Raw genomic sequence first — 455,504 nt, 5'->3', positions numbered from 1 at the left:
TCACTCCATCGGGCTGTCCGCTCCGCGACGATCGTTGCATCACGCCACGAGCGTCTAGACGAGAGGAGGGCCAGACATGCGCCGCACCGCGTGGGCCGGTCCGACGATGCAGCCGCGTCGTTAACGAGTACGCCGTCTCGTGAGCCTGCCGTCTCGGGGATGCATCCGCCCCGGGACGGCTCAGGCCGCGATACCGATGATGTGACCGACGAGATACGTAGCCCCGGCCGCCGCCGCGCCGAGCAGCAGCTGCCGGGCTCCCGAACGCCACCACGACCGCCGGGTGAAGCGGGCGATCAGCGCACCCGCGACGAACAGCCCCACCCCGCCGGCCCCGAGCGCGAGCGGCAGCGACGCCGCCCCGGACAGGTACGGCAGGAGCGGGACGAGGGCCCCGGCCGCGAAGCACACGAACGACGAGCCGGCCGCCGTCCAGGGCGAGGGCACGTCGTTCGGATCGACACCCAGCTCCTCCTGCGCATGCACGCGCACGGCCGCCTCGGGGTTCCGCCCGAGGATCGTGGCCACTTCACGAGCCAGTTCCGGCGGTACCCCACGCGCCTGCCAGATCCGCGCCAGCTCGGCGGCCTCGGCCTCGGGGTACCGATCCAGCTCCCGCCGCTCCTTGAGCACCTCGGCGGCGACCTGCTCGTTCTGCGCCCGCACGCTGGTGAACTCCCCGAGCGCCATGGAGATCGCCCCGGCCACGAGCCCGGCCGCGCCGGTGAGCACGATCTGACGGGCCGCGGCCCCGCCCCCACCGACGCCGGCGATCAGCGCGATGTTGGTGACGAGCCCGTCCATGGCCCCGAACACCGCCGCGCGCAGCCACCCACCGGAGACGTCGGCGTGATGGTGCTCGTCCTCGGCCGCCGGATGGCTCACGCCGCCGCCTCCGCTTCGCTCCGGCGTCGGCGCGAGTCGGCCCTGCGCCAATGGTGAGCGGCCCCTCCGCTCCGCTCCGGACCGCTCACGGCAGGGTCAGGATCTCGTACCCGTCCTCGGTCACCACGATCGTGTGCTCGAACTGGGCCGTCCACCGGCGGTCCTTGGTGACGACCGTCCAGCCGTCCTTCCAGATGTCGTACTCGTGCGTCCCCAGCGTGATCATGGGTTCGATGGTGAACGTCATGCCCGGCTCCATCACGGTGGTGAGCCGCGGGTTGTCGTAGTGCGGCACGTAGAGCCCGGTGTGGAAGACCTCGTTGATGCCGTGCCCGGTGAAGTCGCGCACGACGCCGTAGTGGAAGCGCTTGGCGTACGCCTCGATGACCCGCCCGATGGCGTTGATCGGGCGCCCGGGCGCCACCGCGCGGATGCCGCGCATCATCGCCTCGCGGGTGCGCTCGACCAGCAGCCGCGCCTCCTCGTCGACGTTGCCGACGCAGAAGGTCTGGTTGGTGTCGCCGTGCACGCCGCCGATGAACGCGGTCACGTCGACGTTGAGGATGTCGCCGTCCTCGATCACCGTCGAGTCGGGGATACCGTGGCAGATGACCTCGTTGAGCGAGGTGCAGCACGACTTCGGGAAGTTCTTGTACCCCAGCGTCGACGGGTAGGCGCCGTGGTCGCACAGGAACTCGTGCACGACCCGGTCGACCTCGTCGGTGGTGACCCCCGGCTGCGCGTGCTGCCCGGCGAGCACGGTGGCCTGCGCGGCCAGCTTGGACGCGACCCGCATCCGCTCGATGATCTCGGGCGGCTGCACGTCGGACCCGCGGTGCTTGGCGGGCGCCTGCTTGCCGACGTACTCGGGCCGCGCTATGCCGGCGGGAACCTGCCGCCACGGAGTCTGCGTGCCGGGGGCGAGCGGAGCGCGAACCTTCATGGCCAGAAGCCTAACGCGCATCAACACGGCCCTGTCCGGGTAACCACCCAGGCATGATCGACGACGAACGCATCCGCGACCGGGCCGAGCTGCTGCCGGAGGAACTGGCCGCGGGCAGCGACGACCCCGAGGCCCAGGCCGAAGCGGTACTCCAGGACTCCGACGACCGCGAGGACTACCGCGAGAGCGCCCCGGACCTGCGCATCGAGCACCGCACCGCGGACGAGGCCGCCTCCTAGTCCTCGCCGACCATCTCCTTTACCGACGTCTCGCCGGTTCGGACATACTTGCCACCCTGCAGTTCGTGCATGATGACGATCCGCTCGCCGCTCAACTCTTCGACCAGCCAGTACTGCGGAATTCCCACTCGCGCATAGACCAGCGGCTTGATCATCCGATCTTGGGTCCGCGACGTCGGGGACACGATCTCGATGGCAATGTCGATGATGCTGGGCGGCTGCTGGTAGACCTTCGGAACCAGGACCTCGCCCTTCTTCAGCACGACGAGATCCGGAATTCGATAGTTGACGTCATCGACCATGACGCCGACGTTTGCGTAGACGCGTCTTCGCTGCGATCGCAAATAGAATTGGAGGTCGCTCTCGGCCTCCTGGTGTTCGCTGAGTGGTGGGGGGACCACCAGCAGCATCCCTTCGTGCAGTTCGAATCGCACACCCTCGATGTCGTCCATCGCTAGGAGATCGGCCACGGTGTAACCGGTGGCCGAGGACGGACGATCGAGCATCTCAGCTGTCCTCACTGCACGAAGGTAGCAGGGGTTAGGGCCGTGTGGCCACCTGCTCCCTGTAAGCCGCGGCGGCGGCTACGAAGGCCTCGAAGAGGCGGAAGTCCGTGGTGTCCTCCGGGTGCCACTGCACGCCCACCGCGAAGGTCTTCGCCGGGTCCTCCACCACCTCGATGAGGTTGTCCTCCGGGCACCAGCCGGTCGGCGCGAGCCGCCCCGGGTCGGCGCAGCCCTGGTGGTGGAACGAGTTGACGATCACCGCGTCGCCCAGGACCGCGGCGGCCCGCGAGCCCGGCGAGAGCCGCACCGGGTGCTCGCCGAACTTCGGCCCGCTCACCGGCCGGTGGTTGTGGTGGCCGAGCACGTCGGGCAGGTGCTGGTGGAGCCGCCCGCCGTAGGCGACGCACATGAGCTGCATGCCGCGGCAGATGCCGAAGAGCGGCAGGTCGGCCTCGAGCGCGGCCCGCATGAGCAGCAGCTCGGCGGCGTCGCGCTCCGGCTTGACCTTGGTCGTGGCGTGCGGGGGCTCGCCGTACAGGTCCGGGTTCACGTCCGAGCCGCCGGTGAACATGATGCCGTGCAGGCCGTCGAGCACGTCGGCGTCCGGGTCGTCGGGGGTGACCAGGACCGCCCGGCCGCCCGAGACGTGCACCGCGTGCACGTACGAGAGCGGCAGGACCGCGGAGAAGGTGTCGTTGAGGCCGAAGCGGGTTTCCTCGGCGTACGTGGTCAGGCCGATGACCGGTCGCGACATGACCTCAACTTAGCCCTCGCGGGGTGAGGTTGTGCAGGATGTCCAGGGCACGGTCCTCGGCCGCGGCGGCATCGACGTCGGGCCCGGCGATCGTCGGGTCGAAGTTGAGGTCGTAGAAGATCTCGGTGACCCCCTGCGTGCCCAGCCAGGCGACGTCCTCGCGGATCTTCTCCCACGAACCGGCCAGGAACTCGCGCCCGGGCCGGAACAGCACGGCGCGGCACACGATGCGCACCTCGTCCGGGTCGCGGCCGGCCTTCTCCGCGCCCGCGCGCACGAGCGCGACGTCCTTGGCGATCTGCGTGAGGTCGTGCGCGCTGCGCGACACCCAGCCGTCGGCGATCTCGCCGGCCCGGCTCAGGGCGGCCGGGACCGAGCCGCCGAGCAGGATCGGCACCCCGCCCTCCCGGGCCGGCTTCGGGTCCATGCGCCCGCGCGGGAGCGTGTAGAACTCGCCGTCGAACTCGCTGACCTCGTCGCGCCAGAGCGTGCGCAGTACCGCCACGAACTCCCGCGTCCGCGCGGCCCGGCGCTCCCCGCTCGCCCCGGTGGCGGCGAACTCGGCCTCCGACCATCCGGTGCCGAGCCCCAGGTCCACCCGCCCGCCGCTGAGCACGTCGAGCGAGCCGACCTGCTTGGCCAGGTACGCCGGGCTCACGAACGGCAGGTTGACGACCGCCACTCCGAGCCGGACGGTCTCGGTGCACGCCGCGGCGAAGCCGAGCGCCACGAGCGGGTCCAGCACGCTGCGATACACGGGGTCGACCGCCTGATCGACCCCGACGAACAGCCTCTGAAAGGTCCAGAGGGAGTCGTACGCCTGGTGCTCCGCCGCCTTCGCGAAGCGCCCCAACCGCTCCGGCGTGGCCCATGTTCCCGACACCGGCAGCCCGAACCCGATCCGCATGTGTCCAACCTACCGATCAGACGGCGGCGACGAGGGCGGCGAAGGGGCGGACGTCGCCCGCCTCCTCCGGGTGCCACTGCACGCCGAGCACGAAGCGCTTCGCGGGGTCCTCGACCGCCTCGACGACCTCGTCGTCGGCCCACCCGGTCACGGTAAGCGCGCCCGGCGAGCCGACGGCCTGGTGGTGGTACGAGTTCACCTCCGCCGTCGCCCCGAACACACGCGCCGCGCGGGAGCCGGGGGCGAAGCGGGCCGGGTGCGTGCCGTACACGCCCGGCGCCGGCTGGTGCCGTTCGCTGCCGAGCACGTCCGGCAGGTGCTGGATCAGCGACCCGCCGTAGGCGACGGCGAGCAGCTCCATCCCCCGGCACACCCCGAGCACGGGGCGGTCGGCCTCCAGCGCGGCGGTGAGCAGGGCCAGCTCGCCGGCGTCGCGGTCGGGCCGCGTCCGCGTGGCCGGGTGCGCGTCCGCGCCGTACCGGCCGGGCTCGATGTCGGCGCCCCCGGCCAGCACGAGCGCGTCGAGGCGCCCGATGAGCTCCTTCGCGTCGTCCTGCTCGTCCGGCGGGAGCACCACGGCCCGGGCCCCGGCCGCGCGGACCATCCGCACGTAGGCCTCCGGCACCAGCACCGCCCGGGTGTCCCAGACGCCCCAGCGCGCCGGCTCCGCGTACGCGCTGATTCCCACGATCGGTCGGGTCATCGGACTAGAGCGGGGTCACGTAGGCGCCGGTGATGCCACCGTCGACGATGAACGACGAGGCGGTGATGAACGAGGCGTCGTCGCTGGCCAGGAACGCCACCGCGCCCGCGATCTCCTCGGGCGTGCCGAAGCGGCCCATGGGCACGTGCACGAGGCGCCGCTGGGCCCGCTCCGGGTCCTTCGCGAACAGCTCCATGAGCAGCGGCGTCGCGACCGGCCCGGGGCACAGCGCGTTGACGCGGATGCCCTGCCGGGCGAACTGCACGCCCAGCTCGCGGGTCATCGACAGCACGGCGCCCTTGGAGGCGGTGTAGGCGATCTGCGACGTCGCCGCGCCGAGCAGCGCCACGAAGCTGGCCGTGTTGATGATGGAGCCCCGGCCCTGGGCGAGCATGTGCGGGATGGCGTACTTGCAGCAGAAGTACACGCTCGTGCTGTTCACCTTCAGCACGCGCTCCCACGCCTCGATGCCGGTGTCGAGGATGGAGTCGTCCTCGGGCGGCGAGATGCCGGCGTTGTTGAAGGCGATGTCGAGGCGGCCGTGGCGCTCGACGACGCCGTCGAAGAGGGCCTTGACCGCGGCCTCGTCGGCGACGTCGACGGCCACGAACTCGCCGCCGACCTCCTCCGCGGCCGCCTTGCCGGCCGCCTCGTTCAGGTCGACCGCGACCACCTTCGCGCCCTCGGACGCGAACCGGCGCGCGGTCGCCAGGCCGATGCCGCTGCCGGCACCGGTGATGACCGCGACGCGGTCCTGCAGACGTGGCTGCACCTATACCTCCGTGCTGAAGAAGACGTTCTTGACTTCGCAGAACGCGGCGAGCGCGTCCGGGCCGAGCTCGCGGCCGAGGCCGCTCTGCTTCACCCCGCCGAACGGGGTCCAGTACCGCACCGAGGAGTGCGAGTTCACGCTCAGGGCGCCGGTCTCCACGCCGCGGGCGACGCGGATGCCGCGGCCGAGGTCACGCGTCCAGATCGAGCCGGACAGGCCGTACTCGGTGTCGTTGGCCAGCTGGACCGCCTCGTCCTCGTCCGCGAAGCACAGCACCGACAGGACGGGGCCGAAGATCTCCTCGCGCCAGTGGCGGTCCTGCGCCGACCGCGCGGTGAGGACGGTCGGCGCCATCCAGTAGCCGGGGCCGTCCGGGGCGCTGCCGCGGATGGCGACCGCGTCGTCGTCCACGTAGGAGCGCACGCTGTCGCGCTGCCCGGCGGAGATGAGCGGGCCCATCTGGGCCGACTCCAGGGCCGGGTCCTCGCAGCGGAAGGCCTTGACCGATTCCTCGAGCCGGGCCATGAACTCGTCGTACACGCTCGCCTGCACCAGCAGCCGCGACCGCGCGCAGCAGTCCTGGCCGGCGTTGTCGAACACCGAACCGGGCGCGGACGCGGCCGCCTTGTCGAGGTCGGCGTCGGCGAAGACGATGTTGGCGCTCTTCCCGCCCAGCTCCAGCGTTACCCGCTTCACCTGCTTGGCGCAGCCGGCCATGATGCGCTTGCCGACCTCGGTGGAGCCGGTGAAGCACACCTTGCGCACGAGCGGGTGGGTGACGAAGCGCTGCCCGACGATCGAACCCTTGCCCGGCAGTACCGTGAAAACGCCCTCGGGCAGGCCCGCCTCCAGGGCCAGCTCGCCGAGGCGGATCGCGGTCAGCGGGGTGAGCTCGGCCGGCTTGAGCACCACCGTGTTGCCGGCGGCCAGCGCGGGCGCGAAGCCCCAGCCGGCGATCGGCATCGGGAAGTTCCAGGGCACGATGACGCCCACGACGCCCAGCGGCTCGTAGAAGGTGACGTCCAGGCCGCCGGCGACCGGGATCTGGCGGCCGCTGAGCCGCTCGGGCGCGCCCGCGTAGTAGTCCAGGACGTCGCGGACGTTGCCGGCCTCCCAGCGGGCGTTGCCGATGGTGTGCCCGGCGTTGCGCACCTCGAGCCGCGCGAGCTCCTCGTTGTGCGCGTCGACCACGGCGGCGAAGCGGCGCAGCAGGCGCGCGCGGTCGCCCGGCGCGACCGCGCGCCACGTGGCGAACGCGGCGTGGGCGCGCTCGATCGCGGCGTCGGTCTCCGCCTCCGTGAGCGACGGGACCGTCGCCACGACCTGCTCGTCGACCGGCGAAATGACGTCGTGCATGTACTTACCCCTTAGAGACGTTCGAAGCCGCGCACGAGCTCCCAGTCGGTCACCGCCGCGTCAAACGCTGCCAGCTCGACGCGCGCCATGTTGGCGTAATGCGCGACGACGTCCTCACCGAACGCCGCCCGCGCGAGTTCGCTGCCCTCCCACAGGGCGAGGGCCTCCCGCAGCGTGGCCGGCACCCGCGGGGCGTCCGCGTCCTGGTAGGCGTTGCCGGTGTACACGTCCTCGAGCTCCAGCCCGTTGCGGATCCCGTGCAGCGCGCCCGCGCACAGGGCGGCGATGGCGAGGTACGGGTTCACGTCGGCGCCGGGCACCCGGTTCTCCACGCGCATGGAGGCGCCGTGCCCGACGAGGCGCAGGGCGCAGGTGCGGTTGTCCAGGCCCCAGCGCACCGCGGTCGGCGCGAACGAGCCTTCCTGGAAGCGCTTGTACGAGTTGATGTTCGGCGCGTAGAAGAGCGTGAACTCGCGCAGCGTCGCGAGGATGCCCGCCATCGCGCTGCGGAACATGGGCGACACGCCGTGCTCGCCGTCGCCGGCCACCGCGGAGCGCCCGTCGGCCGAGCGCAGCGAGAAGTGGATGTGGCAGGAGTTGCCCTCCCGCGCGTTCGGCTTGGCCATGAACGTGATGGAGACGCCCTCCTGCGCGGCGATCTCCTTGGCGCCGTTCTTGTAGAGCACGTGCCCGTCGGCGTTGGGCAGCGCGGCGTCGTACCGGAACGCGATCTCGAGCTGGCCGAGGTTGCACTCGCCCTTGGCGCTCTCCGGGGTCAGCCCGGCCCCGGCCATCTCGTTGCGGATCCGGCGCAGCAGCGGCTCGACCCGGGCGGTCTGCAGCAGCGAGTAGTCGGAGTTGAAGAGGGTCACCGGCGTCAGGTCGCGGTACGCCTTGCGGAACGCGTCCTCATAGGACTCACGGAAGGCGATGAACTCCAGCTCCGTGCCGGTGTACGCGCTGTAGCCGGCCTCGCGCAGCCGTCCCAGCTGGGCCTGCAGCACCTGGCGCGGCGACGCGGTGACCGGCCCGCCCGCGAGCAGCTGCAGGTCGGCGAGGACGAGCGCGGTGCCGGGGAGCCAGGGGACGCGCCGCAGCGTGGCGAAGTCCGGGATCATCGCGAAGTCGCCGTAGCCGCCGGACCACGAGGACATCGCGTAGCCCTCGACGGTGTTCATGTCGACGTCGACGGCGAGCAGGTAGTTGCAGCCCTCGGTGCCGTGTGCGATGACGTCGGCCACGAAGTGCCCGGCGTGGAAGCGCTTGCCCTGCAGCCGCCCCTGCATGTCCGTGACGGCCACGATGACGGTGTCGATGTCGCCCTCTTCGATGGCGATGCGCAGCTGCTCGACGGTCAACATCGGCTTTCCCCTAAAGGTCTAGTACCAAACCATAAACTCAACCCAGCAGGCCGCGCAACAGCGTTGCGGTGCCGTCGCAGTGCTGCTCCATCTCGCTGCGGGCCACCGCCGGGTCGCCGGCCAGGATCGCCTCGACCACCCGCTCGTGCTGGGCGTCGGAGTGGTCGAGGTTGCGCCGCAGCACCGGGATCGCGGCCAGCAGCCGGTCGAGGCGCAGCTGGACGTCGGCGATGGAGGCCGCCACCGAGGTGGAGCCGCTGGCCGCCGCGATCGCCAGGTGCAGCCGCGAGTCGTTGACGCGCCGCGTCAGCGGGTCGCGCACCCGCGCGGCGGCCAGGCACGCCACCAGGTGCGCCCGGTCGGCCGCGGACAGCGCCCGGGTCGCGGCCAGCGCGGCCGCGCCCGGCTCCAGCACCCGCCGGAAGTCCAGCGCGTCGTGCAGGCTGTCGCCCATCTCCCGGGCCAGGGCCGTGGCGTCCTGGACCTGACCCTCGCCCGACCCGCCGGGCTCGCCGGTGGAGCGGACGACGAAGGTCCCCCCGGAGCGGCCGCGGCGCGACTCGAGGAACCCCGCCTCGCGCAGCGCCGCGATCGCCTCCCGCAGCGTGACCCGGCTGACCTGCAGCCGCTCGGCCAGCTCCCGCTCGGGCGGGAGCCGTTCGCCGACCGGCACGAGGCCTAGCCGGATCGCCTGGGCCAGCCGGGCAACGGTGATCTCGAAGGCGTTGCCGCCCCGAACCGGGCGCCACATCGGCACTCCCGACAGCGGCTCCGTCGCCACCGGCATCCGACCTCCCCGATAGTCTCCGGGCCGGCCATCGCGGCGGCCGGCCCGGAGACCATCATCCCTTACTCCTGCGCGGCGGCCGTGTCCTCGGCCAGGGCCTGATCGATGGTCCGGATCGGGCCGTGGAACCAGTTGCGGGCCGAGAGCACCCACCACAGTGCCGCCCCGCCGATAACGATGATCATCGCGATCGGGGCATAGTTGACCGCGGTCCAGGTGAAGCCCTCGTGGCCCGGGATCGCGGTCGGCGTGAAGGGCAGGATGAAGTAGATCGACACGATAACGATCTCCACCACCGCGATCCAGCCGAGCACCTTGTACTTGCTGCCCAGCGTCCAGGGGCCGGGGACGAACTTGTCGCCCATCCGCAGCCGCAGGTAGATCGGGATGAGGAACGCGACGTAGAGGCCGATGACGGCGACGGAGACGACGGCGTAGAACGCGGTCGGCGCGCCGGTCGGGCTCTTGTACAACGCGGGCAGCGTCAGCACGAGGCCGGCGAAGGCCGCGCCGATGATCGCGTTGACCGGCGTGCCGTTGCGGTCCACTTTGGACCACAACCGCCAGCCCGGCACCGCGCGGTCGCGGCTGAACGCGTACGTCATCCGGGACATGCTCGTCACGCAGCTCATGCCGCAGAAGAACTGCCCGATGGTCGAGATGACGATGACCGCCTTGAAGAACCCGGGGCTCAGCGCGGTCTCGAAGATCGCGCCGGAGAACCCGGCGGCCTTGGTGATCTCGTCCACGTGGGTCGCGGCGAACAGGAACGACAGCAGCAGGATCCAGCCGCCGATCGCGGAGTAGAAGATGGACTGCCACAGCCCGCGCGCGGCCGCCTTCGACGCGCCCTTCGTCTCCTCCGACACGTGGGCACAAGCATCAAAGCCCGTGATGGTGTACTGCGTGAGAAGGAAACCGAACGGCAGCACCAGGAACCAGTACGTGGCGTCGGAGTACCCGGAGTTGTTGAAGCGCTCCGTGAACACGAACGACAGGCTCTGGTGCTTCTCGGGCACGAAGATCAGGATCAGCACGATGACGGCCGAGCCCGCCACGTGCCACCACACCGAGACGTTCTGCAGCACGTCGATGATGTTGTGACCCCAGATGTTGATGGCCACGTGCGCGGCCAGGATCACGACGAACAGCAGGAACGTCAGGTTGAGGTTGGTGCTGTCCCACCCGCTGTAGGCGTCGAGCACCAGGCTGAAGAACGTGGCGCAGCCGTAGTCGACCGACGCGGTGACCGCGACGAGCCCGACCAGGTTGAGCCAGCCGGTGAACCAGCCGTGCACCGGCTTGCCCATCCGGGCCGCCCACCAGTAGATACCGCCGGCCGTCGGGTACGCCGAGACCAGCTCCGACATGCAGAAGCCGATGATGAGGATGAAGATCGAGATCAGCGGCCAGCCCCACGAGATGGCGACGGGTCCGCCGTTCATCCAGGCCTGGCCGAAGGTCGTGAAGCAGCCGGCGAGGATCGAGATGATGGAGAACGAGATGGCAAAGTTGGAGAAGCCGCTCCACTTGCGGTGCAGCTCCTGCTTGTAGCCCAGTTCGGCGAGCCGCTTCTCGTCATCGTCCTCGAGCGGTAGGCCGGCCTGGGTCGGCGATGCCGACATGGCACCTCCTCATTTAGGGGTTGGGGGTGAGGGGATTCCTTCCGGTCACCGTGCCCAGCAGGCGCCCGAGCGCGGGGTCGTCGAGCGCGTTACGCGCCTGGCCCCACTTTTCGGCCGCCTCCGCCGCGTAGTCGAAGCCCACCGGGTCCTCGCCGCGGGCGGCGGCGAGGAGTCCATGGTGGACGGTGAACCACAGGGCCCAGGTCACGTTGGACACGATGTGGAACAGCCGGACCCGAGCCAGCAGCGCCGGGGTGAGCTCGGCGCCGAAGTAGGCCCCGGCCAGGAGGCCGGTCAGGTCCGGGTCGTAGTCCGCCTCGGCGGCGATGTCGCCGAGCTCGAACGCGGGGTCGTTGTTGCCGGAGAGCTGGTAGTCGATGATGCGCACGCCGCTGGACGTGGCGATGAAGTTCTCCGCCAGCAGATCGTTGTGGCACGGTACGGCGGGCAGGGGCTCCTTGCTCAGCGCCGCCCGCAGCACCTCCACTGTGGATTCGCGGTCCAGGTACCCCGCGGGCAACGGCAGGTCGTGCCGCCGGCACCGCTCCAGCAGCTCGGCCCGCTTCTCGAAGATGTCGAAGTCGTTGCCGAACGCGGGCCCGGCGTGCAGCCTCCGGCACGCGGTCGCGAGCGCCGGGATCACCGCGGGCATGCGCACCTCGGCCGCCCCGAGCGTGCGCCCGGGCAGGAACTCGAGCACGATCGCGGGCACGTCGGGCAGCGTGGCGTACACCTGAGCCCCGACCGTCCCGGCGGCCACCTCGGTGTTGGCGATCTCCCGCTCGGGCGCGATGCCGAGCCCCGCTTCGTGCACTTTCGGCTCGAGCACGCGCAGCACGTACGGCACCCGGTCGACGTCGACGCGGTACACGTGATGGGAGAGCCCACCCGCGAGCCGCTGCCACTCGACCGCGCGGCCCATCCACGACGGGACCCGCTCCAGCAGGTCCGCGATGGACGGCACCGCGCTCATGACATCCGGCCCCTTCGCCGCGATAACGCCGGCCGAATTCGGGCGAAGCCAGGCCTTTAACCCGGCAGGTCCAAAGTGATCGGCGTCATGGTGCCCCGAGTTAACGCTCCCTTCAGCCGCTCGTCAAGAGCCATCCTCACGTTTACAGACCGGAAACATTAGGCCTACGGGCAGACCATTTATCTGCGCCTGGCGGCGCGGCGGGGGGTTCCCACCCCGCACCCCCCATGGCCGCTGCGCGACCACTCTCGGCGGCGCTGCGCTGCCGGGTCACCCGGGTCCATCGGTCTCGTCGACGCCGCTCGAATCTTCGGCTGGACGGTCCACTCACGCGGGCGCACGTCGCGGTCCACTCGCGCGGGCGCACGTCACGCCCACTCGCGCGGGCGCACGTCAGGTCCGCCGCCGTCACCCGCTCCGCCGCGCGACACCTGCACTCCCGCGCCTCACACCCCGCGCCTGCGCTCCCGCGCCTGCGCTCCCGCGCCTCACACCCCGCGCCTGCGCTCCCGCGCCTCACACCCCGCGCCTGCGCTCCCGCGCCTCACACCCCGCGCCTACGCTCCCGCCCCTCACGCTCCGCGCCTACGCTCCCGCCCCTCACGCTCCGCGCTTAAGCTCCCGCGCCCTACACCGCGCGCCGCACCCGCACGCCTCTTTCCGCTCCCGCACCCCGAACCCGCACGCCACTTCCGCGCCCCACACTCTCGCTCTACATCCGGGCCCTCGTCTTCGCATCTCACGCGCGGACGCGTCCGAGCGCCTCACCGGTGGGCGGGCGCTCGGACGCGGAGGCGGCGTCTACTGCTCGGGCCGGTCGATGACGCGCAGCCACGTACCGTCGGGCTGGCGCCGAACCACCTGGACGCGTCCGCCCGTGCCGTCCTTCGGCTTGGTCGAGGTCAGCGCCAGATCCCCCTGATGGATCGTGGGCAGCGCCTCCTCCAGCTCGAAGTGCGGCACGTGCTTGAGCATCTCCTCGCAGACCGCCTGAATGGCCGCGCGCCCCACGGTGGTGCTGCCCGGCGGGTAGGCGAGGACGGCATCGGGCTCGTACAGCGCGGCCAGCCCGGCGGCGTCGCCGGCATTGGCGCGCTCGACGAACAGACGGGACAGATCTTCCGGAGTCTTCGCGTTCATGCCTCCACCGTCCCGCGGCCGATCCAGAACACCAAGACCTATCTTGTCCTGCATTTAGAATCGGTGGTTATGGAACTGCATCAGCTGGAGTACTTCCTGGCCGTGGTCGAGGAGGGCGGCTTCACCCGCGCGGCCGCGCGCCTACGCGTCGCCCAGCCCGGGGTCAGCGCCCAGATCCGCAAGCTCGAACGCGAGCTGGGCCTGCCGCTGCTCGACCGCACGACGCGCTCGGTACGCATCACCGCGGCGGGCGAGGCCGTACTCCCCCACGCCAGGGCGGCCCTGGCCGCCGTGGACAGCGCCCGCCAGGCGGTCGACGAACTGGCGGGCCTGACGCGCGGCCGCGTGGCCGTCGGTACCGTCAGCTCCCACACCGTCGACCTAGCCACCCTCCTCGCCGGCTTCCACGCGAGCTGGCCGGACGTGGAGATAACGCTGGTCGAGGACGTGAACGACCGCCTGATCGAGTCGGTGCGGGAGGGCACCCTGGACGCGGCGATCGTCGCCTACGCGCGGGTGCCCGAGGGCCTGGACGACCACGTGATCAGCGACGAGGCGATCGACGCCGCGGTGTGGGAGGGCCACGAGCTGGCGGGCCGCGAAACGGTACGGCTGACCGAACTCCGCGACCGCCCCCTCATCTGCCTGCCGCGCGGAGGCGGCATCCGAGCGATCCTGGACGCCGCGTGCGCGGAGGCGGGCTTCACCCCGCGCGTGGCCTTCGAGGCGGGCTCACCACAGGTGGTGGAACAACTGGCGTCGCGCCACCTGGGAATCGCCATCCTGCCGGCATCGATCGCCAGGCACCGCCCCCACCTGCACCCGCTGCGCATAACGAACCCGGACCTGCGCGGCCGCCTGGGCCTGACCTGGCGCCACACCGTCCCAGCGAGCCCGGCCGCCGCCGCCTGGCTACGCCACGCCCGCACCCACCTATGACGCCCGCACCACGCCAAGGCCAGCCGACGGCCAACACCGCACCGGGTACCCCGCCCGGTTCCGCGCGGAGGCGGGTCACCCCGCCCCGTTCCCGCGCGGAAGCGGGTCACCCGCCCCGTTCCCGCGCGGAGGCCGCCTACCCCGCCCCGTTCCGCGCGGAGGCGCCGCAATCCGCCCCGAACAGCGCAAACCCGCCACGCACCACCGTCCGCACGGAGGCGTTCGCAATGCGCCCCCGAACAGCGCAATCCCGTCAGGCACTCCCCTCACGCGCGGAAGCGCTGCGCCCCCGTCACGCAGCCCCGCACACGCAAAAGCGCCACTACCGCTCGCCCGCGGGTCGGTCAGCGGCGGCGAATCACCACGGCACCGAGCCGTCCTCGTCGAAGAAACCGCCCGTCGGCCCGTCCGCGGGCAGCGTCGCCAGGCGGACCGCGGCGATGGCGCCCTGGGACGGGGTGCGCGGGCCCGAGTGGAAGTTCAGGTCTGTCGCGCAGTACCCGGGATCGGCGACGTTCACCTTGATCGACGTCCCCCGCAACTCGTTGGCGTAGGCCAGCGTCACCGCGCTCAGGGCGGACTTCGACGAGTTGTAGGCCAGCAGCGGGTTCTGCGCGTACACGTGCGCCGGGTCCGCCGCGAAGTGCAGCGAGCCCAGGCCACTGCCGAGGTTCACGATCCGCGCCGTCTCCGCGCGGCGCAGGGCCGGCAGGAAGGCGTTGGTCACGGCGACGACGCCGAAGACGTTCACCTCGTACGCGTCCCGCAACATCTGCACGGGCGTCACGCTCGGGAGCGCCCCGCGCTCGAGCAGCACGCCCGCGTTGTTGACCAGCACATCGAGCACCTCGACCTGCGCGGCCGCCGCGGCGATCGAGTCCGGGTCGGTCACGTCGAGCTGCAGGAAGTCGGCGCCGAGGGCCTCGGCCGCCTCCTTGCCGCGCAGCGGGTCGCGCGCGCCGACGAGCACATGCAGCCCGAGGGCGCGCAGCTCCCGGGCAATCTCCAGGCCGATGCCCTTGTTGGCCCCCGTGACGAGGGCGGTCTTGGTCGTCATGCGTAAACCGTCGCCGCTCGGACGCGACGGCGGGAGAGACGCAACGAACCGCGGACCGCCAGTCCCTGTCAACGCCGCCAAACCCAACGCGCGGACGCGGCCGTGAGCGGTGAATGCGAGCCGGATAAGCAGGCCAGACGGACGGGGGGCGCGGACGCAGCGCGCGGACGCGACTCAGCCCACGGCCGCGTGGGCGGCCAGCGCACGACGCGCGGACGCGGCACGGCGCACGACGCGCGGACGCGGCACGGCACGACGCGCGGACGCGGCACGACGCGCGGACGCGACCCAGCACACGGCCGCGTAGGTGGCCCAGCACACGACGCGCGGACGCGGCACGGCACGACGCGCGGACGCAGCGCGCGGACGCGACCCAGCACACGGCCGCGTAGGTGGCCCAGCACACGACGCGCGGACGCGGCACGGCACGACGCGCGGACGCAGCGCGCGGACGCGACCCAGCACACGGCCGCGTAGGTGGCCCAGCACACGACGCGCGGACGCGGCACGGCACGACGCGCGGACGCGGCACGACGCGCGGGCGCGGCACGACGCACGGCGCGCGGACGCGGACGCGGCACGGCGCGGCACGGCGCGAGGCACGACGCGCGGACGCGGCACGCCGCGACGCGCGGACGCGGACGCGGACGCGGCACGGCGCGGCACGACGCACGGCGCGCGGACGCGGCACGGCGCGCGGGGCGCGGCACGGCGCGCGGGGCGCGGCACGGCACGACGCACGGCGCGCGGACGCGGCACGACGCACGGCGCGCGGACGCGGCACGACGCGTAGGTGAGGCGCGACGCGCGGGGCCCGGGCGGAGCACCACGCGCGGGCGCGAGGGACGAACCGACAAGCCCGCGAGGGACGGACGACGAGGCACGTGGCAGGAGGGCACGGGCGCCCAGCCCCGGATCGGCGGACGTGGCCGAGCCTCGCCAACCCGGGCGCAGACGCGACGTCGGCGCACAGTCGGTGCAGGTCGAACAGGGGTCGGCCCGCTCAGACAGCAGAGACGCAGCCGAACATCGGACTGGTGGTCCCTGGTTCGGCGCCGCTCGGTCGCGCACGATGGGAAGCATGAACCGGGTACAGCTGGCCGAGTTCCTCAAGGACCGGCGCGCACGAGTGGGCCCCGCCGAGGCCGGCCTCCCCGTCGGCGTGCGGCGCCGCACGCCCGGGCTTCGCCGCGAAGAAGTCGCCCAGCTCGCCGGGATCTCGGTGGACTACTACGCACGGCTCGAGCAAGGCCGCGGGCCCCACCCGTCGCGCCAGGTGCTCTCCGCGCTCGGCCGCGCGCTGCGGCTCTTCGAGGACGAGCGGGCCTACCTCTTCCGGCTCGCCGGCGAGCAGCCCGGGCCGCCCGCCGGGGCCAGTCGCGTCGTGCCCGCCGGGATCATGCACCTGCTCGAGCGCCTCGACGACACGCCCGCGTTCGTCATCGATGCGAAGTACGACCTGCTCGCTTGGAATCAGATGGCGATCCGGCTCATGGGCGAGCCTCCGGCCGAGCGGAACATGATCTGGAATGCGTTCTGCGGGCCGATGCCGATCGGCCCGGGCGCCAGTGCCGAGTTCCGGTCGTTCGCCGACGAGTCGGTGGCCGATCTGCGGGCCGCGTCCGTGCGGTACCCGGACGACGAGGGCATCCGCGCGCTGATCGAACGGCTCCACGCGGCCAGCCCCGAGTTCACCCGGCGCTGGAACCAGCACCACGTCTGCGTGCGGCGGACCACGGTCAAGACGTTGCCCCATCCCCAGTACGGCGACCTCGAGCTCGAGTGCCAGGTGCTCCACGCCGACGACAGCGGGCAGCGCGTGGTCTTCTACACGGCCGCGCCCGGCTCACGAACGGCGGACGTCCTCTGTGGGCTGCGAGAGCGGGCCGGAGTGTGACAGCGTCTCGTCCGGATCAATCCGCCGCGTGGCATCGGCGTCGGCGCGGACCCCGGACCCGTGCCGGTCGCCGGGGCCCGCGTCCGCGCGAACCCCGGACGGCTGGCGATCGAGCGGGTCGAGCGGGTCGGCCCCGTCCTCCGAGAGGCGCCGCGTCGCGTCCGACCCCACGAACTGCGTGGCCTTCGTCGACTCGTGGCTGAGCCGGCCCGCCACCAGCGCCGCCTGCCGGGCCAGCCCGAAGGCGACGCCGGGGGCCAGCGGCAGCAGCCAGTCCGCGACCACCCCGGTCGCCGGGAGGTGCACGATGATCAGGGCCGCGAACCCGACCACGCCGCCCTGCACGAGGCCCCGCCACGCCGCGCGGCCCGCGGCCGAGGCGGCCTCGCGGCGCGGGGTACGGGCGTTGAGCTCATCGGCGGCGGCGAGGTCGCGGCGGCCGAAGTTGAAGCCGGCGACGCCGGCCGCGACGGAGAGCCCGAGCACGGTGGCGGCGAGCCAGCTGCGGGTGAAGAAGTACCCCAGCCCCAGCACGGCGCCGCCGGAGACCACGGCGACGAGGGCGCGCAGCCACTCCTTCTTGTCGCCGGGGTACCAGTAGTAGCGAGTCGTGTTCGGCCCGATCTGCCGGATCATCTGACCCATGCGACCGCCCCCACGTGAACCCGGAAAAGGATAATCAGAACAGTACCGTCGCGAACGTGCCAACCTGCTCAAATCCGCAGCGTTCGTACACACGGCGGGCAGACAGGTTGTAGTCGTTCACATACAGGCTGACCGATGGTGCCACGCGGCGCAACGCATCGCGCACCACGGCCGCGATCCCGGCCGTCGCGAGGCCGTTCCCGCGCAGCTCCGGGTCGGTCCAGACGCCCTGGATCTGGGCGGTGTGCCGGGTGACCACGGCGAGCTCGGCCTTGAACACGACCTTGCCGTGGTGGAAGCGCGCGTACGCCCGCCGGGCCCGCACCAGCTCCCCGATCCGCTCGCGGTAGGAGCGCTCGCCGCCGTCGGCGGTCGGCGAGACCCCGACCTCCTCGGTGTACATGGCGACGGCCGCCGGGAAGAGCATGTCGATCTCGTCGGGGCGCACGAGGCGGACGTTCGGGTCGGGCGCGATCGGCGACGGGCTGCTGATCGCCATGAGCGGCTGGTTGGGGCGCACGTCGCGGGCCGGGCCCCAGGTGGGCGCGAGGTGCGACCAGAGCCCGAGGACCGCGTCGGCCGCACCCACGATCGACGAGCAGCCGCGCGGCTCGCCGGCGACCATCTCGGCGAAGGCGGCGACGGCGGCGGACGTGGCGTGCACGGGGATCAGGTTCGCCCCGACCCAGCACAGCGACTCGAGGTTGCGGCGGGAGCCGTACCCGAAGATCCGCGCGTCCTGCCGCCACCAGGCGAGCCCGGCCATGGAGACCCGCTCCGTCACCTGGGCACCCCCGAACGGGTCCCGATCGAGCAGGCGTTCGACCGATCCCCGCTCGGCGTCGCCGAGCAGCCGCGCAGCCACCGTCAGCATGTCTACCAGCCTGCCAGATCCAGCCGAAGATGGCTGCACATACCCCACGCCCCGGTGAAGCGGCGGAGACGAACGTCAGTGCACGGTCACCGAAGGGCCGAGGCCCTGCAGCTCCTCGGGCAGCTCCACGCCCATCTCCTCGGCCAGCCGCAGCGCCTCCTCGACGAGGGTCTCCACGATCTGCGACTCGGGCACCGTCTTGATGACCTGGCCCTTGACGAAGATCTGGCCCTTGCCGTTGCCGGAGGCGACGCCCAGGTCGGCCTCGCGGGCCTCGCCGGGGCCGTTGACGACGCAGCCCATCACGGCGACCCGCAGCGGCGCCGGGAAGCCGTCGAGCGCGGCACTGACCTGGTCGGCGAGGGTGTACACGTCGACCTGGGCCCGCCCGCAGGAGGGGCACGAGACGATCTCCAGGCCGCGCTCGCGCAGGCCCAGGGACTCGAGGATCGCCTGGCCGACCTTGATCTCCTCGACCGGCGGGGCGGAGAGCGAGACCCGGATGGTGTCGCCGATGCCCTCGGCGAGCAGCGCGCCGAAGGCGACGGAGGACTTGATCGTGCCCTGGAACGCCGGGCCGGCCTCGGTGACGCCGAGGTGCAGCGGGTACTCGCACTGCTCGGCCAGCTGCCGGTACGCCCGGATCATCACGACCGGGTCGTTGTGCTTCACGGAGATCTTGATGTCGCGGAAGCCGTGCTCCTCGAACAGCGAGCACTCCCACAGCGCCGACTCGACAAGCGCCTCGGCGGTCGCCTTGCCGTGCTTCTCCAGCAGCCGCTTGTCGAGGGAGCCCGCGTTCACGCCGATGCGGATCGGCACCCCGGCGCCGGAGGCCGCCTTCGCGATCTCCTTGACCTTGTCGTCGAACTGGCGGATGTTGCCCGGGTTGACGCGGACCGCGGCGCAGCCGGCGTCGATGGCGGCGAAGACGTACTTCGGCTGGAAGTGGATGTCGGCGATCACCGGGATCTGCGACTTCTTCGCGATCGCGGGCAGCGCCTCGACGTCGTCCTGGCTCGGCACCGCGACCCGGACGATCTGGCAGCCGGACGCGGTCAGCTCGGCGATCTGCTGCAGCGTTGAGTTGACGTCCGCGGTGAGCGTGGTGCACATCGACTGCACCGAGACCGGGGCGCCGCCGCCGACCGGGACCGAGCCCACCATGATCTGGCGGGACTTGCGCCGGGGCGCCAGCGCGGGCGGCGGTAGGGCGGGCAGGCCGAGGCTGACTACGGTCATGAATTGGACCCTTACCTTCGCGAAAGAGGTCTTACTTCAGCGTGATCGGGTTGACGAAGTCGGCGGTCACCGTCAGCAGGACGAAGACGCCGAGGACACCTATCACGGCCAGGGTGAGCGGCGCCAGCTTGTAGTAGTCGACCCGACCGGGATCGGGCTTGCCCAGGCGGGCGGCGATCCACGAGCGGACCCGTTCGAACCAGGCGATCGCGATGTGCCCGCCGTCCATGGGCAGCAGCGGGAACAGGTTGAAGATGCCGAAGAACAGGTTCAGGGTGGCGAACAGCGACAGCAGCGACGCCCAGTCCCCGAGCTCGAACAGCTCCCCGCCGATGCGGCTGGCGCCGACGACGCTGACCGGGGTGTTCGGGTCGCGCTTCTCGCCGAGGATCGCCTTGAACAGGTTGGGGATGCGCTCGGGGATCTGCTTGAACGACGCGAACGTGCGCTCGACAAGCGTCGCGGTGGCCGACGCGGTCTGGCTCGCCCCGTCGACCGGGCCGTAGCGCAGGGTCGGCAGGTCGCTGCTGCGGATGTCGACCGTGATGCCGAGCATGCCGCCGCGCTCGAGGTCGTCCGGCGTGATCTGGTCGGCGGTCTTGTTGGGGTCGATTGTCGACTTGACCCGCTGGGCCTCGGGGATCGCGGCGGTCCCGCTGAGGGTCTGCTCGCCCCGCTTGTACTGCACCGTCACGGTCTTGCCCACGTCGGACTTGAGCTCGTCGCGCAGCGCCTGGTTGCCGCCGATGGACCGGCCGTCGATGGCCAGGATGACGTCGCCGGGCCGCAGGCCGAGCTGGGCGGCCGGGCTCTGCGGGTCGCTGTTCGGGTCGCAGGGCTTCTGGCTCTTCGTGCTCGGGTCGTACTGGAACGTCGGGCTGACGCACTGGCTGATCGAGCCGACGCGCACGGGCACCTGGTTGGCCTTGCTCCCATCCGGGATGCCGACGAACGAGAACAGGATCCACAGCGTGATCAGGGCCAGCGCGAAGTGCGTGATCGAGCCGGCGGCCATGACGATCGTGCGCTTCCACACGGGGAACCGCCACATGGCCTTCGGGTCGTCGGCCCCGGACTTGCCGGTCTCGGGGTCGATGTCCTCTTCCTGCGGCGTCATCCCGACGATCTTGACGAACGCGCCGAACGGGAGCGCCTTGAGCCCGTACTCGACCCCGTTACGCTTGAACGCGAAGATCGTCGGGCCGAAGCCGATGAAGTAGCGGGTCGCCTTCATGCCGAACCAGCGGGCGGACCAGAAGTGTCCGGCCTCGTGGATCGCGACGGCGATCAGGATGCCCAGTGCGAACAGGACGATCCCCAGCACGAAGGTCATTCGGCCCCTCTCCGGTCGGCGCCCGCGGCGATGAGCGCACGGGCGTGGGCCCGCGCCCAGGACTCGGCGGCGAGCACGTCATCGACGGTACCTGGTTCCGCGAAATCCGGTGCCTCGGCCAGGGTCCGCTCGAGCGTCTCCACGATGCCGAGGAAGGGCAGATCACCGGCTGTGAACGCGGCCACACACTCCTCGTTGGCGGCGTTGTAGATCGCGGGGCGGCAGTGCCCGGCCGCGCCGGCCGCCTTGGCCAGGGCGACCGCCGGGAACGCCTCCTCGTCGAGGGGCCGCAGCTCCCAGGTGTGGGCCTGGGTCCAGTCGACCGCCGGCGCGGCGTCGGCGACCCGGTCGGGCCAGCCGAGCGCGAGGGCGATCGGGATGCGCATGTCGGGCGGGCTGCACTGGGCGAGTGTGGAGCCGTCGGCGAACTCGACCATGGAGTGGATCACCGACTGCGGATGGACCATGACGCTGATGTCGGCGTAGGGCACGGCGAACAGCTCGTGCGCCTCGATCACCTCGAGCCCCTTGTTCACCAGGGTGGCGGTGTTGATGGTGACGACGGGGCCCATGTTCCAGGTGGGGTGGGCGAGCGCTTCGGCGACGGTCACGTCGCGCAGCTGGTCGCGGGTCCGGCCGCGGAACGCCCCGCCGGAGGCGGTGAGCACCAGCCGGCGTACCTCGCCGCGGGCGCCGCCGCGCAGGCACTGGGCGAGCGCCGAGTGCTCGGAGTCGACCGGGACGATCTGCCCCGGCTTCGCCGCCGCACGCACCAGGGGGCCGCCGGCTACCAGCGACTCCTTGTTGGCCAGCGCGAGGGTGCGCCCGGCGCGCAGGGCGGCGAGGGTGGGCGCGAGGCCCAGGGAGCCCACGACGCCGTTGAGCACGGTGTCGCCGGGCCACTGGGCGAGCTCGGTCATCGCGTCGGGGCCGGCGAGGATCTTCGGGAGCTTGAAGTCGCCGGTGGCCCAGCCGCGGCGCTGCGCCTCGGCGTAGAAGGCGAGCTGGAGATCCTGGGCGACGCTGGCCCGGGCGACCCCGACGGCCTCCACGCCGAGCTCGAGCGCCTGGGCGGCGAGCAGGGCGACGTTGCCGCCGCCGGCGCCGATCGCCACGACCCGGAATCGGTCCGGGTTGCGTTTGACGATGTCGATGGCCTGCGTACCGATGGATCCGGTCGATCCCAGCAGCACGATCTCGCGGGGGGTCACACCCCCATTGTGTCAGGCCGGGGCCGGGCGGCGCCCGAGGCCGCACCGAAACGTCCGTCCTTTGTGGATCTACGCGGAGGAGCGGCCGGCAGTCTCCCCCCGCCGGCCGCTCTCCATCAGGGCCTCGACTGCTCCCGCCGGACTTGCTCAACAGCGGTCTGAGCTGGGCCTGTACGACGCACGCCGAGCGTGCCCCCATGAGTCAGCGCGGTGAATCCCAGATGCCGTCCCCGTTCGTACGCATGTATTAATTATAGATCATCATTAAGTCCTCGGCAAACGATTTACTAGGGCGTCAGGCGGTGCAGATCGCGCGGGAACAGCGTGGTCTCGCGCACGTTCGCGGCCCCGCAGAGGCGAGCCAGGAACCGCTCCAGGCCGATCGCGAACCCGCCGTGCGGAGGCATCCCGTGCCGGAACGCCTCCAGGTAGCCCTCCAGCCCCGCGGCCTGCTCGCCGAGCACGGCGACATAGTCGGAGTACCGATGCCGCCGCTGCCCGCCGGTGACCAGCTCCAGGCCCCGGAAGAGCAGGTCGAAGGAGTTGGACCAGCGGGGCTCGGAGGGCTGCGGGTGCGTGTAGAACGGCCGCTTGGCCATGGGGTAGCCCTCGACGTACACGAAGTCCGAGCCGTGCTCCCGCAGCGCCCACGCGCCGAGCGCGCGCTCGTGCTCGGGGGCGAGGTCGGGCTCGTCCGGGTCGGCGCCCGCGAGCCGGAGGGCCTCGGCGAAGTGCACGACGGGAATTTCCTGCGGCATTTGTACCTCGCTGAGCCCGGCCGCCTCCGTCATGGCCCGCACGACCCGGGTCAGGACCGCCATCACGTCGCGGTGGTCGCGGACGAACCCGAGCTCGGCGTCGAGCGACAGGTACTGGGCGAGATGGCGCGACGTGTCGTGCGGCTCGGCCCGGAAGACCGGCGCGACCTCGTAGACGCGCTCGAACACCCCGACCATCGCCTGCTTGTAGAACTGCGGGGACTGGGCCAGGTACGCCCGGCGCCCGAAGTAGTCGAGGGCGAACACGTTCGCGCCACTCTCGGTGGCGGTCCCGACGATCTTCGGGGTGAAGATCTCGGTGAAGCCGAGCCCGTCGAGCGTGGCCCGGAAGGCTCCGACCGCGGCCGCGCCCGCGGCGAACACGGCCCGGCGGGCGGGGTGGCGCAGGGTGACGGCGGCGTGGTCGAGCAGCGCCGGCAGGCCCGCCTCGAGCTCGGGGCGGAACAGCTCGACCGGCGGCGGCTCGGCCTCCGAGAGCACCTCGAGCGCGCCGTACGCGACCTCGTGACCGCCCGGCGCGGCCGCGTTGGCCACGACGGTGCCGGTGACCTCGACCACGGACTCCTCGGGGGGCACGGGCACGCCGGCGGGGACCACGACCTGGGCCAGGCCCGCGCGGTCGCGCACGATGAGGAACGTGACGCGGGCGAGCACCCGGCGGCGATGGACCCACCCGGCGAGCCGGATCGACTCCCCCGTGTGCTCGGCGATCTCGGTGGACAGCACGCGGTACGACATGGAAAACACCTCCTGGGAAGGGACGCTCCCCGCAGGTGTGGGCGATGGGGCCGGTCGCGGTGCCACCACACCTTCACCGCGGCGGGTTTGCCGCGGCCTCTCGCCCGTGCGCCGGGCCACGCGGCGGGGCATCCGCGGCGGTCGTCACCCGCCCTCCCCGCACCTAGGAGTGTGGCGGGTTTGTGATTTCGCCGCGACGGGAATTTCCGGACGAGTGAGCAGTACTCGGCAGGTGCCGGAGACCCGCACGATGGCGCGGGGCGAGCTGTCCGCCGACGACGCGTGGCAGGCGCTGCGCCACCACGGCGGCTGGCGGCTCTTCCGCGAGGCGTTCCTGCGCTTCCGGTACGGCGACGGGTTCAGCCACTCCCGCGCGCTCGGCCTGCAGCTGTGCCTCGCGATCGTGCCGTTCCTGATCGCCCTGTCGGGCCTGGCCGGCAAGCTCGGCGTCGGCCAGGGCGGGGCCGTGGTGGCCGACACCGTCCTCGCGCTCACCCCCGGCGCCAGCGAGCAGGTCGTCCACGACCTCCTCACGCCCGGCGGCTCGGAGAGGGCGGGCGAGGTCGCGCTGCTGCTCGGCCTGCTCACGGGCCTCCTCGCGCTCACCACCGCGATGGCGCAGATCGAGCGGGGCGCCAACCGGATCTACGGGGTGGAGCGGGACCGGCCGGCGCACCTGAAGTACGCCCGCGCCGCCGTGCTCGCCGCGGTCGCCGGGCTGCCCGCCCTGGCCGGATTCCTGATGCTCGTCGCCGGGGACGCCCTCGGTTCGTCGCTGCGGATGCGGTACCCCGGGTGGGGCGGCCCGGTCGCGGCGGTGTGGCTGGTGGTCCGCTGGCCGGCGAGCGTCCTGCTGGTCGTGTGCGCGGTCGCGGCCATCTTCCGGTTCGCGCCCCGGCGCCGCCAGCCGCCCTTCTCGTGGCTGCTGCTCGGCGCCGCGCTGTCCACGGCGCTGTGGTGGGGCATCAGCGCCATGCTGGCCCTCTACGTGCAGGGCAGCGGGGCGTTCGGCGCCACCTACGGCTCGCTGACCGGCATCATGGCCCTGCTGCTGTGGGCGAACGCGACGGGCGTCGTGCTCTTCTTCGGCATCGCCTTCGGCGCCCAGCTCGAGGCCCGCCGGGTCGGCGTGCCCGGCCCGGTGATGCCCGACCGCTGGGCGCCCCCGGGCGTCGAGGACGCGCCATCGGCGCCCGGCTCGAAGCCCGCCGGCGCGGCGTCCCCGGCCCGGTGACGCCCGACCGCTCGGCGCCCCCGGGCGTCCAGGACGCGCCATCGGCGCCCGGCTCGAAGCCCGCCGGCGCGGCGTCCCCGGCCCGGTGACGCCCGACCGCTCGGCGCCCCCGGGCGTCCAGGACGCGCCATCGGCGCCCGGCTCGAAGCCCGCCGGCGCGGCGTCCCCGGCCCGGTGACGCCCGACCGCTCGGCGCCCCCGGGCGTCCAGGACGCGCCATCGGCGCCCGGCTCGAAGCCCGCCGGCGCGGCGTCCCCGGCCCGGTGACGCCCGACCGCTCGGCGCCCCCGGGCGTCCAGGACGCGCCATCGGCGCCCGGCTCGAAGCCCGCCGGCGCGGCGTCCCCGGCCCGGTGACGCCCGACCGCTCGGCGCCCCCGGGCGTCCAGGACGCGCCATCGGCGCCCGGCTCGAAGCCCGCCGGCGCGGCGTCCCCGGCCCGGTGACGCCCGACCGCTCGGCGCCCCCGGGCGTCCAGGACGCGCCGTCGAAACCCGAGCCGGTCAGCTCCGAGCGGTGACCTCGGCCCGCTTGGTCGTCTCCACCCGTACCGCCCCCAGGTCGGCCCGCCGCCCGGCCGCGCTGCCCGCCTCGAAGCCCCCGCCGCTCAGCCGTCGCCGGCGACCGGCCCGGACGTTCGGGTACTCCGCCTCGACGGCCAGGTCCACCGCGCGGTCGCGGTCGGCCAGGACCAGCGCGGTGCCCGGCGCCGGCGGCTCCTCGGCCCGGGCCGCCTCCGCGGCGAAGCGCTGCTGCACCGCCGAGCCGAACCCGACCAGCCACGAGCGCCGCCACGCGGCCGCCTGCTGCCCGTCCGGGACCGCCTCCCGCAGCAGCCCGCGCGCCGCCTGCACCAGCAGCGAGGCGAACAGCAGCTCGACGCCGGCGACGTCGGACTCGAAGCCGAAGAGGTGCACCGACACCCGCAGGCCGTCGGCGGTACGCCGCTCGAGCCGGATCGACCGGCAGCGCAGCGCGGCCGCCACGATGTGCAGCAGGTACGCCTTCTCCCGCAGGTAGGGCGCGGACAGCTCGACGAGCCGGTTGCCGACCACCGGCGCACGCTCGGCGCGGGCGTCGAGCAGGGCCTGGTCGATGCCGTACTTCGCGATGAGCGCCAGGGCCTTGGCGGTGAGCGCCTCGGCCTCCTCCGGCGTGCAGGCCGGGTCCTCCGCCTTGGCCAGCAGCTTGCGAACCTTGTCGAGCAACCCTTACTCGCTCGCGACCGGCGCGGCCCCGGCGACACTCGCGTCCGCGGCGCTCCCGCCCACGGCGCTCCCGCCCACGGCGCTCCCGGCCACGGCACGCTCGTCCGCGGCGCTCCCTTCGGCCGCGCCCGGCGCCGGGGTGCCGGCCGGCCGGGACCGCAGCTCGTGGCCCACGCTGGTGAGGCAGCGGCCGCTGGCCAGGTCGAACTTCCAGCCGTGCAGCTGGCAGGTCAGGGTGTTGCCGTCGACGATGCCGAAGCGGGTGAGGTCGGCCTTGAGGTGCGGGCAGCGGCGCTGGACGATCCAGTCGCCGAGCTTGATGTCCTCGGCGTCGGGCTTCTGCTCGGCGTACCAGCCCTCGGCGTACTGCAGCCGCTCCTCGGACAGGCACTTGAAGAACGCGTAGACGAACTCGTTGTACTGCCCGATGCGCGCGGCCGAGAACCGGCAGGACAGGAACAGCGAGTTGACCCAGTCGACCTCCTCGATGAACAGCAGGTGCTCGACCAGCGCGCGATCGGTGCGGAAGCGGTACCGCACCTTCTCGTCGGCGTAGGCCCGCACCTGCTTGCCGGGGAAGTCCACCACGATCGACTCGACCGACTCGCCGTCGTAGCCGACCAGGTCGAAGCGCACCGGACCGCCGACGCCGTTGGCCAGGTAGATCGACTCGTCCAGCAGCGGCTCGATGCGCCGCTGCATCTCCTTGAGCACGTCGACCTCGGGGTGGCGCCAGCTCGCCTTGGCCGCCTCGATCACCGGCTTCTTGCGCTCGCGCATCTCCTCGAGGTGCTCGCGCTTGTGCGCGAAGAACTCCTCGACGTCGGTCGGGTGGGTGGTGACCGCCGAGTCCGCGGTGAGCTCCATCACGGAGCCGGGCAGCAGCACCGTCGAGTTCGTGCCGCCGGCCTTGGCGTACTCCTGCTGGAACACCCACTGGTCCGGGAAGATGTTGCCCTCGTCACCGAAGATGTCGTTGAACTGCCAGAGCTCGTCGTCGAGAAAGCAGGGCGGCCCGGCGATCGGCACGACGTTCGCGGCCCTCAGGTCGTCGATGTAGCGGAAGGTCCGGTCGAACTGCCTGTCGCGCTTCTGCTTGCCGAACGCGCGCTTGGCCGCCTCGGGCAGCTCGTACACCATCGGGTACCAGATCGCGCCGGAGAACTGCAGCAGGTGCGCGTGGACCGGCCCGAGCGCGTTGAAGATGGTCAGGTCCGTCGGGCGCGCGTCGTTCTGGTTGAGAATCCGGACGCCGTCGTACTCCACCCAGAGCGCCGAGTCGCCGATCGGCCCGTCGGTCGGCGAGGTCAGGGCCTGGATCATGATCTTGAGGCCGCCGTCGAGCTCGTGCACCTGCTCCGACTTCGTCTCCAGGAACCGCGTGAAGCCCAGCGCCTCCAGCTCGTCGCGCATCTCGCTGGTCGGGAACTCCGGTAGCAGCACGGTCGCCCGCTTCGACACGAACCGCTTGAGGTGCTCGGCGTCGAAGTGGTCCCGGTGCAGGTGGGAGACGTAGAGGTAGTCGCAGTCGCCGAGCGCTTCCCAGTCCAGCAGCGAGTTGTCCGGGAAGGGGAACCACGACGCGAAGTAGGCGGGGTTGACCCACGGGTCGCACAGGATGCTCCCGGCCGGCGTGTCGATGCGCAGGCTGGCGTGGCCGGTCCCGGTGATCCGCACCGCTGTCCTCCTCGATCGGTACCGCAGATTGCGCGATCGACGCTACCCGACCGACCCGCAACCGTCCGGGCCGGTGCCGCATGCCAGACTCAGTACGGAAGTTCCGGCCGCCCCGCGCGGCACCCCTGTTGTCGCAGCCCGAAAGGACGAGCCGTGTCCGAGCACGAGCCAGTGACCTCACCCGACCAGCTCAAGCCGGGTCACCCGCGCGCGGCCCGCGCCGGTGCCGCCGTTTCGGCGCTGATCCTGCTCACCATGCTCGTCGGCAACCACCGCGGCCGCGTCGAGGACATCTTCCTCATCGCGGGCGCCGGCCTGCTGATCCTCGCCCTCGTCGGCGACTGGGTCCTGCGCCGCAACGGCCTGCGCTGACGTGATCGCGATTCGTCACGCTGGGTAATGACGAGTATCTGTCGTATTTCCGAACTGTGCAAATGATTGAGGGCGCGTCCGGCCGAGCCGGACGCGCCCTCTTCAGCTTTCAGCCACGAGTCAGCGACGCCGTGTGACGATGTCGCGGACCTCCTTCAGCGCCGCGTCGACCTCGGCCTCGAAGTAGCCGCCGGGCACCAGGTTGAAGTGCGACGGGTCGAGGTCGCCGTCGGTCAGCGGGCCGCCGCGGCCGGTCAGCGAGGCCATGACGCCCTCGAAGAGCCGGTCGACCTGCGCCCGGTCGTAGCCGCTGCCGAAGCGGCGCAGCTGGAACGTGCGGCGCAGCTGGTCGATGCGGGCCACCTCGGTCGACTGGTGCTGGGGCGGGCCGCCGTACGGGTCGCCACCGCCCTGGGGGCCGCCGCCGCCGTACGGGTCGCCCTGCGGCGCGCCGTACGGGTCGCGCTCGGGCGGGGCGCCGTAGGGGTCGCGCTCGGGCGGGGCGCCGTAGGGGTCACGGTCCGGGCCGGGGCCGCCGCCGTAGGTGGACGGCTCGGGCCGATCCATGCGGATCTCGGCCGTCATGTCGGCCCGAGGGGCGCGCGGGCCCTGGTCGTAGCCGCGGTCGTCGTCGAAGGCGCCGCCGTAGGTGGGCTCGTCGTAGCGGCCGTAGCCGGGGCCACCCGGGCCGCCGGGCGGGCCGGCCGGGGGCGGCGCGGGCCGGGTCGGCAGCGGCGCGCCGGGCGGTGGCGGCGCGGGGCGCTCCATCGTGCGGTCGACCGGCCGGTCCATGCCCATGGTGCGGTCCGCGGGCCGGTCCATCGGCGGCGGACCCATGCGGTCCATGCCGGGCGGGCCCATGCGTTCGGGCCCGGGGGGACCCATGCGGTCGGGTCCGGGCGGGCCCATCCGGTCCATGCCGGGGGGACCCATGCGGTCCATGCCGGGCGGGCCCATACGGTCCGGCCCGGGGGGACCCATGCGGTCGGGCCCGGGCGGGCCCATCCGGTCGGGGCCCGGGGGCGGGCCCATGCGGTCGGGCGGCGGAGGCGCCATGCCGACGCGGTCGGGCATGCGCTGCGGCTCCATACGCTCCGGCATCCGCTGCTGCTCCATGCGGTCGGGCATGCGCTGCTGGTCCATGCGATCCGGCGCCATCCGCAGCTCGCCGCTGCGGGAGTCCAGGGCCCGGCCGAAGCCGCCGCCGCCGCTGCCGCGCTCCTCGTGCTCGGCCAGCTGGCGCTCGACGCGGTCGAGGTGCAGGTCGACCTGCCACTCGTCGTAGCCGCCGAAGCGCACGCGGAAGACCACGTCGTGGACCTCCTGCGCGCTCACGGGCGCACCCATGGCGTCTCCGGAGAGGGTTGCCTCCACCCGGTCGAGGAACGAGTCGACCTCGTCGACCTTGTATCCCCGACGCATCGCACGGCGCCGGAACCGCTGACCCTGGCTCACTGTGTCTCCTCGTTCGCTCGCCGTGCTAGCAAGCCGTCCTCACGCTCTCCCACCTTGCCACCTCCGGAGGCCGCAAGCTGCCCGCAGGCTCCGTCAATCTCCCGACCACGGGTGTCACGCACAGTAGTGGAAACACCAGCGGCCCGGAGGCGCCGGACGAACTCCCGCTCGACCGGCTTGGGGCTCGCGTCCCATTGGCTCCCCGGTGTCGGATTGAGCGGGATGAGATTGACATGCGCGAGACGCCCGGACAAGAGCCGACCGAGCAGATCCGCCCGCCATGGATGGTCGTTCACATCCCGGATCATTGCGTACTCAATGGACACGCGCCGACCGGTGCTAGCCGCATACTCGAACGCGGCATCAAGCACTTCGGCGACCTTCCAACGTTGGTTGACCGGTACAAGCGTGTCGCGCAGATCATCATCGGGCGCGTGCAGCGACAGCGCAAGCGTCACCGACAGCCCCTCCTGCGTCAACCGGCGCATCGCGGGGACCAGCCCGACGGTCGACACCGTGATGTGCCGCTGGGACAGTCCCAGGCCCTCCGGAGCGGGCTCGGTCAGGCGGCGGACCGCCGCCACGACCCGGTTGTAGTTGGCGAGCGGCTCGCCCATGCCCATGAACACGACCCGGGAGAGCCGGTCCGGGCAGCCGGGCAGCGCGCCGCGCGCGGCCAGCCCCGCGAACCACACGACCTGGTCGACGATCTCCGCCGTGGACAGGTTGCGGGTCAGGCCGGCCTGGCCGGTGGCGCAGAAGGGGCACGCCATGCCGCAGCCGGCCTGGCTCGACACGCACACGGTGACCCGGTCGGGGTACCCCATCAGCACGCTCTCCACCAGGGAGCCGTCGTGCAGCCGCCAGAGCGTCTTGCGGGTGGTGCCGTTGTCCGTGGCGAGCTCGCGCAGGGGGTGCAGCAGCCGGGGCAGCAGCGTCCCGGTGAGCGCCTCACGGGTGCGGGCCGGCAGGTCGGTCATCTCCTCCGGCTCGCGCACCAGGCGGCCGAAGTAGTGCGCGGAGACCTGCTGGGCGCGGAAGCCCGGCTCGCCCAGCTCGGTGACGGCCGCCTTGCGGCCCGCAAGATCGAGGTCGGCGAGGTGGCGCGGGGGCAGCGCGGCGCGGCGGCCGTCCGGGGTGGTGCCGGCCGCGCTGGAGGACAGGTTAAGTACGGGAAGCTGCGTCATGACCGTTCCAGTGTCCCATGCCCGGCCTCATGATCTGTAAGACCGCTGGCCAGCACGGCCGGGCGACTCCGGGCGCCCGTTCTACCTGCTCCAGGGCACGAGGAAGGCCAGCACGGCATAAGCGGTAGGCAGCGCCAGCAGTACCGAGTCGAGCCGGTCCATCAGCCCGCCGTGCCCCGGCAGCAGGTTGCTCATGTCCTTCACGCCGAGGTCCCGCTTGATCAGCGACTCCCCGAGATCGCCCAGCACCGACGCGATCGACACCGCGACGCCGAAGATCGCGCCGTGCCACCAGACGGCGTCGTCGAGCAGCAGCGGCAGGGCGATCGCGCTGCCGGCCCCGGTCCAGACGACCGACCCGGCGAACCCCTCCCACGACTTGGCCGGACTGACCGACGGGGCCATGGGGTGCTTACCGAGAAAAACACCTGTGGCGTACCCGCCGGTGTCCGACAACACCACGGCGAGAATGGTCACCAGGACCCGCACGCTGCCGTCGTGGGCCGGATAGGCCAGGAGGGCCGCGAACGAGCCGAGGAAGGGCACGTACACGGCGATGAGCGCGCCGGCGGTCACGTCGCGCTGATAATGCGGGACCCCGTCGGCGAACCGCCAGACGAAGACGAGCAGCAGCGTGGCGATCAGCCCGAGCGGCAGCCGCTCGGCCCCGCCGAACCAGGCCAGCCCGACCATCAGCGGCGCGCCGAGGAGCAGCGGGACCAGCGGGGGGCGCGCCTTCTGGACGCTGACCGCCCGGACCATCTCCCAGACGCCGATCATCACGGCCGCGATCACCAGGCCGAGGAACAGCCACTTCCACACGAACAGCGAGACGACGACGAGGCCGCCCATGCCGGCCCCGACCCCGATGGCGGCGGGCAGGTTACGCCCGGCACGACTCTTACGCGGCGCGGGCGCGGAGGCACTCGCGTCGTCGGCGGCCATCGCGAGCGCGGACGCGGCGTTTACGGGGGGCGCGGGCGCGGACGCGGAGGTCGCGGGCGCGGACGCGGAGGTCGCGGGCGCGGACGCGGAGGTCGCGGGCGCGGACGCGGAGGTCGCGGGCGCGGACGCGGAGGTCGCGGGCGCGGACGCGGAGTTTACGGGGGTCGCAGGCGCGGACCCACCGTTTGCGGAGGTCGCAGGCGCGGACGCGGGGTCGGCGGGCTTCGTGGGCGCGGACGCGTCGTCGCTGGACGTGGCACGCGCGGACGCGTCGTCGGCGGGCGTCGCGCCGTCGGCGGCCATCGCGGGCGCGGACGCGCCGTTGGAGGGCATCGCACGCGCGGAGGCGGCGTCGCCGGACGTGGCACGCGCGGACGCGTCGTCGGCGGGCGTCGCACCGTCGGCGGCCATCGCGGGCGCGGACGCGCCGTTGGAGGGCATCGCACGCGCGGAGGCGGCGTCGCCGGACGTGGCACGCGCGGACGCGTCGTCGGCGGGCGTCGCACCGTCGGCGGCCATCGCGGGCGCGGACGCGCCGTTGGAGGGCATCGCACGCGCGGACGCGGCGTCGCCGGACGTGGCCCGCGCGGACGCGGCGTCGCCGGACGTGGCACGCGCGGACGCGGCGTCGCCGGACGTGGCACGCGCGGACGCGGCGTCGCCGGACGTGGCCCGCGCGGACGCGGCGTCGCCGGACGTGGCACGCGCGGACGCGGCGTCGGCGGGCCTCGTGGGCGCGGACGCGTCGTCGCTGGACGTGGCCCGCGCGGGCGCGGCATCTGTGGGCGTCGCGCCGTTGGCGGGCGTCGCAGGCGCGGGCGCGCTGTTGGGGGGCGGGGTGGTGGGGGTGGGAGGCTCTTGAGGTACCGAAGCCGGCTCTTCCGCTTTTTGGTCTTCCGCGGGCGGCTCGGGCGCGGCATGGTCCTGCCGCGCCCGCGTCGATGACGGGCCGGGGGCCTTCTGAGCCCGGTCGAGATGGGCCATCAGACCTCGAGTAGCTCGGCTTCCTTGTGCTTGAGCAGCTCGTCGACCTGCGCGACGTACTTGTGCGTCAGGTCCTCGAGCTCCTTCTCCGCGCGGCGGACCTCGTCCTCGCCGGCCTCGCCGTCCTTGACGATGCGGTCGAGCTCCTCCTTGGCCTTGCGGCGCACGTTGCGGATCGCCACGCGGGAGTCCTCGGCCTTGTTGCGGGCCACCTTGATCATGTCCCGGCGGCGCTCCTCCGTCATCTGCGGCAGCATGATGCGGATCTGGGTACCCTCGTTGTTCGGGTTCACGCCCAGGTCGGAGTCGCGGATCGCCTTCTCCATCGCGTTGAGCTGCGACGCGTCGTACGGCTTGATGATCGCCATGCGCGGCTCGGGGATCGCGATCGAGGACATCTGCGGCAGCGGGGTCGGGGTGCCGTAGTAGTCGACCATCACCTTGCCGAACATCGCCGGAGTGGCGCGGCCGGTACGAATGACCGCGAACTCCTCCTTGGCATGGTCGATCGCACGGTCCATCTTCTCTTCGGCCTCGAAGAGTGTCTCTTCGATCACGGGGTCTGTCCTCCTCGATCCGGGACGGGCTCGGCGGTGATGAGCGTGCCGATCCTCTCACCACTCAGCGCGCGAGCGACGTTGTCCTCCCCCTCCGCGCCGAAGACCAGCATCGGCAGCGCGTTCTCCTGGCAGAGGCTGAACGCCGTCTGGTCCACCACCCGAAGCCCCTTGAGCAGCGCCTCGGCGAAGGTGAGGCTGTCGAGCTTGCGGGCGGTCGGATCGGTGCGCGGGTCGGCGGTGTACACGCCGTCGACGCCGTTTTTGCTCATGAGCACGGTGTGCGCGTGGATCTCCAGCGCGCGCTGGGCCGCGACCGTGTCGGTGGAGAAGTACGGCAGGCCGGCGCCCGCGCCGAAGATGACGACGCGGCCCTTCTCCAGGTGGCGGATCGCCCGCCGGGGGATGTAGGGCTCGGCGACCTGGGCCATGGTGATCGCGCTCTGCACGCGCGTGTCGATGCCTTCCTTCTCCAGGAAGTCCTGCAGCGCCAGGCAGTTCATCACCGTGCCGAGCATGCCCATGTAGTCCGCGCGCGAGCGGTCCATCCCGGCCCGGGAGAGCTCGGCGCCGCGGAAGAAGTTGCCGCCGCCCACGACGACGGCGACCTGCACGCCGCGGCGCACGACCGCGGCGATCTGGCGCGCCATGCCGCGCACCACGTTGGGGTCGACGCCGACGGCGCCGCCTCCGAACACCTCACCGGAGAGCTTCAGCACGACACGCCGCGCCCCCAGCGGGGCGGGGGTCAGGGACTGCCTGGCCGCTTCGACGGCGGTGTTCGTCATCTGGGCACCCTTCTGTCTGCTTGTGGAAAGGGGGTCACGGTCTCCATCCGGTGGACCGTGACCCCCTCACTGCTGCTGTTGTACCGCGGTCAGGCCTGGCCGACCTCGAAGCGCACGAACCGCGTCACTTCGATACCGGCCTCCGCCAGCACCTGCTTGACCGTCTTCTTGTTGTCGCTGACCGAGGGCTGCTCGATCAGGACGAAGTCCTTGAAGAAGGCGTTGACCCGACCCTCGATGATCTTCGGCAGGGCCTGCTCGGGCTTGCCCTCCTCGCGGGCGGTCTCCTCGGCGATGCGCCGCTCGGACTCGACCACGTCGGTGGGTACCTCGTCGCGCGTGAGGTACTTCGGCCGCATCGCGGCGATCTGCATCGCCACCGCGCGGGCGTCGGCGACGGCCGCCTCGTCGGTCTTGCCGTTGAACTCGACCGCGACGCCGACCTGCGGCGGGAGGTCGGGGCTCTTGCGGTGCATGTAGATCGCGACCGGCTCGCCGAGCACCGCGATGCGGTTGATGACGAGCTTCTCGCCGATGCGGGCCGACTCGGCCTGGATCAGCTCGGCCACGGTGGCGTCGCCGAGCTTGGAGGCCAGCAGACCGTCCACGTCGGCCGGCTTGATCGCGTCGACCTGGGCCGCGAGGCGCTGCCCGAGCTCGACGAACGCCTCGTTCTTGGCCACGAAGTCGGTCTCGCAGTTGATCTCGACCAGGCCCGAGCCGGAGTGCGCGACGAGGCCGTTGGCCGTGGTGCGGCCGGCACGCTTGCCGACGTCCTTGGCACCCTTGATGCGCAGCAGCTCGACGGCCTTGTCGAAGTCGCCTTCGGCCTCCTCGAGCGCCTTCTTGCAGTCCATCATGCCGGAGCCGGTCAGTTCGCGGAGCCGCTTGACGTCAGCGGCGGTGAAGTTGGACATGACTCTCTCTCGCTCTGTGGGTTACGCCTGGTTGTTCTCTTCGGCGGCGTTGCCCGCCTCGGCGGCGTTGCCCGCCTCGGCGGCGTTGCTCGCGTCGGCGGCGCTGGTCACTTCGGCGGTGCTCGCATCGGTGGCGGCGCTGGCGTCGGCGCTGCTCGCCTCGGCGACCGGAGCGGCGGCGGTCGGCTCAGCGGCCGGCGCGGCGGGCTTGGCGCCACCTTCCAGCAGCTCGCGCTCCCACTCGGCGAGCGGCTCGTCACCGGCCACGACGCCCGGCTCGGGCTTCTGGTCGGCGCGGGTGGCGCGCCCGGAACGAGCGATCAGACCGTCGGCGACGGCGTCGGCGACCACGCGGGTCAGCAGCGCCGCGGAGCGGATGGCGTCGTCGTTGCCCGGGATCGGGAAGTCGACCTCGTCGGGGTCGCAGTTCGTGTCGAGCACCGCGATGACCGGGATGCCCAGCTTGCGGGCCTCGTCGACCGCGATGTGCTCCTTCTTGGTGTCGATGACCCAGATCGCCGACGGGAGCTTCTGCATGTCGCGGAGACCACCCAGCGTGCGGCTGAGCTTGGTCTGCTCGCGGGACAGCTGGAGCGTCTCCTTCTTGGTGTACCCCTGGGCGGTACCCGTCAGGTCGAGGCTCTCGAGCTCCTTCATCCGCTGCAGACGCTTGTACACGGTCTGGAAGTTCGTCAGCATGCCGCCGAGCCAGCGGTGGTTGACGTACGGCTGCCCGACGCGCGTCGCCTGCTCGGCGATCGCCTCCTGGGCCTGCTTCTTGGTGCCGACGAACAGCACCGAGCCACCCTCGGCCACCGTGTTGCGGATGTAGTCGTACGCCTTCTCGATGTAGTCGAGCGTCTGGCGCAGGTCGATGATGTAGATACCGTTGCGCTCGGTGAAGATGAAGCGCTTCATCTTCGGGTTCCAGCGGCGGGTCTGGTGCCCGAAGTGCACGCCACTCTCGAGCAGCTGACGCATCGTTACAGCCATGTCGGCAGGGATCCTTTCGATCCTGGTTACACACGGTGGACCGGTCGGCCCGCCGTCCTGGCGCCCGGTCGTCGGCCGTCTCACCCGTCGCACGCGCGGTGGTGCACCACGTGTGCTCTCGGGACCAGGGCGGCCGCCGCCCTGGAATGCTCACCCGGCGCGGAAAGAAATGCGGCGGGCTAGGGAGGGCGCGCGAGGTCGACCGCACGGTGTGCGGTCGCCGGGGGAAAGTGTACGCGCCGGGTCTGCGCTTCTACGAATGCCCCCACTGTCGTGGAGTTTGGACGGGTATTTCTGGTGTGGGTGGGTTGTCGCGTTTGTGGGGGCGTTCTCGTACGGCCGCCTCGCTCCGCCGCCCGCGGCGTCTCCTGCGGCCATTTGGCCCCACTGCCGCGGCGTCCCCGCCCACTGCCGCGGCGTCCCCGCCCACTGCCGCGGCGTCTCCGCCCTCTGCCTCGGCGCCTGCCGGCCTCGGCCGCACCACGCCTTGCCGCCTCGGCCGCTTACGGCTCTGCCGCCTCCGCCGCTACGCCGCCTCGGCCGCTTACGGCTCTGTCGCCTCCGCCGCGCCGCCTCGGCCGCGGCGCCTTATGGCTCTATGCCCTCCGCCGCGGCACCAAATTGCGAACTTCGTCCCCTAGGCAGCGAGTCCGGCCGCAACGAACAGCAGCAGCGCCACCGGCAGGTAGGCAAGCGGCGTACGCAGCCAAGCCCGAACCCCGGGAGCCGCAGCGGCCGCCCCACCGATCAGCCCGTACAGCCCGAGCGAAAACATCGGCAACGCCGGAATCATGAACGTCCCAGCAAGCGTCGCTCCAGCGGGCACATCACTGGCGGTCATGGCCTGAATGAAAAGCCGCAGCACCGGTACCTCGAACAGCACGGTCAGCACCACGAGCGCCACAGCCAGCCCGGGCCGCTTGCTCTGGTACACCGCACCGCCCACCTCCGGCCCCGCCCCGTACTGCCGCGGCGCAGGCACGGCCGCGGTGAGCGCCGTAGGCCCGGCGAAGGCATGGGGCATCGACCCGGTACTCCCGGCCGCGCCCCCTCCGGCAAACTCGCCGCCGACCGGCGCCCCGGACCCGGGTACACCCGAGACAGGCCCACCGGACACCGGCCCGGCCGCGCCCGGCGCGTAACCGCCTGGTGCGAAGCCCCCGGGCGCCCCAAATCCAGGCGCACCGCCGCCAGAGGCAGCAACCCCAGGCGCCGCAACTCCCGACCCGGCCGATGCCACCCCGAGCGGGCTGGTCATGCCCGGGGCGAGTCCGGCGCCCCCGACGTGTCCGAGCGACCCGGCGCCGCCCGGCCCGGCAGGTCCACCCAGCCCAACTGATCCGCCTGGTCCACCGTGCCCGAGCGACCCGGTGTTGGACGGCGTGACGGTCGGCAACCCCTGGATCGGCGATCCGGAGGTGCTGAGCCCCGGGATCGAGGCCCCGGCCACCCCATCGGAGGCGCCTCCGCCCGACACCGGCCGCTGCAGCGAGCCGCGGTCGATCGCCTCAGAGCGCCGCGACCGGCTCACGAACTCCCCGGAGTACTCGCCCGAGTCCACGCCACGCCCGAGGGCCGCCGGACCGAACTGCCCGCTGGGACTGTCGCCGTAGCTCAGCGGATCGGCACCGTATCCACGGCCCCCTCCCCGCGGCTCCGGAACCCGGTACCCGCCGTCGTCGTACTCCCGCTCGTCCGCATACCGCGTCGGCGTGTACCCCCGGTCATCGCCGTACCCGCGCTCGTCGCCATACCCGGGGTCGGCGTCGTCCCGGCCGTGCGAGTCCGGGGAGCGCTCGTCCCGGCTCCGGTCACCGCGGGCGTCATGCCCACGATCGTCACGGCGGTCGTCGTACCCGCGATCGTCGTATCCACGGCCATCCGCGTACCAGCGCGATTCCGCGTCCGGGTCGGAGGGCAAGTTCCGGCGTCCATCCACGGTCCGTCACGGTAGGCCCTCGGCATGATCCTCGCCACCCGGCAAAGGTGCCTGTAATCTGCGTCGCTGCCCTGACCAGGCCTGTCGGGATCACACGCGTTCCCCATTTCTTCCCCTGTCCCTCACACGGGTCGCCCGATTCCGGACGGTTCGCAGGCCGGGCGGCGCTCGTCGGCCGCTGTCCCTCCAACGGGGCGCCCGATCCCGGACCGGCCACGGAGAGGGCCGCACTCCTCTGCAATCGCTCCTCCGACTGGCCGGCAGCCCTCGGACCGTCCGCAGGCGAGGCCGTACTCGCCTGCCAACGCCTCGCCGACGGGGCGCCCGAACCCGGACCGACCACAGGCTGGGCGGCCCGCGGTCGGCGCAGGCTCCCATCGGCCCACACGGCACGCGGCGCCCGGTCCGCCCCTCGGACTCCGGCGGCCAACCGACAACTGCGCCTTCCACCAGACAGCCCCGACCGCACCGGCAGGCTCGGCCGCATACTCGGGAGGTGACAGACGCCTCGCGTGATCCGCTCATCGCCCGCATGCGCCCGTTCGGCACGACCATCTTCGCGGAGATGTCGGCGCTCGCCGTACGCACCGGCTCCGTCAACCTCGGGCAGGGCTTCCCCGACACCGACGGACCGGCCGCGATGCTGGACGCGGCGGCCGCGGCGATCCACGGAGGCCGCAACCAGTACCCGCCCGGCCCCGGCATCCCCGAGCTGCGCACCGCGATCTCGGCGCACCAGCGGGCCTTCTGGGGCCTCGAGTACGACCCCGACGGCGAGATCCTGGTCACCGCCGGCGCGACCGAGGCGATCGCGGCGAGCATCCTCGCCCTCTGCGAACCCGGCGACGAGGTCGTCTGCTTCGAGCCCTACTACGACTCGTACGCCGCATCCATCGCGCTCGCGGGCGCCGTCCGCCGCCCGGTCACCTTGCGGGCCGCCGACGGCCGGTACTCCTTCGACCCCGCCGAGCTGCGCGCCGCATTCGGACCGCGGACCCGGCTGGTGCTGCTCAACTCTCCGCACAACCCGACCGGCAAGGTCTTCACCGCGGCCGAGCTCGCCCAGATCGCCGAGCTGTGCACCGAGTACGACGTCGTGGCCGTCACCGACGAGGTGTACGAGCACCTGGTCTTCAGCGACGCGGCCGCCCCGCACGTGCCGCTCGCCGGGCTGCCCGGCATGCGGGACCGGACGCTGCAGATCTCCTCCGCCGGCAAGACGTTCTCGTGCACCGGCTGGAAGATCGGCTGGGTGTGCGGCACCCGCCCGCTGGTCTCGGCCGTGACGCGGGTGAAGCAGTTCCTGACGTACGTCAACGCCGGCCCGCTCCAGCCCGCCGTCGCGGTGGCCCTGGCGTCGCCGACGTCCTACTACCAGGAGTTCCGCGACGACCTGCAGCGCAAACGCGACCGCCTGTGCAAGGGCCTGGCAGAGGCCGGGTTCGCGGTGCTGCAGCCGGAGGGCACATACTTCGTCACCGCGGACATCACCCCGCTGGGCGGCACCGACGGCGTCGAGTTCTGCCTGGCGCTGCCGGAGCGCTGCGGCGTCGTCGCCGTACCGACCCAGGTCTTCTACGACGACGTCGAGGCCGGGCGGCGGCTCGTGCGGTTCGCGTTCTGCAAGCGGGACGAGGTCCTCGACGAGGCCGTGGCCCGGCTCCAGCGGCTCTGACCCGGTCACCTCTCTTCCTCCTCGCCGATCGGACCCTGCGGCGGGCTGCTGAGCCGGTACCCGTCCGGTCCCGACAGCACGAACCCCAGCTCCTCCAGCAGCGGCAGGTTGCGCCGGGCATCGCGCCCGCTGACTCCGGCCACGGCGGCAATCTGCTCCGCCGTCGTGGCCTTGCGCGGCCGCACCGCGTCGAGGATGCGCGCCTGGAGTGCGTCGAGAACGTCCTCGGGCCGCCCCGCACCCTGGATCGGCGCGGCCAGCTCCCCGACGCTGCCGATCTCCTCGACGATCTCCTCGACCCGGGTCACCAACACCGTGCCCGGCTGCCGCAGCTCGACGTGGCAGCCGACCGACATCGGCGAGTTGATCGGCCCGGGCACGACCATCGCGGAACGTTCCAGCAGCCTGGCGTACCCGAGGGTGTTGCGCGCCCCGCTGCGTGATCCGGCCTCGACCATGACCGTGCCCCTGGTCGCCGCCGCGATGACCCGGTTGCGGGTCAGGAACCGCGTCTTGTGCGGCTGCGTGCCAGGCGACCACTCGGTCAGCAGCAGACCCTCGTCGCCGATCTGTTCCAGCACCGCGGTATTCGCCGCCGGATACGCCTTGTCGATCCCGCACGCCATCACCGCGACCGTTGCCCCTCCCCCGGCCAGAGCGCCCCGATGTGCGGTCACGTCGACGCCGAGAGCGCCGCCGGAAACGACCGTCCACCCGCACTCCGCGAGCCCGTACCCGAACTCGGAGGCCACGTAGCCGCCGTACCCGGTGACCGCCCTCGCCCCCACCACCGCCACGGACCGCTCCAGCGTCTCGGCGAGCCGCAGCGGCCCACGCAGCCAGACGCACATCGGCGGGTCGGTGTCCCGGCGCAGCATGTTGCCCTCGCGGCTGGCCCGGACCAGGTCGTCGAGCACCGGCGGCCATTCCTCGTCGGCCGCGGTGATGATCCGCGCACCGAGCCGCTCCGCCAGCTCTCCCATCCGCTCGGCGAGCTCAGCACCCACGTCCGCCGAGCCGTCCACACCGGCGATGCGCAGTCTCGCCTGTACCGCACCAGCCAGCCCGGGCGAGATGCCGAACCCGCCGACGGCCCGGGCCAGCGCCTCAGGTGCGCCCACCGAACGGACCAGCAAGCCGAGCTCGCGAGAGCCGGGCTCGACGAGCGTCCCGAGCGCCATGCGCGCCTCGCGCTCCTCCGCCGCCCTCATCGAACGGTCCTCGAGCGCAGCTCCAGCGCCTCACGTACGTCAGCCGCCTCAGGCCGTTCCCGCCCATCGAGGTCGGCGATGGTCCAAGCCACGCGTACCGACCGCTCGAAGCCTCTCGCCGACAGCCGGCCCCGATCCATCTCGATCGTCAGAGGGTGCAGCACGAACCGCGAAAGCCGGAACTTCCCCTCGCGCAGAACCGCGGCCGGCACATCCCCGTTCGTCCTGGCCCGCCCTCCCCAGCGGGACGCGGCCGTGGCCCTGGCCTCGAAAACCCGCTTGGCGATGATCTGGGACGGCTCCACGTGTTCGGTGCCGAGCAGCGCGGCCGAACGGACCGGGTCGAGATCTACTTGTAGATCCACCCGGTCCATCAAGGGCCCGGAGAGCCGGGCCTGGTACCGCCGGCGGACGATCGACGGGCACTGGCACGTCTGCCGGCCTCCCGGCCTCGCGCACGGGCAGGGGTTGGCCGCCATGACCAGCTGCGCCCGGGCTGGATAGATGGTCTCGCCGTACGTCCGCCTGAGCCTGATCTCACCCTGTTCCAGCGGTTGCCGAAGGGCGTCGAGCACACCGGAGGCGAACTCGGCGCACTCGTCGAGGAAGAGCACCCCGTGGTGGGCGAGGCTGATCGCGCCCGGCTTGGCGAGACCTGATCCGCCGCCGACCAGTGCGGCCACGGACGCTGTGTGATGGGGGGCCTGGAGCGGCGCCCGCCTGACGAGTGCACCGCTTGGCGCGAGAGTGCCGGCGATCGAATGGAGCGCCGTCACCTCGATCGCCTCCTCATCGTCGAGCGGGGGCAGGACTCCGGGCAGGCGGGCGGCGAGCATGGTCTTTCCGGCACCGGCGGGCAACGCTCCAAATGCAGGAGCGCACAAAACGGCCCCGGCAGGCGCGCCAACGCCTGTGCTCCGGGGCCTTGAACGGACACTGGAGGTCCGAACCGTGGTCCAGAGTAACCCCGCGCCGGTGGGTGCCCGATGAGCGCCGCCGTGAAGAACGCCCTGCGCGCGTCCCACGACCTGCCGAAGACTGAGCGCCTGGTCTTGGTCGCCATCGCCGCGCACGCGAACGCCGACGGCGACGCCTGGCCGTCGGTGGCGACGATCGCCGACTACGTAGGCTGCTCGACCCGCACGGTTCAGCGCGCGCTCTCGAAGCTCGTCGAGCTTGGCCGCCTGGTCGTGCGGAAGGTCGCCAGCATCGCGACGCGCGTCTACCGCCTTGTCACCGGCGGGGGCGACACCGACGCCGCCGGGGGTGACATCTCGGCTCGCGGGGTGACAGATTCGGCCGCCGGGGGTGACACGCAGGCTGTCACCCGAAGCTCTGAAGACCATCTCGAAGAGAAGAAGCGCGCTCCGCGCGACTGGCGTCGATTCCTTCCAAAGGGCAAAAAGAGCGCCGAGGCAGGACCGCCGTTCCCGGAGCGCCGAGGAGCCGCCCTTCCGCCGCCGTCGACCGCGCCGGGCCGCTGCGCCCGTCACGTCGGGCAGCTCGCCGCGCACTGCGCGCCGTGCCGCAGCGAGAGGCTTGGTGCCGCATGATCGCCGCGCTCTACGAACTGCTGACCGGCCGCCCGTACTTCACCGGCCGCTCTGCCGCCGCCGACTTCGGCCCGCCGCCCGGCGCGCGGTACGCCCGCGAATTGGCCGCGTACTCCGATCTTGAACTGATCCGCCGAGGACACGAAATCGTCGCCGAGCTTTCCGCCCGCCCCGACCGCCAGGAGGTCACCCAGTGAGCGCCCCGACCATCGCCCGCCCGCTCGAGGACCTGATGCCCGCCGCCCGGGACCTGGCCGAGGCCGTCGGCGGTATCCCGTCGCGGAACAAGCTCATGACCTCCCTCCGTGTCGGCGCCCCGAAGGCGTCCGCCCTCCGTGAGGCCCTGGCCGCCGAGGCCGCCGAGGTGGAACCCGTGCCGGACCCGTGGGACTTCGCGGAGCCCGCCTCGGCTCTCGCCCCGATCTCGCCCGCGCCTGAGCTTCCGGCCGTTTACACGCCCGTACCCGTGGCGTACCCGCCCGCGCCGGTCGTCGAGGCGTCCGCGCAGGTCAGCGACGACAGGGACCCGGGTATCCGCCCGGCGTCGAGGCGGACGCGCAAGGTGTCGACCTGGCCCGTGATGCTCATCGCCCTCCCCGCGTTCGTCGCCATCTGGTCCGGCTGGGTTGGCCTCGGCGGACTCACCGGGTTCGGTGTGGTCCACCCGCTTCCCGGCATCGCGGACGGGTTCAGCCTGAACACCGCCATCACGCTCCCGATCGGCGTCGAGATCTACGCCGCCTACGCCCTGCGCATCTGGCTGTCCGGGGCGGTGCCGCCCCGCGCCGGGCGCTTCGCGAAGCTGTCAGCCATCGGGTCCCTGCTCGTCGGCGCACTGGGTCAGGTCGCGTACCACATCCTGACCGCCGCCGGCATCACGGGAGCGCCGTGGTGGATCACGACTCTCGTCGCGTGCCTGCCCGTGGCTGTCCTCGGCATGGGCGCGGCCCTGGCGCACCTCATCCGCGAGGACGGCGACCAGTGACCGAGCTTGAGCGCGCGGTTCGTCGGCTGGGGCGTCGCCACACGGCGCCCCGCCTCGCCTACCGCTACGTGTCCGGCCGCCCCCTCGACGGCCGCGAAGGCTATCCGTACCGGCGGCCCGGCGCGGGCCGCTGGGCAGGCTGGCACCGTCAGGCCCTGCGCCTGGCGGTGCCCGCCGCCGCCGTCCTCGCCGCCGCGCACCCGGAGCCGACCGGCGCGGCCCTCGGCGCCGCCGCCGTCGTGGCTGGCTTCCGGGCGCGGCGCCGCCTGGTCCGCCGTCGGTTCCGCCGTGAGTACGTCTCCCCGACCCTCGCGGCGCTGGCGCCCGCCCTGGGCCTCGACGCCGTGCGGCTGCACGTCGATCCGTCGCTCGGGAACCTCACGCCCCGCCTGGCAAAACCCCTCTCGCCCGCCGAGGTCGCCGCACGCGCTTGGTACGGCGAGCACGTAGAGCCCGTGATCCGGTGGCTTCCTGAGCGCGCTCAGCGGGCGGCGTGGACGGTGCAGCGTGCCGCCGAGCCGGTCACGTCGCGGCTCGCTGTGTTCCGTCGCCCCGGCGAGGAGCTGGGGCCGCGCATCGAGCTGACCGCTGACACGCCGTACCTGACGCGCGAGCAACGACAGCTCGTCTCAGCGATCATCAGCAGCAAGATTCCCGTTTCCGATCTCGTCGAGGCATGGCAGCAGGTAGGCCCGCGCGTCACCGCGACTTGGACCGTGCGGAAGCGGCCACCGGCGAAGGTCGGTCACGCCCAGGTCCTCGCGCACCTCGATGGCCTCGCGGAGTGGGAGTTCTTCCTTGGCCTCGGCGCTGGCGACCGGCCCGTCACGATCTCGCTCCGCGACGACTCGCCACACATCGCGGTCAGCGCCGGCACGGGTGCGGGTAAGAGCGTGCTCGCGCAGCTCATCGCCGTGCAGGTGCTTGCGCGTGGCGGCCAGGTGGTCATCCTCGACCGCAAGGGCTCGCATCGCTGGGCGCTGGGCCTCGACGGCGTCGACTACTGCTCAAGGCCCGAGCAGATGCACGCCGCGCTTGTGCGCCTGGCCGCGCTCGCCGACGAGCGGAACACGTTCGCGCTGCATGAGGCCGACGACTGGGACCCCGGCCCGCGCGTGCTCGTCATCGCCGAGGAGCTGAACGCGACGATCGGGCAGCTCGTGAACTTCTGGGCAGAGGCGCGGGGTAAGGGTGACCCGAAGCGGTCGCCAGCAATCGCCGCGCTCGCCGATCTCCTGTTCATGGGCCGGTCGGCGAAGGTGAACGTCCTCGCCGTCGCCCAGATGCTCACGGCCCGCGCGATCGGCGGCCCCGAGGCACGCGAGAACTTCGGCGTGCGTCTCCTCGCGCGGTACACCGCGAACAACTGGAAGATGCTCGTTCCCGAGGCCGCGATGCCTCGCGCGTCGCGCACCCTTGGCCGCTGGCAGCTCGTCATCGGCGGGCAGGCCACCGAAACGCAGGTCGCCTACCTCTCGACCGCCGAAGCGCGGGCGCTGGCATGTCCCCGGACCCCGGAGACATCGCAGGTCAGCGCGCTATCAAGCCCCGGCGGGGACTTCCTGACTCTGCGCGAGGCCGCCGACCTGGACGTCATCCCGTGGACGTACGACGCTGCGAAAAAGCGGCTACAGAGGCGCGTCGGGGCCGTACCGGCGCCGCGAGGGAAGCGAGGCAACGCCGACCTCTACGCCCGCGACGATCTGGTCGCGTGGGCAAGCGGCGCGCAAGAGCTGGCCGCGTAGCACGCTGACCGCCTGGCGCCCGACCCCCAACCCCCGACCCCGACCAACAGACGTAGGAGAGCACCCGTGACGATCGACCTTCCCGCCCGCGCGTATGACTCGGGCTACGCCAACGGCTGGGCCGATGGTGTCGATGAGGGCATGCGCCTGGCGTTCGACCCCGTGCGCCGCGCCGTAGGACGGATGCAGGGTCGCCTTGACGCCGCCCGCGTCGAGCACCGCCGCGCGGTCCGCGATGGCCGCCTGGCCGACGCCGCCCGCCACTCCGCCGCTGTGTCCCGCCGCGCTGCGGCACTGGACCGCCTTGACGATGCGATGGACGCGGACGAGTAGAACGAACAACGCCCCAGCGTCCACGCTGCGGCCCCAGAATCGCCCCGGACACCCAACGGTGTACCGGGGCTTTTCGCGTCCGACAGTGTTGCGCAGGGCTGGCCGGTCGGTGCTGGCCGGAGCGAGCGCAGCGAGCGGAGGCGTGGGTCTATGTATACGCAGCGCCCCACCGGCGGTGCCCTCGCCCGTTCACACGGATACCCGGCGCTGTCAGCGACCGCGCCGAAAACGGAACAGTTCCGCCAACGCTCGGATAGTGGCTGCCAGCTTGTCCGGGGGCACTTTGAACAGCGCCACCAAAGCGACGATGAGCCGGGGAACGGCATAGATCAGTGCGACGACGACAAACGCCCAGGATCCGGCAGGAAGGAACCGCTCCAATTCGGGCACGGCGAATCAACCCCTTTGGGGCTCATCCCCGCGGCGGCCAAGGCGCGCGAGTCAGGTTCGCCGATCCCGGTCTGGCAATGAAGTTCTACGGCCATGTTAGCGCAACCCGCAGCTACTCCGTCACACGTCCCCACGTAGGCGCGCCGAGCTGGACCTGATTGATGGAGCCCACGCCGGGAATCAGTAAGCGCCCCTTGTGGCAACGAGGGCACGTTGCGACCGCGGCTCCGGTGGCCTCCCCAGGGCCGCGCGGCAACGGTACCGCTCGGGGAAGGAAGTGCCCCGGGGTGATCGGCCCGTCATTGGGCTGATCGAGATAGTTGAGTGGCCCGCGCCCGCCGGGCGTCCACAACCACATCCGTCCATCCGGACCGGCGTATAGAACTGCGATGGTGCTGCGGCGCGGAGAGCAGTCACACCTCAACCGTTCCAACTCCCGGTACTTCTCGGGTTCGGCCTTGATCTCTGCGGCCTGCCGTTCGAACGAGTCCATCACCGCACCAGTCTGGCAGGGAAATGACAGACGGACGGCTGTCAGCTATCGGCGGCGGGCACCGGTCGAGCGCCCGTCGAGCTGCCCGCGAAGGTGGCCCGGCGGGCGCTTTTGCGTGCCCGAGGCCGCGCCGGGGGCCTGCGCCGCCGCCGCGGCCGGCCGGGACGGGGTGGCCCACCCTCCAAGTGCAGAAGTGCTCTTTTACCCCCTCTTTCCGAGACCAATAGAGAGACAGAGAAATAAACTCTATATAGAAGAAAAATAACCAAAATCCTTGATTGGTCTCGGGAACGCCCTCCCAAAGTGCACTCCGAGCACTTCGCCCCCGGCGCCCGGAACGGCGCGGCCCGGCATCGCCCCGGCGACGCCCATCGTGTGACGCCGACCACAGCAAACGCACACTTGCGGCCCGTAGGCGCAGTAGTTCGGTGCCACCACCCCGGCCGCTTGTGCATAGGCGACCGGAGGCACCACCCAGCCCGGCGTTGCCGGAGTCGACAGCGGATGCACCCGCTGTCGGCCCCCGTGACTCCGGGCTTTTTGCGTTCCCAAGCCTCGAAGGAGGGCACAGACGATGATTACGCTTCCGCCCCCACCCATGGCGTCGACCACCGCCACCGCCACCGCCACCACGCCCTACCCCGACCTCGCGGACGCGATGGCCGAGCACGCGCGCGCCATCCTGGCCGACGATGCCGTACGGCCGAGCATCCGCGAGCGGCTGGCGGCGTTGATGCTGACGCAGGCCGCCTGCCTCCGTGAGGGGGTATCTGCGTGATCGCCGCCGCACAGGTGGCCGAACTTGCCAAGGCGGACGCCATCGCACGCGCGCTCACGCTGTCCGCAGCGGTCAACGCGCTGCCGGACGTGGTGTTGCCGCGCGATGGTGGCCCGGTCCTGGCCGAGCTTCAGTCGCTGATGAAGGCTGCCATCGGTAGCACCTGGTGGCTTGCCCTGTCCGACCACGAAACCGCGCTGTTCACCGCTGGCCGCGACCGCCACGACGTGACCTGTGATCGCTGCCGCCGCACGGTGTCAGTGCGCACCCGCACCGGGCGCGGCAGGCCGCGCAGTGCGGCATGTGGGCTGGCCGACTGTGGCCGCGTGGCAGCGCTGCGGAAGTCGATCGACTTCGTGCGCGCCAATGCCGCAGTGATGGGCACGGATGCGCTGTTGGCCGCGCTGCCTCACATCGAGGCGCTGGAGGCGCTGGCAGACGGCGAATCATGACCATCGGCGACGATCAGGATCCGCTCGAGTCGACCGACCTCGACAGCGACGACGCTGTATGGCTGCCGGCTGGCACGCTCGCCCGGATGGCCGGCCGCGACCCGGCCGCCGGCCTGCATGTGGTGTGGTCGGGCGCCGACTCGACGGAAGCCGCCGACATGGCGCGTATCCGCTTGGACCTTCGCCGCGTCGCTGCGGAGCGCCGCAGGGACAGCGGAGGCACACCCTAGACCGCCGGTACCGGTCGATCGCACGACGTTGGCCACGCTGCGATCCCGGTACCGGCACTAACGCCGCGTGAATTCAGGCGCACGCGGCCCCGCGCGACTCGTGGGTTTGCGCCACGAACACCGCGCCGCCGGCCCCCTGCGGCCCCGCTGGTGTCCCTCCTTCACACCGGCCCGCCGCAGGGGGTCAGCAACCCCCACAGGCCCGCGCGCACGGACAGTCCGTGCGCGCTATCAAGGATGGAAGTACCTCAATGTCCGAACTCGACGACATCTTCGCCACCCTCGGCGTTCGCCGCGCCACGGATGACCCGATCGCTGACGCCGTGTCCGCTGTCGCCGATGGGCACCTGCGCCGCGCGCAGCGTGAAGCCGCCGCGCGGCTGGCCGAAAAGGCGAACGCCGATCGCCTCGACGCCCTGCGCCGCCGCGCCGAGGCTGGCCCTCGGGGACTCACGATCGCCGAGGCTGCCGAACTGGACCGCGCCGACCGGTTCGCCGCTCGCGACGCCTCCGAGGCTGCCGGCCGCGCTGCCAGCGACCATGACGCCCGGCTGAGGCTGGCCGGTGGTAAGGGTTCCGCAGAGGCACAGTACCGCGACGCCTACACCGATTGGCTCGCCGGCAACGGTGCCGGTCACGGTGTGCCCGCGCCGAAGCGTGAAGATTTTATCGATGTCTGACGATGCCGTGTTGGCCGATGCGATCTCCAGCGTGCGCCGCTTCCTGGCCGCGCTGGAGTCGCTGGCCGCCGCCGATACTCGCGATCCGGCCGTATACGCCGCCGAGCAGGCCGCGTACCGCGCGCTGAGCGTCGACACCGCCCGGCACTACGCGCAGCAGCGTTTCATGACGCTGCCGGCACCGCCCCCGGCACCGCCCGCCCCGGCACCGGCACCGCACCGCCGCCCGGCTGCCGAGGCTGCGCCGGCACCGGCCCGCCCGCCGCGCCCGACCCCGCCACCTGACCCGCTTCACCCTGGCCTGCTGAGGTAACGACGATCATGCATGACGACCTTGGACTCATCGACGGGCGGATTCCGCCGACCGTCTACAACGGGCAGACCTACGCCGCATGGTGCGCGGTTCACAGCTACGACCCGGCCGCCGCGCGCACCCGCGAGGCGTACACCGTGGCGCCTCGCAGCGCCGACCCGGCACCGGAGGTGGCCCGGTAATGCCCCGGCACACCAACACCCGCCGCCGGCCCGCGCGGCGCGAGTACAACCCCGTCGCCGAGGCAATCGAGGCTGGCGCGCACGCCGCGTACATCCGGCGCGTGTGGCCCGCTTACGCCCATGCACTGCCGGACGATGGTCGCCGCCGCGCCGGCCGCCGTCCCCGGTCGAAGCCTGCGGTCCCGATGCCGGAGGTAGCGCCGGAGGAACAGAACACCCTGCGCCGCGACCTTGCGCGCCTGGCCGATGACTACGGCGCCGATGCCGTGCGCGCGTTCCTCTCGGCTCGCCCGGATGACCCCCGCTGGTCCGCCCTGCTGGCCATTTTCGAGGGTGCGCCCGTGCCGCGTACTGATTTCGCGTGGCGCCTTTCTGAGGCCGTCCGGTTCGCCGGAAGCATCCTCCGCGCACGCGCCGGCCGCGAAAGCGTGGCGACCAGGTAGCGCAACCAGTAGGGCCGATACCTATCTCGTGACCTGCTGATACGTCACAGCGTAGGGCACGCAATTACACCGCGTGCCCTACAACGACACCCGGCCCCCGCGCGTCACATGCCGCGCCCGGCCGTGCCTGCGGCACGCGGCTACGCCGGCCGGCCGTCTCCGGTCGCCCCCGGTCGTGCGCCCTCGTGCAGCGGCGTGCACGCACGTTCGCCGGTTGCTCGCGATCGTTCGCGAGTCGTGAGCGCGCCGTGGGAGGCGTTCAAGCGCCGCCCCGGCTGCCGTGAACGGCCGCCCCTGTCGTGCACGCACGCTCACGCGCTTGTGAGCGCTCGTGCTCGTCGTGCTCGTGCTCGTGCGCTCGTGCTCGTCGCGTGCAACGTGCGAGCACGTCAAGCGCGAAGCGCTCAGCGCATGTCGATGCGACGCACGCGCGCCACGAGCACAACGCATCAACGATCATGATGAGCAAAGCGCATCGATCACTTGCGTTTGCGCAGGTCAAGCGCTTGTGCTCGCGCTCGTCCCGCTCGTCAGTCGATGCGACATCTGGCTGACGGCCGTGGGGAGGTACCCCTCCGTCGCCGGAAGCTGCCCCGGTCGGTATGGCAGGAGCCACCGTGTACGGGTCTAGGACTTTGAAGATCATCTCGGAGGAGCGCCAGACATGCGCCGCGCCCGCATCATCCCGCCCGGAGCGACCGACCCCGGCCCGTACACCGGTGGCCTGCCCTCGATCGTCTGTTCCCGGTGCCTCACGCGCCGCGTGTGGACCGACTACCGGCGCAGCGCGACGACCGGCCGCCGGCCCGTCTGCGCTTGGTGCGATAACGCGCTGGACGCCGCCGGTCGCGATGTGCGCAACCGACCCGGCCCGCTCGGACCGACCAAGTGACCGCGCCGGACGCCCGGCAGGCACGCACCCGGCACGGTGGCGCCCGGCCGAGCTAGGCCCGACCGGCCTACTCCGCAAGGTCGCGAGCCAGCGCCGCCAGCTCGCCGTACTCGTCAACCTCACTCCACACGACCTTGATTCGCTCGTCTACCGGCCGCCGGCCTGGCAGCACGCGCAGCGACGCAAACGCTTCGGCGAGCACGGACCGACGCCAGAGCACGTCATCGGCCCGCAACTCCCACTCGTCGCGGAACGTCCGCCCGGTCGGTCGCCACTCCGTGTGCCGCTGGACGGGCGCCGCCGCCAGGGCGTCACGCTCAGCCTGTAGCGCTGTGATCCTGGCGAACAGTTCGGGCGTGGCCTGGCGCGACAGCGCACGCATGGAGTCGGCCAGCTCGGACTCGACGCGCTCCCGCTCGTCGCCACCGATGACCGTGACCACGGGCGCCATCATCGGGGCGTCGCCGAACTTTTCGAGGTACAGCCCGACCACGTACCCCTCTGCACGCCCGGCCGCGATGCTGACGCGCTGCGGGCACTCGCTCGTCTTCTGGTAGGACCGGCAGAAGTAGGACATGCCGCGCGCTGAGTGGCTCACCATTGGTCCGCCGCATCCTGAGCACGTCAGTAGGCCGGTCAGCACGTGCGCGGGAGCGCGACCGGCCGCCCGCTTGGGTCCGCCCTGCTTACCGGCCAGCGCGTCCCGCAGCGCGTCGACCATGGCGGGTGTCAGGATCTCCGGCCACGGCCTGAACACTTCGCCCGTGTCGGTCAGCATCGGCTCTGTCTGCCTGCTGATCGTGACTCGGCTGCCGTCCGCGTTCCGCTTCCGGACCATCGCCGCGCCGGTGAGGCCGTAGCCGGTCAACATCTGCTTGACCGTCGACCGCGTCCACCCGTCCGCCCGCCGCGCCGGGGCATGCGCCGTAAGCCACCGAGTGACCTCGCCGAGCGTGTCCCCGGCAAGGATCATGCTCGCCGCCTGGCGCACGGCCGCCGCCTCGTCCGGTGCGATCACGAGCACCTTGCCCACCTCGCCGACCGCGATGGCGTACCCGTACGGCGCTGGCCCGCCTGCCCAGCGACCCGCCGCCCGCAAGCGCGCGTCCTTCGCCTTGTTGCGAGCCGCCGCCCGGTTTCGCTCTTCCCTGCCTACCTCGGCTGCGATGACGAACTTCCACCGGAACGCATCAGAGTCGCGTTCGCTGTCCATCCCGTCATGCGCCACGAACCGCACCGGCCTGTGCATGACTCGTCCGGTCGTTGGGTCCTTCCCCTCGACCACGTCGAGTACCAACGCCACCGCGTTGACGCCCTCGCGCGACACACGGTCTGTGTGCCACGTTCCCAGCGCCGCTACCTCGCCGCTTCGCCCGTCCGCCAGCCACGCGAGGAACGCCGGCCGGTTGCGCACGGCGCCCGAGATACCGTCGTCGACGTGCACGGGCTGGCCCTGGCATGACTCGGGGCAGTCCGGCCGGGGGTGCGGAGCCAGTGCGTACCCGAGGCGTTCGGCCATCGCCACCACGTCACGGACCATGCCGGCAAGGCTGGTGTTCGTGTCGCCAGCCTCGTGGCTCAGTCGTACGTAGCCGCTCAGTGTCTCCATGGCGTGGTACTGTACTTGACGTATCGCCCGCCCCCGGCGGGCCGAACATCGCGACATGGTGCCGCCCTGCCGCGGCGAGTTCGATGACGCGGCGCCCGCGCTCCTGGCCCAGGACGTCGGCGAGGTCGAGCGGGGCAGCCTCGGCCGTCGGCGGTGCCGGGGCCGGGTCCAGCAGGTTCTCCGAGCCGTGCAGGAAGCCGATGATCCGCCCGAGACTGTCCGTGGCGCGGACCTCGATGTTGGGCACGAGCCGGGCCTCGGTGATGTTGGCCAGGGGTACCAGGGCCAGCTCTTTCCCGGCGCGGCTGGCGGCCAGGACGGCGGGCAGCACTCCCCGGACCGGACGGACGGTGCCGTCCAGGCCGAGCTCGCCGAGCACCACAGCCTGCTCGAGCCGGCCGATGGGCAGGGCGGCGCCGGCGGCGAGCACCGCGATCGCGACGGCGGTGTCGAAGCCGGAGCCGTGCTTGCGGACGTGGGCGGGCAAAAGGTTGACGGTGATGCGTGCCTGTGGCCAGTAGGCGCCCGAGTTGTGCACGGCCGCTCGGACGCGGTCGCGGGCCTCGCTCAGCGCCGCGTCGGGCAGGCCGGAGACGACGAGGCTGGGCAGGCCGGGCGCCACGTCCGCCTCGACGACGATGACCTCGCCGGCCACGCCGTGCAGGGCGACGGAGTAGACGCGGGCGTACCCCATCAGAACGCCCCGCGCAGATGCTGTAGCGCCACGGACCGGCCGATGAGCACGCTGATCACGTCGAACCGGACGCGTTCGCAGGGCACGTCGTTGTCGGACAGCCACATCCGGGCGAGCGTGCGCAGCCGGCGGACCTTGGCCGGCACGAGCGCCTCGACGGGTTGACCGAACCGGGTGCTCCTGCGGGTCTTGACCTCGACGAACACCACGTCGGCGCCGTCGCGGGCGACCACGTCGAGTTCACCTGCCCGGCTGCGCCAGTTGCGGTCGAGCAGCACGAGGCCCTGTGACACGAGGTATCGGCAGGCGACGCGTTCGCCGTAGCCGCCGACGAGCTGGTTGTTGTTCGTCATGCCGGCGACTCTGGCGGATCGTGGCGATCACCGCGCCGCGGTGAAGATCAATCTGTGGACAACGAGGTGCTTGTGGATAACTCCTTGGTGGGCGGGAGATGCGCGCCGCAGGTTGAGCAGGCTTGGGGCCACGACCGGGCCGCCTTCAGAAGACTTTCCGCCAGTTCTGGTGCACAAGATCATGGCCGTACGCCGGCTTCCGCTCCTCGTGGTCGAGCTCGAATCCGGCCCGCTGATACAGATGGCGCGCGGCGGTCAGGATGTCGTGGGTGAACAGGACCATGTCGCGGTACCCGGCGCCGCGGGCGAAACGGACGCACTCCTCGACGAGACGGCCGCCGACGCCCAGGCCGCGGGCCTTCGGCTCGACGAACAGCAGCCGGAGCTTCGCGGTGTCCCCGCCCGCGCGGACGCAGAAGATCGACCCGACGGGCTCGCCGTCGACCTCGGCGATCCAGGCGCGGTCCCAGCGCGGATCGTGCGAGTCGGCGTAGTCCGCGACGATGCGCGCGACCATCGCTTCGAAGTCGCCGTTCCAGCCGTACTCCGTGGCGTAGAGCGCGCCGTGGCGCTGGACGACCCAGCCGAGGTCACCAGGCCCCGGCGGGCGCAACACGACCGTGGGCGCGGATGCGGTACCGCCGCCGAGGATCGTCTCGATGGCACTCATGGCACCGATGAGGCGGCGCCGGTCCGTGTCCGTCACCGCGCCCAGCAGCGCCGCCGCCTGCGCGTCCGAGCGCTGGTCGAGCTCGGCCTGAGCCGTCCGTCCGGCGTCGGTCAGCCGGATGCGCTGCTTGCGCGCGTCCGCGTCCGAGCGCTCCCGCACCACGAGCCCGTCGCCCTCGAACCGGCCCAGGATGCGGCTCAGGTAGCCGGCGTCCATGTCGAGACCCTGGCGCAGCTCCGCGACGTCGAGCACGCGCGCGGGCGCGGCGGCGAGCTCGTACAGCACCCGCGCCTCGGCCAACGAGTACGGCGAGTCGAGCAAGCCGGCCCGCAGCACGCCGATCAGATTTGTGTAGAAGCGGTTGAACCCCCGGAACGCGGCGACCGACTCGATAGTCATAATTGACATCGTCATCAGATTCCTTGACATTGTCAACGAACTTCCCGAAAGCGGCGCGACGTGGCGTCGTAACTGCCGGGAAACGCGGCCTCGCCAGGCTTGCCTCATGTCGCTGCGCCACATGATCGTCGAACTCCCCGACCGGCCCGGCTCGCTCGGCCAGGTGACCACCCTTCTCGGTCGACTCGGTGTCGACATCCGCCAGATGCGGGTACTCAGCCGCGACGGCACCGTGGCAACGGACGAGTTCGTGGTCAGCGTGCCGGGGCCGGTGATCGACCGGACGCTGCCCGAGCTACTCGAGGAAGTGCAAGGTGTACGCGTTCGGTCGGTCGCGCGGATTGATAGCGATAGCGGGATATCGGGCGCTATCGTGACCGTATGACTGCTCCGGTCGACAAACTCGTGGAGCTGCTCGAGACGCTCCCGCCCGCGGCCCGCCAGGAGATCACCGCCTGGCTGCTCGGACGCACCGTTCCAATGGATCGCAGCGCGCTCTTCGCCACCGCGGCGCTGCGCGGGCGGAACCTCCTCGGCCCGCCCGATCTCGGCCAGGAGACGGCCTCGCACGGCGTGCTGGGCGGCTCCCTCCCGGTCGGCGAGGAGAGCCAGCTGGTGACGTTTCGTCTGCCGGCCGAGCGGCACACCGAGCTGCGCGCCTGGTGCACCGAGCACGGCTTCACGATGGCGGCCGTGGTGCGCGGGCTGATCGAACGATTCCTCGAAGAGCAGCAACGCCGTTGAAGCCGCAGGACCCCTCGCCGGCCGGGCTGAAGGCCGGCAGCGGCGGAAGTGCGCCCGCGCGTCTCCGCGACGTGGCGGCGACCGCCCAGGCTGCCGCCGATGCCCGGCGCGCCCGAGCGGCGGAATCCGACGCCAAGGCCAGCCCGCCGGGTGACGCCGACGCGGGTGAGTCCACGACCGTGCCCGCGCAAAACCGCGCGAGACGGGACGCCGCCGCGCAAGCCAGAAGCGGGCGCAGCACGACCAGCCAGGCCCACACCGGAGAAGCCCCGGCCGCGCTGGAACGGGCGGCCGAAGTCGCCGGCACGGTGACCGGCGCACCCGCGCGGGGCGAAACCGGGCGGGATATCACCACGGCGAGCGGGAAAGGTCGCGGTTCTGCGACGTCGCGCGGCGCCGGTGGCATCGCCGGCACGGGGCGCGGCCGGACGCGTGGGCGGAGCGATACGCCTGCGCCCGGGACCGCCGAGATGCACGAGCGGATGCCGGTCGCGATGCGCGACGCGGTCGACGACTTCGCGCGCTACCTCGCGGCCGAGCGGAACCGGTCCGCGCACACAGTGCGGGCGTACGTCGGCGATGTCGTCTCGCTGCTCGACCATGCCTCGGCCGGAGGCGCGGACGCACCCGCCGGGCTGACGCTCGCCGTGTTGCGAGGGTGGCTCGCGCGGAGGCGCGCCGCCGGGGATGCTCGGACGAGTCTCGCCCGGCACGCCGCGGCCGCGCGGACGTTCACCGCCTGGGCTAGGCGCGAGGGGCTGCTCGAGACGGACCCTGGTCAGCGTCTGGCCAGCCCGAAGGCGCACCGAGACCTTCCGACGGTGCTCCGCGCGGACCAGGCCGAGACGCTGGTGACCTCGCCGTCGGGTCGCGCGGACGCGCTCGGGCTGCGCGACCGGCTGGTGCTGGAGCTGCTGTACGGCACCGGGATCCGGGTCAGCGAGTTGTGTGGCCTCGGCCTCGGCGACGTCGACCGGATGCGGCGCGTCGTGCGGGTCGTGGGCAAGGGCGACAAGGAGCGCTCGGTGCCGTACGGGCTGCCGGCCGACGCTGCGCTGACCGCCTGGCTCCGGCACGGCCGCCCGGCGCTCGAGAACGCCCAGAGCGGTCCGGCGCTGCTGCTCGGCGCGCGCGGTGCCCGGCTTCAGGCCGGCGCGGCGCGGCGGATCGTGGACTCGTACGCGCGGGCGGCCGGGCTGCCGCACACGTCGCCCCACGATCTGCGGCACTCCGCGGCCACGCACCTGCTGGAGGGCGGCGCCGATCTGCGGTCCGTCCAGGAGCTGCTCGGGCACGCATCGCTGTCGAGTACCCAGATCTACACCCACGTTTCGATCGAGCGTCTGCGCACCGCATACGAACAGGCGCATCCGCGCGCGTAGCACCGGAGGTTCCGAAGGCTCCGTCGCTGGCAGCCCACAAGGGGCTTGAGCTTGCGTTGGACGGTGTACGGGGCGATCGAGCGGGGTGGTGCGCGGTAAGTGGGCGCGGGAGCGGGGGTGGAGCCCTAAGATCGTGGATGTGTCCGCTCCCGAGCCGATTGCCGGTGCTCGGCTGCTGTTCTCGCACGACGCAGCCGTTGCGCACCTGAACCACGGGGCGTTCGGGATGGTGCCGATCGCGGTGCAGCGGGCTCAGCAGCGGGTACGCGAGGAGATGGAAGCCAACCCGCACCGGTTCTTCGCCGTCGGGCTCGAGGAGCGGATCGCGCACGTGCGGCGGCATCTCGCCACCTTCGTCGGCGCCGATCCCGAGGGGACCGCGCTGGTCGAGAACGCCTCCACGGGCACGTCGATCGTGCTCGGGAGCCTTGATCTCGGTACCGAGGACGAAATCGTGACGACCGATCACGGCTATGGGGCCGTGGATCTGGCGGTGGCGGCCACGTGCCGGCGCACCGGGGCGGTGCGCCGGGTCGCGCGGGTGCCGCTGGGGGCGGACGACGCGGCGGTCACGGCAGCGGTGCTGGAAGCGACCACGCCCCGGACGCGGCTGGTGATCGTCGACCACATCACCGCCGCGACCGCGCGGGTGTTTCCGGTACGGCGCATCGTCGAGGCGGTGCGCGGACGCTGGGGCGACCAGGCGGCGGTGCACGTCGACGCCGCGCACGTGCCGGGCATCCTCGACCCGCAGGTCAGCGACCTCGGGGCGGACTTCTGGGTCGGGAACCTGCACAAGTGGGGATACGCGCCCCGGGGCACGGCGCTGTTGTCGGTCGCGCCCGCGCGCCGGGCGCGAATCCGGCCGCTGGTGCTGTCGTGGTCGACTGAGGCCGGCTTCCCCGCGAGCCTTGAGTGGCTCGGGTCGCACGACTACACGCCCTGGCTGGCCGCGCCGACGGGGCTGTTCGTGCTGCGCTCGATGGGAATCGAGGCGGTGCGGCGGCACAACACAGCGATGGCCGAGTACGGGCAGCGCGCGGTCGCGGAGGCGATCGGGGCCGACCTGCCACCCGCGACCGGGCTGCCGATGACGCTGATCCCGCTGCGCCCGGGCGTGGCGAGCGACCCGGAGGCGGCGACTGCGCTGCGCCGGAGGATCTCGGATGAGCTTTCGGCCGAGGTGGGGATGGCGGCGTGGCGCGGGCGCGGATATCTGCGGCTGTCGGGCCAGATCTACAACCGGCCTGAGGACTACCAGCGGCTGGCGGCCGGGCTGCCGAAGCTCCTCGAACACCTTTAGGCGTTCGCTCGGACGCGCGGCGATAGCAGTTCAGCGCCGCATCGAACGTGACGCGCGCGGACGCGGCGCATTGCCAGCTCAGGGGTGACCAACCAACGACCCGCGCGGAAGCGGCGCAGCGCCAGCTCAGAGGTGACCCAACCAACGACCCGCACGGACGCTGCGCAGCGCCAACTCAGGGATGACCAACCAACGACCGCACGGACGCGGCGCAGCGCCAGCTCGTGAACGAACAAGCCCTCAGACGCGCGGACGCGGCGGGGCGGAAGCCCGACGAAAGCGCAGAGCATGGAAGCGACAGCCTGGGAATTAAATGGCGGTTCGCGAAGACGGCGGTCCTGCGACGGCCTCAGTGCGAGCGCGTGGCACGGCGAATGCGGCGGAACGCGACTAGGCAGGTCAGCGGCGGACGGCGAACACGCTGGCGAGGGGGCGAACAGCAGCAGGCAGGTGCAGCGGCGAGAAGCAGAGACGAGAAGAGCAGTCAGGAGCTGAGGAAGGCGAGCGATCCGGGAGAAGGGAGAAGACCGAGCGGTCCGGAGAAGAGCGAGCGGGGCAAGAGGAGAGCGTAGCGGGCCAGGAGAAGAGCGAGTCAGTTCAGCGGCAGGAGGCGGACCTGGGCCGGGCGGAGCAGGGTGAGCGGGTCCAGGTACACGTTGTCGTCGGTTCTCAGGCCCCAATGCAGGCAGGCCGTCACCGGACAGTTCGGGTGGCCCGGTCTCAGGGTGCCCAAGGGCGTCCCCCGCGACACCACCTGCCCGCGCACCACCGTCGGCGCGACCGGCTCGTACGTGGTGCGCATGCCGCCCGGATGCTCGACGCTCACCACCGGCCGTCCGCCCACCAGGCCGGCGAAGATGACGGTGCCCTCGCCGGCGCTGCGGACCGTCTGGCCGGGGACGCCCGCCAGGTCGACGCCGCGATGGCCGGCGGCGTAACGGTCCGAAGGAGGCTCGAAGCCCCTCGTCACGGTCACCGGGCCATCGAGCGGAGCCTGGAAGACACCGTCGCCGGGGGCGAACGCGAACGGCCCGGTCACGGGACCCCAGGCCGGGACGCCGGCGGGAGTCCAGGAACGCGCCTGAGTGAACGGACCACCCGAGTCTGCACCGGCCGCCGGTGGGGCCTCAGCGGCCGACGGAGAGGGCGTGGCCGGCTCCGGCTTGGAGAGGGCCGATGAGACCGCCGCGATGGCCGTCGAGGCCGCTGCGATGGCGGTGGCGGCAAGGACGAGGAGACCGAAACGAGCCATGTTCTTCAACATGGCCGCGAGCGTTGTCCAATCCGGCGGCCGAGGCAAACGCGATCATGAAACCTGTGGACAAGCCGGCGGATCAATCACGGACCAGGCGGTACGAAACGGGCAAAAAATTAACCCGGCCCGCACACTTGGTGACGGGCCGAGTTACGAGGTGTGACGAGGATCAGCCACCGAAGCCGTTGTCCGGGAGCGAGATGTCAGGCTTCTCGAGCTCCTCGACGTTGACGTCCTTGAAGGTCATCACTCGGACGTTCTTCACGAAGCGGGCGGGCCGGTACATGTCCCAGACCCAGGCGTCGTGCATCTCGACCTCGAAGTAGACCTCGCCGTCGGAGTTGCGCACGTGGAGGTCGACCTGGTTGGCCAGGTAGAACCGGCGCTCGGTCTCCACCACGTAGGAGAACTGACGGACGATGTCGCGGTACTCCCGGTAGAGCTGGAGCTCCATCTCGGTTTCATACTTCTCGAGATCTTCGGCGCTCATCGCGGTCCGCCTTCCATAGCCACATTGTCGCCCACTTGCGCCGGAACCCGTGCGGCCTCGCCGGGCGCCACGCCGACGTTACCGCGCCGTGAGCCCGGCCGCCCCACCGCCGCCACGTTCGCGTAGGAGAAACGGTGCTCGGGGCACGGGCCGTGGGCCACGAGAGCCGCGCCGTGCACCGGAGTCGAATAGCCTTTGTGCTCGTCGAAGCCGTACTGCGGGTACGACTCGTGCAGTCGCTCCATGATGCGGTCCCGCGTGACCTTCGCCACGACGCTGGCGGCCGCGACGCACGCGGCGACCTGGTCGCCCTTCCAGACCGCGAGGCCGGGAATGCCGAGGCCGTCGACCTTGAAGCCGTCGGTGAGCGCGTACTCCGGCCGCACCGCCAGGCCCGCGAGGGCGCGACGCATGCCGGCGAGGTTGCACACGTGCAGCCCGCGGCGGTCGATGTCGCCGGGCGGGATCACGATCGCGGTCCACGCCTCCGCGCGCCGCACGACCTGTTCGTAGATGCGCTCCCGCGCGGCCGGGGTGAGCAGCTTGGAGTCGTTGAGATCCTCGATCTCACCGCGGCGGCCCTGGGGCAGGATGACGGCGGCCACCACGAGGGGCCCCGCACAGGCCCCACGACCCGCCTCGTCGGCGCCGGCGACGCGGTTGAATCCGCGGCGCTGCAGCGCCCGCTCGAGGGCCCAGAGGCCCGCTGCACGATGTACGACGGTGCGCGGAGGCGCCAGCATGCTCAGGCCACCTCCCGCAGCAGTACCGCCAGGTCCTGCGGGTAGACCCGCTCCGACGTAGCGGCGAGTTCGTCCGCGGACCACCACCGGGTTTCGTCGACGCTGGTGGTCTCGTAGTCGGCGAGGTGGGAGAGATCCGCCGTGAAGGCCTCCGCGCGCACGACGAAGAACGTCTGCTCCTGCGAGTACCAACGGCCATCGAAAGGAAACTGGACCTGGTCGGTGCGGACGGGCCCGACCAGGTCCGCCGCGGTGATGCGCAGGCCGGTCTCCTCGTAGACCTCGCGGACGGCCGCCTCGGCGAGCGACTCCCCCGCCTCCAGGCCGCCGCCGACGGTGAACCAGTAGCAGTGCTCGGGGCGGGCCGGGTCGCATCCGCGCAGCAGCAGGACACGCCCGGACGGGTCGAGCAACAGCACCCGCGCCGCCCGGCGGTCGATGTCTGCCGCGGCCTCCGTCATACCGACGAGACTACGACGCAATCATTTGGACGTCGGATCCGGCACCTTGTCGAAGGTGTCGGGCACGCTGAGCCACTTCGCCCGGTTGAAGGGCCAGAAGACCACGAAGGCGCGGCCGATCACGGCGTCCTCGGGGATCGTGGCCTGGTTGGGATCTTTCGTGCGGATGAAGTTGTACCGCGAGTCGCCCGATCGGGACCGGTGGTCGCCCATCACCCACAGGCGGTCCTTGGGCACCGTGACGTCGAACTGTTCCTCGCTCGGGAGGTCCTGCAGCCCGTCGGCGTTGGCGTAGATGTAGGTCTCGTCCAGCGGCGTGCCGTTGACCGTGATGCGCTGCTTGTCGTCGCAGCACATGACGTGGTCGCCGCCGACGGCGATGACCCGCTTGATGAAGTCCTCTTCGGACGGGTCGTTGCGCCAGGAGTCGGGTGCGGTGAAGACGATGACCTCGCCGCGATGCGGGGAGCGGAAGTCGTACACCAGTTTGTTGACGAGCACGCGGTCCTTGATGAGCAGCGTGTTCTCCATCGACTCGGACGGGATGTAGAACGTCTGCAGGACGAAGGCGCGTACGACGACGGCGACGATGATCGCCACGCCCAGCAACACCGGCAGTTCTCGCCAGAAGCTACTGGGCTTTTTAGTTTGCTCGTCAATCACGCCCTGAAGGGTACGTGCTCGTCACCATCGGCGACGCCTCAACCGCTCCTGACGCGCCGATCGGGTCGAAAGCGAAGCCGAGACAGCTATCGGCACAAGTACCATATCCGGGACCAACGGCGCATTGTGCTCACGCGTCACATGTGGTCCAGGCGGGGGAAGAGCCACCGGCTTCGGGACATTCTTGAACGTATCGGGCACGGGTAGCCAGCCCCAGCGGCTGCTCGGCCAGAGGATCACGAAGGCGCGGCCGATCACGTTGTCGATGGGCACCTGGCCCTGGCAGCGCGAGTCCTGGGAGACGCCGCGGTGGTCGCCCATCACGAACATCTGCCCGGCCTGGACCTTGATCGGGCCGAACCGGCGCGCCGTGCACTGCCTCGGGTTGGGGGCGGCGTCCAGCGGCGAGTTGTCGTAGAGGTACGCCGACTCGTCCAGCGGATAGCCGTTGACCGTGACGCGCCCGTCGACGTCGCAGCAGGCGACGGTGTCGCCGGGCAGGCCGATCACCCGTTTGATGAAGTCTTTTTCACCCGGCTGGGAGAACCCGACGAGGTCCCCGACGGTGCGGCCGAGCTCGGCGAAGAAGCCGGCGTCCTTGTCGACCTGGTTCTCCGGCGCCCAGGTGTCGGGCCCGGTGAACACGACGACCTCGCCGCGCTCGGGCTCCCGCACGTCGTACAGCACCTTGTTGACCAGCACCCGGTCGCCGACGAGGAGGGTCTCCTCCATCGAGCCCGACGGGATGAAGAACGCCTGCACCAGGAACGTGCGGATGAGCACCGCCAGGCAGAACGCCACGATCAGCAGCAGCGGCAGCTCCTGCCACAGCGGCATGTTCTTGCGCTTGCGGCGGACCTTGCTGCGCCAGGTGGAGACGGAGTCGTCCTCGCCGGACGCCTCACGGCGCGGGCGCGAACCCGAACCCGTGGAGCGCTCGCCGCGGTCATAGCTGCGTTCGTACCGATCCGCGCGCTCCCGCTCGCGACGTTCCCGCGAATCGTCGTATCCGGCCGCGTCGTAGCCGTTCTCGCGCTCGAACGCGCGGTCGCGCACCATCGGCGGCTCGTCGCGGTCCCACTGGCCGCGCCGGGAGCCGTACGGGTCGTCGTCCCATGAGCGCTCGCGGTTCCAGTCGTCGCGGCTCCCACCGCGGTCGCTGTCGCGGCTCCAGCCACGCTCCGGCTCGCGACCCCAGTCGCCCCGGCCGGTGCCGGTCGCGCCCCACTCGTCACCGCGTTGGTAGCCACCGCGGCCGGGCGCAGGATCGCGTCCGGGCACCACGTCACGACGACCGGGCACCACGTCACGGCCGGGCGGCGCCTCGCTGCGCCCGGAGGCGTTGCGGTCGTCGCGGCTCCAGCCGCCGTCATAGGCGCGCGGCCCCTCTTCGGCGTCCGGGCGCCCCTGGGTCGACCAGTAGTCGTGACCTGGGTAGCTGACGCCGCCGAAGGGTTGCGGCGGCTGCCCGCGCCGGCCGTCCGCCTGGTCCAGGCGGCGGTCGTGCGGGTACTGGTCGTCGGCACGATCGTCGTAACCATCGCGGCCGTAGGGGTCACTTGCCATCGGCGTCAGCCTAGATGCACAAGACCACTTTGGGGAGACCGGCTCCAGATGACCGAAAGACCCGATCCCGGACACGATGCAGGGAGGGTGCGCACCGCGCCCCTCCCCGTCGGTGATCCGGCGAAACGCAGAAGGTCAGTTGCTGACCTTGGTCTCGCGCTTCTCCTTGATCTTGGCCTTCTTGCCCCGCAGGTCGCGCAGGTAGTAGAGCTTCGCGCGGCGCACGTCGCCGCGCGTCACGACCTCGATCCGGTCGACGGCCGGGCTGTTGACCGGGTAGGTGCGCTCGACGCCGACGCCGAAGCTCACCTTCCGGACGGAGAAGGTCTCCCGCAGGCCGGCACCCTGGCGACGGATCACGACGCCCTGGAAGACCTGGACCCGGGACCGGTTGCCCTCGACGACCCGGGCGTGCACCTTGACGGTGTCGCCGGCGCGGAAGCTCGGGATATCGGTCCGCTGCGACTGTGCGTCCAGCGCGTCCAGCGTGTTCATCGCGGCTGTTCCTCGTCACTCAAGGCACGCCCGATCTCCGCGGCGCGCGAGGGTTTGTGATCATGGCTGCCGGACGCGTAAGGCCGCGGCAACCTCACTACTTTGCCACATCGACGCGCCGAACCTGAAATCAGGCTCCTTGATCACGCCGTTCGAGCGCGGCGATGAGGTCCGGGCGGCGCTCGGCGGTGCGCTGGATCGCCTGCTCGCGCCGCCACCGCGCGATGCGACCGTGATCACCCGAGCGCAGGATCTCGGGCACGTCCAGGCCGCGCCAGCTCGGCGGCTTCGTGTACATCGGCGCCTCCAGGACGCCGTCGGCGTGCGACTCCTCCAGCAGCGAGTCGGCGTTGCCCAGCACGCCCGGGAGCAGCCGCGTGATCGCCTCGAGCACGACGAGGACCGCGACCTCGCCGCCGAAGAGCACGTAGTCGCCGAGGGAGACCTCGCTCACCCGCATCCGCGCGGCGGCGTGGTCGAAGACGCGCTGGTCGATGCCCTCGTACCGGCCGCACGCGAACATCAGGTGCTCGTCGCCCGCGAGAGCACGCGCGGTCGCCTGGGTGAACGGGGCGCCGGCCGGGCTCGGGACGATCAGGTGGGTCTCGGGGCCGGCCAGCGCGTCCAGGGCCTGGCCCCACGGCTCGGGCCGCATCACCATGCCGGGGCCGCCGCCGTACGGCGTGTCGTCCACGGTGCGATGCACGTCATGCGTCCATTTCCGCAGATCGTGTACCGCCAGCCGCAGCGTCCCGTTCGCACGCGCCTTGCCGATCAGGGACAGCTCGAGCGGCGCGAGGTACTCCGGAAAGATCGTGACGACGTCGACCCTCATAGGTCGAACAGGCCTTCCGGCGGGGTGATCACGATGCGCCGCCCGGGCACGTCGACCTCGGGGACGATCTCGCGCACGAACGGCACGAGGCCGGTACGCCCGTCGGTGAGCTCCACGACGAGCAGGTCGTGCGCGGGCGCGTGGTCGACGCGCAGCAGCTTGCCGACGCGCTCCCCCGCGGCGTCGACGATGTCGAGGCCGATCAGCTCGTGGTCGTTGAACTCGTCCGGGTCGTCGCTGGCCGGGATCGTGGCGCTGTCCACGCACAGCAGGACGCCGCGCATGTCCTCGGCGAGGTTGCGGTCGTAGATGCCCTCGAAAACCACCAGGAGGCGACCCTGGTGCGGGCGTACCGATTCGATGGTGAGCGTCGGCGGAGGCTGCCACGCGCCCGGAGGCACGGTCTGCAGATGCCGCACCGCCGTCGAGTCGGTCGCGAGGACCGACCCGACGGCGAAACGCTCAGCCGGCGCGTCCGTGCGCAGGTCTACGACGACCTCGCCGCGGACGCCGTGCGCGCGGAAGATCTGACCGACGACGAGCAGCATGCGGTCAGTACGCGTCGACGATCTCGACGCGCACGCCGCGGCCGCCGATCGACATGATGACCTGCCGCAGCGCCTTGGCCGTGCGACCACCGCGCCCGATCACCGTGCCGAGGTCCTCCGGGTTGACCCGGACCTCCAGCCGCTGACCGCGACGGGAGTCGACCATCCGCACGCGGACATCGTCAGGATTGTCGACGATGCCCTTGACCAGGTGCTCGAGCGCCGGGCGCAGCACGTCAGGCCTCCGCGCCGGCGCCGGCACCGGACTGCTCCTCCGCCTGCGCAGCCGGAGCCTCGGCCTCGGCCTTCTTCTTCGGTTCGGCGGTCTTCTTCGCCTTCGGCGCGTCGGCGAGACCGGCGGCGGCCTGCGCCTCGGCCTCGTAGGCGGCCTTGCGGTCGGGCGCCGCGGCGGCGACCTTCAGCGGCTCGGCCGGGGCCGGCAGACCCTTGAACTTCTGCCAGTCGCCGGTCTTGGACAGGATGGCCCGCACGGCCTCGCTCGGCTGCGCGCCGACGGAGAGCCAGTGCTGGACACGGTCGGAGTTGACCTCGATGCGCGAGGGCTCCTCCTTCGGGTGGTACAGCCCGACGAACTCGATCGCCCGACCATCACGCTTGGTGCGCGAGTCGGCGATGACGATGCGGTACTGCGGGTTGCGGATCTTGCCCATCCGCAGGAGCCGGATCTTGACGGCCACTTGGTTGCTCGCTCCTGGATCTGTTGGAAGCCGAGCGACCGCCCGGACACCGTGGGGATGGTGCCGTCGGCTGCTCTGTTGGACTGGCGCTACGCCGGGTTAGAGGGCTCGACGCACACCGGATACCAGCAGACCATTGTGCCAGACCCGCTACCGTGCGCAAAAACGACCCCGTGAATGCCGATCCTCCCCTGCCTCGCGAGGACTTTTTCCCTTTTCACGCTTTTTCGTCGGTACCACCCATGCAGTCGGCTTTTCACCTCCGCCGTCACCCGGCACTCGGACAGCCAACGCGCGGACGCGTCGGTCCGACTCGCTCAGCGCAGCGGCGGGCGGTCCCAGCCGGGTTCGAGGCCGGGCACCTCCCACTCGGCCGGTGGCTTGAAGTCCGTCCAGGTGCCGTCGAAGGGGAAGTCGCCGGCCTTGATCTCCTTGACGACGCGGAGGCCTTCCTCGCGTACCGCCGCCTCGTCCGCCACCCAGTAGTGCTCCGGAAGGGCGAGCCGCTCGAGGAACTCCTCCTCGTCCTTCCACTCCCAGCTCCGGTCGGGCGCGACGAGGATGTCCAGGTCCTCGTCGGTCACGTCGACCCCGGAGGCGCCGCCGGGGTCGCTCCAGCGGATCGCCGGGCGCTCCAGGTTGACATACCACCCGGTGAACTCGCCCGCGTCGTTGCGGAACCACCACACCGAGTGCGCGAGGTCGCCCGGACGGTGCAGCTTGAGCACGCCGGGCCCGCCCCAGGTGCCGTGCTTCAGCGACGTTCCGAGCGTGACGTACTCGGTGAACGGCATCGTCCGCATCCCGCGCCCGTCCCCGGACACCTCGTTGACGACCGGCGTGTGCCGCGCGACCCACAGCAGCAGCCCGCGCTCGTCGTCGGACACGACGCGTGCGGGCCGGACCCACCCGATCCGCCCGCGGCGAACGTTGCGATGCATGACCACCTGGCCGGGCGTGAAGACGACGCTCAACCGTGCTCCCTCGATAAGCCGCGCGTCGCGCGGAGTCCGGTGACACCTGCCCGCGCACGGACGATCTGCCAGCGCACGCCCGAGACGGCGTTCGCGGCGGTCTGCTCGTACGGCGAGGCGATCACGCGCGCTGCCGGGGCCGGTCCCAGCCCTCGGTCACGGGCTCCGGGACGGTCCAGTCGTCCGGCGGCCGGAAGTCCGTCCACGTGCCGTCGAACGGCCACTCCCCCGCCTCGATCGCGGGCACGACCGCGCGGCCCTGGGCCCACACGGCGTCGGGGTCGCTCACCCAGTACGCATCCGGGTACGCCAGCCGCTCCTCGAGCTCGTCCTCGTCCTTCCAGCCCCATCGCCGGTCGGGCCAGACCCACATGTCGAGGTCCTGGTCGGTGAGGTCGATCCCCGCGACCGCGCCGTCGTCCCACGTCACCGACGGCTCTTCGAGGTTCACGTACCACGCGCGGAAGCGCAGCTCGGGATCGAACAGCCACCACACCGAGTAGGCGGCCCCGCGCGGATGAAACTTCAACGTGCTCGGCCCGCGGTAAACGTCCTGGATGATCTTCTTCGGCTCTTCGAGCCACTGCGCGAACGGCATCCCGCGCGGCCCCGCGCCGTCCGCACTGACCTGCCGGATCACGGGACTGCCGGTGGCGAGCCAGAGGCGGGTGCCCTGCTCGTCATCGGAGACCACGCGCGTCAACGGCGCCCAGACCAGGGTGTCGCGGGTGAAATGCCGGTGCAGGATCGGTCTTCCGGGACGCAGCGGCACGCGCCGATTATATCGGGCCGCGCTCCCGCGCCCCGCTCCGGACATCGCCGTGGCAGCTCACCGCCGCGTCGACGCACGTCCGGCCTCCCGCCACGCGGACACGCCGACCGACGGGCGCCCCGGCATCCGCCGTGCGGACACGCAGGTCCACGTCGAGCCTTCCGCGCGCGGACGCGCCAGCCAAAGCCTGGCCTCCTGCCGCGCGGACGCACCGGCGCACGTCCAGCCCCCGCGGACGCGGCGGCCCTCGTCCAGCCTTCCGCGCGGACGCGCCAGCCAACGCCTCGTCCAGCCTTCCGGGCGCGGACGCGCCGGCCAAGCCTGGCCTCCCGCCGCGCGAAAGCGGCGGCGCACGTCCAGCCCTCCGCGCGCGGATGCAGCGGCCGACTCCTCGGCATCCCGCCGCGCGGACGCACGGACTCGCGCGAGGCCGTCGGGGCGGTCCCGTATCGGCCAGCGGCGTGGACATGCAGCGCGAGAGCCTGAGGCGCAGAGGCCTGAGGCGCGCGGACGCGTGGAACTGCGGGAAGCGAGGAGGCGCGCGGACGCGTGGAACTGCGGAAGCGAGGAGGCCCCCGCGTCGGGAGGCGCGGGCGCGTGGTGCGGGCGACTGCGGTGCAGCGGCCGACGGGTCAGCGGACTACGCGGCCGCGCAGGACGATGCGGCGGGGGCGGAGCAGGGTGGTGAGGTCGGTGCGGGGGTCCTCGGCGTACACGACCAGGTCGGCCAGACCGCCCTCGACCAGGCCCGGGAAGCCCAGCCACGCGCGGGCGCCCCATGAGCCCGCGTGCAGGACGGCCTCGGCCGACAGGCCCGCCTCGCGGTGCAGCAGGAGCATCTCCTCGGCGGCCAGGCCGTGCTCGATGCCGCCGCCCGCGTCGCTGCCTACGTAGATCGGGACGCCCGCCTCGTGGGCGGTGCGCACGATCGACGGGAAGCGGTCGCGCAGGACGAGCATGTGGCGGGCGTACGCCGGGAACTTGTCCTCCGCCTGGGCCGCGATCCCGCCGAACGTGGCGATGTTGATCATCGTGGGAACCAGGGCGGTGCCGCGGCGGGCCATCTCGTCGATGTCCGACTCGTTCAGGCCGGTGCCGTGCTCGACGGAGTCCACGCCTGCGCGGACCAGGGCGGCTACGGACTCCTCGGCGAAGGTGTGGACCGCGACCCGCGCGCCCGCGGTGTGGGCGGCCTCGATCGCGCCGGCCATCGCGGCGACGTCCCACGCGGGCGCGAGGTCGCCGACGCCGCGGTCGATCCAGTCGCCGACGAGCTTGACCCAGCCGTTGCCGAGGCCGGCCTGGCGGGCGAGCTCGCCGGGCAGGTCTGCCTCGCCGACCTCGACCCCGATGTCGCGCAGGTACCGCTTCGGGGGCGCCACGTGCCGCCCGGCGCGCACCAGGCGGGGCGTGTCGGGGTCGTCGTCCAGGGAGGCGTACGGGATCGGAGACCCGGCGTCGCGAATCGCGAGGACGCCCGCGTCTCGGTCCACGAGGGCGAGCGACCGCGCCTGGTCGACGCCGTCGGAGGGCCGGCCGCCGGGCTGGATGCCGAGGTGGCAGTGGGCGTCCACGAGGCCGGGCAGGATGTACCCCTCGTCGGCGACCGTGAGCGCCCCGGCGACCGGCGAGAACGTCACGCGGTCGCCGACCAGCCAGAGGTCGCGGCGCTCGCCGGAGGGCAGCAGCGTCCCCCGCACATGCAGCGCCGGACCGGCCTCGGCTCCACGCGCGGACGCGGAGCTGATGCCAGCCTCGGACGCGCGGCCAGCACCACGCGCGGACGCGGAACTGATGCCAGCCTCGGACGCGCGGCCAGCACCACGCGCGGACGCGGAACTGATGCCAGCCTCGGACGCGCGGCCAGCACCACGCGCGGACGCGGAGCTGATGCCAGCCTCGGACCCGGCGCTGGTGGCGCGCTCGGACGCGCCGTCGGCGCCGCGCGCGATCGCGCTGCCGGTGCCGGTGCCGGTGCCGGTTCGACGGTCGGGCGCGGTGCTCGAGGCCGGCGCAGGCGTCAAGGACCGCTCCGCTGCCGGTCGAACGGTTTGCGCGCCTTCTTCGGTGGGCTGGGCGTCAGGAGTCCTTGTCACGCTTCTGCAGCTTCGAGAAGTCGATCTTCGGGAGGCGGAAGCCCGGGGGCATGCCCGCGGCGTTGGGGTCCATCGCGGCGGGGTCGAAGCCCGGCGGCAGCTGCGGCATGCCGCCGCCGATGCGGGGCTGGCGCATCCCGCCACCGGCGTTGCCGCCCTTGGTGCCCTTGCGCTTGTTCTTCGGCGACTTGGTCGCCTTGCGGCGGCCTCCGGGCAGGCCCATCATGCCGCCCATCTGCTTCATCATCTTCTGCGCGTCGGCGAAGCGGGTGAGCAGCTGGTTGACGTCGGTGACCGAGACGCCCGAGCCGTTGGCGATGCGCACGCGGCGGGAGGCGTTGAGGATCTTCGGGTTGGTGCGCTCCTTCGGGGTCATCGAGCGGATGATCGCCGTGACCCGGTCGAAGTGCTTGTCGTCGATCTCGGCCAGCTGGTCCTTCATCTGGTTCATGCCCGGCATCATGGCCAGCACGTTGGCGATCGGGCCCATGCGGCGCACCGCCTGCAGCTGCTCCAGGAAGTCCTCGAGCGTGAAGTCCTCGCCGCCCATGAGCTTGGCGGCCATCCGCTCCTTCTCATCATCGGCGAAGGCGCTCTCCGCCTGCTCGATGAGGGTGAGCACGTCGCCCATGCCGAGGATGCGCGAGGCCATCCGGTCGGGGTGGAAGACGTCGAAGTCCTCGAGCTTCTCGCCGGTCGACGCGAACATGATCGGCTGGCCGGTGACGTGGCGGACGGAGAGCGCGGCGCCACCGCGCGCGTCGCCGTCGAGCTTGGAGAGCACGACGCCGGTGATGCCGACGCCGTCGCGGAAGGCCTCGGCCGTGGTGACCGCGTCCTGGCCGACCATGGCGTCGATGACGAACAGGACCTCGTCGGGGTCGACGGCGTCGCGGATGTCGGCGGCCTGCTGCATCATCTCGGCGTCGATGCCGAGGCGGCCGGCGGTGTCGACGATCACGATGTCGCGCATCTGGCGCTTCGCGTGCTCCATGGAGTCGCGGGCGACCTGGACGGGGTTGCCGACGCCGTTGCCGGGCTCGGGCGCGTACACCTCGACGCCCGCGCGGCCGCCCAGCACCTGCAGCTGGTTGACGGCGTTGGGGCGCTGGAGGTCGGCGGCGACGAGCAGCGGCTGATGGCCCTGGCCCTTGAGCCAGCGGGCGAGCTTGCCGGCGAGGGTCGTCTTACCGGAGCCCTGCAGACCGGCGAGCATGATCACGGTCGGCGGGTTCTTGGCGAACTGCAGCCGGCGCGCCTCGCCACCGAGCGTCGCCACGAGCTCCTCGTGGACGATCTTGATGACCTGCTGAGCCGGGTTGAGCGCCTGCGACACCTCCGCGCCCCGCGCCCGCTCCTTGAGCCGCGCGATGAAGGACTTGACCACGGGCAGCGCGACGTCGGCCTCGAGCAGCGCCAGGCGGATCTCCCGCGCGGTCGCGTCGACGTCGGCGTCGGTGAGCCGTCCCTTGCTCCGCAGCTTCGAGAAAATGCCGGAAAGCCGGTCACTCAGGGTGTCAAACACGACAGATCCGTCCTCGGTGTAGGAGTCCCTTGAAGGGTACGCGACCGCGGACAGTGCGGCGCGACCCGCGGCGACGCGCGCCACGCCGCCCGCAAACCGGACGAACCGCTAGAAAGCCGGCCGCCGGAGCACGGGCGAGGCGTCAGGATGGGGTCGCGGCCTTCAGCACCGCCGCCTCCACACGCTGTCGCGCGGCCGCGTCCCACTCGCCCTCCAGGTAGAAGGCGTCCACCACCTCGCCGCCCAGGGTGGAGATGCGCGTCGAGCGCACGTCGGCGCCGATGTCGCCCAGCGCGCTCGCCACCCGGAACAGCAGCCCCGGCGTGTCCGTGGCGCGCAGCTCCAGCACGGTGGCGTCCGTCGCCGCCGACGTCGGCTGCCACACCACGCGCGGGGGCGCGGTCGCGGTGCGGCGGCGGGACGAGCGCTCGCGAGCCGCCAGGCGTTCGGCCACCGGCAGGTCGCCGGTCACGGCACGGCGCAGGTCGGAGACGACGGCGTCGCGGTCGATCTCGCCGCCGTAGCGGGGCTGCACCGCGCAGACCATCCGCGCGAGGCCGTCCACGGTCGCGGTGTCGGCGGTCACGACGTCGAGGCGGTGCAGGGACAGGCAGCCGGCCACGGCCGCGAGCAGGCCGCGACGGTCGTGGGCGGTCACCGACACCGAGTCGGTCTCCAGGTGTACCGCCGGCAACTTCGCCGGCACCGCGAGCCCGGCGACCGGCGAGGGCGGCGGTGCGACCACGCCGGTGTCCAGCGCGCGCTCGACGTGGCGGACCAGCTCGGCGATGAGCCGGCCCTTCCAGTCCGACCAGGCCGCGGGGCCGGTCGCCACCGCGTCCGCGCGGGCGAGGGCATGCAGGAGCGACAGCGTGGAGGCCTCGCCCACCGCGCCGGCGACGGTCGCGATGGTCTGCGGGTCGGACAGGTCGCGGCGGGTGGCCGTGTCGGGGAGGAGCAGGTGGAGGCGCACCACCTTCTCCACCTGGGCGACGTCGGCGGCGCTGAGGCCGAGGCGGGCGGCCACGGCGGCGGCGATCGGCGCGCCGACGATGCTGTGGTCGCCGGGCAGGCCCTTGCCGATGTCGTGCAGCAGGCCACAGAGCACGAGCAGGTCGGGGCGGTCGACGTCGCGGGTGAGCCGCGCGGCCTGGCGGGCGGTCTCGACCAGGTGGCGGTCGACGGTGAACAGGTGGACCGGGTTGTGCTGCGGCAGGCTGCGTACCCGCGCCCACTCGGGCAGCCAGTTGACGACGAGGCCGTACCGGTCGCAGGCCTCCCACACCGAGATCATCGCCGGGCCGCTGCCCAGCAGGGTGAGCAGGGCGTCGCGCGCGGGAGCGGGCCACGGGCGGGGCATGGGGCCGGCGAAGCCGCCGAGCCACTCCAGGGTGGCGTGCGAGATGGGCAGGTCGGCGCGGGCGGCGGCCGCGGCGACGCGCAGGGGCAGGGCCGGGTCCGGCCGCGGGGTCACGGCGGCGCGGGCCAGGACGACCTCGCCGCGCTGCTCGACCACGTCGCGGGCGAGGGGGCGGCGCTCGGCGTGGCCGCGGGTGCTCGGGGCGGCCCAGCGCTCCACGGCGCGCCAGGCGTCGTCGCTGGCGTACGCGATGGTGCGGGCGGACTCGGCGATGCGGCGCAGGACGTCGTCGCGGTCGCCGTAGCCGAGCATCTCGGCGACCTCGTCGCGATCCTGCGCGAGGAGGCGGTCGACGCGGCGTCCGCGCACGGTGTGCAGGGCGTCGCGGACGTCGAGGAGGGTGCGGTGGGCGCCGCGGACGGCGGGGCGGGGGCCGTCGGCGACCCCGGCGAAGCCGATGCCGCGCAGGACCCCGAAGTCCCGCAGGCCTCCGTGCGACTCCTTGACGTCGCCTTCGAGGAGGAACGCCAGCTCGCCGTGGGCCTTCCAGCGGTCCTGGGTGAGGGTGCGCAGGCCGGGCAGCAGGTGGCGGGCCTCCCGGCGCCACTGGGCGACGGCATCGGCGTGCAGCGCGGTGAGGATCTGGGCGTCGCCCGCGACGAGGCGGGCGTCGAGCAGGCCGAGGGCCGCCTTGAGGTCCTCGCGGGCCACGGCGAGCGCCTGAGCGGGGCTGCGCGTGGAGTGGTCCAGGGCGAACTTGGCGTCCCAGATCTGGTACCAGATGACGCGCCCGAGCTCGTCGGCCGCCGCCTCGTCCCCCGGCCCGCCCGGGTGCAGCAGCACCAGGTCGAGGTCGCTGCGCGGGGCACACTCGCGTCGGCCCAGGCCACCGACGGCGACGAGGGAGGCACCGGAGGTACAACCTCCGGCTTTTGAAAAGATCTCCCCGAGCCACTCGTCGATCGCGTCCGAGCGCTCGGCACGCGCGTCGGCGCCCGCCCCGGTGGAAAGGACCGGAACGGGCGCCGACGGCTGTGTCATGTGATGAGGATAGAGATCAGCAGCGGCTCAGAGCGCGTCGAGCCCGCGCTCGCCGGTGCGGACCCGGACCACCTCGTCGACCGAGGTGACCCACACCTTGCCGTCACCGATCTTGCCGGTGCGGGCGGCGGTGACGATGGCGTCCACGACCTTCTCGAAGTCGAGCTCGTCGGTGACGATCTCGACCCGGATCTTGGGGACGAACTCCACCGTGTACTCCGCACCGCGGTACACCTCGGTGTGGCCCTTCTGACGGCCGTAGCCCTGGACCTCGCTCACGGTGAGGCCCGCCACGCCGAGCGCGTGGAGCGCCTCCTTCACCGCGTCGAGCTGATACGGCTTGATGACCGCGGTCACCAGCTTCATGCCCATTCCCTCCGACATCCCTCGACGCTAACCGGCTACCGATTCCGACGCCGGAGCTTCCGCCGCCGACGCCGGGGTCTTGCTTGTACCGACGCCCGCCAGGGCGAACGCTCCGGCGCTGCCGCCGCTGTTCGGCGTCGTGTCGTAGGCGCTCTCCGCGTGCTCCGCGATGTCGATGCCCTCGACCTCGGCCTCGGGGCTCACCCGGAAGCCGATCGTCTTCTGGATGACGAAGGCGAGGATGAAGGCGACGGCGAACGAGTAGACCGAGACGATAGCGCTCGCACCGGCCTGGGCGCCGAGCTGGTGAGCGCCACCGCCCATGAACAGGCCGTTCTTGGCGCCCCCGAGCGCCGGGTCGCTGATGTACGAGTTGAGCTTGTCGTTGGCGAAGAGGCCGATCCACAGCGAGCCGATCCACCCGCCGACGAAGTGGACGCCGACCACGTCGAGCGAGTCGTCGAAGCCGAAGCGGTACTTCAGGCTGACCGCCAGGGCGCAGACGATGCCCGCGGCGAGGCCGAGGAGCACGGCCGCCCACGAGTCGATGAAGCCACAGGCGGGGGTGATCGCGACAAGGCCCGCGACCGCGCCGGACGAGGCGCCGACGAGGGTGGGCTTGCGGTCGCGGATCCACTCGACGATGACCCAGCCGAGCAGGGCGGCGGCGGTGGCGACCTGGGTGTTGACGAACGCGAGGCCCGTGACGCCGTCGACCGTCAGCTCGGAGCCGGCGTTGAAGCCGAACCAGCCGAACCACAGCAGGCCGGCGCCGAGGGCGACGAAGGGCACGTTGTGCGGCTTCATGCTCTCCCGCGGCCAGCCGATGCGCTTGCCGAGGACCAGGGCGACACCGAGCGCGGCCGCACCGGCGTTGATGTGCACGGCGGTGCCACCGGCGAAGTCGAGCGGGTGCAGGTGCTGGTAGATCCAGCCGCCGCCCCAGACGTTGTGCGCCACCGGGAAGTACACCAGGGTGGCCCAGCCGAACGCGAACAGCAGCCAGCCGCCGAACTTCGCGCGGTCGGAGATGGCGCCGCTGATCAGCGCAACGGTGATCACCGCGAACGTCATCTGGAAGACCATGAAGACGTACGTCGGGATGCCGTTACCGCTGGGGTTGTCCGTGGTCGAGAGCCACATCTGGTCGATGTAGGTCTTGCCGCCGAAGTACTGGCCGAGGTCGCCGAAGAGGCCCCCGGCGCTGTCGGCGCCGAACGATGCGCTGAAGCCGTAGAACAGCCACAGGATGCTGACGAGCCCGATTGTCGAGAAGCTCATCATCATCATGTTGAGGACGCCTTTATTGCGGTTCAGGCCCCCGTAGAACAGGGCCAGGGCCGGCGTCATCAGCAGCACCAGAGCGGTCGAAACGAGTAGCCACGCGGTGTGGCCAGTGTTAATGGTCGCTTCAGGCACGCGGGCCTCCTGGTAGTCGAGATCCTCCCTCCCGACCTTCGAGGCAGCGTTGCCCTCCAGCCGGTTGCGCGAGAGCTTGTCGGGCTCACGTTTCGCGCACCGGCGCTGCGCGGTTTCTTCCGCGTGACGTCATGTTTCCAGCGTGTGAAGAAAGGCTCACACAACGGAGACGTACTAGCGGAGCGCGTACTCCAGCGTGTGTCGCTCGTAATCGATGAGCCGCAGGTCACGCACGGGACGCCGGAGATGCCCCTTGTGCACGATGCGCACGAAAGCGGGGTCGCCGGCGGCCGCCATGCGTCGAATGCCCTCGATGTGATCGACGATGCGTTTCCGAATGACGCGCACGAGGCGATGACGGTCGCGCGGCGTCAGCCCGTAGGCGTCGGCGAACATGCGCAGCCGGCGCGGGCGGTTCGGGCGCTTCCAGCCCAGCGTGTAGGAGTCCCGGTCGGAGAACAGCGGCACCCAGGTCCACGCCGCGTACGCGACGTCGTAGATCCGCGCCCCGGGCGAGGCCAGGTCGAAGTCGATGAGCGACAGCGTGCCGTCCGGGCGCCAGATGACGTTGTGCGGCGCCGCGTCGTGGTGGCAGATGACCTCGGTGTCCGGCGGCGGGGGGCCGAACGAGCGCCAGACCGCGTTCGGGGGCGGCCGGAAGCCCGCCTGGGCGTCGTGGAACATGCGCAGCATGGTTGCGACGGTGACCATCGCCTCGTCGGTCACCCAGTGCGGGGCCAGCGGGTACTCGCCGCACTCACCCTCGAGGTACTGCAGCACCTCGCGGCCGCGTTCGTCGATGCCGAAGGCGCGCGGTGCGCCGGTGAACCCGACGTACTCCAGGTGGCGCAGCAGCGCGTGCACCGCGGGCGTCCACGGGCCCGCGTTGCGGCGCACGGTGTCGCCCGAGCGCACCACGACGGAGGTGTTCCCACCGTGGAGCGGGATCTCCTGCTGCGTCACGTCTTCGTCCTTCGCCTGACCTGACCGGGGGGAACCGAGCTGTACTGCCGTCCGCCGGCCGCCGGAAGCACGCGGCCGGGCCTTACCGTCCCAAGGTACCGTCCGAGGTTACGCGTCCGTGCCAATGAGGGCGTCGACGAACTGTCGGGCATCGAACGGAGCAAGGTCATCGGGGCCCTCCCCGAGACCGACCAGCTTCACCGGAATGCCCAGTTTGCGCTGTACCGCGATCACGATGCCGCCCTTGGCCGTGCCGTCGAGCTTGGTCAGTACGACGCCGGTGACGTCCACCACCTCGGTGAACACCCGCGCCTGCTCGAGACCGTTCTGCCCCGTCGTGGCGTCGAGGATGAGCAGCGTCTCGTCCACCGGCCCGTGCTTCTCCACGACCCGCTTGACCTTGCCGAGCTCGTCCATCAGCCCGACCTTGTTCTGCAGCCGACCGGCCGTGTCGATCAGCACCGTGTCCACACCCGCGTCAATACCCCGTTTGACCGCATCGAACGCCACCGAGGCTGGATCCGCCCCTTCGGGGCCGCGCACGACGTCGGCGCCGACCCGCCCGGCCCACGTGGCCAGTTGCTCGGCCGCGGCCGCGCGGAAGGTGTCGGCGGCGCCGAGGACCACGGTGTGCCCGTCGGCGACCAGCACCCGGGCGATCTTGCCGCAGGTGGTGGTCTTGCCCGCGCCGTTGACGCCGACGACGAGCAGCACCGCGGGGCGCCCGTCGCGCGGGGTCGCGGCCAGGGAGCGGTCCATCTCCGGCTGCAGGGCCGCGACGAGCTCGTCGGCGAGCATGTCGCGCAGGTCGGACGCGGTGGCGGTGCCATGGATGCGGGCCCGATCGCGCAGCTTGGCGACGAGGTCGGTGGTCGCCTGGACGCCGACGTCGGCGCCGATCAGCGTCTCCTCGATCTCCTCCCAGGTGTCGTCGTCGAGCTTGTCGCGGGCGAGCAGGGCGAGCAGGCCCTTGCCGAAGACGTTCTGCGAGCGGCTCAGGCGCGCGCGGAGGCGCACGAGGCGGCCGGCCGTCGGCGCGGGCGTCTCGATCTCCGGCGCCGGGGGTGCGGCCGGCGGCTCCTCGACGACGACGGGCGCGGGCGGGGGGGCCTCGATCACCGTCGGGGGCTGGGGCTGCTCCTTCCGCTCGATCTCCGGCTTGACCTCCGGCGGGGCTGGGGGCAGCGTCGGAGGCTTGCGGAAACGGGGCGCGATCAGCGCAAGGGTGGCCCCGATCATGACGACGAGCAGCACCAGGCCGAAGACGATGTACGACTCCATGGTTGGAATCCTCCCAGACGCGGCGCCCGGGGGCCTGCAGTGGCGCCGAGACCGGCCGAGCAGGATCATTCGGGTTGCACACCGCCTCACCCAAGTAGGCCCGGAGGTCGCATCGTCATGTCCGAAACCGAGCTCGACCACGACCGCGGCCCGCTGGTGCTCGGCCCGGTGCTGCGGCGCGTCGAGGGCGACCGGGCGACGGTCTGGGTGGAAACCGCGCGACCGGCGACCGTGGAGGTCGACGCCGCGCCCGCGGGCGGGGCGGCCCGGACGTTCAGCGTGCACGGGCACCACTACGCGCTGGTCGTGGTGGACGGGCTGCCGCCGGACGCGGTCACGCCGTACCGCGTGCGCATCGACGGCGTCGAGGTGTGGCCGGCGCCCGACGACCAGTGCCCGCCCCCGGTGATCCGCACCCGCCCGGCGGGGGCGCCCGTGCGGCTGGTGTTCGGCTCGTGCCGCGAGGCGAGCCCGCTCAGCGTCACGCGGTACCCCCCGGACGCGCTCGACGCCTACTCGGCGCGGCTGATCGAGTCCATCCGCTCGGACGCGCCCACCGAGTGGCCCGACCTCCTGGTGCTGCTCGGCGACCAGGTGTACGCCGACGAGACCCCGGAGAAGATCCAGCGCTGGCTCAAGCGGCGCCGGCGGCAGCGCCGCGCGGACGCGCCGACGACGCAGGTGGTGGACTTCCACGAGTACACGAAGCTCTATCTCGACTCCTGGGGCGACCCCGAGATCCGCTGGCTGCTCTCGACCGTCCCGAGCGTGATGATCTTCGACGACCACGAGATCATCGACGACTGGAACACGTCGCAGCGCTGGCGCGAGCAGATGGCCGGGCTCAGCTGGTGGCCGCAGCGCATCCAGGCGGGGCTCGCGTCGTACTGGGTGTACCAGCACATGGGCAACCTGGCCCCAAGCGCGCTGGCCGAGTGCCCCGTCTACGCGGCCGTGAGCTCGACGGGCGACGCGACCGAGATCCTCGACGACTTCGGCACGCGCGCCGACCGCGACCGGGCGGCGGCGTACCGGTGGAGCTACGTCCTCGACATCGACCGCACCCGCCTCGTGGTGCTCGACAACCGCGCCGCCCGCGAGCTCGAGCAGGGCAAGCGCGCGATGCTGCCCGACAGCGAGTGGGCCTGGTTCGCCAAGCAGCTCCCGGGCGACTACGACCACCTGGTGATCGGCTCCTCGCTGCCGTGGCTGCTGCCGCCGGCCATCCACCACCTGGAGGCCGCGACCGAGCGCCTGGCCGAGTCACCGCGCGGCTGGGTGGGCCGGTTCGGGGAGAAGCTGCGCCAGGCGGTGGACCTCGAGCACTGGGCGGCGTTCGGGCGCTCCTTCGAGGCGCTGAGCGCGATGCTGGCCCAGATCGGCGCCGGGCATGGCGGCGTGTCACCGGCACCGGCGTCGATCAGCGTGCTCTCGGGTGATGTTCATCACTCCTACGCCGCGCGGGCCGACCTGGGCTCCGAGGTGGAGAGCGCGGTCCACCAGCTCACGTGCTCACCGGTGCACAACGACATGCCGAAGCTCGTCCGGCCCGCCATGAAGTTCGGCTGGAACCCGCCGGCGGCCCGGATGATGCGCGCGGTCGCGCGGTCGCTGGGGCTGCGCAAGCCGGCCGTGCGGTGGCGCAAGACGGCCGGGCCCTACTTCGGCAACGCGGTCGGGCTGCTGCTGCTGGAGGGGCGCTCGGCGCACGTGGCGATCCAGGGCACCCGGCCGGACAAGACCCTGGGCGAGGTGGCCGCGCTCAAGCTGAGCTGACGTGCGGGTACGTCACCGCCGGCTCGTTGAGGTCCGCCCAGGCCCAGTGGGTCGCCACCCGGGCGCGCCCGGTGAGATATGCCACAGCCGGCTCGCGGATCGGGGCGAACCACATCCGGCCCAGCCGGTCGATGGCCTCCTCCAGCGGCACCCACGCGCCCGAGCCGTCGTGCGGGCCGACACCGGTCACCTCGAAGCCCAGCATCTCGTACTCGACCCCGCCCGCCGGGTAGCGAGCCACCCAGAGCAGCCGCTCGGCGAGCACGGACGCGAAGCCGGCCTCCTGGCTGACCTTGGCCAGCACCGGTTCGCCCGGCTCCACGGCACCGCCCGGGAGCGCCCAGTCCGGCGGGTCGCTGATGAGCAGGACGTCCTTGCCGCGACGCAGCACGGCGCCCACGGCGAGCTGATGACCGGTCACGCTTCACAGTAGGCCCCGCGCCGCCCGGCATACGATCACCGGCATGAGCTTTTACGACGTCGAAATCGCCGACCTGCAGGGCAAGCCGCTCGATCTCGGGCAGTTCCGCGGGCGGCCGGTGCTCGTGGTCAACGTCGCCTCCCGCTGCGGGCTGACGCCGCAGTACGCCGATCTCGAGGCGCTGCACAAGGAGTACGAGGGCCGCGGCTTCTCGGTGCTGGGCGTGCCCTGCAACCAGTTCGCGGGGCAGGAGCCGGGGACGTCCGAGGAGATCGCCGAGTTCTGCAGCACCACCTACGGTGTGACGTTCCCCATGACCGAGAAGGTCGAGGTCAACGGCGAGGGCCGGCACCCGCTCTACGACCTGTTGACCCCGGTGGCGGATGCCGAGGGGCACACCGGCGACATCCGGTGGAACTTCGAGAAGTTCCTCGTCGCGCCGGACGGCACCGTCGCCGCTCGCTTCGGGCCGCGTACCGAGCCCAAGGCCGACGAGGTCGTCCGGGCGGTCGAGACCGCCATCTGACCGTGGGCCACGGGGCCCGGCGCCTGCCTTCGACCGCGGGTAACGGGCCCGGCCTACAGGCCGAGCGCCCGGCGCGGATAGGTGAGGTCGTCGCCGGGCGTGTAGCGGTACGCCGAGAGACCCGCCGCCCGCGCGCCGCGGATCATCCGGTCGGTGTCGTCGACCAGCAGGCAGCGCGGCGGCGGGGTGGCGATCAGGGCGCAGGCCGCCTGGAAGTACTCCTTGGCCGGCTTGTGCACGCCCAGCTCGGCCGAGAGCGCGACCGCGTCGAACTCGCCGGTCAGGCCGAACGAGGCGAGCACGTCGTGGAACTCGATCGTCGCGTTGGTCGCGAGGCACACGGGCAGGCCCGCGGCGCGCACGTCGCGGACGAAGGCGAGGACGTCCGCGGCGACGTCGCCCGGGTATACCTCCCACTCCGCCATGAGCTCGGCGGCCCGCCCAAGGCCGCCGACGCGGGGCGCCAGGTCGGCGGCGACGGTCGCGAGCCACTCGGCGCGCGTCATGCGGCCCGTGATGGCCGGCAGCAGGCGATCCCACTCGAGTGCCATGTCGAGAACCGTGCCGGGCTCCAGGCCGTACCGCTGCTCGATCTTGGCATTGGTCGAGGGGTCGAACGTGCGCAGGACCCCGTCGAAGTCGATGAGCAGGGCCGTGGGCCGTTGAGTCACGCTGCCTCTTCCGTCCGCAGGCGCTGCGAGATCACCTCGGTGACGCCCGATCGCATGGTGACGCCGTAGAGGGCGTCGGCGACCTCCATCGTGCGCTTCTGGTGAGTGATGATGATCAGCTGGCTGCGCTCGCGCAACTGCTCGAAGAGGGTGATGAGGCGGCCCAGGTTGACGTCGTCCAGGGCGGCCTCGACCTCGTCCATGATGTAGAACGGGCTGGGGCGGGCGCGGAAGATCGCGCAGAGCAGGGCGACGGCGGTCAGCGACCGCTCGCCGCCCGAGAGCAGCGACAGGCGCTTGATCTTCTTGCCGGGCGGCCGGGCCTCGACCTCGATGCCGGTGGTGAGCATGTCCTCGGGGTCGGTGAGCACGAGGCGGCCCTCGCCGCCCGGGAAGAGCACCGAGAAGACCTGCTCGAACTCGCGGGCGGTGTCGTGGTACGCGCTGGTGAACACCTCGAGGATGCGGTCGTCGACGTCCTTGACCACGGTGAGCAGGTCGCGGCGGGTGGCCTTGAGGTCCTCGAGCTGGTCGGAGAGGAACTTGTAGCGCTCCTCCATCGCCGCGAACTCCTCCAGCGCCAGCGGGTTGACCTTGCCCAGGAGGTTCAGCTCGCGCTCGGCCTTGGCGGCTCGCTTCTCCTGGGTGGCGCGGTCGTACGGCACCGGCTCGGGCACGGGCCGCCGGTCGGCCTCGGCCGCGGCGACCTCGGGCGCGGTCGGCGGGACGGGCAGGTGCGGGCCGTACTCGGCGACGAGGGTGTCGGCGTCGAGCCCGAACTCCTCGGCGGAGCGGGCCTCGAGCTGCTCGATGCGCATGCGCTGCTCGGCGCGGGCGACCTCGTCGCGGTGCACGGCGTTGGTGAGCCGGTCGAGCTCGGACGTGAACTGCTTGGCGCGCCCGCGCACGTCAACCAGGGCCGACTCGCGCTCGGCGCGCGTCGCGGCCAGGCTGTCGCGGGTCTCCTGCGCCTCGGCGATCGACTCCTCGAGCCGCTCCAGGGCGAACGCGGCGCCCTCGGCGACGGCCTGGGCGATGCGGGCGCCGCGGGCGCGGGTGGCCTTGCGGGCGGCGGCGCGCTCCCGGGCGGCCCGTTCGGCGGCGGCCTGGCGCAGCAGCCCGTCCGCGCGGCCGGCGAGAGCGCCGACGCGCTCCTCGGCGGTGCGCACGGCGAGCCGCACCTCCATCTCCTGCTGGCGCGCGACCGGCACCTCGTCGGCGAGGTCGTCGCGCTCGTGCGTGGAGGGGTCGTCGTCGACCGGCGTGGACTCGGCCAGGGCCAGGCGCTCCTCGAGCTCGGCGAGGCTGGCCCGGCCGGACTCGCGGGCCGACTCCGCCTTGTTCTTCGCCGCGGCGTGCCGCTCGACCTCGGCCCGGGCCGACTTCGCGGCGGCGCCGAGCTCGGCGAGGCGGCGCGCGGCCGCGTTGCGGACGCTGTCGGCCTCCTTCTTGGCCGCCGCGGTCTCGGCGACCACCTGCTTGGCCGAGGTGGCCGCGTTGCGGGCCAGGGCGAGCAGCTCCCGCGCCTCGGCGACGCGCCGCTCGGCGTCGACCTTCTGCTGGCGGGCCTCGTCGACGGCCGCCTGCACCTCGATGAAGCTGGGCTGCTTGCCGGAGCCGCCGGCCGCGGCGTAGGCGCCGATGACGTCGCCGTCGGGCGTGACGGCGCGCAGCGCGGGCGCGTAGGAGACGATGCGGCGCGCGGTCGCGAGGTCGGGCGCGAACACGACGTCGCCGACGGCGCGCTCCAGCGCCGGGCGCAGCTCGTCGGGGAAGCGCACCAGGTCCATGGCCCAGGCGGCGCCCGGGGGCAGCGGCACCCGCTCGATCGGCGGGGCGTCGAGCATGGGCGCGGACGCGATGATCAGCGCGGCCCGGCCGGCGTCGTCCTGCTTGAGCATCTCGACGGCCGCGACCGCGCCCTCCACACCGGACACCGCGACGGCGTCGGCAAGGGCGCCCAGCGCGGCGGCCAGGGCGGCCTCGTGCCCGGTCTCGACGGACAGCAGGGCGGCGACGCTGCCGAGCAGCCCGGGGACGCGGTCGGAGCGGGCCAGCAGGGTGCCGGCGCCGTCCTTGCGGCGCAGGCCCATCGCGAGCGCCTCCTCGCGGGCCTTCCACTGCGCGGCGTCCTTCTCGGCGGCGCGCTCGGCGTCGTTGTGCTGGCGCACCTCGTTGTTGATCGCGTCGAGCTCCTGGGTCGCCTCCTGGTGGCGCATCTCCAGGTCGGCGTTGGCGTTGTCGGCCACCGAGGCGCCCGCGCTAGCCTCGTCGTAGAGGCCCTGGGCCGCCTCCGCGCGCGCCTCGGCCTCGGCGAACTGGACCGTGAGGCGCTCGATCTCGTCGCCGGCGGCGTTCGCGCGGGAGCGCGCGGACTCGACCTGACCGGTGAGCTTGGCCAGCCCCTCGCGGCGGTCGGCGATGGCCTTGTGGGCCGCGACGATGGCCTTCTCCGCGAAGGCAAGACGGCGCTCGAGGTCCTGGCGGCGCTCGACGGCCTCGGCGAGGCGCTCCTGGCTGGCCTCCAGCGCGGCGCGCAGCTCTTCCTCCTGCTCGCGGACCTTGTCGGCCTCGGCGGTGAGCTGGTCGGGGTCGCGCCCGGGCCGCTCGTCGACCGGGGCGGCGGCGAGGTTGCGATGGCGCTCCGCGGCGAGCTGGTGCAGGGAGCGGTACCGCTCCTGCAGCGTCGAGAGCTGGTACCAGGTGTCCTGCGCCTCGGCCAGGACCGGCGCGTCGGCGGCGTGCTCGGCCTCGAGGGCGGCGAGGCGCTCGTTGATCGACTCGACCTCGGCCTCGACCTCCTCGCGGCGCGCGCGCAGGGCCGTCTCGTCGGCGATCTCGCGGTCGAGGGTCTCACGCAGCGTGTGCAGGTCGTCGGCGAGCAGTCGCAGCCGGGCGTCGCGCAGGTCGGCCTGGATGCCGGCGGCGCGCCGGGCGACCTCGGCCTGGCGCCCGAGCGGCTTGAGCTGGCGGCGCAGCTCGGTGGTGAGGTCACCGAGGCGGTTGAGGTTGGCCGCCATCGCCTCGAGCTTGCGGATGGCCTTCTCTTTGCGCTTGCGGTGCTTGAGGACGCCGGCGGCCTCCTCGATGAAGGCGCGGCGGTCCTCGGGGCGGGCGTGCAGCACGCCGTCGAGGCGGTTCTGACCGACGATCACGTGCATCTCGCGGCCGATGCCGGAGTCGGACAGCAGCTCCTGGATGTCGAGCAGGCGGCAGGAGTTGCCGTTGATCTCGTACTCGCTTTCACCCGAACGGAACATCCGGCGGGTGATCGACACCTCGGTGTAGTCGATCGGCAGCGCACCGTCGTTGTTGTCGATCGTGAGGGTGACCTCGGCACGTCCCAAGGGGGCGCGGCTCGCGGTACCGGCGAAAATTACGTCTTCCATCTTTCCGCCGCGCAGCGCCTTAGCGCCCTGCTCACCGAGCACCCAGGAGATGGCGTCCACCACGTTGGACTTGCCGGAGCCGTTCGGCCCGACGACACAGGTGATGCCCGGCTCGAGCTTCAGCGTGGTGGCCGACGCGAAGGACTTGAAGCCCTTGGCCGTCAGGGTCTTGAGGTGCACGGATCTCCACGGTGGTCGAGGTGTGTTACCGGGCAGGCTACCGCCGGGACACTACCCTTCCCTGCAGTACCGCACACCATAATGCGCGTGTCGCGGACACAGCGCCCACTCTGACCCCTTGAGTAACCAACGGGACGACCGGGTCGTTACATGACTGCGCGCCGAGACCCAGAGGATGTCGGCGCGCGGGTTTACTGTGCAGTTCTGCGCAGGCTGCGGTGACCTGAAATCTTCAGGCCATCGCCGGCTCGGCGAGCCGGACCAGGTGGTCCGTCTCCGACGCCGCCGCGGCGAGCCGGTCGTTTTCGGCGCGGAGCCGAACAACCTCGAACTCGAGCGCCCGAACCTTGGCGCGCAGTTGGGTGACCTCGTCGACTAGGCGCCGGTCGGGCGCGCTGCCTACGTGGCCGTAGAGGGCCTTAGCCATATCGTCTCCTTGTTAAGCGCAGCCGGTCGATTCCGGCAAACGCGCGCCCAGCACCCGCGACCGAAGCACAAGGGCATAATTGGGCGCGACTGGCGACCCCTCTATGTTCCGTCCGAGGGGCGACTTAGTCAAGCGCAGAGGCACGCCAAACGTCCTGGCCAGGGTGTTCTCACTCACCCGGGTGCGTGATCCACACGCCGCGCCGATCGTGGCAGTGTGCCACCGGTTGCCCCGCGGCGCCACCGCAAAGTAGCGTCATGTCTGGGAAATCTGGGGACGACGGGACCGGGAGAGTGCGATGACGGGTCTCACTGCGAGACTCGGGCCCACCGGGATAGCCGCGATCGTCACCGCAGTGCTCATCGTCTTCGGCCTGGGCGCCGTGATCATTCCGGCGCTCGCCGGCGGCGGCGACTCCTCGGCCCCGCACGCCGCCGCTCCGCCGCCCGACGTGGCGCCTCCGAGCGCCGCCGACGCCAGCAGCGCGCCCGCGCCCACCACCGAGGCGCCGACGACGGCCCAGACGACCCTCGTGGCCGCGAACTTCAACGCCGGCTACGAGGACCGCGTCGTGCAGCTGATCAACAGCGAGCGGCGCAAGAAGCGGTGCGAGGCCCTACGGGTCGACACGAAGCTGCGCAGCGCCGCGCGGGGGCACGCGGCGGACATGGCGGCCAAGGACTTCACCGATGCCAGGGGCAGCGACGGCAGCAGCCCGCAGGACCGGGTCAGCGCGGCCGGCTTCAGCGGCGGGTTCGCCGACGAGCTGACCGCCAAGGGCGGCGACGCGGGCGACGTCGTCAAGCACTGGCTGCATGACGGCGACGCGAAGGACACGCTGCTCGACTGCGACACCACATCGATCGGTGTCGGGGCCGCCATGCGCGGCCGCACGCCCTACTGGACCGTGGACACGGGCCGTGCTTGAGGGGGCCCAGCATCGTTAGTCCGGTCGTGGACCGGGTTCCGACGCTCCTGCCACTGCGGGCGCATCCGCTGGCCCGGCCACACGCATGGGAGATCGTCGCGAGCCACGGTCCGGCGTTCACCGTCGTCGTCGACGTCGCGGGCGGGCCCGGCAGCGGCCGCGACCCGCTGTGGACCGCGGCCATGAGCCGCCTGGCCGCGGCGGGCGTCCGGCTGCTCGGCTACGTCGACATCGACTACGGCACGCGCCCGGTCGCGCAGATCCGCGCGGACGTGTACCGATGGAGCGGGTACCCGGTGCGCGGCGTGTTCCTCGACCACACGCCCGTGAGCCCCTACGCGATCGGCCCGGTCGCCGTCGTCGCGCAGTCCGCCGCCCGCGCCGACCTGCCCGAGGTGGTGCTGAACCCGGGCGAGCCGCCGGACGAGGCGTACCGCGAGCTTGGGCTGCCCGTGTGCGTGTTCGACGGCAGCTGGCGGGAGTACCGGCGCTGGTCGGGCGAGGGCGCGCGCCCGGGCGACGGGCACCTGGTGCACGCCGTGCCGCCCTGGGAGCTCGACGAGGCCGCTCACCTGCAGGTCAGCCGCGGAGCCGGCTTCGGGCTCGTCACCGACCTGGGGGCGCCCGACCCGTACGCGGACCTGCCCGCCTGGTGCGGCCTCGTGCCCGGCCTGGCCGAGCTCGGGGCCGAGCGCGACCGGCCGACCCCGGCCCCGCGGCGCCCGCGCCCCTACCGCGCGCTCAGCGTGGCGCGAGACGGGGCCGCGGCTGGCAGCGCGGGCAGGAGTACGAGGACCGGTTCATGAACGCCTCCCGGCGGATCGGGCTGCCGCACCGGTTGCAGGGCAGGCCCTCGCGGCCGTAGGCGTTCAGGGAGCGCTCGAAGTACCCGCTCTCGCCGTTGACGTTGACGTACAGCGAGTCGAAACTCGTCCCGCCCTGCCCGATGGCCTCGTTGAGCACGTCGCGGACGTGGCCGAGGAGGCGGCGGGCGACGGGGCGCGACAGCTGCGACGTGTCGCGCGCGCCGTGCAGCCGGGCCCGCCACAGCGCCTCGTCCGCGTAGATGTTGCCCACGCCGGAGATGAGCGTCTGGTCCAGCAGCGCGCGTTTGACCTCGGTGTGCCGCTTGCGCAGCCGCTCCACGAACAGGTCGTCGACGAAGAGCGGGTCGACCGGGTCGAGCGCGATGTGCGCCAGCTCGCCCGGGAGCACGGCGCCGCCCAGCGAGACGTTCAGGCCGCCGAACGTGCGCTGGTCGACGAAGCGCAGCTCCGGCCCGTCGTCGTCGAAGGCGACCCGCACCCGCAGGTGGATCTCCGCCGCGGCGTCGACGGGCTGCATGAGCAGCTGCCCGGACATGCCGAGGTGGCCGACCAGGGCGTCCTCGTCGTCCAGGGGCATCCAGAGGTACTTGCCGCGGCGCATCACCGCGCCCACGCGCCGGCCCGCGAGGACGCCCGCGAAATGCTCGGCGCCGGGCAGGTGGCGGCGGATCGCGCGCGGGTGCAGCACCTCGACCGTGGCGATGCGCCGGCCGGACACCCACTTGTCGAGGCCACGGCGGACGGTCTCGACCTCGGGCAGCTCAGGCATGGAATCCCTCTAGATCGCGTAGTGCCAGACGGTGATCAGGTAGGAGCCGTACCACAGCCCGAACGCACCGCAGGCCGCCAAGACTAGCGCCGCGGTGCGCGGCCGCGCGCGTCCGAGCGCGATGGCGGGCGGCACCAGGATCAGCAGTGCGGGCACGAGCAGGCGCGGCTTGGAGTGGTAGTACCCGGCCTGGCCGAGCACCAGGACCAGGACCAGCACGCCGTACACGGCCAGCGGCGGCCACACCCGTCGCACCAGCGCGACGACGGCCAGGATCACGACGCCGATGAGCATCCACGCGATGCTGACCTGGATCCAGCCGTCGCCGGCCTTGAACGCGTCGCGCAGGAAGGTCAGGGTCGAGGAGCCGTAGTCGAACGTCGTGCCCCAGCCGGCCGTCTGGATGTCGAACCAGGCGCCCAGATCGCCCACACGCAGCCCGACCCACAGCAGATAGGCCGGCACGCCCGCGAGGGCGATGACGGCGCCCAGGATCGGTTTCCAGAACCCCGCGGGTGTACTTCCTGTGCCTCTCGGCTCCGCCGCGTCGCCCGTCGCCGTGGGGCGATCCTCAACGGCCCCCGCGCGGCGCTCTTTGCCGGCCGCGGTGCGGCGTTCTTCGACGGCCGCCGCGCCACGCTCATCGACCGCCGCGACGCCACGCTCTTCGGCGGCCGCCGCGCGACGCTCTTTGACGATCGCCATTGCCGCGGCTACGGCCAGGGCGATCGCCGCGGCCGCGCCCGTGGGCCGGCTCAAGCCGGCGGCGAGCCCCAGGATGCCGGCAAGAATCCAGTCGCCCCGGTGTGCGAAGAGCAGCATGGCGACGACCAGGGCCGTGAACAGCGCCTCGGAGTACCCCATCGACAGCGCCATCGACATGGGCTGCAGACAGAACAGCGCGGTGAGGGCCAGGCCCACCCGCTCGTCGTACAGGCGCGTGCCGAGCGCGCACAGCAGCACGGCCGCGACCCCGCCGGCCAGCCACGACACCGTGATCGCGGCGGTGCCGTAGTCCAGGCGCGTGACCAGGTGCACGAGGCGGACCGTCATCGGGTACCCGGGGAAGAACGCCAGGCCGTTGCCGGTCAGGTGGCCTGCGCCGTCGTACGTGTACCCCGACGGATAGCCCTCCTCGGCGACGCGCACGAAGTGCCCGCCGTCCCACGCGAGCAGGCGGTCACGGATCTTGTCGTCGGGCGACATCCACCACAGCAGCGCCAGCTGCACGAGGCGGCTCAGCGCATAGATGCCCAACGGGAATGCGATGAGCGTGGTGCGGGCGCGCTGGGTGATCTCATTGACCGGCGTCATCGTCGTCATCGGGGCGCGGTTCCTCGGCGGTGTCGGTCTCGGTGATGTCCGCGTGCGTGGTGCTGCTGGTCGTGTCGCGCCTGTCCGGATGCTGATTGGTCAGGCCCGCGTCCTGCTGGGGCGCGTCCGCGCCCGGCTTGCCCAGGTCGGTGCTCTGCTTGCCGGTGCCCGCGTCCGGGCGTGGCTTGGCGGTCTTGCCGTTGCCGTTGCCGTTGCCGGCGTCCCCGGCCTTGCCGGGCTCGGCCTTGTTGGGCTCGGCTCTGCCGGGCTCGGCTCTGCCGGGCTCGGCTCTGCCGGGCTCGGCTCTGCCGGGCTCGGCTCTGCCGGGCTCGGCTCTGCCTGGCTCGGTCTTGGTGGACTCGGCTTTGGTGGACTCGGCCGCCTCCAGGATGCTGTAGGCCGCGGACTCCGGCTGGACGCCCGACAGCTCGCGCCAGGCCGCCTCGGCCGCGCGCTGCTCGGCCTCCTTCTTGCTGCCGCCCTGCGAGCCGCCGTAGCGCTTTCCCGCGACGATCACCCAGGCGGTGAACCGCTTGGCGTGGTCGGGCCCCTCCTCGTCGATGCGGTACTCGGGCACCCCCAGCCCACGCCCGGCGGTCAGCTCCTGCAGGCTGGTCTTCCAGTCCAGGCCGGCCCCGCGCATCGCCGCCTCGGCCATCAGCCCGTCGAACAGCTTGTGGATCACCTGCGCGGTCATGTCCAGGCCGTGCTGCAGGTAGATGGCGCCGATCAGCGCCTCCAGCGTGTCCGCGAGGATGCTGGCCTTGTCGCGGCCGCCCGTCGCCTCCTCGCCGCGGCCGAGCAGCAGGAACGGCCCGATACCTCCGGGCCCGAGCCGCCGCGCGACCTCCGCGAGGGCGCGCATGTTCACGACGCTGGCGCGCAGCTTCGCGAGCTGGCCCTCGGCGAGCGTCGGGTGATTCTGGAACAGGGCGGTCGTGATGACCACCCCGAGCACGGCGTCGCCGAGGAACTCGAGCCGCTCGTTGGTGGGCAGGCCGCCGTTCTCGTACGCGTACGAGCGGTGCGTCAGCGCCCGCTTGAGCATGTCCGGGTCGAACCCGACACCGAAGGCGGCCTCGAGGCTGTTCTGGTTCTTCACGAGCGCTCTCCCAGTGCGTCACGGATGGTGAGCCCGCCGGCCGAGGAGAGTTCGGTCAGCAGATCATCGGCAAGTCCCGCGACCGCAGGGGTGATGCGGTAGCGGTGTAGACGTGCGGCGAGGGCGATACCGTCGGCGATCTCCGCGCCGCCGGCCGAGCCGTGGCAGACGACGACGTCGCCGGCCACGCCGAGGAGCACGGCCGCGGCCTCATGCCGCGCGACCGCGCCCCGGGGTGCGGCTCCCCCGCCCCCGGACGTGCCCTCAGGTCCGGCTCCCCCGCCCCCGCGCGCGTCCTCAGGCGCGGCTTCTGCGCTCCCGCGCGTGCCCTCAGGCGCGGCTTCTGCGCTCCCGCGCGTGCCCTCAGGCGCGGCTCCCCCGCGCGCGTCCTCAGGCGCGGCTTCTGCGCCCCCGCGCGTGCCCTCAGGCGCGGCTCCCCCGCGCGCGTCCTCAGGCGCGGCTTCTGCGCCCCCGCGCGTGCCCGCAGGCGCGGCTCCCCCGCCCCCGCGCACGTCCTCGGGTGCGACCGCTCCGGCCGCGAACGTGCCCACGGGCGCGGCTCTCCCGCCCCCGGGCCTGGCATCGGGTACGGCTCCCCCGCCCCCGGACCTGCCCTCAAGTGCAGCTTTCCCGCTCCCGCGCGCCGCCTCAGGTGCGGCTCCCCCGCCCCCGGACGTGCTCGTGGGCGCGGAGGCGTCGTGGCCCATGTCCGCCCCGCCGCCACGTCGCGCGAACGCGTCGCGGTCTCGGCGGGGATCGAACGCGGATGCGTCGGTGGAATCGGGCGCGGGCGCGTCCGAGCGCTGCGCGGGCGCGTACGGGGCAGGTTCCGGCGCGGCGAAGGCCACGCGAGCCGCGGCCATCGCCCCCTCGATGCCCTTGAGCAGGACGTTTCCGGTGAAGCCGTCGGTCACGATGACGTCGGCGGGGCCCCCGCGCGGTACATCGAAACCTTCAACGAGGCCCACGTAGCGCCCGCCTGCGGGCAGCGGAATGTCCGACAGCGCGATCGATACCGCCCGGCGCAGGCGGTCGCCCTTGCCCGGCTCACTGCCGATGGACAGCAGCCCGACGCGCGGGCGCGCGATGCCCAGGGCGACGGAGGCGTACGCGGTGCCGAGGACGGCGTGCTGGACGAGCTCCAGCATCGTCGCGTCGAGGGTCACCCCGACGTCCAGCAGGAGCACGGGCCCGTGCTCGGTGGGCAACTGGGCGGCGAGCCCGGGCCGGCGCACGCCACGCAGGCGGCCGAGCACATGCGCGGACGCGGCGACGGCGGCGCCGCTGGAGCCCGCGGAGACCATCGCGTCCGCGCGGCCGGTGTAGACCGCCTCCGCGGCCGCGCGTACCGACGTGGAGCGCCGGATGTTGCGCAGCGGGGATTCGGCCATGCCGATGGCGGCGTCGACGACGATGACACTGACGCGCTCGCGGTCAGTGACCGGGAGCGCGCCAATGACCTCGTCGGCCACTTCTTGTGGTCCGACAAGGAGAAGGTGGAGGTCTGGATCGGCGCTGCATGCGCGCAGAGCGCCGTCAACCACGACGGCGGGAGCCCCGTCCCCGCCGAGGAGGTCGACGGCGATCCGCGCGACACCGGACGGGGGCTGCCCGCCGTGCGGCGATCGGTCGGATCGCGTCACCCGGATCCGGTAATCAGACCTCGATGACCTGACGGCCGTTGTACGTGCCGCAGACCGAGCACGCCGCGTGAGGCAGCTTGGGCGAGCGGCACTGCGGGCACGGCTGGGTGGAAACCGCGACGGCTTTCCACTGGCTCCGGCGCGACCGGGTGTTGCTGCGCGACATCTTCCGCTTTGGAACGGCCACGGGACCTTACTCCTCTGACGTCTTGATCTGGGACAGGGCGGCCCAGCGCGGGTCGACCTGCTCGTGGGTGTGACCCGCGGGCAGTTCGTCGATCGGTACCCCGCACTCGGGGCACAGACCTGGGCAGTCTTCGCGGCACACGGGGTTGGCGGCCATTGAGAGCACCACCGAGTCCCGCAGTGCCGGCTCCAGGTCGATCAGGTCGCCCTGCAGCCGTCCGACTTCGTCCTCGTCGGTCGTCTCGTCCGTGGTGCTGTGCTCGTAGGCATAGAACTCTTGGAGCGGGACGTCCATCGTGTCACTGATCGGGCGTAGGCAACGCCCGCACTCGCCCGCCAGCGGGGCGGTGACGATGCCGGAGACGAGTACGCCTTCGGACACCGACTCCATCCGCAGCTGGAGATCAAGTTCGGCGCCATGGGGCACGCCGATCAGCTCCAGGCCGAGGTCTTTGGGCGCCGGCACCTTCCGCTGTACCGCATGCAGAGCACCCGGTCGGCGTGGGAGGTCTCTCGTCTCGAGGACCAGCGGCGACCGGGGATTCAGGTGCGGGTGCTGTGGTTGATGTGGCATCTTTCAGACTCCGGCCAGGCAGGGCCGACGGACTAGGGTACCCGAGCGGCAGATCTTCCGTCGAATCGGCTCTAACAGTACCGCGCCCGTCAGAACGGCAGCGGCCGGTCGTCCTCACCGGACGGGGTGAACGAACCGATCTCCCGAAGCGCGTGCATCTTGTCACGCCCGCGCTCGATCGAGGCCAGCGACCGGGTGAGGAACTGCTCGAAGTTGGCCAGCGCCGTATCGACGTAGTCGTCGACCTCGTCGCGCAGCCGCTGCGTCTCCGCGCGGGCCTCGTTGATCATCCGCGACGCCTCATGCTCGGCCGACACGACGATCTCGTTGATCGACACGAGGCGCGTGTGCTCGGCCTCGGCCTCGGCGATGATCCGCTCCGCCTCGCGCCGTCCCGCGTCGACGATCTTGTCCCGCTCGTCGAGCAGGGCGCTGGCGCGCCGCAGCTCACCGGGCAGGTCGGCACGCAGCTGGTCGAGCAGATTGATCATGTCGGCGCGGTCGAACACGAAGTTGCTCCGCGACATCGGCGCCGACCGTGCACCCTCGACCAGCGCAATGATCTGGTCGATGCTCTCGAGCGGATCCACCTGCGGTCACTCCTGTTCCAACGTCGAACGACGTAACCATCATGCGGCCCGGACGCCGAAGCCGCTCCATCGCCACTCGGGTGTTGCACTTACTTTCGCGCCGAGGCGAACCGTTCACGCAGGCGATTCGCCACGAGATCGGGTACATGTGGCGAAACGTCGCCGCCCCACTTGGCGACCTCTTTGATGAGGCTCGACGAGACGAAGGAGTACTTCGGGTTGGTCGGCATGAACAGCGTCTCGATGCCGCCGAGGCCGTAGTTCATCTGCGCCATCTGCAGCTCGTAGTCGAAGTCGCCGGCCACGCGCACGCCCTTGACGATCGCGCCGATGTCGTTGGAGTGGCAGAAGTCGACCAGCAGCCCCTGAAAGGCGTCGACCCGGACGTTGGCGTACGGCGCGGACACCGCGGCGAGCATCTCCAGCCGCTCGTCGACCGTGAACAGCCCTGCCTTGCTCTGATTGATCAGTACCGCAACGACAACCTCATCGAACATCTGCGATGCCCGACCCACGATGTCCAGGTGCCCGTTGGTGACCGGATCGAACGAACCCGGACAGACCGCGCGCCTCATTGCACCAGCCCAAGCCTCATGAGCGGGGACCGTACCAAAGGTTCGCTTAACTCGTGCGCGAGCCATCCTGCTCGCGTCGGCCGCACCACAGTGCCGCCCGGTCGCCCCACCCAGCGCACCCCGCCCGACCAGGCCATCAGCGATCAACTCCCGCCCGCGCGTTCGCTCGGCTCGTCCGCCGCGATCGCCTTGACTCAGCCAATCGCCGAGCGGTCCCACCGCGCCCGCGCGAGGCCAGACCACGGAGACATCGCTTCGCCACGTCGATCGCCTGATCACGGCTTCCTGATCATGGCCGCCCGCGCACGGACTCCTCGCGCCTGGAGCGGTTGCGCCGACTTCGTTCTGATCGCACCGGCGCGGCCCTGGGGTGCGCCCGCCGCGCCCGCGCGCAGCCACCGACCCCTGCCTGGCTACCTCGCGCCCGAGTAGTCCGGATCACGCTGGGCGTACCACAGCGTCGTCTCTCCGTACCGCCGCTCCGCGACCGCGCGTAGCCCATCGGGCCACGCCATCGGCGCTCCACGGCTGGACCGCTCGACCACCACGACCGCGTCCGGGGCGAGCCAGCGCTCCGCGAGCGCCTCGAGCACCGCGCGGACGCGATCGTCGGCCACCGCGTACGGCGGGTCGATGAACACCGCGTCGTAGGCCCCGTCCGAATCCCCAGCGAGCAGGCGCTCGACCTTGTCCGTCACCAGGCGTACGCGCCCCGCCACCCCGAGCGCCGCGATGTTGCCGCGGATGATGCGGGCCGCCTTGGCGTCGGCCTCGGCGAGCAGCACGTGGACGGCCCCGCGCGAACAGGCTTCCAGTCCGACCGCGCCCGAGCCCGCGTAGAGATCGGCAAAGCGCGCCCCGTCGAGGTCGACCAGGTTGTCGAGGCTGCTGAACAGCGCCTCGCGCACCCGGTCCGACGTGGGACGCGTGCCCTGCCCGGCCGGCACCGTCAGCCGGCGCCCACCGAGCACCCCGGCCACGATCCGCGTCACACGACCCAGATTAAGCGGTGACGTACACCACGCGACGCTCCCGGGGCACCAGCACGGCAGCACCAGGCAACGTACGCCGCGGCGGCCACGCGACCGCGCGCTGGAACGGCCACGACGCCGCAACGTCGGCCCCGTAGGCCATAGCCACGCGACCGCACGTTGCAACGGTCACCACGCCACGACGGCGGCTCGGTAGGCCAGAGCCACGCGACCGCGCGCTGGAACGGCCACGCCGCCACGACGTCGGCTCGGTAGGCCAATGCCGCGCGACCGCGCGTCGTGATCGCCGCGAAGGCGGAGGGGTGTGAGTCGCGTCACCCCTTTTCGAGGTACTCGGCCCGCTCCTCGTCCACCAGCCGCGCGATGGTCGCCGCCAGGGCCGGATGCCGCTCCAGCTCCCGATCCTCCGCGATCAGCTCGGCCGCCTCCGCGCGGGCCTCCCCGATCAGCTCCGCGTCGCGCAGCAGCGAGAGCAGGCGCAGGTGCGAGCGATGCCCCGACTGCGAGGCCCCGAGCACGTCGCCCTCGCGGCGCTGCTCCAGGTCGAGCTCGGCGAGCTTGAAGCCGTCCGTGCTGGAGGCGACCGCGTCCAGGCGCGCCCGCGCGGGCGTGCCCTCCCCGGACTCGGTGACCAGGAGGCACAGGCCGGGCGCGCTGCCCCGGCCGACGCGTCCGCGCAGCTGGTGCAGCTGGGAGACGCCGAAGCGGTCGGCGTCGAGAATCATCATCATCGTCGAGTTCGGCACGTCCACGCCGACCTCGATGACGGTGGTGGCGACGAGGACGTCGAGGCGGCCCTCGGAGAAGGTACGCATGACGGTGTCCTTCTCCTCGGCCGGCAGGCGCCCGTGCAGGATTCCGATGCGCAGGCCGTGCAGCGGCCCCTCCTCCAGCTGCGGCGCGACGTCCAGCACCGCGACGGGGGGCCGGCGCCCGTCGTCCCCGGCGGGCGGCACGTCCTCGCCGTCGGACTTGGCGGCGTCGCCGATGCGCGGGCACACGATGTACGCCTGGTGCCCCTTCGCCACCTCCTCGCGCAGCCGCCGCCAGCCGCGGTCCAGGAACGCGGGCTTCTCGGTGACGGGTACGACGTGCGAGGCGATCGGCGAGCGTCCGCGCGGCAGCTGGCTCAGTACCGAGGTCTCCAGGTCACCGAAGACGGTCATCGCGACCGTGCGCGGGATCGGGGTCGCCGTCATGACGAGCACGTGCGGCGGCTGGTCGGCCTTGGCGCGCAGGGCGTCGCGCTGCTCGACGCCGAAGCGGTGCTGCTCGTCGACGACGACGAGGCCGAGGTCGGCGAAGTCGACGCCGTCGTAGAGCAGCGCGTGGGTGCCGACGACGATGCCCGCGGTACCGCCGCGGAGGTCTTCCAGAACCTTCCGTCGCGCGGCCGCGCCCAGAGACCCGGTGAGCAGGGTGACCCGGGTCGCCTCCGGCGCGGCGTCGAGCTCGCCGGCCCGCGCCATGGCGCCGAGCAGGTCCGTGACGTTGCGGTGGTGCTGGGCGGCCAGCACCTCGGTCGGGGCCAGCATCGCCGCCTGGCCGCCGGCGTCGACGACCTGGAGCATGGCGCGCAGGGCGCACAGCGTCTTGCCGGAGCCGACCTCGCCCTGCAGCAGGCGGTGCATGGGGTGGGCGCGCTCCAGGTCAGCCGCGATCTCCTCGCCGACGTCGCGCTGGCCGCGGGTCAGCTCGTAGGGCAGCCCGGCGTCGAAGGCGGCGAGCAGCCCGTCCGCGCGGCGCGGGCGCGGGACCGCCGGCCAGTCCTCGGCGCGCTTCTTGCGCTGGACCAGGGTCAGCTGGAGCGCGAACGCCTCATCCCACTTCAGGCGCCTCCGCGCGATGGCGAGCGACTGCTGCGACTCCGGCCGGTGGATCTCGCGCAGTGCCTTGTCCAGCGAGCTCAGCCGCCGCGTCGCGCGCGTCGTGGACGGCACGGGGTCGGGCGTCGGCGGCAGCACGTCCAGCACGGTGCGCACGGCCGATGCGATGCGCCACGTGGGCACGCGTGCGGTCGCCGGGTACACCGGGATGATCGCTCCGGCGAACTCCTCGACCGCCTCCTCGCCCTCGCCGGCGTCGAGCAGGACGTAGTCGGGCTGGTTGAGCTGCAGCTTCTGGTTGAAACGGCCCACCTTGCCGGAGAAGAGCCCCCAGCGGCCCGGGCGCAGCTGGTTCTCCCGCCACGGCTGGTTGAAGAACGTGACGCTGATCTCGCCGCCGCTGTCGTCGCCGATGACCGCCTCGACGAGCGAGCCCCGCTTGCCCCGGGTGTTGCCGCGCTGCTGCACGAACTGCCGGGCGTTCACGCGTTTGACCTGCCCGAACACGGTGACGTCGGTGTCGATCTCCAGCGCCCGGATGTCGGTGTGCTCGCCGCGCTCCTCGTACCGGCGCGGAAAGTGGTACACCAGGTCGCCGACCGTGTGCAGGTCGAGGTGCTCGGCGAGCAGCTTCGCGCCGTTGCCCCCGAGCACCTTGGACAGCGGCGTGGTCAGGTCGATGTCGGCCAACTCCAGGCTTCCTCTACTCGACGCCCACCAGGAGTGGGTAGTGCGGCTGTCCCCCTTCGTAGCACTGGACCTCCACGAACGGCCACGAGCCCTCCACGTGGGCGCGCAGGGCCGCGCCGAGCCCCTCGGGCGCGTCGCGGCCGGCGATCAGCGTCACCAGCTCGCCGCCGCCGGTGAGCATCCGGTCCAGCAGCAGACAGGCGGTCTGTGGCAGATCCTGCCCGATGAGGTTCACTTCGCCGTCGACAATGGCCAGCACGTCGCCCGGCTGGCATCGCCCGGCGACCGTCAGCGCCTCCCGCCCGGCGATGGTGACCTCGGCGGACCGGCACCGCGCGGCCGCCTCGGCCATGGCGATCACGTCGTCCTCGAAGCGGCGCGCGGGGTCGCGCACGGCCATCGCCGCGAGCGCCTGCACCGGGGAGCGGGTGGGCACCACGCCCGCGCGGACGCCCGCGGCGCGCGCCTCGCCGGCCGCGGCGGCGGCGACGGCCAGCACGTTCGCGTCGTTGGGCAGCACGACGACGTGCTCCGCGCCCGTGCGCACGATCGCGTCCACGAGCTGGCGCGTGGAGGGGTTGCCCGTCAGTACCGTCGCCCCCTCGGACTCGAGCAGGTCCGCGAGCCCCGGCCCGCTGCACACGACCACGACCGCCCGTTCCTGCGGCGCGGCCGCAGCCTCGGCGCGGGCAGACCGCCCGGCGATCTGATCCTCGAAGCGGGTCACCGTGATCCGGCTCGGGCGCCCCGCCTCGACGCCGGCCTCGATCGCCGCCCCGACGTCGTTGACGTGCACGTGGACGTGCCAGGTCGGCTCGTCGCCGACGATCACGAGCGAGTCGCCGAGCCCCGCGAGGGCGCCGCGCAGCGTCTCGACCGCGTCCGCGCGCGCCTCGAGCAGGTATTGCACCTCGTAAGCGAACTCGGCCGACCCGGTCTCCCGTTCGACGGTCGCGCCCGGGCGCGCTCCAGCGGGTACCACCGCCGCCGCAATTGGATCGTCGGGCGGCTCGTCGCCGGTCAGGGTCGCGACCAGCGCGTCGAGCAGGACCACCAGGCCGCGCCCGCCCGCGTCGACGACCCCGGCCCGGGCCAGCGCCGGCAACTGCTCGGGCGTCCGCGCGAGGGCCTCCCGCGCCCCCTGCGAGGCCGCCCGGGCGACGGCGACCACGCCCCCGCGCGCCGCGGCGTCCACGGCGGCCTTCGCGGCGGCGACGCCGACGGTCAGGACGGTGCCCTCGACGGGCTCCGCGACCGCGTCGTAGGCCCCGTGCGCCGCGTGGTCCAGCGCCCCGGCGAGCACGTCGCCGGTGACCGGCTGCGCGCCCGCGCGCTCCAGCCCGGCCGCGAGCCCCTTGAACAGCTGGGCCAGGATGATTCCGGAGTTGCCGCGCGCGCCGAGCAGCGCGCCCCGGGCGGCGCCGCGCACGACCTCGGCGGCCGTCGCGCCTGTGGCCGCCTCGACGGCCGAGGACATCGTCAGCACCAGGTTCGTGCCGGTGTCGCCGTCCGGCACCGGGTACACGTTGAGCGCGTCGATCTCGGCCTGGTGGCGCCGCAGCGCGGCCAAGCCGGCGGCACACCACCGGCGGACGGCAGCGGCGTCCACACTGTCTGGCACGCGGCAGAGCCTAACGGTGAAGACGGTCATTCCCCACCGGCGCGGGCGCCGGCAGGGCCGATTGGGTGTCGCGGGGGCGGATCAGGTAACCTTGCTGGGTTGCCCGCCGTTCACCCGGCTGGCAACGTTTCCGGAACTTCGTTCCGGCTCAGGACTGCAATCAACCCAGGAGATCCCCGTGGCTAGCGTGTGCGACGTCTGCGGCAAGGGACCGGGCTTCGGCCACAACGTGTCCCACTCGCACCGGCGGACCAACCGCCGTTGGAACCCCAACATTCAGACGGTGCGCACCCCGGCCGGTGGCGGCACCACGCGGAAGGTGCAGGTCTGCACCTCCTGCCTCAAGGCCGGCAAGGTCGTCCGGGGCTGACCCAGGCAACATAGAGGCCCCGTGACGGCGTCACGGGGCCTTTTGTCGTGCCCGGAGGGTGGTCAGAGGTCGCGGCCGAACGAGCGCACGTCGGGGTAGCCCTTGTAATGGCCGAAGTCCTCGATCCGGGCGTACCCGCTCCGCTCGTACAGCCCGATCGCCTCCGGCTGCGCCGTGCCCGTCTCGAGCCAGATCCGCTTCCGCCCGGCCGCGCGCGCCGCGTCCTCCACGGCCTGGAGCAGCGCCTTGGCCACACCGACGCCGCGGTACTGCGGCGCGACGTACATCCGCTTGAGCTCGGCCGTCGTCTCGTCCTCGACGAACGTGCGGAAGCCGACGCACCCGGCCGGCGCATGGTCCACGTACGCGACGAGGAACGCCCCCGCGGGCGGATCGAACTCGCCGGGTTCGATCGGGGTGGAATCGCCCTCGCCGCCGTACCGCTCGCTCAGGTCGGCGAGCGCGGACGCGGTGAGCTCGGAGGCGACCCGCGAGCCGTAGCGGGTCAGCCGGATGTCGATCTCGGTCACGAGCGTAGAGGGTACCGGCCCTTACCGGAAGTGGTCCCATCCCGGGGCGCCACCCGTGTACCGGCGACCGTCCACGGTCACCCCGTCACCCGTCGTGAACAGGCTCGCAGCCATCACGGAGCCGACGACGAGCCACTCGGCGCCCAGCTCCACGTCGGGCGGGAAGGTGGCGGCCAGCGCGTGGTCGTCGCCGCCGGCGAGCAGCCAGCCGGAAGGGTCCACGCCGAGCGCGGTCGCGGCGGCGTGCATGGCCTCGGGAACGGTGAACGCGTCCCGGCGCAGATCGATGCCGACCCCGCTGGCCGCCGCGATGTGCCCGAGATCGGCCAGCAGGCCGTCCGAGATGTCGATCATGGACGTAGCGCCCATCCGCGCGGCGACGGGCCCCAGGTGGTACGGGACGTCCGGCCGCCGGTGCGCGTCGACGAGCAGCTTCGGCGAGCGGAAGCCGCGGGAGAGGATGGTGTACCCCGCCGCGGCGTGGCCGATCCGCCCCGCCACGGCCACGACGTCGCCCGGACGCGCGCCCGAGCGCACCAGCGGTGCCCGCCCCTCGAGGTCGCCGAGCGCGGTCACCGCGATGGTCAGCGTCGGGCTCGACGACGTGTCCCCGCCCACGACCGTCGCGCCGGTCTTCGCCGCCTCCGCGGCCAGCCCGTCGGCGAGCTCCTCGGCCCAGGTGATCTGGAGGTCCGCCGGGGCGCACAGAGCCACCAGCAGCGCCGTGGGGCGGGCGCCCATGGCCGCGATGTCGGCGAGGTTGGCCGCGGCCGCGCGGTGGCCGACGTCGCGCGCGCTGGACCAGTCGCGGCGGAAGTGGCGCCCGTCGACGAGCACGTCGGTGCTCGCCACGACGCGTGCGTCCGGGGTCGCGACGATCGCCGCATCGTCCCCGGGTCCGAGCAGTACCAAGGGCGACGCCGCCCCGAGCCGAGCCGTCACCCGCGAGATGAGCCCGAACTCCCCGGCGGTTGCTACGGTCACCCGTCCTCCAACCTGATGCTCGATAGTGTCGCCGAATCCGCGTGTCATGGCATGATCACGCACGGCGGTTGATTTGCCTCTTCCATTCTTGCGGTAGGTTGACGCCTGATCAGCGGACGGACGGCGCAGGGAGGGAGTCGTGTCGTGGTACAGGCATACATCCTGATCCAAACAGAGGTCGGCAAGGCCCGCGACGTGGCCATGGCCATCAAGGGCCTCAACGGTGTGGTGCGCGTCGACGCGGTCACCGGCCCGTACGACGTGGTGGTCCTCACCGAGGCCCGCAACATCGACGAGCTGGGCCAGCTCATCGTGTCAAAGGTCCAGCTGGTGCCGGGCATCACGCGCACGGTCACCTGCTCGGTGGTGCACTTGTAGTGGCACGACTGTCATGAGCACGGACGCGCCCGCGCGCCCGGGGCCGAGCCCGGCAAGGATCGCGACCATAGCCGCACTGCCCATCGCGCTGGTGGCCGGCGTCGTCGCCTTCTGGGGCCTCGGAGGGTTTCCTGGAAAGCCGGATTCCTCAGCGGTACGCGCTGAGGCGCCCCAGCTCGACCCGTCCCCGGCCGCGGTGTGCCGTGCGCTGGTCGCCCGGCTGCCCCAGGACCTCGGCGGCCTGCACCGTCGCCAGGTGACGGCCGGCGGCGAGCAGAATGCGGCGTTCGGCGACCCCGCGATCCTCCTGTCGTGCGGCGGCCCGGCGCCGGCGGTGCCGCAGGACGCGCAGCTGCTCGGCCTGTCCGACGTGTGCTGGTACCCGGAGGAGCAGTCCGGGCAGACGGTCTGGCACAGCATCGACCGGCAGGTACCGCTCCGCGTCGTGGTCCCGAAGGCGGCCGACGGCTCCTGGCTGGTGAACCTTTCACCGACAATCGTGGCGACGGTACCGTCGGCTCCGACCGGCGACCTGCACTGCTGAGCCCTGCCCTTCCCAACGTGCGGCGCGTCCGCGCGGCGGCGATCAGCTCAGCGCGGCATCCAGCGCCCGGCGCACGTCCGCGACCAGGTCCTCGGTGTCCTCGACGCCGCACGAGAAGCGCACCAGCCCCTCGGGTGCGTCGTCGCCCCACTGGGCCCGCCGGTCCGCCGAGGAGTGCAGCCCGCCGAACGACGTCGCGGCGAACACCAGCTCGGACGCGCCCAGGAAGCGGTCCACCGCCCCCTTGTCCGCGAGCACGAACGTCACGACGCCCGGGATGCGGCGCATCTGGCGGGCCGCAGCCTCGTAGGCGGGGTCGCCCGCGCGCCCGGGCCACCGCACGGACGCGACCGCGGGGTGGCCGGCCAGCAGCTCCGTCACCGCCGCCGCATTGGCCGTCTGCCGGGCCAGACGCAGGTCGAGCGTCCCGAGCGAACGGTGCGCGAGCCACGCCTCGAACGGGCCGGGAATGCCGCCCGTCCGCGCGCGCCACGTGCGGATCGTCTCGATCAGCTGCGGGTCGCGCGCGCAGACGTACCCGAGCAGCATGTCCGAGTGCCCGGTGAGCGCCTTGGTGGCCGAGGCGACCGAGAAGTCCGCGCCGAGGTCGAGCGGCCGCTGCCCGAGCGGCGTCGGCGTGGTGTTGTCGACCGCGACCAGCCCGCCGCCCGCATGCGCCCGCGCGGCGAGGTCGGCAATGTCACAGACGTCGAGCCCGGGGTTCGACGGCGTCTCGAGCAGCAGCAGCCGCACGTCGTCCGGCGCCGGGTACGGCCCCGAGGTCGGCATCGTCCGCACCTCGACCCCGCGCCCGGGCAGGTGCTCGCCGGCGAAGGCGCGCGTGAGGTAGTACCCGTCGGAGGGCAGCACCACGGCGTCGCCGGCCCGCAACGTGGCGAGCAGCACCGCGGTGATGGCCGCCATGCCGGAGGCGAAGACGACGCACTCGCCGCCCTCAAGGTCCCCGATCGCCTTTTCCAGGCTTCGGTACGTCCGGTTGTCCGACCGCCCGTACCCGTCCACACCCGCCTGCGGCCCCGCCACCGGATCAAGGTGGTAGGGCGCCCCGAACACCGGCGACGGCAGGAACGGCTCTCCCGCCACGGCCGCCGGCACCCCGGCGTGCACGACCCGCGTCCCATCCCCGCGCCCGAGCGCACCACTACCGTTCGCGTCCACGCTGCTGTCCCCCTTCATCCGATCACTTCCCCACCGCGCCCGGACGCGCTGTCGCTCGGAGGCGGCACCGTCGCCGCCCGCACCCGTCCGAGCCGAGCCGAGCACCCACAATGCACGGAGGCGACGTCGCCGTCACCGCCCGGACGCGCTCACGGCGATCCACCCACGCTGTACTCGGCGCAGAAGCGCTACCCGTAGCCCTGAAGCGAGGTCGCCGGGCCGGTCCCACGGAGCCGCCCAGGCCCGGTCGGTCACTGGCCGGTCGACGGTACGCCCGGACGCTCCGGCTTCGTCTCGCGTGCCATCAGCGCGGCCAAGGCCTTCAGCGGGTCGACGCCCTCGTGGCAGACCTGCTCGACCTGCTCCGTGATGGGCATTTCGACGCCGACGCTGTGCGCGAGGTCTCGGATCGACTTGCAGCTCTTGACGCCCTCGGCGGTCTGGCGGGTCGCGGCCTGCGCCTGCTCGAGCGTCTCACCGCGGCCGAGGCGCTCGCCGAACGTACGGTTGCGGGACAGCGGTGACGAGCACGTCGCGATGAGGTCGCCGAGGCCGGCTAAGCCCGCGAACGTCATCGGGTTGGCCCCGAGCGCCGCGCCCAGGCGCGCCGTCTCCGCCAGGCCGCGCGTGATCAGGGTCGCCTTGGTGTTGTCGCCGAACCCGAGCGCGGAGGCCATCCCGTAGGCGAGGGCGATCGCGTTCTTCACGGCGCCGCCGAGCTCGCAGCCGACGACGTCGTCGTTGGTGTACGGCCGCAGGTACCGCGTGCTGATCGCCCGCTGGACGAGCTCGGCGCGGCCGATGTCCTCGCAGGCCACCACGGTGCCCGCGATCTGCTCGGCGGCGATCTCCGGCGCCAGGTTCGGGCCGGTGACGACGGCGACCCGGTCCGGCTCCACCGCGGCGACCTCGACGATCACCTCGCTCATGCGCTTGAGCGTGTCGAGCTCGATGCCCTTCATGAGGCTCACGAGCGTCGCGTCCGAGCGGATGGCGCCGCTCCAGGCGGAGAGATTGGTGCGGAGGGTCTGCGACGGTACCGCCAACACGACCAGATCCGCGCCGTCGATCGCCTCGTGCGCGTCGGAGGTGGCCGTGACCGCGTCCGGGAGCCACATCTCGGGCAGGTAGTCCGGGTTGTGGTGCTCGTCGCGGATGGCGGCGGCGAGCTCGGGCCGGCGGGACCAGACGGTGACGGAGGGGGTACCGGCATCGGCGAGCACCTTGGCGAACGCCGTGCCCCAGGAGCCGGAGCCGAGGACGGCCGCACGCTGAATATTCATGCTGTCTGCTCTTCGGAGCGCTGGGCGAGGCGCTTCTGGGTCCAGAGCGGCGGCGGCGTGCCCCCGCGGATCTCCACCAGCATGTCGCGCAGGTGCAGCATGATGTGGTCGGTGATCTCGTTCAGCGTCTGGGCCGTCGGCTGGGCGTCCGACCAGGCCGACAGGTCCAGCGGGTCACCGGCGACGATGGTGACCTTCGCGCGCGGGAAGATCCTGAGCTTCTTCGTCCGCGGGTCGTAGATCTGCTCGGGCCCCCACATCACGATCGGGATGACCGGCGCGCGGGTGTCCAGCCAGAGCCGCGCCGCGCCGGTCTTGCCGCGCATGGGCCACAGATCCGGCTCCCGCGTCGTGGTGCCCTCGGGGTAGATGACCACGGCCTCGCCGGCGTGCACGCCCGCCCGCGCGGCCTCGAGGGCCTTCACGGCGTCGGTGGTGCCGCGGCGTACGGGGATCTGGTGGACGGCCTTCAGCAGGTAGCCCAGCACCGGTACCTCGAACAGGCTGGACTTGGCCAGGAACGAGGGCCACCGGCCGGAGTCGTAGATGTAGTGCGCGACGGCCAGCGGGTCCGCGTGGGAGATGTGGTTCACGACGATGATCACCCCACCGTCGGCCGGGATGTGTTCCATCCCTCGCCAGGTGCGGCGGGTCAGCACCTGGATCGCGGGCTTGACGGTCATGACGGCGAAACGCCGCCAGAAGCCGAGCCTCCGCCGCACCATCTCACCCTCCCCTCACGGTTCTGCTGCGAATCATGCCACTGCCGGGCGCCCGGTGGCCGTGTCAGGATGGCTCATGCACTGCCACGGCCAGTCGACGACCCAGCCGGCCGCGCCCGAGCGGGCGGCGGCCTGGGTGGCGGTGGTCCCGGTCAAGCCGCTGCGAGCGGCCAAGACGCGCCTGCGGGGCGCAGTGCCGGAGGCCGTACACCCCGATCTCGTCCTGGCCATGGCACGCGACACGGTAGCGGCCGCGCTCGCCTGCCGCGCGGTCGCCCGCGTCGTGGTGGTCTGCGACGACCCGACGGTGTGCGCGGAACTGGCCCAGCTCGGCGCGTTCTGCCTGCCCGACGCCCCTGGGGCGGGCCTCAACGCCGCCCTGGCCTACGGCGCCGAGGCCGCCCGCCAGCCCGGCTCCACGCGCGGACGCGCGGACGCGGCGCCCACGGAACCGAACCGCCCGGAGGCAGCGCTCGTCGCAGGCCGATCCGGCCGCGGGCGCGGACGCGCCGAGGCCGCATCCGTGGGGTCCGAGCGCCCAGACAGGACGCCGGCCGAGCCGGACCGCCCGGACGCGGTCGGCGGGTCCGCGCGGCAATCCGAGGACGCGCGCGGACGCGCCGACGCCGTATCGGCCGGCTCGAACCGCCCGGACGGGGCGCTCGAGGTTTCGGCGATGCCTCCCGAGGGTGTCGAGGCCGCCCTGGGCGTCCTCGCGCTGCCCGCCGATCCGCCCGTGATGCCTCCCGAGGGTCTCGAGACCGCCTTGGGCGTCGTCGGGCTGACCGCCGACCCGCCCGCGACGCGAGCCGAGAGTCCCGAGGTCGCCCTCGGCGTGGTCGCTTTGACCGCCGACCTGCCCGCGATGCGACCCGAGGATCTCGAGGCCGCGCTGGTCGCGGCCGCTCGGGCGGGGCGGCGGGCGTTCGTGCCCGACCTGGAGGGCACCGGCACCGTGCTGCTCGCCGCGCCCGCCGGGGAGGCCCTGGCACCGCAGTTCGGGCCCGGGTCGGCGGCGGCGCATCTGCGCTCGGGCGCGGTACGGCTCGATGGGGCCTGGCCGAGCCTGCGCCGTGACGTGGACACCGCGGCCGATCTCGATGCCGCGGCGCGGCTGGGACTCGGCGCGCATACCGGACAAGTCCTCTGCGCGGTAGCGTGATCGGCATGCAGGGCACGGTGGCGACGTTCGACGACGAGAGTCGCACCGGGACGGTGCTGCTCGACGACGGGGTCGAGGTGACGTTCCCGGCCGCGGCGTTCGACGCGTCCGGGCTGCGGCATCTGCGGCTGGGTCAGCGTGTGCGACTCGACCACGACGATGTGGGCATGATCACGAAGGTCACTTTGCCCACCCTTCCGTAGTGGCCAAGCAGCGGGAAGTTCATGTTCAGACCGGCACAAACGGGCCATGATGATCCGGTGGACGAGAGCACGACCGGTCGAAGCCGCCCGCGCAGCGCCGCCCAGCGGCCCGAACCGGCTAGTGCGCCGCCCAAGACGACGAGGACCGGTGGGAACGGGGCCCCGGCCCGGGCTCGTCGAGCCACCAAGGCCGCGCGCACTGCGCCGGCCGACGAAGCCACGGTGAGCGAGGTCACGGTGAACGAGGCCACGACAGAGTCGGCAACCGCGTCCGAGCGGGTGCCGGCTCAGAAGACCCCGACAAGGCCCCCGGCTGCCGAGGAAGCGCAGCCTGAGCGCGCGGAGGCGGCGGCCACGGCGGCCAAGGCCACCGAGGCGGAGGTCAAGGCCGGCGAACCGGCAACGGCCAAGGCTGGAGCGACCGAGCCGGCGGCGACCGAGCCTACGGCGACAGGGCTGGGAGCGAGCAAGCCCCAGGCAGCCGGGGCGGCGAACGTGCCGGAAGGACTTGCGCCCGGGGCGATCGGGCCTCGGACGTCCTCGCGTCAGGCGGCCAAGCCCACGGCGGACCAGCCGTCGGCCGATAAGCCGTCGGCCGATAAGCCGTCGGCCGATAAGCCGTCGCCCGCAACGACGCCCGCCGTGAAGCCGGCGACCAGGCCCGCGCCCGCCACCGCACGCCCCGTCACCAGGCCAACCACTGCCACGAAGGCGGCACCCGCCCGGCCCGCAGCAGCGGCAGCGGAGCCGGCAACCGCCGCAGCGGCCGGATCCAACGGAGCAGCCGGAACCAACGGAGCAGCCGGAACCAACGAGGCGGCCTCGGCCAACGGAGCCGGCTCCCAGAACGGAGCCGCCGCGACCGGGACGAGCGGCGCGAACGAGCCCGCCGCCCCCGCGAGCGGCGCCAAACCGGCGATCAACGGTCGCCGCACGGGTGCCGCCAAGCCGATCGAGGACGCCGCCAAGCTGGCCAAGGCCGCCTCCGCGCAGGCCGGGAGCGCCGCTGAGCCGCCGGCGGACAACGCCACCGCGCGAGCCGGAAACGCCCCCAAGGCGATAGAGAGTGCCGCTCAGCCCGCGAACGAGGCCGGGCCCCGCCCCAGCAACCCCGCCGAGCTCGAGGCCACTCAGAGCACGACAGAGGGCGGTCAGAGCACCAACGGAACGAACGCGAGCGCGACCGGGGCGGACGCGACCGCGCGCAACGGGGACGCCGCCACGGAGTGGTTCGGGTCCGAAGGGAGCACTGTGCAGGCACAGGAGGACGAGAAGCCGCTGCCGGAGGACCGGTATCTCAACCGCGAGCTTTCCTGGCTGGACTTCAACGCCCGGGTGCTGACCCTCGCCGAGGACCCAACGACGCCGCTGCTGGAGCGGGCCAAGTTCCTCGCCATCTTCGCCAGCAATCTGGACGAGTTCTACATGGTGCGCGTCGCCGGCCTGAAGCGGCGCCTCCAGACCGGCCTGCCGGTGCGCCGTCCCCCGGGCTTCCTGCCCCCTACGGAGCAGCTCGAGCAGATCGCCGAGCGCACGACGGGCCTGATGGCGCGCCAGTCGCGGGTGTTCGCCGAGGAGATCGCGCCCGCGATGGCCGTGGAGAACATCAACATCGTTCGCTGGACCGAGCTGGACCCGGCCGAGCGCGAGCGGATGCGCGCCTCGTTCCGCGAGCAGATCTTCCCGGTGCTCACGCCGCTGGCGGTCGATCCGGCGCACCCGTTCCCGTACATCTCCGGCCTGTCGCTGAACCTGGCCGTCGTGGTGCGCGAGAAGGACGGCGGGCCGGAGCTGTTCGCGCGGATCAAGGTGCCCAACAACGTGCCGCGGTTCTTCGCGCTGCACGCGGCGCGCGACGGGGCGCGGGTGATGCGCTTCCTGCCGGTCGAGGAGCTCATCGCCGCCCACCTCGGGCAGCTGTTCTCGGGCATGCAGGTGCTCGAGCACCACCTGTTCCGGGTCACGCGCAACGCCGAGGTGGAACTCGACGAGGATCGCGACGAGGACCTGCTGCAGGCGCTGGAGCGCGAGCTCGCGCGGAGGCGTTTCGGGCCGCCGGTGCGCCTGGAGGTCGCGGCGTCCATCTCCGACCACGTGCTGGAGCTGCTCGTCCGCGAGCTGGACATGGACTCCCACGACGTGCTGCGTGTGCCCGGGTGGCTCGATCTGACCGCCCTGTGGGAGGTGTACAACGGCGTCGATCGTCCGGACCTGAAGGACCCGCCGTTCGTACCCGCGACGCACCCGCACTTCGCCGAGGGCGAGACGCCGCGCAGCGTCTTCGCGCGGTTGCGCGACCACGACATCCTGGTGCACCACCCGTACCACTCGTTCTCCACGAGCGTGCAGCGCTTCATCGAGCAGGCCGCGGCCGACCCGAACGTGCTGGCGATCAAGCTGACCCTGTACCGCACCAGCGGCGACTCCCCGATCGTCGACGCGCTCGTCGACGCGGCCGAGGCCGGCAAGCAGGTGGTCGTGCTGGTCGAGGTCAAGGCGCGCTTCGACGAGAAGGCGAACATCGGCTGGGCGCGGACGCTGGAGCGGGCGGGCTGCCACGTGGTGTACGGCCTGGTCGGCCTCAAGACGCACACGAAGACGGCCCTCGTGGTGCGCCAGGAGGGCAACCACATCCGCCGCTACTGCCACATCGGCACCGGCAACTACCACCCGAAGACGGCGCGGCTCTACGAGGACTACGGGCTGCTCACGGCCGACCCGGAGGTGGGCGCCGACCTGACCGACCTGTTCAACGTGCTCACCGGCTACAGCCGTCAGACGTCGTACCGCCGGCTCCTGGTCGCCCCGCACGGGGTGCGCCGGGGCATCATCGAGCGGATCGAACGCGAGGTCGCGTACGGCGCGGACGGTCTCGTCCAGCTCAAGGTGAACTCGCTGGTCGACGAGGAGCTCATCGACTCGCTGTACCGGGCGGGCCGCGCGGGGACGCGGATCGACCTGATCGTGCGCGGCATCTGTGCGCTGCGCCCGGGCGTGCCGGGCCTGTCGGAGAACATTCGGGTCCTATCGGTCCTGGGCCGGTTCCTGGAGCACTCGAGGGTGTTCCGCTTCGGCCATGGCGCCCGCGCGGAGTACTGGATCGGCTCGGCCGACCTCATGCACCGCAATCTCGACCGCCGCGTGGAGGCGCTGGTCCAGGTCACGGACCCGGCCTCGACGGAGGAGCTGCGCCGGGTGCTGACCCTGATGATGAGCGACGACACCGGCGCGTTCGAGCTCTCGGGCAACGGCGAGTGGCACCGCCGGCCGGGCAAGAACCCCCAGGAGGCGCTGCTGCGCCGCATCGTCGACCGGGTGGAGTGAGTCCGTCCAACCTCTTTAGGGTGACTGGATGCTGGAGGAAGAGCGCAAGTACCTCGCCGACGACGGATTCACGATGCCGGACCTCGGCCTCGCCGGGCGGGTGAGCGCGCGGGAGCCGGTGACGCTGCGGGCGACCTACTACGACACCCCGGAGCGGCTGCTTGCGCGCCACGGGGTTTCGCTGCGGTACCGCAAGGGCGACGCCTCGTCGAAGGTGTGGACGGTGAAGCTGCCTTCCTCGCGGGCGGGGATCCGCCACGAGCACTCGCGCCCGTCCCAGGGCGCGGGCGTGGTACCCCCGCAGCTGCTCGACCTCGTCACCGCCTATCGGCGCGGGCGCCGGCTCGCCCCGGCCGCGATCCTGCGCACGGTGCGCACCGTGTACGAGGTGTGCGACGCGGACGGTGAGCTGCTGGCCGAGGTGGCCGACGACGCGGTGAGCGTGCTCTTCGGTCGCGACGTCGCGCTGCGCTTCCGCGAGATCGAGGTGGAGCGCGCCGGCGGCGACCGGCGGCTGCTGGACCGCATCGAGGAGCTTCTGCTGGGCGCGGGCGCGCAGGCCGGCGCGTTCGTGCCCAAGCACGTGCGCGCGATGGAGGCGTTCGCGCCCCTGGACGCGCCCGTGCTGGTCGCGCCCGCGCGGCGGCGCACCGCCTACGCCGGCGACGTGGTCACCGAGGCGATCCGCCGTGACGTGGTGCGCATCTTCAAGCACGACCCCTTCGCGCGGCTGCGCGAGACGATGCCCAACGGCGACACCCCGGTGCACCAGATGCGGGTCGGCACCCGGCGCCTGCGCAGCGACCTGCAGACCTTCCAGGCCCTGCTGGACCCCCACTGGACGGCGCGGCTGCGCGGCGAGCTGACGTGGCTGGCCGGCGCGCTCGGGGGTGCCCGGGACGTGGAGGTGCTGCGGGAGCGCCTGCACCGCACGGCGGCGGCCGACCCGCTGGTGCCCGCCGACCCACGCGCGGTCGCGCGCATCGACGCGGCGCTGGCCGCCCGGCAGGACGCGGCGCTGCGGGAGCTGGACGAGGCGCTGCATTCGCGGCGGTACGTCAAGCTCCTCGACGCCCTCATCGGCGCGGTGGAGGCGCCCCGGCTGGCGCCCCTGTCCTGGGAACGGGCGGAGGATGTGTTGCCCGGCATCGTGCGCAAGCCCTGGCAGCGGCTCGTCGAGGGCGGCAGCGGCGTCGTCGGCGCGGGTGAGCTGACCCCGGATCTGCCCGACGATGACTGGCACGAGGTCCGCAAGCGGGCCAAACGCGCCCGCTACGCCGCCGACGCGGTCTCGGCGGTGGTGGGCCCGGAGGCGCAGCAGCTGGCCAAGGCGGTCGGGCGGGCGCAGGGAGTGCTCGGTGAGCACCAGGACGCGGCGATCGCCGCGGACGCGTGGCTGGCCGCGGCCGCCGCCGAGCCGGGCGATCACGACCTCGCGGTGACCGCGGGACGGCTCTTCGAGCGTGAGCGGGCCGCGGTCACACGCGCCCGCGCGGACTTCCCGGCCGTGTGGGAGACGGTCATGGAGGATAGAAACATCGCATGGCTGAAGTGAACTCGGTGGTCCGCGCGGCGGGCGGCGTGGTCTGGCGGCGGTCCGCCGACGGGGTCGCGGAGATCGTGCTGGTGCACCGGCCCCGATACAACGACTGGTCGCTGCCGAAGGGCAAGCTGGACCCGGGCGAGCACGAGCTGACCGCCGCGGTGCGGGAGGTCTTCGAGGAGACGTCGGTCGAGGCGGTACCGCAGGTGCGGCTGCCGTCCGTGCGGTACCTGACGGGCGAGCCGGGCGTCGAGAAGAGCGTGGACTTCTGGTCGATGCGCGCGGCCGCGTGGGCGCCGCGCGCCGCCGACCATGAGATCGAGGAGGCCCGGTGGGTCCCCGCGACCGATGCGCACACGCTGCTGAGCTACGCGCACGACCGCGGCGTCGTCCGCGCGTTTCTCGACGTCCCGCCGGTGACGGGGGTCGTCGCGCTGGTACGCCATGCAAAGGCCGGCAAGCGCAGGGAATGGCACGGTCCGGACGCCGAGCGGCCCCTGGAGCCGTCCGGGGAACGCGACGCGCGGGCCCTCAGCGGGCTGCTGACGCTGCTTCGGCCGGACCGGGTGGTGTCGGCCACCCCCCTGCGCTGCCGGCAGACGGTGGCGCCGCTGGGGCTGCCGGTCACGGTGGATCCTGCGTTCGACGAGCAGGCCGAGGCCGGACCGGCCGCGGAGGCGCTTGCGGCCCTGGCGCTGCGGGGCGGTACAACCGTGGTCTGCAGCCAGGGCAAACTCATGCCGGCGCTGCTCACCGCGCTCACGAACCGGGCCGACGTCGACTTCCACACCCGCAAGGGCGCCGGCTGGGTGCTCTGTTTCGCCGGCGCTCGCGTCGCCGGGCGGGACCGGCTGGCGCCGCTGTCGCTGCGATAGCGGCCGGAATGGCGAAAGGGCGGCCCCGCGATTGCGGGGCCGCCCTTTCTGCGATCTTGCCTACTTGGCGGCGGCCTTCTTGGCCGGAGCCTTCTTGGCGGCGGTGGTGGTCTTGGCGGCCGTGGCCGTCGTCGTCTTGCGAGCCGTCGTGGACGCCGCGGCGCGGGTCGTCTTGGCGGCGGTCTTCTTCGCCGGAGCGGCCTTCGTGGCGGCCTTGGCCGGGGCGGTCTTGGTCGCGGCGGCCTTGGCCGGAGCGGCCTTCGCCGTCGTCGCCTTCGCCGTCGTCGCCTTCGCCGTGGTGGCCTTGGCGGTCGTCGCCTTCGCGGTGGTCGTCTTCGTCGCGACGGCCTTCTTGGCGGCCGCGGCGACCTTCGGCACCTTGCCGCTGGCGACCATCTCGCGGAAGCTCGCGCCCGCGCGGAACGCCGGAACCGACGTCTTCTTCACCTTCACCGCTTCACCGGTGCGCGGGTTGCGGGCGGTTCTCGCACCGCGGATGCGCTTCTCGAAGACACCGAAACCGGTGATGGCGACCTTGTCGCCCTTGGTTACGGCAGCCTGGATCTCGGCCAAAACCGCGTCCAGCGCCGCGTTCGCCGACTTCTTGTCGCCCAGGCGTGCGCTGAGCGCCTCGATGAGCTCGGCCTTGTTCACGTTTCCTCCCGTACCAGAAATGAAGTCCCTATGGGCAAGGTATCCCAACGCACACAGGATACAAACATATGACGGAAAAGAAATCGTTGTGGAGTAACGGATCTGGCCGAAGGCTCATCGAGACGCCCTGCGGGGGCTAGCGAACGACGGGTGTCCACTCCGGACGGCCTTGTTCGAACGCGGTGATAGCGTCCTCGTGGCGAAGGGTGAGGCCGATGTCGTCGAGGCCTTCCAGCAGCCGCCAGCGACTGAAATCGTCCAGGGGAAAGTCCCATTCGTTTGCCCCTGCACGCAACTGGCGAGCCCGGAGGTCGACCGTTACCTCAAGCTTGGGGTCGGCCTCGATCGCGGCCCACAGCTTCTCCACGTTTTCCGTGCCGAGCTCGACCGGCAGCAGACCGCCCTTGAGCGCGTTTCCCCGGAAGATGTCGCCGAAACGCGGCGCGACGACCGCCCGGAAACCGTAGTCCTGCAAAGCCCATACGGCGTGCTCACGCGATGATCCGGTGCCGAACTCGGGCCCGGCGACGAGGATCGAGGCGCCCTCGTACACGGGATTGTTGAGCACGAATTCGGGGTCGGAGCGCCAGGCGTTGAACAGCCCGTCGGCAAACCCGGTGCGGGTGACGCGCTTGAGGTAGACGGCGGGGATGATCTGGTCGGTGTCCACGTTGGACCGGCGCAGCGGAACGGCCGTGCCGGTGTGGACGGTGAACTTGTCCATGAGTGTCCGTGTCCCTTTTAGTTCAGGTCGGCAGGGGCGGCGAGATGACCGGCGACGGCGGTCGCGGCGGCGACCGGGGGCGATACCAGGTGGGTGCGGCCACCACGGCCCTGGCGGCCCTCGAAGTTTCGGTTGGAGGTCGAGGCGGAGCGCTCGCCGGGCTTGAGTGTGTCGGGATTCATACCCAGGCACATCGAGCAGCCCGCGAAGCGCCACTCCGCGCCGGCCTCGGTGAAGACCTTGTCGAGGCCCTCCTCCTCCGCGGCCGCGCGCACGGAAGCGGAGCCGGGCACGACGAGCATCCGGACGCTTTCGGCGACCCTGCGCCCGCGCAGCACGTCGGCCGCGGCGCGCAGGTCCTCGAGCCGGCCGTTGGTGCAGGAGCCCAGGAACACCACGTCGACCGCGACGTCGCGCAGCGCCGTGCCGGGGGTCAGCGCCATGTACTCCAGCGCCTTCTCCGCCGCGACGCGCTCGGCGTCCTCGGTGAAGTCGTCCGGGCTGGGTACGAAGCCGCCCAGCGGCGCGCCCTGGCCGGGGTTGGTGCCCCAGGTGACGAACGGGGTCAGCTGCGAGATGTCCAGCGTCACCTCGGTGTCGAACTTGGCGCCGTCGTCGGTGCGCAGGCTCGTCCAGTAGCCCTTGGCGCGCTCCCAGGCGTCGCCCGTCGGCGCGTACTCCCGGCCCTCGATGTAGGCGAACGTCGTCTCGTCCGGCGCGATCATGCCGGCCTTGGCGCCCCACTCGATCGACATGTTGGAGATGGTCATCCGACCCTCCATGGACAGCTTCTCGATCGCGGGGCCGCGGTACTCCACCACGTGCCCGCGCCCGCCGCCCGTGCCGACCTGGCTGATGAGCGCCAGCACCAGGTCCTTGGCGGTGACGCCGGGGCCGAGCTCGCCGACGACGTTGACCGCCATCGTGCGCGGGCGCGCCTGCGACAGCGTCTGCGTCGCCAGGACGTGCTCGACCTCCGAGGTGCCGATGCCGAACGCGAGGGCGCCGAACGCGCCGTGCGTGGAGGTGTGCGAGTCGCCGCAGACGATGGTCATACCGGGCTGGGTCAGGCCCAGCTGCGGTCCCATCACGTGGACGACGCCCTGCTGCGCGTCGCCGAGCGAGTGCAGCCGGATGCCGAACTCCTCGGTGTTGCGCCGCAGCGTCTCGATCTGCGTGCGCGAGACCGGGTCGCTGATGGTCAGCAGGTTGTCGGTCGGCGTGTTGTGGTCCTCGGTCGCGATCGTCAGCTCCGCGCGCCGCACCGGCCGGCCGGACATGCGCAGGCCGTCGAACGCCTGCGGGCTGGTCACCTCGTGCAGCAGGTGCAGATCGATGTAGAGCAGGTCGGGCTCGCCTTCGGCGGACCGCACGACGTGCGCATCCCACACCTTCTCCGCCAGCGTGCGCGGCTGCTGTTGTGCTTCTCCCACCATCTGGACATCCTAAAATTTGGGAGGTATGTTTCGGTCTGTGGGACACAGTATGAGCGGTGTCGGCGTGCTCGACAAGGCGGTAGTCATCCTTGCCGCCTGCGTCGACGGCGCCAGCCTGGCGGAATTGGTGGAGCGGACCAAGCTTCCGCGCGCCACCGCGCACCGCCTGGCCCAGGCATTGGAGATCCACCGCTTACTGGTCCGCGACGCGCAGGGGCGCTGGCGGCCGGGCCCGCGCCTGGGCGAGCTCGCCAACGCCGCGCCCGACGTCCTGCTGACCGCCGCGGAGCCGATGCTGACCGCCCTGCGCGACGCGACAGGCGAGAGTGCGCAGTTGTACCTTCGCCGCGCCGACGAACGCCTGTGCGTGGCCGCGGCCGAGCGCGCCAGCGGTCTGCGCGACACCGTGCCGATCGGCGCCGTGCTGCCCATGACCGCCGGCTCGGCCGCGCAGGTGCTCCTCGCGTGGGAGCCGCCGGAGGCCGTGATGCCGCTGCTGCCGCGCTGCAAGTTCACGGGGCGCACGCTGGCGGAGGTGCGGCGGAGGGGCTGGGCGCAGAGCGTGGCCGAGCGCGAGCCGGGCGTGGCCAGCGTGTCCGCGCCGATCCGGGACCGTACCGGGCGGGTGATCGCGGCGATCAGCGTGTCCGGCCCGATCGAGCGCCTGGGCCGGCGCCCGGGCGACCGCCACGCGATGGCCGTGGTGCGCGCGGGGCAGCGCCTGTCGGGCTTGTAGGCCGGGCTTCCCCGTACATTTTCAGCTTGCTCGAACCGGCTCGGCGTCCGCCCGGGCCGGTTCTGCACGTTCCCGGTGGGATTCCGCTCCCGGCGACGACGCCGCGTTGCGCAACTCAAGTCTGCGCGCCGGCGCCCGGGCGGCGCCGGCATTGCCGTCCTTGGCTCCGCGCCCTGGCGAACCGCACCGGATTGCGCCGGCGCTGCCGTCCTCAGTTTCCCCGAACCACACCGGGTTGCGCCGGCGCCGCCGTCCTCGGTTCCGCGCCCTGGCCGACCGCACCGGGTTGCGCGGCGCGCGGACGCGCCTACCATCGGCGGGGCGTTCCGTGCGGAGTTCCAGGTGGACCGGCGCGGGCGCGTACTGCATCGGCGGATCCGGGGCGCGGTCCCGGAGCGCATCAGCTGGAAGGAACGCCAGTGCCCGATTCGACCACCCCAGCCAGCCCCGAGCCGGACGGCTCGGCGGGCCTTCACGCCTCCCCCTCGTCCGGTACACCGGCCACCCCGTCCGGCCACGGTCCGGGCGGCCCGGACTCGCCGGACTCCCCCTCGACACCGCAGGAACCGCAGCTCCCGCCGCCCGCTCAGTCCGGCGGCACCGGTGGCAGCGGCCGCGGTGGCTGCATGTCGCTGATCATCGCGCTCGTCGTGTTCATCGCGGCGATCCTCGGCATCGCCACCCAGCTCTAGACCCAGATCGGCACCGGCGGCCGACGCGACCGCGACGACATCGCGGTCGCGTCCGCGCGCCGTCCGCCGCCGTTTCGGCGGATTCATCACCATGCACTCCCCCGCTACCATCGCGCTCACATCCAGCGGGGGAGGCAGAAACATGGCAAGCACCGATAATCCGTCACAATCCGCCAGCGACGACGGGAGATCGGCAACCAGCCAGGACCCGGCCGCCGAAACGGCGCCGCCCGAGGGCGCGAGCGCTGCAGAGACCGGGGCCGCCACCACCGACGACCTGGCACCGGACACGACCAGAAACAACGTCGCGGCCGAAAGCACCCCGGCGACCGAGGAGACCGCCACCGGCCGCACGGAGGACGCGGGCACAGCGGAGGCCGAAGACGCCGCCACCGAGCGCACGGTGGCCATGGCCGCGGCAGACACACCCGAGACCAATGCCGCCGCCACCACAGGCACCCCGACCGGCAGCCAAGCACCCGGCAGCTTCACGCCCGTCGACGACGTGCTCACCGGGGCCTTGTCCGCCGACGGCATGCACAATGACGCCGAGGCGCCCGTGCGGTCGCGGCGTCGGCTGGCCCTGGTGCTCGGGACCGCGGCCGTGATCGTCGCGGTGGTGGCGGCCGGCGCGGCGTACGCGGTGAAGCAGCGCTGGGACAAGCCCACCGGCGCGCTGCCCGAGGACCGCCTCCCGGCCTCGGTCGCGGCGTTCGCGCGGGTCAACCTGACGCCCGGGCTCGGCCAGCGGGTCAAGTTCGAGGAGCTGCTGCGCCGGGCGAGCGGCGCCCCGGCCCAGGTCGACGGGCTCGAGCGCGAGCTGTTCGAGGGCCTTCGGACGCCGATCACGTACGCGGACGTCGCGCCATGGTTCGACGACCGCATCGGGGTGGCGATGTGGGCCGCGCCCGCGCACCCGGACCGTGCGGTGACGCTCGTCGTGGCGTCGGCTACGGACGACAAGAAGGCACGGACGTCGCTGGAGACGCTGCAGCGCAAACGCGGGACGGACCGGATCGGCTTCGTGGTCGAGGACGGGTACGTCCTGGTGGCCGTCGGTGAGCTGGACGCCCAGGACGCCGCGGCCGCGGCGGCCGACGAGGCGAAGCGGGCGCCGCTGGCCAAGGATGCCGCGTTCAGGTCGGCGATCGGGACGCTCCCAGGCGACCAGCCCGTGATCGGCTGGGCGGACCTGCCGCGGGCCACCAAGCTCGAACCGGACCTGAGCGAGGCGTTCCTCGGCGAACTGCCGGGCGCGGAGGTCTTGGGCCAGTACGGCGGGCCCGTCCCGAGCGCCGCATCCGGGCCGCCGGCGAGTCCGAGCGCGGGCGCCGGGCGGCCGGCCCTGGACCTCAGCGGCGTCGCCGTCGTCGGCCTGCAGGCGGCTGACGACGCTCTCGAGGCGACCGTGCGGCTGATCGGGGTCGACGGGCTCCCCCTCGGTACCGATGCCGGAAGAACGGACGTCGTGAACGCTCTCGGCGCCCTTTCGGGCGATGCCTCGGCCGCGGGCGTCCTCGCGGGGCCGATCGGGGACCCGGCGAAGTTGCTGGGCCCGGACGCGGGTGCTCTGCTGCTGGGTCTCTTCGGCACGGTCATGCCCGGGGCGGTGCCCATCATGATCGATGGCTCGCCGCCGAACCGCGTGATCTCGGACGGGGAACTGGAGCAGTACCTCCGCGAGCACCCGGAGATCTTCGGAGAGCTGCCGCCCGGCGAGCTTGAGTCCATCGAGATCGGCGGCCTGGAAGGGCTGCAGCCGCTGCCGAACCTCGGGAAGCTCACCGAGCGGCTCTCGAGCGGCGTGGGGGCGGCGCAGGCGGTGTCGTTCACGGTGGCCGGCAAGGCGGACGAGCAGACGCAGGCGGAGCCGCTCCTGCTCGACCTGCGAATGGCGGATGCGGGCGCGGCCGCGCGGATGCGCGACGAGGTCGCGACGGATCTGACGAAGATCAGCAAGGTCACCTGTGAACAGCACGAGGACCACGTGGTGCTGCGCTCGGCCGCGTACACGGGCGGAACGTCGCGGCTGGCCGACAATCCGCTGTTCCAGCGCGCGATGGCGGGCGCGGTCGCGAGCCCGGTGGCGGCGGTGTACCTCGCGGGGTCGTCGGTCGGCGACCCGTTCCGGGCGGTCGGGGTGACGGCGGGCCGCGCGGGCGCGGACACGGTTCTGCACGCGCGACTGGTCCTGGCTTAGGAGAGCCGGGCCCGGAAACAGATCAGCCGCCTCGAGGTCTGGTTCCTCGAAGCGGCTGATCTGTGCTTGGTAGCCCCGACCGGATTCGAACCGGCGCTACCGCCTTGAGAGGGCGGCGTCCTGGGCCGCTAGACGACGGGGCCCCAGTACTTTCAACTTGCTCTTCCGTGCTGCCGTGCGGTGACACGCTACAGCACCGCGATCTTGCCGCGGCGCTGGGGTACCAGGACTCGAACCTAGACTAACTGAACCAGAATCAGTTGGGCTGCCAATTACCCCATACCCCATCGGCGCTTACCGCGCCGAAAGAGAACTTTACCGGAGGTCCCCTTCCACGCCAAATCGGTTGTCGGGAACACGCCTATTCCAAGGTCAGAACCTTGTTGCTGAGCGCGCCGACCCCCTCGATCGAGACCACGACCTCGTCGCCGTTGACCATCGGGGAGACGCCGGCCGGGGTGCCGGTGAGGATCACGTCGCCCGGAAGCAGCGTCATCACATGTGACACATATGACACGAGCGTCGGCACGTCGAACACCATGTCCTTGGTCCGGCCGAGCTGGCGGACCTCCTCGTTGACCTCGCAGCGCACCTCGACGTCGCTGACGTCCACGCCGGTGACGATCCACGGGCCGATCGGGCAGAACGAGTCGAAGCCCTTCGCGCGGGTGAACTGGACGTCCTTGCGCTGCAGGTCGCGCGCGGTCACGTCGTTGGCGCAGGTGTACCCGAAGATGGCCGCCGCCGCGCCCGCGCGGTCGACCCGGCGCGCGCCGGTGACGCCGATGACGACGGCGAGCTCGGCCTCGTGCTCGACCTGCTGCGACTGCGGAGGCAGCCGGATCGCGTCGTTGGGGCCGATGACGGACGTGGATGGCTTGAGGAAGAGCAGAGGCTCCTTCGGCACGTCGTTGCCGAGCTCGGCCGCGTGGTCGGCGTAGTTCCGCCCGACGCACACCACCTTGCTGGGCAGGATGGGCGAGAGCAGCCGCACGTCGGCGACGGCCCAGCGCTGGCCGGTGAATCGGAGCTCCCCGAACGGGTGGCCCTCGATCTCGGCGACGGTCAGCCCGGACGCGCCGGACGACGGCTCACCCTCGACGACCCCGAACGACATGCCACTGCTGTGGGCGAAACGAGCGATACGCACGGGCTGAAATCTACTCCCCGACCAAGTGGCGCTCCACGAAAGCATTGCGGAAGGTCCCCGCCGGGTCCAGACGCGCGGCGAGGGCGGCGAAGTCGCGACCGCGCGCGTACGCCGGCGCGTGCCGGAAAACCTTGCCCCAGTGCGGACGCGGGGCGAACGGCGCGAGGGCCTCCTCCAGCGCGTCAACCGCCCCAAGAACAAGATCATTATTCGGTACCCACGTGAAGTGCAGCGCCACACTGTCGCGCTCGTAGTGCGGGCTGAGCCACATTCCGTCCGCCGCGATCGTGCGGATCTCGGAGATCTGCAGGGCCGGCACGATCCGGTCACGGACCCGCTCGACGGCCGCGAACGCCGCGATCGCGTCCGCGCGCGCCACGAAGTACTCGGTCTGCAGCTCCTCGCCGCTGCTCGGGGTGAACTCGAGCTTGAAGTGCGGCAGGCGCTCGTGCCACGGCCCGGGCGCGCCACCCTGCTCCGTGCAGTTCTCGGGCGACATGATCGCGATCGGGTGCCGGTTGCCGTCGGCCGGGACGGCGCCGAACAGCTCGGCGGGCGCGGGGGCGTCCTCGTCGCGCCGCTTGAGCCAGACCTGGTCGACGGTGTCGCCGTGCCAGCCGGTGAAAAGACTGACGCTGTACCCCGCGGACGCGATCTCGTCCCAGTGCGCGTCGAGCTGCGCGCGCGGGAGCCGCTCGTAGACGTACTGGCTGACGCGGTACCGAGGCTGGATGTCGAGCGTGATGCGCACGACGGCGCCGAGCGCCCCGAGCGCCACGACGGCGCCGTCGAAGTCCGCGTCCCCGCGCCGCAGCGACACCAGCTCGCCGCCGCCGGCCACGATGTCGACCCCGGCGACCGCGGTGGCGAGGTTGCCCAGCCGCACCCCGGACCCGTGCGTGCCCGTCGCGACCGCGCCCGCGATCGAGATGTGGGGCAGCGAGCCGAGGTTGTGCAGCGCGTATCCCGCGGCGTCCAGGCGCCGCGCCAGCTCGCCGTAGCGCACCCCGCCCGCGACACTGACCGTTCCCGCGCCGGCGTCGAGCTGGATGTCCGCGGGCAGCCCGGCCACGCTGAGCAGGTCGGCGTCGGTGTCGGCGATCGCGTTGAACGAGTGCCCGGTCCCGAGCACACGAACCCGCTCGGCCGCGGCCACGATCTCCTGCACCTGCTCGACGCTGCCGGGCCGATGCACCCGCGCCGCGCCGAACTCGATGTTCCCGGCCCAGTTCCGCAGCCGCTCGCTCATTTTGCCGCCTCCCAGCCCCACGACGCCCCGTACTGCCCGCCACGGTAGCCACCCGGAGCCGTCCCCGCCTCCGCGCGCCCTCGCGGACACACGCTCCGTAAGGAGAGTTCGGACACCCTGCCCGGTCCGTCGGGGAGTCTCGGCACGTCAACGCCCGCCGGACATGGGTCCGCACATGAGCCCCGCCTCGCCGTCCCGAGGGTTCCCGACGCTCGCGCCCGGACGCGGCGATTGTTCTGCCGGGCTCCGTTGTGCAGCCACGACACGGTCGAGCGGGCCCGGAACGCGGCGTCGGACAGCCGATCCGCGCACGCCGATCCTCGGGCGCCTCCGCGCGGACGGGTCGCCCCGCCCGCCCATTCGCCGATCGTTGGCCACCGAACGAGGGTTGTTCGCCACCGAACGAAGCCCGAGAGGGCCATTCGGCCGTTCCCCCGGGCGCGGACGCCCGCGCAGACTTCGCTTCGTGACCTCTCAGCCACCGCACGGCACCGGCTCCTGGCGGCCCGAACAGCACGCTGTCCCGGTCTCCGGGCCCGGCCGCCCGGCGATGGGGCCCGGCCGCCCGCCGATCGCGCCCGGCCGCCCGGCGATGCCGCACGCCGCGCCCGCGCCCATGCCGCGGGTGTACGCCGCTCCCGCCGGCGGGCCGTGGAATGCGCCGCCGCCGCCGACCGGCGCGCGGAAGCACGGCTGGTACCTGGTCATCGCCGCCGCTGTGCTCGGCGTCTTCGTCTTCTGCGGCATCGTGGTCGCCGCCGCCGGCAACCAGGACAAGCCGGCCAAGACCGAGGACGTCGCGCGCAACGGGGCGCTCGGGGCACCCATCAGCGACGCTCCCGCCTCGTCTCCCGCCACGACGGCGGTCGAGACACAGACCACGACCGCCCCGCCACCGACCACCGCCGCGGCCGCGCCGACGACGGCACCGACGACCGCCGCCGGTGTCCCGGGCGCGAAGCCGACCACCAAGCCTCCGGCCACGAAGCCGGCGACCACCAAGCCGGCGACGAAGCCCACGACCAAGCCGCCCGCGCAGAACTGCAACCCCAACTACTCGCCGTGCGTCCCGAACGACCCGGTCGACGTGGACTGCGCCGGGGGCTCGGGCAACGGCCCGTCCTACGTGCAGGGGCCGGTCCAGGTGATCGGCAGCGACCCGTACGGCCTGGACACCGATCACGACGGCATCGGATGCGAGTGACCGCCTGAACGTCCCAGGGGGCGCCGAATTGGGCTCAGGCGGGCTGGTTGAGGTACCGAAGCATCTGCTGAATCTCGGCGGTGCGTGACTCGTCGATCCGCTTGGCCAGGTCCAGCGCCCCTGGGTTGATGCCCGTGCCCGTCTCCATCCGCGCGATCTCGATCGCGTTGTGCTGGTGGGCGATGAGCAGGTTCAGGAACTTGGTCTCGAAGTCGGCGCCGGTCGCGGCCTGCAGCGCTTTGATGTCCTCGGGGTTGGCACCGTGCGCGCCGCCGTGGCCCGCGTGCGCGGACGCGTCGGCGGCGGGCGGCCGGCCCCACGCGTCGAGCCAGACCTGCATCGTCTTGAGCTCGTCGGTCTCGGTGGCGTCGATTGCGGCCGCGAGGGTGCGCACGTCCGCGCGCGCGGCCTTCGTGGCGGCGAGGCGCACCATCTCCAGGGCCTGGCTGTGGTGGGCCGCCATCATCTGGCTGAACATGACGTCCGTGTCGTTGAAGACGCGTTGCTCGGTGCCTGCGGGGGCGGGCTGGGCCGGGGCGGCGGCGCAGCCCGCGAGCAGGAACGCCGCGAGTAGGAGCGCGATGCGTTTCATGGGTCTCCTTGCGCACGGGTGGCGTCCTGGTGCTCGGAACGCCACCCTTCATTCAGCGGTACCGGATGATCAGACGCGCTGCCACAGAGCTGGGACGTTGGGCGGCTCCCAGCCGGGGATCGCGGTGTGCGCCTGGCGGCACTGGTAGGTCACGCCGTTGTAGGTGACCCGGTCGCCGACCTTGTACGCGGTGCCGGCGGCCCACGTGGTGGTACCGGTCGGCGGCTGCGTGGTCGGGGAGACGGACGGGGACGGGCTCGGACGCGTCGGCGACGGCGTCGGCTGCGTGGGCGTCGGCGTCGGGTTCCCGCCGCCGGTGCCGACCTGCAGGTCGACGCACGAGTAGAACGCGTTGCCGGTGTCGGCGATGTTCCAGCGGGCCAGCACCAGGATCCGGCCGGTGCGACCGCCGAGACTCACCGTGTGGGAGACGGTGGCGTCGGGCTGCCGACCACCGCCGTCGATGTTGGCGATGCGGGTGCCGCCCACGAAGTACTCGAAGTTCGCCGTGGCGTGGCGGGCGGTGAACACCCACGAGAACGTGACGGTGTTGCCGACCGACGTGGCCGGCCAGCCCTTGTTCGGGTCGTCGAGCTCGGCGAACCGGCTGTTGCCGCCACTGCAGCTCGTCAGGCCCTTGGGGCCTTCGACGCTCTGCGGTTCGTAGACGATCTCGCCACAGTTGGCCACGCGGCCTTGGGCGCACATCGCCTGGCGGCTGGGCGGCGAGGAGATGTACCCGTGCGCGGACGCCGGGGACACCGTCACCAGGAGTGCGGCGGCCACGGCGGCCAGCGTCAGGGGTACCGCAGCGATCGCTTTGCGCATCCAATCGCTCCTTCCAGCGGTGGGGGGTGATGCCGCTCAATGTAAGGGAAGGATTGTTAACAGTAAATAATCTTTATGAATATTCGTCGATGGAGCGCTCTCACTTGAGGCAGGGTTGACCAGCCTTTAAGGGCTTCTCCCGGCGACGTTCCCGAGTCGACCGGGTCAGCTCGCGCCACGCTTCCGCGCGCGCCGTCTCCCGATTTCGGGCCCTCATGTGGTGTGCGGTGAGTGCGACGCGCCCAAGGCCACCTGGGAGGGCGAGGTTGGTTCCCAGGATCGTGGTCACGTTCACCACGAGCCCGCCCGACTCGGCCCGCTAGGAGACGCCATGCCCTTCATCACCACGTCCGACGGCGCCCACATCTTCTACAAGGACTGGGGCTCCGGCCGCCCCGTCGTGTTCAGTCACGGCTGGCCGCTCAACGCCGACGCCTGGGACGACCAGCTGATGCTGCTCGCGTCGCGGGGCTTCCGCGCGGTCGCGCACGACCGCCGCGGCCACGGACGGTCCACGCAGACGTGGCAGGGCAACGACATGAACACCTACGCCGACGACCTCGCGGAGCTGATGGACGAGCTCGGCCTCACCGACGCGGTGATGGTCGGGCACTCCACCGGCGGCGGCGAGGTCACGCGGTACCTCGGCCGCCACGGCACGTCGCGCGTGTCGAAGGCGGTGCTGGTGGGCGCCGTCCCGCCGCTGATGCTCAAGACCGACGCGAACCCGGACGGCACTCCGCGCAGCGTGTTCGACGAGATCCGCGCCGGCCTGGCCGGCGACCGCGCGCAGTACTACCGCGACCTGAGCGTCCCGTTCTACGGCGCCAACCGGCCGGGCAGCAGCGTGTCGGAGGGTCTGCGCGAGCAGTTCTGGCGGCTGAGCATGCAGGTGGGGCTCAAGGCCGCGTACGACTGCGTGCGCGAGTTCTCCGAGACCGACTTCACCGAGGACCTCCAGCGCATCGACATCCCCGTGTTCGTCGCGCACGGCGACGACGACCAGATCGTGCCGATCCAGGCTGCCGCCATCAAGACCGTGCGGCTGCTCAAGAACGCGAGCCTGAAGGTGTACCCGGGCGCGCCCCACGGCATCAGCGGCGCCTACGAGGCCGCGTTCAACGCCGACCTGCTCGCCTTCATTCAGGACTGACCACGGCGCTGCCAGCACGTGTATCGGCGAGTTCGACCCGGCTCGAGGGCCGACGACACATCCCGGAGGATCAGCCGAGGTCGTCCAGCGCCGCGAGGAGGCGCCGCACCAGGGGTGTCGCGGTGCGGTCGTTCCAGGCGAGGCCGATGTCGACGGTGGCCGCCGGCGGGGTGAGGCGACGCAGCACCACTCCGCTCAGCCGCAGGGCCTTCGCGCGGCCCTCCGGCACCGCTGCGACCACGCCGCCCGCCGCGACCGCGCGCAGGAGCTGCTCGTCGTCGGGCTCGTAGCGGGCCAGGTTGATCCCGGACGGCCACACCTGCGCGACGATGCGGTCGAACATGCCGGGTCCGTTCTCGCGCGGCCACATGACCGCCGGCTCGCCCGCGATCGCCTCCCGTGCGACACGGCGCTGGCGGGCCAGACTGTGCCCGACCGGCAGGACGAGGAGCAGCTCTTCGGTGTCGACGAGCCGCCAGCGGATGCCGGGCTCGTCGAGCGGCGGCCGGACGAACGCCGCGTCGTACCGCCCGGCGAGCAGTCCCGCGACGTTCGGTGCGTGCCAGCCGGTCTCGGGCAGCACCTCGACGAGCGGGTTCTGGGCGCGGAAGCGCTCGACGAGCGCGTCGACGCGCCCGCCGCGGGCGGATCGTGTGTAGGCCAGCCGAATCCGCCCGCCCTGGCCCCGCGCGACCGCCTCGATACGCTCCCGCGCGGCACTCGCCTGGGCGAGCAGCAGCGCGGCCTCGACGGCCACGACCTCGCCCACCGGGGTGAGGGAGCACGCGCCCGCGCCGCGCTCGACGAGCCGCGCGCCGACTTCTCGCTCCAGCGTGCGGACCTGCTGGCTCAGCGCCGGCTGGGCAATGCGCAGTCGCGCGGCTGCGCGCGTGAAGTGCAGCTCCTCGGCCAGTACCGCGAAGTACCGCAGCCGCCGCAGATCCAGCGGTTCCATCGGCCGAGCATAGGCGCGGCCGCGCAACGTGGTCGCATTGTGGGCCGGGCGGGCGATGGGCACCGCGCACCTGAGGCAAGGGCCGGCGATCGGTGGCAGGCTGACCTGAGACGCGGCGGGGGGATCGGATCGGGAAGCGCGCCACCAATTGTGTACCAATGCGGCATGCGCGCGGAGGCGGGACGCGGAAGACCGCCGGCCTCGGGCACGGTGCCTCGAAGGGCGCGAAAGCAGGGCAGAGATGTGGCCTCGCGCACGGTGCCTCGAAGTGGGCGCGCAAGCGGGGCACAGATGACGGCCGCGGCCTCGCGCACGGTGTCGGCGAACCCGCCGTCGAAGCAACGCGCGGAGGCGGGATCCACAGGGGCGAACCCGGCGAGGCGATAAGCGTGGCTTATCGCGCGGTAGCGCACCGGACTTGGACAAGCGGACCGGGCACTGGTTGCCTGAATCCATGGATGACGTGATCGTGCTGGGTGCAGGGGTGATCGGGTTGACCTGCGCGGTACGGCTGCTCGAAGCCGGCGCGCGGGTGCGGGTCGTCACGGCCGACGAACCCGGGCAGACGGTGTCCCGCCTTGCCGCGGCCGTTTGGTATCCGACGCACACCGAGGCCGATCCGCGGGTGCTCGGGTGGGCGCACAGGACGTACGACATCCTCATGGCGCAGGCGGTGGAGGGCGTCCCTGGTGTCGCCCCGCGGCCGACCCGGATGGTGATCCGCCGGCCCACCGGAACGCCCTGGTGGGCCGGGGCGGTGCCGGACTTCAGGGTGCACCCGGGCGAGCGGCCTGGCCCGGATGCCCGGCGACTCACCGACGAGCGGCCGGGCCCGGACGCGCGGCGATACACCGACGAGCGGCCGTCGGGAGACGAGCGGCCGTCGGTAGACGAGCGGTCGCCGGTAGACGAGCGGCCGTCGGTAGACGAGCGGTCGCCAGTAGACGAGGGCCGGTCGACGGACACGCGGAGCTCCACGGACCAGCCAGCGCCCCGCGGCGAGCGGTCGTCCATGGGGCCCGCGGCGGTCGCCGGAGAGTGGCGGTTCACGGTGCCGTCGGCGGAGATGGAGGCGTACCTTCCGTGGCTTGCCGAACGCGTCCGGGCCCTCGGCGGCACGCTGACGCGCGGGCGCGTGGCGCGGCTCGCTGACCTGGGCGGGCAGGCCGGCACGGTGGTCAACGCGACCGGGCTCGCCGCCCGCGCGCTCGCCGACGACGCGGCGGTTTTTCCCGCCCGGGGGCAGATCGTGGTCGTCGCCAACCCGGGGCTCGAGACGTCGGTGCGTGATGAGGAGCATCCGGGCGGGATGACGTACATCCATCCGCGCTCGCGCGATGTCGTGCTCGGCGGGACGTTCCAGCCCGGCGACTGGAACGAGGCGCCCGACCCGGCCACGACCGCGGCGATCCTGCGGCGGTGTGTGGAGCTCGTGCCCGAGCTGGCCGGCGCGCGGCCGCTGCGGGAGGCGGCGGGGCTGCGACCCGCGCGGGAGGGCGGGCCCCGGCTTGAGGTGGACCCGGAGGCGCTGCCGGGCGGTACGCGCGTCGTGCACTGCTACGGCCACGGCGGCGCGGGTGTCACGTTGTCGTGGGGCTGCGCCGAGGAGGTCGTGCGCCTCGCGCTGTCAAGATGACACTTGACGATCGCACGCCTCGCGCGCCCGACAGTCGGCGTCTGGCGACGGGGTCACCGTTGCCCTGCGGTTAGGTCGGCCGCCTCGACTCGGCGCGCCTCCGCGCGGACGCAGGGGTCCGAACGGCGCCGCGCGCGGGGCACCGTCCGAACCGGGGACGGTCCCGCGCGGGCGCGCCGTCGAAGCGAAGGTGGGAAGGTCGTGGTTTGGCGAGGCTGGGAGAGGCTGGGGACCGCCGCTCAGCCGCGGGTGTACGTCAGGTCGAAGTCCTTGGACCACTTCAGGCCGTCCTTGGACATCTCCCAGTACGCGTCGATGCGCTTGCCGTCCGGGTCGATGGTGCCGGTGAAGCGCTGGTTGAAGCCCTCGGCCGCGCGCCAGATGCGCCACGTGCTTCCGTCGACGTCCATGCCGTACACCCGCAGCACGCCGCGCGCGTCGGAGTAGAGCATCGTGAAGATCTTGCTGCCGTCGTCGTAGCCGATCACCGATGTGGTCGGAAAGGGCGCGTTCTCGATCCAATCCCGCGGCAGGTCGTCGCCCGGCGGGTCCGCGTCCGCGCGCTGGACGAGGAACTCCCCGTCGTCCGCCCACGCGAAGCTCGCCCAGCCGCGCATCGTGACCTGGCCGTTCACGGTGGCGACGGTGTCCCACATACCCAGCAGGGACCCTAAACGCCGCCGTACCTCGCTCATCGCCACTCCCCGGATCCTCGTTCCCGCCAGAACATGAACCCGACTTATACACCAGCCCGTCGCGCCCGGGCTCCTCCCGCCGGTCAGTCGGCGACGGCCTCCAGGAGCCTCTCGCACTCGGCGATCAGGCGCCCGCGCAGGGGCACGGCCCGCTCGGCGAAGGAGCGCTGCGCCTCGACGTAGCGGGCGCGGCCCTCGGGCGTCTCGATGCCCACCGCCTCGTAGCCGAGGTCGGCCAGGTCGTACGGCGAGGCGCGCATGTCGAGGGTGCGCACGTCGCGCGCGAGCTCGAAGCAGTCGGCGATCAGCTCGGCGGGCACGAGGGGCGCCAGCTTGTACGCGTGCTTGTACAGATCCATGTTGGCGTGCAGGCAGCCCGGCTGCTCGTTGGCGGTCTGGGACTCACGGGTCGGCTGCAGCAGGTTCAGCGGACGCGCGGGCGCGGTGTAGAAGCGGAATGCGTCGAAGTGGCTGCACCGGATCCGGCTCGCCTCGACGACCGCGTCGGTGCCCTCCGGGCCGAGGCGCAACGGCCACGCGTTGTGCCGCAGCTCGTCCTGCGTCTGGCGGTACACCATCGCCCACTCGTGCAGCCCGAAGCACCCGAGGTGCGGCGTCCGTGCGGCCGTCGCGACGAGCAGGTCGCGGATCCACGCGATCGCCTCCGCGCGGCGGGCCGGCACCGTCGCCGCCTCCGCGCCCGAGCCCGCCAGCTCGACACCCGCGCCCGGGTGCCAGCGGCGCAGCTGTGCCGGCCGGTACGAGTAGTACGTGAACAGGAAGTCCTCGACGGGGTGCCTGCGCCCGAGCCGGCGGCGGGCGAGGTGCGGCTCGATCCACGCGTCCACGCGGGCCTCGTGGGCGGCGCGGCGGGCCTCCCAGGTCGGCCGGTCCAGAACGATCAGCTGCACCGTACAAGCTTACGGAGAGGTAGCGTCGGGGCCATGCGCAAGCTCGCCGCGTTGCTGCTCGCCTGCTCACTGGCCCTGGCCGCGTGCTCGGACGCGCCCGGCAGCTCGACCGAGCCCGCGCCCGCGCGGCCGGGTCCTTCGGGTTCGAACGGCTCCCCCGCGGCCGCGGGGCTCGGCGCACCGACGCGAGTGAAGGTCGCTGTGCCGTCCGGGCTCGCGTCCGCGCCGTTCAACCAGGATCGGTACCTTCAGCTGCCCGCCGGCTGGACGGCGACGGTCTACGCGCGGGTGGACAAGGCCCGGTTCATGGCCCCGACGCCGAGCGGCGACCTGCTCGTGTCCCAGCCGGGCGCCGGAAAGGTGCAGCTCGTGCGCGCGGGCGCGGTGTCGGAGTTCGCGACCGGCCTGCGCCAGCCCCACGACATGGTCTTCGCGCCGGTCAACGGGCAGATGTTCCTGTTCATCGCCGAATCGAACCGCGTCATTCGGTACCCGTACAGCAACGGCGACACGAAGGCGCACGACGGCCAGGTGGTCGTGGACGGGCTGCCCGACACCAGCACGCCGGAGCTGCGCGGCACGTATGCGCACGTGCTCAAGAACATCGCCGTGCACGGCGAGACGCTGTACGTCTCGGTCGCCTCCACCTGCAATGCCTGCGTCTCCGACACGGTGAGCGACCCGCAGCGCGCCACGATCTACACGTACGCCGCGGGCGGCACCAACGCGTCGCGGCACCTGCTCGCCCGGGGCATCCGCAACGCCGAGGGCCTCGCCTTCCGCCCCGGGACCGACGAGCTGTGGATCGTCGTCAACAACCGCGACAACACCCTGGTCCCCGACGACCGCGACGTCGACGGCGACGGCAAGTCCGACAAGGGCAAGCGCATGCCCGAGTTCGTCGACGACTACCCGCCGGAGGAGTTCATCAAGGTCCGCGACGGCGGCTTCTACGGCTGGCCCTTCTGCAACCCGAACAGCGACAACGGCCTGCACAACATGGGCTTCCTGCGCGACTACGAGCTCAACCGCGACGGCTCGAAGGCCGACTGCGCCAAGGCCGACCCGATCGACCTCGGCCTGCCCCCGCACAGCGCGCCCCTGGGCCTGACGTTCTACAACGGCGCGGCGATCGTGCCGCTGCACGGCTCCTGGAACCGCACGAAGCCGGCCGGGTACAAGGTGCTCTACATCCCCTGGACGGCGAGCGGCCCGGGCGACCCGGTGGACCTGGCGGCCGGTTTCGTGGGCGCCGACGGCAAGTGGTGGGGCCGCCCCGTGGACGCCGCGATCGACACCGACGGAACGGTCCTGGTCAGTGATGATGGCAGCGGTACCATCCTGCGCCTGACGCCTCCGCGCGCCAACTGACCCGCCGAGCGCCGCTACGCCGGACGGGCGATTCGGGCCGGACCGCCATCGGCGTTGTGGAACGTCACGCCGAGTGGTCCATTGTGGACCGTGAGTTCACCCGCGGCCGTGACGCTCACGTCGAGTTCGCCGTCGGCGATCTTCAGGCCTCGGATGCGGTACGCGCCGACCGGGGATGGGGCGAGCGGCGCGAACGTGATGCGCCGGGCGGGCACGTCGACGTCCAGGCCCAGCAGGGCGGTCAGGATCGCCGGTGCGGCGGCCGCGGCCCACGTCTGGGGGCGGCACGCGGACGGGTACGGGGTGGGGAGGTCGTCCCCGCCGTACAGCTCCGGCAGCCGGTAGTCGAACCGCTCGGCCGCGTCGAGCAGCGCCGAAATTACCGCGGACGCCTCCGCGCGGTGACCGTCGCGCACGAGGCCCAGCAGCGCGATCGCGTTGTCGTGGGGCCAGACGGAGCCGAGATGATAGGACAGGAAGTCGTACCCGGCCGACGCCGGCGACACCGTCCGGACCCCGAACGGCGATCGGAGCTCGGCGAGGCGCCCGGCCACGGCGGTGCTCTCCTCCGGGGTGAGCAGCCCGGTTCCGAGCAGATGCCCCATGTTGGACGCCACCAGGTCGACGCGGGCGCCGTCGCCGTCGAGGGCGATCGCCGGGTACCCCTCGGGGCACCAGAACTCCGCGCGGAAGCGCTCGGCGAGCTCGCTCGCCCACGCCCGCCAGCGGCTGGCCTCGACCGCTCCCTCGGAGCCGGCCCTCGGCGGATTTGCGGCAAGCACATCCGGACCGCGCGGCGCCGCCTCGGCGAGCCATGCGTTGAGATCCAGCAGACCTGAGCGCACGTCGCCCGCACCCAACGCGTCCGCGCGCTGCGCGTCCGCGCGCTGCGCGTCCGCGCCGCTCGAGCCTGCGCCTTGCCGGCCCGCGGACGCATCACGGGCGCCCGCATCCGCGCCTGATCCGGCTCCGTCAAATGCGCCCCGGACGTCGCGATTCGCGGCCGCGCGCTCTGGTGCGGCAGGCGCGGGCGCGGCGGGTGCAGTGGGCGCGGGTGCAGTGGGCGCGGGCGCGGGTGGCGCGGGCGCGGGTGCGGCGGCGGCCGCGGGTGTAGTGGGCGCGGGCGCGGCGGGTGCGGGCGCGGCGGGTGCGGGCGCGGCAGGCGCAGGCGCGGCAGGCGCAGGCGCGGCAGGCGCAGGCGCGGCAGGCGCAGGCGCGGCAGGCGCAGGCGCGGCAGGCGCAGGCGCGGCAGGCGCAGGCGCGGCAGGCGCAGGCGCGGCAGGCGCAGGCGCGGCGGGTGCGGGCGCGGCGAGTGCGGGCGCGGCAGGCGCAGGCGCGGCAGGCGCAGGCGCGGCAGGCGCAGGCGCGGCAGGCGCAGGCGCGGGTGCCGTGGGCGCGGGTGCGGCGGACGCGGGTGCGGCGGGCGCGGGTGCGGGCGCGGCGACGGGCGCGGGTGCGGTGTCGGCGAGCTGGTCGAGGAGCCAGGCGCCGTCCAGGGCGGCTCGGTAGGCGTACGCCTGGACCTCGCTCAGAGCGATCGGGCCCCCCGCGATGCGGCCGTCCGCGTGCTGGATGGCCTCGGACGAGTCCTTCCAGCCCTGGTTGGACAGGCCGGGGCCGGCGGTCGCGTGGGTGACGAAGCCGTCGTGCCGGGTGAGCCAGGCCAGGGCGCGGCGGACGTTCGGCAGCAAGGGGCGGACAGCCGCGGCGGGCATGCCCCAGCGGTACGCGTCCGCGAGGGTGCTCACGAACAGTGGTGTCGCGTCGACCGTGCCGTAGTAGGTCGGAGGGAAGCTGGGGGCGCTGTCCTCGCGGCGTACCTCGTGCAGGATCCGCCCCGGCTCCTCCTCCGTCTCCGGCTTGTAGTGGGTGCCCTGGCGGGCCGCGAGGGCGCGCAGGGTGCCCGCGGCGACCTCGTGGCCGAGTGGGAGGGCCAGGCGGGCGGACCACAGGGCGTCGCGGCCGAAGAGGGTCAGGTACCAGGGGCTGCCCGCGGTGTAGTACGCGTCCGCGCCTTCGGTGCGGCGGAGGGCGTCCAGATCCTGGACGCCGGCGCGTACCAGGGCATCAAGGCGCCGGTCGTCCGCGGCGACGCGCAGGGTGCTGAAGCGCTTGGGTCGGGCGGTCGGTGGGAGGTCGGTGCGAGTGATGCGAACCTCGGCGGACCAGGTGCCGCGCGGGGGCACCAGCGCGCGCCAGACCAGGGTCGCCTCCGCGCCCGCGCCCGGGGTCACGGTGGCGGGTGGGGTCGTCTGGATGCGGACCGAGATGCCGTCCGGTGCTCGCCAGTCGAGATGGGCCGATGGATCGACCTGGGCCTGAGCCGGTTGGAGCGGACCGGCTTCGTTGGATGGCGCGGATGCGAGGGAAGACCGGGCGGATGCGGACGTAGCGGGCGCCGGCGACCCAGCGCCGGACTCGACGGGCGTCGGCGATCCAGCGCCGTAATCGGCGGACGCCGGCGACCCAGCGCCGTAATCGGCGGACGCCGGCGACCCAGCGCCGTAATCGGCGGACGCCGGCGACCCAGCGCCGTAATCGGCGGACGCCGGCAATCCAGCGCCGTAATCGGCGGACGCCGGCGACCCAGCGCCGTAATCGGCGGACGCCGGTGCGGGTGGTGTAAGAGGTGCCGGGTGGCCTGCGCGTACGGTGCCCAGCGCGGCGAAGTCGGTCGCGGCGCGGAGTGCTACCTCGACCTCCAGTGGCCTGGGCGACGCGTTCGAGAGTGTGATGGTCTCCGTTCCGCCGGTTGGTTCGGCCAGGCGATGGCGTTGCACGGAGAGGGCCGGCACCGGCGGTACCGCTGAGAATTGGGCCGACGAGGCGCCGGTCCGGCGGGTGGTCAGGGTCACCGGGGCGGTGCCGTCCACCGTCAGGTGCCAGCTCGACAGGATGCGGCGGTCCTCGACGTACAGGCCCTCGGCGCCGGACGTCATGGCTCCCGAAGGGCTGGACAGCCACGTGGCGGGGGCGGCTACGCACGTGATGAGGTCGTGGAGGTACGGCTGGGGCATCCTCAGCCGCCGATGACGTTTACGGCTCGGGCTACCACCAGCAGCACCGTCACCAGGGATATCACCGACTCGACGGCCATGAGCATTTTCGCCCAGGTGGACATGGGCAGGGTGTCGGTCGGGCTGAAGGCGGTCGCGTTGGTGAAGGCCAGGTAGAAGTAGTCGAAGAAGCCCGGCTCCCAGTCGTGGTGGGCCAGCTCCGGGACCTGCATCTGGGTGAACAGGAAGTCGGGGTGCGGGGTGTCCGCGTCCGCGCGGGCGGCCGGGCCGCCGCGGTCGGTCTCCCAGAACCACAGGGCGAAGACGATGACGTTGGTGAACCAGATGGCGGCGCCCCACAGCAGCAGGTGTGCGGGCGGGAGCTCGTTCTGGTGCTTGGCGAACAGCGCCTGGACCAGCAGCCATACCGACCAGGCGGTGACCAGCGTCAGCAGGACGACCAGGCCCAGGGCCAGGGGGCGCAGGATGCGCGTCTCGCGGTTGATGCGCAGCGGGTTGACCACCACGATCGAGAGCAGCATGGCGCCCTCCAGGCCGGGCAGCAGCCAGCGCGGTCTCGGCGCCAGGTCGGCCGGCAGCACCAGGTGGATCATGATCGCGATGGCGATGACCAGCGCGGCGGGCCAGCGCTGCTCCGCCTCCGTGCGGCGCAGCCAGCCGGGCAGCTGGGCGGACCGGGCCGGCTCGGGCGTACCGCTGGAGCCGCGATTCAGCGCGGGCGGCAGATCACTCACGGCAGTCAACGTAGACCCGCGCCCGCGCGGGAGCCAGCAGGACCGGCCGATCGGCGCGAAAGCGGCCAAAAGGCGGCGCCGCACGGGAGCGCGGACCGGCACCCCGGTGCCCCGCCCGCGCCCGGAGGACCGGCCGCACGACGCAAAACCGGGCCAAGGGAGCGCTGACCGGGAGCACCGTAGGACCGGCCGCACGACGCAAAACCGGGCCAAGGGAGCGCTGACCGGGAGCACCGTAGGACCGGCCGCACGACGCAAAACCGGGCCAAGGGAGCGCTGACCGGGAGCACCGTAAGACTGGCCGGCCCGGCGCAAAACGCAAAAGCACACGCAAAACGCAAAAGCACAAGGGGGCGGCAGGGTCAGGCGAAGAAGTGGTACACCTGCCAGCCGATCGCGGTCGCGCCGGCCAGGGCCAGCACGCCCAGGTACGCCAGCACGAGGCGCGTGTCGCGCAGGACGCACTTGGACCGGGTCAGGCCCTGGCGGCGCGCGCGGGCGTAGCCGGCGAACCCGAGCAGCGCGAAGCCCACCACCGCGACCGGGCCCAGCAGCCAGGCCAGGGCGGCGATCGTGGCGTACACGCACAGCCGCAGCGGATCGTAGGGCGGGCTCGTCACCGGGCGGCCGCGCGGGGCAGGCGCTGGGCGGACAGCGCGGGCCAGGCCTGCACGGCGCAGAACGGGGCGCACTGGTCGTGCGGGCCGTCCGCGTCCGTGCGGCGCGTCGCGACGTGCACGCAGCACTGCAGGAGGCGCTCCTCGATCATCGTGTGCATGTCCATGAAGGGCTTCACGGTGATGCGCTTGACCCGCTCCCCCAGCATCTTGCGCAGCCGCGCGCGGCCGCCCGGCAGCGAGGCGGAGACGAGGGTCGTCAGGGTCGAGATGCCCAGGTCGCAGTTCTCGCAGATGTCGCGCCACAGGCTGCCCACGTCGGGGTGGGACAGCGACGACTGCTCCGAGAGCAGGCCCAGCAGCGACTCCTTGACGGCGCCGCGCAGCGCGGCCGGCAGCTGGACGTCGGCGATGCGGTTCGCGACCAGGTCGGGGGCCAGGTCGAGGAACTCGAGCAGCCGGTCGTGGCCGATGAGCGCGGTCATGGACTGCCAGCGGCCCGCGTCGTCGCGCAGCATGTACCCGACCGAGCAGCAGTGCGGGTGCGAGCAGGGCAGGGCTGTGAGGTCGCGCCAGGTGACGAGGTCGCCGGTCTGCGGGCCGAGGCGCGCGAGGACGCCCGTGTGGGTGAGCCGGTCCATGGGGTCGATCGGGCCCGAACGACCGGAGCCGAACTGCGGCTGCAGCGAGACGCCGCCGATGTACGGGGTGTCCAGCGCCCGCTTCACGACCGCGCCGATCTCGTCGTCGTTCACGCCCAGGGCGCAGGTCATGGTGAGCGTGGTGAAGATGCCGCGCGCGGAGAGGCGGTCGACGGCCTGGTCCTTGAGGCGGCGCAGGTCGGCGCCGCGGTGGTGGCGGGCGGCGCGCTCGGACACGCCGTCGTACTGCAGGTACACCTCGACGCGCTCGCGGTGCCGCGTGAGGAGGTCCAGCAGCGCGTCGTCGCGCGCGATGCGGACGCCGTTGGAGTTGATCAGGATCCGGACCACGTTGCGGGCGCTGACCTCCTCGAGCAGCTGCTCGAGGTGCGGGTAGAGGGTCGGCTCGCCGCCGGAGAGCATGAGCACGTCGATGCGGCCGTTCTCGCGCGACAGCTTGGTGTCGACGCCGGCCAGGATGTCGGCGAGGGGTACGACGCCCTCGATGGCCGGCGAGGAGTCGGTGAAGCAGGTCGGGCAGCGCAGGTTGCAGCTGTCGGTGAGGTCGGCGAGCAGGATGCAGGTGTGCTGGGTCTGCATCTCCGGCAGCCCGGCCAGGTAGGCCGACGGGACCGGGGCGAAGTTGCCGGCCAGGTCGGGCACGTGGGTCTTCGTGGGGGCGGTCCAGCGTTCGAGGTACCGCAGAATCTCCGGCTCCTCGTCGTAGAGCGTGCGGACCAGGCCGTGGCTCGGGCACCCGCGCTCGAGCCAGATCCGCCCGTCGCGCTCCGCGAGCCAGCCCGACAGGCGCTGGACGTTCTCCAGTGGACGGTCGGGCTCCTCGGCCGCGCACGTGGGGCAGAACGCGTTGACGTAGCGGTGGATGCGGTCGCCCCGCAGCTGCATTCCGGAGGTCATGACGATCCTTGGTTGACGATGGCGAGGCAGACCCCGATGCCGGCGACGGGGCAGAGCAGCACGCTGGCGCCCCAGCCGATGAGCAGGCCGAGGCCGACGCCGCGGTCCTTGCGCACGATCCAGATGATGCCGAACGTGAGGCAGACGGCGAACAGCACGACCTGGAGCAGGACCTCGAGCCACACGCCCAGCAGGGCGTTCTCGGAGTCCGCGCTGGCGTTGCCGATCGCGACGGCGCCAACGCCGATCAGGATGACGACGAACTGCGCGGCGAACACCAGGCCGATGCCGATGAAGACCTTGGGGGCGCGGATGGGCCGATCCGGTCCGGGCGGCGGGGGCACGGTCCAGCTCATGATGCGGCCTCCAATGATTCGGTCTCCGCGGCGCGTCCGCGCGTGTGGGCCCACGCGATGCGCGCCACGGTCAGCGGTAGCAGCGCGAGCAGGAACAGCTGCGAGCGGGTCAGGCCCGCCCACACGACCTCGTTGCCGCGCACCAACTCGACGCCGAAGCGGAACGCGGCGTACGCGGCGAGGTAGTACGTGAACAGCCGCCCGGGCGCGGTGACCCGCTCGCGCAGCGCGAGGAGGGCGGCGAACGCGGCGAGGTGGAAGAGGATCTCGTACACGAACGAGGGGTGCAGCGCCACGTTGGCGGGCACGTGCATGGCCGCGGCCTGCGCCTCGTCGAGGCGGATGCCCCACGGCAGGCTCGTCGGGGTGCCCGGGGGCTCGGCCAGCAGGCAGCCGATCCGGCCGACCGCCATGCCCGCGGCGACGGCGGGGGCGAACAGGTTGCCGGTCTTGTGGGGGTACCCGCCGATCCGCTTGCCGAGCAGGGCGCCCAGATAGGCGCCGACGAGCCCGGAGAGGATGCTGCGGTTGCCGTACGCCCACTGCGCCAGCAGCGACGCGTTCTCGCGCGGGTCGAGGTGCTGCGCCCAGGTGCCCAGCCGCGCGAGGAGCGCCCCGCCGACGAGGGCGCCGGCGAGGACGTACCAGAGGCGCTCGTCCTCGGCCCGGCGCCGGCGGATCTCCCAGAGCAGCACGAGGGCGGCGACCCCGACGCCGAGCGCCACGAACACGTCGTGGGACAGGATCGCCACCGGGCCGATTCTGGTGATCACCGGGTGCACGGATGCCGAGCCTAGTGGCATCCAGCGGCGTCATACGGCTGTTCCGCACGGCCGAACGGCCACGAAGGGACAACGCGCGGGAGCGCACCCCGCACGTGAAGGTCCTGTGACGATTCGGCCGTATGTTGCGGGCCTGTCCTACGCTGGCCGTATGGTCACCACGGAGGACACCCTGCCGTTGCTGCCCGAGAAGCCGGTCAGGCGACGCAGCCGGTGGTGGAGCGCCGTGGTGTGGCTCATGGCGGTGCCCTTCGTCCTGTGGGCGGCCCTGCGCGTGTTCGGCCTCGACACCGGATTCCCCACCGTCCAGCTCATCGCCTTCACGCCCTACGTCGCGGCCGCCTCCCTGGTCCCGCTCGTCGTCGCCCTGCTCACGAAGCGGCTCTGGCCCGCCGTCCTCACCGCCGTCGCGACGATCGCGCTCGCGGCCTGCGTGCTGCCGCGCTGGATCGCCGACAGCGACCCGACGCCGCAGGACGGGCCGGGGCTGCGCGTGCTCAGCGTCAACATGCTCATGGGCGGCGCGGACGCGGGCACCATCGTCGGGCTGGTGCGCGACCTCCACGTGGACCTGGTGGCGCTGCAGGAGTACACCCCGGAGGCCAAGGCCGCGCTCAACGCGGCGGGGCTGGACACGATGCTGCCCAACGCGGTGTCGTACCCGCGCCCGGGCGTGACCGGCTCCGCGGTGTACAGCCGCTTCCCGGTGACGGACCTCGGGTACCGCCACTTCCGCAGCGACTTCGGCCAGGCCCAGGCCGGCGTGGCGGTCCCCGGCGCGAAGGCCGTGCGGGTCGAGTCCGTGCATCCGTGCGCGCCCGCGACCGCGCACGGCGCGGACTGCTGGGAGCACGACATCGTGCAGGAGCCGGCCGCGACGCCGCAGGGCCCGGTGAACCTGCTCATCGGCGACTTCAACGCGACGCTGGACCACGAGCGCTTCCGCGCGGTGCTCGACACGGGCTACCGCGACGCCGCGGACGTCGCGGGGGCGGGGTTCGACGCCTCGTGGCCGTACGACGAGCGCTGGTTCATCCCCGGCGTGGTGCTCGACCACGTGGTGGCAGACCGTCGGGTGGGTGTCCGGAAGGTGTCGGTTCACCGCATTCCCGACTCCGACCACAAAGCGGTCTATGCCGAACTGGTCCTGCCGAAGGCCTGAAACCGGCCGAACGTACCGAAGGCGTACCTCCGGCTATGCGCGGTTCGTTGGCCGGGAGTACCTTCACGTACGAATCGGGCCCCCGCCCGGACGTTGAACACGTTGGAGCAGATGGGTGACACGAACGTTTCGCGGTCTCGCGCTCGCCATCGCCGTGCCGCTGGTCCTGAGCGCGGCGGCCGCCTGCTCGGACAAGGCCGACAAGGCGGACTCGGCGTCGGACCGGCCGACGGTGGAGGTGACCGCGCAGCCGCAGGACGCGCAGTCGGCGCAGGTGACGGCCGAGCAGGTGCTCGACAACCTGTCGGACGGCGACTGGGCCGGCGCCTGGGACCTCTGGACCGACAGCGCCAAGGCGGCGATCGCCAAGGACGCCTACATCGACCTCGTCGCGACCTGCACCGGGCAGCAGGGTGAGTACCAGGTCACGGGCGTGACGCCGGTCGACGACGCGACGGCGACGATCAAGTGGACGCACACCGCCACCGCCGGGACCGCCCAGACGACGGGGCAGAGCACGGTGAAGTACCAGAACGGGCTGTGGCGTTTCGAACCGGACCCGGCCGCGCTCAGCGCGTACAAACAGAACAAATGCCCTTAGCTTTTTGCTCGGGTCCGCATCACTTGCGGACCGTCGCTCCCGCCAGACAAAAGGGCGGTCCCGAAAGGCCTTCGGCCGGGAGGGACCGCCCTAGCCATGCCCGTGGTGCCACGGGCGAAAAACCGTCAGACGCGCACCGCGTGCGAAAGTCCGTAGGTCAGCGCGTCGACGAGCGCCTGCCAGCTGGCCTCGACGACGTTCTCGTGCACGCCGACGGTGGTCCAGTCGCCCCCGGTCGCGTGCGTCTCGACGAGCACGCGGGTGACCGCGCCCGTGCCGTGGCTGCCCTCGAGGATGCGCACCTTGTAGTCGGCGAGCTGGAAGCGGCCCAGCTCCGGGTAGTGCCGGGTGAGCGCGACGCGCAGCGCCTCGTCCAGGGCGTTGACGGGCCCGTTGCCCTCGGCGGTGGCGATGACCCGCTCGCCGCGGACGCGTACCTTCACGGTCGCCTCGGACACGACCGCGCCGTCCTCGCGGTGCTCGACCAGCACCCGGTACGACTCCAGCGCGAACGGCCTCGGCAGCGCCCCCTCGGCCAGCTCGGCCCGCGCGAGCAGCTCGAACGAGGCGTCGGCGGCCTCGAAGGACCAGCCCTGGGCCTCGAGCTCCTTGACCCGGTTCGTGACCCGCGACAGCGCCTCCGGGTGGCCGGCCAGGTCGACACCGAGCTCGCGCGCCTTGAGCTCGATGCTGGCCCGGCCGGCCATCTCGGTGACCAGGATCCGCATGTCGTTGCCCACGACGACCGGGTCGATGTGGTTGTACAACACGGGGTCCACTTTGATCGCGCTCGCGTGCAGGCCCGCCTTGTGAGCGAACGCTGACGACCCGACGTAGGCCTGGTGGGTGTCGGGTGCGATGTTGGCGATCTCGGCGATGGAGTGCGAGACGCGCACCATCTGCTCGATGCAGCCCTCCGGTAGGACGGGCATCCCGAGCTTGAGCTGGAGGTTGCCGACGACGGCGAACAGGTCGGCGTTGCCGGGCCGCTCGCCGTAGCCGTTGGCGGTGCACTGGAAGTGCGGCACCCCGGCCTCGACCGCGGCGACGGTGTTCGCGACCGCGCACGAGGTGTCGTTCTGGCAGTGGATGCCGAGGCGCGCGACGGCCTCCTCGGCGCTGACCCCGAGCGCGACGGCGAGCCGGTCGCGGACCTCGGAGATGGTGCCGGTGATCAGGGAGGGCAGCATGCCGCCGTTGGTGTCGCACATGACGGCGGCCTCGGCGCCGGCGGCGAGCGCGGCCGCGGCGACGCTCGCGGTGTACTCGGGGTCGAAGCGGTACCCGTCGAAGAAGTGCTCGCAGTCGAGGAAGACCCGGCGGCCCTCGGCGACGAGGTACCCGACGGTGTCGCGCACCATCGCGAGGTTCTCCTCGCGCGTGGTCCGCAGGGCGCGCTCCACGTGGCGGATGTCGGACTTGGCCACGAGCGTCACGGCCGGGGTGTCGGCCTCCAGCAGCGCCCGGACCTGGGGGTCGTCCTGGACGCGCACGCCGGCCTTGCGGGTCGCGCCGAACGCCACGAAGACGGCGTGCTTGAGGTTGAGCTCCGTGCGCGCCCGGCGGAAGAACTCGGTGTCCTTCGGCATCGCCCCGGGCCAGCCGCCTTCGATGAACCCGACGCCGAACTCGTCGAGCAGCCGCGCGACCGCGAGCTTGTCGACGACGGAGTAGCTGATCGCCTCGCGCTGGGCCCCGTCGCGCAGCGTCGTGTCGTACACCTGCATGGTTTTGCTCCTTCGGCGGGAAGAGGGGGCCTTCGGTCTCGGCGGATCGGGGCCAACAAAAAGACCCCTCGCGAAATGCGAGAGGTCTGCGCGTCCGGCGGGTGGTTGCCGGGCGCGCTAGGGGCCAATAATGAGCCGAGTCACGTTCGGTAGCTTGCCACGCACGAGCCTCGCGTGACACGTGATTCCGGATTTTGAGAAACGGGGTGATCTGCTTCACGATTCACCCTGTTCGTCACGTCCTCGTAACGAGCGTCGGTCACTGTTGGAGCCAGTCCGGAACGACGCCCCCGTGCGGGGCGTCGATCACCGTTGGTGAGGGGGTGAGGTTCGTGTCCATCGAGACGCTTCGGGCGGCGATTCCGCCGTACGCGCACGATCTGCGGCTCAACTTCGACTCGATCCTCGCCGCGGACCTCCTGGACGAGCAGCAGCTGTGGGGCGCCGTGCTTGCCGGCGCGATGACGACCCGCAGCGTGCCGGTGATCCGCAACGTCGCCGCGGAGGTCGCGGGCCGGCTCAAGCCGGACGCGATCGAGGCCGCGAAGGCGGTCGCGTCGCGCATGGCGATCCACAACGTGTACTTCCGCGCCAAGCACCTCATCGGTGACGAGGCGTACCAGAGCCTGCCCGCGCGCCTGCGCCGCCAGGTCTCCTCCACGCCCGGGGTCGGCGCCGCCGACGTCGAGGCGTGGTCAGTTGCAGTATCCGCGATCACCGGGTGCGGGGTGTGCCTGGAATCGCACGAAAGATCGCTTCGCGGTGCAGGGGTGTCCCGCGAAGCGGTCGACGAGGTGTTGCGCGTCGCCGCGGTAGTTCACGCGTTGGCGGTAACCCTCGATGCAGAGGCGGCTTCCGACTAGGAGCTTTCCTCTTGTACGGGTGTCGGAGTGGCGGCTCCGGCACCCGTACGCATTTTCCGGGCATTTGCCCCGTGGCCCGTAACCCGGTCGTGCAAGTTGCGCACATCGTGTCTGCGTCGGTGCCGGAATCACCGTTACCGTTGCTATCGGCACATCGGGTGCGCATAGGGTCTCGGGTCTTTGGGGGCGCAGCATGATCGACGGAGTACCGCGGGAGCCGGCCGCCGAGCCGCCGGTCGAACCGCCGCTGGGCTGCGCCGACCCGATGCTCTGGCGTGTGGCGCGCGCCCTGCACGGCGCCCACCGCCCGCGCACCGACAACTTCTGCGAGTGCAAGGCGTTCTGGCCCTGCCCGGATGCGGAGCTGGCGGAGGAGGCGCTGCAGCTGGCGTACGAGCGGCCGGCGCCTCGGGGGTCGCGCGCGGGGGCGGCGCGGACCTCGAATCTGGGTCGCTGGTCGGCCTGAGGTGTGCGCGGAACCGCTCTCGTCGAGGCGCCCGGGGTCGGCCCGGCACGGCGGCTCTGCCGCGACGCTCACACCGCCTGGAGAGCCGACTCAGGTCGCGACGCCCGCCCTCGGCCCCGCAACCCAGCTAAGCCCGTGCCGAGACGCCGCTCCCCTTTGAGACATTCCCACCCGGATATGTCGGCCGCTTCGCGGCCGAACCGACCGACATATCCGACATTTCCGCCGCCGGGCGACATGCGTGGAGCTCACCGCCCGAGCGCTCACCGAACCCCCGAGAGCCCGCACAACACCCACCAGCGGTGCGAGTCGGACAAGTCCGACAAAGCACAAGCGGCGCCGGGCGAAAACCCGGCGCCGCTTGTGAACGCTTCGTTACAAGACGCGATGGACCCAGCCGTACGGGTCCGGGGCGGTCCCCCGCTGGATCGAAACAAGCTGCTCCCGCAGCCCCATCGTCACGTCGCCGGCCTTGCCCTCCCCGACGGTGAACTCCCCGTCGGCGTCGCGCACGGTACCGATCGGCGTGATGACCGCGGCCGTCCCGCACGCGAACGCCTCACGCAGGCGGCCCGAGGCGGCGTCGGCGCGCCACTGCTCGTACGAGTACTGCTCCTCACGCACCACGTGCCCCTTGTCCGCGGCCAGGCGCAGGACCGACTCACGGGTGATGCCGGGCAGGATCGAGCCGGTGAGCGGCGGCGTCGTGATCGACCCGTCGTCGAACACGTAGAACACGTTCATACCGCCGAGCTCCTCGACGTACTTCTGCTCGACCGCGTCCAGGAAGACGACCTGGTCACAGCCGTGCTCGATCGCCTCGGCCTGGGCCACGAGGCTCGCCGCGTAGTTGCCGCCGCACTTGGCCGCGCCCGTGCCGCCGGGCGCCGCGCGGGTGTAGTCCCGCGAGACCCAGACGCTGACGGGCTGCACGCCACCCTTGAAGTAGCTGCCGACCGGCGAGGCGATGACCAGGAAGAGGTACTCCGAGGACGGCTTGACCCCCAGGAAGACCTCACTGGCGTACTGGAAGGGCCGCAGGTACAGGCTGCCCTCCGGGTCGGTCGGCACCCAGTCCCGGTCGGCGCGGATGAGCGCCTCGAGCGAGTCCAGGAAGAGCCGGTCCGGCACGGGCGCCATCGCGAGGCGCCGCGCCGAGTTGCGGAACCGGGCCGCGTTCGCGTCGGGGCGGAACATCGTCACGCCGCCGTCCGCCGCCCGGTACGCCTTGAGCCCCTCGAAGATCTCCTGCGCATAGTGCAGCACCGCGCTGGCCGGGTCCATCGGGATCGGCCCCCGCGGCTCGACCCGGGCGTCGTACCAGCCCTTACCCTCGGCGTAGCGCACGGTGACCATGTGGTCGGTGAAGATCCGTCCGAATCCCGGGTTGGCCATCAGCGCGGATCGCTCCGCGGCGGCTACGGGCTGCGTGTTCGGACGAATCTCGAAGTCGAGCGTTTCACCGCCGTTCATGCATGCCTCCACAAGAAGTCGCGGCGGCACACTCACGCCGCGTGCCGGTGCCGCCAACTTACCCGAACGGACGTTCAATCGCAGCCAGCGCGCCGTTACGCCACCGCGGCCGCGAGGCGGTCACCGATCGCGTCGGTGGACAGCGCCGAGCCCGGGCTGCGACCCGCGACCTCGTTGCCGACGGCCTCGGTCACGCGCGCCGCCGCCTCGGGGTGGCCGAGGTGGTCCAGCAGCAGCGCCGTCGACAGCACAGCGGCCGACGGGTCGGCGACGCCCTTGCCCGCGATGTCGGGGGCCGATCCGTGTACCGGCTCGAACATCGACGGGAACGCGCGCTCCGGGTTGATGGAGCCGCTGGCGGCCAGCCCGATGCCGCCGGTGACGGCGGCGGCGATGTCGGTGAGGATGTCGCCGAACAGGTTGTCGGTGACGACCACGTCGTAGCGCTGGGGGTTGCTCACCAGGAACATGGCGGCCGCGTCGACGTGCTGGTACTCGGTCTCGATGTCCGGGAACTCGGCCTTGACCGCGTTGAAGGTCCGGGCCCACAGGCCGCCGGCGTGGGTGAGCACGTTTGTCTTGTGCACCAGCGTCACCTTGCGCCGCGGGCGCTTGGCCGCGCGGGCGAAGGCGTCGCGGATGACGCGCTCGACGCCGTGGCGGGTGTTGAGGCTCTCCTCGGTGGCGACCTCGGCGGGCGTGTCCTGGTGCAGGTTGCCGCCGGCGCCGACGTACAGGCCCTCGGTACCCTCGCGGACCACGACGAGGTCGATCTCGCCCGGCTTCACGCCGGCCAGCGGGCTGGTGGTGCCCGGCCAGAGGCGGGAGGGGCGCAGGTTGACGTACTGGTCGAAGTCGAAGCGCAGCTTCAGCAGCAGGCCCCGTTCCAGCACGCCCGGCGGGACGCTGGGGTCGCCGACCGCGCCGAGCAGGATGGCGTCGTGGCCGCGCAGCTCGTCCAGCACGCTGGTGGGCAGGACCTCGCCGGTGCGGTTGTACCGGGCGGCGCCCAGGTCGTAGTCGGTCGTCTCGACGCCGGGCAGCACGACGCGCAGCACCTTGAGCGCCTGCGCCACCACCTCGGTGCCGATGCCGTCCCCGGCCACCACCGCGATCTTCGCCACCTCTAGCCCCTCTCGTAGACCGCTCAACCGTACGCTCCCGTCCTAGTCCGTGGACGCACGTCCCGCCCACTGAGAAGCCGCGGAAAAGAATGAGGGCGGGGAGCGCCGCCACGCTCCCCGCCCTCTTGGAGGAAAGTCCCTAGTCGGCGGACAGGTCCGCCGTGCTTGCCGCGGTCGCGCCGATGGCCAGCTGGGCCTCGCCGAGCAGATCCGCACCGACCGCCTGGTCGACGGTGAGCGTCATGAGCGCCTCCCCGCCGGCCTCGCGCCGGGCGACCTGCATCGAACCGATGTTGACCCCCGCGGAACCCAGTATCGACCCCACCGTGCCCACCACGCCGGGGCGATCGGCATAGCGGAAGAACAACAGCACGCCCTCCGCCGCCAGCTCGAGACTGAAGCCGTCGATCTCGGTCAGCTTCAGCGACTCGCGCGGGCCCGCGACATACGTACCGGATACCGAGGCTACCCGCCCGTCCGGCAGCGCTCCACGCACGGTCACCAGGTTGGGCTGGTCGGATGAGTCGGTGAAGACCGCGAGTGCTACCTCGACCCCGCGATCGGCCGCCAGATGAGGAGCGTTCACGTACGTTACCTGCTCCGCCACCACGCTGCCGAACAGCCCCTTGGTGGCCGCCAGCTTCAGCACCGACACGTCGTGCTTGGCCACCTCGCCGTGCACCTCGACGGTCACCGACGACGCGATGCCGCCCGCGACCGCGGTGAACACGGCGCCGAGCCGCTCCGCCAGCGGCAGCAGCGGCCGCACCTCCTCCGCGACCACGCCGCCGGCCTGCACGTTCACCGCGTCGGGCACAAACTCGCCGTCGAGGGCGAGTTTGACGCTGCGCGCGACCGCGAGACCGGCCTTGTCCTGCGCCTCCACCGTGGAGGCGCCCAGGTGCGGGGTGGCGACCACGCTGTCGAACGCGAACAGCGGCGAGGCGACGCACGGCTCCTTCGAGAACACGTCGATGCCCGCGCCCGCGACCCGCCCGTCGGCGATCGCGTCGGCGAGCGCCTGCTCGTCGACGAGGCCTCCGCGCGCCGCGTTGATGATGCGCACGCCCGGCTTGACGATCGAAAGCTCACGCACGCCGATCAGCCCGACGGTCTCCGGCGTCTTGGGCAGGTGGATCGAGATGAAGTCACTCTCCCGGAGGAGCTCGTCCAACCCCAGCAGCCGTACCCCGAGCCCCGCCGCGCGCGCCGGCTGGATGTACGGGTCGTACGCGACCAGCCGGACCCCGAAAGCCGCCATGCGCTGCGCGAAAAGCACACCGATGCGCCCGAGGCCGACCACTCCGACGATCTTTCCGGAAAGTTCGACGCCGGTGTACTTCGAGCGCTTCCACTCCCCCGCCTTGAGCGCGGCGGACGCGGCGGCGGTGTTGCGCGCGACGGCGAGCAGCAGCGCGACGGCCTGCTCGGCCGCGGAGACGATGTTGGACGTGGGCGCGTTGACGACCATGACGCCACGCGCGGTCGCGGCCGGCACGTCGACGTTGTCCAGGCCGACGCCGGCACGCGCGACAACCTTGAGCCGGGGCGCCGCGGCGACCGCCTCGGCATCGATGCGGGTGGCGCTGCGCACGATCACGGCGCTCGCGTCGGCGAGCTCGGCCAGCAGGGCGGGGCGGTCCGTACCGTCGATGTGACGGACCTCGTAGTCGTCGGCGAGCACCTCGAGAGCGGCGGGAGCCAGCTCCTCGGCGATGAGCACCACCGGGCGGTCAGGAGGGAGGATCATAGGACCTCGACTTCCAGGCTTCGGTCGGCGTCGGCTGCGGGGCGCGCGACACTGCCCGCCACGCACTGGGGGGAACCGCGACGGGGCCGGGCGGACGGCCTCTTCAGGCGATGGTAGGCCCGCCGCCCCACCCCCCACGGATACAAAGACGTGAGCGCGATCACAACCCCTCACACGAGGCACCCGCGCGCTCGGACACCGGCAAAGTCCACCGGTGGCAAGAAACGCTCACCGTGTAGCGGTCGCACGCGCCCGAGCGCCCCGCCACTCGGGGACCGCAACGCCGGGCCCAACGCCACCCGAGCGCCCCCGCCCGACGCCCGGCCGAGCGCACGTTCCCGCGCGTGCACGCTGCCGCCCGAGCGCCAGGCAGACCGCCGCAGATGCGCCGTGTCCGCACAGGCGCCCGGCGGCGGGTGTACGCGGCCTCGGTACTCGGGCGGCGTCAGGCAAGGCGATGCAGTCCCCGGGCCGAATCAGACGGAGCGCCGCACGGGCGACGCGTCCGCGCGGCTCGTGTCCGCGCGAACGCCAGGGTGGGTGGCAATCGGCCTCTGCCCACCCCACACCGCCTCCGGGCGCCCGCGCGGACGCGTGTCGCTCTGGGCGTGGTGTCGCACTCCTGACGCTCGCCGCCTGAACCCGCGACCGCGCGCGGGCCGTGTCCACCGGCATCAGCGACACACCCGGCACCGGCGCGAGGAGAGCGAGATGAGCGAGTACTACGACGGCGGCTACGACGCCGGTCAAGAGCATGGCTACGACGCGGGGCACGAGCCCGGCTACGAGCCGCACGGTCACGAGGCCGGCTACGAGGCGCACGGCCATGAGGCCGAGTACCGGCCCGGCTACGAGGCGCACGGCTACGACGCGCACGGGGACATCGAGGAGAAGGTCCACGAGGCGATCGAGCGCATCGAGGAGAAGGTGCACGGCTACGAGGCGGGGCACGCTCCGGGGTACGACGAACACGCCGACCACGAGCAGGCGTACGGCGATAAGGCGTACGAGGGCGACCACGGGTACGACGAGGACAAGGCGTACGACGCCGACAAGGGCCACGACGGCGACAAGGGCCACGACGGCGACAAGGCGTACGACGAGGACAAGGCGTACGAGGGCGAGAAGGCCTACAACGCGGACGACAAGAACTACGACGCCGACGCGGACAAGAACTACGACGGGGACAAGAACTACGACGCCGACGCCAAGGACTACGACGCGAACCAGGGCTACGAGGGCGAGCAGGCCTACAACGGCGAGCAGGCGTACGACGGCGACAAGCAGTACGACGGTGGCGACAAGGACTACGTGCGCTCCTGACCGGCCGGCCCGATCAGGGAACAGCGAACGGCCCCGGCGCGGACTCCCTGCCCGCCGGGGCCGTTCTCGCATCGCCCCTACGCCGCCGTGTACCGCCAGAAGTCGACCATCCAGGGCGGCGTCACCGGGCTCGTGGCGTTCACCTGGGTGAAGAGCACGCCGACGGTCGAGGTCGCGGGCGTCACGTACGCCGAGGTGCCCGTGCCGCCGACCCAGCCGTAGCGACCGGGCACGAGGCCCGGGCCCGCGGCCGCGAGGTCGACCGATCCGCCGTACCCCCAGCCCTGTCCCTCCTCGAGGAACAGCCGCGCGGGCGCGCGCTGGGCCGAGGTCGTGGCGTCCGTGGTCATCGCGCGCACGGACGCCTCGGCGAGCACCCGCCGGCCGTCCGGCGCGACGCCCCCGGCCAGGAGCATCCGGCCGAACGCGACCCAGTCGCCCGCGGTCATCGCCAGGCCGCCGTTGCCCAGCTCGAACGCGGGCGGCGTGCTCCACTGGCCCTCGGGGCCGTCGACCGGCTCCAGGCCGTCGTCGCCCGGCTGGTACAGCGTTGTCATCCGGTGCCGCTGCGCGCCCGGCACGTGGAACGCCGCGTCGTGCATGGCCAGCGGCGCGAAGATGCGCTCCGCCATCACCTCGCCCAGCGGGCGCGACGTGATGCGTTCGATGAGGGCGCCCTGGAGGGTGGAGCTGGTGTCGTACAGCCACGCCTGCCCCGGCTGGTAGAGCATCGGGACGCCGGCGAGGTCGCGCAGCCACCGGTCGCGCGGCGGGAACGCCTGCACGTTGCGGCCGTCCAGCTGGACCGGGAACAGGGCCTGGACGGCCGGGAGCGTGAAGTCGGACGGGAAGCCCCAGCCCGTGGTCGAGCTGAGCAGGTCGTGCACGGTGATCGGGCGCGCCGCGGGGACGACGTCGCCGGCCGGGGCGTCCGGGGCGCGGGCCACCAGCGGGGCGGACAGCTCCGGCAGCCACTCCCGCACGGGATCCTCGAGGTGTACCGCCCCGTCGTCCACCAGCGCCATCAAGGTCGCCGCGGTGACGGGCTTCGTCGCGGACGCGATGCGGAAAATCGCGTCCTCGGTCATCGGGGCGGTACCGACGATCGCGTCGCCCACGACGGCGACCTCCCGCCGGCCGTCGCGGTCGATCACGGCCACGGCGCCGGGGATCGCGCCGCTGCTGACGTGGGGGGCGAGAATCTGCTCCAGCTCGCTCATCGGGCCACCGTAACAGCGCGCAACTTATGCTGATAAGTCGGATAAATTCGGACACGGAGTGTTCGGATTTATCCGCGCCCAAGGGGTTGACCCTCCAGTCGCTGGAGACTCCACGCTGGAGGACATGACGATGAACCTGACCCCCGAGGAGAAGCGGGAGCTGTTCGGCTCCTCCGACCCCGACCAGTACGCCGACGAGGTCGAGCAGCGCTGGGGCAACACCGAGGCGTACCGGCAGTCCGCGCAGCGTACGGCGCGGTACACCAAGGACGACTGGCAGTCGATCAAGGCCGAGGCCGCCGAGAACACGGCCGGGTTCGCCGCCGCGTTCGGCGCCGGCGTGCCCGCGGACGACGCGCGGGCCATGGACCTCGCCGAGGCGCACCGGCAGCACATCAGCCGGTGGTTCTACGACTGCTCGACCGAGATCCACCAGGGGCTCGGCGACATGTACGTCGCGGACCCCCGGTTCACCGCGAACTACGACACCGAGCACCCGGGCCTCGCCGCGTACATCCGCGACGCGATCCGGGCCAACGCAGCCCGCCAGGGCTGATCGGTCCTTGTCACGGCGGACGCCGGGATTTCTGGCGGGAGCAACGGCCCGCAGGTGACGCGGGCCCGAGCAATATTCTAAAAAAGGGCCCCTTACTTCATCGAAGTAAGGGGCCCTTCATCAAGCGATCGTCACGCGGTCTCGGTGATCGGGCGGTCGACCCAGCTCATCATCGAGCGGAGCTGGCGGCCGGTCTCCTCGATCGGGTGGTTGTTGCCCTGCTCGCGGTACTTGGTGAAGTTCGGGCGGCCCGCGTCGTCCTCGGCGATCAGCTCGCGGGCGAACTCGCCCGACTGGATTTCGCCCAGAATGCGCTTCATCTCCTCCTTGACCCGGCCGTCGATGACGCGCGGGCCACGGGTGTAGTCGCCGTACTCGGCGGTGTCGGAGACGCTGTAGCGCATGCGGGCGATGCCGCCCTCGTACATCAGGTCCACGATGAGCTTGAGCTCGTGCAGGCACTCGAAGTAGGCGATCTCCGGGGCGTAGCCCGCCTCGGTGAGCACCTCGAAGCCGGTCTGGACCAGGGCCGACGCGCCGCCGCAGAGGACGGCCTGCTCGCCGAAGAGGTCCGTCTCGGTCTCCTCCTTGAACGTCGTCTTGATCACGCCGGCGCGGGTGCCGCCGATGGCCGCGGCGTAGGCCAGGGCCAGCTGCAGGGCCTGGCCGGTCGCGTCCTGCTCGATCGCCACGAGGCAGGGCACGCCCTTGCCGTCGACGAACTGGCGGCGGACCAGGTGGCCCGGGCCCTTCGGGGCGACCATGCACACGTCCACGTCCGCCGGCGGCGTGATCAGGCCGAAGCGGATGTTGAGGCCGTGGCCGAAGAAGAGCGCCTTGCCGGCGGTCAGGTTCGGGGCGACGTGCTCGGTGTAGAGCGAGCGCTGCGCGGTGTCGGGCGCGAGGATCATGATCACGTCCGCCTCGGCGCTCGCCTCGGCCGGGGTGAGGACGCGCAGGCCCTGCTCCTCGGCCTTGGCGCGGCTCTTGGACCCCTCGGGCAGGCCGATGCGCACGTCGACGCCGGAGTCGCGCAGGCTCAGCGCGTGGGCGTGACCCTGGCTGCCGTAGCCCAGCACCGCGACCTTGCGGGCCTGGATCAACGACAGGTCGGCGTCGTCGTCGTAAAACACCTCGGCGGGCATTGTGTTTCCTCTCAGGATTTTCAGGCGGCGGCGCGGAGCGCCGGGCCGGTCGTGATGGAGCGCGAACCGCGGCCGATGGCCACGACGCCGGACTGGACCATTTCCTTGATACCGAACGGCTCCAGGTCACGTAGCAGCGCGTCCAGCTTTTCCGACGTGCCGGTCGCCTCGATGGTGAGGGCGTCCGCGGCGACGTCGACCACGCGGGCCCGGAACAGGTTCACGGTCTCGAGGACCTGCGAGCGCACCGGGCGTTCCGCGCGGACCTTCACCAGCAGCAGCTCGCGCTGCACGCTGGCGGTGGTGTCGAGTTCGACGATCTTCAGGACCTGCACGAGCTTGTTGAGCTGCTTGGTGACCTGTTCCAGCGGCGATTCGTCCGCGTTGACCACGATCGTCATCCGGGAGACCTCGGGGTGCTCGGTCTCGCCGACGGCCAGGGAGTCGATGTTGAAGCCACGCCGGGCGAACAGGCCCGCGACGCGAGCCAGTATTCCGGGCTTGTTCTCCACCAGGACGGAGAGCGTGTGCTTGGCCATGGTCGCAGGATCTCCTACACGTCGTCCTGGTCGAACGCGGGGCGGACGCCCCGCGCGAACATGATCTCGTCATTGCTGGTGCCGGCCGCAACCATGGGCCACACCATGGCGTCCTTGCCGACCACGAAGTCGATGACCACGGGCTGGTCGGTGACCTTCATCGCGGCGTCGATCGTGGCGTCGACGTCGCGCTTGGTCTCGCAGCGCAGCCCCACGCAGCCCAGCGCGTCGGCGAGCTTCACGAAGTCCGGGATGCGGTGCTTGTGGGTGCCGAGCTCGGTGTTGGAGTACCGCTGGTCGTAGAACAGCGTCTGCCACTGCCGGACCATGCCCAGGTTGCCGTTGTTGATGACGGCCACCTTGATCGGGATGCCCTCCAGCGCGCAGGTGGCCAGCTCCTGGTTGGTCATCTGGAAGCAGCCGTCGCCGTCGATCGCCCAGACCACCTTGTCGGGCCGGCCGACCTTGGCGCCCATCGCGGCGGGCACCGCGTAGCCCATCGTGCCCAGGCCGCCCGAGTTCAACCAGGTGCCGGGGTTTTCGTACTTGATGAACTGCGCCGCCCACATCTGGTGCTGCCCGACGCCCGCCGTGTAGATGGCCTCCGGGCCGACCAGGCTGCCGATGCGCTCGATGACGTACTGCGGCGACAGCGTCCCGTCCGAAGGCTCCTCGTAGCCCAGCGGGTAGCGGCCGCGGATGTCCTCCAGCGTCGCCCACCAGTCCTTGAGCACCGGCTGGCGCCCGGCCGCGTGCTCGGCCGACACCGCGGTGATGAGCTCCTCGATCACGTGCTTGGCGTCGCCGACGATCGGCACGTCCGCGGTGCGGTTCTTGCCGATCTCGGCCGGGTCGATGTCGGCGTGGATGACCGCCGCGTTCGGCGCGAACGTCGACAGCTGGCCGGTCACCCGGTCGTCGAAGCGGGCACCGATCGTGATGAGCAGGTCCGACTTCTGCAGCGCGTAGACGGCGCCGACGGTGCCGTGCATGCCGGGCATGCCCATGTGCTGCGGGTGGGAGTCGGGGAACGCGCCGCGCGCCATCAGCGTGGTGACGACCGGGGCGCCGATCAGCTCGGCCAGCTTCAGCAGCACCTCGGAGGCGTGGGCCTTGATCACGCCGCCGCCGACGTAGAGGACCGGGCGCTTGGCCCCGGCGATCAGGCGGGCGGCCTCGCGGATCTGCTTGCCGTGCGGGTGCAGCGTCGGGTGGTACCCGGGCAGCTCCATGGTCGGCGGCCACTTGAACGTGGTCTTGTTCTGCAGCACGTCCTTGGGGATGTCGACCAGGACGGGGCCCGGGCGCCCGGTGCCGGCCAGGTGGAAGGCCTCGGCGAGCACCCGGGGCAGCTCCTCGCCCGACTGGACCAGGTAGTTGTGTTTGGTGATCGGCAGCGTGATGCCCGCGATGTCCGCCTCCTGGAAGGCGTCCGTGCCGATCGAGGCGGAGGCGACCTGGCCGGTGATGGCGACCATGGCGACCGAGTCCATGTAGGCGTCGGCGATCGGGGTCACCAGGTTTGTCGCGCCCGGGCCGGAGGTCGCCATGCACACGCCGACCTTGCCGGTCGCCTGCGCGTAGCCGGTGGCGGCGTGGCCGGCCCCCTGCTCGTGGCGGACCAGGATGTGCCGGACGGTCTCGGAGTCGAACAGCGGGTCGTACGCCGGGAGGATCGCGCCGCCCGGGATGCCGAAGACGACGTCGGCTCCGAGCGCTTCGAGCGAGCGGACGAGTACCTGCGCCCCGGTGAGCAGCTCCGGCTGGGTCTTCTTGTCGGCGGCCGGCGCGGCGGGCGGCGGCGGGGCCGGGTGCCCCCGGTGGGCGAGGACTTCTGGCGTGGGTCTCGTCATCGCTTTAGCACTTTCGCTCGAAGGTGTCTTGGCAAAGGCTCCGGACATGAAAAAACCCCACGTGCGGGGCACGGGGGGCTAGCGCGCTGACGGCAGGCGTCGGCGCGCTAGATGATAAGTACTCGGAGCGACCTCGACGACATGAGCCCACTTTGGCGCATCTCACGGCCTGAGTCAACCTATCCCAAGATACGGAACGTGTCAGACTCGCAGGTATGCCCGAGCTGCGGTCCAAGACCTCCACTTCTGGTCGCAACATGGCCGGCGCACGCGCCCTCTGGCGCGCCACCGGCATGACCGACTCCGACTTCGGCAAGCCGATTGTCGCCATCGCCAACAGTTTCACGCAGTTCGTGCCGGGCCACGTCCACCTCCGCAACCTCGGCATCATCGTTGCCGACGCGGTTGCCGAGGCCGGTGGGGTCGCCAAGGAGTTCAACACCATCGCCGTCGACGACGGCATCGCAATGGGCCACGGCGGGATGCTGTACTCGCTGCCCAGCCGCGAGCTCATCGCCGACGCCGTCGAGTACATGGTGCAGGCCCACTGCGCCGACGCCCTCGTGTGCATCTCCAACTGCGACAAAATCACGCCCGGCATGCTGCTCGCCGCCCTCCGCCTCAACATCCCCACCGTCTTCGTCTCCGGCGGCCCCATGGAAGCCGGCAAGACCATCGCCATCGAGGGAGTCGTCCACGAGAAGGACGCCAAGCTCGACCTCATCGACGCGATGATCGCCTCCGCCAACGAGTCCGTCACGGACGAGCAGCTCGGCCAGATCGAGCGCTCCGCCTGCCCGACGTGCGGCTCGTGCTCCGGCATGTTCACCGCCAACTCCATGAACTGCCTGACCGAGGCGATCGGCCTGGCGCTGCCGGGCAACGGCTCGACGCTCGCCACGCACGCCGCCCGCAAGGCGCTGTTCGAAAAGGCCGGTTCGCTGATCGTCGATCTCTGCCGGCGGTACTACGACCAGGACGACGCCTCCGTGCTGCCCCGCGCGATCGCGTCCCGGCCGGCCTTCTTCAACGCGGTCGCGCTGGACGTCGCGATGGGCGGCTCCACCAACACCGTGCTGCACCTGCTGGCCGCCGCCCGCGAGGCCGAGCTGGACTTCTCGGTCGCCGACATCGACGCCGTCTCGCGCCGGGTGCCGTGCCTGGCCAAGGTCGCGCCGAACACGCAGAAATACCACATGGAGGACGTGCACCGCGCCGGCGGCATCCCGGCGATCATGGGCGAGCTGTCGCGCGGTGGCCTGCTGGACGAGTCGGTCTGGTCGGTGCACTCCCCGACGTTCCGGGAGTGGGTCGACGAGTGGGACATCCGTAGCGGGAAGGCGTCGCAGCAGGCGCTCGAGCTGTTCCACGCCGCGCCGGGAGGCGTCCGTACCACCGAGCCGTTCTCGACCGAGAACCGGTGGAGCACGCTCGACACCGACGGCGCCGACGGGTGCATCCGCAGCGTCGAGCACGCGTACACGAAGGACGGCGGCCTCGCGATCCTCTTCGGCAACCTCGCGCCCGAGGGCTGCGTGGTCAAGACGGCCGGCGTGCCCGAGGAGAACCTGACCTTCTCCGGCCGCGCGAAGGTCTTCGAGTCGCAGGAGGCCGCGGTCGACGGCATCCTCGCCAAGCAGATCGTCGCGGGCGACGTCGTCGTGATCCGGTACGAGGGCCCCAAGGGCGGCCCGGGGATGCAGGAGATGCTGTACCCCACCAGCTTCCTCAAGGGCCGCGGCCTGGGCCGCGCCTGCGCGCTGATCACGGACGGGCGCTTCTCCGGCGGTACCTCGGGCCTGTCGATCGGCCACATCAGCCCCGAGGCGGCCGGCGGCGGGCTCATCGCGCTCGTCGAGGACGGCGACCGCATCGACATCGATATCCCGGCCCGCTCCATCCAGCTCGTCGTCTCCGACGAGGCGCTGGCCGCGCGGAAGATCGCGCAGGAGAAGCGGGAGCGGCCGTACACCCCGCTCGACCGCGAGCGGCCGGTGTCGGCGGCGCTGCGGGCGTACGCATCGATGGCCACCTCGGCGAGTGACGGCGCTTACCGCAAGGTTCCGTAAATTGCACTATGATGTGCGTCAGTCACCGCGACTGGCGCACATCAAGGTGGAACCGACCACCGGGGAGCTTCCGATCGCGGGCACCGCGCGCCTGGGTGCCCCGTCGCATCAGGAGGCTGTGCATGCACGACTCTCAGGTGTTCGACCTGATCCGCGCCGAGACCCAGCGCCAGCACGACACCCTGCGGATGATCGCATCGGAGAACTACGTCTCCCGGGCCGTCCTCGAGGCGACCGGCTCCGTGCTGACCAACAAGTACTCCGAGGGCTACCCCGGCAAGCGGTACTACGAGGGCCAGCGCTTCATCGACCCCATCGAGGAGCTGGCGATCGAGCGCGCGAAGTCGCTGTTCGGCGTCGAGCACGCCAACGTCCAGCCGTACTCGGGCTCGCCCGCGAACCTCGCCGTGTACCTGGCCCTGGCCAAGCCCGGCGACACCGTCATGGGCATGGCGCTGCCGATGGGCGGGCACCTCACGCACGGCTGGCCGGTCTCGGCGACGGGCGCGTGGTTCAAGCCGGTGCAGTACACCGTCCGCCGCGACACCGGCCGCGTCGACTTCGACGAGGTCCGCGACCTGGCCCTGCGCTCCCGCCCCCGCCTGATCTTCGCCGGCGGCACGGCCATCCCGCGCACGATCGACTTCCCGCGCTTCGCCGAGATCGCCCGCGAGGTCGACGCGGTGCTGGTCGCCGACATCGCGCACATCGCCGGCCTCATCGCGGGCGGCGCGCACCCGTCCCCGGTCGGCCACGCCGGCATCATCTCGACCACGACGCACAAGACCCTCCGCGGCCCGCGCGGCGCGATGCTCATGTGCGACGCCGAGCACGCCAAGGCGATCGACAAGGCCGTGTTCCCGGGCCTGCAGGGCGGCCCGCACAACCACACCACCGCGGCGATCGCGGTCGCACTGGGCGAGGCGGCGCTTCCTTCCTTCCGGGTGTACGCCGAGCAGGTCGTCGCCAACGCCCGCGCCCTGGCCACAGCCCTCATCGAGCGCGGCTTCGACCTGGTGTCGGGCGGCACCGACAACCACCTGATCCTGCTCGACCTCACCGGCAAGGGCATCGGCGGCAAGCCGGTCGCGAAGGCCCTGGACCGCGCGGGCATCGAGACGAACTACAACACCGTGCCGTACGACACGCGCAAGCCCTTCGACCCTTCGGGCGTCCGCCTGGGCACGCCGGCCCTGACGACCCGCGGCCTGACCGAGGCCCAGATGCCCCAGGTGGCCAACTGGATCTCGCGCGCCGTGGACGCCGCCCTGAAGTCGGACGACGAGGCCCTGGACACCATCGCGGGCGAGGTGCGGGACCTGCTGTCGGCGTACCCGATCTGAGCCCTCGAGGGCGTCCGCCGTTCCCGGCGGGCGCCCTCGCTCAGTTCACTTCCGGCGCCCGAACCGCCGGGTCTTCTCCTTGGGCTCCTCATCGAGGTTGAGCTCGAGCGGCGCGAGGTCCTCGAACGCGGAGAGCTCACGCTTGCGCTGCTCAGGGATGCGCTCCCCGTCTCCGCGGGCCGCCTCGTTCCGCGGCGCGGGCGCCTGTGCCGCCCCGCCACGGGGGGCCTGCGCCGGCGCGCTGCGGGGGGCCTGCGCCGGCTCTTCGCTTCGGGGGGCCCCACGATCCCAGCGACTGGTCGCCTCGGTCGCCCACTCGTTGCCGTGCTCCTCGACGCCACGGGCGCCCTGGTCCTTGTCCTTGTCTTTGTTCCGCCCCCACCGAGACTTCTTGACCTTCTCGGAGCCTTCGGCAACGGCCGCGGGCCCAGCCGCCGCGGGAGCGTCCCACCACGCCTCTTCGGACGCGGGCTTGTCCGCCCGCCCACCGGCGGCCGCACCGTTCGCGGCGTCGGGCTCGTTCCCCCACCCCGCTGACGGCCGCGGCGGGTCCGCCCAGCCTGCGGCCGATCCGTTCGCGGCCGCGGGCCTGTCCGTCCGCCCTGCAGCCGGTCCACTCACGGCCTCGGGCTTCTCGCCCCAGCCCGCCTCGGGCTTCTCGCCCCAGCCCGCCTCGGGCTTCTCGCCCCACCCCGCCGCGGGTTGGGGGCTGTCGCCCCACCCGGCAGCGGGCTTCGGCTCATCCGCCCACCTTGCGGCGGGTCCGTTCGCGTCACGCCCTCCATCGGCATGCGCGCCGACGCCCTCGCTCTGGGCCTCCCAAGCCCCGGCGCCCCGCCCACCACGGCCGGCGCCCTCGGACCTGGTCTCCCACGCATCGGTGGTACGCCCATCCCGGCCAAACCCCTGCGGCCCACGACCGTCCGCCTGGGCTTCCCACGCCTCGGCAGCACGCCCACCGCGGTCCAAGGCCTCAGGCTGCGGGCTTCCGACGCCCTGACCCCCGCCGGACCAGCCCGCGGTCCCATCGTCATCACCCTCAGCCGCCGACTGCGACCGATCCCGCCGCCGAATCGACCGCGAGGCCGCATCGGAGTCCCAGGTCCGCCGCAGGTCCAGGGGCTTGGCCTCGAGCTCAGGGGTGTCCCCGTTGAACAGACTGCCGGCAAAGGCCGCCCGCTCCGGACGCCGCCGCCGATCCCCAGGCGCGCCCTGTTCCGAGCCCCGCCCATCCCGAGCCACGTCGTCAACGGCCTCACCCGCAGACCGCCACTCCACCGACGGCCGCTCAGCCGCGGAGGGCTCGGGCGCAGTACGCCACTCAACGGAGGGCCGCCCGTCATTCCGCGCGGGCGCCGCCGGCTCCGACTGCCAATCACTTGGAGCCCGCTCGCCCCCGGACCGCCACTCAACCGACGGCCGCTCGGAGGCCGCCTGCCGCTCAACCGACGGCCGCTCAGGCGCTGTCTGCCACTCGACGTTCGGCCGCTCGGAGGCCGCCTGCCACTCAACCGACGGCCGCTCAGGCGCCGCCTGCCACTCGACGCTCGGCCGCTCGGAGGCCGCCTGCCACTCAACCGACGGCCGCTCAGGCGCCGCCTGCCACTCGACGCTCGGCCGCTCGGACGCGGACCGCCTGTCAACCGATGCCCGCTCGGACGCGCCCTGCCAGTCGCCCCCAGGCCGCTCGGACGCGGAGCGCCACTCAACGGACGGCCGCTCGGACGCGGGGGACTCAGTGGCCGAGCGCCACTCGACAGAGGGCCGCTCGGGCGCGGAAGGCCCAGACGACTCCGGCGAGAGCCAGTCCACCGAGGGCCGCTCAGCCGCACGCTGCCCCGACTCGGCCGCCGGCGGCGGCCACTCCGCAGCGGGCCGCCGTGCCCCCTCGGACGCCGCACCCCAAGGCTCCCGCCCGGACGCGCGCCAATCATCAACCGGCTGGGGCGCACGGGTCTCGGCCACCGGCTCAGGAGCCCGACGCTCCCGCCACGACTCATCGACGGGCTCGGGCGCACGAACGTCCCGCCACGACTCACTCACAGGCTCGGGCGCACGAACATCCCGCCACGACTCACTCACAGGCTCGGGCGCACGAACGTCCCGCCAGGAGTCGGCCACCGGCTCGGGCGCCCGCGCCTCACGCCACGACGGCTCATTCACCGGCTCGGGCGCGCGGCTCTCCCGCCACGAATCGGCCACCGGCTCGGGCGCGCGCCACGACTCCGCCGCCGGCTCCGACGAACGCCACGACGGGTCCGCCACAGGCTCGGACGCGCGCCACGACTCCGCCACAGGCTCAGCCAACCGGCCCTCACGCCACGACTCCGCCACAGGCTCAGCCAACCGGCCCTCACGCCACGACTCCGCCACAGGCTCAGCCAACCGGCCCTCACGCCACGACTCCGCCACAGGCTCAGCCGACCGGCCCTCACGCCACGACGGCTCAGCGGCCGGCCCCGAAGAATGCCGCGACGGCTCCGACGAACGCCACGACTCCGCCGCCGGCTCGGACGCCTGCGACTCCCGCCACGACGGCTCAGATGCCCGCGACTCCCGCCAGGAATCCGCCACCGCTTCAGGAGCCCGGTTCTCGGCGGCGGGCGTCTCCCGCCACGCCTCCGCGCGGCTCGGCTGGAAGTCGGCGCCGGTCTCGGGCGAAGTGCCCGCCTCGTCGGTCGCCGGGAAGTCGTCGTCCTCGCTCGACCAGCGGAAACGCTCGCCCGGGGCCGGTGTGTCGCCGCCCATCGGGGACCAGGAACGCCGCGCCGCGGACGCGCGGGAGCCGGGCTCGGACGTGTCCTCCGCGGCCCAGGCCGCCAGCCGGCTGGCGGAGTCGTTGTCCCAGTTTCCGACCAGCTCGCGGGTCGAACGAGCCTCCCAGGAACTGTCCGATTCGTCATGACCGCGCACGTCGTCGTCCTCACTGCGCCGCGCGGACGCGTCAGGGGTACGGTCCGAACGAGATGCACCGCCGGACTCAGAGTTGCGATCAAGGGGAGACGGGGCGCCGTTCGCGCTGTCGATGTTCCCGTCACGGTTGAAGCGGGACATACCGTTCGGCTCCGAATCGCGGGCGGAGCCGGACGAATCACCAAAATCCGGGTCGCGACCGCGCGAGGAGACGCCGAACGAGTCGTTGTCCACACCGCGAGCATCGTCGCTCCGCTGCGCAGGCGCGTCGGACGCTCGGTCAGAACGAGACGCGTCCCGGTCAAGGCGGGATGAGGCGCCCGAGCCCGGGTCGCGGTCGAAGCGGGACGTCGCGCCGCGAGCCTGTTCCTGGTCGAAGCGGGAGGTGCGGTCCGAGTCGCGGTCGAAGCGGGACGCCCCGTCGGAGGGCTGGTCCCGGTCGAAGCGGGAAGCGCGGCTCGGGTCGCGATCGAACCGGGACGTGCGGTCCGCATCGGCGTCGGCGTGGAAGGCCGCCTCCGCGCCGTCCAGATCGGGGTCGGCGTGGAAGGCCGCCTCCGCGCCGTCAAGATCGGGGACGGCCGCGGCCTCGCCCCGGGTCGCGGCGCCCTTCGTCAGGCGGCTCAGCCGGGCGCGCATCGCGCCGTTGCCCGGGCGCCAGGTCGAGGGCGGGGCGGCGGGCTCCCCGACGCCTCCGAGCACGGCCGGAGGGCCCGGAGGCGCGGACGACGCCGGCGGCGAGGATGCCGCGGCGGCGAAGGCCGCGTCCGTCGGTGACGTGGCGGCCGGGCGCTCCTCGGGCGGCGCGCTCGCCTCGCGGGCGAAGGTGCGCGGCAGCGGCAGGGGCTCCGGCAGCTCGTTGCCCGCCGCGAGGACGAGGAGCCGCTCCATGACGTGGAGATCGACGCGGTACGGCTCGGCCGCCAGCCAGCGCCCGGCCGCGTCCGCCATCTCGTGGGAATGGACGAGGTGCAGGTGCTCGCCGGGCGCGACGGAGATCACCAGGTCCTCGGAGACGTCGCCGCGGGAGGGGGCGACCACGAGGTACCCCCGCACCGAACCCCCGACCTTGGCCAGCTGCTCGCGCCAGGTGTGCACCTCCGCGGCGAGGCCGTCGACGTCCTCCGAGCCGGGCACGAACAGGCGGCCGCCGCGCAGCACCTGCCCCGCGGCGTCCATCGTGAACTCGCCGTGCGGCCAGACCGTCGGCAGGAACAGCGCGACGCGGCGCCCGGCCGACACGAGATGCGTGCAGCCACCCTCGCCCAGCGCGAAGAAGCGGGCGCTCGGGATCGCCTCGAGCTCCTTCAGGCGCGGGAGCGTGTCATCGGGCTTGCCCCACCAGCGGCGCCCGCTCACGGCCTCGTCGATCGACAGCCGCGACACCCGACGCGCATCAAGAAGAAGAGCAGAAAGAAAGGAACCTGCCAGTGGTACCACATAAGCGAGATTGATCCCGATAAAGCCAAGAACGCCGCCAATGTCGAACCAGCCGTCCGGCAGGCGACCGCGCGTGGCCGCACCCCAGGCGACGGCGCCCGCGACGACGGTCAGGATCGCGAAGAGCGGGAAGCCGCGCAGCGTGAGCACCACCACACCGGCGAGCGCCACGATCGCCGCGGCGCCGAACAGGATGCTCAGCTCCTTGATCCCCCAGCCGGCCACGGCCAGCGCGACCAGCACCGAGGCGGCCAGCAGTACGGCCGCGACGAGGCCGGTCGGGCGCACCGCGACCCGCTTGCTGCGTTTGATGCCCTCGGCCCACTGCACGGGCGCGTCCCGGCGGAAAGTGGTCGTCATGTCCTGCCCTCCCGCCATGGGCAGCCTCCCGCAAGTCCGGACATATCGCCGCGGATCGCCCGACGAGCCCCCCGGCCGGTCGCGATCTCGTCAAGCACGGCACCGAGCGTAACCCCGGCCGCCGGTGACGGCGAAGCGCGGCCGTTCTCATCCCCCACGGCGCTCAGTATGCCCGCCCGGGCGCGCGGAGGCAGTTCCTCGAAAGGTGGGAGGATGGCAGCGTGAGCAACCAGGTCAAGGTCAAGTTCCGGCGCAGCGCAGCACTCGCCGTGGCGGCGGCCATCACCGTGATCGGCGGCGTTCCGCTGCTCGCCGAAAGTGTCTGGTTTCTGCTGGTACTTCTGGTGCCGCTCGCCGTCGCCATCTGGGCCTGGCGGGCCGGGACCGATGTCAACGAGCGCGGCTTCACGGTGCGCGCCCTGTTCGGGAGCCGGACCGTCCAGTGGGCCGCGGTGGACGGCCTGGTCATCGACGGCGACTCGGTGCAGGCGCGCCTGGCCAACGGCCACCTGGTGCCCCTGGACGCCGTGCGCCCCGCGGACGTACCGCGCCTGATCCAGGCCAGCGGCCAGCCCCTCGAGACCGACCGCCCCGCCGACGCCGAGACCACGGACGGCGCGGAGGCGGACGCGCTGCGCGAGGACGACGCCGAGGACAGCGCGCAGCCGGCCAAGTAGCCGCCCGGGCACGTCCGACGCGTCAGTAGCCGTCGGTCACCACGTTGTCGAGGGGTTCGTTCGCGAGGACGCGGCGCAGCTGGTCGGCGGCGAGGGCGTACCCCCGGCGCCACAGTCCCGGCACCGAGCCGGCCACGTGCGGCGTGATGAAGACGTTCGGAAGGCGCCACAGCTCGTGGTCGGGCGGCAGCGGCTCGGGGTCGGTGACGTCGGTGGCGAAGGAGATGCGGCCGGTACGCGCGGCCGCGGTCACCGCCTCGGTGTCGACCACCGGACCCCGGGCGGCGTTGACGAGCAGGGCCCCGTCGGACAGGTGCGAGAGGAACCCGGTCGAGACGAGGCCGCGGGTCTCCGGCGTGAGCGGTACCAGCAGCACGACCACGTCGGCGTCCGGCAGCAGTCGCGGCAGCTCCTCCACGCCGTGCACGCCCGCGCGCGGGCGCCGCGCGACCCGGGTCACCTCGACGTCGAACGGGGCCAGCCGCGCCTCGGTCGCGCGGCCGATGGAGCCGGCCCCGACGATCAGCACGCGCTTGCCGGCGAGCTCGTCCGTGCGGCGGTACGTCCACTCGCCCCGCTCCTGCGCCCGCGCGAACGACGGGAACTCGCGCACGCACGCCAGGATCGCGCCGACGACCCACTCGGCGGTCGAGGAGTCGTGCACGCCGCGCGCATCGCAGAGCGTCACCCCGTCGGGCACCCGCCCCGTCCACGCGTCCGCGCCTGCGCTCAGCAGCTGGATGACCTCGAGCCGCGGCATCTGCCGGGTGAGCACGGTGACCTCGGGCTTGGCCAGGAACGGCGGCACCCAGAAGAGCACGTCGCCCGGGTCCGACGGCATCTCCCCCGGCGCCGGCATGACCTCGACGAGCACCTCGTCCCGCGCGGTCGCGGCCCGGACGAGGTCCGCGCCGAACTCGTGGGCGACCCAGATCTTCACCATGCGGTCGATGATGCAGGCCCGCGCGGCAGGGACAAAACGCCGCGAGGAGGCGGCCAGGAAACGCACCGGCCGGTGATGAGGCCGGTAGGCGAAGGCGACAGTAAAGCGGAGCGGTCGATGGCTCCGGCAGGCCCCGGGTGAGCTCACTCGACGGCACGCTGGTGGAAGTTCGGTGGTAAAAGGTGGCTCCCAGGCGGCAACGCTACGCTTGGCCCGGTGAGCGCCCGGACGCACCGTTTCGCTGGCCGGCCTGCCGGCCGGAGCCTCGCCGCCTTCTGCGCGGCCGTGGCCGCCCTGGCCCTCGGGGGCTGTTCGTTCGGGCCGCCGCCGCCGGATGAGCTCGGGTCGCCGCCGAAGATGTCGCCGTACCCGTCGCCTTCGCGCTCGGGCGGGAGCGACGAGGGCGGGGCCGAGGTGTCGGTGACCGTGCTGGCCAAGGGGCTCGCGGTGCCGTGGGGCATCGCCTTCCTGCCGGACGGCTCCGCGCTGGTGACCGAGCGCGACACGAAGCGGCTGCTCAAGGTCGGCAAGGAGACCACGTCCGACGGGATGATGGTCGCGGAGCTGCAGAAGATCGACGCGGCGGTGCCCGGGGGCGAGGGCGGGCTGCTGGGGATCGCGGTTTCGCCGCAGTACGACACGGATAAAACGGTCTTTGTGTACTACACCACCCAGGACGACAACCGCGTTGCCAAGCTGACGCTCGGGCAGGCGCCGGTGCCGATCCTGACCGGTATCCCCAGGGGCAACGTCCACGACGGCGGCCAGCTGCGCTTCGGCCCGGACGGGTTCCTGTACGTGGCGACCGGCGACGGCGACAAGCCCGAGACCGCGCAGGACCTGACCAGCCTGGGCGGCAAGATCCTTCGGATCCAGACGGACGGGAAGCCGGCGCCCGGTAACCCGTTCGGAACCGCCGTGTACAGCTACGGACATCGCAACGTGCAAGGGTTCGCGTGGGACAAGAACCAGCGCATGTACGCGATGGAGTACGGGGCCAGCGATGCCGACGAGCTCAACGTGATCGAGGCCGGGAAGAACTACGGGTGGCCGGCGGTGGAGGGGCGCGGAAGCGACCCGAAGTACACCAACCCGATCCAGACCTGGAAGACCGCCGACGCCTCGTGCGCGGGCCTGGCCTACCTCAGCGGCTACCTGGTGACCTCCTGCCTCAAGGGGCAGCGGATGTGGGTCATGCAGGTCACCGACTCCGGCACCCTCCTGGGCGCGCCCGCGCCGCTGCTGCAGGACAAGTACGGCCGGCTGCGCGCGGCCGCGGTGGCGCCCGACGGCAGCCTGTGGATCTCCACGTCGAACAAGGACGGCCGGGGTGAGCCGAAGGCGGACGACGACATGCTCCTGCGCCTGGTGATCAGCGACGTCGGCGAGGCCGGCAAGAGTTGAGGTCACCGTTCCGGCGTCGCGCCGCGCTGGCCGCCTCACGGGCCCGGCGCCGCGCGATCGTCATGGCCGCCGGGCGCCGGCGGCACCCGTCGGGGCCCGCGAGCGGTCGCGCCCGGGCGCCGCGGCACCCGCGCCTGCGCCGGGTCGCCCGCTGGCTGCTCGTGGGCGCGGTGGCGATCGTCGGCATGCTCATCGGCGTCGCCCTGGGCGGCACCACGACGCAGGACATCGGGCCCTTCCGCGCGCAGCTCTCGCTCGCCCCGTCGTGGAACGGCGACACCTCGGTGGAGATCCCGCCGCTGGGCTCGCTGGAGCTGGACAGCCACGACGGCCCCGCGCACCTGCGCATCCGGCTGGAGTCGCTGGACGAGGCGCGCACCCGCGCGTTCGCGGCCAAGACCGGCAACCTCGAGCAGATCAGCCACGACGCGGTGGACCAGCTCAACCTCGGCGTGCGGCGCCTGGCGCTGCAGACCGCCGGCTGCGGGCTGCTCGGCGCGATGATCCTGGCCGGGCTGGTGTTCCGGGCAAGGCGCGAGACGGCGGTCGCGGGCCTCGTGGTCATCGGGGTGCTCGCCTCGACCGGGGCGGTGACGCTGCTGACCTTCAAGCCGGCGGCGATCCAGGAGCCGACGTACCGCGGCCTGCTCGTCAACGCCCCGGCCATCATCGGCGACGCGAAGCGGATCACCAACCGGTACGAGGAGTACCGCGCGCAGCTGCAGAAGCTGGTGCTCAACGTCAGCAAGCTCTACGGCACGATCTCGGCGCTGCCCGTGTACGAGCCGGACACGAGCACGACCAAGGTGCTGCACATCTCCGACCTGCACCTGAACCCGGCGGCCTGGGGGGTCGTGCGCTCGGTCGCGGACCAGTTCGACATCGACATCATCGTCGACACCGGCGACATCAACGACTGGGGCAGCGAGCCCGAGGCGTCCTACGTCAACGTGATCGGCGACCTCAAGGTCCCGTACCTGTACGTCCGCGGCAACCACGACTCGGCGATCACCGCGGCGGCGGTCGCGCGGCAGCCCAACGCCACCGTGCTCAACGACACGATCGTGACGGTCAAGGGGCTCACCTTCGCCGGGATCGGCGACCCCCGCTTCACGCCGGACAAGTCGACGGACGAGTCGAATGAGCAGCAGCACCAGGAGGTCGTCACCTCCGGCAACATCCTCGCCGAGAAGATCCGCAGCAGCCCCAAGCCGGTGGACGTCGCGATGGTGCACGACCCGGTCGCGGCCCAGCAGCTCGCCGGGCTGTGCCCGCTGGTGCTGGCCGGACACAGGCACGAGCGCTCGGTCGCGCGCCTCAACCCGAACCCCGCGGCGCCCGCGCCGGCCCCGCTGACGTCCCCGTCGGCGTCCGCGGCGGCCAAGGCCCTGCAGGAGCGCACCCTGCTGATGGTGGAGGGCTCGACCGGCGGCGCGGGGCTGCGCGGCCTCGAGAGCACGAAGCCCTTGCCATTGGCGCTTTCCATCTTGTACTTCGACAAAGACCGCCACCTCTCCGCCTACGACGACATCCAGGTGGGCGGGACCGGCCTGACCGAGGTGGCCCTCCAGCGCCACATCGTCCAGCCCGACACCAAGGCGGCCCCGACTCCGACCCCGTCGTCATCCGTCTCGACGTCGCCGTCTCCGTCGCCGACCCCGTCGTAGGAGCAGGCGGCGCAGCGAAAAGTCGGGCGCTCCGCGCCGCGACTTTTCGGACTTATACGGCGTCGGGTTATAAATCGGATTCGGCGAGGGCGGTGGGGCGCTTCGTCCTCGGCGCCGCCGACCAAGCTGGGGTGCCGTGCGGCGGCGCGCCTCGTCTCCGGCGCCGCGGGCCAGGCTAGGGCGCCGCACGTCGTCTTCGGCGCCGCGAACCAGCCGCCGCGCGGAGCGGCGACGCGCTTCGCACTTCACGCCACGGGCCGCGCCGCGCAGCGGCGTGCTTTGCTCTTGGCGCCCCGGGCCGCGCCGCGCAGCGGCGTGCTTTGCTCTTAGCGCCGCGGACCACGCTGGGCGCCGCGCAGCGGCGCGCTTCGTCCCTCGCGCCGGGCACCGGCGCACCTCGCCCTTGGCACCGCGGACCTCGCTGAGGCGCCGCGCAGCGGCGTGCTTTGCTCTTAGCGCCGCGGACCACGCTGGGCGCCGCGCAGCGGCGTGCTTTGCACTTCGCGCCGGGCACCGGCGCACCTCGCCCTTGACACCGCGGACCTCGCTGAGGCGCCGCGCAGCGGCGCATTTCCGCCCTTGACACCGCGGACCAGGCTGGGCGGTCCCTCTCCGGCCGCAGGCCTTCAGGGACCGCCCATTTGTCTGGCGGGAGCAACGGTCCGCAAGTGCCGCGGACCCGAGCAAAAAACAACCAGAACTACGACAGGCGCGCGATGATCAGCTCGCGCACGGTCTTGGCGTCCGCCTTGCCGCCCGTGGCCTTCATGACCGCGCCCACCAGGGCGCCCGCCGCCGCCACCTTGCCCTCGCGCACCTTCGTCGCGACGTCGGGGTTGGCGGCGATCGCCTCGTCGACGGCTTTGGTCAGGGCGCCCTCGTCCGAGACGACCTCCAGGCCGCGCGCGGCGACGACCTCGGCCGGCGCGCCCTCGCCCGCGATGACGCCCTCCAGGACGACGCGCGCGAGCTTGTCGTTGATCTTTCCGCTGTCGACCAGGGCCTGCAGCTCCGCGACCGCGGCCGGGGTCACGCCCAGGGCCTCGAGCTCGATCTCGGCCTCGTTGGCGCGGCGGGCCAGCTCGCCGAGCCACCACTTGCGCGCGGACGCGGCCGACGCGCCCGCCTCGACGGTCGCGGCGATGAGCTCGACGGCGCCGGCGTTGATCACCGACTGCATGTCGAGGTCGCTGAAGCCCCAGTCGGACTGCAGGCGCTCGCGGCGCACCCGCGGGAGCTCGGGCAGGGCGGCGCGCAGCTCCTCGATCCACTCGGCGGACGGGGCGAGGGGGACGAGGTCGGGCTCCGGGAAGTACCGGTAGTCCGTCGCCGTCTCCTTGCTGCGGCCGGAGGTCGTGTCGCCGGTGTCCTCGTGGAAGTGGCGCGTCTCCTGGATGATCTTGCCGCCGTCGGTGAGGACGCCCGCCTGGCGGATGATCTCCGAGCGCACGGCGCGCTCGACGCTGCGCAGGGAGTTGACGTTCTTCGTCTCTGTGCGGGTACCCCACTCCGCGCCCGGGCGGTTGAGCGAGGTGTTCACGTCGCAGCGCATCGAGCCCTGCTCCATGCGCACGTCGGAGACGTCCAGGGTGCGGATGACGTCGCGCAGCTCGGTGACGTACGCGCGGGCGATCTCCGGCGCGCGGGCGCCCGTGCCCGGGACCGGCTTCGTCACGATCTCCACGAGCGGGATGCCGGCGCGGTTGTAGTCCACGAGGGACTCGGTCGCGCCGTGGATGCGCCCGGTCGCGCCGCCGACGTGCAGCGTCTTGCCCGTGTCCTCCTCGAGGTGCACGCGCTCGATGCCGATGCGCACGAGCTCGCCGTCGATCTCCACGTCGAGGTACCCCTCCACGCAGAGCGGCTCGTCGTACTGGCTGATCTGGAAGTTCTTCGGCATGTCCGGGTAGAAGTAGTTCTTGCGCGCGAAGCGGCCCCACGGCGCGATCGAGCAGTTCAGCGCGAGCCCGATGCGGATCGTGGCCTCGATCGCGGCACGGTTGGCGACCGGCAGGGCGCCGGGCAGACCGAGGCAGACCGGGCAGACCTGGGTGTTGGGCTCGGCGCCGAACGCGGTCGGGCAGCCGCAGAACATTTTGGTGTTGGTGCCGAGCTCGACGTGCGTCTCCAGGCCGATGACCGGCTCGAACGCGGCCACCGCCTCCTCGTACGACATGTGCGTCACGGTGCTCATTGTCAGTGCCTGCTTTCAGCCTTGTGTATCCACGCACGACATTGGGTATCCATCGCACACCTGGAAGGAGCGACGTCATGCCGGTGCAGTTTCGGAAGAGCAAGAGGTTCGGCCCGTTCATTTTCCACTTCACGCAGGAGGGGTTCTCCTCGTGGAGCTTCAAGCTGGGCCCCTGGTCGTGGAACTCGCGCAGCAAGAAGAACCGCGTTGACCTGCCCGGCCCGTTCTCGTGGCGCCAGGGCAGCCGGGGCTGATCCGGCCGCGGTCACAACACCGGTGGTGTGAGTGGCGGCAGCGCTGACTCCAGCGCGGCCGCCACCCGGTACATCCGGTCGTCGGCCATCGTCGGCGCCATGATCTGCAGCCCGACCGGCAGCCCCTCCGAGAGCCCAGACGGCACCGAGATGGCCGGCCCGCCGTAGAGGTTCGACGGGATCGTGTACAGGTCCGCGAGGTACATCTGGTACGGGTCCGACGTGCGCGAGCCGAGCGGGAACGCCACGAACGGCGTGGTCGGTGCGATGAGCACGTCGGCGACCTGGAACGCGGCGGTGAAGTCGCGCGTGATCAGCGTGCGCACCTTCTGCGCCTGGCCGTAGTAGGCGTCGTAGTACCCCGCCGACAGCGCGTACGTGCCGAGGATGATGCGCCGCTTGACCTCCGGGCCGAAGCCCGCGTCGCGCGTGAGCGACATCACCTCTTCCAGCGAGTGCTTGCCGTCGTCGCCGGTGCGCAGGCCGTAGCGCACGCCGTCGAAGCGCGCCAGGTTGGACGAGCACTCGCTCGGGGCGATCAGGTAGTAGGCCGGCAGCGCGAACTTGAAGCTCGGGCACGACACCTCGACGATCTCCGCGCCCAGCTTGACCAGGGCGTCGACCGACTCGCGGTACGCCGCGGCGACCCCGGGCTCGGCGCCCTCGCCCGCGAACTCCTTCACCAGGCCCAGGCGCACGCCGCTCAGGTCGCCCGTCGCGCCCAGGCGCGCCGCCGCGACGACGTCGGGCACCGGCTGCGGGATCGAGGTCGAGTCGCGCGGGTCGTGGCCGCCGATGACGGCGTGCAGCAGCGCCGCGTCCTCCACGGTCCGGGCGCAGGGGCCCGGGGTGTCGAGGGACGAGGAGAAGGCGATGAGGCCGTACCGCGACGTGCCGCCATATGTCGGCTTGGCGCCCACGGTGCCGGTGACGGCGGCCGGCTGGCGGATCGAGCCGCCCGTGTCCGTGCCGATGGCCAGCGGCGCCTCGAACGCGGCCACCGCGGCCGCGGAGCCACCGCCGGAGCCGCCCGGGATGCGCGTCGTGTCCCAGGGGTTGTACGTCGGGCCGTAGGCGCTGTACTCCGTCGAGGAGCCCATCGCGAACTCGTCCATGTTGGTCTTGCCGACCATCACGAGCCCGGCCTCGCGCAGGCGCGTCATGATCGTCGCGTCGTACGGCGGGCGCCAGCCCTCGAGGATCTTCGAGCCCGCGGTCGTGGGCACGCCGCGCGTCGTGATGACGTCCTTGACGCCGATCGGCACGCCGTCGAGCGGGCCGAGCGCGGCGCCCTTGGCCCGGCGGTCGTCGGTGGCGCGGGCGGCCTCGAGCGCGCCCTCGCGGTCGACGTGCAGGAACGCGTGGACCTTGTCCTCGACGGCGTCGATGCGCTCCAGGTGCGCGGTCGCGACCTCGACGGCCGAGACCTCCTTGGCGTCCAGGCGGCGGCCGAGCTCGGCGGCGGACAGCTTCGTCAGGTCACTCACGGCTCAGGCCTCCTCGTCCAGGATCCGCGGGACGCGGAAGCGGTTCTCCTCGGCGTCCGGCGCGCCGGCGAGCGCGTCCTCGCGCAGCAGGCCGGGAACGACGACGTCGTCGCGGTACACATTCGTCAGCGGCACGGAGTGCGACGTCGGCGGCACGTCGGCGGCGGCGACCTCACCCACCTGGGCGACGGCCTGCAGGATCACGTCGAGCTGGCCGGCGAAGGTGTCGAGTTCTTCATCGGTGACGGCAAGCCGCGCGAGGCGCGCGAGATGCGCTACCTCCTCGCGGGAAATCGTGGCCATCGGCGCGCTTCTCCTTCAGGTCGTCGGCTTGGACGCAGCGTTACATGCCCGCGTCAACCCGACGAGTCTATTTCGTGGTGAAGACGGGCCGTGCGGCAGTCTTGGACAGCCAGTCCAGCAGGCGGTCCGGGGGCATCGGGCGGGCGAAGTACCAGCCCTGCGCGACGTCGCAGCCGGCCTCCACCAGCATCCGCCACGTGCGCTCGTCCTCGACACCCTCCGCGACGACGCGCAGCCCCAGCGCCCGGGCCAGGTTGATCATGGAGTGCACGATCGCCGCGTCGTCCGGGTCCGTGGCCACGCCGAGCACGAACGAGCGGTCGATCTTCACCTCGGCGAGTGGCAGGCGGCGCAGGTGGAGCATCGAGGAGTACCCGGTCCCGAAGTCGTCCAGCGCGATCGCGACCCCGAGCTTCTTCAGCCGCGCCAGCGTGGTCAGCACCCGGCGCGGGTCGGCCATCAGCGCGCTCTCGGTGATCTCCAGCTCCAGCCGGGACGGGTCGACCGACATCTGCGCCAGCCGCCCCGCGATCCGGTCGGCGATCTCGCCGGTGTGCAGGTCCCGCACGCTCACGTTCACCGCGACGCGCACGCCCTCGGCCGCGGGCGCGGTCGCGCGCCACGCCGCGAGCTGCCCAATCGCCTCGTCGACGACCCGCAGGGTGAGCAGCCGCATCACCGGGCTGTGCTCGGCGACCCGGATCAGCTCCTCCGGGTCGATCGGCCCGCGCCGCGGATGCCGCCAGCGCAGCAGCGCCTCGACGCCGACGACCGTGCCGGTCGCGAGCTCGACCTGCGGCTGGTAGTACAGCTCGATGCCGCCCTCGGGCCCGGACTCCAGCGCCTTGCGCAGGTCGGCGAGCAGGCTGAGCCGCTCCGGGGTGTTGTGGTCGGACTCGGGCGCGTAGACGGCGAGGTTGTCGCCGCGGCCCTTGGCGTCGTACATCGCGACGTCGGCGTGGCGCATGAGCTCGGCGAAGTCCGTGCCGTGCTCCGGGTACACCGCGACGCCCACCGACGCGCCCACGTCGATCGGCAGCCCGTCCAGCAGCACCGGCTCGGACAGCGCGCACATGATCTCCGCGGCGACCCGGCGCGCGTCGGCGGTGTCGCGCAGGTGCGGCACGACCACCGCGAACTCGTCGCCCCCGAGCCGCCCGACCAGGTTGTCGGCCCCGGACGCCCGCGCGGCCGCGGTGAGCCGCTCCCCGACCTCCACCAGCAGCCGGTCCCCGACCCGGTGCCCGAGCGCGTCGTTGACCTGCTTGAACGCGTCGAGATCGAGCAGCAGCAGGGCGAGGCGCCGCTCGGCCGCGCCGCCCTCGGCCCGCTCGGCGTGCTCCTGCAGCCGCGCCGCGACCTCGCGCTCCAGGGCCTTGCGGTTGGGCAGTCCCGTCAGCGGGTCCAGGCGCCCGGCCCGCGCCCGCTGGGCGGCGAGCTTCATCATGCGCCGAACGGCAAAAAGCGAAAGCAGCGCCAGCGGTACCAGGAGAGCGTCGACGTGCGCCGCCGCGACCAACCCGGGCGCGGAGAGCAGCAGCGCCCCATTCGGCAGCGCGTCGTTGCGCACCGCCCGCATGAACACCGTCCACCAGCGCCCCCCGAAGCGCAGCCACAGGGCCGTGGACACGAGCAGGTTGTTCACGACGAACCACGTCACCGCGGCGGCGAGCACCCAGCCGATCCGGTCGGCGCGCAACAGTTGGTGGGCGTCCCCGCCCGACCGTTCGGGCAGCAGGAGACCCGCGGCCAGGAACGACAGCATGTACTGCGCGGCGTTGAAAGCGGCCCGCCAGAACGTGTGCTTGAGCCACACCGCGGCGACCAAGACGGCCACGAGCTGCACGGCGACCGCGGGCGCACACCCGTACGCGATCAGAATGGCGAAGGTGAAACACACCGACGGGAAGGTGGGAATGCTCTCGTCGCGCGAACCTTGCACGAACGGCGGCGTGTCGGCCACGACGGCCAGGCCCGCGAACACCCAGAACACGGCGTCGACCCGGAGCCCCTCGTGCAGCACGCTGCCCACGAGCAGCAGGGCCGCGAGCCCGACGACAACCGCGACGTACGCGAAGAACCGATGACGATGCCGAGGCGGCGCGACGTTGCGCAGCGCGCTCTGCTCCATCCGCTCCCCGCTCTCCGCCGCATGCGTTCTTGCCCCGGGCCGGCCGTACGTTTCGGACGCCATGCGAGCCTGCACCCTCAACACAGGAGGTATCCGGAAAGGATGCCGAATCGATGCAGAACCGACCCCCTAATCAACCGACCGGGCGATCCCACAATGGACAGATCAGCTTGAATATCCGTGCAGAGTGACGACTGCCGGACGTTCCGTCACGCTTTTGCATTGACACCGGTAACCCCCGGTACGGTTACGGACATATACCGGGACGGCTACGCTCCGCGCTTTCTCCTTCCACGCAGGCACCGTTCTTCGCAACACCGGACGCGGCCGGCCCGCCACGCGCCGCTCATATTCAGCCGCCAACTGACCCGATGCCGATGGCGCGGAATCCCATCACGGCCGCGCCGACCCAGTCTCGGTGCCTGCGGCATCTCGCCGCCGCGCCCCGCCACGAGCATGGGTATCTCACCTGGGTGGAAGTCCGACCGCCAGAACAAACCACGACGGAGACGGCGATCCGCGCCTTCCGTGGCCGCTACCGCCGACCCGACCCGACCCGCCGCGGCCGCCTCGCTTTCGCCGCAGCCTCCGCCGGCCCACCCCCGCCGCGGCCTCGGACTCCACCCGGCCTGCCCCACCGCGGCGGACAGGCTTCGCCGACCTACACCCCGGCCGCCTCGGACTCCACCCGGCCTACTCCGCCGCCTCGCCTCGGCCCGCGGCCTCGGGCTTGTCCGCGGCGCCGGACGCGGACTCCTCCCGGCCCACTCCGCCGCCTCGCACGGCCCACAGCCTCGGACTTCTCTGCGGCGCCGGACGCGGACTCCTCCCGGCCCACTCCGCCGCCTCGCACGGCCCACAGCCTCGGGCTTGTCCGCGGCGCCGGACGCGGACTCCTCCCGGACCTACTCCTTCGCTTCGACTCCGCCGGCCCTACTCCGCCGCGGCGGCCTCCGCCTTCTCCGCCGCGGCCGCCTTGTCCGCAGCCTCGGCCTCCGCGATCGCCTCCTCGTCCGGCGGTTGCGCCGCCGCGCGCGCCGCGTCCGGGCCCTCGCTGAGCAGGATCTCGAAGGCGTCCTCGTCCAGGATCGGTACCTTCAGCGCCGCCGCCTTCTCCGCCTTCGAGCCCGGCGACTCGCCCACGACCACGAAGGCCGTCTTCTTCGACACGGAGCCGGAGACCTTGCCGCCGCGCGAGGTCACGGCCTCGGTGGCCTGGTCCCGCGAGTACCGCTCCAGCGACCCCGTCACCACAACCGTCACGCCCTCGAGCGGGCGCGGGCCGGTGTCGGCGCGCTCCTCGACCATGCGGACGCCGGCCGCGGCCCAGCGGTCGACCCACGCGCGGTGCCACTCGACCGTGAACCACTCGTGCACGGCGCGGGCGATCGTCGGGCCCACGCCCTCGACGGCGACGAGCTCCTCGGTGGTGGCGTTGGCGATCGCCTCCATGGAGCCGAGGGAGTTGGCGAGGGCCTGCGCGGCGGTCGGCCCGACGTGGCGGATCGACAGCGCCACGAGCACCCGCCAGAGCGGCCGCTGCTTGACCTCCTCGAGGTTGGCCAGCAGGTTGACCGCGTTGGTGCCCAGGGCGCCGTTCATGTTGACGAAGAACGGGGACTTGGCGAGGCGCTCGGCGTCGACGTCGAAGAGCTCGCTCTCGTTGGGGATCACCGACTCGAGCAGCGCCGCGGCCGCCTCCCAGCCGAGCGCCTCGATGTCGAGCGCGCTGCGGTGCGCCAGGCCGTAGAGCCGTTCGCGCAGCTGGGCCGGGCAGAACTGGGTGTTGGGGCAGCGGATGTCAACGTCGCCCTCCTTGCCCGGGGCGAGCGTCGTACCGCACGAGGGACACTGCACCGGCATCACGAACGCCTGCTCGGAGCCGTCGCGGCGGTCCACGACCGGGCCGAGGACCTCCGGGATCACCTCGCCGGCGCGGCGGATGACCACGGTGTCGCCGATGAGCACGCCCTTGCGCACGACCTCCTGGGCGTTGTGCAGGGTTGCCTGGCGCACGGTCACGCCGCCGACGAACACCGGCTCCATGACCGCGAACGGTGTGACGCGCCCGGTCCGACCGACGTTGACCTGGATGTCGAGGAGCTTGGTCATCGCCTCCTCGGGCGGGTACTTGAACGCGATCGCCCACCGCGGCGCCTTGCTCGTCGAGCCGAGCCGGCGCTGGATCGACATCTGGTCGATCTTCACGACCACGCCGTCGATCTCGTGCTCGAGCTTGTGCCGCCGCTCCCCGTACTCCGCGATGTACGCCTGCACCCCCGCCATGTCCTCGCACACCCGGTATCGGGTCGAGGTCGGCAGCCCCCACGCGTGCATGAGCTCGTAGGCCTCGGACTGGCTGGCCGGGTTGAACCCCTCCCGGGCCCCGAACCCGTGCACCAGCATCCGCATCGGCCGGCCCGCGGTGATGTGCGGGTCCTTCTGGCGCAGGCTCCCGCTGGCCGCGTTGCGCGGGTTGGCGAAGGGCCGCTCCCCCGCGGCCACCTGGGCCGCGTTGACCTCCTGGAAGCCCTCCAGCGTGAAGAACACCTCGCCGCGCACCTCGAGCAGGTCGGGCACGTTGTCGCCGGCCAGCTGCTCGGGGATCTCGCGGATCGTGCGCGCGTTGAGCGTGATGTCCTCGCCGGTGCGCCCGTCGCCGCGGGTCGCGGCCCGGGTGAGCCGCCCCTGCTCGTACGTCAGGTTCAGCGCCAGCCCGTCGATCTTGAGCTCGCACAGGTATCGCGGTGGGCTCCCCGCGTCCCGCTCGACCCGCTCCGCCCAGGCCTCCAGCGCCGGCTCGTTCAAGGCGTTGTCGAGGCTGAGCATGCGCTCGCGGTGGTCGACGGAGGCGAACTCGGTCGAGAACGTGCCCCCGACCCGCTGGCTCGGCGAGTCCGGGGTGAGCAGCGCCGGGTACTGCTGCTCGATCGCCTCGAGCTCGCGCATGAGCGTGTCGTAGACCGAGTCATCCACCGCGGGCGACTGGAGCACGTAGTAGCGGTACTGGTGCTCGTCCAGCTCACGGGCCAGCTCCGCGTGCCGCTCACGCGCCTCGACGGTCGGTTCGGACTCAGCGTCGGTCATGGCTGAGAATTTACTCCGGGGGTACGACAAAAACCGCGTCAGTCCAGGTCAGCCGTCAGACGCCGGCCGGCCTCGCGGATCGCCGTGAGCGCAGCCGTCACCTTGGCCTCGCCGGCCAGCCCGCACGGCGGCGTCACGACCACCTGCGCGGGCAGGGACTTCAGCGGGAAGCCGAGCTTGCGCCACAGGTCACGGACCTGGCTGGCCAGCGCCTCGGCCGAGTCCCCGGACACCCCGGCCAGCAGGCCCATCCCGGCGTCCAGCAGCTCGCCGAGCGTGTCGAGGTCACGCACCAGCGACAGGTCGACGGCCACCGCGACGGCACCCGCCTCTCGAAGCAGCGTCAGCGGTACCGCCGCAGCGCAGCAATGCACGACGACCGGGACTCCGGCCGCAGTGATGACCCCCGACAACGCCGACCGGGCGAGCGAAGGGTCCACGGATCGCAGCGTGCCGAACCCGCTCTCGGTCGGCACGCGCCCGGCCAGCACGGCCGGCAGCGACGGCTCGTCGATCTGCAGCAGCACGGTCGCGTGCGGGAGCCGGGCCTGAACCTCGGCGATGTGCGCGCGCACGCCTTCGGCCAGCGACCCCGCGAGGTCGCGCGTCGCGCCGGGGTCACGCAGCACCTGGCCGCCGATGGGCAGGGCCAGCGACGTCGCGAGCGTCCACGGCCCGGGCACCTGCACCTTGAAGGTCCCGGTGTACGCGCCCGCCTGCTCCGTCATCGTGTCCAGGTCGCGTTCGAGCAGGTCGCGCGCGACGCGCAGGTCGTGGCCGGGCCGGGCGGCGACGCGCCACCGCGCGGCGTACAGCTCGATCGGGATCTCCGGCAGGAACGTGCCCCCGCGCCCGATCATGTCGGCCCCGGGCCCCCGCGCGGGCAGCTCGGGCAGGTGCGGCAGGTCGGGGAGCTCGCCGAGCACGATGCGCTGCGCTTCGGCGATGTCGGTGCCGGGCAGGGAACCGATGCCGGTCGCCGCCCCGACCGGCCAGGGGAATGAGGTCACTGCCGCTCCGGAGGTCACGAGGTGTGCGAGATGGTGGCCGAGCCGAGCACGATGTCGCCGTCGGGCGAGGGCTCGTAACAGACGATGGCCTGCCCGGTCGCGATGCCGCGCGCGGCGCGCCCGAGCGCGGCGACGAGGCGGCCCTCCTCGAGGTGGACGGTCGCGGGCAGCGTCTCACCGTGCGCGCGCATCTGCACCTCGCACGCGACCGCGCCGTCCACCGGTACCGTCCAGACCGGCCGCTCCCCGACGACGCCCGTGACGTCGAGCGCGGACACGGGCCCGACGGTCACCGTGTTCGTCACAGGCGTGATCGACAACACGTAGCGCGGCTGCCGGTCGGGCGCGGAGACGCGCAGGTCGAGCCCGCGGCGCTGGCCGACGGTGTACGCGTACGCGCCCTCGTGCCGCCCGACGACCGCGCCGGTGGTGGCGTCGACGATGTCGCCGGGCGCCTGCCCGAGCCGCTCCGCGAGGAAGCGCTTGGTGTCGCCGTCGGCGATGAAGCAGATGTCGTGGCTGTCGGGCTTGTCGGCCACCGCGAGGCCCCGCTCGGCCGCTTCCGCGCGCACCTCGGCCTTGGTCGAGCTCCCGAGCGGGAACATCGCCCGGTCCAGCTGGGCGCGGGTGAGCACGGCCAGGACGTACGACTGGTCCTTGGCCAGGTCGACGCTGCGCCGCAGCAGCCCGTCGCCGCCCAGCCGCGCGTGGTGCCCGGTGACGACGGCATCGAACCCGAGCGCGACCGCGCGATCGAGCACGGCCGCGAACTTGATCTTCTCGTTGCACCGCAGGCACGGATTCGGCGTGCGCCCGGCCGCGTACTCCGCGACGAAGTCGTCCACGACGTCCTCGTGGAACTGCTCGGCCATGTCCCAGACGTAGAACGGAATCCCGATCACGTCCGCGGCCCGCCGGGCGTCCCGCGAGTCCTCGAGCGTGCAGCAGCCGCGCGCGCCCGTGCGGTACGTCTGCGGGTTACGCGCCAGCGCGAGGTGCACCCCGGTCACGTCGTGCCCGGCCTCTACCGCCCGGGCAGCCGCAACCGCCGAGTCGACCCCGCCGGACATCGCCGCTAGCACTCTCACGCCCCCAGCCTACCGGCGCGCGGAGGCGCATTTTCCGGGCGGAGTTCAGTTACCGCTCCGGGCGCCGCGGATGCACTCCCAATCCCGCCCGTCCGACGCTCCCGCGCGGACGCGGCGACCGGCCCGTCCCGCTGCACGTGCCGACGCAGCCCACACGGCGACACGGCGGGGGTTCACCGCCCGCACGGCTTCACGGCCAGCACCGCGACGGCCGAGGTGACCGTGTACGGCGGGCCGCCCCATACCTCCCGAGCGGCGACGCCGCACAGCCCCGCGCGGTCGCGCCGCACAGCCCCGCGCGGTCCGCACAGCCCCGCGCGGTCGCGCGCACGAGCCCGCATCCGAGCACGGCGGTGTCCCAAAGGCGCCACATGGCGACGCGGCCCACATGAACCACGCCCGCATACACGCGCCCCACACGCACCACGCCCGCGCGCGGACGCGTCATGATGACGCTTCCGGGCGCGGGCGTGGCCGCGGGTCAGACCGCGATCTCGTACAGGTCCCCGTACACCCGCCACCGCAGCGGTGGGTCCAGGTCGAAGTTGCGCGCCGCGAGGAACACACGCTGGGCGTCGTTGACCCGGCTCTCGTCCTCGTGCGCCTCCTCGTTCTCCATCAGCGCCACCCGCGCGTCGAGGAACGCGCCCAGGTAGGCCGCCTCGTCGCCTCCGCGCGCGGGCGGGGCGGCCGCCGCGGCCGCGGCGCGGCGCAGCTTGGCCAGGCCGTTCGCGCCGTGCATCACGATCGCGTCGTAGTAGATGAACTGGCCGAGGACCCGCAGGCCGTCCTGCTTGGCCTGGCTGAGCGCTGGGTTGAAGTACATCCGGTCGCGCTCCGCGTCCTGGGCGGCCCGGAACGCGGGATCGGCCGCCGCGGCCTTCCAGGCGGCGGTGAAGTTCGGGTCGAGCCCGGTGTGCGCGGCGCTGCCGTTGAGCCGCTTGAGCGCCGGCAGGTACGCGGCGAGCTTGTTCCCCGGCACCGCGTCCGTGTAGCGCTGGATGACGGCGCGCATGTCGCCGGTACCGCTGCAGAATCCCACGATCCCGCCCGTGTACCCGCGCCCGTCGTGAATGTCCTCGATGTAGCTGTACTGCGCCGACCAGTCGAGCGTCGAGTTCTCCGCGCTGGACACGAGCCGCATCGCGATTTCCTTCTTCTGCGGGTCCGACAGGTCCCCGCGGATCTTATGGTTCGGCCCGATGCGTACGGAGCGCCGCCCGTCGGGGCTCGGCGGCACCGTCGCGTCGTTCCCGGGCGTCGGCCCGACCGCCGGTGAGGCCTGTGCGGCCGTCTCCCCCGCCGGCCCGTCATCCCTGCCCTCGGGCGCCCGAACGGCAAGCGATGCCAGCGCGAGCGAAGCCACAATGAACGCCGCGACACCAAGCGCACGGCGCACCGAAAAACGCGGCACTCAGTCCCCCTCCCCGCCGGTTCCCACCGGACGTGACCGCAGCACTCAGTCCTCCTCCCCCTCGACCTCGGCGGCCCGCGACCGCAGCACCGACGAGTACGACGCCGCGTACAACACGGCCGTATGCTCCGAAACCCGATGCCCGGGCGCGTGCGGCACCTGCGCCACCCCGCGGCTCTGCGCGCCCTCGTCCCTCGCCGCCCGCTCCCGCGCGGACGCGCCGGATGGCCCGCCAGGCGGCCCGAGCTCGTCCTTCCGCGCGGACGCGTCACCACCGTTGCGCCGGGGCCCGAGGTCGTCACCCCGCGCGGACGCGCCCGAGGCCGAGCTCCCGCCGCCGAAGCCGTCCCCACGCGAGGACGCGCTCGCACCACGGTTCCCGGCGCCGACCTGGCCGTCGCGCCCGGACGCGCTTGCACCACGCACCGCCGGGCCGGACGCGCTTGCACCACGCACCGCGGCGCCGACCTGACCGTCACGCGCGGACGCGCTTGCACCACGCACCGCGGCGCCGGCCTGGCCATCGCGCACGGAAGCGCCTACACCGCGCACCGCGGCGCCGACCTGACCGTCACGCGCGGACGCGCTTGCACCACGCACCGCGGCGCCGGCCTGGCCATCGCGCGCGGACGCGCCTACACCACGCACCGCGGCGCCAGCCTGACCGTCACGCGCGGACGCGGCGGACTCGAGACCGGGCGCGGACGCGGACGCGGACAGAACCGACGCCGGCGAGGGCGAGGCGGGCTGGGACGGAATCGGGGCGCTCGCGCCGGCCGAGCCCGCCCGGTGGAGTTTGTGCCACCGCAGCCGGGCGCCGGTCAGGGCGGTACCCAGGGACTGGATGAGGACGATGTACATCAGCTGGCGGTACACGAACTGCTGGAGCGGCAGCACCCACAGGGGCCGCAGCTTCTCCTTGTCCAGGCGGAACGCCACGATCGCCGTGAGCAGCTGCATCGCGAACATCGCCACCCACGCGATCGTGGTGATCTTCCAGCTGGCGAAGAACAGGCCGTACACGAGCAGGATGTCGATCAGCGGGGCGAGCAGCGGCAGGGCGATGCCGAAGAAGGCGATGAAGGGCAGCCCCACGCGGCCGAAGCGACCGGACGGGCCGCTGTCCACGATGGACCGCCGGTGCTTCCACATCGCCTGCATCGTTCCGTAGCTCCAGCGGTACCGCTGCAGCCACAACTGCCGCAGGGTGCTCGGGGCCTCGGTCCACGCGCGGGCGCGCTCCTCGTAGACGACCCGCCAGCCCGAACGGCACAGCGCCATGGTGGCGTCGGTGTCCTCGGCGAGCGTGTCGTGGCTGATGCCGCCGATGTCGCGCAGGGCCTGGCGGCGGAAGGCCCCGATGGCGCCGGGGATCGTGGGCATGACCTGCAGGAGGTCGTACAGCCGGCGGTCGAGGTTGAAGCCGATGACGTACTCAATGTGCTGCCACCGCGCGACGATCGACTTGCGGTTGCCGACCTTCACGTTGCCCGCGACCGCGCCCACGGTGGGGTCGGCGAACGGCTGGACCAGGTGGCGTACCGAATCCGGCTCGAACACTGTGTCGCCGTCGACCATGACGATGAGGTCGTGCCGGGCCAGGGCGACGCCGACGTTGAGCGCGTTCGGCTTGCCGCCGTTGGGGATGCGCACGACGCGCACGTTGGGCAACTTCAGCGCCGCGACCAGCTCGGACGTGTTGTCGGTCGAGCCGTCGTCGACGACCACGACCTCGATGCCGCCGGGATGGTCGCCACCCGCGAGGGAGCGCACGGCGGCCTCGATGCCCTCCTTCTCGTTGTACGCGGGCACGATGACCGACACCGGCTCGTCGACCGCCGGGCCCCACTGCCACGTCTTCGCGCGACGCTTCCGCGCGTGGCGGCCGGCGAGCAGGAACAGCGCGACCGTGCGCCCGATCGTGAGGGCGCCAACGATCAGGAAGAGCACGCGCAGCAGTTCCATGATCCAGTCGGCCACGGAGACGGCCGTGACGAGCGCGAGGGCGCGGCGCTGGTCGGAGGGCTTGGCCGGGGACTCCAGCGCGATGCTCTGCCCGGAGAGGGCCTTGGTGAGGCCGCCGGAGATGGTGGTGAAGGTGTACCCGCGCTGCTGCATCAGCGGGATGAACCTGTCGAGCGCCTCGACGGTCTGCTTCCGGTCGCCGCCCGCGTCGTGCATGAGCACGATCGAACCCGCGTCGCCCTCCGGCGTCGCGCCGCGCACGATCGCGTCGACGCCCGGGCGGCTCCAGTCGCGGCTGTCGGTGTCCGTCATGATCGACAGGTACCCGAGGCGCCCGGCGTCCTTGATCAATGGCCAGTTCGCGTCGTCGATCGCGTCGGCGCTGGAGGAGTAGGGCAGGCGCAGCAGCGCGGACTTCTGCCCGGTCGCCTTGATGACCGCGAGCTGGGTCTGGGAGTACTCCAGCTCCCGCTGCCACTGCGAGAGCTTGTCCAGGCGCGGGTGCGTGAAGCTGTGGATGCCGATCTCGTCGCCTCCGCGCGCGAGCTCGGCGACGATGTCGGCGTGCCGGGTCACCTGGGTGCCGACGACGAAGAACGTCGCGTTCACGTTGTGCCGGCGCAGCACGTTCGTGATCTGCGGCGTCCACTCGGGGTCGGGCCCGTCGTCGAACGTGAGCGCGATGGTCTTGGCCGGCAGCGTGTACGAGCGCACCTGGTTGTTGCGCGTGTCGATGATCGGGCCGCCGTCGATGACCTGCTGCGGCACGGTGGACTGGCGGCCGGCGTTCTCGCTGTGGTCGGGGTGGAACTCGGCGTTGACGTACGCCTCGACGAACAGCACGCCCGCAAGCATGCTCAGCAGGACGATGCCGAAGACGAGGCGGGAGAACGAGAAGCGCTTCTTCCCGCCGTTCGCGGCCTTCCGCCTGCGAATCACGCCAGGCCCAGGCTCGCCGTGGCGCTGGGTGTTGCGGCGGTACCGCCCGAGCCTCCGTCGCCGCCACCCGCGCCCGCGGCGACGGACGTCGTGGCGGTGATCCCGGTCGACGTCTCCCCGACCGACACCGTGCCCGGCGTCTGACCCACCCCCGATGTCACGCCCGGTAGCGCGGTGCCCTCGCTCGTCGGCGTGGGCGCCGCGGTGTCCGTCGGGTCCGCGGTCGGCTCCTGGGTCTTCGTGTGCGTGGGCCGCGGCTGCGTGGTCGGCTGAGTGCTCGGCTGCGTCGTGGGCGGCGCGTCGGTGGCCTCCGCGGGCGGCGCCGTGGTCGTGGCCGCACCCGGGCCGGGCGTGGTCGCGGTCGGCACGGGGAGCACGTCGCTCTGCGCCGGCTTGCCCGCCGTGGTGATCTTCTTCGCCGTGGTGACGGCGGGCGGCTTGGCGGCCGGCGTGTTCTTGCTGCCCGGCTGGGCCGCGGGCGGCTGCTGGTCGAGCACCGGCAGGTTGTTCACCAGCTCCGGGAACGGCAGCAGCTGCTCAGGCTTGAGCGGGCCGCCGGCCAGGCTTGTGGCCACCAGCGCTCCGTAGATGAGCGTCGCCGCGCCGAGCGCGCCGAAAACGATTCGGATTCGCTTTCCCCGCCGACCCGAGGCATCGACGAATACCGGGGACGAGTGATCGTCCCTGGCGATGATCTGGGTGGCTTCATCCGAGGAAGGGGTTTCGACTGACACGGCGCAAACATAGGGTGAGCGGCCGACTTAAGCCGCAGGAAAAACGTCAAAGAATGGCCGTAACCAAATCGGCCGCCGCGCTAGCTGGTCATATTTGTAGCGCTCGGTGGTAATTCACCCGATGGGATTCACCCTCATGACCGACCTCGTTCGGCGTTCCTCATCAGTAACTCACCCGGGGTCCGGGCCGTTCGGTGGAGCCTGTTCCGGCTGTTCAGCACCCTCGTGCGACCACCCGTCGGGTGACCCTCCAGGCCCGCCGGACCGGTCGCGCCCGTCACGATCACCGTCGGCCGCGTCCGCGCGGACGCGGCGTCGGGGGCCCGGCCGCCCGGCCCGGGGCGTCGCGGGGCCGGCCGCCCCGAACGGGGCGTCAGGGGCCCGGCCGCGCGGACCCGGCGTCGCGGGGGCCGGCCGTCCGGCCCGGGGGGCGTCGGGGGCCGACCGCCCCGCACGGGGCGTCAGGGGCCCGGCCGCGCCGACCCGGCGTCGCGGGGGCCGGCCGTCCGGCCCGGGGGCGTCGGGGGCCGGCCGCCCCGCACGGGGCGTCAGGGGCCCGTCCGCGCGGACGCAGCCGACGGGGACCCGGCCGCCCGGCCAGGGCATCGGGGGACCGGCCGCCCCGAACGGGGCGTCGCTCAGCCTCGGGGGCGCGGCCGCGCGACCGTGGCGATGTGCTCAGCGGCTCTTCGTGGCCGCTCGATGGGCGCGCTCGACCGCCGCGGGCAGCGCCGCGACCAGGGCGTCCACGTCCGCCATGGTCGACGTGTGCCCCAGGGTGAAGCGCAGCGAGGAGCGCGCCCGCGCGTCGTCGGCGCCCATGGCCAGCAGGACGTGCGAGGGCTGGGCCACGCCGGCCGAGCACGCGGAGCCGGTCGAGCAGGCGATGTCCTGGGCGTCCAGGAGGAGCAGCAGCGCGTCCCCCTCGCAGCCGGGGAAGGAGAAGTGCGCGTTGCCCGGCAGGCGGTCGTTGGGGTCGCCGTTGAGGATGGCTTCGGGTACCGCCGCGCGGACCCGCTCCACCAGGGCGTCGCGCAGGCGGCCGACTCGCTCGGCGGACTCGCGCTGGGTCTTGACCGACAGCTCCAGGGCGACCGCGAAGGCGACGATGGCCGGCACGTCGAGGGTGCCGGAGCGTACGTCGCGCTCCTGGCCGCCACCGTGCGCCAGCGGCGTGCAGTCGACCTCGCGGCCGAGCAGCAGCGCGCCCGCGCCGATGGGGCCGCCCAGCTTGTGGCCGCTGACGGTGAGCGCGGCCGCGCCGCTGGCCGCGAAGTCGACGGGCACCTGGCCCACGGCCTGCACCGCGTCGGTGTGGAATGGCACGCCCGCGCGGGCGGCCAGCTCGGCCAGCTCGGCGACGGGCTGGACGGTGCCGACCTCGTTGTTGGCCCACATCGACGTGACGACCGCGACGTCGCCGCCGGCGAGGGCCTCCTGCAGCGCTTCGGGGTGTACGCGCCCGGACGCGTCCACCGGCAGCCAGGTGACCGCGGCGCCCTCGTGGGCCTCCAGCCAGGCGACCGAGTCGAGCACGGCGTGGTGCTCGACCGAGCTGGCGATCACCCGGTTGCGGGCCGGGTAGGCGCTGCGGCGGGCCCAGAAGACGCCCTTGACCGCGAGGTTGTCACTCTCGGTGCCGCCGCCGGTGAAGATCACCTCCGAGGGCCGGGCCACGAGCGCGGCGGCGATCCGCTCGCGCGACTCCTCGACCCGGCGGCGGGCGTGGCGGCCGGGGGCGTGCAGCGACGAGGCGTTGCCGACTTCGCGCGCGGTGGCGACGTAGGCGTCGAGCGCCTCCGGGAGCATCGGCGTGGTGGCGGCGTGGTCGAGGTACGGCATCGGGGCCAAGCCTAACGGCCGGGCACCCCTTACCTCCCGGCCGGTGGGCGGCGATCGCCACGCTCCCGCGCGCCCGCCGCGCGCGGGAGCACCGCCCGTGACGAACGCACCCCACGTCGCGCGGGCGCGGGCGGTCCATCGATTCGGAACAATCCTGGTGGCGGCCCGTGGACCCCGTCGGGACTGGCCGTGGGCTGGTCACGCAGCGTAAGGCGGTACGCGACCATTCTCGCAATCTGAAGAGATTTTCGCGCCGGGTGCATCCACGGCGCCACCGCGCGACGAATGCTTGATCAGGAACCTCCCCCCTGTGACTGCGATAGCGTCAGGACGTGCCCGTGCGATGGTGGCGACCGTGGCATCCGGGTGGGCCCCGGTGAGTGCCGGGCGCCCGCGCGGCGACGACGGGTTCGCCGAGCCGTCTCGCCCCGGGGACGGCGGAGCCTTCCGGAAGCGCGATGAAGCCGCGGCCCGCGACGGAGGCACCGAATCGGCCCGGCCCGGGGACGGCGCAGCCTTCCGGAAGCGCGATGAAGCCGCGGCCGGCGACGGAGGCACCGAATCGGCCCGGCCCGGAGACGGCGCAGTGTTCCGGGAACACGGCGAAGCGGCGGCGCCCGACGGGGGCACCGAATCGGGCCGGCCCGGGCGCGGCAGAGGGTTCGGGGACCGCGACGGGGCAGTGGGCGGCGACGACGGGTTCGTCGAGCGGTTCCGGGCCGGGGACGAGCGGGCATTGCGGGCGGCGTACGAGCGGTTCGGGCCGGCCGTCTTCCACCTCGCGGTGCGCGGCGTCGGCAGTGTCACCGACGCCGAGGACGTCACGCAGGCGGTGTTCGTGGCGGCCTGGCTCGGGCGCGAGGGGTTCGACCCCGAGCGGGGCTCGATGCTCGGCTGGCTGCTCGGCATCGCCCGGCGGAAGGTCGTCGACCAGATCCGCGCGTCCGCGCGGGACGGGCGCATCGCCGAGGAGGTCCGGCGGCTGGCCGGGGGCGCGCGCGACGGGGCCGGGGACGCGCCGCCCGAGCGCATCGTGGACCGGCTCGTGCTCGCCGACGAGATGGCCCGGCTCCCGGGCGAGCAGCGGCGCGTGCTCGAGTTGGCGTTCTACGACGACCTGACCCATCCTCAGATCGCCGCGCTCACCGGACTGCCCCTCGGCACTGTGAAGAGCCACCTGCGGCGCGGAATGGCCCGCCTACGCAGCCGATGGGAGGTGGACGGTGCCGCATTTGGAGCCCGAGCGGCTGGTACTCCTGGCGCTCGGTGAGGAGACTCTCGACCAGCACGAGACCGGCCACCTTGACGCCTGTGAGCAGTGCCGCGCGGACATGGACTCGCTGCGCAACGTCGCCGGGCTGGGGCGGCAGACCTCCCGGCTGCGTGCGCTGCCGCCGCCGCCCGAGCACGTGTGGCAGCGCATCCGCGCGGAGCTGGCCGCGTCCGGGCGTGCGGTGCCCCCGCCCGCCGTGAGCCTGCACACCGATCCACCGCCGGCCCGGCCCGTACCCGACCCGGCCGTGGGCAATGGGTTCGTCCCGGCGGGCGCGGACGCGGACGCGAACAACGAGCACGGTCCGAGGGAAGCGCACGACGCAAGCGGAGAGGCAAGCGGACAGCACGGCGCGAAGGAAGAGCCCAGCCCGAGAGAAGAAGACGGCGCGAGCGAACCAGACGGCGCGAGCGAAAAGCACGGCGAGAGCGAAAAGCACGGCGAGAGCGAAGAGCGCGGACCGGGCGAAGAGCACGGACCGGGCGAAGAGCACGGACCGGGCGAAGAGCACGGCCCGCTGGCGGCCCACAGAACCAGCGCCCGGCCAACGAAGGCGCGGAGGCGCTGGCGCAACACCATCGCCGTCGCCGCGACCGCCGCCGTCGTCGGTGCGCTCGTCGCGGCCGGCGGCACCGCCCTGTGGCTGCGTCGCGGCGATGACGTCGCCGGGTGCCGGGCCCAGGACGCGCGCGTCCCGCTCCAGGCGCTCCCCGGCGCACCTCAAGGCGCCGGCGGCTACGCCTGCCTGCGTCTGGTCGACGGCGAGCGCCGCCTCGTCGTGCACGCCGAGGGCATGCCGGTCCCGCGCGACGCCGACTACGAGGCGTGGCTGCTCGACCGGGACGACCCGACCGTGCGCATGGAGGCGCTCGGCGTGCTGGGCAAGGAGCCGTCGCTGACGGTGCCGGCGTCGCTGGACCTGTCGCGGTACAACATCATCGACATCTCGGTCGAACCCCACGACGGCAACGCGGCCCACTCGGGGCAGAGCATGCTGCGGGGAACACTGCGATAGAGACGAAGCAGCGCCCGCCGCCGAGACGGCGACGAGCGCTGCAAAAAAAGCCGCAGAAAAGCTGCAGAAAAGCTGCTTAAAAGCCGCAAAAAGGCCGTAAAAAGGCTGCCAAAGTACAACCAAAGCTACTTACGCTTGCGAATCTCCTCCGCCGCCTGCGGCACGACCTTGAACAGGTCGCCGACCACGCCGAAGTCGGCCAGCTCGAAGATCGGCGCCTCGGCGTCCTTGTTGACCGCGACGATCGTCTTCGACGTCTGCATGCCCGCGCGGTGCTGGATCGCGCCCGAGATGCCCAGGGCCACGTACAACTGCGGCGAGACCGTCTTGCCGGTCTGGCCCACCTGGAACTGGTGCGGGTAGAAGCCGGAGTCGACCGCCGCGCGCGACGCGCCCACCGCGCCGCCGAGCAGGTCGGCGAGCTCCTCGACCAGCTTGAAGTTGTCGGCGCTGGCCACGCCGCGGCCGCCGGAGACGACGATCGAGGCCTCGGCGAGCTCGGGGCGGGCGCCCTTGGCCTCGACCTTGCGCTCCACGACCTTCGCGAGCTTGTCGCGGTCCTCGACGACGACCTCCACGGCCTCGACCGACGGGGTCGCGGGCGCGGGGGCGGGGGTGAGGGAGTTGGGGCGCACCGTGACGATCGGCAGGCCCTTGGTGACCTTGGACTTGACGATTGTCGAGCCGGCGAAGACGACCTGCGTGGCGGTACCGTCGGCCTCCAGCGCGACCACGTCGGTCAGCACGCCGTTGTCGAGCTTGACCGCGACGCGGGCCGCGATCTCCTTGCCCTCCTGCGAGGAGGCGAGCAGGACCGCCGCCGGCGAGACGCGCTGGATCAGCGCGGCGAGGACCGTGGCCTTCGGCGCGACGAGGTACTCGTCGAGGTCCGCGCCCGCGGCGGTGTAGATCTTCGTGGCGCCGTACTCGCCCAGCTTGTCCGTCAGGGAAGAGGCGTCCCCGAACACGACCGCCGCGACGTCGCCGCCCAGCGTGCGGGCCAGGGTCAGCATCTCCAGCGTGACCTTCTTGATGCCGCCCTGCGAGGAGGCCTCTACAACGACCAGAACTTCAGCCATGGTGATGTCTCCCTTACACGAACTTCTCGGAGGCGAGGTACTCGACGAGCTTCACGCCACCGTCGTCGCCCGCGTCGACCTTGTTGCCGGCCTGCCGCGGCGGGCGCTTGCTGTGCTCGACGACCGCGCTCGTGGCGCCGTCGAAGCCGACCTCGCCGGCCTCGATGCCCAGGTCGGCCAGCGACAGGGTCTGCAGCGGCTTCTTCTTGGCGGCCATGATGCCCTTGAAGGAGGGGTACCGCGGGTCGTTGATCGTGTCCCAGACGCTGATGATCGCGGGGGTCGCGGCGGTGACGACCTCGTAGCCCTCGTCGGTCTGCCGCTCGACGGTCAGCTGGGAGCCCTCGACGGTGACCTTGCGCGCGCCCGTCAGCGCGGCGATGCCCAGGCGCTCGGCGATCATGTGCGGCAGGACCTGCACGCGGCCGTCGGTCGACTCGGCACCGCAGATCACCAGGTCGGCGCGCTGCTGGCCGATGGCCGCGGCGAGCACCTTCGAGGTGGTGACGGCGCAGGAGCCGTGCAGCGCGTCGTCGACGACGTGGACGGCCGAGTCCGGGCCCATGGACAGCGCCTTGCGGATGGACTCCGAGGCGCGCTCCGGGCCGACGGTCAGGACGACGACCTCGCCGCCGTGCGCCTCCTGGAGGCGCAGCGCCTCCTCGATGGCGTACTCGTCCATCTCGTTGATCACATTGTTGGCCGACGCGCGGTCGACAGTGTTGTCGTCACTGCGCAGGTTGCGATCCGCACCGGAGTCCGGCACCTGCTTGACGAGTACGACGATCTTCATCGTGGTCCGAGGTCCTCCTGCTTGACAGTCACCGCGCCGTCGCTGGCGACTTGGGCCCCACGTTACGGCTCACGCGGAGCGGTAACAGGCTGGCCTCCCGAATGTTACTTGTCAGTAGGTTGGCGGTGGCGGTGAAAAGCATCACGAACCGGGCGCACTCTGGGTGAGGGGGTGGGTGAAATGTCGAGGAATACCGGCATCTTCGAGGTGCAGCGTCCGCTGTCGGCGTCGGTCGCCCAGCACGCTGCGGAATTGGTCACACACCACCGCCGCGAGGCCCCGGACGACCATCTCTGCACGTGCGGCCGCCTGCGGGAGCCTGCGTGGCGGACGCGGTCCGCGAGCTCTGGCACCTCAACGGGGCCGGCTGAGCGCAGGTCGTACCTTGTGGGGCATGTCCATATGGTCGACGGTCCGTCTCTGGTTCGACCCGGACGAGGTCCGCTCGGTCGGCAGCGCGCCCGACTACCGCTTCTCGCTGGCCAACGAGCGCACCTTCCTGGCGTGGCTGCGCACCGCCCTGGCCCTGATCGGCGGCGGGCTCGCGGTCGCCCAGTTCCTGCCCGAGCACCGGCTGCGCATCGTCATCGCGGTGGGCCTGCTCGCGCTCGGGGCCATGGTCGCGCTGCGGGCGGTGGATCACTGGGCCCGCAGCGAGAAGGCGATGCGCAAGGGTGAGGCGCTGCCGCCCTCGCACTTCCCCGCGATCCTGGCCCTCGTGATCACCGCGGGCGCGGTCACGCTGCTGGTCGCCACGCTGCTATGACGGTCCCGGGCCTGCAGGTCGAGCGCACCCAGCTCTCGTGGCGGCGGACGCTGGTCTCGCTGACGGCGGTCGCGCTGCTGCTGGCCCGGCTGGCCGCGGTACACCTGACGCCCGGGCGCGCCGCATGGGCGATCGCCGCCGTCGGCCTCGTCTGGGCGGCGGCGGCCGGGCTCGTGCGGCGCCGGATGAGGTCGGTGGTCACCCCGATCGGGCGGGAACTGCCCGCGCTCATCACGCTCATCCTGCTGTACTGCGCGATGGGCACCCTGTTGCTGATGTCATGACCCCCTTCGCTGAGTCATGATGGCGCCATGGGACGTGCACTGCCCTTCCTGATCGTGCTGGTCGTGACGCTGTACGCGCTGATCGACTGCCTCTCCGCGGAGCGCGGGGACATACGCGGGCTGCCCCGGCCCGTGTGGGTTCTCGTGATCCTGCTCGTGCCGGTCATCGGCCCCATAGCCTGGTTCTTCGCCGGGCGCCCGGTGTCGCTCGAGCAACGCGCGGGCGTGGTCGCCGGCGGCCGCTCCCGCAAACGGGCGACCGCCCCCGACGACGACCCCGACTTCCTGCGCGGCATCGACACGACGCAGTCCCGCAAGGACGCGGAGTTGTTGCGCCGGTGGGAAGAAGACCTGAAACGCCACGAAGACGACAATCCGGGCGCCTAACCGCAGGCGGCGGCGCGCACGCTCACGGCACGCAGACGACCAGCGCGCCGGGCCGGACGCGCGCGGCCAGCCGGCGCGCCGGCGCGACCACGTCCCCGTCGAGCTCGCGTGGCTCGTCCCGCGCCGCGTGCACCTCGACCGACCGGGCCCGGAACGTCTCCAGGCCGTGCGTCGCCGCGCCGCGGCGCAGCAGGACCCCGCCCGCCAGCCGGACCCAGTCCCCCACGTGGCTCGGGGTGAGCACCGCGACGTCCAGGTAGCCGTCGTCCGGCTCGGCGTCGGGCAGCAGCGGCAGTCCGCCCTGCAGCCGCCCCACGTTGGCCACCAGCACGCTGCTGACCCGCCGGCGCAGCCAGCGCCCGCCGTCGAGACGGATGCGCACGGACGCGCGGCGCCGGGTGAGATTGCGCAGCCCGGTCGCGACGTACGCCGCCCAGCCGAAGCGCGCCTTCGCCGAGTCGGGCGTGTCGCCGACCATCGCCGCGTCGAAGCCCATCCCGGCCATCACCGTGAACACGCCGGCGCCCTCGACCTCGCCCACGTCGATGCGCCGCCGCCGGCCGGTGATGGCGACGGCGACCGCCTCGGCCACGTCGTGCGGGACGCCCAGGTTGGTGGCGAGCAGGTTCCCGGTGCCGGAGGGCACGAGCGCGATCGCCACATCGGTGCCGGCGAGCTCGCCGGCGACCGCCATGACGGTACCGTCCCCGCCGCAGACGAGCACCACCTCGACCCCGGCCGCCGCGGCCTCGCGGGCCATGCCGCAGCCCGGGTCCTCGGGCGTCGTCTCCAGCCACAGCGGCTCGGGCCAGCCGGCGTCGGCCAGCGCCCCGCACAGCTCGCGCCGCCGTTCGCCGAGGTCGAGGACCTTCGACGGGTTGATGACCACCGCGGAACGAACGCTCACGATCCGACCTTGCGGTACTTGGCCTGGAAGAAGCAGTAGACGCCGAATGCGGCCACCCCGAGGGCCACCGCCAGCAGCAGGAACTTGCCGTACGGCTGCCCGGCCAGCGTGTGCAGCGCCGCATCCAGCCCGCGCGACTTGCCCGGGTCGTTGGTGACGGCCGCGTCGATCAGCAGGTACCCCACGATGCCGAACGCCACACCTTTCGCCGCGTAGCCGATCTGCCCCGCGCGGACGGCCGCCTGGTGCCCGTGGGGCCCGGCGTAGCTGAGCTTCTTGGCGAACTTCTTCTTCAGGCCGTACCAGAGCATCCCGAGGCCGAATCCGAGCACGCCGAGGCCGACCAGCCCGATCAGCCACGCCCCGGCGGGCTTGGCCATGATCCCGGCGGTGGCCTCCTGCTGCTGGTTGGCGCTGGAGGAGGGCGCGCCGAGCACGACCTTGCCCGCGGTCCACGCGAGGACGGCGTAGACGACCACCCGTGCGCCGGAGGAGAGGCGCTCGAAGACGCGTTCCTTGCCGTGCGAGTCGCGGTGGCCCCAGACCGCCAGGATGGCCTGCCACACCGCGAGCGCCACCAGGCAGACGATCACGAACCACAGCAGCAGCTCGCCGAAGGGCTGATGGGCGAGCTTCTGGAAGGCGCCGGACTGGTCGCCCTCCTCGCCGCCCTGACCGAACGCGATCTGCGCGGCGACCCAGGCGAGGGCAAGGTGCAGCAGGCCGTAGCCGATGAACCCGACCCTCGTCAGGTACTTCAGGAGATCGTTGTTCGTCATGTTCTGCCAATCCCCAGTTTGGGCATGGTGGCAAACGTGAGACGTGACAAGGCGGCACTCTTTCGGATGATCGGGTTCGGCGCGGGCGCGCTGCTGTTCAGCGTGCTCGTGATCGCGGTGCGGGTGCGGTGGCTGCCGCTGGAGTCCGTCGACCGCGGCGTCGCGAACTGGCTCAACGGCCTGGTCGCGCCCAGCGGGTTCCTGGTGAGCCTGATGGGCGGGATCAGCCGGCTGGGCAGTTTCGGCGTGCTCTCCTGGCTGGTGGTGATTGCTTCGACGGTACTGCTGGTGCGCCGCCGGTTCCGCCTTACCGGCTTCCTGCTGGCCGCCGCGCTCGGGGGCCTCGTCCTCGACCCGGTGCTCAAGCTCGCCGTCGGCCGCCTGCGGCCCGTGGTCGAGCAGCCCGTCGCGCACGGGGGCGGCAACAGCTTCCCGAGCGGCCACTCGCTGAACTCCTTCATCTGCTACGCCGCCCTGCTGCTGGTGTTCCTGCCCGCGCTCCCGCCCCGGTGGCGCCGCCCGGTGCTCATCGCCGTCGGCGCGGTCGTGGCCCTGATCGGCTTCAGCCGCCTCGCGCTCGGCGTGCACTTCCTCTCCGACGTGATCGGCGGCTGGTCCCTCGGCGTGGCCTGGGTCGGGCTCTGCGCGGCCGCGTTCGAGCTCTGGCGGTACGAACACGGCCAGAGCGTCACCGCCCCGCTCTCCGAGGGCCTGGAGCCCGAGGCCGCCGACGACCTGCGCCCGACCGAGCCGCCGGCCGACCCGAACCCGCCCGGACGACACCCGCACGAGCCGGAGCGGGACGGGCACGGGCGCGGCTGGGTGCTCGCCGGGCTCGGCGTGGCGTGGGTGCTGACGTTCGGGGCGCTGATCCTGCTCGGCCTCCCGCTCGCCCACTACCGCCACGGCAACGGCAACGTGCTCGGTGACAGCACGATCCCGCACTGGTTCGGCGCCCACCGCACGGACGCGCTCGGCCGCATCACGATCATCGGCAGCGAGGTCGGCAACACCCACGCCATCCTCGCCATCGGCCTGGTGATCGGCGCCCTCGCGCTCGCCGCGGTGCGCCGCTGGCGGCCCGTGGTGTTCCTGGTGACGGTGATGTTCGGCGAGCTCAGCCTGTTCCTGGGCTCGGCCGCGATCGTCGGGCGGGCCCGCCCCGACGTGGAGAACATGGACGGGCCGATGCCCACCTCGAGCTTCCCGTCCGGCCACGTCGCGGCGACGATCTGCATCTGGGCGACCGCGGCGGTGCTCGTGATGCCGCGCACCCGCGCGTGGTGGCGCTGGCTGCTCCCGGCGGCCGCGGTGCTCATGCCGCTGTGGGTGGCGGTGTCGCGGATGTACCGCGGCATGCACCACCCCACCGACATCCTCGGCAGCTGCGTCCTCGCGGGCCTGTGGATGCTCGCTGCGTGGTGGCTGCTGCGGCCCAACCACGACCTGGTGGAGCAGCCGGCCCCGGCGCCGGAGCGGACCCAGCTCAAGGCGGCGGCGGCATGAACGAGTGGTTCCTGAGCGAGGAGGAGCGCGGCAACCCGCACTCGAAGCTGGCCCCGTGGACCGAGGGCAACTCGGTCCGGCCGCTCATCGACGGCCACGAGTACTACGGGGCGCTGCTGGCGGCCATCCGCGGCACCCGCGCCGACGACCTGATCATGTTCACCGACTGGCGCGGCGACCCCGACCAGCGCCTCGACGGCGAGGGCACCGAGATCTCCCGGGTCCTGTGCGAGGCGGCCGCGCGCGGCGTCGTCGTCAAGGGCCTGGTGTGGCGCTCGCACCTCGACCGGCTGCAGTTCAGCGAGCAGGAGAACCAGCACCTCGGCGAGGAGATCGAGGCCGCCGGCGGCGAGTGCCTGCGCGACATGCGGGTGCGCACGGGCGGCTCGCACCACCAGAAGTTCGTGGTGCTGCGCCACCCGGGCCGGCCCGAGCGGGACGTCGCGTTCGTCGGCGGGATCGACCTCTGCCACGGCCGGGGCGACTCCGGCGAGCACGAGGGCGACCCGCAGGCCATCCCCATGGCGCCCGCCTTCGGCCCCCGGCCGCCCTGGCACGACGCGCAGGTCGAGCTGCGCGGCCCGGCCGTGGGGCAGGTCGAGGCGACGTTCCGGGAGCGCTGGAACGACCCGACGCCGCTGTCGCGCAACCCGTTCCTCCGCCTGCACGACATGGTGTACCGCGAGGACACGCACGCCGACCCCCTGCCCGAGCAGCTGCCGGACCCGCCGCCGGCCGGGGAGCTGCCGGTGCAGCTGCTGCGGACGTACCCGCACCGGCGCTTCGGGGCCTACCCGTTCGCCCCGGACGGCGAGCGCAGCGTGGCCCGCGGCTACCGCAAGGCCGTCGCGCGGGCGCGGCGCCTGATCTATATCGAGGACCAGTACCTGTGGTCGCCCCAGGTCGCCGAGTGCTTCGCCGAGGCGCTGCGCGAGACGCCCGGGCTGCACCTCGTGGCCGTGGTGCCCCGCCATCCGGATGCGCCCGGGAAGATCGCCATGACCCCGCAGCTGTACGGTCGCGAGCGCGCCCTCGCCATGCTCGACGAGGCCGGCGGCGACCGCGTGCACGTGTTCAGCCCCGAGAACGCGCACGGCACGCCGATCTACGTGCACGCCAAGGTGTGCGTGGTCGACGACGCCTGGGCGACCGTCGGGTCCGACAACGTGTCGCTGCGCTCGTGGACCCACGACTCGGAGCTGACCTGCGCGGTCGCCGACCCTACCGGCCGGTACGCTCGGTCACTGCGCCGGCGCCTCGCCCACGAGCACCTCGGAATCGACATCGACGACGATCGTCATGAAACGTTCGTCGCCGCGTTCGAGCGCTCGGCCGCGGAGCTGGAGCGGTGGTACACCGGCGGCAAGGCGGGGCCGCAGCCGCCCGGGCGCGTGCTGCGTTACGACGCACCGCAGCTGACCTGGTGGACCCGCCAGTGGTCCGGGGTCCTCTACCGCTTCGTCCACGACCCCGACGGGCGACCGCGCGCACTGCGGCGGACGGGTGCCTTCTGACGGTTTTGCGCCGTTCACTCTCCGGTCTCCTCGCCGTGCTCCTATCGCGTGATGACCGCGTGGCAACTCGCCTGCATCGACATGGCAGGCACTACGGTGCGTGATGACGGGCTGGTCGAGCAGGCCTTCACAGTGGCGTTCGCCGGGGAGGGCGTGGCGCCGGGCACCCCGCAGCACGAGCGCATGCTCGCCGTTGTTCGCAAGACGATGGGGCAGAGCCGCATCGAGGTGTTCCGGCTCCTGCTCGACCGCGACGAGGAGCGGGCCCAGGCCGCCAACGAGACGTTCGAGGAGGCGTACGGGCTGCTCGTCGACGAGGGCGCCGTGCTGCCGATCCCGGGCGCCATCGAGGCGATCAAGACGCTGCGCGCGAACGGCATCAAGGTGGCGCTCACCACCGGCTTCGCCCGGGCCACGCAGGAGGCGATCATCGACGCGCTCGGCTGGTGGGGCCAGGTCGACCTGGTGCTCTCCCCCGCCGACGCCGGCCGCGGCCGCCCCTTCCCCGACTTCATGCTCGTCTCGGCGCTCAAGCTCGGCGTCGAGGACGTGCGGCGCATGGTCGTCGTCGGCGACACGCCGCTGGACCTCATCGCCGGCCAGCGCGCGGGCGCGGGCCTGCTCGTGGGCGTGCTCACCGGCGCCGGCGACCGGCAGGCGCTGCAGGCCGCCGGCGCGCACGAGGTGATCGGCTCGATCGGCTCCCTGCCCCGCCTGCTCGGGCTCGAGTAGGAGCTCAGGCCAGGTTCGACGAACGCGGGTAGGCGTCCTCGGGGTCCGTCAGGACATTCACGAGATAGGGCACCCCGGCGGAGAACGCGCGTCCGAGCGCCCCGGCGAGATCCCCGGGCTTCTCGACCGTCTCCCCGGCGCCCCCGAGCGCCTTCACCACGTCGTCGTAGCGCAGTCCCGGCTGCAGGTCGGCGGCGAGGTCGTACCCGTAGATCTGGCGCATCGGGTGCTTCTCCAGCCCCCAGATGCCGTTGTTGCCGACCACGATCACGACCGGCAGGTTCTGGCGCACGAGCGACTCGACGTCCATCAGCGAGAAGCCGGCCGCGCCGTCGCCCATGAGCACGCAGATCTGGCGGTCGGGGTACGTCACCCGCGCCCCCATCGCGTAGCCCATGCCGGTGCCGAGGCAGCCGTACGGGCCCGGGTCGAGCCACGTGCCGGGCCGGGCGGGCTCGAGGTACTTGCCGGCGTAGGAGACGAAGTCCCCGCCGTCGCCGATCGTCACCGCGTCCTCGGCCAGCACCTTGCGCAGCTCGCCGTAGACGCGGCTGGGCTTGATCGGGTCGGTGTCGGCCTCCAGCGCCTCCGTCTCGCGCCCGCGCGCCTTGTTCTCCGCGGCGCGCAGTGTCGCGATCCACTCCTCGTGGTCGGCCACGAGGCCGTGGTACGCCGCGAAGGCCGACAGCACCAGGCGCAGGTCCCCGGCCGGGGCGGCGGCCGGCGTGACGTGCCCGGCGCGCTGCGCGGACGCGTCGGTGACGTGCACGACCTGGGCCCCGCCGAAGTCGCCGAAGTTCAGCCGGAAGTCCAGCGGGGTGCCGATGACGGCGACGACGTCCGCCCCGCCGAACGCGGGCTTGCGCGCCCGCGCGAACGCCAGGGGGTGCCCGGGCGGCAGGGAGCCGCGGCCCATGCCGTTGGCGAAGACCGGAATCCGCAGCGCCTCCGCGGCCTCGCGCAGCGCCGCGGTGGCGTCGCCGGCCCAGACGTCCGATCCGGCGACGATGACGGGGCGCTCGGCCGCGGCGAGCAGGCTCACGGCGCGGTGGACCTCGTCGGGATCGGGCTCGGTTGCCGGTACCGCCGAAGCATCCTCCGTCGCGACGCCCTCCGCGGTGGAGAAGACCACCTCCAGCGGCAGGTCGACGAAGACCGGCCCCCGGTGCGGGGTCAGCGCGGTGAGCGCGGCCGCACGCATCCGCGCGTAGACCTCGTCGGTGGAGAAGATCGTCTCCGCGTGCTTGGTGACGGCCCGCACGATCGGCAGGTGGTCCATCTCCTGCAGGCTGCCGGAGCCCCAGCGGAACTGCGGCGCCCGGCCGCCGAGCACGACCACCGGCGCGCCGTTGAACATGGCGCTGGTCAGGCCGGAGACGCCGTTGGTGACGCCGGGCCCGGCGGTGAGCACGGCCAGGCCCGGCCGCCGCTGCAGCTTCGCGACCGCCTCGGCCGCAAAGACCGCGGACTGCTCGTGGCGCACGTCGACGATGCGCACGCCGGCCTTCTTCGCCGCGTCGTACAGCGGGAAGACGTGGCCGCCGGAGAGGGTGAACATCTCGGCGACCCCGAAGCCGCGCAGCGCCGCCAGCGCGAGGTCCCCGCCGTGCCCGTCGATCGTCGTCATGCGCGAATCCTACTCACGTTTGCCGCTACGAGGGGTTGGACCCGAACCAGTCCTGCAACAGCGGGGGCAGGTGGTCGGTGGTCAGGTAGTACGAGATCACCCCGGCCACCAGCGGGACCGCGACGAGCAGCAGGAGCACGACCAGGGTCCGCAGCGCGCGGGCGGCCGGGCCGCGGCGCGGGCGCGAGCCGTCGTACACCTTGGCGTACTCCGGCACGCGCTGCTGCTGTTGCGGCGGCGGCTGCTGAGGCTGAGGCTGCGAGCTGTTGAACGGCCGGCCGTACTCGTCGTAGCGCGTCGAGGGCTCCGGGACGCCGCCGCCCGATCCGTAGACCCGGCCGCTGCTCACCGGCCGGTTCGGGGGCGCCGAGACCGGCGGCGCGGACACGGGTGGTGCGGACACCGGCGGCGCCGACACCGGCGGCCGCGGTGCTGAGACGGGCGGCGCGGACATGGGAGGCGCGGACATGGGCGGCCGCGGGGCCGACACGGGCGGCCTCGGCGCGGAGACCGGCGCGACCGGCGGCGGGACCGAAACCGGGGCGGCGGGGGGCAGATCGGGCCAGACGGGGTTCTCGGCGGGCGGCGCCGACACCGGGCCGCCGAACCGGCTGGGCGGGGGCATCGAGAAGGCGGGCGGCGCCGAGACCGGCGGCGCGGACGCGACCGGCGGCGCCGAGGACGGCTCCGGCCGTTCCCACGGGAAGCCCTCGACCTGCGGCAGTACGCCCGTCGCGGGGCCCGGGGCGGGCTGCGCGGTCGGCTGGGTGGACTTCGAGCCGCCCAGCATGCTGCCCTCGGCCACGACCAGCTCCGGCTGCTCGATGGCGGTCGGCGCGGTGCCCAGCAGGCGGTGCAGCATGGTCGCCACGAGCGGCATCCGGCTCGAGCCGCCGACCAGGAAGACGCCCGCGACCGCGCCCTCGCCGAGCTGGGCCCAGCGCATCACGCCCTGCGTCACCCGCACGGTCTGCTCGATCATCGGCCGCGCGAGGTGTTCGAGCTCCTCCCGCGTCAGGTGTACGTCGAAGTTGAGCAGCGGGATCGTCAGGTCCGACGCCGGCTGGCGGGACAGCCGCTCCTTGGCCACCCGCGCGTCGTCCCACAGCAGGCGGCGGTGGCGGCGGTCCTCGACGGTCTGCGGGCTCATCAGCCGCCCCCACTCCTGCGGCGCGCGCGGCTCGCAGATGGTGCCGATGTGCCCGACGACCGCGTTGTCCACGTCGATGCCGCCGATGTCGTCGCGGCCGTCGACGGCGAGCACCTCGAAGCCGTCGGCGGTGCGCGCGACCACGCTCGCGTCGAACGTGCCCGCGCCGAAGTCGTACACCACCACGACCGAGCCGACCTTCACGTCGTGGCCGAGGACCTGGGTGAAGTAGGCGGCGGCCGCGACCGGCTCGGGCACGAGGCGCACCCGGCCCAGCCCCGCGGCCGCGGCGGCGTCGGCGACCGAGAGACGGCGGGTCGCGCCCCATGACGCCGGTACCGTCACCGTCACATCCGGCACCGCGTCGCCGACCGTGCGCGCCCACTCGTCGCGGACCCGGCCCAGCACCGCCGCGACGAGCTCGTTGACCGGCACCCCGCGGTCACCGAGGAGCACCGTGCCGTCGTCGATGCGCCGCTTCGGGTTGGGCTCGAAGCGGGCCGGCTCGAGCCGCGCGCTGTGCACGGCGTCGCGGCCGACGATGATCGCGCCGCCGGGCTCCGCGTAGACGGCCGAGGGCAGCAGCGGCGATCCGTCGAAGATCAGGGGCCGGGAGCGCCCGTCCGGCCATCGCACGACGGCGACGGTGTTCGAGGTGCCGAAGTCGACCCCGAGCCGGATCCCTGGCGTAGGCATGACCCGAAGTCTAGGCGGAGGTTACGAACCGGCCTTGGTGTCGGTCGGCTTCAGGGCACGCGGCCGCGGCGGGCGGCGCATCCAGCGCCGGGAGCCGGGTAGCAGCATCATCGCCGTGGACAGGCCGAACACCACAGCGGGCACGAGGGTCCAGTAGCCGCCTCCGGGGCGGGTGAGCGCCGCGTTGCTGACGGCCACGATCAGGCAGAGCGCCAGGGGGTACCAGTGATGCCCGGCCGCCGGCCGCCGCGCCCGCATGGCGCCGTTGATGAGCAGCGTGGCCGCGACCGCGCAGATGCCGGCCCACTCCAGGGCGTCGGTGGTGAGCCGGTCGATGCCGGCCTCGTCCCAGCCCTCGGGCGGCTGGTCGAGCAGCTGCGGCAGGCCGGCGGCGAGCAGCAGCAGAGCGGTGAGGAGGTACAGCAGGATGCCGTACGTCGTCATGAACGCCGCGGGCCACCGGATCGACCACGGCCCCTTGCGGAACGGCACAGGGATCGGCGCCACGGGGTAGTACACGACCTGCGGCGGGGGCGGCAGGTACATCGGCCGCTGCGCCACCGGGTACATCGGCGGCCGCATGGGAACGACGGGCATCGGGCTCACGGGCATCGGACTGACCGGCGTGGGACTGGTCGGGGTCGGACTGATCGGGGTGGAGCTGATCGGCATCGGGCTGATCGGGTGGTTCGGCGCGGTCGCGGGCGACACCGGCGGCGCGGACACGGACGGCGCGGCGGCCGGGACGCTCCCGGTGCCCGCCGGCAGCGCCGCGGTCCGCGGCTCGGGCACGACCCGGCCGGTCTTCGTCGTCTGCACGGCCCGGCCGACCAGCACGGCGCCCTCGGCGACCACCATCTCCGGCTGCTCGATGGTGATCGGCGGGCGGCCGAACTCGCGGTGCAGCTCGGTGGCGACCAGCGGCATCTGGCTCGCCCCGCCGACGAGGAACACGCCAGCGACCCGGTCCGGCGTGAGCCGCGACAGGCGCAGGGTCTCGGCGAGCGACGCGACCGAGCGCTCGACCAGCGGCCGGGCGGCGTTGTCGAACTCCTCCCGCGTCACCGGTACGTCCACGTCGAGCACCGGCACCATGACCGTCGCCGACGCCGCCCGGGACAGCCGCTCCTTGGCCTCCCGCGCCTCGTCGCGCAGCCGCCGGGTCGCCCGCGGGTCGGCGCTCACCCGCGCCCAGTCCTCCGCGGGCAGGGCACGGCTCACGAGCCCGACCACGAGCTCGTCGAAGTCGAGGCCGCCCAGGTCGTCGCGGCCGCCGACGGAGCGCACGTCGAAGCCGGCCGCGGTGCGGGCGACCACGCTGCCGTCGAACGTGCCGGCGCCGAGGTCGTACACGACGACGCCCGATCCCACGGGCACCATGTGGCGCAGGACGCTCACGAAGTACGTGGCCGCGGCGACCGGCTCGGGCACCAGCGCGGCCCCGGGCAGCCCGGCCCGGCGCACCGCCTCCTGCAGCGTGGCCCGCCGCGTCGTCGCCCAGCCGGCCGGGTGGGTGACGGTGACCGCGTCGGGCGGGCCGCCGGCGGTGCGCGTGAACTCGGCCAGCACCCGCCGGAACACCGCGGTGACCAGCTCGGGCACGGCGACGGGCCGCTCCCCCAGCAGCACCGACCCGTCGTCGATGCGGCGCTTCGGGTTGGGCTCGAACCGCTCGGGCGCGCGGCGGGCGGCGTGCACCGCGTCGCGGCCCACCACCAGCCCCTGCTCCTCGAGGGTCACGGCCGAGGGCAGCAGCGGCGATCCGTCGAACAGCAGCGGCCGGGCGCGGCCGTCGGGCCAGCGGGCCACGGCCACCGTGTGCGACGTGCCGAAGTCCACACCCAGGGCCACCATGCCGCGCAGTCTAAGCGGCCTGCTCGACCGCCCGCTGCAGCGCTCGGTAGATCTGGCCGAACTTCGGCGCATCGGTCGTCGAGTAGATCATCGAGTCGCCGTTGGTGGTGCGCACCCAGATCTCGTGGACGCCCTTGCCGTGGTCGTGGGCGCGGTCGAGCAGGTCGAGCAGCCCCTCCAGGCAGAACGCGACGACGCCGCCGATGAAGATCACGGCGAGGATGCCGCCCGCGATGTACATCGTGCGCCGCTCCCCGCCGAAGTCGATCCGGCGCGCCGCGAACCCGGCCGCGACGAGCAGGCCGATGACGAGGAGCACGGCCCCGCCGCGGGTGCCGATCATGTACGCCCCGTGCCGCAGCCGTCCCGTGCGCTCGTGCCAGATGTAGGTGAGGGTTTCGAGGGGATACCAGGATTCAGCGACGCGCACACCGCCCGAGCTGATGTGCACCACGTTGTCCCGGTAGTACGTGGTGGCCATGGCACCTCTGACGGTACAGCGGAATACGCTCCGGGCAACGACAACGACGTTGAGGAGACAGACGTGACTTCCTTTGTCCGGCTGGAGGTTTCGGACGGAATCGGCACCGTACGGCTCGATCGTCCGCCGATGAACGCGCTGAACATCGCCGTGCAGGAGCAGCTGCGCGAGGCCGCCCGCGAGGCGACCGCGCGCGACGACGTGCGCGCGGTGGTCCTGTACGGCGGCGAGAAGGTCTTCGCGGCGGGCGCCGACATCAAGGAGATGGCCGGCATGGGCTACCCCGAGATGACCGCCCGCGCGGGCGCGCTGAGCTCCGCCTTCGACGCGGTCGCCCGCATCCCCAAGCCCGTGGTCGCCGCCATCACCGGCTGGGCCCTCGGCGGCGGCTGCGAGCTGGCCCTGACCGCCGACTGGCGCGTGGCCGCCGAGGACGCCAAGCTCGGCCAGCCGGAGATCACTCTGGGCATCATCCCGGGTGCGGGCGGCACCCAGCGCCTCGCCCGCCTCGTCGGCCCCGCCCGCGCGAAGGACCTCATCATGTCGGGCCGCTTCGTCCCCGCCGCCGAGGCGCTGGCCATGGGTCTGGTGGATCGGGTGGTACCCGCGGCCGGCGTCTACGAGGCCGCCCTGGACCTCGTCCGCCCGTACGTGAACGGCCCCGCCCTGGCCCTGCGCGCCGCGAAGCAGGCGGTGGACGGCGGCCTGGAGATGGATCTCGCGTCGGGCCTGGCCTGGGAGAGCCAGCTGTTCGCGGCCCTGTTCGCGACGGACGACAAGGCCGAGGGGATGACCGCGTTCGTGGAGAAGCGCAAGCCCTCCTTCAAGGGCCGCTGACGCCCCTGGAAACCGGGACCGGTCGGGCGCCCCGCCCGGCCGGCCCAGCCCCGCGCACCTGAACGGGTCGAATGGCGCGAATGGCCCGTCGGGCGATAAATCCGATAAGTCGCGGCGCGGAGCGCCCGACTTATCGGACGCCGGCGCGCAGCGCAGCGCTCAGGACGACTGCGCGTGGAAGCGGCCGTCGACCGTCGTCAGGGTCAGCGGCAGCCCGAACGTCTTCGACAGGTTCTCGGCCGTGATCGTGTCGTGCACGAGGCCCTGCGCCACGACGCCGCCGTCGCGCATCAGCATGGCGTGGGTGAAGCCCGGCGGGATCTCCTCCACGTGGTGCGTGACGAGCACGGTCGCGGGGGCGTCGGGGTCGGCGGCCAGCTCGGCGAGGCGGCGCACCAGGTCCTCGCGGGCGCCCAGGTCCAGGCCGGCCGACGGCTCGTCCAGCAGCAGCAGCTCCGGGTCGGTCATGAGGGCCCGCGCGATCTGTACCCGCTTGCGCTCCCCCTCGGACAGCGTGCCGTACACGCGGTCGGCGAGCGGCGCGACCCCGAGCTGGTCGAGCAGCGCCAGGGCGCGGCCCTCATCCATGGTGTCGTAGGCCTCGCGGTAGCGCCCGACCACGGCCCACGACGCGGTGAGGACCACGTCGCGCGCGGTCTCCTCGAACGGCAGCCGCAGCGCGTTGGAGGAGAAGCCGACGCGGGTCTTGAGCTCGGCGACGTTGGTCCGCCCGAGCCGCTCGCCGAGGACGGTGACCGTGCCGCTGGAGGGGTGCATCCGCGCGCCGGCCAGGTTGAGCAGCGTGGTCTTGCCGGCCCCGTTCGGGCCGAGGATCACCCAGCGCTCGTCCAGCTCGACCTGCCAGCTCACCGATCGGATGAGGTGGTTGCCGTTACGGGTGACCGTCGCATTGTCCACGGCGATGACAAGGTCATCTGACACATGCCAATCCAACCACGCCTCACATATCGACCGCTGCCGGGGCTACACGGACGTGACGAACGCCGTATTGTGCGCTTCGATGACACCCGCACTGGAAATCGACGGTCTGGTCAAGACGTACCAGAGCGTGTTCGGACGGCCGCGGGCCGCGCTCGACCGGCTCGACATGCTGGTCGAGCCGGGGCAGATCCACGGGTTCCTCGGACCGAACGGCTCGGGCAAGTCCACGACGCTCAAGACCCTGCTCGGGCTCCTGCGCCCCGACGGCGGGCGCATGCGGATCTTCGGCGAGCCGGTGCCGCAGCGCCAGGCCGAGGTCGCCCCGCGGGTGGGCGCGATCGTCGAGGCACCGGCGTTCTTCGGCAACGTCACCGGGTACAAAACCCTGTCCCTGCTGGCGAAGGCCGGCGGGGTGCCGAAGCAGCGGATCGGGGTCGTGCTCGACCAGGTCGGGCTCTCCGACCGGTCGGAAGACATGGTGCGGACCTACTCCCTCGGCATGCGCCAGCGCCTCGCGGTCGCGTCGGCGCTGCTGAAGAACCCCGACCTGCTCATCCTCGACGAGCCCAACAACGGGCTCGACCCGGCCGGCGTGCGCGAGATGCGCGACCTGCTGCGCGGCCACGCCGCGCAGGGCAAGACGGTGGTCATCTCCAGCCACATCCTGGCCGAGATCGCCCAGATCTGTGACTCCGTCACGATTATTTCCCGCGGTCGTACGGTCGCCGCCGGCCCGGTCTCCGAGGTGCTCGCGGTCGCGGACAAGGGCGCGTACCGCGTCCGCGTCGACGACCACGAGCGCGCGGCCCAGATTCTGGCCGAGGCGGGCGCGGACGTGAGCATCGCCGGCGACCACCTCGTCGTGCACGACCTCGCCGAGCCGGCCTGGGTGTCCTACACGCTCGGCGTCAACGACATGTGGGTCCGCGAGCTCGCCCCGGTCGCACAGCTCGAGGACGCGTTCCTCACCATCACCGGCGGCGGCCCGCGCGGCTCCTTCCGCCCCGTCGACGACTCCGAGTGGACGACCCGGGAGCACACGGCATGAGGCACCTGTTCGCCGCCGAATGGTCCCGGCTGTTCAGCCGCCGCATCACGCTCGTCACCGCGCTGCTCGTCGGCGGGATGCTGGCCTTCATCACCTTCGGCTTCACGCTCACCGGCAGCAGCCCCACGCCGGCCGAGGTCACGCAGGCGGAGCAGCGCGCCGTGCCGCTGGCCCAGCTCTGGGACCAGCGCACCGAGCACTGCAGCCGCGTCCAGAGCGGCCTGGAGCAGGCCGAGCCCAACGAGGACCTCCCGCGCGCCTGCGACTACGGCCCCCGCCCGACCGCCGACTCGCTGCTCGACTACGGGTTCTCGTTCCACCGCCAGTGGCCGTCGCTGTACTACGGGGCCGCCGTCCTCTTCGCCCTCGCCGGCTTCGTGCTGGGCGCCTCGTTCGTCGGGGTCGAGTGGAGCTCCGGCGGCATGTCGAGCCTGCTGCTATGGGCTCCCCGCCGCGGCTCCGTGCTCGGCGCCAAGCTGCTCGCCGCGCTGGCCGGTGTCGGCCTCGTCTCGCTGGTGTACCTCACGCTGTGGACCGGCGCCTTCCTGGCCATCTCCGCGGGCAACGGCACCGTGAGCCAGATGACCGCGGGCGAGTTCGGGTCCCTGCTGCTCACCGCGCTGCGCGTCGTGTTTCTGGCCATGGCCGGCACCGCGCTGGGCTTCTCGGTCGCCTCGATCGGCCGCCACACGTCGGCCGCCCTGGGCGTCGGCATCACCTACCTGCTGCTGTGGGAGTTCGGCAGCACCGTGGTCTTCACCGTCGTGGAGACCACCGACTACGCCGAGCCGTACCGCCTCTCCAGCTACGCCCGCGCCTGGCTGCGCAAGGGCGTCCTGCCCGACGAGGGCGGCGTCGGGACCGTGGCGAGGTCGACGTTCAAGGCCAGCTGGGAGACGGGCGGCCTGGTGATCACGGCGGTGGTGGCCGCGGTGGCCGCCGCGGCCTTCCTGTCGATGCGCCGCCGCGACGCGCGTTGACGCCCACGGCGTGAAACTTTCACGCCGTCGAGCCGAAGACCTCCTCGCGTACCGCGTCCAGGCCCGTCAGAATCGCCCCGTGCAGCACCGGCTCCGACGTCACCTCGGTTGACACCACGCGCGGGGACACCACCGCGATCGCCGCCACCTCGTGCTGCACGCGCTGGGCCAGGTCCGCTCCGCCGGCCTTGCCCACGTCGCCCGCGAGCACGACGAGCTCCGGGTCCAGCACCAGGCCCACCGACGCCACCCCGAGCGAGATGCGCCGCGCCAGCTCGTCCAGGAAGGGGCTGCCCGCGGTACCGGCGGCGATCGCCGCGCGCACCGCGTCGCCCACGCCGGCGGCCTTGAAGCCGTGCGTCTTCGCGATCCCGCGCACGGCCGCGGCGTCGACCAGGGTGCGGAAGCCGTTCTTCGAGCGGCGCGACGCGTCGCGGCTGACCTGGGTGCCCGCCACCGGCAGGTACCCGATCTCGCCCGCCGCCCCGGCGCTGCCCCGGTGCAGGCGGCCGCCGAGCACGACCGCGGTACCGACGCCGCGGTCCAGCCAGACGAGCACGAAGTCCTGCGCGCCCACGGCCGCGCCCGAGTGCTGCTCGGCGATCGCGGCCAGGTTCACATCGTTCTCGAACATGACGGGCCGGTCGAGGTCCTCGCGCAGGGCGGTGAGCAGGCCACGGTGCCAGCGCGGCAGGTCCCAGGCGAACGTGATCTCGCCGCTCTTGGGGTCGACCAGGCCGGGCGTGCCGAGCACGATGCGCCGGATCCGGTCGAGCGGGGCGCCGGCGACCGAGGCGGCCTCGATGACCGCGGCGTGTACCACCTTGACCGGGTCGTCGCCGTCGCCGATCGCGATGTCGGTGCGCCCGACGATGTTGCCGGTGATGTCCGCCACGCCGGCGACCACGTGCGAGGGGCCGGCCTCGACGCCGACGACGTACGCCGTGGCCGGTACCACCGCGTACATCTGCGCGTTCGGGCCCCGCCCGCCGGCCTGCTCGCCCACGCGGGCCACGAGCCCGCGCTCCTCCAGGCGCTCGACCAGTTGCGACGCGGTGACCTTGGACAGCCCGGTCAGCTCGCCGAGCTGGGCGCGGGTGAGTGGGCCGCGGCTCAGCAGCAGCTCGAGGGCGGCACGATCGTTGAGGGCGCGCAGCAGCCGTGGCGTGCCGGGCAGTCGGGCGGAACTCATCGTGACGAAGACCCCTAGTATTTAGGAAACTTTCCTATTAGCGTGCCACAAGCAACCTATTCGGAGAGCGTACGGCCGGACCAACCACTCGGCCTACGCACAACCGGTCAAGAAGCTCTTACGATCGTGGATAGCGCATCGGACGAGTGTGCAGCCCCGCCGCCGCACCCCCGTCCGCGCTGAGGGGGGAACATCGTGTCGACCGATCCCGGACTCCGCCGGCTGGCCCTGGGCACGCTGCTGGGCGCCTTCCGCGGGGAGGAGGCCCCCGCGTGGGCCGTGGACCTCCTCGCCGAGGGGATGGCCGGGCACCTGCTCTTCGGATTCAACATCGTCGAGCGCGAGCAGCTCGCGAAACTTACCGCGAGCCTGCACGCCGCGCGCGAGGGCGTCCTCATCGCCATCGACGAGGAGGGCGGCGACGTCACCCGCCTGGCGCACCGGGCGGGCAGCCCCTACCCGGGCAACGCCGCGCTGGGGGCGCTGGGCGATCCCGCCGTCACCCGGAGGGTGTACCGCACCATCGGCGCCGAGCTCGAGACGCTCGGCATCAACCTCAACCTCGCGCCGACCGTGGACGTCAACACGGCGGACGACAACCCGATCATCGGTACCCGCAGCTTCGGCGCCGACCCGATCGCCGTCGCCACCCACACCGCGGCCGCCGTGCTCGGCCTGCAGGGCGCGGGCGTCGCGGCGTGCGCCAAGCACTTCCCGGGCCACGGCGCGACGCTCGCCGACTCGCACCGCGAGCTGCCGACCGTAGACATCGACGCCGCCCTGCTGCGCGGCCGCGAGCTGCCGCCCTTCGCCGCCGCCATCGAGGCCGGCGCCAAGTCGATCATGTCCGCGCACATCCGCGTGCCCGCGCTCACCGGCGACGCCCCGGCCACGTTCAGCCGCGCGGTGCTCGTCGACCTGCTGCGCGGCGAGCTGGGCTTCACCGGCGTCGTGGTGACCGACGCGCTGGAGATGCTGGGCGCGGCGCGGTACGCGGGCGGCATCCCCGAGGGCGCGATCCTGGCCCTGGCCGCGGGGGCCGACCTGCTCTGCATCGGCGCCGACATCGACGAGCAGATCACCAACGCGTGCGCGGACGAGATCGTGGCCGCGGTCGGCGACGGGCGCCTCCCGCTGGACCGCCTCGAGGAGGCCGGCGCGCGCGTGGCCGACCTCGCCGCGTGGACGCGCAGCGGCGACCGCACCGACCGCGAGGAGCCGGGCCTGGGCTACCCCGCGGCCCTGGGCGCCGTGCGCATCGAGGGCACCCACGACCGCGCGGCCGCGCCCCTGATCGTCCAGCTCGAGTCGGAGTCGTCGATCGCCGCCGGCCGCGTGCCCTGGGGCCTCGGCCCGCACGTCAACGGCACCGAGCAGGTGCGCATCGTGGCCGACCGGGCCGACCCGGCCCAGCTGCGCGCCCGCGCGGCCGCGCGCCCGATCGTGGTCGTCGGCCGCAACGTGCACCGCCTCCCGGGCGCCCGCGCGCTGGTGGAGACGCTGGCCGAGACCCACGCGGTGACCGTGGTCGAGATGGGCTGGCCGTCGTCGTGGCGGCCGTCGGGCGCCCGCGCGTTCATCACGACGTGGGGCGCGAGCCACGCCAACGGCCGCGCGGCCGCGGAGACGCTGGGCCTGGCCGCCTGACCTGATCAACGAAGCGCGGCCGGACAAGCAGGTGGGCGGTCCCCTCCGGAGAGGGGGCCGCCCAGCCTTGCCAGTAGCCGCTACGCGGCCGAGGCCCGCACCAGCGTGCGGATCTGCCGCAGGAGCACCGACAGCGCCGCCAGGTCCCCGGGCGACTCCCCGAACTCCCCGATCGCGTTGCGCGTCCGCGCGATCGACGTCGCGTTGCTCTGCTCCCACTCGTGCACCCGCGCCTCGGTGTCCGCCTCCGGCGAGGTGGCGTTGAGCACCTCCGCGGTGAGGGCGGCCAGCGCGGCGTACAGGTCGTAGCGCAGCGCCATCCGGGCCAGCGTCTGCCACCGGTCCTCGCGCGGCAGGTCGGAGATCCGCGAGAGCAGGTCGTCGACGCGGAAGCGCTCGGAGAGCAGGTAGTAGACCGTCGCCACCTCGTTGACGTCGCGGCCGGTCGTGGACGCGACCTCGACGATGTCGAGCAGGCCGAAGCCGTACATGATGCGGGTCGTGCTGTCCGCGATCTCCTCGGGCAGCCCCAGCTCCCGCAGCCCCTCGGCGTTGGCGTGCAGCGAGTCGCGCTCGCGGCCCCGGAACAGCGTGTCCAGCTGCGGCAGCAGCCGGGCGATGCCGGGGCGCAGCCGCGCGATCTCGGCGGGCACGTCGATGGGCAGCCGCCGGTTGGAGACCAGCCAGCGAACCGCCCGGTCGAGCAGGCGGCGCATCTCCAGGTACACCGCGGTCTGCGACTTCGTCGGGATCCGGTTGTCCAGCGACTCGACCGCGCGGCGCAGCTCGCTCAGCCCGTACACCTCGTTGACCACCACGGAGGCGCGCAGGACGTCCGAGGCCCCGGCGCCGGTCTCCTCGGAGGCGCGGTGGAAGAACGACGTGCCGCCGCGGTTCACCGCCTCGTTGACGACGGCCGTGGTGACGATCTCGCGGCGCAGCGGGTGCTCGGCCATCGCCTCGGCGAAGCGCTCGCGCAGCGGGGTCGGGAAGTACCCGAGCAGCACGTCGGTGGTCCACGCCTCGTCCGGCAGGTCGGAGTCGAGGATCTCGTGCTCCAGCACGATCTTGACGTACGAGAGCAGGACCGCGAACTCGGGTGAGGTGAGCCCGACCCCGCTGGCGGCGCGCTCGTCGAGCTGCTCGTCGCTGGGCAGCCCCTCCAGCGCGCGGTCGAGCTGGCCGCGGCGCTCCAGGTCGGCGATGAGCCGCTTGTGCACCGGCAGCAGCGAGCGCGACTGCGCCCGGGCGTTGCCCAGCGCCGTGGCCTGGTCGTAGTTGTCGCGCAGGACCAGCTCGCCGACCTCGTCGGTCATCTCGGCCAGCAGCGGGTTGCGATCGGCCGGCTCCAGGTCGCCCGCGGCGACCGCGCGGTCGAGCAGGATCTTGATGTTGACCTCGTGGTCGGAGCAGTCGACGCCCGCCGAGTTGTCGATGAAGTCCGTCGCGATGCGGCCGCCGTTGAGCGCGTACTCGATGCGGCCCCGCTGGGTCAGGCCCAGGTTGCCGCCCTCGCCGACGACCTTCGCCCGCAGCTCACGGCCGTTGACGCGGAGGTAGTCGTTGGCCTTGTCGCCGACGTCGGCGTGCGACTCGCCGGTCGCCTTGACGTAGGTGCCGATGCCGCCGTTCCAGAACAGGTCGACCGGCGCAGCGAGGATCGCGTGCATGACGTCGTTGGGCGCGAGCGGCCCGGGCGCGGTGATCCCGAGCACCTCGCGGGCCTCGTCGGACAGCACGATCGACTTGGCCGTCCGCGAGAAGACGCCACCGCCGGGCGAAATGACCGATCTGTCGTAGTCGTCCCAGGACGAGCGCGGGAGCTCGAACATGCGCCGCCGCTCGGCGAAGGAGGCGGCCGCGTCGGGTGCGGGGTCGATGAAGATGTGCCGGTGGTCGAACGCGGCGACCAGGCGGATGTGCGGCGAGAGCAGCATGCCGTTGCCGAAGACGTCGCCGGACATGTCGCCGACGCCGACCACGGTGAACTCGGTGGCCTGGGTGTCGAGGTCGAGCTCGCGGAAGTGCCGCTTCACCGACTCCCAGGCGCCCTTGGCGGTGATGCCCATCTTCTTGTGGTCGTACCCGGCCGACCCGCCCGAGGCGAAGGCGTCGCCGAGCCAGAAGCCGTACCGCAGCGAGATCTCGTTGGCGATGTCGGAGAACGTCGCGGTGCCCTTGTCGGCCGCGACGACGAGGTACGGGTCGTCGGGGTCGTGGCGCACCACGTCCGGCGGCGCCACGACCTTGCCGCCGTCGAGGTTGTCGGTGACGTCGAGCAGGGCCGAGATGAACAGCTGATAGCAGGCCACGGCCTCGTCGCGGTCGCCCGGCTTCTCCTTGAGGACGAACCCGCCCTTGGCGCCGGTCGGCACGATGACGGCGTTCTTCACCATCTGGGCCTTGACCAGGCCGAGGATCTCGGTGCGGAAGTCCTCGCGCCGGTCGGACCAGCGCAGCCCGCCGCGGGCCACGGAGCCGAAGCGCAGGTGCACGCCCTCGAAGCGGGGCGAGTACACGAAGATCTCGAACCGCGGCCGGGGCGCCGGCAGGTCCGGGATCGACTGCGGGTCGAGCTTGAACGCGGTGTACGACTTCGGCCGCCCGCCGTCGCCGCGCTGGAAGAACGACGTGCGCAGGGTCGCCTGGATCAGGTGCAGGAAGGAGCGCATGATCCGGTCCTGGTCGAGGCTGGTGACCTCGTCCAGGTCGGCGTTGATCGCGGCGACGAGCTCCTTGGACTGCACCGAGCGCGTGGCCTCGGACAGCTGCAGGCGCGGGTCGAACCGGGCCGCGAAGAGCGCGACGAGCTTGGAGGCGATGGCCGGGTACGCCAGCAGCGTCGTCTCCATGTAGTCCTGCGAGAAGACCGTGCCGGCCTGGCGGAGGTACTTCGCGTAGGCCCGCAGCACCACGACCTCGCGCCAGGTCAGGCCGGCCTTGAGCACGAGGCTGTTGAAGTTGTCGACCTCGGCCTCGCCGCGCCACGTGGCCGAGAACGCGTTCTCCAGGTGCGGGCGCACGTCGGCGATGTTCCGGGAGTCCGGGGGCAGCTGGAGGCCGAAGTCGTACAGGTAGATCGTCCCGTCGGCCCGCACGACCTCGTAGGGCCGCTCGTCGGTGACCCGCACGCCGAGGGAGTGCAGCACCGGCAGCACGGCGGAGAGGATCATCGGCTCGCCGTAGCGGAAGACCTTGAAGCGGATGTCGGACTCGTCCTGGCGGCGGCGGTACACGTGCATGACGAGCTGGCCCGGCTCGTCGAGCAGCTCCAGCTTGGCGACGTCCTTCACCGCTTCGTAGGGCGTGTGCTCGTCCTTGTAGGTGTCCGAGATCGCCCCGCCGTAGCGCTGGTACAGCACCTTGGCCTGGTGCTCGTCGTTGAGCTTGCGCTCCAGCACCAGCCGGAAGTCGTCGTCCCAGAGCCGGGTCGCCTCGGACAGGCGCTCGGTCAGGTCGTCGACGTCGACCCAGCCGGGCGGGTTGCCGGGCTCGGTGCGCACGATGAAGTGCACGCGCGCGAACTTCGACTCGCTGACCCGGGTGGTGTAGTCGACCCCGACGCCGTTGAGCTCCGCCAGCAGGATCTGCTGGATGCGCAGCCGGTTGGCCGTGGTGAACCGGTCGCGGGGCAGGTAGACCAGGCAGGAGATGAACCGGCCGTACGCGTCCCGGCGCAGGAAAACCCGCAGCTGGCGACGGCCGGCCAGGCGCAGCACGCCCATGACGGCCTTGTAGAGCTCGTCGGTGCCGATCTGGAAGAGCTCGTCGCGGGGGTACGTCTCGAGCGTCTCCATCAGGTCCTTGCCCGAGTGCGAGCGCGGCGACAGCCCGGAGCGCTCGACCACCTCGGCGACCTTGCGCTTGACGACGGGGAGGTCGCGGACGCTGGTGCGGTACGCCGAGGAGGAGAACAGCCCGAGGAAGCGCCGCTCGCCGATCACGTTGCCGTCGGCGTCGAACATCTTGAAGCCGATGTAGTCCAGGTAGGCCGAGCGGTGCACGGTGGCCCGGGAGTTGGCCTTGGTGATGATCAGCAGCCGCTTCTCCAGCGCCTTGGCGTAGGCCTCCGCGGTCATGGAGGAGAGCACCCGGGGCTGCACCTGGTCGCCGCGCAGGATGCCCAGGCCGCTGCCCAGGACCGCCTGCAGCAGCTCCTCGCCGTCGTCGCCGCGGATCAGCTTGTACTGCCGGAAGCCCAGGAACGTGAAATGGTCGTCGACGAGCCAGCGCAGCAGCTCGACCGAGTCGGTGATGTCCTTGTCCGGCACCGGCAGCTGCGCGGAGCCGAGCTCGTCGGCCAGGGCCAGCGCCTGGGTGCGCATCTTCGGCCAGTCCTCGACCGCCTCCCGCACGTCGTTGAGGACGCGGGCCAGGTCGGTGCGCAGCTCCTCGAGCTCGGCCTCGTCGCGGATGCGGTCGACCTCGATGCGGATCCAGCTCTCGACCATGTCGCCGGCCGCCGCGTCCTCGGGCTCGACGCCGACGCGGACCGCCTCCAGCGCCCCCAGCGGGGCCCGGTGCACCACCACGAGCGGGTGCACGAGCAGGTTGACGTCGATGTTGCGCGAGGACAGCGCGCTCGTGACCGAGTCGACCAGGAACGGCATGTCGTCGGTGACCATCTCCACCGAGGTGCCGCCGGTGACGCTCAGCCCGAGGCGCAGCTTCAGCTCGCCCGGCAGGCGCTGCTGCGCCAGCTCCAGGTGCGAGTGGGTGGCCTCGACCATCTTGGCGACGTTGCAGGACGCCAGCTCTTCGTCGGGAACCAGGCGCCAGTAGGCCGCGACCAGTTCGGGATCGGAATCCTGCGCGGTGGCCAGTACGACCGCCTCCGCGACCAGATGCTCCGCGTTGGGCACTGACTGCTCCAGCTCGTCGTCTTCGACCGCCGCTTCGGGGGTCCGCGCGCCGCGTAAGTCGCGCGCGTCGTCCTTCACCGGGGTTGCCCCAGGCCGATTCATCGGTTGTTCTCCCCTCGCCCACCACGTTGTGGGTTGTCCGCCCTCAGCCTAAGACTCTTCGCGGGGTATGCCTCAGTCCGGTTCACCATCGTCGTGTACCCGATCAAGCGGGGCTCGGCGTAGAGAATTGTCCTACTTATGCGATCTTGGGGCGTGCGGAACCGTGCTTTCATAGCGCAGAATCGCCCACATGGCCGTTTCGATCCGTCGTGTCACCGCACTCGTCGCCGCCGTGGCGCTGCTCGGCACGCTGCCCGCGTGCTCCAGCAAGCCGCCGGACGACTCGCTCAAGACCTTCCTCGGGGCCTGGGAGCAGGGCAACATCGGCGGCCTGAAGTTCTTGGGTCAGGACGGTAAAGCCCTCTCCGGCGACGCGGCGCAGAAGCTGTGGACGACCGTCGCCGGCGACCTCGCGGCCCACCCGCCGAAGCTCACCCTCAAGGGCGCGCCGGTGGTCAAGGACGACAACAGCAGCGCCGTCGTGCACGTGGCGTGGCCGGTCGCCGACTCGACGTGGGAGTACGACACGACGGTCGACGCCAAACGGGTCGACAAGCAGTGGACGGTCGTCTTCGGCGCGAAGACCATCAACCCCAAGCTCGAGCCGACCGACAAGCTGGCGGTCCGCAAGACGGCGGGCACGCGCGGCAGCATCCTCGACGGCGCCGGCCAGCCGATCGTGAGCAGTAAGCCGGTCGTGACGGTCGGTGTCCAGCCGCGCTCGATCACCGACATCAACATCGTGGTCAAAAATCTGACAGACGCGTTCAAGCAGGCGAAGGTCGACGTCGACGTGTCGGGCCTGCCGGACAAGGTGAAGAAGGCCGCGCCCGACGCCTTCGTGCAGATCGTGACGCTGCGCAAGGAGGTCTTCGACCCGATCGCGAACAAGCTGAACTCGACGCCGGGCGTGATCACCCGCAACTCGACGCAGGCCCTGGCCCCCTCCGCGCAGTTCGCCCGCGCCCTGCTGGGCACGACCGGCGAGGTGACGAAGGAGATCATGGACAAGAACCCCGGCAAGTACCAGGTCGGGGACGTGGTCGGGCTGGCCGGGCTGCAGCAGAAGTACGACGGCGACCTGCAGGGCAAGTCCGGCGTCAAGGTGATCGTCTCCATGCCGCAGGGCACGCCCGACAAGGAGTTCTTCGCCTCCGACCCCACCACCGGGACCTCGGTGAAGCTCACCCTCGACGTCAACATGCAGAACGCGGCGGAGCAGGCCCTCGCGGGCGAGACGCGGCGCTCGGCCCTGGTAGCGATCCGCATCAGCGACAACAAGATCGTCGCGGTCGCCAACGGCCCCGGCGCGGCCGCGAACAACTTCGCGCTCGTCGGCCAGACCCCGCCCGGCTCGATGCTCAAGGCCGTCACCGCGCTCGCGGTGCTGGACAAGGGCATGACCGGCGAGTCGGTCGTGGCCTGCCCGAAGACGCTCACGGTCGACGGCCGCACGTTCAAGAACTCCCACGACGAGGAGCTCGGCAACGTACCGCTGCGCACCGACTTCTCGAAGTCCTGCAACACGGCGTTCGCCTCGCTCGCGCCCCAGATCGCCCCCGACGGCCTGGGCAAGACCGCCCAGTCGCTGGGCCTGGGCGTCCAGTGGGACCTCGGCACCGACGTGTTCAGCGGCAAGATCTCGGTGAACGGCTCGAAGGCCGAGCAGGCGGCGGCCGCGTTCGGCCAGGGCACCAACCTCGTCTCGCCGGTCATCATGGCGGCCGCGGCGGCGGGCATCGCACGCGGGCAGTGGAAGCAGCCGCAGCTCGTGCTGGAGCCGGCCCCGAAGAGCCCCGCGGCCGACGGCCCGCAGCTCAACCAGGCCTCGGTGGACGCCCTGCGGCAGATGATGCGCGAGGTGGTCACCGAGGGCACCGCGAGCCAGCTCAAGAACCTCCCGGGCGACCTGCGGGGCAAGACGGGCACCGCCGAGTACGACAACGACCCCGCCCACACCCACTCGTGGTTCATGGGCTACCGCGGCGACATCGCCTTCTGCGTGTTCGTCGAGAACGGCGGCGCCTCGACCGCGGCGGCCGTCCCGATCGCCGGCAAGTTCTTCCAGACGGTCGGCTGACCTGGCGCGGCGGCCGGGCTCCCCGTCGGGACCCGGCCGTCGCGGTCGCTCAGCCCGCGGGCTCTTCTTCCTCGACGGGCGTACGGGCGGCGGGCACGACATCGGTCAGCGGCGACTCGGGCGAGTCGTCAGCGCCGCGCCGGGCGGCCTGGGCGGGCACGAACGGGCCGTTGCCGCCGCCGCGCTTGAGCCCGCCGGGCCCGAGCGAGTCCCGGGGCAGCGAGTCGAGCGACAGGGACGCGGAGCGGCTGTACCGCCCGAGCAGCCAGGCCGGCTTGTCCGCCGCCGGATCGCCCTGGTCGCCACCCACGTCGCCGGGCTGCTCATCCGCCGGGTCGGACCGGAGCACGGCGGCGCGCTCCTCGTCCGCGGGCCACTCGTCCCAGCCGTCCACGCCTCCACGACGGCCGCCGCCCTCATCTTCGCGACGACCACCGTCCTCGTATCCACGAAGACTGCCGTCCACGTCTCCGCGGAGACCACCGTGCACGCCGCCGTCCTCATGTTCGCGGTGGCCGCCGTTCACGCCCGCGCGGAGACCATCATCCACGCCCGCCCCGATGCCGCTGTCCTCATCTCCGCGACGGCCACCGTCCACGCCCCCGCGGAGGCCGCCGTCCTCATGTTCGCGGTGGCCGCCGTTCACGCCCGCGCGGAGACCATCATCCACGCCCGCCCCGATGCCGCTGTCCTCATCTCCGCGACGGCCACCGTCCACGCCCCCGCGGAGGCCGCCGTCCTCATGTTCGCGGTGGCCGCCGTTCGCGCCCGCGCGGAGACCGCCGTCCGCGTCTCCGCGACGGCGATCGTCCTCCACTTCCCCTCGCAGGTCCGCCCCCTCGCCCGACATGTCGGAAATGTCGGGAGGAGTGAAGTCGGGTGATGGGGATGCGAACACCGGGGCAGCGCTCAAGCCGGCGCCGGGCTCGACCGAAACGGACCCGGCAGGTGCAGCGGGCGAGCCGAAATCAGCGGGCCACGACCCGGCGGGCGAAGTCGGCGTCGCGGCCGAGATCGGAGCGGCAGGTGACGTCGGGGTGGCGGCCGAAACCGGGGCGGCCGGGAAAGTCGGCCCGGCGGCGGGTGACGTCGGCGCGGCCGGCGAAGTCGGCGCGGCGGCCGGAGACGTCGGCGCGGCGGCCGGAGACGTCGGCGCGGCGGCCGGAGACGTCGGCGCGGCGGCCGAAGACGTCGGCGCGGCGGCCGAAGACGTCGGCGCGGCGGCCGAAGACGTCGGCGCGGCGGCCGGGAAAGTCGGCGTGGCGGCCGGGGAAGTCGGCGTGGCGAAGGTGCCCCAGTCGGCGAGCGACGACCCGCCGGACAGCAGCTCCCCCGGCGTCAAGGGCGAATGCCCCTCCGGCGACGGCCGCAGCGGCGGCAGCGATGCCGGCGGCCGGGGTGTCGCCAGCGGCGGCGCGGAGACCGGCGGCGCCGACACCGGGTCGGCGAACGGCGGCGCCGAGATGACCGGGTCCGGCGAGGCCGCCACGAGGGCCGACGACGTGATGAGCGGCTCCAGCCCGGCCACGAGCACGTCGACGACCTCCGCCGCGTACTGCCCGTCCGGGTCGTAGTCCGGGTCGAACACGGTGACCTGCGCGCCCAGGCAGCGCGGGTCGGCGATGAGCCCGCTGAGCAGGATCTCCAGCTCGCGGTACGCGATTCCGCCGACGTCCGGGGCGTCCACCGCCGGCATCACGGCCGGGTCGAGCACGTCCACGTCGATGTGCACCCAGAAGCCGGCGCAGTCGCGCAGCTGGTCGCGGGCCCACTGCGCGGACCGGGCGGCCCCGTCCGAGCGCAGCTCCGGCACGGCGCGGGCGACGATCCCGGCGGCCTGCAGGTCGAGGCGGTACTCGTCGTGGGTGCGGATGCCCAGCAGCGCTACGTCGACGTCGCGGAAGTACGGCCGGCGCTGCTCGATCGAGGCGAGGTTCGCCTGGCCGCGGCCGGTCGCGAGGGCCAGCGCCTCGCCCGCCGCGGCGCCCACGTAGGAGGCGTTGCCCTCGTGGCGGAAGTCGGAGTGCCCGTCGACGTAGACCAGCCCGATGCGCCCGCCGGCCTCGTTCTGGTAGCGGCGCATCGCCAGGCCGGCGCCGAGCAGGATCGAGCAGTCCCCGCCGAGCACGAGCGGGAAGTCGCCGGCGCCGAGGATCGAGCCGATGCGGTCGGCGAGGCGCTTGACGTACGTGGCGATCTCGGCCGACTGGGCCACGCCGTCGCCGGGCTGCCACCCCGCCGGGTCATACCGCGGCGGGGTGATGCAGCCGGCGTCGCGGGCACCCAGGCGGGCCAGCAGGTTGTGGTCGCGCAGCGCGCCGGGCGCCTTGGCGCAGCCGGGCACCGAGGATGCGGTCGGTGGCCGTAACCCCAGGTTGCTCGGCGCGTCGACGACGGCGATGCGGCGCATGGCGGCCGCCGTCAGAACAGCGCGCTCGCCAGTGCCCGGCGGGCCTTGGCGACCGCGGGGTCGTCGGGGCCGGCGACACTGAACAGCGAGAGGAGGTGCTTGCGCACGGCCTCGCGCTCGTCGCCCGCCGTGCGGCGGATGAGTCCGACCAGGCGCGTGTACCCCTTGTCGGCCTCGCCGGTGAGCACCTCGACGTCGGCCGCGAGCATCTGCGCGTCGAGGTCGTCGGGGGCGGCCTGGGCCGCGGCGAGCACGCCCGCCAGGTCGATGCCGTCGGTGCGGCGCAGCAGCCCCACCTGGGCGAGCCCGGACTCGGCGACGATGTCGTTCGGGGTCTCGGCGAGGATCTTGCGGTAGGCGGCCTCGGCGGCGTCGAGGTCGCCGTCGGCCATGGCGTCGTCCGCGTCGAGCAGGCGAGGGTCCTCGGGCTGCTCGACCTCGACGCCGGCCGCCTTGAGCACCGCGTCGATCCACTGGCGCAGTTGCGGCTCGGGCAGCGCCTGGTTGAAGGCGTCGACCGGCTGACCACCGACGATGGCCACGACGAACGGGATGTTCTGGATGCGGAACATCTGCGCGAGGCGTGGGCTCGTCTCGATGTCGACGCGGGCGAGCGTCCAGGTGCCGCCGCCCTCGGCCGCGAGCTGGGTCAGCAGCGGCGAGAACTGCTGGTCGGGCGCGCTGCCGGCGACGTAGAAGTCGACGACGACCGGCACCGTCAGCGAGCGCTGGATGACGTCCTGCTGGAAACTCGCCTCCGTGACCTCGATCACGTTGGCGCCGCCGGGGACTCCCGCGGCGGCCTCGGGGGCGGACCGCTGCGCCGTGGCCGCGGTATTGCGGGCGGCCAGGGCGCCGAGGTCCACCGCCCCGCGGGTGAAGATCGACTGAGACTGGCGTGGGTCCGTCATGGCCCTAGTTTTGCACGTGGCCCTAGTGCTCTGCCGCAAGTGATCGGTCAGATCCACCCGCAACCAGTGTGACTGACCCGTCGATGTGCTCGACGGTGAAGAGCGTCCCCGGCGGGAAGTCGCCGAGAACCTCCGGTGGCAGCTGTACCGTGCCGTCGCCCGCCACCACCGCGAAGTCCTGCCCGTCGCGCCCCTCGGCGCCGACCCGGCCGTCGCGGATGGTCACGGCGCGCCCGAGCCGGGTGCCGACGTCCCCGTCGTGGGTGACGACGACGATCGTGGTGTTGCGCTCGCGGTTGACGGTCTCGAGGGCCTCCAGGACCTCGTCGCGGCCGTGCGTGTCGAGCTGGCTGGTGGGCTCGTCGACGAGCAGCAGGCCGGGGCCGGCCGCGATGCCGACGGCGAGCGCCGCGCGCTGCCGGGCGCCGGGGGCGAGCTCGTCGATGCGGGCGCGGCCGAGCCCGGGCAGGCCGACGAGGTCGAGGATGCGGTCCGGGTCGTCGAGCTTGATGCCCTCGGTGCGCGCCGCCCGCCGCTGGGCCAGCCAGATGTTGCGGTGCAGCGAGGCGTACGGCAGCAGGTTGCGCGCCGCGCCCTGCAGCACCACGCCGATCTCGGTCCCGCGCAGCCGGGCGATCTCGCCGTCGGAGAGCTTGCCCATGTCGTACGTGCCGATGTTGACCCGGCCGGCCGACGGCCGCATGAGCCCGGCGAGCAGGGCGATGAGCGTCGACTTGCCGGAGCCCGAGGGCCCGACGAGGGCCAGCGTCTCGCCCGGCCCGATCGACAGGTCGACCCCGGCCAGCGCGACGACGTCGCCCGCCTCGGCCCGGTAGATGTGCACGACCCGCCGGCAGGCGACCGCCAATCCGTTCATCGCGTCCCCATTCCCTCGCTGTGGTCCCTCAGCGCTTCGTTGTCGCGGCCGCACGCAGCCTGGCCCCGGCGACGACCGCGGCCGCGGCGAGCACCACCGCGGCGGCCGCCCACGCGACGATGACGGGCAGCGGCGACGGCCAGTATGCGGCCTTGAAGCCCTGGGCGTCGTCGCTGAACACCGGAAGATACTCGCGCACCAGCAGCCAGCTGGCCAGTGCCGCGAACGGGGCGAGCAGGACCGCGGTGCCGACCAGGGCGAGGTAGCCGCTGGCGGACGCGTCCCGGCGCGAGACGCCCTGCGCGCGTAGCGAGCGCAGCTCCCCGCGGCGGCGCTGCCGGTCGAGGCTCGCGACCAGCCACAGCGCGCCGACGGCGAGGATCACCGCCAGCACCCCGGCCATCTCGTGGAAGCGCAGCGCGATGGCCGGCCCCTGCTCGTCGAGCGCGTCGCGCACCGGGCCGAGCGGCCGGTCGAGGCTGATCGTCAGGCCCTGCTTGCGCAGCTGGTCCACGACGTCCGCGGGCGCCTTCGGGCCGAGGAAGATCTGCGGGTACCGCGCGTCGCCCCCGTCCGTCGAGAGCCGCTCGGCGTAGTCCAGGTCGACGATCCCGCCCCCGTAGGCGAGCCGCGGCACCGTCTCGACCTCGCCGGCGAGCTGGGTCGGCTGCAGCGCCCCGTCCAGGCCGGTGATGTGGTCGCCGAAGCCGGCGGTGCGGGCCGCGATGAGGGGCAGCGGGTTGGGCACGTCGGTCGGCATGACCCGCATCGCGGTGTCGGCGCCCTTGTAGTTGGAGATCTCGGCCCGCAGCCCGTCCTGCTGCCCGGTGAGCGTCGGCACGAGCAGCTTCGGCCCCGGCGTCTCCGGCACCCGCCAGCCGTCGGTCTGCGCGAAGCCCGCCTCGTCGACGATGGCCTTGCCGTGCTGGCTGAGGCTGTGCAGCACGACGGTGGCGTCGAAGCCGCGCTCCTCGGGCTGCTCGAGCTCCAGCGCCGCGAGCCGGCAGCCGTTCACGCACATCGGCAGGTTGCGCACGTACGTCTTGCGGCCGGTGGTCACCGCGCCCAGGTCGACGCGGCCGACGTCGGACCCGTCCACGGGCACCACGACCGCGACCCAGTGCACCCGGAACGCGTCGACGAGCTTGTCGATGGTGACGTCGAGCGAGATCTCCTTGTTGTCGACCTGGATCGGGTCGTGTCCGAGCGGCGGGTGCAGCAGCTTGGCCGCCTCGGCCGCGGAGATCCGCGAGTCGTCCCACAGCGCGGTGGCCGCGAGCGCCTGGCTGTCCACGGCCAGCACCGGCGGCGTGCCGTCCTCGGCGGGCGGCAGCATCGCGGTCGCCATGGCGAACTGCCCGTGGGGGTCGACGGCGCGGACCTTCGACAGCAGCGCCGCGCGGGTGAGCGGGTCGACGGTGAGCACCCGCGACGCGCCGAGCTGGACCCGGGCGCGGTGGTCCCGGGCGTCGGCGGACGCGCCGGCCGCGGTCGCGGAGAAGACCAGCAGGCCGATCGCGACGACGAAGAGGGCGAGGATGCGCTGGGTGCCGGGCCGGCGGGAGAGCGCGTAGGCGGCCAGCATCGGCCCGATCCGCCCGCGGCGGGAGGCGCGGCGCCCGATGCGCTCGGCGATGGGCAGCACGAGGCGGGCCGCGACCAGGGCGACGGCGATCACCACGGCCGACGGGGCGACGAGCGCGAAGCCGGTCAGCCCGCTGCCGCCCCGGCGCAGCTGGACCACGGAGACGGCGGCCAGCACCACGACTACGACCTCGAAGATCGGCGCGCTCCAGCGCGACAGCCGGCTGGGCACGTTGCGCAGCAGGTCGACGGTCCGCTTGGCCAGCTCGGCGCGCTGGGCGAGCAGGGCGGCCAGCAGCGCACCGCCGAGGGATACGCCCGCCCACCAGTTCAGCCCGGCCGAGATCGGCACGTCCGAGGAGGTGCTCAGCAGCGCCCAGGCGGCGAAACGGACGAGGTAGTGGCCGAGGAAGAAGCCGGCGACGGCGCCGGCCAGGATCGGCACGATGCTCTCGCCGGCCGCGAGCCACCAGCGCCGCGGGGCGGTGAGGCCGCGCAGGGAGAACAGGCCGAGCTCGCGCCGCCGCTCCTGGGTCGCCGAGGCCACGGCGATGAACAGCACGAACCAGCACAGCAGCACGAGCGGTACCGCCGCGACCGGAACGACCTGGGCCACCAGGCTGCGGTCGCCGTCGATGCGCGTGAGCAGGGCCGGCAGGCCGGTGCTGACGACCGCGTGGCCGGGCAGCGCCTCGAGCTTGCCCTTGCCGGCCTGCACCTGGGCGCTGATGCCGTCCAGCGACTCGCGGGTGATCGCCGAGTCGTCGATGACGACGTCGAGGGCCTGCTTCTCCGGGCCGTGCTCCATCGCCTCCAGGGTCAGCCGGCCGGCGAGGGCGGGCTCGGTCGTGAAGCGGGCGCTGGCGCGCGGGTTGAAGTAGTCGAGGTCGGACCAGTACTGCTCGGCCTTGTTGATCGGGTCGTACGAGCCGACCAGGGTGAGCTGGGCGCGCTTGCCGGCCTCGAAGTAGTCGCCGCCCTTCGGGTCCGTCTTGGCGTAGGCGGCCTGCAGCACGTCGCCGATGTGCACCCCGAGCTGCTGCACCTGCGCGGTGCTGAGGATGACCTCGGTCTCGCTGATGAAGCACCGGCCGGCCGTGATGCGCACGTGGGCGCACACGTCGTCGCGGTACACGAACCGCGGCGCGATCGGCTCGATCTTCAGGTCGTCCGGGACGATCATGATGTCGTACTCGGTGCTGAACACGCTCGCGAAGCCGCCGCCGTTGAACAGCTGCGGCAGCAGGTTCTCGAACTCGTGGTCCTGGGGCGAGGGCGAGGTGCGCCGCGCCTGCACGACGCGCTCGCTCGTGGGCGCTGCCGCGACCTGGCTGTGCACCACGGCGCGGTCGGCGGTCGTGGAGTACACCGGGGCACTGACGGCCGCCGCCATCGCGAACACGGCCAGCAGGAACGCGGTGAGGGCCTGCCCGGGCCGAGCCCGCACCATGGCAAGGGCCAGCCCGATCATGCCGCCACCTCCGCGAGCTCCGGCGCCGTCATGACCGTCGAGCCGTACCCGTGGTGAGCGGCCCCTCCGCTGCGCTCCGGACCACTCACGGCGCGCTCCAACCGTCGGCGAAGTAGGGCAGGACGTCGCCGATGTAGGCCCGGATGACCGCGGCCAGTATCAGCCCGAACACCAGCGAGGAGATGGCCAGCACCAGGTACCCCTCTATGCCGACGCGTCTTATCAGGCCGGCCGGTGCGCCCTGGGACCGCAGCGCGTCCAGCTCCCGGGCCCGCGGGCGGCGCTCGACGGCGCCGACGACGGTCGCCGCCCCGATGGCCAGGGCGAAGCCGACGATCCCGGACAGCAGCATGAACTGCAGGGTGAGCGGCGGGCCGAAGGAGGCGTACCGGTCGGCGGTGCCGTCGATCGTCTCCTCACCGAGCACGATCAGGCCCCGGTCCTGCAGCAGCTGCGTGATGTTCGCCGGGGCGCTCGCGTTGAGCCACACCTGCAGCGACTCCCCCGCGCCGAAGTCGGCCCCGAGCCGGTCGGCGTACTCGAGGTCGATGAGCACGCCGCGGGTGCCGAGCCGGGGCAGCGCCCGCGCGGTCGCGGCGACGTCCTCCGAGATCGACACCGAGCCGTAGCTGACCCGCTGGTCGCCCACCAGCCGCGGCTGCAGCCGGGTGGCCCGCACGCTGGGCAGCGGGGCCGGGGTGTCGAGCGGGTACACGCCCGGGTCGCTCACCCCGCTGCTGCGCACCGGCGCGACGGTCAGGTGCAGCCCGTCGGCGACCGGGGTGACGATGAGGTTGGGCGGGTTGCCGTTGACGCCGAGGCGCCAGCGCGTCCGGTCGGCGAGCAGCTCCTTGCTCAGCACCGCCTGGCCGCCCGCGGTCAGGCCGTGCACGACGACGTCGGGGCCGGGCCGGGCCGCGAAGAAGATCTTCTGCTCCTGCGTGCTCTGCACGATCTGCAGCGAGCTGAGCCGGCAGCCGGGCGGGCTCTCGCAGCCGGGCACCGGGGCCTTCAGGGTCGTCCGGCCCTCGGCGAGCGGGCCGAACCGGGCGGCGATCCGCTCGCCCTTCGCGTTGCCGAAGACGGCGTCGAGGTACACCACCCGGCCGGCTTCCTCGGTGGCGAAGTGGGTCGTGATGTCGGCCGTCAGCTCCCCGCCGGTCATGCTCACCGGCGCCGGGGCGGCCGGGTGCAGCAGGGCCGCGGTCTGGGCGGCGCTCGGCCCGTACTCGGGCCGCCAGGTCGCCACCGCGGCCAGCCGCGGGCTGTCCACGAGCAGCACCCGGTCGTTGTTGGAGATCACCGAGGCGACCGCGGCCATCGCGAACCTGCCGTCCGGGTCGGTCGCCCGCACGGCGTTGAGCAGCGCGAGGCGGTTCTCGGCCCGCACCGTGAGCACCTTGTCCGCGCCGACCTCGAGCTGGGCCCGGGTCTCGCCCGCGCTGCGCCCGGCGTTCCAGGTCAGCGCCGACGTGCACAGCAGCGCGACCGTCGCGATCATGAGCGCGGCGAGCCGGTGCACCCCGGGTCGGCGGGCGAGGTAGATGGCGGTGAGCGCACGGCCGGGGTGGCCGTGGCGCAGCGCCCCCTCGACCATCCGGCCCGCGGTGAACGTGATCAGCCGCGCGGCGACGAGCGCGAAGGCCAGCGCGGCGAGCCCGGGCGCGAGCAGCGCGAGGCCGGCCGCGTCGCCCGCGGCGCGGTGCTTGACCTGGTAGACGGCGACGACCGCGAGCACGACGAGCACGAGGTCGAACAGGTCGCGCCAGACGCGGTTGCGGGCCGAGGCCTGGCGCAGCAGGTCGGAGACGCTGGAGGAGAGCGAGCGGCGCTCGGCCAGCAGCGCGGCGAGCAGGGCGCCGAGCACGGCCACGACGACCGCGCCGACCGACAGCCCGAACGCGAGCGCGTTGACCCGGGTGTCGTTGATGGTCCCGTTGACGGCGGTGGCGGCGGCGTAGCCGATGGGCAGCCCGAGCAGCGCGCCGGCCAGCATCGGCAGGGCGCTCTGCCCGCTGACGAGGGCCCACGTGCGCAGGCGGGTGGCGCCGCGCAGCTTCACCAGGCCGACGTCGGGGCGCCGCTCCTCGCCGGTGTACTTGACCGCGAGGTACAGCGCAAACCAGCACAGGATGAGCAGCTGGAAGGCGCCGACCGGCACGCCCAGGGACACCAGCTGCCGGTCGCGCTCGACCTTGCCGATGGTCTCGGGCAGCTGGGTGTTGAGCGTCAGCCGGTTGTTGCCCGCCTCGACGGTCGCCCCGGCCAGGCGGTCGGTGACGTCCCCGGGCGCGTTGTCGACGAGCAGCCGCGGCTGCGCGACCATGTCGACGATCGTGCGGATGGTGACGCCGGACAGGCTCTTGTCGAACAGCGCGGGCGCGGCCAGCAGCGCGTCGTCGACCGGCTCGGTCATCTCCGGCGGGGCGCTGGTCGGCAGGGTCTGCGCGACGAGGTCGGCGTTGCTGCTCCAGAACGGGGCGGCGGGGTCGTCGGGGCGGTACACGCCGACGACCTTGAGCTGCAGCGGCTTGGTCAGCGTCACCGCGCCGTAGGCCAGCGTGTCGCCGGCCTTGACCCGCAGCCACCGGGCGGTGCGGTAGCTCACCGCGACCTCGTCGGCGGCCGACGGGCAGCGGCCCTCGAACGTCGCGTGCGAGCAGACGTCGGTGCGCACGGCGAGCGGGGAGTCGGTGTTGCGCGCGTCGGTGCCGCCGCCCTTGGTCCCCTGCGAACTGCCGGTGCTGGGCGTGCCGTCGAGGAACGCCTCGGTGTACGTCACGAAGCCCGACAGCCCCACGATGCGCTGGGTCAGCTCGGCCTGGGCGGCGATCTGCGCCTCGACCGAGCCACCCTCGACGGGACCCTCGCCGATGGTCTCCAGGGACCGTTCCTGGATCGGCGCGTTGTCCACGTGCCGCGTGGCGATCCGTTCCGTCGAGGCCAGCACGTACCACGGCGCGGCCGCCGCAGCTGCGCCGGCAAGGGTGCTGAGCAGCACCAACGTCAGCGCCTGGACGCGCCGGGCCCGCAGCGCTGCGAGCACGAGTGCCAGCAAGGCCCCTCCCCCGTGGTCAAGGTCGTTCGTAAACAGACCAGCGGGGGACGGTACCGGTTGCGGTCTTGTATTGCGGTTGGGTAACGGGAGATGGCTAGAACCGCGCGGGCTCGCGGTAGATGCCCCACTCCTCCTTCAGCGCGCCGCAGATCTCGCCCAGCGTCGCCTCGGCCCGGGCCGCGTCAAGCATCGACGGGATCATGTTCTCCCCGCCGCGGGCCGCCGCCACCATGCGCTCCAGCCGCTCCTTGACGACGGCGTTGTCGCGCTGCGTGCGCCGCTCGGTCAGGAGCTTCTTCTGCTCCACCTCGACCTCGTGGGAGACGCGCATGATGTCCAGGTCGCGGGTGAGCGAGCCGGTGTGCACGTTGACCCCGACGACGCGCTTGTCGCCCTTCTCGACCGCCTGCTGGTAGGCGAAGGCGGAGTCGGCGATCTCGGACATGAACCAGCCGTCCTCGATCCCGCGCAGGATGCCGGCGGTGATCGAGCCGTCCTGGCCCATGTCGCGGACGCGGGCGAAGATCGCCTCCGCCTCGGCCTCGATGCGGTCGGTGAGCGCCTCGACGTACCAGGAACCGCCGAGCGGGTCGGCGACGTTCGTGATGCCGGTCTCCTCCATGAGCACCTGCTGGGTGCGCAGGGCGATCTCGGCCGCCTCGTCGGTCGGCAGCGCGAGGGTCTCGTCCAGCGCGTTGGTGTGCAGCGAGTTGGTGCCGCCGAGCACGGCCGAGAGCGCCTCGACGGCGGTGCGCACGACGTTGTTGTACGGCTGCTGCGCCGTCAGCGACACGCCCGCGGTCTGCGTGTGGAAGCGCAGCCAGAGCGCCTTCTCGCTGGTGGCCCCGTAGACGTCGCGCAGCCAACGGGCCCAGATGCGCCGGGCCGCGCGGAACTTGGCGATCTCCTCGAAGAAGTCGATGTGCGCGTCGAAGAAGAAGCTCAGCCCGGGCGCGAAGGTGTTGACGTCCAGCCCGCGGGACTGGCCCAGCTCGACGTAGCCGAAGCCGTCGGCGAGCGTGAACGCGAGCTCCTGCGCGGCGGTCGACCCGGCCTCGCGGATGTGGTAACCGGACACCGACAGCGGCTTGTACCGCGGGATGTGCCGGTTGGTGTACTCCATGAGGTCGCCGATGAGGCGCAGGTGCGGCTCGGGCGGGAAGAGCCACTCCTTCTGCGCGATGTACTCCTTGAAGATGTCCGTCTGCAGCGTGCCGTCCAGCCGCGAGAGGTCGGCCCCCTGCCGCTCGGCCGCCACCAGGTACATGCAGAACACCGGCACCGCCGGCCCGGAGATGGTCATGCTCGTGGTCACGTCGGCCAGCGGGATGCCGTCGAAGAGCACGTCCATGTCGGCGGCGGAGTCGATCGCGACGCCGCAGTGCCCGACCTCGCCCAGCGACTGCGGCTCGTCGGAGTCGCGGCCCATCAGCGTCGGCATGTCGAAGGCCACCGAGAGGCCGCCGCCGCCCGCGCCGAGCAGCATCTTGTACCGCGCGTTGGTCTGCTGCGCGTTGCCGAACCCGGAGAACTGGCGGATGGTCCACGTCCGCCCGCGGTACCCGGTCGCGTGCAGGCCGCGGGTGTACGGGTACTCGCCGGGCCAGCCGATGCGCTCGAATCCGGGCACGTCGGCGTCCTCGGGCGGTCCGTACACGGGCTCGACCGGCGAGCCGGACAGCGTGGTGAAGTCGGCGTCGCGCTTGCGGGCCTCGTCGTAGCGGCGCTGCCAGCGCGCGCGCCCGTCGGCGATCTCGTGGGCGTCCATAACCATGATGCTAGCGGCCCACCTGAACGATCGCTAAGGCCCGCTCCTTCCCGGTGCGGGCCCCAGCGATGGCGCTAAGCGGCCGACTTCTCCTGCTCCGCGACGTGCACGTCGTCCACGACGATGTCGACCGCGGTCACCTCGAGGCCCAGCAGGTTCTCGACCGAGCCGATGACCTGCGTGCGCACCTTTTCGGCCACCGAGTACACCACGTAGCCGTACTCGATCACGAGCGTGACGCGCACCGTGGCGTTGCGCCCCTCCAGGCGCACGGTGACGCCCCGGTTGCCGTTCTCCCGCTCGTCGTCGCCGAGCCCGATGCGGTCGCGCACCGACGCGAACACCCGGGCGACGTCGCCGCCGAGGTCGTACACGCCCTCGACCTGCCGCGCGGCGATCCCGGCGATCTTCTCCACCACCTCGTCGGCGATGGTGGTGGTACCGCGGTCGGCGGCCAGCTCCGCGTTGTTGCGCAGCCGGTCGACGACCTGCGACGCCACGCGCCCGGACGCGGCCGCCGTGCTCGCCGCGAAGTCGCCCACCCGCTCCGCCGCCCCGGACGCGAACGTGGTGACCTTCTCGGCCGCCTCGTCGAAGCGCGAGTGCTCCTGCTCCGGCGCCCCGGCCTGGGCCGGAACGATCGCGGAGGCCGGCTCGACCGTGGCGAGCGCGTCGCCGGTCAGGTCGGGGTCGTCAATGTCGGTCTGGCTCATGTCGCTCTCCCCATCGTCCCCGGTCTGGAAAACGGGAGCAATGTACTCCCGAATCAGGCCCCGTAGGTCGCTTGAGTCACAGCGAAGACATTGCGGTGCCCGACAATCTCCTGCAGCGACCAGAGCAGGTCCGGCCCGGTCGCGTCCTCCCAGTAGCTGATGCTCTCCCCGCCGCTCACCCACGCGTACGTGTGAGCGCCGTCGGCGGGCGTCCAGTAGTACAGCTGTTTGGACCCGGACGAGTTGAACCACCAGCGCCCGTTGTGCGAGGCCACCCCGTTGAGCTTGTACCAGGGCAGCTGCAGCGCCTGCGAGGCGGTCGTGGCCGCGGCGAACGTGGTCCCGCCGGCGGCGAACGGGAACCGCACCGCCCGCGGCGCCCGGTTCGGGTAGTCGGTGCAGCCGGACGAGCAGGTGAACTCCGTCATCACCAGCGACCGGTCGACCCGGTCGAGCGAGACGGTCGACCAGGCGAGCGCCGTGCCCGACGTGGTCGCCGCGGTGACGGTTCCGACCTGCGGCAGCACGTACGCGTAGTTGTGCGCGTAGTACGTCGCCCCGTCGGCCTGCCGCCCGATCTGGTCCGCGGTGCCCCCGGTGTCCGTCTCGAGGATCTTGCGCAGGTCGAACACCCGCAGCCCGTGCCCGGTGTCGGCCACGTACAGGTGGTCCCCGTACCACGACACCCCGCCGGCGTGGACCTTCACGTCCTTGAAGCTGGGCGCGTCCGCGGTCCCGGTGGCCTCGACGAGCAGGATCTTCCGGTACTTGTTCGGGTAGGTGGCGTCCCAGTCGACCAGCGTGATCCGGCTGCGCGCGGAGTCCCCGTCGCAGCCGTCCTTGGTGTACCAGCTCACGAGCACGAGCTGATGCCCGTCGTAGTTGCCGCCGCCGGCCGTCCCGACCGCGTCGCGGCTGGTGGTGATGCCCTGCGGATAGTTGGCGCAGTCGCTGTTGTCGCCGCTGTCGAACCGGAACCCGGTCTGGAAGCCGGCGATCCCGAGCGAGTCGGTGATCCCGGTCCGGTCGTGGTTGGCGTTGTCCATGACGGTGTGCACGGCCGCGGTGCCGAGCGTGGCCGCGAGCGCATCGTTGAGCGCGTCGTAGCGGTGGTAGTCGGCGGCGAGCGTGTACTGGCCCGCGGGCAGCGCGACGGGCCCGGCCGCGGCCTGCGCCTCGGGCACCGCGACGACCCCGACCCCGGCGGCCACGACCGCAGCGGCCACCAACAGACGTTTCCTCATGCCGGACCTCCCCGTAGCAGACATAGACGTCTAACCATATGCGTCGGCGTTTGTCAGGAAAAGTCGGACCCGGCCGAACCGGCCGGATTGGCGCGACATCGGTACCGTGCCGGAGAGATCGATCGGCAGGAGGTCCTTCCCGGTGTCCGACAGCGCGTTCCAGGACTGGCTCGTCAGCGACAGCTGGCAGGACTACAAGCAGCAGCGGGCGATCCGCGAGATCGAGTCCTCGCTCGACGGCCAGCGCGCCGAGAGCCGGGCGCTGCGCTCGCAGCTGTCCCGGCTGCAGGGCTCCCTGGAGCAGCGCCTCAGCCGGCTGATCCGGTCCTTCGACGCGTTCGTCGAGCTCAGCGACCTGCGGGCCGATCTCGCCGGCTTCGACGAGGCCGCCCGCGCCCGGTACCGGATGCGTCAGGTCCTGGCCTTCCGGGCCGGCGCCGCCCCGGCCCTGCCCGCCACCCTGGCCGACGTCGACGGGTACTGGCTGTCCCCCGCCGCGTCCGCCCTGGCCGCCCTCAGCCGGGGCGACGACCCCTCCGCCGACCTCGACCGCGCCGCCGGGCGTGACCTCCGACGGACCGCGCTGCTGCTCGTCATGTCGGGCGCCGCCGCCGACGTCCGGTGGGTGGGCGGGGCCCTGCCCGAGCTCGCGGCCGACACCCAGCTCACCGCGGCCGAGCGCGCGGTCTGGACGGCCGCCGCCGACGGCCACCTCGGCGACGCGGCCCGGGAGCTCGTCGCCGCGCGGCTGGCCGCTCTCGTCGCCGGCCTCGACGACGAGCGGCGCGCGGCCCTCGACCGCTGGCTCACGGACCGGACCCAGGACCTGCCGGCGACGGTACCGGTGACGGGCCTGACTTCCGCCTCGGACCGCGGGGCCGTCGCCGCCCTGACCGCGGGGTCCCGCCTCGCCGCCCTCCGGGACTGGGCCGCTTCGACCGGCCTGGCGGCCGCCCCGGAGGAAGGCGCCGGGAGCCGGGCGGCGCTGGAGGCGCTGCTGCCAAGCCTCGTGGACGAGGGCAGCGACGAGGAGTCGGCGACGCTGCGGCGGATCCAGGAACTGCGGGCGGTGATCGACGATCGCGAGCTCACCCCGGCCGGACGCTGGGACGATCCGGTGGGGCTGCCGCTGACGCTGCTGGTGGCGGACGCGTTCGGAGAGCCGCCGGGGCCACGCGCGCTGGCCCGGCGGGTGCTGCGGGACCGCCTGCTCGCGGTCGGCGAGGCGCTGTGCGCGGAGACCGACGTGCCCGACCCGCAGGAGCAGACGGTCGTCGTCGAGCGGCAGTCGGTTCGCGTCCGGGCCAACGGGCCGATGCCCGCCGACGTCGACGGGCTGCAACGGGCGATCGAAGCGCGCTTCCCCGAAGGGCCGTCCAAGGCGTGGCAGCGCTGTGCCTGGTTCGCCGCCGCCGTCCTGCTGCTCGCCGCGGCGGTCGCGGTGCCGTTCGGGTTCGCCGTCGTGCTCGTGCTCGTGGCGCTGGTCTTCGCGTTCGCCGGGGTCCGCGGCATCTTCGCCGGCCGTATGGAGGCGGGCGGCCGGCGGGACAGCATCCGGCACGCCCGGGAGCGGGCCGACCAGCAGGTGGAGCAGCAGCGCAAGACCCTGGTGGAGCTGGTCCGCCGCCTCGGCGAGACCCGCCGCAAGGCGCCCGAGGACCTGACCGGCCTCCGCGCCGCCCTCGCGGAGTGACCGTATGGGCGCGGCCGAAAGGCCGCGCCCCTACGGAGAAGGGTCAGCCCCGCACGAGCTGGGCCGCGCCGTCCGAGAGGTGCAGCTCGCGGTCGCACGCGGCCGCCGCCTCCGGGTCGTGGGTCGCGAAGACCACCGCCGCCCCGCGCCGGGCCTCCTCCTGCAGCAGCTCCATCACCTTCTGCCGGTTGGTCGCGTCCAGCTCGCTCGTCACCTCGTCGGCGAGCAGCACGTCGCCGTGCAGGGCCAGGCCCCGCGCGATCGCCGTGCGCTGCTGCTGACCGCCGGACAGCTCCTCCACGAGCTGGTCGGCCTGGCCGGCGAGGCCGAGGCGCTCCAGCGAGGAGACGGTGGCGCGCCGGGCGTCGGCGGGAGGCGCGCCGCCCGCGATCATGGCGACCTGGATGTTCTCCTGCGCGGTGAGGATCGCGGCCAGCCCGTTGTCCTGCGGGATCAGCACCACGCGCTCGGCGACGGCGTGGTCGCGGTCGCGCAGCGGCGTCGCGTCGACCGTCACGGCGCCCTCGGCGGGGCGCAGCAGCCCGGCCATCGCCCACAGCAGCGTCGTCTTGCCGGCGCCCGACGGCCCGGTCACGGCCAGGATCTGGCCCGGGGACACCACGACGGACACGTCGCGCAGGACGGGGTGGTCCCGCTCGTAGGCGACCGTGACCCCATCGACCGTCAGTGTCTTCACTGCACACCCTCCACGTTGGCTCGAGCCGGGACCAGCAGCACGGTGCCGTCGGGCTGGGGCTCGACGCCCACGAGCGTTCCCGGTGGCAGCATGCGCAGCACGTCCTGCGGCAGATGCACGGTACCGTCGCGACCCACGACCGCGTAGTCCTCTCCGCGCCGGCCCTCCGCCCCGACCCGGCCGTCGCGGATGGTGACCGTCCGGCCCATGCGGCGCCCGACGTCCGGGTCGTGGGTCACGACCACCACGGTCGTGCCCGCCCGGCGGACCGCGTCGAGGGCCGTGAGCACCTCGTCGCGCGCCCGGGTGTCGAGCTGGCTGGTCGGCTCGTCCGCGAGCAGCAGGCCCGGCCGTCCGGCCAGCCCCACGGCGAGCGCCAACCGCTGGCGCTCACCAGGAGAGAGTCGCTGCGGGCGCTGCCGGTTGCGTCCGCGCCCGGTGAGCCCGACCGTCGCGAGCACCTCGCGCGGCTCGGGCAGCCCGCGGCGCCGGTCGCCGGGCACTCCCCGCTGGGCGAACCGGATGTTCTGCTCGGCGGTGAGGTACGGCAGCAGGTTGCGCGAGGCCCCCTGCAGCACCACCCCGACGTCGGCCGCGCGCATCGCCTGCAGCTCGGCTCCCGTGGCCCGCACGAGGTCGTGCGCGCCGACCGTGAGCCGCCCGGCCGACGGCGGCAGCAGCCCGGCCAGCAGCGACAGCAGCGTGGACTTGCCCGAGCCCGAGGGGCCGAGCAGGGCGACCGACTCGCCGGCCGAGATGTCCAGGTCGACCCCGGACAGCGCGACGACGTCGTAGCCCTCCAGCCGGTAGATGTACACCAGCCCGCGGCACATGACCGCCAGCCCGGCGCTCACGACGGCACCTCCGCTTCGCTCCGGCACCGCCGCGAGTCAACACTGAACCCATGGTGAGCGGCCCCTCCGCTCCGCTCCGGACCGCTCACTGGGCACCGTCCCGCAGCCGCGCCGGCGTGGCCCGCCCGAGCAGCCGCAGCACCAGCGCCACGGTCACCAGCAGCCCCAGCACGGTCAGCCCGAGCGCGACCGGCAGCGCGCCGAACCCGGGCTCGTAGGAGAACGAGCCGGCCGGCTCCCCGACGCTCACCAGCGGAATCCCGGGCAGCATGACCAGCGCGCCGGCGATCCCGGCGGCCAGCCCGACGACGAGCGGCAGGCCGAGCAGCGCGCGGTACTCCCGGAACAACGCCCGCCGCAGCTGACCGGCCCGCACCCCGGCGACCCGCAGCGCGGCGAGCTCGTAGAGGCGGGCCCGCACCCCGACGTACGCGCTGAGCAGCACGACCCCGAGCGCCAGCAGGATCGCCGCGCCCCCGGCCAGCAGGTAGAGCCAGAGCCCGAGCGCGGGGGCGCCCCGGGCGAGCCGGTCGGTGAACCCGTCGATCGACTCGGTGCCGAGCACCTGCACGCCCTGGGCCCCGAGCCGGGCGCCCAGGTCCGCCGGCGCGCCGGCCCCGGCCCACACCTCGTAGCGCAGGTTGCCGTTGTCGGCGAGGCTCGCGGTGCGCTCCGCCATGCGGGTGGCGTAGTCGAGGTCGAACATCACCGCACGGCGCCCGGCCCGCGGGAGGCTGTCGGCGCGGTCCGCGACGGTGAACGGCTGCGGCTGGTCCGAGAAGCCGGGCAGGCTGAACGCGGCGGCCCGGGCGTCGTCGGTCGGCGCGCCGCCGGCGAGCACCGCCGGCAGCGTGTCCGGGGTGTCCACGTGCTCGACCACGGCGTCGGCCGGGTCGCTGCCGGAGACGTCGATGCCCAGGGCCGCGCCCGCGCGCACGGTCACCGTCGCCCGGCCGGCCGCGGCCGGCCGGGCCAGCCAGCGCCCGGCGAGGTCGAAGCCGGGGCTGAGCGGGCCGCCGTCGCTGGTCAGACCGCGCACGGCGACGGTGACGGCGAACGGGTCGCTGCCGCCGGCGGCCCGGCCGACCGCGAGGCCGATGAGCCGGCACCCGGCGGCGCAGCCCACGAGCGCCGCGTGGTAGCTGTGCGTGCCCTTGGCCAGCGGGCCGAGCGTGACGGTGCGCGGCGGCTGCCCGGGGTCGGCCACGATCGCGGCCAGGCGCAGCGCGGGCCTGGCCGGCAGCGCGTCGACGCTCACCTCGGCGCTGAGCTCGCGGCCCAGGCGCAGCGGGTCGGCGGCCGCCGGGTGCAGGCGCGCGGCGATGGCGCCGACCTGCTCGCGGGAGTGCCCGCGCCAGACGGCCACGTCGGCGAGCCGGTCGGCCTGCACCCCGAGCAGCTCGACGGGGGCGTTGTCGAAGCGCTGGCTGGCCCGTACCACCGCCATGGCGTGCCCGCCGGGGTCGGCCTTGGCCACCGCCGCCTCCAGCGCGTCCGGGTGCGGGGCGTTGACCGTGTAGACCCGCTGCGCCCCGACCGCGTCCTCGGCGGCGTCGCCGCGCGCCCGCGCGGCGACGTCCCAGGCGGTCGCGGCGAAGGAGAGCAGCGCGACGGCCACGGTGACCACCACGACGAGGCGCTGCCCGCCCGGGCGCCGCGACAGCTGCGCGGCGGACAGCAGCGGCACGATCCGGCCACGCCGGCGGGCCAGGCGCAGCCGGGCCACCGACCACAGCCCGAGCAGGCGGGCCGCGGCGATGCCGAGCACCAGCGCGAGCAGCGGCGGGGCGAGCAGGGCCAGCGGGGAGGTGCGGTCGCCGGCGGCGGCGACCAGGCTGGCCGCGGCGAGCGCGACGACGACGCCTTCGGCGAGCCCGGCCTTCCAGCCGCCGCGCTCGGGCACGCGGCGCAGCAGGCCGAGCACCGGGCGGGCGAGGGTGGCCCGGGCCGCCAGCAGCGCGGCGACGACGCCGGCGAGCAGGGCGATCCCGGCCGCGGCGAGGACCGGCCAGCGCAGCTCCGCGTGCACCCCGGGGGCGAGCAGCGCCCCCGCGGCGACCTGGACGAGCCCGAGCCCGGCGACGAGGCCGACCGGGACGGCGGCGGCGGTGAGCAGCAGCACCTCCCCGAGGCCGAAGCGGGCCGCGCGCCCGGCCGGATAGCCGCGCAGCTTGGCCAGCGCGATCTCCGGGCCGCGCTCCTCGGTGAGCGACGCGACGAGCAGGAAGAGCACGAACCAGCACAACAGCAGCAGCGGTACCGCGATGACGGGCGCCGTCCGCGCGATCGCGCCCTGGTCCGCGTCGATGCCCTGCAGGACCGACGGCAGCGTGGTGGTGACCTCGAGCTCGCGCCCGCGCATCCGGTCGGCGAGCGTGCGCAGGCTCGCGCGGAGGCCGGCGACGTCGTCGAGGCGGACGCGGCCGGCGCGCAGCGGGTACTCCAGCCGCGTCGACAGCGTCGCCGCCGGCTCCGCCCGCAGGTCGTCCTCGGTCAGGCTGAACAGCGCGTCGGCCCGCTCCCCGTCGCCGCCGGAGCCGGCGCTGAAGTACGCGGTGCGCCCCCAGTACGCGGCGTCGGCGTCCTTCGGGGTGTACAGCCCAGTGATCTTGAAGGTCTTGTCCCGCCCGGCGCCGGCCGGTCCGAGGTGCACGACGAGCGGGTCGCCGGGCTTGAGGTGGTGCGCGTCGGCGGTGCGGCGGCTGACCGCGACCTCGCCCGGGTTGTCGGGGCAGGCGCCGGCGAGCTCGAGCTGGCCGCAGACGTCCTGGCGGTAGGCGAGGCGGGCGCCGGCCTCGGCGTAGGTGACCTCCGTGTCGATGGCCGCGACCGGGCGGTCGAGCCGGTCGGCGAGCAGTTGGTCCTGGTCGAGGGCCGCGTTCGTGGCCAGCCGGATCTCGGCCAGGTCCAGGTACGCGGCGCTGTCTTTCGTGCCCTGCGCGCCGACGGTCAGCCCGGTCGCGTCGGTGGACGCGACGGACAGGCCGTCGGTGAGGACGGACTGCTGCGCGGCACGGCTGTACGCGGGGGTGAGCACGGCCGCCGTGGTCGCCGTCACGGCGAGGAGAAAGACCACGAACGACCGGCCGGCCCGGTACCTGATGCCACGCAACATGACGGTCCAGGCCGTCACGTGAGCCCCCAATGTGCTGGTCTAGCGGTGGTTGACCCGCAGACCTTAGCCGAGCTGGGCCAGCAGGGCATCGGCCGCCGCATAGGGGTCGGTGCGGCCGCCCGCGACGTCGCGGGCCAGCGTGGCCAGGGCGTCGCCCCGGCGCAGGTCCTTCATCCGGGCCCGCAGCGTGCCCAGGGCGATCGCCTCGATCTCGGCCTCGGCCCGCCGCGTGCGCCGGGTGTCGAGCTCGCCGGAGTCGTGCAGGTACGCACGGTGCGCCTCGATCGCCTCGACCAGCTCGTCGATGCCCTCGCCGCGCGCGGCGACGCAGCGCACGACGCGCGGGCGCCACTGCCCGGCGGCGCGCTCGCCGAGGCCGATCATGCCCTGAATGTCCCGGTACGTGGCGTCGGCGCCGTCGCGGTCGGCCTTGTTCACCACGAACACGTCGGCGATCTCGAGCACGCCCGCCTTGGCCGCCTGGATCGCGTCGCCCATGCCGGGGGCCAGCAGCACGACGGTGGTGTCGGCCAGCCCGGCGATCTCGACCTCGGCCTGGCCGACGCCGACGGTCTCGACCACGACAGGGTCGCAGCCGGCGCCCTCGAGCACCCGCGCGGCCTGGGGCGTGGCCGCGGACAGCCCGCCCAGGTGGCCCCGGCTGGACATGGAGCGGATGTACACGCCGGGGTCGGTGGCGTGGTCCTGCATGCGCACCCGGTCGCCCAGGATGGCGCCGCCGGTGAACGGGCTCGACGGGTCGACGGCGAGCACGCCGACGCGCCGGCCCGCCTTGCGGAACGCGCGGACGAGCTCGTTGGTCGTGGTCGACTTGCCCACGCCCGGCGAGCCGGTCAGCCCGATGACGGCGGCCGCGCCGGTGCGCGGCGCGAGGGCCGCCGCGATGGCCGGCAGCACCTCGTCGCCGTCCTCGACCAGGCTGATCAGGCGCGCCACGGCCCGCGGGTCGCCCTCCCGGGCGGCGTCGACGAGCGTCGGCACGTCGCGCGAGCGGCGGATCGTCACCGCTTGGGCACGCGCAGCAGGAGGGCGTCGCCCTGGCCGCCGCCGCCGCACAGGGCGGCCGCGCCGAGGCCGCCGCCGCGCCGGCGCAGCTCCAGCGCGAGGGTGAGGGCGAGGCGGGCACCGCTCATGCCGATCGGGTGGCCCAGGGCGATCGCGCCGCCGTTGACGTTGACGATCGCGGGGTCGACGCCCAGGTCGGCGGTGGACTGCACGCCGACGGCGGCGAAGGCCTCGTTGATCTCGATCAGGTCGAGGTCGGCCGCGGTGAGCCCGGCCTTGCCCAGCGCGTGCTTGATGGCGTTGGAGGGCTGGCTGGTCAGCGAGTTGTCCGGGCCGGCCACGTTGCCGTGGGCGCCGATCTCTGCGAGCCACTCCAGGCCCAGCTCCTCGGCCTTGGCCTTGCTCATCACGACCACGGCGCAGGCGCCGTCGGAGATCGGCGAGGAGGTCGCGGCGGTGATGGTGCCGTCCTTGGCGAACGCCGGGCGCAGCTTGGCCAGGCTCTCCGCCGTGGTCTCGGGCCGGATCTGCTCGTCTTCGGTCACGACCAGGGGCTCGGCAGTGCCGGATTTCCTGGGCGCCCGCGGGATCTCGACCGCAACGATCTCCTCGGCGAAGTGGCCGTTCTTCTGCGCGGCGGCGGCCCGCTGGTGGCTGGCCGCGCCGAACGCGTCCTGGGCCTCGCGGCTGATGCCGAGGCGGGCCACGTGCCGCTCGGTCGACTCGCCCATGGAGACCTGGTCGTAGGCGTCGGTGAGGCCGTCGAGGGCCATGTGGTCCTTGATCACCACGTCGCCGTACTTGTACCCCTGCCGCTGCCCGACCAGCAGGTGCGGCGCGTTGGTCATCGACTCCATGCCGCCGGCCACGACGATGTCGAACTCGCCCGCGCGGATGAGCTGGTCGGCCAGCGCGATGGCGTCGAGGCCGGAGAGGCACACCTTGTTGATCGTGAGCGCCGGGACGTGCATGGGGATCCCGGCCCCCACCGCGGCCTGGCGCGCGGGGATCTGCCCGGAGCCGGCCTGCAGGACCTGGCCCATGATGACGTACTGCACCTGCTCGGGCGCGACCCCGGAGCGCTCCAGCGCGGCCCGGATCGCGACCTCGCCGAGCTTCGTCGCCGGGAAGTCCTTGAGGGCGCCGAGCAGGCGGCCCATCGGCGTGCGCGCGCCGTTGACGATCACCGACTGAGTCATCGCAGGAGGCCTCCGAGAGAAGGTTCACATCGCACCGTCGCGACCTGAACGTGGATTCAGTTCAGACTATCGCCATGGAGACCTCGGGCCAGAAGTTGGATATATCACCCATCGGCATCCAGCGGATCGACCACGTGGGCATCGCCGTGGCCGACCTCGACGAGGCCATCGCCTTCTACGCGCGGGTGTTCGGCATGCGCTGCGTGCACGAGGAGACCAACGAGGAGCAGGGCGTGCGCGAGGCGATGCTCTCCGTCGGCCCGACCCCCGAAGGCGGCTGCCTGCAGCTGCTCGCGCCGCTGTCGCCGGAGTCGACGATCGCGAAGTTCCTGGAGCGCAGCGGGCCCGGGATGCAGCAGCTGGCCTACACCGTCACCGACGTCGACGCCGCCTGCGCCGAGCTGCGCGAGCGCGGGGTGCGGCTGCTGTACGAGCAGCCGCGGCGCGGTACCGCCGGCTCCCGCATCAACTTCGTGCACCCCAGGGACGCCGGGGGTGTACTGGTGGAGCTGGTCGAACCCGCTAGTGCAGTTTTTCACTAGCCCGTTCCGGCCATAGCTACCGGTCAGTAACCTCCGCCCCAGGGCGTCCTGCGGCGACGCTTTCCTGCGGAGGTTAGGAGCGCCAGCGATGCAGCACATCCTCGACGCGATCATGCAGGCGGAAGGGGCCGCCGACCCGGCCGCGCAGCTCCGGGCGGTGGCCGGCCTGCCGGTGCCGGACAGCTATCGGGGCGTCGTGGTGCGCGCCGGCGAGGCGGGCCTGTTCGACGGGCTGGAGACGCGCGACAAGGACCCCCGCAAGTCCCTGCACGTGCAGGAGGTGCCCACCCCCGAGGTCGGGCCGGGCGAGGCGCTGATCGCCGTGATGGGCAGCGCGGTCAACTACAACACGGTGTGGACGTCGATCTTCGAGCCGGTCTCGACGTTCGGGTTCCTGCGCCGGTACGGCCGGCTGAACTCCCTCGCCAAGCGTCACGACCTGCCGTACCACGTCGTCGGCTCCGACGCGGCCGGCGTCGTGCTGCGCGTCGGGCCCGGGGTGAGCAAGTGGAAGCCCGGCGACGAGGTCGTCGCGCACTGCCTCAGCGTCGAGCTCGAGGACGCCGCCGGCCACGACGACACGATGCTCGACCCGCAGCAGCGCATCTGGGGCTTCGAGACCAACTACGGCGGCCTGGCCGAGCTCGCCCTGGTCAAGGCCAACCAGCTCATGCCGAAGCCCGCGCACCTGTCCTGGGAGGAGGCGGCCTGCCCGGGGCTGGTCAACTCGACCGCGTACCGCCAGCTCGTCTCCCACCACGGCGCGCAGATGAAGCAGGGCGACACAGTGCTCATCTGGGGCGCCTCGGGCGGCCTGGGCTCCTACGCGGTGCAGTTCGCGCTCAACGGCGGCGCGACGCCGGTGTGCGTGGTCTCCAGCCCGCAGAAGGCGGAGCTGTGCCGGGCGATGGGCGCCGAGCTCGTGATCGACCGCTCCGGGTACCGGTTCTGGCGCGACGAGCACCACCAGGACACGGACGAGTGGAAGCGCTTCGGCGCCGAGATCCGCGCGCTCACCGGCGGCGAGGACCCCGACATCGTCTTCGAGCACCCCGGGCGCGAGACGTTCGGCGTCAGCGTGTTCGTCGCGCGGCGCGGCGGCACGATCGTCACGTGCGCCTCGACGTCGGGGTTCATGCACCAGTACGACAACCGGTATCTCTGGATGAACCTCAAGCGCATCGTGGGCTCCCATTTCGCGAACTACCGCGAGGCCTGGGAGGCCAACCGCCTGATCGCGCGGGGGCGCATCCACCCCACCCTTTCCCGGGTGTACCCACTGGAGCAGACCGGGCAGGCGGCGTACGACGTGCACCGCAACCTGCACCAGGGCAAGGTCGGCGTCCTGGGCCTGGCCCCGGCCGAGGGCCTCGGGGTGCGCGACCCCGAACTGCGGGCCCGGCACGAGCCGGCGATCAACCGCTTCCGCGACCGCTGAGGGCCGGCAAACGGCGCGGGGGATGTCGAGTGGGATTTGATACCCCCCGCGTTCCGGTCCTTTCGGTCACCCGACACGCCCATAAAGCGTGACAAAAACGCGGCGTGTCCTGGCCCAGGAAAGATGACCATGAGGGCCGTGCGGAAGATACCCGTTCCACCCTTGCGAACTCCCCCGGGTGGTCTGCAAGTATGTGGCAATGCCCCAGCAGCAGTCCTCGGTTGACTTCTTCCAGAACGGCTCTGATCACGAAGAGCTGAGTGTCGTCCTTCGCGGTTATGACCGCCAGCAGGTCGACAGCAAGCTGCAGCGCCTCAACGCGCAGCTGCAGCAGGCCAGTCAGGCCCGCGAAGAGGCCGAGGGCCGCCTCGCCGAGGCCCAGCGCCGGGTTCGCCAGGCCGAGCAGCGCCTCGGCACCATGGAGCAGAAGCTCAGCGACACCAACAAGCAGCTGGAAGAGAACAACCGGCCGACGCTCTCCGGGCTGGGCACGCGGGTCGAGCAGATCCTGCGGCTGGCCGAGGAGCAGGCCAACGACCACCGGGGCGAGGCCAAGCGCGAGTCCGAGGGCATCATCTCCGCGGCCCGGCTGGAGGCCCGCGAGATCACCGACAAGGCGCGTGCCGAGTCGGCCGCGATGAAGGCGACCGCCGAGCGGGAGGCGGGCAACCTGCGCACGGCCGCCGAGCGCGAGGCCGCCGAGGTGCGGGTGCAGGCGCGCCGCGAGGCCGACACGCTGCGGGCCGACGCCGAGCGCGAGACCAAGCAGCTGCGCACCGCCACCGCCCACGAGGTCGCCGAGCTCAAGGCGACCGTCGAGCGCGAGGTCGCCACGCTGCGGGCCACCGCCGAGCGGGAGATCACCCAGCTGCGGGCCAAGGCCGCCCGCGAGGCCGAGGAGAAGCGCGCCGAGGCGACCAAGCTGCTCACCGACGCCCGCGACAAGCGCGACAAGGACCTGCAGTCCCTCGCGCTGGAGATCGCCGAGCGTCAGGAGAAGGCCGAGCGCGACGAGTCCGCGCGCCACGCCTCCGCCGTCGCCGCCACCCAGAAGCTGGTCACCGAGGCCGAGGGGCGTGCCCGAGCGGCCGAGGACCGGGCCAAGGAGATCGAGCAGCGCGCGGAGACCCGCCGCGTCGAGTCCGAGCGGGCCGCCGCCGAGACCATCGACAAGGCGAAGAACCTCTCCGACAAGACCGTCAACGAGGCCCGCGCCGAGGCCCACCGGGTGCTCAGCGAGGCCCGGGCCGAGGCCGAGGACACCACGCAGCGCGCCCGGCGCGAGGTCGACGACCTCACCCGCCAGAAGGACGCGGTCACCTCGCAGCTCGGACAGATGCTGTCCGGCCTCGCCGGGATCATGCCGTCGGTCGCCCCCGCCCAGGGTGGCGGCGACGCCAAGAAGGGCAAGTCCGGCGACGGCGAGAAGGTCTCCGCCTGACCGAACCGGGTCGGGGCGGTCGCAGCCAGTTCTCGAAGTTAATTCACGGGGAGTTCGATCGCACGTCCCGTCACGCGCAGTGTGTAATTGCGCGTGGCGGGACGTTGCGTGTGAGGATGGGTGTTATGTCAGACGGCGGCGACCTCTTCAACTCGGGCACTGGGGTGTCCTCGGAGCCAGACTTCGAAACGGCGATCCGCGGATACCGGCGCGACCAGGTCGACAAGTACTGGACGCAGTCCGAGAACGAGATCGCCGCGCTGAAGCTGGAGAACGAGGAGGTCTGGGGGCAGGTCCAGGCCCTCGCCTCCCAGGTGCAGGATCTCCAGATGGAGCTGGCGGAGCTGCGCCGGCACGCACCCGGCCGCGGCGAGGTGCTCTCCTTCCGCCACCTCGGCGCGCGCGTCGAGCAGATCCTCGGGCTCGCCGAGGACCAGGCCGCCGACATCCGCGCCAGCGCCGTGCAGGAGATCGCCGGCCTGCGGGGCGAGGCCGAGCGACTGCTCGCCGAGGCCCGCAACCGCGCCGCCAAGGCCAACGAGGACTTCGAGCTCGCCCTCGCCGCCCGCCGCGCGGAGGAGGAGCGCTCGGTCTTCCACCGCCGCTCGGCGCTGGACGCCGAGGCCCGCGCCGTCGAGGAGCGCTCGGCCCGCGCCCGCGGCGAGGCCGAGCAGATCATGGCGGCCGCCCACGCCGAGGCCCAGCGCATCGCCCAGGTCACCACCGCCCAGCTCGAGCAGGCCCGCGCCCAGGCCGAGGCCCACGCCCACGAGGTGCGCACCGCCGCCGAGCAGCACGCCGCCGCCGTCAAGGCCGAGGCCGACCAGCACGCCCACACCGTGCGCGCCGCCGCCGAGCAGGAGACCGCGGGGGCCAAGTCGCACGCCGCCGCCCTCGTCGCCCAGGCGCAGGAGCAGGCCGCCACCGTCGCCGCCCAGGCCAAGCACGAGGCCGACACGCTCGCCGCCCAGGCCCAGCAGACCGCCGCGGCCGTGGCCGCCAAGGCCCAGGAGGCCGCCGAGGCGGTCGCCCGGCAGGCCCAGGAGCACGCCGCCGCCGTCGCCAAGCAGGCCCAGGAGGCCGCGGCCGCCCTCGTCGCCCAGGCCGAGGCCGCCGCCGCCGAGGCGGCCGAGCAGGCCCGCCGCCGGCTCGAGGCCGACACCGTCACGGCCAAGCAGGCCGCCGACACCGAGGTCGCCGCCCACCGCGAGACCCTCCAGCAGCAGCTGAGCGGGCTGCGCGCGGCCCACGAGGCCGAGCTCGCCGAGCAGCGCGCCGCGGCCACCGCCGAGGCCGAGACCCTGCGCACCGCCGCATCCACGGAGGCCGAGTCCCTGCGCACGGCCGCCGCGGCCGAGATCGAGTCGCTGCGCACCGCCGCCGCGGCCGAGGCCGACTCGCTGCGCGCGGACGCCGCGACCCACGCCGACACGGTCAAGGCCGAGGCCGCGACCCACGCCGAGACCGTCAAGGCCGAGGCCGCCACGCACGCCGAGTCGCTGCGCGCGGAGGCCGCCACCCGGGCCGACGAGGCCCTGCAGGCCGCCGAGGCCGCCCGCGCCGCCGCGGAGGCCGAGGCCGCCGAGGTCCGCGCCGCCGCCGACACCGAGGCCGAGCAGGTCCAGGCCCGCATCGCCGCCCTGGAGGCCGAGGCCGGCTCCCTGCGCGCCGCGGCGGCGGAGGCCGAGACCCTGCGCGCCACGGCGTCCGAGGCCGACTCGCTGCGCACCGCGGCCGCCGAGGCCGAGACCCTCAAGGCGAAGGTGGCCACGCTGGAGGCCGAGCTCGCGACCGGCCAGGCGGCGCTGGAGGCCGCCCAGGCCGAGACCGCCAAGGCCGCCGAGGCCCTGAAAACGGCGACGAAGACCGCGAAGGCCGAGGCCATCGAGGCCCTGAGGAACGCGGCCAAGGCCACCGAGGCCGCCCAGGCCGAGACGGCCGAGGCCCTGAAGACCGTGGCCAAGGCCGCCGAGGCCGCCGAGGCCGCCAAGGCGACGGACGGGGTCAACGGCGCCGACGGCACGAAGGCGCAGGCGAAGGCCGCGGCGGACAAGGCCAAGGCCGAGATCGACGAGGAGCTGACCGCGGCCACCGCCGCCCTGCCCACCAACGGCAAGGTCACCGTCGAGGCCAACGGCACCCGCTGACCCTCACCGCGGCCCCGCGCGCGCCGGCGCTAGGCTGCTCGCCACAGTCAGGTAATCGACAGACGACACCGTGGCCGTTTGACGACCCATAAACTTCCGCCCGTCGACGATCGTTCGGGAGCTTTACTATGTGCGTGTTCGTCACTGTCTCTGCCGGGTGGGTGACGGCGTGACCACGGAACAGGCCGCCCGAGTCTGCGACGCCTGCGGCGAGGACAAGCTCGTACCGTTCGCCGACCTCGGCGACGTCCCGGTCCAGAGCGGCGTGCACTGGGAGGCGCACGGCGACGCGGTCGCCGCGCCGCTCGCCCGGATGGTGCCGGCCGCCTGCCCGCGCTGCGCCTACGTGCGCAACGCGGCGTTCGACCCGGACCTGCTGGTCTACGACACCGCGATGGACACCAGCCGGTACTTCTCCCCGACGTTCCAGCGGTTCTCCGCCGAGCTCGTCGAGAACCTCAACGAGCGCTACGACCTGCACGGCAAGCTCGTGCTGGACCTCGGGTGCGGGCAGGGCGAGTTCCTGCAGGAGCTGACCCGCGTCGGCGGCGCCCGGGGCGTCGGCTACGACGCGCGGTACGCCGGCGAGGAGGGCGAGCAGGGCTCCACCACGTTCCACAGCGTGCTCGCCCCGCGCGGGAGCGGCCTGCCGGCGTACGACTTCTTCACCTCGCGGCACTGGTTCCAGCACCTCGACGACCCCTACGAGTTCCTGGTCGACCTGCGCGAGCAGGCCGGCGGGCGCGAGGTCTTCGGCTACGTCGAGGTGCCCGACGCGGCCCACGAGCTGGCCTCGGCCGGCTGGGAGGTCGCCTACCCGCAGGTGTCGTACTTCGGCGCCTACTCCCTGGCGATCCTCTTCGGCCGCGCCGGCTGGACCGTCGAGTCGACCGGGACGCTGTTCTCCGGCATGTACCGCTACATCGAGGTCTCGGCGAACCGCCCGCGCGCGGGCGGGCACGTCGCGCACACCGGCGAGCTCCCGTCGCTGCGGGCGCGCGACAAGCAGCTCGCCACGCTGGCGGGCTTCGCCGACCGGCACCACGCCGAGCGCGAGCGCTGGCGGTCCACGATCGCGCGGCTGGATGCCGAGGGCGCCCGGCCGGTGCTGTGGGGGGCCGGATCGCGGGGCGTGCAGCTGCTCACCCTCGCCGACCGCGACCTCGCCCTGGCCGGCGTGGTCGACCTCAACCCGCGCAAATGGGGACGGTTCCTGCCGGTCACCGGGCACCGCGTCGACCCGCCGTCGTCGCTTACCGCCCTGCAGCCCAAGGCGGTCGTCATCACCAACGCGGCGTACCACGAGGAGATCGCCAAGGCCCTCGTGGAGCTCGGCGTCGCCGCGGAGATCCTCGTCGCCTGACCCGGGCGGCCCACTGGTGCACTCCCGTACGAGAGGTGGTCCGGTGACGGGTCCGCTGGTCAGCATCGTCGTTCCCGCCCACAACGAGGCCGCGGTCATCGGGGCCAACCTGCGCCGGCTGCTGGAGGGCACCACGCCCGGCGAATTCGACGTCATCGTCGTGGCGAACGCGTGCGGCGACCGCACGGCCGAGGTCGCGGCCGAGGCCGGGGTGCGGGTGCTGGAGACCTCGATCCCCGGCAAGGTGCCGGCGCTGCGCCTCGGCGACGAGGCCTGCCGGACCTTCCCCCGGATCTACCTCGACGCCGACGTCGAGCTGACCGCCGACTCCGTCCGGGCCCTGGTGCGCGCCTGCGAACGGCCGGGCGTGCTGGCCTGCGCCCCGGTGCCCGAGCTCGACCTGGCCCGGGTCGGCCGCCTCGTGCGGCGCGTGCACCGCGTGCACGACCGGCTCATCGCGCCGATGCGCGCGCTCGCCGGGGTCGGCGTCTACGTGCTCACCGAGGCGGGCCACGCCCGGGTCTTCCCGATGCCGGACGTGATCGCCGACGACGGCTGGGTGCACGCCAGCTTCGGCCCGGACGAGCGGGTCGTGGTGGCCGAGGCCCGGTCGCTGGTGCGCCCGGCCCGCACCGTCAAGGCCCACCTGAACCGCCGCGTCCGCGTGCGCCGCGGCAACCGCCAGCTCGCCGGCCTCCAGCGGGCCCACGCCGAGGGCGGGCCCGGCCTCCAGCGGGCCCATGCCGAGGGCGGGCCCGGCCTGGGCTCCCTCGCCGCCCTGCTCCGCCGCCGCGAGGTGAGCCCGGTCGACGCCGCCTGCTACCTGAGCGTGCTCGTCCTGGACCGCACGCTCAGCCGGGTGCGCCGCGACCGGGCCGGCTGGGGCAGCGACCTCAGCACCCGGTCGGCCCTCAGCATGGACTGACACGACGAAGGCCCCCGGCGCGCCGGGGGCCTTGGTTCCACGCAAGAGATCAGTAGGCGCCGGTCCCGCGGACCACCGCGTTCGCCGTTCGGGCCAGGATGCGCAGGTCGAGCAGCGGCGACCAGTTGTCGACGTAGTTGAGGTCGAGCCGCACCGACTCCTGCCAGGACAGCTCCGAGCGGCCGCTGACCTGCCACAGCCCGGTCATGCCCGGCTTGACCAGCAGCCGGCGGCGTACGTCCTCGTCATAGGCGGCGACCTCCGACATCAGCGGCGGGCGGGGGCCGACCATCGACATCGTGCCGTTGATGACGTTGAGCAGCTGCGGCAGCTCGTCCAGCGAGGTGCGGCGCAGGATCGAGCCGACCTTGGTCACCCGCGGGTCTCGCTTCATCTTGAACAGCAGGCCCTCGGTGTGCTGGTTGAGGTGCTCGATGTCCTGCCGCAGCTTGTCCGCGTCCTTGACCATGGTGCGGAACTTGAAGCACGTGAACTCCTTGCCGTTGATCCCGGCGCGCGGCTGGCGGAACAGGGCCGGCCCCGGGCTCGTGGCGCGGATCATGATGGCCATCACGATCATGAACGGTCCGGCCAGGATCAGCAGGATCGCGGCCAGCAGCCGGTCGAGCACGTTCTTGACCGCACGCTGCGGGCCGGTGAGGACGGGCGCGCGCACGTGCAGCAGCGGGCCCCCGCCGCTGGGCAGCACGGCCACGCGCTCGGGGGCGACCTCGGGCAGGGCCGGGGCGACCAGCAGCTCGATGTCGTTGTCCGAGAGCTCCCAGGCCAGGCGGCGCATCTTGTACGGGTCCATCTCCAGCGGCAGCGCCACCAGCACCGCGGTACACCCGGCGCCGAGGGCGGTGCCGGCGACGTCCTTGAGGTCGCCGTACACCGGGATGGAGTGAGCGGTGATCTTGCGTGCGTGGTCGAGGTCGGTGATGCAGGCTCCGGCGACCCGCAGACCGTAGGAACGGTCGCGGCGCAGCGCCGTGAGCAGGGTGACGACCGAGTCGGCCGGGCCGATGACCAGGGTGCGCTGGCGGACGTACTCCCGCTGCACGGTGCGCAGCACCGCGAGCGTGGTGTAGCGGCCGGCGATGGTCAGGGCGACGGCGACGGGTACCGCGACGATGATGGGCTTGAGCAGGTACAGCATGTCGAAGAGCACACAGACCGGGGCGAGGATCGCGACCGCGACGACGGCGGCGCGCAGGCTCCGGTAGATCATCCCCGTGTGGTTCTCCAGGAACCAGCGGTCGTACATCCGGCTGCTCGCGAGCAGCAGCAGCCAGAACAGACCGAAGGCGGTGACGGAGTAGGCGGGCGCCACGCCCTCGCCGGGCGCCACGAACGCCCCGCCCATCAGATCGGCGGCCATGAACAGTACGACGGTCGTGATGGTGATCGTGACCGCCAGCGCGTCGCCGAGGAAGGCGACCAGCAGATTACGCCCGGTCGACCGGAGGCGCCGGCGCTGGACCCCAGGGAACGCCGCCATCACCGCGGTCTCGACCGTGGCCGAATCCGCCATGACCATCCCAACCCCCTTTGCGTACCAGCACAGATCCACTAATCGAAGGTTGTGGTGGCGTCCGCCCGCCGCGACAACCCATGCGCGGCCGAACCCCGGCGTAAGGTACCGAGGAAGTCTCATAGACGGTACCGTCGTGCCGCATTCCCGACGTGGCTGAAGGTGCTATTGACACCGTGGGTGCTGCACCTTTGCCCGAACCGTCCACCAATAAGGGGAAAAAGGACAAGACGGAGACCGTGCGGGAAACCCGCTCCAGGTCCGCGGCCGGCGAACTCCGGGCAATCACGCTGCGTCGCCTTAATGACCGGCTATGCCGGACTTAAAGATCCGTGCAGCGACGATGACCGATACCGCCAACCCCATGACCAGGCGAAACGCGTGATCACCGTCCGTTCTGCCATCCTTACATTCGTCGTAAACAAACGGAGCGTCACCATCAAGCCGCCACCTCGGACCACTTCCGCCCTTTGCTCGCATCCTTGTATACCGGTTGTCGCCCGATCCGGCGGTCGAACGCAATGGCGCAAGGAATGTTTCAACGCATGAGCACAAATAGCCGGGCAGACTTTCCGCACCGCTGACGCGAGAGTAGCAGCGCCCACCGGCGCGACGGCAGGCGGACCCGAGCCAGGTTTGTGTCCGGAATGATCGTTTTAGCAGCTCGCACGGCCTCCCCGCCGGGTTCTCACCCGGCCTGTCGGCGGACTTCCCCCGGTACTTTCGGCTAATTCACCCCCGCCGCCGGTACTATCCGGGAAGCTTCAGCCGCGCCGTGGGAGCCGCTAGTGAGTCAGCCAGCACCGGTCCTCAGCATCATCACCGTCACGCACAACTCCCGCGAGGTTCTGCTCAAGGGGCTGGCCGCGCTGCGGACGGGCACCGAGGTCCCGGCCGAAATGATCGTGGTCGACAACGGCTCCACCGACAACACCGCGGCCGCGGTGCGCCACGCCTTTCGCGCGGTCGCGCTGATCCGCCGCGACGAGCCGCTGCCGGCGCCCGTCGCGCTCAACCTCGGCGCCGCCCGCGCCCGCGCGCCCTGGCTGCTCTTCCTCGACCCCGGCCTGCAGCCGATCGACGACACGGTGCGGACGCTCGTCGAGTACGCGGGCTCGCACCCCGACGACCGGCTGTACACCGGCCGGACCCTGCGCGAGCGGGTCTCCCCCGGCCGCGCGCCGCTCACCGCCCGCCTCGCGCCCGTCCTCGCCCGCCTGCCCTTGCCGGCCCGCGACCGCGTGGAGGCCGGCCGCTCGCCGCTCTCCGGCCTGCTCGCCCTCGGGCGCACGCCGCACGCCGGCCGCGACCGCATCGACGACGGGCGCACCGTGGAGGGGCCGCCGTCGCTGCTCGGCACCGCCTGCCTGGCCGCCGGGCTGCCCTACGATCCCGAGCGGCTGCCGCGGCTGGACCGCGCGATCGGCGGCGAGGTGCCGGCCGTGACGCCCCGGATGCTGCTCATCGAGCGCGAGCTGTGGCGGCGGCTGGGCGGGTTCGACGAGCGGATGCCCACGGCGGATCTGTCGGTACGCGCACGAGCCCTCGGCGCCCGCCCGGTCCTCGTGCCCGACGCGCAGATGGCCGCCATCGCCCCGGATCGCCCGGCCGGACGGCACTCGGCGCTGGACCCCGAGCGCCCGGGGCCCCGCCTGGTGAGCACGGCGCTGCTGACCGAGCGGATGGCCTTCGCGCACCGGCACCTCGCGCCCGCCCGGGCGCGGGCCGCGGGGCTGATCCTGAGCGCGGCGGCGCTCGTGCGCTCGGCGACCGGCGAGCCGTGGCTGTCGATCTGGCGCCGCCGCGACTCCTGGCTGTCGGCCGCAGAGCCGATGCCGTTCGTCCCGATCCAGGACCGCCCGCCGTCGTCGCTGCTGCGCCGCGACCTGTCCCGCCCCGACCGTTAGGGGCTGTATCGAAGTGGGGGTCGGAGCGAGGCGAGGCTCAGGCGTCGGCTGGGGCCGCGCCGGGCGCGCCCCGATACCGGGCTTGTATCGGGGTGACCGCTACGGTTCCCGGCGGCGTCTGAGTCCGCCGCAGCCCGGCCATCCACTTCGATACAGCCCCTAGTCGCTCAGCCGTACCGCGGCGCGCTGCGGCTGCGCTGGACGTTCGGGCCGCGCCGGTCGCGGGCGCGCCAGCAGCCGGTGTGCCAGTGCCGGCGGTCGGTCAGGTCGCCGCGCTCGTCCGCGGGCCAGGCCACCAGGTGCGGCACGCCTTGGCCGATCTCCTGGTCACAACCCGGGCAGCGGTACGCCTTCGTCGCCCCGCCCGCCGGGATGTTGCGCACCTGCCACTCCCCGTCGCTCCACTGCTGCACGGCGCCGACGCCCCGCTTGATCCGGTCGAGGTCGATCGGCGGCGGTGCGTCGTCGCGCTTGGGGTGGTTGCGCCGGGGGGACACGCATTCAGCGTATCCGGCGGGAACTACCGCTTCGAATAGTCGCGGAATCCCCGGGCCACCTTGCGACCCAGGTAGCCGGCCGTGACCAGATGCTCCAGGAGCGGGGCGGGGGCGAAGCCGGGCTCGCGCAGCTCGAGGTACAGCTCCCGCTGGATCGCCAGGGCCACGTCGAGCCCGACGACGTCGAGCAGCTCGAACGGGCCCATCGGGTAGCCGCAGCCCAGCTTCATCGCGTGGTCGATGTCGTCGGCGGTCGAGTACGAGGCCTCGACCATCTTGACGGCGTCGTTGAGGTACGGGAACAGCAGCGCGTTGACGACGAACCCGGAGCGGTCGGCGCACACGACCGCGTGCTTGTCCACGGCCCGGCACAGCGCGGTGGCGGCGGCGACTGTCGCGTCGGAGGTGCGGATCGTGCGCACCACCTCGACCAGGCCCATCACCGGCGCCGGGTTGAAGAAGTGCAGCCCGACCACGTCGGCGGGGCGCTCGGTGGCCACCGCGAGCTCGATCACCGGCAGGCTCGACGTGGTGGTCGCGAGCACGACGCCGGGCTTGCAGATCTCGTCGAGCGAGGCGAAGAGCGCCTTCTTGACCGACAGCTCCTCCACGACGGCCTCGACGACGAGGTCGACGTCGGCCAGGTGCTCGATCGTCGCCGACCAGGTGACCCGGCCCAGCGCCGCGTCCCGCCCGGCCTCGTCGAGCCGGCCGCGCACGACCGCCTTGTTCAGCGACGTCTTGAGCGTCTCGAAGGTGCGGCCCGACTGCTCGGCGCCGCGGGTCACGGAGACGACCTCGAGCCCGGCGCGCGCGAAGACCTCGATGATGCCGGTGGCCATGGTGCCGGAGCCGACGACGCCGACCTTCGCGACCGCCGGCCCCGCCGCGGTCTTCCCGCCGCCGGCGGCCGGGGTGGCCTCGTCGGGCACGACGACGGGCGAGCCCGGCTTCTCGTACGTGTAGAAGCCCCGGCCCGACTTCCGCCCGAGCAGCCCGGCCGTGACCATCTGCTTGATGAGCGGCACGGGGGCGTGGCGGCGGTCGCGGCCGCCGCGGCGGTACATGGTGTCGAGGATCTCGTAAGCGGTGTCGAGCCCGATGAGGTCCATGAGCGCGAGCGGACCCATGGGCAGCCCGCAGCCGAGCCGCATGGCCGCGTCGAGGTCCTCGCGGGTGACGTACTTGGCCTCGAGCAGCGAGACCGCCTGGTTGAGGTAGCCGAACAGCAGCGCGTTGGCGATGAACCCGGCCCGGTCGCCGATGGTGACGTCCACCTTGCCCAGCCGCGCGCACAGCGCCTCGATGTCGGCGACCACGTCGTCGGCGGTGACGACGGTGCGCACGACCTCGACGAGCTTCATGATCGGCGCCGGGTTGAAGAAGTGCATGCCCACGACCCGGTCGGGCCGGCTGGTGGCGACCGAGATCTCGGTGACGGAGAGGCTGGAGGTGTTGGTGGCGAGGATGGCGCCCGGCCGGCACACCTTGTCGAGCTCGGCGAAGATGCGCTGCTTGAGCTCGAGCTGCTCGGGCACGGCCTCGATGACCAGGTCCACGTCGCCCAGCGCCGGCAGCCCGACCGCGAAGGTGACCCGGCTCAGCAGCGCGGCGCGCTCGTCCTCGGAGAGCTTGCCCTTGCGCACGGCCCGGTCGACGCTGCCGTGCAGCGTCTCCTGCCCCCGCCGGAGCGCCGCGTCGCTGACCTCGACGGCCAGGACGTCGATCCCGTTGCGGGCGAAGACCTCGACGATGCCGGCCCCCATGGTTCCGAGCCCGACCACCCCGACGGATGCAAACTCGCGCCCCATGTAGCCCGCCTCCCTAACGACCCTTCAGTTCCTGGGCGAGTCTCCCATGCCGGGCACCGTCGATCCGACCTCCTGTGGCATATCCCGCTGTCTCAGGTCCAGCGGATCGTCGCGCGGTCGCGCCAGACCGAGAGCACCGACTCGTCGCCCTGCACGTGGAGGTCGCGCGTGGCGCGGCGGTTCCACAGGGCCAGGTACAGCGCGCTCGCCGGGCCGCGCAGCGAGCAGTCCGCCGGCGTCGTGGCGCCCCGCACGATCGTCGCGCCCTGGGGTGTCATCGCGACCGTCCACTCGTGGGGCCCGTCCGCGGCGGCGCCGTCCAGCGCGTGGACCGACAGCGTGCAGGGCTTCTCGCTGCGCAGGCGGCCGCCGCGGGAGCCGTAGAAGCCCATCAGCAGCTCGTCGATGCCGTCGAGGCCCAGGTCGGCCTCCACGCCGGCGATGTCGCCGACGGCGCCCTGCAGATCGGCCCGGTGGATCGTCGTCTCGTGGGCCTGGCGGCGGGCCCAGAAGCCGAGCGGGGAGTCGGCGGGCAGGAAGTGCCAGCAGGCGGTGTCGGCCGGGGCGGCGCGCAGGAGGTCGACGAGCGCGGTGTGGCCGGCCTGGAACCAGTCGACCAGGGCCGGGTCCTCCGGGAAGGGGCCGACCGCGTCCGCCTCCTCGTCGTCGGTCAGGATGCGGATGCGCCCGTCGCGGACATAGGCGGCGGCCCAGCGGTGGACGTAGCCGACGTGCTGGAGCAGTTCGCGGACCGTCCACTCGGGGCAGGTGGGCACCGGGGCGTCGAAGCCCGCCTTCTCCGCGGCGTCGACGAGATCCAGCCCGGCGCGCTCCAAGGCGTCGATGTGCCGACCGATCTCCATCCCGACACAGTGCCACACGGGTACGACATTTTCGGTCGGGTAGCGGATCGGCGAGGGGGCAACCAGGGGTCAGGCGATGAAGACCCCGGCGAGCCAGATGGCCGCGATGATCAGGCCCGTCGCCAGCTCGATGAGCATCGACAGGCCGGCGGCCTTCAGCGCGTGCTTCGTGGACTGCCAGGCCTGCCGGGAGTCGCTGTGCCGGGCCAGCTCGACGAGGAAGATCGCGAGCACGAAGCCGATCACCAGGCCCACGACCGGGATCACGAAGAAGCCGATGATGCCGCCGATGCCGCCCAGGAACAGGGTCAGGTTGGACACCCCGGCGCGCTTGAGGTTGCGGCCGGGGACGAGGTACTTGGCGACGAGCCCCAGCGCGAGCACCGCCGTGGCCGCGATCCCCACCGCCCACCCGGTCGCCCCGTGCCCGCCGAACACGGCCCACGCCGCCACGCCCGCCCAGCACAGCAGCAGGCCCGGCAGCATGGGCACGAGCACCCCGAGGAGGCCGAGGACCACGCAGATCGGGGTGATGACGGAGATCAGGCCGCCCGTGTCGGTCGCATCCACACCGAACACTGTGCAGCACGCGGCGGCCGGGCGCATCCAGAGTCAGTCGCTCTCCGGTACGAGCTCCCGCAGGATCGCCGCGAAGTCCTCCGGGCGCTCGACGTGCGGGCTGTGCCCGACGCCGGCCCAGACGATCTCCCGGTACGGCCCGTAGCGCTCCAGCACCGCGCGCGTCTGCCCGACCATCGGCTGGGGCGGGCACTCGTCCTCGCCCGGCCAGCCGGGCACGAGGCCGAGCTTGCCCAACTGGGCCAGGTCGAAGAGCGAGGCGTCGGAGACGATCGCATCCTGGTCGCCGCGGACCCACGTGATCGGCGGCTTCACGGCGAGGCCGGCGATCCCGGACAGGTTCAGCCAGCGCGGCGACATGGTGTTGAGCACGCCCTTGGTGCCGGGGCCCAGGCCGGGCCAGCTGTCGCTCGCGGTACCGTCGCCGGGGTATTGCCCTTCGCCGACGGCCGTGGACAGCATGGTGTCGAGCAGCAGCTCCTCGTCGGCCCCGAAGTCGAACCCGGGCGCGGCGTAGAACGCGCGCAGCACGTTGCGGGGGCTGGCCTGCTCGTCCGTGCCGCGGTCCTGGGCGGCCAGCAGCCGGACGAAGTCGGGGTTCGCCGAGGCGCCCCCCGACCCCGCGAAGTCGGGTGTGGTCGGCGTGCCCTCCAGGTCGCGGGTGCCCCCGAAGCCGAAGGGCGAGACCGGCGCCTCCAGCACGAGGGCGCCGATGTGCTCCGGGTGGTCCAGCAGCAGCTGCATCGCCACCCCGCCGCCCATCGAGTGCCCGACCACGGTGACCCGGCCCGACCCGCCGGCGAGCTCGGCCAGCAGCGGCGCCACGTCGTCGGCGAAGTCGCGCAGCCCCCGGGTCGCGTCGATGCCGGGCGCGGGGCTCTTGCCGTAGCCGCGCAGGTCCGGCCGCGCCAGCCGCCAGTGCGGCGGCAGGTGGCGCACGAGGGGCTCCCAGTACCCCGACGAGGAGCAGTTGCCGTGGATGAGCAGGACGGGCGGGCCGGTCTCCGGGCCCTGGGTCGTGACGTGCATCACCGCATGGTCGCACCGGGCCGGGGCCGGTCACATGTGGCCGGCCCACACACTGCTACCGCAGAACGGCCTCCTCACGGCCATACCGCGTCAGCGCCCAGATGACCGCGACGTCGGCGGCGATGATGAGCATCGACCACAGCGGGTAGTACGGCAGGAACAGGAAGTTGGCGATCGCGCTCAGCGAAGCCAGCACGATGCCGAGCACCCGCCCCCACATCTGCCCGGCGAGCACGGCCAGGCCGCCGGCCGCGACGAGCACTCCGAGGGCGAGATGGACCCAGCCCCAGCCCACAACGCTGAAGCCGAAGAGATAGCTGTCGGCCAGGATGTAGAACGTCCGCTCGAAGATCGCCGTGAGCCCCACGACGATCTGGAAGATGCCGATGACGAGCATCATGCTCCCGCCGAACGCGGCGAACCCGGTGACCCAGCGGGAGTCCCTCTGCTGCAACGTCTCCATGCGCACACGGTGGGCGCAGGAGGGATGAACCCCCATCACCCGGCGGCGGGGATAGCCAGAAACTTGATGCTTCAAGTATGCTGCGGCCGTGAACATCTTCCTGTGGGTGCTGCAAGGGCTGCTCGGTGCGGCGTTCATCGGCGCGGGCGCGATGAAGGCGTCGCAGCCCGTCGAGAAGCTGGCCGAGAACATGACCTGGGTCAAGCGGTACAGCACGAACACGGTCCGGCTCATCGGCGTGATGGAGATCCTCGGCGGGCTCGGGCTCATCCTGCCCTGGGCCACCGGCATCGCGACGATCCTGACCCCGCTCGCCGCCGTCGGGCTCGCGCTCATCATGCTCCTGGCGATCGTCGATCATGCCCGCGCCAAGGAGTACCCCATGATCGCCGTCAACGTGGTGCTGGGCGCACTCACCGTGATCATCGCGGTCGGCCGGTTCTGACGATTGCCGGACGCGTCGCTGGCCCATCCGTGCAAGATCCGGGCACCATGGAACCCATGACGGACGAGCCACGATGGCTGGACGACACCGAGCGGCACGCTTGGATGTCGCTGCTGGCCGTCGTGCTCGTCGGGTTCCCGGAGCTCGAGCGCACCTTCCGCCCGCACGGCCTGGTCCACGTCGAGTACGGTCTGCTGGCCGCGCTCAGCGACGCCGGCGAGGGGCTGCGCCTGTCCGACCTCGCGGGGCAGATGAACATGTCGGCCAGCCGGCTGAGCCACCGCATGCGCAAGCTCGTCGACCTCGGCTACGTCGAGATCTCCGGCGACGCCTGCGACGGGCGGGTCAGCATCGCGCGGGTCACCGACGCCGGCCGCGACTTCGCCGAGCAGGTCGCCCCGGCCCACGTGGCCGACGTACGCCGGCTCATCTTCGACCACCTCGACGAGGCCCAGACCCGGGCGCTGGCCGAGGCTCTCGGCGCGGTCGCGGCGAAGCTCGGCGACTCGTGCCCGGGTGCGCCGAAGGGACCACCGGTCCCCGGCGCACCGGCCATGTAAATGCGCCTGCGACAGGAATAGAGTGACCGCATGCGTGCCGTCGTGATCACCGGGGTATCCCGCGGCCTGGGGGCCGCCCTCTTCGACGTGTCAAGCGCGCGCGGTGACCGGGTCCTCGCCGTCGGGCGGCACTTCAGCCCGCAGCAGCAGCTGCTGCGCGACGAGCGGCCCGGGGATGTCACGCTGTTCTCGACCGACATCGCCGACGCGCACTGGCTGCCGGACTACGACACCCTGCGCGGTTTCCTGCGCGATGCCGACGAGGTGGTACTCATCCACAACGCCGCCGTCGTGGAGCCCATCGGCGCCGTCGGCCGGCTCACCACCGAGGCGATCACCAACGCCATCGCGGTCAACCTCACCGCCCCGGTCGTGCTCACCAACACGTTCCTGCGCGCGGCCCCGTCCGACGCGCGCGTGCGGGTGCTGTTCATCTCCTCGGGCGCGGCGCACCGGATCATCGACGGCTGGGCGCTGTACTGCACCACGAAGGCGGCCGGCGAGACCTTCTTCGACGTCGTCGCCTCACAGGTGCGCGACGAGGAGCGGATCAGCATCGTGAACGTCGACCCCGGCCAGATGGACACGGGGATGCAGGAGAACATCCGGCGCGTGGCCGGGACGGGGGCCTACTTCCCCGGGCGGCAGCGCTGGGTCGACGCCCCGGCGGAGGGCCGGCTCGCCGACCCCCTCGCCGTGGCCGAGCGGATCCTCAAGGAACACGCCGCTTAGGCCCTGTCCTGCCGATCATGCCGGCCTGCGCCGGGCCCAGATTCCCCCTGCGCACACCCCGCGAAGGCCGGGTTACAACACCGGTAGCCAGGCCTCCGCGGGGCACACGCAGGCGAAACCTGGACCTCGTCTCGGCTCGACATGACCGGCAGGACAGGACCTAGACCCTCTCGTCCAGGACCTCACGCAGCCGCGCCGCGAACGGCTCGGCGTCGCCGAAACCGCCGTGCCCCCCGGGGAACTCCACGACGGCGGTCTCCAGGCGCGCGCCGAGCTCGCGGCCGGCCCGGTTGGGCGGCTCCCCCGCGCTCGTCGCGCCGACGGCCGGCACGATCCGCACCGGAATGGTGCGCAGGCCGTCGAGGTCGGGCACGTACTCGGAGACCGGCGGCACCTCGTACGCCGCGAAGAAGTCCATGTTCGCCATCATCCGGGCGCCGGACTCGGGCGAGGGCGGGGTGCTCGGCGTGTTGTCGTCGCCGTGCATGTTCATGGCCGCGCGGAAGACCTCCATCGCGGGGCCGGTGCCGCCGTCGTGGTACGCCTCCCCGACCTGGGCCATGACGGTGCGCCAGTGGTCGAAGTCGGGCAGCAGCTCGAACACCGGCGGCTCGTGCGCGATCACCGTGTGGACCATCCCGGGGTACCGGGTCGCGAGCTCCAGCGCGATCACCGCGCCCGAGCTGTTGCCGAACACGTCGGCCGGCTCGTCCTCGGTCACCCCGACGGCGCCGAGCACGCGGTACGCGTCGTCCGCCTGCTCCTCCATGATGATCAGGGCCGGTGGCCCGTCGAGCAGGCTGCGCGAGTTGCCGCGCCGGTCGTAGGTGACGACGGTGCGCTCGGCCGCCAGCTCGCCGGCGAGGGCCGCGAAGCCCTCGGCGTCGTAGATGCCGCCGCAGATCAGCAGCAGTACCGGGCCGCTGCCGCGCACCTCGTAGTACAGGGTTGCACCGGGGACGTCCAGCCGATCGCTCTTCACGGGTTCCATGTGGGCTCCTCCTGGGGTCGTTGTACCCAGCGGTCGGGGCCGGGCACCGGTTCTCGACGTCGGACGGCCGGCCACTCAGGGCCTACTCGTGAGTAATTTCCGGGTTTACACTCGCGCCATGACCGCCACGCGAACGCCCGGCGTCCCCGCCATCGACGAGGGCTCGCTGATATCGACCAACCCCGCCACGGGCGAGGAGGTCGGCCGTTTTCCGGTCGCCTCCGCCGATTCTCTCACCGACGCGGTGGCGCGCGCGCGTGACGCGGCCGCGTGGTGGGCCGGACTCGGGTACGCCGGGCGCAAGCAGCGCCTCCTGGCCTATCGCAGCGTGCTCACCAACCGCCTGGAGGAGCTCGCCGCGCTCATGAACCGGGAGGGCGGCAAGCCCCGGGCGGACGCGCTGGTCGAGGCCATCGCGGCGGTCGACCACATCGCGTGGGCCGCGCAGCACGCGCGCAAGGTGCTGGGCCGGCGCCGGGTGGGCAGCTCGATCCTGCTCAAGGAGCACGCCTCGTACCTCGAGTACCTGCCGTTCGGCGTGATCGGGGTGATCGGGCCGTGGAACTACCCGATCCTCACGCCGATGGGGTCGATCGCGTACGCGCTCGCGGCGGGCAATGCGGTGGTGTTCAAGCCCAGCGAGTACACCCCGGCGGTCGGTCAGTGGTTCGTGGACCGCTTCAACGAGGTCGTCCCCGAGCACCCGGTCCTGCAGATCGTGCACGGCCTCGGCGACGTCGGCGCGGCCCTCTGCCGCAGCGGGGTCGACAAGATCGCCTTCACCGGCTCGACCGCCACCGGCAAGAAGGTCATGGCCGCGGCCGCTGAGTCGCTGACCCCGGTCCTGCTGGAGTGCGGCGGCAAGGACGCGATGGTCGTGGCCGCCGACGCCGACCTGGACGCGGCCGCCGCCTCCTGCGTCTGGGGCGGGCTCACCAACGCCGGTCAGACGTGTGTCGGGATCGAGCGGGTGTACGTCGCGGAGCCGGTCTTCGACGACTTCCTCAACCGCGTGGTCGCGCGCGCGGCCAAGCTCAACGTCGGGGCCGAGCCGGGCGCGGACATCGGCCCGATCACCATGCCGGCGCAGATCGACATCATCCGCCGCCACATCGAGGACGCCCTCACCCGCGGCGGCCGAGCGGTCCTGGGCGGCGCGGAGGCGGTCCAGCCGCCCTACGTCAACCCGACGATCCTCGTGGACGTGCCCGAGGACGCCGCCGCCGTGCAGGAGGAGACCTTCGGCCCGACGCTGACCGTGACGCGCGTACGCGACGCGGCGGAGGGCGTGCGCCTGGCCAACAACACCGGCTACGGCCTGGGCGGCGCGATCTTCTCGAAGTCCAACGGCCTGGCGCTGGCCCGACAGGTACGTTCGGGCATGACGTCGGTCAACTCGGCCCTCACCTTCGCGGGGATGCCGGCGCTGCCCTTCGGCGGGGTCGGGAACTCGGGGTTCGGCCGCATCCACGGAGCGGACGGCCTGCGCGAGTTCACCCGCCCGAAGGCGATCGTGAAGCGCCGCGGCCCGACGGTGCTGGCGGCCGCGACGTTCGACCGCACCGAAAAGACCATGCAGCAGATCCTCCGCGTGGTGAGGGTGGTGCACGGGCGCAGCAAGTAGCCCGGTCGGGGTCACGAAATGTCGGCCGCGTCGCGGCCGACGCAGCCGACATTTCGGACTTATACCTCGTCGGGCGATAAATGCGGTTCGAGGGATTCGGCGCCGGCTCGGGGCGATTAAGCAGTGGGCGGCGGGTCGCGTCTCGGGTGTTCAAGCCACGGCTCGCGGCGGGTGGCGGCCCAGGTTGAGCAGACGGCCGGCGCCGCCGGCGGCTCAGATCAAGCCAATGGCGGGCGGCCAAGGTCAAGCCAGCGGGCTCACGACGGTTGCGGCCCAGGTCAAGCCAGCGGCTCACGACGGTTGCGGCCCAGGTCAAGCCAGCGGCTCACGACGGTTGCGGCCCAGGTCAAGCCAGCGGCTCACGACGGTTGCGGCCCAGGTCAAGCCAGCGGCTCACGACGGTTGCGGCCCAGGTCAAGCCAGCGGCTCACGACGGTTGCGGCCCAGGTCAAGCCAGCGTCGCGTTGGGGGCGGCTGGAGCCGAGCCAATGGCGGGCGGCGGTTCAGGCCGAGCCAGCGGCTCGCGGTGACTCGGGTCGAGCCGACGGCGAGGCACGGTTCCTTGCGGCACAAAAAGAGGCCGGGCGAGTCGTCGACCCGCCCGGCCTGGGCTATTGGGTCGGGCGCCACCCCTGAGCCGCGGCCCATTTCGCGGCCGCCTTCTCCTGCTTGCGCCTCTTCCGGCGCCGCATCAGCCAGCCGAACGCCAGGAAGAGCGCCAGCAGGAAGACCAGCACCAGGATCGGCAGGACGATCGCGATCACCGAGAGGAACACGCTGAAGAAGTCCTCGATGGTGCTCACGATCGGGGCGCCGAAACCGACCGTCGTGGCGTTGATGACCGGGCGCGACGCGGCCTTCATGCCGTGCACGCCCAGCGATATCGCGCCGCCGACGACTATGGGTACCCATTGATGGCTCGTGAAGAACGAGCCCGGATCGCTCACCGTGACCGTCTGCGAGCTCGACGCGGCGCCGAACGCCAGGCCGCCCGCGGTCGGGCGGATGAACGTCTGGATGACGTCGTTGACGTGGTCGAGCATCGGTACCTTGTCGGCCACGAACTCGATCGCGAGCAGGACCGCGACGATCGCGAGCGTCCAGCCGTTCTCCATCCACGACCAGTTGGACGGGAGCGTGATCATGTCCGTGTACCGCGCGAGCAGGCCGATCGCCAGCAACGGGATATATGCGTTGAGCCCGGCCGATGTGGCGAGGCCGAGACCCGTCAATGACTCCAACACCCCATCAGCATGACATCGGGTTGCCAGTCCCACCCGGCGAGCGGGTTAGGCTGTCCGCCGTGCGTCTCGTCATCGCCAAGTGCTCGGTCGACTACATCGGCCGGCTCACGGCCCATCTCGCGCCCGCGACCCGCCTGCTGCTCATCAAGGCCGACGGGTCGATCTCGATCCACGCCGACGACCGGGCGTACAAGCCGCTGAACTGGATGAGCCCGCCCTGCCGGCTCGAGGAGTCCGAGGGCCTGTGGCGCGTGGTCAACAAGGGCGGCGAGGAGCTGCGGATCACGATCGAGGAGATCCTGCACGACACCTCGCACGAACTGGGCATCGACCCGGGCCTGGTCAAGGACGGCGTCGAGGCGCACCTGCAGGAGCTGCTGGCCGCGGCGCCGCAGACATTGGGGGCGGGGTTCACGCTGGTCCGCCGCGAGTACATGACCGCGATCGGCCCCGTCGACCTGCTCTGCCGCAACGGCGAGGGCGCGACCGTGGCGGTCGAGATCAAGCGCCGGGGCGAGATCGACGGGGTGGAACAACTCACCCGGTACCTCGAGCTGCTCGGCCGCGATCCCCTGCTCGCGCCCGTCACGGGCATCTTCGCGGCGCAGGAGATCAAGCCGCAGGCGCGCGTCCTGGCCGAGGACCGCGGCATCCGCTGCGTGGTGCTGGACTACAACGCCCTGCGGGGCGTGCAGAAGGACGAGCTGACGCTGTTCTGACACCGATCCCGACCCGAACGCGGGATCGCGTCGGCTCCCCCATATCCCCCGTCGGGGTATAAATCCGAAATGTCGCGGCGCGGAGCGCCCGACATTTCGACCGCCCGCCCCGACGCAGAGCACTCAAGGACCGACCGAAGCACCCGACACCGCGAGACCGTCCACAGCAACGCGAGGCGGCTCGCAGCGCGAAACGGTCCAGCAGTCCGACCGCCCGCGCCGCCGCAGAGCGCCCAATGCCGGGCGAATCGCCCGAAACCGCGAGACCGCGAGACCGTCCACAGCAACGCGAGGCGGCTCACAGTGCGGAACGATCCAGCAGTCCGACCGCCCGCGCCGCCGCAGAGCGCCCAATGCCGCGCGAATCGCCCGACACCGCGAGACCGTCCACAGCAACGCGAGACCGCCTCAGAGGTTGTGGGCCTCGCGCACCACCGTCACGAGCTCGTTCACCACATCCGTGATCGCGAAGTCCTTCGGAGTGAAGACCCGCGCCACCCCCGAGGCCCGCAACTCCTCAGCGTCCCCCGGCGGAATGATGCCCCCCACCACCACCGGCAGGTCGCCCAGCCCCGAGGCGCGCAACCCCGCCAGCACCGACGCCACCGCGGCCAGGTGGGAGCCCGACAAAACCGACAACCCCACCAGGTCCACGTCCTCCTCCACCGCCGCCGCCACGATCTGCGCCGGCGTCAGCCGGATCCCCTGGTACACCACCTCGAACCCGGCATCCCGCGCCCGCACCGCGATCTGCTCGGCGCCGTTGGAGTGTCCATCCAGCCCGGGTTTGCCGACCAGCATGCGCAGGCGGCCGGTGCCGAGGTCGGCGGCGGTTCGGCGTACGCGCTCGCGTACCGCATCCAGGTTCCCCGCCGGCGCCGAGATCGCGGCGCTCAGGCCGGTCGGGGCGCGGTACTCGCCGAAGACCGACCGGAGCGCCCCCGCCCACTCGCCCGTGGTCACCCCCGCGGCAGCGCACGCGAGCGTCGCCTCCATGAGGTTGCCCGAGCCGGTCGCGGCCGCGCTCAGGGCGGCCAGCACCGCGGTCACGTCGCCGCGGTCGGCGCGCCACCGCGCGATCGAGGACACCGCGGCCTGCTCCACCGCGGGGTCGATCTGCTCGACCAGGAAGCCGGTCAGCGGCGAGGGCTCGGTCTCGGTGAAGCGGTTCACGCCCACCACCACGTCGTCGCCGCGCTCCATGCGGGCACGGCGCTCGGCCAGGGAGGCGACCAGGGCGCTCTTGAGGTACCCGGACTCGACGGCCGCGACCACCCCGCCCATCTCCAGCACGCGGTCCAGCTCCTCGGTCGCGCCCGCCACGATGCCGGCGACGAGCGCGTCCATGACCTTCGAGCCCTCGAACAGGTCCGGGTACTCCAGCAGGTCCGACTCGAACGCCAGCACCTGCTGCATGCGCAGCGACCACTGCTGGTCCCACGGCCGCGGCAGGCCGAGCGCCTCGTTCCAGGCCGGCAGCTGCACGGCGCGCGCCCGGGCGTCGCGCGAGAGCGTCACGCCCAGCATCTCCAGCACGATGCGCTGCACGTTGTTCTCCGGCTGGGCCTCGGTCAGGCCGAGGGAGTTGACCTGCACGCCGTAGCGGAAGCGGCGCGCGGCCGGGGCGGCGACGCCGTACCGCGACGCCGTGAGCCGGTCCCAGAGCAGCGTGAACGCGCGCATCTTCGCCGTCTCCTCGACGAAGCGCACGGAGGCGTTGACGAAGAACGAGATCCGGGCGACCACGTCGCCGAAGCGCTCGGGCGGCACCTGGCCCGAGTCGCGTACCGCATCCAGCACGGCGATCGCGGTGGCCAGCGCGAAGGCGACCTCCTGGACCGGCGTGGCGCCGGCCTCCTGCAGGTGGTACGAGCAGATGTTGACCGGGTTCCAGCGCGGGCAGTTCGCGACGGTCCACGCGATGGTGTCCGTGGTCAGGCGCAGCGACGGGCCGGGCGGGAAGATGTGCGTGCCCCGGGAGAGGTACTCCTTGACGATGTCGTTCTGCGTCGTCCCGGCCAGGCGCGCGATGTCCACGCCGTGCTCGCGGGCGCAGGTGACGTACAACGCGAAAAGCCACATCGCAGTCGCGTTGATGGTCATCGAGGTGTTGGCGCGCTCGAGGTCGATGCCGTCGAAGAGCGCGCGCATGTCGCCGAGGTGCGCGACCGGCACGCCGACCCGCCCCACCTCGCCGCGGGCGAGCTCGGCGTCGGGGTCGTAGCCGGTCTGGGTCGGCAGGTCGAACGCCACCGACAGGCCGGTCTGGCCCTTGGCCAGGTTGCGGCGGAACAGGGCGTTGGAGGCGGCCGCCGAGGAGTGGCCGGCATACGTGCGCATGACCCACGGACGGTCGGGCTCGGCCAGCCGCTCAGCATCCATGCCGCCCACCCTACTGAAGGGTAACTACGGGTCGGCGGTGAAAGTTGTCACCACCTATAGTGGTCGCCGTGGCGGATGCGATCATGGTGCGCGGCCTGCGCAAGGCGTACGGCAAGGCGGTGGCCGTCGACGGGGTCGACCTCGACGTCCGCGACGGCGAGGTGTTCGCGCTGCTCGGGCCGAACGGGGCCGGCAAGACGACGACGGTGGAGATCCTCGAGGGTTTCCGGCACCGCACCGCGGGCGAGGTCTCGGTGCTGGGCATCGACCCGCAGCACGGCGACGCGGCCTGGCGGGCCCAGGTCGGGGTGGTGCTGCAGAGCACCGGCGAGTTCGACGACCTGACCGCGCGCGAGGTCGTGCACCACTTCGCGAACTACTACCCGTCGGCCGCCGACCCGGACGAGATCCTCACGCGGGTCGGGCTGTCCGAAAAACAGAATGCCCGCACTCGTACCCTCTCCGGCGGCCAGAAGCGCCGGCTCGACGTCGCCCTGGGCATCGTCGGCCGCCCCCGGCTCCTGTTCCTCGACGAGCCGACCACCGGCTTCGACCCGGAGGCGCGCCGCGAGTTCTGGGGCCTCATCCGCGACCTCGCCGGGGCCGGCACCACGATCCTGCTCACCACGCACTACCTGGACGAGGCCGAGGCGCTGGCCGACCGCGTGGGCGTGCTCACCGGCGGCCGGCTCATCGCCGTCGACTCGCCCGCCCGGCTCGGCGGCCGCGGCGAGGGCGGCGCCACCGTCGCCTGGCACTCCCCCGACGGGCCCCGCAGCGAGCGCACCGAGGCCCCGACCGCCGTGGTCGCGCGCCTGGCCGAGCAGTTCGGCGGCGAGGTGCCGGGCCTGACCGTCACCAGACCCAGTCTCGAGGATGTGTACCTGCGGATGATCGGCGCCGGCGAATGAACACCCTGCGGCTCGGCCTCCTGCGCGGCGGCCTCGAGATCAAGCAGTTCCTGCGCAGCCGCGAGTCGGTGGTCTTCACCCTCGCCTTCCCGCTGATCCTGCTGTGCGTGTTCGGCGCCGTCTTCGGCGGCGAGATCGCGCCCGGGGTCACGTTCACCCAGTACTTCGCGGCCGGCATGATCGCCGCCGGCCTGCTCGCGACCGGGTTCCAGAGCCTGGCCATCCAGATCCCGATCGAGCGCGAGAAGGGCATCCTCAAGCGCCTGCGCGGCACGCCGATGCCCCGGGCCGCCTACTTCATCGGCAAGATCGTCATGGTGCTGGCCATCGGCCTCGTGGAGACGATCCTGCTCGTCACGGTCGCGGCCCTCTTCTTCGGCGTGAAGCTGCCCGCCACCGGGGAGAAGTGGCTGACCTTCGTCTGGGTGGCGCTGCTGGGCATCACGGCCTGCACGCTGTGCGGGATCGCGTTCTCCTCGCTGGCCCGCTCGGGGCGCAGCGGCCCGGCCGTCGTGACGCCCGTCGCGATCGTGCTGCAGTTCATCTCCGGCGTCTTCTTCCAGTACACGGACCTGCCCGGCTGGATGCGCGCGATCGCCTCGGTCTTCCCGCTCAAGTGGATGACGCAGGGCATGCGCTCGGTGTTCCTGCCCGACTCGTTCGCGGCCCAGGAGCCCTCGCACGCCTGGCAGCACGGCATGATCGCGCTCGTGCTGGGCGGCTGGATCGTGCTGGGGCTGATCCTGTGCCTGCTGACGTTCCGCTGGACCGAACGCGACTGAGGCGCGCGGCGCCAAAAAGGACCGAACGCGACCGAGGCGCGCCGCGCCAAAAGGACCGAACGCGACCGAGGCGCGCCGCGCCAAAGGACCGAACGCGACCGAGGCGCGCCGCGCCAAAGGACCGAACGCGACCGAGGCGCGCCGCGCCAAAGGACCGAACGCGACCGAGGCGCGCCGCGCCAAAAGGACCGAACGCGACCGAGGCGCGCCGCGCCAAAAGGACCGAACGCGACCGAGGCGCGCCGCGCCAAAGGACCGAACGCGACCGAGGCGCGCCGCGCCAAAGGACCGAACGCGACCGAGGCGCGCCGCGCCAAAGGACCGAGCGCGACCGAGGCACGCCGCCGCAAAGGGTCAGCCAACGGCAAAAGGCTTGAACCGGGCCTTCCGGTGCCGATCAGCGTTGGGTGACGGGTCGGCTCGGCAAGGCGGTCCGCCAGGTCGGCTGGGCCGGTGTGCTGGCAGCAGCCGCGAGCACCTCTTCACCATCTTCACGCGCCCGCTGGACGACTCGACCATCCTGCCGGCCGGCACCGACCTGTCCCCGGTGCCCGAGCCGACCGCGGCGCTGTGGGAGGCGCGGCGCTCCGGCGAGGCCGCGGTCTCCGACACGTACGTCCTGCTGCGCGACCGCGGCCTGCCCGCCGACCGGCAGCAGCTGTCGTTCGTGCTCGCCGCCCCCGCGTACGGCGATCCGACGCCGGACGGGCGGCGCGAGTTCAAGGGCTGGGTCGTGCTCGGCCTGCGCGGGCAGGACTTCATCGGCGGCGTGCTCACCCGCGCGACGCAGGGGCAGGCCGACGCCGAGCTGTGGGCGCAGAACGGCGGCGGGCAGGAGAGCCGCGTCGCCCGGCTGCACCAGGCCGGGCAGCACCCGGACATCCACCGGGACCTGCACGTGCAGATCGCCAACCGGGAGTGGCGGCTGGTCGTCTCGGCCGACTCGGCCCGGCTGGGCCGCTCGGCGCCGATCCTGCCGCTCGTCGTCGGGCTCGGCGGCGCCCTGCTCACGCTGCTGGTGTGCGCGATGCTGTGGGCGCTGGCGGGCGCGCGGGGGCGGGCCGAGGACCGGGTCGTGACCGCCACCGCGGATCTGCGCGCCGCCCAGCGCACCACCGACAACCGGGTCGCGCTGCTCAACGGCGTCCTGGAGCGGATCAGCGACGGCGTCGGGGTGGTCGACGGCAACGGGAGGTTCATCGTGCACAACCCGGCCGCGCAGGCGATGCTCGGGCGCGCGCTGGACGGGGACGCGCCGGAGGAGTACCGCTTCTTCCGGCCCGACGGCGTCACCCCGTTCCCGGCCGGCGAGCTGCCGCTGGTGCGCGCCCTCGCCGGCGAGTCGACCGACCGCGTGGAGATGGTCCTGCGCAGCCCCGACCGCCCCGACGGGGTGTTCCTGTCGGTCAGCGGGCGGCCGCTGGACGCCGACGGGCAGCGCGGGGCGATCGCGGTGTTCCACGACATCACCGACGCCCGGGAGCGCGAGGCCGACCTCGCCGCGTTCGCCGGGATCGTCGCGCACGACCTCAAGAACCCGCTCACCGTCATCGGCGCGCACGCGGAGATGGGCCCGCGACGCGCTGCCGGAGCGGCCGGACCAGGCCGCGGAGAGCCTCGAGCGGGTCGGGTCGGGCGTGGTGTGCATGCGGCGCCTGATCGACGACCTGCTCGCCTACGTGACCGCGCGCGACGCGGCCCTCAAGCCGTGCGAGGTCGACCTGGCCGGGCTCGTGGCCGACGTCGTCGCGGAGCGGGTCGGGCATCTGCGGGTGCCGCCGGATGTGTACGTCGGGATGCTCCCCGCGTCGTGGCGGACCCGGCGATGTTGCGGCGCGTGCTCGACAACCTCGTCGGCAACGCGCTCAAGTACGTACAGCCGGGCCGCGTCGCGAAGATCGACATCAGCGCCCAGCCGGCCGGCCGCGGCTGGATCCGCGTCGAGGTCGCCGACCGCGGGATCGGCATCCCCGACGCGGACAAGCCGCACGTGTTCGAGTCGTTCCACCGGGCCCACGCCGGGCAGTCGTACGGCGGGACCGGCCTCGGCCTCGCGATCTGCCGCCGCATCGTGGACCGCCACGGCGGCATGATCACGGTGACCGACAACCCCGGCGGGGGCAGCCGGTTCGCCTTCACCGTCCCCGGCGCGCTACCCGTGGTGGCCGCGGCGGCGGACGTTCACGAGTACGTGTAGAAGCCCTGCCCGCTCTTGCGCCCGAGATCCCCGGCGATGACCATGCGGGCCAGCAGCTCCGGCGGGAAGAACTTCGGGTCGTCGGTGTCGGTGTGGATGTTCTTGGCCGCGTGGTACAGAACGTCGACGCCGGTCAGGTCCGTGGTGGCCAGCGGGCCCATCGCGTGGCCGAAGCCGAGCTTGCACGCCAGGTCGAGGTCCTCGGCGCTCACCACGCCGCTCTCGACCAGCTTCACCGCCTCCACGACCAGCGCCGCGATCAGCCGCGTGGTGACGAAGCCGGCCACGTCGCGGTTGACGACGATGCACGTCTTGCCGATCTCCTCGGCGAAGGCGCGGGCCGTCGCCAGCGCGGCATCGCCGGTCTTGTACCCCCGGACGAGCTCGCACAGCTTCATCACCGGTACCGGGGAGAAGAAATGGGTGCCGACGACCTGCTCGGGGCGCCGGGTCGCGGTGGCGATCTGGGTGACCGGGATGGCCGAGGTGTTCGTGGCCAGTACGGCGCCGTCCTTGCAGATGCGGTCCAGCGCCCGGAACACCTCCTGCTTGACCTCGAGCTGCTCGAAGACCGCCTCGACGACGATGTCGGCGTCGGCGGCCGCCTCCAGCTCCGTCGTGGGCGTGATCCGACCGAGCGCCGCCTCGACGTCGCCCTCGGCGATGACGCCCTTGCTCGCGAACTTGCCGAGGCTCGCGCGGATGCCGCTCAGGCCGCGCTGGACCGCCTCGTCGTTGAGGTCCCGCAGCGTCACCTCCCACCCGGCCTGCGCGGCGACCTGGGCGATGCCCGCCCCCATGAGCCCCGCTCCGATGACCGCAAGACGACCCGCCATAGCTCGTACCCCTTTGCCTTCCACGTCGTCGTGAACGCTGTTGACCTTATCCGGCTCCGCTGCGTGATCACCTGATGGCAGACTGTCAAGGTGCCCCTCATGTACCTCGCGGGCTGGGCCGCCTCCGCCGGCGTACTGGCCGCGCTGCTGCTCATCATCCGCCTGCTGAAGTACGGCAGCCCGGTCCCGGCGCCTCGCCCCTCGACCGACTACGGCCTGCTGCGCACCGTGTCGATGGTGGGCGACCTGGCCTTCGCCCGGGAGGTACGCGACCGCCTGCGCCACTACGGCGTCCGCGCGACGCTGGCGACCGGCCCGGACGGCATGGTGCGCATCCTGGTCTTCGCCGACGAGCTGGACCGCGCGCGGCGCCTGATCAGCTCCTGAGGTCGCGGGCTCAGAAGTCGAACTGGTCCGGCGGCGCGGCCGACCGCTCGACCTCCACGCCCAGGGCCCGCAGGTCGGACTCGAAGCTCGGGTACCCGCGGTCGATGTGGTGCACGTGCCGGATCTCGGTCACGCCGTCCGCGCACAGGCCCGCGATCGCCAGGCCCGCCCCCGCGCGGATGTCGGTCGCGGTCACCGGGGCGCCCGACAGGCGGTCCTTGCCGCGCACGACCGCGTGGTGCCCGTCGGTGCGGATGTCGGCGCCCAGGCGGGACATCTCGTTGATGAACATGAAGCGCCCGTCGAAGATGTTCTCGGTCACCAGCGACGAACCCTCCGAGACCGCCGCGAGACCGACCGCCATCGGCAGCAGGTCGGTCGCGAAGCCCGGGAACGGCAGCGTGACCACGTCGACGGCCTTCGGGCGGGACGGCATCACGACGCGGAAGGTGTCCGCGGTCGTGGTCACGTCGCCGCCGGCGGTGACGACCTTGTCCAGGGCGATCTCCAGGAACGCCGGGTCGATGCCGTGCACGGTCACGTCGCCGCGGGTCATGGCGGCGGCGAAGGCCCAGGTGCCGGCCACGATCCGGTCGCCGACGGTGCGGTGCTCGACCGGGCGCAGCTCCGGCACGCCCTGGATGACCAGGCGGGAGGAGCCGGCGCCCTGGATGTCGGCGCCCATGTCGGTCAGCATGCGGCAGATGTCGACGATCTCCGGCTCGCGGGCCGCGTTGTCGATCTCGGTGCGGCCGTTGGCCAGGACCGCGGCCATGAGCAGGTTCTCGGTCGCGCCGACGCTCGGGAAGTCGAGCCAGATGGTCGCGCCGTGCAGCTTCGGGGCGGTGGCGATGACGAAGCCGTGCTCGCCGGAGATGTCGGCGCCCATCCGGCGCAGGCCCTCGACGTGCATGTCGAGGCCGCGGGAGCCGATCGCGTCGCCGCCCGGGTGGGCGACGCGCACGTGGCCGCGGCGGGCCAGCAGCGGGCCGAGCACGCAGATCGAGGCGCGCAGCCGGCGCACGAGGTCGTAGTCGGCCTCGGTGCCGAGCTCGTCCGGCACGTCGATGACGACGCGGTCGCCGTCCTGCTCGACCTCACAGCCGAGGCGGCGCAGCACCTCCGCCATGATGGCGATGTCGGTGATGCGCGGCACGTTCGTCAGCACGCTGCGCCCGGTCGCCAGCAGCGCCGCCGCCATCAGCTTGAGCGCCGAGTTCTTCGCCCCGACGACGGATACGTCGCCGGCCAGCCGGGCCCCGCCCATCACACGGATCACGTCCACGTCCGCCATCGTAGGGGCATTCCGTACCGTGAAAACCATGGCCATTCACCTCACGCGGATCTACACGAAAACCGGCGACACCGGTACCACGGGACTGGGGGACTTCTCGCGCGTGTCGAAGACCGACCCGCGCCTGGTCGCGTACGCCGACGTCGACGAGGCCAACGCGGCGATCGGCGTCGCGCTGGCCCTGGGCGCGCTCGACGAGCGGATCGCGACGGTGCTCCGGGCCGTGCAGAACGACCTCTTCGACGTCGGGGCGGACCTGTGCAACCCCGTCGTGGCCGATCCGCCGCACCCGCCGCTGCGCGTCACGGCCGCACAGGTGGAGCGGCTGGAGCAGTGGTGTGACGAGTTCAACGAGGAGCTGCCCAAGCTGGACTCCTTCATCCTGCCCGGCGGCACCCCGGGCGCCGCGCTGCTGCACGTGGCCCGCACGGTGAGCCGGCGCGCCGAGCGCAGCGCCTGGGCCCTCTGGGAGGTCGACGCCCGGCGCACCAACGAGATCGCGCTGCAGTACCTCAACCGCCTGTCGGACCTGCTTTTCATCCTGTGCCGCACCGCCAACCCGGGCGGCGACGTGAAATGGGTCCCGGGAGGGCAGCGGTAGACGGCTTCAGCTGGCTTTGTAGCGGTACGGGCGCGTCTCCGGGGTCGAATCCCCCGGCGGCGCCGCCTCTACCCAGGAGAGGAAGCCGGTCAGTGCGCGCTCGGCCATCGCGATCTCGACCGGGGCCTGCCGGCTGACGCAGCGCACGATCACCCAGTCGGGCGGGAGCACGAGCAGCTCGGCCGCGTCCGGGGTGCGGCGGCGGTCGACGGCGAGCCCGCGCCGCGAGAGCACCCGGCGCGGGCCCGGCCAGAAGCTGAAGATGCGGTACCACCGCAGGTCGTCGCCGGCGAACCGGGCGAGGCCGGCCGACCAGCCGCGGCCCGGGATGATCGTGCTCAGGCGTACGCCGAGCTCGATGGTGCCACCCTTGCGGGCGATCACCAGGCGGCGCAGGAACAGCAACGCCAGGGCAGCCAGCAGGATCAGGACCGCGATGCCGATGCCCTCGACGATCCTCACCTGCGCCGCCCGCTCGTCAGTGCGCTGAGGACGCGGAGGCGGGGGTGCAGCTCTCGGCAAGGACCGTCACGCCGGTGCCGGTGACGGAGATGAACCCGCCGGCCACGTCGTAGGCGAGTTCCTGGCCGCCCTGCTTGATACGTACCTGGCCCTCCTCGGCGAGCTGGCCGAGGAGCGGTTCGTGGCCGTAAAGGACGCCGAGCTCACCCTCGGTCGTGCGCGCGACGACCATGTCCGCGTCGCCGGACCAGACTTTCTCCTCGACGGCTACGAGCTCGACGTACAGCTGCCTCGCCACGCTAGTTACTCCTCGTGTGCGCGATTCGGTTTGGACGAGTCTAGTCAAAGATCCGACGCGCCGAGCAGTGGGCCTCACCACGTTGGCACACCTGGTGAAGCGCCATTGCGGCGCCGGGCGCGGAGCCTCGGCTCGAACACTTCAGAGCGTGACGCACGTCACCGCCTCGCGAAGTGGCTTTGCCGAAAATTTCAGATGTTCGTAAGCAAAAGAGAAGGCGCGCCACCGCCCGGCGACGCGCCCTCCCAAAACCGGCGAAAGACCGACGAAGGTCAGTCCTTCATCAGTTCGTGCGCCTTCTTCTCGAGGTCCTCGAGGCCGCCGCACATGAAGAACGCCTGCTCGGGGAAGTGGTCGTACTCGCCCTCGCTGATCTTCTTGAACGACTCGATGGTCTCCTTGAGGGGCACCGTCGAGCCCGCGACGCCGGTGAACTGCTCGGCGGCGTAGGTGTTCTGCGACAGGAACCGCTCGATGCGACGGGCGCGGGCGACCGTCACCTTGTCCTCTTCGGACAGCTCGTCCATGCCGAGGATGGCGATGATGTCCTGCAGGTCCTTGTACTTCTGCAGGATCCGCTGCACCTCGCGGGCGACCGTGTAGTGCTCGACGCCGACGAACTCCGGCGCGAGAATCCGCGAGGAGGACGCCAGCGGGTCGACGGCCGGGTAGATGCCCTTGTCCGAGATCGACCGCTCGAGGTTCGTGGTCGCGTCGAGGTGGGCGAACGTGGTGGCCGGCGCCGGGTCGGTGTAGTCGTCGGCGGGCACGTAGATCGCCTGGAGCGAGGTGATGGCCTTGCCCCGCACGGAGGTGATGCGCTCCTGCAGCAGGCCCATCTCGTCGGCCAGGGTCGGCTGGTAACCGACGGCGCTCGGCATACGGCCGAGCAGCGTCGACACCTCGGAGCCGGCCTGCGTGAACCGGAAGATGTTGTCGATGAAGAGCAGCACCTCCTGGTTCTGCACGTCACGGAAGTACTCCGCCATGGTCAGCGCGGACAGCGCGACCCGCAGACGGGTGCCCGGCGGCTCGTCCATCTGGCCGAAGACCAGCGCGGTCTTGTCCAGGACGTTGCCCTCGGCCATCTCCAGGATCAGGTCGTTGCCCTCGCGGGTGCGCTCACCCACGCCGGCGAAGACCGACGTACCACCGAAGTTGCGGGCGACACGGGTGATCATCTCCTGGATGAGCACCGTCTTGCCCACGCCGGCGCCGCCGAACAGGCCGATCTTGCCACCGCGCACGTACGGCGCGAGCAGGTCGAGGACCTTGATGCCGGTCTCCAGCATCTCGGTCTTCGGCTCGAGCTCGGCGAACTTGGGCGCGTCGCGGTGGATCTCCCACCGGTCGGTGATCTCCAGCGTCGACGGGTCGGCGTTGAGGACCTCGCCGAGGGCGTTGAACACGTGGCCCTTTGTCACGTCGCCGACCGGCACCGAGATGCCGGCGCCGGTGTCGCGCACCGCCGCGCCGCGGATCAGGCCGTCGGTGGGCTGCATGGAGATGGCGCGCACCATGTTGTCGCCGAGGTGCTGGGCGACCTCGAGCGTCAGCGTCTTGGTGCCTCCGGAGAGGGTCACGTCGACGTGGAGCGCGTTGTAGATGTCGGGCATGTTGTCACGCGAGAACTCGGCGTCGACGACCGGGCCGATGACCCGGACCACGCGGCCGGCCGCGGTCTTCGTGTCTGCTGGTGCAGTCATCACACATCACTTCCCGTCGCTGCCAGCGCGTTGGCGCCGCCGACGATCTCGCTGATTTCCTGGGTGATCGCCGCCTGCCGCGCGGAGTTCATTTCGCGGGTGTACCGCTTGAGCAGATCGTCGGCGTTGTCGGAGGCGCTCTTCATGGCACGCCGGCGCGCGGCGGACTCGCTGGCCGCCGAGTCCAGCAACGCCGCGAAGATCCGCGTGTTGATGTACTTCGGCAGCAGCGCCTCGAGCAGCGCCTCGGCCTCCGGCTCGAACTCGTAGGCCGGCAGCGGCCCGCTGACCTCCTGCTCCTCGACCTCCATCGGCGCGACGATCCGCGCCACCGGGGTCTGGGTCATCAGGGAGCGGAACTGCGTGTGCACCATGTAGAGCTCGTCGATGCCGAGGACGCCGTCGGGGCCCGGGCCGTCGACGGAGTCGTCGGCGCCGCTGACGAAGGCCTGGATGAGCGTCTCGCCGATCTCGGCCGCGTTGTCGTACCGCGGCTGCTCGGAGAAGCCCGTCCAGCTCCCGGCGATCTCACGGCCGCGGAACCGGTAGTAGCCGACGCCCTTACGCCCGGAGACGTACAGCGCGACCTGCTTGCCGTCCTGGCGCAGCCGGGCGATCAACTGCTCGGCGGTGCGCAGCGCGTTGGCGTTGTACCCGCCGCACAGCCCCCGGTCGCTGGTGACGATGAGCACGCCGGCCCGGCGGACCGGGTTGCGCGGCACCAGCAGCGGGTGGTCGACGTTCGCGTTGCTCGCCAGTGCCGTCAGCACGCCCGTGATCGCCTCGGCGTAGGGCAGGGAGGCGGCGACCCGCTCCTGCGCCTTGCCGATGCGGCTCGTGGCGACGAGCTCCTGCGCCTTGGTGATCTTCTTGGTCGACTTGACCGTGCGGATCCTCCGGCGCAGTGCCTGTACCTGACCGGCCATGCGTCAGCCCGACTTCCGGACCTGGCGGGTGACGGTCTCGCGGCTCTGCTCGCCCTGGAGCGCCTTGGCCGGCGCCTCGTTGACGGTCGCGTCGTCACCCTTGGCCGAGAAGACCTGCTTGAACGAGTTGATCGCCTCGGTCAGGCCGTCGATCGTGTCCTTCTCGAGCTTCTTGCTCTCGGCGATCGTGTCGAGCAGCTCCTTGCGGCTGGAGCGCAGGTGCTGCAGGAACTCGCTCTCGAAGCGGCGGATCTCGCTCACCGGGATCGAGTCGAGCTGGCCGGTGGTGCCGGCCCACACCGAGACGATCTCCTCCTCGACCGAGAACGGCGAGTACTGCGGCTGCTTGAGCAGCTCGACCAGGCGGGCACCCTTGTCCAGCTGGGCGCGGGAGGCCTTGTCCAGGTCGGAGGCGAACGCGGAGAACGCCTCGAGCTCGCGGTACTGCGCCAGGTCGAGCCGCAGCCGGCCGGCGACGTCCTTCATGCCCTTGACCTGGGCCGAGCCGCCGACCCGCGACACCGAGGTGCCGACGTTGATGGCCGGGCGGACGCCCTGGTTGAACAGGTCGGACTCCAGGAAGACCTGGCCGTCGGTGATCGAGATGACGTTCGTCGGGATGTAGGCCGAGATGTCGTTGGCCTTCGTCTCGATGATCGGCAGGCCGGTCATCGAGCCCGCGCCGAGCTCGTCGGACAGCTTCGCGCAGCGCTCGAGCAGGCGCGAGTGCAAGTAGAAGACGTCGCCCGGGTAGGCCTCGCGGCCCGGCGGGCGGCGCAGCAGCAGCGAGATCGCGCGGTACGCCTCGGCCTGCTTGGTCAGGTCGTCGAAGACGATCAGGACGTGCTTGCCGCCGTACATCCAGTGCTGCCCGATGGACGAGCCGGTGTAGGGGGCGAGGTACTTGAAGCCGGCCGGGTCGTTCGCCGGGGAGGCGACGATGGTGGTGTACTCCATCGCGCCCTGCTCTTCGAGGGTGCCCTTGATCGAGGCGATGGTGGTCGCCTTCTGACCGATGGCGACGTAGATGCAGCGGACCTGCTTCTTCGGGTCGCCGGACTTCCAGTTGTCGCGCTGGTTGATGATCGTGTCCAGCGCGACCGTGGTCTTGCCGGTCTTGCGGTCACCGATGATCAGCTGGCGCTGGCCGCGGCCGATGGCGGTCATGGCGTCGATCGCCTTGATGCCGGTCTGCAGCGGCTCCTTGACGGGCTGGCGGGCCATGACGTTCGGGGCCTGCAGCTCGAGCTCGCGGAAGCCTTCGTTGGCGATGTCGCCGCGGTCGTCGATGGGCTCGCCCAGCGGGTTGACCACGCGACCGAGGAAGGCGTCGCCGACCGGCACCGAGAGCACGCGGCCGGTCCGCTTGACCTGCTGGCCCTCCTCGATGCCCTCGAACTTACCGAGGACGACGACGCCGATCTCGCGGACGTCGAGGTTGAGCGAGACGCCGAGCGTGCCGTCCGCGAACTCGAGCAGTTCGTTGGCCATGGTGGAGGGCAGGCCCTCGACCTGGGCGATACCGTCGCCGGCGTACGAGACGACGCCGACCTCCTCGCGGGAGATCTTTGAGTCAACGGACGAGACGTAGCGCTCGAGTGCGCCCCGAATGTCGTCCGAGGAGATGGTCAGCTCGGCCATCCTCAACCTTCTATCTGGAGTATCAAGCTTCGGGGTAATGGTTACTTCGAGAGCGCCGTCTTGGCCTCGGCGAGACGCCGGGCGACCGTGCCGTCGTAAAGGTCGGAGCCGACCTTGACCCGCACGCCTCCGATAATGCGCGGATCGACATCGACCTTGAGTGAGACCTCCCGACCGTACAGCTCCGCCAGACGGTCGGCCAGGCGCTGCTCCTCCGCGTCGCTCAGCGCGACGGCGGTGGTCACGTAGGCGACCGACCGGTCCCGCTTCGCGGCGGCCAGCTCGACCAGGCGGCCGAGCGAGCTGTCGAAGCCACGCCCGCCGAACCCGGAGACCGCGAGCTGCGCGAGGCCGAGCGTGGCCGGCTTGGCCTTGCCCTTCAGCAGGCCCGCCACCAGCTCCGAGCGGGCCTCGGCGGGCGCGGTCGTGTCGCTCAGGGCACCGGCGAGCCGCGAGTCGCCCGCGACGATCTGGCTGAAGCGGAAGAGCTCGTCCTCCACGTCGGCCAGGTCTCCGCTGCGGTCGGCGGCCGACAGCAGCGCGTCGACACCGAGCCGCTCGACGCCGTCGAGCAGTGCGCCCGGGCCGGACCAGCGGCCGGTCACGAGCGTGCTCAGCAGGCCGGCGGTCTCGGCGCTGACCTTGCCCGACAGGATCGAGCCGATCAGCTCCGCGCGGTCGGCCCCGGAACGGCCCGGGTCGGCCAGCGCCCGGCGCAGCCGCGGCTCGCGCCGCAGCAGCCCCGCGACCGCGAGGATCTCGTCGGCGACCTTGGCGATCGCAGCGACGTCAGCGCTCGCCGAGAACTCGGCGAGCTTGTCGACGGCGGCCCCGTAGGCCTCGCGGTTGATGTTTTCCATCAGCGCCGCCCGGCGGCGCCGGCCGCGTCGCCGTCGCCGATCTCCTCGAGGAACCGCTCGACCGTGCCACGGCGGCGGGCCTCCTCCTCGAGGGATTCGCCGACGATACGTCCGGCCAGGTCGACGGCGAGCGAGCCGATCTCGGCCCGCAGCTGGCGCACGATGGTCTGGCGCTCGGTCTGCAGGGCGTCTCGACCCGCGGCGATGATGCGGTCGCTCTCCTCGCGGGCCTTGGCGAGGATGTCCTCGCGGATGCCCGTCGCGTCGGCACGCGCCTCGTCACGGATGCGCGCCGCCTCGGTGCGGGCCTCGGCGAGCTGCTCCTTGTACTGCTGGAGCAGCCGGTTCCCCTCGGCCTGCGCCTCTTCGGCGCGCTTGATCCCGCCCTCGATCGCGTCGACGCGCGCCCGGAAGGTCTCCTCCATACGCGGGAACACGAACTTCATGAGCACGAAGCAGAGAATCGCGAAGGCGATGCCGCCGACGACGATCTCCTGCCAGATCGGAATGATCGGGTTGTGCTCGGCTTCTTCAGCGAAGATCAGCATGGGAAACCTCCCGGCTGGAATCGAAGGGGAGGTTACTTGCCGAACACGAAGCCGAAGGCGATACCCAGCAGGGCGAGCGCCTCGACCACGGCGAAGCCGAGGAACATGTAGGTACGGGTGAGGCCGGCCGACTCGGGCTGACGCGCGGTCGACTGGATGTACGACGCGAAGACGATGCCCACGCCGATACCGGGGCCGATCGCGGCGAGGCCGTAACCGACCGCGGCCATGCTTCCGGTGATCTCTGCCAGAGCCATCTGTGAATCCTCCTGGGATCTCGCGTGAACCCGTTCACGCGGGACAACTGAAAAAGGTGGAGCAGCAACGCTTTTCGAAGCTCGAACAGCGGGGGGTGGTGAAGAAACGAAACAAAAAAGTCTGCGAGCGGCTCAGTGCTCGTCGGCGAGCGTGCCGGCGAGGTAGTTGGCCGTCAGGAGTGTGAAGACGTAGGCCTGCAGGGCGGCGATCAGCAGCTCGAAGAACGTCAGCATGATCGTCATCGCCCAGGAGACGAGGGAGATCGGCTTCAGGAAGAAGCTCTCGGCATTGAGCAGCGCGAATCCACCGAGTGTGAACACCAGCAGCAGCATGTGGCCGGCGAACATGTTGGCGAAAAGTCGCAGCGCCAGCGTGAGCGGCTGCAGGATGAACGCCTGCAGCGCCTCGATCGGCAGCAGCAGCGGCTGCATGAACCACGGGGCGGGCAGCACCGTGGCGTGCTTGAAGTAGCCGAGGAAGCCGTGCTTCTTGAAGCCCTGGTACAGGTACAGGAAGTACGTGCACAGCGCCAGCATCAGCGGGAAGGCGATGTGGGCGTTGGGCGAGACCTGGATGAACGGCACGATCGAGAAGACGTTGCCGACCAGGATGAAGATGAAGAGGCTGGCGAGGTACGGCGCGAAGCGCAGCCCCTCGTGGCCGATGACGTCCTTGGCCACGCCCTCGCGCACGAACCCGTAGAGGCTTTCCGCGAGCCACTGGCCCTTGGTCGGCACGATCTTCGGGCTGCGGTAGGCGATCAGGAAGAACACGATGACGAGCGCGGCGGCGAGCCACAGGAACAGGCTGAACTTGGTCAGCCACGGAGCGGCGTCCACCAACGCGGGCGGGTAGATGTCGTTCACGCTGGGCGGGAAGGGCACCTCCGCCAGAACCTGACCGCTCACCACGTTCCTCTCGATGTATATAAGTCCGCCGGGGCCTCAGGCGCCCAGCTTTTTGACCACCAGATAGATGCCTCCGGCGGCGCCGAGCACGCATCCGATCGCGGTGGCGATTCCGTCCGAACCGAGCCAGCGGTCGACGAGCCAGCCAACGAATCCCCATACGGCAATGCCCGAGATGAGGTATCCGACGGCGGCCCAGCCAGTGTTGGCGCCACTCGCTCCGGATTGCTTGGGTGTCTGGTTACCGGCCATGACGCGGTGACCATATCAGTCAGCCGGGAGCACCCGTGCATCGACCCCCGCGTGCTCATCGCGCGGGGGTTCGCTCATCGGGCCGGGGCCATCAACCGGCGGGCGTCAACGTTACTCCTCCGAGCCGATGCGGAGGGTCAACTACACGACTGATGCGTGAGTGAATGTTGCGCACGGTCACCCCCGGAGGGTTAGCTGGGAGCACAGCCTAACTCTCCGCACTGGGGTGATGACCTTGCGCAACGCCGTCATCGCCTTCTTCTTGATCCTCGCGGCCGTCGTGGTGACGAAGACCGGCCGCGACCAGACCCCCCGTCCCGTGGGCGGGATCACTGGGACCCTGTGCTCCATATCACCACAGCGCGTGACGCTGCGTGATGGAAATCTCGTGGCCGGCGCCGAGTACCACTGCGACTCCCCCGGCCCCGATCGCCTCACGCTGACCGTCCGCCTGCAGCGCAGTACCGATGCGGGCTGGACCACCCTCGCCCAGCAGGCCTTCACGGCGGCCAAGGGCGAGACATTGCCCTCCGTACCGGCGAGCCGCCGCACGCGCCAGGTGAGCGCCGCCTGCCAGGCGGGCGTCTACCGAACCGCCGCGGAATGGTCGGTGAACGGCGGCCGAACGGGAACGGCCCTCGGCCCCGAGCGGCGCAACCCCTGCCGCTAGGGGCTAGACCTCGACGTACGGGATCTTGGCCCGCCACACCCACACGGCGTGCGCGGTCATCCAGGCGATCACCGCCACGATCACCGAGACGCCCATCCAGGGCAGCCCGGCCCAGTTCGTGTTCAGCGCCGCCCACATGGCGAGGCCGATGATCGTGAACTTCACGATGTACGTCCCCAGCGCCACCGGCAGCAGCAGCGGCCGGGCCTTGAGGTCGGTCCAGGCGATGATGAGGCTGGAGACCACGTAGCTCAGGGTGACCAGCGCGACCCCGGCCGCGTCGCCGCCGACGCCCGTCCAGCCGTCGCGCCACAGCGCGATCGGCACGGTGACGACCAGCACGATCGCCATCGCGAGCAGCTGGGCGGGCAGGTGGTTCAGCCTCTTCTTCAAGAACGAAGACCTTGTCTGTGCAGCGGTGCCGCTAGGACCTCATGTCAGGGGGAAGGATACGCGGGGAACGCGGAGGCGAGCTCCCGCACCTGCGGCCCGACCGGCTCGCCGCGCACCGCGGCCGCGATGAGCGCCGCGATCCGCAGCATCTCGGGCTCCTTCATGCCCTGGGTGGTGACCGAGGGCGTGCCGACGCGGATGCCGGAGGCGGTCATGGGCTTCTCCGGGTCGTACGGGATGGCGTTCTTGTTCAGCGTGATCCCGGCGGCGTCGCAGCGCTCCTCCGCCTCGCGGCCGGTGATGCACAGCGCGCGCAGGTCGACGAGCGCCAGGTGCGTGTCGGTGCCGCCGGACACCGGCCGCATGCCCTCGCCCTCCAGCGCCGCGGCCAGCGCCCGCGCGTTCGCGACGACCTGGCGGGCGTAGTCGGCGTAGGCGGGCTGGGCGGCCTCCTTCAGCGCGACCGCCTTCGCCGCGACCGCGTGCATGAGCGGGCCGCCCTGCGTGAACGGGAACACCGCCTTGTCGATGCGCGGGGCGAGCCCCTCCTTGCACAGGATCATGCCGCCGCGCGGGCCGCGCAGCACCTTGTGCGTGGTGGCGCACACGACGTCGGCGAACGGCACCGGCGACGGGATCGCCCCGCCCGCGACCAGGCCGATGAAGTGGGCGGCGTCGACCATGAGGTACGCCCCCACCTCGTCGGCGATCTCGCGGAACCGGGCGAAGTCGATCAGCCGCGGGTACGCCGTCGCCCCGCAGATGACGAGCTTGGGCCGGTGCGCGAGCGCGAGGTCGCGCACCTCGTCGTAGTCGATGAGCTCGTCGTCCTTGCGCACCGGGTAGCCGACGGTGCTGAACCACTTCCCGGAGAAGTTGACCTTGCTGCCGTGGGTCAGGTGCCCGCCGTGCGGCAGCTCCATGGCGAGCACGGTGTCGCCGGGCATGAGCAGCGCGGCGTACGCGGCCAGGTTGGCGCTCGCCCCGCTGTGCGGCTGCAGGTTGGCGTGCTCGGCGCCGAAGAGGGCCTTGGCCCGCTCGATGCCCAGCGCCTCGGCCCGGTCGACCTCGGCGCAGCCGCCGTAGTACCGGCGGCCCGGGTAGCCCTCGGCGTACTTGTTGGTGAGCGCGGAGCCGAGCACGGCGAGCACGGCCGGCGAGGTCAGGTTCTCGCTCGCGATGAGCTGGAGCCCGCCGCGCAGGCGCGCGAGCTCGTCGAGGACGACGTCGGCGATCTCGGGATCGGTGTCCCGCAGCGCGTCGAAGTCGGGCCCCCAGTAGGTGTCGCCCATGAAATGAGTCTAGGGGCAGATTGCGCAGGGTAAGCATGAAGTCATGCGATGTCTGGTGACCGGCGCGACCGGGTACGTCGGCGGCCGCCTGGTTCCGCGCCTGCTGGCGGCCGGGCACGAGGTGCGCTGCCTGACCCGCGACGCGCGCCGCCTGCGCGACGTGCCCTGGGCCGCACGGGTCGACATCGCCCAGGGCGACGTGGCCGCCGAGGACGACACCGGCCTGACCGCGGCCCTGCACGGGATCGACGTGGCGTACTACCTCGTGCACGCCCTGGGCCAGGAGTCCTTCGAGGACGTCGACCGCCTCGGCGCGCTCAACTTCGCGATCGCGTGCGAGCGGGCCGGGGTCGGGCGGATCGTGTACCTCGGCGGCCCGGTGCCCCCGGGTCACGCCTCCGCGCACCTGCGCTCCCGCGCCGAGGTCGGCGACATCTTCCTGCGCTGCGCGGTGCCGGCCACGGTCCTGCGCGCCGCGGTCGTCATCGGCTCCGGCTCGGCGTCGTTCGAGATGCTGCGGTACCTCACCGAGCGCCTGCCGGTCATGGTCACCCCGCGCTGGGTACGCAACCGCATCCAGCCCATCGCCATCCGCGACGTGCTGCGCTACCTGGTCTCGGCGGCCACCGTCTTCCCGCCCCCGGTCAACCGTGCGTTCGACATCGGCGGCCCCGACGTGCTCACCTACGCCCAGCTCATGCACCGGTACGCCCGGATCGCCGGCCTCCCGCGCCGCGTCCTGCTGCCGGTGCGCGCCCTGACCCCGCGGCTGTCGTCGTACTGGGTCGGCCTGGTCACCCCGGTGCCCGCCGGCATCGCCAAGCCGCTGGTGGGCAGCCTCATCCACGAGGCCGTCTGCACCGAGCACGACATCGCGGAGTACATCCCGGACCCCCACGACGGCCTGACCGGCTTCGACGCCGCCGTGCGCCTGGCCCTGCGCCGCATCCGCGACGCCGATGTGGAGACCCGCTGGGAGGACTCCCGCCGGTCCGGCGCCTTCGCCACCGCGCCGAGCGACCCGCTGCCGAGCGACCCGGCCTGGTCCGGCGGCAGCGCGTACCGCGACGAGCGCGCCCACTACACCGCCGCCACCCCGGAGCAGCTCTGGCGCGTCATCGAGTCGATCGGGGGCGAGCACGGCTGGTACTCCTCGCGCCTGGCCTGGGCCCTGCGCGGCGCCGTCGACCGGCTGGCCGGCGGCGTGGGCCTGCGCCGCGGGCGCCGGGACCCCGACCGCCTGTACGCCGGGGACGCGCTCGACTTCTGGCGCGTCGAGGAGATCGTGCCGGGCGAGCTGCTGCGGCTGCGCGCCGAGATGAGGATGCCCGGGCGCGCGTGGCTCGAGCTGCGCGCCGCCGTCGACGAGGGGGACCGCACCGTCTACGAGCAGGTCCTCGTCTTCGTGCCGCGCGGGCTGGCCGGGCACCTCTACTGGCGCTCGGTCGCGCCGCTGCACGGGCTGGTCTTCGGCCGCATGGCGCGCAACGTCGCCCGGGCCGCGCTCAGCGTGCGAACAGCACCTCGGCCAGCGGCCTCGTCGTCGACTGGATCTCGTCGGCGACCCGGCTGAAGTACGAGTCGGCGCGCCCCCACGGGTCGTCGAGCTCGTCCGACGCCAGGGCCGGCCGCCCCGCCCGGGCCCGGTCCGCCGCCTCGACAAGGGCCACCCCGCGCTCGTACACGCCGGTCAGCGTCGCGGGCAGCGCCACGCCGCGGATGAGCCGGCCGAACTCGCCGAAGACGAACGTGCGCGCGGCCGCGTCGGGGCGCAGCTCGGCCACGAACTCGACCTGCTCGATCGTCGCGGTCAGCACGAGGTCGGACGCGTCGACGTGCTCGGCCAGCAGCCGGCGGGCCTTGAACCCGTCGACGCGGCCGCCGCGGTCCAGCACCTGCCGGGCCGCCTGCGGGTCCATCGGCTCGCCGGCGTGCCAGCCCCCGGTGCCGGCGCCGTGCACGTACAGCTCGTCGGCGGAGCCGCCCACCGCGAGCGCGTCGGCCACGAGGAGCCGCTCGGCCATCGGCGAGCGGCAGATGTTGCCCATGCACACGCAGAGGACGCCGAACGGCCCCATCAGGACTCGAGGGCGACCAGGTCGGGCACGACCTCGCGCAGCTTCTCCAGCGGGACGGCGCCGGCGCGCAGCACCCGGTGCTCGCCGCCGACGACCGAGATGATCGTGGACGCGACCGGCTCCGGGCAGGGTCCGCCCTCGAGGTACACGCTGACGGAGTAGCCGAGCTGGTCGCGCGCCTCGGCCGCGGTCTCGGCCGGCGCCTGCCCGTGCTTGTTGGCCGAGGACACCGCCATCGGCCCGGTCTCGCGCAGCACCTCGAGCGCGATGGGGTGCAGGGGCATACGGACCGCGACGGTACCGTCGGTGCTGCCCAGATCCCACTGCAGGCTGGGCGCGTGCTCGACCACGATGGTCAGCGCGCCCGGCCAGAACGCGTCGACCAGGTCGCGGGCGGCCTGGGGCAGCCCGAAGACGAGCCCGTCGAGCGTGTGCCGCGAGCCGACGAGCACCGGCACGGGGGTCGTACGCCCCTTGGCGTTGTTGAGCGCGGTGACGGACCAGGTCTTGAACGCGTCGGCGCCGATGCCGTACACCGTGTCGGTCGGCATCACGATCAGGTCACCGCGCCCGACGGCCTCGATCGCCGCGGCAATGCCGCGCTCACGCTCGGCGAGCACACTGCAGTCGTAGAGCATCACGAGGAGCTATCTTGCCAGGAGTTTCTTCGGAGCCGCTGGTCGCGGTACCCCTCCGCCGCCGACCTGCGGTCCGGCTCGGTCACCGTCGGTCGCTGTTGGTCAACAACGGTGGCCATCGGACGGCCCGTTGACGGCCTGACGGCCTGGAGACGGCCTGGGTTTGATCTTTGCCCTCGCCCCGCCGTATACCCGTCGTCCACCTCTCGGGGAGCGGGCCGGCGCCGGGGGCTGCCCTCGTGAGTACGGACCGCGACGTCCGCGACCACGCTTGGCGGCCCCCGGCGTCGGCCTGCTCGGCTTTGCCTGGACGGCGGGTGTGCGGCGGGGCTCCCCCACCGGAACCCTGAGGCCCCCGGCTGGAGGCCCCGCCGGAGGCAAAGAGTGCACCTGGACGCGCAGTCGGCAGGGAGCGAAGCGACCGGTGTCCGCGGGAGCGACGGCATGTAGCCCGGCGGACCGGGGACCCAAAGCTGCGGAAGCATCGGCGGCCGCAAGCTGATCGGACTCTTTCGAGACCATCTCGCGTGGCCCGTGCGCGGGTTCCGAGCCGGCGGGATTACGGCGTCGGCGCGGAGCGCCGGCGCCGCTCGCACGTCTAGCTCGACGACCGCGCACGGGCTGCGCCGAAGGCGCCTTGATCTAGTACAGCCCAATTCGGCAGACGTTCCCTCAACTCATCACCACACGGCGCGCCCATAAGGCTCATCTTCGGCACACAGGTTGTCCCGTGTGCCCGACAACGGCGATGTCGGAATCTATCAGCCAAAAGGATCTATCGCTACGTATGTGATTGTTCTACCCTGCGTATACGGGATGCAACTGATGTGGGACTCGGAGGCCACGGTGTCGCACTTCGCCGCCCAAGCGGACCTGACTCCCCTGCCGCCAGAGCCGCTTGGGATCGCTCTTGTGGTGCCCCCGGTTCAAGGTCCACTGTTCTCTCCCGAGTTGCAGTTGTTTATCTACACAGCCGATCAGTGGGAAGAATTTATCTACGAATGGGCGCGCACGCTGACATATCCAGTTGTCCGCAAATTTGGGGGCGCGAACGACCATGGAGTAGATGTAGCTGGCTTCTGTTCGGCGGCGGGCTTTTACGGGGAATGGGATTGTTTTCAGTGTAAACATTATAAGGATGCGCTGATCCCAACCGACGTATGGCCGGAAATCTATAAGGTCCTGCGCCACGCAAAGTCGGGCTATTATTCTCTGCCCCAAAAATACTGCTTCCTTGCACCGAGGGGTCTTGGTCCGAGCTTGGATCAGATGCTGCTGCGTCCGGGGGCGTTGAAGCGGGAGTTTTTGGCGGTCCTCGCGAGCGGGAAGGTCGGACCCGCTGGGGACCCGATAGAGAGGGCGGCGATAGCGACATTCGCTAGCGGCGTGGATTTCTCGATGTTCCAGTCAATTGTTCCTGCGGATTTGATCGAGCAGCATAAGAACTCTCCTCAGCATACGGTGAGGTTTGCGGTACCACTTCCTGTGCCGCCGCCAGCCCCAACTCCACCGGACGTGCCGAATCCAGAGGAGACCAATTACCTTTCTCAGCTATTTGACGTCTATGCCGAGAAGTACGGACTTTCAGCTCGAACAATCGAAGATCTCTCTACGCATGGCCGAGCGCACGACCATCTGAAACTCCAGCGCGAATACTTCTTTAGTGCCGAGAGATTGCGAGTTTTCTATCGCGATAAGGTCCCGAGTCTAACTTTCGAGAACCTGCAGGGCGAAGTGCATGAGGGCGTGCGAGAGATTCATGATGACGAACACCCGACCGGTTACGATCGACTCCAACGCGTTTTAAGTGCATCACAGGCAATCAGTCTTAGCAATAACGCCCTTATCTCGGTCACCCAAGGCCGTGACAAGAAAGGCATCTGTCATCAGTTAGCGAATGATCTTCGACTTCGGTGGTGTCAGGAATGATTGCGGCACCCCTTAACAGCCCTCTAGAGGTTGGGCTACGTGTCGCGTTTTTGCTATCTTTCGCATATCCACGTTCCTTTGACCTGGCCACCCTAGCCCAGCTCGACCACGCTCTACTACACACCGGACAGAGCGATGGGCCACCGAGCATCCATCCGGAATTACCAGGCTCCATCGGCGAACTTGCGATCAAAGAAGATCTTGTCCGGGCCGGCCTCGATGCGATGATCCGCGCAGGCTTGGTATTCGGGCGGCCGACTGGAGCTGGATTCAAATTTGCTGCAACAGAGAATGCTCGTCCCTTCATTTCGGTTCTAGGTTCACCTTATGCCGTGCGTCTCCGTAACCGTGCTGAGTGGGTCGTAGAACGGCTGCCTGACGAGGAACAATCAGAACCTTCGCTCGGGCTACGCGCTATGGTGCGAAAGTGGATTGCAGAAGGATCGCGTCCCGAAGAAGGAGGTGCCGATGCTTGATTTGCGGATGCGAAAGTTGGAGGTACTTGGCCCCCAAGTAACGCCAGCGGAGATTGAATTCGGACCTCGACTTACCGTAATTTTCGGGGCTTCTAACACCGGGAAGACGTACGTCTTTGACGCTATTAACTATATGCTTGGCGCTTCGAGTTTGAAGGCCATCGAAGAAGCGTCAGGATATGACACCGCCGCGCTTTCTCTTATGACCGCCTCGAGTCCTGCCGGGCTCACATTCGAACGATCGATCCGCGGTAAGGGGAGTTCCAAGTTTCGCGTGTATGACGGCCTCCACCGAATTGGTAGAGCCAAAGTACTCTCACCTCGGCACCAAAAATCAGGAAACGACATATCATCTCTTTTGCTCGGTGAGATGGGAATCGAGAATAAGTGGGTGCGCTCGAATGAGCGGAACGAAACTGTCTCGTTAACGTTTCGTCTGATCTCTGGACTCTTCCTCGTGGGTGAGACAGGTATTGTTTCTGAGGTGCCGGCCCCGTTGAGCGGACAGTTCACGTCGAGAACCACGGAACGGTCTGTATTGCGGTTCATGCTTCAAGGTGAGGACGACTCATATCTACCACGCACAACTAAGGCGGCGAGCGCTGAGCGCCAGAGGAACGAAGGGCGAATTGCCGCACTCGAGCAGATCGCTAACGAGATGCGACGGGCGTCTATCGACTCTGAAAGCCTTGCCGAAGTTCGTCGACGACTCTCGATGATAGGGGAGTCTATCGATGCCATTTCTGACTCTCTAGAGATGCATATCGAAGAGCAGGCAGCGCTAAATCAAACCCTTCGTGAACTGCATATGAGTCTTGATGTCCGGCGGAACAGGGCTAATGAAATTTCTGAACTGCTTGCTGGGTTTGCACTTCTCTCGCAGAAGTATGAGTCGGACTTAGAACGGCTTGAGATGCTGGAAGAGGCTGGCACTGCTCTGGGCTTCTTTGACGTGGGCCGCTGCGTATTCTGCGGTGCCGCCCCGGAACATCAGGCACCATTCGTCCATCAGGCTGAAGACCGAACGCTTTTCACTGAAGCTGTACGCACCGAGCAGATCAAGACACGAAGCTTGCATGCCGACCTTCAGTTGGCGCTGGAAGACCTGGCTGCGGAGCAGGATGCCGTTCAATCCGAACTTTCGCGGTTCGAGGCCATGCACGAAGAAGCACGTGGCGCCCTTCTTGCGCTGGATGAGCGCCTAGCGCCCGAGAGGGGCGAGTTGCGCGAGCTTATCGCGGCCAAAGGCCAACTAGAGCGGAAAGCCGCAGCGTATGAACAGTTAGCCCAGATTGAGCTTCTGAGGTCTGCGGTGGGTCCAGTGCAGTCCCCAAGCGCTGTTCAGCCACGTGCCCTTGCGCGCGGCATCTCAGACGAGTTCGGGCGGCTACTGTATTCGATACTTCGCGCTTGGGGCGTGCCGGAACTCCGCGATGTGTCATTCGATGCCGACAGCTGCGAAATTAGTATGAACGGAGTTCCGCGGGCGTCACACGGTAAGGGCATGAGAGCTCTTCTGCATTCGGCATTTACAGTAGGTCTGGCCCAGTGGTGTATCGAACGAAATCGTCCCCATCCTGGGTTTGTGGTGTTGGACTCACCGCTGGTTACCTACAAGGAGCCGGAGGATTCGCTGGATCGTTTGCTAATCGACAGCAATGTGAGTGGACAGTTCTTCCACTATCTCAGTTCAACCTTCAGCGGTCAGGCAATTGTTATGGAGAATGTAGCGCCACCGTCGACCCTGCCGCCAGATACGCAGGTATACGAGTTTACAAAGCGTGAACGTGGTAGGTATGGGTTCTTTCCGGTGACTCCCGTACGAGACCTCGTGGGCGCGGGCGTAACACCCGCCTGAGATGAGCTGGCGTACCAACGCGCGTAGAGCCGCGTCGTTGAGCCTGATGGCTCCATTAACCATGAATGCCTTACGGCGTCGGTTGTCTCGCAAGCTCGGTGATGCCAACCCTCATGCTATAGAAGTCGACTAGTGAAGCGAGCTTCCACAAGCCTTTCGTATGCGGAATCTACGTCGAGCGGAACTTCCTGAGGAATCGCAAATCCGCGTTCGGCGTAAAGGTGAATTCGTTGCGTATCGCCAACCAGCATGCTGATCACTTTATTTACATCGCCGATGCCGCGTACGTACTCGTCGAGACTGAGCGGTTTTGACGCGCAAATGATTTCGATCTCCGGCCAAAGCTTCTTGGCGGTGGCGTATGCCCGGCGTTGCTGGTAGGGGCGCGAGAGCACAACGGCGGAACCGACGGTGATCCCGCGCTCGTTGAGGAGCGCGCGGGTCAACTCGAAGTTCTGCTGAGTATTCGTCGCCTTCGTCTCGACCAAGATCGCGTCGGTTGGAACGCCGTGCTCATTGGCGTATTCGGCGTAGTGAACCGCTTCGCCGCGCGGAAAGCGCTCGACTGTCGTCGGGGCGTTGGCGCCGGTGAAGACCAGGAGCGGGTACAGGCCGCGGTGGTAGAGGTCGGTGGCGATGATGGCCACGCCCAGGTCGTGGCTGCCGAGGCCGATGCCGACGTCGCAGGGACGGAGTTCGTGGTGCATGTTGTGGTACTCCCACAACGTCTCGACGTCCGCGCGGTGTTCTTCCGGGATGGTGGTCGCTGCGGTGCTCTCGTCGGCATGCGTCACGCCCCACACGATAAGCGGCGCGAGCGTGGCGCGCTCAGTCCATGACGTCCAGGCGGCGGGCGAGGTCCACGAGAGTCGCTGACGGCTTGTGCTTCTGCTGGCGGATCCAGGTGAGCACGAGTTGGCGGCTGAGCACGTGGTACCGCACCTGCTCGGGCGCCATCTTCTCCGCGTCGAGCAGCGTTGCCAGGGCCTCGTCGCTGCGGTTCCAGGCGCTGTAGGCCCGGGCGACCTCAAGGGCGTGCCGCACGCGCCGTTCCATCGGAAGGCCGGCGGTGTTGACGCGGGGGCCGAGGTCGACTGCGACTTGGACGTCGCCGAGCTCGGCCGCGGTGGCGACTCGGTGAATAGCGACGTTGGTGGGGCCGAACGCGGTCCACAAGTGGTTGGCGTCGCGGCCGAGTCTGGTGGCAGCCTCGTCGGCGGCCTGGAGGTACGCCCGGGTCGTGATGGCGTCGCTGGCTCGGGCGGCGGCGATGGAGCCGGCGAGGAACAGCGTGCCGTAGACGGACAGCAGCTCGGGCGTCGCCTTGCGCAAGTGCGGTTCGAGGTAGCCGGCGGCGTCGTTGGTCAGCTGCACGGCTTCGCGGTAGCGCCCGGTCGCCTGGAGCGCGTGGGCAACCGTCCGCAACAGCGTGCCCGTCACGACGACATCGCCGGCGGCGCGGGCGGCATTCAGGCCACGGTCGGCGGCGATCCACGCGAGGTCCGCTTCGCCGATCTTCGTGAGCTGGGTCGCGGCGAGCTGGTTTGCCAGGCCGAGAATCCGTCGGGCCGCGTTCAGGTCGTCGCCTGCGTAGGTGGCGACGGCTGCTTCGGCGTGGGCGATGAGGCTGGGCAAGCGTCCGGTGACATAGCCGAACCGTGAGGCCTGGTACGCCTCCCACAGAGTCGCCAATTCCTGCTGGAGCGCCGGGACCGAGGGCGGCTCGACGGCGTTCACGGTGGCGCCGAACGGGGTGACGTTGCGGTAGTTCATCAGCGCGGCCCGCAGCGCGGGCACAGTCTGGGTGCCGCTTTCGCTGGTCCAGTCGACCAGGGATGGTTCGGCGACCAGGTCACCAAGGGCGACGTCGAGCGCGTCGGCGAGGGACTTGATGACTGAGAGCCGGTCCAGGTCGATCCGGTTGTTCTCGGCCTTGCTCAGCCAGTCGACCGTGCGGCCGACGAGGCCGGCCAAGACTTCTTGCGACATGCCGCGCCGGCGGCGGTACCACGCGACGCGTTCGCCGATGGTCAAGGTGTTCGTCATCCCTCGCATGTCGTAAGCGTCGCACCGCCCTTCCTGTGGACCCCGGAACAATTTTCCGGGGTGAATGCCCTATCTGGGTAGACGCTCGATCTATGTTTCGGGCGGCTCTGGTTCGGATCAAGCGGTTGACGTGCGGGGACGGTGGCCCATGAGCCGCCGGAAAACATCCGAGTGCCGATCCTGCGAGGGGCGCGGCTGGAAGGTGGTCAGTCGGATCGGAGTCTTGCGTGATCGCGAGCCGCGCAACACCCTCGCCGTCCGCCTGTGCACGGATTGCGACAACGGGCGCCCCAGCGAAGGAAAGGAGTGATGACCTGTGCATGTGCTGCGCGCACCGCAAGGCGACATCGATCTGGATGTCGGGACGTTGCGGATTTGGGAGGCCGCCGACGACAACGGCGACCCGGTGCTCGTGCTCAAGGACCTTGAGTCGACGGTGATCATCGAGTTCGGCGGCGACGGTGCCTGGGATTCGGCGATCCGATCCGCGGAACGGCTCAGCGATGCGGCGCTGATGTACGCCTCGACCCTGCGAACGGCGATGGGCGAGGCGAAGCAGAAGGACGAGAGCAACGCCTGACAGGGCGGCCCCTTGATGTCGGTAGCACCAAGGGACCGCGACTCATCTTCCCACTCCGTGCCGGCCGGGCATGGGGTCAGTACGTGAGGGGTCGCGTAGCGATGGATGTGCAGGAACAACGCGAGGATGCGGAGCTGCAACTTGAGGTGGCGCTGGCGCTGCTGCCGTTGATCGGCCGCTGCGTGCAGATCGAGGGCGACCGCGATGTACACCAGCAGGGCAATCGGCTGGACGGTGTCGACGATCGGCGAGTGCTCGTGCAGGAGGTGACGCGCCGCTGGTGTGGTCTCCAGCCGGGTCAGCGTCGGCGGTACCTCGGGGATCGCGCAACGGCCATCGCGAAGTTCGCGGCGGACTACGTCGACGTGGTCGAACTGTCAGAGCTGGATGAGGCCGACTATCGCGCGCACGGCTTCGACGCGTCGATGGAAACCGTCTGGCGCAGGCACGTCGAGCAGATCCGCCGGCGCGATGCAGCCGCGTGACGTCGAGCGGTCCGGATCGTCCGGACGGCCGAATCGACATGCCTTCACTCGTACAGATAAGCTCTTGACAAGCTATGTTGTCGTCCCAGCGAACGGCGGTCTCGATGCCGATCGAGTATGTGCCACCCAAGTACATAGTGATCGTGAACGCGCTGCAGGCCCGGATCGAGGACGGCACGTACGCGTCTGGGGTCATGCTGCCCAGCGAGACCGCCCTCATGAAGGAGTTCGACACTTCGCGGCCGACCGTGGTGCGCTCGCTGGAGATCCTGCGCCAGGACGGCTGGATCGAGACGCAACAGGGCAAGGGCCGGTTCGTGCGCTCGAAGCCTCCGGGAAAGCGCTCGATCCCGGCACACGCGGCGGCACTGCTGATGGATGAGGCCGAGGGCCGTGTCCGGATCGTCGACGTCACCGAAGTGCCCGCCCCTGCGCGGGCCTCGTTCGCGCTCGACATCCGCGAGGGGGCGCCGGTCGTCGTGCGTCGCCGGCTGGTGAGCGTCGATGGGCTCGGGCCCGTGGAGCTCGGCTCCGTGTACGTCCCGGTCGACCTGGCGGACGGCACTGCGGTGGGCTCGCCGAGTCCACTGCCCGAGGGCCTCCTGGAGCACCTGGGCAAGTCGAAGGGTCTGCAGTTCGGCCACGTCACCGAACGGATCTCAGCGCGTCCGGCCACCGACGAGGAGCTGGACCTGCTGGAGATCGGCGCGGGCGACTGGGTGCTGACGGTGCTGTTCGCCGTCCATACCCGCGACGGTTTGCCTGCCTTCGCGCTCGACGTCGCGGTACCGCCGGCTCGGCACGAGTTCGAGGACTCGTTCCCGCTTACTTAGCCGACGCGTCGACCTTGCTCAATCTCGCCCCGTTGACGGATTGAGCAAGGTCAACCACTTAACAAGTTAGGTTCCGGCGCTACGCTTGGAGCAACTTAATAAGTCAACTGGTCATCTGATTGGGTGACCGAAGTTGGAGGAGTGACTGTGGCTCTGAAGGGCGGAACGCGGTTCGCGGTGCGGTTCGAGGACGTGTTTCCGGCTGGCTGTGCGCTGGTGCCGGACTCGATCGTCGAGGCGCAGGACTACAACGAGGTGACCCGGGCGCGGACGCCGGCGCTGGACAAGCTCACCGGTGAGCGGGTGTGGACGGTGCGGGTCATGGACATGGACCCGGATCTGGCGGGCCGGGCCCGTGAGGTGGCGGTGAAGATCTCGGCGCCGGTGCAGCCGGTTCCGGAGTCGTCGGTGCCATTCGCGCCGGTGGAGTTCGAGGGCATGACGGTCACGCCCTACGTCGGGCAGACCGGGCGGCTGGCCTACTCGCTGCGGGCGTCCGGCTTCCGTGCGCCGGTGTCGGCGGGTCGCGGCGCGAAGTAACGACAGAGGTACGGGGCGGTCCGGCTTCCTACGGCATCAGACCGCCCCGTTCCTTCCCTGCAACTCACTTCTGGGCGGTAAGGAAGGCGGGCTTCATCATGCCCAAGTCCGGCTCCCCATTCCAGCCTGGTCGGCGCACTTGCTCCAACCAACTGCTGCTGCTGATGCCTGTGGCGCGGGACGCGTCCGGGCGGTTCACCCGCTGGTTCACCGGCATGCCGTTCGAGTTCCTGGCGTTCCGTCGCGATGCCCGCGGCCGGTTCGCCTCCCTCGCGGCCGCCGGCTGAAGCCCGGGTTCCCTGGGGAGGGTCGAAGTGAAGAACAACGCTCCGCTGGTCAACTTCCGGCGGCTCTCGGTACCGCTGCCGTGGTGGGTCGTCATCTGGGTCGTCGGGCCGTACCTGGCCTGGAAGACGGCCAAGGCGCTCATCCGGCTCGTTCCGGTCGTACGGCGCAACTGCGGCTCACTGTCGCTCGTCTGCGCCGGTGGGTGGCTGTGGTGGCGGCACGGCTGGCTCACTCTGGTCCTGGTCGCGCTCGTCGTCGTGGTTCTCCTGGCCGGGTGGTGGTGGCGGTGGCGCGCTTCGTGGGAGCGGTGGGTGCTGCTGCCGACCACGGCCTGGTGGCGACGCCTCTCCTTGTACGGCCTGCACTGGCGCGAGGCCATGACGCTGTGCGGGCTGAGTGAGCGGTTCGACGACGCCCGGATCATGCCGCGTCTGCTGCGGGTCCGGTGCACGCCGGCGGCCGATGAGGTGTTGTTGCGGATGCCGCGCGGGCAGAACCCGGATCTGTACCACAAGGCGTCGGCGAACCTGGCGTACTCGTTCAACGCTCGTGGCTGCCGCGTCTACACCGGTCGGCGCACCGTGCCGCCGACCCGGTCGGGCCGCTGGGCGCTGCTCCTGCGGGTGGTCGACCGGTTCCGGTTCCGGGATCGGCCCCGGCTGGTGTGGCTGGTGTTCCCGCGTCGTGACCCGCTGCTGCAAATCGTGCCGGCGTTCCCGGTGGCGGATGAGCCGGACTTCGAGCGGCTGCCACTCGGGCTCGGAGAGGACCTGCGGACGTTCGTCCTGAGGCTCCTCGCCACGCACGTGCTCATCGTCGGGGCAACCCGATCGGGCAAGGGTTCAGTGCAGTGGTCGCTCATCCGGGCGCTCGCCGCCGGCATCCGGGTGGGTCTGGTGCGGATGTGGGCCATTGACCCGAAGGGTGGGGTCGAGCTGTCCATCGGCCGGGAGTTGTTCGCCCGGTACGAGTACGCCGACCCGGAACCGATGGTCGCGATGCTCGAAGACCTGGTCTCGTTGATGCGCGACCGGCAGGCCCGGATGCAGGGCGCCGTCCGGGTCCACGCGCCGACGATGGCGGAACCGCTGTACGTCCTGATGGTCGACGAGCTCCTTGCGCTGGTGGCGCTGTTGCAGGACACCGAGCTGCGGAACCGCGCCCGCGCCGCCTTGGCGCTGCTGCTGACCCAGGGCGCCGGGCTCGGGTTCCTGGTCATCGGGGCGACGCAGGACCCGCGCAAGGAGGTCGTGGAGTTGCGCGACTTCTTCCCGACGCGCATTGCGTTGCGGCTCAACGAACGCAACCACGTCGACCTCGTGCTCGGCGACGGCGCCCGGGAGCGCGGTGCGCACGCCGACCAGCTCTCGGCGGAGCCGGCCATGCGAGGCATCGGGTTCGTGGTGCTCGACGATCGGCCGGAGCCGTTGCGGGTGCGGTTCGGGTACGTCACCGACGACGACATCCGGGCCATGGCGGTCGAGTACAGCGCGCCGCCGGAACCGGCGCCCCGGCCAACGCCCCGGCAGCGCGCCAAGCCTGCGGGGCACGCCAACCACCGCTCTCGCCCTGCAACCGCCGGGCCGCTCCTGCCCGAAAGCCTCGCCGGGCTGCTGGACGGCGGTGAACCCGCATGACGACTACCGATGCCGAGCGACGGTTCTACCGGCTCCGGGCACCGCACCCCACGGCGGGCTCCTCGGCGGTCACCGTGCGGGTCACCGACGCCGAAGACCTCTACGTCGCGGTGGGGGCCGGTCGCCGGCGGATGTACCTGACCCCGGCGGAGGCGTGGGCGCTGTGGCGGTGCCTGTCCGAAGCGGTCGCCTCCACCGGCGCCCCACCGGAGTGGATCCGCGTCCCGATCAAGCCCAAGAACCGATGAGGAGGTCTCCTGTGCGTACCCGCCGCCGTCCCTGCCTGGACCTGGCACACCGGTTCCCCGACATGACCTGCGCGACCTGCACCCGCGGGCGCCACGACGGCAGCGACATCATCGCCGCCGCCCGCCGCCGTCACGCCCGCACCATCGCCGAGGAGTCGTGGTGACCGGCCGGGCCTGGGCCTACCTCGGCACCACGCTGGGCGGGCTCGGCTCCCTCGCCGCGAACGTCGCCCACTGCTACATCCCTCCCACCGGCGCCCCGGCGTCCTGGCGGCCCGAAGCCGGGGCGGTGCTGTCGGCGATGTTCTGGCCCATCGCGGTCTTCATCGCCGTCGAGATCCTGGTCCGTACCGTGTGGCCGGCGGGCGGGTGGTGGCGCCTGGCCCGGTTCGCCGGCCTGCTGCCCGTGGCGCTCGTCGCCGCGGTCGTGTCCTACCGGCACCTGTCCGGGCTGTTCCGGCACTACGGCGAAGACCCACTCACCGCCACCCTCGGCCCCCTCGCCGTCGACGGCCTGATGGTCATGGCCGCTGCGGCTCTCCTGGCCGCGCACCCCAAACCGGTGAGCATCGCTGAGCCGGAACCGTTGCCAGCCAACACGATTCGCCTGCAACCACTGCCACGCACCGTCAACGGAGCGATCCCCTCAGGAGTCGTGCGATGACCTCCAACCACCTCCAGCCAGTCGACCACTACCTCACCGGCCCCGGCGAGCAGCTGGCCAACGTGCTGCGCGCCGCCGACGACCGGGGGCACCTCATCCACTACGGCCGACCCCGCCGGCTCGCCGACGGCCGGTTCACCATCAACGTCACCCTCCTCGAGCCCGTTCCCCGGCCGCGCTGGTACCGGCGCATCCGGTGGCGGCTCGTCGCCAAAGTCGCGGCGATCGTCGCCGGACTGGCCGCGGTGGTCGGGGTCGGGTGCGGTGTGTGGTTGCTCATCGCCTGGGTGGCCGCCCACCTCAAAGCCATCATCGTCACCACCGTCTTGGTCCTGGTCCTCGCCGGCGGGCTCACCGCATCTCGCGAAGGACACAGTCGGCACTGCCCCGGGTGCGGTGACCGTTGACCATCACCGCCCTCCCCGGCCTCGAACCAGAGGAGCAGCAGCCCCGACCGGGATCGCGGGCCGCCCGCCGGCTCATCCCCCTGGCCGCCGACGTGGTCAAGGACATGGCTACCGAGTACGGCGTCTGCCTCCGCCCGGTCGGCCTCCGGCGCACCGACCTCACCACCGGCAAGACCGAGATCATCGACGTGCCGTGCGGCGCGACCCGAGAGGATAAGTGCCCTCCGTGCGCCAAGCGGGCTCGGCGGCTGCGGAAGGTACAGATCCGGGAGGGCTGGCACCGGGCCGACGAACCCGCCCCCTCCCCCGAGCCGGCGACCGAGGGACAGCGCGCACTGATCAGCCTCCGAGCCCACCTGGAACACGCCCGCGACGAGGCGGTACGCGCATCCCTGTGGGACCAGCTCGGCGAGGTCGACGACGCCATCCGCGAGGTCGAGGAAGCAATCGCCGCCGAGGGGCTGCGCGGCACCGTCGCCCCGCCGCACGACAAGCCGACCGAGCCGAAGCGGCAGCGCTCCACGAAGCGGCGCCAGGACGCACCCGACCTGCCCCGGCAGAAGGTCGACCCGCGCACCATCGGCCGGATCTACACCGCCCCGGACGGCACCGAGTACCGGCCCTCTATGTGGTTGACGGTCACCTTGGACTCGTACGGCCCCGTACGGCCGGACGGTTCCCCGGTTGACCCGTCCACGTACGACTATCGCCGGGCGGCCTGGGACGCCATCACGTTCCCCCGGCTGCTGGACCGGTTCTGGCAGAACCTGCGCCGCTGTGTGGGCTGGAACGTCCAGTACGCCGGCTGCGTCGAGCCCCAACGGCGCCTCGCTCCACACGCCCACTTCGCCATCCGAGGCACTATCCCCCGCGCGGTGCTCCGGCAGGTGGCGGCGGCGACGTATCACCAGGTGTGGTGGCCGAGGGTCGACCAACCGACCTGCCGGCCTGTATGGGATGCCGACGCGGAGACGTGGTGCGACGGCGCAACGGGGCAGCCGCTGACCGACTGGGATTCCGCCCTGGACGCGCTCGACGACGAGCCGGCCCATGTCATCCGGTTCGGCGCCCAGGTCCGCGCCGAGGGCGTCAACGCCGACGATCGCAACGTCGACCGGACCATCGGCTACATCACGAAGTACGTGACCAAGTCCGCCGCCGACTGCCACCAGCTCACCACCGACCGTCAGCGGGACCACCTCGAACGGTTCTGGCGCGAACTGCGCGTCACACCGTGCTCGGAACGCTGCGCCAACTGGCTGCTCTACGGCATCCAGCCGAAGAACGCCCACGCCCGGCTCCGCCCCGGCAACTGCAAGGGCCGCGTGCACCAGCGCTCCACCTTGGGCATCGGTGGCCGGCGCATTCTCGTCTCGCGGGACTGGTCGGGTAAGACCCTCGCCGATCACCGCTACGACGCACGCGCCTGGGTCAAGGCTCTCCTCGGCGTCTCCGACGGAGATACCGCCACCGACCCGGAGTCGCCGACCCCGGTCGCCTGGGAGCTCGCGCGGCCAAACGATCCCGACCTTCCGCCGATGCGGCACCGCCTGCTGCGGGCGCTCGCCCAGCGCATCCAGTGGCGCAACGCGATCAACGCTGCCCGCGACCGGGCGGCTCAATACGAACAGCAACTGACAAACGGGGAGGAAGCGCACCTGTGAGTGATCGCCTGTGGAGTGCGGAGGAAGTGGCTGACTTCCTCGGCGTGACGGTGGAGACGCTCTATCACTGGCGCAAACGCAGGTCGGGGCCTCCGGCGGCCCGGGTCGGACGGCACCTGCGCTACAACCCGACGAAGGTGCGGGCCTGGGTCGATCAGCGGGAGGCGGCCTGATGGCGCACGTCGAGGATCGCTGGTACAAGTCCGTCGAGGGGCCGAACGGCCGGCGGCAGCGGGTCAAGACGGAACTGTTCGGCAAAGGGCTCCGATACCGGGTCCGATACATCGCCCCGGACGGCAGGGAGCGCAGCAAGTCATTCCCGGACCGGGCCAAGCGGGACGCCGATGCGTTCCTGGTGTCGATCGAGGCGGACAAGTTCCGCGGCGACTACATCGACCCGGGGGCCGGAAGGGTCACGTTCGGCGGGTACGCGGAGCGGTGGCTGCGTACCAATCAGGTCGACGAGTCGACCCGGGAGACCGTCGGCGCGCGCTTGCGGAACCACCTGCTGCCGTTCTTCGGTGCTCGGCAACTCAAGTCCATCAAGCCGGAGGACATCCGGGAGTGGGACCAGGAAATGACCGGGCGCTACTCGCGCGGCACCCGGGCTGTGACATATGCCACACTGCACGCGATCCTGAACGCCGCGGTCGATGACCGGAAGATCGCCGCGAATCCGTGTGATGCGAAGTCCGTCACACCTCCCAGGTCGGCACCACGCAAGATCGTGCCGTGGAAGGCGGAGCGGGTCCACGCGGTGCGCGCCGGGCTGTCGGAGCGGTACCGGGCGTTCGTCGACGTCGGGGCCGGCTGCGGCGCCCGTCAGGGCGAGATCTTCGGACTGAGCCTCGAAGATCTCGACTTCGACGGCGGATGGCTGCACATCCGCCGGCAGGTGAAGCGGGTCCGATCCCGGCTCGTGTTCGGCCTGCCCAAGAGCGACAAGGAACGGATGGTCCGCTCCCGGGCAGCGTGGCCCGGGCGCTCAAGGCCCATCTGGAGGCGTTCCCGGCGCGGCTGGTCACCCTGCCCTGGGAGAACCCGGACTCGACCACCCTTGTGGCCGTTCCGCTCGTCCTCACCAATCAGGACGGTGGCGCGACGCACCGGTGCACCTTCGAGCGGGCGCATTGGCAGAAGGCGCTCAAGCGGGCCGGCGTGGAGCGCGGCTCGGATCGTGAGAACGGCAGCCACGCGCTCCGGCACTTCTACGCCTCGTCGCTGCTGCACGCCGGCGAGAGCATCCGGGCCGTCTCGGAGTACCTGGGCCACGCCAACCCGGCGTTTACGCTGCGGATCTACACGCACCTGATGCCGGGCAGCCAGGACCGGACGCGCAACGCCATCGACGACATCTTGGACGGCTGACGGCCTGGCGACGGCCTACGGCGCCCCAGAAAGGAACGGGACACAGCTCAAGGCCGGTGGGGGTGGCAGAAGGAGCTAGTCTGCCACCCGCCGAACGGGAGGCCGATCGCGGCCGTCCGGTGCACATAGCCGACACTCGAAGATGTTTCGGCACCGCGCGCCGGGCGGCAGGATGGACGCCGCCGCACGACGCCTCGCGCGAAGCGATTGGGAGAAGACACAAGGTGAAGATTTCGGTTGTCCGTGCGACTGAACTCGGCCCGGAGGAGCTCGCCCGGTGGCGCGCGCTGCAAGCGGCCGACCCGGCCCTGGGCAGTCCGTTCCTGTCGCCCGAGTTCACCCTGGCCGTCGCCCGCGTCCGGCCCACCGCCCGGGTCGCCGTGCTCGAGGACGGCGCCGAGGTGGTCGGCTTCTTCCCCTACGAGGTGCGCCGGCGGGTCATCGGCGTGCCCATCGGCTTCGGGATCTCCGACTGCCAGGGACTGGTACACGCGAAGGGCCTCGACTGGGACCCGCTGGCGCTGCTGCGCGCGTGCAACCTGCCCGTCTGGGAGTTCGACCACCTGATGGGCGATCAGGCGCCGTTCGTGCCCTATCACCGCGAACGCGCGGGTTCGCCCATCATGGACATCTCCAAGGGCTACGAGGAGTACATCGCCGACCGGATGCGCGAAGGCGACGTGGTCCGGCAGGCCAACCGCAAGCAGCGGGGCATGGTGCGCGACCTCGGCGAGGAGCGCTTCGCCTGGGACGACCGCGGCGGCGAGGCGTTCGACGCCCTGCGGGCCTGGAAGTCGGCCCAGTACCAGCGCACGCAGCAGTACGACCGGTTCAACACCCCGTGGATCCGCCAGGTCATCGACGACCTGATGACCTCGGACGCGCCGGGCTGCCGGGCCTTCGTCTCCACCGTCTACGCGGGGTCGCGGCCGGTCGCGGCGCACCTCGGGCTGCGCAGCGAGTCGGTGCTCGCCTACTGGTTCCCCTCGTACGACCCCGAGCTGCACAAGTACTCGGCCGGCATCCTGCTCTGCCTGCGCATGGCCGAGGCCGGCGCGGCCGACGGCATCGGCCACATCGACCTGGGCAAGTCCAAGGCGCTGTACAAGGACCGGCTGCGCAACGACGAACTGCCGGTGGCCGAGGGCCGGGTCGGCCGGTCCTGGTCGGTCACCTCGGCCCGCCGGGCGCAGGACGCGCTGGCGCGGTCGGTGAAGAGCGGCAAGCTGGGCGACGCGCTGCGCGGCGGCCGCACCGGCAAGCTGCTGCGCACGGTGAAGTCCCGGCTGGCCGGGCGATGAGCGCGAGGGAGGAAGCCGTGGAAGGCACCGACGCTTCGGTCGCGGTGGTCGTGGTCACCTACAACAGCGAGAAGCTGCTGCCGGCCCTGATGGCGTCGCTCGGCGCCGGCCTGGACGGCGTGCCCTGGCACCTGACGGTCGCGGACAACGCGTCGGCCGACGGTACCGTCGAGGCGCTGCGCCGGCTCGCACCGGAGGCCACCATCGTCGAGATGGGCCGCAACGCCGGCTACGCCGCGGGCATCAACGCCGCCGTGGCGGTGGCCGGGCCGCACACCGCCGTCCTCGTGCTGAACCCGGACGTCCGGCTCGGGCCCGGCTGCATCCGCACGCTGCTGGACACGCTGCGCACGCCCGGCACCGGGCTGGCCGTCCCCCGCATCGAGGACGGCACCGGCCGACTCATACCTACCCTGCGCCGCGAACCTTCCATCCCGCGCATCCTCGGCGACGCCCTGCTGGGCGCGCGCCGGGCCGGGAAGTTCCCGGTCCTCGGCGAGGTGATCACCGACGACCGGTACTACGAGGAGGCGCGCTTCGCCGACTGGGCCGAGGGCTCCACCATGCTGGTCAGCCGGGAGTGCTGGGAGCGGTGCGCGCCCTGGGACGAGTCCTTCTTCCTGTACTCCGAGGAGACCGACTTCGCCCTGCGCGCCCGCGACGCCGGCCTCGGCACCCGGTACAACCCGGCCGCCCGGGCGGTGCACCTGGAGGGCGACTCGCGGGTCTCGCCCCGGCTGTGGGCGCTGCTGACGACCAACCGGGTCCGGCTCTACCGCCGCCGGCACTCGGTCGCGGCCACCGCGGTCTACTGGTCGGTGCTCCTGCTGCGTGAGTCCAGCCGCGCCGTCACGGGCAAGCCGCAGAGCCGCACGGCCGTACGGTCGCTGCTGAGCCCGAGCCGCCTGCGCGAGACGCCCGGCCCCTGGACCGTGCACCCCTCGGTGCCCCGCCCCGCCCCGGCCCGCGGTTAACGCAGGCGCTTGACGGTCCCGGCCAGCGCGTTGCGTGTGCGCATGGCCGGGGACCGGCTGGCCGCGATCTGGGCGCGGAAGGTCTCCGGGGTGTCGCCGCGGCGGATGCTGAAGCGCGGCTGCAGCCACCGGCCCCGGCGGGCGTAGCGGCGGTCGCTGGTGAACACCTCGGTGTAGCCGAGCCGGCGCAGCTCGCCCAGAGCCTGGCGGTCGTACCGCCCCAGCGGGCACGCCGCCCGGCGCACCGGCGCCCCGATCACCTCGGCGATCAGGTCCCGGGCCGCCTCGAACTCGTCCCGGCGGGTGTCCGCGTCCAGGCCGCGCCACGGGCGGTGGTGCATCCCGTGGGTGCCGACGCCCATGCCGTGGTCCCGCAGCTCCCGCACGGCGTCCGCGTCGAGGCTGCCGGGCGAGCGCAGCCGGCCCGCCAGCACGAAGAAGTCGGCGGTGAGGCCGCGCTCCAGCAGCGCCGGCAGGCCGACGGTCAGGTCGGAGGTGTTGCTGTCGTCGAAGCTGAGCCGCAGCGCCGGCAGGGCACCCGCGGACGAGGCGCTCACCACGTCGTCGAGGACTCGGTGGAACGTGTCCACGTCGATCCAGTACACGTCCTCGCCCGGCTCGAGCTCGCGCTCCGGCCGGCCCACGCCGTGGAACAGGACGTTCAGGACCTCGCCGTCAGCCATTCGCGGCCGTGCTCCGGCGCAGCCGCTTGGCCAGCAGGCGGCTCCAGACCTCGATGTACCCGCGGCTCTGGTGCTCCCAGGACAGCTCTTGGGCGAAGCGGGCCAGCCCGGCCTCCCGCATCCGGCCGCGGGCGGCCGGGTCGTCCAGCAGCGCGTCGATGGCGGCCGCGTACTCGTGGGCGGTGCCGTGCTCGACGTACACCGCGGCCTCGGCCGCGCTGCGCCGCGTCTCGATCAGGTCCGCCGCGACGACGGGAACGCCGCGGCCGAGGTACTCGACCGTCTTGGCCATTGTGGACAGGTTGTTCATCCGGGTCGGCAGGTCCGGCTGGATGGCGACGGTCGCCTTGCGCAGCAACGCGTCGATCGCCGGGCCCTCGAGCCAGCCCGTGAACTCCACCACGCTGCCGAGGCCGCGGTCGGCCGCGAGCTTGGTCAGGGCGGGCAGGCTCTCGCCGTCGCCGGCGATGACCATCCGCCAGTCGTTGCGGGGCCGGAGCCGGGTCAGCTCGTCGGCGGCCAGGACCGCGCCCTCGACGTTGTCCTGCGGGCCGAGCACGCCGAGGTAGACGATCGTGTGCTCGCCGGGCGACGGCTCCGGCTCGCCGGGCCTGATCTCGCTCGCGCTGGGCCCGTTGCGCACGACGGTCACCTTCTCCGGCTTCACGCCGCGGGCGAGCGCGTTGCTGCGGTACGACTCGTTGGTCGCGAACACGGCGGTCGCGGTGCGCAGCGTGAGCCACTCGAACGCGACGAGCGTGTTGTACACCGCGCCGACCGGCGTTCCGGAGCGCGTGGCGTAGACCTCGGGGCACAGGTCGTGGTGGTCGAACACCCACGGCCGGCCGATCGCCCGGAACAGCAGCGCCAGGGGCCAGTAGATGTCCGGCGGGTTGCACACCTGCACCGCGTGGGCCCGGCCGGCGAAGATCTCGCCCAGCAGCCGGAAAGCGACGCACAGGAACGACCACGCGAACTCGAACGCGAAGGTCAGCACGCCGCTGCCGTACACCTTGACCGGGTACGGCTTCAGGCGGGTGCCCCGGCTGTTCGGCAGGATCTTCAGCTTCGGGTCCCCCCGCGGGGCGATGACGGTGACGTCGAACCCGTTCGCCTCGAGGCTCAGGCACTCGCGAATGACGCGACGGTCTCGCTCAGCGGGCAGGTTGGCCACGAGGATGGTGACCTGTGGCCGAGCGCTTGGCATGGTTGGGATCGCCTCGTTCCGCCGATGAGACATGAGAATACGGATGTACGCTGCGCGACCACCCAGGCGAAAACAATGGGCCGGTCAGTCGCCGCCGTGTCGCCTTTCTTACATCGGCCGCACCGTTCGGGAAGCCACGGGCGTTAGTATGCCGCGTCCGGTATCAGTCGAGCACGAAACGCAGGTGACTCATGCACGAGGTGGACGAGAACACGCGGCCCGCCCGCGTCATGGCGAGCGCGGACGTCGACGAGCGCGCGGAGCTCGGCGCGGGTACCACCGTATGGCACCTGGCCCAGGTCCGCGAGGAGGCCCGGCTCGGCCGCAACTGCATCATCGGCCGCGGCGCCTACGTCGGCCCCGGGGTGCGCATCGGCGACAACGTGAAGCTGCAGAACTACGCCCTGGCCTACGAGCCGGCCGTCCTGGGCGACGGCGTCTTCATCGGCCCGGCGGCGGTGCTGACCAACGACACCTACCCGCGGGCGGTGACGCCGGAGGGCCGGCTCAAGACGGGCGAGGACTGGGAGGCCGTCGGCGTGGTGATCGGCGACGGCGCCGCCATCGGGGCCCGGGCGGTCTGCGTCGCGCCGGTGACCGTCGGGCGCTGGGCGCTCGTCGCGGCCGGGGCCGTGGTCGTCTCCGACGTGCCCGACTACGCCCTGGTGGTCGGGGTGCCGGCCCGCCGGATCGGCTGGGTGGGCCGCGCCGGCGTGCGCCTGGAGGCGAAGGGGGACGGGCAGTTCACCTGCCCCGAAACCGGCACGGAGTATGTCGAGACGGACGGACGGCTGCGCGAGGCCGGGGACGCTCAGTCCTGATCCGCCACCGCGGCCTCACCGCGCCGGCGCCGGATGATCTCGTCGACCCACAGCGGCACCGCCAGGGTGCCCAGCCCGCCCAGGAAGGCCGAGCCGATCAGCGCCCGCTGGGACGAGTGCGACAGCTCCACGACGCTCGCGGCCACCAGGGTGGAGACGGTGAAGCGCAGGTCCTGCCGCACGTTCCAGCGGTCCTGCAGCTCCTTGAGCTTGTCGGTGTAGGCCGCCGTCAGGATCCGCAGCGCGCGGAGCGCGCCCTCCTCGCTGTCGGTGGTGTTGGTCACCGTCAGCGAGGAGATGATGTAGCGCGGCTCCTGGTTGGTGCCCGTGTTGCGCGGCGCGAACTCGTACGTGCCGGTGACGCCGGCCCGGCGGAACTCCGCCTCGAACGCCGGCGTGCGCAGGCTTGTCGCGACGGCCGCGGCGGTGACGGCGACGGAGGGGTACAGCCCGGTCAACGGGTTCGGCGCATCGGGCGAAACCGGGTACTTCACCACGAGTACCTCGGAGGCCAGGTACACGGGGGTGACCCGCGCGGCCTGGTAGCCGAGCGCGGCGGTCAGCACCACCCCGACCACCACGACGTACCAACGCCGGCTCAGCGCCCGCAGGACGTCGGTCATGTACATCTGGCGGACGCTCCTCTCCGACTGCCGAACGGTACCCAAGTGCGGCCAATGGTGACATGATGGCGTCCCGGTTCGCCAAGAACCCGACTCACCTAGAGCTAGCCGACTCACCCACGGGCCGTATAGCGTGTTGGCCGAGCGCTGGCCGCCGCCTCATGTCCGGAATCGAGGCACGCGCGAGCACAGACGCTTTCTGAAGGGACTTGGAGGGGGGCCATGGACCTCGGCGAGATCCTTCGGGTATTGCGTCAGCGCTGGGTGCTCGTCGTGCCGATGTTCGTGCTGGCGATCGGGGCGGGTGTGGCCGCGATGGTCTACGTGCCCAACACCTACGAGTCGTACACCACGGTGAGCCTGCTGAGCTCGCCCATGGCCACGACCGTCGCCACCAAGGGCAACGACAACCCGTTCATGACGTTCGACGCGTCGTTGATCGCCACCGCCGACTTCCTCGGCCGCAGCCTGCAGTCCACCGACGCGGTGGAGGAGCTGAAGGACCGGGGCGTCACCGAGAAGTACGCGGTGTCGCTCGCCGACGGCGCGCAGGGCCCCTTCCTCACCTTCACGGTCACCGGCTCCGACAAGGCGCACGTGCGGGCCTCGACCTCGACGCTGGCGAGGTTCGCGCAGGAGAAGCTGACGGAGATCCAGCAGAACAACGGCGTCAAGACGCAGGACATGATCCGTATGACGGAGATCGTCCCGCCGCAGACGCCGGAGACGAAGTCGAAGAAGAAGATCGAGGTCGTCCTCGCCGCGACCGGCGGCATGATCGCGCTGACGCTGCTGGTGACGTTCGTGCTGGAGAGCATGAGCCGGAACAAGGCGCGCCGCACGGCCGGGGACCGGAAGCCCGGCTCGTCGGCGCAGGCGGACACGGCGGCGCCGGTCGCCGCTTCGGCCACGGCCTCGGTCGCGGCGGTGACGTCGTTGCCGCGCCCCAACCCGATCTCGGTCACGTGGTCCGACGTGCCGTTCGACCAGACTGTCGTGCTCGACATGGACTCCAAACGCGCCGGCGCCGAGGGGGCCGACCGCCCGGGCGAGACCGACCAGACCGTCGTGATCAAGATGCCGGTCAAACCCGGCGGCTCGGACTCGCGGGGCCGGGGCGACACCGGCTCGGCCAAGGGCCGTTGGGGCTCGGCCCGCTGAAGTGGTCGCCGTCGTCCCGCCGTCGAACCAGCCCCAGCAGCCGAGCCCGACCGAGGCGACGGTCGTGCTGCCGGTGTCCGTCGGTCCCGTTCGCGGGCACGCCGCGCCGGGGGTGCTGCGGCGCCTCGGCTCGATCTACACCTCGCGCCGCACGGCGCGCGGACGGGGCCCGGCCACCATCCTGTCCATCTACATCGTCCTGCTGCTGCTGATCCCCTCCCGGATCGTGCTGCCCGGCGTGGGCGCGACCGGCACCATCGCCAACGTCTTCATCCTCGCCTCACTCGTCTGGTACGGCGTCAGCTGGCTGATGCGCCGGATCACGCCGGCGCGGTACACCCGGCTCCCCCGGCTCGCGATGTTCTTCTTCGCCGTGGCGGTGCTGCTGAGCTACATCGCCGCCGCCCGCCGCGACAGCTCGGCGCTGGAGTCCAGCGCGGCCGACCGGGCCCTCATCCAGCTGGTGACGTGGTTCGCCGTGGTGCTCATCGCGACCTCGTTGCGGGAGTACGCGGACCTGGAGCGCCTGCTGCGCATCTTCGTGCGGTGCGCGGCCGTCATCGGCGCCGTCGCGATCCTCGAGTTCCTCTTCAAGACCAGCCTGACCGCGTGGATGACCCTCCCGGGCTTCTCCAACAGCGGCCCGGAGCTCATCACCCGGGGTGATTTCGTCCGGCCGACGTCGACGGCCGCCAACACCCTCGAGCTCGCCACCGTCATGGCGCTCGCCCTGCCGTTCGCGCTGCAGCAGGGGTTCAACCCGGTGAGGAAGGGCCTGGTCCGCAACTGGCTGCCGGTCGCCGTCATCGCCATGTCCGCCGTGATGACGGTGTCGCGCACGTCAGTCATCGGGCTGGCCCTCGTGTTCCTCACCCTGCTGCCCACCTGGCCGGCGAAGCGCCTGCTGCCGACGATGGGCGCGCTCACGCTCGGCGTCGGCTTCTCCTCCGTCGCGTTACCGGGCCTGATCGGCACCGTGGTGGGGCTCTTCTCGGCCATGCTCAACGGCGGCGACAACAGCACGAACTCGCGCACCGCGACGTCGGCGGTGATCTCGCAGTACTTCGACGAGCGCCCCTGGACCGGCCGGGGCTACGGCACCTTCCTGCCCCTGATGTACCGGTACACCGACAACGAGTACCTGCTGGCGCTGGTCGAGATGGGCATCCTGGGCGTGGCCGCCGTCGTGCTCGTCTACATCGTGACCCTGCATTGCGGCGGCGCGGGACGGCGGCGCTTCGCCGACCCGGCGCGCCGCGAGACCGGGCAGGGCTTCGCCGCGGGCGGGTTCGTGATGCTGGTCGTCACGGCGACCTTCGACACGCTCAGCTTCCCGATGGTCGCCGGGCTGTCGTTCCTGATGATGGGGCTCGCCGGGGCGTACCTCGGCATGGCTCGCCAAGACCAGATGCTGAGAGGGGAACCGTCGCTGTGACGGAGCTGAACCGGAAGGTCGCGTCCGCGGCCCGCTGGAGCCTCATCAACACCGTCGTACGCCGGGTCGGCACCTTCGCCAGCGGCGTGGTGCTGGCGCGGTTGTTCTTCGGGCCGCGCGAGTGGGGCCTCTACGCCGTCGGTCTGCTGGTGCTGGCCATGCTGCTGTCGCTCAACGAGATGGGCGTGAGCCTCGCGCTGGTCCGCTGGGAAGGCGACATCAAGCGGTTCGCGCCGACGGTACTCACCCTGTCAACGGCGTCGAGCACGGCCTTCTACGTCCTGTTGTACGTCACCGCGCCCACGGTCGCCCGGCTGCTGGGCTCCCCCGACGCCACGCTCATGCTCCGCCTGCTGTGCATCAGCGTCATCATCGACGGCATAGCCTGCGTGCCCCTGGCGAAGCTGAACCGCGAGTTCGAGCAGTTCTGGCGGACCGCGGTCGACATCCTCAACTTCGCGGTGAACACCGCCGTGACGATCGTGCTCGCGGCCATGCACGTCGGCGCGATCGCCTTCGCGTGGGGCTCGCTGGCCGGCAACATCGTCGCGCTGGTGGGCTTCTCGCTGGCCGCCCCGGGCATGCTGCGGTTCGGCTGGAACCGGCAGCAGGCCAAGGAGCTGTACAAGTTCGGCCTCCCGCTCGCCGCGGCCAGCCTGCTGACGCTGGGCATCGTCAACCTCGACTCGGTGGTCGTCGGCTCGATCCTCGGCCCGGCCGCGCTGGGCCTGTACGCCATGGCCTTCAACATGTCCAGCTGGCCGGTGCGGATGGTCTCGGAGACGGCGCGGCGGGTGTCGTTCGCGGGCTTCTCGCGGCTCGCCGACTCCCCGGCCGAGTTCGCGGCCGGCTTCACCCGGGCCCTGTCGCTGGTCGTCGCGGCCTCGGTGCCGATGTGCGTGCTGCTCGGCGTGCTCGCCGACCCGGTCATCCGGTTCGTGTACGGCGACCAGTGGGGCGGCGCCGCGATGGCCCTGCAATGGCTGGTCGTGCTCGGCTTCGTCCGGGTGACCGTGGAGCTCGCATACGACGGCATCGCCGCGCGCAAGCGCAAGACCCTGATGCTGATGCAGGGCTGGTGGCTGTTCTCGCTGGTGCCGGTCCTGATCTGGTTCGCGCACGTGTGGGGCATCGACGGCGTGGCCGCCGGCCAGGCCCTCGTCGCGGGCCTCCTCGTCGCGCCGGTGTTCCTGTTCGTGCTGTCCGGCCTGGGCATCCGGGCCGCCGGCGTGGCCCGCGTGTGCGTCCTGCCCTTCCTCGGCGGCCTCGCGATGGGCGTGGCCGCCTGGGCCGTGCACCGGCTCGCCGGCGGCGGGTTCCTGGGCCTGGCCCTGGCCGGCGTGGCCGGCCTGGCCGTCTACCTGCCGTTCGTCCTGCCCCTGCTGCGCAGCCTGCGCGCCAAACCGCAACCCCTGGAACCGTCCCCGATCTCCGAACCGGCGGTCCTGGCGACCGCCGCGCCCGAAGTTCTCTAGGGAGAGCCACGATGATCAGCTCGGTCAAGCGACGGCTGCGCGCCCGTTACGGATGGCTGCCGTTGGAGGAGATGCGCAACAAGGTGGTGCTGGGTCACACGGCCGTCGGCCTGCGCCGCTTCGAGGACTCCGAGGTGCGGCGGCTGCTGGCCACGCTGCCCGGGGGCCGGCGGCCCCAGGCGCGCGTGGCCACCGTGGTGCTCACCTACAAGCGCCCCGAAGGGCTCGTGCGGGCCGTGGAGTCGGTGCTCGCCCAGACGGTGCGGGACCAGGTCGTGGTCGTGGTGGACGACGGCGGCGGCGGCCTGCCCGAGCTGCCGGCCGATCCGCGCCTGCACGTGGTGAGCCTGCGGCACAACATCAACGTGCTCGGCGTCAGCCGCAACATCGGCATGCGCCTGACCGACTCGCAGTTCGTCGCGTTCCTGGACGACGACAACGCCTGGCACGCCAACCACCTGGAAGTGGCGCTGGCGCGGCTGGACGGCCCGGAGCCGGCCGAGTCGCGGCCGGACGCGGTGTACACGGCGATGCGCCGGGTGACCCCGGACGGGGTCGAGCGCGACGTCCTGTCGGTGCCCTTCGACCGGAAGCTCGCCTGGGAGCGGTGCTTCCTCGACTCGAACCCGTTCGTGGCCCGGCGCAGCGCGGACCTGCGCTTCAGCCGCCTGCGGCGGAAGTCCTCGGTGGCGCCGAAGGAGGACTGGGAGCTGATCTACCGGTTCAGCCGCAACCACCGGGTCGAGCACATTCCCGAGGCGACTGTCGACTACGTCGTGAACCCCAACAGCTACTGGACGAACTGGGAACCGGCCTGACCGGCTGACGACAATGTGTCCCCGTGCTCGAGCACGGGGACACATCCGTTCAGATGCCGCGGCGCTTCCAGGACTGCCACCACAGCCACTCGCGGCCCTTGTGCGCGACCGCGGACAGGACCAGGGGCTGCAGGTAGGGCATCGCGGCCGGGCCGATCTGGCGGCGCACCCGCAGGCCCCGGTACTCCGGCAGGCTGCGGTACTCGGGCCAGCACTCCGCCGCGAACTCGATGAGCTCGTCCAGCGGCACGGTGGTCGTGCGGCCGCGGTCGTACGCGCGCACGACGCGCCGCAGCGCGAACCGGGCCAGCCGGCGGTGCACGACGGCGTCGAGCTCCGCGGCGTTGGGCAGCAGCGAACCGCAGCGGGTCAGGACGGCCTCGTAGGCGGCCTTGCGCTGCCGCAGGTCGTCCAGCTGCCCGGCGTAGTCGGTGAGCGACATGTTGTCGCCGTGCAGCCGGTAGTAGGCCTGGTCCGCGCGCACGTAGCCGACGTCGGCGTGGGCGGCCAGGCGCATCCACATCTCGATGTCGCCCGCGTGCGGCAGATCGACGTCGTAGCCGCCGACCTGGTGCTGCAGCTTGGTGCGGACCACCACCTCGGGTGACGTGATGCAGCCGGTGCCCTCGCGGAACCGCCGCTCCAGCCACCAGTGCCCCGGCCAGACGCTGGTGCCGCGGTCGTCGGTCCGGGCCGGCGGCGGGGGCCCGGGATGCTGGAAGTGCACCGGGTGCCCGTAGACGAAGCCCACGTTCGGGTTGGCGTCCAGCAGGGCCACGGCGCGGGTGAGCGCGCCCGGGGTCAGCAGGTCGTCGGCCGAGAGCAGCACGCAGTAGTCACCGTCGGCCCACTCCATCAGGCCTTCGTTGTACGTCGCCGTGTGCCGCTTGTTCTGCTCGTGGACGAGGACCTCGACCCGCGGGTCGGCCGCCGCGATCGCCCGGGCCTTGTCGGCCGAGTCGTCCGGGGAGGCGTCGTCGATGATCAGGACCCGGACGTCCACCCCCGGGTTGGTGTCGACGACGCTGCTCACACAGTCGGCGAGGTAGTGGCCGTAGCGGTAACACGGGATGACCACACTGACCGAGCTCATCTGCCACCTTAACGATGTCGCGCGACATTTACGGTTCACAGAGAAATGGCCCGCACCCGGAAGGGTGCGGGCCATTTCATCGTCTCACGAGGTCGTGAACGTCACGTCGACCCAGTAGTTGTTGGAGTTCCAGGTCGATGTCGGGAAACCGACGTTGTTGCTGAGCAGGAACAGTCCGTTGTGCCCCGTCGCCGAGTCGGCGACCGCGGTCAGCGGATAGGACACCTGCGGCTGCGTGAAGTAGCCGGCGTCGTAGGCGTAGTGACCGACCTCGGTGTGGTACGACACGACGTACACCGTGTCGGCCGTGACCGCCACCGGCGTGGCGAACGTCAGGGTCTGCCACCCGGACGCCGACTCACCGGTGAAGGTGCCCGTCGCCAGCTGCTGCCCGGTGTTGGACCACAGCGACCCGGTGTGCGTGCCGGTGTTCTCGGCGCTCTTGTAGAACCGGACGCCGGTGATGTGGCCGTCCACCGCCGAGGTGAACCGCATGCCCAGCTCCAGCGAGTTGACCTCGCCGGCGCTCGGGTTGGCCGGGACCGCCGCGTTGGACCAGACCGAGCACGGGCAGGTCACCTGCGAGCTGCCGCCCGTGGTGAACGACCAGACCGTTGGGCTCGTCATCGCGTTGCCCCAGGCGTCGGTGGCCTGCACCGATGCCTGGTACGCGGTGGACGGGGCCAGCACGCTGGTCGGCTGCAGCGTCGCCACCCGGCTGTTGCCGTCGTAGCCGACCGAGGCCGGAACCGCCGCGCCGCCCGGCCCGGTGAGGCTGAACTGGATGGCCGACGGGTTGAGGTCCTGGCTGAAGGTCGCCGTCACCGCGGTGTTGATGCCGACCGCCGTCGCGTTGGCGGCGGGCGTGCGCGCCGTCACGGTGGGCGGGTTCTGGGTGCCGGCGTGGTTGTCGATGACGACGTCGACCCAGTAGTTGGTGTCGTTCCAGCTCTGGTTCGGGAAGCCGCCGCCGGTGCCGTACTTGTAGACGCCGTTGGAGCCGGAGACGCCCGACTGCAGCAGCTGCACGGCGGTCTGACCGGCGCCGTGGTTGGCGAAGTAGGCGCTGTCGTACGAGTAGTGCCCGGTCGGCGTGTAGTACGAGACGATGTACGTGGTGTTCGCGGCGATCGGCACCGGGTTGGCGAACGTCAGCGTCTGCCAGCCCGTGGCGGTCTCACCGCTGAACGTGCCCGAGGCCAGCAGCTGGCCGCTGGAGTTCCAGAGCTTGCCCACGTGGGTGCCGGTGTTGGTGCTCGCCTTGTAGAACTTCACGCCGAGCACCTGGCTCGCGGCCGGTACCCGGAACTTCGCGCCCAGCTCGTTCGGCGAGGCGTCGAAGGAGTCGGCGTTCGTCGGCTCGGCCGAGCTCGGGAAGGCGGTGCAGGGGCACTGCTGCGACCCGACGGTCACCGACAGGCTCGCGACCGGCCCGATGTTCAGGCTGTCGTCCGACGCGCGGACCTTGATGGTGGCCGCGCCCTGCGTGGTGGGCGTCCAGGTGTAGCTCCAGGTGCCCAGCCCGTTGGCCGGCTTCCACGTGGTGCCGCCGTCGACGGAGATCTCGACGCGGCCGACGTGCCCGCCGCCGCTGTCGGCGACGGTGCCGGTGACGTTGACCGGGCTCAGCAGCGGCACGGTGCTGTTGGCCGCGGGCGACGTGACCGTCACCGTCGGGCCGGTCGTGTCGGTGGACTTCGCGGCCAGGGTGAGCCCGGCCATCAGGGTCACCGGCTGCGCGCTCATGTCGGCGAGGATGTTGACCGTCGCCTGCTGCATCTTCTTGTCCTCGGTGCTGGTCGGCCCCGAGTGGAAGGCGCTCAGGCCCCACGCCCACTGGACCGTGCCGGCCCCGAACACCAGCGCCTTCGACGTCTGGTCGCGGTAGGCCATCAGGCTGTGCGTCGCGAGGCCGTTGCCGTAGTTGTTGCCGTGGTCCGGGTCGAGCAGCAGCGTGTCGTTGGTGATGCTGATCGTGGTCGAGGAGAACGCGACGGCGCCCGCCGGGCGGACCGAGTTCTCGGCGTCCGAGTCCCACTCGTAGCCGAGCGACCCGGCCGTGAGCGTGGCCGACTGGCCCGACTGCAGGTTGTTGATGGCGCTGATGCCGCGCCAGAGCCGGAGGTCCTTGTACGCCGCCGGCACCGTGATCGCGTCCGACCGGTAGCCGTTGACCGAGAACAGCGTGCCGGTGAGCTGGTTCTGCGGCTTGTTGCCGCCGTGCCCGGCGCCGTCCGTGTCGGCCCACGTCCCGGTCCACTGACCGCTCGGGTCGGCGGTGCCGTTGGGCGGCGTCTGGCTCAGCTTGGTCGACTTGTAGCAGACGAGCGTCCGGTCGGCGGCCGCGCCGCTGGCGATGGAGGGCTCGAAGCGGGTCCGCCAGAACACCTCGTTGCCGCTGAAGAACGCCAGGTTGACCCCGGCGGTGCGGGCCGCGGAGACGTGGTCCCACTGGCCCTGGTTCCAGTACTCGTCATGCCCGGAGGACATGAAGACCTTGTGGTTGAGCAGCAGCGAGGCGCTGTTCGTCACGTCGACCGAGGCGGCGTAGCTGACGTCGTACCCGTTGCGCTCCAGGAACTGGATCATCGGGAACTCGGTCGAGAAGATGCCGTTGTCCCCGGCGGTGCGCAGCGGCCGGTTGTAGCTCACCTTGTAGGCGCGGCCGTCGAGGGCCGGGCCGCCGCCCTGGTACAGGCTCTGGCCGCCCCACTCGTTGTAGGCCTGCCAGGTCTGGTCGGACGTCTGCACCAGGATGTCGGAGTGGCTCGAGCTGCTGCCCACGACGAACGGGTAGGGCATGAACCCGTTGTTGTCCAGCTGGTCCAGCATCAGCAGGTAGACGCCCGAGACGGCGTCGGACGGCACGGTCCAGGAGACGTTCGTGGTCCAGTTGCCGCAGTCGACCAGGCCGGTGCCGGAGTCGTGCAGGCAGGGGTCCTGGGTCTTCTTCGGGAAGCTCTGGGTCGGCGAGGTCGGCATCTTGCGGGCGCCGAGGCCGCCGTAGTACCCGAGCCGGTAGATGGACACCCGGAAGTCCGAGGCCGGCGAGGTCACCTTGGCCTGCAGCGTCTCGCCCGGCTGCACGCTCGACTTGGTGGTGAAGCCCTCGATGTCGCCCCAGGAGTTCTCCGAGTACCAGTCCTCGACGGGGGAGCCGGGCTTCGAGTTCTCGCAGACGATCGGATTGGACCCCGAGCCGCACGGGTCCAGGGTCGCAGCATTACTTGCGGACGGTACGCACGCGATTGCTGCGACGATGACCGCAGCCGCCAAGCCGGTTATGAACCGAGACCTCATGTCTTCGCCCTATTTCCGTAACGACGTCATCATCCGTAGCACCCGCAACCCCAGGACTCGTTCGGGAGCTTACGGCCTGCATGCTGAAAGACAAGAATTTATCGCATGTGAGCTGCCGACCAGCTGTCGGATTTCTTCGCATCAACGTCGGCCGGAAGCAGCCGTACGGCCTATGCGACCCGGCCATTGGGATATGTCCGGGCGTGCAATTTCACGAAGAGCGACGGGGCACCACGGTGGTGGTGACGACCTTCGTCTTGACGGCGTGGTTCGCCGGTACCGACGTGACGATCACCGCCCCCGACGCGACCTGGACGGCGTCGCCGAGCACGACGTTCGGCTCGATGAAGATGCCGGTGCCGAGCCGGATCCGGTCGCCCAGGGTCACCTTGCCCGAGGAGACGCAGCTCGGTCCGGTCGCGTTGTCCGAGCCGATGACACTGTGGTGGTCGAAGGAGTTGTACGCGGACAGGAAATTGTTGTCCCCCATGCGCACGCCCGTACCGAGGTGGCCGAACGCACAGATAATGTTGCCCTGACCGATTACCACGTCGGTGGCGATCTTGGCGGTCGGGTCGATGGCGTTGGCGAGCGGAATCGCCGCCTCCGCGCAGAGCTTGCGGAACCGGGCCCGGGTGTCCACCGACGTGCCGATCGCGATGATTGCCGCATCGTAGACGCCCGCGGCGAACAGCGCCGCGAGCCGGTCGGTGCCGCCGACGATCGGCACGCCCGCGACCTCCGCGCCCCAGCGGCCGGGGTCGTCGTCCAGGATCGCCACCGCCTGCTGGGTCGGCACCTGGCTGAAGATGTCGATGACCTGGGTCGCACCCAGGGCGCCGCCGATGACGAGGATGCGGGACACGCCGGGCTCCGTCGCGAGAGCCGCCGGCATCGTCGTGTAGTCCACGGTGACCGGCGCGGACGCGGCCGCCTCGACGTCCTTGACCGTGATCAGGCGCGAACCATCGAATGTGGACAGATCGACGCCCAGCTCCCGCGCCCGCTCGACCGCCTTGACGGTCGCCCGGACCTCGGCCGGAGCGGCGGCGCGGGCGTCGGCCTCCGCGGCCAGCCGGTCGGAGTACGCGGTGAGGCCGGCGGCGTCGTCGAAGAGCATCGCCACCGGCTCCGCCAGCGGCACCTCCTGGCCCTTGCGGGCCAGGTGCAGCAGGATGCCCGGCTCGGGGGCGTACACCTCCAGCACCGCCTTGCTGGTCTCGACCTCCACGAGCAGGGCGCCGGCCTCGACCTTGTCGCGGTCGTCGACGAACCACGTCACGACGATGCCGTGCTCGCTGTTGACGTCGTTGGTCGGAACCAGGACTGGCTTCACGCTCTGTCTCCTCTTGTGCTCTCAGGCGGCGGCGCGGATGGCCGACTCGATCTGCTCCTCGCCGACCAGCAACCGGCTCTCCTGCCGCTTCGACGACGGGATCACCGTGGGAGCGCTGGCGACCACCTTGACCGGCCGGCGCAGCGCGCCGAACAGCCGCTCGGAGATGATCGCGGCGGCCTCGGTCCCCCAGGACCATCCGCTCGCGCCCTCCTCGACGGTGATGAGCTGCCCGGTGGCCCGCACCGACCGCTCCACCGGGGCCCAGTCCATCGGGGCGATCTGGGCCGGCACGAGCAGCTCGGCGAAGATCTCCTCCTCGACGGCCAGCCGCTCGATCACGCGGGCCGCCAGCAGGGCCTGGTAGCCGTACGCGAGCACGGTCATCGAGCAGTCCTCCCGCGGCACGGCGGAGAGCCGGACCGTCGGCAGCGCACCCGGGCCGGCGTCGTGGGAGGCGAGCAGGTCGCCCACCATCCCGCCGCTGGGCAGCGTGAGGTGCTGCGGGTAGAGCAGCTTGTGCTCGATGTACAGCACCGGGCTGTCCTGGCCCAGGAAGTCGGCGAAGACCGTCTTCGGGTCGTGGTAGAGCGAGGCCGCGACGACCCGCAGGTGCGGTACGCCGAGGAAGTGCTTCTCCAGGCTCTGGCTGTGCGTCGGCCCGTAGCCGCGGTGGCCGCCCGAGGGCGCCCGGATCACGACCGGGCAGGTGGCCTGGCCGGCGTACATGGCCTGGTACTTGACGATGTGGTTGACGACCTGGTCGAACACGAGCGTCAGGAAGTCGCCGAACATGATCTCGGCGATCGGCCGGTAGCCCGCCAGCGCGAGCCCGGCCGAGATCCCGGCGACGGCGCCCTCGCTGATCGGGGTGGTCCGGACCCGGGCCGGGAAGTCCGTCGAGAGGCCGCGCGTCACCTTGAACGCGCCGCCGTACGGGTCGGCGATGTCCTCGCCGAGCACCACCACGCGCGGGTCGGTGCTCAGGCTGGTCCGCAGGGCGTCACCCAGCTCCTTGGCGAAGATCACGGCAACGCCCTCGCCGTCGCGACCACCTCGGCCAGTGCGGTCTCGACCTCGTCGTCGATCGCGCGCCGGTCGGCCTCGCCGAGCCGGCGACCGTGCACCACCAGCGGCTCCACGAGCCAGTGCGCGGCGATCTCCTCCTCGGGACGCTCGTCGTCGCTCTTGGAGTGGTGGCACAGCCGGTAGGTGTGGATGAGCAGCACGCGGGGGCCGCCGCCGGCCCGCACCGCGTCGAGCTCGGCGCGGGCGAGCTCGCTCAGCTCCACCACGTCGGTGCTGTCGACCTCGCGGACCGGGATGTCGAACGCCTCGAACCGGGCGGCCATGCTGCCGGCGAGGTTCGCCTCGACCGGGGTGCTCTGGGCCCAGCGGTTGTCCTCGCACACCACCAGCAGCGGCAGGCGCCACAGGGAGGCCATGTTCAGCGTCTCGTACACCGCGCCCTCACCGAGGGTGCCGTCGCCGATGAACACCACGCTCACCATGCCGGAGCCGTCCAGCTGGCCGGCCATCGCGATGCCCGCGGCCGCCGGGACGATGCCGCCCTGCACGCCGTTGGACTTGAACCCGGGGGCGCAGATGTGCTGGCTGCCGCCGATGCCGTGGCACATGCCCGCCTCCTTGCCCATGATCTCGGCGAGCAGGCCCAGCGCGTCGCCGGTGCGGGCGAGGTAGTGGCCGTGGCAGCGGTGGTTGCTGAACACGTGGTCGATGTCGGCGAGGTGCTCCATCACGGCCACCGCGTCGGCCTCCTGGCCGATGCAGGCGTGCGTGGTGCCGTTGAGGGCGCCCTCCTCGAAGAGCGACAGCAAGGTCTCCTCGAACCGCCGGATGAACCGCATCCGGCGGTAGAGCCGGTGCTCGTCCGGTTCGCCGGGCCGGCCGGTCAACCGCTCGTCGGTCGCCGGGGCGGCCGCGAAGCCGGGGTCCTGGACCCCGGGTCCGGCGTGGTCGATCCGGGTCGGCGGGGGCGCCGTCGACACCATGGGCTTTCCTTCCTCAGCGCGATCGCGACAACGTAGGAGGCATGAGTGGGACCGGCGCCCCATCACCGGCGGCCGGCCGCGGGCCACGTTACCCGGCGCCCGGCTCGGTAAGGGTCGGCCTTTCAGCGTAGAAAACGGCCTGGACAAGTCGTGAATCGGACTCGCCGGGCGCGTTTTGTCGTGTGCACCACCCGGGCGCCGCGGCACGACTTCCGGCGGCGCCGTTCGAGGGCGCTCACTTGGGCTGCTGTACCGCCTCGGCGGATGGCGTTCCGTCGATGGACCCGGCCACGTTGTCGGCCCATTCCGCATACGTCACCTTGCAGCCCCCGCCGCAGCCGCCCGTGTGACCCCAGTGCGTGGGGCCGAAGACGTTGCCGCGCACCCGCAGGCCCACGCCGTCCTGGGCGTAGAAACCGTACGCGCCGAGCGAGATGAAGCTGTCGGTGACACTGTAGTTGGTCAGCGACGAGCCGCCGGCGCTCTGCGTGAAAAGCACCGCGGTGATCGCCTGCCAGTAGTTGGGGATCTCGGCGCCCGTGTAGGCGTCGACCCCGGGCTCCAACCGGCTGTGACTGATGTCCAGCGGGCCGCTGCCGCCGTACGGGAACACGCCGCCGGTGTGCGCCGCCGAAGGGTCGGTCAGGTTGGCGATGTAGTTGTCGTGCAGCCAGCTGTTCTCAATCTTGACGTTCTGCCCGCACAGGCACATCCCGCCGGTATTGGCCACGTCGACCTTGTTCAGGTGAATCGTGCAGGTTTCGCAGTCATTGATCGCGTGGTCATTGAGCGGCACGCTCTTCTGTCCCAGGCCGACCGGCTCGGGGCGAATTGTGGTGTTGGTGATGTTCAGGGTCAGTTTGCCCGAAGCGTTGGCGTTGACCAGGATCGCGCGATTCGTCGAGCCGGGCGGCGGCGCGATGATGGAGTTCGTGATGTTGACCGTGCCATGGCAGTCGGTACCGACGTAAATAAAGCCGTGGATGTACTTGTGATCGAGTGTGAGGTTCCCGCAGGTGTACAGGTTGTACGCCTTGCTCTGGCCGTCACTCGCCGCCAGTTCTTGATATCCGGACGGCACCGGAAGCTTCGCATCGGACTGCTTGTACTTGCCGACGCCGGGGGCGCCGACCGAGTACCGGGCCGGATACTTTCCGCCGCCGTTGCTGCCGCCGCCGGCGGCGCCCCCCGGCTTCGCGGCCGAGGCGCTCCCGGACGGCTTGGCACTGCCGAGGCCCGCCTTGCCGGGGTCGACACCATCGGCCGACGACAGGGCCGTGTCCGCGTCGCCCGACTGCCCGGCCAGGGCCGCGCACTGCTCGGCGGTCTGCCCCTCGGGGCAGGTCTTCGCCGGTGAGGTGCGGCCGGTAACCACCCACAGCCCGGCCCCCGCGAGAAGAAGCACGCCGGACGCGGCGATCAGGATCAATCCCCGGCGCCCCAGTCGCCTGCCCTTATTCGAGTGCACCATTGGCCATGTCCCCCTAAGGATGGCAAGCAAGCCTCGGCGGCCTCAAGTTCCAAAACCCGTCGCAGTGTATGCGACTTCGAATCCATGTCCATTCACGGGCTGCGCACGTGACACATGTCCGGCTGCACCCGCGCCGCGGCGTTGACCTCGCCACAGATACCATACACAGCAACGATCGTCGGTATTCACGGCGAATGATCAGGCCACCGGTCGTTGCGGGAAAAGGATCACTGTGCCAGATTTCCGTCAGTGGTGCTCCATTGCTTGACGGTGGCGGTAGCTTGCCCCTGCTGTGTGCGCCTCGCGCTCAACACGTTGTGCCAGAAATCGTCCGCCTCTCGGCCTATGTCGACTGTTGACCGAATCGAGCATCTGTGAATTCAACAAACGTCCAGGTTGACTCTCAGCCGATCGGCGTAGCCGTCGTTGGGGCCGGCTACTGGGGCCCGAACCTCGTACGCAACTTCATGGCGTCGCCGGCCTTCCGTCTGCAGGCCCTGTGTGACCTCGACGTGGCGCGTGCCCGGCGCGTGCTCGGCGGCTACTCCACCGTCGAGGCCACCTCGGACCTGAGCGCCGTGCTGGCCGACCCGGCCGTGCAGGCGGTCGCCATCGCCACCCCGGCGGGCACCCACCTCGACGTGGCGCTGGCCGCGCTGCAGGCGGACAAGCACGTCCTGGTCGAGAAGCCGCTGGCGGCCACGGTCGCCGAGGGCCGCCGGCTGGTGGCCGAGGCCGACGCGCGCGGCCTGGCCCTGATGTGCGACCACACGTACTGCTACACCCCGGCCGTCACGCGGATCCGCGAGGCCGTGCACAGCGGCGAGCTGGGCGAAGTGCACTACCTGGACTCGGTGCGGATCAACCTCGGCCTGGTGCAGCGCGACATCGACGTCATCTGGGACCTGGCCCCGCACGATCTGTCCATCCTGGACTACGTGCTGCCGGAGGGGGTCCGGCCGGTCACCGTCAGCGCGCACGGCGCGGACCCGATCGGCGCCGGCCGCGCCTGCGTGGGCTATCTCACGCTGCAGCTCAACACCGGCGCCATCGCGCACATCCACGTCAACTGGCTCTCGCCGATCAAGGTGCGCACGACGCTCGTCGGCGGCTCGAAGCGGACGCTGGTCTGGGACGACCTGAGCCCCACCCAGCGCATCGCCATCTACGACCGGGGCGTGGAGGTCGCCGCCCCGGACGAGCTGGCCCCCGACCAGCGCCGCGACATGCAGGTCTCGTACCGCTCGGGCGACATGCTCGCGCCCGCGCTGGTCGAGAAGGAGGCGCTCGGGCAGATGGTCGCCGCGTTCGCCTCGGCCATCCACACCGGCGTGCCGTCGCTCACCGACGGCCGGGCCGGGCTGCGGGTGCTGGAGATCCTGGAGGCGGCGTCGCGTAGCCTCGCCGGCGGCGGAGTGGCTGTTCCCCTGGAGGTTGAAAACTGATGGGCAAGGCATCTGTGCCGATTCGCGGCGCGCGCGTCCTGGTGACCGGGGGCGCCGGCACCATCGGCTCCCACGTCGTCGACCTGCTCGTGCGCGGCGGCGCCGCCGACATCGTGGTGCTGGACAACCTGGTCCGGGGCCGCCGGGCCAACCTGGCCTGGGCGAGCGCCAACGGCCCGGTCCGGATCGTCGAGGGCGACATCCGCGACGCCGCGCTGGTGCACGAGCTCAGCCAGGGCATCGACCTCGTCTTCCACCTCGCGGCCATCCGGATCACCCAGTGCGCCAGCGAGCCGCGCCTGGCCAACGAGGTGCTCGTCGACGGCACGTTCAACGTGCTCGAGGCGGCCCAGGCGGCCGGCGTGAAGAAGGTCGTCGCGTCCTCCTCGGCGTCGGTCTACGGCCTGGCCGAGCAGTTCCCGACCACCGAGCGGCACCACCCGTACAACAACGACACGTTCTACGGCGCGGCCAAGGCGTTCAACGAGGGCATGCTGCGCAGCTTCCACGCGATGTACGGGCTGGACTACGTGGCGCTGCGGTACTTCAACGTGTACGGCCCGCGCATGGACGTCCACGGCGTCTACACCGAGGTCCTGATCCGCTGGATGGAGCGCATCGAGTCGGGCACCCCGCCGCTGATCCTCGGCGACGGGCTGCAGACGATGGACTTCGTCCACGTCGCCGACATCGCGCGCGCGAACATTCTCGCCGCCGAGGCCGACGTGACCGACGACGTGTTCAACATCGCCAGCGGCGAGGAGACCAGCCTCAAGGAGCTGGCCGCCGCCCTCAGCGCGGTGATGAAGTCGGACCTGAGCCCCGAGCACGGGCCGGCCCGCGCGGTCAACGGCGTCACGCGGCGCCTGGCCGACATCTCGCACGCCGACGGCGGGATCGGGTTCCGGTCGCAGATCGGCCTGGACGAGGGCCTGCAAGGCCTGGTCGAGTGGTGGCGGGCCGAGCGCTTCGCCGACCAGGGCGCGGGCGGGGACGCCAAGTGAGCGCCACCATCCCGGTGATGATCCCGAAGCTGGGCGAGGAGGAGGCGCAGGCCGCCGCCGACGCCGTCCGCAGCGGGTGGGTCGCCCAGGGCCCGCGCGTCGCCGAGTTCGAGCGCTCCTTCAGCGCGCTGGTCGGCGCGGAGCACGGCGTGGCCGTCAGCTCGTGCACCACGGCGCTGCACCTCGCGCTCATCGCGCTCGGCGTCGGGCCGGGCGACGAGGTGATCGTGCCGTCGCTGTCGTTCATCGCCACCGCGAACGCGGTCCGCTACGTGGGCGCCACGCCGATCTTCGCCGACGTGGACATCGAGACCGGCAACGTGACCGTGGCGACGCTGGACGAGGTGCGCACGGCGCGCACCGCCGCGATCATCGCGGTGCACCAGGGCGGTCTGCCGTTCGACGTCCGGTCGCTGCGCCAGGCCGCGACCGGCTGGGGCATCCCCCTCGTCGAGGACGCCGCGTGCGCCGCCGGCTCCACCGCCTACGGGGCGCCGGTCGGCGCCGGCTCGCTGCTGTCGGCCTGGTCCTTCCACCCGCGCAAGGTCATCACGACCGGCGAGGGCGGCATGATCACGCTGGACGACGCGGACCGCGCGGCGCGGCTGCGGCGGCTGCGCGAGCACGGCATGAACGTCTCCGCCGCGGACCGGCACAAGAGCGCGCAGCCGATCCTCGAGGCCTACCTCGAGACCGGCTGGAACTTCCGGATGACCGACATCCAGGCCGCGGTCGGTCTGGTGCAGCTCGGCCGGCTCACCGGCCTGGTGGCCCAGCGGCGTCAGCTCGCCGCGCGCTATCAGGAGCTGCTCGCCGGCATCGACGGGCTGTGGGCGGTGCGCGACCCGGCGTACGGCGAGAGCAACTTCCAGTCGTTCTGGGTCCTGCTCTCCCCCGAGTTCGGGGTCACCCGCGACCAGGTGCTGACCGAGCTCGCCGCGGCCGGGGTCTCCGCGCGGCGCGGCATCATGGCCTCGCACCTGGAGCCGGCGTACCAGGACGTCGTGCCGCCGGCCGGGCTGCCGAACACCGAGCGGCTCACCCGCGACTCGCTCATCCTGCCGCTGCACCACGCCCTCACCGAGGACGACCAGGACCACATCGTCGGCGTCCTGCGCAAGCTCGCCGGATCGTTCCGTACCGTTGGGAGTACCGCTTCATGATTCCCCTTGTCGACCTGAAGGCCGCCCACGCCGAGGTCGCCGAAGACGTCGACCTCGGATTCAAGCGCATCATGGCCGACACCGCGTTCATCGGCGGCGCGGAGGTGACGGCCTTCGAGCGCGAGTACGCGGAGTTCAGCGGCGTCGCCCACTGCGTCGGGGTCGCGAACGGCACGGACGCGCTGGAGCTCGCGCTGCGCGCGGTCGGCGTCGGGCCGGGCGACGAGGTCATCCTGCCCGCGAACACCTTCATCGCCACCGCCGAGGCGGTGGCCCGGGTGCACGCGCGGGTCGTGCTCGTCGACTGCGACCCGGTCACCTACCTCATCGACGTCGACGCGGCGCTGGCCGCCGTCGGCCCGGCGACCAAGGCCGTCATCCCGGTCCACCTCTACGGCCAGCTCGCGCCGGTCGAGCGGCTGCGGGCCGGCCTGGCCGGCACCGGCGTGGTCATCGTCGAGGACGCCGCGCAGTGCCAGGGCGCGACGCGCTTCGGCGCGGGCGCCGGCGCGGAGGGCATCGCCGCGACGAGCTTCTACCCCGGCAAGAACCTGGGCGCCTACGGCGACGCCGGCGCGGTCGTCACCGCCGACGAGGCCCTCGCGGTCTCGGTGCGCACCATCAGCAGCCACGGCGGCCTGACCAAGTACGTCCACGACGTGATCGGGGTCAACAGCCGGCTGGACGCGCTGCAGGCGGTGGTCCTGCGGGCGAAGCTGAACCGCCTCGCCGGCTGGAACGCCGCCCGCCGGGCCGCCGCCGCGCGGTACGACGAGCTGCTCGAAGGGGTCGGCGTGACCCGGCCGGTGACGCTGGACGGCAACGAGCACGTGTGGCACCTTTACGTGGTGCGGGAGGCCAGTGCCGACGGCACGTCCACCCGCCGCGACGAGGTGCTGGCCCGGCTCAACGCCGCCGGCGTCGGCGCGGGCATCCACTATCCGTACCCGATCCACCTCACGCCGGCGTTCGCCGGCCTGGGGTACGCCAAGGGCAGTTTCCCGCACGCGGAGCGAGCGGCCGTGGAGATCCTGACCCTGCCGTTGTTCCCGCAGATCACGCCGCAGCAGCAGGAGGCCGTGGTGGAGGCGCTGCGGGCCGCACGAAGGTGAGACGCGCCAGATGTACCTGACCCTGCGGGACCGTCCGGGCGGCAAGCCGGACCCGGCGTCGCGGTCCAGGGTGGTCCCGCGGGTCGCCACCACCGTGTTCCTGCTCGGCATCGTCAGCCTGCTCACCGACATCTCCTCGGAGATGGTGAACGCGGTGCTGCCGCTGTACCTCACGGCCGAGATGGGCCTGGGCGTCCTCGCGTACGGCTTCGTCGACGGCCTGTACCAGGGCGTCAGCGCGCTGCTGCGCATCGGCGGCGGCTACGCCGGCGACCGGTCCAACCAGCCCAAGTGGGTCGCGACCGTCGGCTACGGGCTGTCCGCCCTGAGCCGCGTGGGCATGCTCGTCGCGCACAACCTCGGCGCGATCAGCGCCGTCGTGACCGCGGATCGGCTGGGCAAGGGCCTGCGCACGGCGCCGCGGGACGCCATCATCGCCGACGCGTCCGACCCGAAGGGCCTCGGCCGCGCGTTCGGGGTACACCGTACGCTCGACACCATCGGCGCGGCCATCGGGCCGCTGGTCGCCTTCTCGATGCTCCTGCTCGTGCCGGGCGACTACAACTCGGTCTGGGTCGTGTCCTCCGGGTTCGCCTTCGTGGGCGTGGCCGTCATCGTGCTGTTCGTTCCGAACCACCGGACGAAGCTCGCGCGGCGGGCCCAGAGCATCGGCAGCCTGTTGCGCGAGGTGACCGGGGCCCGGCTGCGTCGCCCGCTGATCGCGGCCGGGCTGCTGGCGCTGTTCACCGTCGGCGACGGCTTCCTGTACCTGTCGCTGCAGCAGCGCGACCACCTGGCGGCCAAGTACTTCCCGCTGCTGTACGTCGGCACGAACCTCGCGTACCTGCTGCTCGCCATCCCGTTCGGGCGCCTCGCCGACCGCATCGGCCGGACCAAGGTCTTCCTGGGCGGCCACGTCGCGCTGCTGTGCGTCTACCTGTTCGCCGCCGGGCCGTTCAGCGGCGGGGTGGCGACGGTCCTGGTGCTGGCGCTGATCGGCACCTACTACGCCGCCACCGACGGCGTGCTGCCGGCGCTGGTGACCCCGCTGGTCGACGCGCAGGCGCGGGGCAGCGGCATCGCGGCGGCCCAGACCGTTGTCGTGCTGGCCCGGTTCGCGTCCTCGCTGGCGTTCGGCAGCCTGTGGCTGCTGCTCGGCAGCGCCCACGCCCTCTACCTCGTGGCCGGGCTGCTCGCCGCCGCGCTCGCCCTGGCCCTGTGGCTCCTGCGCAACCGAGAGGCCCCGGTGACGTGAGCGGTCCGGAGCGAAGCGGAGGGGCCGCTCACCATGGGCACAGTGTTGTCGCGCCGGCGCCGGAGCTTGCGGAGGTGACGGCGTGAGCGGTCCGGAGCGAAGCGGAGGGGCCGCTCACCATGGGCACAGTGTTGTCGCGCCGGCGCCGGAGCTTGCGGAGGTGACGGCGTGAGCGGTCCGGAGCGAAGCGGAGGGGCCGCTCACCATGGGCACAGTGTTGTCGCGCCGGCGCCGGAGCTTGCGGAGGTGACGGCGTGACCACACGCGCCAAACTGATCGCTCTGGGTGTGGTGGTCGTCCTCGCCGTGCTCAGCTCCGTGGGCTACGTCGTGTTCGCGCGCCGGGCCCAGACCCAGGCGGCCGAGGACGCGCCGCCGCTGGCCACGCAGGACCTGTCGGCGGTACAGAGCCAGCCGCACATCGTCTTTCGCAGCACCGCCCTGGGCGACAACTACGGCCGCGTCGCCGAGGTGCCGCTCAGCGCGCCGGCCGGCCCGCGCGCGCTGACGCCGGTGAGCTGCGACCGGGTGTACGCCCGGGAGGGCCAGGCCGTGTGCCTGTTCGCGAAGCCGTCGCTCGTCACCACGTACACGGCCAAGGTCCTCGGGCCGGACTGGTCCCCCGTCCTGGACCTGCCGCTGTCGGGCGTGCCCAGCCGCACCCGGCTCTCGCGCGACGGCACGCTGGTCGCCACCACGACGTTCGTCTCGGGCCACGACTACTCCTCGCCGGGCCAGTTCTCGACCGAGACGCTGGTGACGAACACCGCCACCCACCAGACCACCAACATCGAGCAGTTCGCCCTCACCGTCAACGGCAAGGCGATCGACGCCAAGGACCGCAACATGTGGGGCGTCACCTTCGCCGACGACGACCACTTCTACGCGACCGCCGCCTCGGGCAGCAAGACCTGGCTGGTGCGCGGCACCCTGTCCGCGAGCCGGCTGGAGGCGGTGCGGGAGGACGCCGAGTGCCCGTCGCTGTCGCCGGACGGCAAGCGGATCGCGTTCAAGACGCGGGCCGGGCGCCCGGCCGGGCAGTGGGGCATCAGCGTCTACGACATCGCCACCGGCAAGGCCACCGCCGTGGCCGAGCCGCGCAGCGTGGACGACCAGATCGAGTGGCTCGACGACAACCAGGTGGTCTACGGCCTGCCGCGCGCCGGCGAGGGCCCCTCGGCCAGCGACGTCTGGGTCGCGGCGGCCGACGGCTCGGGCGCCTCGCGCGTGCTCATCCCCGACGCCTGGTCCCCCGCCGTGGTCCGCTGAGCCCACCGCGGGGTCCAGTCCTTGAACCGCATCGCGGGGCGCTCGACGAGGTGCCAGGACGGCACCGCCAGCGCGAAGGTGCCGACCGTGGCGACCAGGGCGTACGTCCACAGGCCCCAGTCCGGCACGCCGAAGAGCACCAGCAGCTGCTGCACCGGGAACGCGTAGATGTAGAAGCCGTACGAGTAGTCCTGCCGCCGGCCGATGCCCCGCAGCCACTTGGGCAGCCGGATGGCGGACCACAGGATGAGGTAGGCGAAGGCCGGGTAGCCGAGCACGTCGACGCCGCCGAGCTCCACCGTGGCCACCACCACGACGACGGCCAGGACGGCGCCCGCGTCGTTCATGACGATGCGGTTCTTGTACAGCTCGAACACCGCGCCGAGCAGGAACAGATACGTCAGGTAAATGAGCGAGTACCGGTCCAGGCCGTGAAATCCGAACACCGGGCCGTGGATTCCCTGCGGGCCGGGCACATGCGGGGCCTGGATCAGGTCGTACACCATCACGGCGAAGCCGGCCGCGGCCATGACGAGCACCACGACCTTTGCGCGCTTGAGCACGCCGACGAGGGCCAGTCCACCGATCATGAAATAGCAGCCGACCTCGTACATCAGGCTCCACAGCGAGCCGTCGAACACGGAGTCGCCGGTCCGGTGCGCATACGGGGTATCGCGCAGAAGGTCCGAGATGCCGTATTGCTGCATCGCCACGAACAGGTTCTTCACGACGTATTGCACCGGGCCGTCGGAATGCGACCAGAACCCGCGGAGGTTGCCGCGCTCCAGCAGCGCGACCAGCGGCGCGAGGACGAACGCGGTGAACGCCAGGCAGACCCAGAACCCGGGCAGGATCCGCAGGGCCCGGTGCCAGAGAAAGCGGCCGAGACCGAACCGCAGCCCGCTGCGGGTGATGAGGAAGCCGGAAATGACGAAGAATCCGATGATCCCGATTTCACCCAGTTCGGCCTGGCCGTTGGTGATGCCGGCACCGGGGTCGTCGCGGCCGTAACCCAGCGGATAGGTGTGCGACAGCAGGACCAGGAAGGCGAAGAAGAGCCGGAGGAAGCCGAAGCTGTTGTCTCTCGGCGAGAAAGCGTCGGCCAGCGTTCGCCTCGCCCACATTCGACGCAACACCCGCAGAGTTAACCACAGGCCCCGCCGGTGCCCCCACGTTGTCAAATTTGCGTCATCCGGCCGTCCGGGCGCGGGGACTACGATGGCCGCCATGCATTCGCTCGTTGCGTCGGCGTGCTCACGGTGAGGTCCTTCCTCGCGGTCTCCTTCGCCCCCGGGTCGGCGGTCGCCGCGGCGCCGGCGGCGGTCAGCGCGCTCGGCGACGCCACGGTGCACACCGGCGACGACGGGTGGGTCGCACTCGGTACCGAAGACACGGGCGACCGCGTCGACGAGGGGGCCCGCGCCTTCACCGTGCGGCTCGGCAAGGCGGCCCGCACGCGCTCCGGCGAGGTCTCGGCCGACGCCCTGGCCGCACTGCTCAAGGACGGCGCCGGCGTGGACGGCGAGGCCCTGGCCGCGCTGGTGCCGCCGTTCGCGGCCGCACACCGCGCCGGCCCCGGCGCCCCGATCGTCGTGGCGACCGACTGGCTGGGCTTCCGGCAGGTCTTCTTCTGGCAGGGCGACGGCATCGCCGCGGTGTCGACGAGCGCCCTGGCCCTCAAGGCACTCGCCGGCGCCCCGCTGAACACCGCCGCGCTGGGCCTGCAGAGCCTGGTGGGCTGGCAGGTCGGGCTGGGCACCGTGTTCGGCGGCGTGCGCAAGCTCGAGGCCGGGTCGCTGGCGGTGCTCGCCGCCGGCCGGGTCGCCGTCGACCGGTACATCGACCCGTCGCTGGAGATCGGCGAGACGCCCAGCGTGGCCGCGGCCGCCGAGGAGATGGCGGGCCTGCTCGAGGAGTTCCAGACCGCCTACCTCGGCGACCACCCCGACACGGTGCTGCAGCTGACCGGCGGCCAGGACACCCGGGTGCTGCTGTGCGCGGTGCCGGCCAAGCTGCGGCCCGGCCTGCGCGCGCTCACCGTCGACGTGCACGGCGGCTCCGACGCCCGGCACGCGGCCGGCCTCGCCGAGATGTGCGGGCTGAACCACCAGATCTACTGGCTCGACGACCAGGACCCGATCACGCCGGCGCACGCCCACGCGCTGGCGCTCGAGGCCGCGGCCGCGCTCGACTGCATGGCCAGCCCGCTCGCGCTGGCCCCGCTCCTGCTGGCCGAGAGCCACCTGGAACAGGGGCACCGGCTCTCGGGGCTGGGCGGCGAGGCCTGCCGCGGTTTCTGGTACTTCGGCCAGCCCCGCCACGCCACCACCTCGCGGCGCCACGTCGAGCAGCTGGCCAGCTGGCGGCTGTACGCCAACGAGCGCGTCCTGGACCAGGCGCTCGAACCGGGCTTCGCCGCCGCGGCGCAGACCGACGCGCTCGACCTGATCTGGGCGGGCTTCGAGGGCACGTCCTCCGACTGGCTGCTCGCGACCGACCAGTTCTACCTGTACCAGCGCATGCAGCGCTGGGCCGGCGCGCACGGCTCGGTGGCCCACACCAACCGGCACTTCATCAACCCGATGTTCGACCGCCGCTTCATCCAGATCGCCCACGCGGTCTCGCCCGACGACAAGCGCGGCGGCCGGCTGACCGGCCAGCTGATCCAGCGGCTCGACCCGGCGCTGGCCGCGGTGCCGCTGGACTCCGGGCTCATCCCGGCCAAGCTGGGCCAGGGCGGGCTCGGCACCCGCGCCGCGGCCGCGCGCGTCACCGCGAACCGGCTGGCCCGCAAGATCCGCCAGCGCATCCGCCGGGGCAGCAAGGCCCAGCTCGGCGCGGGCGAGATGGCGGCGCTGGTGGTGGCCCACTGGCGGGCGCAGCCCGACGCGGTCGCGCCCCTGCGCGGCAACGGCATCGTGCGCGAGGCGTGGCTGGACGAGACGCTGGCGGGCACGGACGCCGTCCCGGCCGCCACGGTCGCGTTCCTGACCAACCTGCTGGTGGCTACGGCGCCTTAACGGCCGGCCCGCGCCGCGGTGACGAACCGCGGGCGGCCCGCCAGGTCCCGGTGGTCCGCGACGTCTTCGAAGTCGCCGGTCGCGCGCAGCAGCGCGGGCAGCGACCCGCCCTGGGTGTCGTCGTGCTCGATGCCGAGCCGCCCGCCCGGGCGCAGCAGCCGTGCCGCGGTCCGCGCGACCGCGGGCATGAGCTCGAGCCCGTCCGCGCCCGCGAAGACCGCCTCGCGCGGGTCGTGCTCGGCCACCTCGACGTCGACGGGGCTCGCCTCCGGCACGTACGGCGGGTTGCACAGCACCAGATCGACGGCCCCGGACAGGTCGGCGAGCACGGCCGGATCGGCGATGTCGCCCTCGACCACCCGGACGCCGGGCGCATGCTCGGCCACGTTGCGCCGCAGCCAGGCCAGCGCGGCCGGGGAGCGCTCGACGGTGGCGACGGCCGCGCCCGGGCGCTGCGCGGCGAACGCGACGGCGATCGCCCCCGAGCCGCCGCACAGGTCGACGACGACGGACGCCGCCTGCTTCAGGCCCCACTCGACGAGCAGCTCGGTCTCGAACCGCGGCACGAACACGCCCGGCCCGACGGCCAGCTCCAGTCCGTAGAACGGCGCACTGCCCGTGATGTGCTGCAGCGGTACCCGCTCCGCCCGCCGCCGCACCAGGTCCTCCAGCGCCGCGGCCTGCTCCGCGGTGATCGCGGCGGTCAGCAGGCGCGACCGGGGCACGCCGAGCACGTGCGCGGCCAGCAGCTCGGCGTCGACCCGCGGCGAGGCGACCCCGGCGGCCGCGAGCGTGGCGGAGGCGACGGAAAGTAGCGTGGGCAACTCACGTTCCGGCGTGTCATCTTCGACTCGGTGCACCCCATAATCATGAGGCGCGCCGAAAGGGGGCCGGATGGCGGTGGGGGACCGCACGTCGGAGCTGACGCGCGCGCGGCGGCTCATCTTCGACGACCGCCTCGGCGAGGCGCTGACCGTCGTGGACCGGGTGCTCGCGGACGGCGACCAGGCGCCGGCGGAGCGGGTCGAGGCGCTCAAGCTGCGGCTCATCACGCTGATCAACATGGGCCGCTCGGAGGAGTACGCCGCGGCGCTGGACGCCGGCCTGGCCGCCGCCCGGCACCTGCAGGACCCCGGGCAGTACGGCGAGCTGCAGGCCCTGGCCGCGATCGTGGCCCTGCGGGCCGGCTCCCTGAACAACTGCGTGCGCGCGCTGGTGCACGGCTCCCGCGCGCTCGGCGCGGTCGAGCTGCTCGACGAGAAGACGGCGTGGGGCTGGCACAACCTCGCGATGGCGTACTCGTACACCGGCTTCCACGGCCACGCGCTCTCCGCCATGGAGAAGGCGCGCGAGGTGGCGCTCGAGGTCGGGGTGCCCACGGCCGGCACCGACTTCGCGGCCCCGCAGATCCGCCTGCGCCTGGCCGTGGACCTCGACCACCGCGGCGACAGCGAGGGCTGCCTGCGCATCCTGCGCGACATCGCCACCGACCTCGAGCGCCGCGTCCGCGACGACGAGGTGGCCCGGCTGCGCCCGGTGGCCCGCGGGGCGATGGGCTACGCGGTGGTGCGGCTGGGCACCCTCGGTGGCGCCGCCCCCGAGACCGACCCGTGGCCGCTGCTGGAGTCGGCCGGCCTGTCCACCCGGGCCCGGGACTTCCGCACGCTGGGCGCGGTGTGCCAGGCGATCACCGAGCGCCGCCCGATCGAGGCGGTGGCCCGGCTGGAGACGGCCCGCGTCAGCGACGACTCGCTCGGCCCGGCCGAGCTGCTGCGCCTGCGCGCGCTGGCGCACCTCGGGGCGGGCGACTACCGCTCGGCGTACCACGCCGACCGCATCGCCTACCGCGCCGCCAACACGCAGCTCGACCTGCTGCGCGACCTCTTCGTCGACGGCGTCGCGGCGCTGCTGGACCACGAGGACCTGGCCCGCATGGTCGACTTCCACCGGGGCGAGGCCCAGACCGACCCGCTCACCGGCCTGCCGAACCGCCGCTACCTGGAGGAGCACATCACCAAGCTCGTGGCGGCGGGCGGCCACGCGGCCCTCGGCGTCTGCGACCTGGACGGGTTCAAGCAGGTCAACACGGTACACGGCCATCTGGCGGGCGACCTGGTGCTGCAGCGGGTGGCGGGCGTGCTCAACCGCGTCATGCGCAAGGGCGACTTCGTGGCCCGCTACGGCGGCGACGAGTTCGTGGTGGTGCTGCCGACCACCTCGGCGGGCGAGGCGCACGAGATCTCGCGGCGCATCGAGGTCGCGGTGGCCGGGGAGGACTGGCACTCACTCGTGCCGGGCACGCCGGTGGGCGTCACGATCGGCTGGGCGGGGCTGTCGGGCGAGGACTTCCAGACCGTGGCCGAGGCCTTCGAGGCGGCCGACCACGCGATGCTGCGGGCGAAGACGCCGCGCCCGCGCGCCGCGTCCTGAGACCCGCGCGCCGCGTCCTGAGACCTGCGCGCCGCGTCCTGAGACCTGCGCGCCGCGTCCTGAGACCTGCGCGCCGCGTCCTGGGACCCGCGCGCCGCGTCCTGAGACCTGCGCGCCGCGTCCTGAGACCTGCGCGCCGCGTCCTGGGACCCGCGCGCCGCGTCCTGAGACCTGCGCGCCGCGTCCCGAGACCTGCGCGCCGCGTCCCGAGACCTGCGCGGCGTCCTGAGGCCCGCGGGAGGCTCAGCGCGCGAGCAGGATCCGCGCGTTCTCCTCGCGGATGCGGGCGCGCTCCTGGTCGGCGCAGACCGCCGCCCACGCGTTCGCCTTCGCCGTCGGGACGCGTTCGGCGCCCAGCACCGAGCGGCCGACCCGGAAGATCAGCTCGGCGGCGGTGCTGACCACGGCACGAGGCGCCGCGGAGATGTCGACGGGCGTCGATGACGACGGCATGGCGGCCCTCCCGGGTGTGGCGGTGCTCACGGTGGGTGCGGTTCGGTTCGCGAGGAACGCTACCCGACACCAGAGTGCCGCTGCACCGTTTCCGGGATGTGACGTCGGCGTTAGACGTCCGTCACCCCCGGCTGAGCTGGTCCTCGCCCGCGAGGCGGGCCTTTCGGTCGGCCTCGGCCAGCGCGTCCAGCACGCTGTCGAGGTCCCCGCCGAGCGCCAGGTCCAGGTTGTACGCCGTGTAACCGATCCGGTGGTCGGAGATCCGGTTCTGCGGGTAGTTGTACGTCCGGATGCGCTCCGAACGGTCGACCGTGCGCACCTGCGAGCGCCGCGCGTCCCCGGCCGCGGCCGCCGCCTGCTCCTCGAACAGCGCGACCAGCTTGGCGTGCAGCATCCGCATCGCGCGGTCCTTGTTCTGCAGCTGGGAGCGCTCGTTCTGGCAGGAGACCACGATCCCGGTCGGCAGGTGGGTGATGCGCACCGCCGAGTCGGTCGTGTTGACGCTCTGCCCGCCCGGCCCCGACGAGCGGAACACGTCGATGCGCAGGTCGTTGGCGTCGATCTCGACCTCGCCGGCCTCCTCCGCCTCGGGGGTGACCAGCACGCCGGCCGCCGAGGTGTGGATGCGGCCCTGCGACTCGGTGGCCGGCACCCGCTGGACGCGGTGCACGCCGCCCTCCCACTTCAGCCGCGACCAGACGCCGTTGCCGCCGTCGGGGATGCCGCGGGTCTTGATGGCGATCGCGACGTCCTTGTAGCCGCCGAGGTCGGACTCCTGGGAGTCGAGCACCTCGGTGAGCCAGCCGTGCCGCTCCGCGTACCGCTGGTACATCCGCAGCAGGTCGCCCGCGAACAGCGCCGACTCCTCGCCGCCCTCGCCGGCCTTGACCTCGAGGATCACGTCCTTGGCGTCGTTGGGGTCGCGCGGGGCGAGCAGCTCGGCGAGGCGCTCCTCCAGGTGGGGGATGCGCTCCTGCAGCTCGTCGGCCTCGGCCGCGAAGGCCGCGTCCTCGCTGGCGAGCTCGCGCGCGGCGGTGAGGTCCCCGCGGGCCTGGTCGAGCTCGCCGGCGGTCTTGGCGATCGGCGACAGCTCGGCGAAGCGCCGGCCGGTCTTGCGGGCCAGCGCCTGGTCCGCGTGGATCGTCGGGTCCGCGAGCTTCTGCTCGATCTCCTGGTACTCCGCCAACAGCGTGGCGAGCCGGGTGTCGGCGGTCATGTCCTCTCCAGCCTGGGGGTCCGCGGGTCAAAACACGAGAACGGCGCCCGCCCGCGACCTCCGGAGGGAGGCGCGGACGGGCGCCGGAAGCGCAGCTACTTGGCGGCCTTCTGGGCCTGGACCTTCGCGTACTTCTGCTGGAACTTCGCGACCCGGCCCGCGGTGTCGAGCACGCGCTGCTTGCCCGTGTAGAACGGGTGGCAGACGGAGCACGTCTCCACGTGGATCTGACCGCCCTTGGCGGTGCTACGGGTGGTGAAGGAGTTGCCGCAGGAGCAGCTGACCTCGGTGGTCGCGTACTCCGGGTGAATGTCCGGCTTCATGGCCTGGTCCTTTCGTCGGTGGTCGCCGGGTCGCCCGCTGGGCGTGAACCGGAACCTGATTGGCCGTCGGTCAAGTCTGCCATGTCCGAACCACGACTCCTCGACCGCCCCGCACAACGCCGCCCACCCTGGCTGTATTCCCGTCGCGGGCGCGAGCGCGGCCCCCTTACGCTGTACCGCGCTATGAGCCTCTACATCGATGAACTCTGCGATCCGGCGCTGCTGGCCGAGATGGTCGGCGGCGGGTACATCCGCACCCAGAACCACCCCTCGCTGCCGCTGCTGATCCACAACTACACGGAGAAGACGCAGTACGAGAACGTGTGGAACGCGGCCACCCTCGCGTGCCGCGGCCTCGTCGTGTCCCGCGACGGCCGGGTGCTGGCGCGGCCCTTCGCGAAGTTCTTCAACCACGGCCAGCCGGGCGCCCCGGAGCTCGACCTCGAGGGCCCGGTCGCGGTGACCGACAAGGCCGACGGCTCGCTCGGGGTGCTCTTCCCGACCCCGGACGGCTGGGCGGTGGCGACCCGCGGCTCGTTCGACTCCGAGCAGGCGCGGCACGCGACAAAAGTGTGGCGCACACGGTACGCCGGCCGCTTCGAGCCGCCCGCCGGCCTGACGCTGCTGTTCGAGATCATCTACCCCGGCAACCGGATCGTGCTGGACTACGGCGACCTGGACGACCTCGTGCTGCTCGGCGCGGTGGACATCGCGACCGGGCGCAGCTCCGGCCCGGACGCGGCGCCGGGGTGGCCCGGGCCGGTGGTGGAGTCGTTCGCGTACGCCACGCTGGCCGACGCCCTCGCCGCGCCGCCCCGGGACAACCGGGAGGGGCTGGTGGTGCACTTCACCGGGCCCGACACGCGGCTGAAGATCAAGTACTCGGAGTACGTGCGGCTGCACCGGATCGTCACCGGCCTCAACGCCCGCGTCGTGTGGGAGGCGATGGTCGCCGGCCGGCTCGACGAGCTGCTCGAGCCGCTGCCGGACGAGTTCCACGCGTGGGCGAGCGACATCGCGGCCGGCCTCACCGCGGCCGTGGAGGAGCTCGCGGGGGCCGTCGAGCGGGAGTACGCGCAGGTCGTGGCGGGCCTGCCGGCCGGCTGGACGCGCAAGGACTTCGCGCTCGCCGTGGCGCGCAGCCCCCGGCGCGGCTGCCTGTTCCTGCGCCTGGACGACAAGGACTACCGGGCCCTGCTCTGGCAGCAGGTACGCCCGATCGTCGGGGAGGTCGCGTGATGCCCACGCTCACCATCACCCGGGGCCTGCCCGCCTCGGGCAAGACCACCTGGGCCAAGCAGCAGCCCCACCTCGTGCGGGTCAACCGCGACGACCTGCGCCGCATGCTGCACGGCGGCCTCGTGGCCGACGAGCAGCTGCGCGGCCGGGCCGAGCGCGAGGTCACGACCGCACACCGCGCCGCGGTCGAGGCGCTGCTGCGCGCGGGCTCCAACGTGGTCTGCGACGACACGAACCTGCGCGGCCGGGTGGTGCGCGAGTTCGCCGAGCTGGCCGCGCGGTGCAAGGCGCACTTCACGGTCCGCGACTTCACCGACGTCCCGGTGGAGGAGTGCATCCGCCGCGACGCCCTGCGCACGGGCGACAGTCACGTCGGGGAGCCCGTGATCCGCTCGATGCATCAGCGGTACCTCGCCGGCCGCGTGCTGCCGCTGCCCCTGCCGGTCATCGACGAGGCCACGGGCGCCGCGTACGAGCCGCCGCCGGACGCGCCGCGCACGGTGCTCGTGGACATCGACGGCACCGTGGCGCTGTTCAACGGCCGCAGCCCGTACGACATGAGCCGCGTCGGCGAGGACCGGCCCAACGAGCCGGTCATCGCCGCCGTGCGCGCCATGCACGCGGCCGGGCACGAGATCGTGTTCTGCTCGGGCCGCAGCGACGACAGCCGCGAGGCGACGGAGGCCTGGCTGGCCGAGCACGTGGGCGTGCCCTACCGGGGCCTGTTCATGCGCGAGCTCGGCGACCAGCGCCGCGACTCCGTCGTGAAGGCGGAGATTTTCGAGAAGGAGATCCGCAGCCGGTACCACGTGGTCGGCGTCTTCGACGACCGCCAGCAGGTGGTGCGCATGTGGCGCGCGCTGGGCCTCACGGTCTTCCAGGTGGCCGAGGGCGACTTCTGAGATTCTTTTTTGGCACGGGACGCTCGCGGCGACGCACGTCGATTGCCGCGGGCGTCCGGTTCATGCAGAATCCTCGGGCCGCGACGCCAACCGCGGGCGGGCGGAAGGGCGTCATGGATGGTAGACATAGGTGACGCCCAGTGAAGGCAGGCCTTGTGGGGGATGGCGGCAAAACGGACACTCCGGACCGGCTGTACGCGGCATTGACCGACCTTTCGTGCAATCCGGACAGCCTGTTCGAGCCCGGCTTACCTAGTTTCAACACGTTCCGTGATGGCGACATCCTCAATGTGTTCCGCGACCCGGCCCGCCTGGCCGCCCTGGGCGACGGTGTCCTGGCTCACACCATCCGTCGCGTCCTGGGTGAGGTCGAAGACCCGCACGAGACCGTCGCCGGCTTCAACTCGAGCCTCTGAGCGGGCCTTGAACGCCGTCCGCGCGCTGGTGATCGGCCCCGAAGACCTGGACGAGCTCGCGACCGGCCGGGGCGGGGACGGGGTCCTCGACACCCTGCGCGCGGGCCAGATCACCAAGCACGTGCTGCTCGTCGGCGAGGTCGCCCACGCCGCCCGGGCCCGCGCGCCCGAGGCCGCCCGGGTGCTCGCCGCCGCCGACGCGCGCGACCCGGCCGCGACCCGGGCCGTCCTCGGGCACCCCCAGGTCGGCGCCTGGGCGATCCACTGCCTGACCGACGCCGCGACCCCCGCGGACCTCGACCACCTGCACGGCGTGGCCGCGGCCGCCGCGGCCGCCGCCGGCCTCGACGCCACCTGGCCGGCACGCGTTCCCGCCGGCCGCCTGGCGATCCCGACGCTGGGCACGGCCCGGGTCCCGGGCCGGGACACGGTCACGATCACGGTCGAGGCGTCCGGCCCGGCGATCGCCGGCGGCCCCGGCTGGCTGCCCCTGCGCCGCCTGGAGGCGGGCCCCCTGCGGCTGTACCTGGACGACCTGGACCCGTACCGCGGCGTCTACGACCTCCCCGTGACCGGCCGCCTGGACGCCGCCGAGGCGGCGCGCTGGCAAGCGGACACGGCCGCGGCCGGGGCCCTCCTCGCCGCCCACCACCCCTGGCACCTCCGCTCGATGTCGCGCTGCCTGACGTCGGTGGTCCCCCTGGCCGCCACCGGGCGCAGCGCCACGTCGCGCGACGCGTTCGGCGCCGCGGCCCTGGCCCGCCCCCCGGACCCGCGCCGCCTGGCCGCGGGCCTCGTCCACGAGCAGCAGCACGGCAAGCTCAACGCCCTCCTGCTGTTCCACGACATGCTGCGCCCGGACGCGCCGACCGGCCGCTACTACGCCCCCTGGCGCACCGACCCCCGCCCGCCGGGCGCCCTGCTGCACGGCTGCTACGCGCACCTGGCGATCGCGGACTTCTGGCGTACCGAGCACACCCGCACCGCGGACGACACCGCCGCCTTCGAGTTCACGCGCTGGCGCGTCGCGGTTTCCGAGACGCTGGAGACGCTTGACGCCTCGGACGCCCTGGGCCCGGCGGGGCAGCGCCTGGTCGACGGCATGCGGGCGCGCCTCGACGCCTGGAGGGCCGACGAGGTGTCTCCGGGCCCGCGCCGGCGGGCCTTGGCCACCCTGGCGGCGCACCGAGCCGAACACGCCGCGGCCTGACCCGTCGCGGTCGAGCCTTGGCCGCCTCGGCCGTGTTGGCCGCGCACCGAGCCGAACACGCCGCGGCCTGACCCCGCAGGCGGCCCTCGGCCGTGTTGGCCGCGCACCGAGCCGAACACGCCGCGGCCCGACCCGGCCCTGGTTCCACTCGGCGCCGGGAAATCGAACCAACCGCATTTATCGCCCCACAGGCGAAAAGTCCGAAATATTCGCGAGGCACGAGCGGATATTTCGCGACCTCAGGTGGCCGGCAGCTCGATGTCGAACTCCAGGCGGCGCCCGGCGAAGGCGGCCAGCGTGTCCGGATGGGTGTCGCCCAGCCGGCGCCGCAGGGCCTCGGCCGCCGCGCTCACCGTCCCGCGGTCCTCCCCCGCCGGGTGCGCCGCGCGCAGGTCGAGGGCGTGGTTGAACGAGGCCACGAGCAGCGCCGGGTGCTGGGCCCCGAACGCCGACTGCGCCACCCGCACCGTGTCGCGCGAGGCGATCACCGCGCCCGCGCTCTGGCCCGACATGGCGAGGTCCGAGGCGTAGCCGATGGCGCACGCGACCGAGAACGGGTGCTCGGCCCCGACGGAGTGGGCGAGGCCCACGAGGGCGTGCCGGTCGAGCTCGGCCGCCGCGGTGGGGTCGCCCTCGGCGCGCAGGGCGGCCGCGAGCGCCGCCTGGGCCGCGAGGGTGAACGGGTGCCGCTCGCCCATGATCGCGGTGAAGCCGTCGGTGGCCTGCTCGGCCGCGGTGCGGGCGGCCGTGAACTCGCCGCCGGCGCGCACGCAGTTGGCGTAGGTGAGCACGGCGGAGAGGGTGTCGGCGCTGTGGTCGCCGTACTTCTCGAGCCAGAGGGCCATGGTGGCCTCGGCCTCCTTGCGCGCCCGCGGGTAGGCGCCCGCGCGGCGCAGGGCCATCGCGAGGTATCGCGCCCCCGTGAGCACGCCCGGGTGGTCCTCGCCGAACGCCTCGGCGTGCACGGGCAGCGCGTCGGTGAGGATCTCGATCGCGACCTCGTGCTCGCCCAGGCCGAACCGGTTGTGCGCCAGGCTGATGAGCGACCACAGCGTCTCCGGGTGCGGATTGGGCAGCACGCGGCGGCGGTGCATGAGGGTCTGCTCGTCGATGACGCGCGCCTGGCGGAAGTCGCCGAGCAGGCGCATGTCCACGGCGAGGTTGTTGGCGCAGCGCAGCGTGCGCGGGTACGCCTCGCCGAAGAGTCGCCGGTAGCGGTCCAGGTTGTCCAGGTCGACGTTGCGCGCGGCCACGAACTCGCCGCGCAGGCGCAGGTCGGCGCCGACGCTGTTGGCGGTCATGAGCGTGCTCTCGTCGTCGTCGCCGAAGACGCGCCGCAGGGTGGCCAGGGTCTGCTGGTTGAGCTTGGCCGCCTCGGCCGCGTCGCCGCCGGCCCGCATCGCGTTCGCGAGGTGGTAGGCGGCCGCGAGGGTGTCCTCGTGGTCCTCGCTCAGGGCGAGACGCCAGCGGTCGTACGCGTGCCGGGCCACGGTCCGGCTGCTGTCGTGGTCGCCGCGCACGAACAGGAAGCGCGCGTAGTGCAGCATGAGCTGGCGGGACTCGTCGGTGGCCCCGGCGAGCAGGTCGGAGTACAGCAGGTGGGCGCTGAGCTCCTCGTACCGCGGCCAGCTCGACGGGTCGTCCGGGATCGCCGGGTCGGCCGCGGTGAGCACGTCGTGCGCGGCCTGCTGGTAGATCGGGTACTCCTTGACCCCCAGCCGCTCCAGCAGCAGCAGCTGCCCGAGGCGGTGCACCTGCACGGACTGCAGCGCCGGGTCGACCTGGGCCATCCCGAACTGCGCGAGCTCCCGCAGCGCCGTGCGCAGCGCCTTCTCCACGCGCACCAGGGCGCCCAGCGGGGCCGGCAGCCCGGCGCCGCGGCTCTCCCACAGCACGTTCCACGACACCGGCTCGCCGGCCAGGAACGCGCACACGTCCAGCAGCCGGGCGGCGCCGGGGTTGCGCTCGGCGAGCTCGGCATAGGCGAGGTTCCACGTGACAACGATCGGGCTGGGGTACTCCGGACGCTCGGACGTGCCGCCCATGTCCCGGCGCAGCTCGTCGTACCGCTCGAGGTACTCCGCCGCCGTCCAGCCGGTCGCGTGCTGGGTCGCCGCGGCCTGCTCCATCGCCATTGGCACGTCGCCGAGGCGCGCGGCGAGGGTGTGGGCCTGCGAGCCGCTGATCGCGGGCGAGCGGCGCCGCAGCAGCAGCACGCTCTCGGCCCGCGTGAACGCGCCGACCTCGATCGCGTGGCCCATGTCGGCCCAGCGCGGGTTGCGGGAGGTGATGAGCACGTGGCCGGTGCCGCGGGGCAGATAGGGCTCGAGGTCCTCGGGCCGGCTCGCATTGTCGAAGATCAGGAGCCAGCGCCGGTACGGCGAGCCGCGCTCGAGCGTCTCGCGCAGCACCTGCAGGGTCCGGTTGAGGTCGGGGCTCTCGCGCACCTTGAGGGCCCGCGCCAGCCCGGCCAGGGCCACCCGCATCGGCGCGGTCTGCTCGGCCGGCACCCACCACACGAGGTCGTACTCGCTGGCGTACCGGTGCATGTACTCCAGCGCCAGCTGCGTCTTGCCCGTGCCGCCGAGGGAGTGCCGGGCGTCGGGCAGCAGCGCGACGAGGCCGGTGTCGAGCCGGCGCTCGATCTCGTCGAGCACGGCGTCGCGCCCGACGAAGCCGGAGTTGCGCGGCGGCACGGCGTTGCGAACCTGCTGCGGCGTCTTCACGTGCACGTCCCGTCCCCCGGCCGTCGCCCCACCCGTTGCACCGTCCCACCGCTCGGCCGCCGCCTCGGCGAACTGGGCCACAACATCGATCTCTGTCACCCTGCCGCTACCGTCAGCGCCGTCACTTCCGGCCAGAAGGCCAGAACCGGGCCCGTCGCCGGCCGGCGGGGCGGGCGGGGCCGGGTGCCGCAGCCGCTCGGCCAGCTCCGCGTGGGCGCCGCCGAGCGCGCGCAGCACCGGGGCGGTCGCCCCGATGAAGGCCGGGCCCAGGGCGGCCAGTGGCCCCGGGTCGCCGGCGACGACCGCCGCGTCCAGGTCCACCGGCCCGAGGTGTCCGGCCACCAGACGTACCACCGCCAACGCCTCGGCGGCGTGCAGCGACGGCAGCAGGGCCTCCCGCACGCCGGGCCGGAAGTCGTAGCCGTCGCGCTCGGCGAGCAGCCCGCCCAGGAACACCTCGGCCAGGTGCTCCGGGCGCGACCCGGGCATCCGCGCGGCCTGCACCAGCCGCATGACCGGCATCGTCAGCGGGGCGGCCGCGAGCAGTCCGGCGAGGCGGTACGCGGCCGGGGACGCCGAGGCCCGGAACGCCCGCACCCGCCGCTCGGGGCCCGCGGGGACGCGCGGCGCGGGCTCGTCGTCGGCGGGGCCCGGGGCCGGACGCCCGGTGAACAGCGCCGCGCCGGGGACGGGGCCGTCCGCGGTGCCGGCGACGAGCGCGACCCACGGCTCGAGCCAGCGCGCGCTCAGCTCGAGCACCGGGATCGGCACGCCCGCGCGGGCGGGGTCGAAGCGGCCCTCGGGCACCTCGGCCCGCAGGGCGGAATTGGCGGCGGCCGGGCCCGGGGCGGCCAGCCGGACGCGGTGGAGCGCGGGGCGGGCGCGGTGCCACATGCGGTACGGCAGCAGCTGCAGAATCGCCGTCGGGCCCTCCCGGCCCAGGCGCTCCAGCAGCGGGGCGAGCGCGCCGTCCCACGCCGGGCCGACGCCGTCGGTGACGACCAGGGCGAGGCGCCGGGCGGGCGGCAGCACCAGGCCGGGCTCGAGCGGCCACTCGGCGACCAGCGGCCCGCCGAGGCCGGCCAGCGCGGCCCGCAGCTCGGCGAGCACGGGCTCCCACGGCGCCAGCGACGGGCCGGCGTCGACCAGCAGCGCGAGCTCGTCGAGGCCCAGCGCGCCCAGCGGCCGCAGCGGATCGAGGTTCATCGCCGGTCCTCGGCGCCGGGCACCTGCCAGCGGGGCGCGGGCGCGTCGGGGCGGCGGCCGGCCTCGTCCCACAGCAGGGCGAGGTGGGTGCCGGCGCGGGCCTCGTCGCCGTGCGCGCGGGCGGCCTCGCGGCGCCGGCGCAGTACCAGGCCGGGCAGCTCGGCGACGCTTGACACGTCGAGGATCTCGTCGAGGCGGCCGGCGGCCTGCGGGTCGAAGCCGGGCCGGCACCAGACCGCGACCGGCAGGCCCACGCTCAGGGCCACGCCCAGCTCGTCGGCGGCCAGGCCCGGCTCCTCGCCGGGCGGGAACTCCTGCATGAAGCAGATCCGCGGCTCCTCCCCCAGCTGCGCGCCGAGCGCCGCGAGGTCGGGCTCGGGCCGGTCGAGGAAGAAGACGGCCTTCGGATCGCTGAGGTGGCCGTGCGCGCGCAGGCGCCGGGACTTGCGGATCCAGTTCGCCCGCAGCGCCGGCTCGGCGGTCCGCTCCCACGAGCGCAGCACGACCGAGTGCCGCGCCCCCAGCGGCAGCGGCTCGGCGCCGAACGCGGGCCCGACGGGCCACTGGTCGACCGGGAGGTTGCCCAGCGCCTTGGGCAGGACGCACTCGACGACGACCTCGTGGGCGTCGGAGGCGTGCGAGGCCAGGACGGTGGCGAGGCACCGGTCGGCCTCGGCCGGGAGGTCCGCCTCGGCGACGACGGTCTCGGCGGCGGCGAGCGTGAGGCCCGGCGAGCCGTCGTCGGGCTGCGACCAGGCGGAGACGAGGTACCCGTCGCCGACCCAGTCGCGCTCGATGCGCAGGACGAGGATCGTGCGGGCGCCGCGGGCGGCGCCGGGGGTCAGGGCGGCGAGCCAGTCGGCCGGGGCATCGGTGCGCGCGAGGTGCTCCTCCAGCCACCCCCGCAGCTCGGCGCGCAGCCCGGCCCCGGCCTCGGCGGCGAGCGCGGCGACGAACGCGAGCAGCGGCGGCGGCTGTTCGGGCGGGCGGAGCAGGCCCTCGAGGTATGGCAGGAGGTCGCGGGCGGTGCCGCCGCCGGGCCGGTCGGGCCGGTCGGGCCCCAGGGCGCCGACGGCCGCGCGGTACGGTCCGGCCACGGGCAGGTGGGCGGCGCGGGCGGTCAGCTCCTGGAGACGTCGTCGCTCGCCGGGCAGCAACAGCGGCGGCGGTACCGCGCGCAGCTGCTCGCGGAATCCCCCGTCGACCAGGTCCGCGAGGGCGTGCAGGGCGCCCGGAAGATCGGCGCACCGCTCCAGGAAGGCCTCGGGCTCGCTCGCCGGCTCGAGGGGCAGGCCGAGCTCGTTCTCCAGCGCGGTACGCAGCGACGGCAGGTCCCGGCCGCGCAGGTGTACGGCCATCGCTGTGAGGACGGACCCGCCCAGGATGCTCAAGGCCGCGCCTACCCTTCGTCCGCGGCGCCGAAGGCCGACCCGCTCGGCAGGGCGTCCACTCCGATCTGCGTCACCGTACGCCAGAGATGCGTCACTGAAAACCCGCGCATGCGTTGGGGTTTGTACGCCTGTCTATGAGCCTGGCGGTCTTACGTGCGAAAGGTCGGAATGGTGCATCCCCCGATGGCCGGTCCGCACGGGACCCCCGATACTGCTCGTGTGGCCGACATCCCCATTCGCGTGCGTCGAGATCTCGACGGCGGCGCGGTTCTGGCCGTGAGCGGCGAGGTCGACGTGGCCACGGCGCCCGCGCTGCGCGAGGCCGTGGTCCGCGCGGTCGACGGACGCCCGGCCCGCGTGGTGATCGATCTGGCCGCGGTGTCCTTCATGGACTCCAGCGCGCTCGGGGTGCTCATCAGCGGGTACAAGTACGCGCAGGGCGCCGGCGTGCCCATGGCGCTGGCGGGACCGGGGCCCGGGGTGTACCGCCTGCTGCGCACCAGCGGGATGGTGGAGATCTTCGAGATCATCGACCCGCCCGACCCCGCCACCGAGATCAGGGGCTGAACGCGCGGACGCCCCCGGAGCATCGGCTCCGGGGGCGTCTTCGTCAGCGCTTACTCGCCCGGTGTGGTCTGGGCGATCTGCATGAGGAACTCGACGTTGGTCCGGGTCTTCTTGAGCCGGTCCAGCAGGAGGTTCAGCGCCTCCTGGGAGTCGAGGGCGTGCAGCACCTTGCGCAGCTTGATGACGATCGCGAGCTCGTCCGGCGCGAGGAGGATCTCCTCCTTGCGCGTGCTGGACGGGTCGATGTCGATCGCCGGGAAGATGCGCCGGTCGGCGATCTTCCGGTCGAGCTTGAGCTCGGCGTTGCCGGTGCCCTTGAACTCCTCGAAGATGACCGTGTCGCCGGTGGAGCCGGTCTCGACCAGCGCCGTGGCGATGATGGTCAGCGAGCCGCCGTTCTCGATGTTGCGCGCGGCGCCGAGGAAGCGCTTCGGCGGGTACAGCGCCGTCGAGTCGATACCACCGGACAGGATGCGGCCGGAGGCGGGCGACGCGTTGTTGTAGGCGCGGCCGAGCCGGGTGATCGAGTCGAGCAGCACGACGACGTCATGGCCGAGCTCCACCAGGCGCTTGGCCCGCTCGACCGACAGCTCGGCGACCGTGGTGTGGTCCGTCGGCGGCCGGTCGAAGGTCGAGGCGATGACCTCGCCCTTCACCGAGCGCTGCATGTCGGTGACCTCTTCGGGCCGCTCGTCGACCAGCACCACCATGAGGTGGCACTCGGGGTTGTTGTGGGTGATCGCGTTGGCGATCGCCTGCAGCACCATGGTCTTGCCGGCCTTCGGGGGCGACACGATGAGCGCGCGCTGGCCCTTGCCGATCGGCATGACGAGGTCTATCACCCGCGTGGTTAGGATGTGCGGCTCGGTCTCCAGGCGGAGGCGGTCCTGCGGGTACAGCGGCGTGAGCTTGTAGAACTCGGGGCGGCGCTTGGCCTCCTCCGGGTCCATGCCGTTGACGGTGTCGAGACGGACGAGCGGGTTGTACTTGTCCCGCCGCTGCTCGCCGTCGCGCGGCTGGCGCACGGCTCCGGTGATCGCGTCGCCGCGGCGCAGGCCGTAGCGCTTGACCTGCGACATGGCGACGTACACGTCGTTCGAGCCGGACAGGTATCCGGTCGTACGAACGAACGCGTAGTTGTCGAGCACGTCGAGGATGCCCGCGACCGGCACGAGGACGTCGTCGTCGCTGACCTGCGGCTCGTTGGCGGCGCGGGCCGGCGCCTCGGTGCCGTCGCGGTCGCGGCCCCGGCGGCGGTCGCGGAACCGGCTGCGCCGCCCGCGACGGCCGGTGCCGTCGTCGTCGCCCTCGTCGTCGATGAAGCCGCCGCGCTGGTTGCGGTCGCCGCGGTCGGTGCGGTCGCCCCGGTCGGCCCCGTTGCGCTCGGTCCGCTCGGCGCGGTCGCCGCGCTCGGCCCGGTCGCCGCGGTCGTTGCGCTCGCCGCGGTCCGGCCGCTCGGTGCGGTCGGCCCGGTCGGTGCGCTCCGCGCGGTCGGTGCGGTCGGTGCGCTCGGCCCGGTCGGTGCGCTCGGCCCGGTCGGTGCGCTCGCCGCGCTCGGCCCGTTCCCCGCGCTCGGCCCGGTCACTGCGCTCGGCCCGCTCGGTGCGCTCGGCCCGGTCAGTGCGCTCGCCGCGCTCGGCCCGGTCGGTGGTGCCCCGCTCGGCGCGCTCGGTGGTGCCCCGCTCGGCCCGCTCGGTGGTGCCCCGCTCGGCCCGCTCGGTGGTACCCCGCTCGGCGCGCTCGGTGGTGCCGCGCTCGGCCCGCTCGGTGGTGGCGCGGCTGGGGCGCTCGGCCCGCTCGGCCACGGGGGCCTCGGCGGCGGCCGGCTCGGCGGTCTCCTCACGCGCGGCCCGCGGCTCCGGCGGCCCGGCGGCGCGGGTGGCCCGACGAGGGGAGCGGGCCGGCGCCTCGGCGGCCTCGGTGGCCGACGGCCACTCCGCCTCGGGGGTCTCGGTCCGCGCCTCGGTGCTGCGCGACCGGGTGCGGGCGGGGGCCGCGGTGGCCTTGGCCTCGGCGGCAGCGGGGCGCGAGTCGCCCGCCTGACGCTCCTGGATCGCGGTGACGAGCTCGCCCTTGCGCATGCGAGCCGTGCCGGAGATGCCCAACGAGGCGGCCAGGCTCTGCAGCTCGGGAAGCAGCATGCCGGCCAACCCCGTGCCCGAGCGCCGCCGACGCGTCGCGCCGGCCTCGGCGCCGTCGGCCTCGACCGCGGCGCGGTCGGTGGAGACATCCGACGTGACGTCGGTGGTGTCGCTCAATGGATTCCTTCCCTCGTTAGGTCCGGGGACCGGCCCGTTTTCGACTGCGGTGGCCGGGCGGCCCGCGGGTGCTCCGACCGCTCGTTGCGCCGCGGTGCGGAGGTGGTGCGTGTTGCGATGCGGAGTTTCCTGCTGCGCCGTATCTCCTGCTGGGTTCCCGAATCGACGTGCGGCCGGGAGGTGGCAGCGCTGGGCGGCGGGCCTTGACGCCACAGGTGTCTCCGGCCCAGCCGAGTGCGCGCGACCACAGGAAACGCGGGTTGGCGGCCGGGCGTGCGCAAGGGGTGCCACGGAATTCGGAGCACGCCGCCCCGCATGAGATCGCCGCACTGAGCGGCTGCTTAAGACTAGAGAGTAATCAACTCCGCCAGCCAGCGGCAACAGGGCCCCGCTCGGCGTGTTCCAGGGTACCTCATCCCTGCTCACCGCTTCCGCCAACGGCCGGGCCTCAGCTCAGATCGCCGCCCGGCCGTGCCGATGCCCTCGACGTCCAGCGCGGACACGCCGGACCGGCACCGGCCGCGGACCCGGGCTCGGCTCGGGTCGCCGCCCGGCCGCGCCGGCGCCCTCGACGTCCAGCGCAGGACGCCGCCCAGCCGCGCCGGCGCCCTCGACGTCCAGCGCACGTCGCCGCCCGGCCGTGCCGGCGCCCTCGACGTCCGGCGCAGGACGCCGGCCGGCACCGGCCGCGGGTCCGGGCTCAGCTCAGGTCGCCGCCCAGCCGGGCGCCGGTGCCGTCGATGTCCAGCGGCAGGACGCGCCAGCCCGGCACCGGCCGCGGGGTCCAGGCCCCGATGCCGAACGCGAGCACGCTCGGGCCCGCACCGGAGACGACGGCGGCCACGCCCTCGCCGCGCAGGCGGGCCACCAGGTTCGCGGTGCCCGGCATGCCCTCGGCGCGGTAGTCCTGGTGGAGCCGGTCCTCGGTGGCCGCGAAGAGCCGGTCCGGATCGACGGTCAGCGCGTGCACGAGCAGCGCGGCCCGGCCGGCGTTGAACGCGGCGTCGCTGTGCGGGACGGTCTTGGGCAGCGCGGCCCGTGCGACCTGGGTGAGCCCGCGCTCCTCGGGTACGAAGAGCACGGGGCGGATCCCGGGGTCGGGGTCCCGGCGCACGGCCGCGGCGCCCCCGGCGCCGGTCCACGCGATCGTGAAGCCGCCGAGCAGGCATGGCGCCACGTTGTCGGGGTGACCTTCGAGCTCGTCGGCCAGCACCAGCACCGCGGCGTCGTCCAGCCGCGCGGCGCCGTCCTCGACCAGGCCCCGGGCCAGCACGATGCCGGCGACGATGGCGGCCGAGGAGGAGCCGAGCCCGCGGGCGTGGGGAATGCGGTTGCGGCAGCGCAGGGCGAGGCCGGCGGGCTGCCCACCGAGCGCGCCGAAGGCGTGGCGCATCGCGCGGACGATCAGGTGGGTCTCGTCGGCCGGTAGGTCGCCCTCGCCCTCGCCGGTCACCTCGACCGTGACCCCGCCGCCGGTGACGCGCGCCTCGACCTCGTCGTACAGCGTCAGCGCGAGACCGAGGGCGTCGAAGCCGGGGCCCAGGTTGGCGCTGGTCGCGGGGACGCGCACGACGACGGGCCGGGACAGGAAGACCATGGGTTCATCTCACCATGAGGACGCCGAGCCCATTTCCCGGGATGGCGGATCAGTCCTCGCCGGCCGGGGGCTGGTCGCGCCTCCGCTCGCGGCCGCGCGGGTCGGTCCTCGCCGACTCTGGGCCGGACCGGAGCCGGCGGGGCTGGGGGCGCGGCGCGGTCAGCGGCTCGCGGCCGCGCGGGTCGTCGCCGGTCGGGAGCCGGGCCGGGCCGGGCCCAAGCCGGAGCCGGACCGGAGCGGGCCAAGCCGGAGCCGGACCGGAGCCGGCCGGAGCCAAGCAGGCCGGAGCCGAAGCCGACCGGAGCCAGCCAGCCGGAGCCGGCCGGAGCCAGACCAGGGCTGGCGGCGCGGCTCACGGCCGCGCGGGGTCAGTCCTCGTCGGCGTCCTCCCCCGCCGGGATCGGGCCGCGCCTCGGCTCGCGGCCGGCCTGGCGCAGCGCCTGGCGCAGGGCGAACTCGATCTGCGCGTTGACGCTGCGCAGGTCGTCGCCCGCCCAGCGCGCGACGGCGTCGTAGACCTGGGGATCCAGCCGCAGCAGCAGCTTCTTCCGCTCGGGCACGATCGCTCAGGCGTAGAGGGTGCCGGTGTTGACCACGGGCTGCACGTTGCGGTCGCCGCAGAGCACCACGAGCAGGTTGGCCACCATCTGGGCCTTGCGCTCCTCGTCGAGCTCGACGACCTGCAGCTCACCGAGCCGCTCGAGCGCGTTCTGCACCATCCCGACGGCCCCCTCCACGATTTTGTACCTGGCGCCGACGATCGCGCTGGCCTGCTGGCGCGCGAGCATGGCCTGGGCGATCTCCGGCGCGTACGCGAGGTGGGTGATCCGCGACTCCAGCACCTCGACGCCGGCCAGCGCGATCCGCTCGCCGAGCTCGACGGTGAGCTCCTCGCTGACCACGTTGCCCTCGCGCAGGCTGGAGCGGCCGTCGTCGTGGGACTCGTACGGGTAGCTCGTCGCCAGGTGGCGCACGGCCGCCTCGGACTGCACCGCCACGTAGGAGATGTGGTCGTCCACGCCGAAGGACGCCTTGAACGTGTCCACGACGCGCCAGACGACCACGGCCGCGATCTCCACCGGGTTGCCGTCGGCGTCGGAGACCTTGAGCCGGTCGGTCTCGAAGTTGCGGACGCGGCGGGACATGCGGCGCTTGGCGCTCAGCGGCACGGTCCAGTGGAAGCCGGCGTCGACGATGGTGCCGACGTAGCGGCCGAAGAACTGCATGACCCGGGCCTCGTTGGGGTTGACCACGGTGAAGCCGGTCAGCACCAGCGCCGCGACCAGCGACAGCAGCACGACCAGCCCGGCGCCCAGGGCCTCGGCCAGCTTGTTGGCCGCGGCCACGGCCGCGGCGATCAGGATCAGCAGCACGCCGAGCATCGCGAACCCGGAAACACGAAACGCCCGTCGCTCCATGACTACTCCTTGGGGGGCTATCGAAGTGATATCACTACGATAGCCCACGCCCGCAAGCCCCTCCGGGAAACTTTCATCGATACCGGCGTCAACCGATGCGCCTCGTCGCGCGTCGATGTCACGTGAACTTGCGATCATTCGGGGCGGCGGGGCTGATCTTCGCGGTGTCCGTCGGGGTGCTGTTGTACGCGGCCGTGCGGTCCGAGGCGGTGCGGTGCTCGGCCGAGGGCCCGGGCGGCCTGCCGTTCCTGGCGATGGCCGGGATGCTGGCGGCCGTGCTGCTGGCGTTCGCCACCGTGCGCGAGGCCTACGGGCTGTGGTCGATCCCCGCGGCGCTGCTGTTCGGGGCGGCGGCGCTCGGGCTGCTCTGCTCGGGCTGGCTCGCGTTGTTCGGCCCGGCCGCGTTCGCCTCCGGCTGCGTCTGATCCCGACGGCGCAGCGCGATCATCGGCCAAAAGCCGACCGAGGCAACGGCTGGGCGCGGCCAAGCCGACCGCGGCCAAAGCCGGGCGCGGCCAAAGCCGGGCGCGACCAAAAGCCGGGCGCGACCAAAAGCCGGGCGCGACCAAAAGCCGGGCGCGACCAAAAGCCGGGCGCGACCAAAAGCCGGGCGCGACCAAAAGCCGGCCGCGATCAACGCCGGCAGCCGGCCGCGACCAGCGATCAGAAGCCCGCCGCGACCAGCGATCAGGCGCCGGCCGCGTTCGCCTCCGGCTGTGGCCGATCCCGGCGGCGCAGTGCGACAAGCGACCAGGCGCCCGCGTACAGCAGGGTCACCGCGCCGCAGGCGGCCAGCAGCACCCTCGGGTCGACGTGGTCGACGAAGGCGCCCACGGCCAGCTGGCTCACCGCCACCGAGAGCGTGGCCAGCATGAAGTCGGTGGCGAAGACGCGGCCGCGCAGCGCGTCCGGGACCTCGGCCTGCAGCACGAAGTTCGACATCATCCAGTTACCACCCGCGGCCAGGTGGGCCACGACCACGCCGGCCAGCACCAGCGAGAACCAGGTCATCAGGCTCACGCCCAGGTACGCGAGGCCGTACAGCGACATGGACAGCGCCAGCCCGGGCAGCAGCCAGGCGCGGTGGGACAGCACGCGCCGCAGGACCATGGGGCCGACGAGCGCGCCCAGGCCGCGAGCGGCGAAGAGCAGGCCGGTGCCCAGGGGGCCGGCGCCCAGGGCGGCGGCCAGGAGCGGGAAGACGGTCAGCACGCCGTTGCCGAAGCCGACCGCGGACTTGACGGTGACCAGCGAGGCGATGCGGGGGTTGGCGCGGATGTAGCGCAGCGCCTCCGCGATCGCCGCGAACGCGGGGGCCGGGGGCTCGGTGCGCTCGGCCTGCATCGGGCGGCGCACCCGCCAGACCTGCAGCGCCGAGAAGAGCAGCAGGACCGACGCGATGACGAAGCACGGGTACGCGCCGAAGGCCTCCGACGCGATCCCGCCCAGCGAGGCGCCGATCACGAGCATGGTGCCCCAGGCCGAGCCGGCGAGCGCGTTGGCGGCCGGGAGGTCCTCGGGGTCGACCACGTTGGGCAGGGCGGCCTGGGCGGCGGGGCTGAAGAACGCCTTGGCGACGGCGATCGCACCCACGGCGACCAGCGCGATCCAGGCGGTGGCGGGCGTGCGCACCAGCAGCAGGAGCAGCGCGCAGGCGGCCATGGCGAGGTCGGCGGCGAGCACGATGTGCCGGCGGTCGACGCGGTCGGCGACGGTTCCGGTGTACGGCAGCAGCAGTGCCGTCACCCCGGTGTCCGCGGCCAGCACGAGGCCGCCCCAGAGGCCCGAGCCGGTGAGGTGCGGCAGCAGGGTGAGCAGCGGGATCATCACGAACCAGTCGGCGCCCAGGCCGATCAGGTCCGCGGTGAACAGGTTGCGGAAGTCCTTGTTGCGCGTAAGGACCGAAAGGGCGGGCGGCACCTGAACACCGTAGCGCCGGGCGCCAGCGGGTTTCGCCGTAGCACCGGGCGCCAGCGGGGTTCGGAGCCAGGGCCGGACGCCAGCGGGGTTCGCCGTGGCGCCGGGCGCCGGCGGGGTTTCGGCGTAGCACCCTGGCGCCAGCGAGGTTCGCCGTAGTGCCGGGGCGCCGGCGGGGTTTGCCCTTGGCACCGCGCAGTCGCAGGGCCAGGGCCAGCGAAGCTGGGCCCCGGCCCGAGTCATGCGGGAGCAACGGTCCGCCGGTGACGCGGCCCGGGCCAAAACCCTTCTAGGCCAGGTCGAGCGCCCTCGCGGCCGCGAGGGCGTCGGCCGGGATGGTCGTCGGCGCGGGCGCCGTCGAGATCGCCCACTCCGGGTCCTTCAGGCCGTGGCCGGTGACCGTGCAGACGATCGTCTGGCCCGGCTCGACGCGGCCCTGGGCGGTCGCCTGGAGCAGGCCGGCGACGCTGGCCGCGCTGCCCAGCTCGACGAACACGCCGACCGAGCGGGCGAGCAGCCGGTACGCCTGCAGGATGTCGCGGTCGGTGACGGCGTCGATGAGGCCGCCGGACTCGTCCCGGGCGTCGGTCGCCTTCGTCCAGCTCGCCGGGTTGCCGATGCGGATGGCGGTGGCGATCGTGCTCGGCTCGCGCACCACCTCGCCCTTGACGATCGGGGCGGCGCCGGAGGCCTGGAAGCCGAACATGCGCGGGCGGCGGGTGGCGTGGCCGGCTGCGACCTCCTCCTGGTAGCCCATCCAGTAGGCGGTGATGTTGCCCGCGTTGCCGACCGGCAGGCAGTGGATGTGTGGCGCGTCGCCGAGGGTGCGCACGATCTCGAAGGACGCGGTCTTCTGGCCCTGCAGCCGGTCGGGGTTGACCGAGTTCACCAGCGCGACCGGGTAGTCCAGCGACAGCTTGCTGGCCAGGGCCAGGCAGTCGTCGAAGTTGCCGGCGACCTGCAGGAGGCGGGCGCCGTGCACGAGGGCCTGGGCGAGCTTGCCCAGGGCGATCTTGCCGGTCGGCACCAGCACGGCGCAGGTGATGCCGGCGCGCGCGGCGTACGCGGCGGCCGACGCCGAGGTGTTGCCGGTCGAGGCGCAGATGATCGCCTTCGAGCCCTCCTCGAGCGCCTTGGACACCGCGACGGTCATGCCGCGGTCCTTGAACGAGCCGGTCGGGTTGGCCCCTTCGACCTTGAGGTACACGTCGCAGCCGGTCCGCGCGGAGAGCTCCGGCGCGGGCAGCAGGGGCGTGTTGCCCTCGTGCAGCGTCACCACCGGGGTCTGCGGCCCGACCGGGAGGCGGTCCCGGAATTCCTCGATCAACCCACGCCACATGGCGCCTTACTCCCCTTCGACCCGCAGGACGCTCGCCACGGCGCGAACGATGTCCAGTGCCCTCAGCTCGGCGACGGTCGCGGCGAGGGCCCGATCCGGCGCGGCGTGCGTGACGATGACGAGCACGGCCTGGTTGCCGCGGCCGGACTGGTTCACCGTCGCGATGCTGACGCCGTGCTTGGCGAAGACGCCCGCGACCGCGGCGAGCACGCCCGCCTTGTCGGAGACGTCAAGGCTGATGTGGTACCGCGTCAGCACGTCCCCGATCGGGGAGACCGGCAGGTCCGCGTAGGCCGACTCCGAGGCGCTGTGGACGCCCGCGAGCCGGTTGCGGGCCACGGCGACCACGTCGCCGAGCACCGCGGAGGCGGTCGGGGCGCCACCGGCGCCGCGGCCGTAGAACATGAGCTGGCCCGCCGCCTCGGCCTCGACGAAGACGGCGTTGAACGCGTCGCCGACGCCGGCCAGGGGGTGGGTGCGAGGGATCATCGCCGGGTGCACGCGCACCGAGACGGCCCCGTTGGCCTTCGAGGCGATGCACAGCAGCTTGATGGTGCAGCCCATCGCCTTGGCGCTGGCCATGTCGGCCGCGGTGACCTCGGTGATGCCCTCGCGGTGCACGTCGGCCGAGGTGACCCGGCTGTGGAAGGCCATCGAGGCGAGGATCGCGGCCTTGGCCGCGGCGTCGAAGCCCTCGATGTCGGCGGTCGGGTCGGCCTCGGCGTAGCCGAGCGCGGTCGCCTCCTCCAGGGCCTCGGCGAAGCCGGCGCCGGTGGCGTCCATGGAGGACAGGATGAAGTTCGTGGTGCCGTTGACGATGCCTGTCACCCGGGTGATCCGGTCCCCGTGCAGCGACTCGCGCAGCGGGCGCAGCAGCGGGATGGCACCGGCCACGGAGGCCTCGAAGTACAGGTCGGCGCCGCAGTCGGCGGCCGCCTTGTGCAGGGTGGCGCCGTCCTCGCCGAGCAGGGCCTTGTTGGCCGTGACGACGCTCTTGCCGGCGTGCAGGGCCTCCAGCAGCCAGGACCGGGCCGGCTCGATGCCGCCGACGACCTCCACGACGACGTCCACGTCCTCGCGGGTGACGAGGGCGTGCGCGTCGGTCGTGAACAGCGCCGGGTCGATCGGCAGCTCACGCGCCTTGTTGAGGCGGCGGACGGCGACGCCCACCACCTCCAGCGGCGCGCCGATGCGGGCCGTGAGGTCGTGCTCCTGCTCGTGCAGCAGGCGGACCACCTCGGAACCGACGGTCCCGCAGCCCAGCAGCGCTACCTTCACCGATTGCGGCATCTGTCACCCCACGTCCAGTCTCAGCAGATCGTCCACGGTCTCCCGGCGGACGATGACACGCGCCGTGCCATCGGCCACCGCCACGACCGGCGGGCGGGGAACGTGGTTGTAGTTGCTCGCCATACTGCGGCAATAGGCGCCGGTGCCCGGGACCGCAAGAAGATCTCCGGCCTTGACGTCCGCCGGCAGGAATTCATCTTTCACGACGATGTCCCCGGACTCGCAATGTTTTCCCACCACGCGGGCGAGAATCGGCGGTTCGGAGGAGGCCCGGCCGGCCACGGTGGCCGAGTAGGCCGCGTCGTACAGCGCGGTGCGGATGTTGTCGCTCATGCCGCCGTCGACGGAGACGAACGTGCGGATGCCGTCGACGTCCTTGACCGTGCCGACCTCGTAGAGGGTGAACACGGCCGGACCGACGATCGCCCGGCCGGGCTCGACGGACAGGTGCGGAACGCTCAGGTGCAGCGCGGCGCACTCCTGCTTGACGATCCGCAGCAGGTCGCCGGCCAGCTCGTGCGGGTCGGCGGGCTGGTCTTGCGTGGTGTACGCGATGCCGAACCCGCCGCCCAGGTCGAGCTCGGGCAGCTCGCGGCCGTGCACCTCGCTGACCCGGGCCTGCAGCGACAGCAGGCGGCGGGCGGCGACCTCGAAGCCGGAGGCGTCGAAGATCTGCGAGCCGATGTGCGAGTGCAGGCCGCGCAGCTCGAGCACGTCGTCGGCCAGGATCTTGTCGACCGCCTCGGCCGCGGCCCCGCCGGCCAGGGAGAACCCGAACTTCTGGTCCTCGTGCGCGGTGGCGATGAACTCGTGCGTGTGGGCCTCGACGCCGACGGTCACGCGGACCATGACGCGCGGGCGGCGGCCGGCCTTGAGGGCGATCTGGGTGAGGCGCTCGATCTCGTCGAAGGAGTCGACGATGATCCGGCCCACGCCCGCCTCGACGGCGGCGGTGAGCTCCTCGACCGACTTGTTGTTGCCGTGGAACCCGATGCGCTCCGGCGGCATGCCACCGCGCAGGGCGACGGCGAGCTCGCCGCCGCTGCAGACGTCGAGGCTGAGGCCCTCTTCCACCAGGATCTTCACGACCGCTGTGGCGATGAAGGCCTTGCCGGCGTAGTAGACCTCGGCGCCACCGAACGCGTTTCGGAAATTTCGGCATCTGTCGCGAAAGTCCGATTCGTCGAGGATGTAGGCCGGCGTGCCGTGCTCCTCCTTGAGCCGGTGCACGTCGACGCCGCCGACCTCGATGGCGCCACTCGCGGCGCGTGTGACCGTTTTGGGCCACAAAATCGGGACCAATGCGTTCACGTCGTCCGGCGTGCGCAGCCAGGACGGGCCGTTGGAGCCGAGGTCCGCGTGGAGCGTCCCGGCCTCGTGTGCGCGCATGTCCTCTACATCCGTTCCGGCGCCGAGACGCCGAGCAGGTCCAGACCGTTGACGATGACCTGGCGGGTGGCGTCGTTGAGCCAGAGCCGCGCCCGGTTCGTCTCCGTGAACGGCTCCTCGCCGAGGGGCAGCACGCGGCAGTTGTCGAAGAACCGGTGGTAGGCCCCGGCCAGGTCCTCCAAATAGCGTGCCACGCGATGCGGCTCACGCAGTTCGGCCGCGGTGGCGACGACGCCCGGGAAGTCGCCGAGGGCCTTCAGAAGATCCAGTTCCTTCTCGTGTACCAGTTGAGCCGCGTCGTACGCCTCGGTGCGCTCGTGGCCCAGCTCGGCCGCGTTGCGCGCGATCGAGGCGGTGCGGGCGCCGACATACTGCACGTAGAAGACCGGGTTGTCGTTCTTCTGCCGCGTGATGACCTCGATGTCCAGGGTCAGCGGGGAGTCGGTCGAGGAGCGGGCCAGCGAGTACCGCGCCGCGTCCACGCCCACGGCGTCGATGAGCTCGTCGAGGGTGATCAGGGTGCCGGCGCGCTTGCTCAGCCGTACCGGCTCACCGCCGCGCAGCAGGCTGACCAGCTGGCCGATGAGCACCTCGATGTTGCGCTGCGGGTCGTCGCCGGCGCAGGCCGCGATGGCCTTGAGGCGGCCGATGTACCCGTGGTGGTCCGCGCCCAGCATGTAGATGCAGCGCTCGAAGCCGCGCTCGCGCTTGTTGATGTAGTACGCGGCGTCGGCGGCGAAGTAGGTCTTCTCGCCGTTGGAGCGGATCAGCACCCGGTCCTTGTCGTCGCCGAAGTCGCTCGTGCGCAGCCAGACGGCGCCCTCGGACTCGAAGACGTGGCCCTGCTTGCGCAGCTCGTCGAGGGCGTGCTCGACGGCGCCGCCCTCGTGCAGCGTCTTCTCGGAGAACCAGACGTCGAAGTGGACGCCGAAGCGTTCGAGGCTGTCCTGCATCTCCTTGAGCATCGCCTTGTAGGCGGCCTCCTGGAATGCTTCCTTCTGGTCGCTTTCCGGCAAGTGCAGAATGTCCGGATTTGTTTGGACAACGGCCTTGGCCACGTCCTGGATGTACTCGCCGGGGTAGCCGTCGGGCGGGGTCGGCCGGTTGTGGGCCGCGGCCATGACCGACTCGCCGAAGCGGTTCATCTGCACGCCGGCGTCGTTGATGTAGTGCTCGCGGGTCACGTCGGCGCCGGCCGCGCTCAGGATGCGGCCCAGGGCGTCGCCGACCGCGGCCCAGCGGGTGTGCCCGAGGTGGACCGGCCCGGTCGGGTTCGCCGAGACGAACTCGAGGTTGACCTTCTCCTTGGCCAGGGTCTCGCTGCGGCCGTACCCCCGGCCGCCCCGCACGATCATCCCGGCGAGCTCGCCGACGGCCGCGGCCGCGAGGCGGATGTTGAGGAACCCGGGCCCGGCGATCTCCACGGCGGCGATCCCGGGAGTTTCCTGCAAGTTTTTCGCGACCGCCGCGGCCAGCTCGCGCGGGTTCAGTCCGACCTTCTTGCCCAGCTGCAGGGCGATATTGGACGCATAGTCACCATGCTCCGGGTTTCGCGGTCGCTCCACGCTGGTCGTCGCCGGGAGCACGGACGCGTCGAGGTCACGCTCGGTGATGGCCGCCCGGGCGGCGGCGAGGACTGCTACGGCGAGTTCAGCGGGAGTCACCGACAAATGCTATCGGGGGTAGACTCCCGTACTTGGCGGCGGCCCGTTGTGCTGGTCACAATGCGGGACGGCTGGAACCGGATTCCCCCACGGGGGAGGGACCCACCGGAGCAGTTCCCCGCCGTGACCCCCGACCGTTGACCAGACGAGGCCCGATGAGCGAGCACAACGCTGAGCGTTGCGAGGCGACGAGATGAGCATGAGCACCCAGCACGGTGGCGGCAACCGCAAGCCGTCCACTAAGGCCGTCTCCGGCGCGAAGCCGAAGCAGGGCGGCGACGAGGACGAGGACGCTTCGGACATCGAGACAACGGAAGTCTCGGACGTCTCGGACTCCTCCGACCTGTCCGACGACGCTCCTTCGACTCCCGCCAAGCCCAAGGCGAACCCGCGGAAGTCGGCCCCGGTCCGCAAGACCGCCCCGGCCGGGAAGACCGCTGCCGCCGCGAAGAAGCCGGCCACCGCCACCCGGCCCGCGGTCAAGAAGATCGCCCCGGTCAAGGTCAAGCAGGGCATGAGCTGGGGCCCGATCGCGCTGTTCACCACGGTCGGCGTGCTGGCCCTGGGCATCGTGGGCTTCGCCGGCTACCAGGTGTACGAGAACGGCCTGGGCTGGCAGGACCGCGCCGACCAGATCAGCGGCATCAAGGACTACCGCAAGTCCGACAAGGCCCTGGTCGGCCAGCGCGAGCACGTGTGGGGCCCGCAGACCTACAAGCTGAGCCCGCCCGTCGCCGGCAACCACAACCCGAACTGGCAGCGTTGCCTGGGTGACGTGTACACGTCCCAGATCGCCAACGAGCACGCGCTGCACAGCCTCGAGCACGGCGCGGTGTGGATCACGTACAACCCGAGCCTCCCGGCCGACCAGGTCGAGGCGCTGGCCAAGCGTGTGCGCGGCAACGACTACATGCTGATGAGCCCGTACCCGAACCTGGACAAGCCGATCTCCCTGCAGGCGTGGGGCTTCCAGCTCAAGGTCGACAACGCCAGCGACAAGCGCATCGACGAGTTCATCAAGGCCCTGCGCCAGAACGCGTCGCTCGAGGCCGGCACCCCCTGCTCCAGCGGCGACATCATCACCGAGACGGGCGCCACGCCCCACGACCTCGGCAAGGACGGCACTGGGCAGCAACAGCAGCAGCAGGGCGGCAACTAACCTGTGCTGACGCAACTTTCACGGCGGGCGCGCCTGAGCCTGGGCGTGCTCGCCGCCGTCCTCGTACTCGTGACGGGCGTAGCGATCGGGTACCTCATCCCGATCCTGAACCGCCCCGGCGAGGACTCCATCGACGCCGGCTTCGCCCGCGACATGAGCGTGCACCACGCGCAGGCCGTCGAGATGGGGATGTTCGCCTACCGCCTGGGCTCCACGGACGACATCCGCAACCTGGGCTACGACATCGCCGCGAGCCAGCAGTGGCAGATCGGCCAGATGCAGACCTGGCTGACCGAGTGGCACCTCTCCCCCACGTCGTCGAAGCGGGCCATGGCCTGGATGCCATCGGGCATGAACACCCTCCAGAGCGACGGCCGCATGCCCGGGATGGCCTCGGACGACGAGCTCAAGAAGCTCAAGTCCTCGACGGGCAAGGACTTCGACACCCTCTGGTGCCAGCTCATGCTGCGCCACCACCTGGGCGGCATCCACATGGCGGAGATCGCCGCGAAGGACGCCTCGAACGCGGAGGTACGCGACGCCGCGGAGAAGATCCGCGTGTCCCAGTCCTACGACATCTCCCAGCTGACCGAGAAACTCAAGGACTTGGGCTCCCAGCCTTTGTCCTCGTAGAGCGCCTTTTCCACCCACCCCATACGCCCCAGGGGAACCAGTGTGTGGGGTGGGTGGGCGCTCTGCTAGGCTGTTGCGAGGCCGTTAAGGCCCCCGTAGCTCAGGGGATAGAGCACCGCCCTCCGGAGGCGGGGGCGTAGGTTCGAATCCTACCGGGGGCACAGTTTTTCTCCGCGCTGGCGCGCGCGGGGCGGGGGGTTCCCACCCCGCACCCCCCATGGCTGCTACGCAGCCACTGGCCTCGCTATCGCTGCCAGATCACCGGCTCCCTTGCATTCGCGGAAGTTCCCGCGTTCGGGCTGGACGGATCCGCAGTCTTGAGACCCGCACCGATGGTCCGGCGCACCGCTCCCACCCGAATCGCTGCGGGCTTGTCGCCTCCCGGCCACGCGCTCGCCATCTGAGAGCTCCAGCCCGCCGTCAGCGGGTCCTCCGCGTTGACAGGCGTATGCGCGTGCGAAGCCGTGACCAGCGACCCTTTCGGCGCCGGCGCACGGCGAAGGCCAGCGCTGACGAGCGACTCGACGCTTGCGCAGTTGCGCTGCTGAGCAGACTTCCGTTGCACGCCACGAACCGCAGCTCGTCGTGCAACAAGCCAGAACAGCCCCTGGCGCGGCGCGGAGACATCTCGGTCCAGCGCTCGCCGCAGACCTACACTCGCAGCCGGCAAGGCGTACGCCCGGATGGGTGAAAGCGAGGGATACCGGCGCTCGGCTAGGACCGCGCCTCGGTGGCGCGTTGGATCCGCAACGGTGCCGTCCCGCGTGATCCGGGGCCGGATCTGATCTGCCGGATCATCGGCGACGCGATGCGAACAACCGCGACGCAGGCGGACGTCGGCATGGAGCGTAAGCCGTCGCCTTGAGCGTGCCCCTGCCCCAGCCGGTCGAGCGCGCTACGGCCTTATGGCGCAGCGACCAGCGGGGTCGACCCTGCAGCGATCTGCGGCTCATGGCGCATAGAAGGTTGCCAGTGTGTCGGCGAGTGACGTGACGTCGAGTTGTCCGTGCGCCTGTCCCTCGAGCGTGGCGAGTTGGGAGTTCGGGAGAGTGTCCGCGACGGTCCGGGCGGCGTCCTGCATCCGGGCCGCACTCTCCGAGCCGACGAGGACCAGGGCGGGGATCTTGATTGCGGCGAAGCGATTGACCGGCACCGGTCCGGCGCCGATGATGGCGGCCTCGTAGGCGAGGGTGTGGGCGATTGCCTCCATGCCCGCCCAGAATGGCGTGGCTTTCATCTGCTCGACCATCTCGGCGGGGACGTCGGCGCCACGGGTCATGAACAGTGCGACCGCTCGGCCACGATGCCCAGCTTGTACCAGGGCGGTGAGTTCTTGCTCGCTGGGCAGCGGCGGGCGTCGCTCGTCCGTGACGTACGGCGGCTCGAACACCGCTAGCCGGGAGATCGCGGCGCCGTCGGCGGCGGCCTCCAGCGCCAGCGCCCCGCCGGAGGAACCACCGAAGACGTACGCCTGCCCGGCGGTCTCGGCGATGAGGGACTTGAGGTCCTCGACTTCGCGGCGTACCGCGTACGGCTGCGTGTCGTCGCTGTCGCCGCGGCCTCGCCGGTCGTAGTTGTAGACAGTGAAGGAGGGGGCCAGCGCCTGTGCGAGAGCAACGAATATCGGGTCCTTTCGGTCGGCGAAACCGCCTCCCACGAGAATGACCGCCGGCCCGTCGCCGGAACGATCGTAAGCGATCTTGGTGCCGTCGGCGGAAATGACGTGCCGCATGTTTGCTCACTCTTTTCTCGGTGTGCCCGTCAGGTGGGGCAAGTCGCGGGTGGGTCGAGTGGGGGATGGTGCAAAAGGTCAGGTTGGTCAGGTCGTCGCAACCGGGTGGTAGGTCACGATTACGACACCGTCGGGACCCACCGGGTAGACCGAGGCAAGTCGCAGCGCGGAGATCTCGAACCCCTCGTCGAACAACCGCCTGCCGGCACCGACGACGGTGGGGTACACCATGAGCCGGTATTCGTCGACCAGGCCGCGCTCCGCCAGCGTCCGGACCAGCATTCCGCTGCCGTTGACGAGTAGGTCATTGCCGGCCTGTTCCTTGAGCCGGGTCACCTCATCAGCGATGTCTCCGCTGATGACGGTCGTGTTGTTCCACACGGGGTGCTGAAGCGTTGCCGAAATGACGTACTTCGGCATCGTGTTCATCCTTTCGGCGAAGCCGGCCTCGTCCGTCCGGGACGGCCACGCGGCGGCGAAACCGTCGTACGTCGCGCGGCCGAGCAGGAGCCCACCGGCGGACATGACCTCGTCCAACTTGAACCGGTGACCTTCCGCACCGCGGTCGAACCGGAACGCCCAGCCGGACCGGTCGAACCCCGGGTCGTCACCGGGGCCCTGCATCACGCCGTCGAGTGTCAGGAACTGCGAGACCACGAGTTTGCGCATCAAATCCTCCGTCAGTGGACTGGCTGGTCACCCCGGTTGCCGACGGAGATCAGAATGGCAGCCGACAACTAAATTTGTCAAGACAGGAAAAGTTGTCGGTGTCTCCGGTTGCCCAGTACCCGGCCCGACGGCGGGCCACCGCCTTACGCCGTGTAACCACAAGGCGCCCTGACACGGCGACGCGCGTGCACCCGATGCGGTGGGTCGGTGGGTCTACCCAGACCCAGTGGTGGGTTCCGCCGTCGTCCCAGCCGGCGCCGGCCCCCGCCCCGGTTCCGGTTCGCCCTCAGCCCCCGGCCAAGCCCGTGCCGGTGCGACCCGGCGGCGTCTGGATCTGAGCCTGCCGGCGCACCAGCCGGCCGGACAGGGCGGCGACGGCCCAGCCGACCAGGACGATGATCAGCGTCGACGCCACGATCTCGACGACGTTGCGAGGGCGGCCAGGCGGGCGACGCGACGCCCTGAGGCCGGACTGCGGCGCCACACCGCCGTTGCGAACACGCCGCCCAGGAGGCCGCGCAGGGCGACACCGGGGCGGCGCAGATGACGCCGACGACCGCTAGGGCGATCCAGCCCCCGGCGCCGAGCCCGACGCGGACGACCCGGCCGGCGTAGAGGGCGAGGCCGGCGACGGTGGTCCCGATCGTCGCCCCGTGCGGGCAGACTACGTGGAACGGCGCCGAGGCCGTTGTCGTTCGGAGTAGGAGTTATGGACGAGCTTCCGATTGCTGAGTTCGGGTTTCCGGGGGAACTGCGCGACAAGCTCGTTGCCGCGATCCTCGACGGCAGCAAGACGACCACCACCGGGCTGCTGCAGGACTTCGAGATCGACCAGGAGCCGCTGCCCGTCGCCGGGCGGCGGTCCGCGGTCATCGACTCCGGCGGACAGCGGGTCGGGGTGATCGAGGTCGTCGACGTCCGGGTGGCGCGGCTCGGCGACGTCGACCTGCGTCACGCCGTCGACGAAGGGGAAGGGGACACCTCGGTCGCGCAGTGGCGGGCCGGGCACGAGCAGTTCTGGCACGGGAGCGACTACCGCTGCTGGCTCGGCGACCCCGGCTTCACGGTCACCGACGAGACGCCGGCGGTACTGCAGCGGTTCCGGCTGGTCCAGGAGTGACGAACACCGTCAGCCTGGGCACCGCCCCTGCTCGACCGTCGCCGACGGGAACGACGGGGAGTCGTCGAGCAGGTCGATGTCCAGGTGGACGGTCATGCAGACCGGGTAGTCGCCGCGGGAGTTCGTGAACTCGTACAAGTCGTTCTTGTCGGCGTCCCGCCCGGCGTCGCGCACCTTGATGTTGCTCGCGCCGCGGCGGGCGCCCATGCTCAGCGCCTGCTGCACGTCGAAGATGTTGATGCCGAGGCCCTGGACCGGGGTGCGCTCCAGCTCGTACGCGGTCGCCCGCGCGGCGGAGGTGACGTCGGCCTGGTCGGGGATCATGCCGCAGTAGGCGATGACGCAGATGAGCGCGATGCCGGCGCCGGCGATGGCGATGCCGGCGGGGCCGGGGCGGGGCCTGGTCTGCTGGTCCACCCCATCGACGGTAGAAGATCCAGTCCAGCGCCGTCAGACGCCGGGCGCGGCCGCGCCGGTGCGGGTCGTGCGCGCGACGGCGTCGGCCAGTGCCGGTACGACATCCGGGTCCAGCGCCGAGATCGTGATCCGGATCGCGGGCGGCGTGGCGATGCGGTACAGCGCGCCGGGCGCCACCGCGAACCCGGCCTCGCGCAGCCGCGCCACCGCGGTCGTCTCGTCCGGCACGGACACCCAGACGTTGAGCCCCGTGCGCCCGGTGACCGTCAAACCCCGTTCCCGCAGGGCGTTCACGAGGCCGATGCGCCGGGTTTCGTACTCGCTCCGCGCCGCCGCCACCACGCCGGCAACGGCCGGATCGGACCACAGGTCGGTCACGACGCGCTGCAGGATCCGCGACACCCAGCCGGTGCCCAGCCGCTGCCGGCCGGTCAGCCGGCCGATGCTCGTGGCGTCGCCCGCCACCACGGCGAGCCGGAGGTCCGGCCCGTACGGCTTGCTGACCGAGCGCACGAACCCCCACGCCCCGGTTGCGCCAGCGAGCGGGTGCAGGGCCTCGACCGAGAGCTCGGCGGCGTGGTCGTCCTCGATCACGAGGACGTCCGGATGCCCGGCCAGCACGGACCGGAGCTCGGCGGCCCGCCGCGCGGTGACGCTGGCCCCGGTCGGGTTGTGCGCGCGGCTGGTCACGACGAACGCCCGCGCCCCGCCGCGCAGCGCGTCGGCGAGCCGCTGCGGGTCGGGGCCCGACTCGTCGACCGGCACCGGCACCGGGCGCAGCCCCAGCGCGGCCACGAGGTCGAGGAGGTTCGCCCACCCGGGGTCCTCGACCGCGACCCGGTCGCCGGGCAGGACGTGCGCGCCGAGGAGCCGCTCGATGGCGTCGAGCGCGCCCCCGGCCACGGCCAGCTCGCCGGCGTCGACCCCGTCGCGGGCGAGGGTGCGCCGCGCGGCCGCGCGCAGCGGAGGGTAGGCCTCGGCGGCGTACCCGGTGGGCTCGGCGTCCGCCGCGGCCCGCGCGAGGGCCGGCCCGACGTCGGGCAGCAGCCGGGGATCGGGGCCGCCGGTGGCCAGGTCGAGCACGCCCTCGGGCACCTCGAGCCGGAACTGCCCGCGCGCGGGCGCGACGGCGGGCCGGGGCCGCACGCGGGTGCCCTGCCGCCCCGCCGCCTCGGCGATCCCCCGCTGCCGCAGCGCCTGGTAGGCGGCGGCGACGGTCGCGGGACTCACCCCGAGCTGGCCGGCCGCGGCGCGGATGGGCGGCAGCGCGTCGCCCGCCTGCAACGCGCCGGAGCGCACGCCGGCCTCGACGGCGGCGGAGATCTCACTCGCCGTACGCCCGGCCAGCGCAAAACCCGCGGTCACACCCCCGACCTTAGGCCACCGGTACTCACCGCGATCTGAGTACGGCCGCGCATCCGCGCACCAATGGCGGTACCGAATGATGAAACGTATGCGTGGGACCAAGTGGTGGTCGGTCGTGGTGGTCGGGGCCGCGACGGTGTTGTTGTTCGCGTGGCTCGGGCGCCTCGCGGGGGTCACGGCGGGGCTGCTGTGGACGGTCGGGGCGGCGTTCGCCGCGCTGACGTGGACGGTCGTGCTCGTGTCGGCCCCCTGGAATCTGTACTTCGCGGCGCGCCGCGTCGTCGCGGACGCCGACGTGTCGCGGGAGCGGGGTATCCCGGTCAAGGAGGGCTACGAGGACGAGGCGCGGCGCATCGCCCGGCGCATGCTCGCGTTCGCGGTCGCCGGGCACGTCGGCACCGCGGTCGTGGCGGCCGTGGCCGGGCTCGTCACGGCGCGGACGGTGGGGTACTACGTCGCCGGTTTCTTCCTGCTCACCACGTTCATGCGGCCCGCGGGCGCGTACTTCGCGCACCTGCGCCGGCGCATCGCCGTCATGACGCGCGAGGTCACCCATCCCCGCGAGGACGTCGTCACGCTGCGGCGCGACGTGGCCGAGCTGCAGGAGCTGGTGACGAGCCTGCAGCGGCAGGCCGACGAGCAGCACGGCCGCCACGACGAGCTGCGCGCGGCGATCGACCGGATCGGCCGGCAGATCCACGAGGCGGTCGACGGCATGAGCGACCACCAGGACCTGGTCAAGGGGCTGCGTGCGCTGACCCGGATGCTGCGCTCAGAGGCCTGAGGAAGGGCGGACCAGGCCGGTCTCGTACGCCAGCACGACCGCCTGGGCCCGGTCGCGCAGCTCCAGCTTGGTGAAGATCCGCGCCACGTGGGTCTTCACCGTCGCCTCGCTCAGGGTCAGGGCCGCGGCCAGCTCCGCGTTGGACAGGCCCTGGCCCATCAGGGTCAGCACCTCCAGCTCGCGCGGGGTCAGCGGGGCCAGGTCGCGGTGCAGCGGCGATGGGGCCGCCCCGGCGGCGTAGCGCTCCACGAGGCGGCGGGTGATCGACGGGGCGAGCAGGGCGTCGCCGGTGCAAACGAGGCGTACCGCGCCGGCCAGATGCTCCGGCGTCACGTCCTTGAGCAGGAAGCCGCTGGCGCCGGCGGCCAGGGCGGCGTACACGTACCGGTCGAGGTCGAACGTCGTGAGCATGATGATCCGGCACTCGGGCCGCCGCTCGACGATCTGCCGGGTGGCGGCCAGCCCGTCCAGGTTGGGCATCCGGATGTCCATGAGCACCACGTCGGGGCGCAGGCGGACGGCGGCCGAGACCGCCTCGACGCCGTCGGCGGCCTCGCCGACCACGTCGACGCCGCGGGCGTTGAGGATCATGCGGAAGCCGGTGCGGACGAGCGCCTGGTCGTCGGCGATGAGCACCCGGGGCTCGGTCACGCCGATCCGCTCCGGATCGGTCACGGCGGGTCCAGGGGGATGCGCGCGCGGACGCGGAAGCCGCCGCCGAAACGGCGCCGGGCGTCGAGGTCGCCGCCGTACACCGCGACGCGCTCCCGCAGCCCGAGCAGCCCGCGTCCGGCCCCGCCCGGCGGGGAGCGCCGCGGCGGCCCGGCCGGTCCGGTGTTGAGAACCTCGATGCGAAGAGAGCGTCCGGTGTACCGCACCGAGACCTCGGCCCGATCAGCCTCCCCGTGCTTGAGCGCGTTGGTGAGCGCCTCCTGGATGACCCGGTACGCGGTGGTGTCGATCCCGCCCGGCAGCGCCCGCGGCTCCCCGCTGACGAACACGTCGACGGGCAGCCCGGCGAACGCGATGCGGTCCACGAGGCGGCTCAGCGCGTCGAGCCCGGGCTGGGGCGTCAGCGCCTCCTCGGGGCCGTCCGAGCCGTCCGCGGCCGGGGCGAGCAGGCCGAGCAGGTGCCGCAGCTCCTTCAGCGCGTCGCGGCCGGCCCCCTCGACCGCGACCAGGGCCCCGGCGACGTCGGGCGGCACGGCCGGCCCGGACGCGGCGAGCACCTCCCGCGCGGCGCCGGCCTGCACGACCATCACGCTCACGTTGTGGCTGACGATGTCGTGCAGCTCGCGGGCGATCCGGGCGCGCTCGGCCGCGACCGCGCCGCTGGCCGCCGCCTGGCGCTCGCGCTCGAGCAGCCAGCCGCGCTCTTCCAGCGCCCGGCTGTACCGCCGCCGCGCCCGCGCGGCCGCGACGCCGAGCACCACGCCCGCCGCGATGGCGATCACCAGCGCCGCGACCAGCACACCGACGAGAACGGTCACAACGCCTCACCCGTGCCCGGGCGCGACGCCGAGCACCGGCGCCGCGCACAACGTGCGGACGGCGACGGCCCTGATGCCCACGCGCACCCGGGCGCGGCGCCGACGATGACGGTCGCGAGGCCCCACCCGCGCCAGAGCGGGCCGACGACCGACGCGACGCCGAACACGCGCCCGAGCGCAGCGACGACCGTCGCGACGCACCACACACGCCCGAGCGTCACGAGTCCCCACACGCGCCCGAGCGGGCCAACGACCGACGCGACGCCGAACACGCGCCCGAGCGCAGCGACGACCGTCGCGACGCACCACACACGCCCGAGCGTCACGAGTCCCCACACGCGCCCGAGCGGGCCAACGACCGACGCGACGCCGAACACGCGCCCGAGCGCAGCGACGACCGTCGCGACGCACCACACACGCCCGAGCGTCACGAGTCCCCACACGCGCCCGAGCGGGCCAACGACCGACGCGACGCCGAACACGCGCCCGAGCGCAGCGACGACCGTCGCGACGCACCACGCACGCCCGAGCAGGCCGACAACCGACGCGACGCACCACGCACGCCCGAGCGTCACGAGGCACCACACGCGCCCGAGCGGGCCGACGACCCACCCGCGCCCGGGCGTGGCGCCGAGCACCGGCGCAGCGGACAGCGTGCGGACGGCGCCCGGGCGCGCGGCCGGCGCGAGCGCGGCGCGCGTCAGGGCCGCGACCAGCACACCGGCGAGGACGGTCACCCTCGTCACGATGCCAGACCCGCGCCCGGGCGCGCATCGGGCCACGGGGCCAGCGGCATACATCCGCAGGATGACCCCGGGCGGCGGGTTGCATCCGGCAGCGGACGCCTCCGCGCGGGCCGGGGCAATAGCGTCGGGGCCATGACGACGGTGGTGCGCCTCGACGGGGTGCGCAAGGAGTTCGGCGGCACGACCGCCCTCGACGGGGTGACGCTCACGATCGGGGCGGGCGAGGCGGTCGCGGTCATGGGCCCCTCGGGCTGCGGCAAGTCGACGCTGCTCAACATGATCGCGGGGCTCGACCGGCCGACGGCCGGGCTTGTGGAGGTACACGATGAGGATCTTGGAAGGCTGAGCGAGACGGGCCTTGCGCTGTTCCGGCGGCGCCGCATCGGCATGATCTTCCAGTTCTTCAACCTGCTCGACGACCTCTCGGCGCTGGACAACGTCGCGCTGGCCGCGCAGCTCATGGGCATCGGCGCGCGGACGGCCCGGCGGCGCGCCCTGGAGCTGTTCGACGAGCTCGGCATCGCCGGGCGGCGCAACGCCTACCCGGCCGCGCTCAGCGGCGGCGAGCGGCAGCGGGTCGCGGTCGCGCGGGCGCTGATGAACCGCCCGGCGCTGCTGCTGGCCGACGAGCCGACGGGGGCGCTGGACAGCCGCGCCGGCGAGCAGGTGATGGACCTGCTGCTCGACCTCAACCAGATCGGCCAGACGCTGCTGCTCGTCACGCACGACCACGCGCTGGCCGAGCGGTGCGCGAGCCGGGTCGTGGAGCTCCGCGACGGCCGGGTGGTGTCGTGAGCGCCGTGTGGCGGGCCGCGCGCGCGGCGGTGCGGCGCCGGCGCCTGCAGACCGTCGTCATCGGCCTCGTGGTGCTGTTCTCGACCGCGACAATCGTGGTCGCGCTCGCGCTGCTCGACGCGGCCACGGGGCCGTTCGACCGCGCGTTCGCGCAGCAGCGGGGTCCGCACGTGATCGCGACGTACGACACCCAGACCCCGGCCACGAACGCCCCCGGCGCGGAGGCGGTCGCGGGCCCCTTCCCGGAGCTGGTCCTCGACGTGCCGGCCGACGGCGCGCCGGTCTGGGCGACCGGGCCGCTCACCGTGGTCGGGCGGGCCGACCCGGGCGGCCCCGTCGACCGCGTCGACCTGTGGGTCGGGCACTGGGCCACCGGCCCGAACGAGATCGTCGTGACCTCGATGCCGCCGTCGGACCGGGCCGACGCCGGGTACTTCGCCCGCGACCTGCTCGGCAAGACCGTGACCGCGCCCGGGAAACCGGTGCTGACGATCGTCGGCGCGGCGTACAGCCTCGGGCACACCGCCGACGCGTGGGTCTCCCCGGCCACGGCGCGCGCGCTCGGCGCGACCGGCTCCCAGGTGCTGTACCGCTTCCGGCACGCCGCGAACCGGGCCGAGGTCGACGCCGCGGTCGCGTCCGTGCCGCGCGACGGGCTGACCGGGACGGAGCCGTACCTCACGCGCAAGGCCGAGGTCGCGGCCGGCCCCGGCACCATGCTGCCCTTCCTGTTCGTCTTCGGGGTGCTGGGCCTGGTGGTCGCCGTCCTGATCGTGGCCGGCGTGGTCAGCGGCGCGGTCATCTCGGGCTTCCGGCACATCGGCGTGCTGAAGGCGATCGGCTTCACCCCGCGCCAGGTGGTCCTCGTCTATGTGGCAATGGTTTCGGTACCGTCGGCCGCCGGCGCCCTGCTCGGCACCGCCCTCGGCACCGTGGCCGCCCGCCCCCTGCTGGCCAACGCCTTCCAGGGCCTCGGCTTCGGCGGGCGGGTCGACACCGGCCTGTGGGTGCCGCTCACCGGCGTACTCGGCGTGCCCGCGCTCGTCGCCCTCGTCGCGCTCGTGCCGGCCCTGCGCGCGCACCGCCTCTCCGCCGCCGAGGCGATCAGCGCCGGCTCCGCCCCGCGCGCGGGCCGCGGCCTGCGCGTGCAGCGGGCGCTGTCCGGCACCCGCCTCCCCCGCGCGGTGAGCCTCGGCCTCGGCCTGCCCTTCGCCCGCCCCGGCCGCACCGGCCTGACGATGGCCGCGCTGCTGCTCGGCGTCACGACCGTCACGTTCGCCGGCGGCCTCACCACGTCGGTGACCCGCTTCGGCGACGCCGTGGACCGCGCGGACGCGGTCCAGGCCCAGGTCCGCCCGCACAACGCCACGTTCGGCGACGTCGCCACCGACCGGACCGACCCGCAGGTGGAGTCCCTGCTGCGGGGGCTGCCCGGCACCGTGTACGTCACCGCCGACCTCACCCTCCCGATCGCCGTCGCCGGCCACCGCGACCCCGTCCAGGTCGACTTCCTGCGCGGCGACGCGACCACGATCGGCTTCCGGGAGGAGCTCACCGAGGGCCGCTGGATGGCCGCCCCGGGCGAGGTGGTCGCCGCCTCGAAGGCCCTGCACGAACTCGGCCTGCACGTCGGCGACACGATCCGCCTCACCTACGCCGGCCGCGAGGTCCCCGTCACGATCGTGGGCCGCACCCTGGAGGCCGGCATCGCGGGCGGCGCCCTCTTCGCCGACTGGTCCGTCTTCACCACCCTGGCGCCGTCGTACCATCTCGTGAGCCACGAGGTCATGTACTTCGTACGGATCACACCCGGCACGGACGTGGAGTCGTACCTCTCCGCCGTGCGCGCCGCCGATCCCGGCCTCGCGGCCTGGTCCGCGGTGACCGGCCTCGGCAACTCCTACACCGTCTCGGTGGTCTCCGTCTCGGTGGTGTTCTCCCTGATGATCGGTACCGTGGCCGCCTTGAGCGTCTTCAACACGGTGCTGCTCAACGTCCGCGAACGCCGCCGCGACCTCGGCATGCTGAAGTCCATCGGCATGACGCCCCGCCAGGTGGTGGCCATGATGGTGACGTCGATGGCGGCCCTGGGCGTCGCCGGCGGCGTAGCGGGCATCCCGCTGGGCATCGCCGCGCACCGCCTGATCCTGCCGATGGTGGGCCGCACGGCGAAGATCGACCTCCCGGCGTCGCTGTTCCACGTCTGGAACCCGGCGGCCCTCACGTCGATGGCCCTGACCGGCGTGGCGATCGCCGTGCTGGGCGCCCTGATCCCGTCGCGCACGGCGGCGCGCCTCCCCATCGCGGAGGTACTCCACAACGAGTAGGGCCGGGATAGCGTCGGAGGCATGTCTGTGCTTGTCGCGTTCAGTGTCACGCCGCTCGGGGTCGGGGAGGACGTGGGTGACCTCGTCGCCGAGGCGGTGCGGGTGGTCCGGGCGTCCGGGCTGCCGAACCGCACCGAGGCCATGTTCACCACGGTCGAGGGCTCGACGTGGGAGGAAGTGATGACGGTCGTGCAGGCGGCGGTGGCGGTCGTGCAGGCCGCGGCCCCGCGCACGAGCACCGTGATCAAGGTCGACTGGCGCGAAGGGCCGGTGGGGCGCCTCGAGTCGAAGGTGGCCACGGTCGAGCGGCATCTGGCGCAGTAGGCGTCGGTAGCGCGCGGTCGCGCGGAAGCGCAGGGTCGGACGAGGCGCGGTCGGACGGCCGCGCGGGAGCGCACATCGGGTGAGGCGCGCGGTCGCGCACATCGCGCGGTAGCGCGGTCGGGGCCCGGCGCGTCGCGCACATCGCGCGGTCGCGCACCGTCGGGGCCCGGCGCGGTCGCGCGGTCGCGCACATCGCGCGGTCGCGCACCGTCGTGGCCCCGCGCGGTCGCGCACATCGCGCGGTCGCGCACCGTCGTGGCCCCGCGCGGTCGCGCACATCGCGCGGTCGCGCACCGTCGTGGCCCCGCGCGGTCGCGCGGTCGCGCACAGTCGGGGCCCCGCGCGGTCGCGCACCGTCGGGGCCCGGCACGGTCGGGCACAAGTCGCACGGTCGGGCGCACATCGCACGGTCGGGCCCGGCGCGCGGTCGTGCACATCGCGCGGTCGCGCGAGGTGTGCGATCAGGTCAGGTCGTCCAGGAAGCGCAAGGCCGCGCTCGCGTTCTCGTAGCGCCACGCGGCCAGGACCGCGGCGAAGCCCGTCGCCTCCGTGCGGCGGCGGGCCAGGGCCGGCTCCAGCGGCGCCAGCACCGCGCGCTGCGCCGCGACCAGGCGCGTCAAGGGGCGGCCGCGGCGGGTCAGCAGGGCCAGCTTGACCAGGAACTCGGAGCGCAGGTCGCGCACGTGGGCGACCGGCCGGGCCAGCCAGTCCGCCACGGCGGCCGAGCCCTGCTCGGTCGCGGTCAGGATCGAGCGCTGCGGGCCGCGGTCGCCGGCCTGGGTGCGGGCCACGGTCAGCCGGTGCGCGGCGGTGAGGCGATCGGCGGCGCGGCGCGGTTCGGGTTCGCGACGTTCGGCGCGTACGTCGCGGACCGGGTGCAGCAGGGCCTCAGCATGGCCGCCGTCAGCCGCGAGGCCGGCCTGCACAAGGACTGGGTCGGGCGGCACGCCCCGGTGCCCGATCGTCCGGCTCCGGGCGAGCGGCGGCTCGGGCCGGTCGGGCGGGCCAGGGGGTTCGAGGGCGTCGCCGCGTACCTGCGGGCCGCGCACCTCGACGAGCACCGCAGCGTCGCGGCGATCGCGGCGGAGGCGGGCACGTCGCGGTGGACGGTGCTCGCCGCGCTGCGTCACCACGGGGTCGAGGCCGTCGCGCACGCCGCCAAGCGGCACGGGGCGCGGCAGCGGGGGCAGGCGGTCGCGGCGCGGTTCGGGTTCGCGACGTTCGGCGATTACGTCGTCGCGCGACGGGCCGACGGATGGGCCGGGGACAGGCTGGCTCGTGAGTCCGGGATCGCGGCGAGCAGCCTGAGGCGCCACGCACAAGCCACGTAGCGCCGGAACGCCGCGCGAGCAGCCGGGTCCGCCGCCCAGGCCCCGCAAGCAGCCCAACGCCGCCGGCCAAGCCGCACGAGCAGCCCAACGCCGCCGCGCAAGCCCCGCAAGCAGCCCAACGCCGCCGCCCAAGCCGCACGAGCAGCCCAACGCCGCCGCGCAAGCCCCGCTAGCAGCCCGACGCCGCCGAGCCCCCGCAAGCAGACCGACGCCGCCGAGGCCGCAAGCAGCGTGCCGCCGCGCCGCCGAGGCCCGCAAGCAGCGTGCCGCCGCGCCGCCGAGGCCCGCAAGCAGCGTGCCGCCGCGCCGCCGAGGCCCGCAAGCAGCGTGCCGCCGCGCCGCCGAGGCCCGCAAGCAGCGTGCCGCCGAGGCGGCCCTCACACGCCGCGTAGACCCCGGAAGGCCGCCCGCACCTCGTGCACCCACAGGTCCGGCTGCTCCAGCGCCGCGAAATGCCCCCCGTGCGCGGGCTCGCCCCAGTGGACGATCGTGCGGTACCGCTGCGAGGCCCACCGCCGCGAAGGCCGGGGCAGGTCGCGGGGGAAGACCGTGCATGCGGCCGGCACGGTGACCGCGTCGTCGGTGGCGCTGGTGAACCAGGCCTGGACCTGGCGGAAGCTCTCCCAGTAGAGCCGGGCGCTCGACGCCGCCGTGCCGGTGAGCCAGTACAGCGTGACGTTGTCCAGGAGCGCGTCGCGCGGGATCGGGCCCTCGCTCCAGGCCGTGAACTTCTCGGCGATCCACGCGAGCAGGCCGGCCGGGGAGTCGTTGAGGGCGTAGCCGATCGTCTGGGGGCGGGTCGACTGCACCAGCGAGTACCCGTCGCCGTCGCGCTGCGCCTGCTCCAGTTCGGCCAGCGTGGCGCGCTCCGCCGGGGTGAGGTCCTCGAGGATCGGCGCGGCGATCGGCGGGCACACGTGGATGCCCGCGAGGCGCCCGTCGTCCTGCAGGGCCATGGCGGTGGTGACGCTGGTGCCCCAGTCGCTGCCCATCGCGCCGTAGCGCGCGTACCCGAGGCGCCGCATGACCTCGGCCCAGGCGCGCGCGATGCGCTCGACGCCCCAGCCGGGCTCGGTGGGGGCGTCGCTGAAGCCGTACCCGGGCAGCGACGGCAGCACCACGTGGAACGCGTCGCGCGGGTCCTCGGGCCGGGTGAGCGCGTCCACGACGCCGAGGAACTCGGCGACCGAGCCGGGCCAGCCGTGCGTCACGACGAGCGGGAGCGCGCCCGGGTGCGGGGAGCGCGCGTGCACGACGTGGATGCCGAGCCCGTCGACCGGGATGCGCCACTGGGCGTGGGCGTTGAGCCGCGCCTCGAAGCGCCGCCAGTCGTAGCCGTCGGCCCAGTACTCGCAGAGCTGCTGCAGGTACACCTGCGGCACTCCCTGCTCCCATCCGGGCACCGTCGCCGGCCCGGGCCAGCGGGTCGCGCGGAGGCGGCGGCGGAGGTCCTCCAGCCGCTCGTCGGGCACCGCGCAGCGGAACGGGATCATGCCAGCTCGTGCCCGGCGGTGCGGTCGACGTGCGCGGGGATGGCACCGTCGGCGGCGTCGCCGGTCGTGACGGTGCCCGACGGCTCGAACATGAGGATGGAGCCGCCCGGGGACGAGGGCTTGTGTTCGGTACCGCGCGGCACGACGTACATGTCGCCCGGATGCAGCACGACGGTGTGCTCGTGGCCGTCCGCGTCGCGGATGGCGATGTCGAAGCGGCCGTCGAGCACCAGGAAGAACTCGTCGGTCTCGGCATGCGTGTGCCAGACGTGCTCGCCCCGGGTGTGGGCGACGCGCACGTCGTAGTCGTTCATGCGCGCGACGATCCGCGGGCTGTACACCTCGCTGAACGACTGGAGCGCCTCGGTCAGGTTCACGGGTTTCGCGGTCATACCTGCGATTCTGCCCCCCGCCCGGGCGCCCCGCCTTGTACAAATTGCACGTGGATGATCGCTGGCTGAACGACCCCGACCCGGCCCTGCGCCCGCGGGCGCGCACTCCCGAGGTGCATTTCGACAGCGGTGGGGTACCGCTGCTGGGGGTGTTGCACCTCCCCGCCGGCCCCGGCCCGCACCCGGTGGTCGTGCTCCTGCACGGCTTCCCCGGCAACGAGCGCAACTTCGACCTCGCCCAGGCGCTGCGCCGGGCCGGCTACGCCGCGCTGGTGGTGCACTACCGCGGGTCATGGGGCGTCGGCGGCGCGTACTCCTGGTCCAACGTCCTGGCCGACGCCGCCCGCGCCGTCGGGGCCGCCCCCGGGCTCGACCCGGCGCTGGACCCCGGCCGCGTGGCGGTGGTCGGGCACAGCGTCGGCGGCTTCGCGGCCCTGCACACGGCGGCCGGCGACGGGTCCGTGCGCGCGGTCGCGGCCCTGGCCGCCTACGACCTCGGTGCCATCGCTCAAGCGCCGGAAGTTGTACTCCGGGAAGCCCGCGCCATGTTCGCCTCCGACCCGCTGCCGTTGCGCGGCACCAGCGGCGACGCGCTCTACGAGGAGATGCGCGCCAACGGCGCCTCGTGGCGCCTGGCCGCCCTGGCCGGACGCCTCGCGGACCGCCCGCGCCTCCTCGTGGCCGCCGAGGACGACACGGTCGCGCCCCCGCCGCTGCACCACTCGCCGCTCGTCGAGGCCTACGCGCCCGGCGCCGAGACCCTGCTGCTGCCCTCGGACCACGCGTTCTCGGGGCAGCGGGTGGCCCTGGCCCGGGCGGTGATCACCTTCCTGGATCGGGCCCTGTAGCGCGGTGCCGGGCGGGCCGCTCAGGCTTCCGGGCCCGGCGTCGCTGCCCGGTGCCGGACGGGCCGCTCAGGCTTCCGGGCCCGGCGTCGCTGCCCGGTGCCGGACGGGCCGCTCAGGCTTCCGGGCCCGGCGTCGCTGCCCGGTGCCGGACGGGCTACTCAGGCTTCCGGGCCCGGCGTCGCTGCCCGGTGCCGGATGGGCCGCTCGAGGGCGAGCGTGCCGTCCGGGTTCTCCGCCGCAGGCACGTAGCCGGCGGCCCGCAGCGCGGCCAGCGTCTCGGACGGGCTCAGCGCGCTCGACAGGACCGTCGGGGCGAGCTCGGTCAGCTCCAGCCGGGCCAGGCTGCGCACCCGCTGGATCTCGCCCAGCAGCGCCGTGTCGTCGCTGCGCAGCACGCACCCCACGGTGCGCACCCGCACGTTGCCGTGCTTGCGGCCGAGGTCGCCGACCAGGTACTCCAGCGGCTGCGGCACCCGCCCCCCGGCCGCCGCCGCGCGGATGCGCGCGAGCAGCTCGTCGGCGCCGGTGCCGGCGTCGAACGCGCGGCGCACCGAGGTCGCCGTGAACCGCCACGTGGAGCCGCCCCCGCGCGACTCGCGGTCGGCGGCCAGGTCGAGCAGGGCGGCCAGCGACGCCGACGGGGTGCCGGTGACGATCGCGGTCAGGTCGCTCTGCAGCAGTACCGTCTCCTCGGCCGCCGGCAGCAGGTCGCGCAGCCCGGACAGGAGCCGGTCGCGGTCCCCGGCGGCCAGGGCGAGCCCGATCGAGGTCGGGGCGTGGGCGGCGCCGACGCCCATGAGCTCGCACTCGCGCCACAGCGCCCCGGCGAGGGGCCGGACCTCGTCGGCGTCCCCGGCCACGAGCGGCCGCAGGTAGGCCAGCATCGTGGCGAGCCCGTCGAGCCCGGCCGCGCCGCGCCCGGGCGGCAGCGAGGCGAGCACCGCGGCGAGGGTCACGCGCAGCACGGCGCTGCTCCCGTCGTGCTCGCTGCCGACGAGCGCCGGGCGGCCGTCGAGCAGCAGCGGCGCGGCCGGCATCCGGAACCAGCCGTCGAGCAGCCAGGCGAGCTGCTCGGCCGGCTCGAGCTTGAGCCAGTTGTCGAACTCGGCCGACGGCGCGACCCGGTCGCCGGCGATGCCGATGAGCCCGTTCATGCCGGCGACGGTGAGCCAGAACCGCACGCCCTCCTCGTCGGCGTCGATGAGCCGAGCCAGCTTTCGTACCTCGCGCAGCCCGATCCCGCCCGCCTTGAGGATCGGCACCGGCGTGCGGCCGCACTCCTCCAGCAGCGTGACGATCGAGGCCAGCGCCGCCCCGGCCGCGGCCGCCCCGGACCGGTCGACGGACCCGGCGTCGACCGGGACCGACGGCGGCGCGGGCGGGGTCGTGTCGAAGCCGGCGCGGAAGTCCGGGCGCAGCGCGGCCCCGACCTCACTGGGCATGGAGAGGGCGGCGGCGTAGTACGCGTTGAAGACGAGCAGCCCCCGGTCGACGGCCCAGCGCAGCGGACTGCCGCGGCGGCCGGTGCGCAGCGCGAGCAGCGCGTGCGGGTCGGAGTAGAACGGCTCTCCCACGGCGAGCTCGAGCATGATCTCCTGGGCCGGCTTGGGGGCCAGCCGGAACTGCTCGCGCACGAGGTCGGAGTCGGCGAGGGCGGCGCCGATGACCCGCACGAGCCGCGCGTGGTCGCGCCCGACGGGCCGGCCGAGCTCGAAGGCGATGCGCTGGAGCTGCTCCAGCGGCAGGTACGTCAGCTCGTGCTCGGCGGCCCGGCCGAACCCGTAGCCGTTCGCGAGCACCTTGTGCAGCTCGACGGTGCGGACCCACTCGGGGTCGTGCTCGTCGGGCCAGGCGAGGCCGGCCTCGTGCAGGGCGCGCAGCGCGGCGGTGAGCCGCGGGTCGTCGGGGGCGACGCCGAGCGCCCGCGCCAGATCCCGCTGCCGCGTGCCCTCCGCCCGCAGGGACAGGACCTCCGCGACCTGTAACTGCGGCAGCGTGAGCAGCGACGCGAGCTGAAGGATCTGCGCCGTGTCCACCGGCGCGATCCTATTCCAACCCCGGCATCGATGATTTTCCGAGTCTTAACACACTGGTAGGCGGAATTAACCATCGACGAAGATCGGGTTGTACACGCTTGGTCGCGGCGCGATCACGCAGGCGTACCAACCCTGCAAACTGGGCGTTTGTCCTTATGGTGTAACAGGTTCACCGCATCGGGTGATTAAGCGAGCCATAGATCTCCATTATTTTTTCGGAGAATCCGGACAAAAACGGACCAGTCGCAAATTTCCATGCGTCGCTGACTGTCGCCACCGTGGCCATCTGCTCTATGTTGTGTCGTCGCTAAGTTCCACCCCGCTAGGAGACGACGTGAAAAAGACGCTGTTCAGGAGGGCTGCCGTCGGCGTTTTCGCCGCCGCCGCCACCGTCGGCCTATCGACCCTCTTCGCTTCCCCGGCGAGCGCGCATGATGCGGGCCCGTTCGGCAAGTCGGATTGCGGCGACAACGGCACCTACACGGTGACCTGGACCGTCCAGAACGACTACCCGAAGTCCGTCGACATCAAGAACATCTCGATCTTCCCCACGAACGAGACGCACGCGGCCATCCACCTGGCGGCCCAGGGCCAGCCCGGTGACAAGGCCAGCTTCACCACCACGTACAGCGGCGACACCAAGAACGACCTCGTGCTGCACGTGACCGGCCTGTGGGCCGACAACTACCAGCACTCCTTCGACAGCCCGAAGGTGACCCTCAGCGGCAACTGCAAGCCGACGGAGCACACGCCGTCGCCGTCGAAGTCGCCCTCGAAGCCGGCGACGCCCGAGGCGTCCAGGCCGGCGACGCACGCGCCGTCGGTCTCGCCGAGCCCGAGCCTGCCGGTCACCGGCTCGTCGAGCACCCTCCCCATGGTCGGCACGGGCGCGGCCCTTGTCGCCGGGGGCGCGGCACTGGTCTTCGCGATCCGCCGCCGCCGGAACATCACCTTCACCGCCGAGTAATCTCGCTTGGCCTTGTAGAGGCGCCCCCGCTCCTGGAGCGGGGGCGCTTTCTCGTGCCCGTGCTCGTCGCCTTCGCCTTAGCGCCGCGCGCCTCGCCTTCGCGCCGCGCCCCGCCTTCGCCTTCGCGCCGCGCCCCGCCTTCGCCTTCGCGCCGCGCCCCGCCTTCGCGCCGCGCCCCGCCTTCGCCTTCGCGCCGCGCCCCGCCTTCGCCTTCGCGCCGCGCCCCGCCTTCGCCTTCGCGCCGCGCCCCGCCTTCGCCTTCGCGCCGCGCCCCGCCTTCGCCTTCGCGCCGCGCCCCGCCTTCGCCTTCGCGCCGCACCGCGCCTCGCCTTCGCTTCAGCGTCGCGCTCCTCGCCGGAGTGACCGCTCGGCGTTCGCCGCTGCCCGCCTGGGTACCGTGTTCGGCGAGCACCCACGACCCGCCGGAGGACGAACGCCTTGACCACGCCCGCGTTGCACGTCGGCTGCGCTATGTGGACCCTCAAGGCGTGGCAGGGCCGGTTCGTCGAGCACCCGCTGCCGGCCGGGGAGCGCCTGCGGGCGTACGCGGGCTGGTGCAACGCGGTCGAGGGCAACACTACGTTCTACGCGACGCCGAGCCGCGAGACCGTGCACACGTGGGCGCAGCAGACCGATCCGGACTTCCGCATGGTGCTCAAGCTCCCGCGGCCGGTCACGCACGAACACCGCCTCGGGCCCGGCGGAGAGGCGGACCTGCGCGCGTTCCTCGACGCGATCGAGCCCCTCGGGGCGCGGGTGCACGCACTGTGGGTACAGCTGCCGCCGTCTTTCGCCCCGGCCGACGTGCCGGCGCTGGCCGGGTTCCTGCGCCGGCTACCGTCGCAGTACCACTGCGCGGTGGAGGTCCGCCACCCCGACTTCTTCGCCGGCGCCGCGCGGACCCTGGAGGACGCCCTGGCTCCGGTCGGCGCGGAGTGGGTCCCGTTCGACACGACCGCGTTCTTCGCCGCGCCCCCGACGAGCGACGCCGAGCGCGACGCGTGGACGAAGAAGCCGCGACTGCCCCGCCGCACTGTCGCCCTGACGTCGCGGCCGATCGTCCGGTACCTCGGCCGCGACGCCCGCCAGGAAACCGTCGACGGCTGGCCGGGCTGGGTACGCCAGGCCGCACTCTGGCTGCGCGAGGGCCGCTCCCCCACGTTCTTCATCCACACGCCCGACAACGCCGACGCGCCCCAACTGGCCCGAGACTTCCACGCGGCCGTGCGCGCCCTGGTGCCGGACCTGCCCCCGCTACCGGATCCGGACCCGGTCGGCCCCCTGACCCTCTTCTAGGAACGCGAGCAGCCGCTCCCCTTCGGCCACAACGGCGGCGGGGTCGCGCAGCGGCCGGAACGGTTGCACCTCCAGCGTTCCGCGCTCGACCGCCCAGGTGCCGGCCACGAACCCGTCTTCGAGGAAGGTGGGTCGGACGATGGAGTACCCGGGGCAGATCAGCGCCCGGTCGCCGGGCTCCCGGATGATGCGCGACCGGTCCTCGTGGCTGAGCACGAGGTTATCGAACTCGGGGAGGAACCGCACGGGTACGGCGTCGTCCTCATCGGGGTCGGCGAGTTCGAGCGCGGGGAGGTCGAACAGCTCCCGCCCGGCGTCGTCGACGTATACGCGGAGCTGAGCGCGCATTGCCTCGACCTCCTCGCGTACGCGGCGCAGCCCCGACCAGTTCTGAAAGTCCGCGGCGGTGGCGGGCCCGCAGCCGGCGAGGTACCGCCGGAACAGCTCTTGAACGTACGCGTCTCCGCGCACTGTGCCTTCTACGCCTTCACCGCCTTTGCTGTCTCCGCCGCCTTTTCCGTCTCCGCCGCCTTCTCTGTCTCCGCCTTCTCTGTCTCCGCCTTCTCTGTCCTGGCCGGCTTCTCTGCCCTCACCGCCTTCTCTGTCTTCACTGGCGAGGGGCGCCCCGATCCAGTCTTCAGCGAGCGCGACATGCACATGCCCACGCCGCCGCCAGATCCCGGAGGGCGGCGGATGCACGAGGGCAAGCTGATGCTGCGCAGCCCAGGCGAGCGCAATCGTCTCCCGCCCCGGGTACCACTCCGCAAGCGCCCGAGCCAACTGCGGCCGAGTCATCGTGCGCCCGGCGAGCACGTCCCGCGCATGCTGCGTGAGCTCGGCGAGATCGATCCCCTCAAGCTGCCGCCGAAACGCGGAAAGCCCGAGATTCCCCATACGCCGGGCCAGGAGCGGCCGCATCCAGAGATAGTCCGCGGCAACACAGAGGTGCTGGGTACCGCGCAACAGCCCCCCACGCACAACACTCCGATCATGCAGCGCCTGAATAAGCTGCGCATGCCCAAACCCACCTAAACGCGCCCAAACCCCCACATAAGGCGCGTCAACTTCCTGGGCCTGAACAGCCACAACACGCCGAACAACCTCAGCCACGGTCCGAGGCCCAGCGCCGATGAGCAGCTGCCGCCGCAGATACGTCCGATTGAGCGCCCGCAATGAGATCCGCACACAGCCGACCGTACGGCCAAATGCGGCCACTCTCTGACCGCTACTACGGGGTACAGCTGAGACATGACAATCGTTACCGAGGGCGACCCAACCGCACCCGCGTACGTCTTCCTGCACGGCTGGCCGGAAACGCCCCACTGCTGGCGCGAGGTCATGCACCTGGCCGCAGCGGACGGCAACTTCGCCGTGGCGCTCGACCTGCTGAACCTGACCCGCCGAGCGACGTCCAGCCACACCTCCATCGCCGCCGCGAACAACATCGAAGCCGGCCACACCACCGCCACCGGCAGGGGCACGGACGCCAGCCACAACGCCGCCGCAGGCAGCGGCATCGACGCCAGCTACAACGCCGCCGCCAGCCACAACACCACCGCCGGCAACAGCACCGACGCCAGCCACACCACCACCGCCGTTAGCGGTGCCAGCCACAACGCCCACGCGGGCAACAGCACCAACGCGAGCCCCGCCACCGACAGCACCGACGCCAACGAATCGGCCGCCGAAACCAAGGCCGACCCAGCCAACGAAACCCAGGCCGACCCGGCCGGCGGAACCAACGGCGCCCCGGCCGACGGAAGCAAAGCCGCCCTAGCCGCCGCCGTACGCGAGGCGCTGCAACCCCTCGGCCTCACCGACATCACCCTCGTCGGTCACGACTGCGGCGGCATGGTCACGTTCGCCTACCTCCGCGCGTACGGCCAGGAGCTGCGCCGCGCCGTCATCATGAACACCGTCGTGCCCGGCGTCGAGCCGTGGGAAGAGGTGCGGCGCAACCCGTACATCTGGCACTTCGGGCTGCACGCGGTCCCCGGCCTCCCCGAGCTGCTCGTCCGTGGCCATGAGCGCGCCTACTTCGACTACTTCTACGACGTCCTCTCCCCCGAGCCCTCCGCGGTGCCGGACGAGGCGCGCGCGGTCTACGCCGCCGCCTACGCCGCGCCCGGGGCGCTCGAGGCCGGGTTCTCGTGGTACCGGGCGTTCCCCGCCGACGCGGCCGACAACGCCGGGGCCATCGACGTGCGCACGCCGCTGCTGTACCTGCGGGGCGAGCTCGAGGGCGGGGACATCGCGGCGTACGCGGCGGGGTTCCGGGCGGCCGGCGTCAGGGACGTGGCGACCGGGGTGATCGAAGGAGCTGGGCACTTCACGCCGGACCAGGCGCCGGCGGAGGTCTGGAGACTGATCACAGCAAGGTGAGACGAAGAAGAGAGAGGTGGGGCAGAAAGAGAAACAGATGAACGCGGGTCGCGCGTGCTGTTCCGATTGCTCAAGTTTACCCGTCCCCAAAAAATCCCACCGCCCCCAAAGCCTTGATCGACCCGCAGCGTGAGCAGGCGCCGACACAGCGCAGGCAGGAGGACGGGCCGGCGCCCCCAAGAGCCCAAAAGCCCACAAGAGCCCAAGAAACCCCCAAGAGCCCAAGAAGGAGCCAGCGCCCCCGAGAAAAGAGACGGGCCGGCGCCCCCGAGAAAAGAGACGGCGCCGGCCCGCGCGAAAACAGAGCGAAAAGACAAACCTCAGCAGTGGCCGAGGTCCTCCCAGTTGGCGGTCCAGCCGGGCTCCGAGCCCTGCGTCCACCACTTCGCGCGCCACAAGTGCTTCCCCTGCCCCGATCCCGGGCCGTTCGGGTTGCCGTTGGCGCTCTTCTCGTGCTTGACCGTCTGCCCGGCCGTGTAGATGCCGTTGATCGACCACTCCGGAGCCGTGGCGCAGTTCGTGGCCGGCGGCGTGGAGGTGGACGGGGATGGGGACGGCGATGACGACTGGGACCGGGACGGAGAGGCGGACGTGGAGCCGGAGGGCGTCACGCACGGGCCGGACGCGTCCACGGTGTCGGTGAACGCGTTGCCCGCGCTGCGGTAGGCGGCCGCCTGTGACGTCGCCTGGCTCGGGGTCAGGACCTGGTTCTTCGCGTACAGCACCCAGTCGACCTGCTGGATGTAGGTCGAGAGGCCGCCGGTGTGGGCCGCGGTGTCGATGAACCACAGGTTCCAGTTGATGGTCATCGTCTGCCGCGGGTAGAACTTGCCGGAGTGGTCGCCCACCTGGGCGCCGTCGATGTAGTAGATGACGTGCCCGCCGGAGACGGTGATGACCAGATCGTGCCAGCCGTCGAAGCTCTGGCGCTCCTCCGAGTGCACGTTGTCGGCGTACCACGGGTCGTTGCGGTACGTGTACCAGGTCGTCTGGTAGTTGATCGGCCCGGTCTCGCCCCAGCCGCCGTTGGGCAGGTACTCCGAGAAGTCCAGCTCGCTGTAGGTGGGGTCGAGGTCGCCGTTGAGCGGGCTGATGGTGAAGAACGTCTCGTTGATGTGATCGCCGTCGTTACCGGAGACAGGCGTGTCGGTGAAGCGGATCCGCGAGGCGTAGGTGCCCTCGAGGTACCGCTTCTGGGCGGTGTAGAGCTCGGCCTGGTTGGTTCCCCCGCCGGTCCCGTCCGTCGAGGCGGTGAGCTGCATGACCTTCTGGCCGCCGTTGGTCGGGAAGGTGATGCTGTTGGCCGACCAGGTGGCGCCGGGAACGCCCGGGCCGCCGGTGTAGGTGCGCGGCACCCACCCGTGCGCGGTCAGCGACGCGTCGGAGGACGAGCCGTAGTTGAAGTCGTCGAACAGGTACCCGCAGTTGTTCGCGGCGGCACTGGCGGTGCCGACGGTGGCCGCGGTGAGTGCGACTGCGCCCGCCGCGCCGGCCAACGCGATGGCGGACGCGATCGCTAGAGATCGACGTTTACCGATGGACATGGATAGAGTCCTCCCCATCAATCCTGAAGAACCTGCTACTTGACCGCGCCGGCGGTCATACCGGCGCGGATGTGCCGTTGGAACGCGACGTAGGCGATGAGCACCGGCAGCATGGCGATCGTGAGGCCGGCGAACAGTCCGCTCCAGTCGCTGCGGTAGCCCTGGCTGACCGACAGGGAGGCCAATCCCTGCGCCAGGACGTACCGGTCCGGGTCGGGGTTGAGAACCAGCGGGAGCAGGTACTGGTTCCAGAGCCCGAGGAAATTGAAGATGCCGACGGCGACCAGGCCCGGCCGGGCCATCGGCAGCATCACGCGGAAGAACACCCCCGCGTGCGAGCAGCCGTCCATGAACGCGGCCTCGGCGACCTCGTTGGGCAGCGTGCGGAAGAACGCGTGCAGGAAGAAGACCGTGAACGGTGTCGCGTAGGCGGCGTAGACCAGGATCAGCCCCTGGTAGGTGCCGAGCAGGTGCAGCTGCTGCACGACGAAGAACAGCGGCACGAGCGCCAGGAACACCGGGAAGAACATGGCCGCGACGAAGACGTAGTAGACGAGCCGGTTGCCCCGGAACTCGTACCGCGCCAGCGCATACGCCACGAGCGAGCCGAGCAGCATGGTGAGCAGCAGCCCGCCGCCCACGACGATCAGGCTGTTGAGGAAGTACCGCCCGATGTCGGCCTGGTTCCAGGCCCGCGACCAGTTCTCGAAATGCGGCCGGGACGGTACCGACCAGGGGTCGTTGAGGATCTCGTTGTCGGTCTTGAACGAGCTCAGCACCGCCCACAGCAGCGGCAGCGCGGTCACCACGCCCCAGCACAGCATCGCCACATGCGGCAGCACACGCTTCACGCGAGCTCGACCCTCTCCTTGCGGCCCGCCCGCAGGGCGAGCACGGCCAGCGTCAGCGTCGCGAAGAACAGCGCGACCCCCATCGCCGAGGCGTAGCCGAACCTGGCGTAGGTGAAGGCGCTGCGGTACAGCGACAGCCCGATCACCTCCGTGGCTCCGTCCGGACCGCCGGGCCCGACCGTCATGACCTGCACGACGGCGAACCCGTCCAGCGCCCCGATGCCCAGGTACACGAACGCGACCTGCACCGTGTCGCGCACGAGCGGCAGCGTCACGTTGCGGAACGTCGCCCAGCTGCCGGCCCCGTCCAGCAGCGCGGCCTCGAACAGCTCCTTCGGGATCGAGTCGATCGCCGCGCTGAACAGGACCATGTAGAACCCGACCGACGACCACACCAGCACGGCCATCACGGCCGGCAGGGCCAGGGACGGCTCGCCCAGCCAGCTGCGCGCCGCCGAGCCGAGCCCGACCGCCCGCAGCGCCCCGTTGAGCAGGCCGTTGTTCGGGTTGTAGATGAACTGCCACAGCACGGCGACGATGACCAGCGACAGCAGCTGCGGGAAGAAGTACACGATCTGGTAGACGCGGGAGCCCGCGATCCCCCGGCGCCCGTCGCGGCCGCCCAGGTGCAGCATGCTCGCCAGGAACAGCCCCAGGCCGATGGTGACCAGGGGGATGACCACGAGCATGACCGCGTTGTTGCGCACCGCATCGAGGAACAGGGAGTCGCCGCCGAGGCGGGCGTAGTTGCCCGCCCCGACGAAGTGCGCCTCGCCGGCCACGCCGGTCCAGTCGGTGAGCGAGAGGTAGAACGCCTGCGCGTACGGGGACAGCACGAACAGCACGTGCAGCACCAGTGCGGGCAGGAGCGCACCGAGGAGGAACCGGAGCCGACCGTGTTTCATCAGCGGGTGTACTTCTTGACGCCGGAGTCCTTCGCGAGCGCGTCGGCCGCCTTCTGAACCCGCTCGGCCCACTCGGCGGCGGTGGCGCGCTTGTTGACCAGCTCGCCGGTCGCGTCGTCGACGGCCTTGGCCAGCGGGGCGTACCAGGTGCGGAACCGGAACGTGAAGGCCTCCTTGCCGGCCGCCTTGATCGCGTCGCTGGTCGAGCCGAGGCCGCTGCTCAGGGTGAGCCCGTCGGTGGCCCCGGCCACGGCCGGCAGCGTGCCCGCGGACTGCGCGAACGCCTTCGCCGACTGCTTCGAGAACAGGATGCGCAGGTACTCCATCCCGCCCGCGGCGTTCTTGGCCTTCGACGGCACCAGGAACGACTCGGAACTTGCCGCCTGTACCGCCGCCGCGCCCATCTTGTCGCTGCCGGTGCGCGCGGGCACCGCGCCCATCACCATGTCGAAGCCGCTGGGAGCGACGCCCTTCTGCTCGCTCTCCAGCCACGAGCCGCAGGGGATGAACGCGGCCTTGCCCTGGCACCACGCGGCCTGCGCCTCGGTGTGGGACAGGGCCTCGGAGCCGCTCATGATGTACCCCTTGGCGGCCAGCTCCGCGAAGGCCTCCGCGGCGGCCTTGAGCCCGTCGGCCTTCCACGCGTTCGGCTCGAGGTTGTCGACGCTCTTGAGCAGCGCCTCGCCGCCGATCTTGGCCGCCATGGTGAGCAGCGGGTCGTTGATGTACTCGGGGTACTTGCCCTGGTAGGTCCACGGCGCGACGCCGGCCGCCTTGATTGTCGCGCAGAGGGCGAGCATCTCGTCCCACGTCTTGGGGTACGCCCAGCCCTTGCTCGCGAACAGCGGCTTGGAGTACCACAGGCCCCACACGGTGTAGGTGAAGTTCAGCGTGAGGACCTGCTTGTCGAAGGTGCCGTCGTCGACGACGCCGGGCAGCAGCGTGTCGCGCACCTTGGTGTTCGGGTCGTCGAAGGACGGGGCGTCGAGCAGCTCGGTGAGGTCCGAAAGCTGCCTGGTGCCGACGAGCGCGGCCAGGTCGAGCCGGCCGGCGCCGGTGTTGTCGACCACGTCCGGGGGCGTGTTGGCCACGAACCGGGGCTGCAGCGCCTCGCCGACCTTCTGGATGCCCTTGTGGTCGATCGTCGCCTTGGCGTACTTGCCCTTGTAGAGGTCCTCGGCGTGCTTGGCGTAGTCGTCGCCGTAGCCGCCCTTGAAGATGACGACCTCGAGCGGGGCGTCGTCCTTGACCCCGAGCGGGTTGTCGGAGCTCTTGTTGCCGGTGTTGGCCGCGGGCCTGTCGTCGTTCCCGCCGCCGGTGACACAGGCGCTGAGCAGCGGCGCGGCGATGGCAACGCCGGCGGCACCCTTCAGGATCGAACGGCGGCTGGGATACGGTGGGGTGAGAGGTGAGGGGTTCATGGCAAGGCTCGCTCTCCTTTTATGCGGTACGCCGGATGCGCCCGGCGTACCGCGCTTCAAGTGCTGCGTTGTGCTCCCGTCCGCCCGGCACGTTGTCGGACAGGTAGACCGGCGGCGTGACGCCGAGGGCCAGCAGGCGCGCCACCACCTCGGTGACGATCTGCTGGGCGAGCAGGGCCGCCGTGATCGAGGAGACCGCCCCGACGGCCCCGCCGCCGGGCAGCGGCAGCGACGCGTCGCCGTAGGGGGCGCCGTTGTCGAGCACCACGTCGGCCAGGTCGGCGAGCTTGCGGCCGCTCTCGTGGCGCGAGTCGACGCGCGCGGAGTGCTCCAGCGACGTGATCGCGATGAGCGCGTGCCCCCGCTGCTTGACCAGCTGCGCCATCTCCACCACGGCCCCGTTGACGCCGGAGTTGGAGGCGATGACGAACGTGTCGTCGGGCTTGACGGGGGCGAGGTCGTAGAGGCGGTGGGCGACGCTCGGGGTCCGCTCCAGCTGCGGGTCGGCCAGGGCGCTGAGCGGTTCGCCGCCGTAGAGCACGATGTCGCGCAGGGCGATGCGGTTGGTGGGCACGAGCCCGCCGGCCCGGCCCGCGATCTCCATGGCCAGCGCCTCGGAGTGCCCGCAGCCGAACGCCTGGATCACCCCGCCGGCCTGGATCGTCGCGGTCATCAGGTCGGCGGCCGCGGCGACCCGGTCGCCCTGGGTGGTGCCGACGCGCTCGATGGCGGCCCGGATCACCTCGACGTAGTCGGCACTTCTGATGGTCACAGCGGCTTGTCCCTCCGTGGTCGCTTGCGGGTGTTGGTCGTGTCGGGCAGCCGGTGCGCGTCGACGGCGCGCACGGTCAGCTCGAGGGCCTCGGCGGTGCGCTCGTAGGTGCGCTGCGCCACCGCGACGTAGATGAGGTCCAGGACCAGCAGCTGCGAGTGCAGCGCGGAGAGGGCCGCCACCCGGAAGGTGGTCTCGTGGACCGAGGTGGTGAACACGACGTCGGCCACCTCGGCCAGCGGCGAGCGCCCGAACGACGTCACCGCGACGGTCGTCGCGCCGTGGTCGGCGGCCTCGGCGAGGGTCTCGATGACCTCGCGGGTGCGCCCGGAGTGCGACAGCCCGATCGCGACGTCGCCCGGGCCGAGCAGCGCCGCGTTGGTGAGCGCGGTGTGGCTGTCGGAGCGGTACCAGACCGGCACGCGGATGCGCTCGAGCCGGAAGGCCATCTCCCGGCCGGCGGTACCGCTGGAGCCGAACCCGAAGATCTCGACCCGCCCGGCGCCGGCGATGGCCTGCGCGACGCGCTCGACGGCGGCGACGTCGAGCCCGGCCGCGGTCGCCTGGATCGCCCGGGTGTCGGCGGCGGTGATCACCCCGAGCACGTCGCCCAGCGGGTCGCCCGGCGCGATGTCGCCGCTGATGTCGGTCTCCCAGCGCGCCTGCTCCGCCCGCCCGGTCTCGGTCGCGATGGCCACCCTCAGGTTCGCGTACCCCTTGAAGCCGAGCGTCCGGCTGAACCGCGTGACGGTCGCCGTCGAGGTGCCCGAACGCTCGGCGAGGTCGACTATGCTGGCGTGCGCCGCCGTCTCGGGATCTTCGAGGATCGTCTCGGCGATCTTGGCCAGGGCGTCCGGCATCGTCGGCCCCTCGATGCGGAGCCGACCCAGCAGCCCGCCACTCTCACCGGTCAACTTCGGTCATCCTTTTCATCGTTGTGCCTTGGCGATGAAAATTACGACCACTTCAACTTCTAGTCAATAAGCATTTTCTATGTTTCCATCGACGCCATGGCAGTCGTGGTTGGCGTGGACGCCGGCGGGACGTCGTCGAAGGCGGTGGTCGTCGACGAGACGGGCACCGTGCTCGGACGCGGGTCCGCCGGCCCCGGCAACCCGGCCGCGAGCGGTCCGGCGGCCGCGCACGCCATCGGGTCGGCGCTGCGGGCCGCGCTCGGGCCGGCCCCGGCGACGGTGACTTCTGGGGTGGTCGGCGTCGCCGGGGCCAGTGCCCTGGCCGACCCCGCGATCGCGGCCGCGTTCGCGGCCGAGTGGGCGCGGCTGGGCGTGACCGGCCCGATGACGATCGTGGGCGACGCGGTCACGGCCTTCGCGGCCGGCGGCGACCGCGCGTCCGGGGCGGTGCTCATCTGCGGCACGGGGGCGGTCGCGGCGCTGGTCGACGGCCTGGAGGTTACCCGCGTCGCCGACGGGCTGGGCTGGCTGCTCGGCGACGAGGGCTCGGGGCTGTGGCTGGGGCTGCAGGCGGTCCGGCGGGCGGCCCGGCGCTGGCCGACGCCCCTGGCCCGGCGGGTCGCGGCGCACGCGGGCGTCGCGAGCGCCGACGAGCTGGTGCACTGGGCGCAGGCGCTGCCGCCGTTCGGCGCCCTCGCGCCGGTCGTGTGCGAGCTGGCCGAGGCCGGCGACCCGGACGCCACGGCGATCGTGGAGGAGGCCGCGACCCGGCTGACGGCCACGCTCGACGAGCTCGGCGCGCCCGGGGCCCCCGTGGTGCTGGGCGGCGGGCTGCTCGTGGCCGACACCCCGGTCCGCCGCGCCGTCCTCGCGCGGCTGCACGAGCGCGGCGCCGAGGTGGGGACCGCGGTCGACCCGGCCCTGGGGGCCGCCCGGCTGGCCCTGCGTCAGGCCGCCGGCACGGTGACCGCCCCGTCGAGGATCGCGTAGCGCGCGGCCCGTCGCCGATACCCCGGTCCGCCGCACCGCCACGAACGCGGCGCACGACGCGCCGTCACGACCAGCGCCACGAGCACGGCGGCGAAAGGCGGTCGTCAGGCGGGTACCGATGCCGAATCGGCGCACCCTGAACACCCCTCACGGGAGACGTCGGTGGCGCGGAACCGGCGCCACCGACCGCCCGATCGGCCCCCGAGGGGCCCGCTTGACTAGAAGGTCGTGAGGAAGTCGCGCACCGGCAGCGCGGCCGCGGTGATGCGCACGTCGCCGATCCAGCCGTAGAAGCCCTGCGAGAACTGCTCGGCGAACTGGGTGGCGCCGATCACGAACGGCTTGCCGAGGGTCGTGATGCCCTTCGACGGCTGGGTCGGGTTACGCACGATCGGCGAGCCGTCGACGTACACCACCGTCCGGCGCGCGTCGTTCACCACCGCGAGGTGCATCCAGCGCCCGACCGGCAGCGCGTGGCTCCACGACGTCGGGTCGGCGTCACGGTCGGTGGGGTAGACCACGAACTGCAGGAACCGCTCCGGCGACAGGTTCAGGCTGCACGTCGGCTCCTCGGTCGACCAGCCGCTGGTCTTGCCCGCGTCGCCGTTGCGGCCCTCCCACGACAGGATGCCCATCCACGCGTGGTCGCCCTCGAACGGTTCCGGGAACTTCACGAACGCCTCGATGGTGTAGCCGCGCTCGAACCGGTTGGCGTTGATCGGGGCCTTCGCGACCGCCTCCAGGATGGCGCCGCGGTCCGGGGACTTGCCGCCGTCGAAGCGCAGGCTCGCGTGGGCCGGCGCGCCGAGGTGGTGCTCGGCCGACCACGTGAGGGTGCCGGCGGCGCTGTCGTGCAGGCGCTTCACGACGAGGTCGTTGCCCTTGCCGGTCAGGTCCTTGACGACGGTACCGTCGGGAACGGCGCCACCGGCGGTGGGAAGGCCGTTGACGTCGAAGCGCCAGTAGGCGGCGGTGTCGCGGCCGATCACCGCGGCGGGCGGGCGCGGGCCGGGCGGCGTCACCGGGGCGAAGCCGGCGAACCGGGCCGCGAAGTCGATCTCGAGGCTGAACCGGTCGGCCGGACCCGTCAGCTCGATCGTCTCGGCCTCCAGCGGGTTGCGCTGGTGCGGGTCGCGGCGCAGGAACCACGGCGAGAACGTCTCCACGTCGACGGCGCCGCGGGCCAGGTCGAAGCGGTAGAGCCGGATCATGCCGGCGCCGCCGTAGTAGCGGTCCTGGTAGTTGGTGATGTGCACGTGCACGTCGTGGCCGGCGTCGTTGCGCAGCACGGTGCGCCCCGGCGGCCAGAAGTGCCCGTTGAGGGTGAGGAAGATCTGGTCGTTGCGCTTGATGAACCGGTCCCACAGCCGCTGGCCGTAGTCCGACAGGTGCGCCTGGCCGTTGTCCTCGGACCAGGCCAGCTCGTGGGTGGTGAGGATGACCGGCAGCGTCCGGTGCTGGTCGAGCACGGCCTGCGCCCACGCCAGGCCCTTGTCCGACACCCGCCAGTCGAGGGCCAGGACCAGCCACTGCCGCCCGGCCGCCCGGATCGTGTGGAAGCTGTTGTACCCGTCCGGCGACGCCCCGCCGAAGGTCGGCATCGCGCTGAAGCGCTTGGCCGCGGCCCCGAACGCGCGCAGGTACGCGGAGTCGCCCCGCTGGTCGTCGGTGGAGCCGTTGACGTCGTGGTTGCCGGCCAGGACGCTGTAGGGCATCCGGCCGTCCAACGCCCGGAACGTCTCCGAGGCGAGCCCGATCTCGTGGTCGCTGCCGTGCTCGGTCACGTCGCCGAGGTGGGCCATGAACAGGATGTTGCTCTCGGCCCGCTCGCGCAGCAGGTACTCGAAGGTCTCCCGCAGCGGCTCGGGGCGGGAGCTGTCCTCGTCGAAGAGGTACTGCGTGTCCGGCAGCACGGCGAGCGCGAACCGCGGGACGCCGGCGTCGGTGCCCGGCCCGCGCGTCTCCGGCGCGGCCCCGGCCTCGGTGGTGGTCGCGGCCAGGACGGCCCCGGCCGCGGGAACGGCGACGGCGGCCTGCAGCAGCGCCCGCCGTCCGAATTGCCCTTCAGTCATACCGGCGACCCTTATGTCGGCAGCTGACGATCCGGTGCCGGGGAGCCGAACGCCCATCGAAGTTTGTTGACTGAAACGGCGACCAGGTAGAGCACGACGGCGTTGAGGCAGTGCCAGGCCCAGTGCAGGCCGGCCGGGACCTGGTCACACAGGGGTTCATCGAGCGTGCGCAGGGTGAGCGAGACGGCGAAGACGACCGCGGCGACGCCGAGCGGCCGCGAACGCAGGGCGACGGCGAAGCCGCCGAGCCCGAGCAGTGCGGGCAGATAACCGCCGAGGGTGTACTGCCGCCCCGCGAGCCCGAGCAGGACGTCGACGGCCACGGCGAACACCAGGAACGCGGGCGCGGCCAGCCAGGCCCTCCCCGGTCCGGCCCCGAGCCCGTAGCGGGCGAGCAGCACCACGGCGACGAGCACGAACACCAGGATCGACAGCGAGTCCAGGGCCGCGGTGAAGCCGTTCGCGAAGGTGTGGAACGACGGGCTGCACAGCCCCACGACGCCGAGGATGATCGGCAGGGTCCGGTGCCGGGTGCGCACCAGGAGCACCGCGCACGCGACGAGGAAGGCCGCGTTGGAGACGGCGTTCAGGGGTTCGGCCCACAGGCCCGGGCCGAGGCGCTCGCAGTACCCGTCCACGGGCCGAAAGCTAGCCCCCGCAGGTGACGGCGGGGCGAGCGGGTAGCGTCTGGATCATGTCGAGCCTGACCCGACGGGAGGCGATCGAGCGCGCACGGCTCATCGCGGTGGACTCCTACGACATCGAGCTGGACCTGGGCCCCGCCTCGTTCGAGTCGCGCACGGTGGTGCAGTTCCGCTGCTCCTCCCCCGGCGTGTCGACGTTCGCCGAGGTCAAGGGGGCTCAGGCGGTACACGCGACGCTGAACGGCCGCGAGGTGCCGGTCGTGGACGGCCGGGTCGTGCTGGCCGGGCTGGCCGCCGAGAACCGGCTCGAGGCCGGGTTCACCGCGCCGTACCCGGCCAGCGGGGAGGGCATCCTGCGCTTCGTCGACCCCGAGGACGGCGAGACGTACCTCTACGGCCAGGCCCCGCTCGACGACGCGCAGCGCATGTTCGTCTGCTTCGACCAGCCCGACCTCAAGGCGCCGATGACGCTGACGGTCCTCGCACCTGCACAGTGGACGGTCCGGGCCAACGCGCCGGTGCGCTCCGGCGGCGACGGGCGGTGGGAGTTCGCGCCGACGCCGCCGCTGTCCACCTACCTGTTCAGCTTCCTGGCCGGCCCGTGGCACGTGCTGGAGCGCGCGCACGACGGCATCCCGCTCGGGCTGCTGTGCCGGCGCAGCCTCGCCCCCGCGCTCGACGCCGATGCGGAGGAGCTGTTCGGCGCGACCGCGGCCGCGTTCGACCGCTACCACGAGCTGTTCGGCGTGCGGTACCCGTTCGCCAAGTACGACCAGGCGTTCGTCCCCGAGTTCTCCGGCGGCGCCGTCGAGAACCCGGCGCTGGTGAACTACCGCGAGGAGTTCCTCTTCCGCGCGGGCGCCACCGACAGCGACCGGCACCGGCGCTTCGTGGTGATGGCGCACGAGATGGCGCACATGTGGTTCGGCAACCTCGTGACGCTGCGCTGGTGGGACGACGTGTGGCTCAACGAGGCGTTCGCGGAGCTCATGGGCTGGCGGGTCGCGGCGGAGACCGGGCGCCATCCGACGGCGCTCGCGGACTTCGCGATCTGGCGGGAGCGGTGGGGGTACCTCGCGGACCAGCGCCCCTCGACCCACCCGGTCGCCCCGGAGGACGTCGCGGACACGGCGGTGGCCTTCCAGAACTTCGACGGGATCTCCTACGCCAAGGGCGCCGCGGCCCTGCGCCAGCTGTCGGTCCTGCTCGGCGACGACGTGTTCCGGGCCGGCCTGCGCTCGTACTTCGACCGCTTCCGCTTCGCCAACGCCGACCTCGCGGACTTCCTGGGCGTCATCGGCGCGGCGGCCGGCCGCGACCTGACCGGCTGGGCGGAGCTGTGGCTGCGCAGCACCGGCGCGAACACCCTGCGCGCGGTCGCGTCGCGCGACGCGGCGGGCCTGGTCGTCGAGCAGTCGGGCCGGCCGCTGCGCCCGCACCGGCTGACGGTCTCGGCGTACGCCTCGGACGGCTCGGTCCGGCGGGTGCCGTTCACCATCGACGGCCCGGACGCGGTGGTCCCGGGCGTGGCCGCGCCCCCGTCGGGCACCGTGCTGCTGCTCAACGACGGCGACGAGACCTACGCGAAGATCCGCTTCGACGGCTTCAGCCGCGCGGCCCTGCCGGCGGTGCTGCCGGACCTGGAGGACCCCCTGGCCCGGGCGGTGATCTGGACCGCCGTGACCGACGCCGTCCGCGACGGCGAGATGGCCCCGCCGGAGTTCCTGAACCTGCTGGTCGCGGCCCTGCCGGCGGAGCGCCAGGAGGGCATCTTCGAGGAGGTCGTGACCTTTGCGCGCGACGCCCTGGCCCGCCGCGGCCTGATCCCGTTCGCCCCGCTGGCCGAGGTGTGCGCGGCCGCGCTGGCCGCCGCGGCGCCGGGCTCGCCCCGCCAGCTGGCGACCGCGCGGGCACTGTCCACAGTGGCCGATGCGCCGCTGCTGCGGGCGTGGCTCGCGGGCGGCCCCGGCGCCCCCGACGGCCTGGCCATCGACGCCGACCTGCGCTGGTCCCTGCTGCTGCGCCTGTGCGCCCTCGGCGACGCCACCGCCGAGGAGCTCGCCGCCGAGGAGCGCCGCGACCCCGGCGCGAAGGGCGCCGAGCGGGCCGCCGCCGGCCGCGCCGCCCGCCCCGACGCGGAGGCCAAGGCCGCGGCCTGGCAGACCCTGGTGCACGACCCCAACCCCCGCCTGGCCGTCGCCAACGCCGAGGCGTTCTGGCAGCCGGGCCAGGAGGCCCTCACCGACGCGTACGCCGAGCGCTACTTCGCCGACGTGCCCGCCATGCTCGAGGGGCGCTACCTGCTCGCGGCGCTGAAGGTCGTCCGGTTCGCCTTCCCGCTGTACTCCGCGCGGGCCCTCGCCCCGGCCGAGGCGATGCTGGGCCGGACCGACCTCGACCCCCTGCTGCGCCGCGAGATCGCCGACGGCACCGACGAGCTGCGCCGCTGGGCCCGGGACGCCTGATCCCTGCGCGAGCCTCACGCGCGCCGCGTCTCCAGGCGGGCGCCGCGGCTCGGCGTCTCCAGGCGGGCGCTGCGGCTCGGCGTCTCCAGGCGGGCGCCGCCGCGGCTCGGCGTCTCCAGGCGCGCGCCGCCGCCGCGGCTCGGCCCTACGCGCCCAGCGTCTCCAGGTGCGCCACCACCTCGGCCGGGTCGGGCATCGCCGCGACCTCGCGGCGCAGTGCCTCGGCCGCGGCCGCGTACGACGGGTCGTCCAGCACCGTGCGCAGCGCCGCGGCCGCGTCCGCGGGCGTCGCCGTCACCGCGTCCAGGACCACCGCCACGCCCAGCTCGGCGCAGCGGTCCGCGTTGTCCGGCTGGTCCGCGCCCATCGGCACCAGCACCATCGGCAGCCCGTGGGCGAGGGCGCCGAGCACCGTACCCGAGCCGGCGTGCGCCACGACCGCCGAGCATCGCGGCAGCAGCGAGGCCTGCGGCACGTACCGCTCCACGCGCACGTTCGCCGGCTGCGGCCCCAGCTCGGCCGGGTCGATCGCCGGGCCCACCGTCACGACCAGCGAGACCGGCAGCGTGGCGAAGCCGGCCAGGAGGCGGGCGAAGAGGTCGCCCGACTCGGTGTTGAAGATCGTGCCCAGCGTGAAGTACACGGTCGGCGGGCTCGTCGGGGCCGGCGGCACGGGCGGGAACGGGCGCATGAGCTGCGCGGCCGGGCGGAACGTCGGCGGCGCCGGGGAGATCACCAGGTGCCGGTCGAGCATCGCGAGCGACGGGTCCGCGGGCAGGCCGTACACCGCGCGGGTCTCGTCCAGGACGGCCGCGAGGCCCGGCGGGCGGCCGAAGGTGCCCGCCGCCAGTACCACCACCGAGGCGTGCGGAAGGCCCAGCGACTCGGCGGCGATCATGCTGCCGAAGTCGGCGTCGTCGCAGACGACCAGGTCCGCGCGCCACCGCGCGGCGACCTCGCGGGTCGTCGCGGCGCGCTCGCGGGCGATCCAGCCGCCGAAGCCGTCGCGGAACTCGCGCGTCTCGCGTTCGCGGTCGAGCGCCAGCAGGGGGCGGCGCTCGTTCGGCGCGTCCGTGCCGGCCGGGAAGCCCTCGAAGCCCGCCGGGAGCCCGCCGGGCCGTCCGGTGAACGCGACGGCGTGCCCGCGCGCGGCGGCGGCGCGGGCGAGCGGGAGCAGCGGCTGGACGTGGCCGCTACCGCCGGCGAACCCGAAGAGGATGCGCATGAAAATCTCTCCGTGGGTGTTGTCGAAAACCGCCGACCGAGTTCGACGCGGTGGTGAAGGCTACAGAAACCACGAAGGGGACCCGAAATGCGCTTCATGATGATGCACAAGCTGGACGACTCGAACCCGGCGATGTGGCAGCCCACCCCCGGCTTCATCGAGAAGTTCGGCAAGTACATGGAGGACGTCAGCAAGGCCGGCGTGCTGCTCGCCGCCGAGGGCCTGCTGCCGAGCTCGGCCGGGGCCGCGACGATCACCAAGAAGGACGGCGAGACCACGGTCGTCGACGGGCCGTTCGCGGAGGCCAAGGAGGTCATCGGCGGCTTCGGCATCGTGCAGGTGCGCGACCAGGCCGAGGCGGTCGAGTGGGCCCGCCGCTTCGCCGACCTGTTCGACCACGACATCGAGATCGAGGTGCGGAAGGTCAGCGAGTACGAGGGGTAGGGTCTGTTTCACCACTGGGGTGGGAGCGAGGCGGAGTCCAGATTTCGTCTGCGTGCCTCCCGCGGAGGCCCGGCTACCGGTGTTGTAACCGGGTCTTCGCGGGAGGTGCGCAGGCGGGATCTGGGCCCGCCGCAGCCCCGCCTCAGTTGTAAAACAGATCCTGGCTATGTTGGCCGGGTGAGCAGTGCGGGTACCGATGCGAAATCCGCGGTCGAGGCGGTCTGGCGGATCGAGGCGGCGCGCGTGATCGCGGGCGTCGCCCGGCTCGTCGGCGACGTCGGCCTCGCGGAGGAGCTTGCGCAGGACGCCCTGGTCGCGGCGCTGGAACAGTGGCCGGCGGAGGGCGTCCCGCGCAACCCCGGGGCGTGGCTGATGACCACGGCGAAGCGCCGCGGGATCGACACGATCCGGCGCCAGCAGGTGCTGCAGAAGCACCTGCCCGCCCTGGCCGGCGAGGAGCGCCTCGACGATCCGGCGCTCGACGCGGTCCTCGAGGACGAGCCCATCGACGACGACCTGCTCCGCCTCATCTTCACCGCGTGCCACCCGGTGCTGAAGCCCGAGGCGCGCGTGGCCCTGACGCTGCGCATGCTCGGCGGCCTGTCCACGGACGAGATCGCCCGCGCGTTCCTGGTCCCGGACGCGACCGTCGGGCAGCGCATCAGCCGCGCCAAGAAGGCCCTGGCCGACGCGCAGGTCCCGTTCGAGCTGCCCACGGGCGCGGCCCGCACCGAGCGCCTGGCCTCGGTACTGGAGGTCATCTACCTCATCTTCAACGAGGGCTACTCCGCCACCGCCGGCGACGACTGGATGCGCCCCGCCCTGTGCGAGGAGGCGATGCGCGTGGGACGCGTCCTGGCCGGCCTCATGCCGGCCGAGGCGGAGGTGCACGGCCTGGTCGCTCTCCTGGAGATCCAGGCCTCGCGCGCGGCCGCCCGCACCGGCCCCGACGGCGAGCCGATCACCCTGCTGGAGCAGGACCGCCGCCGCTGGGACCGCCTCCTCATCACCCGCGGCCTCAAGGCGCTGGACCGAGCCGAGCAGCTCGGCGGCGGCACCTACACCCTGCAGGCCGCAATCGCCGCCTGCCACGCGCGCGCCCGCACGGCCGCGGAGACCGACTGGTCGGAGATCGCGCGCCGGTACGCCCAGCTGTCCGACCTGGCCCCGTCCCCGATCGTCGAGCTCAACCGAGCCGTGGCGGTCTCGATGGCCGACGGCCCGGCCGCGGGCCTGACCGTGCTGGAGCCGCTCCTGCAGGACAAGGCGCTGCGGGGGTACCACCTCCTGCCCTCGGTACGCGCCGACTTCCTGTTCCGCCTGGGCCGCCGCGACGAGGCCCGCACCGAGTTCGAACGTGCCGCCTCGATGACCCGCAACGAACGCGAGCGGGCCCTGCTCCTGTCCCGCGCCGAGTCCTGCGCCTGACCGCCCGTCACCGGCCGGCGGCGAGGTCCTCCAGATCGACGATCCGGACGAGCGCGGCGATCTGAGGCTCGGCGCGCAGGTCGACCGGCGCCAGGTCCCGGGTGCGGCCGGCCTGCTTCACCAGGCTCTCCCGCGCCACCATGTCGAGGATCTCGACCGAACCGGCGTCGGCCCAGCGCACGCCGTGCAGCGCGGTCCGCTCGACGGTGAACGCGGCCAGGCACGGCATCGACGGCCGCCCGTACACGTCGCGACCGTCGTTGCGCAGCACCACCACCCGTGCGGCCGCGAGCCCCGGCGCGGCCGCGAACGTCTCGCGCAGGGTCACGAGCACCTGCCCGCACGCGAACTGGGTGTAGTAGTTGGCCTGGGCCGTCTGGGTGATCTTCTTGAGCGTCAGGTTCCCGGCCGCGGTCTGGGCCGGCATCTGCTCCGGGATCGCCTCGGCCGCCGGCGGCACCACGAGCACCAGCGACACTTCGGAGCCGTCGACGCCGACCGGCGCGGCGGTGGCCTCGTTGTCCTCGAAGGCGTCGGCCAGGGCCTGCAGCACCGTGCCGGGGTCGTTGGCGCACAGCGCGTGCCAGTACCGGTCGAGCTGCTGCTGCCACCCGGCCCGCTCGGCCCGCAGACGCTGCCACTGGCGCTCGACCTCGGCCGCGGCCCATCCGGCGGCGGTCTGCCGCGCGGCGGCGCGTTCGGCGCGGCTGAACAGCCCGACGCCCGTCAGCGCGTGCCGCTCGAAGTGCGCGTAGACCGCGTCGCGGTCGGGCGCGGCCGGCTCGGGCGCGACCGGCCGCTGCGCCGGCGGAAAGTCCACACGGTGCAGCGCGAGGATGCGCAGGAACGCGTCGGCGAGCTCCCGGGCGAGCGCCTCCTTCTCGGCCTGGACGGCCTGGCGCCGTTGCGCGGCGAGCTGCCGCTGGTACGACGCCCGGGCCGACGCCGCCGTCCGGCGCCCGCCCCGCCGTCCGCCGATGGACGTCGAAGCGCCGAACGGTCCGATGCCGCTGGACACGCCGAGGCGTCCCCCTCCGAGGTGCACGCGCGCGATGCGCGGGCCGATGCTGGTTCGCAGGCCTCGCGACGACAGCCGCAGCCGCACGCCGGGCATGAGCTTGACGGAGAACCCCACGGACGCCCACCGTACGGCGGCCGGAGCCGGCATGGATCCGCCGTGCGCCCGCCGCTGTGCTCCGGTCGGCGGATGCCGAGCGACACCCGTGCGGCGGATGCCGGGCGGCGTCCGTGCGGGCCTGGCATCGGCCGATGCCGTTGGACTCGCGGCCCGGCGCGGCGGCCGTCCCGCTGCGGCCGGCGCCCGTGCTCGAGAGCTGGAACGCGGCCGGCCACGACGATCAGGTGCGCCTGCGCGCGTCGCAACTTCGCCGTGAGTGCGCGGCGGAACTGGGCGGCGCTGTGGAAGCCCGCCGTCGACGCGCTCGGGCCGGTGCTCGGCGTGCGCGACCCGCCCCGGCCGTTCAGGCCCGTCGACGACACGCTCGGGGACGCGGTCGTCATCGAACACTGGTGGTCGGGACGGCCGCCGGGCGGCGGCTTGGGGCCGTGCGGCGGATGATGATCTCGGCGATGGCGAGGTTGAGCACCCAGGCGGAGATCATGGCCACGCAGCGCCAGGCCGGGTAGTTCGGGCCCGCCGGGTCCAGCGGCAGCAGCGGCAGGCTCGTGAAGACCTGTGTGCCGGCGCCCATGGCGATCGCGTAGGCGCGCAGCATCCACGCCTTGTGGGTGTGGAAGTCGCGGCGGCGGATCGCGGCGAAGCCGAGGACGATCGAGGCCAGCATGAGGGTGCCCACGACGTAGCGGGCCGCGTTGGTGACGGCGTTGTCGCTGTCGGGCAGGTCGTAGAAGGCGGTCATCCACAGGCCGGACAGGGCCACCGCGAGGCCCGCGACCGCGACCACCCGGCCGCTGATGCGGTGCCACCGGCGGTGCCGTTGCCGGAACCGCGGGGCGAGCTGCAGGGCGCCGAGGAACGCGAACAGGACGACCGCGACGATGTGGACGAGGACCGGAGCGGGCTGGTCGACGAAGCGGGCGTTGGCGGCGGTGCGCTCGACGCCGCCGGTGAGCTGGGCGGCGCGCACGCCGCCGGCCAGGGACGGCACGAGGGCGAGCAGGAACAGGCCGGTGATGATGGGCCAGTCGCGGCGCGGGCGGCGGCGGGGCGGGGCGGCAACGGTCGTCATGAGCATCGATGGTGGGCCGCGGGCGCGGAGAAAACATCGGTCCGCGGACCGGCGCCGGAGCCGTACCAAAGTTCAGGTGCCGGGTCGTACCCGGTTGGTCTCGTACGCCCACATCGCGATCTCCACCCGGTTGCGCACGCCGAGCTTGAGCATCAGCGCGGTCACGTGGGTCTTGACGGTGCTCAGGGTGATGAACAGCTCGTCGGCGATCTCGTTGTTGGTGCGGCCCCGGGCCACCCGGGCCAGCACCTGCTCCTCGCGCTCGGTGAGCGCGTCGACGGGCTGGCGGGGCGGGGCGGCGGGGCCGTTGTCGGCGAAGGCGCGCAGCAGCCGGGTCGTGACGCTGGGCGCGATGAGCGCGTCGCCGTTCGCGGCCGCGTGCACGGCCTGGGCGAGCAGCGCCGGGCCGGCGTCCTTGAGCAGGAAGCCGCGGGCGCCGGCGCGCAGGGCCGCGTAGACGTACTCGTCGAGGTCGAACGTGGTGATGACCACGACGGCGAGCGGGTCCTCGACGTCCGGCCCGGCCAGCAGCCGGGTCGCCTCCAGCCCGTCCATGGTCGGCATCCGCACGTCGAGGAGGCTGACGTCGGGGCGCAGCCGCCGGGCCAGCTCGACGGCGCGGCGGCCGTCGGGGGCCTCGGCGACCACCTCGATGTCCGGCTGGGCGTTGAGGATCATCGTCAGCCCGGTCCGGACAATCTCCTGGTCATCCGCGACCAGCACCCGCACGCTCACCGGCCAATGCTACGGGCGGCGCCGTACCGTCAGATCCGCCGAAAGTACGACCGGCCAGGGCGAACCCGCCGAGCGCGGGGACGAGCGCGACCGCGAACGCGGCGAGGTACGCGACCGGGCCCGCATCGACGAGCGCGGCGAACAGGGAGCCGCCGGCGGCGAGCGCGGTGGTGGTGAGCAGCGCGTCGGCGACGGCCAGGGCGGAGCTGTTCGCGCCCTGCTCGGCCGGGCCCGACAGGCGCAGCACGAGCGCCGCGGTGCCCGGGGACACCAGGCCCATGCCGAAGCCGGCGAGGCACCAGCCGGCGACGACGACGGCCAGCGGTACCGCCGCCGCAGTCACCGCGGTCGCGGACACCACGCCGGCCGCGACGGCCGCGGTGCCGAGCCGGAGCCGGGCCGTGTCGGAGAACCGCTGCCCCGGCCGCGCCTGGATCCACGAGCCGCCGGACCAGAAGAGCGCGCCGACGGTCACGCTGAGCCCGGCGAGGGCGGGGCTGAGGCCGCGCTCGCGGGTGAGCAGCAGCGGGATGAAGACGTCGCCCAGCATGAACGCGGCGCCGGTCAGCCCGCGCAGGAGCACGACGCTGGGCAGGCCGCGGGCGCCGGTGAAGGCCCCGGGCGGCAGGAGCCGCCGGCCGCACACCGCGACGATCACGACCCCGGCCCCGAGCAGCGGCAGCGACTCCTGGCCGCCGACGTAGAGCACGAGCGCGCCCACGGCGGCGCCGAGCGCCCACCAGGTACGGCCGCGCTCCGCCGAGCCGGAGCCGCCGGAGATCACCGAGACGCGGGGCCAGACGACCGCCATGGCGGGGACCGCCGCGAAGACGACAAGCAGGAAGACCCAGCGCCACCCGATGTACTGCACGATCGCCCCGGCCACCGCGGGCCCGGCGATCGCCGGCAGCACCCACGCGGCCGACATCATCGAGAACACGCGTGGATGCTCGGCCGCGGGGTAGGCGCGGCCCACGACGACGAACAGCGCCACGTTGACCAGGCCGCCGCCGAACCCCTGCACCAGCCGCCCGAGCACGAGCACCCACATGGACGGGGCCAGCCCGGCGAGGAGCAGTCCGGCGGCGAACAGCGCCACGCCCACCGCGGCCGGGCGCGCGGGGCCGGCGCGGTCGCACCACGAGCCCGCGAGGACCATGCCGACCACGCTGGTGGCGAGGGCGCCCCCGAAGGCGAACCCGTAGAGCGGGAGCCCGTCGAGGGCGCGGGCGACCGAGGGCATGGCGGCGGTGACCGCGACCGCCTCGAAGGCGACCAGCGTGACCAGGGTCACCAGGCCGGCGGTGAGCGTGCGTCTGTTCTCCACGCGGCCCAACGTCGCACCTCAACACGGCTTCAGGTCAAGCCGCCGGGCATTTCAGCACCCGTTGACATCGTGCGCCGCGTATGCCAACAATTGTTTGCCAACACTTGTTGGCAAACGGACCGAGGAGGAGTCATGAAGACCGTCATCGCCGGGGCCGGCCCCACCGGCCTGCTGCTCGCCGGTGACCTCGCCGCCGCCGGCGGCGAGGTCACCGTGCTGGAGCGGCGCTCGGAAGAGTCCAACCTGACCCGCGCGTTCGCGGTGCACGCGCGCACGCTGGAGCAGTTCGACGCCCGGGGCATCGCCGAGGACGTCATCGCCACCGGGACGAAGGTGGAGCGGCTGCGGCTGTTCGGCCACGTGTCGGTGGACCTGGGCACGCTGCCGTCGCGGTTCCCGTACGTGCTCATCACCCCGCAGTACAACGTCGAACGCATCCTCGAGGAGCGCGCCGTCAAGGCCGGCGCGCGGATCGTGCGCGGCACCACGGTCACCGGCGTGCGCCAGGACGAGCACGGCGTCGAGGTCGGCACCGACGGCGGCACCCACGCCGCGGACTGGCTGGTCGGGGCCGACGGCGCCCGCAGCGCGGTGCGCCGGGCGCTGGGCCTGGACTTCCCGGGCCGGTCCGCGGTGCGCTCGCTCATGCTCGCCGACGTCCGGATGGCCGAGCCGCGGGCCGACGTCATCTCCGTCAGCGCGGTCGGCTCCGCGTTCGCCTTCGTGGCCCCGTTCGGCGACGGGTGGTACCGCGTCTTCGCCTGGAACCGCGAGCACCAGGTCGCCGACGACGTGCCGCTGGAGCTCGAGGAGGTCCGCGCCACCGTCCGGGCGGCGTTCGGCACCGACTTCGGGCTGGGCGAGTGCCGCTGGCTGTCACGGTTCCACAGCGACGAGCGGCAGGTCGAGCGGTACCGCACCGGCCGCGTCTTCCTCGCCGGCGACGCCGCCCACGTGCACTCCCCGGCCGGCGGCCAGGGCATGAACACCGGCCTGCAGGACGCGGCCAACCTCGGCTGGAAGCTCGCCGCGGCCGGTGCGGGCTGGGCGCCGGCCGGGCTGCTCGACACGTACCAGACGGAGCGGCACGCCGTCGGCCGGACGGTGCTGCGCTCCAGCGGCGGGCTCATCCGCCTCGCGCTGCTGCACTCCCGCGGCGCCCGGCTCGGCCGCGACGTGCTCGGCGGGCTGGCGCTGCACGTGCCGGCGGTGCAGCGGAAGCTGACCGGCACCGTGTCGGGGATCGGCATCGACTACGACGACGCGCCCCGCCAGGCCGACCTGGAACTCGGCGGGGTGCGGCTCTACGAGCGGCTCCGCGCGGGCCGCCACGTGCTGCTGGCCCCGCGGGCGCCGGAGGGGTACGACGGCCGCCTCATCCACGTCCGCCACGAACACTGCGCGCTCGTGCGCCCCGACGGCTACACCGCGTGGACGGGCACCGAGGGAGACGTCGCCGTCGCGCTCCGCGCGCATCTGGGGGACCCTCGGTGATTCCGGACACCTCGATATGACGATCCCTTGACATGGGAGCGTTGATCGATGTGTCATGCCCGTCACAGAGCGGTTCTCGTTGGTTTGTTGCCGGCGAACGGACGACACACGGGGACGACGGAACGCTTTGAGACGTGCCGGGCCCCGCGCCGCCACGGGGGGCCCGGCACCCTCTCACCCGTGCCCGAGCCGCGGCTGCTGGCCCCGCTCGACGACCACGAACTGGCCCATCATGCCCTCGTCCTCGTGCTTGAGAACGTGGCAGTGGAACATGTACGCGGTGGTCGGGTCGGCGTAGTCGGCGAACTTCGCGATCACCGAGTAGTGCTGGCGCGGCTCCAGGAAGATGGTGTCCTTCCAGCCCGACAGCTCCGGCGGCGGCGCCTGCCCGTCCACCTTCAGGACCTGGAACTGCACGTCGTGGATGTGGAAGCTGTGCGGGGTGCCGTGGCCGTTGGAGACGTTCCAGACCTCGACGGTGTCCTTGACGACCACCGCGTCGACCCGGCCCATGTCCATGCCCTCGCCGTTGATCTCCCGGCCCTGGAACTCGAAGGTGCGGGTCTGCTCGGCCTGGGCCGGGTCCAGGCGCGGGATCCGCACCAGGGTCTTCGGCAGCGTGGCCGGCGTGAGGGTCGCGGCGGCGCGCAGCTGGAGGATGTCGAAGGCGTCCTGCCCGCCGTTGAAGCGGCTCTCGAGGTCGCCCCCGAGCGCGCGGACGCTGCGCAGCGCCACCCGCTCCCCCGGCCGCAGCGCGACCACGATCTCGGCCCGCTCGCCGACGGAGAGCCGCACGTGGCCGGTCATGGCGGGCCGCTCGAGCAGGCCGCCGTCGGTGCCGACGAGCGCGAACGGGCGGCCGTCGGCGAGGGCGAAGTTGTAGATGCGCGCGGTCGAGGCGTTGACCAGCCGGAGGCGGACGAGCTCGGAGCGCACGTCGAGGTAGGCGCCGGGGGTGCCGTTGACGAGGATCTCGTCGCCGAGCACCCCGATGTCGCTGCCGAAGCGGCCGCTCATGCTCAGCTGGGCGCCGTCGAACTCCTTGTCCTGCACCAGGACCGGGATGTCGTCGACGCCGTAGTCGTGGGGCAGGGCGCGCTGCGCGGGCTCGTCGTCGTCGACGAGGAACAGCCCGGCGAGGCCGCGGTACACCTGGGTCTCGGTGCGCTCGCTCGGGTGGGGGTGGTACCACAGCGTCGCCGCCGGCTGGTCGACCGTCCACGCCGCCTGGAACGAGCCGCCGGACGGGATCGGGCGGTGCGGTCCGCCGTCCATCGCGGCCGGCAGGTGCATGCCGTGCCAGTGCACGGTGGTGGACTCGGCCAGGGCGTTGCGGACGTTGACCACGACCGGCTCGCCGCGGTGGGCGCGCAGCGTCGGGCCGAGATAGGCGCCGTTGTACCCCCACGTGCGGGTCGCGCCATGGCCGAAGTCGCTGTCGCCCGGCTCGGCGCGCAGGTCGAACACCCGCCGGCCCTGCGCGTCGACGGTCGAGGTCGCCAGGGGCGGCACCTTGAGCGGGTGCTCGAAGTCGGCGCGGACGTCGAGCGAGGGGCGGGCGAAGAAGTACACCAGCGCGGCGACCCCACCCCCGCACAGCACGAGCAGCAGGACCAGCCCGCCCAGCAGCCACTTGCGCACGTCATGTCTCCCTACATGTAGAACGGCTACATGTAGCGTCGCTGGTGCTGGGGGCGGGCCGCCAGACCCGAGGCCCGAACCCGGGGAAAGCTCAGGGAGAACCCGGACTGCTCCGCCCGCGCCCGGGCGGCATGCTGAGGTGGTGCTGACTGCCGGACCCATCGACGCCTACGTCGCGACGCTGCGCGGCGCCCTGCGCGGACCCCGCGCGGCCAAGGCGGACCTGGTCCAGGAGGCCCGCGACGGGCTGACCGACGCCGCCGAGCGGTACGAGGACGAGGGCCTGGACCGCCTGGCCGCCGAGCGCGCCGCGGTCGAGGAGTTCGGCCCGGTCGCCGCGCTCGCCCCCGACTACCAGCGCGAGCTGGCGCTGACCCAGGGCCGCCGGACCGCGGTCATCATCGGCGCCGCGGTCGCGGTGCAGGCGCTGGTCTCCGAGGTGGCCTGGCGGCGCGCGGCGGTGGCGTGGAACTGGCAGCCGGGCCGCGGCTACCAGATCCTGGCCCACACGGTCGACTACGCGACATACGCGGTGGTCCTCGGCGCCCTGCTGGCCGCGCTGGCGTGCGGGATCGGCAGCCGGTACGTCGACGTCGGCCGCGCGTTCGTGCGCGCCACCGGCATCGCCGCGATCGGCGTCGTGGCGTTCTTCATCGTCGGCGGCACGCTGCTGTCCGCGTTCAGCCCCACCTGGGGCCAGGAGAACACCGACGGGGCGACGAGCCTGAGCCTGGTTGCCTCCGCCGTCACGTTCGGGCTGCCGGCCTTGATGACGTACTCCGGCCTGCGCTGCGTCCGCGCCTCTTAGGGCACGGGGTCCACGGTGCCGCGCGGCGTCGACGGGTTGCAGCGGCGGATCCGCGCCGCGGTGAGCCGCGATCCCTCGACGAGCCCGTAGCGCCGCACGGCCTGCAGGCCGTACTCGCTGCACGAGGGCACCTGCCGGCATTTGATGGGCAGATGCGGGGACACGAATCGCTGGTACCCGCGGATCGCCGTCATCCCCGCCCGCCCGGGCCCGCTCGGGTCGCGCCGCGGCGCGCGCGACGGCGCGGAGACCGCCATGAGCGACAGCAGCGAGCCCAGCATGAACGGGCTGCAGTCACAGTCGCAGAAGTCGCAGTCCGGCAGGCAGTCGTTGTCCCGGCGGTTGCGGCGCCGCTGCTCCTGCATCCGGCGGTGCCGCCGCCGCGCCCGCCACATGCCGACGTACTCGCCCAAGCCCATGGCCGCGATTGTGACCACCGCCGCGGGGACGATCAAGGATTGGTCGCGGCTCCGACACCGAGCCCATCCATCAGGAGGCGCACGAACCGGTCGGCCCGCTCGTCGCCGGAGGGCTCCGGCTCGCACACCGTGCCCGCCCCGTGGCCCAGCCGCAGCAGGTCGGTGGGGTCGATGTCGGTGCGCACCACACCGGCCTCCCGGGCCCGGGCCAGGAGCGTGCCGACCGACCAGCGCAGCAGGTCGCGGCTGGAGATCATGAGCTGGTCGCCGTGGTCGTAGATCGCCTTGAGGGCGTCGGACAGCCCGCGGTACACCCGCAGATGCTCGATAAAGGCCCGCAGCCAGATGCCGAGGGCGGCGCGGGGGTCGGGCTCCTCGGCGAGCAGCCGGACGGCCTCGTCGCGCAGCCGGACGATCCGGTCGTGAAAGACCGCGTCCAGCAGGTGCTGGCGGGTCGGGAAGTGGCGGTAGAGGGTGCCGGGCCCGACGCCGGCGCGCTTGGCGATGTGGTCGAGGGAGGCCTCGGCGCCCTTCTCGGCGACGGCCTCGCTCGCCGCGGCCAGGATGCGCTCGTAGTTACGGCGCGCGTCGGCCCGCTGAGGCATACGTCCCCCTTGCTAAGTGGAGACAGTCTCCGTATGGTTCGAAGAGCGGAGACGGTCTCCACTTCAGTGTGACTCCGCCGGCCAATCTTGCCAAGAGCAGGGAGCTTCACCGTGCCCAGGCAACGCCTCGCCCTCGCACTCATCGTGTCGTGCCAGCTGCTGCTCGGCATCGACGCGACAATCGTCAACGTCGCGCTGCCGCGCATCTCGGCCGCGCTGCACTTCACCCCGGCCGGCCTGGCCTGGGTGCTCAACGCGTACACCATCGCCTTCGCCGGCCTGCTCATGCTCGGCGGGCGCCTCGGCGACGTGCTCGGCCGCCGCCGCGTCTTCGTCGCCGGCGTGCTCGTGTTCACCGCCGCCTCGCTCGCCGCCGCGCTGGCCCGCGACCCCGGGCAGCTGCTGGCCGCCCGCGCGGTGCAGGGCCTCGGCGCGGCGCTGGCCTCGCCCAGCACGCTCGCGCTCATCGCGAACACGTTCGCCGAGGGGCCGCAGCGCAACCGCGCGCTCGGGATCTCCTCGGCGGTGATCAGCGGCGGCGCGTCGCTGGGCCTCGTCCTCGGCGGGGTGGTGACCGCGGCCGTGAGCTGGCGCTGGGTGTTCCTGGTCAACGTGCCGATCGGGGCGGCGATCGCGCTGCTGGCCCGCCGGCGGCTGCCGGAGACGCCCCGGCACGCGGGCCGTTTCGACGTGCCCGGGGCCCTGGCGGTCACCGCGGGCATGCTCGGCATCGTGTACGCGTTGATCCGCGCCGCCACCGCCGGCTGGACCGACGCCCGGGTCGTCGCGGGGCTGGCCGGGGGCCTGGCCGCGCTCGCCGCGTTCGTGCTCGTCGAGAGGCGGGCCGCGGCGCCGGTCGTGCCGCTCGGGCTCTTCCGCGACCGGGCGCGCGCCTCGGGCTACGCCGCGCTGCTGCTCGTCGGACCCAGCATGATCGGCCCGTTCTTCTTCCTGACCACGTACCTGCAGCAGGTGCGCGGCCTCGGCCCGGTCGCGACCGGGCTGGCGTTCCTGCCGATGTCGCTGGGCCTGTTCACCGCCGCGCGCCTCGTCCCGCGGCTGCTGGGCCGCTTCGGGCCGCGCCGGGTGATCGGCAGCGCGCTGGCCGGGCTCATCGCCGCGCAGATGCTGCTGAGCCTGGTCGGGCCGGGCAGCCCGCTGGTCGCCGCGATCGCCCCGCTGGCCCTGGTCGGGCTGGGCGGCGGGCTGTCGTTCGTGCCGATCTACACGCTGATCCTGTCCCGCGTCGAGGGCTCCTCGGCCGGCGCCGCCTCCGGCGTGCTGCAGACGACGCAGTGGCTGGGCAGCTCGTTCGGGCTGGCGGTGCTGGTGGCGGCGGCGGGCCCGGCCGGCATGGGGCGGGCCTTCGTCGCGGCCGCGATCCTGGCCGCGGCCGCGCTGGTCCTGATGATCACGGCGCTGGGGGCCGCGAACGCGAAAACGCACCCGGATGGCCGACTTCGCGCGGGCGGCCGGGAATGTCCGGACAGTCCCGGACACCCGGACGAAGTCGAACAACCGAGTGCGTTGCGTGGCCGTTGATCGGCAGTGTGGTGGGGCGCCGGGTCGGCGGGGCTGATCCGCCGGCCCGGCCGTTGCCACACACCATGAGTTGGAGCTGGCCTTACTTGGCCGCGATCTCGCCCTGGCCACCGTCGGCGTGGTACTCGGTGCCCTCGGCGAACGCGGCGTCGAAGCGCTGCTGCAGGGCGTCGAGCTCGCCGAACTCGGCCTGGTGCGAGTCCTCGCTGCCCTCGGCGGCGAAGACGTGGTCGTCCTCGGACGCGGTGTGGTTGTAGTTGGTGTAGTCGTCCGACTCGGCGTGCACGACGCCCGGCTGGTCGAACTCCTGGTGGTGGCCCTGCGCGAAGTTCGTGGCCTCCGCCGCGTGGTGGTCGTTCTCGTACACGCCGAACTGGCTGTGCGCGTCGTGCTCCGAGCCGTGGGCCTGGTGCAGCTGGTCCAGGGCGCCGTGCTCCTGGCCGGCCTCGTAGTGGCCGTAGTCGACGTCGTTGCCGTCGTTGCCGCCGTCGTAGGTGTCGATGTCGCTCATGGTGCGCTCCCTCTGGGATGTGGTGTGGTTGGCCTTGCAAGAAGAACGTTACGGTCGCCGCCCACGTGCCGAATCCCGGAAACGTGCCACGCATGTTGGCCGGGGAGTGCGCCGGGATGAAAGACTTCGTGGCCGTGGACAGCGATACTTTCTGGTCGATCATCGACGGTGCCCGGTCCGCCGCCGGGGAGCGCGTCACGCCGGGCTTCGCCGGGCGGTTCACGGCCGCGCTGCGCATGCGCCTGGCCACCCTCGACAAGAGCGAGCTGCTGGACTTCGACGCCCACCGCACGCGGCTGCAGGCCCGGGCCAACTCCTCGGCCATGTGGGCGACCGGCCGGGTGGTGGCCCGCTACGCCGACGCGTTCGTCGACGGGCTCATCGCGCGCGGACGCGAGACCTACGAGCGCGCGGTCGCCGACCCGGACGCGCTCGCCGACGACCCGGTGCTGCGGGCCGTGGCCGCCGGGGACCTGGCCGCCCACGAGCTGGCCCCGCGCGAGGTCGAGGACCTCGCCGAGGAGCTCTACGGCGAGGAGGACGACTACCCGATGCTGCTGCGCGCCCGCACCGGCCAGGTCGCTCCGCTCGTCGAGGACGACTGGGACGACGAGGACGACGCCGCGGTCCGCAAGCACCTGCCAAAGATCGCCGCGCTGTTCCTCAAGGGGTAGTCAGCGGATCGGTGACCGCGCGGGTCTGCGCCAGGTCGTCGCCGAGCGCCGTCACCAGGCTGCCCCCGTTCGCCAGGGCCATGACCGCCGCGTCCGGGCCGGCCGGGGCGGTCACCTCCGCGGTCGTCAGCAGCGAGGCGAGGACGCGCGCGTCGCCGAGGAGGGCCGGCCCGCGGCCGGTGGTCACGTCGCTGCGGTACCAGGGCCGGCCTTCGCGGCGCGCGGCCGTGCTGAGCCGCAGCTCCCCGGCCTCCTCGCCGAAGCGGCCGAGGACCGCCTCCTCGCGCCAGACGAGGCGCGCCCCGGCGGCCAGCTCCACCGTGGAGACGTTGCGGTGCCGGCAGCGCGCGGCGGCCACGATCGGCTCCGGCAGAAAGACCAGGGTGCCGCCCGCCCCGACGGTCGCGTGCACGGCGAGGACCGACTCGGCCCCGGAGCGGCCGGGCAGGGCGATGGCGGCGGCGACGGTACCGATCCAGAGCTCCGCCCCCGGCCCGACCTCGATCTCCAGGCTCAGCTCGTCGCCGCCGAGCGGGCCCGCCGCGCCGCCGACGAGGTGCACCCGGGCCGGCCCCGTGCGCCGGGGCAGCAGCGGCGGCTCGCCCTTGAGCACGCGCAGCACCGTGCGGCCGCCCTCGCACTCGGCGACGATCCGGGCCGCGGCCTTCATGCCGTCGCTACCAGGCCCCGGATCCACTCCTGCACCGGCGCGGCCGCGCGGTCCTCGACCAGCGACAGGAACACCGTCGGCAGCTCGCCCCGGCGCGCGGCCGCGTCGCGGCGCATCACCCCGAGGTCGGCGCCGACCAGCGGGGCCAGGTCCGTCTTGTTGATCACGAGCAGGTCGGCGGACGTCACGCCCGGCCCGCCCTTGCGGGGCACCTTGTCGCCGCCGGCCACGTCGACCACGAAGATCTGCCGATCGACGAGGCCCCGGCTGAACGTGGCGGTGAGGTTGTCGCCGCCGCTCTCGACCAGGATCACGTCGAGCGGGCCGAGGCTCTCCTCCAGCTCCTCGATCGCGTCGAGGTTGGCCGAGATGTCGTCTCGGATCGCCGTGTGCGGGCAGCAGCCGGTCTCCACCGCGCGGATGCGCTCGGCCGGCAGGACGCCGTTGCGCAGCAGGAAGTCGGCGTCCTCGGTGGTGTAGATGTCGTTGGTCACCACAGCGATGCGCAGGTCACCGGACAGGCTGCGGCACAGGGCGGCGACGAGCGCCGTCTTCCCCGAGCCGACGGGGCCGCCGATGCCGATGCGCACGGCCCGGTTCGTCCGGGGCAGCGGGTGATGCGGGTCGTCATGCGGATGCGGGTGCGTGTGTTCGGCGTTCTCAGCTTGCAAAGAGCCTTACCTCCCATGCGGCGTGGTCCTCGGCGGAGACGTCGAGCAGCGGCCCCGAGGCCGCCGGCAGGTCCCCGATCGGGCCACGGGCGTGTGTCGCGGCCTCGCGGGCCACTTCGTCGCACGCGTCGCCGAGCTCGGCGAGGACGGCGTGGACGCGGTACGGGTCCAGCCCGAGCAGGCGGATCGCCGCGCTCGCCGGGCCGGAGATGGCGTGGTACGCGGCCATCAGCGCGGTCTCGCCGGGTCCGAGCCCGGCCGCGTGCGCGGCGACCCCGAACGCGACGGGCTGGGAGACCCGCGCGGCCGCCGCCCGGGTCACGTGCTCGCCGGGCCAGACCACGAGCGCGGCCCGGCACAGCGAGCGGCCCTGCCGGAGCGCGGCCCGGCGCAGTGCCGGTGACGGGGTACGCGCGGCCAGCTCCTCCTCGAGCTCCGCCATCGCCTCCGGGCGCGCGCAGGCCGCCGCCGCGAAGGCCGCCGCGACCAGACCCGCCGTTCGCAGCCGGCCGAGCAGGAACGCGCGCAGGCCGTCGAGGTCCGTCACACGCCCGCGCGCCACGGCGGTCTCGAGCCCGCCGGAGTGCGCGTGCCCGCCGGACGGGAACCGCCCGTCGGCCAGGATGAGCAGCTGGGTGTCCATCAGAACAGGAAGTACCGCTGCGCCATTGGCAGTTCCTCGACCGGGTCCGGTTCGACGACCTCGCCGTCGACCCGCACGGTGAAGGTGTCGGGCTCGACCTCGATGCGCGGCATGGCGTCGTTGCGGGGCAGGTCGGCCTTCCCGACCGAGCGCGTGTCCGCCACCGGGACGAGGCGCCGGCGCAGCCCCAGGCGGTCCGCCAGCCCGTCCTCGATCGCGGCCGGCGCGACGAACGCGAGGCTGGTCGCCGGCGCGGCCGCGCCGTAGGCCCCGAACATCGGGCGGGACAGGACCGGCTGCGGCGTGGGGATCGAGGCGTTCGCGTCGCCCATGGCGCCCCACGCGATCGCGCCGCCCTTGACCACGGCGTGCGGGCGGACCCCGAAGAACGCCGGGTCCCACAGCACCAGGTCGGCGAGCTTGCCGACCTCGACCGAGCCGACCTCGTGGGCGATGCCGGAGGCGACGGCCGGGCAGATGGTGTACTTCGCGACGTACCGCTTCACCCGCTCGTTGTCCGCGGGCCCGTCCCCGGCCAGGGCGCCCCGCCGCCGCTTCATCACGTGCGCGGTCTGCCACGTGCGCAGCACCACCTCGCCGGCCCGCCCCATCGCCTGGGAGTCCGAGCCGATGATCGAGATCGCGCCGAGGTCGTGCAGCAGGTCCTCGGCGGCCATCGTGGACGGCCGGATGCGGCTCTCCGCGAAGGCCAGGTCCTCGGGCACGGCCGGGTTCAGGTGGTGGCACACGATGAGCATGTCGAGGTGCTCGCTGAGCGTGTTGCGGGTGTACGGGCGGGTCGGGTTCGTCGAGGACGGCAGCACGTTCGGGTGCGCGGCGACCGTGATGATGTCGGGGGCGTGCCCGCCGCCGGCGCCCTCCGTGTGGTACGCGTGGATGCTGCGCCCGGCGATGGCCCGCAGGGTCTCCTCGACGAAGCCGGCCTCGTTGAGCGTGTCCGTGTGGATGTTCACCTGCACGCCCGAGGCGTCGGCGACCCGCAGGCAGGCGTCGATGGCGGCCGGGGTGGTACCCCAGTCCTCGTGCAGCTTGAAGCCCCCGGCCCCGCCCCGCAGCTGCTCCCACATCGCCTCCTCGGAGACGGTGTTGCCCTTGCCGAGCAGCAGCACGTTGATCGGCCAGGGGTCGAGCGCCTCGAGCATCCGGGCCAGGTGCCACGCGCCGGGCGTGACCGTCGTCGCCTTGCTGCCCTCGGCCGGCCCGGTGCCGCCGCCCACGATCGTGGTGACGCCGCTGGACAGGGCCTCCTCCAGCACCAGCGGGGCGATCAGGTGCACGTGGCAGTCGATGGCGCCGGCGGTCAGGATGCGCCCGTTGCCGGCGATGATCTCCGTGCCCGGCCCGATGACCAGCGCCGGGTGTACGCCGTCCATGATGTCGGGGTTGCCGGCCCGCCCGATGCCGACGATCCGCCCGTCGCGGAGGCCGACGTCGGCCTTCACCACGCCCCAGTGGTCGACGATTATCGCGCCGGTGATCACCGTGTCCGGGGTGCCCTCGGCGCGCGTGGCGCGGCCCTGGCCCATCGACTCGCGGATAACCTTGCCGCCGCCGAAGACCGCCTCGTCGCCGCCGGCGCAGTGGTCCTCCTCGACCTGGATGAACAGGTCGGTGTCGGCCAGGCGCACGCGGTCGCCCTTGGTGGGGCCGTAGAGGCTCGCGTACCGGCTCCGGTCGATTCGCTGGCTCATGACGCCCCGTTCCGCAGGCCCGGCACGATCCTTCTTCCGGCCAGGGGTACCAGCACGACCTCGCGGGCCACGCCGGGCTCGAACCGCACCGAGGTGCCCGCCGGCACGGCGAGCCGATGTCCCTGGGCGGCCTCCCGGTCGAAGTCGAGGGCGTCGTTGGCCGCGGCGAAGTGGTAGTGGGAGCCGACCTGCACCGGCCGGTCCCCCGTGTTGCGCACGGCCAGCGTCAGCTCGGGCCGCCCCTCGTTGATGACCACCGGCCCGTCGCCGGGGATCACCTCGCCGGGTATCACGGGATCGGGTGGTGAACGGTCACGAGCTTGGTGCCGTCCGGGAACGTCGCCTCCACCTGCACCTCCGCCAGCATCTCGGGCACGCCCTCCAGGACGTCGCCGCGGCCGAGGACGTGCCGCCCGGCCTCCATCAGGTCGACCACGGTGCGCCCGTCGCGCGCGCCCTCCAGCAGGAAGGCGGTGATGATCGCGACGGCCTCGGGATAGTTCAGCTTGAGCCCGCGGTCCTTACGGCGTTGCGCCACGTCGGCGGCGACGTGGATCAGCAGGCGCTCCTGCTCGTGGCGGGTGAGGAACAACGGGGGACCTCCGTTGCGGCGGTGGTGGCCGGATGTTTCCACTCCGATGTTTCCGCCGGATTACCACCCTGCGCAGCCCATCCGGGTGAATCCGTTGCGCCCGCCCTGGGTAGCACGAGAAAAAGGCACTGCAACGGGCCCGTGTTAGGCTCGCGACGCCTCACTACCTGGAGAGTTTGCGCATGAGCAATCACCGGTCGGTCGTCATCAACGGAGACCTCGGCAGCGGCAAGTCCACCGTCTCCGTCGAGCTGGCGAGCCGGCTCGGGCTGCGCCGCATCAGCGTGGGCGACATGTACCGGGAGATGGCCCAGCGCCGCGGCATGACCGCGCTCCAGCTCAACCTCCACGCCGAGCTGGACGACGCCATCGACAGCGCCGTGGACAGCCTGCAGACCGAGATCGCCCAGTCGGGTGAGCAGCTCATCGTCGACAGCCGGCTGGCCTGGTTCTTCTTCCACGAGGCGTTCAAGGTCCACCTCATCACGGAGCCGAACGAGGCCGCCCGGCGCGTGCTGGCCCGCCCGCACTCCGAGGTGGAGAACTACGCCTCGCTGGACGAGGCCAAGCGCAACCTGCACAGCCGCAGCGAGAGCGAGCGGATGCGGTTCCTGACGCGGTACGGCGCGGACAAGTACCGCCTGCGCAACTACGACCTCGTCGCCGACAGCACCCGCGCCACGCCGGACCAGGTCGTCTCGGCCGTGCAGGCCGCCTTCGAGGGCCGCCTGGGCACCGACATCCTGCGCGAGCGCCCGCCGCTGCTGCTGCTCGACCCGATGCGCATCTACCCCACGCGCGAGATCGACTTCGCGGACCAGACGCTGGCCCAGGAGCTGGCCGGCGCCGCTCCCTCGGACCTCGAGCCGCTGACCATCGGCCACAGCGGCCAGGAGTACTACGTGATCGACGGCCACCGCCGCCTCAGCGCCGCGGTGCAGAACGGTTTGCACCTGGTGCCGGGGAGCCTGCTCGCGGAGAGCGAGGAGTCGGTGACGAATCGTTTGAGCGCGAACGACTACTACCGCGCGCATGTGACCGCGGCGGTGGTGGAGGCTTGGGAGCGGGTCCACAAGATGGAGCTTCCGGTGCCGGCCCACAATCCGCCTGAGGTGCACGCGGGCAAGCAGTAGGCGGCTTCGCTTTGACACAACGGCGGCCCGGCGGGTCGCCGTTGTGCTGTTTCTTTGCCGGCCCGCAGGTCACTGACGTTCGCTGGCGTTCGCTGCTGGTTGCCGATAAGTCCGACGCTCCGCGATCGGACTTATCGGATTTATACCCCGTCAGGGGATGAGTCGGAAATGTCGTGGCGCGGAGCGCCCGACATTTCCGGGCAAACGGGAAACCGCGCCTCAGTCCCGCGCCAACGCGGCGTAGCGCGCGCCGACATATCGCGGCGAACAGGAGACACGGCTCAGCCCTGCCGCGGCAGCGTGGCGCACGCGACACATCGCGACGCCCCAGCCCCGCGATCACGGCGCGGAGCGCTCGCCGCTTCGTGGCGGGCGGGAGACGCGCCCTCAGCCGCGCGGCGGCAGCTTGACCACGCTGACGCGGCGTGGCGCGCGCGACATATCGCGACGCCCCAGCCCGCGATCGCGGCGTGGAGCGCTCGCCGCTTCGTGGCGGGCGACGCGCCCTCAGCCGCGCGGCGGCAGCTTGACCATACTGACGCGGCGTAGCGCGCGCGACATGGCGCGGCGAACAGGAGACGCGGCTCAGCCCTGCTGGCGGCAGCGTGGCGCGCGCAACATTTCGCGACGCCCCAGCCCCGCGATCGCGGCGTGGAGCGCTCGCCGCTTCGTGGCGGGCGGGAGACGCGCCCTCAGCCGCGCGGCGGCAGCTTGACCACACTGACGAAGAACTCGTCGATCTGGCGCACCACGGCGATGAAGCTGTCGAAGTCGACCGGCTTCGTCACGTAGGCGTTGGCGTGCAACGAGTAGCTGCGCAGAATGTCCTCGTCCGCCTGCGAGGTCGTCAGCACCACGACCGGAATGCGCCGCAGGTCCTGGTCCTCCTTGATGACCTGGAGCACCTCCCGCCCGTCCACTCGCGGCAGGTTGAGGTCCAGCAGGATGAGGTCGGGCCGGGTCGCCTCGGCGTACTTGCCCTCGCGGCGCAGGTACGCCAGGGCCTCCTCGCCGTCCTGCACCACGTTGAGCTTGTTGCGGACCTTGTGCTCGTCGAACGCCTCCTGCGTCATGAGCACGTCGCCCGGATCGTCCTCGACCAGCAGCACCTCGATGGGCAGGGATGCTTCGACGGGGGCGGTCATGACGCGGACTCCTCAGCGAGAGAGGGAACGGAAACGGGATCGAGCGCGGGAACAGGATCGGGATCGGGTGCGGGAAGAGGCGCCGGCAGCGTGAACCGGAACAGCGTACCTTCGCGGGGCAACGGATCGATCCAGATCCGCCCGCCGTGGTACTCCACGATCTTCTTGGCGATCGCCAGGCCGATGCCCGTGCCCGGGTAGGTCTCCTTGGCGTGCAGCCGCTGGAAGATGACGAAGACCTTGTCGGCGAACTCGGGCTCGATGCCGATGCCGTTGTCCTCGACGCTGATCTCGAACTCCCCGTCGCCGGTGGGCGTGCTGTCGATCACGATCCGCGGCGGTACGTCGGGCCGGCGGAACTTGATCGCGTTGCCGATGAGGTTGCTGAACAGCGCGCCCAGCAGTGGCTCCTCGCCGCGCACGACAGGCAGGTCGGTGAAGATGATCTCGGCGTTGGTCGCCTCGCGCTGAGCGTCGAACTGCGCGGCCGCGTCGAGCACCACCTTGTTGAGGTCGACCTCGGCGAACCCGTTGGTCAGGCGGCCGATACGGGAGAATGCGAGCAGGTCGTTGATGAGCCGCTGCATGCGCTGGGCCCCGTCCACCGCGAAGGCGATGTACTGGTCCGCGCGCTCGTCGAGCTGCCCGGAGTACCGCCGCTGCAACAACTGGCAGAAGCTCGCCACCTTGCGCAGGGGCTCCTGCAGGTCGTGGCTGGCCACGTAGGCGAACTGCTCGAGGTCCCGGTTGGACCGGGTCAGCTCGGCCGCCTGCTGCTCCAGCATGGCGTTGGCCTCCTCGACGAGCCGGCGCGCCTCCTGTACGTCGGTGAGGTCGGCATTGATCCGCCGGCGCATGGTGTCGACGTCGTCGGCCAGCGCGGACAGCTCCGGCGGGCCGGAGCTGCGGATCGCGTAGTCGTAGTCGCCGCCGGCCACCCGCCGCACCTCGCCGGCCAGGTCGGTGACGGGGCGGGTGACGAGGCGGCGCAGCAGCAGCGCCAGCGCGACGCCGGCCACGACGACCACGACGGCGGCGAAGATGAGCAGGAGCACGAGCACGTCGCCGCTGCTGCGGACCCTCCCGGCGACCTCGTCGCGGCGCTTCTCGAGCTGGCCCGAAAGCGCGGCGATCTGCGCGGAGGCGTCGTTGTAGACGGCCCGCGACTGCTCGGTCGGGGCGGCCTTGTCGGGATCCACGCCATTCGTCCGCGTCTGGGCGATCAGCGGCTCCGTGACTTCGCTGCGGTACCGCGCCGTCGCCCCCGCGATCCCGTCCACGGTGCTGAGCAGCGCGGGCTCGTCCGCCAGCAGATTCCGGGTGTCGGCGAGGATCGCGGCCTCCTGGCCCTGCGCGTCGCGGTAACTGTCGAGGTCCGTGTCCTTGCCCGTCAGCAGGAACGTGCGGACGCTGGACTGCTGGCGCAGCAGCTGGGAGTACAACCGCTCGGCATTGACGAGAGCGGGGGTGAGGTGGTCCATCACCTGCTCGGTCTCGCTGCGGTTGGCGGCGGCCGTCGCGGTGGCGCTGACCGCGATCACGACCAGGAGGCCGACGACGACGGCGCACAGGGCGGTGATGCGCCGCCACAGCGACCAGGCAATGGGGTTCATGAAGTCCTCGAGGGGGTCAGCACGAGCACGGCGATGTCGTCCTGGACGGGGCCGCCGTTGTGGGCCTCGGCCTGCAGCGTGAGCCAGCCCGGCAGGTCGCGGGGCTCGGCGCGCATCGGGCCGGTCAGCACGCGGCACAGCCCTTCGACACCGAGACGGTCGCCGGGCGGCGCGTCCGGGCCGGCCGCGCCCTCGATCAGCCCGTCGGTGTACAGCAGCAGCGACCACTGCCCCGTCGGGCTCAGCGGGATGTCGGCGGCCGGGCGCGCCATCCCCGGGATGACGCCCAGCACCAGGCCCGGGTCGACCTCGCACGGCACCGCGCCGTCCCCGGTGATCAGGATCGGCGGCGGGTGGCCGGCCAGGCGGATGCGCGCGATCCCGGCGCGGAAGTCGACGGTGGCCACCGCCACGGTCGCGAACAGCTCGTCGGTGCGGCGCTCGGCCACCAGTACCTGCTCCAGCGAGTCGAGGATCTGCGCCTCCGGCACGCCGGCGAGCACCAGGGCGCGCCAGGCCACGCGCAGCGCCACGCCCAGCGGCGCCTCGTCGACCCCGTGGCCGCAGACGTCGCCGATGAGCAAATGCAGCCGGTTGCCGCCGTCGGCACCGATCGCGTCGAAGAAGTCGCCGCCCAGCAGGGCCCGGTCGCGGCCGGGGCGGTAGATGTTGAACAGCTCGGCGGGCACGTCGCGCATCAGGGGCTGCGGGAGCAGGCCGCGCTCGAGGCGGGCCGACTCGGCCTGGCGCAGCTCCGACTCGCGCAGCAGCCGGGCCTGCTCGTCGGCGCGCTTGCGCTCGACCGCGTAGCGCACGGCCCGGGCCAGGCCGGCCCCGTCGACCGCGCCCTTGACGAGATAGTCCTGTGCACCCTCGGCGACGGCGGCGGTACCGAGATGCTCGTCCTCCAGCCCGGTGAGCACGCACACGGCGGCGCCGGTGACGTGCTGCAGCACCTGGCGCAGCCCGTCGAGGCCGCTCGCGTCGGGCAGCCCGAGGTCGAGCAGGATGCAGTGCACGTCGCGGAAGCGGGGCCGCGCCTCGCGCATGGTCTGCGCGATGTCGACGTCGAACGGCGCGTCGGCCTCGGCGAGCAGCTCGCGGACCAGGAACGCGTCGCCCGGGTCGTCCTCGACCAGCAGCACGCGGATCCGCTCTCCGGCCATCGGTCCGATGCGGCGGCCGCGAAGATCAACCGTCGTGCTGACGTCGGCCATGCTCACACCCGCCCGGGGGACGGACGTATTTGCCGCGCAGCACACATGAGGACGATCCTCCCCTAGGTCACGGCTTGCTGCATGTGCGGGTGCAGTCTCTCAGGCCCGGGGCCGCTCGCGCACGCGCCGGTCACTCGTGCGGTTTCCCGGGGGCCCGTGTGGTGCCCGTCACTCGTCACAGTGGCCGACGGCGGCCTGGATAAGCTTCGCCCCGTGCACGGGCTCGGGAACATCGTCGGACTTATCGCGGTCGTCGTCGCGACCTCGGTGCTGGCGCGCCGCATCGGCGTGCTGTCACCGATCCTCCTGGTCGTCGTCGGCATCGTGATCTCCTTCGTCCCCGGGGTGCTGGAGATCGAGCTCGACCCGGAGGTCGTGCTCATCGGCATCCTGCCGCCGATCCTCTACGTGGCGGCGCTGGAGACCTCGGTGCCGGCGTTCAAGTTCAACCTCCGCCCGATCCTGCTGCTCGCGGTCGGGTTGGTGCTGTTCACCACGGCGGCCGTGGGGTTCACGCTGAAGATGCTGCTCCCCGACGTACCGCTGGCCGCCTGCCTCGCCCTCGGCGCCGTGGTCGCACCCCCCGACGCGGTCGCCGCCACCGCCGTGGCCCGCCGCATCGGGCTGCCCCGGCGGGTGGTCACCGTCCTGGAGGGCGAGAGCCTCATCAACGACGCCAGCGCCCTGGTCACGCTGCGGGTCGCGGTGGCCGCGGCGGTCGGCGAGGCGGTCGACGGCTGGTCCATCACCGAGCAGGCCTCCATCGCGGTCGTCGGCGGCGTGGCGTTTGGCGTGGCCGGCGGCCTCCTCATCGGCTTCGTGCACAAACGGGTCGCGAACCCGCTCATCGACAACGCGGTGTCGCTGCTCACGCCGTGGGTGGTGTTCCTGCCGGCCGAGTCCGTGCACGCCTCCGGGGTCGTCGCGGTCGTCGTCTGCGGCCTCTCGCTCGGTCACCGCATGCCCACGCTCATGTCGGCCGCCTCCCGCCTGCAGATGGACGCCTTCTGGCGAATGGTGAAGTTCCTCCTCGAGGGCGCCGTGTTCCTCCTCGTGGGCCTGCAGCTGCGCGCCCTCGTCGCCGACGTGGAGCGCTCGTTCGCCTTCACCATGGGCGCCCTGGCCGCCGTCGTCGGCGTCGTCATCGTGGCGCGGATCGTGTGGCTGTTCCCCACCACGTACCTCACCCGCCTCTTCCCCCGCGTCCGCAGCCGCGGCCCGGCGCCCTCGCTGGCCGGCCCGGCCGTCATCTCCTGGGCGGGCATGCGCGGGGCGGTCACCCTGGCCGCGGCGCTCTCGCTGCCCACGGCGCTCGCGAACGGGGTGGGGTACCCCCGCGGGCTTTTCGTGATTCTGGCCTTCGGCGTCATCGTGGCCACGCTGGTCCTGCAGGGCGCGACCCTGCCGACGGTCGCGCGCTGGCTCAAGGTCCCCGGCGACGACCAGACCGAGGACGCCCTGGCCGAGGCGTCGGTGCAGCACGAAGCCTCGCGCGCCGGCAAGGCCCGCCTCGAGGAGATCGCCGGCGACGCGCCCGACGGCGTCGTGGAGCGCCTGCGCCAGATGGCCCTGTCGCGCTCGAACCTGGCCTGGGAGCGGCTGGGCCGATCCGACCGGGAAACGCCGTCCGCCGCGTACGCGCGCCTGCGCCGCGAGATGCTGAGCGCGGAGCGCGAGGTTTTCCGCAAGGCGCGGGACTCCGGGCGAATCCCGGAGGAGACGCTGCGCCAGGCGCAGCGCGACATGGACCTGGAAGAGTCACTGCTCGAGCGGGGGGACCTGTGACCTGCGTGCATCTGGAGACGGCGGAGAAGGTCGAGCCGCCGGCGGTGGACGGCTGCCCGGAGTGCGTGGAGGGCGGGTTCACCGACTGGGTACATCTGCGCCAGTGCCTCACCTGCGGCCACGTGGCGTGCTGCGACTCGTCCCCGCGCCGGCACGCGACCCAGCACTTCCTGGTTCACCACCACCCGGTGATGCAGTCGATCGAGCCGGGCGAGAGCTGGCGCTGGTGCTTCGTCGACGAGACCCTCGGCTAGGTTCGCCCGGGCGGCTTCCCACCTGCGTGTATGCGTGTTCACAGCTCCTTCAAAGGAGACGCGGGACACAATCGTGTTCAGTTGGGCATGCGGTGGAGTGCACTCGTGTTGCCATGGTCAACGGGGGAACCGATGGGCAATGTAAAGGGGCGGGCCATGGCGAGTCCGAGATGGTAAGCACGGTGCTGGACCTCGTGTCCACGCCGGGCGTGCTCTACGCCACGGTCCTCGTCCTACTCACGATTGACGCCTTTGTTCCGGTCGTACCGGCTCAGGCCCTCATGATCGGCGGCGGCATCCTTTCCGCCTCCGGCCACGTCCAGCTCGTGCTGCTCGTCCTGTCCGGCGCCGTCGGCGTGATCGCGGGCGACCTGCTGGCTTTCCTCGTCGGCCGCCGCCTCGCCCGCCGGGGCGAGCGCCGCCACCGCCGCGAACTACCCCGCAGCGCCGCGAAGGTCACCGCCTGGCTCCACGACGCCATGCAGCGCCACATCTTCCTCGCCGTGCTCTTCTGCCGCTTCGTCCCCGCGGGCCGCATGGTCACCGCGCTCTACGCGGGCCGCAACGGCTTCTCGACCCGGCGCTTCGCCTCGTACGACGCGGTGGCGGCGATGCTCTGGGCGTCGTACGGCGCACTGCTGGGCCACTTCGGCGGCGAGGCCATGGCCGAGTCCTCCTGGCTGCCGCTCCTGCTGATCGGCGCCGCGGCCCTGCTCTTCGTGGCGGCCGCCCCGTTGCTGGGCCTGGCGGGCCAGCTACGCAAGCGCAACGCCGCCGCGGCGGCAGCAGCCGCCCTGGCCGCCGACCCAACAGCGGACGCGACCGCCACCGTCATCGCGGAGGCCACCACCGCAGACGCGACTCTTGTCGCGGGCTCGACTGTTATCGCGGGCTCGACCCTTGTCGCGGGCTCGACCCTTGTCGCGGGCTCGACTCTTGTCGCGGGCTCGACTCTTGTCGCGGGCTCGACTCTTGTCGCGGGCTCGACTCTTGTCGCGGGCTCGACTCTTGTCGGGGTCGCGACCGCCACTGCCGCCGCGACCCCGTCCCCGAGGCGCCCGATGCGCATCTGCCGCCGCCGCTCCGCCATGGAGACCTTGGCCGCGGTGGAGCCCTTGGCCGCGATCGAGGTAATGGCAGCCGCCGAGGCCGTGGCCGCCGCCGAGTCGGTGGTGGTCGGGGTCAACGGCCTGGAGTCAGCCGCCCAGTAATCTCCCGGCCGCGCGCTACCTTCGGCTGCCGAACCAAGATCGAGGCATACTTGCCCGCCACCGACTCGGCGGCGGGCAAGTCCGACGGCCTGGAGTGGAGTACGCCGCCCAGCGACCTACGCCGCCGAATACAAGACCAAGGCCATACTGTGCCCGCCGCCGAGTCCGTGGTGGCAAGCCCACGACCTGAAGTCAGCCGCCCAGCCGACTCCCCACGACGCGCCGCCCCACCGCCCCACGACGCGCCGCCCCACCGCCCCACGACGCGCCGCCCCACCGCCCCACGACGCGCCGCCCCACCGCCCCACGACGCGCCGCCCCACCGCCCCACGACGCGCCGCCCCACCGCCCCACGACGCGCCGCCCCACCGCCCCACGACGCGCCGCCCCACCGCCCCACGACGCGCCGCCCCACCGCCCCACGACGCGCCGCCCCACCGCCCCACGACGCGCCGCCCCACCGCCCCACGACGCGCCGCCCCACCGCCCCACGACGCGCCGCCCCACCGCCCCACGACGCGCCGCCCCACCGCCCCACGACGCGCCGCCCCACCGCCCCACGACGCGCCGCCCCACCGCCCCACGACGCGCCGCCCCACCGCCCCACGAAAAGTCCGACACTTCGTGATCGGACTTTTCGGATTTATACCCCGACAGGGCATACACCCGCTTCAACGAAAATGCCCGGCGCAGCAGCACCGGGCATCTCGCGAGTTCGGTCAGGCGGACAGCCGCGAAACCTTGGACAGCAGCAGAGCCTCCGCGATGCACACACGCTCGAACTCCGCGATGTGCAGGCTCTCGTTCGGCCCGTGCGCGATCGTGTCCGGGTCCTCGACGCCGGTCACGAGGATCGCGGCCTTCGGGAACAGCTCCTGGAACGTCGCGATGAACGGGATCGAGCCCCCGATCCCCATGTCGACCGGCTGCGCCCCGTCCCAGGCGGCCGTGAACGCCTCGCGCGCCGCGTCGTACGCGGGGCCCGTCGCATCGATCGAGCACGGCTCGCCGAGCTGCTCGAGCTCGATTGTCACGCGTGCACCCCAGGGCGCGTTCCGGCGCAGGTGCTCGGTGACCGCGTCGTACACCCGCTGCGCCGAATCCCCGGGCGCGATCCGCACACTGAACTTCGCCTTGGCCCGCGGGATCAGCGCGTTCGGCGCACCCGACGTCGGCGGGGCGTCGATGCCGAGGATCGAGATCGCGGGGCGCGTCCAGAGCCGTTCGACGAGGCGTCCGGTACCGATGAACTGCACCCCCTCGAGCATGCCGGCCTCCTCGCGGAAGCGCTCCTCGGGGTAGTCGAGCGGGGCCGAGGGCGTGCTGAGCAGTCCCTCGACGGCCACGTTCCCGTCGTCGTCGTGCAAGCTGGCGATGAGGCGCGACAGTGCGATCAACGCGTCGGGCACCGGGCCGCCGAACTGCCCGCTGTGCACGGCGTTACGCAGCACTTGTACCTCGACGAACCCGTTCACGATCCCGCGCAGCCCGGTCGTCAGCGCCGGCTGGCCGATGTCCCAGTTCCCGGAGTCCGCGATCACGATCACATCGGCGGCAAGATCGTCGCGGTACTCCCGCAGCAGGTCCTCCAGCGACTCGGACCCGTACTCCTCCTCGCCCTCGATGAACACCACGACCCCGACGGGCAGGTCGTCACCGAACGCCCGCAGCGCCGCGACGTGCGCCATGACGCCGGCCTTGTCGTCGGAGACCCCGCGTCCGTACAGCCGCCCGTCGCGCTCCACCGGCTCGAACGGGTCGCTCTTCCACTGCTGCAGATCCCCGACGGGCTGCACGTCATGGTGCGCGTACAACAGCACGGTGGGCGCCCCGGCCGGCGCCGGCCGGCGCCCGATGACCGCCGGCTGCCCGCCCTTGCGCACGATCCGCACATCGGGCAGCCCGGCCCCGCGCAGCAGCTCCGCAACGGCCTCGGCGGAGCGCTCGACGTGGCTGTGGTCGAATCCCGCAAACGCAATGCTCGGAATCCGGACGAGCGCCTCCAGATCGGCGCGCACACCCGGCATCTCCCGCCGGATCGCGGCGCGAAGTTCTTCCTCGGTTCGCACAGTCATACGCAGAACTTACTGCGCACCGCGCAGCCACGCGCGAACCGCCCTGATTCCGAAGCCCCGAACCCAACACGAACCGGAACCCCGAACCCGGCAACCCTCGAAGGGCGACCGCCACCAAACTCGAGGCGAACCGACAACCCCTCAAAGCGCGCCCTCCGCCGCCGAGCAGGCTGCCCTCGAACCGTGGCCGCCCCGGGAGCGAATCCCACCCGCGACGGCCTCCTTCAAGCCCCGCCTACGACTCGGCCGTCCGCGGCTCGCCTCCGTCCGCACCGTCCCCGCGCATCCAGCCCCGCATCCGTCCCGCGCCCGCGCCGACCCACCCGCCGACGTCCGCCGCGCCGTCCCCGAGCTTGCGCAGCAGCGACACGAGCGGGTCCTGCGACCGGCTGAACGCCTCCCGGTACGAGGCCGCCGCCGCCTTGATCTCCTCGGTCACCGACGCATTGCCGTCGTCATCGCGCCGCGGGTAGTCGCCGGACAGAATCCGCTGGTACTCCCCGCTGTCGATCCACGCCCGCACCTCGGCCGCCCGCGCCACCGGCATCGGGTGCGACCGGGCGGTCACCATCCGGATCTTGATGAGGCTGTCGCGCAGGTCTCCGGCCCGGTCGAACTCGGCCGCCTGCTCCAGGAACGCCGTCGTGTCGACCTCGGACAGGTCCCCGCCGCCGGCGAGCTTCATCGCCAGCCGCAGCGACGCCGCCGGGTCCTGGCACGCGAGCAGCCCGGCGCGGTCGGCGGAGAGCTCGGCCTTGCGCCACCACTCCATTAGCGCGGCCACGATCGCGCGCAGGACCATCGACCCGACGGGCAGCCAGGCCAGCCGGATCGCCCAGTCCGTCAGGATCATGACCATCGTGCGGTAGACCGCGTGCCCGCTCACCAGATGCCCGAGCTCGTGCCCGAGCATGCAGCGCAGTTCCTCGTCGTCGAGCAGCTCGACGGAGCCGGAGTTGACCACGATGAACGGCTTCGACATGCCGATACACATGCCGTTGATCGACCGGTCCTGCTGCACGAACAGCTCCGGCAGCTCGGCCATGTCCAGCGTGGCCGCCGCCTCGGCGAGCAGCCGGTGCACCCGCGGATACTGCCGGTGGTCCACCCGGATCGCGTTGCCGAGGAACTGCAGCCGCCACGCCCGCTCGTTCCACAGGGCGTGCAGCGACTTGAGCACGTCGTCGAACCCGCGCAGCTCTCGCAGCGCCACCAGGGCGCCCCGGTCGGCCGGATGCTCCCAGGCCCGGGAGCTGATCCCGGTCAGCACCACCCGCCGTCGTACCGGAGGATTACCGCTCTGCGCCTCGTCAGTGCTCATCCGCTCCGCTCCTCCCCGTCCGACCCGCTCTCCGGATCGTCCCCCAGTGTTGCGTGGGCCGTCCACCCGCTCGGGCCGATGATGTACTCAATTTCCGGATCATGGGCCTCCGCCGAAGCCCCGTCGACCAGCACGTCCACCGCGAGTTCGGGTCGATCCTCCGCAAAGTGCCCGTCCTCGGCGGCCATCCACCGCTCCCACTCGCCCCGCAGCGCCTCCCCGTCGCGCTCCAGCCCGCGGCCCAGCCGCAGCTCCCGCGGCGCCCCGACCAGCACCGCGAGCGTCAGGTCGGCCCGCATCGCCGCCGACGCGCTGCCCACCCCCTCGACCACGAGCACGTCCGGCGGCTCGACCGGCGTCCATTCGTCCCCGAGCCGCCCCCTCCCCCAGTCGTACCGTCGATAAGCCCCCGCCTCCCCCCGCCGCAGCGGTTCGAGCACCCACTCGCGCATCCGCGGTTGCCAGGCGAGCAGCTTCGCCCACCCGTCCAGGAGGTCGTCGGTGTGCAGCACGCTCACCCGCCGCGTCCGCCCCAGCTCGCGGGCCAGCCGCCCCGCGAACGTGGTCTTCCCGGCCCCGGCCCGCCCGTCGACCGCCACGACCCGGACGGCCCCGACCCGGGGCGGCCGCTCCAGCACCGTGCCGGCCAGCGCCCGGTACGTCCCCTTCATCGCAACCCCGCCGTGACCATCGGCAACCCCTTGGGCGCGCCGTCCTCGATCAACCGCCACAGCGCCGAGGTGTCGAGATGCTCCTCCACCAGGTCGCCCAGCACGTCCACGGTCCGCTCCCGTAGCGCCGCGAACGACGTGTCCGGCGCCACCTCGAACCCTTGTCGCCCGGCGAGCCGGGCCGCCTCGGCCAGAAACGCCCGCCGGAACCCGTCCGACTCGAACGCCCCGTGCCAGTGTGTCCCGAACACGCTCCCGACGACCGCCCCCTCGCCGGTGCCGTCCGGAAGCCTGATCAGCGGCCGTTCCGCGCCGCGGGTGACCTGCCCGTGATGGATCTCGTACCCCCGCACCGGCACCCCCTCGAACGCCGTCCCGCTCGGCAGCGCCAGCGTCTTGTGCTCGGCGAACGCGATGTCGACCGGCAGCAGCCCGAGCCCCGCGACACTGCCCCGCTGGCTCTCCACCTCGTCGTCGATCCGCTCGGCCAGCATCTGGAAGCCGCCGCAGATCCCCAGCACCGGCCGCCCCGCCTTGGCATGTCGGACGATCGCGTCGGCCAGCCCCCGCTCCCGCAGCCAGGCCAGGTCGTCCACAGTGGACTTGCTGCCGGGCACGACCACCAGGTCGACGTCGGCCAGGTCGGCCGCCTCCACCGTCAGCCGCACCTGCACCCCCGGCTCGCACGCCAGAGCCTCCGCGTCCGTCGCATTGGACAGACGCGGCAGCCGTACCACGGCCACCCGCAACCACTGGCTCCCGCGCGCCGGCGCCGGCCGTCCCAGCACCCGCCCGTCGTACGCCAGCGAGTCCTCCGCATCCAGCCACAGGTCGTCGGACCACGGCACCACCCCGAGCGTCGGCCGCCCGGTGAGCTCGGTCAACGACTCCACGCCGGGCCGTAACAGCCCCGCGTCGCCCCGGAACTTGTTGATCACGAAGCCGCTCACGAGCGCCTGGTCCTCGGGTTCGAGCAGCGCGACCGTCCCGAACAGCGCCGCGAACACCCCGCCCCGGTCGATGTCCCCGACCACGATCACCGGCAGGTCGGCGGCCCGCGCGAGCCCCATGTTCGCCAGGTCCATCGCCCGCAGGTTGATCTCCGCCGGGCTGCCCGCCCCCTCGCAGATCACCACGTCGTGGCGCCGCCGGAGCTCGTCGAGCGTCTCCAGCACCGTCGCGCGGAGCCGGTCCTTGATCTCCGCGTAGTTCGCGGCGCCGATGTGCCCGACCGCCCGCCCCAGCACGATGACCTGACTGCGCCGGTCCGACCCCGGCTTGAGCAGCACCGGATTGAACCGGACGCTCGGCGCCAGGCCGCACGCGACCGCCTGCAATGCCTGCGCGCGCCCGATCTCACCCCCGGTGCCGTCGGGCTCGATCGCCACCGCCGAGTTGTTCGACATGTTCTGCGCCTTGAACGGCGCGACGTTGACTCCTTGCCGGTGCAGCCACCGGCAGATGCCCGCCGTCAGCAGACTCTTGCCCGCATCCGACGTCGTTCCCGCAACGAGCAGACCACCCTTGCCTTCCACGCCGCCCATTCTGGACCCCGGGTATGACACAAAATCGGTCCGACCACTTTCCGTAGTCAGAAAACTTCGCAGTGTCACCTCCGTGCGGGCGGTCCGAAAAACTGTCAGACGCCCCCGGTACGGTCGCAGCATGAAATTTTTGGCAGGCGCACGGGCCGATGCGGCCGGGATCGTGATCGGCGCCGCGCTCGACGCGGTGTTCGGCGACCCGCGCCGCTGGCACCCGGTCGCCGGCTTCGGCCGCTTCGCCGGCGCGGTCGAGCGGCGGCTCTACGCCCGCACGCGGTGGGCCGGCACGCAGTTCACGGCGATCACGGTCGGCGTGCCGGTCCTCGCCGCCGCGGCCGCCGCGCGCCTGACCCGCAACCGCCCGCTGGCCCGCACGGCCCTGGTCGCCGTGGCCACATGGTCGGCCCTCGGCGGCACCAGCCTCGCCCGCGAGGGCCGGATCATGGCGGCCAAGCTGCACGCCGGCGACCTGCCCGCCGCCCGCGCCCAGCTGCCCAACCTGTGCGGCCGCGACCCGGCCGGCCTGCAAGCGCCCGACCTGGCCCGCGCCACCGTCGAGTCCCTGGCCGAGAACACGTCGGACGCCGTCGTCGCCCCGCTCTTCTGGGCCGCCGTCGCCGGAGTGCCCGGCATCGTCGGATACCGGGCCGTGAACACACTCGATGCCATGGTGGGTCACCGTTCAGAGCGATATGCCCGCTTCGGTACCGCCAGCGCCCGCCTCGACGACGCCGCCAACCTGGTTCCAGCTCGCCTGACGGCCGCCCTCACGGTCGCCGCCGCCCCCCTCGTCGGCGGCCGCCCTTCCCGCGCCCTGCACACCTGGTTACGCGACGGCTCCCACCACCCGAGCCCCAACTCGGGCCAGTGCGAGTCCGCGGCCGCGGGCGCCCTGGGCGTGCGCCTCGGCGGCCGCAACGTCTACGGCTCCCGCGTCGAGGAGCGCCCCCACTTGGGCGACGGCAACCCGCCGACCCCGTCCGACGTGCGCCGGGCCGCCACTCTCACCCTCGCGGTCGGTACCGCGGCGGTCGCCCTGGCCGCGGCCACCCGCCTGGCCGTCGCCCACCACCGCCACCGCCGAAAACGCACCTAGACGTCTGCTCCGTCGCCCGGTCGCCGTCGCGCCGTCGCCCCGCCGCCGCCCGCCCCGCCGCCGCCTGCCGCCCCGCCGCCGCCTGCCGCCCCGCCGCCGCCTGCCGCGCCGCCGCCCGTCGCGCCGCCGCCGTGGCCCGTCGCGCCGTGGCCGGCCGCCGTGGCCCGTCGCGCTGTCGGCCGTCGCGCCGCCGCCCGTCGTCCGCGCCCGTCGCCCCGTCGCCGTGGCCCGTCGCTGTGGCCCGTCGCGCCGCCGCCCGCCGCGCCGCCGCCGTGGCCCGTCGCCGTGGCCCGTCGCGCCGCCGCCCGCCGCGCCGCCGCCGTGGCCCGTCGCGCCGCCGGCCGTCGCCCCGTCGCCGTGCCCCGTGGCCCCGTCGCGTGGCCCATCGCGCCGTCGCGCCGTCGGCCGTCGGCCGTCGGCCGTCGCCCATCGCTGCCACCGCCGAAACACGCTTCGCCATCGCCGAAGTACCACCGAAAACCCCGCATAGCCCTCGCTGAAGTCTCGCCGCTCCGCATGGGCCGCCGCGCCGTTGCGTCTCGCCGAGTGCCGTCGCCGGATCGTCACAATTTGATAGACTGACTGTGGTGAATATGTACGCATATGAGTGAGTGCATGTCGGCGAATGGGGCGGCGCCTGTGCTTCTAGCAAGCAGATGGCGCAAAAACAAGAGCTTGTCTCACATCCGTCACGGTCTTACCTTGCACTCGTGCAGCCCGTGCTCCTCCCCGTTCTCGCACCGCTCCGCGACTTCCGTCGCGACGATGTGCATGCGCCCGTGCTCGATGAGTTCATGGGCGGTCTGGGAGTCGGCTACAGCTACGGCCCACCGTTCGGCCAGCGTCTCGTCACGTGGGCCGACCTGCAACGCATGGAGCTTCCCCGCCGAATGCTGCGCCGCCAGGCCGCGTACCACCTCGACGCACGACTCGGTGCCGTTGGCGTCCACGGACAGCCACCGGCGCTCATGCTCAACTTCGAGGGCATCGCCTCCAGCCTTCTGCTCGCCGAAGGCCTGTGGGCGAGCCTCGAGCGGTCCGTGCCCGGCGAGCTCGTCGTCGGGGTACCGGCGCGGGACGTGGTCATCGTGACCGGCTCCAACTCGCCACCCGGCCTGGCCAAGGTGCGGCGCGCGGTGGACCGGGTCTTCTTCGCCGGTGACCGCTACCTGCTGTCGCGCAAGATGCTCGTCCGGCGGCGGGGTATCTGGGAACCGTACGTGCCCAGCCAGGCCCCCACGCGCGAAGCTGCGTTCTCCGACACCGCGCTGTTCTAGACACCCCGGCCGGGACGGCGACGCCAACGGTCGCCCCCGGATCGGCATGGCACCGCAGCTGCGACGGCGGCGATCCGCGTGGCACCGCGTCGACGGCACCCGCGATCGTCGTGGCACAGCGACGGCGACCGGCGCGACACCGCGGCGGCGCGCGTGGCACCGAAGCGACGGCACCCAGGATCGGCGTGGCACCGCGGCGACGGCGACGGCGATCGGTGTGGCGCGGGGCGACGGCCTGCGTGGCGCCCGTGGCGGCGGAGTGCGTGGCGCCCGTGGCGGCGGAGTGCGTGGCGCCCGTGGCGGCGGAGTGCGTGGCACCGTGGCGGCGGAGTGCGTGGCACCGTGGCGGCGATGGCGGCGTGCGTGGCGATGGCGAAACAGCGGCGGCGGCGGCGTGGCGGCGGCCCGGATCGGTTTGGCGCCGTGGCTACTAGGATTCTGGCGTGCGGCGGGATTGGCTGCTCGCGGGCGGGTTTGCGGTCGCGGTGGCGGTCGGGGGATGGCGCGCGGGGCTGATCCAGGAGGCGCCGCGAGGGCTGGACGTGGCCGGGTTCGGGCTCATGGTCGTGGCCGCGCTCGGACTGGGGCTGCGCCGCGTTGCGCCGCTCGTGCCGTTCGGTGTCGCCGTCGGGGTCAGCTCGGTGTATGTGCTGCTCGGGTACCCCTTCGGGCCGATTCTGCTCACCATTGTCTGGGCGATGTTCGAGTACGCGCGGCGGCGCCCGCTGCGGGAGTCGGCGCTCGCGCTCGGGGTGGGGGCGGGCGTTTCGGCGCTCGCGGTACTGCCGCGTTTGAACGGGCACCTCGATCTGCTCGCGTTCGGGCTTCTGCTCTGGGGGGCCTGCTGGCTGGCGGTGCCCTGGTCGCTCGGGGCGCTGGTGTACATGCGGCGGCAGGCGCTCGTTCGGGAGCGGGCCGAGCTCGTGCGGCGGGCGGTGCTCGAGGAGCGGATCCGGGTCTCGCGGGAGGTACACGACGTGGCCGGGCACGGGTTCGCAGTCGTGGCCATGCAGGCCGGGGTCGCGCTCGTCGTGCTGGACGAGCAGCCGGGGCAGGCCCGCGACGCGCTGCGGGCGATCCGGGACACGAGCCGTGCGGCGCTGGACGAGCTGCGGGCGGTGATCGAGAACATCGACGCGCCCGCGGACGTGGACGCGCTCGTGGAGCAGGTGCGGGCCGGTGGGGTCGCGGTCGAGCTCGACTACGACGGGCTCGTGGGGGCCGGCGAGCGTCAACGGCGCATCGCGTACGAGGTCGTCCGCGAGGCGCTCACCAATGTGCTCAAGCACTCGCCGCTCGCCCGGGCGTCGGTGTCGGTACGGCTGGACGGTGGTGAGGTGGCCGTGACGGTCAGCAACGACGGCGAGGTGGCCGGACGCGTGGAGAGCGCCGGGCGGGGGATCGAGGGCATGCGGGAGCGGGTCGAGGGCGCCGGGGGGTCGTTCGAGGTGCGGCGGGGGCCGGGATTTGCGGTACACGCGAGGATTCCGAAATGAGCGAGCGCATCCGCGTGGTCGTCGTCGACGACGAGGCGCTCATCCGGGGCGGGCTCCGGCTGCTCATCGCGCGTGAGGGCGATCTCGAGCTCGTCGGCGAGGCCGGGGACGGGGCGGCGGCGCTCGAGGTGCTCCGGCGGACCCGGCCCGATGTGGTGCTGCTCGACATCCGGATGCCCGAGGTCGACGGGCTGGCGGTACTGCGGGAGATCGCCGGCGACCCCGCGCTGCGCGGGACGCGCGTCGTGGTCGTCACGACGTTCGAGACCGACGAGAACGTGTTCGCGGCGCTCGAGGCGGGGGCGGCCGGGTTCCTGCTCAAGGACGCCGAGCCGGCCGAGCTCATCCGGGCCGTCCGCGTGGTGGCCGGCGGGGAGGCGCTGCTGTCGCCGTCGGTCACCCGGCGGGTGATCGCGCGGTTCGGGCTGGTCGGCGGGCCGCCGCCCGTGGCGATGGATCGGCTCACCGAGCGGGAGCGGGAGGTTGCGGCCTGGGTCGCCACCGGGCGGTCCAACGACGAGATCGCCGCCGAGCTGGCGGTCAGTCCGGCGACGGTTCGGACCCACGTCGGGCGGGCGATGGTGAAGGTGAACGCGCGGGACCGGGCCCAGCTCGTGGTGATGGCGATCCGGGCCGGGCTGAGGATCCGGTAGCGGCGCGAACGTCAGGAACCGGCCGGCTGGGTCGCGATGCGGCCGCGCGTCAGGAGCCGGCCAGATCGGTCGCGATGCGGCGCAGGACGTCGGCCGCGGGCTCGCCGGTGTGGCGGGAGTGGTCCAGCAGGATCAGCGCGGCCAGGTTCGTCATCCCGGTGAAGGCGCGGCCGACATCCGCCACCGCGTCCTCGTCGCCGATCATCTGCTGCAGGTAGCCGCTGCGCGTTGCGCCGTCCTGGGGGGCCTGGAAGAGCAGGGTCAGCACGCCGATGGCGTTGCGGGTGTCGTCCAGGCGGCGCTCGTCCATGGCGAACACAGTACGGCCGAAAAAGGTTGGCGGACCTGTCGAAAGCGCGCGGTTGACTTCGACGCAGGGGTGAAAGCAGGCCCGAAGGCGAAGGAGAACCGCGATGTCGTTCCAGGCTTACATCGACGCGCTCGAGACCAAGACCGGCATGACCCCGCGCGCGCTGCTCGGCGTGGCCGCGGCCCGCGGGCTGGAAGGGCCGCAGGTCAGGGCGGGCGCGGTCATCGACTGGCTCAAGGAGGACTACGGCGTCGGGCGGGGGCACGCGATGGCGCTCGTGCACGTGATCAAGAACGGGGTGAAGATCCCGGGCAAGCACGTCGGCGGCGCCGACACGGTCTGGTTGGACGGCAAGGCCGCCCGGCGCTAGAACTACTGCGTGATCACGATCGGCCAGCTCGCGGCCTACGCAGGGGTGACGACGAAGGCCGTGCGCCACTACCACGAGCGGGGGCTGCTGGAGGAGCCCGAGCGGGACTCCTCCGGCTACCGCCGCTACGGCGCCGAGCACGCGATCGCGCTGGTGAAGATCAGGACGCTGGCCGAGTCGGGTGTACCGCTCGCACGCATCCAGGAACTGCTCGCGGCCGGGCCGGAGGAGTTCGCGGCGGCGGTGGCGGAGATCGACCGGGTCCTGCGCGAGCGCGCCGAGGAGCTGCAACGGGCCCGTGAGCGTATCGCGCGGCTGGGCTCCGGCGACCGGCTGTTCGTGTCCGAGGAGGCGGCCGGGTTCCTCGAGGCGCTGGCCGAGTCGGGGGTGAGCGCCCGCACGGTGCAGATGGAGCGGGACGTGTGGATCCTGCTGCAGTCGGTGTCGCCGGCGGAGGCGCGGATCTGGCTCGCGGACAAGCTCGCCGCGTTCGAGGACCCGGAGTTCCGGGCGATCTACCTTGTGTACGACGCGGCGTTCGAGTGGGCGGCGGACGATTCGCGGCTGCCGGGGCTCGCGGAGCGCACGGCGGCGTGGATGCTGGAGCGGCCAGAGCCGGAGATGACGCAGGATCCGGCGATCGCGCAGCTGGTCGCGGCGACCGCGGGGCTGAACTCCCCCGCGTGGACCCGGCTGACCGAGCTCACGCGGCAGGCGGCCACCCGGGCCACGACGGCACGGCAGGAGCAAAAGCAAGAGCAAAAGCAAGAGCAGACGCCGTAGGCCAGGGAAACACCGGGCTCAGGCCACTTGCCGCAACGGGCAGCGCGCCGGCGCCGACTCCTCGATCTCCGGCACGGCCTCGACGCCGTGCACGCGGCCCTCGATCACGTGGCCCTGGATCAGCCCCATGAGCAGGTGCTGCGGCACCCGTTCGTAGCGCACGTCCATGGGTTCCCGGCGGATGATGAGCGTCCAGCGCATGGAATTCAGCCTCGCTCTCTGCGGGTTGACGGCTTGAGGAACTTCAGGCCGGTGAAGAGCACCCCGGCGCCGACGGCCACCGCGAGCAGCAGGCCGAGCGGGTTCGGGCCGTCGTCGTCGCGGCTGACCACGGCGACCACGGTGAGCGCCGCGATGGCGGGGATGACGCTCGCCCCGAAGGCCAGCGTCGGCCCGAGGTCGGCCCGGACCCGGGCCGCCCACGACACCGCGATGCGCAACGGCGTCACCACGGCCTCGGCCCGCAGCTCGTCCTGCGGCTGCAGCGGCGGCTCATGGGCCTTCCGGGTCGGCATTTCCGCCGACAGGTCCAGCTGATCGTCAGCCTCCGGCTGCGGCTGGCCACCCTCAGTGGAAGTCGTCACCCTTGGGGCTCCTCCATCGTCGAGCGGGTCGGGTAGCCGGCCCGTTGCAGGATTGGCACACGCCTATCCCGGACGGCTACGCCGTTGCGCTGTGTAGCCGTCTCGCGAGGGAGCCTAACCGATCGACATCACAATGCCTACAGATTCAGTCACATCTCAATATGTCTTTTGGTCCCACAAAACTGCACGTCACAGTCCATCACCGCGCCGTAACAGGGCGTACGCAGGTGAGATCCACTCACGATCGCGAAGCTGGAGATCCGCACCTGTTGGTAGTAGGCAAATATACGGAGCGTATGAACGAAAGTCGCCCGCCAGACGGGTGAGACCGGGTGAAATGGCTGTTCGGGGCGGCATTCAAGTACTCCCAGCCGTGGACGCAGGACGCCTGTACGGCTAGCGTTAGCCCCACATGACGCACACCTAGTGCGACTAATACGCGCATCGGGGGTTGAACCGCGAGGTTGAGGGTCACGTACCGATTACAGGAGGCGTTCGGTATGGCAGGCTCTACCTCAGGTAAGAAGCCACACACCCACGGTGACCAACAGAAGAGCGACGCCTCGTGGGCCGAGGCGCCGCTCCTGTCCAGTCCACGATCAAGCCGAGGACAGACATCATGAGTGTGCTACACAACGTGTCGAAAGAAACACAGATCGATGCCGATGGTCGGAATGCTGACACTCCGCGGCGGGGTTCCAAGCAACCGCCGCAGCCGCCCGAGCGCAGCTCCGCGCACACCGGAGGGTCGCTGACGCGCGTGACCGCCAACTTCACGCCCCGCGGCATGGCGGCCCTCGACCGGGTGTCGGAGAAGACCGGCGACTCGCGCACCGACGTGCTCAACCGGGCCGTCATGGCGTACGAGACGCTGCTCGAACTCATCGAAGAGGGCGACGGCCGCTCGCTGCGCGTCAAGATCGGCGACGAGGTCCGAATCCTGCATTTCCTGGGCTGAGCGACTGGGCCGAGCGACCGAGCTGAGCGACCGAGCCGAGCTACGACGAAGCGCCGCGGACCGGCCAAGGTTCGCGGCGCTCGTCGTCGTGCAGGGTCGATCAGCCGGCCGAGCAGACGTTCCCGTTCAGCGTGAACGCCGCCGGCAGGATGTTCGGGCCGTTGTAGGCGCCCACGAAGCCGACGCTCGTCGTCGCCCCCGGCGCCAGGTTGGTGTTGAAGTCCGCCGGCGTCACGCGGACCGTCGCGCCCGTCTGCGTCCAGGTGCCGTTCCAGCCGCTGCTCAGGCTCTGCCAGCCCGTCGGCCACGAGAACGTCAGCGTCCAGTTGTTTATCGCGGCGGTACCGGTGTTGGTGATGTCGATGTTCCCGACGTACCCGTTGCCCCAGTCGTTGGCGTCCGTGAACTTGACGCTGCACGTGCTCGTCGCCGGGGCGCCCGTCCGGAACGTGAGCGGCGGCGAGGACCAGCTGGCCCGGCCCGAGCCGTCGCGCGCCACGATATTTATGGTGTACCGCGTGCCGGGCGTCAAATTGCCCGCCGTGTACGACGTCGACGTGGTCTCGCCGAGCTGCTCGGAACGGGCGCCGACCTGCCGGTACACCTCATATTTCACGCCCGCCTGCGAGGCCGGCCAGGTGAGCGTCGCCGTGCGGTCCGTGACGGCCGTCGTCGACGGGCGGCCCGGCGCCTTCGGGGCGTTCGCCTGCGACGTGGCCGGGTGCAGGGTGAGCACGGTCAGCGAGTACGGCGCCAGGGTCTGCGCCGCCGCCGTGCCCGTCTGCGCGCTGGTGATGCCGCTCGCGCCGTTCAGGTACGACTCGACCGCCGGGGCCGCCGACGAGGGGGTGTACCCGTCATAGGCGATCTTCACCGCGTGGCTGTTCGCCGGGTCCATGTTCACGAGCAGCAGCGTGAGGTCGCCGTTGGCCCGGCGCGCCGCGTGCGCCGCGACGAGCGGGTCATCAGTACCGGCGCGGATGAGCTGGTCGCCGGGGCGCGCGAAGGAGTGCATGAGCTTGAGCGCGTGGTACGGCGCGAACGGGGTGTTCTTCGCCGGCTGGCAGACCGTCCCGTCCGAAGTACAGTTGCCGCTCGAAAGCATTCCGAAGTCGCCGTAGTCGGTCTGGCCGGCGACGGTGCTCACGGTGCCGATGCCGTTGTGCACGTCCCACCAGTCGACGGTGAAGACGCCGTTCTCGATCATGGCGCTGTAGGTCTGGGCCAGGAACAGCGCGCCCGGCTGGGTGTTCTGCCCGACGCCCACGTTCGTCTCGGTGAGGCTGATGCCGATGCGGCCGGAGCCGGCCCCGGCGTACTTCGCGATCTGGTCGCGCACCACGTACATGATGTCGTCGATCTGGCCCGGCTTGGCCAGCGCGTCGGCCTCGCCGTTGCCGCCGGGGTACCAGTGCAGGTCCACGAAGTCGATGGACGGGCCCGCGATCGACAGCACGACCTGGTTCCAGGAGCCCGTGTCGCCGCCCCCGACGAGCGCGTCGGGCCAGTTGGCCGGCGTGGTGAGCACCGCGCCGATCTTGATGTTGGGGTCGACGGCCTTCATCGCCTGCGAGTACGCCACGACCTCCTCGGCGTACTGCTTCGGGCTCTTGTCGGCGTGGTCGTCGGCCTCCCAGGCGGTGCCGTAGTGGCCGTTGCCGTAGTTCTCGTTGCCGATCGTCCACCAGTTGGCGTGGTAGCCCTTGGTGATGTTCGCGTACCGCACCCAGTCCGCCGCCTCCTGCGCGGTACCGGTGCCGTAGTTCGCGATGATCATCGGCTGGGCCCCGATGCGCTGGGCGCCGGCCATGAACGTGTCGAAGTCGGTGTTCGGGGCGACGTACCCGCCCGGCGCGGTGTGCGTCTGCCAGTGGTAGATGTCGGCGTAGGAGCCGCCCGGGTACCGCACCATGCCGACGCCCGCCGCGCCGAGCAGGTCGGACACGGCCGTGGTGCCGAGCTCCGAGTCCCAGATCGCGTGGTTGACGCCGAGCGCGGTGTCGGCGACGGTGGCCAGCCCGGCCCGGGTGTTGACGGTGACGTTTGTCGGTACGGGATCGGCGTACGCGCTGGACAGCGGCAGGCTGCTCAAAGCGCCGGCCGCGACGAGCAGTGCGAACGCACCGGCGGCGCGGCGCACTGAACTCTGGGGCATGGCGGCGGACCTCTCGCTCGGAGTGTGAAACGCTTCGATCCGGAAGCTGAGTCCGGCCCGGTCCGCCTTGCAAGCGCCTGCCCGGCTTGTCGGCATTTGTCAACGTGATCGCGGAGAACGTTTCATGGACGCGCTCGGCCTCCTGGCCGCACACCACGTGCAGGGCATAGCGAAGCTGCGCGGCCACCTGACCAACAACCCGAGCCGCGACGAGCTGCGCCACGGCCTGCTGCAGGCCCGCCTGGCCGCGCAGGCCCTGCTGGCCGGCGTCCGCCCGGTGCTGGAGCCGCCGGTGGGCGACCTCCTCCTCGGCGACGTGCTGCTGGAGGTGCGCGGCCTGAACCGCGCCGGCGGCGGTACGTCACGCCGGCTGGTACGCGCGATCGAGCTGAAGGCGAAACAGACCCGCACCGCCCCGGCCGTCTGGGTGTGGATCGAGGACGACGGCGCGTTCGCGGGCCTGGACGACACGGCGGTCCCGGGCCTGGAACGGGTCTTCGCGACCTGGCCCCACCTGGACGGCGTGGTCCTGTCGGGCGAGGTGCCGGTCGCCTTTCCGCGCGCCGTGCACTTCGGCCCGCAGACGGTCGTGCACCGCCCGGACCTGAGCCCGGCCCGGTACGCGCTGATCCACCGCCTGTGCACCGCCGGCGGCCGTCCCCCGTGTTCTTGAGCCCGAGAACCCAACGGGGCGCCGGGATCGATACCCGGCCCGAAGTCCGGCGACTGATGCGAATGCAAGGAAGCCGGTGATCAGGATGGCCGTGTGATTTGCTTCTCGGCTGCCGCAAAGAAGTTCCGTATATTCTTGATCCAGGTTGGAGTATGACTGTGCATTGGCGGGACGGTAATGGCGAATGGCAAAAGCCCATCACGTTGAATGGGGCTGCGCGGTGACGTCAATTCGAGGTGAGGCATACTACCGGAGACATCACTCGAAATCCCCGATGCAACTCCGGACTCTAGCGGACGTTGACGCTATGCTCGACGCCTTATTGAATGGTCTCGAGGATGAGGAAGCGGCTCAAGTGTTCTCACTTGAGCGGCAGTTGTTGCCGTCAGGTAATCCAGATCATGAGTTGGTTGTTGGTGTAGACAGGGGACTCCGAGTCGGAGTGATCGCCTTTATGGACGAGGACGAGAACTGGGTGCCGGTCGGCTTGACTGAGCCTCGAGATCGGGTCGTGTACTGCATTGCTGGGCACGTGAGGGAGTTCCCGGAAGACTGCGAAGTTCCGCTTGATGTGGTTCGTGAGGCCGTTAAAGAGTTTTTGTTGACTGGCGGAAAACGGCCTACAGGCATCGAATGGAAAGCTCAATACCCGGATGAGTGATTGTACGCGGTCGGCAATGGGAGGGTGAAAACGACGTTCTGGCGTTCTGGTAGCCCGCGCAGCCGACGCTGCCGTTCATACCATTTCTCCACTTGAAAGCTCAACCAGATCAGCCGGACTCCTGCCATCCACACTTGCTCGAACGCCCGTTGCCATGCCTGCTCAGGCCAGGGCAGAATTCCGCCGGCCTCGACGTCGTCATCGACCTGCTTCATTCGCTCGGCTGCTTGCCGGTACCCGCAAGTCCGCCAGCGCCGCCCGCGCATATTGCCCTAGGAACTCGGTCGCCACGCGCAGTGACTGCTGTTCGTCCTCCTCGCCACTGTCGGTATCGGAGGGCGGCATGCCTTGCCAAGGGTCGTCGACAATGCCGCGCATCGCTGAGGCGACAGCGTCCGATCTGCTGTCTGCAATTGCCGATACCGACCGACGAGCAGCTGTGGCCCCTGGAGGCGTGGCATCGCTTTAGGAGAGCGGTGCCTGCCCCCACCGGTCGATGACCGTTCAACAGCACAAACACCGCCTAGCGACCCGTTCTCCTGTGGTGGTTGGCCGCGTATTTGCCGTTCGGGCGTTCATCCGGTTGCTGTCGGGGGTGCGCCCTAACGGAGAGGGAGTCGCGCGGCCTCAATGCCCTCATAAGTTGTGTTACGAGGGCATCGGCACCCGGGGCAACCCTGGACCAGGGGAGTTGGGGCGATCGGGTTCGGTGCAGTCGATCCCGTTGCGCCATAACGGTTATGGGCCGGACTGGGTTGGGCTCGTTCCGGTCGGTTGCTGTACTCCGACGGCATGGAGTAGTAGCCACCGAAGGCGTGGAACCTTCCCTCGGCGGTGAGGGTGTAGCCGGTTCCCTCGACCAGCCCGCGCAGCGCCGCGGCTGCGGCACCCGCGCCGGCGCCGGCGCAGCCATCGATGCGGATCTCAAGGCGGTGAATCCGTCCGGCCCGAAGTCGGGCGACTTGGGCGAACGCGAGGAAGCCGGTGACCTGGCCGCGGAGCAGGGCCAGTGGCTGCGTGGCAGCCATGGGGGGTGCGGGGCGGGAACCCCCCGCCCCGCGCGCCAGCGCGGAGAAATACAGCGTGCGCCCGGTAGGACTCGAACCTACGACCTTGGGATTAGAAGGCACGATCGCGGCAACGGTCGGACTGTCGCGGTCAGCACTCGCGAATCCGGCTGGTGATGGCGGCGACCGTCGATGCGGGCTGCGGTTGCTGTCATCGTTGCTGTCGGACAGCGCCCCTTCCGGGTGAATCGGCGACCCGAGCCTGCCCAGGCGTTCGGGCCAGCGACGCGTTCGCGGACTGGGGGCAGCTGCTCGCCGCGCGTCCCACGACACCTTCACGCGATCATCATTCGATGCGTATCGCGTCGCCGGCGACCCGCTGCCATTCGCGCGCTGTCTCCGGGTGCACCTTCCGGAGGATGATCCGTCCGCGCCACCGGAGGGGGTACTGCGGTGGTCGTAGCCAGGGCCGCAGGACCAGGGAGACGACGCACAAGGCGCCGATGATCTTGGCTGTCGTGGATATCCCCGTCCATATGCGGATGGCGTCGGGTGTGAAGAAGAGGCTCACGACGCCGAACAGGTTGAAAGCGACAAGAACCAGGACGAACCAATTCTGTACAACGTCGTTGGGCAGACCCTTGCCGTGCGAAAGGAACCGCTCTTCCTGGGCGGCCAGCAACGGAATGCGGACCTGCCGCCGACGGTCGTGGACAAAGAGCTGCTCGACGACCAAGGTGACCGGCTCCGCCAGGGTGGCGCCGTCGACCACCGAACGGTCGGGCAGCGGCGGGTCGGTGCTACGCGCATCCCAGGACACCTTCACCCGATCATCATCGATGGACGGCGCAAACGGCGCTGTCCCGGTTGCGAGCCTCAATGCCCTCATAAGTGTCGTTATGAAGGCATCAGCACCCGGGGCCAACCCCGGACAAAGGGATTCCCGGCGATAAGGTTCGGTGCAGTCGATCCCGTTGCGCCATAACGGGTATGGGCCGGACCGGGTTGGGCTCGGTCCGGTCGGTTGCTGTACTCCACTGCTGTACGCGCCGACGGCGACCCGCAGATTAAGAGGGCACGACAGGGATCATGCCTGGCAGCTGGCGTCATGATAAGCGCCGCCTGGGTTGCCATGCTGGCTTGGCCGACAAAATGGTGGGGCTACATCTGTATGGTCTGACTACGATGGCGGCGTGACGCTCCAGCACTATCTTCCCGCGGCGTTCCTCGGTCGGTTCTCGGAGGATGTAAGTGGGAGCTTGCGGCAACGCCGGGTTTGGGTTCAGCGCCGTGACAAGACGCAGGCGTTCCGAGTCGCCGCAGAAAAGATAGGTGCGGAAAATAACTTCTACAAACTGAACGACCCGCAGAACTTCGGTCAGGACGTCGTTGATGAAACGTGGGCCAGGTACGAACAGCACCTAGCGTTTGCGCTCGCTCGACTCATTACCGATGCCCCGTTGGCACTGTCGGCCACGCTTTGGCTTCGAGTGCTCGTGCCGTTTGTAGCCGGGACATTCGTTCGAACTCCAGCCTTCGATGATCGCCACAATCCTTTGTTTGGCGACTATATTGCAGAGGGGCTGTGGGATGAGTTGAGGCTCGGCGACAACACCAATTTGTCACGCCTCACGGCACTCAATCGCCTGCTCGGTCCGATGATGGTTGCCAGATGGACGGTCCTACATCTGCCACCACAAGTTGGCTGCATTACCAATGACCGAGGACTCGCTAACATTAGGCTAGGACGGGACGGAAGGCTCGGCTGGATAATCCCGCTAGATCCCGGGCACATTCTGCAGCTTGAGCCGATTCCCGATGGGCACGGACGCAAAATACTCTATGATGCAGATGACGGGCAATGGTTTGCAGTGATTGAGCATCGGTATCCACCGTTGAAGGCCTGCGTTGGCCTAAATGACGGCATTGCTGACGCTGCTCGGGACTGCATCATCGGCAGCGCGCGAAGTCTGGTTGAGAGCCAACAGACGCGAGCGACATGGGAAACTAATGAACCGTCAGTTGACGTACTTCCATCGCCCCGAATGCAAATGGTTCATGAACTTGACTGGCATCGAGCGGTGTCAGCGCTCCGGTACTCACATAACGATCGAGCCCTCGCAGCTTTCGAGCTCGACATGAACTACGCCTTTAGTCGGGCTAACCCACTGTACCGACACTATTGGCGGCCTTCCTATTTCGCGATGGGCATTAACATGCCTGAGTTTACGCCGGGTCTACGGGTGCAAGGCAGGTTCATCGAGCACTACATGTCGGAGGTTCCCGGGTTTACTGATTACTCGCCCGGACCCTTTCCCTGGGAGGTTGAACCCCCGGAGGGGGATGTGGCAAGCAGGTAGATTCGTGACCCGGTCTCGGAGTCTGGCTTTGGCGGTATGGAATGGCTGGACGGCCCGGTGAACGACTGGCTGTCGAACCTAATCAAGCCGATCTTCAACTATCGAGCCATCGTTACGGATCGGCAGTGAGCTGACCGCTCGTGCTACTGATTCAACACCCGTGCGGAGATGCCTCAGCTCGTGGGTGGCGGCGGGGAGGGTGTCACCGCACCGCAAGTTCCGCTCAGACCTAGAGCGGCTCCATCCATCGACGTTCACGCCCTGGTCCTCGGTCTCGCCGGCGGGCCAGGGCGCTGTCGTTTCTACGGGTTGGTCCTTGGCGTCGCTGACTCTGGTGCGGGCGCCGGGGCTTGCCTGCCGCGTAGGCGAAGCCGAAGCGGCAGGGCGCGAAGCGACCCCGAGGCGCCACGGTGCGCCGCGTCAGCGGCGCCTTGATCCCGTACAGAAATTCATCACACGAAGTGGGAAGCCAGTTCGAACGGACGCCGCCCCAGGGTGATCAGCAAAGAGAAGGCACAGAGGAAGGTCTCCACGGCTCGTCGTCGGCCCGGCCCCCTGTGCTGGACAGCCGGGTAAGCCGGATCTGTTCTGCCCCGTTCAGGCGTGTGGACCGTCATCGCTCATCCCCAGGTCGCATCGCAGCTCCGGCGGACCTCGTTCGCCGCGCGTAGCAGCTCGTTCAGCCAGTCGACTTGTACGCGGCGAAGCCCGAACCTCGCCACGCATTGCGTCTGATGTGATCGGGCGTTCGTCACCCGTCCGGCCCCGCAGCTTCTCAAGCTGGTGTTGTGCGAGCAGCATTGCTCCGACCGTCTCGAGTCCATGGATCGTCTTGCCTACCTGCGCGACTGCTTCGTCGAACGGCATGGTGAAGACGACGCTCATGTCGAAGTACGTCTCGATTTCGGCCTCGCCGTGCGCTGGCCCCGGCAGTTGTACCGGCGTCGCAAGGTAGAGGTGCCGGTCCTTGTTGGTCTCCGACGGCAGGGAGTAGTAGCCACCCAAGGCGTGGAACCTTCCCTCGGCGGTGAGGGTGTAGCCGGTTCCCTCGACCAGCCCGCGCAGCGCCGCGGCTGCGGCACCCGCGCCGGCGCAACCATCGATGCGGATCTCAAGGCGGTGAATCCGTCCGGCCCGAAGTCGGGCGACTTGGGCGAACGCAAGGAAGCCGGTGACCTGGCCGCGGAGCAGGGCCAGTGGCTGCGTAGCAGCCATGGGGGGTGCGGGGTGGGAACCCCCCGCCCCGCGCGCCAGCGCGGAGAAATACAGCGTGCGCCCGGTAGGACTCGAACCTACGACCTTGGGATTAGAAGTCCCCTGCTCTATCCACTGAGCTACGAGCGCATGTCGTCGCACAGGCTACCGCCATACCGCGGGGCCGTGCTGAAGACCTGCCTAAGAACAGCATGTGGCCGGTTCGTGGGCAACCGGGTTGACGGCGGGCCGACGCCGCGGACGGGGAAATGCGCGCGCCGGCCCGCCGCCCGGTCCTCAGACGCCCGCGGGGACGCGCGTACGCGGCCTCCGCCGTGCCCGTGGGCCGGGACCAGCCTCCGCCGCCTCCTCCTCCTCGACCTCGTCAGAGTCGACGGAATCGGAATCGGGGGAATCCGAGGAATCTGGGGACCCCGAGGAATCGGGGGAAGCCAGAGAGTCCGGGGAATCGATGGACGGGGTCGCGGTCTCGAAGGCCGCCGCCAGGTCGTCGGACGCGGCCAGCGAAGCCAGGATCTCCTCCGCGAACGGGTCCCCGTCCTCGACCAGCGTCACCACGCCGCCGAGCTCCGGGTCGAACGCCTGGCGCCGCGGCAGGCCGTTGATGTCGTCGGCCGGGACCGTCGGGGCGTCGCCGATGCGCGCGTCGCCGAGCTCGTCGTCGATCGAGCTGGTCGCGGTGTGGGCCCTGATGCGCGCGAACTTGGCGCGGCCGCGGGACAGGTCGTGGCCCACCGTGTGCGCGTCGAGCTCGTAGCTCACCCGGCGCACGTGGTCCTCGGTCTCCCAGTCGCGGCTGTACAGCCGGCCGGTCACGATGACCGGGTCGCCGACCTGCACGCTGCGGGCCACGTTCTCGGCGAGCTGCCGCCAGCAGTTCACCCGCATCCGCAGGCTGTCCCCGTCGACCCAGCGGCCGTCGCCCCGGTCGAAGCGCCGCGACGTCGACGCCACCTTGAAGCTCGCCACCAGCGTCTGGTTGTCGTCCACGAGTCGCCGGCAGTCCGGTGTGTTGAGCACGTTGCCCACGACGGTGACCTTGGTCTCGAACACGGTCGATCTCCCTCCACGTTCTCCTTGCGGTGTCGGGAGAGAGCGTGCGGGAAACCGGGTGCGCGGCGCTCGGCGCAGGAGCCGATTCTGTGGACGGCGAGGCGCTTGGGGACGGGGTCGCGCAGTACCGCCGGATCTGTTATCAGACCGGGAACTGCCCGACGAGTCCGTGCAGCTCACGGCTCATCGCGGAGAGCTCCTCACCCACGGTGCGGGTGTCCTCGACGCCCTCGGTGGTGACGCGCGCGGCCGCCGAGATGCCGGCGATGTTCGCGGCGATGTCGGCCGAGCCGGCGGCCGCCTGCGCGATGCTGCGGCTCATCTCGTCGGTCGTCGCCGTCTGCTCCTCGACGGCGGCCGCGATCGTGGTCTGGTAGTCCCCGAGCCGGCCGGTGACCTCGACGATCCGGTTGATCGCCTCGGTCGCGGCGGTCGTGTCGGCCTGGATGCTCGACACCTTCGCGGCGCCCGGCAGGCCGCGCACGATGTCGAACGCGTACCCGACCTGCCACCCCGAGATGTCCGTGATCCGGAACTTGAGCTGCTGCGCGGCGTCGAGCTGCGCCTGTGATGCCGCCAGCCGCTCGGCGGTGTCCCGGGTCCCGCCCGCCGCCGAGATCGCCGAGAGCCAGATGGCGACCACGCACAGGGACACGACGAGAAACCCGACCACCAGCCGAGTGACGACCCGCGTTCGCCGGAGCGCCTCCATGCCCCGCCTATCGGCGCTCCACAACTGCACCCGAGCAAAACTTAAGCGCCAAATGCTATCGGGCCGACCAGGCGCCGCCGAGGAGCTTCTCCGCCTCCGCGGTCATCGAGGCGATCACGTCCGCCGCGGGCCGGATGTCGCGCACCAGGCCCACGCCCTGCCCCGACAGCAGCGCCATCTCCTCCAGGTCCCCCGTCGTCGCGTCGCGCATCGGCACGAGGTTGGAGAAGCGGTGCATCGGCATGCGCCGGCCGCCCAGTACCGTCTCGCCGATCACCGGCAGCGGGGAGTCGGGGATGTCGCCGGTGCGGCCGGCCCACTCGCGCACCACGCGGTTGCGCAGCACGCGCATCGGGTTGAACTGCGGCGTCTCCGGGCCGAACAGCGAGGTGCGCTCGGTGTCCTCGGCCGCCGCGAGCACCAGGCGCTGCTTGTACCCGTCGTGGGCCGCCGACTCCACCGTCGCCACGAGGCGGGTGCCCACCCAGGCGCCGTCGGCACCGAGCAGGAGCGCGGCGGCCAGGCCCCGGCCGTCGGCGATGCCGCCCGCGGCCAGCACGAGGGCGCGCTCCCCCACGGCGTCGGCGACCAGGGGCAGCAGGGCGAACAGCGGCAGCGTCGAGGCGTTGTGGCCGCCGGCCTCCTGGCCCTGGGCGACGACCGCGTCGGCGCCGCCCTCGACCGCGGCGCGGGCGGCGTCCACGGACCCGACCTGCTCGAAGACCTTGACCCCGGCCGCGTGCAGGCGGTCGATCCAGGCCTGCGGCGGGTGGCCCCAGTGGAACGAGGCGACCTCCACGCCCGCGGCGCAGGCGGCGTCGATCTGCTCGTCGCCGGTGAACGTGGTGATGAAGTTGACGTTGAGCGGGCCGTCGGTGCCGGACCGGATCGCGGCGATCGTCGCGGTGAGCGCCGGCGCGGGCATGAGCCCCACGCCGAGCGAGCCCAGCGCGCCCGCGTTACCGACGGCGACGGCCAGGTCGGGGGTCATGCCGACGAATGCCATGCCGGCCTGGGCGATCGGCGTGGTCAGGCCGAACGCGTCGGTGAATCTCGTCCTCATGCACCCACCGTGTCGGAAGCCCGTCGCAACCATGTTGCGGCGAGCGCAGGGCGACGTTGCATGGCGTGCAGGGTCGTGCAACCGACAGGGGGGAACGATGCACTGGTCGACGGGGGACCGGGCGCCGGGCGAGCAGTTCGCGTACTGGCGGGAGCTGATCTGCGCCGCCTTCCTGGCCCTCACGCCGGAGTCGGACCTGCGCGGCGGGTTCGCGGGCGACGTGCGGCAGTGGCCGCTGGGCGGGCTCGCGCTCGCCCGGATCGCGTCGCAGCGGCAGACGGTGCGGCGCACCGACGACGACATCGCACGCTCGCCGGTACATGGGTTCTACGCCAACCTCCAGGTGCGCGGCACCAGCCTCATGGCGCAGGGCGAGCGGGTGACCCTGCTGCGCCCGGGCGAGCTCGGGCTGGTCAACACCGACCGGCCGTTCCGCTTCGAGTTCGGCTCGGACTTCGAGCAGCTGTCGTTCTTCGTGCCGTCCGCGCTGCTGCCGGGGCCGGTGCCGACCGCGGCCGCGGTGCCGACGCGCGCCGGCGTGGGTGCGGCGGTGCGGCTCGCGCTCGAGTCGGTGCCCGCCGTGGCGCGGCCGGAGCGGCTGGCGGTGCACGCGGCAGGGATGCTCGCCGTGGCGCTCGATCCGACGCTGCTGCGGCCGGTACGGTCGCCCCGGACGCACGCCGCGGCCCTCGCCGACATCGAGGAGCACCTCGGCGACGACGACCTGTGCCCGGCCGCGACCGCGCGGCGGCTGGGCGTGTCCGTGCGGTTCGTGCACGGACTGTTCGCCGGGACACCCGAGTCGTACGCCGGGACCGTGCGCCGGCTGCGCCTGGAGAAGGCCGCCCGGGACCTGCGCGACCCCGCCCGGGGACATCTGCGGGTCATCGACATCGCCACCGAGGCCGGGTTTGTCAACGTCGCGAGCTTCCACCGCGCCTTCCGCAAGGCGTTCGGCAGCACCCCGCATCATGTGCGAACACATCCGTAGACATCTATACAACGCGCGGCCATGCTGTGTTCATGAGCGGACTCGATGGTGTGCCCCATGAATAGGCTCAGCCGCCGCACGTTCGTCCTCGGTGGGGTCGCCGCCGCCGGGGCCGTGGTCGCGCCCCTGCAGAGCGCCAGTGCCGCCGTCCCCTACCCGTTCCAGCTCGGTGTCGCCTCCGGCGAGCCGGACGCGAGCAGCGTCGTGCTGTGGACCCGCCTCGCACCCTCCCCGCTCAACGCCGACGGGCAGGGCGGAATGGCCAACGCCGACGTCGCCGTCGACTGGCAGGTCTCCACCACCAGCGCGTTCACCTCGCTCGTGGCGTCGGGCACGGTCACCGCCCGCTACGCCGCGGCCCACTCGGTGCACGTCGTCGCCGGGGGCCTGCAGCCGGACGCGGAGTACTACTACCGCTTCCGTGCGCAGGGCTACATCTCGCCGGTCGGGCGCACCCGCACCGCGCCGGCGCTCAACACGCTGGGCCGCGACTTCGTCATGGCCTTCGCGTCGTGCGCGCACTACGAGTCCGGGTACTACACCGCCTACCGCCGCATCGCCGACGACCGCCCGGACCTGATCCTGCACCTGGGCGACTACATCTACGAGGACGCCGCCACCGCCGGCTCGCTGCGCCAGCACGCGGGGGCCGAGATCGTCTCCCTGGCGGACTACCGGCGGCGGTACGCGCAGTACAAGTCCGACCCCGACCTGCAGGCCGCCCACGCCATCGCGCCGTGGCTGGTCGTGCCGGACGACCACGAGGTCGAGAACAACTACGCCGACATGACGCGCGCGGACAGCAGCCCGGCGCTGACCACGGCGCAGTGGACGGCCCGGCGCACCGCGGCGTACCAGGCGTACTACGAGAACATGCCGCTGCGCCCGGCCAACGCCAACAGCGGCAACAGCATCCCGCTGTACCGCCGCGTCCGCTGGGGTCAGCTGGCCGTCTTCCACATGCTCGACACCCGGCAGTTCCGCAACGACCAGGCCTGCGGCGACGGGTGGAAGGTGTGCGCCGACGCGGACCTGGCCACCCGCAGTCTGCCGGGCACCGCACAGGAGGCCTGGCTGCTCGACGGCCTCGGCCAGCACCTGGCCAACTGGGACATCATCGGCCAGCAGGTGTTCTTCGCGCGCCAGTTCGACTCCGCCGGCGCGGGCAACATGGACGCCTGGGACGGCTACCGGGCCTCGCGGGCGCGCATCCAGCAGGGCTGGGTCGACCGCGGCGTGCGCAACCCGCTGGTGCTCACCGGCGACGTGCACGCCTCGTGGGCCAACAACCTCAAGGCCGACTACGCCACCGCGAGCTCCGCGGTCATCGGCACCGAACTGGTGTGCACCTCGATCACGTCGGGCGGCAACGGTACCGCGGACACCGCGATCCCCAACGCCGCGACCAACCCGCACCTGAAGTTCTACTCGAACCGGCGCGGCTACGTGCGCACCAAGGTCACCCAGGCGCAGGTCACCGCCGACTTCCGCGGCGTCGCCTCGGTCACCGAGCACGGCGTCGCCGCCACCACCCTCAAGTCGTTCGCGATCCTCGACGGCCGCCCCGGCCTCCAGGCCCTGTAGGGGGTTCAGCGCAGATGCAGGCCATTCTCGCCGCGGCCCTCGCCGCGGCCTCGATGACATGGACGACCGCCAACAGCACCGCGACCGGCGACCAGGACACCGCCGCGATCGCCGCCAACCGCAACGGCCAGGTCGCCGTGGCGTGGGAGGACGACCGCGACACCACGGACCCGGCGAACAACAGCCACTCGGACATCTGGATCCGCCTGTTCACCAACGGGGTCTCGAAGTACGAGCTCAAGATCTCCGCGGGCGGCAGCTCGAACTGGACCCACCTCTCCCCCGACGTCGGGCTCGACGACAAGGGCAACGCGGTCGTCGTCTGGGCCGAGGACGGCGACGGCAACGGGGTCTTCAACATCCAGTACCGCGTGATCTCCCCGACCGGCACGATCTCCGCGTCCGGGCGGGCCAACGCCGACACCGCGGGCGACCAGATCGCCCCGAAGGTCGCGGTGGACCCCGACGGCGCCCCGACCAGCGGCGCGGTGGCGTTCACCGTGGTCTGGGAGGACGTGCAGGGCAGCACGTACACGGTCAAGGCGGCCGGGTACACCGGCCCGGCCACCAAGGCCTACGAGGTCTTCGCGTCGCAGCAGACCGGCCAGCACCACCGGCCCGACGTTGCCGTCTCCGCCTCCGGCGACGCGCTGGTCGTGTGGGACGAGGACGCCGACGCCAACGGGTACTACAACATCGGGCTGGTCGGCCTGGCCAAGGCGAACGGGGCGGTGAACCTGTCCCGGCGTACCGCGAACAGCCTCGGCGACGGCCAGCAGCGCCACGCCGCCGTCGCGGCGGACTTCAACGGCGACTTCGCGGTCGCGTGGGAGTCCGACCACACCGGTACCGCGGGCGTGTGGACGCGCTCGTTCGGCCCCGGCGCGGTCGCGCGCGGCACCGAGGTGCTCGTCGCCGACGGCGGGGCCAACCCGGCGATCGGCGTCGACGGGCAGGGCGGCACGGTGGTCGGCTGGTCGGCGACCGACCTGTACTGCCGGGGCTTCAACGCGGACGGCACGACCGCCGGCCGCCTGCCCGCGCAGGTGCTCACCCAGACCACGACCGGGCGCCAGGAGCAGCTCGGCGTCGCGGTCGACAACTGGGGCGGGTTCTCGGTGGCGTACACCGACGACAACGACGGCAACACGTTCGACCAGGTGATCCTGGGCACCGGCGGGATCAACGCAGACTGGTGAGGATGACCTCCTTCACCCGGGTCCGCAGCCATCGGTGAGCGCCGTCGGCGTCGAACCGGGCGTGCCAGGCCTGGGCCAGCTCGAGAGGGGGCAGGTCCAGGCCCGGCACGCGCAGCGGGACGAGGTTCAGCGCCTCGACGGTCGCCCGCCCGAACCGCTCGGCGCCCAGCCCCACCAGGTCGGTCTGGGCGACCATGAGCATCGCCGCCGCGTACGTCGGCGTGGCCAGCGCCACCGTGCGCCGTAGCCCGTGCGCCTCCAGCACCGCGTCGATCGGCCCGGTGAGCTTGCCGCGCCGGGAGGCGCTCACGTGCACGGCCTCGGCGAACCGCCGCAGCGTCACCCGCCCGCGCGTGAGCGGGTGCCCGGCCCGCACGAGCGGGACCAGGCGCTCGCGGCCGAGCACCTCCACGCGCACCTCGGGCGGCGGGTCGGCCACGACGCCGATGTCGAGGTCGACGTCGCCCGAGCGCAGCGCCGCGGTGTCGGCCTGCGGGCTCTCGCCGAGGAAGCGCAGCCGCACGCCGGGCGCCTCGGCGGCGATGCGGCCGACCAGCGGCGCCGCGACCGAGACGGCGACGTCGCTGGCCAGCAGCGTGAACGTACGGTCCAATGTGGACAGGTCCGGGGGCTCCGGCGGGGCGAAGACGGCGTGGGCGCGGTGCAGCAGGTCGTGGACCTCGTCGCGGATCGCGACCGCGCGCGGCGTGGGCACCATCCGCCGCCCCGAGCGCACGAGCACGGGGTCGCGCAGCGCGGTGCGGATGCGGGCCAGGGTGCGGCTCATCGCCGGCTCGGACAGGTGCAGGCGCGCCGCGGCCCCGGTGACGCTGTGCTCCTCCAGCAGGGCGTCCAGCGCGGTGAGCAGGTTCAGGTCCAGGTTGCCATGCATGCGGTGCATTATTGCGGTACGAACTATGCATTTGAAGTTAGGTCACCGGGCCCGCACGATCGGTTCGTGACTCTGCTGCTCATGGTGCTGACCGTGGTCCTCATCCAGGCCATGGTCGCCGGGATCAACCTCGCGATCCCCTCGCTCGCGGCGGGTGGCCTGCACCCGTCGCACACCGACCTCGTGTGGGTCGTGGACGGGTACGTGCTGGTCTTCGCGGCCCTGCTCATCCCCCTCGGCGCGCTCGGCGACCGCATCGGCCGCAAGCGCGCGGTCGTGTGGGGCCTGGCGCTGTTCACCGCCTCGTGCGTGATCAGCGCGCTGGCCCCGAACGTGCTCACCCTCCAGCTCGGGCGCGCGCTCGGTGGCGCCGCGGCGGCCCTCGCGCAGCCGGCGACGCTCGGCGTGCTGCTGGCCGTCTACCGGGAGCGCCGCGCCCGCGCGGTGACGGTGTGGACCGCCGCGCTGGGCGTCGGCGGCGTCGCGGGCAACCTGATCGCCGGCACGGTGCTGCGCTCGGCCGGGTGGCCGTGGTTCTTCCTGGTCTTCGCGCCCGCCGCGGTGCTCGTGCTGATCCTGACCGCCGCGCTGGTACCGCCGGTGCCGCGCTACCCGGGCCGGACGTCGGCGCTCGACACCGCCCTGCTCGTGGCCGGCCTCTTCGCGCTGCTCTTCGGCATCATCGAGGGCCCGGAGCACGGCTGGGCGTCGTGGCCCGTGCTCACCGCGTTCGCCGCGACCGTCCCGCTGCTGCTCACGTTCGTGGGGCGCGGGCTGCGCGGACGCCGGCCCCTGCTCGACCCGCGCGTGTTCGCGATCCCCTCGGTGCGCGCGGGCGCCCTGGGCGTGGGCGCGTCGTTCCTGGCGCTCTTCGGCCTGTTCTTCGTCAACGCGCAGTTCCTGCAGGAGGTCAAGGGGTACTCCCCGCTGCGCACCGCCTTCGCGGTCCTGCCGCTGGCGGCCGGGATGATGGCGATGACGGCCGTCGCCGCGAAGGCGGGCCCGGGGCGGCGGACGATCGGCACGGGCATGGGGCTGATCGCGCTCGGCCTGGTGCTGCTGTCCTTCGTGAAGGGCGACACGCCCTATCCCTGGTACGCGCTGTGCCTCCTCGTCACCGCGGCGGGCCTGGGCCTGTCCGCGCCGGCCCTGACGACGGGCATACTGCGGGGCCTGCCGCCGGCCCAGGCCGGGCTCGGCTCGGGCCTGAACTCGGCCGCGCGCGAGGTGGGCGCGGCGCTGGGCGTGGCCGTGATCGGCTCGGTGCTGAACTCCCACGCCTCGTTCACGGCGGGCATCTCGGTCGGCTACCGCGTCCTGGCGGGCCTGCTCCTGGTCTTCGGCGCGGTGGCGGTGGCCATGTGGCCGGCCGGGCAACGGGATGCCGGGCGCCCCGCCAGCCCGACACCTCGGACATTTCACGATATGGCCGGGCGCTAGCCGTGCGCTATTGTTGAAGCGTCAACCAGCGGTAAGGGAGCGCGCACATGATCCAGGTCGAGGTCTGGTCCGACATCGTCTGCCCGTGGTGCTACATCGGCAAGCGGCGCCTCGAGCGGGCCCTCGCCGGCCACTCCGGCGAGGTGTCGGTCGAGTGGCGCAGCTTCCAGCTCGACCCGTCGACGCCCACCGGCGACCCGCGCACGGTCGCCGAGTCCCTCGCCGCGCGCAAGGGCCTCTCGGCGAGCCAGGTCAAGGGCATGTTCGGGCACGTGACGGCGATCGCGGCCGAGGAGGGCCTGGCGTACGACTTCGACCGCGCCCGCACCGCCAACACCCTGGACGCGCACCGGCTCCTGCACTTCGCGAAGGCCGGCGGCCGCCAGGGCGAGCTCAAGGAGCGGCTGATGCAGGCGTACTTCACCGAGGGCGCCGACGTCGGCGACCACACGGTGCTGGCGTCCCTCGCGGCGGAGGCCGGCCTCGACGAGGTGGCGGCCAAGCAGGCGCTCGCCGACGGCTCCTACGCCGCCGGCGTCGAGGCCGACATCGCGCAGGCCCGGGCGTACGGCATCAGCGGTGTCCCGTTCTTCGTCTTCAACCAGAGCCTGGGCGTCTCCGGGGCCCAGCCGCTGGAGGTCTTCGAGCAGGCGCTCGCCCAGAGCTCGCTGACCATCCTGCGCGCCCCGGCCGGCGCGGCCTCGGGCGAGTGCACGGACGACTCCTGCGCGATCTGAGCGGGGAATTCTAGGCCCTGCCGGCGCACAGTCAAGCGGTGGATGCAGCGCCGTGAACATGAGTGACTACTTTCCGGCAGGCACACTCCCCGGGTCCGGTTCTAATCTGCATGCATGACCGCTGATGTGCTGCACAGCTACCGCATGCAGGTCGCCCGTGGGGTGCGCAGGCTTTCGCCGGACGACACCGAGCAGGTGGCCGGGCTGCTGGAGAGCGACGGTCATCCGCAGACCGAGACGAACGTCGCCGAGCGGCTGCAGCGCTGGTGCGAGCACCCGGACGGGGCCGCCTTCGTGTGGGACGAGCGGGGGCAGCTCCTGGGCGTCATCGCCGCGCACGTCATCCCGTCGTTCGAGGTCGACGGGGCCTGGCTGCGCATCGTCGCCCTGGCCGTGGCCGAGTCGGCGCGCGGGCGCGGGATCGGCACCAGCCTGGTCGCCGCGGCCGAGACGTTCGGCCTGATGCGCGGGTGCGCCAGCGTGGAGGCGACGAGCCTGCGCACGCGCGAGGGGGCGCACGCCTTCTACCGGGCGCTGGGGTACCAGGACCGCACCGACGCCGCGGGCCGCTTCCAGCGCCGCCTGCCCTGACGCCCGCTCTTTGCGGGCGCCGGGCCCCGCGGCCGCGGGCTTTCCGGCCGACCGCCGCCCCGACGCGACTGTTTCCGGTGGACGCCCGGAGACGGGCCGTCAACCGTCCGATTTGTGAGATTTTGCAGGCCGAGCGAAAGAAGATCAGGCCTTCAGACGGGACCCGACCGCCGTCGCCACCTTCACCAGACCGTCCTCCGCGCCGGCCGGCAGGTCTCCCCCGCCGAGGTTCAGCACGGAGAGCACGACGATGAGGTTGCTGACCCGCATGCTGATCACCTGGGGCGAGCCGATCGCCTGGGTGCGCTGCCGGATCGCCTGGTCGCCGACGCCGTCGAGCCGCTCGGTGTCCCCGCCCGCGACCGCGGTGAGGTAGCGCGACGCGAGCTCCGGGCCGCCCACGGTGCCCCGCTTGGTCACGAGGGTGTACCCGACGTTTACCTGCACCTGCCCGTCCGACGCGGTGCAGTTGTCCCCGTCCGTCTCGACCTTGGCCGCGGCCAGCACGGGCGCGAAGGTCGCCGGGTCGAGCACCGCGCAGCCGGGCACCGCGCCGAAGCGCCCCGCCTCGGCGAAGGCGCCCAGGGAGTACGCCATCCCGAGGCCGGTCGCGGCCACCGCCGCGAGCACCGCCGCCGAGACCAGGACAATTCGCCAGAGCCTGTGCATTGTCGCAGTCTACGGTGGCGAAACTGTCGCACCCGCGTGCGAACATGTCCCCGCAGGCCGCCCTGTGCGCAACCTGAAGTCCCGATTAAGCCCGTGGCCCGGCGGCCGGGGGCCCTGGTATCACACATGACAGTGGAACCGCATGCACAGTACGCAGAGACAACGATGACCGTCCCGAGACAGCGCCCGGCCGGATCTCTCGCCGCCCCGTCGGCGCGGCCCGTCGAGCACAACAACGCCGGACGGTTCCTTCTGCGCATCCTCTTCTGGGGCGGCTTCGCGCTGGCGGTGCTGCCCTGGTGGCTCGCCACGAAGCCCGGCTCGATCGACACGTCGGCCGACGTGTTCCAGGCCGCCGGGCGGGTGACGGGCCTCATCGCGGGCTATCTGCTGCTGATGCAGGTCATCCTCATGAGCCGCCTCGGCTTCCTGGAGCGCTGGATCGGCGCCCGGCACCTGGGGCTGTGGCACCGCGAGCTCGGCGGCTCGGTGCTGGTCACGATCCTGGCGCACGCCGCGCTGATCACGGTCGGCTACGCCTACGCCGACGACGTCGGGTTCACCAGCGAGCTGGGCACGCTGCTGACCGAGTACTCCGACATGGTCACCGCGTTCATCGCCGCCGGCATGCTCGTGTGCATCGGGCTGCTGAGCATCCGCGGGCTGCGCCGGGCCCTGCCCTACGAGCTGTGGTACTTCCTGCACCTGACCGCCTACCTGGCGCTGCTGCTCGGCTTCGCGCACCAGTTCTCCAACGGCCAGGAGCTGTTCCGGCCGGGGCTCGGGCGCACGGCGTGGATCGGGTTCTACGTCGTCACCGTCGCCGCCGTGGTGCTCGGCCGGGTCTTCGGGCCGCTCTGGCTCAACCTGCGGCACCGGCTGCGCGTCGCCGACGTGGTGGCCGAGGGGCCCAACATGGTGTCGATCTACATCACCGGCGCCCGCCTGCACGACCTCGACGCCCAGGCCGGGCAGTTCTTCCGCTGGCGGTTCCTGGGCCGCGGGCTGTGGTGGCAGGCGCACCCGTTCTCGCTCTCGGCCGCGCCCAACGGCCGCTGGCTGCGGCTCACCGTGAAGACCGTCGGCGACCACACGCAGCGGCTGCGCGACATGCGGCCGGGCACCCGGATCTTCGTCGAGGGCCCGTGGGGCGACTTCACCGCGAGCCGCCGCGTCAAGCAGCGCGCGCTGCTGATCGCGGCCGGCAGCGGCATCGGCCCGATCCGCGCCCTGCTGGAGGAGCTCCCGCCCGGCGCCATCGTCATCTACCGCGCGAGCGCCGTGCACGACCTGCACCTGCGCCACGAGCTCGAGCACCTGTCGGAGCTGCGCCACGCCCAGCTGTGGTTCGTGGTCGGCGACCGGCGCGAGCCCGGCCCGCGCCGCCTGTTCACGCCGGGCGGCATGCGCGACCTCGTCCCCGACATCTCCGAGCGCGACGTGTACCTCTGCGGCCCCGACGGCCTGATCCAGCAGTCGCTGCAGGTCCTGCGCCGCCTGCGGGTCCCCCGCCGCCAGGTCCACCTGGATCCGTTCGAGTTCTGAGGAGTTGCAACCGCACATGCGACGCGCCCTGATGGCCCTGATGGGCACCGCCGCGGGCACCGTCCTGCTCGTGGGGGCGAAGGCGGGCTTCAGCAGCCCCTCCAGCGACCCGGCGCTGCAGCCGCAGTCGGCGCAGAGCCCGGTCCCGGGCACGTCCGCGGGCCCGTCGCAGGCGCCGCCCGCGGGCGCGGACCCGACCGGCGCGGGCGCCCCGGGCGCGTCCCCGGCCGCCGGAAAGACGACCCAGCCCGCGGGCACGAAGACGACCGCCCCGGCCGGGAAGCCGGCCACGACGGCCGCGAAGCCGCCGCGCACGACGATGAAGGACGGGACCTTCAACGGGAACCCGATCTACGTCGACTACGGCAACGTCGAGCTCTCCATCGTCGTGGCCGGCGGCAAGATCACCGACGTCAAGGTGCTCGACTCGCCGAGCGAGCACTCCCGCTCGGTCCAGATCAACAACTCGGCCCTGCCCAAGCTGCGCGCCGAGGCCCTGGCCGCGCAGAGCGCCAACATCGACACCGTCTCCGGTGCCACGTACACCAGCAGCGGCTACAAGCTCTCCCTCCAGTCCGCCATCGACCGGGCCTTCCAGGCCTGACCCTCGCCGCGATGACGCACAGCCTCGTGCGGGTCGAGCACGTCATGGGGATGGCCGTGACGCTGAACCTGGACGGCGACGACCGGCCGGTGTACGAGCTGGAGCGCCTCGCCGACGACGTGTTCGCCTGGCTGCGGCGGGTGGACGAGACCTTCAGCACCTACAAGCCGGAGAGCGAGATCAGCCGCCTGGGGCGCGGGGAGGTGCGGCGCGCGGACTGCTCGCCGCTCGTGGGCGAGGTGCTCGACCGGTGCACCGAGCTCTGGAACGCCACCGGCGGCTACTTCGACGTCAACGCGGGCGGCCTGCTCGACCCGTCCGGCTACGTCAAGGGCTGGGCCGTCCAGCGCGCCGGCGACCGGCTCCGCGCGGAGGGCGCGGTCAACCACTGTCTCAACGCCGGCGGGGACATCGTCGTGCGCGGAGCCCCGCGCGGGCGCGAACGCTGGCGGGTCGGGGTGCGCCATCCGTGGGAGCCGATGGCGGTGGCGTGGGTGCTGGAGGTGACGGACACGGCGGTGGCGACGTCCGGCACGTACGAGCGGGGGCTGCACGTGCTCGACCCGTTCACGGGCCGGCCGGCGGGCGAGCTGTGCTCGGTCACCGTGGTCGGGCCGGAGCTGGGCACGGCCGACGCGTATGCGACGGCGGCCCTGGCCATGGGCCGGCCCGGCATCGACTGGCTCGCCACCCTGCCCGGCCACGAGAGCGCGGTGGTGACGCAGGACGGGCAGGCGCTGCGCTCCGACGGCCTGCCGGTCGCCCCGCCGAAGCCCCGCTGAGTCTCCGCGGCGAGCGGACGGGCTCAGGCGACGGCGAGGTCCAGGTATTCGATCAGGTGCTCGTGGTTGGGGGCGCTGTCGTCGGGCTTGAACCGCAGATACCGCAGCCGCTTGCCGGTGCCCTCCAGCAGCCCGTGCGGGTCGGGGAGGTCGGCGCCCCGCTCGAAGCCCACCGATACGGACTCGGCGCCGGGGAAGACGGCCGCGATGTAGCCGCGCGACGGATGGTGGAAGCCCAGGCCGTGCCAGCCGCGGTAGACGCGCTCGGTCAGCTCCGGGCGCGCGGCCAGGATGACCTCGCGCAGGTGCCGGGTCAGCGCCCCGATGTCGGCACAGTGCTCCTCGAGCAGTTCCTCGAACCCCGCAGGGGCATCACCCGTCATGCCCACACCTCACCACAGGGGTACGACAAATTCCGGCCCGATTTCCTGCCTGCCGGGATGGCGGCCGCTACCGGTCGAACTCCAGGCCGCGGACCTCGCCGCCGGGCAGCAGGGCGCGGTTGGTGTACACCCACTTCTCCTCCACCACGTAGCGGTGCCCGCGCGGCAGGCGCACCTCGAACGGGCCGCAGGTGTGGTCGGGCGCGAAGTCGGTGAACATGAGGCCGTTGCAGTCGTGCGGGCCGTCGCCGCGCTCCCCGGAGTCGGCGTCGAGCACCGACATGCTGACGTCGGCCTGCACGCCGGGGATGCTCTCCATGTGCCCGATGACGCGCACCTGGTCGGGGGCGAGGGCGTGGCAGGGCTTGGCGAGGGCCGGGTGGCCGAGGTCCCAGGTGTACTGGTCGTTGCAGATGTACGGGCCGAACACGACCGAGGCCTCGGCCTGCGTGCCCGGCTGGACGGACGCGGCCGGGCTCTTGTCCTCGGCGCGCAGCGCGCCCGGGCTGCGGCTGGCGGGCCCGGACGCGGCCCCGGCCCCGCGCACCGCGCCGGACGGGGGCGCCAGGGGGGCCGGGGTGGCGTGCGCGCCCTCCGCGGTGCCGGTGGCCCGGTCGCCGCGGTGCAGGTACTGCCAGGCGGGGACGGCGAGCAGGGCGAGCACCACCGCCGGCAACGCCATCCGGGAACGTCCCGGGGCCGTGCGCGGCCGTTGCAGCGGCGGCTGGATCGTGGTGAGGCGCTCCTCCACCGACTGCGGCGGGAGCGCGGGCTCGTCGGCGGTGCGGCGGGCCACGGCGCGCAGGGTGGTGGCGAGCTCGCGGGCGGTCGGGCGCCGGCCGGGGCGCTTGTCCATGCACTCGACCACGACCTGCCACACGGCGTCGGGCAGGCCGGGCACCCGCCGCGGGGACTCGTCGGCGTGGCGGCGCAGGATGGCCCACGCGGGGCCGCCGGCGTAGGTGGGGCGGCCCGTGGTGAGCTCGAACAGCACCACGCCGAGGGCGTAGATGTCGGCGGCCGGGGCCGGGCGGCCGCCGTAGACCGCCTCCGGGGCGACATAGTTTGGCGGTACCCACAAGAGCCCCCGGCGTCGTCATGCTGGGGGTGTCCAGGACCCGCGCGATGCCGAAGTCGGTGAGCCGGCAGTGCAGCGCGCCGTCGACCAAGTCGAGCAGGATGTTGTCCGGCTTGAGGTCGCGGTGCACGACGCCGCGGCGGTGCGCGGCCGAGAGCGCCTCGGCGACCTGCGCCAGCAGCGTGGCCGCCTCGGCCGGGGCCAGCGTCCCCCGTTCGTGCAGGTAGTCGCGCAGGCTGCCGCCCTCGACGAGGTCCATGACCAGGCCGAGCGACGTGCCGACGGTGACGAGGTCGCGGACCCGGACGATGTGCGGGTGGCGCAGCATCAGCAGGATCGCGCGCTCCGGCACGAACCGGTTGACCGCCTTGGGCTCGGACATGAGGTCTTCGCGCAGCAGCTTGACCGCGACCTGCTCGTCGCCGACCAGGGCGCGGGCCCGCCACACGGTGCCCGTCCCGCCGCCGCCGATCGGCTCGACCAGTTCGTAGGCGTCACCGATGCGAAAGCCGGTCAGGTCACCGCTGTGCTGACCTTCGGTCTCGTAGCGCGCGTCGGGCGGAGTACGCATCGAGGTATGGGTACAGAATGCAAGATGAAGGTCACAAGTTGTACCAGCAGATACGCCACCCAAGGGGGATCTGTCGGCCGTTGCCCGCCGTCACAGGTAGCGATGCAT

At 72.2% G+C, this 455,504-nt stretch carries 414 protein-coding genes, 4 tRNA genes, 8 pseudogenes and 1 riboswitch (1 of these 427 only partly in view); of the genes and pseudogenes, 170 read left to right on the top strand and 256 right to left on the bottom strand.

What is annotated here, in order from left to right; genetic code table 11:
- Positions 1-180: 180 nt before the first annotated feature.
- Positions 181-804: a VIT1/CCC1 transporter family protein gene (locus tag ACPPVO_RS08440; RefSeq protein WP_426514576.1), complete on the bottom strand. Its 624-nt coding sequence runs from the start codon at positions 802-804 to the stop codon at positions 181-183.
- Between the two features lie 166 nt (positions 805-970).
- Positions 971-1,828: a type I methionyl aminopeptidase gene (gene map / locus ACPPVO_RS08435; protein ID WP_426510667.1), complete on the bottom strand. Its 858-nt coding sequence runs from the start codon at positions 1,826-1,828 to the stop codon at positions 971-973.
- A 53-nt stretch (positions 1,829-1,881) separates the two neighbouring features.
- Between map and ACPPVO_RS08430 the strand changes: the two genes are divergently transcribed.
- Positions 1,882-2,067 carry a hypothetical protein gene (locus tag ACPPVO_RS08430; RefSeq protein WP_426510666.1) on the top strand — a complete coding sequence of 62 codons (186 nt, stop codon included), beginning with the start codon at positions 1,882-1,884 and terminating at the stop codon, positions 2,065-2,067.
- Here ACPPVO_RS08430 and ACPPVO_RS08425 read toward each other — a convergent pair.
- From ACPPVO_RS08425 to ACPPVO_RS08375, 11 genes are all read right to left on the bottom strand, one after another.
- Positions 2,064-2,573, bottom strand: a complete 510-nt coding sequence (locus ACPPVO_RS08425; RefSeq protein WP_426510665.1) for a Uma2 family endonuclease — start codon at positions 2,571-2,573, stop codon at positions 2,064-2,066. The genes ACPPVO_RS08430 and ACPPVO_RS08425 overlap by 4 nt on opposite strands.
- 34 nt (positions 2,574-2,607) lie before the next feature.
- Positions 2,608-3,327 (bottom strand): gamma-glutamyl-gamma-aminobutyrate hydrolase family protein, encoded by a 720-nt coding sequence (locus ACPPVO_RS08420; protein ID WP_426510664.1) that lies wholly within the window; start codon positions 3,325-3,327, stop codon positions 2,608-2,610.
- Between the two features lie 4 nt (positions 3,328-3,331).
- Positions 3,332-4,234: a TIGR03619 family F420-dependent LLM class oxidoreductase gene (locus ACPPVO_RS08415; protein ID WP_426510663.1), complete on the bottom strand. Its 903-nt coding sequence runs from the start codon at positions 4,232-4,234 to the stop codon at positions 3,332-3,334.
- Positions 4,235-4,250: 16 nt separating this feature from the next.
- On the bottom strand, positions 4,251-4,937 hold the full coding sequence (locus ACPPVO_RS08410) for a gamma-glutamyl-gamma-aminobutyrate hydrolase family protein (protein WP_426510662.1): 687 nt from the start codon (positions 4,935-4,937) through the stop codon (positions 4,251-4,253).
- A gap of 4 nt (positions 4,938-4,941) precedes the next feature.
- The gene (locus ACPPVO_RS08405) at positions 4,942-5,709 is read right to left on the bottom strand and encodes a 3-oxoacyl-ACP reductase (protein WP_426510661.1); all 768 of its coding nucleotides are present in this window, start codon (positions 5,707-5,709) and stop codon (positions 4,942-4,944) included.
- Positions 5,710-7,065: an aldehyde dehydrogenase family protein gene (locus ACPPVO_RS08400; RefSeq protein WP_426510660.1), complete on the bottom strand. Its 1,356-nt coding sequence runs from the start codon at positions 7,063-7,065 to the stop codon at positions 5,710-5,712.
- Between the two features lie 11 nt (positions 7,066-7,076).
- On the bottom strand, positions 7,077-8,426 hold the full coding sequence (locus tag ACPPVO_RS08395; RefSeq protein WP_426510659.1) for a glutamine synthetase family protein: 1,350 nt from the start codon (positions 8,424-8,426) through the stop codon (positions 7,077-7,079).
- Between the two features lie 37 nt (positions 8,427-8,463).
- The gene (locus tag ACPPVO_RS08390; protein ID WP_426510658.1) at positions 8,464-9,213 is read right to left on the bottom strand and encodes a FadR/GntR family transcriptional regulator; all 750 of its coding nucleotides are present in this window, start codon (positions 9,211-9,213) and stop codon (positions 8,464-8,466) included.
- A gap of 62 nt (positions 9,214-9,275) precedes the next feature.
- Complete coding sequence (locus tag ACPPVO_RS08385) at positions 9,276-10,838, bottom strand: amino acid permease (RefSeq protein WP_426510657.1); 1,563 nt, start codon at positions 10,836-10,838, stop codon at positions 9,276-9,278.
- 13 nt (positions 10,839-10,851) lie between these two features.
- On the bottom strand, positions 10,852-11,811 hold the full coding sequence (locus ACPPVO_RS08380) for a phosphotransferase (protein WP_426510656.1): 960 nt from the start codon (positions 11,809-11,811) through the stop codon (positions 10,852-10,854).
- Positions 11,812-12,612: 801 nt separating this feature from the next.
- On the bottom strand, positions 12,613-12,951 hold the full coding sequence (locus ACPPVO_RS08375; protein WP_426510655.1) for a YybH family protein: 339 nt from the start codon (positions 12,949-12,951) through the stop codon (positions 12,613-12,615).
- Between the two features lie 69 nt (positions 12,952-13,020).
- Here ACPPVO_RS08375 and ACPPVO_RS08370 point away from each other — a divergent pair, with 69 nt between their 5' ends.
- The gene (locus ACPPVO_RS08370; protein WP_426510654.1) at positions 13,021-13,890 is read left to right on the top strand and encodes a LysR family transcriptional regulator; all 870 of its coding nucleotides are present in this window, start codon (positions 13,021-13,023) and stop codon (positions 13,888-13,890) included.
- A gap of 358 nt (positions 13,891-14,248) precedes the next feature.
- Here the strand turns inward: ACPPVO_RS08370 and ACPPVO_RS08365 are convergent, their stop codons facing one another.
- Positions 14,249-14,947, bottom strand: coding sequence for an SDR family oxidoreductase (locus ACPPVO_RS08365; protein ID WP_426510653.1), 699 nt, complete (start codon positions 14,945-14,947; stop codon positions 14,249-14,251).
- A gap of 1,081 nt (positions 14,948-16,028) precedes the next feature.
- Here ACPPVO_RS08365 and ACPPVO_RS08360 point away from each other — a divergent pair.
- On the top strand, positions 16,029-16,844 hold the full coding sequence (locus ACPPVO_RS08360; RefSeq protein ID WP_426510652.1) for a helix-turn-helix transcriptional regulator: 816 nt from the start codon (positions 16,029-16,031) through the stop codon (positions 16,842-16,844).
- Here the strand turns inward: ACPPVO_RS08360 and ACPPVO_RS08355 are convergent.
- The 6 genes from ACPPVO_RS08355 to aspS form a co-directional block, all read right to left on the bottom strand.
- On the bottom strand, positions 16,794-17,480 hold the full coding sequence (locus tag ACPPVO_RS08355; RefSeq protein WP_426510651.1) for a hypothetical protein: 687 nt from the start codon (positions 17,478-17,480) through the stop codon (positions 16,794-16,796). The two genes, ACPPVO_RS08360 and ACPPVO_RS08355, sit on opposite strands and share 51 nt — an antisense overlap.
- A gap of 43 nt (positions 17,481-17,523) precedes the next feature.
- Positions 17,524-18,363, bottom strand: a complete 840-nt coding sequence (locus tag ACPPVO_RS08350) for a GNAT family N-acetyltransferase (RefSeq protein WP_426510650.1) — start codon at positions 18,361-18,363, stop codon at positions 17,524-17,526.
- 75 nt (positions 18,364-18,438) lie between these two features.
- Positions 18,439-19,605, bottom strand: coding sequence for a flavodoxin-dependent (E)-4-hydroxy-3-methylbut-2-enyl-diphosphate synthase (gene ispG, locus ACPPVO_RS08345; RefSeq protein ID WP_426510649.1), 1,167 nt, complete (start codon positions 19,603-19,605; stop codon positions 18,439-18,441).
- 31 nt (positions 19,606-19,636) lie between these two features.
- Positions 19,637-20,938, bottom strand: a complete 1,302-nt coding sequence (locus ACPPVO_RS08340) for a M50 family metallopeptidase (protein WP_426510648.1) — start codon at positions 20,936-20,938, stop codon at positions 19,637-19,639.
- Positions 20,935-22,131, bottom strand: coding sequence for a 1-deoxy-D-xylulose-5-phosphate reductoisomerase (dxr, locus tag ACPPVO_RS08335; RefSeq protein WP_426514575.1), 1,197 nt, complete (start codon positions 22,129-22,131; stop codon positions 20,935-20,937). The genes ACPPVO_RS08340 and dxr overlap by 4 nt, the downstream gene beginning before the upstream one ends.
- 305 nt (positions 22,132-22,436) lie before the next feature.
- Complete coding sequence (aspS, locus tag ACPPVO_RS08330) at positions 22,437-23,666, bottom strand: aspartate--tRNA(Asn) ligase (protein ID WP_426510647.1); 1,230 nt, start codon at positions 23,664-23,666, stop codon at positions 22,437-22,439.
- A gap of 214 nt (positions 23,667-23,880) precedes the next feature.
- Here aspS and ACPPVO_RS08325 point away from each other — a divergent pair, with 214 nt between their 5' ends.
- The gene (locus ACPPVO_RS08325; protein ID WP_426510646.1) at positions 23,881-24,900 is read left to right on the top strand and encodes a YihY/virulence factor BrkB family protein; all 1,020 of its coding nucleotides are present in this window, start codon (positions 23,881-23,883) and stop codon (positions 24,898-24,900) included.
- A gap of 502 nt (positions 24,901-25,402) precedes the next feature.
- Here ACPPVO_RS08325 and ACPPVO_RS08320 read toward each other — a convergent pair.
- A complete protein-coding gene (locus ACPPVO_RS08320) occupies positions 25,403-26,107 on the bottom strand; it encodes a DUF2786 domain-containing protein (protein ID WP_360369598.1) in 705 nt (234 codons plus the stop codon).
- 129 nt (positions 26,108-26,236) lie between these two features.
- A pseudogene (locus ACPPVO_RS08315) lies at positions 26,237-27,778 on the bottom strand (Rieske 2Fe-2S domain-containing protein); the annotation flags it as partial.
- A gap of 159 nt (positions 27,779-27,937) precedes the next feature.
- Between ACPPVO_RS08315 and ACPPVO_RS08310 the strand changes: the two are divergent.
- Positions 27,938-28,156, top strand: a complete 219-nt coding sequence (locus ACPPVO_RS08310; RefSeq protein WP_426510645.1) for a DUF2631 domain-containing protein — start codon at positions 27,938-27,940, stop codon at positions 28,154-28,156.
- A 120-nt stretch (positions 28,157-28,276) separates the two neighbouring features.
- Here the strand turns inward: ACPPVO_RS08310 and ACPPVO_RS08305 are convergent, their stop codons facing one another.
- From ACPPVO_RS08305 to ACPPVO_RS08295, 3 genes are all read right to left on the bottom strand, one after another.
- On the bottom strand, positions 28,277-29,611 hold the full coding sequence (locus ACPPVO_RS08305) for a DivIVA domain-containing protein (RefSeq protein ID WP_426510644.1): 1,335 nt from the start codon (positions 29,609-29,611) through the stop codon (positions 28,277-28,279).
- Positions 29,608-30,798, bottom strand: coding sequence for a 23S rRNA (adenine(2503)-C(2))-methyltransferase RlmN (rlmN, locus tag ACPPVO_RS08300; protein WP_426510643.1), 1,191 nt, complete (start codon positions 30,796-30,798; stop codon positions 29,608-29,610). Before rlmN ends, ACPPVO_RS08305 begins: the two co-directional genes overlap by 4 nt.
- Before the next feature lie 81 nt (positions 30,799-30,879).
- Positions 30,880-31,650 carry a phosphatidate cytidylyltransferase gene (locus ACPPVO_RS08295; protein WP_426510642.1) on the bottom strand — a complete coding sequence of 257 codons (771 nt, stop codon included), beginning with the start codon at positions 31,648-31,650 and terminating at the stop codon, positions 30,880-30,882.
- Between ACPPVO_RS08295 and ACPPVO_RS08290 the strand changes: the two genes are divergently transcribed.
- Entirely contained in the window at positions 31,649-32,605 is a 957-nt protein-coding gene (locus ACPPVO_RS08290; RefSeq protein ID WP_426510641.1) for a hypothetical protein, read from the top strand. The genes ACPPVO_RS08295 and ACPPVO_RS08290 overlap by 2 nt on opposite strands.
- Before the next feature lie 121 nt (positions 32,606-32,726).
- On the opposite strand, the gene frr is transcribed toward ACPPVO_RS08290, so the two are convergent.
- From frr to ACPPVO_RS08265, 5 genes are all read right to left on the bottom strand, one after another.
- Positions 32,727-33,284 (bottom strand): ribosome recycling factor, encoded by a 558-nt coding sequence (frr, locus tag ACPPVO_RS08285; protein ID WP_360369586.1) that lies wholly within the window; start codon positions 33,282-33,284, stop codon positions 32,727-32,729.
- Entirely contained in the window at positions 33,281-34,072 is a 792-nt protein-coding gene (gene pyrH, locus ACPPVO_RS08280) for a UMP kinase (RefSeq protein WP_360369583.1), read from the bottom strand. The genes frr and pyrH overlap by 4 nt, the downstream gene beginning before the upstream one ends.
- An 89-nt stretch (positions 34,073-34,161) precedes the next feature.
- Positions 34,162-34,989: a translation elongation factor Ts gene (tsf, locus tag ACPPVO_RS08275; RefSeq protein WP_426510640.1), complete on the bottom strand. Its 828-nt coding sequence runs from the start codon at positions 34,987-34,989 to the stop codon at positions 34,162-34,164.
- Positions 34,990-35,010: 21 nt separating this feature from the next.
- Entirely contained in the window at positions 35,011-35,982 is a 972-nt protein-coding gene (gene rpsB, locus ACPPVO_RS08270) for a 30S ribosomal protein S2 (RefSeq protein ID WP_426510639.1), read from the bottom strand.
- 637 nt (positions 35,983-36,619) lie between these two features.
- Positions 36,620-36,916 (bottom strand): hypothetical protein, encoded by a 297-nt coding sequence (locus ACPPVO_RS08265; protein WP_426510638.1) that lies wholly within the window; start codon positions 36,914-36,916, stop codon positions 36,620-36,622.
- A gap of 448 nt (positions 36,917-37,364) precedes the next feature.
- Between ACPPVO_RS08265 and ACPPVO_RS08260 the strand changes: the two genes are divergently transcribed.
- Together ACPPVO_RS08260 and ACPPVO_RS08255 are read left to right on the top strand one after the other, a co-directional pair.
- The gene (locus tag ACPPVO_RS08260; RefSeq protein ID WP_426510637.1) at positions 37,365-37,595 is read left to right on the top strand and encodes a hypothetical protein; all 231 of its coding nucleotides are present in this window, start codon (positions 37,365-37,367) and stop codon (positions 37,593-37,595) included.
- A gap of 858 nt (positions 37,596-38,453) precedes the next feature.
- Positions 38,454-39,596 (top strand): pyridoxal phosphate-dependent aminotransferase, encoded by a 1,143-nt coding sequence (locus tag ACPPVO_RS08255; protein ID WP_426514574.1) that lies wholly within the window; start codon positions 38,454-38,456, stop codon positions 39,594-39,596.
- 5 nt (positions 39,597-39,601) lie between these two features.
- On the opposite strand, the gene dprA is transcribed toward ACPPVO_RS08255, so the two are convergent.
- Together dprA and ACPPVO_RS08245 are read right to left on the bottom strand one after the other, a co-directional pair.
- Positions 39,602-40,807 carry a DNA-processing protein DprA gene (gene dprA, locus ACPPVO_RS08250; RefSeq protein WP_426510636.1) on the bottom strand — a complete coding sequence of 402 codons (1,206 nt, stop codon included), beginning with the start codon at positions 40,805-40,807 and terminating at the stop codon, positions 39,602-39,604.
- Positions 40,804-41,664: pseudogene (locus ACPPVO_RS08245) on the bottom strand (ATP-binding protein); the annotation flags it as partial. The pseudogene ACPPVO_RS08245 and the gene dprA, both read right to left, overlap by 4 nt.
- Positions 41,665-41,793: 129 nt before the next feature.
- On the opposite strand from ACPPVO_RS08245, the gene ACPPVO_RS08240 reads away from it, so the two are divergent.
- From ACPPVO_RS08240 to ACPPVO_RS08220, 5 genes are all read left to right on the top strand, one after another.
- On the top strand, positions 41,794-42,360 hold the full coding sequence (locus tag ACPPVO_RS08240) for a helix-turn-helix domain-containing protein (protein ID WP_426510635.1): 567 nt from the start codon (positions 41,794-41,796) through the stop codon (positions 42,358-42,360).
- A complete protein-coding gene (locus ACPPVO_RS08235) occupies positions 42,357-42,557 on the top strand; it encodes a hypothetical protein (RefSeq protein ID WP_426510634.1) in 201 nt (66 codons plus the stop codon). The genes ACPPVO_RS08240 and ACPPVO_RS08235 overlap by 4 nt, the downstream gene beginning before the upstream one ends.
- Positions 42,554-43,345, top strand: a complete 792-nt coding sequence (locus ACPPVO_RS08230; protein ID WP_426510633.1) for an ABC transporter permease — start codon at positions 42,554-42,556, stop codon at positions 43,343-43,345. The genes ACPPVO_RS08235 and ACPPVO_RS08230 overlap by 4 nt, the downstream gene beginning before the upstream one ends.
- On the top strand, positions 43,342-45,090 hold the full coding sequence (locus tag ACPPVO_RS08225) for a helicase HerA domain-containing protein (protein WP_426510632.1): 1,749 nt from the start codon (positions 43,342-43,344) through the stop codon (positions 45,088-45,090). The genes ACPPVO_RS08230 and ACPPVO_RS08225 overlap by 4 nt, the downstream gene beginning before the upstream one ends.
- A 66-nt stretch (positions 45,091-45,156) precedes the next feature.
- Complete coding sequence (locus ACPPVO_RS08220) at positions 45,157-45,423, top strand: hypothetical protein (RefSeq protein ID WP_426510631.1); 267 nt, start codon at positions 45,157-45,159, stop codon at positions 45,421-45,423.
- 210 nt (positions 45,424-45,633) lie between these two features.
- Here the strand turns inward: ACPPVO_RS08220 and ACPPVO_RS08215 are convergent, their stop codons facing one another.
- Positions 45,634-45,813 carry a hypothetical protein gene (locus ACPPVO_RS08215; RefSeq protein WP_426510630.1) on the bottom strand — a complete coding sequence of 60 codons (180 nt, stop codon included), beginning with the start codon at positions 45,811-45,813 and terminating at the stop codon, positions 45,634-45,636.
- Positions 45,814-46,904: 1,091 nt separating this feature from the next.
- On the opposite strand from ACPPVO_RS08215, the gene ACPPVO_RS08210 reads away from it, so the two are divergent.
- The 7 genes from ACPPVO_RS08210 (at position 46,905) to ACPPVO_RS08180 (ending at position 49,384) form a co-directional block, all read left to right on the top strand.
- Entirely contained in the window at positions 46,905-47,084 is a 180-nt protein-coding gene (locus ACPPVO_RS08210) for a hypothetical protein (RefSeq protein WP_426510629.1), read from the top strand.
- Positions 47,081-47,536, top strand: coding sequence for a hypothetical protein (locus ACPPVO_RS08205; protein WP_426510628.1), 456 nt, complete (start codon positions 47,081-47,083; stop codon positions 47,534-47,536). Before ACPPVO_RS08210 ends, ACPPVO_RS08205 begins: the two co-directional genes overlap by 4 nt.
- Positions 47,533-47,766 (top strand): hypothetical protein, encoded by a 234-nt coding sequence (locus tag ACPPVO_RS08200; RefSeq protein ID WP_426510627.1) that lies wholly within the window; start codon positions 47,533-47,535, stop codon positions 47,764-47,766. The genes ACPPVO_RS08205 and ACPPVO_RS08200 overlap by 4 nt, the downstream gene beginning before the upstream one ends.
- Positions 47,767-48,017: 251 nt before the next feature.
- The gene (locus tag ACPPVO_RS08195; protein WP_426510626.1) at positions 48,018-48,446 is read left to right on the top strand and encodes a hypothetical protein; all 429 of its coding nucleotides are present in this window, start codon (positions 48,018-48,020) and stop codon (positions 48,444-48,446) included.
- Entirely contained in the window at positions 48,439-48,759 is a 321-nt protein-coding gene (locus tag ACPPVO_RS08190; RefSeq protein ID WP_426510625.1) for a hypothetical protein, read from the top strand. Before ACPPVO_RS08195 ends, ACPPVO_RS08190 begins: the two co-directional genes overlap by 8 nt.
- An 8-nt stretch (positions 48,760-48,767) precedes the next feature.
- Positions 48,768-48,941 carry a hypothetical protein gene (locus ACPPVO_RS08185; protein WP_426510624.1) on the top strand — a complete coding sequence of 58 codons (174 nt, stop codon included), beginning with the start codon at positions 48,768-48,770 and terminating at the stop codon, positions 48,939-48,941.
- Positions 48,941-49,384 carry a hypothetical protein gene (locus ACPPVO_RS08180; protein ID WP_426510623.1) on the top strand — a complete coding sequence of 148 codons (444 nt, stop codon included), beginning with the start codon at positions 48,941-48,943 and terminating at the stop codon, positions 49,382-49,384. The genes ACPPVO_RS08185 and ACPPVO_RS08180 overlap by 1 nt, the downstream gene beginning before the upstream one ends.
- A 959-nt stretch (positions 49,385-50,343) precedes the next feature.
- Here the strand turns inward: ACPPVO_RS08180 and ACPPVO_RS08175 are convergent.
- From ACPPVO_RS08175 to ACPPVO_RS08160, 4 genes are all read right to left on the bottom strand, one after another.
- A complete protein-coding gene (locus ACPPVO_RS08175; RefSeq protein WP_426510622.1) occupies positions 50,344-51,885 on the bottom strand; it encodes a recombinase family protein in 1,542 nt (513 codons plus the stop codon).
- The gene (locus ACPPVO_RS08170; protein ID WP_426510621.1) at positions 51,806-52,579 is read right to left on the bottom strand and encodes a magnesium chelatase domain-containing protein; all 774 of its coding nucleotides are present in this window, start codon (positions 52,577-52,579) and stop codon (positions 51,806-51,808) included. The genes ACPPVO_RS08175 and ACPPVO_RS08170 overlap by 80 nt, the downstream gene beginning before the upstream one ends.
- Positions 52,579-52,932 (bottom strand): YraN family protein, encoded by a 354-nt coding sequence (locus tag ACPPVO_RS08165; RefSeq protein WP_426510620.1) that lies wholly within the window; start codon positions 52,930-52,932, stop codon positions 52,579-52,581. Before ACPPVO_RS08165 ends, ACPPVO_RS08170 begins: the two co-directional genes overlap by 1 nt.
- A 145-nt stretch (positions 52,933-53,077) precedes the next feature.
- Positions 53,078-54,001, bottom strand: coding sequence for a bifunctional helix-turn-helix transcriptional regulator/GNAT family N-acetyltransferase (locus tag ACPPVO_RS08160; RefSeq protein WP_426510619.1), 924 nt, complete (start codon positions 53,999-54,001; stop codon positions 53,078-53,080).
- Positions 54,002-54,107: 106 nt separating this feature from the next.
- Here ACPPVO_RS08160 and ACPPVO_RS08155 point away from each other — a divergent pair, with 106 nt between their 5' ends.
- The 4 genes from ACPPVO_RS08155 to ACPPVO_RS08140 all read left to right on the top strand — a co-directional run bounded on the left by ACPPVO_RS08155 (position 54,108) and on the right by ACPPVO_RS08140 (position 57,430).
- Entirely contained in the window at positions 54,108-54,386 is a 279-nt protein-coding gene (locus tag ACPPVO_RS08155) for an ACT domain-containing protein (protein WP_426510618.1), read from the top strand.
- The gene (locus ACPPVO_RS08150; RefSeq protein ID WP_426510617.1) at positions 54,383-54,745 is read left to right on the top strand and encodes a hypothetical protein; all 363 of its coding nucleotides are present in this window, start codon (positions 54,383-54,385) and stop codon (positions 54,743-54,745) included. Before ACPPVO_RS08155 ends, ACPPVO_RS08150 begins: the two co-directional genes overlap by 4 nt.
- Positions 54,746-55,215: 470 nt before the next feature.
- Positions 55,216-56,127, top strand: coding sequence for a tyrosine recombinase XerC (locus ACPPVO_RS08145; protein WP_426514573.1), 912 nt, complete (start codon positions 55,216-55,218; stop codon positions 56,125-56,127).
- A 139-nt stretch (positions 56,128-56,266) separates the two neighbouring features.
- Complete coding sequence (locus ACPPVO_RS08140) at positions 56,267-57,430, top strand: aminotransferase class V-fold PLP-dependent enzyme (RefSeq protein WP_426510616.1); 1,164 nt, start codon at positions 56,267-56,269, stop codon at positions 57,428-57,430.
- Between the two features lie 592 nt (positions 57,431-58,022).
- Here ACPPVO_RS08140 and ACPPVO_RS08135 read toward each other — a convergent pair.
- Entirely contained in the window at positions 58,023-58,406 is a 384-nt protein-coding gene (locus ACPPVO_RS08135) for a M23 family metallopeptidase (RefSeq protein ID WP_426510615.1), read from the bottom strand.
- A gap of 172 nt (positions 58,407-58,578) precedes the next feature.
- Here ACPPVO_RS08135 and ACPPVO_RS08130 point away from each other — a divergent pair, with 172 nt between their 5' ends.
- Positions 58,579-58,848: a hypothetical protein gene (locus ACPPVO_RS08130; protein WP_426510614.1), complete on the top strand. Its 270-nt coding sequence runs from the start codon at positions 58,579-58,581 to the stop codon at positions 58,846-58,848.
- A 6-nt stretch (positions 58,849-58,854) separates the two neighbouring features.
- Here the strand turns inward: ACPPVO_RS08130 and ACPPVO_RS08125 are convergent, their stop codons facing one another.
- From ACPPVO_RS08125 to ftsY, 19 genes and pseudogenes are all read right to left on the bottom strand, one after another.
- Positions 58,855-59,175 (bottom strand): DUF2469 domain-containing protein, encoded by a 321-nt coding sequence (locus ACPPVO_RS08125; RefSeq protein WP_033357832.1) that lies wholly within the window; start codon positions 59,173-59,175, stop codon positions 58,855-58,857.
- A complete protein-coding gene (locus ACPPVO_RS08120) occupies positions 59,172-59,918 on the bottom strand; it encodes a ribonuclease HII (RefSeq protein WP_360369538.1) in 747 nt (248 codons plus the stop codon). The genes ACPPVO_RS08125 and ACPPVO_RS08120 overlap by 4 nt, the downstream gene beginning before the upstream one ends.
- A 2-nt stretch (positions 59,919-59,920) precedes the next feature.
- A complete protein-coding gene (locus ACPPVO_RS08115; RefSeq protein ID WP_426510613.1) occupies positions 59,921-60,379 on the bottom strand; it encodes an NUDIX hydrolase in 459 nt (152 codons plus the stop codon).
- Positions 60,380-60,400: 21 nt separating this feature from the next.
- Positions 60,401-61,042: a signal peptidase I gene (lepB, locus tag ACPPVO_RS08110; RefSeq protein ID WP_426510612.1), complete on the bottom strand. Its 642-nt coding sequence runs from the start codon at positions 61,040-61,042 to the stop codon at positions 60,401-60,403.
- Between the two features lie 21 nt (positions 61,043-61,063).
- Positions 61,064-61,951: pseudogene (gene lepB / locus ACPPVO_RS08105) on the bottom strand (signal peptidase I); the annotation flags it as partial.
- Between the two features lie 792 nt (positions 61,952-62,743).
- Positions 62,744-63,103: a 50S ribosomal protein L19 gene (rplS, locus tag ACPPVO_RS08100; protein WP_426510611.1), complete on the bottom strand. Its 360-nt coding sequence runs from the start codon at positions 63,101-63,103 to the stop codon at positions 62,744-62,746.
- Positions 63,104-63,233: 130 nt separating this feature from the next.
- Entirely contained in the window at positions 63,234-63,938 is a 705-nt protein-coding gene (trmD, locus tag ACPPVO_RS08095) for a tRNA (guanosine(37)-N1)-methyltransferase TrmD (protein WP_360369528.1), read from the bottom strand.
- The gene (rimM, locus tag ACPPVO_RS08090) at positions 63,935-64,483 is read right to left on the bottom strand and encodes a ribosome maturation factor RimM (protein ID WP_426514572.1); all 549 of its coding nucleotides are present in this window, start codon (positions 64,481-64,483) and stop codon (positions 63,935-63,937) included. Before rimM ends, trmD begins: the two co-directional genes overlap by 4 nt.
- Positions 64,484-64,490: 7 nt before the next feature.
- Positions 64,491-64,748 (bottom strand): RNA-binding protein, encoded by a 258-nt coding sequence (locus tag ACPPVO_RS08085; protein WP_360369525.1) that lies wholly within the window; start codon positions 64,746-64,748, stop codon positions 64,491-64,493.
- Positions 64,723-65,184, bottom strand: coding sequence for a 30S ribosomal protein S16 (rpsP, locus tag ACPPVO_RS08080; protein ID WP_360369522.1), 462 nt, complete (start codon positions 65,182-65,184; stop codon positions 64,723-64,725). The genes ACPPVO_RS08085 and rpsP overlap by 26 nt, the downstream gene beginning before the upstream one ends.
- A gap of 317 nt (positions 65,185-65,501) precedes the next feature.
- Positions 65,502-66,125 carry a DUF402 domain-containing protein gene (locus ACPPVO_RS08075; RefSeq protein ID WP_360370219.1) on the bottom strand — a complete coding sequence of 208 codons (624 nt, stop codon included), beginning with the start codon at positions 66,123-66,125 and terminating at the stop codon, positions 65,502-65,504.
- 154 nt (positions 66,126-66,279) lie between these two features.
- Entirely contained in the window at positions 66,280-66,975 is a 696-nt protein-coding gene (locus ACPPVO_RS08070) for a DUF402 domain-containing protein (RefSeq protein ID WP_426510610.1), read from the bottom strand.
- Between the two features lie 587 nt (positions 66,976-67,562).
- Positions 67,563-68,636: an amidohydrolase family protein gene (locus ACPPVO_RS08065; protein ID WP_426514571.1), complete on the bottom strand. Its 1,074-nt coding sequence runs from the start codon at positions 68,634-68,636 to the stop codon at positions 67,563-67,565.
- 373 nt (positions 68,637-69,009) lie between these two features.
- A complete protein-coding gene (ffh, locus tag ACPPVO_RS08060; RefSeq protein WP_360369513.1) occupies positions 69,010-70,551 on the bottom strand; it encodes a signal recognition particle protein in 1,542 nt (513 codons plus the stop codon).
- Positions 70,552-70,693: 142 nt separating this feature from the next.
- Positions 70,694-72,952 carry a [protein-PII] uridylyltransferase gene (locus ACPPVO_RS08055; protein ID WP_426510609.1) on the bottom strand — a complete coding sequence of 753 codons (2,259 nt, stop codon included), beginning with the start codon at positions 72,950-72,952 and terminating at the stop codon, positions 70,694-70,696.
- A gap of 27 nt (positions 72,953-72,979) precedes the next feature.
- A complete protein-coding gene (locus ACPPVO_RS08050) occupies positions 72,980-73,318 on the bottom strand; it encodes a P-II family nitrogen regulator (protein ID WP_190249674.1) in 339 nt (112 codons plus the stop codon).
- 27 nt (positions 73,319-73,345) lie between these two features.
- On the bottom strand, positions 73,346-74,737 hold the full coding sequence (locus tag ACPPVO_RS08045; protein ID WP_426510608.1) for an ammonium transporter: 1,392 nt from the start codon (positions 74,735-74,737) through the stop codon (positions 73,346-73,348).
- A 174-nt stretch (positions 74,738-74,911) separates the two neighbouring features.
- Positions 74,912-75,700 carry an aminoglycoside phosphotransferase family protein gene (locus tag ACPPVO_RS08040; RefSeq protein ID WP_223101822.1) on the bottom strand — a complete coding sequence of 263 codons (789 nt, stop codon included), beginning with the start codon at positions 75,698-75,700 and terminating at the stop codon, positions 74,912-74,914.
- Positions 75,701-75,808: 108 nt separating this feature from the next.
- On the bottom strand, positions 75,809-76,981 hold the full coding sequence (gene ftsY / locus ACPPVO_RS08035) for a signal recognition particle-docking protein FtsY (protein WP_426510607.1): 1,173 nt from the start codon (positions 76,979-76,981) through the stop codon (positions 75,809-75,811).
- 117 nt (positions 76,982-77,098) lie between these two features.
- On the opposite strand from ftsY, the gene ACPPVO_RS08030 reads away from it, so the two are divergent.
- On the top strand, positions 77,099-78,757 hold the full coding sequence (locus ACPPVO_RS08030) for an alkaline phosphatase D family protein (protein WP_426510606.1): 1,659 nt from the start codon (positions 77,099-77,101) through the stop codon (positions 78,755-78,757).
- Here ACPPVO_RS08030 and ACPPVO_RS08025 read toward each other — a convergent pair.
- Positions 78,744-79,178, bottom strand: a complete 435-nt coding sequence (locus ACPPVO_RS08025) for an NUDIX domain-containing protein (protein ID WP_426510605.1) — start codon at positions 79,176-79,178, stop codon at positions 78,744-78,746. The genes ACPPVO_RS08030 and ACPPVO_RS08025 overlap by 14 nt on opposite strands.
- A 43-nt stretch (positions 79,179-79,221) precedes the next feature.
- Between ACPPVO_RS08025 and ACPPVO_RS08020 the strand changes: the two genes are divergently transcribed.
- Positions 79,222-79,704, top strand: coding sequence for a glutathione peroxidase (locus ACPPVO_RS08020; RefSeq protein ID WP_426510604.1), 483 nt, complete (start codon positions 79,222-79,224; stop codon positions 79,702-79,704).
- Positions 79,705-79,757: 53 nt separating this feature from the next.
- Here ACPPVO_RS08020 and ACPPVO_RS08015 read toward each other — a convergent pair whose 3' ends face one another.
- The 3 genes from ACPPVO_RS08015 to ACPPVO_RS08005 form a co-directional block, all read right to left on the bottom strand.
- Entirely contained in the window at positions 79,758-80,375 is a 618-nt protein-coding gene (locus ACPPVO_RS08015) for an HAD family hydrolase (protein WP_426510603.1), read from the bottom strand.
- Positions 80,372-83,944 carry a chromosome segregation protein SMC gene (gene smc, locus ACPPVO_RS08010; protein WP_426510602.1) on the bottom strand — a complete coding sequence of 1,191 codons (3,573 nt, stop codon included), beginning with the start codon at positions 83,942-83,944 and terminating at the stop codon, positions 80,372-80,374. The genes ACPPVO_RS08015 and smc overlap by 4 nt, the downstream gene beginning before the upstream one ends.
- Positions 83,945-84,176: 232 nt before the next feature.
- Positions 84,177-84,371: a hypothetical protein gene (locus ACPPVO_RS08005; protein ID WP_426510601.1), complete on the bottom strand. Its 195-nt coding sequence runs from the start codon at positions 84,369-84,371 to the stop codon at positions 84,177-84,179.
- Positions 84,372-84,669: 298 nt separating this feature from the next.
- On the opposite strand from ACPPVO_RS08005, the gene ACPPVO_RS08000 reads away from it, so the two are divergent.
- A complete protein-coding gene (locus tag ACPPVO_RS08000) occupies positions 84,670-85,299 on the top strand; it encodes a CAP domain-containing protein (protein ID WP_426510600.1) in 630 nt (209 codons plus the stop codon).
- Positions 85,300-85,325: 26 nt separating this feature from the next.
- Positions 85,326-86,105, top strand: coding sequence for a spherulation-specific family 4 protein (locus ACPPVO_RS07995; protein ID WP_426510599.1), 780 nt, complete (start codon positions 85,326-85,328; stop codon positions 86,103-86,105).
- Here the strand turns inward: ACPPVO_RS07995 and mutM are convergent.
- The 11 genes and pseudogenes from mutM to ACPPVO_RS07940 form a co-directional block, all read right to left on the bottom strand.
- Positions 86,041-86,895 (bottom strand): bifunctional DNA-formamidopyrimidine glycosylase/DNA-(apurinic or apyrimidinic site) lyase, encoded by an 855-nt coding sequence (mutM, locus tag ACPPVO_RS07990; RefSeq protein WP_360369475.1) that lies wholly within the window; start codon positions 86,893-86,895, stop codon positions 86,041-86,043. The genes ACPPVO_RS07995 and mutM overlap by 65 nt on opposite strands.
- Before the next feature lie 9 nt (positions 86,896-86,904).
- A complete protein-coding gene (locus tag ACPPVO_RS07985; protein WP_426510598.1) occupies positions 86,905-88,209 on the bottom strand; it encodes a mannosyltransferase family protein in 1,305 nt (434 codons plus the stop codon).
- 421 nt (positions 88,210-88,630) lie between these two features.
- Positions 88,631-89,257: pseudogene (gene rnc, locus ACPPVO_RS07980) on the bottom strand (ribonuclease III); the annotation flags it as partial.
- Positions 89,258-89,307: 50 nt separating this feature from the next.
- Positions 89,308-90,954 (bottom strand): hypothetical protein, encoded by a 1,647-nt coding sequence (locus tag ACPPVO_RS07975; protein WP_426510597.1) that lies wholly within the window; start codon positions 90,952-90,954, stop codon positions 89,308-89,310.
- Positions 90,955-90,967: 13 nt separating this feature from the next.
- On the bottom strand, positions 90,968-91,141 hold the full coding sequence (gene rpmF, locus ACPPVO_RS07970) for a 50S ribosomal protein L32 (RefSeq protein WP_259861936.1): 174 nt from the start codon (positions 91,139-91,141) through the stop codon (positions 90,968-90,970).
- Between the two features lie 6 nt (positions 91,142-91,147).
- Entirely contained in the window at positions 91,148-91,714 is a 567-nt protein-coding gene (locus ACPPVO_RS07965; RefSeq protein WP_426510596.1) for a YceD family protein, read from the bottom strand.
- 89 nt (positions 91,715-91,803) lie between these two features.
- Positions 91,804-92,304 (bottom strand): hypothetical protein, encoded by a 501-nt coding sequence (locus ACPPVO_RS07960; RefSeq protein WP_344611398.1) that lies wholly within the window; start codon positions 92,302-92,304, stop codon positions 91,804-91,806.
- Between the two features lie 89 nt (positions 92,305-92,393).
- Positions 92,394-92,879, bottom strand: coding sequence for a pantetheine-phosphate adenylyltransferase (coaD, locus tag ACPPVO_RS07955; RefSeq protein WP_360370216.1), 486 nt, complete (start codon positions 92,877-92,879; stop codon positions 92,394-92,396).
- A gap of 413 nt (positions 92,880-93,292) precedes the next feature.
- Complete coding sequence (gene rsmD, locus ACPPVO_RS07950) at positions 93,293-93,871, bottom strand: 16S rRNA (guanine(966)-N(2))-methyltransferase RsmD (protein WP_426510595.1); 579 nt, start codon at positions 93,869-93,871, stop codon at positions 93,293-93,295.
- A 314-nt stretch (positions 93,872-94,185) separates the two neighbouring features.
- On the bottom strand, positions 94,186-96,393 hold the full coding sequence (recG, locus tag ACPPVO_RS07945) for an ATP-dependent DNA helicase RecG (RefSeq protein ID WP_426514570.1): 2,208 nt from the start codon (positions 96,391-96,393) through the stop codon (positions 94,186-94,188).
- A gap of 7 nt (positions 96,394-96,400) precedes the next feature.
- On the bottom strand, positions 96,401-98,008 hold the full coding sequence (locus tag ACPPVO_RS07940; RefSeq protein ID WP_426510594.1) for a DAK2 domain-containing protein: 1,608 nt from the start codon (positions 98,006-98,008) through the stop codon (positions 96,401-96,403).
- Between the two features lie 178 nt (positions 98,009-98,186).
- Between ACPPVO_RS07940 and rpmB the strand changes: the two genes are divergently transcribed.
- Positions 98,187-98,378 (top strand): 50S ribosomal protein L28, encoded by a 192-nt coding sequence (gene rpmB / locus ACPPVO_RS07935; protein ID WP_190249618.1) that lies wholly within the window; start codon positions 98,187-98,189, stop codon positions 98,376-98,378.
- Positions 98,379-98,440: 62 nt separating this feature from the next.
- Here the strand turns inward: rpmB and ACPPVO_RS07930 are convergent, their stop codons facing one another.
- Both ACPPVO_RS07930 and ACPPVO_RS07925 read right to left on the bottom strand, forming a co-directional pair.
- Positions 98,441-98,908 carry a GNAT family N-acetyltransferase gene (locus ACPPVO_RS07930; RefSeq protein ID WP_426510593.1) on the bottom strand — a complete coding sequence of 156 codons (468 nt, stop codon included), beginning with the start codon at positions 98,906-98,908 and terminating at the stop codon, positions 98,441-98,443.
- Between the two features lie 21 nt (positions 98,909-98,929).
- Entirely contained in the window at positions 98,930-99,892 is a 963-nt protein-coding gene (locus tag ACPPVO_RS07925; RefSeq protein ID WP_426510592.1) for a thiamine-phosphate kinase, read from the bottom strand.
- A 144-nt stretch (positions 99,893-100,036) separates the two neighbouring features.
- Here ACPPVO_RS07925 and ACPPVO_RS07920 point away from each other — a divergent pair, with 144 nt between their 5' ends.
- Together ACPPVO_RS07920 and ACPPVO_RS07915 are read left to right on the top strand one after the other, a co-directional pair.
- Positions 100,037-100,270, top strand: a complete 234-nt coding sequence (locus tag ACPPVO_RS07920) for an Lrp/AsnC ligand binding domain-containing protein (RefSeq protein ID WP_426510591.1) — start codon at positions 100,037-100,039, stop codon at positions 100,268-100,270.
- Positions 100,271-100,283: 13 nt separating this feature from the next.
- Positions 100,284-100,814: a DUF3515 family protein gene (locus ACPPVO_RS07915; RefSeq protein ID WP_360369450.1), complete on the top strand. Its 531-nt coding sequence runs from the start codon at positions 100,284-100,286 to the stop codon at positions 100,812-100,814.
- Between the two features lie 42 nt (positions 100,815-100,856).
- On the opposite strand, the gene ACPPVO_RS07910 is transcribed toward ACPPVO_RS07915, so the two are convergent.
- From ACPPVO_RS07910 to ACPPVO_RS07900, 3 genes are all read right to left on the bottom strand, one after another.
- Positions 100,857-102,011 carry a cystathionine gamma-lyase gene (locus ACPPVO_RS07910; RefSeq protein ID WP_426510590.1) on the bottom strand — a complete coding sequence of 385 codons (1,155 nt, stop codon included), beginning with the start codon at positions 102,009-102,011 and terminating at the stop codon, positions 100,857-100,859.
- A gap of 233 nt (positions 102,012-102,244) precedes the next feature.
- A complete protein-coding gene (locus ACPPVO_RS07905) occupies positions 102,245-103,276 on the bottom strand; it encodes an NAD(P)H-dependent glycerol-3-phosphate dehydrogenase (protein ID WP_426510589.1) in 1,032 nt (343 codons plus the stop codon).
- Positions 103,273-104,001, bottom strand: coding sequence for a lysophospholipid acyltransferase family protein (locus tag ACPPVO_RS07900; RefSeq protein WP_426510588.1), 729 nt, complete (start codon positions 103,999-104,001; stop codon positions 103,273-103,275). The genes ACPPVO_RS07905 and ACPPVO_RS07900 overlap by 4 nt, the downstream gene beginning before the upstream one ends.
- A gap of 73 nt (positions 104,002-104,074) precedes the next feature.
- Here ACPPVO_RS07900 and ACPPVO_RS07895 point away from each other — a divergent pair, with 73 nt between their 5' ends.
- Positions 104,075-105,160, top strand: a complete 1,086-nt coding sequence (locus tag ACPPVO_RS07895) for a hypothetical protein (RefSeq protein WP_426510587.1) — start codon at positions 104,075-104,077, stop codon at positions 105,158-105,160.
- A gap of 5 nt (positions 105,161-105,165) precedes the next feature.
- Positions 105,166-105,363 carry a cold-shock protein gene (locus ACPPVO_RS07890; RefSeq protein ID WP_426510586.1) on the top strand — a complete coding sequence of 66 codons (198 nt, stop codon included), beginning with the start codon at positions 105,166-105,168 and terminating at the stop codon, positions 105,361-105,363.
- A gap of 545 nt (positions 105,364-105,908) precedes the next feature.
- On the opposite strand, the gene ACPPVO_RS07885 is transcribed toward ACPPVO_RS07890, so the two are convergent.
- A complete protein-coding gene (locus ACPPVO_RS07885; RefSeq protein WP_426514961.1) occupies positions 105,909-106,340 on the bottom strand; it encodes a hypothetical protein in 432 nt (143 codons plus the stop codon).
- Between the two features lie 82 nt (positions 106,341-106,422).
- Here ACPPVO_RS07885 and ACPPVO_RS07880 point away from each other — a divergent pair, with 82 nt between their 5' ends.
- The 3 genes from ACPPVO_RS07880 to ACPPVO_RS07870 are packed head-to-tail and all read left to right on the top strand — an operon-like array spanning position 106,423 to position 111,105.
- The gene (locus tag ACPPVO_RS07880) at positions 106,423-108,687 is read left to right on the top strand and encodes an RNA degradosome polyphosphate kinase (RefSeq protein WP_426514569.1); all 2,265 of its coding nucleotides are present in this window, start codon (positions 106,423-106,425) and stop codon (positions 108,685-108,687) included.
- Positions 108,688-108,715: 28 nt separating this feature from the next.
- On the top strand, positions 108,716-110,242 hold the full coding sequence (locus ACPPVO_RS07875; protein ID WP_426510585.1) for a CHAD domain-containing protein: 1,527 nt from the start codon (positions 108,716-108,718) through the stop codon (positions 110,240-110,242).
- Complete coding sequence (locus ACPPVO_RS07870) at positions 110,230-111,105, top strand: NUDIX hydrolase (RefSeq protein ID WP_426510584.1); 876 nt, start codon at positions 110,230-110,232, stop codon at positions 111,103-111,105. Before ACPPVO_RS07875 ends, ACPPVO_RS07870 begins: the two co-directional genes overlap by 13 nt.
- A gap of 60 nt (positions 111,106-111,165) precedes the next feature.
- Here the strand turns inward: ACPPVO_RS07870 and ACPPVO_RS07865 are convergent, their stop codons facing one another.
- From ACPPVO_RS07865 to leuC, 3 genes are all read right to left on the bottom strand, one after another.
- Positions 111,166-111,759, bottom strand: a complete 594-nt coding sequence (locus ACPPVO_RS07865; RefSeq protein ID WP_426510583.1) for an HU family DNA-binding protein — start codon at positions 111,757-111,759, stop codon at positions 111,166-111,168.
- Positions 111,760-111,895: 136 nt separating this feature from the next.
- Entirely contained in the window at positions 111,896-112,483 is a 588-nt protein-coding gene (leuD, locus tag ACPPVO_RS07860) for a 3-isopropylmalate dehydratase small subunit (RefSeq protein ID WP_426510582.1), read from the bottom strand.
- Positions 112,484-112,500: 17 nt separating this feature from the next.
- A complete protein-coding gene (gene leuC / locus ACPPVO_RS07855; RefSeq protein WP_426510581.1) occupies positions 112,501-113,919 on the bottom strand; it encodes a 3-isopropylmalate dehydratase large subunit in 1,419 nt (472 codons plus the stop codon).
- A 49-nt stretch (positions 113,920-113,968) separates the two neighbouring features.
- On the opposite strand from leuC, the gene ACPPVO_RS07850 reads away from it, so the two are divergent.
- The 3 genes from ACPPVO_RS07850 to ACPPVO_RS07840 all read left to right on the top strand — a co-directional run bounded on the left by ACPPVO_RS07850 (position 113,969) and on the right by ACPPVO_RS07840 (position 117,547).
- Positions 113,969-114,655, top strand: coding sequence for an IclR family transcriptional regulator (locus ACPPVO_RS07850; protein WP_223101757.1), 687 nt, complete (start codon positions 113,969-113,971; stop codon positions 114,653-114,655).
- 419 nt (positions 114,656-115,074) lie between these two features.
- A complete protein-coding gene (locus ACPPVO_RS07845) occupies positions 115,075-115,347 on the top strand; it encodes a hypothetical protein (protein WP_426510580.1) in 273 nt (90 codons plus the stop codon).
- Positions 115,348-115,489: 142 nt separating this feature from the next.
- Complete coding sequence (locus tag ACPPVO_RS07840) at positions 115,490-117,547, top strand: hypothetical protein (protein WP_426510579.1); 2,058 nt, start codon at positions 115,490-115,492, stop codon at positions 117,545-117,547.
- Between the two features lie 67 nt (positions 117,548-117,614).
- On the opposite strand, the gene ACPPVO_RS07835 is transcribed toward ACPPVO_RS07840, so the two are convergent.
- From ACPPVO_RS07835 to ACPPVO_RS07820, 4 genes are all read right to left on the bottom strand, one after another.
- Positions 117,615-117,690: transfer RNA gene (locus ACPPVO_RS07835), tRNA-Glu, on the bottom strand.
- Positions 117,691-117,762: 72 nt separating this feature from the next.
- Positions 117,763-117,834, bottom strand: a tRNA-Gln gene (locus tag ACPPVO_RS07830).
- A gap of 74 nt (positions 117,835-117,908) precedes the next feature.
- Complete coding sequence (locus tag ACPPVO_RS07825) at positions 117,909-118,697, bottom strand: fumarylacetoacetate hydrolase family protein (RefSeq protein ID WP_360369415.1); 789 nt, start codon at positions 118,695-118,697, stop codon at positions 117,909-117,911.
- A gap of 10 nt (positions 118,698-118,707) precedes the next feature.
- Positions 118,708-119,946 carry an FAD-binding protein gene (locus tag ACPPVO_RS07820; RefSeq protein WP_426510578.1) on the bottom strand — a complete coding sequence of 413 codons (1,239 nt, stop codon included), beginning with the start codon at positions 119,944-119,946 and terminating at the stop codon, positions 118,708-118,710.
- 466 nt (positions 119,947-120,412) lie between these two features.
- Between ACPPVO_RS07820 and ACPPVO_RS07815 the strand changes: the two genes are divergently transcribed.
- The gene (locus ACPPVO_RS07815; RefSeq protein WP_426510577.1) at positions 120,413-121,150 is read left to right on the top strand and encodes a hypothetical protein; all 738 of its coding nucleotides are present in this window, start codon (positions 120,413-120,415) and stop codon (positions 121,148-121,150) included.
- A 34-nt stretch (positions 121,151-121,184) separates the two neighbouring features.
- Here ACPPVO_RS07815 and ACPPVO_RS07810 read toward each other — a convergent pair whose 3' ends face one another.
- Both ACPPVO_RS07810 and ACPPVO_RS07805 read right to left on the bottom strand, forming a co-directional pair.
- The gene (locus ACPPVO_RS07810) at positions 121,185-121,742 is read right to left on the bottom strand and encodes a DUF305 domain-containing protein (protein ID WP_426510575.1); all 558 of its coding nucleotides are present in this window, start codon (positions 121,740-121,742) and stop codon (positions 121,185-121,187) included.
- A 69-nt stretch (positions 121,743-121,811) separates the two neighbouring features.
- The gene (locus ACPPVO_RS07805; protein WP_426510574.1) at positions 121,812-122,570 is read right to left on the bottom strand and encodes a lytic polysaccharide monooxygenase; all 759 of its coding nucleotides are present in this window, start codon (positions 122,568-122,570) and stop codon (positions 121,812-121,814) included.
- 331 nt (positions 122,571-122,901) lie between these two features.
- Between ACPPVO_RS07805 and ACPPVO_RS07800 the strand changes: the two genes are divergently transcribed.
- A complete protein-coding gene (locus ACPPVO_RS07800) occupies positions 122,902-123,723 on the top strand; it encodes an alpha/beta fold hydrolase (protein WP_426510573.1) in 822 nt (273 codons plus the stop codon).
- Between the two features lie 70 nt (positions 123,724-123,793).
- Here ACPPVO_RS07800 and ACPPVO_RS07795 read toward each other — a convergent pair whose 3' ends face one another.
- A complete protein-coding gene (locus ACPPVO_RS07795; protein WP_426510572.1) occupies positions 123,794-124,678 on the bottom strand; it encodes a LysR substrate-binding domain-containing protein in 885 nt (294 codons plus the stop codon).
- A gap of 454 nt (positions 124,679-125,132) precedes the next feature.
- On the opposite strand from ACPPVO_RS07795, the gene ACPPVO_RS07790 reads away from it, so the two are divergent.
- Positions 125,133-126,314, top strand: a complete 1,182-nt coding sequence (locus ACPPVO_RS07790) for an FAD-dependent oxidoreductase (protein WP_426510571.1) — start codon at positions 125,133-125,135, stop codon at positions 126,312-126,314.
- A gap of 239 nt (positions 126,315-126,553) precedes the next feature.
- Here ACPPVO_RS07790 and ACPPVO_RS07785 read toward each other — a convergent pair whose 3' ends face one another.
- Both ACPPVO_RS07785 and ACPPVO_RS07780 read right to left on the bottom strand, forming a co-directional pair.
- Positions 126,554-126,949 carry a hypothetical protein gene (locus ACPPVO_RS07785; RefSeq protein ID WP_426510570.1) on the bottom strand — a complete coding sequence of 132 codons (396 nt, stop codon included), beginning with the start codon at positions 126,947-126,949 and terminating at the stop codon, positions 126,554-126,556.
- A 143-nt stretch (positions 126,950-127,092) separates the two neighbouring features.
- Positions 127,093-127,920 carry a 3-methyladenine DNA glycosylase gene (locus tag ACPPVO_RS07780; RefSeq protein WP_426510569.1) on the bottom strand — a complete coding sequence of 276 codons (828 nt, stop codon included), beginning with the start codon at positions 127,918-127,920 and terminating at the stop codon, positions 127,093-127,095.
- 33 nt (positions 127,921-127,953) lie between these two features.
- Between ACPPVO_RS07780 and ACPPVO_RS07775 the strand changes: the two genes are divergently transcribed.
- Positions 127,954-129,291 (top strand): PQQ-dependent sugar dehydrogenase, encoded by a 1,338-nt coding sequence (locus tag ACPPVO_RS07775; protein ID WP_426510568.1) that lies wholly within the window; start codon positions 127,954-127,956, stop codon positions 129,289-129,291.
- Between the two features lie 14 nt (positions 129,292-129,305).
- On the opposite strand, the gene ACPPVO_RS07770 is transcribed toward ACPPVO_RS07775, so the two are convergent.
- From ACPPVO_RS07770 to ACPPVO_RS07740, 7 genes and pseudogenes are all read right to left on the bottom strand, one after another.
- Positions 129,306-131,525 carry an amylo-alpha-1,6-glucosidase gene (locus ACPPVO_RS07770; RefSeq protein ID WP_426514568.1) on the bottom strand — a complete coding sequence of 740 codons (2,220 nt, stop codon included), beginning with the start codon at positions 131,523-131,525 and terminating at the stop codon, positions 129,306-129,308.
- A gap of 462 nt (positions 131,526-131,987) precedes the next feature.
- Positions 131,988-132,230: pseudogene (locus ACPPVO_RS07765) on the bottom strand (glycogen debranching N-terminal domain-containing protein); the annotation flags it as partial.
- A gap of 80 nt (positions 132,231-132,310) precedes the next feature.
- Positions 132,311-133,042, bottom strand: coding sequence for a hypothetical protein (locus tag ACPPVO_RS07760; protein ID WP_426510567.1), 732 nt, complete (start codon positions 133,040-133,042; stop codon positions 132,311-132,313).
- A 362-nt stretch (positions 133,043-133,404) separates the two neighbouring features.
- Positions 133,405-133,662: a hypothetical protein gene (locus ACPPVO_RS07755; protein WP_360369376.1), complete on the bottom strand. Its 258-nt coding sequence runs from the start codon at positions 133,660-133,662 to the stop codon at positions 133,405-133,407.
- Positions 133,659-135,218 (bottom strand): radical SAM protein, encoded by a 1,560-nt coding sequence (locus ACPPVO_RS07750; protein ID WP_426510566.1) that lies wholly within the window; start codon positions 135,216-135,218, stop codon positions 133,659-133,661. The genes ACPPVO_RS07755 and ACPPVO_RS07750 overlap by 4 nt, the downstream gene beginning before the upstream one ends.
- Positions 135,215-135,574: a hypothetical protein gene (locus tag ACPPVO_RS07745; RefSeq protein WP_426510565.1), complete on the bottom strand. Its 360-nt coding sequence runs from the start codon at positions 135,572-135,574 to the stop codon at positions 135,215-135,217. The genes ACPPVO_RS07750 and ACPPVO_RS07745 overlap by 4 nt, the downstream gene beginning before the upstream one ends.
- On the bottom strand, positions 135,571-136,347 hold the full coding sequence (locus ACPPVO_RS07740; protein ID WP_426510564.1) for a prolipoprotein diacylglyceryl transferase: 777 nt from the start codon (positions 136,345-136,347) through the stop codon (positions 135,571-135,573). The genes ACPPVO_RS07745 and ACPPVO_RS07740 overlap by 4 nt, the downstream gene beginning before the upstream one ends.
- 160 nt (positions 136,348-136,507) lie before the next feature.
- Here ACPPVO_RS07740 and ACPPVO_RS07735 point away from each other — a divergent pair, with 160 nt between their 5' ends.
- Together ACPPVO_RS07735 and ACPPVO_RS07730 are read left to right on the top strand one after the other, a co-directional pair.
- Complete coding sequence (locus ACPPVO_RS07735; protein ID WP_426510563.1) at positions 136,508-137,518, top strand: endonuclease/exonuclease/phosphatase family protein; 1,011 nt, start codon at positions 136,508-136,510, stop codon at positions 137,516-137,518.
- 115 nt (positions 137,519-137,633) lie between these two features.
- The gene (locus tag ACPPVO_RS07730) at positions 137,634-138,119 is read left to right on the top strand and encodes a hypothetical protein (RefSeq protein WP_360369361.1); all 486 of its coding nucleotides are present in this window, start codon (positions 137,634-137,636) and stop codon (positions 138,117-138,119) included.
- Between the two features lie 125 nt (positions 138,120-138,244).
- Here ACPPVO_RS07730 and cimA read toward each other — a convergent pair whose 3' ends face one another.
- Entirely contained in the window at positions 138,245-139,846 is a 1,602-nt protein-coding gene (gene cimA, locus ACPPVO_RS07725) for a citramalate synthase (protein WP_426510562.1), read from the bottom strand.
- Between the two features lie 332 nt (positions 139,847-140,178).
- On the opposite strand from cimA, the gene ACPPVO_RS07720 reads away from it, so the two are divergent.
- Both ACPPVO_RS07720 and ACPPVO_RS07715 read left to right on the top strand, forming a co-directional pair.
- Complete coding sequence (locus ACPPVO_RS07720; RefSeq protein WP_426510561.1) at positions 140,179-140,709, top strand: carboxymuconolactone decarboxylase family protein; 531 nt, start codon at positions 140,179-140,181, stop codon at positions 140,707-140,709.
- 193 nt (positions 140,710-140,902) lie between these two features.
- Positions 140,903-141,175, top strand: coding sequence for a hypothetical protein (locus tag ACPPVO_RS07715; protein ID WP_426510560.1), 273 nt, complete (start codon positions 140,903-140,905; stop codon positions 141,173-141,175).
- Positions 141,176-141,550: 375 nt separating this feature from the next.
- Here ACPPVO_RS07715 and ACPPVO_RS07710 read toward each other — a convergent pair whose 3' ends face one another.
- The 3 genes from ACPPVO_RS07710 to serA all read right to left on the bottom strand — a co-directional run bounded on the left by ACPPVO_RS07710 (position 141,551) and on the right by serA (position 145,522).
- Positions 141,551-142,648, bottom strand: a complete 1,098-nt coding sequence (locus ACPPVO_RS07710) for a branched-chain amino acid aminotransferase (RefSeq protein ID WP_426510559.1) — start codon at positions 142,646-142,648, stop codon at positions 141,551-141,553.
- 95 nt (positions 142,649-142,743) lie between these two features.
- Positions 142,744-143,772 carry a 3-isopropylmalate dehydrogenase gene (locus ACPPVO_RS07705; protein WP_426510558.1) on the bottom strand — a complete coding sequence of 343 codons (1,029 nt, stop codon included), beginning with the start codon at positions 143,770-143,772 and terminating at the stop codon, positions 142,744-142,746.
- Positions 143,773-143,911: 139 nt separating this feature from the next.
- Positions 143,912-145,522 (bottom strand): phosphoglycerate dehydrogenase, encoded by a 1,611-nt coding sequence (serA, locus tag ACPPVO_RS07700; RefSeq protein WP_426510557.1) that lies wholly within the window; start codon positions 145,520-145,522, stop codon positions 143,912-143,914.
- A gap of 711 nt (positions 145,523-146,233) precedes the next feature.
- Between serA and ACPPVO_RS07695 the strand changes: the two genes are divergently transcribed.
- Positions 146,234-146,845 (top strand): hypothetical protein, encoded by a 612-nt coding sequence (locus ACPPVO_RS07695; RefSeq protein ID WP_426510556.1) that lies wholly within the window; start codon positions 146,234-146,236, stop codon positions 146,843-146,845.
- Between the two features lie 77 nt (positions 146,846-146,922).
- Here ACPPVO_RS07695 and ACPPVO_RS07690 read toward each other — a convergent pair whose 3' ends face one another.
- On the bottom strand, positions 146,923-148,065 hold the full coding sequence (locus tag ACPPVO_RS07690) for a serine hydrolase domain-containing protein (protein ID WP_426510555.1): 1,143 nt from the start codon (positions 148,063-148,065) through the stop codon (positions 146,923-146,925).
- Positions 148,066-148,189: 124 nt separating this feature from the next.
- Between ACPPVO_RS07690 and ACPPVO_RS07685 the strand changes: the two genes are divergently transcribed.
- Positions 148,190-148,621 (top strand): TipAS antibiotic-recognition domain-containing protein, encoded by a 432-nt coding sequence (locus tag ACPPVO_RS07685; RefSeq protein WP_426510554.1) that lies wholly within the window; start codon positions 148,190-148,192, stop codon positions 148,619-148,621.
- A 131-nt stretch (positions 148,622-148,752) separates the two neighbouring features.
- Here the strand turns inward: ACPPVO_RS07685 and ilvC are convergent, their stop codons facing one another.
- From ilvC to ACPPVO_RS07670, 3 genes are read right to left on the bottom strand one after another with little or no spacing between them, the layout of a single operon-like run.
- A complete protein-coding gene (gene ilvC / locus ACPPVO_RS07680; protein WP_360369334.1) occupies positions 148,753-149,766 on the bottom strand; it encodes a ketol-acid reductoisomerase in 1,014 nt (337 codons plus the stop codon).
- A 20-nt stretch (positions 149,767-149,786) separates the two neighbouring features.
- Positions 149,787-150,305, bottom strand: coding sequence for an acetolactate synthase small subunit (gene ilvN, locus ACPPVO_RS07675; RefSeq protein WP_223101686.1), 519 nt, complete (start codon positions 150,303-150,305; stop codon positions 149,787-149,789).
- A 14-nt stretch (positions 150,306-150,319) separates the two neighbouring features.
- Entirely contained in the window at positions 150,320-152,158 is a 1,839-nt protein-coding gene (locus ACPPVO_RS07670) for an acetolactate synthase large subunit (RefSeq protein ID WP_426510553.1), read from the bottom strand.
- Positions 152,159-152,373: 215 nt separating this feature from the next.
- On the opposite strand from ACPPVO_RS07670, the gene ilvD reads away from it, so the two are divergent.
- Both ilvD and glyA (ACPPVO_RS07660) read left to right on the top strand, forming a co-directional pair.
- Complete coding sequence (gene ilvD, locus ACPPVO_RS07665) at positions 152,374-154,227, top strand: dihydroxy-acid dehydratase (RefSeq protein ID WP_426510552.1); 1,854 nt, start codon at positions 152,374-152,376, stop codon at positions 154,225-154,227.
- Between the two features lie 17 nt (positions 154,228-154,244).
- A riboswitch (ZMP/ZTP riboswitch) is annotated at positions 154,245-154,331 on the top strand.
- Between the two features lie 18 nt (positions 154,332-154,349).
- Complete coding sequence (glyA, locus tag ACPPVO_RS07660) at positions 154,350-155,570, top strand: serine hydroxymethyltransferase (RefSeq protein ID WP_426510551.1); 1,221 nt, start codon at positions 154,350-154,352, stop codon at positions 155,568-155,570.
- 45 nt (positions 155,571-155,615) lie between these two features.
- Here the strand turns inward: glyA (ACPPVO_RS07660) and ACPPVO_RS07655 are convergent, their stop codons facing one another.
- Complete coding sequence (locus tag ACPPVO_RS07655) at positions 155,616-160,166, bottom strand: hypothetical protein (RefSeq protein ID WP_426510550.1); 4,551 nt, start codon at positions 160,164-160,166, stop codon at positions 155,616-155,618.
- A gap of 338 nt (positions 160,167-160,504) precedes the next feature.
- On the opposite strand from ACPPVO_RS07655, the gene ACPPVO_RS07650 reads away from it, so the two are divergent.
- Positions 160,505-160,960, top strand: a complete 456-nt coding sequence (locus tag ACPPVO_RS07650; RefSeq protein WP_426510549.1) for a PH domain-containing protein — start codon at positions 160,505-160,507, stop codon at positions 160,958-160,960.
- 22 nt (positions 160,961-160,982) lie between these two features.
- On the opposite strand, the gene ACPPVO_RS07645 is transcribed toward ACPPVO_RS07650, so the two are convergent.
- Positions 160,983-161,900 (bottom strand): 2-hydroxyacid dehydrogenase, encoded by a 918-nt coding sequence (locus ACPPVO_RS07645; protein ID WP_426514567.1) that lies wholly within the window; start codon positions 161,898-161,900, stop codon positions 160,983-160,985.
- 219 nt (positions 161,901-162,119) lie between these two features.
- Here ACPPVO_RS07645 and ACPPVO_RS07640 point away from each other — a divergent pair, with 219 nt between their 5' ends.
- Entirely contained in the window at positions 162,120-163,307 is a 1,188-nt protein-coding gene (locus tag ACPPVO_RS07640) for a PQQ-dependent sugar dehydrogenase (protein ID WP_426510548.1), read from the top strand.
- Complete coding sequence (locus tag ACPPVO_RS07635) at positions 163,304-164,974, top strand: metallophosphoesterase family protein (protein ID WP_426510547.1); 1,671 nt, start codon at positions 163,304-163,306, stop codon at positions 164,972-164,974. The genes ACPPVO_RS07640 and ACPPVO_RS07635 overlap by 4 nt, the downstream gene beginning before the upstream one ends.
- Positions 164,975-165,674: 700 nt before the next feature.
- Here ACPPVO_RS07635 and gatB read toward each other — a convergent pair.
- Entirely contained in the window at positions 165,675-167,150 is a 1,476-nt protein-coding gene (gene gatB, locus ACPPVO_RS07630; protein WP_426514566.1) for an Asp-tRNA(Asn)/Glu-tRNA(Gln) amidotransferase subunit GatB, read from the bottom strand.
- Positions 167,151-167,245: 95 nt separating this feature from the next.
- Between gatB and ACPPVO_RS07625 the strand changes: the two genes are divergently transcribed.
- Positions 167,246-167,422: a DUF4236 domain-containing protein gene (locus tag ACPPVO_RS07625; protein ID WP_426510545.1), complete on the top strand. Its 177-nt coding sequence runs from the start codon at positions 167,246-167,248 to the stop codon at positions 167,420-167,422.
- 11 nt (positions 167,423-167,433) lie between these two features.
- Here the strand turns inward: ACPPVO_RS07625 and gatA are convergent, their stop codons facing one another.
- The 10 genes from gatA to ACPPVO_RS07575 form a co-directional block, all read right to left on the bottom strand.
- Positions 167,434-168,909 (bottom strand): Asp-tRNA(Asn)/Glu-tRNA(Gln) amidotransferase subunit GatA, encoded by a 1,476-nt coding sequence (gatA, locus tag ACPPVO_RS07620; protein ID WP_426510544.1) that lies wholly within the window; start codon positions 168,907-168,909, stop codon positions 167,434-167,436.
- A gap of 3 nt (positions 168,910-168,912) precedes the next feature.
- Entirely contained in the window at positions 168,913-169,212 is a 300-nt protein-coding gene (gatC, locus tag ACPPVO_RS07615; RefSeq protein WP_426510543.1) for an Asp-tRNA(Asn)/Glu-tRNA(Gln) amidotransferase subunit GatC, read from the bottom strand.
- Positions 169,213-169,279: 67 nt separating this feature from the next.
- Positions 169,280-171,343, bottom strand: a complete 2,064-nt coding sequence (locus ACPPVO_RS07610; protein ID WP_426514565.1) for a putative bifunctional diguanylate cyclase/phosphodiesterase — start codon at positions 171,341-171,343, stop codon at positions 169,280-169,282.
- Between the two features lie 933 nt (positions 171,344-172,276).
- Positions 172,277-174,430, bottom strand: a complete 2,154-nt coding sequence (gene ligA, locus ACPPVO_RS07605; protein ID WP_426510542.1) for an NAD-dependent DNA ligase LigA — start codon at positions 174,428-174,430, stop codon at positions 172,277-172,279.
- Between the two features lie 38 nt (positions 174,431-174,468).
- Positions 174,469-175,440, bottom strand: a complete 972-nt coding sequence (locus ACPPVO_RS07600) for a methionine synthase (RefSeq protein WP_426510541.1) — start codon at positions 175,438-175,440, stop codon at positions 174,469-174,471.
- A gap of 14 nt (positions 175,441-175,454) precedes the next feature.
- On the bottom strand, positions 175,455-176,528 hold the full coding sequence (gene mnmA, locus ACPPVO_RS07595; RefSeq protein ID WP_426510540.1) for a tRNA 2-thiouridine(34) synthase MnmA: 1,074 nt from the start codon (positions 176,526-176,528) through the stop codon (positions 175,455-175,457).
- A 481-nt stretch (positions 176,529-177,009) separates the two neighbouring features.
- Positions 177,010-177,672, bottom strand: a complete 663-nt coding sequence (locus ACPPVO_RS07590) for a chitosanase (RefSeq protein WP_426510539.1) — start codon at positions 177,670-177,672, stop codon at positions 177,010-177,012.
- A 315-nt stretch (positions 177,673-177,987) separates the two neighbouring features.
- The gene (locus ACPPVO_RS07585) at positions 177,988-180,846 is read right to left on the bottom strand and encodes a glycosyltransferase (RefSeq protein WP_426510538.1); all 2,859 of its coding nucleotides are present in this window, start codon (positions 180,844-180,846) and stop codon (positions 177,988-177,990) included.
- The gene (locus ACPPVO_RS07580; protein ID WP_426510537.1) at positions 180,843-181,421 is read right to left on the bottom strand and encodes a hypothetical protein; all 579 of its coding nucleotides are present in this window, start codon (positions 181,419-181,421) and stop codon (positions 180,843-180,845) included. The genes ACPPVO_RS07585 and ACPPVO_RS07580 overlap by 4 nt, the downstream gene beginning before the upstream one ends.
- Positions 181,422-182,258: 837 nt before the next feature.
- Positions 182,259-183,422, bottom strand: a complete 1,164-nt coding sequence (locus tag ACPPVO_RS07575; protein ID WP_426510536.1) for a cysteine desulfurase family protein — start codon at positions 183,420-183,422, stop codon at positions 182,259-182,261.
- A gap of 682 nt (positions 183,423-184,104) precedes the next feature.
- On the opposite strand from ACPPVO_RS07575, the gene ACPPVO_RS07570 reads away from it, so the two are divergent.
- A complete protein-coding gene (locus ACPPVO_RS07570) occupies positions 184,105-184,692 on the top strand; it encodes an RNA polymerase sigma factor (protein WP_426510535.1) in 588 nt (195 codons plus the stop codon).
- Positions 184,646-185,710: an anti-sigma factor domain-containing protein gene (locus ACPPVO_RS07565; RefSeq protein ID WP_426510533.1), complete on the top strand. Its 1,065-nt coding sequence runs from the start codon at positions 184,646-184,648 to the stop codon at positions 185,708-185,710. Before ACPPVO_RS07570 ends, ACPPVO_RS07565 begins: the two co-directional genes overlap by 47 nt.
- A 125-nt stretch (positions 185,711-185,835) precedes the next feature.
- On the opposite strand, the gene ACPPVO_RS07560 is transcribed toward ACPPVO_RS07565, so the two are convergent.
- Together ACPPVO_RS07560 and ACPPVO_RS07555 are read right to left on the bottom strand one after the other, a co-directional pair.
- Positions 185,836-186,789, bottom strand: coding sequence for an electron transfer flavoprotein subunit alpha/FixB family protein (locus ACPPVO_RS07560; RefSeq protein WP_426510532.1), 954 nt, complete (start codon positions 186,787-186,789; stop codon positions 185,836-185,838).
- 13 nt (positions 186,790-186,802) lie between these two features.
- Positions 186,803-187,582 carry an electron transfer flavoprotein subunit beta/FixA family protein gene (locus ACPPVO_RS07555; protein WP_426510531.1) on the bottom strand — a complete coding sequence of 260 codons (780 nt, stop codon included), beginning with the start codon at positions 187,580-187,582 and terminating at the stop codon, positions 186,803-186,805.
- Positions 187,583-187,976: 394 nt separating this feature from the next.
- On the opposite strand from ACPPVO_RS07555, the gene ACPPVO_RS07550 reads away from it, so the two are divergent.
- The 3 genes from ACPPVO_RS07550 to ACPPVO_RS07540 are packed head-to-tail and all read left to right on the top strand — an operon-like array spanning position 187,977 to position 189,019.
- The gene (locus ACPPVO_RS07550) at positions 187,977-188,348 is read left to right on the top strand and encodes a YidH family protein (RefSeq protein WP_426510530.1); all 372 of its coding nucleotides are present in this window, start codon (positions 187,977-187,979) and stop codon (positions 188,346-188,348) included.
- Entirely contained in the window at positions 188,345-188,632 is a 288-nt protein-coding gene (locus ACPPVO_RS07545; RefSeq protein WP_426510529.1) for a DUF202 domain-containing protein, read from the top strand. The genes ACPPVO_RS07550 and ACPPVO_RS07545 overlap by 4 nt, the downstream gene beginning before the upstream one ends.
- A gap of 27 nt (positions 188,633-188,659) precedes the next feature.
- On the top strand, positions 188,660-189,019 hold the full coding sequence (locus ACPPVO_RS07540; protein WP_360369256.1) for a PLD nuclease N-terminal domain-containing protein: 360 nt from the start codon (positions 188,660-188,662) through the stop codon (positions 189,017-189,019).
- A gap of 22 nt (positions 189,020-189,041) precedes the next feature.
- On the opposite strand, the gene ACPPVO_RS07535 is transcribed toward ACPPVO_RS07540, so the two are convergent.
- Complete coding sequence (locus ACPPVO_RS07535) at positions 189,042-189,926, bottom strand: diacylglycerol/lipid kinase family protein (RefSeq protein WP_426510528.1); 885 nt, start codon at positions 189,924-189,926, stop codon at positions 189,042-189,044.
- Positions 189,923-190,705, bottom strand: coding sequence for a DUF1206 domain-containing protein (locus ACPPVO_RS07530; RefSeq protein ID WP_426510527.1), 783 nt, complete (start codon positions 190,703-190,705; stop codon positions 189,923-189,925). Before ACPPVO_RS07530 ends, ACPPVO_RS07535 begins: the two co-directional genes overlap by 4 nt.
- 36 nt (positions 190,706-190,741) lie before the next feature.
- Between ACPPVO_RS07530 and ACPPVO_RS07525 the strand changes: the two genes are divergently transcribed.
- From ACPPVO_RS07525 to ACPPVO_RS07515, 3 genes are read left to right on the top strand one after another with little or no spacing between them, the layout of a single operon-like run.
- On the top strand, positions 190,742-192,211 hold the full coding sequence (locus ACPPVO_RS07525) for a phosphatase PAP2 family protein (protein ID WP_426510526.1): 1,470 nt from the start codon (positions 190,742-190,744) through the stop codon (positions 192,209-192,211).
- Positions 192,208-193,725: a phospholipase D family protein gene (locus ACPPVO_RS07520; protein ID WP_426510525.1), complete on the top strand. Its 1,518-nt coding sequence runs from the start codon at positions 192,208-192,210 to the stop codon at positions 193,723-193,725. The genes ACPPVO_RS07525 and ACPPVO_RS07520 overlap by 4 nt, the downstream gene beginning before the upstream one ends.
- 51 nt (positions 193,726-193,776) lie before the next feature.
- Positions 193,777-194,457, top strand: coding sequence for a phosphonatase-like hydrolase (locus tag ACPPVO_RS07515; RefSeq protein WP_426510524.1), 681 nt, complete (start codon positions 193,777-193,779; stop codon positions 194,455-194,457).
- A gap of 4 nt (positions 194,458-194,461) precedes the next feature.
- Here ACPPVO_RS07515 and ACPPVO_RS07510 read toward each other — a convergent pair whose 3' ends face one another.
- Genes ACPPVO_RS07510 through ACPPVO_RS07495 form a run of 4 tightly spaced genes read right to left on the bottom strand, consistent with a single transcriptional unit; the run spans position 194,462 to position 200,265 of the window.
- Positions 194,462-196,084: an acetolactate synthase gene (locus ACPPVO_RS07510; protein ID WP_426510523.1), complete on the bottom strand. Its 1,623-nt coding sequence runs from the start codon at positions 196,082-196,084 to the stop codon at positions 194,462-194,464.
- Between the two features lie 25 nt (positions 196,085-196,109).
- Positions 196,110-197,930: an Hsp70 family protein gene (locus ACPPVO_RS07505; protein ID WP_426510522.1), complete on the bottom strand. Its 1,821-nt coding sequence runs from the start codon at positions 197,928-197,930 to the stop codon at positions 196,110-196,112.
- A gap of 21 nt (positions 197,931-197,951) precedes the next feature.
- Positions 197,952-199,784: an Hsp70 family protein gene (locus tag ACPPVO_RS07500; RefSeq protein WP_426510521.1), complete on the bottom strand. Its 1,833-nt coding sequence runs from the start codon at positions 199,782-199,784 to the stop codon at positions 197,952-197,954.
- Between the two features lie 10 nt (positions 199,785-199,794).
- Positions 199,795-200,265 carry a DUF6232 family protein gene (locus ACPPVO_RS07495; RefSeq protein ID WP_426510520.1) on the bottom strand — a complete coding sequence of 157 codons (471 nt, stop codon included), beginning with the start codon at positions 200,263-200,265 and terminating at the stop codon, positions 199,795-199,797.
- A 63-nt stretch (positions 200,266-200,328) separates the two neighbouring features.
- Here ACPPVO_RS07495 and ACPPVO_RS07490 point away from each other — a divergent pair, with 63 nt between their 5' ends.
- Positions 200,329-201,102: an enoyl-CoA hydratase/isomerase family protein gene (locus ACPPVO_RS07490; protein ID WP_426510519.1), complete on the top strand. Its 774-nt coding sequence runs from the start codon at positions 200,329-200,331 to the stop codon at positions 201,100-201,102.
- Positions 201,103-201,261: 159 nt separating this feature from the next.
- Here ACPPVO_RS07490 and ACPPVO_RS07485 read toward each other — a convergent pair whose 3' ends face one another.
- Complete coding sequence (locus tag ACPPVO_RS07485) at positions 201,262-202,044, bottom strand: ABC transporter ATP-binding protein (RefSeq protein ID WP_426510518.1); 783 nt, start codon at positions 202,042-202,044, stop codon at positions 201,262-201,264.
- A 79-nt stretch (positions 202,045-202,123) separates the two neighbouring features.
- Here ACPPVO_RS07485 and ACPPVO_RS07480 point away from each other — a divergent pair, with 79 nt between their 5' ends.
- Together ACPPVO_RS07480 and ACPPVO_RS07475 are read left to right on the top strand one after the other, a co-directional pair.
- Positions 202,124-203,092 carry an ATP-binding cassette domain-containing protein gene (locus ACPPVO_RS07480; protein ID WP_426510517.1) on the top strand — a complete coding sequence of 323 codons (969 nt, stop codon included), beginning with the start codon at positions 202,124-202,126 and terminating at the stop codon, positions 203,090-203,092.
- Complete coding sequence (locus tag ACPPVO_RS07475; RefSeq protein WP_426510516.1) at positions 203,089-204,072, top strand: ABC transporter permease subunit; 984 nt, start codon at positions 203,089-203,091, stop codon at positions 204,070-204,072. The genes ACPPVO_RS07480 and ACPPVO_RS07475 overlap by 4 nt, the downstream gene beginning before the upstream one ends.
- A 19-nt stretch (positions 204,073-204,091) precedes the next feature.
- On the opposite strand, the gene ACPPVO_RS07470 is transcribed toward ACPPVO_RS07475, so the two are convergent.
- Positions 204,092-205,264, bottom strand: a complete 1,173-nt coding sequence (locus ACPPVO_RS07470) for an ROK family transcriptional regulator (protein ID WP_360369214.1) — start codon at positions 205,262-205,264, stop codon at positions 204,092-204,094.
- 195 nt (positions 205,265-205,459) lie between these two features.
- On the opposite strand from ACPPVO_RS07470, the gene ACPPVO_RS07465 reads away from it, so the two are divergent.
- On the top strand, positions 205,460-206,911 hold the full coding sequence (locus ACPPVO_RS07465; protein ID WP_426510515.1) for a glycoside hydrolase family 3 protein: 1,452 nt from the start codon (positions 205,460-205,462) through the stop codon (positions 206,909-206,911).
- An 80-nt stretch (positions 206,912-206,991) separates the two neighbouring features.
- On the opposite strand, the gene ACPPVO_RS07460 is transcribed toward ACPPVO_RS07465, so the two are convergent.
- Entirely contained in the window at positions 206,992-211,875 is a 4,884-nt protein-coding gene (locus tag ACPPVO_RS07460; RefSeq protein WP_426510514.1) for an NAD-glutamate dehydrogenase, read from the bottom strand.
- 190 nt (positions 211,876-212,065) lie between these two features.
- Between ACPPVO_RS07460 and ACPPVO_RS07455 the strand changes: the two genes are divergently transcribed.
- Entirely contained in the window at positions 212,066-213,955 is a 1,890-nt protein-coding gene (locus tag ACPPVO_RS07455; RefSeq protein WP_426510512.1) for a penicillin-binding transpeptidase domain-containing protein, read from the top strand.
- 1,509 nt (positions 213,956-215,464) lie between these two features.
- Here ACPPVO_RS07455 and ACPPVO_RS07450 read toward each other — a convergent pair.
- From ACPPVO_RS07450 to ACPPVO_RS07415, 8 genes and pseudogenes are all read right to left on the bottom strand, one after another.
- Positions 215,465-216,365 (bottom strand): annotated as a pseudogene (locus ACPPVO_RS07450) (arginase family protein); the annotation flags it as partial.
- An 11-nt stretch (positions 216,366-216,376) separates the two neighbouring features.
- The gene (locus ACPPVO_RS07445; RefSeq protein WP_426510511.1) at positions 216,377-217,276 is read right to left on the bottom strand and encodes a tetratricopeptide repeat protein; all 900 of its coding nucleotides are present in this window, start codon (positions 217,274-217,276) and stop codon (positions 216,377-216,379) included.
- A gap of 22 nt (positions 217,277-217,298) precedes the next feature.
- Positions 217,299-218,153 carry an ABC transporter ATP-binding protein gene (locus tag ACPPVO_RS07440; RefSeq protein WP_360369199.1) on the bottom strand — a complete coding sequence of 285 codons (855 nt, stop codon included), beginning with the start codon at positions 218,151-218,153 and terminating at the stop codon, positions 217,299-217,301.
- 28 nt (positions 218,154-218,181) lie between these two features.
- Positions 218,182-221,208 carry an ABC transporter permease gene (locus ACPPVO_RS07435; protein ID WP_426510510.1) on the bottom strand — a complete coding sequence of 1,009 codons (3,027 nt, stop codon included), beginning with the start codon at positions 221,206-221,208 and terminating at the stop codon, positions 218,182-218,184.
- An 85-nt stretch (positions 221,209-221,293) separates the two neighbouring features.
- Complete coding sequence (locus ACPPVO_RS07430; RefSeq protein WP_426510509.1) at positions 221,294-224,266, bottom strand: FtsX-like permease family protein; 2,973 nt, start codon at positions 224,264-224,266, stop codon at positions 221,294-221,296.
- 94 nt (positions 224,267-224,360) lie between these two features.
- Positions 224,361-226,034 carry an acyl-CoA mutase large subunit family protein gene (locus ACPPVO_RS07425; protein ID WP_426510508.1) on the bottom strand — a complete coding sequence of 558 codons (1,674 nt, stop codon included), beginning with the start codon at positions 226,032-226,034 and terminating at the stop codon, positions 224,361-224,363.
- Positions 226,035-226,108: 74 nt separating this feature from the next.
- Positions 226,109-226,747: an Asp23/Gls24 family envelope stress response protein gene (locus tag ACPPVO_RS07420; protein WP_426510507.1), complete on the bottom strand. Its 639-nt coding sequence runs from the start codon at positions 226,745-226,747 to the stop codon at positions 226,109-226,111.
- 53 nt (positions 226,748-226,800) lie between these two features.
- Positions 226,801-227,991 (bottom strand): hypothetical protein, encoded by a 1,191-nt coding sequence (locus ACPPVO_RS07415; protein ID WP_426510506.1) that lies wholly within the window; start codon positions 227,989-227,991, stop codon positions 226,801-226,803.
- A gap of 142 nt (positions 227,992-228,133) precedes the next feature.
- Here ACPPVO_RS07415 and ACPPVO_RS07410 point away from each other — a divergent pair, with 142 nt between their 5' ends.
- Positions 228,134-229,684: a hypothetical protein gene (locus tag ACPPVO_RS07410; RefSeq protein WP_426510505.1), complete on the top strand. Its 1,551-nt coding sequence runs from the start codon at positions 228,134-228,136 to the stop codon at positions 229,682-229,684.
- Positions 229,685-229,727: 43 nt separating this feature from the next.
- Here the strand turns inward: ACPPVO_RS07410 and ACPPVO_RS07405 are convergent, their stop codons facing one another.
- From ACPPVO_RS07405 to ACPPVO_RS07385, 5 genes are all read right to left on the bottom strand, one after another.
- Positions 229,728-230,381, bottom strand: coding sequence for an ATP-binding cassette domain-containing protein (locus ACPPVO_RS07405; RefSeq protein ID WP_360369178.1), 654 nt, complete (start codon positions 230,379-230,381; stop codon positions 229,728-229,730).
- Positions 230,378-231,214 carry an ABC transporter ATP-binding protein gene (locus ACPPVO_RS07400; RefSeq protein WP_426514564.1) on the bottom strand — a complete coding sequence of 279 codons (837 nt, stop codon included), beginning with the start codon at positions 231,212-231,214 and terminating at the stop codon, positions 230,378-230,380. The genes ACPPVO_RS07405 and ACPPVO_RS07400 overlap by 4 nt, the downstream gene beginning before the upstream one ends.
- Positions 231,215-231,320: 106 nt before the next feature.
- Positions 231,321-234,368, bottom strand: coding sequence for an FtsX-like permease family protein (locus ACPPVO_RS07395; RefSeq protein WP_426510504.1), 3,048 nt, complete (start codon positions 234,366-234,368; stop codon positions 231,321-231,323).
- A 45-nt stretch (positions 234,369-234,413) separates the two neighbouring features.
- Positions 234,414-235,376, bottom strand: coding sequence for a methylmalonyl Co-A mutase-associated GTPase MeaB (meaB, locus tag ACPPVO_RS07390; protein ID WP_426510503.1), 963 nt, complete (start codon positions 235,374-235,376; stop codon positions 234,414-234,416).
- Positions 235,373-236,575, bottom strand: coding sequence for an acetyl-CoA C-acetyltransferase (locus tag ACPPVO_RS07385; protein WP_426510502.1), 1,203 nt, complete (start codon positions 236,573-236,575; stop codon positions 235,373-235,375). Before ACPPVO_RS07385 ends, meaB begins: the two co-directional genes overlap by 4 nt.
- Before the next feature lie 74 nt (positions 236,576-236,649).
- Here ACPPVO_RS07385 and mce point away from each other — a divergent pair, with 74 nt between their 5' ends.
- The 6 genes from mce (at position 236,650) to ACPPVO_RS07355 (ending at position 244,431) form a co-directional block, all read left to right on the top strand.
- The gene (gene mce, locus ACPPVO_RS07380) at positions 236,650-237,117 is read left to right on the top strand and encodes a methylmalonyl-CoA epimerase (RefSeq protein WP_426510501.1); all 468 of its coding nucleotides are present in this window, start codon (positions 236,650-236,652) and stop codon (positions 237,115-237,117) included.
- Between the two features lie 88 nt (positions 237,118-237,205).
- Positions 237,206-238,555 carry a crotonyl-CoA carboxylase/reductase gene (gene ccrA / locus ACPPVO_RS07375; RefSeq protein ID WP_426510500.1) on the top strand — a complete coding sequence of 450 codons (1,350 nt, stop codon included), beginning with the start codon at positions 237,206-237,208 and terminating at the stop codon, positions 238,553-238,555.
- A gap of 199 nt (positions 238,556-238,754) precedes the next feature.
- Positions 238,755-239,996, top strand: coding sequence for a cell division protein DivIVA (locus ACPPVO_RS07370; protein ID WP_426510499.1), 1,242 nt, complete (start codon positions 238,755-238,757; stop codon positions 239,994-239,996).
- A gap of 125 nt (positions 239,997-240,121) precedes the next feature.
- Positions 240,122-242,143 carry a hypothetical protein gene (locus tag ACPPVO_RS07365; RefSeq protein WP_426510498.1) on the top strand — a complete coding sequence of 674 codons (2,022 nt, stop codon included), beginning with the start codon at positions 240,122-240,124 and terminating at the stop codon, positions 242,141-242,143.
- Positions 242,144-242,312: 169 nt separating this feature from the next.
- Entirely contained in the window at positions 242,313-243,506 is a 1,194-nt protein-coding gene (locus ACPPVO_RS07360) for a methyltransferase domain-containing protein (RefSeq protein WP_426510497.1), read from the top strand.
- Positions 243,507-243,549: 43 nt separating this feature from the next.
- Positions 243,550-244,431 (top strand): glycosyltransferase, encoded by an 882-nt coding sequence (locus ACPPVO_RS07355; protein WP_426510496.1) that lies wholly within the window; start codon positions 243,550-243,552, stop codon positions 244,429-244,431.
- 49 nt (positions 244,432-244,480) lie between these two features.
- Here ACPPVO_RS07355 and ACPPVO_RS07350 read toward each other — a convergent pair whose 3' ends face one another.
- Positions 244,481-245,971 (bottom strand): sugar transferase, encoded by a 1,491-nt coding sequence (locus ACPPVO_RS07350; protein ID WP_426510495.1) that lies wholly within the window; start codon positions 245,969-245,971, stop codon positions 244,481-244,483.
- A 782-nt stretch (positions 245,972-246,753) separates the two neighbouring features.
- On the opposite strand from ACPPVO_RS07350, the gene ACPPVO_RS07345 reads away from it, so the two are divergent.
- Positions 246,754-247,872: a glycosyltransferase gene (locus ACPPVO_RS07345; protein WP_426510494.1), complete on the top strand. Its 1,119-nt coding sequence runs from the start codon at positions 246,754-246,756 to the stop codon at positions 247,870-247,872.
- A gap of 167 nt (positions 247,873-248,039) precedes the next feature.
- Here the strand turns inward: ACPPVO_RS07345 and ACPPVO_RS07340 are convergent, their stop codons facing one another.
- The 6 genes from ACPPVO_RS07340 to ACPPVO_RS07315 all read right to left on the bottom strand — a co-directional run bounded on the left by ACPPVO_RS07340 (position 248,040) and on the right by ACPPVO_RS07315 (position 253,114).
- The gene (locus tag ACPPVO_RS07340; RefSeq protein WP_426514563.1) at positions 248,040-248,321 is read right to left on the bottom strand and encodes a hypothetical protein; all 282 of its coding nucleotides are present in this window, start codon (positions 248,319-248,321) and stop codon (positions 248,040-248,042) included.
- Positions 248,322-248,392: 71 nt separating this feature from the next.
- Positions 248,393-250,180, bottom strand: coding sequence for a 3-hydroxyacyl-CoA dehydrogenase family protein (locus ACPPVO_RS07335; RefSeq protein WP_426510493.1), 1,788 nt, complete (start codon positions 250,178-250,180; stop codon positions 248,393-248,395).
- Between the two features lie 92 nt (positions 250,181-250,272).
- Positions 250,273-251,043, bottom strand: coding sequence for a maleylpyruvate isomerase family mycothiol-dependent enzyme (locus ACPPVO_RS07330; RefSeq protein WP_426510492.1), 771 nt, complete (start codon positions 251,041-251,043; stop codon positions 250,273-250,275).
- A 69-nt stretch (positions 251,044-251,112) separates the two neighbouring features.
- On the bottom strand, positions 251,113-251,613 hold the full coding sequence (locus ACPPVO_RS07325; RefSeq protein WP_426510491.1) for a DUF456 domain-containing protein: 501 nt from the start codon (positions 251,611-251,613) through the stop codon (positions 251,113-251,115).
- 42 nt (positions 251,614-251,655) lie between these two features.
- A complete protein-coding gene (locus tag ACPPVO_RS07320; RefSeq protein WP_426510490.1) occupies positions 251,656-252,651 on the bottom strand; it encodes an alpha/beta fold hydrolase in 996 nt (331 codons plus the stop codon).
- Between the two features lie 55 nt (positions 252,652-252,706).
- On the bottom strand, positions 252,707-253,114 hold the full coding sequence (locus tag ACPPVO_RS07315; RefSeq protein WP_360369125.1) for a DUF7144 family membrane protein: 408 nt from the start codon (positions 253,112-253,114) through the stop codon (positions 252,707-252,709).
- Positions 253,115-253,202: 88 nt separating this feature from the next.
- On the opposite strand from ACPPVO_RS07315, the gene ACPPVO_RS07310 reads away from it, so the two are divergent.
- From ACPPVO_RS07310 to ACPPVO_RS07300, 3 genes are read left to right on the top strand one after another with little or no spacing between them, the layout of a single operon-like run.
- Entirely contained in the window at positions 253,203-253,559 is a 357-nt protein-coding gene (locus ACPPVO_RS07310; protein WP_426510489.1) for a DoxX family protein, read from the top strand.
- A gap of 56 nt (positions 253,560-253,615) precedes the next feature.
- Positions 253,616-254,119, top strand: a complete 504-nt coding sequence (locus tag ACPPVO_RS07305) for a MarR family winged helix-turn-helix transcriptional regulator (protein ID WP_426510488.1) — start codon at positions 253,616-253,618, stop codon at positions 254,117-254,119.
- 30 nt (positions 254,120-254,149) lie between these two features.
- Positions 254,150-254,851, top strand: coding sequence for an SDR family NAD(P)-dependent oxidoreductase (locus ACPPVO_RS07300; protein WP_426510487.1), 702 nt, complete (start codon positions 254,150-254,152; stop codon positions 254,849-254,851).
- Between the two features lie 160 nt (positions 254,852-255,011).
- Here the strand turns inward: ACPPVO_RS07300 and ACPPVO_RS07295 are convergent, their stop codons facing one another.
- Positions 255,012-255,842, bottom strand: coding sequence for an alpha/beta fold hydrolase (locus ACPPVO_RS07295; protein WP_426510486.1), 831 nt, complete (start codon positions 255,840-255,842; stop codon positions 255,012-255,014).
- Between the two features lie 118 nt (positions 255,843-255,960).
- On the opposite strand from ACPPVO_RS07295, the gene ACPPVO_RS07290 reads away from it, so the two are divergent.
- A complete protein-coding gene (locus ACPPVO_RS07290) occupies positions 255,961-257,466 on the top strand; it encodes an aldehyde dehydrogenase family protein (RefSeq protein ID WP_426510485.1) in 1,506 nt (501 codons plus the stop codon).
- A gap of 611 nt (positions 257,467-258,077) precedes the next feature.
- Here the strand turns inward: ACPPVO_RS07290 and ACPPVO_RS07285 are convergent.
- Positions 258,078-258,710, bottom strand: coding sequence for a DUF4126 domain-containing protein (locus ACPPVO_RS07285; protein ID WP_360369107.1), 633 nt, complete (start codon positions 258,708-258,710; stop codon positions 258,078-258,080).
- Between the two features lie 59 nt (positions 258,711-258,769).
- On the opposite strand from ACPPVO_RS07285, the gene nucS reads away from it, so the two are divergent.
- Positions 258,770-259,429 (top strand): endonuclease NucS, encoded by a 660-nt coding sequence (gene nucS / locus ACPPVO_RS07280; protein ID WP_426510484.1) that lies wholly within the window; start codon positions 258,770-258,772, stop codon positions 259,427-259,429.
- A 408-nt stretch (positions 259,430-259,837) separates the two neighbouring features.
- Here the strand turns inward: nucS and ACPPVO_RS07275 are convergent, their stop codons facing one another.
- Positions 259,838-261,811, bottom strand: coding sequence for a protein meaA (locus ACPPVO_RS07275; protein WP_426510483.1), 1,974 nt, complete (start codon positions 261,809-261,811; stop codon positions 259,838-259,840).
- 83 nt (positions 261,812-261,894) lie between these two features.
- On the opposite strand from ACPPVO_RS07275, the gene ACPPVO_RS07270 reads away from it, so the two are divergent.
- From ACPPVO_RS07270 to ACPPVO_RS07260, 3 genes are all read left to right on the top strand, one after another.
- Complete coding sequence (locus ACPPVO_RS07270; RefSeq protein WP_426514562.1) at positions 261,895-262,722, top strand: ABC transporter ATP-binding protein; 828 nt, start codon at positions 261,895-261,897, stop codon at positions 262,720-262,722.
- Positions 262,719-263,504 (top strand): ABC transporter permease, encoded by a 786-nt coding sequence (locus ACPPVO_RS07265; RefSeq protein WP_360369098.1) that lies wholly within the window; start codon positions 262,719-262,721, stop codon positions 263,502-263,504. The genes ACPPVO_RS07270 and ACPPVO_RS07265 overlap by 4 nt, the downstream gene beginning before the upstream one ends.
- 403 nt (positions 263,505-263,907) lie before the next feature.
- On the top strand, positions 263,908-265,701 hold the full coding sequence (locus ACPPVO_RS07260) for an ATP-binding protein (protein ID WP_426510482.1): 1,794 nt from the start codon (positions 263,908-263,910) through the stop codon (positions 265,699-265,701).
- Here the strand turns inward: ACPPVO_RS07260 and ACPPVO_RS07255 are convergent.
- Positions 265,686-266,537, bottom strand: a complete 852-nt coding sequence (locus ACPPVO_RS07255; protein WP_426510481.1) for a 3-hydroxyacyl-CoA dehydrogenase family protein — start codon at positions 266,535-266,537, stop codon at positions 265,686-265,688. The two genes, ACPPVO_RS07260 and ACPPVO_RS07255, sit on opposite strands and share 16 nt — an antisense overlap.
- Positions 266,538-266,627: 90 nt before the next feature.
- Between ACPPVO_RS07255 and ACPPVO_RS07250 the strand changes: the two genes are divergently transcribed.
- Positions 266,628-266,924: a hypothetical protein gene (locus ACPPVO_RS07250; RefSeq protein WP_426510480.1), complete on the top strand. Its 297-nt coding sequence runs from the start codon at positions 266,628-266,630 to the stop codon at positions 266,922-266,924.
- Positions 266,925-266,934: 10 nt separating this feature from the next.
- Here ACPPVO_RS07250 and murA read toward each other — a convergent pair whose 3' ends face one another.
- On the bottom strand, positions 266,935-268,218 hold the full coding sequence (gene murA / locus ACPPVO_RS07245; protein ID WP_426510479.1) for a UDP-N-acetylglucosamine 1-carboxyvinyltransferase: 1,284 nt from the start codon (positions 268,216-268,218) through the stop codon (positions 266,935-266,937).
- 28 nt (positions 268,219-268,246) lie between these two features.
- On the opposite strand from murA, the gene ACPPVO_RS07240 reads away from it, so the two are divergent.
- On the top strand, positions 268,247-268,819 hold the full coding sequence (locus ACPPVO_RS07240) for a cob(I)yrinic acid a,c-diamide adenosyltransferase (protein WP_360369083.1): 573 nt from the start codon (positions 268,247-268,249) through the stop codon (positions 268,817-268,819).
- A 6-nt stretch (positions 268,820-268,825) separates the two neighbouring features.
- Here ACPPVO_RS07240 and ACPPVO_RS07235 read toward each other — a convergent pair whose 3' ends face one another.
- The 10 genes from ACPPVO_RS07235 to ACPPVO_RS07190 form a co-directional block, all read right to left on the bottom strand.
- Positions 268,826-269,281, bottom strand: a complete 456-nt coding sequence (locus tag ACPPVO_RS07235; RefSeq protein WP_426510478.1) for a DUF2550 domain-containing protein — start codon at positions 269,279-269,281, stop codon at positions 268,826-268,828.
- Positions 269,282-269,297: 16 nt separating this feature from the next.
- Positions 269,298-269,579 carry a F0F1 ATP synthase subunit epsilon gene (locus ACPPVO_RS07230; RefSeq protein ID WP_426510477.1) on the bottom strand — a complete coding sequence of 94 codons (282 nt, stop codon included), beginning with the start codon at positions 269,577-269,579 and terminating at the stop codon, positions 269,298-269,300.
- A 272-nt stretch (positions 269,580-269,851) separates the two neighbouring features.
- The gene (atpD, locus tag ACPPVO_RS07225; protein WP_426510476.1) at positions 269,852-271,285 is read right to left on the bottom strand and encodes a F0F1 ATP synthase subunit beta; all 1,434 of its coding nucleotides are present in this window, start codon (positions 271,283-271,285) and stop codon (positions 269,852-269,854) included.
- Complete coding sequence (locus ACPPVO_RS07220) at positions 271,285-272,211, bottom strand: F0F1 ATP synthase subunit gamma (protein WP_360369071.1); 927 nt, start codon at positions 272,209-272,211, stop codon at positions 271,285-271,287. The genes atpD and ACPPVO_RS07220 overlap by 1 nt, the downstream gene beginning before the upstream one ends.
- A gap of 3 nt (positions 272,212-272,214) precedes the next feature.
- Positions 272,215-273,852, bottom strand: coding sequence for a F0F1 ATP synthase subunit alpha (gene atpA / locus ACPPVO_RS07215; protein WP_426510475.1), 1,638 nt, complete (start codon positions 273,850-273,852; stop codon positions 272,215-272,217).
- Positions 273,853-273,893: 41 nt separating this feature from the next.
- The gene (locus ACPPVO_RS07210; protein WP_426514561.1) at positions 273,894-274,715 is read right to left on the bottom strand and encodes a F0F1 ATP synthase subunit delta; all 822 of its coding nucleotides are present in this window, start codon (positions 274,713-274,715) and stop codon (positions 273,894-273,896) included.
- Complete coding sequence (locus ACPPVO_RS07205) at positions 274,712-275,257, bottom strand: F0F1 ATP synthase subunit B (RefSeq protein ID WP_426514560.1); 546 nt, start codon at positions 275,255-275,257, stop codon at positions 274,712-274,714. Before ACPPVO_RS07205 ends, ACPPVO_RS07210 begins: the two co-directional genes overlap by 4 nt.
- Positions 275,258-275,292: 35 nt before the next feature.
- Complete coding sequence (gene atpE / locus ACPPVO_RS07200) at positions 275,293-275,517, bottom strand: ATP synthase F0 subunit C (protein WP_223101581.1); 225 nt, start codon at positions 275,515-275,517, stop codon at positions 275,293-275,295.
- A 132-nt stretch (positions 275,518-275,649) separates the two neighbouring features.
- Positions 275,650-276,447: a F0F1 ATP synthase subunit A gene (atpB, locus tag ACPPVO_RS07195; protein WP_426514559.1), complete on the bottom strand. Its 798-nt coding sequence runs from the start codon at positions 276,445-276,447 to the stop codon at positions 275,650-275,652.
- A gap of 15 nt (positions 276,448-276,462) precedes the next feature.
- Positions 276,463-276,678: an AtpZ/AtpI family protein gene (locus ACPPVO_RS07190; protein WP_426510474.1), complete on the bottom strand. Its 216-nt coding sequence runs from the start codon at positions 276,676-276,678 to the stop codon at positions 276,463-276,465.
- Positions 276,679-276,913: 235 nt separating this feature from the next.
- Between ACPPVO_RS07190 and ACPPVO_RS07185 the strand changes: the two genes are divergently transcribed.
- Positions 276,914-277,348 carry a hypothetical protein gene (locus ACPPVO_RS07185; protein WP_426510473.1) on the top strand — a complete coding sequence of 145 codons (435 nt, stop codon included), beginning with the start codon at positions 276,914-276,916 and terminating at the stop codon, positions 277,346-277,348.
- A 3-nt stretch (positions 277,349-277,351) separates the two neighbouring features.
- Here ACPPVO_RS07185 and ACPPVO_RS07180 read toward each other — a convergent pair whose 3' ends face one another.
- Both ACPPVO_RS07180 and glyA (ACPPVO_RS07175) read right to left on the bottom strand, forming a co-directional pair.
- A complete protein-coding gene (locus ACPPVO_RS07180; RefSeq protein ID WP_426510472.1) occupies positions 277,352-277,741 on the bottom strand; it encodes a hypothetical protein in 390 nt (129 codons plus the stop codon).
- 44 nt (positions 277,742-277,785) lie between these two features.
- Positions 277,786-279,033: a serine hydroxymethyltransferase gene (gene glyA, locus ACPPVO_RS07175; protein WP_426510471.1), complete on the bottom strand. Its 1,248-nt coding sequence runs from the start codon at positions 279,031-279,033 to the stop codon at positions 277,786-277,788.
- A gap of 43 nt (positions 279,034-279,076) precedes the next feature.
- Between glyA (ACPPVO_RS07175) and ACPPVO_RS07170 the strand changes: the two genes are divergently transcribed.
- Positions 279,077-280,606 carry an SDR family oxidoreductase gene (locus ACPPVO_RS07170; RefSeq protein WP_426510470.1) on the top strand — a complete coding sequence of 510 codons (1,530 nt, stop codon included), beginning with the start codon at positions 279,077-279,079 and terminating at the stop codon, positions 280,604-280,606.
- On the opposite strand, the gene ACPPVO_RS07165 is transcribed toward ACPPVO_RS07170, so the two are convergent.
- Together ACPPVO_RS07165 and ACPPVO_RS07160 are read right to left on the bottom strand one after the other, a co-directional pair.
- A complete protein-coding gene (locus ACPPVO_RS07165) occupies positions 280,539-281,111 on the bottom strand; it encodes a phosphotyrosine protein phosphatase (RefSeq protein ID WP_426510469.1) in 573 nt (190 codons plus the stop codon). The two genes, ACPPVO_RS07170 and ACPPVO_RS07165, sit on opposite strands and share 68 nt — an antisense overlap.
- Positions 281,111-281,749 carry an L-threonylcarbamoyladenylate synthase gene (locus ACPPVO_RS07160; RefSeq protein WP_426514558.1) on the bottom strand — a complete coding sequence of 213 codons (639 nt, stop codon included), beginning with the start codon at positions 281,747-281,749 and terminating at the stop codon, positions 281,111-281,113. Before ACPPVO_RS07160 ends, ACPPVO_RS07165 begins: the two co-directional genes overlap by 1 nt.
- A 732-nt stretch (positions 281,750-282,481) precedes the next feature.
- Here ACPPVO_RS07160 and ACPPVO_RS07155 point away from each other — a divergent pair.
- Genes ACPPVO_RS07155 through ACPPVO_RS07145 form a run of 3 tightly spaced genes read left to right on the top strand, consistent with a single transcriptional unit; the run spans position 282,482 to position 286,012 of the window.
- The gene (locus ACPPVO_RS07155; RefSeq protein WP_426510468.1) at positions 282,482-283,678 is read left to right on the top strand and encodes an ABC-three component system protein; all 1,197 of its coding nucleotides are present in this window, start codon (positions 282,482-282,484) and stop codon (positions 283,676-283,678) included.
- On the top strand, positions 283,675-284,154 hold the full coding sequence (locus ACPPVO_RS07150) for an ABC-three component system middle component 2 (RefSeq protein WP_426510467.1): 480 nt from the start codon (positions 283,675-283,677) through the stop codon (positions 284,152-284,154). The genes ACPPVO_RS07155 and ACPPVO_RS07150 overlap by 4 nt, the downstream gene beginning before the upstream one ends.
- Entirely contained in the window at positions 284,147-286,012 is a 1,866-nt protein-coding gene (locus ACPPVO_RS07145) for an AAA family ATPase (protein WP_426510466.1), read from the top strand. The genes ACPPVO_RS07150 and ACPPVO_RS07145 overlap by 8 nt, the downstream gene beginning before the upstream one ends.
- Positions 286,013-286,128: 116 nt before the next feature.
- Here ACPPVO_RS07145 and ACPPVO_RS07140 read toward each other — a convergent pair whose 3' ends face one another.
- Together ACPPVO_RS07140 and ACPPVO_RS07135 are read right to left on the bottom strand one after the other, a co-directional pair.
- On the bottom strand, positions 286,129-286,806 hold the full coding sequence (locus ACPPVO_RS07140; RefSeq protein WP_426510465.1) for a YdcF family protein: 678 nt from the start codon (positions 286,804-286,806) through the stop codon (positions 286,129-286,131).
- 34 nt (positions 286,807-286,840) lie between these two features.
- Entirely contained in the window at positions 286,841-288,058 is a 1,218-nt protein-coding gene (locus ACPPVO_RS07135; protein ID WP_426510464.1) for a helix-turn-helix domain-containing protein, read from the bottom strand.
- Positions 288,059-288,374: 316 nt separating this feature from the next.
- Between ACPPVO_RS07135 and ACPPVO_RS07130 the strand changes: the two genes are divergently transcribed.
- The 16 genes and pseudogenes from ACPPVO_RS07130 (at position 288,375) to ACPPVO_RS07055 (ending at position 299,047) form a co-directional block, all read left to right on the top strand.
- Positions 288,375-288,638 (top strand): hypothetical protein, encoded by a 264-nt coding sequence (locus ACPPVO_RS07130; protein WP_426510463.1) that lies wholly within the window; start codon positions 288,375-288,377, stop codon positions 288,636-288,638.
- A 101-nt stretch (positions 288,639-288,739) separates the two neighbouring features.
- Entirely contained in the window at positions 288,740-289,123 is a 384-nt protein-coding gene (locus ACPPVO_RS07125) for a hypothetical protein (protein ID WP_426510462.1), read from the top strand.
- Between the two features lie 143 nt (positions 289,124-289,266).
- Entirely contained in the window at positions 289,267-289,956 is a 690-nt protein-coding gene (locus ACPPVO_RS07120) for a GntR family transcriptional regulator (RefSeq protein ID WP_426510461.1), read from the top strand.
- A 147-nt stretch (positions 289,957-290,103) separates the two neighbouring features.
- Positions 290,104-290,496 carry a transcriptional regulator gene (locus ACPPVO_RS07115; protein ID WP_426510460.1) on the top strand — a complete coding sequence of 131 codons (393 nt, stop codon included), beginning with the start codon at positions 290,104-290,106 and terminating at the stop codon, positions 290,494-290,496.
- Between the two features lie 164 nt (positions 290,497-290,660).
- Entirely contained in the window at positions 290,661-290,783 is a 123-nt protein-coding gene (locus ACPPVO_RS07110; RefSeq protein WP_426510459.1) for a hypothetical protein, read from the top strand.
- Between the two features lie 27 nt (positions 290,784-290,810).
- The gene (locus tag ACPPVO_RS07105; RefSeq protein WP_426510458.1) at positions 290,811-292,421 is read left to right on the top strand and encodes an FtsK/SpoIIIE domain-containing protein; all 1,611 of its coding nucleotides are present in this window, start codon (positions 290,811-290,813) and stop codon (positions 292,419-292,421) included.
- On the top strand, positions 292,418-292,669 hold the full coding sequence (locus tag ACPPVO_RS07100; RefSeq protein WP_426510457.1) for a spread protein: 252 nt from the start codon (positions 292,418-292,420) through the stop codon (positions 292,667-292,669). The genes ACPPVO_RS07105 and ACPPVO_RS07100 overlap by 4 nt, the downstream gene beginning before the upstream one ends.
- Positions 292,670-292,680: 11 nt before the next feature.
- A complete protein-coding gene (locus ACPPVO_RS07095; protein WP_426510456.1) occupies positions 292,681-292,833 on the top strand; it encodes a hypothetical protein in 153 nt (50 codons plus the stop codon).
- A complete protein-coding gene (locus ACPPVO_RS07090) occupies positions 292,830-293,333 on the top strand; it encodes a DUF2637 domain-containing protein (protein WP_426510455.1) in 504 nt (167 codons plus the stop codon). Before ACPPVO_RS07095 ends, ACPPVO_RS07090 begins: the two co-directional genes overlap by 4 nt.
- Positions 293,330-293,740 carry a hypothetical protein gene (locus ACPPVO_RS07085; protein ID WP_426510454.1) on the top strand — a complete coding sequence of 137 codons (411 nt, stop codon included), beginning with the start codon at positions 293,330-293,332 and terminating at the stop codon, positions 293,738-293,740. Before ACPPVO_RS07090 ends, ACPPVO_RS07085 begins: the two co-directional genes overlap by 4 nt.
- A complete protein-coding gene (locus ACPPVO_RS07080; RefSeq protein ID WP_426510453.1) occupies positions 293,737-295,404 on the top strand; it encodes a replication initiator in 1,668 nt (555 codons plus the stop codon). The genes ACPPVO_RS07085 and ACPPVO_RS07080 overlap by 4 nt, the downstream gene beginning before the upstream one ends.
- Complete coding sequence (locus tag ACPPVO_RS07075; protein ID WP_426510452.1) at positions 295,401-295,577, top strand: helix-turn-helix transcriptional regulator; 177 nt, start codon at positions 295,401-295,403, stop codon at positions 295,575-295,577. The genes ACPPVO_RS07080 and ACPPVO_RS07075 overlap by 4 nt, the downstream gene beginning before the upstream one ends.
- Positions 295,577-295,924: pseudogene (locus ACPPVO_RS07070) on the top strand (site-specific integrase); the annotation flags it as partial. The gene ACPPVO_RS07075 and the pseudogene ACPPVO_RS07070, both read left to right, overlap by 1 nt.
- 452 nt (positions 295,925-296,376) lie before the next feature.
- Entirely contained in the window at positions 296,377-296,772 is a 396-nt protein-coding gene (locus ACPPVO_RS07065; protein WP_426510451.1) for a tyrosine-type recombinase/integrase, read from the top strand.
- Positions 296,773-296,996: 224 nt separating this feature from the next.
- A complete protein-coding gene (locus tag ACPPVO_RS07060) occupies positions 296,997-298,073 on the top strand; it encodes a GNAT family N-acetyltransferase (RefSeq protein WP_426510450.1) in 1,077 nt (358 codons plus the stop codon).
- 17 nt (positions 298,074-298,090) lie between these two features.
- A complete protein-coding gene (locus tag ACPPVO_RS07055; RefSeq protein WP_426510449.1) occupies positions 298,091-299,047 on the top strand; it encodes a glycosyltransferase family 2 protein in 957 nt (318 codons plus the stop codon).
- Here ACPPVO_RS07055 and ACPPVO_RS07050 read toward each other — a convergent pair.
- A complete protein-coding gene (locus ACPPVO_RS07050) occupies positions 299,044-299,730 on the bottom strand; it encodes a polysaccharide deacetylase family protein (RefSeq protein ID WP_426510448.1) in 687 nt (228 codons plus the stop codon). The genes ACPPVO_RS07055 and ACPPVO_RS07050 overlap by 4 nt on opposite strands.
- Positions 299,723-300,937, bottom strand: coding sequence for a glycosyltransferase family 4 protein (locus ACPPVO_RS07045; RefSeq protein ID WP_426510447.1), 1,215 nt, complete (start codon positions 300,935-300,937; stop codon positions 299,723-299,725). The genes ACPPVO_RS07050 and ACPPVO_RS07045 overlap by 8 nt, the downstream gene beginning before the upstream one ends.
- Positions 300,938-301,128: 191 nt before the next feature.
- Here ACPPVO_RS07045 and ACPPVO_RS07040 point away from each other — a divergent pair, with 191 nt between their 5' ends.
- A complete protein-coding gene (locus ACPPVO_RS07040; RefSeq protein WP_426510446.1) occupies positions 301,129-301,758 on the top strand; it encodes an acyltransferase in 630 nt (209 codons plus the stop codon).
- Here the strand turns inward: ACPPVO_RS07040 and ACPPVO_RS07035 are convergent.
- Positions 301,749-302,387: a hypothetical protein gene (locus ACPPVO_RS07035; protein ID WP_426510445.1), complete on the bottom strand. Its 639-nt coding sequence runs from the start codon at positions 302,385-302,387 to the stop codon at positions 301,749-301,751. The two genes, ACPPVO_RS07040 and ACPPVO_RS07035, sit on opposite strands and share 10 nt — an antisense overlap.
- Positions 302,388-302,603: 216 nt before the next feature.
- On the opposite strand from ACPPVO_RS07035, the gene ACPPVO_RS07030 reads away from it, so the two are divergent.
- From ACPPVO_RS07030 to ACPPVO_RS07015, 4 genes are read left to right on the top strand one after another with little or no spacing between them, the layout of a single operon-like run.
- Positions 302,604-303,542, top strand: a complete 939-nt coding sequence (locus ACPPVO_RS07030) for a Wzz/FepE/Etk N-terminal domain-containing protein (protein ID WP_426510444.1) — start codon at positions 302,604-302,606, stop codon at positions 303,540-303,542.
- A 1-nt stretch (position 303,543) separates the two neighbouring features.
- Positions 303,544-304,977, top strand: coding sequence for an O-antigen ligase family protein (locus tag ACPPVO_RS07025; RefSeq protein WP_426510443.1), 1,434 nt, complete (start codon positions 303,544-303,546; stop codon positions 304,975-304,977).
- On the top strand, positions 304,974-306,452 hold the full coding sequence (locus tag ACPPVO_RS07020) for an oligosaccharide flippase family protein (protein WP_426510442.1): 1,479 nt from the start codon (positions 304,974-304,976) through the stop codon (positions 306,450-306,452). Before ACPPVO_RS07025 ends, ACPPVO_RS07020 begins: the two co-directional genes overlap by 4 nt.
- 11 nt (positions 306,453-306,463) lie before the next feature.
- A complete protein-coding gene (locus ACPPVO_RS07015) occupies positions 306,464-307,270 on the top strand; it encodes a glycosyltransferase family 2 protein (RefSeq protein WP_426510441.1) in 807 nt (268 codons plus the stop codon).
- 49 nt (positions 307,271-307,319) lie between these two features.
- On the opposite strand, the gene ACPPVO_RS07010 is transcribed toward ACPPVO_RS07015, so the two are convergent.
- The 6 genes from ACPPVO_RS07010 to ACPPVO_RS06985 form a co-directional block, all read right to left on the bottom strand.
- Positions 307,320-308,363, bottom strand: a complete 1,044-nt coding sequence (locus tag ACPPVO_RS07010; RefSeq protein ID WP_426510440.1) for a glycosyltransferase — start codon at positions 308,361-308,363, stop codon at positions 307,320-307,322.
- 84 nt (positions 308,364-308,447) lie between these two features.
- Positions 308,448-311,639 carry a DUF4082 domain-containing protein gene (locus ACPPVO_RS07005; RefSeq protein ID WP_426510439.1) on the bottom strand — a complete coding sequence of 1,064 codons (3,192 nt, stop codon included), beginning with the start codon at positions 311,637-311,639 and terminating at the stop codon, positions 308,448-308,450.
- Positions 311,640-311,874: 235 nt separating this feature from the next.
- Positions 311,875-312,999 (bottom strand): biotin/lipoyl-containing protein, encoded by a 1,125-nt coding sequence (locus ACPPVO_RS07000; protein WP_426510438.1) that lies wholly within the window; start codon positions 312,997-312,999, stop codon positions 311,875-311,877.
- A gap of 21 nt (positions 313,000-313,020) precedes the next feature.
- Positions 313,021-314,028: an alpha-ketoacid dehydrogenase subunit beta gene (locus ACPPVO_RS06995; RefSeq protein ID WP_426510437.1), complete on the bottom strand. Its 1,008-nt coding sequence runs from the start codon at positions 314,026-314,028 to the stop codon at positions 313,021-313,023.
- A complete protein-coding gene (locus tag ACPPVO_RS06990) occupies positions 314,025-315,011 on the bottom strand; it encodes a thiamine pyrophosphate-dependent dehydrogenase E1 component subunit alpha (RefSeq protein ID WP_360368995.1) in 987 nt (328 codons plus the stop codon). The genes ACPPVO_RS06995 and ACPPVO_RS06990 overlap by 4 nt, the downstream gene beginning before the upstream one ends.
- A 235-nt stretch (positions 315,012-315,246) precedes the next feature.
- Positions 315,247-316,440 (bottom strand): hypothetical protein, encoded by a 1,194-nt coding sequence (locus ACPPVO_RS06985; RefSeq protein WP_426510436.1) that lies wholly within the window; start codon positions 316,438-316,440, stop codon positions 315,247-315,249.
- A gap of 416 nt (positions 316,441-316,856) precedes the next feature.
- On the opposite strand from ACPPVO_RS06985, the gene ACPPVO_RS06980 reads away from it, so the two are divergent.
- From ACPPVO_RS06980 to ACPPVO_RS06960, 5 genes are read left to right on the top strand one after another with little or no spacing between them, the layout of a single operon-like run.
- Complete coding sequence (locus ACPPVO_RS06980; protein ID WP_426510435.1) at positions 316,857-317,927, top strand: Gfo/Idh/MocA family protein; 1,071 nt, start codon at positions 316,857-316,859, stop codon at positions 317,925-317,927.
- A complete protein-coding gene (locus ACPPVO_RS06975; protein WP_426510434.1) occupies positions 317,927-318,931 on the top strand; it encodes an NAD-dependent epimerase/dehydratase family protein in 1,005 nt (334 codons plus the stop codon). The genes ACPPVO_RS06980 and ACPPVO_RS06975 overlap by 1 nt, the downstream gene beginning before the upstream one ends.
- The gene (locus tag ACPPVO_RS06970; RefSeq protein ID WP_426510433.1) at positions 318,928-320,094 is read left to right on the top strand and encodes a DegT/DnrJ/EryC1/StrS family aminotransferase; all 1,167 of its coding nucleotides are present in this window, start codon (positions 318,928-318,930) and stop codon (positions 320,092-320,094) included. The genes ACPPVO_RS06975 and ACPPVO_RS06970 overlap by 4 nt, the downstream gene beginning before the upstream one ends.
- Positions 320,091-321,206 carry a DegT/DnrJ/EryC1/StrS family aminotransferase gene (locus ACPPVO_RS06965; RefSeq protein WP_426510432.1) on the top strand — a complete coding sequence of 372 codons (1,116 nt, stop codon included), beginning with the start codon at positions 320,091-320,093 and terminating at the stop codon, positions 321,204-321,206. Before ACPPVO_RS06970 ends, ACPPVO_RS06965 begins: the two co-directional genes overlap by 4 nt.
- A gap of 10 nt (positions 321,207-321,216) precedes the next feature.
- The gene (locus ACPPVO_RS06960) at positions 321,217-322,461 is read left to right on the top strand and encodes an MFS transporter (protein ID WP_426510431.1); all 1,245 of its coding nucleotides are present in this window, start codon (positions 321,217-321,219) and stop codon (positions 322,459-322,461) included.
- A 1,144-nt stretch (positions 322,462-323,605) separates the two neighbouring features.
- Here ACPPVO_RS06960 and ACPPVO_RS06955 read toward each other — a convergent pair.
- Positions 323,606-324,853, bottom strand: a complete 1,248-nt coding sequence (locus ACPPVO_RS06955; protein ID WP_426510430.1) for an acyltransferase family protein — start codon at positions 324,851-324,853, stop codon at positions 323,606-323,608.
- Between the two features lie 135 nt (positions 324,854-324,988).
- Here ACPPVO_RS06955 and ACPPVO_RS06950 point away from each other — a divergent pair, with 135 nt between their 5' ends.
- Entirely contained in the window at positions 324,989-326,749 is a 1,761-nt protein-coding gene (locus ACPPVO_RS06950) for a hypothetical protein (RefSeq protein ID WP_426510429.1), read from the top strand.
- On the opposite strand, the gene prmC is transcribed toward ACPPVO_RS06950, so the two are convergent.
- Positions 326,746-327,609 carry a peptide chain release factor N(5)-glutamine methyltransferase gene (prmC, locus tag ACPPVO_RS06945; RefSeq protein ID WP_426510428.1) on the bottom strand — a complete coding sequence of 288 codons (864 nt, stop codon included), beginning with the start codon at positions 327,607-327,609 and terminating at the stop codon, positions 326,746-326,748. The genes ACPPVO_RS06950 and prmC overlap by 4 nt on opposite strands.
- Before the next feature lie 34 nt (positions 327,610-327,643).
- Between prmC and ACPPVO_RS06940 the strand changes: the two genes are divergently transcribed.
- On the top strand, positions 327,644-329,179 hold the full coding sequence (locus ACPPVO_RS06940) for a diguanylate cyclase domain-containing protein (protein ID WP_426510427.1): 1,536 nt from the start codon (positions 327,644-327,646) through the stop codon (positions 329,177-329,179).
- A 243-nt stretch (positions 329,180-329,422) separates the two neighbouring features.
- Here ACPPVO_RS06940 and ACPPVO_RS06935 read toward each other — a convergent pair whose 3' ends face one another.
- The 3 genes from ACPPVO_RS06935 to rpmE all read right to left on the bottom strand — a co-directional run bounded on the left by ACPPVO_RS06935 (position 329,423) and on the right by rpmE (position 331,171).
- Positions 329,423-329,632, bottom strand: a complete 210-nt coding sequence (locus tag ACPPVO_RS06935; RefSeq protein WP_426510425.1) for a hypothetical protein — start codon at positions 329,630-329,632, stop codon at positions 329,423-329,425.
- 121 nt (positions 329,633-329,753) lie between these two features.
- Positions 329,754-330,848, bottom strand: coding sequence for a peptide chain release factor 1 (gene prfA / locus ACPPVO_RS06930; protein WP_426510424.1), 1,095 nt, complete (start codon positions 330,846-330,848; stop codon positions 329,754-329,756).
- Positions 330,849-330,943: 95 nt separating this feature from the next.
- Positions 330,944-331,171, bottom strand: coding sequence for a 50S ribosomal protein L31 (rpmE, locus tag ACPPVO_RS06925; RefSeq protein WP_360368958.1), 228 nt, complete (start codon positions 331,169-331,171; stop codon positions 330,944-330,946).
- A gap of 183 nt (positions 331,172-331,354) precedes the next feature.
- Between rpmE and ACPPVO_RS06920 the strand changes: the two genes are divergently transcribed.
- The 4 genes from ACPPVO_RS06920 to ACPPVO_RS06905 all read left to right on the top strand — a co-directional run bounded on the left by ACPPVO_RS06920 (position 331,355) and on the right by ACPPVO_RS06905 (position 334,938).
- Complete coding sequence (locus ACPPVO_RS06920) at positions 331,355-332,410, top strand: RNA ligase (protein ID WP_426510423.1); 1,056 nt, start codon at positions 331,355-331,357, stop codon at positions 332,408-332,410.
- Entirely contained in the window at positions 332,410-333,312 is a 903-nt protein-coding gene (locus ACPPVO_RS06915) for an AAA family ATPase (protein ID WP_426510422.1), read from the top strand. The genes ACPPVO_RS06920 and ACPPVO_RS06915 overlap by 1 nt, the downstream gene beginning before the upstream one ends.
- Before the next feature lie 140 nt (positions 333,313-333,452).
- The gene (fxsA, locus tag ACPPVO_RS06910; protein WP_360368950.1) at positions 333,453-333,728 is read left to right on the top strand and encodes an FxSxx-COOH cyclophane-containing RiPP peptide; all 276 of its coding nucleotides are present in this window, start codon (positions 333,453-333,455) and stop codon (positions 333,726-333,728) included.
- A gap of 7 nt (positions 333,729-333,735) precedes the next feature.
- Positions 333,736-334,938, top strand: a complete 1,203-nt coding sequence (locus ACPPVO_RS06905; RefSeq protein WP_426510421.1) for an aKG-HExxH-type peptide beta-hydroxylase — start codon at positions 333,736-333,738, stop codon at positions 334,936-334,938.
- 239 nt (positions 334,939-335,177) lie between these two features.
- Here the strand turns inward: ACPPVO_RS06905 and fxsT are convergent, their stop codons facing one another.
- Both fxsT and ACPPVO_RS06895 read right to left on the bottom strand, forming a co-directional pair.
- The gene (gene fxsT, locus ACPPVO_RS06900) at positions 335,178-338,870 is read right to left on the bottom strand and encodes an FxSxx-COOH system tetratricopeptide repeat protein (RefSeq protein ID WP_426510420.1); all 3,693 of its coding nucleotides are present in this window, start codon (positions 338,868-338,870) and stop codon (positions 335,178-335,180) included.
- Positions 338,867-340,228: a hypothetical protein gene (locus ACPPVO_RS06895; protein ID WP_426510419.1), complete on the bottom strand. Its 1,362-nt coding sequence runs from the start codon at positions 340,226-340,228 to the stop codon at positions 338,867-338,869. Before ACPPVO_RS06895 ends, fxsT begins: the two co-directional genes overlap by 4 nt.
- Before the next feature lie 273 nt (positions 340,229-340,501).
- On the opposite strand from ACPPVO_RS06895, the gene ACPPVO_RS06890 reads away from it, so the two are divergent.
- A complete protein-coding gene (locus tag ACPPVO_RS06890) occupies positions 340,502-340,828 on the top strand; it encodes an STAS domain-containing protein (RefSeq protein ID WP_426510418.1) in 327 nt (108 codons plus the stop codon).
- A 50-nt stretch (positions 340,829-340,878) separates the two neighbouring features.
- Here the strand turns inward: ACPPVO_RS06890 and rho are convergent, their stop codons facing one another.
- The 4 genes from rho to ACPPVO_RS06870 form a co-directional block, all read right to left on the bottom strand.
- The gene (gene rho, locus ACPPVO_RS06885) at positions 340,879-343,086 is read right to left on the bottom strand and encodes a transcription termination factor Rho (protein WP_426510417.1); all 2,208 of its coding nucleotides are present in this window, start codon (positions 343,084-343,086) and stop codon (positions 340,879-340,881) included.
- A gap of 700 nt (positions 343,087-343,786) precedes the next feature.
- Positions 343,787-344,683, bottom strand: coding sequence for a homoserine kinase (thrB, locus tag ACPPVO_RS06880; protein WP_426510416.1), 897 nt, complete (start codon positions 344,681-344,683; stop codon positions 343,787-343,789).
- Positions 344,684-345,051: 368 nt separating this feature from the next.
- On the bottom strand, positions 345,052-345,243 hold the full coding sequence (locus tag ACPPVO_RS06875; RefSeq protein WP_426510415.1) for a hypothetical protein: 192 nt from the start codon (positions 345,241-345,243) through the stop codon (positions 345,052-345,054).
- A gap of 6 nt (positions 345,244-345,249) precedes the next feature.
- A complete protein-coding gene (locus tag ACPPVO_RS06870) occupies positions 345,250-346,101 on the bottom strand; it encodes an SPFH domain-containing protein (protein WP_426510414.1) in 852 nt (283 codons plus the stop codon).
- Between the two features lie 122 nt (positions 346,102-346,223).
- Between ACPPVO_RS06870 and ACPPVO_RS06865 the strand changes: the two genes are divergently transcribed.
- Positions 346,224-346,526, top strand: a complete 303-nt coding sequence (locus ACPPVO_RS06865; protein ID WP_426510413.1) for a hypothetical protein — start codon at positions 346,224-346,226, stop codon at positions 346,524-346,526.
- A 262-nt stretch (positions 346,527-346,788) separates the two neighbouring features.
- Here ACPPVO_RS06865 and ACPPVO_RS06860 read toward each other — a convergent pair whose 3' ends face one another.
- From ACPPVO_RS06860 to argS, 5 genes are all read right to left on the bottom strand, one after another.
- Positions 346,789-348,021, bottom strand: coding sequence for an MFS transporter (locus tag ACPPVO_RS06860; RefSeq protein ID WP_426510411.1), 1,233 nt, complete (start codon positions 348,019-348,021; stop codon positions 346,789-346,791).
- Positions 348,022-348,307: 286 nt separating this feature from the next.
- Entirely contained in the window at positions 348,308-349,357 is a 1,050-nt protein-coding gene (gene thrC, locus ACPPVO_RS06855) for a threonine synthase (RefSeq protein WP_426510410.1), read from the bottom strand.
- Positions 349,358-349,363: 6 nt separating this feature from the next.
- Positions 349,364-350,635 carry a homoserine dehydrogenase gene (locus ACPPVO_RS06850; RefSeq protein WP_426510409.1) on the bottom strand — a complete coding sequence of 424 codons (1,272 nt, stop codon included), beginning with the start codon at positions 350,633-350,635 and terminating at the stop codon, positions 349,364-349,366.
- 15 nt (positions 350,636-350,650) lie between these two features.
- Positions 350,651-352,036, bottom strand: a complete 1,386-nt coding sequence (gene lysA, locus ACPPVO_RS06845) for a diaminopimelate decarboxylase (protein ID WP_426510408.1) — start codon at positions 352,034-352,036, stop codon at positions 350,651-350,653.
- A 5-nt stretch (positions 352,037-352,041) separates the two neighbouring features.
- The gene (gene argS, locus ACPPVO_RS06840) at positions 352,042-353,700 is read right to left on the bottom strand and encodes an arginine--tRNA ligase (RefSeq protein WP_426510407.1); all 1,659 of its coding nucleotides are present in this window, start codon (positions 353,698-353,700) and stop codon (positions 352,042-352,044) included.
- Positions 353,701-353,899: 199 nt separating this feature from the next.
- Here argS and ACPPVO_RS06835 point away from each other — a divergent pair, with 199 nt between their 5' ends.
- From ACPPVO_RS06835 to ACPPVO_RS06825, 3 genes are all read left to right on the top strand, one after another.
- Positions 353,900-354,859: a DUF3105 domain-containing protein gene (locus ACPPVO_RS06835; RefSeq protein WP_426510406.1), complete on the top strand. Its 960-nt coding sequence runs from the start codon at positions 353,900-353,902 to the stop codon at positions 354,857-354,859.
- 3 nt (positions 354,860-354,862) lie between these two features.
- Positions 354,863-355,492 (top strand): DUF305 domain-containing protein, encoded by a 630-nt coding sequence (locus tag ACPPVO_RS06830; RefSeq protein WP_426510405.1) that lies wholly within the window; start codon positions 354,863-354,865, stop codon positions 355,490-355,492.
- A gap of 89 nt (positions 355,493-355,581) precedes the next feature.
- Positions 355,582-355,653: transfer RNA gene (locus ACPPVO_RS06825), tRNA-Arg, on the top strand.
- A 788-nt stretch (positions 355,654-356,441) separates the two neighbouring features.
- On the opposite strand, the gene ACPPVO_RS06820 is transcribed toward ACPPVO_RS06825, so the two are convergent.
- From ACPPVO_RS06820 to ACPPVO_RS06810, 3 genes are all read right to left on the bottom strand, one after another.
- Positions 356,442-357,224 (bottom strand): alpha/beta fold hydrolase, encoded by a 783-nt coding sequence (locus ACPPVO_RS06820; protein WP_426510404.1) that lies wholly within the window; start codon positions 357,222-357,224, stop codon positions 356,442-356,444.
- An 87-nt stretch (positions 357,225-357,311) separates the two neighbouring features.
- Positions 357,312-357,893: a dihydrofolate reductase family protein gene (locus tag ACPPVO_RS06815; RefSeq protein ID WP_426510403.1), complete on the bottom strand. Its 582-nt coding sequence runs from the start codon at positions 357,891-357,893 to the stop codon at positions 357,312-357,314.
- A 286-nt stretch (positions 357,894-358,179) separates the two neighbouring features.
- Complete coding sequence (locus ACPPVO_RS06810; RefSeq protein WP_426510402.1) at positions 358,180-358,308, bottom strand: hypothetical protein; 129 nt, start codon at positions 358,306-358,308, stop codon at positions 358,180-358,182.
- Between the two features lie 294 nt (positions 358,309-358,602).
- On the opposite strand from ACPPVO_RS06810, the gene ACPPVO_RS06805 reads away from it, so the two are divergent.
- On the top strand, positions 358,603-359,013 hold the full coding sequence (locus ACPPVO_RS06805) for an ASCH domain-containing protein (RefSeq protein ID WP_426510401.1): 411 nt from the start codon (positions 358,603-358,605) through the stop codon (positions 359,011-359,013).
- Positions 359,014-359,022: 9 nt separating this feature from the next.
- On the opposite strand, the gene ACPPVO_RS06800 is transcribed toward ACPPVO_RS06805, so the two are convergent.
- Together ACPPVO_RS06800 and ACPPVO_RS06795 are read right to left on the bottom strand one after the other, a co-directional pair.
- Complete coding sequence (locus ACPPVO_RS06800) at positions 359,023-359,430, bottom strand: hypothetical protein (protein ID WP_426510400.1); 408 nt, start codon at positions 359,428-359,430, stop codon at positions 359,023-359,025.
- A 33-nt stretch (positions 359,431-359,463) separates the two neighbouring features.
- Complete coding sequence (locus ACPPVO_RS06795) at positions 359,464-360,795, bottom strand: aminotransferase class I/II-fold pyridoxal phosphate-dependent enzyme (protein WP_426510399.1); 1,332 nt, start codon at positions 360,793-360,795, stop codon at positions 359,464-359,466.
- A gap of 88 nt (positions 360,796-360,883) precedes the next feature.
- Here ACPPVO_RS06795 and ACPPVO_RS06790 point away from each other — a divergent pair, with 88 nt between their 5' ends.
- Positions 360,884-361,579, top strand: a complete 696-nt coding sequence (locus ACPPVO_RS06790) for a hypothetical protein (protein WP_426510398.1) — start codon at positions 360,884-360,886, stop codon at positions 361,577-361,579.
- Here the strand turns inward: ACPPVO_RS06790 and ACPPVO_RS06785 are convergent.
- From ACPPVO_RS06785 to ACPPVO_RS06775, 3 genes are read right to left on the bottom strand one after another with little or no spacing between them, the layout of a single operon-like run.
- Positions 361,568-362,230 carry a response regulator gene (locus tag ACPPVO_RS06785; protein ID WP_426514557.1) on the bottom strand — a complete coding sequence of 221 codons (663 nt, stop codon included), beginning with the start codon at positions 362,228-362,230 and terminating at the stop codon, positions 361,568-361,570. The genes ACPPVO_RS06790 and ACPPVO_RS06785 overlap by 12 nt on opposite strands.
- A 20-nt stretch (positions 362,231-362,250) precedes the next feature.
- Positions 362,251-363,012 carry a sensor histidine kinase gene (locus ACPPVO_RS06780; protein WP_426514556.1) on the bottom strand — a complete coding sequence of 254 codons (762 nt, stop codon included), beginning with the start codon at positions 363,010-363,012 and terminating at the stop codon, positions 362,251-362,253.
- A gap of 53 nt (positions 363,013-363,065) precedes the next feature.
- Complete coding sequence (locus ACPPVO_RS06775) at positions 363,066-363,806, bottom strand: hypothetical protein (RefSeq protein WP_426510396.1); 741 nt, start codon at positions 363,804-363,806, stop codon at positions 363,066-363,068.
- 141 nt (positions 363,807-363,947) lie between these two features.
- On the opposite strand from ACPPVO_RS06775, the gene ACPPVO_RS06770 reads away from it, so the two are divergent.
- The 3 genes from ACPPVO_RS06770 to ACPPVO_RS06760 are packed head-to-tail and all read left to right on the top strand — an operon-like array spanning position 363,948 to position 367,261.
- On the top strand, positions 363,948-364,610 hold the full coding sequence (locus ACPPVO_RS06770) for an ABC transporter ATP-binding protein (RefSeq protein ID WP_426510395.1): 663 nt from the start codon (positions 363,948-363,950) through the stop codon (positions 364,608-364,610).
- Positions 364,607-366,937 carry an FtsX-like permease family protein gene (locus ACPPVO_RS06765; RefSeq protein ID WP_426510394.1) on the top strand — a complete coding sequence of 777 codons (2,331 nt, stop codon included), beginning with the start codon at positions 364,607-364,609 and terminating at the stop codon, positions 366,935-366,937. Before ACPPVO_RS06770 ends, ACPPVO_RS06765 begins: the two co-directional genes overlap by 4 nt.
- Positions 366,938-366,958: 21 nt before the next feature.
- A complete protein-coding gene (locus ACPPVO_RS06760; protein WP_426510393.1) occupies positions 366,959-367,261 on the top strand; it encodes a thiamine-binding protein in 303 nt (100 codons plus the stop codon).
- A gap of 461 nt (positions 367,262-367,722) precedes the next feature.
- Here ACPPVO_RS06760 and ACPPVO_RS06755 read toward each other — a convergent pair whose 3' ends face one another.
- Entirely contained in the window at positions 367,723-368,052 is a 330-nt protein-coding gene (locus tag ACPPVO_RS06755) for a hypothetical protein (RefSeq protein ID WP_426510392.1), read from the bottom strand.
- 9 nt (positions 368,053-368,061) lie between these two features.
- Here ACPPVO_RS06755 and ACPPVO_RS06750 point away from each other — a divergent pair, with 9 nt between their 5' ends.
- Complete coding sequence (locus ACPPVO_RS06750; RefSeq protein ID WP_426510391.1) at positions 368,062-368,592, top strand: hypothetical protein; 531 nt, start codon at positions 368,062-368,064, stop codon at positions 368,590-368,592.
- A 377-nt stretch (positions 368,593-368,969) separates the two neighbouring features.
- On the opposite strand, the gene ACPPVO_RS06745 is transcribed toward ACPPVO_RS06750, so the two are convergent.
- Positions 368,970-370,085 carry an epoxide hydrolase family protein gene (locus ACPPVO_RS06745; protein ID WP_426510390.1) on the bottom strand — a complete coding sequence of 372 codons (1,116 nt, stop codon included), beginning with the start codon at positions 370,083-370,085 and terminating at the stop codon, positions 368,970-368,972.
- Positions 370,082-370,477: a cupin domain-containing protein gene (locus tag ACPPVO_RS06740; RefSeq protein WP_426510389.1), complete on the bottom strand. Its 396-nt coding sequence runs from the start codon at positions 370,475-370,477 to the stop codon at positions 370,082-370,084. The genes ACPPVO_RS06745 and ACPPVO_RS06740 overlap by 4 nt, the downstream gene beginning before the upstream one ends.
- A 50-nt stretch (positions 370,478-370,527) precedes the next feature.
- On the opposite strand from ACPPVO_RS06740, the gene ACPPVO_RS06735 reads away from it, so the two are divergent.
- Positions 370,528-371,325 carry an alpha/beta hydrolase family protein gene (locus ACPPVO_RS06735; protein ID WP_426510388.1) on the top strand — a complete coding sequence of 266 codons (798 nt, stop codon included), beginning with the start codon at positions 370,528-370,530 and terminating at the stop codon, positions 371,323-371,325.
- Between the two features lie 158 nt (positions 371,326-371,483).
- On the opposite strand, the gene ACPPVO_RS06730 is transcribed toward ACPPVO_RS06735, so the two are convergent.
- Positions 371,484-373,361, bottom strand: a complete 1,878-nt coding sequence (locus ACPPVO_RS06730) for a helicase-associated domain-containing protein (RefSeq protein ID WP_426510387.1) — start codon at positions 373,359-373,361, stop codon at positions 371,484-371,486.
- 334 nt (positions 373,362-373,695) lie between these two features.
- Here ACPPVO_RS06730 and ACPPVO_RS06725 point away from each other — a divergent pair, with 334 nt between their 5' ends.
- Entirely contained in the window at positions 373,696-374,328 is a 633-nt protein-coding gene (locus ACPPVO_RS06725) for an LPXTG cell wall anchor domain-containing protein (protein WP_426510386.1), read from the top strand.
- On the opposite strand, the gene ACPPVO_RS06720 is transcribed toward ACPPVO_RS06725, so the two are convergent.
- A complete protein-coding gene (locus ACPPVO_RS06720; protein WP_426510385.1) occupies positions 374,315-374,740 on the bottom strand; it encodes a hypothetical protein in 426 nt (141 codons plus the stop codon). The genes ACPPVO_RS06725 and ACPPVO_RS06720 overlap by 14 nt on opposite strands.
- 59 nt (positions 374,741-374,799) lie before the next feature.
- On the opposite strand from ACPPVO_RS06720, the gene ACPPVO_RS06715 reads away from it, so the two are divergent.
- Positions 374,800-375,624 carry a DUF72 domain-containing protein gene (locus tag ACPPVO_RS06715; RefSeq protein WP_426514555.1) on the top strand — a complete coding sequence of 275 codons (825 nt, stop codon included), beginning with the start codon at positions 374,800-374,802 and terminating at the stop codon, positions 375,622-375,624.
- Here the strand turns inward: ACPPVO_RS06715 and ACPPVO_RS06710 are convergent.
- Complete coding sequence (locus ACPPVO_RS06710; RefSeq protein WP_426514554.1) at positions 375,583-376,674, bottom strand: winged helix DNA-binding domain-containing protein; 1,092 nt, start codon at positions 376,672-376,674, stop codon at positions 375,583-375,585. The two genes, ACPPVO_RS06715 and ACPPVO_RS06710, sit on opposite strands and share 42 nt — an antisense overlap.
- A 198-nt stretch (positions 376,675-376,872) precedes the next feature.
- On the opposite strand from ACPPVO_RS06710, the gene ACPPVO_RS06705 reads away from it, so the two are divergent.
- Positions 376,873-378,006 carry an alpha/beta fold hydrolase gene (locus tag ACPPVO_RS06705; protein ID WP_426510384.1) on the top strand — a complete coding sequence of 378 codons (1,134 nt, stop codon included), beginning with the start codon at positions 376,873-376,875 and terminating at the stop codon, positions 378,004-378,006.
- Positions 378,007-378,326: 320 nt separating this feature from the next.
- On the opposite strand, the gene ACPPVO_RS06700 is transcribed toward ACPPVO_RS06705, so the two are convergent.
- Genes ACPPVO_RS06700 through ACPPVO_RS06675 form a run of 6 tightly spaced genes read right to left on the bottom strand, consistent with a single transcriptional unit; the run spans position 378,327 to position 384,413 of the window.
- Complete coding sequence (locus ACPPVO_RS06700; RefSeq protein WP_426510383.1) at positions 378,327-379,550, bottom strand: glycosyl hydrolase; 1,224 nt, start codon at positions 379,548-379,550, stop codon at positions 378,327-378,329.
- A 35-nt stretch (positions 379,551-379,585) separates the two neighbouring features.
- On the bottom strand, positions 379,586-380,374 hold the full coding sequence (locus ACPPVO_RS06695) for a carbohydrate ABC transporter permease (protein ID WP_426514553.1): 789 nt from the start codon (positions 380,372-380,374) through the stop codon (positions 379,586-379,588).
- 23 nt (positions 380,375-380,397) lie between these two features.
- Complete coding sequence (locus tag ACPPVO_RS06690; protein ID WP_426510382.1) at positions 380,398-381,306, bottom strand: carbohydrate ABC transporter permease; 909 nt, start codon at positions 381,304-381,306, stop codon at positions 380,398-380,400.
- Positions 381,306-382,727 (bottom strand): N-acetylglucosamine/diacetylchitobiose ABC transporter substrate-binding protein, encoded by a 1,422-nt coding sequence (gene ngcE / locus ACPPVO_RS06685; RefSeq protein WP_426510381.1) that lies wholly within the window; start codon positions 382,725-382,727, stop codon positions 381,306-381,308. The genes ACPPVO_RS06690 and ngcE overlap by 1 nt, the downstream gene beginning before the upstream one ends.
- Before the next feature lie 19 nt (positions 382,728-382,746).
- Positions 382,747-383,469 (bottom strand): sugar isomerase domain-containing protein, encoded by a 723-nt coding sequence (locus ACPPVO_RS06680; RefSeq protein WP_426514552.1) that lies wholly within the window; start codon positions 383,467-383,469, stop codon positions 382,747-382,749.
- Between the two features lie 26 nt (positions 383,470-383,495).
- Positions 383,496-384,413, bottom strand: coding sequence for a MurR/RpiR family transcriptional regulator (locus tag ACPPVO_RS06675; protein WP_426510380.1), 918 nt, complete (start codon positions 384,411-384,413; stop codon positions 383,496-383,498).
- Positions 384,414-384,509: 96 nt separating this feature from the next.
- Here ACPPVO_RS06675 and ACPPVO_RS06670 point away from each other — a divergent pair, with 96 nt between their 5' ends.
- A complete protein-coding gene (locus tag ACPPVO_RS06670; RefSeq protein ID WP_426510379.1) occupies positions 384,510-385,403 on the top strand; it encodes an N-acetylglucosamine kinase in 894 nt (297 codons plus the stop codon).
- Positions 385,404-385,621: 218 nt separating this feature from the next.
- Here ACPPVO_RS06670 and ACPPVO_RS06665 read toward each other — a convergent pair whose 3' ends face one another.
- Together ACPPVO_RS06665 and ACPPVO_RS06660 are read right to left on the bottom strand one after the other, a co-directional pair.
- The gene (locus tag ACPPVO_RS06665; RefSeq protein ID WP_426510378.1) at positions 385,622-387,475 is read right to left on the bottom strand and encodes a LamG-like jellyroll fold domain-containing protein; all 1,854 of its coding nucleotides are present in this window, start codon (positions 387,473-387,475) and stop codon (positions 385,622-385,624) included.
- A gap of 11 nt (positions 387,476-387,486) precedes the next feature.
- Positions 387,487-388,113, bottom strand: a complete 627-nt coding sequence (locus ACPPVO_RS06660; RefSeq protein ID WP_426510377.1) for a hypothetical protein — start codon at positions 388,111-388,113, stop codon at positions 387,487-387,489.
- 56 nt (positions 388,114-388,169) lie between these two features.
- Here ACPPVO_RS06660 and pepN point away from each other — a divergent pair, with 56 nt between their 5' ends.
- Positions 388,170-390,584, top strand: coding sequence for an aminopeptidase N (gene pepN / locus ACPPVO_RS06655; protein WP_426510376.1), 2,415 nt, complete (start codon positions 388,170-388,172; stop codon positions 390,582-390,584).
- A 145-nt stretch (positions 390,585-390,729) separates the two neighbouring features.
- Here the strand turns inward: pepN and ACPPVO_RS06650 are convergent, their stop codons facing one another.
- Positions 390,730-391,809 (bottom strand): glycosyltransferase, encoded by a 1,080-nt coding sequence (locus ACPPVO_RS06650; protein ID WP_426510375.1) that lies wholly within the window; start codon positions 391,807-391,809, stop codon positions 390,730-390,732.
- An 87-nt stretch (positions 391,810-391,896) separates the two neighbouring features.
- Between ACPPVO_RS06650 and ACPPVO_RS06645 the strand changes: the two genes are divergently transcribed.
- Together ACPPVO_RS06645 and ACPPVO_RS06640 are read left to right on the top strand one after the other, a co-directional pair.
- Positions 391,897-392,253: a YciI family protein gene (locus ACPPVO_RS06645; protein WP_360368825.1), complete on the top strand. Its 357-nt coding sequence runs from the start codon at positions 391,897-391,899 to the stop codon at positions 392,251-392,253.
- 177 nt (positions 392,254-392,430) lie between these two features.
- Positions 392,431-393,681 (top strand): RNA polymerase sigma factor, encoded by a 1,251-nt coding sequence (locus ACPPVO_RS06640; RefSeq protein ID WP_426510374.1) that lies wholly within the window; start codon positions 392,431-392,433, stop codon positions 393,679-393,681.
- Between the two features lie 7 nt (positions 393,682-393,688).
- Here ACPPVO_RS06640 and ACPPVO_RS06635 read toward each other — a convergent pair whose 3' ends face one another.
- The 4 genes from ACPPVO_RS06635 to ACPPVO_RS06620 form a co-directional block, all read right to left on the bottom strand.
- Complete coding sequence (locus ACPPVO_RS06635; RefSeq protein WP_426510373.1) at positions 393,689-394,816, bottom strand: DUF4236 domain-containing protein; 1,128 nt, start codon at positions 394,814-394,816, stop codon at positions 393,689-393,691.
- Positions 394,817-395,198: 382 nt separating this feature from the next.
- The gene (locus tag ACPPVO_RS06630) at positions 395,199-395,891 is read right to left on the bottom strand and encodes a DUF2306 domain-containing protein (RefSeq protein ID WP_426510372.1); all 693 of its coding nucleotides are present in this window, start codon (positions 395,889-395,891) and stop codon (positions 395,199-395,201) included.
- A gap of 72 nt (positions 395,892-395,963) precedes the next feature.
- Positions 395,964-396,626 (bottom strand): response regulator, encoded by a 663-nt coding sequence (locus tag ACPPVO_RS06625; RefSeq protein ID WP_426510371.1) that lies wholly within the window; start codon positions 396,624-396,626, stop codon positions 395,964-395,966.
- Positions 396,598-397,953, bottom strand: coding sequence for an MFS transporter (locus tag ACPPVO_RS06620; protein ID WP_426510370.1), 1,356 nt, complete (start codon positions 397,951-397,953; stop codon positions 396,598-396,600). The genes ACPPVO_RS06625 and ACPPVO_RS06620 overlap by 29 nt, the downstream gene beginning before the upstream one ends.
- Positions 397,954-398,085: 132 nt before the next feature.
- On the opposite strand from ACPPVO_RS06620, the gene ACPPVO_RS06615 reads away from it, so the two are divergent.
- A complete protein-coding gene (locus ACPPVO_RS06615) occupies positions 398,086-399,447 on the top strand; it encodes an FAD-dependent monooxygenase (protein ID WP_426510369.1) in 1,362 nt (453 codons plus the stop codon).
- 174 nt (positions 399,448-399,621) lie between these two features.
- On the opposite strand, the gene ACPPVO_RS06610 is transcribed toward ACPPVO_RS06615, so the two are convergent.
- Positions 399,622-401,088 (bottom strand): multicopper oxidase family protein, encoded by a 1,467-nt coding sequence (locus ACPPVO_RS06610; RefSeq protein WP_426510368.1) that lies wholly within the window; start codon positions 401,086-401,088, stop codon positions 399,622-399,624.
- 142 nt (positions 401,089-401,230) lie between these two features.
- Between ACPPVO_RS06610 and ACPPVO_RS06605 the strand changes: the two genes are divergently transcribed.
- The gene (locus tag ACPPVO_RS06605) at positions 401,231-401,896 is read left to right on the top strand and encodes a permease prefix domain 1-containing protein (RefSeq protein WP_426510367.1); all 666 of its coding nucleotides are present in this window, start codon (positions 401,231-401,233) and stop codon (positions 401,894-401,896) included.
- On the opposite strand, the gene yidD is transcribed toward ACPPVO_RS06605, so the two are convergent.
- Both yidD and ACPPVO_RS06595 read right to left on the bottom strand, forming a co-directional pair.
- Positions 401,893-402,315, bottom strand: a complete 423-nt coding sequence (yidD, locus tag ACPPVO_RS06600) for a membrane protein insertion efficiency factor YidD (RefSeq protein ID WP_426510366.1) — start codon at positions 402,313-402,315, stop codon at positions 401,893-401,895. The two genes, ACPPVO_RS06605 and yidD, sit on opposite strands and share 4 nt — an antisense overlap.
- Before the next feature lie 32 nt (positions 402,316-402,347).
- A complete protein-coding gene (locus ACPPVO_RS06595) occupies positions 402,348-402,920 on the bottom strand; it encodes a TetR/AcrR family transcriptional regulator (protein ID WP_426510365.1) in 573 nt (190 codons plus the stop codon).
- Positions 402,921-403,031: 111 nt separating this feature from the next.
- Here ACPPVO_RS06595 and ACPPVO_RS06590 point away from each other — a divergent pair, with 111 nt between their 5' ends.
- Positions 403,032-404,462 (top strand): MFS transporter, encoded by a 1,431-nt coding sequence (locus tag ACPPVO_RS06590; protein ID WP_426510363.1) that lies wholly within the window; start codon positions 403,032-403,034, stop codon positions 404,460-404,462.
- Positions 404,463-404,544: 82 nt separating this feature from the next.
- Here ACPPVO_RS06590 and ACPPVO_RS06585 read toward each other — a convergent pair whose 3' ends face one another.
- The gene (locus ACPPVO_RS06585) at positions 404,545-404,973 is read right to left on the bottom strand and encodes a hypothetical protein (protein WP_426510362.1); all 429 of its coding nucleotides are present in this window, start codon (positions 404,971-404,973) and stop codon (positions 404,545-404,547) included.
- Between the two features lie 134 nt (positions 404,974-405,107).
- Between ACPPVO_RS06585 and ACPPVO_RS06580 the strand changes: the two genes are divergently transcribed.
- Positions 405,108-405,647 carry a DUF4240 domain-containing protein gene (locus tag ACPPVO_RS06580; protein WP_426510361.1) on the top strand — a complete coding sequence of 180 codons (540 nt, stop codon included), beginning with the start codon at positions 405,108-405,110 and terminating at the stop codon, positions 405,645-405,647.
- Here ACPPVO_RS06580 and ACPPVO_RS06575 read toward each other — a convergent pair.
- Genes ACPPVO_RS06575 through ACPPVO_RS06550 form a run of 6 tightly spaced genes read right to left on the bottom strand, consistent with a single transcriptional unit; the run spans position 405,637 to position 409,935 of the window.
- Positions 405,637-406,317: an urease accessory protein UreD gene (locus ACPPVO_RS06575; RefSeq protein ID WP_426510360.1), complete on the bottom strand. Its 681-nt coding sequence runs from the start codon at positions 406,315-406,317 to the stop codon at positions 405,637-405,639. The genes ACPPVO_RS06580 and ACPPVO_RS06575 overlap by 11 nt on opposite strands.
- Positions 406,314-406,988 carry an urease accessory protein UreG gene (gene ureG / locus ACPPVO_RS06570; RefSeq protein WP_426510359.1) on the bottom strand — a complete coding sequence of 225 codons (675 nt, stop codon included), beginning with the start codon at positions 406,986-406,988 and terminating at the stop codon, positions 406,314-406,316. Before ureG ends, ACPPVO_RS06575 begins: the two co-directional genes overlap by 4 nt.
- Positions 406,978-407,631 carry an urease accessory protein UreF gene (locus tag ACPPVO_RS06565; protein ID WP_360380993.1) on the bottom strand — a complete coding sequence of 218 codons (654 nt, stop codon included), beginning with the start codon at positions 407,629-407,631 and terminating at the stop codon, positions 406,978-406,980. Before ACPPVO_RS06565 ends, ureG begins: the two co-directional genes overlap by 11 nt.
- On the bottom strand, positions 407,631-409,343 hold the full coding sequence (locus tag ACPPVO_RS06560; RefSeq protein ID WP_426510358.1) for an urease subunit alpha: 1,713 nt from the start codon (positions 409,341-409,343) through the stop codon (positions 407,631-407,633). Before ACPPVO_RS06560 ends, ACPPVO_RS06565 begins: the two co-directional genes overlap by 1 nt.
- On the bottom strand, positions 409,340-409,636 hold the full coding sequence (locus ACPPVO_RS06555) for an urease subunit beta (RefSeq protein ID WP_426510357.1): 297 nt from the start codon (positions 409,634-409,636) through the stop codon (positions 409,340-409,342). Before ACPPVO_RS06555 ends, ACPPVO_RS06560 begins: the two co-directional genes overlap by 4 nt.
- On the bottom strand, positions 409,633-409,935 hold the full coding sequence (locus ACPPVO_RS06550) for an urease subunit gamma (protein WP_426510355.1): 303 nt from the start codon (positions 409,933-409,935) through the stop codon (positions 409,633-409,635). Before ACPPVO_RS06550 ends, ACPPVO_RS06555 begins: the two co-directional genes overlap by 4 nt.
- Before the next feature lie 182 nt (positions 409,936-410,117).
- Between ACPPVO_RS06550 and ACPPVO_RS06545 the strand changes: the two genes are divergently transcribed.
- The gene (locus ACPPVO_RS06545; protein WP_426510354.1) at positions 410,118-411,068 is read left to right on the top strand and encodes an AAA family ATPase; all 951 of its coding nucleotides are present in this window, start codon (positions 410,118-410,120) and stop codon (positions 411,066-411,068) included.
- A gap of 692 nt (positions 411,069-411,760) precedes the next feature.
- Here ACPPVO_RS06545 and ACPPVO_RS06540 read toward each other — a convergent pair.
- From ACPPVO_RS06540 to ACPPVO_RS06530, 3 genes are read right to left on the bottom strand one after another with little or no spacing between them, the layout of a single operon-like run.
- Complete coding sequence (locus ACPPVO_RS06540) at positions 411,761-412,213, bottom strand: response regulator (RefSeq protein ID WP_426510353.1); 453 nt, start codon at positions 412,211-412,213, stop codon at positions 411,761-411,763.
- Positions 412,210-413,826, bottom strand: coding sequence for a sensor histidine kinase (locus ACPPVO_RS06535; RefSeq protein ID WP_426510352.1), 1,617 nt, complete (start codon positions 413,824-413,826; stop codon positions 412,210-412,212). Before ACPPVO_RS06535 ends, ACPPVO_RS06540 begins: the two co-directional genes overlap by 4 nt.
- The gene (locus tag ACPPVO_RS06530; RefSeq protein WP_426510351.1) at positions 413,823-415,043 is read right to left on the bottom strand and encodes a PP2C family protein-serine/threonine phosphatase; all 1,221 of its coding nucleotides are present in this window, start codon (positions 415,041-415,043) and stop codon (positions 413,823-413,825) included. The genes ACPPVO_RS06535 and ACPPVO_RS06530 overlap by 4 nt, the downstream gene beginning before the upstream one ends.
- 213 nt (positions 415,044-415,256) lie before the next feature.
- Here ACPPVO_RS06530 and ACPPVO_RS06525 point away from each other — a divergent pair, with 213 nt between their 5' ends.
- The 3 genes from ACPPVO_RS06525 (at position 415,257) to ACPPVO_RS06515 (ending at position 418,293) form a co-directional block, all read left to right on the top strand.
- Positions 415,257-416,828 carry a Na+/H+ antiporter gene (locus ACPPVO_RS06525; protein WP_426510350.1) on the top strand — a complete coding sequence of 524 codons (1,572 nt, stop codon included), beginning with the start codon at positions 415,257-415,259 and terminating at the stop codon, positions 416,826-416,828.
- On the top strand, positions 416,825-417,082 hold the full coding sequence (locus ACPPVO_RS06520) for a UBP-type zinc finger domain-containing protein (RefSeq protein ID WP_426510349.1): 258 nt from the start codon (positions 416,825-416,827) through the stop codon (positions 417,080-417,082). The genes ACPPVO_RS06525 and ACPPVO_RS06520 overlap by 4 nt, the downstream gene beginning before the upstream one ends.
- A gap of 170 nt (positions 417,083-417,252) precedes the next feature.
- Positions 417,253-418,293, top strand: a complete 1,041-nt coding sequence (locus tag ACPPVO_RS06515) for a DedA family protein (protein ID WP_426510348.1) — start codon at positions 417,253-417,255, stop codon at positions 418,291-418,293.
- Between the two features lie 719 nt (positions 418,294-419,012).
- Here the strand turns inward: ACPPVO_RS06515 and ACPPVO_RS06510 are convergent.
- From ACPPVO_RS06510 to ACPPVO_RS06495, 4 genes are all read right to left on the bottom strand, one after another.
- Positions 419,013-420,368: a dipeptidase gene (locus ACPPVO_RS06510; RefSeq protein WP_426510347.1), complete on the bottom strand. Its 1,356-nt coding sequence runs from the start codon at positions 420,366-420,368 to the stop codon at positions 419,013-419,015.
- 235 nt (positions 420,369-420,603) lie between these two features.
- Positions 420,604-421,689: a M48 family metallopeptidase gene (locus ACPPVO_RS06505; RefSeq protein WP_360381021.1), complete on the bottom strand. Its 1,086-nt coding sequence runs from the start codon at positions 421,687-421,689 to the stop codon at positions 420,604-420,606.
- Positions 421,686-422,360, bottom strand: a complete 675-nt coding sequence (locus tag ACPPVO_RS06500) for a uridine kinase family protein (RefSeq protein ID WP_426510346.1) — start codon at positions 422,358-422,360, stop codon at positions 421,686-421,688. The genes ACPPVO_RS06505 and ACPPVO_RS06500 overlap by 4 nt, the downstream gene beginning before the upstream one ends.
- Positions 422,357-423,895, bottom strand: coding sequence for a cobyric acid synthase (locus tag ACPPVO_RS06495; RefSeq protein ID WP_426510345.1), 1,539 nt, complete (start codon positions 423,893-423,895; stop codon positions 422,357-422,359). Before ACPPVO_RS06495 ends, ACPPVO_RS06500 begins: the two co-directional genes overlap by 4 nt.
- A gap of 130 nt (positions 423,896-424,025) precedes the next feature.
- Between ACPPVO_RS06495 and ACPPVO_RS06490 the strand changes: the two genes are divergently transcribed.
- The 4 genes from ACPPVO_RS06490 to ACPPVO_RS06475 all read left to right on the top strand — a co-directional run bounded on the left by ACPPVO_RS06490 (position 424,026) and on the right by ACPPVO_RS06475 (position 428,426).
- Positions 424,026-425,000 carry a cobalamin biosynthesis protein gene (locus ACPPVO_RS06490; protein WP_426510344.1) on the top strand — a complete coding sequence of 325 codons (975 nt, stop codon included), beginning with the start codon at positions 424,026-424,028 and terminating at the stop codon, positions 424,998-425,000.
- Positions 425,001-425,710: 710 nt separating this feature from the next.
- Positions 425,711-426,277, top strand: a complete 567-nt coding sequence (locus ACPPVO_RS06485) for a hypothetical protein (protein ID WP_426510343.1) — start codon at positions 425,711-425,713, stop codon at positions 426,275-426,277.
- 443 nt (positions 426,278-426,720) lie between these two features.
- Positions 426,721-427,773, top strand: coding sequence for a sensor histidine kinase (locus tag ACPPVO_RS06480; protein ID WP_426510342.1), 1,053 nt, complete (start codon positions 426,721-426,723; stop codon positions 427,771-427,773).
- A complete protein-coding gene (locus ACPPVO_RS06475; protein ID WP_360381038.1) occupies positions 427,770-428,426 on the top strand; it encodes a response regulator transcription factor in 657 nt (218 codons plus the stop codon). The genes ACPPVO_RS06480 and ACPPVO_RS06475 overlap by 4 nt, the downstream gene beginning before the upstream one ends.
- Positions 428,427-428,475: 49 nt before the next feature.
- On the opposite strand, the gene ACPPVO_RS06470 is transcribed toward ACPPVO_RS06475, so the two are convergent.
- Positions 428,476-428,736 carry a hypothetical protein gene (locus ACPPVO_RS06470; RefSeq protein WP_426510341.1) on the bottom strand — a complete coding sequence of 87 codons (261 nt, stop codon included), beginning with the start codon at positions 428,734-428,736 and terminating at the stop codon, positions 428,476-428,478.
- A 103-nt stretch (positions 428,737-428,839) separates the two neighbouring features.
- On the opposite strand from ACPPVO_RS06470, the gene ACPPVO_RS06465 reads away from it, so the two are divergent.
- On the top strand, positions 428,840-429,106 hold the full coding sequence (locus ACPPVO_RS06465) for a DUF4287 domain-containing protein (protein WP_426510340.1): 267 nt from the start codon (positions 428,840-428,842) through the stop codon (positions 429,104-429,106).
- 9 nt (positions 429,107-429,115) lie between these two features.
- Positions 429,116-429,889 carry a MerR family transcriptional regulator gene (locus ACPPVO_RS06460; protein WP_426510339.1) on the top strand — a complete coding sequence of 258 codons (774 nt, stop codon included), beginning with the start codon at positions 429,116-429,118 and terminating at the stop codon, positions 429,887-429,889.
- An 18-nt stretch (positions 429,890-429,907) separates the two neighbouring features.
- Here ACPPVO_RS06460 and ACPPVO_RS06455 read toward each other — a convergent pair whose 3' ends face one another.
- Together ACPPVO_RS06455 and ACPPVO_RS06450 are read right to left on the bottom strand one after the other, a co-directional pair.
- Entirely contained in the window at positions 429,908-430,090 is a 183-nt protein-coding gene (locus ACPPVO_RS06455) for a hypothetical protein (protein WP_426510338.1), read from the bottom strand.
- Positions 430,091-430,095: 5 nt separating this feature from the next.
- A complete protein-coding gene (locus ACPPVO_RS06450; RefSeq protein WP_426510337.1) occupies positions 430,096-430,473 on the bottom strand; it encodes a hypothetical protein in 378 nt (125 codons plus the stop codon).
- A gap of 760 nt (positions 430,474-431,233) precedes the next feature.
- On the opposite strand from ACPPVO_RS06450, the gene ACPPVO_RS06445 reads away from it, so the two are divergent.
- Positions 431,234-431,431: a hypothetical protein gene (locus ACPPVO_RS06445; protein WP_360381053.1), complete on the top strand. Its 198-nt coding sequence runs from the start codon at positions 431,234-431,236 to the stop codon at positions 431,429-431,431.
- 100 nt (positions 431,432-431,531) lie between these two features.
- Here the strand turns inward: ACPPVO_RS06445 and ACPPVO_RS06440 are convergent, their stop codons facing one another.
- Entirely contained in the window at positions 431,532-433,586 is a 2,055-nt protein-coding gene (locus tag ACPPVO_RS06440) for a cellulose binding domain-containing protein (protein ID WP_426510336.1), read from the bottom strand.
- 124 nt (positions 433,587-433,710) lie between these two features.
- On the opposite strand from ACPPVO_RS06440, the gene ACPPVO_RS06435 reads away from it, so the two are divergent.
- Both ACPPVO_RS06435 and ACPPVO_RS06430 read left to right on the top strand, forming a co-directional pair.
- Positions 433,711-434,259: a hypothetical protein gene (locus ACPPVO_RS06435; protein ID WP_426510335.1), complete on the top strand. Its 549-nt coding sequence runs from the start codon at positions 433,711-433,713 to the stop codon at positions 434,257-434,259.
- A 307-nt stretch (positions 434,260-434,566) separates the two neighbouring features.
- Complete coding sequence (locus ACPPVO_RS06430; RefSeq protein WP_426510334.1) at positions 434,567-434,920, top strand: Imm1 family immunity protein; 354 nt, start codon at positions 434,567-434,569, stop codon at positions 434,918-434,920.
- On the opposite strand, the gene ACPPVO_RS06425 is transcribed toward ACPPVO_RS06430, so the two are convergent.
- Positions 434,902-435,135 (bottom strand): hypothetical protein, encoded by a 234-nt coding sequence (locus tag ACPPVO_RS06425; RefSeq protein WP_426510333.1) that lies wholly within the window; start codon positions 435,133-435,135, stop codon positions 434,902-434,904. The genes ACPPVO_RS06430 and ACPPVO_RS06425 overlap by 19 nt on opposite strands.
- A gap of 1,138 nt (positions 435,136-436,273) precedes the next feature.
- On the bottom strand, positions 436,274-436,753 hold the full coding sequence (locus ACPPVO_RS06420) for a hypothetical protein (protein WP_426510332.1): 480 nt from the start codon (positions 436,751-436,753) through the stop codon (positions 436,274-436,276).
- Positions 436,754-437,120: 367 nt separating this feature from the next.
- Between ACPPVO_RS06420 and ACPPVO_RS06415 the strand changes: the two genes are divergently transcribed.
- Positions 437,121-438,287 carry a DUF4238 domain-containing protein gene (locus ACPPVO_RS06415; protein WP_426510331.1) on the top strand — a complete coding sequence of 389 codons (1,167 nt, stop codon included), beginning with the start codon at positions 437,121-437,123 and terminating at the stop codon, positions 438,285-438,287.
- 597 nt (positions 438,288-438,884) lie between these two features.
- Here ACPPVO_RS06415 and ACPPVO_RS06410 read toward each other — a convergent pair.
- The 5 genes from ACPPVO_RS06410 to ACPPVO_RS06390 all read right to left on the bottom strand — a co-directional run bounded on the left by ACPPVO_RS06410 (position 438,885) and on the right by ACPPVO_RS06390 (position 442,330).
- Positions 438,885-439,502: a hypothetical protein gene (locus ACPPVO_RS06410; protein WP_426510330.1), complete on the bottom strand. Its 618-nt coding sequence runs from the start codon at positions 439,500-439,502 to the stop codon at positions 438,885-438,887.
- Positions 439,503-439,558: 56 nt separating this feature from the next.
- A tRNA-Arg gene (locus ACPPVO_RS06405) sits at positions 439,559-439,631 on the bottom strand.
- A gap of 147 nt (positions 439,632-439,778) precedes the next feature.
- Complete coding sequence (locus ACPPVO_RS06400) at positions 439,779-440,555, bottom strand: single-stranded DNA-binding protein (protein ID WP_426510329.1); 777 nt, start codon at positions 440,553-440,555, stop codon at positions 439,779-439,781.
- 142 nt (positions 440,556-440,697) lie between these two features.
- Positions 440,698-441,267 (bottom strand): hypothetical protein, encoded by a 570-nt coding sequence (locus ACPPVO_RS06395; protein WP_426510328.1) that lies wholly within the window; start codon positions 441,265-441,267, stop codon positions 440,698-440,700.
- 55 nt (positions 441,268-441,322) lie between these two features.
- Entirely contained in the window at positions 441,323-442,330 is a 1,008-nt protein-coding gene (locus ACPPVO_RS06390; RefSeq protein WP_426510327.1) for an NAD(P)H-dependent flavin oxidoreductase, read from the bottom strand.
- A gap of 97 nt (positions 442,331-442,427) precedes the next feature.
- Here ACPPVO_RS06390 and ACPPVO_RS06385 point away from each other — a divergent pair, with 97 nt between their 5' ends.
- Genes ACPPVO_RS06385 through ACPPVO_RS06375 form a run of 3 tightly spaced genes read left to right on the top strand, consistent with a single transcriptional unit; the run spans position 442,428 to position 446,104 of the window.
- Positions 442,428-443,321 carry a helix-turn-helix domain-containing protein gene (locus ACPPVO_RS06385; protein ID WP_426510326.1) on the top strand — a complete coding sequence of 298 codons (894 nt, stop codon included), beginning with the start codon at positions 442,428-442,430 and terminating at the stop codon, positions 443,319-443,321.
- A 57-nt stretch (positions 443,322-443,378) separates the two neighbouring features.
- Positions 443,379-444,905, top strand: coding sequence for an alkaline phosphatase D family protein (locus ACPPVO_RS06380; protein WP_426510325.1), 1,527 nt, complete (start codon positions 443,379-443,381; stop codon positions 444,903-444,905).
- A 14-nt stretch (positions 444,906-444,919) separates the two neighbouring features.
- Positions 444,920-446,104 carry a hypothetical protein gene (locus tag ACPPVO_RS06375; RefSeq protein ID WP_426510324.1) on the top strand — a complete coding sequence of 395 codons (1,185 nt, stop codon included), beginning with the start codon at positions 444,920-444,922 and terminating at the stop codon, positions 446,102-446,104.
- On the opposite strand, the gene ACPPVO_RS06370 is transcribed toward ACPPVO_RS06375, so the two are convergent.
- The gene (locus ACPPVO_RS06370) at positions 446,088-446,996 is read right to left on the bottom strand and encodes a LysR family transcriptional regulator (RefSeq protein WP_426510323.1); all 909 of its coding nucleotides are present in this window, start codon (positions 446,994-446,996) and stop codon (positions 446,088-446,090) included. The genes ACPPVO_RS06375 and ACPPVO_RS06370 overlap by 17 nt on opposite strands.
- 66 nt (positions 446,997-447,062) lie before the next feature.
- On the opposite strand from ACPPVO_RS06370, the gene ACPPVO_RS06365 reads away from it, so the two are divergent.
- From ACPPVO_RS06365 to ACPPVO_RS06355, 3 genes are all read left to right on the top strand, one after another.
- Positions 447,063-448,436 (top strand): MFS transporter, encoded by a 1,374-nt coding sequence (locus ACPPVO_RS06365; RefSeq protein WP_426510322.1) that lies wholly within the window; start codon positions 447,063-447,065, stop codon positions 448,434-448,436.
- Between the two features lie 47 nt (positions 448,437-448,483).
- Positions 448,484-449,173 carry a DsbA family oxidoreductase gene (locus ACPPVO_RS06360; protein ID WP_426510321.1) on the top strand — a complete coding sequence of 230 codons (690 nt, stop codon included), beginning with the start codon at positions 448,484-448,486 and terminating at the stop codon, positions 449,171-449,173.
- A gap of 114 nt (positions 449,174-449,287) precedes the next feature.
- The gene (locus ACPPVO_RS06355) at positions 449,288-449,764 is read left to right on the top strand and encodes a GNAT family N-acetyltransferase (RefSeq protein ID WP_426510320.1); all 477 of its coding nucleotides are present in this window, start codon (positions 449,288-449,290) and stop codon (positions 449,762-449,764) included.
- Positions 449,765-449,908: 144 nt separating this feature from the next.
- Here the strand turns inward: ACPPVO_RS06355 and ACPPVO_RS06350 are convergent, their stop codons facing one another.
- On the bottom strand, positions 449,909-450,433 hold the full coding sequence (locus ACPPVO_RS06350) for a hypothetical protein (protein WP_426510319.1): 525 nt from the start codon (positions 450,431-450,433) through the stop codon (positions 449,909-449,911).
- Between the two features lie 165 nt (positions 450,434-450,598).
- On the opposite strand from ACPPVO_RS06350, the gene ACPPVO_RS06345 reads away from it, so the two are divergent.
- Genes ACPPVO_RS06345 through ACPPVO_RS06335 form a run of 3 tightly spaced genes read left to right on the top strand, consistent with a single transcriptional unit; the run spans position 450,599 to position 453,364 of the window.
- A complete protein-coding gene (locus tag ACPPVO_RS06345; protein ID WP_426510318.1) occupies positions 450,599-451,978 on the top strand; it encodes a ferredoxin reductase family protein in 1,380 nt (459 codons plus the stop codon).
- A gap of 16 nt (positions 451,979-451,994) precedes the next feature.
- On the top strand, positions 451,995-452,582 hold the full coding sequence (locus ACPPVO_RS06340) for an FMN-binding protein (RefSeq protein WP_426510317.1): 588 nt from the start codon (positions 451,995-451,997) through the stop codon (positions 452,580-452,582).
- 11 nt (positions 452,583-452,593) lie between these two features.
- On the top strand, positions 452,594-453,364 hold the full coding sequence (locus tag ACPPVO_RS06335; RefSeq protein WP_426510316.1) for an FAD:protein FMN transferase: 771 nt from the start codon (positions 452,594-452,596) through the stop codon (positions 453,362-453,364).
- Positions 453,365-453,387: 23 nt separating this feature from the next.
- Here ACPPVO_RS06335 and ACPPVO_RS06330 read toward each other — a convergent pair whose 3' ends face one another.
- From ACPPVO_RS06330 to ACPPVO_RS06315, 4 genes and pseudogenes are all read right to left on the bottom strand, one after another.
- On the bottom strand, positions 453,388-453,747 hold the full coding sequence (locus tag ACPPVO_RS06330) for a DUF1801 domain-containing protein (RefSeq protein WP_360381099.1): 360 nt from the start codon (positions 453,745-453,747) through the stop codon (positions 453,388-453,390).
- A 67-nt stretch (positions 453,748-453,814) separates the two neighbouring features.
- Complete coding sequence (locus tag ACPPVO_RS06325) at positions 453,815-454,828, bottom strand: protein kinase (RefSeq protein WP_426510315.1); 1,014 nt, start codon at positions 454,826-454,828, stop codon at positions 453,815-453,817.
- A 70-nt stretch (positions 454,829-454,898) separates the two neighbouring features.
- Positions 454,899-455,396, bottom strand: a pseudogene (locus ACPPVO_RS06320) (serine/threonine-protein kinase); the annotation flags it as partial.
- A gap of 90 nt (positions 455,397-455,486) precedes the next feature.
- Positions 455,487-455,504, bottom strand: partial view of an N-acetyltransferase family protein gene (locus tag ACPPVO_RS06315; protein ID WP_426510314.1) — the end only. It continues 477 nt past the right edge of the window; 18 of the gene's 495 nt are visible here — the last part of the coding sequence; the start codon falls outside the window, past its right edge; the stop codon is at positions 455,487-455,489.

The organism is Dactylosporangium sp. McL0621, from assembly GCF_049995355.1.
Lineage (GTDB): Bacteria > Actinomycetota > Actinomycetes > Mycobacteriales > Micromonosporaceae > Dactylosporangium.
Note: the sequence above shows the minus strand (reverse complement) of the source record. Positions and strands in the feature narration are given on the sequence as shown.

Bases quoted from the DNA above. Each gene is read 5' to 3' on its own strand.
- ACPPVO_RS06760 (WP_426510393.1), top strand. From the start codon at position 366,959: ATGTCTGTGCTTGTCGCGTTCAGTGTCACGCCGCTCGGGGTCGGGGAG.
- ACPPVO_RS06805 (WP_426510401.1), top strand. From the start codon at position 358,603: ATGGACGAGCTTCCGATTGCTGAGTTCGGGTTTCCGGGGGAACTGCGC.
- ACPPVO_RS07915 (WP_360369450.1), top strand. From the start codon at position 100,284: ATGAGCACGGACGCGCCCGCGCGCCCGGGGCCGAGCCCGGCAAGGATC.
- ACPPVO_RS07745 (WP_426510565.1), bottom strand. From the start codon at position 135,574: ATGAGCTGGACCGTGCCCCCGCCGCCCGGACCGGATCGGCCCATCCGC.
- ACPPVO_RS07350 (WP_426510495.1), bottom strand. From the start codon at position 245,971: ATGGTCATGGCGGATTCGGCCACGGTCGAGACCGCGGTGATGGCGGCG.
- lysA (WP_426510408.1), bottom strand. From the start codon at position 352,036: ATGCGCGCACACGAGGCCGGGACGCTCCACGCGGACCTCGGCTCCAAC.
- ACPPVO_RS06410 (WP_426510330.1), bottom strand. From the start codon at position 439,502: ATGGCTGCTACGCAGCCACTGGCCCTGCTCCGCGGCCAGGTCACCGGC.
- glyA (WP_426510471.1), bottom strand. From the start codon at position 279,033: ATGGGCGACACCTACTGGGGGCCCGACTTCGACGCGCTGCGGGACACC.
- ACPPVO_RS07795 (WP_426510572.1), bottom strand. From the start codon at position 124,678: ATGGAACCGCTGGATCTGCGGCGGCTGCGGTACTTCGCGGTACTGGCC.
- coaD (WP_360370216.1), bottom strand. From the start codon at position 92,879: ATGAGGCGCGCGGTCTGTCCGGGTTCGTTCGATCCGGTCACCAACGGG.
- ACPPVO_RS07610 (WP_426514565.1), bottom strand. From the start codon at position 171,343: ATGGAGCAGAGCGCGCTGCGCAACGTCGCGCCGCCTCGGCATCGTCAT.
- rpmE (WP_360368958.1), bottom strand. From the start codon at position 331,171: ATGAAGCCGGACATTCACCCGGAGTACGCGACCACCGAGGTCAGCTGC.
- ACPPVO_RS07965 (WP_426510596.1), bottom strand. From the start codon at position 91,714: ATGCCACATCAACCACAGCACCCGCACCTGAATCCCCGGTCGCCGCTG.
- ACPPVO_RS07505 (WP_426510522.1), bottom strand. From the start codon at position 197,930: ATGCCTACGCCAGGGATCCGGCTCGGGGTCGACTTCGGCACCTCGAAC.
- ACPPVO_RS07515 (WP_426510524.1), top strand. From the start codon at position 193,777: ATGACCGCGTGGCAACTCGCCTGCATCGACATGGCAGGCACTACGGTG.
- ACPPVO_RS07520 (WP_426510525.1), top strand. From the start codon at position 192,208: ATGAACGAGTGGTTCCTGAGCGAGGAGGAGCGCGGCAACCCGCACTCG.
- ACPPVO_RS08415 (WP_426510663.1), bottom strand. From the start codon at position 4,234: ATGCGGATCGGGTTCGGGCTGCCGGTGTCGGGAACATGGGCCACGCCG.
- ACPPVO_RS07320 (WP_426510490.1), bottom strand. From the start codon at position 252,651: ATGCACGTCACGACCCAGGGCCCGGAGACCGGCCCGCCCGTCCTGCTC.
- ACPPVO_RS06430 (WP_426510334.1), top strand. From the start codon at position 434,567: ATGCTCGACGCCTTATTGAATGGTCTCGAGGATGAGGAAGCGGCTCAA.
- ACPPVO_RS07240 (WP_360369083.1), top strand. From the start codon at position 268,247: ATGGCCATTCACCTCACGCGGATCTACACGAAAACCGGCGACACCGGT.
- ACPPVO_RS07305 (WP_426510488.1), top strand. From the start codon at position 253,616: ATGACGGACGAGCCACGATGGCTGGACGACACCGAGCGGCACGCTTGG.
- ACPPVO_RS08145 (WP_426514573.1), top strand. From the start codon at position 55,216: ATGCACGAGCGGATGCCGGTCGCGATGCGCGACGCGGTCGACGACTTC.
- thrC (WP_426510410.1), bottom strand. From the start codon at position 349,357: ATGTGGCGTGGGTTGATCGAGGAATTCCGGGACCGCCTCCCGGTCGGG.
- ACPPVO_RS06645 (WP_360368825.1), top strand. From the start codon at position 391,897: ATGCGCTTCATGATGATGCACAAGCTGGACGACTCGAACCCGGCGATG.
- ACPPVO_RS07145 (WP_426510466.1), top strand. From the start codon at position 284,147: ATGCTTGATTTGCGGATGCGAAAGTTGGAGGTACTTGGCCCCCAAGTA.
- ACPPVO_RS07015 (WP_426510441.1), top strand. From the start codon at position 306,464: ATGATCAGCTCGGTCAAGCGACGGCTGCGCGCCCGTTACGGATGGCTG.
- ACPPVO_RS07545 (WP_426510529.1), top strand. From the start codon at position 188,345: ATGACGGTCCCGGGCCTGCAGGTCGAGCGCACCCAGCTCTCGTGGCGG.
- ACPPVO_RS07685 (WP_426510554.1), top strand. From the start codon at position 148,190: ATGACGATGAACCTGACCCCCGAGGAGAAGCGGGAGCTGTTCGGCTCC.
- ACPPVO_RS07850 (WP_223101757.1), top strand. From the start codon at position 113,969: ATGAGCGGTGTCGGCGTGCTCGACAAGGCGGTAGTCATCCTTGCCGCC.
- ACPPVO_RS07550 (WP_426510530.1), top strand. From the start codon at position 187,977: ATGTCCATATGGTCGACGGTCCGTCTCTGGTTCGACCCGGACGAGGTC.
- ACPPVO_RS07035 (WP_426510445.1), bottom strand. From the start codon at position 302,387: ATGTACATGACCGACGTCCTGCGGGCGCTGAGCCGGCGTTGGTACGTC.
- ACPPVO_RS06700 (WP_426510383.1), bottom strand. From the start codon at position 379,550: ATGTCCATCGGTAAACGTCGATCTCTAGCGATCGCGTCCGCCATCGCG.
- ACPPVO_RS07715 (WP_426510560.1), top strand. From the start codon at position 140,903: ATGATCGACGGAGTACCGCGGGAGCCGGCCGCCGAGCCGCCGGTCGAA.
- ACPPVO_RS07420 (WP_426510507.1), bottom strand. From the start codon at position 226,747: ATGAGCCAGACCGACATTGACGACCCCGACCTGACCGGCGACGCGCTC.
- ilvC (WP_360369334.1), bottom strand. From the start codon at position 149,766: ATGCCCGCCGAGGTGTTTTACGACGACGACGCCGACCTGTCGTTGATC.
- ACPPVO_RS07415 (WP_426510506.1), bottom strand. From the start codon at position 227,991: ATGAGGAAACGTCTGTTGGTGGCCGCTGCGGTCGTGGCCGCCGGGGTC.
- ACPPVO_RS06360 (WP_426510321.1), top strand. From the start codon at position 448,484: ATGATCCAGGTCGAGGTCTGGTCCGACATCGTCTGCCCGTGGTGCTAC.
- prfA (WP_426510424.1), bottom strand. From the start codon at position 330,848: ATGACCGCCGACACCCGGCTCGCCACGCTGTTGGCGGAGTACCAGGAG.
- ACPPVO_RS06695 (WP_426514553.1), bottom strand. From the start codon at position 380,374: ATGCTGTGCTGGGGCGTGGTGACCGCGCTGCCGCTGCTGTGGGCGGTG.
- ACPPVO_RS08115 (WP_426510613.1), bottom strand. From the start codon at position 60,379: ATGACGGAGGCCGCGGCAGACATCGACCGCCGGGCGGCGCGGGTGCTG.
- ACPPVO_RS06490 (WP_426510344.1), top strand. From the start codon at position 424,026: ATGAAATTTTTGGCAGGCGCACGGGCCGATGCGGCCGGGATCGTGATC.
- atpA (WP_426510475.1), bottom strand. From the start codon at position 273,852: ATGGCCGAGCTGACCATCTCCTCGGACGACATTCGGGGCGCACTCGAG.
- ACPPVO_RS06835 (WP_426510406.1), top strand. From the start codon at position 353,900: ATGAGCACCCAGCACGGTGGCGGCAACCGCAAGCCGTCCACTAAGGCC.
- ACPPVO_RS07475 (WP_426510516.1), top strand. From the start codon at position 203,089: ATGAGGCACCTGTTCGCCGCCGAATGGTCCCGGCTGTTCAGCCGCCGC.
- ACPPVO_RS06455 (WP_426510338.1), bottom strand. From the start codon at position 430,090: ATGCGCTGGACGCTCATCATCCGCCGGGAACCCATGGACGTGCGCTAC.
- ACPPVO_RS07170 (WP_426510470.1), top strand. From the start codon at position 279,077: ATGCGATGTCTGGTGACCGGCGCGACCGGGTACGTCGGCGGCCGCCTG.
- ACPPVO_RS08295 (WP_426510642.1), bottom strand. From the start codon at position 31,650: ATGGGCGGCCTCGTCGTCGTCTCGCTGTTCGTGTGGAAGTGGCTGTTC.
- ACPPVO_RS06475 (WP_360381038.1), top strand. From the start codon at position 427,770: ATGAGCGAGCGCATCCGCGTGGTCGTCGTCGACGACGAGGCGCTCATC.
- ACPPVO_RS08350 (WP_426510650.1), bottom strand. From the start codon at position 18,363: ATGCTGACGGTGGCTGCGCGGCTGCTCGGCGACGCCGAGCGGGGATCG.
- ACPPVO_RS08180 (WP_426510623.1), top strand. From the start codon at position 48,941: ATGCCCCGGCACACCAACACCCGCCGCCGGCCCGCGCGGCGCGAGTAC.
- ACPPVO_RS06355 (WP_426510320.1), top strand. From the start codon at position 449,288: ATGACCGCTGATGTGCTGCACAGCTACCGCATGCAGGTCGCCCGTGGG.
- ACPPVO_RS07255 (WP_426510481.1), bottom strand. From the start codon at position 266,537: ATGGCGGGTCGTCTTGCGGTCATCGGAGCGGGGCTCATGGGGGCGGGC.
- ACPPVO_RS07670 (WP_426510553.1), bottom strand. From the start codon at position 152,158: ATGACGAGACCCACGCCAGAAGTCCTCGCCCACCGGGGGCACCCGGCC.
- ACPPVO_RS07330 (WP_426510492.1), bottom strand. From the start codon at position 251,043: ATGGAGATCGGTCGGCACATCGACGCCTTGGAGCGCGCCGGGCTGGAT.
- tsf (WP_426510640.1), bottom strand. From the start codon at position 34,989: ATGTCCAACTTCACCGCCGCTGACGTCAAGCGGCTCCGCGAACTGACC.
- ACPPVO_RS08055 (WP_426510609.1), bottom strand. From the start codon at position 72,952: ATGACACAGCCGTCGGCGCCCGTTCCGGTCCTTTCCACCGGGGCGGGC.
- ACPPVO_RS06615 (WP_426510369.1), top strand. From the start codon at position 398,086: ATGAAGACCGTCATCGCCGGGGCCGGCCCCACCGGCCTGCTGCTCGCC.
- ACPPVO_RS08440 (WP_426514576.1), bottom strand. From the start codon at position 804: ATGGACGGGCTCGTCACCAACATCGCGCTGATCGCCGGCGTCGGTGGG.
- ACPPVO_RS07100 (WP_426510457.1), top strand. From the start codon at position 292,418: ATGACGACTACCGATGCCGAGCGACGGTTCTACCGGCTCCGGGCACCG.
- ACPPVO_RS06530 (WP_426510351.1), bottom strand. From the start codon at position 415,043: ATGGCCGACGTCAGCACGACGGTTGATCTTCGCGGCCGCCGCATCGGA.
- yidD (WP_426510366.1), bottom strand. From the start codon at position 402,315: ATGGGCTTGGGCGAGTACGTCGGCATGTGGCGGGCGCGGCGGCGGCAC.
- ACPPVO_RS06505 (WP_360381021.1), bottom strand. From the start codon at position 421,689: ATGAGCACTGACGAGGCGCAGAGCGGTAATCCTCCGGTACGACGGCGG.
- ACPPVO_RS08410 (WP_426510662.1), bottom strand. From the start codon at position 4,937: ATGACCCGACCGATCGTGGGAATCAGCGCGTACGCGGAGCCGGCGCGC.
- ACPPVO_RS07370 (WP_426510499.1), top strand. From the start codon at position 238,755: ATGCCCCAGCAGCAGTCCTCGGTTGACTTCTTCCAGAACGGCTCTGAT.
- ACPPVO_RS07135 (WP_426510464.1), bottom strand. From the start codon at position 288,058: ATGACGAACACCTTGACCATCGGCGAACGCGTCGCGTGGTACCGCCGC.
- ACPPVO_RS07110 (WP_426510459.1), top strand. From the start codon at position 290,661: ATGCCTGTGGCGCGGGACGCGTCCGGGCGGTTCACCCGCTGGTTCACC.
- ACPPVO_RS06915 (WP_426510422.1), top strand. From the start codon at position 332,410: ATGCCCACGCTCACCATCACCCGGGGCCTGCCCGCCTCGGGCAAGACC.
- ACPPVO_RS06940 (WP_426510427.1), top strand. From the start codon at position 327,644: ATGGCGGTGGGGGACCGCACGTCGGAGCTGACGCGCGCGCGGCGGCTC.
- ACPPVO_RS06370 (WP_426510323.1), bottom strand. From the start codon at position 446,996: ATGCATGGCAACCTGGACCTGAACCTGCTCACCGCGCTGGACGCCCTG.
- mutM (WP_360369475.1), bottom strand. From the start codon at position 86,895: ATGCCTGAGCTGCCCGAGGTCGAGACCGTCCGCCGTGGCCTCGACAAG.
- ACPPVO_RS08355 (WP_426510651.1), bottom strand. From the start codon at position 17,480: ATGATCCGGCAGATCGGGCCGAACACGACTCGCTACTACTGGTACCCC.
- ACPPVO_RS06935 (WP_426510425.1), bottom strand. From the start codon at position 329,632: ATGCCGTCGTCATCGACGCCCGTCGACATCTCCGCGGCGCCTCGTGCC.
- ACPPVO_RS06790 (WP_426510398.1), top strand. From the start codon at position 360,884: ATGCGTGGGACCAAGTGGTGGTCGGTCGTGGTGGTCGGGGCCGCGACG.
- ACPPVO_RS07455 (WP_426510512.1), top strand. From the start codon at position 212,066: ATGGCCGTTTCGATCCGTCGTGTCACCGCACTCGTCGCCGCCGTGGCG.
- ACPPVO_RS07690 (WP_426510555.1), bottom strand. From the start codon at position 148,065: ATGAGCGAGCTGGAGCAGATTCTCGCCCCCCACGTCAGCAGCGGCGCG.
- gatC (WP_426510543.1), bottom strand. From the start codon at position 169,212: ATGGCCACGATTTCCCGCGAGGAGGTAGCGCATCTCGCGCGCCTCGCG.
- ACPPVO_RS08005 (WP_426510601.1), bottom strand. From the start codon at position 84,371: ATGGCTAAGGCCCTCTACGGCCACGTAGGCAGCGCGCCCGACCGGCGC.
- ACPPVO_RS08400 (WP_426510660.1), bottom strand. From the start codon at position 7,065: ATGCACGACGTCATTTCGCCGGTCGACGAGCAGGTCGTGGCGACGGTC.
- ACPPVO_RS06670 (WP_426510379.1), top strand. From the start codon at position 384,510: ATGGCAGTCGTGGTTGGCGTGGACGCCGGCGGGACGTCGTCGAAGGCG.
- ACPPVO_RS07460 (WP_426510514.1), bottom strand. From the start codon at position 211,875: ATGAATCGGCCTGGGGCAACCCCGGTGAAGGACGACGCGCGCGACTTA.
- ACPPVO_RS08020 (WP_426510604.1), top strand. From the start codon at position 79,222: ATGAGCTTTTACGACGTCGAAATCGCCGACCTGCAGGGCAAGCCGCTC.
- ACPPVO_RS07805 (WP_426510574.1), bottom strand. From the start codon at position 122,570: ATGCGCAAAGCGATCGCTGCGGTACCCCTGACGCTGGCCGCCGTGGCC.
- ACPPVO_RS07890 (WP_426510586.1), top strand. From the start codon at position 105,166: ATGCAGGGCACGGTGGCGACGTTCGACGACGAGAGTCGCACCGGGACG.
- pyrH (WP_360369583.1), bottom strand. From the start codon at position 34,072: ATGACGAACACCGCCGTCGAAGCGGCCAGGCAGTCCCTGACCCCCGCC.
- atpD (WP_426510476.1), bottom strand. From the start codon at position 271,285: ATGACTGCACCAGCAGACACGAAGACCGCGGCCGGCCGCGTGGTCCGG.
- ACPPVO_RS06540 (WP_426510353.1), bottom strand. From the start codon at position 412,213: ATGACCGCCCCCGTCGAAGCATCCCTGCCCATCGAGGTGCTGCTGGTC.
- ACPPVO_RS07875 (WP_426510585.1), top strand. From the start codon at position 108,716: ATGCTGGAGGAAGAGCGCAAGTACCTCGCCGACGACGGATTCACGATG.
- ACPPVO_RS07365 (WP_426510498.1), top strand. From the start codon at position 240,122: ATGTCAGACGGCGGCGACCTCTTCAACTCGGGCACTGGGGTGTCCTCG.
- ACPPVO_RS08360 (WP_426510652.1), top strand. From the start codon at position 16,029: ATGAACCGGGTACAGCTGGCCGAGTTCCTCAAGGACCGGCGCGCACGA.
- ACPPVO_RS07335 (WP_426510493.1), bottom strand. From the start codon at position 250,180: ATGGGGCGCGAGTTTGCATCCGTCGGGGTGGTCGGGCTCGGAACCATG.
- ACPPVO_RS06630 (WP_426510372.1), bottom strand. From the start codon at position 395,891: ATGACGACCGTTGCCGCCCCGCCCCGCCGCCGCCCGCGCCGCGACTGG.
- ACPPVO_RS07435 (WP_426510510.1), bottom strand. From the start codon at position 221,208: ATGATCGGGCTGGCCCTTGCCATGGTGCGGGCTCGGCCCGGGCAGGCC.
- ACPPVO_RS07790 (WP_426510571.1), top strand. From the start codon at position 125,133: ATGGATGACGTGATCGTGCTGGGTGCAGGGGTGATCGGGTTGACCTGC.
- ACPPVO_RS08380 (WP_426510656.1), bottom strand. From the start codon at position 11,811: ATGAGCGCGGTGCCGTCCATCGCGGACCTGCTGGAGCGGGTCCCGTCG.
- ACPPVO_RS08190 (WP_426510625.1), top strand. From the start codon at position 48,439: ATGTCTGACGATGCCGTGTTGGCCGATGCGATCTCCAGCGTGCGCCGC.
- ligA (WP_426510542.1), bottom strand. From the start codon at position 174,430: ATGACCGACGCTGAGTCCGAACCGACCGTCGAGGCGCGTGAGCGGCAC.
- ACPPVO_RS08430 (WP_426510666.1), top strand. From the start codon at position 1,882: ATGATCGACGACGAACGCATCCGCGACCGGGCCGAGCTGCTGCCGGAG.
- ACPPVO_RS08255 (WP_426514574.1), top strand. From the start codon at position 38,454: ATGCGCCCGTTCGGCACGACCATCTTCGCGGAGATGTCGGCGCTCGCC.
- ACPPVO_RS08120 (WP_360369538.1), bottom strand. From the start codon at position 59,918: ATGCTGGCGCCTCCGCGCACCGTCGTACATCGTGCAGCGGGCCTCTGG.
- ACPPVO_RS08420 (WP_426510664.1), bottom strand. From the start codon at position 3,327: ATGTCGCGACCGGTCATCGGCCTGACCACGTACGCCGAGGAAACCCGC.
- ACPPVO_RS06565 (WP_360380993.1), bottom strand. From the start codon at position 407,631: ATGGACACCCAGCTGCTCATCCTGGCCGACGGGCGGTTCCCGTCCGGC.
- ACPPVO_RS07530 (WP_426510527.1), bottom strand. From the start codon at position 190,705: ATGACGAACAACGATCTCCTGAAGTACCTGACGAGGGTCGGGTTCATC.
- ACPPVO_RS07710 (WP_426510559.1), bottom strand. From the start codon at position 142,648: ATGAACGGCGGTGAAACGCTCGACTTCGAGATTCGTCCGAACACGCAG.
- ACPPVO_RS08070 (WP_426510610.1), bottom strand. From the start codon at position 66,975: ATGTCCGGAGCGGGGCGCGGGAGCGCGGCCCGATATAATCGGCGCGTG.
- ACPPVO_RS07150 (WP_426510467.1), top strand. From the start codon at position 283,675: ATGATTGCGGCACCCCTTAACAGCCCTCTAGAGGTTGGGCTACGTGTC.
- ACPPVO_RS08200 (WP_426510627.1), top strand. From the start codon at position 47,533: ATGACCATCGGCGACGATCAGGATCCGCTCGAGTCGACCGACCTCGAC.
- rpsB (WP_426510639.1), bottom strand. From the start codon at position 35,982: ATGGCTGTAACGATGCGTCAGCTGCTCGAGAGTGGCGTGCACTTCGGG.
- thrB (WP_426510416.1), bottom strand. From the start codon at position 344,683: ATGGTCTTCCTGTCCCGGCCCGTCGTCGTGCGCGTCCCCGCGACCAGC.
- ACPPVO_RS07125 (WP_426510462.1), top strand. From the start codon at position 288,740: ATGGATGTGCAGGAACAACGCGAGGATGCGGAGCTGCAACTTGAGGTG.
- ACPPVO_RS06510 (WP_426510347.1), bottom strand. From the start codon at position 420,368: ATGACTGTGCGAACCGAGGAAGAACTTCGCGCCGCGATCCGGCGGGAG.
- ACPPVO_RS08075 (WP_360370219.1), bottom strand. From the start codon at position 66,125: ATGCATCGCAACGTTCGCCGCGGGCGGATCGGGTGGGTCCGGCCCGCA.
- ACPPVO_RS06345 (WP_426510318.1), top strand. From the start codon at position 450,599: ATGACCGTCCCGAGACAGCGCCCGGCCGGATCTCTCGCCGCCCCGTCG.
- serA (WP_426510557.1), bottom strand. From the start codon at position 145,522: ATGATCCTCCCTCCTGACCGCCCGGTGGTGCTCATCGCCGAGGAGCTG.
- ACPPVO_RS07295 (WP_426510486.1), bottom strand. From the start codon at position 255,842: ATGGAACCCGTGAAGAGCGATCGGCTGGACGTCCCCGGTGCAACCCTG.
- ispG (WP_426510649.1), bottom strand. From the start codon at position 19,605: ATGACCGTAGTCAGCCTCGGCCTGCCCGCCCTACCGCCGCCCGCGCTG.
- ACPPVO_RS07190 (WP_426510474.1), bottom strand. From the start codon at position 276,678: ATGGCCGGTAACCAGACACCCAAGCAATCCGGAGCGAGTGGCGCCAAC.
- ACPPVO_RS07275 (WP_426510483.1), bottom strand. From the start codon at position 261,811: ATGGATGCTGAGCGGCTGGCCGAGCCCGACCGTCCGTGGGTCATGCGC.
- ACPPVO_RS08370 (WP_426510654.1), top strand. From the start codon at position 13,021: ATGGAACTGCATCAGCTGGAGTACTTCCTGGCCGTGGTCGAGGAGGGC.
- ACPPVO_RS07575 (WP_426510536.1), bottom strand. From the start codon at position 183,422: ATGCCGTACCTCGACCACGCCGCCACCACGCCGATGCTCCCGGAGGCG.
- ACPPVO_RS06740 (WP_426510389.1), bottom strand. From the start codon at position 370,477: ATGACCGCGAAACCCGTGAACCTGACCGAGGCGCTCCAGTCGTTCAGC.
- ACPPVO_RS07480 (WP_426510517.1), top strand. From the start codon at position 202,124: ATGACACCCGCACTGGAAATCGACGGTCTGGTCAAGACGTACCAGAGC.
- ACPPVO_RS07440 (WP_360369199.1), bottom strand. From the start codon at position 218,153: ATGAACGGATTGGCGGTCGCCTGCCGGCGGGTCGTGCACATCTACCGG.
- ACPPVO_RS06705 (WP_426510384.1), top strand. From the start codon at position 376,873: ATGACAATCGTTACCGAGGGCGACCCAACCGCACCCGCGTACGTCTTC.
- ACPPVO_RS06745 (WP_426510390.1), bottom strand. From the start codon at position 370,085: ATGATCCCGTTCCGCTGCGCGGTGCCCGACGAGCGGCTGGAGGACCTC.
- ACPPVO_RS06955 (WP_426510430.1), bottom strand. From the start codon at position 324,853: ATGTGGGCGAGGCGAACGCTGGCCGACGCTTTCTCGCCGAGAGACAAC.
- ACPPVO_RS06650 (WP_426510375.1), bottom strand. From the start codon at position 391,809: ATGCGCATCCTCTTCGGGTTCGCCGGCGGTAGCGGCCACGTCCAGCCG.
- ACPPVO_RS07500 (WP_426510521.1), bottom strand. From the start codon at position 199,784: ATGGTGGCCCTGGGTGTGGACTTCGGCACGTCGCACACGGTGGCCGTG.
- ACPPVO_RS06690 (WP_426510382.1), bottom strand. From the start codon at position 381,306: ATGAAACACGGTCGGCTCCGGTTCCTCCTCGGTGCGCTCCTGCCCGCA.
- ACPPVO_RS06665 (WP_426510378.1), bottom strand. From the start codon at position 387,475: ATGACTGAAGGGCAATTCGGACGGCGGGCGCTGCTGCAGGCCGCCGTC.
- ACPPVO_RS07800 (WP_426510573.1), top strand. From the start codon at position 122,902: ATGCCCTTCATCACCACGTCCGACGGCGCCCACATCTTCTACAAGGAC.
- mce (WP_426510501.1), top strand. From the start codon at position 236,650: ATGGAGACCTCGGGCCAGAAGTTGGATATATCACCCATCGGCATCCAG.
- ACPPVO_RS07050 (WP_426510448.1), bottom strand. From the start codon at position 299,730: ATGGCTGACGGCGAGGTCCTGAACGTCCTGTTCCACGGCGTGGGCCGG.
- ACPPVO_RS06350 (WP_426510319.1), bottom strand. From the start codon at position 450,433: ATGCACAGGCTCTGGCGAATTGTCCTGGTCTCGGCGGCGGTGCTCGCG.
- ACPPVO_RS08030 (WP_426510606.1), top strand. From the start codon at position 77,099: ATGTCCGAAACCGAGCTCGACCACGACCGCGGCCCGCTGGTGCTCGGC.
- ACPPVO_RS07400 (WP_426514564.1), bottom strand. From the start codon at position 231,214: ATGTGCCGCGGGCTGGTGTACATCTACCGGCTGGAGGGCTACGACGTC.
- ACPPVO_RS08150 (WP_426510617.1), top strand. From the start codon at position 54,383: ATGACTGCTCCGGTCGACAAACTCGTGGAGCTGCTCGAGACGCTCCCG.
- ACPPVO_RS07775 (WP_426510568.1), top strand. From the start codon at position 127,954: ATGCGCAAGCTCGCCGCGTTGCTGCTCGCCTGCTCACTGGCCCTGGCC.
- ACPPVO_RS07385 (WP_426510502.1), bottom strand. From the start codon at position 236,575: ATGACTCAGTCGGTGATCGTCAACGGCGCGCGCACGCCGATGGGCCGC.
- ACPPVO_RS08165 (WP_426510620.1), bottom strand. From the start codon at position 52,932: ATGACGAACAACAACCAGCTCGTCGGCGGCTACGGCGAACGCGTCGCC.
- ACPPVO_RS08125 (WP_033357832.1), bottom strand. From the start codon at position 59,175: ATGAGCGCCGAAGATCTCGAGAAGTATGAAACCGAGATGGAGCTCCAG.
- ACPPVO_RS08240 (WP_426510635.1), top strand. From the start codon at position 41,794: ATGAGCGCCGCCGTGAAGAACGCCCTGCGCGCGTCCCACGACCTGCCG.
- ACPPVO_RS07010 (WP_426510440.1), bottom strand. From the start codon at position 308,363: ATGAGCTCGGTCAGTGTGGTCATCCCGTGTTACCGCTACGGCCACTAC.
- ACPPVO_RS06380 (WP_426510325.1), top strand. From the start codon at position 443,379: ATGAATAGGCTCAGCCGCCGCACGTTCGTCCTCGGTGGGGTCGCCGCC.
- ACPPVO_RS06335 (WP_426510316.1), top strand. From the start codon at position 452,594: ATGACGCACAGCCTCGTGCGGGTCGAGCACGTCATGGGGATGGCCGTG.
- atpE (WP_223101581.1), bottom strand. From the start codon at position 275,517: ATGGCTCTGGCAGAGATCACCGGAAGCATGGCCGCGGTCGGTTACGGC.
- ACPPVO_RS06965 (WP_426510432.1), top strand. From the start codon at position 320,091: ATGATTCCCCTTGTCGACCTGAAGGCCGCCCACGCCGAGGTCGCCGAA.
- ACPPVO_RS06715 (WP_426514555.1), top strand. From the start codon at position 374,800: ATGTGGACCCTCAAGGCGTGGCAGGGCCGGTTCGTCGAGCACCCGCTG.
- ACPPVO_RS07555 (WP_426510531.1), bottom strand. From the start codon at position 187,582: ATGAAGATCGTCGTACTCGTCAAGCAGGTGCCGGACTCCGGTGCGGAT.
- ACPPVO_RS08175 (WP_426510622.1), bottom strand. From the start codon at position 51,885: ATGGAGACACTGAGCGGCTACGTACGACTGAGCCACGAGGCTGGCGAC.
- ACPPVO_RS07290 (WP_426510485.1), top strand. From the start codon at position 255,961: ATGACCGCCACGCGAACGCCCGGCGTCCCCGCCATCGACGAGGGCTCG.
- ACPPVO_RS06435 (WP_426510335.1), top strand. From the start codon at position 433,711: ATGGACGCGCTCGGCCTCCTGGCCGCACACCACGTGCAGGGCATAGCG.
- ACPPVO_RS07870 (WP_426510584.1), top strand. From the start codon at position 110,230: ATGGCTGAAGTGAACTCGGTGGTCCGCGCGGCGGGCGGCGTGGTCTGG.
- ACPPVO_RS07820 (WP_426510578.1), bottom strand. From the start codon at position 119,946: ATGAGCGAGCGGCTGCGGAACTGGGCCGGGAACATCGAGTTCGGCGCG.
- ACPPVO_RS08290 (WP_426510641.1), top strand. From the start codon at position 31,649: ATGCCGGCCCCGACCCCGATGGCGGCGGGCAGGTTACGCCCGGCACGA.
- ACPPVO_RS07735 (WP_426510563.1), top strand. From the start codon at position 136,508: ATGGTCACCACGGAGGACACCCTGCCGTTGCTGCCCGAGAAGCCGGTC.
- ACPPVO_RS07270 (WP_426514562.1), top strand. From the start codon at position 261,895: ATGGTGCGCGGCCTGCGCAAGGCGTACGGCAAGGCGGTGGCCGTCGAC.
- ACPPVO_RS08210 (WP_426510629.1), top strand. From the start codon at position 46,905: ATGGCGTCGACCACCGCCACCGCCACCGCCACCACGCCCTACCCCGAC.
- ACPPVO_RS06975 (WP_426510434.1), top strand. From the start codon at position 317,927: ATGGGCAAGGCATCTGTGCCGATTCGCGGCGCGCGCGTCCTGGTGACC.
- pepN (WP_426510376.1), top strand. From the start codon at position 388,170: ATGTCGAGCCTGACCCGACGGGAGGCGATCGAGCGCGCACGGCTCATC.
- trmD (WP_360369528.1), bottom strand. From the start codon at position 63,938: ATGAGGGTCGACGTCGTCACGATCTTTCCGGAGTACCTCGCGCCGCTC.
- ACPPVO_RS06375 (WP_426510324.1), top strand. From the start codon at position 444,920: ATGCAGGCCATTCTCGCCGCGGCCCTCGCCGCGGCCTCGATGACATGG.
- ACPPVO_RS07040 (WP_426510446.1), top strand. From the start codon at position 301,129: ATGCACGAGGTGGACGAGAACACGCGGCCCGCCCGCGTCATGGCGAGC.
- ACPPVO_RS07445 (WP_426510511.1), bottom strand. From the start codon at position 217,276: ATGACGGACCCACGCCAGTCTCAGTCGATCTTCACCCGCGGGGCGGTG.
- ACPPVO_RS06340 (WP_426510317.1), top strand. From the start codon at position 451,995: ATGCGACGCGCCCTGATGGCCCTGATGGGCACCGCCGCGGGCACCGTC.
- ACPPVO_RS07300 (WP_426510487.1), top strand. From the start codon at position 254,150: ATGCGTGCCGTCGTGATCACCGGGGTATCCCGCGGCCTGGGGGCCGCC.
- ACPPVO_RS08195 (WP_426510626.1), top strand. From the start codon at position 48,018: ATGTCCGAACTCGACGACATCTTCGCCACCCTCGGCGTTCGCCGCGCC.
- aspS (WP_426510647.1), bottom strand. From the start codon at position 23,666: ATGTCGTACCGCGTGCTGTCCACCGAGATCGCCGAGCACACGGGGGAG.
- leuC (WP_426510581.1), bottom strand. From the start codon at position 113,919: ATGGTGGGAGAAGCACAACAGCAGCCGCGCACGCTGGCGGAGAAGGTG.
- ACPPVO_RS06330 (WP_360381099.1), bottom strand. From the start codon at position 453,747: ATGACGGGTGATGCCCCTGCGGGGTTCGAGGAACTGCTCGAGGAGCAC.
- ACPPVO_RS07315 (WP_360369125.1), bottom strand. From the start codon at position 253,114: ATGGAGACGTTGCAGCAGAGGGACTCCCGCTGGGTCACCGGGTTCGCC.
- ACPPVO_RS07510 (WP_426510523.1), bottom strand. From the start codon at position 196,084: ATGACGACGATCGACGGGCACGGCGGGGACCTCGCGCTGGCGGCGCTG.
- ngcE (WP_426510381.1), bottom strand. From the start codon at position 382,727: ATGAACCCCTCACCTCTCACCCCACCGTATCCCAGCCGCCGTTCGATC.
- murA (WP_426510479.1), bottom strand. From the start codon at position 268,218: ATGGCGGACGTGGACGTGATCCGTGTGATGGGCGGGGCCCGGCTGGCC.
- ACPPVO_RS07900 (WP_426510588.1), bottom strand. From the start codon at position 104,001: ATGGTGCGGCGGAGGCTCGGCTTCTGGCGGCGTTTCGCCGTCATGACC.
- ACPPVO_RS07540 (WP_360369256.1), top strand. From the start codon at position 188,660: ATGGGACGTGCACTGCCCTTCCTGATCGTGCTGGTCGTGACGCTGTAC.
- ACPPVO_RS07560 (WP_426510532.1), bottom strand. From the start codon at position 186,789: ATGGCTGAAGTTCTGGTCGTTGTAGAGGCCTCCTCGCAGGGCGGCATC.
- ftsY (WP_426510607.1), bottom strand. From the start codon at position 76,981: ATGGAGTCGTACATCGTCTTCGGCCTGGTGCTGCTCGTCGTCATGATC.
- ACPPVO_RS06425 (WP_426510333.1), bottom strand. From the start codon at position 435,135: ATGAAGCAGGTCGATGACGACGTCGAGGCCGGCGGAATTCTGCCCTGG.
- glyA (WP_426510551.1), top strand. From the start codon at position 154,350: ATGCACGACTCTCAGGTGTTCGACCTGATCCGCGCCGAGACCCAGCGC.
- ACPPVO_RS06440 (WP_426510336.1), bottom strand. From the start codon at position 433,586: ATGCCCCAGAGTTCAGTGCGCCGCGCCGCCGGTGCGTTCGCACTGCTC.
- ACPPVO_RS08185 (WP_426510624.1), top strand. From the start codon at position 48,768: ATGCATGACGACCTTGGACTCATCGACGGGCGGATTCCGCCGACCGTC.
- ilvD (WP_426510552.1), top strand. From the start codon at position 152,374: ATGCCCGAGCTGCGGTCCAAGACCTCCACTTCTGGTCGCAACATGGCC.
- ACPPVO_RS06595 (WP_426510365.1), bottom strand. From the start codon at position 402,920: ATGCCTCAGCGGGCCGACGCGCGCCGTAACTACGAGCGCATCCTGGCC.
- ACPPVO_RS08000 (WP_426510600.1), top strand. From the start codon at position 84,670: ATGACGGGTCTCACTGCGAGACTCGGGCCCACCGGGATAGCCGCGATC.
- ACPPVO_RS07470 (WP_360369214.1), bottom strand. From the start codon at position 205,264: ATGAGTTCCGCCCGACTGCCCGGCACGCCACGGCTGCTGCGCGCCCTC.
- ACPPVO_RS07985 (WP_426510598.1), bottom strand. From the start codon at position 88,209: ATGACGCCGGTCAATGAGATCACCCAGCGCGCCCGCACCACGCTCATC.
- ACPPVO_RS08155 (WP_426510618.1), top strand. From the start codon at position 54,108: ATGTCGCTGCGCCACATGATCGTCGAACTCCCCGACCGGCCCGGCTCG.
- ACPPVO_RS07265 (WP_360369098.1), top strand. From the start codon at position 262,719: ATGAACACCCTGCGGCTCGGCCTCCTGCGCGGCGGCCTCGAGATCAAG.
- ACPPVO_RS06585 (WP_426510362.1), bottom strand. From the start codon at position 404,973: ATGAGCGACATCGACACCTACGACGGCGGCAACGACGGCAACGACGTC.
- ACPPVO_RS06465 (WP_426510340.1), top strand. From the start codon at position 428,840: ATGTCGTTCCAGGCTTACATCGACGCGCTCGAGACCAAGACCGGCATG.
- ACPPVO_RS07895 (WP_426510587.1), top strand. From the start codon at position 104,075: ATGCACTGCCACGGCCAGTCGACGACCCAGCCGGCCGCGCCCGAGCGG.
- ACPPVO_RS06515 (WP_426510348.1), top strand. From the start codon at position 417,253: ATGGTAAGCACGGTGCTGGACCTCGTGTCCACGCCGGGCGTGCTCTAC.
- rlmN (WP_426510643.1), bottom strand. From the start codon at position 30,798: ATGACGCAGCTTCCCGTACTTAACCTGTCCTCCAGCGCGGCCGGCACC.
- ACPPVO_RS06870 (WP_426510414.1), bottom strand. From the start codon at position 346,101: ATGGAGCGACGGGCGTTTCGTGTTTCCGGGTTCGCGATGCTCGGCGTG.
- fxsT (WP_426510420.1), bottom strand. From the start codon at position 338,870: ATGAACCTCGATCCGCTGCGGCCGCTGGGCGCGCTGGGCCTCGACGAG.
- ACPPVO_RS07695 (WP_426510556.1), top strand. From the start codon at position 146,234: ATGAGCGAGTACTACGACGGCGGCTACGACGCCGGTCAAGAGCATGGC.
- map (WP_426510667.1), bottom strand. From the start codon at position 1,828: ATGAAGGTTCGCGCTCCGCTCGCCCCCGGCACGCAGACTCCGTGGCGG.
- ACPPVO_RS08395 (WP_426510659.1), bottom strand. From the start codon at position 8,426: ATGTTGACCGTCGAGCAGCTGCGCATCGCCATCGAAGAGGGCGACATC.
- ACPPVO_RS07220 (WP_360369071.1), bottom strand. From the start codon at position 272,211: ATGGCCGGTCAGGTACAGGCACTGCGCCGGAGGATCCGCACGGTCAAG.
- gatB (WP_426514566.1), bottom strand. From the start codon at position 167,150: ATGTCGTACGAGGAGGCGGTGGCCGCGTTCGAGCCGGTCATCGGCCTG.
- ACPPVO_RS06390 (WP_426510327.1), bottom strand. From the start codon at position 442,330: ATGAGGACGAGATTCACCGACGCGTTCGGCCTGACCACGCCGATCGCC.
- ACPPVO_RS06990 (WP_360368995.1), bottom strand. From the start codon at position 315,011: ATGGTGTCGACGGCGCCCCCGCCGACCCGGATCGACCACGCCGGACCC.
- dprA (WP_426510636.1), bottom strand. From the start codon at position 40,807: ATGAGGGCGGCGGAGGAGCGCGAGGCGCGCATGGCGCTCGGGACGCTC.
- ACPPVO_RS06500 (WP_426510346.1), bottom strand. From the start codon at position 422,360: ATGAAGGGGACGTACCGGGCGCTGGCCGGCACGGTGCTGGAGCGGCCG.
- leuD (WP_426510582.1), bottom strand. From the start codon at position 112,483: ATGGACAAGTTCACCGTCCACACCGGCACGGCCGTTCCGCTGCGCCGG.
- ACPPVO_RS08235 (WP_426510634.1), top strand. From the start codon at position 42,357: ATGATCGCCGCGCTCTACGAACTGCTGACCGGCCGCCCGTACTTCACC.
- ACPPVO_RS06535 (WP_426510352.1), bottom strand. From the start codon at position 413,826: ATGAACCCCATTGCCTGGTCGCTGTGGCGGCGCATCACCGCCCTGTGC.
- ACPPVO_RS07910 (WP_426510590.1), bottom strand. From the start codon at position 102,011: ATGAAGGGGGACAGCAGCGTGGACGCGAACGGTAGTGGTGCGCTCGGG.
- ACPPVO_RS07030 (WP_426510444.1), top strand. From the start codon at position 302,604: ATGGACCTCGGCGAGATCCTTCGGGTATTGCGTCAGCGCTGGGTGCTC.
- ACPPVO_RS07045 (WP_426510447.1), bottom strand. From the start codon at position 300,937: ATGCCAAGCGCTCGGCCACAGGTCACCATCCTCGTGGCCAACCTGCCC.
- ACPPVO_RS07590 (WP_426510539.1), bottom strand. From the start codon at position 177,672: ATGCGGCTCGTGTCCAGCGCGGAGAACTCGACGCTCGACTGGTCGGCG.
- ACPPVO_RS06385 (WP_426510326.1), top strand. From the start codon at position 442,428: ATGCACTGGTCGACGGGGGACCGGGCGCCGGGCGAGCAGTTCGCGTAC.
- ACPPVO_RS06820 (WP_426510404.1), bottom strand. From the start codon at position 357,224: ATGCGGCACGTCATTTCCGCCGACGGCACCAAGATCGCTTACGATCGT.
- ACPPVO_RS07160 (WP_426514558.1), bottom strand. From the start codon at position 281,749: ATGCTCTACGACTGCAGTGTGCTCGCCGAGCGTGAGCGCGGCATTGCC.
- cimA (WP_426510562.1), bottom strand. From the start codon at position 139,846: ATGCAGGTGTACGACACGACGCTGCGCGACGGGGCCCAGCGCGAGGCG.
- ACPPVO_RS08425 (WP_426510665.1), bottom strand. From the start codon at position 2,573: ATGCTCGATCGTCCGTCCTCGGCCACCGGTTACACCGTGGCCGATCTC.
- ACPPVO_RS08340 (WP_426510648.1), bottom strand. From the start codon at position 20,938: ATGACCTTCGTGCTGGGGATCGTCCTGTTCGCACTGGGCATCCTGATC.
- ACPPVO_RS07165 (WP_426510469.1), bottom strand. From the start codon at position 281,111: ATGGGGCCGTTCGGCGTCCTCTGCGTGTGCATGGGCAACATCTGCCGC.
- ACPPVO_RS08365 (WP_426510653.1), bottom strand. From the start codon at position 14,947: ATGACGACCAAGACCGCCCTCGTCACGGGGGCCAACAAGGGCATCGGC.
- ACPPVO_RS06920 (WP_426510423.1), top strand. From the start codon at position 331,355: ATGAGCCTCTACATCGATGAACTCTGCGATCCGGCGCTGCTGGCCGAG.
- ACPPVO_RS07905 (WP_426510589.1), bottom strand. From the start codon at position 103,276: ATGAATATTCAGCGTGCGGCCGTCCTCGGCTCCGGCTCCTGGGGCACG.
- ACPPVO_RS06395 (WP_426510328.1), bottom strand. From the start codon at position 441,267: ATGGAGGCGCTCCGGCGAACGCGGGTCGTCACTCGGCTGGTGGTCGGG.
- ACPPVO_RS06895 (WP_426510419.1), bottom strand. From the start codon at position 340,228: ATGGCCGTACACCTGCGCGGCCGGGACCTGCCGTCGCTGCGTACCGCG.
- ACPPVO_RS07625 (WP_426510545.1), top strand. From the start codon at position 167,246: ATGCCGGTGCAGTTTCGGAAGAGCAAGAGGTTCGGCCCGTTCATTTTC.
- rplS (WP_426510611.1), bottom strand. From the start codon at position 63,103: ATGAACACGCTGGACGCGCTGGACGCACAGTCGCAGCGGACCGATATC.
- ACPPVO_RS06545 (WP_426510354.1), top strand. From the start codon at position 410,118: ATGAGCAATCACCGGTCGGTCGTCATCAACGGAGACCTCGGCAGCGGC.
- ACPPVO_RS07750 (WP_426510566.1), bottom strand. From the start codon at position 135,218: ATGACCTCCGGAATGCAGCTGCGGGGCGACCGCATCCACCGCTACGTC.
- ACPPVO_RS06770 (WP_426510395.1), top strand. From the start codon at position 363,948: ATGACGACGGTGGTGCGCCTCGACGGGGTGCGCAAGGAGTTCGGCGGC.
- ACPPVO_RS07495 (WP_426510520.1), bottom strand. From the start codon at position 200,265: ATGGCCACCACGTACTACCGGGACAACGTGGTGCACATCAGCTCGGGC.
- ACPPVO_RS07810 (WP_426510575.1), bottom strand. From the start codon at position 121,742: ATGAAACGCATCGCGCTCCTACTCGCGGCGTTCCTGCTCGCGGGCTGC.
- ACPPVO_RS06470 (WP_426510341.1), bottom strand. From the start codon at position 428,736: ATGGACGAGCGCCGCCTGGACGACACCCGCAACGCCATCGGCGTGCTG.
- ACPPVO_RS08170 (WP_426510621.1), bottom strand. From the start codon at position 52,579: ATGGGGTACGCCCGCGTCTACTCCGTCGCCCTGCACGGCGTGGCCGGC.
- ACPPVO_RS07085 (WP_426510454.1), top strand. From the start codon at position 293,330: ATGACCTCCAACCACCTCCAGCCAGTCGACCACTACCTCACCGGCCCC.
- ACPPVO_RS06575 (WP_426510360.1), bottom strand. From the start codon at position 406,317: ATGAAGGCCGCGGCCCGGATCGTCGCCGAGTGCGAGGGCGGCCGCACG.
- ACPPVO_RS08390 (WP_426510658.1), bottom strand. From the start codon at position 9,213: ATGCCGGTGGCGACGGAGCCGCTGTCGGGAGTGCCGATGTGGCGCCCG.
- ACPPVO_RS06815 (WP_426510403.1), bottom strand. From the start codon at position 357,893: ATGCGCAAACTCGTGGTCTCGCAGTTCCTGACACTCGACGGCGTGATG.
- ACPPVO_RS07840 (WP_426510579.1), top strand. From the start codon at position 115,490: ATGGCAAGCACCGATAATCCGTCACAATCCGCCAGCGACGACGGGAGA.
- ACPPVO_RS06960 (WP_426510431.1), top strand. From the start codon at position 321,217: ATGTACCTGACCCTGCGGGACCGTCCGGGCGGCAAGCCGGACCCGGCG.
- ACPPVO_RS08385 (WP_426510657.1), bottom strand. From the start codon at position 10,838: ATGTCGGCATCGCCGACCCAGGCCGGCCTACCGCTCGAGGACGATGAC.
- ACPPVO_RS06560 (WP_426510358.1), bottom strand. From the start codon at position 409,343: ATGAGCCAGCGAATCGACCGGAGCCGGTACGCGAGCCTCTACGGCCCC.
- ACPPVO_RS07425 (WP_426510508.1), bottom strand. From the start codon at position 226,034: ATGGACGCCCACGAGATCGCCGACGGGCGCGCGCGCTGGCAGCGCCGC.
- ACPPVO_RS08050 (WP_190249674.1), bottom strand. From the start codon at position 73,318: ATGAAGCTGGTGACCGCGGTCATCAAGCCGTATCAGCTCGACGCGGTG.
- ilvN (WP_223101686.1), bottom strand. From the start codon at position 150,305: ATGGCCAAGCACACGCTCTCCGTCCTGGTGGAGAACAAGCCCGGAATA.
- ccrA (WP_426510500.1), top strand. From the start codon at position 237,206: ATGCAGCACATCCTCGACGCGATCATGCAGGCGGAAGGGGCCGCCGAC.
- ACPPVO_RS08375 (WP_426510655.1), bottom strand. From the start codon at position 12,951: ATGAACGCGAAGACTCCGGAAGATCTGTCCCGTCTGTTCGTCGAGCGC.
- ACPPVO_RS08160 (WP_426510619.1), bottom strand. From the start codon at position 54,001: ATGACTATCGAGTCGGTCGCCGCGTTCCGGGGGTTCAACCGCTTCTAC.